General features: G+C 41.0%; 478 protein-coding genes, 1 tRNA gene, 6 pseudogenes, 9 riboswitches and 1 other annotated feature (1 of these 495 only partly in view). Of the genes and pseudogenes, 86 read left to right on the top strand and 399 right to left on the bottom strand.

Annotation, left to right across the window (positions count from 1 at the left end; translation table 11 throughout):
* From truB to MHH65_RS07675, 99 genes are all read right to left on the bottom strand, one after another.
* Positions 1 to 193 carry the start of a tRNA pseudouridine(55) synthase TruB gene (truB, locus tag MHH65_RS08165; protein WP_098676887.1) on the bottom strand. Its footprint begins 737 nt before the window's first position, so the window shows 193 of its 930 coding nt (coding positions 1-193); it begins with the start codon at positions 191 to 193; its stop codon lies beyond the left edge, outside the window.
* Between the two features lie 68 nt (positions 194 to 261).
* Positions 262 to 612, bottom strand: coding sequence for a 30S ribosome-binding factor RbfA (gene rbfA / locus MHH65_RS08160; protein ID WP_007499525.1), 351 nt, complete (start codon positions 610 to 612; stop codon positions 262 to 264).
* 17 nt (positions 613 to 629) lie between these two features.
* Positions 630 to 908, bottom strand: coding sequence for a DUF503 domain-containing protein (locus MHH65_RS08155; protein WP_061109857.1), 279 nt, complete (start codon positions 906 to 908; stop codon positions 630 to 632).
* Entirely contained in the window at positions 905 to 3,025 is a 2,121-nt protein-coding gene (gene infB, locus MHH65_RS08150; protein WP_047202190.1) for a translation initiation factor IF-2, read from the bottom strand. Before infB ends, MHH65_RS08155 begins: the two co-directional genes overlap by 4 nt.
* Before the next feature lie 19 nt (positions 3,026 to 3,044).
* Positions 3,045 to 3,347 carry a YlxQ family RNA-binding protein gene (locus MHH65_RS08145; RefSeq protein ID WP_024424138.1) on the bottom strand — a complete coding sequence of 101 codons (303 nt, stop codon included), beginning with the start codon at positions 3,345 to 3,347 and terminating at the stop codon, positions 3,045 to 3,047.
* The gene (locus MHH65_RS08140) at positions 3,340 to 3,624 is read right to left on the bottom strand and encodes a YlxR family protein (protein ID WP_024424139.1); all 285 of its coding nucleotides are present in this window, start codon (positions 3,622 to 3,624) and stop codon (positions 3,340 to 3,342) included. Before MHH65_RS08140 ends, MHH65_RS08145 begins: the two co-directional genes overlap by 8 nt.
* Positions 3,625 to 3,639: 15 nt before the next feature.
* Entirely contained in the window at positions 3,640 to 4,755 is a 1,116-nt protein-coding gene (nusA, locus tag MHH65_RS08135) for a transcription termination factor NusA (RefSeq protein ID WP_024424140.1), read from the bottom strand.
* Between the two features lie 32 nt (positions 4,756 to 4,787).
* On the bottom strand, positions 4,788 to 5,261 hold the full coding sequence (rimP, locus tag MHH65_RS08130) for a ribosome maturation factor RimP (RefSeq protein WP_003211398.1): 474 nt from the start codon (positions 5,259 to 5,261) through the stop codon (positions 4,788 to 4,790).
* A 701-nt stretch (positions 5,262 to 5,962) separates the two neighbouring features.
* A complete protein-coding gene (locus tag MHH65_RS08125) occupies positions 5,963 to 6,784 on the bottom strand; it encodes a class I SAM-dependent methyltransferase (protein ID WP_141545647.1) in 822 nt (273 codons plus the stop codon).
* Between the two features lie 25 nt (positions 6,785 to 6,809).
* A complete protein-coding gene (locus tag MHH65_RS08120; RefSeq protein ID WP_061109856.1) occupies positions 6,810 to 7,475 on the bottom strand; it encodes a CPBP family intramembrane glutamic endopeptidase in 666 nt (221 codons plus the stop codon).
* 13 nt (positions 7,476 to 7,488) lie between these two features.
* Positions 7,489 to 8,298 (bottom strand): SagB/ThcOx family dehydrogenase, encoded by an 810-nt coding sequence (locus tag MHH65_RS08115; RefSeq protein WP_034281835.1) that lies wholly within the window; start codon positions 8,296 to 8,298, stop codon positions 7,489 to 7,491.
* 24 nt (positions 8,299 to 8,322) lie between these two features.
* Entirely contained in the window at positions 8,323 to 9,669 is a 1,347-nt protein-coding gene (locus tag MHH65_RS08110; protein WP_065214363.1) for a YcaO-like family protein, read from the bottom strand.
* Positions 9,670 to 9,671: 2 nt separating this feature from the next.
* Complete coding sequence (locus tag MHH65_RS08105) at positions 9,672 to 10,652, bottom strand: TOMM precursor leader peptide-binding protein (protein ID WP_034281831.1); 981 nt, start codon at positions 10,650 to 10,652, stop codon at positions 9,672 to 9,674.
* 14 nt (positions 10,653 to 10,666) lie between these two features.
* Positions 10,667 to 11,374, bottom strand: coding sequence for a hypothetical protein (locus tag MHH65_RS08100; RefSeq protein ID WP_098676884.1), 708 nt, complete (start codon positions 11,372 to 11,374; stop codon positions 10,667 to 10,669).
* Positions 11,375 to 12,153: 779 nt separating this feature from the next.
* Positions 12,154 to 12,873, bottom strand: a complete 720-nt coding sequence (locus MHH65_RS08095; RefSeq protein ID WP_176544436.1) for a pentapeptide repeat-containing protein — start codon at positions 12,871 to 12,873, stop codon at positions 12,154 to 12,156.
* A 78-nt stretch (positions 12,874 to 12,951) separates the two neighbouring features.
* A complete protein-coding gene (locus MHH65_RS08090; RefSeq protein WP_242026060.1) occupies positions 12,952 to 13,722 on the bottom strand; it encodes an ABC transporter permease in 771 nt (256 codons plus the stop codon).
* A gap of 233 nt (positions 13,723 to 13,955) precedes the next feature.
* Positions 13,956 to 14,849: an ABC transporter ATP-binding protein gene (locus tag MHH65_RS08085; RefSeq protein WP_034281828.1), complete on the bottom strand. Its 894-nt coding sequence runs from the start codon at positions 14,847 to 14,849 to the stop codon at positions 13,956 to 13,958.
* Between the two features lie 21 nt (positions 14,850 to 14,870).
* On the bottom strand, positions 14,871 to 15,164 hold the full coding sequence (locus MHH65_RS08080; protein WP_098676882.1) for a transcriptional regulator: 294 nt from the start codon (positions 15,162 to 15,164) through the stop codon (positions 14,871 to 14,873).
* Positions 15,157 to 15,750 carry a hypothetical protein gene (locus MHH65_RS08075; protein ID WP_034281824.1) on the bottom strand — a complete coding sequence of 198 codons (594 nt, stop codon included), beginning with the start codon at positions 15,748 to 15,750 and terminating at the stop codon, positions 15,157 to 15,159. The genes MHH65_RS08080 and MHH65_RS08075 overlap by 8 nt, the downstream gene beginning before the upstream one ends.
* 298 nt (positions 15,751 to 16,048) lie before the next feature.
* Positions 16,049 to 17,182, bottom strand: coding sequence for a cellulase family glycosylhydrolase (locus tag MHH65_RS08070; RefSeq protein ID WP_024426998.1), 1,134 nt, complete (start codon positions 17,180 to 17,182; stop codon positions 16,049 to 16,051).
* Between the two features lie 24 nt (positions 17,183 to 17,206).
* Positions 17,207 to 18,436: an endo-1,4-beta-xylanase gene (locus MHH65_RS08065; protein ID WP_041109025.1), complete on the bottom strand. Its 1,230-nt coding sequence runs from the start codon at positions 18,434 to 18,436 to the stop codon at positions 17,207 to 17,209.
* An 80-nt stretch (positions 18,437 to 18,516) separates the two neighbouring features.
* Positions 18,517 to 20,622 carry a glycoside hydrolase family 48 protein gene (locus tag MHH65_RS08060; protein ID WP_335350979.1) on the bottom strand — a complete coding sequence of 702 codons (2,106 nt, stop codon included), beginning with the start codon at positions 20,620 to 20,622 and terminating at the stop codon, positions 18,517 to 18,519.
* 33 nt (positions 20,623 to 20,655) lie between these two features.
* Complete coding sequence (locus MHH65_RS08055; protein ID WP_326136440.1) at positions 20,656 to 22,506, bottom strand: glycoside hydrolase family 9 protein; 1,851 nt, start codon at positions 22,504 to 22,506, stop codon at positions 20,656 to 20,658.
* A gap of 425 nt (positions 22,507 to 22,931) precedes the next feature.
* Positions 22,932 to 27,185 carry a PolC-type DNA polymerase III gene (locus MHH65_RS08050; RefSeq protein WP_231293996.1) on the bottom strand — a complete coding sequence of 1,418 codons (4,254 nt, stop codon included), beginning with the start codon at positions 27,183 to 27,185 and terminating at the stop codon, positions 22,932 to 22,934.
* A gap of 133 nt (positions 27,186 to 27,318) precedes the next feature.
* Positions 27,319 to 29,016, bottom strand: a complete 1,698-nt coding sequence (locus MHH65_RS08045; protein ID WP_335350980.1) for a proline--tRNA ligase — start codon at positions 29,014 to 29,016, stop codon at positions 27,319 to 27,321.
* 80 nt (positions 29,017 to 29,096) lie between these two features.
* Positions 29,097 to 30,362, bottom strand: coding sequence for an RIP metalloprotease RseP (gene rseP, locus MHH65_RS08040; protein ID WP_087975441.1), 1,266 nt, complete (start codon positions 30,360 to 30,362; stop codon positions 29,097 to 29,099).
* Between the two features lie 6 nt (positions 30,363 to 30,368).
* Positions 30,369 to 31,520: a 1-deoxy-D-xylulose-5-phosphate reductoisomerase gene (gene dxr, locus MHH65_RS08035; RefSeq protein ID WP_024424147.1), complete on the bottom strand. Its 1,152-nt coding sequence runs from the start codon at positions 31,518 to 31,520 to the stop codon at positions 30,369 to 30,371.
* 39 nt (positions 31,521 to 31,559) lie between these two features.
* Positions 31,560 to 32,354: a phosphatidate cytidylyltransferase gene (locus MHH65_RS08030; RefSeq protein WP_024424148.1), complete on the bottom strand. Its 795-nt coding sequence runs from the start codon at positions 32,352 to 32,354 to the stop codon at positions 31,560 to 31,562.
* A 12-nt stretch (positions 32,355 to 32,366) separates the two neighbouring features.
* The gene (locus MHH65_RS08025) at positions 32,367 to 33,149 is read right to left on the bottom strand and encodes an isoprenyl transferase (protein WP_034281803.1); all 783 of its coding nucleotides are present in this window, start codon (positions 33,147 to 33,149) and stop codon (positions 32,367 to 32,369) included.
* A 130-nt stretch (positions 33,150 to 33,279) separates the two neighbouring features.
* Entirely contained in the window at positions 33,280 to 33,837 is a 558-nt protein-coding gene (frr, locus tag MHH65_RS08020; protein ID WP_024424150.1) for a ribosome recycling factor, read from the bottom strand.
* Position 33,838: 1 nt separating this feature from the next.
* Complete coding sequence (gene pyrH / locus MHH65_RS08015) at positions 33,839 to 34,561, bottom strand: UMP kinase (RefSeq protein ID WP_008344767.1); 723 nt, start codon at positions 34,559 to 34,561, stop codon at positions 33,839 to 33,841.
* Between the two features lie 134 nt (positions 34,562 to 34,695).
* Positions 34,696 to 35,577, bottom strand: a complete 882-nt coding sequence (gene tsf / locus MHH65_RS08010) for a translation elongation factor Ts (protein WP_024424151.1) — start codon at positions 35,575 to 35,577, stop codon at positions 34,696 to 34,698.
* Positions 35,578 to 35,668: 91 nt separating this feature from the next.
* The gene (gene rpsB / locus MHH65_RS08005; RefSeq protein WP_024426991.1) at positions 35,669 to 36,403 is read right to left on the bottom strand and encodes a 30S ribosomal protein S2; all 735 of its coding nucleotides are present in this window, start codon (positions 36,401 to 36,403) and stop codon (positions 35,669 to 35,671) included.
* Between the two features lie 155 nt (positions 36,404 to 36,558).
* A complete protein-coding gene (locus MHH65_RS08000; RefSeq protein WP_024424153.1) occupies positions 36,559 to 37,098 on the bottom strand; it encodes a hypothetical protein in 540 nt (179 codons plus the stop codon).
* A 21-nt stretch (positions 37,099 to 37,119) separates the two neighbouring features.
* Positions 37,120 to 37,887 (bottom strand): FliA/WhiG family RNA polymerase sigma factor, encoded by a 768-nt coding sequence (locus tag MHH65_RS07995; protein ID WP_024424154.1) that lies wholly within the window; start codon positions 37,885 to 37,887, stop codon positions 37,120 to 37,122.
* Between the two features lie 24 nt (positions 37,888 to 37,911).
* Entirely contained in the window at positions 37,912 to 38,412 is a 501-nt protein-coding gene (locus tag MHH65_RS07990) for a chemotaxis protein CheD (RefSeq protein WP_024426989.1), read from the bottom strand.
* The gene (locus MHH65_RS07985; protein WP_024424156.1) at positions 38,412 to 39,038 is read right to left on the bottom strand and encodes a chemotaxis protein CheC; all 627 of its coding nucleotides are present in this window, start codon (positions 39,036 to 39,038) and stop codon (positions 38,412 to 38,414) included. Before MHH65_RS07985 ends, MHH65_RS07990 begins: the two co-directional genes overlap by 1 nt.
* Positions 39,039 to 39,050: 12 nt before the next feature.
* Positions 39,051 to 39,512 (bottom strand): chemotaxis protein CheW, encoded by a 462-nt coding sequence (locus MHH65_RS07980; protein ID WP_024424157.1) that lies wholly within the window; start codon positions 39,510 to 39,512, stop codon positions 39,051 to 39,053.
* Positions 39,513 to 39,536: 24 nt separating this feature from the next.
* Positions 39,537 to 41,564, bottom strand: coding sequence for a chemotaxis protein CheA (locus MHH65_RS07975; protein ID WP_098676877.1), 2,028 nt, complete (start codon positions 41,562 to 41,564; stop codon positions 39,537 to 39,539).
* A gap of 5 nt (positions 41,565 to 41,569) precedes the next feature.
* Entirely contained in the window at positions 41,570 to 42,643 is a 1,074-nt protein-coding gene (locus MHH65_RS07970) for a chemotaxis response regulator protein-glutamate methylesterase (protein WP_034281797.1), read from the bottom strand.
* A complete protein-coding gene (locus tag MHH65_RS07965) occupies positions 42,640 to 43,545 on the bottom strand; it encodes a MinD/ParA family protein (protein ID WP_098676876.1) in 906 nt (301 codons plus the stop codon). The genes MHH65_RS07970 and MHH65_RS07965 overlap by 4 nt, the downstream gene beginning before the upstream one ends.
* Positions 43,539 to 44,648 carry a flagellar biosynthesis protein FlhF gene (gene flhF / locus MHH65_RS07960; RefSeq protein ID WP_252050425.1) on the bottom strand — a complete coding sequence of 370 codons (1,110 nt, stop codon included), beginning with the start codon at positions 44,646 to 44,648 and terminating at the stop codon, positions 43,539 to 43,541. The genes MHH65_RS07965 and flhF overlap by 7 nt, the downstream gene beginning before the upstream one ends.
* Complete coding sequence (flhA, locus tag MHH65_RS07955; protein WP_025092587.1) at positions 44,648 to 46,681, bottom strand: flagellar biosynthesis protein FlhA; 2,034 nt, start codon at positions 46,679 to 46,681, stop codon at positions 44,648 to 44,650. Before flhA ends, flhF begins: the two co-directional genes overlap by 1 nt.
* 29 nt (positions 46,682 to 46,710) lie before the next feature.
* Entirely contained in the window at positions 46,711 to 47,799 is a 1,089-nt protein-coding gene (gene flhB, locus MHH65_RS07950; RefSeq protein WP_034623630.1) for a flagellar biosynthesis protein FlhB, read from the bottom strand.
* On the bottom strand, positions 47,796 to 48,575 hold the full coding sequence (fliR, locus tag MHH65_RS07945) for a flagellar biosynthetic protein FliR (protein ID WP_025092585.1): 780 nt from the start codon (positions 48,573 to 48,575) through the stop codon (positions 47,796 to 47,798). The genes flhB and fliR overlap by 4 nt, the downstream gene beginning before the upstream one ends.
* A 6-nt stretch (positions 48,576 to 48,581) precedes the next feature.
* Positions 48,582 to 48,851: a flagellar biosynthesis protein FliQ gene (gene fliQ, locus MHH65_RS07940; protein WP_003211206.1), complete on the bottom strand. Its 270-nt coding sequence runs from the start codon at positions 48,849 to 48,851 to the stop codon at positions 48,582 to 48,584.
* Between the two features lie 16 nt (positions 48,852 to 48,867).
* Positions 48,868 to 49,533, bottom strand: coding sequence for a flagellar type III secretion system pore protein FliP (gene fliP / locus MHH65_RS07935; RefSeq protein ID WP_008354479.1), 666 nt, complete (start codon positions 49,531 to 49,533; stop codon positions 48,868 to 48,870).
* Positions 49,526 to 50,146: a flagella biosynthesis regulatory protein FliZ gene (fliZ, locus tag MHH65_RS07930; protein WP_231293995.1), complete on the bottom strand. Its 621-nt coding sequence runs from the start codon at positions 50,144 to 50,146 to the stop codon at positions 49,526 to 49,528. Before fliZ ends, fliP begins: the two co-directional genes overlap by 8 nt.
* A gap of 57 nt (positions 50,147 to 50,203) precedes the next feature.
* Positions 50,204 to 50,566, bottom strand: a complete 363-nt coding sequence (locus MHH65_RS07925) for a response regulator (protein ID WP_007499584.1) — start codon at positions 50,564 to 50,566, stop codon at positions 50,204 to 50,206.
* A gap of 27 nt (positions 50,567 to 50,593) precedes the next feature.
* Positions 50,594 to 51,715, bottom strand: a complete 1,122-nt coding sequence (gene fliY, locus MHH65_RS07920) for a flagellar motor switch phosphatase FliY (RefSeq protein ID WP_024426980.1) — start codon at positions 51,713 to 51,715, stop codon at positions 50,594 to 50,596.
* Positions 51,705 to 52,703, bottom strand: a complete 999-nt coding sequence (gene fliM, locus MHH65_RS07915) for a flagellar motor switch protein FliM (RefSeq protein WP_024424167.1) — start codon at positions 52,701 to 52,703, stop codon at positions 51,705 to 51,707. Before fliM ends, fliY begins: the two co-directional genes overlap by 11 nt.
* Before the next feature lie 32 nt (positions 52,704 to 52,735).
* Positions 52,736 to 53,164, bottom strand: coding sequence for a flagellar basal body-associated protein FliL (fliL, locus tag MHH65_RS07910; protein ID WP_024424168.1), 429 nt, complete (start codon positions 53,162 to 53,164; stop codon positions 52,736 to 52,738).
* Complete coding sequence (locus tag MHH65_RS07905; protein ID WP_008344794.1) at positions 53,161 to 53,376, bottom strand: flagellar FlbD family protein; 216 nt, start codon at positions 53,374 to 53,376, stop codon at positions 53,161 to 53,163. The genes fliL and MHH65_RS07905 overlap by 4 nt, the downstream gene beginning before the upstream one ends.
* Positions 53,377 to 53,413: 37 nt before the next feature.
* On the bottom strand, positions 53,414 to 54,205 hold the full coding sequence (gene flgG, locus MHH65_RS07900) for a flagellar basal body rod protein FlgG (protein WP_024426979.1): 792 nt from the start codon (positions 54,203 to 54,205) through the stop codon (positions 53,414 to 53,416).
* 17 nt (positions 54,206 to 54,222) lie between these two features.
* Positions 54,223 to 54,669, bottom strand: coding sequence for a flagellar hook assembly protein FlgD (gene flgD, locus MHH65_RS07895; RefSeq protein ID WP_024426978.1), 447 nt, complete (start codon positions 54,667 to 54,669; stop codon positions 54,223 to 54,225).
* A complete protein-coding gene (locus tag MHH65_RS07890) occupies positions 54,669 to 55,994 on the bottom strand; it encodes a flagellar hook-length control protein FliK (protein ID WP_024426977.1) in 1,326 nt (441 codons plus the stop codon). Before MHH65_RS07890 ends, flgD begins: the two co-directional genes overlap by 1 nt.
* Positions 55,995 to 56,696 carry a MotE family protein gene (locus MHH65_RS07885; RefSeq protein WP_024426976.1) on the bottom strand — a complete coding sequence of 234 codons (702 nt, stop codon included), beginning with the start codon at positions 56,694 to 56,696 and terminating at the stop codon, positions 55,995 to 55,997.
* Positions 56,697 to 56,708: 12 nt separating this feature from the next.
* On the bottom strand, positions 56,709 to 57,152 hold the full coding sequence (gene fliJ, locus MHH65_RS07880; protein ID WP_024426975.1) for a flagellar export protein FliJ: 444 nt from the start codon (positions 57,150 to 57,152) through the stop codon (positions 56,709 to 56,711).
* An 8-nt stretch (positions 57,153 to 57,160) separates the two neighbouring features.
* Positions 57,161 to 58,477 carry a flagellar protein export ATPase FliI gene (gene fliI / locus MHH65_RS07875; RefSeq protein WP_098676874.1) on the bottom strand — a complete coding sequence of 439 codons (1,317 nt, stop codon included), beginning with the start codon at positions 58,475 to 58,477 and terminating at the stop codon, positions 57,161 to 57,163.
* Complete coding sequence (gene fliH / locus MHH65_RS07870; protein WP_034281779.1) at positions 58,474 to 59,238, bottom strand: flagellar assembly protein FliH; 765 nt, start codon at positions 59,236 to 59,238, stop codon at positions 58,474 to 58,476. Before fliH ends, fliI begins: the two co-directional genes overlap by 4 nt.
* Entirely contained in the window at positions 59,231 to 60,247 is a 1,017-nt protein-coding gene (fliG, locus tag MHH65_RS07865) for a flagellar motor switch protein FliG (RefSeq protein WP_034281776.1), read from the bottom strand. Before fliG ends, fliH begins: the two co-directional genes overlap by 8 nt.
* A gap of 11 nt (positions 60,248 to 60,258) precedes the next feature.
* Entirely contained in the window at positions 60,259 to 61,851 is a 1,593-nt protein-coding gene (fliF, locus tag MHH65_RS07860; protein ID WP_024424177.1) for a flagellar basal-body MS-ring/collar protein FliF, read from the bottom strand.
* A 49-nt stretch (positions 61,852 to 61,900) separates the two neighbouring features.
* Entirely contained in the window at positions 61,901 to 62,218 is a 318-nt protein-coding gene (fliE, locus tag MHH65_RS07855; RefSeq protein ID WP_034281774.1) for a flagellar hook-basal body complex protein FliE, read from the bottom strand.
* Positions 62,219 to 62,229: 11 nt separating this feature from the next.
* A complete protein-coding gene (flgC, locus tag MHH65_RS07850) occupies positions 62,230 to 62,682 on the bottom strand; it encodes a flagellar basal body rod protein FlgC (RefSeq protein WP_024424179.1) in 453 nt (150 codons plus the stop codon).
* A complete protein-coding gene (gene flgB, locus MHH65_RS07845; RefSeq protein ID WP_012009952.1) occupies positions 62,682 to 63,071 on the bottom strand; it encodes a flagellar basal body rod protein FlgB in 390 nt (129 codons plus the stop codon). The genes flgC and flgB overlap by 1 nt, the downstream gene beginning before the upstream one ends.
* Before the next feature lie 288 nt (positions 63,072 to 63,359).
* Positions 63,360 to 64,139, bottom strand: coding sequence for a GTP-sensing pleiotropic transcriptional regulator CodY (codY, locus tag MHH65_RS07840; RefSeq protein ID WP_007499612.1), 780 nt, complete (start codon positions 64,137 to 64,139; stop codon positions 63,360 to 63,362).
* Positions 64,140 to 64,173: 34 nt separating this feature from the next.
* A complete protein-coding gene (gene hslU, locus MHH65_RS07835) occupies positions 64,174 to 65,574 on the bottom strand; it encodes an HslU--HslV peptidase ATPase subunit (protein WP_024424180.1) in 1,401 nt (466 codons plus the stop codon).
* A gap of 16 nt (positions 65,575 to 65,590) precedes the next feature.
* Entirely contained in the window at positions 65,591 to 66,136 is a 546-nt protein-coding gene (gene hslV, locus MHH65_RS07830) for an ATP-dependent protease subunit HslV (RefSeq protein WP_034281773.1), read from the bottom strand.
* Positions 66,137 to 66,150: 14 nt separating this feature from the next.
* Positions 66,151 to 67,068 carry a tyrosine recombinase XerC gene (gene xerC, locus MHH65_RS07825; protein WP_034281771.1) on the bottom strand — a complete coding sequence of 306 codons (918 nt, stop codon included), beginning with the start codon at positions 67,066 to 67,068 and terminating at the stop codon, positions 66,151 to 66,153.
* A 62-nt stretch (positions 67,069 to 67,130) separates the two neighbouring features.
* A complete protein-coding gene (trmFO, locus tag MHH65_RS07820) occupies positions 67,131 to 68,435 on the bottom strand; it encodes an FADH(2)-oxidizing methylenetetrahydrofolate--tRNA-(uracil(54)-C(5))-methyltransferase TrmFO (RefSeq protein WP_024424183.1) in 1,305 nt (434 codons plus the stop codon).
* Between the two features lie 70 nt (positions 68,436 to 68,505).
* Positions 68,506 to 70,581, bottom strand: a complete 2,076-nt coding sequence (topA, locus tag MHH65_RS07815) for a type I DNA topoisomerase (RefSeq protein WP_034281770.1) — start codon at positions 70,579 to 70,581, stop codon at positions 68,506 to 68,508.
* 193 nt (positions 70,582 to 70,774) lie between these two features.
* Entirely contained in the window at positions 70,775 to 71,677 is a 903-nt protein-coding gene (gene dprA / locus MHH65_RS07810; RefSeq protein ID WP_034281769.1) for a DNA-processing protein DprA, read from the bottom strand.
* Between the two features lie 63 nt (positions 71,678 to 71,740).
* Positions 71,741 to 72,643 (bottom strand): succinate--CoA ligase subunit alpha, encoded by a 903-nt coding sequence (gene sucD / locus MHH65_RS07805; protein WP_007499624.1) that lies wholly within the window; start codon positions 72,641 to 72,643, stop codon positions 71,741 to 71,743.
* Positions 72,644 to 72,665: 22 nt separating this feature from the next.
* Positions 72,666 to 73,826, bottom strand: coding sequence for an ADP-forming succinate--CoA ligase subunit beta (gene sucC / locus MHH65_RS07800; protein ID WP_024426972.1), 1,161 nt, complete (start codon positions 73,824 to 73,826; stop codon positions 72,666 to 72,668).
* Between the two features lie 176 nt (positions 73,827 to 74,002).
* Positions 74,003 to 74,278, bottom strand: a complete 276-nt coding sequence (locus tag MHH65_RS07795; protein ID WP_003211418.1) for a FlhB-like flagellar biosynthesis protein — start codon at positions 74,276 to 74,278, stop codon at positions 74,003 to 74,005.
* Positions 74,275 to 76,014: a glycosyltransferase gene (locus MHH65_RS07790; RefSeq protein WP_268414374.1), complete on the bottom strand. Its 1,740-nt coding sequence runs from the start codon at positions 76,012 to 76,014 to the stop codon at positions 74,275 to 74,277. Before MHH65_RS07790 ends, MHH65_RS07795 begins: the two co-directional genes overlap by 4 nt.
* Positions 76,015 to 76,040: 26 nt before the next feature.
* Positions 76,041 to 76,805, bottom strand: a complete 765-nt coding sequence (locus MHH65_RS07785; protein WP_098676872.1) for a ribonuclease HII — start codon at positions 76,803 to 76,805, stop codon at positions 76,041 to 76,043.
* Between the two features lie 76 nt (positions 76,806 to 76,881).
* Positions 76,882 to 77,730 (bottom strand): ribosome biogenesis GTPase YlqF, encoded by an 849-nt coding sequence (gene ylqF, locus MHH65_RS07780; RefSeq protein ID WP_024424188.1) that lies wholly within the window; start codon positions 77,728 to 77,730, stop codon positions 76,882 to 76,884.
* An 89-nt stretch (positions 77,731 to 77,819) separates the two neighbouring features.
* The gene (rplS, locus tag MHH65_RS07775) at positions 77,820 to 78,167 is read right to left on the bottom strand and encodes a 50S ribosomal protein L19 (protein WP_008354510.1); all 348 of its coding nucleotides are present in this window, start codon (positions 78,165 to 78,167) and stop codon (positions 77,820 to 77,822) included.
* Positions 78,168 to 78,304: 137 nt separating this feature from the next.
* Positions 78,305 to 79,039 carry a tRNA (guanosine(37)-N1)-methyltransferase TrmD gene (gene trmD / locus MHH65_RS07770; RefSeq protein ID WP_024424189.1) on the bottom strand — a complete coding sequence of 245 codons (735 nt, stop codon included), beginning with the start codon at positions 79,037 to 79,039 and terminating at the stop codon, positions 78,305 to 78,307.
* A complete protein-coding gene (gene rimM, locus MHH65_RS07765) occupies positions 79,036 to 79,560 on the bottom strand; it encodes a ribosome maturation factor RimM (protein ID WP_024424190.1) in 525 nt (174 codons plus the stop codon). Before rimM ends, trmD begins: the two co-directional genes overlap by 4 nt.
* An 8-nt stretch (positions 79,561 to 79,568) precedes the next feature.
* On the bottom strand, positions 79,569 to 79,955 hold the full coding sequence (locus tag MHH65_RS07760) for a YlqD family protein (protein WP_024424191.1): 387 nt from the start codon (positions 79,953 to 79,955) through the stop codon (positions 79,569 to 79,571).
* Positions 79,956 to 80,058: 103 nt separating this feature from the next.
* Complete coding sequence (locus MHH65_RS07755) at positions 80,059 to 80,304, bottom strand: KH domain-containing protein (protein ID WP_024424192.1); 246 nt, start codon at positions 80,302 to 80,304, stop codon at positions 80,059 to 80,061.
* Entirely contained in the window at positions 80,304 to 80,576 is a 273-nt protein-coding gene (rpsP, locus tag MHH65_RS07750; protein WP_008344841.1) for a 30S ribosomal protein S16, read from the bottom strand. Before rpsP ends, MHH65_RS07755 begins: the two co-directional genes overlap by 1 nt.
* A 105-nt stretch (positions 80,577 to 80,681) precedes the next feature.
* The gene (gene ffh / locus MHH65_RS07745; RefSeq protein ID WP_041117374.1) at positions 80,682 to 82,022 is read right to left on the bottom strand and encodes a signal recognition particle protein; all 1,341 of its coding nucleotides are present in this window, start codon (positions 82,020 to 82,022) and stop codon (positions 80,682 to 80,684) included.
* 13 nt (positions 82,023 to 82,035) lie between these two features.
* Positions 82,036 to 82,368 (bottom strand): putative DNA-binding protein, encoded by a 333-nt coding sequence (locus MHH65_RS07740; RefSeq protein ID WP_012009935.1) that lies wholly within the window; start codon positions 82,366 to 82,368, stop codon positions 82,036 to 82,038.
* Positions 82,369 to 82,511: 143 nt separating this feature from the next.
* Complete coding sequence (ftsY, locus tag MHH65_RS07735) at positions 82,512 to 83,498, bottom strand: signal recognition particle-docking protein FtsY (RefSeq protein WP_024424194.1); 987 nt, start codon at positions 83,496 to 83,498, stop codon at positions 82,512 to 82,514.
* Positions 83,499 to 83,519: 21 nt separating this feature from the next.
* Positions 83,520 to 87,080, bottom strand: coding sequence for a chromosome segregation protein SMC (gene smc, locus MHH65_RS07730; protein WP_098676871.1), 3,561 nt, complete (start codon positions 87,078 to 87,080; stop codon positions 83,520 to 83,522).
* A gap of 105 nt (positions 87,081 to 87,185) precedes the next feature.
* The gene (rnc, locus tag MHH65_RS07725) at positions 87,186 to 87,929 is read right to left on the bottom strand and encodes a ribonuclease III (protein WP_008344850.1); all 744 of its coding nucleotides are present in this window, start codon (positions 87,927 to 87,929) and stop codon (positions 87,186 to 87,188) included.
* A 181-nt stretch (positions 87,930 to 88,110) separates the two neighbouring features.
* Positions 88,111 to 88,344 carry an acyl carrier protein gene (gene acpP, locus MHH65_RS07720; protein WP_003212028.1) on the bottom strand — a complete coding sequence of 78 codons (234 nt, stop codon included), beginning with the start codon at positions 88,342 to 88,344 and terminating at the stop codon, positions 88,111 to 88,113.
* Positions 88,345 to 88,425: 81 nt separating this feature from the next.
* On the bottom strand, positions 88,426 to 89,169 hold the full coding sequence (gene fabG, locus MHH65_RS07715) for a 3-oxoacyl-[acyl-carrier-protein] reductase (protein WP_025092570.1): 744 nt from the start codon (positions 89,167 to 89,169) through the stop codon (positions 88,426 to 88,428).
* Positions 89,169 to 90,113, bottom strand: a complete 945-nt coding sequence (gene fabD, locus MHH65_RS07710) for an ACP S-malonyltransferase (RefSeq protein WP_098676870.1) — start codon at positions 90,111 to 90,113, stop codon at positions 89,169 to 89,171. Before fabD ends, fabG begins: the two co-directional genes overlap by 1 nt.
* Positions 90,114 to 90,129: 16 nt before the next feature.
* The gene (gene plsX / locus MHH65_RS07705) at positions 90,130 to 91,128 is read right to left on the bottom strand and encodes a phosphate acyltransferase PlsX (RefSeq protein WP_024426965.1); all 999 of its coding nucleotides are present in this window, start codon (positions 91,126 to 91,128) and stop codon (positions 90,130 to 90,132) included.
* Between the two features lie 15 nt (positions 91,129 to 91,143).
* Positions 91,144 to 91,710 carry a transcription factor FapR gene (gene fapR / locus MHH65_RS07700; protein ID WP_024424199.1) on the bottom strand — a complete coding sequence of 189 codons (567 nt, stop codon included), beginning with the start codon at positions 91,708 to 91,710 and terminating at the stop codon, positions 91,144 to 91,146.
* A 112-nt stretch (positions 91,711 to 91,822) separates the two neighbouring features.
* Positions 91,823 to 93,871, bottom strand: coding sequence for an ATP-dependent DNA helicase RecG (gene recG / locus MHH65_RS07695; protein ID WP_024426964.1), 2,049 nt, complete (start codon positions 93,869 to 93,871; stop codon positions 91,823 to 91,825).
* Positions 93,849 to 94,751: an L-serine ammonia-lyase, iron-sulfur-dependent, subunit alpha gene (gene sdaAA / locus MHH65_RS07690; RefSeq protein ID WP_024424200.1), complete on the bottom strand. Its 903-nt coding sequence runs from the start codon at positions 94,749 to 94,751 to the stop codon at positions 93,849 to 93,851. Before sdaAA ends, recG begins: the two co-directional genes overlap by 23 nt.
* A gap of 20 nt (positions 94,752 to 94,771) precedes the next feature.
* Complete coding sequence (gene sdaAB, locus MHH65_RS07685; RefSeq protein WP_024424201.1) at positions 94,772 to 95,434, bottom strand: L-serine ammonia-lyase, iron-sulfur-dependent subunit beta; 663 nt, start codon at positions 95,432 to 95,434, stop codon at positions 94,772 to 94,774.
* A gap of 148 nt (positions 95,435 to 95,582) precedes the next feature.
* Positions 95,583 to 97,256 carry a DAK2 domain-containing protein gene (locus tag MHH65_RS07680; protein ID WP_024426963.1) on the bottom strand — a complete coding sequence of 558 codons (1,674 nt, stop codon included), beginning with the start codon at positions 97,254 to 97,256 and terminating at the stop codon, positions 95,583 to 95,585.
* 15 nt (positions 97,257 to 97,271) lie between these two features.
* Positions 97,272 to 97,634, bottom strand: a complete 363-nt coding sequence (locus MHH65_RS07675) for an Asp23/Gls24 family envelope stress response protein (protein ID WP_008344871.1) — start codon at positions 97,632 to 97,634, stop codon at positions 97,272 to 97,274.
* A 271-nt stretch (positions 97,635 to 97,905) separates the two neighbouring features.
* Between MHH65_RS07675 and rpmB the strand changes: the two genes are divergently transcribed.
* Positions 97,906 to 98,094, top strand: coding sequence for a 50S ribosomal protein L28 (rpmB, locus tag MHH65_RS07670; protein ID WP_003212514.1), 189 nt, complete (start codon positions 97,906 to 97,908; stop codon positions 98,092 to 98,094).
* Positions 98,095 to 98,163: 69 nt separating this feature from the next.
* Here the strand turns inward: rpmB and spoVM are convergent, their stop codons facing one another.
* From spoVM to MHH65_RS07585, 17 genes are all read right to left on the bottom strand, one after another.
* Positions 98,164 to 98,244 carry a stage V sporulation protein SpoVM gene (gene spoVM, locus MHH65_RS07665; RefSeq protein WP_008354550.1) on the bottom strand — a complete coding sequence of 27 codons (81 nt, stop codon included), beginning with the start codon at positions 98,242 to 98,244 and terminating at the stop codon, positions 98,164 to 98,166.
* A 71-nt stretch (positions 98,245 to 98,315) separates the two neighbouring features.
* Positions 98,316 to 98,960, bottom strand: coding sequence for a thiamine diphosphokinase (locus MHH65_RS07660; protein WP_024426962.1), 645 nt, complete (start codon positions 98,958 to 98,960; stop codon positions 98,316 to 98,318).
* Between the two features lie 60 nt (positions 98,961 to 99,020).
* Positions 99,021 to 99,671 carry a ribulose-phosphate 3-epimerase gene (rpe, locus tag MHH65_RS07655; protein ID WP_024426961.1) on the bottom strand — a complete coding sequence of 217 codons (651 nt, stop codon included), beginning with the start codon at positions 99,669 to 99,671 and terminating at the stop codon, positions 99,021 to 99,023.
* 3 nt (positions 99,672 to 99,674) lie between these two features.
* A complete protein-coding gene (gene rsgA, locus MHH65_RS07650; RefSeq protein ID WP_024426960.1) occupies positions 99,675 to 100,571 on the bottom strand; it encodes a ribosome small subunit-dependent GTPase A in 897 nt (298 codons plus the stop codon).
* A gap of 12 nt (positions 100,572 to 100,583) precedes the next feature.
* Positions 100,584 to 102,539, bottom strand: a complete 1,956-nt coding sequence (gene pknB / locus MHH65_RS07645; RefSeq protein ID WP_024426959.1) for a Stk1 family PASTA domain-containing Ser/Thr kinase — start codon at positions 102,537 to 102,539, stop codon at positions 100,584 to 100,586.
* Positions 102,533 to 103,303 carry a Stp1/IreP family PP2C-type Ser/Thr phosphatase gene (locus MHH65_RS07640; RefSeq protein WP_034281746.1) on the bottom strand — a complete coding sequence of 257 codons (771 nt, stop codon included), beginning with the start codon at positions 103,301 to 103,303 and terminating at the stop codon, positions 102,533 to 102,535. Before MHH65_RS07640 ends, pknB begins: the two co-directional genes overlap by 7 nt.
* Before the next feature lie 3 nt (positions 103,304 to 103,306).
* Positions 103,307 to 104,389, bottom strand: a complete 1,083-nt coding sequence (rlmN, locus tag MHH65_RS07635) for a 23S rRNA (adenine(2503)-C(2))-methyltransferase RlmN (RefSeq protein ID WP_024424208.1) — start codon at positions 104,387 to 104,389, stop codon at positions 103,307 to 103,309.
* Between the two features lie 3 nt (positions 104,390 to 104,392).
* Complete coding sequence (gene rsmB, locus MHH65_RS07630; protein ID WP_024426957.1) at positions 104,393 to 105,736, bottom strand: 16S rRNA (cytosine(967)-C(5))-methyltransferase RsmB; 1,344 nt, start codon at positions 105,734 to 105,736, stop codon at positions 104,393 to 104,395.
* Positions 105,723 to 106,676, bottom strand: coding sequence for a methionyl-tRNA formyltransferase (fmt, locus tag MHH65_RS07625; protein ID WP_024426956.1), 954 nt, complete (start codon positions 106,674 to 106,676; stop codon positions 105,723 to 105,725). Before fmt ends, rsmB begins: the two co-directional genes overlap by 14 nt.
* 5 nt (positions 106,677 to 106,681) lie before the next feature.
* Entirely contained in the window at positions 106,682 to 107,164 is a 483-nt protein-coding gene (gene def / locus MHH65_RS07620; RefSeq protein ID WP_025092560.1) for a peptide deformylase, read from the bottom strand.
* Between the two features lie 15 nt (positions 107,165 to 107,179).
* Positions 107,180 to 109,588 (bottom strand): primosomal protein N', encoded by a 2,409-nt coding sequence (gene priA, locus MHH65_RS07615; protein ID WP_098676869.1) that lies wholly within the window; start codon positions 109,586 to 109,588, stop codon positions 107,180 to 107,182.
* Positions 109,585 to 110,802 carry a bifunctional phosphopantothenoylcysteine decarboxylase/phosphopantothenate--cysteine ligase CoaBC gene (coaBC, locus tag MHH65_RS07610; RefSeq protein WP_024426954.1) on the bottom strand — a complete coding sequence of 406 codons (1,218 nt, stop codon included), beginning with the start codon at positions 110,800 to 110,802 and terminating at the stop codon, positions 109,585 to 109,587. The genes priA and coaBC overlap by 4 nt, the downstream gene beginning before the upstream one ends.
* Before the next feature lie 117 nt (positions 110,803 to 110,919).
* Positions 110,920 to 111,123 (bottom strand): DNA-directed RNA polymerase subunit omega, encoded by a 204-nt coding sequence (rpoZ, locus tag MHH65_RS07605; protein ID WP_003211647.1) that lies wholly within the window; start codon positions 111,121 to 111,123, stop codon positions 110,920 to 110,922.
* A gap of 3 nt (positions 111,124 to 111,126) precedes the next feature.
* Positions 111,127 to 111,741 carry a guanylate kinase gene (gmk, locus tag MHH65_RS07600; protein ID WP_024424214.1) on the bottom strand — a complete coding sequence of 205 codons (615 nt, stop codon included), beginning with the start codon at positions 111,739 to 111,741 and terminating at the stop codon, positions 111,127 to 111,129.
* A gap of 9 nt (positions 111,742 to 111,750) precedes the next feature.
* Positions 111,751 to 112,020 carry an extracellular matrix/biofilm regulator RemA gene (gene remA / locus MHH65_RS07595; RefSeq protein WP_008344898.1) on the bottom strand — a complete coding sequence of 90 codons (270 nt, stop codon included), beginning with the start codon at positions 112,018 to 112,020 and terminating at the stop codon, positions 111,751 to 111,753.
* Positions 112,021 to 112,097: 77 nt separating this feature from the next.
* A complete protein-coding gene (locus tag MHH65_RS07590) occupies positions 112,098 to 112,973 on the bottom strand; it encodes a YicC/YloC family endoribonuclease (RefSeq protein ID WP_024424215.1) in 876 nt (291 codons plus the stop codon).
* 83 nt (positions 112,974 to 113,056) lie between these two features.
* Positions 113,057 to 115,732, bottom strand: a complete 2,676-nt coding sequence (locus tag MHH65_RS07585) for a calcium-translocating P-type ATPase, SERCA-type (protein ID WP_335351000.1) — start codon at positions 115,730 to 115,732, stop codon at positions 113,057 to 113,059.
* A 164-nt stretch (positions 115,733 to 115,896) separates the two neighbouring features.
* Here MHH65_RS07585 and MHH65_RS07580 point away from each other — a divergent pair, with 164 nt between their 5' ends.
* Positions 115,897 to 117,606, top strand: a complete 1,710-nt coding sequence (locus tag MHH65_RS07580) for an NFACT RNA binding domain-containing protein (protein WP_024426952.1) — start codon at positions 115,897 to 115,899, stop codon at positions 117,604 to 117,606.
* Positions 117,607 to 117,643: 37 nt separating this feature from the next.
* Here the strand turns inward: MHH65_RS07580 and MHH65_RS07575 are convergent, their stop codons facing one another.
* The 59 genes from MHH65_RS07575 to MHH65_RS07285 all read right to left on the bottom strand — a co-directional run bounded on the left by MHH65_RS07575 (position 117,644) and on the right by MHH65_RS07285 (position 180,071).
* A complete protein-coding gene (locus MHH65_RS07575) occupies positions 117,644 to 118,147 on the bottom strand; it encodes a bifunctional precorrin-2 dehydrogenase/sirohydrochlorin ferrochelatase (RefSeq protein WP_024426951.1) in 504 nt (167 codons plus the stop codon).
* On the bottom strand, positions 118,128 to 118,913 hold the full coding sequence (locus MHH65_RS07570; protein WP_024426950.1) for a sirohydrochlorin chelatase: 786 nt from the start codon (positions 118,911 to 118,913) through the stop codon (positions 118,128 to 118,130). Before MHH65_RS07570 ends, MHH65_RS07575 begins: the two co-directional genes overlap by 20 nt.
* Before the next feature lie 74 nt (positions 118,914 to 118,987).
* Entirely contained in the window at positions 118,988 to 119,743 is a 756-nt protein-coding gene (cobA, locus tag MHH65_RS07565) for a uroporphyrinogen-III C-methyltransferase (protein WP_024426949.1), read from the bottom strand.
* Between the two features lie 29 nt (positions 119,744 to 119,772).
* Positions 119,773 to 120,366, bottom strand: coding sequence for an adenylyl-sulfate kinase (gene cysC / locus MHH65_RS07560; protein WP_034281722.1), 594 nt, complete (start codon positions 120,364 to 120,366; stop codon positions 119,773 to 119,775).
* A 14-nt stretch (positions 120,367 to 120,380) separates the two neighbouring features.
* The gene (sat, locus tag MHH65_RS07555) at positions 120,381 to 121,517 is read right to left on the bottom strand and encodes a sulfate adenylyltransferase (protein WP_024426947.1); all 1,137 of its coding nucleotides are present in this window, start codon (positions 121,515 to 121,517) and stop codon (positions 120,381 to 120,383) included.
* 57 nt (positions 121,518 to 121,574) lie between these two features.
* Entirely contained in the window at positions 121,575 to 122,639 is a 1,065-nt protein-coding gene (locus MHH65_RS07550) for an inorganic phosphate transporter (RefSeq protein ID WP_024426946.1), read from the bottom strand.
* Between the two features lie 13 nt (positions 122,640 to 122,652).
* A complete protein-coding gene (locus tag MHH65_RS07545; RefSeq protein WP_024426945.1) occupies positions 122,653 to 123,354 on the bottom strand; it encodes a phosphoadenylyl-sulfate reductase in 702 nt (233 codons plus the stop codon).
* Between the two features lie 45 nt (positions 123,355 to 123,399).
* A complete protein-coding gene (locus tag MHH65_RS07540; protein WP_073205135.1) occupies positions 123,400 to 123,546 on the bottom strand; it encodes a YezD family protein in 147 nt (48 codons plus the stop codon).
* A 74-nt stretch (positions 123,547 to 123,620) separates the two neighbouring features.
* A riboswitch (SAM riboswitch) is annotated at positions 123,621 to 123,723 on the bottom strand.
* 167 nt (positions 123,724 to 123,890) lie between these two features.
* Positions 123,891 to 124,529, bottom strand: coding sequence for an orotate phosphoribosyltransferase (gene pyrE, locus MHH65_RS07535; RefSeq protein ID WP_024424225.1), 639 nt, complete (start codon positions 124,527 to 124,529; stop codon positions 123,891 to 123,893).
* Positions 124,530 to 124,536: 7 nt separating this feature from the next.
* Positions 124,537 to 125,241, bottom strand: coding sequence for an orotidine-5'-phosphate decarboxylase (gene pyrF / locus MHH65_RS07530; protein ID WP_024424226.1), 705 nt, complete (start codon positions 125,239 to 125,241; stop codon positions 124,537 to 124,539).
* Complete coding sequence (locus MHH65_RS07525) at positions 125,213 to 126,145, bottom strand: dihydroorotate dehydrogenase (RefSeq protein ID WP_024424227.1); 933 nt, start codon at positions 126,143 to 126,145, stop codon at positions 125,213 to 125,215. The genes pyrF and MHH65_RS07525 overlap by 29 nt, the downstream gene beginning before the upstream one ends.
* Positions 126,139 to 126,915 (bottom strand): dihydroorotate dehydrogenase electron transfer subunit, encoded by a 777-nt coding sequence (locus tag MHH65_RS07520; RefSeq protein ID WP_335351047.1) that lies wholly within the window; start codon positions 126,913 to 126,915, stop codon positions 126,139 to 126,141. Before MHH65_RS07520 ends, MHH65_RS07525 begins: the two co-directional genes overlap by 7 nt.
* Positions 126,912 to 130,127, bottom strand: coding sequence for a carbamoyl-phosphate synthase (glutamine-hydrolyzing) large subunit (carB, locus tag MHH65_RS07515; protein WP_268414363.1), 3,216 nt, complete (start codon positions 130,125 to 130,127; stop codon positions 126,912 to 126,914). The genes MHH65_RS07520 and carB overlap by 4 nt, the downstream gene beginning before the upstream one ends.
* Entirely contained in the window at positions 130,112 to 131,206 is a 1,095-nt protein-coding gene (locus MHH65_RS07510; protein ID WP_024424230.1) for a carbamoyl phosphate synthase small subunit, read from the bottom strand. The genes carB and MHH65_RS07510 overlap by 16 nt, the downstream gene beginning before the upstream one ends.
* Positions 131,203 to 132,489 (bottom strand): dihydroorotase, encoded by a 1,287-nt coding sequence (locus tag MHH65_RS07505; RefSeq protein WP_268414361.1) that lies wholly within the window; start codon positions 132,487 to 132,489, stop codon positions 131,203 to 131,205. The genes MHH65_RS07510 and MHH65_RS07505 overlap by 4 nt, the downstream gene beginning before the upstream one ends.
* Positions 132,473 to 133,396: an aspartate carbamoyltransferase catalytic subunit gene (locus tag MHH65_RS07500; RefSeq protein ID WP_268414360.1), complete on the bottom strand. Its 924-nt coding sequence runs from the start codon at positions 133,394 to 133,396 to the stop codon at positions 132,473 to 132,475. The genes MHH65_RS07505 and MHH65_RS07500 overlap by 17 nt, the downstream gene beginning before the upstream one ends.
* A 130-nt stretch (positions 133,397 to 133,526) precedes the next feature.
* Positions 133,527 to 134,855, bottom strand: coding sequence for a solute carrier family 23 protein (locus MHH65_RS07495; RefSeq protein WP_025092549.1), 1,329 nt, complete (start codon positions 134,853 to 134,855; stop codon positions 133,527 to 133,529).
* A gap of 155 nt (positions 134,856 to 135,010) precedes the next feature.
* Positions 135,011 to 135,553: a bifunctional pyr operon transcriptional regulator/uracil phosphoribosyltransferase PyrR gene (pyrR, locus tag MHH65_RS07490; protein WP_024424234.1), complete on the bottom strand. Its 543-nt coding sequence runs from the start codon at positions 135,551 to 135,553 to the stop codon at positions 135,011 to 135,013.
* Positions 135,554 to 135,723: 170 nt separating this feature from the next.
* On the bottom strand, positions 135,724 to 136,638 hold the full coding sequence (locus MHH65_RS07485; RefSeq protein WP_024426940.1) for an RluA family pseudouridine synthase: 915 nt from the start codon (positions 136,636 to 136,638) through the stop codon (positions 135,724 to 135,726).
* The gene (gene lspA, locus MHH65_RS07480; protein ID WP_024424236.1) at positions 136,635 to 137,102 is read right to left on the bottom strand and encodes a signal peptidase II; all 468 of its coding nucleotides are present in this window, start codon (positions 137,100 to 137,102) and stop codon (positions 136,635 to 136,637) included. Before lspA ends, MHH65_RS07485 begins: the two co-directional genes overlap by 4 nt.
* A 94-nt stretch (positions 137,103 to 137,196) precedes the next feature.
* A complete protein-coding gene (locus MHH65_RS07475) occupies positions 137,197 to 137,571 on the bottom strand; it encodes a hypothetical protein (protein WP_024424237.1) in 375 nt (124 codons plus the stop codon).
* A 160-nt stretch (positions 137,572 to 137,731) separates the two neighbouring features.
* Positions 137,732 to 140,497: an isoleucine--tRNA ligase gene (gene ileS / locus MHH65_RS07470; RefSeq protein ID WP_024426939.1), complete on the bottom strand. Its 2,766-nt coding sequence runs from the start codon at positions 140,495 to 140,497 to the stop codon at positions 137,732 to 137,734.
* A 356-nt stretch (positions 140,498 to 140,853) separates the two neighbouring features.
* On the bottom strand, positions 140,854 to 141,348 hold the full coding sequence (locus tag MHH65_RS07465) for a DivIVA domain-containing protein (RefSeq protein ID WP_008344947.1): 495 nt from the start codon (positions 141,346 to 141,348) through the stop codon (positions 140,854 to 140,856).
* Between the two features lie 26 nt (positions 141,349 to 141,374).
* A complete protein-coding gene (locus MHH65_RS07460) occupies positions 141,375 to 142,151 on the bottom strand; it encodes an RNA-binding protein (RefSeq protein WP_024424239.1) in 777 nt (258 codons plus the stop codon).
* Between the two features lie 53 nt (positions 142,152 to 142,204).
* Positions 142,205 to 142,486 (bottom strand): YggT family protein, encoded by a 282-nt coding sequence (locus MHH65_RS07455; RefSeq protein WP_024424240.1) that lies wholly within the window; start codon positions 142,484 to 142,486, stop codon positions 142,205 to 142,207.
* 6 nt (positions 142,487 to 142,492) lie between these two features.
* Positions 142,493 to 142,951, bottom strand: coding sequence for a cell division protein SepF (gene sepF, locus MHH65_RS07450; RefSeq protein WP_024424241.1), 459 nt, complete (start codon positions 142,949 to 142,951; stop codon positions 142,493 to 142,495).
* Between the two features lies 1 nt (position 142,952).
* Entirely contained in the window at positions 142,953 to 143,642 is a 690-nt protein-coding gene (locus MHH65_RS07445; RefSeq protein ID WP_041118124.1) for a YggS family pyridoxal phosphate-dependent enzyme, read from the bottom strand.
* 6 nt (positions 143,643 to 143,648) lie between these two features.
* Positions 143,649 to 144,488, bottom strand: coding sequence for a peptidoglycan editing factor PgeF (gene pgeF / locus MHH65_RS07440; protein ID WP_024426938.1), 840 nt, complete (start codon positions 144,486 to 144,488; stop codon positions 143,649 to 143,651).
* A gap of 235 nt (positions 144,489 to 144,723) precedes the next feature.
* Positions 144,724 to 144,960, bottom strand: coding sequence for a YlmC/YmxH family sporulation protein (locus tag MHH65_RS07435; RefSeq protein ID WP_008344958.1), 237 nt, complete (start codon positions 144,958 to 144,960; stop codon positions 144,724 to 144,726).
* 79 nt (positions 144,961 to 145,039) lie between these two features.
* Complete coding sequence (locus MHH65_RS07430; RefSeq protein WP_335351048.1) at positions 145,040 to 145,816, bottom strand: ABC transporter ATP-binding protein; 777 nt, start codon at positions 145,814 to 145,816, stop codon at positions 145,040 to 145,042.
* Positions 145,817 to 145,946: 130 nt separating this feature from the next.
* Positions 145,947 to 146,303: a PTS glucitol/sorbitol transporter subunit IIA gene (locus MHH65_RS07425; RefSeq protein WP_007499733.1), complete on the bottom strand. Its 357-nt coding sequence runs from the start codon at positions 146,301 to 146,303 to the stop codon at positions 145,947 to 145,949.
* 26 nt (positions 146,304 to 146,329) lie between these two features.
* Positions 146,330 to 147,340 (bottom strand): PTS glucitol/sorbitol transporter subunit IIB, encoded by a 1,011-nt coding sequence (locus MHH65_RS07420; RefSeq protein WP_024426936.1) that lies wholly within the window; start codon positions 147,338 to 147,340, stop codon positions 146,330 to 146,332.
* Between the two features lie 13 nt (positions 147,341 to 147,353).
* Positions 147,354 to 147,884, bottom strand: coding sequence for a PTS glucitol/sorbitol transporter subunit IIC (locus MHH65_RS07415; protein ID WP_024424246.1), 531 nt, complete (start codon positions 147,882 to 147,884; stop codon positions 147,354 to 147,356).
* Positions 147,885 to 147,902: 18 nt separating this feature from the next.
* A complete protein-coding gene (locus MHH65_RS07410; protein WP_024424247.1) occupies positions 147,903 to 148,334 on the bottom strand; it encodes a transcriptional regulator GutM in 432 nt (143 codons plus the stop codon).
* 12 nt (positions 148,335 to 148,346) lie between these two features.
* Complete coding sequence (locus MHH65_RS07405) at positions 148,347 to 149,591, bottom strand: SAF domain-containing protein (RefSeq protein WP_024426935.1); 1,245 nt, start codon at positions 149,589 to 149,591, stop codon at positions 148,347 to 148,349.
* 244 nt (positions 149,592 to 149,835) lie between these two features.
* On the bottom strand, positions 149,836 to 150,774 hold the full coding sequence (locus MHH65_RS07400; protein ID WP_024424249.1) for a sugar-binding transcriptional regulator: 939 nt from the start codon (positions 150,772 to 150,774) through the stop codon (positions 149,836 to 149,838).
* Between the two features lie 150 nt (positions 150,775 to 150,924).
* Positions 150,925 to 151,704, bottom strand: coding sequence for an RNA polymerase sporulation sigma factor SigG (gene sigG / locus MHH65_RS07395; protein ID WP_024424250.1), 780 nt, complete (start codon positions 151,702 to 151,704; stop codon positions 150,925 to 150,927).
* A gap of 143 nt (positions 151,705 to 151,847) precedes the next feature.
* The gene (sigE, locus tag MHH65_RS07390) at positions 151,848 to 152,567 is read right to left on the bottom strand and encodes an RNA polymerase sporulation sigma factor SigE (protein ID WP_007499746.1); all 720 of its coding nucleotides are present in this window, start codon (positions 152,565 to 152,567) and stop codon (positions 151,848 to 151,850) included.
* Between the two features lie 58 nt (positions 152,568 to 152,625).
* Positions 152,626 to 153,555 carry a sigma-E processing peptidase SpoIIGA gene (gene spoIIGA, locus MHH65_RS07385; protein WP_024426933.1) on the bottom strand — a complete coding sequence of 310 codons (930 nt, stop codon included), beginning with the start codon at positions 153,553 to 153,555 and terminating at the stop codon, positions 152,626 to 152,628.
* Positions 153,556 to 153,804: 249 nt separating this feature from the next.
* Positions 153,805 to 158,121, bottom strand: a complete 4,317-nt coding sequence (locus tag MHH65_RS07380) for a S8 family peptidase (RefSeq protein ID WP_268414357.1) — start codon at positions 158,119 to 158,121, stop codon at positions 153,805 to 153,807.
* A 302-nt stretch (positions 158,122 to 158,423) separates the two neighbouring features.
* Positions 158,424 to 159,569 (bottom strand): cell division protein FtsZ, encoded by a 1,146-nt coding sequence (gene ftsZ / locus MHH65_RS07375; protein WP_024426931.1) that lies wholly within the window; start codon positions 159,567 to 159,569, stop codon positions 158,424 to 158,426.
* Between the two features lie 33 nt (positions 159,570 to 159,602).
* Positions 159,603 to 160,925 (bottom strand): cell division protein FtsA, encoded by a 1,323-nt coding sequence (ftsA, locus tag MHH65_RS07370; RefSeq protein ID WP_034281692.1) that lies wholly within the window; start codon positions 160,923 to 160,925, stop codon positions 159,603 to 159,605.
* A 159-nt stretch (positions 160,926 to 161,084) separates the two neighbouring features.
* The gene (locus MHH65_RS07365) at positions 161,085 to 161,453 is read right to left on the bottom strand and encodes a small basic family protein (protein ID WP_003210988.1); all 369 of its coding nucleotides are present in this window, start codon (positions 161,451 to 161,453) and stop codon (positions 161,085 to 161,087) included.
* Complete coding sequence (locus MHH65_RS07360; protein WP_034281689.1) at positions 161,453 to 162,178, bottom strand: DUF881 domain-containing protein; 726 nt, start codon at positions 162,176 to 162,178, stop codon at positions 161,453 to 161,455. Before MHH65_RS07360 ends, MHH65_RS07365 begins: the two co-directional genes overlap by 1 nt.
* A gap of 20 nt (positions 162,179 to 162,198) precedes the next feature.
* A complete protein-coding gene (locus MHH65_RS07355; RefSeq protein ID WP_034281688.1) occupies positions 162,199 to 162,888 on the bottom strand; it encodes a DUF881 domain-containing protein in 690 nt (229 codons plus the stop codon).
* The gene (locus MHH65_RS07350; protein ID WP_342497901.1) at positions 162,885 to 163,664 is read right to left on the bottom strand and encodes a cell division protein FtsQ/DivIB; all 780 of its coding nucleotides are present in this window, start codon (positions 163,662 to 163,664) and stop codon (positions 162,885 to 162,887) included. Before MHH65_RS07350 ends, MHH65_RS07355 begins: the two co-directional genes overlap by 4 nt.
* Before the next feature lie 125 nt (positions 163,665 to 163,789).
* A complete protein-coding gene (gene murB, locus MHH65_RS07345; protein ID WP_024426930.1) occupies positions 163,790 to 164,701 on the bottom strand; it encodes a UDP-N-acetylmuramate dehydrogenase in 912 nt (303 codons plus the stop codon).
* Between the two features lie 31 nt (positions 164,702 to 164,732).
* Positions 164,733 to 165,827 carry an undecaprenyldiphospho-muramoylpentapeptide beta-N-acetylglucosaminyltransferase gene (gene murG / locus MHH65_RS07340; protein ID WP_024426929.1) on the bottom strand — a complete coding sequence of 365 codons (1,095 nt, stop codon included), beginning with the start codon at positions 165,825 to 165,827 and terminating at the stop codon, positions 164,733 to 164,735.
* Positions 165,828 to 166,023: 196 nt separating this feature from the next.
* A complete protein-coding gene (gene spoVE, locus MHH65_RS07335) occupies positions 166,024 to 167,124 on the bottom strand; it encodes a stage V sporulation protein E (RefSeq protein ID WP_024424259.1) in 1,101 nt (366 codons plus the stop codon).
* A gap of 59 nt (positions 167,125 to 167,183) precedes the next feature.
* Positions 167,184 to 168,539, bottom strand: coding sequence for a UDP-N-acetylmuramoyl-L-alanine--D-glutamate ligase (murD, locus tag MHH65_RS07330; RefSeq protein WP_268414356.1), 1,356 nt, complete (start codon positions 168,537 to 168,539; stop codon positions 167,184 to 167,186).
* The gene (gene mraY / locus MHH65_RS07325) at positions 168,540 to 169,514 is read right to left on the bottom strand and encodes a phospho-N-acetylmuramoyl-pentapeptide-transferase (protein ID WP_003211854.1); all 975 of its coding nucleotides are present in this window, start codon (positions 169,512 to 169,514) and stop codon (positions 168,540 to 168,542) included.
* A 135-nt stretch (positions 169,515 to 169,649) separates the two neighbouring features.
* Positions 169,650 to 171,125, bottom strand: a complete 1,476-nt coding sequence (locus MHH65_RS07320) for a UDP-N-acetylmuramoyl-L-alanyl-D-glutamate--2,6-diaminopimelate ligase (protein ID WP_268414355.1) — start codon at positions 171,123 to 171,125, stop codon at positions 169,650 to 169,652.
* 211 nt (positions 171,126 to 171,336) lie between these two features.
* Positions 171,337 to 173,256 carry a stage V sporulation protein D gene (locus tag MHH65_RS07315; protein WP_024424263.1) on the bottom strand — a complete coding sequence of 640 codons (1,920 nt, stop codon included), beginning with the start codon at positions 173,254 to 173,256 and terminating at the stop codon, positions 171,337 to 171,339.
* A gap of 128 nt (positions 173,257 to 173,384) precedes the next feature.
* Positions 173,385 to 175,535 (bottom strand): penicillin-binding protein, encoded by a 2,151-nt coding sequence (locus tag MHH65_RS07310; protein ID WP_034623711.1) that lies wholly within the window; start codon positions 175,533 to 175,535, stop codon positions 173,385 to 173,387.
* 7 nt (positions 175,536 to 175,542) lie between these two features.
* Positions 175,543 to 175,890, bottom strand: a complete 348-nt coding sequence (gene ftsL, locus MHH65_RS07305; protein ID WP_024424265.1) for a cell division protein FtsL — start codon at positions 175,888 to 175,890, stop codon at positions 175,543 to 175,545.
* Positions 175,891 to 175,927: 37 nt separating this feature from the next.
* Positions 175,928 to 176,860 (bottom strand): 16S rRNA (cytosine(1402)-N(4))-methyltransferase RsmH, encoded by a 933-nt coding sequence (rsmH, locus tag MHH65_RS07300; RefSeq protein WP_024426925.1) that lies wholly within the window; start codon positions 176,858 to 176,860, stop codon positions 175,928 to 175,930.
* 66 nt (positions 176,861 to 176,926) lie between these two features.
* Positions 176,927 to 177,358 (bottom strand): division/cell wall cluster transcriptional repressor MraZ, encoded by a 432-nt coding sequence (gene mraZ / locus MHH65_RS07295; protein WP_003211163.1) that lies wholly within the window; start codon positions 177,356 to 177,358, stop codon positions 176,927 to 176,929.
* A 128-nt stretch (positions 177,359 to 177,486) separates the two neighbouring features.
* The gene (bshC, locus tag MHH65_RS07290; RefSeq protein WP_268414354.1) at positions 177,487 to 179,106 is read right to left on the bottom strand and encodes a bacillithiol biosynthesis cysteine-adding enzyme BshC; all 1,620 of its coding nucleotides are present in this window, start codon (positions 179,104 to 179,106) and stop codon (positions 177,487 to 177,489) included.
* A 65-nt stretch (positions 179,107 to 179,171) separates the two neighbouring features.
* Positions 179,172 to 180,071, bottom strand: a complete 900-nt coding sequence (locus MHH65_RS07285; RefSeq protein WP_208945837.1) for a 2-dehydropantoate 2-reductase — start codon at positions 180,069 to 180,071, stop codon at positions 179,172 to 179,174.
* A gap of 209 nt (positions 180,072 to 180,280) precedes the next feature.
* Between MHH65_RS07285 and MHH65_RS07280 the strand changes: the two genes are divergently transcribed.
* Positions 180,281 to 180,760 (top strand): N-acetyltransferase, encoded by a 480-nt coding sequence (locus tag MHH65_RS07280; RefSeq protein ID WP_007499784.1) that lies wholly within the window; start codon positions 180,281 to 180,283, stop codon positions 180,758 to 180,760.
* Between the two features lie 45 nt (positions 180,761 to 180,805).
* On the opposite strand, the gene gerR is transcribed toward MHH65_RS07280, so the two are convergent.
* The 3 genes from gerR to MHH65_RS07265 form a co-directional block, all read right to left on the bottom strand.
* On the bottom strand, positions 180,806 to 181,345 hold the full coding sequence (gerR, locus tag MHH65_RS07275; RefSeq protein ID WP_024426922.1) for a sporulation-specific transcriptional regulator GerR: 540 nt from the start codon (positions 181,343 to 181,345) through the stop codon (positions 180,806 to 180,808).
* Between the two features lie 138 nt (positions 181,346 to 181,483).
* Positions 181,484 to 181,657 (bottom strand): 50S ribosomal protein L32, encoded by a 174-nt coding sequence (gene rpmF / locus MHH65_RS07270; RefSeq protein ID WP_008354700.1) that lies wholly within the window; start codon positions 181,655 to 181,657, stop codon positions 181,484 to 181,486.
* 21 nt (positions 181,658 to 181,678) lie between these two features.
* Positions 181,679 to 182,197: a DUF177 domain-containing protein gene (locus MHH65_RS07265; RefSeq protein ID WP_019743276.1), complete on the bottom strand. Its 519-nt coding sequence runs from the start codon at positions 182,195 to 182,197 to the stop codon at positions 181,679 to 181,681.
* A gap of 206 nt (positions 182,198 to 182,403) precedes the next feature.
* On the opposite strand from MHH65_RS07265, the gene MHH65_RS07260 reads away from it, so the two are divergent.
* A complete protein-coding gene (locus tag MHH65_RS07260; protein WP_024426921.1) occupies positions 182,404 to 183,651 on the top strand; it encodes a nucleotidyltransferase in 1,248 nt (415 codons plus the stop codon).
* Positions 183,652 to 183,884: 233 nt separating this feature from the next.
* Here the strand turns inward: MHH65_RS07260 and MHH65_RS07255 are convergent, their stop codons facing one another.
* Positions 183,885 to 184,913 (bottom strand): SepM family pheromone-processing serine protease, encoded by a 1,029-nt coding sequence (locus MHH65_RS07255; RefSeq protein ID WP_024426920.1) that lies wholly within the window; start codon positions 184,911 to 184,913, stop codon positions 183,885 to 183,887.
* Positions 184,914 to 184,917: 4 nt separating this feature from the next.
* Entirely contained in the window at positions 184,918 to 185,697 is a 780-nt protein-coding gene (locus tag MHH65_RS07250; protein ID WP_024426919.1) for a patatin-like phospholipase family protein, read from the bottom strand.
* Between the two features lie 156 nt (positions 185,698 to 185,853).
* On the opposite strand from MHH65_RS07250, the gene ylbJ reads away from it, so the two are divergent.
* Entirely contained in the window at positions 185,854 to 187,062 is a 1,209-nt protein-coding gene (gene ylbJ, locus MHH65_RS07245; RefSeq protein ID WP_029707660.1) for a sporulation integral membrane protein YlbJ, read from the top strand.
* 13 nt (positions 187,063 to 187,075) lie between these two features.
* On the opposite strand, the gene coaD is transcribed toward ylbJ, so the two are convergent.
* The 9 genes from coaD to MHH65_RS07200 form a co-directional block, all read right to left on the bottom strand.
* Positions 187,076 to 187,558, bottom strand: coding sequence for a pantetheine-phosphate adenylyltransferase (gene coaD / locus MHH65_RS07240; RefSeq protein ID WP_024426917.1), 483 nt, complete (start codon positions 187,556 to 187,558; stop codon positions 187,076 to 187,078).
* A 1-nt stretch (position 187,559) separates the two neighbouring features.
* Positions 187,560 to 188,147 carry a 16S rRNA (guanine(966)-N(2))-methyltransferase RsmD gene (gene rsmD, locus MHH65_RS07235; protein WP_254967935.1) on the bottom strand — a complete coding sequence of 196 codons (588 nt, stop codon included), beginning with the start codon at positions 188,145 to 188,147 and terminating at the stop codon, positions 187,560 to 187,562.
* 280 nt (positions 188,148 to 188,427) lie between these two features.
* On the bottom strand, positions 188,428 to 188,700 hold the full coding sequence (locus MHH65_RS07230) for a YlbG family protein (RefSeq protein ID WP_024424276.1): 273 nt from the start codon (positions 188,698 to 188,700) through the stop codon (positions 188,428 to 188,430).
* A gap of 65 nt (positions 188,701 to 188,765) precedes the next feature.
* Positions 188,766 to 189,215: a YlbF family regulator gene (locus tag MHH65_RS07225; RefSeq protein ID WP_007499807.1), complete on the bottom strand. Its 450-nt coding sequence runs from the start codon at positions 189,213 to 189,215 to the stop codon at positions 188,766 to 188,768.
* Between the two features lie 57 nt (positions 189,216 to 189,272).
* Entirely contained in the window at positions 189,273 to 189,683 is a 411-nt protein-coding gene (locus tag MHH65_RS07220; RefSeq protein WP_224426554.1) for a hypothetical protein, read from the bottom strand.
* 70 nt (positions 189,684 to 189,753) lie between these two features.
* Complete coding sequence (locus MHH65_RS07215; RefSeq protein WP_024424278.1) at positions 189,754 to 190,002, bottom strand: YlbE-like family protein; 249 nt, start codon at positions 190,000 to 190,002, stop codon at positions 189,754 to 189,756.
* Between the two features lie 19 nt (positions 190,003 to 190,021).
* On the bottom strand, positions 190,022 to 190,435 hold the full coding sequence (locus MHH65_RS07210; protein WP_024426914.1) for a YlbD family protein: 414 nt from the start codon (positions 190,433 to 190,435) through the stop codon (positions 190,022 to 190,024).
* Positions 190,436 to 190,545: 110 nt separating this feature from the next.
* Entirely contained in the window at positions 190,546 to 191,589 is a 1,044-nt protein-coding gene (locus MHH65_RS07205; protein WP_024426913.1) for a CAP domain-containing protein, read from the bottom strand.
* A 122-nt stretch (positions 191,590 to 191,711) separates the two neighbouring features.
* Entirely contained in the window at positions 191,712 to 192,134 is a 423-nt protein-coding gene (locus MHH65_RS07200; RefSeq protein WP_029707658.1) for a CBS domain-containing protein, read from the bottom strand.
* Between the two features lie 161 nt (positions 192,135 to 192,295).
* Between MHH65_RS07200 and MHH65_RS07195 the strand changes: the two genes are divergently transcribed.
* Entirely contained in the window at positions 192,296 to 192,661 is a 366-nt protein-coding gene (locus MHH65_RS07195; RefSeq protein WP_024426911.1) for a YugN family protein, read from the top strand.
* 67 nt (positions 192,662 to 192,728) lie between these two features.
* Here the strand turns inward: MHH65_RS07195 and ctaG are convergent, their stop codons facing one another.
* From ctaG to cyoE, 6 genes are all read right to left on the bottom strand, one after another.
* Positions 192,729 to 193,607: a cytochrome c oxidase assembly factor CtaG gene (gene ctaG, locus MHH65_RS07190; RefSeq protein ID WP_034281665.1), complete on the bottom strand. Its 879-nt coding sequence runs from the start codon at positions 193,605 to 193,607 to the stop codon at positions 192,729 to 192,731.
* 30 nt (positions 193,608 to 193,637) lie between these two features.
* Complete coding sequence (gene ctaF / locus MHH65_RS07185) at positions 193,638 to 193,967, bottom strand: cytochrome c oxidase subunit IVB (protein ID WP_024426910.1); 330 nt, start codon at positions 193,965 to 193,967, stop codon at positions 193,638 to 193,640.
* A 2-nt stretch (positions 193,968 to 193,969) separates the two neighbouring features.
* Positions 193,970 to 194,593, bottom strand: coding sequence for a cytochrome c oxidase subunit III (gene ctaE / locus MHH65_RS07180; RefSeq protein ID WP_087977219.1), 624 nt, complete (start codon positions 194,591 to 194,593; stop codon positions 193,970 to 193,972).
* The gene (ctaD, locus tag MHH65_RS07175) at positions 194,590 to 196,461 is read right to left on the bottom strand and encodes a cytochrome c oxidase subunit I (RefSeq protein WP_024424779.1); all 1,872 of its coding nucleotides are present in this window, start codon (positions 196,459 to 196,461) and stop codon (positions 194,590 to 194,592) included. Before ctaD ends, ctaE begins: the two co-directional genes overlap by 4 nt.
* 175 nt (positions 196,462 to 196,636) lie before the next feature.
* Positions 196,637 to 197,704: a cytochrome c oxidase subunit II gene (coxB, locus tag MHH65_RS07170; protein WP_098676862.1), complete on the bottom strand. Its 1,068-nt coding sequence runs from the start codon at positions 197,702 to 197,704 to the stop codon at positions 196,637 to 196,639.
* A gap of 279 nt (positions 197,705 to 197,983) precedes the next feature.
* Positions 197,984 to 198,901, bottom strand: coding sequence for a heme o synthase (gene cyoE / locus MHH65_RS07165; protein ID WP_034281660.1), 918 nt, complete (start codon positions 198,899 to 198,901; stop codon positions 197,984 to 197,986).
* A gap of 393 nt (positions 198,902 to 199,294) precedes the next feature.
* Between cyoE and MHH65_RS07160 the strand changes: the two genes are divergently transcribed.
* Positions 199,295 to 200,218, top strand: a complete 924-nt coding sequence (locus MHH65_RS07160) for a heme A synthase (protein ID WP_041118118.1) — start codon at positions 199,295 to 199,297, stop codon at positions 200,216 to 200,218.
* A gap of 37 nt (positions 200,219 to 200,255) precedes the next feature.
* On the opposite strand, the gene MHH65_RS07155 is transcribed toward MHH65_RS07160, so the two are convergent.
* From MHH65_RS07155 to glsA, 5 genes are all read right to left on the bottom strand, one after another.
* The gene (locus MHH65_RS07155; RefSeq protein WP_255290949.1) at positions 200,256 to 201,692 is read right to left on the bottom strand and encodes a deoxyribodipyrimidine photo-lyase; all 1,437 of its coding nucleotides are present in this window, start codon (positions 201,690 to 201,692) and stop codon (positions 200,256 to 200,258) included.
* 295 nt (positions 201,693 to 201,987) lie between these two features.
* Positions 201,988 to 205,434: a pyruvate carboxylase gene (pyc, locus tag MHH65_RS07150; RefSeq protein ID WP_034281655.1), complete on the bottom strand. Its 3,447-nt coding sequence runs from the start codon at positions 205,432 to 205,434 to the stop codon at positions 201,988 to 201,990.
* Positions 205,435 to 205,513: 79 nt separating this feature from the next.
* Complete coding sequence (gene ftsW, locus MHH65_RS07145) at positions 205,514 to 206,725, bottom strand: putative lipid II flippase FtsW (RefSeq protein ID WP_268414350.1); 1,212 nt, start codon at positions 206,723 to 206,725, stop codon at positions 205,514 to 205,516.
* Between the two features lie 209 nt (positions 206,726 to 206,934).
* A complete protein-coding gene (locus MHH65_RS07140) occupies positions 206,935 to 207,216 on the bottom strand; it encodes a YlaN family protein (protein WP_003212509.1) in 282 nt (93 codons plus the stop codon).
* A 122-nt stretch (positions 207,217 to 207,338) separates the two neighbouring features.
* Complete coding sequence (glsA, locus tag MHH65_RS07135) at positions 207,339 to 208,268, bottom strand: glutaminase A (protein WP_024426904.1); 930 nt, start codon at positions 208,266 to 208,268, stop codon at positions 207,339 to 207,341.
* 120 nt (positions 208,269 to 208,388) lie between these two features.
* Here glsA and MHH65_RS07130 point away from each other — a divergent pair, with 120 nt between their 5' ends.
* Complete coding sequence (locus MHH65_RS07130; RefSeq protein WP_087977216.1) at positions 208,389 to 208,871, top strand: hypothetical protein; 483 nt, start codon at positions 208,389 to 208,391, stop codon at positions 208,869 to 208,871.
* Between the two features lie 15 nt (positions 208,872 to 208,886).
* Here the strand turns inward: MHH65_RS07130 and MHH65_RS07125 are convergent, their stop codons facing one another.
* Positions 208,887 to 210,209: a PhoH family protein gene (locus MHH65_RS07125; protein ID WP_025092370.1), complete on the bottom strand. Its 1,323-nt coding sequence runs from the start codon at positions 210,207 to 210,209 to the stop codon at positions 208,887 to 208,889.
* Positions 210,210 to 210,349: 140 nt separating this feature from the next.
* Between MHH65_RS07125 and MHH65_RS07120 the strand changes: the two genes are divergently transcribed.
* A complete protein-coding gene (locus MHH65_RS07120) occupies positions 210,350 to 210,967 on the top strand; it encodes a YhcN/YlaJ family sporulation lipoprotein (RefSeq protein WP_268414348.1) in 618 nt (205 codons plus the stop codon).
* A 99-nt stretch (positions 210,968 to 211,066) separates the two neighbouring features.
* Complete coding sequence (locus tag MHH65_RS07115; protein WP_223250959.1) at positions 211,067 to 211,300, top strand: YlaI family protein; 234 nt, start codon at positions 211,067 to 211,069, stop codon at positions 211,298 to 211,300.
* Positions 211,301 to 211,332: 32 nt separating this feature from the next.
* Here the strand turns inward: MHH65_RS07115 and MHH65_RS07110 are convergent, their stop codons facing one another.
* On the bottom strand, positions 211,333 to 211,656 hold the full coding sequence (locus MHH65_RS07110) for a YlaH-like family protein (protein WP_003210819.1): 324 nt from the start codon (positions 211,654 to 211,656) through the stop codon (positions 211,333 to 211,335).
* Positions 211,657 to 211,710: 54 nt separating this feature from the next.
* Entirely contained in the window at positions 211,711 to 213,549 is a 1,839-nt protein-coding gene (gene typA, locus MHH65_RS07105; protein ID WP_024424768.1) for a translational GTPase TypA, read from the bottom strand.
* A 113-nt stretch (positions 213,550 to 213,662) separates the two neighbouring features.
* Here typA and MHH65_RS07100 point away from each other — a divergent pair, with 113 nt between their 5' ends.
* Both MHH65_RS07100 and MHH65_RS07095 read left to right on the top strand, forming a co-directional pair.
* Positions 213,663 to 213,842, top strand: coding sequence for a DUF5325 family protein (locus MHH65_RS07100; RefSeq protein ID WP_024426900.1), 180 nt, complete (start codon positions 213,663 to 213,665; stop codon positions 213,840 to 213,842).
* Between the two features lie 275 nt (positions 213,843 to 214,117).
* Positions 214,118 to 214,753, top strand: coding sequence for a hypothetical protein (locus MHH65_RS07095; RefSeq protein ID WP_024424766.1), 636 nt, complete (start codon positions 214,118 to 214,120; stop codon positions 214,751 to 214,753).
* 41 nt (positions 214,754 to 214,794) lie between these two features.
* Here MHH65_RS07095 and MHH65_RS07090 read toward each other — a convergent pair whose 3' ends face one another.
* The 6 genes from MHH65_RS07090 to MHH65_RS07065 form a co-directional block, all read right to left on the bottom strand.
* The gene (locus MHH65_RS07090) at positions 214,795 to 215,091 is read right to left on the bottom strand and encodes a zf-HC2 domain-containing protein (RefSeq protein ID WP_044334015.1); all 297 of its coding nucleotides are present in this window, start codon (positions 215,089 to 215,091) and stop codon (positions 214,795 to 214,797) included.
* Entirely contained in the window at positions 215,088 to 215,606 is a 519-nt protein-coding gene (locus MHH65_RS07085; protein WP_268414345.1) for a sigma-70 family RNA polymerase sigma factor, read from the bottom strand. The genes MHH65_RS07090 and MHH65_RS07085 overlap by 4 nt, the downstream gene beginning before the upstream one ends.
* Positions 215,606 to 215,869, bottom strand: a complete 264-nt coding sequence (locus MHH65_RS07080) for a hypothetical protein (protein WP_125586261.1) — start codon at positions 215,867 to 215,869, stop codon at positions 215,606 to 215,608. The genes MHH65_RS07085 and MHH65_RS07080 overlap by 1 nt, the downstream gene beginning before the upstream one ends.
* Entirely contained in the window at positions 215,859 to 217,784 is a 1,926-nt protein-coding gene (locus MHH65_RS07075; protein WP_268414342.1) for a hypothetical protein, read from the bottom strand. The genes MHH65_RS07080 and MHH65_RS07075 overlap by 11 nt, the downstream gene beginning before the upstream one ends.
* Positions 217,785 to 217,895: 111 nt before the next feature.
* Entirely contained in the window at positions 217,896 to 218,702 is an 807-nt protein-coding gene (locus tag MHH65_RS07070) for an inositol monophosphatase family protein (RefSeq protein ID WP_268414341.1), read from the bottom strand.
* 133 nt (positions 218,703 to 218,835) lie between these two features.
* Positions 218,836 to 219,024 carry a hypothetical protein gene (locus MHH65_RS07065; RefSeq protein WP_024424761.1) on the bottom strand — a complete coding sequence of 63 codons (189 nt, stop codon included), beginning with the start codon at positions 219,022 to 219,024 and terminating at the stop codon, positions 218,836 to 218,838.
* A gap of 277 nt (positions 219,025 to 219,301) precedes the next feature.
* On the opposite strand from MHH65_RS07065, the gene MHH65_RS07060 reads away from it, so the two are divergent.
* Complete coding sequence (locus tag MHH65_RS07060; RefSeq protein ID WP_024426894.1) at positions 219,302 to 219,937, top strand: DUF1054 domain-containing protein; 636 nt, start codon at positions 219,302 to 219,304, stop codon at positions 219,935 to 219,937.
* Between the two features lie 225 nt (positions 219,938 to 220,162).
* On the opposite strand, the gene MHH65_RS07055 is transcribed toward MHH65_RS07060, so the two are convergent.
* Entirely contained in the window at positions 220,163 to 220,432 is a 270-nt protein-coding gene (locus tag MHH65_RS07055; protein WP_224426294.1) for a UPF0223 family protein, read from the bottom strand.
* Positions 220,433 to 220,622: 190 nt separating this feature from the next.
* Between MHH65_RS07055 and MHH65_RS07050 the strand changes: the two genes are divergently transcribed.
* Positions 220,623 to 222,095: an aminotransferase class I/II-fold pyridoxal phosphate-dependent enzyme gene (locus MHH65_RS07050; RefSeq protein WP_224426295.1), complete on the top strand. Its 1,473-nt coding sequence runs from the start codon at positions 220,623 to 220,625 to the stop codon at positions 222,093 to 222,095.
* A 43-nt stretch (positions 222,096 to 222,138) separates the two neighbouring features.
* Here MHH65_RS07050 and MHH65_RS07045 read toward each other — a convergent pair whose 3' ends face one another.
* Complete coding sequence (locus MHH65_RS07045; protein WP_003212464.1) at positions 222,139 to 222,258, bottom strand: GapA-binding peptide SR1P; 120 nt, start codon at positions 222,256 to 222,258, stop codon at positions 222,139 to 222,141.
* A gap of 316 nt (positions 222,259 to 222,574) precedes the next feature.
* Between MHH65_RS07045 and MHH65_RS07040 the strand changes: the two genes are divergently transcribed.
* The gene (locus MHH65_RS07040) at positions 222,575 to 222,955 is read left to right on the top strand and encodes a hypothetical protein (RefSeq protein WP_223250976.1); all 381 of its coding nucleotides are present in this window, start codon (positions 222,575 to 222,577) and stop codon (positions 222,953 to 222,955) included.
* A gap of 326 nt (positions 222,956 to 223,281) precedes the next feature.
* Here MHH65_RS07040 and lpdA (MHH65_RS07035) read toward each other — a convergent pair whose 3' ends face one another.
* The 5 genes from lpdA (MHH65_RS07035) to MHH65_RS07015 form a co-directional block, all read right to left on the bottom strand.
* On the bottom strand, positions 223,282 to 224,694 hold the full coding sequence (gene lpdA / locus MHH65_RS07035) for a dihydrolipoyl dehydrogenase (protein ID WP_024426892.1): 1,413 nt from the start codon (positions 224,692 to 224,694) through the stop codon (positions 223,282 to 223,284).
* A gap of 4 nt (positions 224,695 to 224,698) precedes the next feature.
* A complete protein-coding gene (locus MHH65_RS07030) occupies positions 224,699 to 226,039 on the bottom strand; it encodes a dihydrolipoamide acetyltransferase family protein (protein WP_024426891.1) in 1,341 nt (446 codons plus the stop codon).
* Positions 226,040 to 226,146: 107 nt separating this feature from the next.
* Positions 226,147 to 227,124 (bottom strand): pyruvate dehydrogenase complex E1 component subunit beta, encoded by a 978-nt coding sequence (gene pdhB, locus MHH65_RS07025; RefSeq protein ID WP_012009824.1) that lies wholly within the window; start codon positions 227,122 to 227,124, stop codon positions 226,147 to 226,149.
* 3 nt (positions 227,125 to 227,127) lie between these two features.
* Complete coding sequence (gene pdhA / locus MHH65_RS07020; protein WP_024424754.1) at positions 227,128 to 228,243, bottom strand: pyruvate dehydrogenase (acetyl-transferring) E1 component subunit alpha; 1,116 nt, start codon at positions 228,241 to 228,243, stop codon at positions 227,128 to 227,130.
* Between the two features lie 410 nt (positions 228,244 to 228,653).
* A complete protein-coding gene (locus tag MHH65_RS07015) occupies positions 228,654 to 229,322 on the bottom strand; it encodes a YkyA family protein (RefSeq protein ID WP_268414075.1) in 669 nt (222 codons plus the stop codon).
* Between the two features lie 233 nt (positions 229,323 to 229,555).
* Between MHH65_RS07015 and MHH65_RS07010 the strand changes: the two genes are divergently transcribed.
* Entirely contained in the window at positions 229,556 to 229,741 is a 186-nt protein-coding gene (locus MHH65_RS07010) for a YjcZ family sporulation protein (protein WP_140356204.1), read from the top strand.
* 111 nt (positions 229,742 to 229,852) lie between these two features.
* Positions 229,853 to 230,410 (top strand): peptide deformylase, encoded by a 558-nt coding sequence (def, locus tag MHH65_RS07005; RefSeq protein WP_024424751.1) that lies wholly within the window; start codon positions 229,853 to 229,855, stop codon positions 230,408 to 230,410.
* A 37-nt stretch (positions 230,411 to 230,447) separates the two neighbouring features.
* On the opposite strand, the gene MHH65_RS07000 is transcribed toward def (MHH65_RS07005), so the two are convergent.
* Positions 230,448 to 231,227, bottom strand: coding sequence for a Cof-type HAD-IIB family hydrolase (locus MHH65_RS07000; protein WP_024426890.1), 780 nt, complete (start codon positions 231,225 to 231,227; stop codon positions 230,448 to 230,450).
* A 397-nt stretch (positions 231,228 to 231,624) separates the two neighbouring features.
* On the opposite strand from MHH65_RS07000, the gene MHH65_RS06995 reads away from it, so the two are divergent.
* Entirely contained in the window at positions 231,625 to 231,834 is a 210-nt protein-coding gene (locus MHH65_RS06995; RefSeq protein ID WP_008345114.1) for a DNA-directed RNA polymerase subunit epsilon, read from the top strand.
* A 5-nt stretch (positions 231,835 to 231,839) separates the two neighbouring features.
* The gene (gene rnjA / locus MHH65_RS06990; RefSeq protein WP_012009818.1) at positions 231,840 to 233,507 is read left to right on the top strand and encodes a ribonuclease J1; all 1,668 of its coding nucleotides are present in this window, start codon (positions 231,840 to 231,842) and stop codon (positions 233,505 to 233,507) included.
* A 92-nt stretch (positions 233,508 to 233,599) separates the two neighbouring features.
* Here the strand turns inward: rnjA and ade are convergent, their stop codons facing one another.
* The 5 genes from ade to MHH65_RS06965 all read right to left on the bottom strand — a co-directional run bounded on the left by ade (position 233,600) and on the right by MHH65_RS06965 (position 238,872).
* Positions 233,600 to 235,330: an adenine deaminase gene (gene ade, locus MHH65_RS06985; protein WP_268414077.1), complete on the bottom strand. Its 1,731-nt coding sequence runs from the start codon at positions 235,328 to 235,330 to the stop codon at positions 233,600 to 233,602.
* A 261-nt stretch (positions 235,331 to 235,591) separates the two neighbouring features.
* Positions 235,592 to 236,260: a TrkA family potassium uptake protein gene (locus tag MHH65_RS06980; protein WP_008345123.1), complete on the bottom strand. Its 669-nt coding sequence runs from the start codon at positions 236,258 to 236,260 to the stop codon at positions 235,592 to 235,594.
* Between the two features lie 37 nt (positions 236,261 to 236,297).
* Positions 236,298 to 237,134, bottom strand: coding sequence for a gamma-glutamylcyclotransferase family protein (locus tag MHH65_RS06975; protein WP_268414078.1), 837 nt, complete (start codon positions 237,132 to 237,134; stop codon positions 236,298 to 236,300).
* Between the two features lie 4 nt (positions 237,135 to 237,138).
* Positions 237,139 to 238,449, bottom strand: a complete 1,311-nt coding sequence (locus MHH65_RS06970; RefSeq protein WP_268414079.1) for an ATP-binding protein — start codon at positions 238,447 to 238,449, stop codon at positions 237,139 to 237,141.
* Between the two features lie 144 nt (positions 238,450 to 238,593).
* Positions 238,594 to 238,872: an AbrB/MazE/SpoVT family DNA-binding domain-containing protein gene (locus tag MHH65_RS06965; protein ID WP_024424746.1), complete on the bottom strand. Its 279-nt coding sequence runs from the start codon at positions 238,870 to 238,872 to the stop codon at positions 238,594 to 238,596.
* Positions 238,873 to 239,148: 276 nt separating this feature from the next.
* Between MHH65_RS06965 and mreBH the strand changes: the two genes are divergently transcribed.
* The 3 genes from mreBH to MHH65_RS06950 all read left to right on the top strand — a co-directional run bounded on the left by mreBH (position 239,149) and on the right by MHH65_RS06950 (position 241,703).
* A complete protein-coding gene (mreBH, locus tag MHH65_RS06960; protein ID WP_024424745.1) occupies positions 239,149 to 240,156 on the top strand; it encodes a rod-share determining protein MreBH in 1,008 nt (335 codons plus the stop codon).
* Positions 240,157 to 240,230: 74 nt separating this feature from the next.
* Entirely contained in the window at positions 240,231 to 240,362 is a 132-nt protein-coding gene (locus tag MHH65_RS06955) for a protein YkpC (protein ID WP_003210922.1), read from the top strand.
* A 108-nt stretch (positions 240,363 to 240,470) separates the two neighbouring features.
* Positions 240,471 to 241,703, top strand: coding sequence for an aminopeptidase (locus MHH65_RS06950; protein WP_024424744.1), 1,233 nt, complete (start codon positions 240,471 to 240,473; stop codon positions 241,701 to 241,703).
* Positions 241,704 to 241,742: 39 nt separating this feature from the next.
* Here MHH65_RS06950 and MHH65_RS06945 read toward each other — a convergent pair whose 3' ends face one another.
* The gene (locus tag MHH65_RS06945; RefSeq protein ID WP_024426884.1) at positions 241,743 to 243,362 is read right to left on the bottom strand and encodes an ATP-binding cassette domain-containing protein; all 1,620 of its coding nucleotides are present in this window, start codon (positions 243,360 to 243,362) and stop codon (positions 241,743 to 241,745) included.
* Positions 243,363 to 243,505: 143 nt separating this feature from the next.
* Between MHH65_RS06945 and MHH65_RS06940 the strand changes: the two genes are divergently transcribed.
* Positions 243,506 to 243,781, top strand: a complete 276-nt coding sequence (locus tag MHH65_RS06940) for a hypothetical protein (protein WP_024426883.1) — start codon at positions 243,506 to 243,508, stop codon at positions 243,779 to 243,781.
* Positions 243,782 to 243,844: 63 nt separating this feature from the next.
* On the opposite strand, the gene lepB is transcribed toward MHH65_RS06940, so the two are convergent.
* The 8 genes from lepB to MHH65_RS06900 form a co-directional block, all read right to left on the bottom strand.
* Entirely contained in the window at positions 243,845 to 244,417 is a 573-nt protein-coding gene (gene lepB, locus MHH65_RS06935; protein WP_029706712.1) for a signal peptidase I, read from the bottom strand.
* Positions 244,418 to 244,628: 211 nt separating this feature from the next.
* Positions 244,629 to 246,521, bottom strand: a complete 1,893-nt coding sequence (locus MHH65_RS06930) for a PTS fructose transporter subunit IIABC (RefSeq protein WP_024424741.1) — start codon at positions 246,519 to 246,521, stop codon at positions 244,629 to 244,631.
* A 13-nt stretch (positions 246,522 to 246,534) separates the two neighbouring features.
* Positions 246,535 to 247,446 (bottom strand): 1-phosphofructokinase, encoded by a 912-nt coding sequence (gene pfkB / locus MHH65_RS06925; protein WP_268414080.1) that lies wholly within the window; start codon positions 247,444 to 247,446, stop codon positions 246,535 to 246,537.
* Entirely contained in the window at positions 247,443 to 248,198 is a 756-nt protein-coding gene (locus MHH65_RS06920) for a DeoR/GlpR family DNA-binding transcription regulator (protein WP_268414081.1), read from the bottom strand. The genes pfkB and MHH65_RS06920 overlap by 4 nt, the downstream gene beginning before the upstream one ends.
* 318 nt (positions 248,199 to 248,516) lie before the next feature.
* On the bottom strand, positions 248,517 to 249,710 hold the full coding sequence (locus tag MHH65_RS06915) for an ABC transporter permease (protein WP_073205022.1): 1,194 nt from the start codon (positions 249,708 to 249,710) through the stop codon (positions 248,517 to 248,519).
* On the bottom strand, positions 249,697 to 250,398 hold the full coding sequence (locus MHH65_RS06910) for an ABC transporter ATP-binding protein (RefSeq protein WP_024424737.1): 702 nt from the start codon (positions 250,396 to 250,398) through the stop codon (positions 249,697 to 249,699). Before MHH65_RS06910 ends, MHH65_RS06915 begins: the two co-directional genes overlap by 14 nt.
* Entirely contained in the window at positions 250,395 to 251,501 is a 1,107-nt protein-coding gene (locus MHH65_RS06905; protein WP_073205021.1) for an efflux RND transporter periplasmic adaptor subunit, read from the bottom strand. The genes MHH65_RS06910 and MHH65_RS06905 overlap by 4 nt, the downstream gene beginning before the upstream one ends.
* 9 nt (positions 251,502 to 251,510) lie before the next feature.
* The gene (locus tag MHH65_RS06900) at positions 251,511 to 252,137 is read right to left on the bottom strand and encodes a YIP1 family protein (RefSeq protein ID WP_024426877.1); all 627 of its coding nucleotides are present in this window, start codon (positions 252,135 to 252,137) and stop codon (positions 251,511 to 251,513) included.
* A gap of 517 nt (positions 252,138 to 252,654) precedes the next feature.
* On the opposite strand from MHH65_RS06900, the gene MHH65_RS06895 reads away from it, so the two are divergent.
* Positions 252,655 to 253,032, top strand: a complete 378-nt coding sequence (locus MHH65_RS06895; RefSeq protein WP_024424734.1) for a hypothetical protein — start codon at positions 252,655 to 252,657, stop codon at positions 253,030 to 253,032.
* Positions 253,033 to 253,079: 47 nt separating this feature from the next.
* Here the strand turns inward: MHH65_RS06895 and moaD are convergent, their stop codons facing one another.
* The 6 genes from moaD to MHH65_RS06865 are packed head-to-tail and all read right to left on the bottom strand — an operon-like array spanning position 253,080 to position 257,215.
* Positions 253,080 to 253,313 (bottom strand): molybdopterin converting factor subunit 1, encoded by a 234-nt coding sequence (gene moaD, locus MHH65_RS06890; RefSeq protein WP_024424733.1) that lies wholly within the window; start codon positions 253,311 to 253,313, stop codon positions 253,080 to 253,082.
* On the bottom strand, positions 253,306 to 253,797 hold the full coding sequence (locus MHH65_RS06885) for a molybdenum cofactor biosynthesis protein MoaE (RefSeq protein ID WP_024426876.1): 492 nt from the start codon (positions 253,795 to 253,797) through the stop codon (positions 253,306 to 253,308). The genes moaD and MHH65_RS06885 overlap by 8 nt, the downstream gene beginning before the upstream one ends.
* Positions 253,794 to 254,318: a molybdopterin-guanine dinucleotide biosynthesis protein B gene (gene mobB, locus MHH65_RS06880; protein WP_024424784.1), complete on the bottom strand. Its 525-nt coding sequence runs from the start codon at positions 254,316 to 254,318 to the stop codon at positions 253,794 to 253,796. Before mobB ends, MHH65_RS06885 begins: the two co-directional genes overlap by 4 nt.
* Positions 254,300 to 255,577, bottom strand: coding sequence for a gephyrin-like molybdotransferase Glp (gene glp / locus MHH65_RS06875; RefSeq protein ID WP_024426875.1), 1,278 nt, complete (start codon positions 255,575 to 255,577; stop codon positions 254,300 to 254,302). Before glp ends, mobB begins: the two co-directional genes overlap by 19 nt.
* Positions 255,578 to 255,586: 9 nt before the next feature.
* Complete coding sequence (locus tag MHH65_RS06870; RefSeq protein ID WP_024426874.1) at positions 255,587 to 256,603, bottom strand: thiazole biosynthesis adenylyltransferase ThiF; 1,017 nt, start codon at positions 256,601 to 256,603, stop codon at positions 255,587 to 255,589.
* A gap of 30 nt (positions 256,604 to 256,633) precedes the next feature.
* Positions 256,634 to 257,215, bottom strand: coding sequence for a molybdenum cofactor guanylyltransferase (locus MHH65_RS06865; RefSeq protein ID WP_024426873.1), 582 nt, complete (start codon positions 257,213 to 257,215; stop codon positions 256,634 to 256,636).
* 85 nt (positions 257,216 to 257,300) lie between these two features.
* Here MHH65_RS06865 and MHH65_RS06860 point away from each other — a divergent pair, with 85 nt between their 5' ends.
* The gene (locus MHH65_RS06860; RefSeq protein ID WP_024426872.1) at positions 257,301 to 258,218 is read left to right on the top strand and encodes a hypothetical protein; all 918 of its coding nucleotides are present in this window, start codon (positions 257,301 to 257,303) and stop codon (positions 258,216 to 258,218) included.
* Between the two features lie 47 nt (positions 258,219 to 258,265).
* Here the strand turns inward: MHH65_RS06860 and rok are convergent, their stop codons facing one another.
* The 3 genes from rok to ahpA all read right to left on the bottom strand — a co-directional run bounded on the left by rok (position 258,266) and on the right by ahpA (position 260,403).
* Positions 258,266 to 258,838, bottom strand: coding sequence for a transcriptional regulator Rok (gene rok, locus MHH65_RS06855; RefSeq protein ID WP_024426871.1), 573 nt, complete (start codon positions 258,836 to 258,838; stop codon positions 258,266 to 258,268).
* A gap of 481 nt (positions 258,839 to 259,319) precedes the next feature.
* Positions 259,320 to 259,778: a TlpA disulfide reductase family protein gene (locus MHH65_RS06850; protein WP_024424727.1), complete on the bottom strand. Its 459-nt coding sequence runs from the start codon at positions 259,776 to 259,778 to the stop codon at positions 259,320 to 259,322.
* Between the two features lie 82 nt (positions 259,779 to 259,860).
* Positions 259,861 to 260,403 (bottom strand): biofilm-specific peroxidase AhpA, encoded by a 543-nt coding sequence (gene ahpA / locus MHH65_RS06845; RefSeq protein WP_003211758.1) that lies wholly within the window; start codon positions 260,401 to 260,403, stop codon positions 259,861 to 259,863.
* A 271-nt stretch (positions 260,404 to 260,674) separates the two neighbouring features.
* Here ahpA and MHH65_RS06840 point away from each other — a divergent pair, with 271 nt between their 5' ends.
* On the top strand, positions 260,675 to 261,484 hold the full coding sequence (locus MHH65_RS06840; protein ID WP_024426870.1) for a mechanosensitive ion channel family protein: 810 nt from the start codon (positions 260,675 to 260,677) through the stop codon (positions 261,482 to 261,484).
* A gap of 22 nt (positions 261,485 to 261,506) precedes the next feature.
* Here MHH65_RS06840 and MHH65_RS06835 read toward each other — a convergent pair whose 3' ends face one another.
* The 14 genes from MHH65_RS06835 to fadH form a co-directional block, all read right to left on the bottom strand.
* Positions 261,507 to 261,749: a YkuS family protein gene (locus MHH65_RS06835; protein WP_024424725.1), complete on the bottom strand. Its 243-nt coding sequence runs from the start codon at positions 261,747 to 261,749 to the stop codon at positions 261,507 to 261,509.
* A 50-nt stretch (positions 261,750 to 261,799) separates the two neighbouring features.
* On the bottom strand, positions 261,800 to 262,930 hold the full coding sequence (locus MHH65_RS06830; protein ID WP_098676853.1) for an N-acetyldiaminopimelate deacetylase: 1,131 nt from the start codon (positions 262,928 to 262,930) through the stop codon (positions 261,800 to 261,802).
* Positions 262,931 to 263,012: 82 nt separating this feature from the next.
* Positions 263,013 to 263,723: a 2,3,4,5-tetrahydropyridine-2,6-dicarboxylate N-acetyltransferase gene (dapD, locus tag MHH65_RS06825; RefSeq protein ID WP_342497900.1), complete on the bottom strand. Its 711-nt coding sequence runs from the start codon at positions 263,721 to 263,723 to the stop codon at positions 263,013 to 263,015.
* 109 nt (positions 263,724 to 263,832) lie between these two features.
* Positions 263,833 to 264,258 (bottom strand): flavodoxin, encoded by a 426-nt coding sequence (locus MHH65_RS06820; protein ID WP_029706705.1) that lies wholly within the window; start codon positions 264,256 to 264,258, stop codon positions 263,833 to 263,835.
* A gap of 49 nt (positions 264,259 to 264,307) precedes the next feature.
* Positions 264,308 to 265,201 (bottom strand): hypothetical protein, encoded by an 894-nt coding sequence (locus tag MHH65_RS06815; RefSeq protein WP_024426867.1) that lies wholly within the window; start codon positions 265,199 to 265,201, stop codon positions 264,308 to 264,310.
* Positions 265,191 to 265,667 (bottom strand): flavodoxin, encoded by a 477-nt coding sequence (locus MHH65_RS06810; protein ID WP_024426866.1) that lies wholly within the window; start codon positions 265,665 to 265,667, stop codon positions 265,191 to 265,193. Before MHH65_RS06810 ends, MHH65_RS06815 begins: the two co-directional genes overlap by 11 nt.
* 122 nt (positions 265,668 to 265,789) lie before the next feature.
* Positions 265,790 to 266,671, bottom strand: a complete 882-nt coding sequence (locus MHH65_RS06805) for a LysR family transcriptional regulator (protein ID WP_098676852.1) — start codon at positions 266,669 to 266,671, stop codon at positions 265,790 to 265,792.
* A 96-nt stretch (positions 266,672 to 266,767) separates the two neighbouring features.
* Positions 266,768 to 267,211, bottom strand: a complete 444-nt coding sequence (gene cbpB / locus MHH65_RS06800) for a cyclic-di-AMP-binding protein CbpB (protein ID WP_024424720.1) — start codon at positions 267,209 to 267,211, stop codon at positions 266,768 to 266,770.
* 146 nt (positions 267,212 to 267,357) lie between these two features.
* A complete protein-coding gene (gene abbA, locus MHH65_RS06795) occupies positions 267,358 to 267,549 on the bottom strand; it encodes an antirepressor AbbA (protein WP_003210802.1) in 192 nt (63 codons plus the stop codon).
* Between the two features lie 149 nt (positions 267,550 to 267,698).
* Positions 267,699 to 268,214 carry a ribonuclease H-like YkuK family protein gene (locus MHH65_RS06790; protein WP_048238789.1) on the bottom strand — a complete coding sequence of 172 codons (516 nt, stop codon included), beginning with the start codon at positions 268,212 to 268,214 and terminating at the stop codon, positions 267,699 to 267,701.
* Positions 268,215 to 268,360: 146 nt separating this feature from the next.
* Positions 268,361 to 268,603: a DUF1797 family protein gene (locus MHH65_RS06785; protein WP_003212254.1), complete on the bottom strand. Its 243-nt coding sequence runs from the start codon at positions 268,601 to 268,603 to the stop codon at positions 268,361 to 268,363.
* 184 nt (positions 268,604 to 268,787) lie between these two features.
* Positions 268,788 to 269,684 carry a manganese catalase family protein gene (locus MHH65_RS06780; protein WP_048238787.1) on the bottom strand — a complete coding sequence of 299 codons (897 nt, stop codon included), beginning with the start codon at positions 269,682 to 269,684 and terminating at the stop codon, positions 268,788 to 268,790.
* 385 nt (positions 269,685 to 270,069) lie between these two features.
* A complete protein-coding gene (locus MHH65_RS06775) occupies positions 270,070 to 271,290 on the bottom strand; it encodes an EAL-associated domain-containing protein (protein ID WP_098676943.1) in 1,221 nt (406 codons plus the stop codon).
* A 64-nt stretch (positions 271,291 to 271,354) separates the two neighbouring features.
* Entirely contained in the window at positions 271,355 to 272,119 is a 765-nt protein-coding gene (gene fadH, locus MHH65_RS06770; protein ID WP_098676851.1) for a 2,4-dienoyl-CoA reductase, read from the bottom strand.
* A 138-nt stretch (positions 272,120 to 272,257) separates the two neighbouring features.
* Here fadH and MHH65_RS06765 point away from each other — a divergent pair, with 138 nt between their 5' ends.
* The 4 genes from MHH65_RS06765 (at position 272,258) to MHH65_RS06750 (ending at position 275,594) form a co-directional block, all read left to right on the top strand.
* Complete coding sequence (locus MHH65_RS06765; protein ID WP_024426861.1) at positions 272,258 to 273,115, top strand: metallophosphoesterase; 858 nt, start codon at positions 272,258 to 272,260, stop codon at positions 273,113 to 273,115.
* A gap of 156 nt (positions 273,116 to 273,271) precedes the next feature.
* A complete protein-coding gene (locus tag MHH65_RS06760) occupies positions 273,272 to 273,769 on the top strand; it encodes a L,D-transpeptidase family protein (protein WP_024426860.1) in 498 nt (165 codons plus the stop codon).
* 73 nt (positions 273,770 to 273,842) lie between these two features.
* Entirely contained in the window at positions 273,843 to 275,120 is a 1,278-nt protein-coding gene (locus MHH65_RS06755) for an MFS transporter (RefSeq protein WP_024426859.1), read from the top strand.
* 258 nt (positions 275,121 to 275,378) lie between these two features.
* Positions 275,379 to 275,594 carry a hypothetical protein gene (locus MHH65_RS06750; RefSeq protein WP_098676850.1) on the top strand — a complete coding sequence of 72 codons (216 nt, stop codon included), beginning with the start codon at positions 275,379 to 275,381 and terminating at the stop codon, positions 275,592 to 275,594.
* A 152-nt stretch (positions 275,595 to 275,746) separates the two neighbouring features.
* Here MHH65_RS06750 and MHH65_RS06745 read toward each other — a convergent pair whose 3' ends face one another.
* Positions 275,747 to 276,643, bottom strand: a complete 897-nt coding sequence (locus MHH65_RS06745) for an EamA family transporter (protein ID WP_041117239.1) — start codon at positions 276,641 to 276,643, stop codon at positions 275,747 to 275,749.
* 113 nt (positions 276,644 to 276,756) lie between these two features.
* Here MHH65_RS06745 and MHH65_RS06740 point away from each other — a divergent pair, with 113 nt between their 5' ends.
* Together MHH65_RS06740 and MHH65_RS06735 are read left to right on the top strand one after the other, a co-directional pair.
* On the top strand, positions 276,757 to 277,674 hold the full coding sequence (locus MHH65_RS06740; RefSeq protein ID WP_098676849.1) for an AraC family transcriptional regulator: 918 nt from the start codon (positions 276,757 to 276,759) through the stop codon (positions 277,672 to 277,674).
* Positions 277,675 to 278,132: 458 nt separating this feature from the next.
* Positions 278,133 to 278,330, top strand: a complete 198-nt coding sequence (locus MHH65_RS06735) for a hypothetical protein (RefSeq protein WP_098676848.1) — start codon at positions 278,133 to 278,135, stop codon at positions 278,328 to 278,330.
* A 135-nt stretch (positions 278,331 to 278,465) separates the two neighbouring features.
* Here MHH65_RS06735 and MHH65_RS06730 read toward each other — a convergent pair whose 3' ends face one another.
* Positions 278,466 to 279,569: a Rap family tetratricopeptide repeat protein gene (locus MHH65_RS06730; protein WP_255290948.1), complete on the bottom strand. Its 1,104-nt coding sequence runs from the start codon at positions 279,567 to 279,569 to the stop codon at positions 278,466 to 278,468.
* 188 nt (positions 279,570 to 279,757) lie between these two features.
* Here MHH65_RS06730 and MHH65_RS06725 point away from each other — a divergent pair, with 188 nt between their 5' ends.
* Entirely contained in the window at positions 279,758 to 280,492 is a 735-nt protein-coding gene (locus MHH65_RS06725; RefSeq protein WP_098676847.1) for a hypothetical protein, read from the top strand.
* 39 nt (positions 280,493 to 280,531) lie between these two features.
* On the opposite strand, the gene MHH65_RS06720 is transcribed toward MHH65_RS06725, so the two are convergent.
* From MHH65_RS06720 to MHH65_RS06675, 10 genes and pseudogenes are all read right to left on the bottom strand, one after another.
* Complete coding sequence (locus tag MHH65_RS06720; RefSeq protein WP_176544434.1) at positions 280,532 to 280,708, bottom strand: hypothetical protein; 177 nt, start codon at positions 280,706 to 280,708, stop codon at positions 280,532 to 280,534.
* An 88-nt stretch (positions 280,709 to 280,796) separates the two neighbouring features.
* Positions 280,797 to 281,203 (bottom strand): annotated as a pseudogene (locus tag MHH65_RS06715) (N-acetylmuramoyl-L-alanine amidase); the annotation flags it as partial.
* A 116-nt stretch (positions 281,204 to 281,319) separates the two neighbouring features.
* Positions 281,320 to 281,534 (bottom strand): annotated as a pseudogene (locus MHH65_RS06710) (phage holin); the annotation flags it as partial.
* Between the two features lie 151 nt (positions 281,535 to 281,685).
* Positions 281,686 to 281,982: a hypothetical protein gene (locus MHH65_RS06705; RefSeq protein ID WP_241743570.1), complete on the bottom strand. Its 297-nt coding sequence runs from the start codon at positions 281,980 to 281,982 to the stop codon at positions 281,686 to 281,688.
* Between the two features lie 71 nt (positions 281,983 to 282,053).
* Positions 282,054 to 282,437, bottom strand: coding sequence for a P27 family phage terminase small subunit (locus tag MHH65_RS06700; RefSeq protein ID WP_241743571.1), 384 nt, complete (start codon positions 282,435 to 282,437; stop codon positions 282,054 to 282,056).
* Between the two features lie 257 nt (positions 282,438 to 282,694).
* Complete coding sequence (locus tag MHH65_RS06695) at positions 282,695 to 283,393, bottom strand: hypothetical protein (RefSeq protein ID WP_098676846.1); 699 nt, start codon at positions 283,391 to 283,393, stop codon at positions 282,695 to 282,697.
* A gap of 604 nt (positions 283,394 to 283,997) precedes the next feature.
* On the bottom strand, positions 283,998 to 284,753 hold the full coding sequence (locus tag MHH65_RS06690) for a hypothetical protein (RefSeq protein ID WP_098676844.1): 756 nt from the start codon (positions 284,751 to 284,753) through the stop codon (positions 283,998 to 284,000).
* A gap of 219 nt (positions 284,754 to 284,972) precedes the next feature.
* Positions 284,973 to 285,620: a hypothetical protein gene (locus tag MHH65_RS06685; RefSeq protein WP_098676843.1), complete on the bottom strand. Its 648-nt coding sequence runs from the start codon at positions 285,618 to 285,620 to the stop codon at positions 284,973 to 284,975.
* A 214-nt stretch (positions 285,621 to 285,834) separates the two neighbouring features.
* Positions 285,835 to 286,059 carry an ArpU family phage packaging/lysis transcriptional regulator gene (locus MHH65_RS06680; RefSeq protein WP_326355678.1) on the bottom strand — a complete coding sequence of 75 codons (225 nt, stop codon included), beginning with the start codon at positions 286,057 to 286,059 and terminating at the stop codon, positions 285,835 to 285,837.
* Between the two features lie 354 nt (positions 286,060 to 286,413).
* A complete protein-coding gene (locus MHH65_RS06675; RefSeq protein WP_241743572.1) occupies positions 286,414 to 286,602 on the bottom strand; it encodes an XtrA/YqaO family protein in 189 nt (62 codons plus the stop codon).
* A 241-nt stretch (positions 286,603 to 286,843) separates the two neighbouring features.
* Here MHH65_RS06675 and MHH65_RS06670 point away from each other — a divergent pair, with 241 nt between their 5' ends.
* Positions 286,844 to 287,668: a hypothetical protein gene (locus MHH65_RS06670; RefSeq protein WP_098676841.1), complete on the top strand. Its 825-nt coding sequence runs from the start codon at positions 286,844 to 286,846 to the stop codon at positions 287,666 to 287,668.
* Between the two features lie 175 nt (positions 287,669 to 287,843).
* On the opposite strand, the gene MHH65_RS06665 is transcribed toward MHH65_RS06670, so the two are convergent.
* Both MHH65_RS06665 and MHH65_RS06660 read right to left on the bottom strand, forming a co-directional pair.
* Positions 287,844 to 288,002, bottom strand: coding sequence for a hypothetical protein (locus MHH65_RS06665; protein WP_176544433.1), 159 nt, complete (start codon positions 288,000 to 288,002; stop codon positions 287,844 to 287,846).
* A gap of 245 nt (positions 288,003 to 288,247) precedes the next feature.
* Positions 288,248 to 289,123 (bottom strand): replicative DNA helicase, encoded by an 876-nt coding sequence (locus tag MHH65_RS06660; protein WP_255290947.1) that lies wholly within the window; start codon positions 289,121 to 289,123, stop codon positions 288,248 to 288,250.
* Between the two features lie 665 nt (positions 289,124 to 289,788).
* Between MHH65_RS06660 and MHH65_RS06655 the strand changes: the two genes are divergently transcribed.
* On the top strand, positions 289,789 to 290,250 hold the full coding sequence (locus MHH65_RS06655; protein ID WP_008356877.1) for a YkyB family protein: 462 nt from the start codon (positions 289,789 to 289,791) through the stop codon (positions 290,248 to 290,250).
* Positions 290,251 to 290,287: 37 nt separating this feature from the next.
* Here MHH65_RS06655 and MHH65_RS06650 read toward each other — a convergent pair whose 3' ends face one another.
* From MHH65_RS06650 to MHH65_RS06640, 3 genes are all read right to left on the bottom strand, one after another.
* Positions 290,288 to 291,196, bottom strand: coding sequence for a chemotaxis protein (locus MHH65_RS06650; RefSeq protein ID WP_024424709.1), 909 nt, complete (start codon positions 291,194 to 291,196; stop codon positions 290,288 to 290,290).
* Positions 291,197 to 291,269: 73 nt separating this feature from the next.
* A complete protein-coding gene (locus tag MHH65_RS06645) occupies positions 291,270 to 292,580 on the bottom strand; it encodes an MFS transporter (protein ID WP_024426856.1) in 1,311 nt (436 codons plus the stop codon).
* A 125-nt stretch (positions 292,581 to 292,705) separates the two neighbouring features.
* A complete protein-coding gene (locus MHH65_RS06640) occupies positions 292,706 to 293,245 on the bottom strand; it encodes an RDD family protein (protein WP_024424707.1) in 540 nt (179 codons plus the stop codon).
* A 301-nt stretch (positions 293,246 to 293,546) separates the two neighbouring features.
* On the opposite strand from MHH65_RS06640, the gene MHH65_RS06635 reads away from it, so the two are divergent.
* Positions 293,547 to 293,699, top strand: coding sequence for a hypothetical protein (locus MHH65_RS06635; RefSeq protein WP_162842519.1), 153 nt, complete (start codon positions 293,547 to 293,549; stop codon positions 293,697 to 293,699).
* Positions 293,700 to 293,763: 64 nt separating this feature from the next.
* On the opposite strand, the gene MHH65_RS06630 is transcribed toward MHH65_RS06635, so the two are convergent.
* On the bottom strand, positions 293,764 to 294,648 hold the full coding sequence (locus MHH65_RS06630; protein WP_025092345.1) for a cation diffusion facilitator family transporter: 885 nt from the start codon (positions 294,646 to 294,648) through the stop codon (positions 293,764 to 293,766).
* A 293-nt stretch (positions 294,649 to 294,941) separates the two neighbouring features.
* On the opposite strand from MHH65_RS06630, the gene MHH65_RS06625 reads away from it, so the two are divergent.
* Positions 294,942 to 296,111, top strand: a complete 1,170-nt coding sequence (locus MHH65_RS06625) for an aminotransferase A (RefSeq protein ID WP_024426854.1) — start codon at positions 294,942 to 294,944, stop codon at positions 296,109 to 296,111.
* A 25-nt stretch (positions 296,112 to 296,136) separates the two neighbouring features.
* On the opposite strand, the gene MHH65_RS06620 is transcribed toward MHH65_RS06625, so the two are convergent.
* Both MHH65_RS06620 and MHH65_RS06615 read right to left on the bottom strand, forming a co-directional pair.
* On the bottom strand, positions 296,137 to 297,966 hold the full coding sequence (locus tag MHH65_RS06620; protein WP_034623336.1) for a PAS domain-containing sensor histidine kinase: 1,830 nt from the start codon (positions 297,964 to 297,966) through the stop codon (positions 296,137 to 296,139).
* Between the two features lie 156 nt (positions 297,967 to 298,122).
* On the bottom strand, positions 298,123 to 300,249 hold the full coding sequence (locus MHH65_RS06615; protein ID WP_098677365.1) for a penicillin-binding protein 2: 2,127 nt from the start codon (positions 300,247 to 300,249) through the stop codon (positions 298,123 to 298,125).
* Positions 300,250 to 300,586: 337 nt separating this feature from the next.
* Between MHH65_RS06615 and MHH65_RS06610 the strand changes: the two genes are divergently transcribed.
* Entirely contained in the window at positions 300,587 to 301,381 is a 795-nt protein-coding gene (locus tag MHH65_RS06610; RefSeq protein WP_041116470.1) for a CAP domain-containing protein, read from the top strand.
* A gap of 61 nt (positions 301,382 to 301,442) precedes the next feature.
* On the opposite strand, the gene MHH65_RS06605 is transcribed toward MHH65_RS06610, so the two are convergent.
* From MHH65_RS06605 to MHH65_RS06560, 10 genes are all read right to left on the bottom strand, one after another.
* The gene (locus tag MHH65_RS06605; RefSeq protein ID WP_098677364.1) at positions 301,443 to 302,315 is read right to left on the bottom strand and encodes an NAD(P)-dependent oxidoreductase; all 873 of its coding nucleotides are present in this window, start codon (positions 302,313 to 302,315) and stop codon (positions 301,443 to 301,445) included.
* Between the two features lie 13 nt (positions 302,316 to 302,328).
* Positions 302,329 to 303,114 carry an SDR family oxidoreductase gene (locus MHH65_RS06600; protein WP_041106064.1) on the bottom strand — a complete coding sequence of 262 codons (786 nt, stop codon included), beginning with the start codon at positions 303,112 to 303,114 and terminating at the stop codon, positions 302,329 to 302,331.
* A 73-nt stretch (positions 303,115 to 303,187) separates the two neighbouring features.
* Positions 303,188 to 305,149, bottom strand: coding sequence for a methyl-accepting chemotaxis protein (locus MHH65_RS06595; RefSeq protein WP_024426848.1), 1,962 nt, complete (start codon positions 305,147 to 305,149; stop codon positions 303,188 to 303,190).
* A gap of 113 nt (positions 305,150 to 305,262) precedes the next feature.
* Entirely contained in the window at positions 305,263 to 306,291 is a 1,029-nt protein-coding gene (splB, locus tag MHH65_RS06590; RefSeq protein ID WP_024424698.1) for a spore photoproduct lyase, read from the bottom strand.
* An 82-nt stretch (positions 306,292 to 306,373) separates the two neighbouring features.
* Entirely contained in the window at positions 306,374 to 306,616 is a 243-nt protein-coding gene (locus tag MHH65_RS06585) for a transcriptional regulator SplA domain-containing protein (RefSeq protein ID WP_044331928.1), read from the bottom strand.
* A gap of 100 nt (positions 306,617 to 306,716) precedes the next feature.
* A complete protein-coding gene (gene ptsP / locus MHH65_RS06580) occupies positions 306,717 to 308,435 on the bottom strand; it encodes a phosphoenolpyruvate--protein phosphotransferase (RefSeq protein WP_024426847.1) in 1,719 nt (572 codons plus the stop codon).
* Positions 308,435 to 308,701 carry a phosphocarrier protein HPr gene (locus MHH65_RS06575; protein ID WP_003211078.1) on the bottom strand — a complete coding sequence of 89 codons (267 nt, stop codon included), beginning with the start codon at positions 308,699 to 308,701 and terminating at the stop codon, positions 308,435 to 308,437. The genes ptsP and MHH65_RS06575 overlap by 1 nt, the downstream gene beginning before the upstream one ends.
* A gap of 93 nt (positions 308,702 to 308,794) precedes the next feature.
* The gene (ptsG, locus tag MHH65_RS06570; protein WP_098677363.1) at positions 308,795 to 310,894 is read right to left on the bottom strand and encodes a glucose-specific PTS transporter subunit IIBC; all 2,100 of its coding nucleotides are present in this window, start codon (positions 310,892 to 310,894) and stop codon (positions 308,795 to 308,797) included.
* A 202-nt stretch (positions 310,895 to 311,096) separates the two neighbouring features.
* Complete coding sequence (locus MHH65_RS06565) at positions 311,097 to 311,951, bottom strand: transcription antiterminator (protein ID WP_024424695.1); 855 nt, start codon at positions 311,949 to 311,951, stop codon at positions 311,097 to 311,099.
* Between the two features lie 55 nt (positions 311,952 to 312,006).
* Positions 312,007 to 312,996: a LacI family DNA-binding transcriptional regulator gene (locus tag MHH65_RS06560; RefSeq protein WP_098677362.1), complete on the bottom strand. Its 990-nt coding sequence runs from the start codon at positions 312,994 to 312,996 to the stop codon at positions 312,007 to 312,009.
* Positions 312,997 to 313,089: 93 nt separating this feature from the next.
* On the opposite strand from MHH65_RS06560, the gene MHH65_RS06555 reads away from it, so the two are divergent.
* Positions 313,090 to 313,233, top strand: a complete 144-nt coding sequence (locus tag MHH65_RS06555) for a hypothetical protein (protein WP_162842493.1) — start codon at positions 313,090 to 313,092, stop codon at positions 313,231 to 313,233.
* A gap of 53 nt (positions 313,234 to 313,286) precedes the next feature.
* Here MHH65_RS06555 and MHH65_RS06550 read toward each other — a convergent pair whose 3' ends face one another.
* The 6 genes from MHH65_RS06550 to MHH65_RS06525 form a co-directional block, all read right to left on the bottom strand.
* The gene (locus MHH65_RS06550; RefSeq protein ID WP_335350909.1) at positions 313,287 to 314,381 is read right to left on the bottom strand and encodes a Xaa-Pro peptidase family protein; all 1,095 of its coding nucleotides are present in this window, start codon (positions 314,379 to 314,381) and stop codon (positions 313,287 to 313,289) included.
* A 104-nt stretch (positions 314,382 to 314,485) separates the two neighbouring features.
* Positions 314,486 to 316,405, bottom strand: a complete 1,920-nt coding sequence (locus MHH65_RS06545) for a heavy metal translocating P-type ATPase (protein WP_335350908.1) — start codon at positions 316,403 to 316,405, stop codon at positions 314,486 to 314,488.
* 288 nt (positions 316,406 to 316,693) lie between these two features.
* Positions 316,694 to 317,182, bottom strand: coding sequence for an endospore biogenesis thiol-disulfide oxidoreductase StoA (stoA, locus tag MHH65_RS06540; RefSeq protein ID WP_326848847.1), 489 nt, complete (start codon positions 317,180 to 317,182; stop codon positions 316,694 to 316,696).
* Positions 317,183 to 317,236: 54 nt separating this feature from the next.
* On the bottom strand, positions 317,237 to 318,553 hold the full coding sequence (locus tag MHH65_RS06535) for a polysaccharide biosynthesis protein (protein WP_024424690.1): 1,317 nt from the start codon (positions 318,551 to 318,553) through the stop codon (positions 317,237 to 317,239).
* 113 nt (positions 318,554 to 318,666) lie between these two features.
* The gene (locus tag MHH65_RS06530) at positions 318,667 to 319,317 is read right to left on the bottom strand and encodes a cell wall hydrolase (protein WP_070325763.1); all 651 of its coding nucleotides are present in this window, start codon (positions 319,315 to 319,317) and stop codon (positions 318,667 to 318,669) included.
* 306 nt (positions 319,318 to 319,623) lie between these two features.
* Positions 319,624 to 319,818, bottom strand: coding sequence for a hypothetical protein (locus tag MHH65_RS06525; protein ID WP_034281552.1), 195 nt, complete (start codon positions 319,816 to 319,818; stop codon positions 319,624 to 319,626).
* 167 nt (positions 319,819 to 319,985) lie between these two features.
* On the opposite strand from MHH65_RS06525, the gene MHH65_RS06520 reads away from it, so the two are divergent.
* Positions 319,986 to 320,174 (top strand): DUF2187 family protein, encoded by a 189-nt coding sequence (locus tag MHH65_RS06520; protein ID WP_003211747.1) that lies wholly within the window; start codon positions 319,986 to 319,988, stop codon positions 320,172 to 320,174.
* A gap of 123 nt (positions 320,175 to 320,297) precedes the next feature.
* Here the strand turns inward: MHH65_RS06520 and MHH65_RS06515 are convergent, their stop codons facing one another.
* Positions 320,298 to 320,516, bottom strand: a complete 219-nt coding sequence (locus MHH65_RS06515; RefSeq protein WP_070325762.1) for a hypothetical protein — start codon at positions 320,514 to 320,516, stop codon at positions 320,298 to 320,300.
* A gap of 389 nt (positions 320,517 to 320,905) precedes the next feature.
* Positions 320,906 to 321,652, bottom strand: coding sequence for a glucose 1-dehydrogenase (locus MHH65_RS06510; protein WP_111927283.1), 747 nt, complete (start codon positions 321,650 to 321,652; stop codon positions 320,906 to 320,908).
* A gap of 168 nt (positions 321,653 to 321,820) precedes the next feature.
* Here MHH65_RS06510 and MHH65_RS06505 point away from each other — a divergent pair, with 168 nt between their 5' ends.
* On the top strand, positions 321,821 to 322,177 hold the full coding sequence (locus MHH65_RS06505; RefSeq protein WP_268414091.1) for a winged helix-turn-helix transcriptional regulator: 357 nt from the start codon (positions 321,821 to 321,823) through the stop codon (positions 322,175 to 322,177).
* Positions 322,178 to 322,653: 476 nt separating this feature from the next.
* On the opposite strand, the gene queF is transcribed toward MHH65_RS06505, so the two are convergent.
* From queF to MHH65_RS06480, 5 genes are all read right to left on the bottom strand, one after another.
* The gene (queF, locus tag MHH65_RS06500) at positions 322,654 to 323,151 is read right to left on the bottom strand and encodes a preQ(1) synthase (RefSeq protein ID WP_024426839.1); all 498 of its coding nucleotides are present in this window, start codon (positions 323,149 to 323,151) and stop codon (positions 322,654 to 322,656) included.
* A 15-nt stretch (positions 323,152 to 323,166) separates the two neighbouring features.
* Positions 323,167 to 323,898, bottom strand: a complete 732-nt coding sequence (queE, locus tag MHH65_RS06495; RefSeq protein ID WP_268414092.1) for a 7-carboxy-7-deazaguanine synthase QueE — start codon at positions 323,896 to 323,898, stop codon at positions 323,167 to 323,169.
* Positions 323,891 to 324,331, bottom strand: coding sequence for a 6-carboxytetrahydropterin synthase QueD (queD, locus tag MHH65_RS06490; RefSeq protein ID WP_034281544.1), 441 nt, complete (start codon positions 324,329 to 324,331; stop codon positions 323,891 to 323,893). The genes queE and queD overlap by 8 nt, the downstream gene beginning before the upstream one ends.
* Positions 324,332 to 324,988: a 7-cyano-7-deazaguanine synthase QueC gene (gene queC, locus MHH65_RS06485; protein ID WP_024424683.1), complete on the bottom strand. Its 657-nt coding sequence runs from the start codon at positions 324,986 to 324,988 to the stop codon at positions 324,332 to 324,334.
* Between the two features lie 159 nt (positions 324,989 to 325,147).
* A riboswitch (PreQ1 riboswitch) is annotated at positions 325,148 to 325,192 on the bottom strand.
* A 71-nt stretch (positions 325,193 to 325,263) separates the two neighbouring features.
* Positions 325,264 to 326,307 (bottom strand): membrane protein, encoded by a 1,044-nt coding sequence (locus tag MHH65_RS06480; RefSeq protein WP_034623360.1) that lies wholly within the window; start codon positions 326,305 to 326,307, stop codon positions 325,264 to 325,266.
* A gap of 244 nt (positions 326,308 to 326,551) precedes the next feature.
* On the opposite strand from MHH65_RS06480, the gene MHH65_RS06475 reads away from it, so the two are divergent.
* The 3 genes from MHH65_RS06475 to motB all read left to right on the top strand — a co-directional run bounded on the left by MHH65_RS06475 (position 326,552) and on the right by motB (position 330,589).
* Positions 326,552 to 328,654 (top strand): ATP-dependent Clp protease ATP-binding subunit, encoded by a 2,103-nt coding sequence (locus MHH65_RS06475; protein WP_268414093.1) that lies wholly within the window; start codon positions 326,552 to 326,554, stop codon positions 328,652 to 328,654.
* Positions 328,655 to 329,031: 377 nt separating this feature from the next.
* On the top strand, positions 329,032 to 329,826 hold the full coding sequence (gene motA / locus MHH65_RS06470) for a flagellar motor stator protein MotA (protein ID WP_024424680.1): 795 nt from the start codon (positions 329,032 to 329,034) through the stop codon (positions 329,824 to 329,826).
* Entirely contained in the window at positions 329,819 to 330,589 is a 771-nt protein-coding gene (motB, locus tag MHH65_RS06465; RefSeq protein WP_034281540.1) for a flagellar motor protein MotB, read from the top strand. The genes motA and motB overlap by 8 nt, the downstream gene beginning before the upstream one ends.
* 193 nt (positions 330,590 to 330,782) lie before the next feature.
* On the opposite strand, the gene MHH65_RS06460 is transcribed toward motB, so the two are convergent.
* Entirely contained in the window at positions 330,783 to 331,238 is a 456-nt protein-coding gene (locus tag MHH65_RS06460) for a MarR family transcriptional regulator (protein ID WP_034281539.1), read from the bottom strand.
* 204 nt (positions 331,239 to 331,442) lie between these two features.
* On the opposite strand from MHH65_RS06460, the gene MHH65_RS06455 reads away from it, so the two are divergent.
* Positions 331,443 to 332,948, top strand: a complete 1,506-nt coding sequence (locus MHH65_RS06455) for an ATP-binding protein (RefSeq protein ID WP_034281538.1) — start codon at positions 331,443 to 331,445, stop codon at positions 332,946 to 332,948.
* 46 nt (positions 332,949 to 332,994) lie between these two features.
* Here MHH65_RS06455 and MHH65_RS06450 read toward each other — a convergent pair whose 3' ends face one another.
* The 6 genes from MHH65_RS06450 to MHH65_RS06425 all read right to left on the bottom strand — a co-directional run bounded on the left by MHH65_RS06450 (position 332,995) and on the right by MHH65_RS06425 (position 338,041).
* Complete coding sequence (locus MHH65_RS06450; RefSeq protein WP_024424676.1) at positions 332,995 to 333,237, bottom strand: aspartyl-phosphate phosphatase Spo0E family protein; 243 nt, start codon at positions 333,235 to 333,237, stop codon at positions 332,995 to 332,997.
* Positions 333,238 to 333,537: 300 nt separating this feature from the next.
* Positions 333,538 to 334,068, bottom strand: a complete 531-nt coding sequence (locus MHH65_RS06445) for a cupin domain-containing protein (RefSeq protein WP_268414094.1) — start codon at positions 334,066 to 334,068, stop codon at positions 333,538 to 333,540.
* 16 nt (positions 334,069 to 334,084) lie between these two features.
* On the bottom strand, positions 334,085 to 334,723 hold the full coding sequence (locus MHH65_RS06440; protein WP_268414095.1) for a methylthioribulose 1-phosphate dehydratase: 639 nt from the start codon (positions 334,721 to 334,723) through the stop codon (positions 334,085 to 334,087).
* A complete protein-coding gene (locus MHH65_RS06435) occupies positions 334,687 to 335,382 on the bottom strand; it encodes a 2-hydroxy-3-keto-5-methylthiopentenyl-1-phosphate phosphatase (RefSeq protein ID WP_217008563.1) in 696 nt (231 codons plus the stop codon). The genes MHH65_RS06440 and MHH65_RS06435 overlap by 37 nt, the downstream gene beginning before the upstream one ends.
* The gene (gene mtnW, locus MHH65_RS06430; protein ID WP_176967483.1) at positions 335,382 to 336,632 is read right to left on the bottom strand and encodes a 2,3-diketo-5-methylthiopentyl-1-phosphate enolase; all 1,251 of its coding nucleotides are present in this window, start codon (positions 336,630 to 336,632) and stop codon (positions 335,382 to 335,384) included. Before mtnW ends, MHH65_RS06435 begins: the two co-directional genes overlap by 1 nt.
* A 72-nt stretch (positions 336,633 to 336,704) precedes the next feature.
* A riboswitch (SAM riboswitch) is annotated at positions 336,705 to 336,806 on the bottom strand.
* A gap of 44 nt (positions 336,807 to 336,850) precedes the next feature.
* A complete protein-coding gene (locus MHH65_RS06425; protein WP_176967484.1) occupies positions 336,851 to 338,041 on the bottom strand; it encodes a pyridoxal phosphate-dependent aminotransferase in 1,191 nt (396 codons plus the stop codon).
* Positions 338,042 to 338,204: 163 nt separating this feature from the next.
* A riboswitch (SAM riboswitch) is annotated at positions 338,205 to 338,364 on the top strand.
* A gap of 79 nt (positions 338,365 to 338,443) precedes the next feature.
* Here MHH65_RS06425 and mtnK point away from each other — a divergent pair.
* The gene (gene mtnK, locus MHH65_RS06420) at positions 338,444 to 339,637 is read left to right on the top strand and encodes an S-methyl-5-thioribose kinase (RefSeq protein ID WP_061109968.1); all 1,194 of its coding nucleotides are present in this window, start codon (positions 338,444 to 338,446) and stop codon (positions 339,635 to 339,637) included.
* A gap of 6 nt (positions 339,638 to 339,643) precedes the next feature.
* Positions 339,644 to 340,705, top strand: a complete 1,062-nt coding sequence (gene mtnA, locus MHH65_RS06415; RefSeq protein ID WP_252050380.1) for an S-methyl-5-thioribose-1-phosphate isomerase — start codon at positions 339,644 to 339,646, stop codon at positions 340,703 to 340,705.
* Between the two features lie 24 nt (positions 340,706 to 340,729).
* On the opposite strand, the gene MHH65_RS06410 is transcribed toward mtnA, so the two are convergent.
* The 3 genes from MHH65_RS06410 to MHH65_RS06400 form a co-directional block, all read right to left on the bottom strand.
* Positions 340,730 to 340,867 (bottom strand): hypothetical protein, encoded by a 138-nt coding sequence (locus tag MHH65_RS06410; RefSeq protein ID WP_165585032.1) that lies wholly within the window; start codon positions 340,865 to 340,867, stop codon positions 340,730 to 340,732.
* A gap of 89 nt (positions 340,868 to 340,956) precedes the next feature.
* On the bottom strand, positions 340,957 to 341,448 hold the full coding sequence (locus MHH65_RS06405; protein ID WP_046310751.1) for a methylated-DNA--[protein]-cysteine S-methyltransferase: 492 nt from the start codon (positions 341,446 to 341,448) through the stop codon (positions 340,957 to 340,959).
* 1 nt (position 341,449) lies between these two features.
* Positions 341,450 to 343,660, bottom strand: coding sequence for a PAS domain-containing sensor histidine kinase (locus tag MHH65_RS06400; RefSeq protein WP_034281528.1), 2,211 nt, complete (start codon positions 343,658 to 343,660; stop codon positions 341,450 to 341,452).
* Positions 343,661 to 343,953: 293 nt separating this feature from the next.
* On the opposite strand from MHH65_RS06400, the gene MHH65_RS06395 reads away from it, so the two are divergent.
* Positions 343,954 to 344,973 carry an acyltransferase family protein gene (locus MHH65_RS06395; protein ID WP_024426826.1) on the top strand — a complete coding sequence of 340 codons (1,020 nt, stop codon included), beginning with the start codon at positions 343,954 to 343,956 and terminating at the stop codon, positions 344,971 to 344,973.
* A gap of 26 nt (positions 344,974 to 344,999) precedes the next feature.
* Here MHH65_RS06395 and MHH65_RS06390 read toward each other — a convergent pair whose 3' ends face one another.
* The 5 genes from MHH65_RS06390 to htpX all read right to left on the bottom strand — a co-directional run bounded on the left by MHH65_RS06390 (position 345,000) and on the right by htpX (position 348,343).
* Complete coding sequence (locus MHH65_RS06390) at positions 345,000 to 345,173, bottom strand: hypothetical protein (RefSeq protein WP_170825835.1); 174 nt, start codon at positions 345,171 to 345,173, stop codon at positions 345,000 to 345,002.
* Positions 345,166 to 345,330 carry a hypothetical protein gene (locus tag MHH65_RS06385; RefSeq protein WP_087975542.1) on the bottom strand — a complete coding sequence of 55 codons (165 nt, stop codon included), beginning with the start codon at positions 345,328 to 345,330 and terminating at the stop codon, positions 345,166 to 345,168. Before MHH65_RS06385 ends, MHH65_RS06390 begins: the two co-directional genes overlap by 8 nt.
* A gap of 6 nt (positions 345,331 to 345,336) precedes the next feature.
* Positions 345,337 to 345,855, bottom strand: a complete 519-nt coding sequence (locus tag MHH65_RS06380) for a YetF domain-containing protein (protein WP_046310749.1) — start codon at positions 345,853 to 345,855, stop codon at positions 345,337 to 345,339.
* Positions 345,856 to 345,952: 97 nt separating this feature from the next.
* Entirely contained in the window at positions 345,953 to 347,299 is a 1,347-nt protein-coding gene (locus MHH65_RS06375) for a TrkH family potassium uptake protein (protein WP_080701186.1), read from the bottom strand.
* Between the two features lie 144 nt (positions 347,300 to 347,443).
* Positions 347,444 to 348,343: a protease HtpX gene (gene htpX, locus MHH65_RS06370; RefSeq protein WP_065214289.1), complete on the bottom strand. Its 900-nt coding sequence runs from the start codon at positions 348,341 to 348,343 to the stop codon at positions 347,444 to 347,446.
* 278 nt (positions 348,344 to 348,621) lie between these two features.
* On the opposite strand from htpX, the gene MHH65_RS06365 reads away from it, so the two are divergent.
* Together MHH65_RS06365 and MHH65_RS06360 are read left to right on the top strand one after the other, a co-directional pair.
* Positions 348,622 to 349,338 (top strand): DUF1836 domain-containing protein, encoded by a 717-nt coding sequence (locus tag MHH65_RS06365; protein WP_025092320.1) that lies wholly within the window; start codon positions 348,622 to 348,624, stop codon positions 349,336 to 349,338.
* Positions 349,339 to 349,461: 123 nt separating this feature from the next.
* Entirely contained in the window at positions 349,462 to 349,659 is a 198-nt protein-coding gene (locus MHH65_RS06360) for an alpha/beta-type small acid-soluble spore protein (RefSeq protein WP_034281522.1), read from the top strand.
* Between the two features lie 36 nt (positions 349,660 to 349,695).
* On the opposite strand, the gene MHH65_RS06355 is transcribed toward MHH65_RS06360, so the two are convergent.
* From MHH65_RS06355 to MHH65_RS06340, 4 genes and pseudogenes are all read right to left on the bottom strand, one after another.
* Positions 349,696 to 350,874 carry an anti-sigma factor domain-containing protein gene (locus MHH65_RS06355; RefSeq protein ID WP_065214288.1) on the bottom strand — a complete coding sequence of 393 codons (1,179 nt, stop codon included), beginning with the start codon at positions 350,872 to 350,874 and terminating at the stop codon, positions 349,696 to 349,698.
* The gene (gene sigI, locus MHH65_RS06350) at positions 350,871 to 351,626 is read right to left on the bottom strand and encodes an RNA polymerase sigma factor SigI (protein WP_003210952.1); all 756 of its coding nucleotides are present in this window, start codon (positions 351,624 to 351,626) and stop codon (positions 350,871 to 350,873) included. Before sigI ends, MHH65_RS06355 begins: the two co-directional genes overlap by 4 nt.
* 215 nt (positions 351,627 to 351,841) lie before the next feature.
* Positions 351,842 to 352,733: pseudogene (locus tag MHH65_RS06345) on the bottom strand (TerC family protein).
* Positions 352,729 to 352,835: riboswitch (yybP-ykoY riboswitch) on the bottom strand. Its footprint overlaps the pseudogene before it by 5 nt.
* A gap of 77 nt (positions 352,836 to 352,912) precedes the next feature.
* Positions 352,913 to 353,527: a DedA family protein gene (locus MHH65_RS06340; RefSeq protein WP_041116426.1), complete on the bottom strand. Its 615-nt coding sequence runs from the start codon at positions 353,525 to 353,527 to the stop codon at positions 352,913 to 352,915.
* A 246-nt stretch (positions 353,528 to 353,773) separates the two neighbouring features.
* Between MHH65_RS06340 and MHH65_RS06335 the strand changes: the two genes are divergently transcribed.
* A complete protein-coding gene (locus MHH65_RS06335) occupies positions 353,774 to 356,194 on the top strand; it encodes an EAL domain-containing protein (protein WP_061109747.1) in 2,421 nt (806 codons plus the stop codon).
* Between the two features lie 234 nt (positions 356,195 to 356,428).
* Here MHH65_RS06335 and MHH65_RS06330 read toward each other — a convergent pair whose 3' ends face one another.
* From MHH65_RS06330 to MHH65_RS06320, 3 genes are all read right to left on the bottom strand, one after another.
* Positions 356,429 to 356,893 carry a MarR family transcriptional regulator gene (locus MHH65_RS06330; protein WP_087975546.1) on the bottom strand — a complete coding sequence of 155 codons (465 nt, stop codon included), beginning with the start codon at positions 356,891 to 356,893 and terminating at the stop codon, positions 356,429 to 356,431.
* 356 nt (positions 356,894 to 357,249) lie between these two features.
* A complete protein-coding gene (locus MHH65_RS06325; RefSeq protein ID WP_024426818.1) occupies positions 357,250 to 357,414 on the bottom strand; it encodes a hypothetical protein in 165 nt (54 codons plus the stop codon).
* A 37-nt stretch (positions 357,415 to 357,451) separates the two neighbouring features.
* Positions 357,452 to 357,607, bottom strand: coding sequence for a hypothetical protein (locus MHH65_RS06320; protein WP_098677348.1), 156 nt, complete (start codon positions 357,605 to 357,607; stop codon positions 357,452 to 357,454).
* Between the two features lie 192 nt (positions 357,608 to 357,799).
* On the opposite strand from MHH65_RS06320, the gene MHH65_RS06315 reads away from it, so the two are divergent.
* Positions 357,800 to 358,129, top strand: a complete 330-nt coding sequence (locus tag MHH65_RS06315; protein WP_024424656.1) for a MerR family transcriptional regulator — start codon at positions 357,800 to 357,802, stop codon at positions 358,127 to 358,129.
* Positions 358,130 to 358,163: 34 nt separating this feature from the next.
* On the opposite strand, the gene MHH65_RS06310 is transcribed toward MHH65_RS06315, so the two are convergent.
* The 7 genes from MHH65_RS06310 to MHH65_RS06280 all read right to left on the bottom strand — a co-directional run bounded on the left by MHH65_RS06310 (position 358,164) and on the right by MHH65_RS06280 (position 364,342).
* Positions 358,164 to 358,562: a hypothetical protein gene (locus MHH65_RS06310; RefSeq protein WP_024426817.1), complete on the bottom strand. Its 399-nt coding sequence runs from the start codon at positions 358,560 to 358,562 to the stop codon at positions 358,164 to 358,166.
* A gap of 290 nt (positions 358,563 to 358,852) precedes the next feature.
* Entirely contained in the window at positions 358,853 to 360,211 is a 1,359-nt protein-coding gene (gene mgtE / locus MHH65_RS06305) for a magnesium transporter (RefSeq protein ID WP_024424654.1), read from the bottom strand.
* Positions 360,212 to 360,419: 208 nt separating this feature from the next.
* Positions 360,420 to 360,584: riboswitch (M-box (ykoK) riboswitch) on the bottom strand.
* Positions 360,585 to 360,717: 133 nt separating this feature from the next.
* Positions 360,718 to 360,858: a hypothetical protein gene (locus MHH65_RS06300; RefSeq protein WP_003212346.1), complete on the bottom strand. Its 141-nt coding sequence runs from the start codon at positions 360,856 to 360,858 to the stop codon at positions 360,718 to 360,720.
* Between the two features lie 76 nt (positions 360,859 to 360,934).
* Positions 360,935 to 361,453, bottom strand: a complete 519-nt coding sequence (locus tag MHH65_RS06295; protein WP_024424652.1) for a PepSY domain-containing protein — start codon at positions 361,451 to 361,453, stop codon at positions 360,935 to 360,937.
* Between the two features lie 93 nt (positions 361,454 to 361,546).
* On the bottom strand, positions 361,547 to 362,236 hold the full coding sequence (locus tag MHH65_RS06290; RefSeq protein ID WP_024426816.1) for a PepSY domain-containing protein: 690 nt from the start codon (positions 362,234 to 362,236) through the stop codon (positions 361,547 to 361,549).
* Positions 362,237 to 362,302: 66 nt separating this feature from the next.
* On the bottom strand, positions 362,303 to 363,652 hold the full coding sequence (locus tag MHH65_RS06285; RefSeq protein WP_076840934.1) for an ATP-binding protein: 1,350 nt from the start codon (positions 363,650 to 363,652) through the stop codon (positions 362,303 to 362,305).
* A 3-nt stretch (positions 363,653 to 363,655) separates the two neighbouring features.
* Positions 363,656 to 364,342 carry a response regulator transcription factor gene (locus tag MHH65_RS06280; protein WP_098677347.1) on the bottom strand — a complete coding sequence of 229 codons (687 nt, stop codon included), beginning with the start codon at positions 364,340 to 364,342 and terminating at the stop codon, positions 363,656 to 363,658.
* 443 nt (positions 364,343 to 364,785) lie between these two features.
* Between MHH65_RS06280 and MHH65_RS06275 the strand changes: the two genes are divergently transcribed.
* The 3 genes from MHH65_RS06275 to MHH65_RS06265 all read left to right on the top strand — a co-directional run bounded on the left by MHH65_RS06275 (position 364,786) and on the right by MHH65_RS06265 (position 369,097).
* Positions 364,786 to 365,745 (top strand): S8 family peptidase, encoded by a 960-nt coding sequence (locus MHH65_RS06275; protein ID WP_024424648.1) that lies wholly within the window; start codon positions 364,786 to 364,788, stop codon positions 365,743 to 365,745.
* A gap of 113 nt (positions 365,746 to 365,858) precedes the next feature.
* Positions 365,859 to 366,049: riboswitch (cobalamin riboswitch) on the top strand.
* A gap of 149 nt (positions 366,050 to 366,198) precedes the next feature.
* A complete protein-coding gene (metE, locus tag MHH65_RS06270; RefSeq protein WP_268414106.1) occupies positions 366,199 to 368,487 on the top strand; it encodes a 5-methyltetrahydropteroyltriglutamate--homocysteine S-methyltransferase in 2,289 nt (762 codons plus the stop codon).
* Between the two features lie 139 nt (positions 368,488 to 368,626).
* Complete coding sequence (locus MHH65_RS06265; RefSeq protein WP_048238666.1) at positions 368,627 to 369,097, top strand: nucleoside deaminase; 471 nt, start codon at positions 368,627 to 368,629, stop codon at positions 369,095 to 369,097.
* Between the two features lie 237 nt (positions 369,098 to 369,334).
* Here MHH65_RS06265 and MHH65_RS06260 read toward each other — a convergent pair whose 3' ends face one another.
* The gene (locus tag MHH65_RS06260; protein WP_024426813.1) at positions 369,335 to 369,751 is read right to left on the bottom strand and encodes an organic hydroperoxide resistance protein; all 417 of its coding nucleotides are present in this window, start codon (positions 369,749 to 369,751) and stop codon (positions 369,335 to 369,337) included.
* Between the two features lie 161 nt (positions 369,752 to 369,912).
* On the opposite strand from MHH65_RS06260, the gene MHH65_RS06255 reads away from it, so the two are divergent.
* Positions 369,913 to 370,359, top strand: a complete 447-nt coding sequence (locus MHH65_RS06255; protein ID WP_024426812.1) for a MarR family transcriptional regulator — start codon at positions 369,913 to 369,915, stop codon at positions 370,357 to 370,359.
* 32 nt (positions 370,360 to 370,391) lie between these two features.
* On the opposite strand, the gene MHH65_RS06250 is transcribed toward MHH65_RS06255, so the two are convergent.
* From MHH65_RS06250 to purU, 6 genes are all read right to left on the bottom strand, one after another.
* Entirely contained in the window at positions 370,392 to 370,820 is a 429-nt protein-coding gene (locus tag MHH65_RS06250) for an organic hydroperoxide resistance protein (protein WP_024424643.1), read from the bottom strand.
* A gap of 170 nt (positions 370,821 to 370,990) precedes the next feature.
* A complete protein-coding gene (locus MHH65_RS06245) occupies positions 370,991 to 371,125 on the bottom strand; it encodes a hypothetical protein (protein WP_024424642.1) in 135 nt (44 codons plus the stop codon).
* Positions 371,115 to 372,251, bottom strand: a complete 1,137-nt coding sequence (locus MHH65_RS06240) for a Rap family tetratricopeptide repeat protein (RefSeq protein WP_024426809.1) — start codon at positions 372,249 to 372,251, stop codon at positions 371,115 to 371,117. Before MHH65_RS06240 ends, MHH65_RS06245 begins: the two co-directional genes overlap by 11 nt.
* Before the next feature lie 124 nt (positions 372,252 to 372,375).
* Positions 372,376 to 373,623 carry a glutamate-5-semialdehyde dehydrogenase gene (locus tag MHH65_RS06235; protein ID WP_268414107.1) on the bottom strand — a complete coding sequence of 416 codons (1,248 nt, stop codon included), beginning with the start codon at positions 373,621 to 373,623 and terminating at the stop codon, positions 372,376 to 372,378.
* A gap of 12 nt (positions 373,624 to 373,635) precedes the next feature.
* Positions 373,636 to 374,733: a glutamate 5-kinase gene (proB, locus tag MHH65_RS06230; RefSeq protein WP_024426807.1), complete on the bottom strand. Its 1,098-nt coding sequence runs from the start codon at positions 374,731 to 374,733 to the stop codon at positions 373,636 to 373,638.
* 55 nt (positions 374,734 to 374,788) lie between these two features.
* Positions 374,789 to 375,007 (bottom strand) — a binding site (T-box leader).
* A 43-nt stretch (positions 375,008 to 375,050) separates the two neighbouring features.
* The gene (purU, locus tag MHH65_RS06225; protein WP_024424638.1) at positions 375,051 to 375,953 is read right to left on the bottom strand and encodes a formyltetrahydrofolate deformylase; all 903 of its coding nucleotides are present in this window, start codon (positions 375,951 to 375,953) and stop codon (positions 375,051 to 375,053) included.
* A gap of 161 nt (positions 375,954 to 376,114) precedes the next feature.
* Between purU and MHH65_RS06220 the strand changes: the two genes are divergently transcribed.
* A complete protein-coding gene (locus MHH65_RS06220; protein ID WP_024424637.1) occupies positions 376,115 to 376,300 on the top strand; it encodes a hypothetical protein in 186 nt (61 codons plus the stop codon).
* 136 nt (positions 376,301 to 376,436) lie between these two features.
* On the opposite strand, the gene MHH65_RS06215 is transcribed toward MHH65_RS06220, so the two are convergent.
* Both MHH65_RS06215 and MHH65_RS06210 read right to left on the bottom strand, forming a co-directional pair.
* On the bottom strand, positions 376,437 to 376,751 hold the full coding sequence (locus MHH65_RS06215; RefSeq protein ID WP_024424636.1) for a multidrug efflux SMR transporter: 315 nt from the start codon (positions 376,749 to 376,751) through the stop codon (positions 376,437 to 376,439).
* Positions 376,748 to 377,077 carry a multidrug efflux SMR transporter gene (locus MHH65_RS06210; RefSeq protein WP_098677344.1) on the bottom strand — a complete coding sequence of 110 codons (330 nt, stop codon included), beginning with the start codon at positions 377,075 to 377,077 and terminating at the stop codon, positions 376,748 to 376,750. The genes MHH65_RS06215 and MHH65_RS06210 overlap by 4 nt, the downstream gene beginning before the upstream one ends.
* Positions 377,078 to 377,144: 67 nt before the next feature.
* Positions 377,145 to 377,254: riboswitch (guanidine-I (ykkC/yxkD leader) on the bottom strand.
* Between the two features lie 222 nt (positions 377,255 to 377,476).
* Between MHH65_RS06210 and MHH65_RS06205 the strand changes: the two genes are divergently transcribed.
* Positions 377,477 to 377,611, top strand: coding sequence for a YrzI family small protein (locus MHH65_RS06205; protein WP_073204910.1), 135 nt, complete (start codon positions 377,477 to 377,479; stop codon positions 377,609 to 377,611).
* A gap of 209 nt (positions 377,612 to 377,820) precedes the next feature.
* Entirely contained in the window at positions 377,821 to 378,864 is a 1,044-nt protein-coding gene (locus MHH65_RS06200) for a trifunctional transcriptional activator/DNA repair protein Ada/methylated-DNA--[protein]-cysteine S-methyltransferase (RefSeq protein ID WP_025092309.1), read from the top strand.
* Between the two features lie 14 nt (positions 378,865 to 378,878).
* Here MHH65_RS06200 and MHH65_RS06195 read toward each other — a convergent pair whose 3' ends face one another.
* The 5 genes from MHH65_RS06195 to MHH65_RS06175 form a co-directional block, all read right to left on the bottom strand.
* Positions 378,879 to 379,424, bottom strand: a complete 546-nt coding sequence (locus MHH65_RS06195) for a GNAT family N-acetyltransferase (RefSeq protein ID WP_025092308.1) — start codon at positions 379,422 to 379,424, stop codon at positions 378,879 to 378,881.
* A 17-nt stretch (positions 379,425 to 379,441) separates the two neighbouring features.
* Positions 379,442 to 379,930, bottom strand: a complete 489-nt coding sequence (locus MHH65_RS06190) for a small multi-drug export protein (protein WP_025092307.1) — start codon at positions 379,928 to 379,930, stop codon at positions 379,442 to 379,444.
* Between the two features lie 105 nt (positions 379,931 to 380,035).
* Positions 380,036 to 380,794: a hypothetical protein gene (locus MHH65_RS06185; protein WP_098677343.1), complete on the bottom strand. Its 759-nt coding sequence runs from the start codon at positions 380,792 to 380,794 to the stop codon at positions 380,036 to 380,038.
* Positions 380,795 to 380,798: 4 nt separating this feature from the next.
* On the bottom strand, positions 380,799 to 381,125 hold the full coding sequence (locus tag MHH65_RS06180; RefSeq protein WP_024424630.1) for a PadR family transcriptional regulator: 327 nt from the start codon (positions 381,123 to 381,125) through the stop codon (positions 380,799 to 380,801).
* A gap of 114 nt (positions 381,126 to 381,239) precedes the next feature.
* A complete protein-coding gene (locus tag MHH65_RS06175) occupies positions 381,240 to 381,761 on the bottom strand; it encodes an acyl-CoA thioesterase (protein ID WP_008346212.1) in 522 nt (173 codons plus the stop codon).
* 179 nt (positions 381,762 to 381,940) lie between these two features.
* On the opposite strand from MHH65_RS06175, the gene MHH65_RS06170 reads away from it, so the two are divergent.
* Positions 381,941 to 382,822, top strand: a complete 882-nt coding sequence (locus MHH65_RS06170; protein ID WP_024426801.1) for a dimethylarginine dimethylaminohydrolase family protein — start codon at positions 381,941 to 381,943, stop codon at positions 382,820 to 382,822.
* A gap of 38 nt (positions 382,823 to 382,860) precedes the next feature.
* Here the strand turns inward: MHH65_RS06170 and MHH65_RS06165 are convergent, their stop codons facing one another.
* The 10 genes from MHH65_RS06165 to proG form a co-directional block, all read right to left on the bottom strand.
* Entirely contained in the window at positions 382,861 to 383,829 is a 969-nt protein-coding gene (locus MHH65_RS06165; protein ID WP_024426800.1) for an oligopeptide/dipeptide ABC transporter ATP-binding protein, read from the bottom strand.
* On the bottom strand, positions 383,819 to 384,736 hold the full coding sequence (locus tag MHH65_RS06160; RefSeq protein ID WP_098677342.1) for a C40 family peptidase: 918 nt from the start codon (positions 384,734 to 384,736) through the stop codon (positions 383,819 to 383,821). Before MHH65_RS06160 ends, MHH65_RS06165 begins: the two co-directional genes overlap by 11 nt.
* Positions 384,736 to 385,815, bottom strand: coding sequence for a dipeptide epimerase (locus tag MHH65_RS06155; protein WP_025092302.1), 1,080 nt, complete (start codon positions 385,813 to 385,815; stop codon positions 384,736 to 384,738). Before MHH65_RS06155 ends, MHH65_RS06160 begins: the two co-directional genes overlap by 1 nt.
* Positions 385,812 to 386,753: an LD-carboxypeptidase gene (locus tag MHH65_RS06150; RefSeq protein ID WP_098677341.1), complete on the bottom strand. Its 942-nt coding sequence runs from the start codon at positions 386,751 to 386,753 to the stop codon at positions 385,812 to 385,814. The genes MHH65_RS06155 and MHH65_RS06150 overlap by 4 nt, the downstream gene beginning before the upstream one ends.
* Before the next feature lie 313 nt (positions 386,754 to 387,066).
* Positions 387,067 to 388,689: a peptide ABC transporter substrate-binding protein gene (locus MHH65_RS06145; RefSeq protein ID WP_098677340.1), complete on the bottom strand. Its 1,623-nt coding sequence runs from the start codon at positions 388,687 to 388,689 to the stop codon at positions 387,067 to 387,069.
* The gene (locus MHH65_RS06140) at positions 388,689 to 389,699 is read right to left on the bottom strand and encodes an ABC transporter ATP-binding protein (RefSeq protein ID WP_098677339.1); all 1,011 of its coding nucleotides are present in this window, start codon (positions 389,697 to 389,699) and stop codon (positions 388,689 to 388,691) included. The genes MHH65_RS06145 and MHH65_RS06140 overlap by 1 nt, the downstream gene beginning before the upstream one ends.
* Positions 389,700 to 389,706: 7 nt before the next feature.
* A complete protein-coding gene (locus MHH65_RS06135) occupies positions 389,707 to 390,669 on the bottom strand; it encodes an ABC transporter permease (RefSeq protein WP_024424622.1) in 963 nt (320 codons plus the stop codon).
* Positions 390,666 to 391,601 (bottom strand): ABC transporter permease, encoded by a 936-nt coding sequence (locus MHH65_RS06130; protein WP_034281489.1) that lies wholly within the window; start codon positions 391,599 to 391,601, stop codon positions 390,666 to 390,668. The genes MHH65_RS06135 and MHH65_RS06130 overlap by 4 nt, the downstream gene beginning before the upstream one ends.
* A gap of 18 nt (positions 391,602 to 391,619) precedes the next feature.
* Positions 391,620 to 392,444 (bottom strand): M55 family metallopeptidase, encoded by an 825-nt coding sequence (locus MHH65_RS06125; protein ID WP_034281488.1) that lies wholly within the window; start codon positions 392,442 to 392,444, stop codon positions 391,620 to 391,622.
* Positions 392,445 to 392,633: 189 nt separating this feature from the next.
* Positions 392,634 to 393,458, bottom strand: a complete 825-nt coding sequence (proG, locus tag MHH65_RS06120; protein ID WP_098677338.1) for a pyrroline-5-carboxylate reductase ProG — start codon at positions 393,456 to 393,458, stop codon at positions 392,634 to 392,636.
* 168 nt (positions 393,459 to 393,626) lie between these two features.
* On the opposite strand from proG, the gene MHH65_RS06115 reads away from it, so the two are divergent.
* Entirely contained in the window at positions 393,627 to 394,916 is a 1,290-nt protein-coding gene (locus MHH65_RS06115; RefSeq protein WP_335351049.1) for a trypsin-like peptidase domain-containing protein, read from the top strand.
* Between the two features lie 32 nt (positions 394,917 to 394,948).
* On the opposite strand, the gene MHH65_RS06110 is transcribed toward MHH65_RS06115, so the two are convergent.
* Entirely contained in the window at positions 394,949 to 395,905 is a 957-nt protein-coding gene (locus tag MHH65_RS06110; RefSeq protein WP_025092293.1) for a ring-cleaving dioxygenase, read from the bottom strand.
* A gap of 329 nt (positions 395,906 to 396,234) precedes the next feature.
* Between MHH65_RS06110 and MHH65_RS06105 the strand changes: the two genes are divergently transcribed.
* Positions 396,235 to 397,557, top strand: a complete 1,323-nt coding sequence (locus tag MHH65_RS06105) for an amino acid permease (RefSeq protein WP_034623410.1) — start codon at positions 396,235 to 396,237, stop codon at positions 397,555 to 397,557.
* A 174-nt stretch (positions 397,558 to 397,731) separates the two neighbouring features.
* Here MHH65_RS06105 and MHH65_RS06100 read toward each other — a convergent pair whose 3' ends face one another.
* The 18 genes from MHH65_RS06100 to ggt form a co-directional block, all read right to left on the bottom strand.
* Complete coding sequence (locus MHH65_RS06100) at positions 397,732 to 398,061, bottom strand: hypothetical protein (protein WP_024426788.1); 330 nt, start codon at positions 398,059 to 398,061, stop codon at positions 397,732 to 397,734.
* Between the two features lie 63 nt (positions 398,062 to 398,124).
* Positions 398,125 to 399,081: a sugar-binding transcriptional regulator gene (locus MHH65_RS06095; RefSeq protein ID WP_024424944.1), complete on the bottom strand. Its 957-nt coding sequence runs from the start codon at positions 399,079 to 399,081 to the stop codon at positions 398,125 to 398,127.
* 93 nt (positions 399,082 to 399,174) lie between these two features.
* Complete coding sequence (locus tag MHH65_RS06090) at positions 399,175 to 399,960, bottom strand: SDR family oxidoreductase (RefSeq protein WP_025093463.1); 786 nt, start codon at positions 399,958 to 399,960, stop codon at positions 399,175 to 399,177.
* Positions 399,938 to 400,639, bottom strand: coding sequence for an SDR family NAD(P)-dependent oxidoreductase (locus tag MHH65_RS06085; protein ID WP_335351054.1), 702 nt, complete (start codon positions 400,637 to 400,639; stop codon positions 399,938 to 399,940). The genes MHH65_RS06090 and MHH65_RS06085 overlap by 23 nt, the downstream gene beginning before the upstream one ends.
* A gap of 25 nt (positions 400,640 to 400,664) precedes the next feature.
* The gene (gene lpdA, locus MHH65_RS06080; protein ID WP_024426784.1) at positions 400,665 to 402,047 is read right to left on the bottom strand and encodes a dihydrolipoyl dehydrogenase; all 1,383 of its coding nucleotides are present in this window, start codon (positions 402,045 to 402,047) and stop codon (positions 400,665 to 400,667) included.
* 12 nt (positions 402,048 to 402,059) lie between these two features.
* Entirely contained in the window at positions 402,060 to 403,385 is a 1,326-nt protein-coding gene (locus MHH65_RS06075; protein WP_268414113.1) for a dihydrolipoamide acetyltransferase family protein, read from the bottom strand.
* 17 nt (positions 403,386 to 403,402) lie between these two features.
* The gene (locus MHH65_RS06070; protein ID WP_268414281.1) at positions 403,403 to 404,383 is read right to left on the bottom strand and encodes an alpha-ketoacid dehydrogenase subunit beta; all 981 of its coding nucleotides are present in this window, start codon (positions 404,381 to 404,383) and stop codon (positions 403,403 to 403,405) included.
* A gap of 31 nt (positions 404,384 to 404,414) precedes the next feature.
* A complete protein-coding gene (gene pdhA / locus MHH65_RS06065) occupies positions 404,415 to 405,398 on the bottom strand; it encodes a pyruvate dehydrogenase (acetyl-transferring) E1 component subunit alpha (protein ID WP_268414114.1) in 984 nt (327 codons plus the stop codon).
* Between the two features lie 180 nt (positions 405,399 to 405,578).
* Complete coding sequence (locus MHH65_RS06060; protein ID WP_268414115.1) at positions 405,579 to 406,610, bottom strand: alcohol dehydrogenase catalytic domain-containing protein; 1,032 nt, start codon at positions 406,608 to 406,610, stop codon at positions 405,579 to 405,581.
* Positions 406,607 to 407,053 (bottom strand): hypothetical protein, encoded by a 447-nt coding sequence (locus MHH65_RS06055; RefSeq protein ID WP_268414116.1) that lies wholly within the window; start codon positions 407,051 to 407,053, stop codon positions 406,607 to 406,609. Before MHH65_RS06055 ends, MHH65_RS06060 begins: the two co-directional genes overlap by 4 nt.
* A 61-nt stretch (positions 407,054 to 407,114) precedes the next feature.
* Entirely contained in the window at positions 407,115 to 407,393 is a 279-nt protein-coding gene (locus MHH65_RS06050) for a PTS sugar transporter subunit IIB (protein ID WP_017367077.1), read from the bottom strand.
* A gap of 19 nt (positions 407,394 to 407,412) precedes the next feature.
* Positions 407,413 to 408,786, bottom strand: coding sequence for a PTS transporter subunit IIC (locus MHH65_RS06045; RefSeq protein WP_024426780.1), 1,374 nt, complete (start codon positions 408,784 to 408,786; stop codon positions 407,413 to 407,415).
* 53 nt (positions 408,787 to 408,839) lie between these two features.
* Positions 408,840 to 409,307 carry a PTS sugar transporter subunit IIA gene (locus MHH65_RS06040; protein ID WP_024424952.1) on the bottom strand — a complete coding sequence of 156 codons (468 nt, stop codon included), beginning with the start codon at positions 409,305 to 409,307 and terminating at the stop codon, positions 408,840 to 408,842.
* 239 nt (positions 409,308 to 409,546) lie between these two features.
* Positions 409,547 to 410,278, bottom strand: coding sequence for a sulfate ABC transporter ATP-binding protein (gene cysA, locus MHH65_RS06035; protein ID WP_224426336.1), 732 nt, complete (start codon positions 410,276 to 410,278; stop codon positions 409,547 to 409,549).
* Positions 410,279 to 410,293: 15 nt separating this feature from the next.
* Positions 410,294 to 411,163 (bottom strand): sulfate ABC transporter permease subunit CysW, encoded by an 870-nt coding sequence (cysW, locus tag MHH65_RS06030; RefSeq protein ID WP_024426779.1) that lies wholly within the window; start codon positions 411,161 to 411,163, stop codon positions 410,294 to 410,296.
* A gap of 5 nt (positions 411,164 to 411,168) precedes the next feature.
* A complete protein-coding gene (gene cysT, locus MHH65_RS06025) occupies positions 411,169 to 412,014 on the bottom strand; it encodes a sulfate ABC transporter permease subunit CysT (protein ID WP_034623416.1) in 846 nt (281 codons plus the stop codon).
* 11 nt (positions 412,015 to 412,025) lie between these two features.
* Positions 412,026 to 413,063, bottom strand: coding sequence for a sulfate ABC transporter substrate-binding protein (locus MHH65_RS06020; RefSeq protein WP_024426778.1), 1,038 nt, complete (start codon positions 413,061 to 413,063; stop codon positions 412,026 to 412,028).
* A gap of 260 nt (positions 413,064 to 413,323) precedes the next feature.
* Complete coding sequence (gene ggt, locus MHH65_RS06015; protein WP_224426337.1) at positions 413,324 to 415,075, bottom strand: gamma-glutamyltransferase; 1,752 nt, start codon at positions 415,073 to 415,075, stop codon at positions 413,324 to 413,326.
* A 227-nt stretch (positions 415,076 to 415,302) separates the two neighbouring features.
* Here ggt and MHH65_RS06010 point away from each other — a divergent pair, with 227 nt between their 5' ends.
* The 6 genes from MHH65_RS06010 to MHH65_RS05985 all read left to right on the top strand — a co-directional run bounded on the left by MHH65_RS06010 (position 415,303) and on the right by MHH65_RS05985 (position 418,890).
* A complete protein-coding gene (locus MHH65_RS06010; protein WP_087975567.1) occupies positions 415,303 to 415,761 on the top strand; it encodes an ASCH domain-containing protein in 459 nt (152 codons plus the stop codon).
* Positions 415,762 to 415,967: 206 nt separating this feature from the next.
* Positions 415,968 to 416,585, top strand: coding sequence for a DUF47 domain-containing protein (locus MHH65_RS06005; RefSeq protein WP_024426775.1), 618 nt, complete (start codon positions 415,968 to 415,970; stop codon positions 416,583 to 416,585).
* A 15-nt stretch (positions 416,586 to 416,600) separates the two neighbouring features.
* Positions 416,601 to 417,599, top strand: coding sequence for an inorganic phosphate transporter (locus MHH65_RS06000; protein WP_017359158.1), 999 nt, complete (start codon positions 416,601 to 416,603; stop codon positions 417,597 to 417,599).
* A 145-nt stretch (positions 417,600 to 417,744) separates the two neighbouring features.
* Positions 417,745 to 418,515: a type II toxin-antitoxin system SpoIISA family toxin gene (locus tag MHH65_RS05995; protein ID WP_024424960.1), complete on the top strand. Its 771-nt coding sequence runs from the start codon at positions 417,745 to 417,747 to the stop codon at positions 418,513 to 418,515.
* Entirely contained in the window at positions 418,484 to 418,660 is a 177-nt protein-coding gene (locus tag MHH65_RS05990) for a type II toxin-antitoxin system SpoIISB family antitoxin (protein ID WP_080652934.1), read from the top strand. The genes MHH65_RS05995 and MHH65_RS05990 overlap by 32 nt, the downstream gene beginning before the upstream one ends.
* Positions 418,661 to 418,758: 98 nt before the next feature.
* Complete coding sequence (locus MHH65_RS05985) at positions 418,759 to 418,890, top strand: type II toxin-antitoxin system SpoIISB family antitoxin (protein ID WP_120207232.1); 132 nt, start codon at positions 418,759 to 418,761, stop codon at positions 418,888 to 418,890.
* Here the strand turns inward: MHH65_RS05985 and MHH65_RS05980 are convergent.
* On the bottom strand, positions 418,879 to 419,778 hold the full coding sequence (locus MHH65_RS05980) for an N-acetylmuramoyl-L-alanine amidase (RefSeq protein WP_268414123.1): 900 nt from the start codon (positions 419,776 to 419,778) through the stop codon (positions 418,879 to 418,881). The genes MHH65_RS05985 and MHH65_RS05980 overlap by 12 nt on opposite strands.
* A gap of 310 nt (positions 419,779 to 420,088) precedes the next feature.
* Here MHH65_RS05980 and MHH65_RS05975 point away from each other — a divergent pair, with 310 nt between their 5' ends.
* A complete protein-coding gene (locus MHH65_RS05975) occupies positions 420,089 to 420,637 on the top strand; it encodes an ImmA/IrrE family metallo-endopeptidase (protein ID WP_024424963.1) in 549 nt (182 codons plus the stop codon).
* Positions 420,638 to 420,663: 26 nt separating this feature from the next.
* Here the strand turns inward: MHH65_RS05975 and MHH65_RS05970 are convergent, their stop codons facing one another.
* The gene (locus MHH65_RS05970; protein ID WP_120207236.1) at positions 420,664 to 421,287 is read right to left on the bottom strand and encodes a poly-gamma-glutamate hydrolase family protein; all 624 of its coding nucleotides are present in this window, start codon (positions 421,285 to 421,287) and stop codon (positions 420,664 to 420,666) included.
* Between the two features lie 242 nt (positions 421,288 to 421,529).
* On the opposite strand from MHH65_RS05970, the gene MHH65_RS05965 reads away from it, so the two are divergent.
* Positions 421,530 to 421,901, top strand: a complete 372-nt coding sequence (locus tag MHH65_RS05965; RefSeq protein ID WP_041105917.1) for a DUF5412 domain-containing protein — start codon at positions 421,530 to 421,532, stop codon at positions 421,899 to 421,901.
* A 235-nt stretch (positions 421,902 to 422,136) separates the two neighbouring features.
* Here the strand turns inward: MHH65_RS05965 and MHH65_RS05960 are convergent, their stop codons facing one another.
* Entirely contained in the window at positions 422,137 to 422,961 is an 825-nt protein-coding gene (locus MHH65_RS05960; protein ID WP_034281469.1) for a methyl-accepting chemotaxis protein, read from the bottom strand.
* Positions 422,962 to 423,178: 217 nt separating this feature from the next.
* On the opposite strand from MHH65_RS05960, the gene MHH65_RS05955 reads away from it, so the two are divergent.
* Positions 423,179 to 424,651, top strand: coding sequence for an FAD-dependent monooxygenase (locus tag MHH65_RS05955; RefSeq protein WP_120207238.1), 1,473 nt, complete (start codon positions 423,179 to 423,181; stop codon positions 424,649 to 424,651).
* A 34-nt stretch (positions 424,652 to 424,685) separates the two neighbouring features.
* On the opposite strand, the gene hag (MHH65_RS05950) is transcribed toward MHH65_RS05955, so the two are convergent.
* The 6 genes from hag (MHH65_RS05950) to MHH65_RS05925 all read right to left on the bottom strand — a co-directional run bounded on the left by hag (MHH65_RS05950) (position 424,686) and on the right by MHH65_RS05925 (position 431,671).
* On the bottom strand, positions 424,686 to 425,507 hold the full coding sequence (hag, locus tag MHH65_RS05950) for a flagellin Hag (protein ID WP_025093449.1): 822 nt from the start codon (positions 425,505 to 425,507) through the stop codon (positions 424,686 to 424,688).
* Between the two features lie 286 nt (positions 425,508 to 425,793).
* Entirely contained in the window at positions 425,794 to 426,705 is a 912-nt protein-coding gene (gene hag, locus MHH65_RS05945) for a flagellin Hag (protein WP_041116353.1), read from the bottom strand.
* Positions 426,706 to 426,969: 264 nt separating this feature from the next.
* Entirely contained in the window at positions 426,970 to 427,875 is a 906-nt protein-coding gene (gene hag, locus MHH65_RS05940; RefSeq protein ID WP_046310661.1) for a flagellin Hag, read from the bottom strand.
* Positions 427,876 to 428,105: 230 nt separating this feature from the next.
* A complete protein-coding gene (locus MHH65_RS05935) occupies positions 428,106 to 429,587 on the bottom strand; it encodes a kelch repeat-containing protein (RefSeq protein ID WP_024426767.1) in 1,482 nt (493 codons plus the stop codon).
* 118 nt (positions 429,588 to 429,705) lie between these two features.
* Positions 429,706 to 430,887, bottom strand: a complete 1,182-nt coding sequence (gene alr, locus MHH65_RS05930) for an alanine racemase (protein WP_024426766.1) — start codon at positions 430,885 to 430,887, stop codon at positions 429,706 to 429,708.
* 172 nt (positions 430,888 to 431,059) lie between these two features.
* Positions 431,060 to 431,671: a GlsB/YeaQ/YmgE family stress response membrane protein gene (locus MHH65_RS05925; RefSeq protein WP_024426765.1), complete on the bottom strand. Its 612-nt coding sequence runs from the start codon at positions 431,669 to 431,671 to the stop codon at positions 431,060 to 431,062.
* 141 nt (positions 431,672 to 431,812) lie between these two features.
* Between MHH65_RS05925 and MHH65_RS05920 the strand changes: the two genes are divergently transcribed.
* A complete protein-coding gene (locus MHH65_RS05920) occupies positions 431,813 to 432,160 on the top strand; it encodes a hypothetical protein (RefSeq protein ID WP_098677366.1) in 348 nt (115 codons plus the stop codon).
* A 55-nt stretch (positions 432,161 to 432,215) separates the two neighbouring features.
* Here the strand turns inward: MHH65_RS05920 and MHH65_RS05915 are convergent, their stop codons facing one another.
* The 5 genes from MHH65_RS05915 to MHH65_RS05895 all read right to left on the bottom strand — a co-directional run bounded on the left by MHH65_RS05915 (position 432,216) and on the right by MHH65_RS05895 (position 436,236).
* Positions 432,216 to 432,671 (bottom strand): GyrI-like domain-containing protein, encoded by a 456-nt coding sequence (locus MHH65_RS05915; RefSeq protein ID WP_024426763.1) that lies wholly within the window; start codon positions 432,669 to 432,671, stop codon positions 432,216 to 432,218.
* A gap of 556 nt (positions 432,672 to 433,227) precedes the next feature.
* Positions 433,228 to 433,365 (bottom strand): aspartate phosphatase, encoded by a 138-nt coding sequence (locus MHH65_RS05910; RefSeq protein ID WP_095408252.1) that lies wholly within the window; start codon positions 433,363 to 433,365, stop codon positions 433,228 to 433,230.
* Entirely contained in the window at positions 433,355 to 434,488 is a 1,134-nt protein-coding gene (locus MHH65_RS05905; protein ID WP_046310635.1) for a Rap family tetratricopeptide repeat protein, read from the bottom strand. Before MHH65_RS05905 ends, MHH65_RS05910 begins: the two co-directional genes overlap by 11 nt.
* A 129-nt stretch (positions 434,489 to 434,617) precedes the next feature.
* Positions 434,618 to 435,037, bottom strand: coding sequence for a GNAT family N-acetyltransferase (locus MHH65_RS05900; protein WP_065214252.1), 420 nt, complete (start codon positions 435,035 to 435,037; stop codon positions 434,618 to 434,620).
* A gap of 41 nt (positions 435,038 to 435,078) precedes the next feature.
* On the bottom strand, positions 435,079 to 436,236 hold the full coding sequence (locus MHH65_RS05895) for an MFS transporter (protein ID WP_098677326.1): 1,158 nt from the start codon (positions 436,234 to 436,236) through the stop codon (positions 435,079 to 435,081).
* Positions 436,237 to 436,348: 112 nt separating this feature from the next.
* Here MHH65_RS05895 and MHH65_RS05890 point away from each other — a divergent pair, with 112 nt between their 5' ends.
* Positions 436,349 to 437,254, top strand: a complete 906-nt coding sequence (locus tag MHH65_RS05890) for a LysR family transcriptional regulator (protein WP_342497899.1) — start codon at positions 436,349 to 436,351, stop codon at positions 437,252 to 437,254.
* 16 nt (positions 437,255 to 437,270) lie between these two features.
* The gene (locus MHH65_RS05885; protein ID WP_098677324.1) at positions 437,271 to 437,834 is read left to right on the top strand and encodes a GNAT family protein; all 564 of its coding nucleotides are present in this window, start codon (positions 437,271 to 437,273) and stop codon (positions 437,832 to 437,834) included.
* A 4-nt stretch (positions 437,835 to 437,838) separates the two neighbouring features.
* Here MHH65_RS05885 and MHH65_RS05880 read toward each other — a convergent pair whose 3' ends face one another.
* The gene (locus MHH65_RS05880; RefSeq protein ID WP_098677323.1) at positions 437,839 to 438,363 is read right to left on the bottom strand and encodes a DinB family protein; all 525 of its coding nucleotides are present in this window, start codon (positions 438,361 to 438,363) and stop codon (positions 437,839 to 437,841) included.
* A 179-nt stretch (positions 438,364 to 438,542) separates the two neighbouring features.
* Here MHH65_RS05880 and MHH65_RS05875 point away from each other — a divergent pair, with 179 nt between their 5' ends.
* On the top strand, positions 438,543 to 439,241 hold the full coding sequence (locus MHH65_RS05875) for an amino acid racemase (RefSeq protein ID WP_070325725.1): 699 nt from the start codon (positions 438,543 to 438,545) through the stop codon (positions 439,239 to 439,241).
* 23 nt (positions 439,242 to 439,264) lie between these two features.
* Entirely contained in the window at positions 439,265 to 440,140 is an 876-nt protein-coding gene (locus tag MHH65_RS05870) for a LysR family transcriptional regulator (protein WP_098677322.1), read from the top strand.
* Between the two features lie 43 nt (positions 440,141 to 440,183).
* On the opposite strand, the gene MHH65_RS05865 is transcribed toward MHH65_RS05870, so the two are convergent.
* The 7 genes and pseudogenes from MHH65_RS05865 to MHH65_RS05835 form a co-directional block, all read right to left on the bottom strand.
* A complete protein-coding gene (locus MHH65_RS05865; RefSeq protein ID WP_098677321.1) occupies positions 440,184 to 441,080 on the bottom strand; it encodes a macrolide 2'-phosphotransferase in 897 nt (298 codons plus the stop codon).
* 425 nt (positions 441,081 to 441,505) lie between these two features.
* Positions 441,506 to 442,337: pseudogene (locus tag MHH65_RS05860) on the bottom strand (SMI1/KNR4 family protein).
* Between the two features lie 345 nt (positions 442,338 to 442,682).
* Entirely contained in the window at positions 442,683 to 442,982 is a 300-nt protein-coding gene (locus MHH65_RS05855) for a contact-dependent growth inhibition system immunity protein (protein ID WP_070325722.1), read from the bottom strand.
* 16 nt (positions 442,983 to 442,998) lie between these two features.
* The gene (locus tag MHH65_RS05850; protein WP_268426359.1) at positions 442,999 to 444,642 is read right to left on the bottom strand and encodes a T7SS effector LXG polymorphic toxin; all 1,644 of its coding nucleotides are present in this window, start codon (positions 444,640 to 444,642) and stop codon (positions 442,999 to 443,001) included.
* Positions 444,643 to 445,256: 614 nt separating this feature from the next.
* Entirely contained in the window at positions 445,257 to 446,369 is a 1,113-nt protein-coding gene (locus MHH65_RS05845) for a Rap family tetratricopeptide repeat protein (protein WP_046310613.1), read from the bottom strand.
* Between the two features lie 192 nt (positions 446,370 to 446,561).
* Positions 446,562 to 447,221 carry a type A chloramphenicol O-acetyltransferase gene (gene catA / locus MHH65_RS05840; RefSeq protein ID WP_098676834.1) on the bottom strand — a complete coding sequence of 220 codons (660 nt, stop codon included), beginning with the start codon at positions 447,219 to 447,221 and terminating at the stop codon, positions 446,562 to 446,564.
* Between the two features lie 126 nt (positions 447,222 to 447,347).
* A complete protein-coding gene (locus MHH65_RS05835; protein ID WP_098676833.1) occupies positions 447,348 to 448,178 on the bottom strand; it encodes a sialate O-acetylesterase in 831 nt (276 codons plus the stop codon).
* A 50-nt stretch (positions 448,179 to 448,228) separates the two neighbouring features.
* On the opposite strand from MHH65_RS05835, the pseudogene MHH65_RS05830 reads away from it, so the two are divergent.
* Positions 448,229 to 448,647 (top strand): annotated as a pseudogene (locus MHH65_RS05830) (stress protein).
* Positions 448,648 to 448,756: 109 nt separating this feature from the next.
* Here the strand turns inward: MHH65_RS05830 and MHH65_RS05825 are convergent.
* A complete protein-coding gene (locus tag MHH65_RS05825; protein WP_268412907.1) occupies positions 448,757 to 449,593 on the bottom strand; it encodes a DUF2971 domain-containing protein in 837 nt (278 codons plus the stop codon).
* 291 nt (positions 449,594 to 449,884) lie between these two features.
* On the opposite strand from MHH65_RS05825, the gene MHH65_RS05820 reads away from it, so the two are divergent.
* From MHH65_RS05820 to MHH65_RS05805, 4 genes are all read left to right on the top strand, one after another.
* Positions 449,885 to 450,826: a hypothetical protein gene (locus tag MHH65_RS05820; RefSeq protein WP_098676831.1), complete on the top strand. Its 942-nt coding sequence runs from the start codon at positions 449,885 to 449,887 to the stop codon at positions 450,824 to 450,826.
* Positions 450,827 to 451,379: 553 nt separating this feature from the next.
* Complete coding sequence (locus MHH65_RS05815) at positions 451,380 to 451,826, top strand: MarR family transcriptional regulator (protein WP_034282010.1); 447 nt, start codon at positions 451,380 to 451,382, stop codon at positions 451,824 to 451,826.
* 32 nt (positions 451,827 to 451,858) lie between these two features.
* Complete coding sequence (locus MHH65_RS05810; RefSeq protein ID WP_342497898.1) at positions 451,859 to 452,803, top strand: acetyl-CoA carboxylase carboxyltransferase subunit alpha; 945 nt, start codon at positions 451,859 to 451,861, stop codon at positions 452,801 to 452,803.
* Positions 452,804 to 453,106: 303 nt separating this feature from the next.
* Positions 453,107 to 453,727, top strand: a complete 621-nt coding sequence (locus MHH65_RS05805) for a LysE family translocator (protein ID WP_098676829.1) — start codon at positions 453,107 to 453,109, stop codon at positions 453,725 to 453,727.
* 50 nt (positions 453,728 to 453,777) lie between these two features.
* On the opposite strand, the pseudogene MHH65_RS05800 reads toward MHH65_RS05805, so the two are convergent.
* Both MHH65_RS05800 and MHH65_RS05795 read right to left on the bottom strand, forming a co-directional pair.
* Positions 453,778 to 453,946 (bottom strand): annotated as a pseudogene (locus tag MHH65_RS05800) (peptidoglycan-binding domain-containing protein); the annotation flags it as partial.
* Positions 453,947 to 454,077: 131 nt separating this feature from the next.
* Positions 454,078 to 454,461 carry a RidA family protein gene (locus tag MHH65_RS05795; protein ID WP_041117191.1) on the bottom strand — a complete coding sequence of 128 codons (384 nt, stop codon included), beginning with the start codon at positions 454,459 to 454,461 and terminating at the stop codon, positions 454,078 to 454,080.
* 105 nt (positions 454,462 to 454,566) lie between these two features.
* On the opposite strand from MHH65_RS05795, the gene MHH65_RS05790 reads away from it, so the two are divergent.
* On the top strand, positions 454,567 to 454,905 hold the full coding sequence (locus MHH65_RS05790) for a helix-turn-helix domain-containing protein (RefSeq protein WP_025093428.1): 339 nt from the start codon (positions 454,567 to 454,569) through the stop codon (positions 454,903 to 454,905).
* Positions 454,906 to 455,159: 254 nt separating this feature from the next.
* Here the strand turns inward: MHH65_RS05790 and MHH65_RS05785 are convergent, their stop codons facing one another.
* On the bottom strand, positions 455,160 to 455,996 hold the full coding sequence (locus MHH65_RS05785; protein WP_098676828.1) for an SMI1/KNR4 family protein: 837 nt from the start codon (positions 455,994 to 455,996) through the stop codon (positions 455,160 to 455,162).
* 80 nt (positions 455,997 to 456,076) lie between these two features.
* Between MHH65_RS05785 and MHH65_RS05780 the strand changes: the two genes are divergently transcribed.
* Positions 456,077 to 456,337: a hypothetical protein gene (locus MHH65_RS05780; RefSeq protein ID WP_242026085.1), complete on the top strand. Its 261-nt coding sequence runs from the start codon at positions 456,077 to 456,079 to the stop codon at positions 456,335 to 456,337.
* On the opposite strand, the gene MHH65_RS05775 is transcribed toward MHH65_RS05780, so the two are convergent.
* From MHH65_RS05775 to MHH65_RS05765, 3 genes are all read right to left on the bottom strand, one after another.
* Positions 456,335 to 456,407, bottom strand: a tRNA-Val gene (locus MHH65_RS05775). The two genes, MHH65_RS05780 and MHH65_RS05775, sit on opposite strands and share 3 nt — an antisense overlap.
* A 132-nt stretch (positions 456,408 to 456,539) precedes the next feature.
* Positions 456,540 to 457,718, bottom strand: a complete 1,179-nt coding sequence (metC, locus tag MHH65_RS05770; RefSeq protein ID WP_070325716.1) for a cystathionine beta-lyase — start codon at positions 457,716 to 457,718, stop codon at positions 456,540 to 456,542.
* Positions 457,715 to 458,833: a methionine biosynthesis PLP-dependent protein gene (locus MHH65_RS05765; protein WP_070325928.1), complete on the bottom strand. Its 1,119-nt coding sequence runs from the start codon at positions 458,831 to 458,833 to the stop codon at positions 457,715 to 457,717. The genes metC and MHH65_RS05765 overlap by 4 nt, the downstream gene beginning before the upstream one ends.
* Positions 458,834 to 458,911: 78 nt before the next feature.
* Positions 458,912 to 459,033: riboswitch (SAM riboswitch) on the bottom strand.
* Positions 459,034 to 459,254: 221 nt separating this feature from the next.
* Between MHH65_RS05765 and MHH65_RS05760 the strand changes: the two genes are divergently transcribed.
* The 3 genes from MHH65_RS05760 to MHH65_RS05750 are packed head-to-tail and all read left to right on the top strand — an operon-like array spanning position 459,255 to position 461,004.
* Positions 459,255 to 459,995: an esterase family protein gene (locus MHH65_RS05760; RefSeq protein WP_098676826.1), complete on the top strand. Its 741-nt coding sequence runs from the start codon at positions 459,255 to 459,257 to the stop codon at positions 459,993 to 459,995.
* Positions 459,996 to 460,047: 52 nt separating this feature from the next.
* A complete protein-coding gene (locus tag MHH65_RS05755) occupies positions 460,048 to 460,563 on the top strand; it encodes a YjcG family protein (RefSeq protein WP_024426454.1) in 516 nt (171 codons plus the stop codon).
* A 6-nt stretch (positions 460,564 to 460,569) separates the two neighbouring features.
* Positions 460,570 to 461,004, top strand: coding sequence for a GNAT family N-acetyltransferase (locus MHH65_RS05750; RefSeq protein WP_070325713.1), 435 nt, complete (start codon positions 460,570 to 460,572; stop codon positions 461,002 to 461,004).
* Positions 461,005 to 461,086: 82 nt separating this feature from the next.
* Here the strand turns inward: MHH65_RS05750 and MHH65_RS05745 are convergent, their stop codons facing one another.
* Positions 461,087 to 461,344: a hypothetical protein gene (locus MHH65_RS05745; RefSeq protein WP_003210759.1), complete on the bottom strand. Its 258-nt coding sequence runs from the start codon at positions 461,342 to 461,344 to the stop codon at positions 461,087 to 461,089.
* Positions 461,345 to 461,373: the final 29 nt, after the last annotated feature.

The following is a 461,373-nucleotide window of genomic DNA, read 5'->3' as shown; positions in this document are numbered from 1 at the left end:
TCGATTTATCTGTTAAGTATTCTACAATCTTCGTTGCTCTTCCGATACAAATAGGCAGAACACCTGAAACCTCTGGGTCGAGGGTGCCTGTATGGCCGACTTTTTTTGTGTGTAAAATTTTTCTTACTTTAAACACACAGTCGTGTGAGGTCATGCCTCTTTCTTTATGTAATAAAAGAACACCATTTATCATCTGCGTTCTCTCCTTTCATAAACGATGAAAAAGGACAGACGATCATCGCCTATCCTTATTTCAACGTCTTATTCGTGATCTTTTGTGTTTAACTCAGCAATCAGGCTTTCAATTCGGTTTCCGTAGTCTACGGATTCGTCGAATTCAAAATGCAGTTCTGGTGTTTTGCGAAGTCTGATTCGATTGCCAATTTCAGAGCGGATATACCCTTTAGCCTTTGCAAGACCTTTTAAGGTTTCCTCTCTTTTCTTCTCGTCGCCAAGAACAGAAATGTAGACTTTGGCAATTTGCAAATCACCGGATACTTCGACATCGGTTACAGTCAAAAAGCCGATTCTTGGATCTTTTAGCTTTCTGCCTAAGATGTCGCCCAATTCTTTTTTCATTTGCTCACCCACACGGGTTGCTCTCATACTCATGATCTTATCACCTCTAATTAAAACCACTCAGTTTTCGTGATCGTTCGTTCAATTTCAGGAAAAGAATCGATAAAGCCTAATACACGCTGAAGCTCCTTTTCCACTTGAACCCGAGATGAGGAAATCACGGCGATTCCAATTGATGTACGCTGCCATGTATCCTGGTAATCCATTTCAGCAATGGTTACATTGAATTTATGACGCGTTCTTGTCAATATTCGCTGAAGAACCGCACGTTTTTCCTTCAGTGAGGATGCATCATAGATCATGCACTCACATTCGGTATAACCGATCATTTTCTTTCGATTTCTTGCATAACGAATGATTCCATGACATCACCTTCACGGATATCATTGTATTTCTTTATGGTAATACCACATTCATAGCCTTGTGAAACTTCTTTCACATCATCTTTAAATCGTTTTAACACGTCAACTTCGCCTTCAAAAATAACGACGCCGTCACGGATTAAGCGGATTCCGCTATCTCTTGTAATCGTTCCTTCAGTTACATAGCCGCCAGCAATTGTACCGATTTTAGATACTTTGAACGTTTGACGAACTTCAACTTGACCGATAACTTTTTCTTCATATTCAGGGTCAAGCATTCCTTTCATCGCAGCTTCAATTTCATCGATGACTTTATAGATAATGCGGTGCAAGCGGATATCAACGTTCTCAGTCTCAGCTGTGCTCTTCGCATTTCCATCAGGACGTACGTTAAAGCCAATCACGATGGCATTAGAAGCACTTGCTAAAATGATATCTGATTCCGTAATCGCTCCAACACCCGTATGGATGATTTTCACTTTTACGCCTTCGACCTCAATTTTTTGAAGAGCTGCCGTTAATGCTTCAGCAGAGCCTTGTACGTCTGCTTTCACGATCAAGTTGATATCTTTTACGTCACCTTGTTTGATTTGCTCAAATAGGTCGTCTAGAGATAATTTTGCTTTATCTGAACGCTGTTCGTCCAGCTGTTTAGAAGCACGCGCCTCACCGACTTGACGAGCTGTTTTTTCATCTTTGAATACGAGGAACTGATCCCCTGCATTCGGTACATCGTTTAAACCAGTGATTTCAACAGGTGTAGATGGTCCTGCTGTTTTCACGCGGCGGCCGATGTCATTGACCATTGCACGTACACGGCCAAATGTATTTCCGACAACGATTGGGTCACCTACTTGAAGTGTACCTGTTTGAACAAGAAGGGTTGCAACAGAACCTCTTCCTTTATCAAGCTCAGCCTCGATGACAGTCCCTTTTGCCGCACGATTTGGGTTGGCTTTCAGTTCTGCAACTTCGCTGACAAGAAGGATCATTTCGATCAATTCGTCGATGCCTTCACCTGTTTTCGCAGATAGTGGAACGAAAATGGTTTCGCCGCCCCAAGCTTCTGGTACAAGACCATGCTCAGTTAATTCCTGCATCACGCGGTCAGGGTTCGCTGTTGGTTTGTCAATTTTGTTCACAGCGACAATGATTGGCACTTCTGCCGCTTTCGCATGGTTAATCGCTTCAATTGTTTGCGGCATGACGCCATCATCTGCTGCAACGACTAGAATTGTTGTATCCGTTACTTCGGCACCACGTGCACGCATCGTTGTAAATGCTGCGTGTCCAGGTGTATCAAGGAACGTAATTTTTTTGCCATTTTCTTCGATTTGGTATGCACCGATATGCTGCGTGATTCCACCTGCTTCGCCTTCGACGACTTTTGTCTTACGGATGCTGTCAAGAAGAGTTGTTTTCCCGTGGTCAACGTGTCCCATGATCGTTACAACTGGAGGGCGTACTTGCATATCTTCTTCTTTATCTTCAACTTCATACTTTTCAAGTTCAGTTTCTTCTAAAATGATGACTTCCTCAACTGGAACACCATATTCAGAAGCGATTAACTCAACTGTATCTTTATCAAGCTCTTGGTTGATCGTTGCCATGACACCTAGCATCATCAGCTTTTTGATGATTTCAGCTGTTTCTTTTCCTAGCTCATCAGCCAGCTGGCCGACAGTCATTGAATTTGTAAATTCAATTTTTTCAGGAAGCTCTTTTTTAGGCTTTACAGGTCTAGCTTGCTGATGCTGCGGTTTGTTATTTCCACCGCGTTTGTTTTTGTTTTTATTTTGGTTGTTGTTTTTTTTGTTTTTATTAAATTGATTATTCTGCACGTCATTCTTCTTTCTATCATTGTTTTTGTTAGATGATTGTTTTTTTTGTTCTGCGGGTTTCTCGTTAGCTGTCTCTTTTGCTTTGGCTTTTTTATAGATAGCGTCTAGCTTTTTCACAGTGTCGTCTTCAAGCGTCGCCATGTGGTTGTTCACTTCCACGTTCATATCCTTAAGCGCTGCTATAATATCTTTACTTGAAACATCTATGGCTTTTGCGTATTCATATACTCTCACTTTAGCCATTCGTTCACCCCCAAATAAATTAATCGAGCAAGCTTATGAGCTTCTTAGCGAAGCCTTGGTCAGTGACAGCGACAACTACGCGAGCTTCTTTCCCAATAGAACGTCCGAGAACGGAACGGTCTTCAACTTTTCTAACCGGAACATTATAAAATTTGCATTTGTCAGATACCTTTTTCTCTGTGTTAGATGAGGCATCTGCTGCAAGAAGAACCAGCTTAGCACGCGCATGTCTAATTTCTTTGATCACCAGATCTTCTCCTGACACGACTTTACGAGCTCGATTTGCTAGACCAAGCAAAGGATACCATTCAGATTCATTCATTAGGTTTTTTCACCTTTTCAGCTAGTTCTAGTAATTCTTCAAATATGTGTTCGTCAATCTGTGTCTGAAATTGCTGCTGTAAACTGCGTTTGTTCTTTGCCGCAAGAATGGTTTCTTTATCGAGAGAAAGGTAAGCTCCGCGTCCGTTCATTTTTCCGGTAGCGTCAACAGACACTTCTCCTTCTTTAGAACGAACAACACGGATCAGTTCTTTCTTTGGTTTCATTTCTCCCGTCACGACGCATTTTCTAAGCGGGATTTTTTTTCGGCTTTTCACCTTTAATATCACCTCTTATTCGTCAGATTCCTCAGCTACTGGTTCAGCCTCTAAGAAAAGAGATTCAGAGTCTTCAGTTCTTGGGAAAATACCGAGTTCCCTTGCATCTGTTTCGCTTTTAATATCGATTTTCCAGCTGGTCAGCTTCGCTGCAAGGCGGGCATTTTGACCTCTTTTACCAATCGCTAATGACAGCTGATAATCAGGGACAATAACTGTTGTCGCCTTGTCTTCTTCATTCACAATGACATCAAGTACTTTTGATGGACTCAGCGCATTGGCAACAAATTCAACCGGGTCATTAGACCAATGAACAATGTCAATCTTTTCGCCTTTTAGCTCGTTGACAATTGCTTGTACACGCTGGCCCTTTGGACCAACACAGGAGCCAACTGGATCAACATCAGGATCATCTGTACGAACAGATATTTTAGAACGGTCCCCAGCTTCTCTAGCAACCGATTTAAGCTCTACAGTACCATCATAAATTTCTGGCACTTCAATTTCAAATAAACGCTTTAAAAGACCTGGATGTGTTCTAGACACATAAATTTGTGGTCCTTTTGTTGTTTTTTCTACTTTTGTAATGAACACTTTAATGCGGTCATGCGGTTTGTATTCTTCATTTGGCATTTGTTCATTGACAGGAAGAAGGGCTTCAATTTTGCCAAGTGACACGTAAATAAATTTACTGTCAATCCGCTGAACGATTCCCGTCATAATGTCTTCCTCGCGGTCGATGAACTCAGTGTAGATAACACCACGCTCTGCTTCTCTCACACGCTGCGTCACAACTTGTTTCGCTGTCTGAGCTGCAATACGTCCAAAGTCTTTTGGTGTGACTTCAATCTCAACGACGTCACCAACCATGTAATTCGGGTTAATATTGGCTGCATCATCTACAGAGATTTCAAGGCGAGAATCATACACTTCATCTACAACATCTTTTCTTGCGAACACACGAATCGTTCCCGTTTCGCGGTTTAAATCAACACGAACATTTTGTGCTTGATTAAAATTACGCTTATATGCAGAAATGAGTGCAGCTTCTATCGCTTCAATTATAATTTCTTTACTAATACCCTTCTCTTTCTCAAGAACAGTCAGGGCATCTAACAACTCACTACTCATTTTTATGGTTCCCCCTTATATCAATGAAAAGGTTAATTGAACGAAACTGCTAATCTTGCGTTAGCTATTTTCTCGTATGGAATATTGATCTCTTTCTTTCTTGTCTTGATCTTCACTGTCACTGTTGCAATCTCACCATCAAAGCTTGTAAGCTCACCTTCAAATGCTTTTTCACCATCAATTGGTTCATATGTTTTCATGAAAACATTTTTTCCAAGTGCTTTTTCAAAATCAGCTTTTTTCTTTAATGGGCGCTCCGCTCCAGGAGAGGACACTTCAAGAAAGTAGTTTTGGCTAATCGGATCTGCCTCATCAAGCTTTTCGCTCAAGGCTTCGCTCACTTTGGCACACTCTTCGATATCGACACCTTTATCAGAGTCAATAAACACGCGAAGGAACCAGTTTTGACCCTCTTTGACAAATTCAACATCAACGAGTTCAAGCTGTAAGCCATCTAAAATTGGCTGCACCATTTCGCTTACGACATCCACTACTTTTTTGCTCATTCTCTTCCTCCTTGTGCTTTCGATAAACGCTCTTATCAATCATTCTGCATAAAAACCCTGCTTTATGTGAGCAGGGGGAGCAGAAAACGGATGAATAATGTCGAGACAAAAATTGCCTGTTCAATACAAAAGAGCGGGTTTCCCCACTCTTGTCTCGGTAATCGTTAGCATTTCCATAAAGACTATACCATATCCAATTTTTTTATGCAAATGAAGTTCCTCCTTATAATAGGTACTCGCTTATCGATTAATGCAGCATGTTCAGTACCATTAATACCTCTCTCTTCCTTTATATATAAACGGAAAGCCACTATGAACAGAGCGGACTGATAATAATGCACCTGAATACAATGAGCGAACAACAGAGCTCCCTATGAAAGAAAGTAACATCTACACTAAGTCATCTCTAATTCCAAAAAACTTTGTATGACACAGTATGGTTATTCATATAGAAGCAAAGAGTGTATCAGTAAACAGCCTTCACTTTCCACTTTCTCAAAACCCCCTAATGGATAAGTACTTCAACGTTAAAGAAATAAGCAGTTCAATTTTAATCACACTGCCATTCTCCTTCACTTCAGAGAAACGCGTTCTCATTTTTAGGGAATCGCAATTTAAAAATCATTCATATTGAACTCCCCGAAAAGCAGGCAGAGACTAAACGGATAACCTTCATATTATACATAGAGAAAGAATCATGTTTATATGGAATGAATGTATCCAGACTGTTTAATCAGCCATGCATGTAAAAGTAAAGGTGTCTTCTGTGCTGAACTGCTATGTTCATCTGGAACCTGCCTTAAGGTGTGCTGTAAATTTTCATTTCCTATTAACGATAAAAATTCCATACTAAATGGGCTGAATCCTCCAATTATAGAAGTACCAATCTTATACTTTACATCTTTTCTAGGTTGGGTTATATAGGTGAGTAACTGCTCGAACTCAGATAATGTCAATGAGGCGTGATATTGATCATATAAATACAGTTCTTCTTCTTTGTTCTGAACTGAACTCATTCCACTTTCTATACTATCTCGATTTAAATCAACTATATAAATAATAGATTCATTTGATAAATAAGGAAGGAACTGTTCTAATAATGCTACAGGATCTTCAAATAGCCCAAAACACAGATGTATTAAAATCGCATCATAACTTTTCGCATGTGATGAAAAATTTTCGATATCTGTACAAATAAAATTAGCTTTTATATTCAATTGATTTGCACAATGTATGGCTTCCTCTGATGAATCAATTCCTGTCAAATCAGCTAGAGGTAATTGCTTAGATAAATACTCAAGCATCTGCCCTTGTCCACATCCTATATCTAAAATAGAGGCAGGCTTTTTTTTGAATGTTAGTTGATAATAAGAAATGAAAGTTTCAGCTGATAGACATCGAGTAAATGGCGTTTCTCGATTATCATAATTTGAACTTATTTTTCTTTTTTCTGGATCCAAAAACCATGACTGAGCCAGCGCTCTTTTTCCTTTAAGCTCTTTCATCTTTTCTAGTATTATCACAGGGTTTACCACCTTTATAAAAGCCTCACCAATCAGTTTCAGATAATACGGGAGGTTTCGTTTTGAAGTTGTTTATTTTGAGAGGTTGAAAAAAATGAATGAACAGATTATGTGAAATATGAAATGCTATCGCTGCTAGAATACCAAATGTTAAGTATGAAATAACTGTGATGAATGTAAAAAGCGACATATAAGCAATAGACTTAACACCGCCTATTGGTATATGCAGCAAGATAAATCCTATTGAACTGATACAAATCGATACCGCCACAGATTCCACAGAATTTGTTAGTAATAATAACGGAAGAAAGAACCGCCAAATCAATTCTTCTGATAGAGCAGTTAATGGAAGAAAAAAGATTGAATCAACATTGACAGCATATCTGCCTCTAAATGCAACAACTTTGTTTTTTAATTTCCATAGAACTGACGGTAATAGGACACCTAATAAAAAGAAGAATAAAATACCATACACATTTTTATTATTAGAAATTTCAACTAAGAGCTCTTGAGAAAATGCTCCACAGCATATAGAAGCTCCGATTATCGTGAATCCATCATAGCTCCTCTGAGGAGTGATATATGTTATTAACTTTCGATCGGATATTGGTTTATCTCTCTTGATTTTGATAACCATTTTAGAGCTTAAGGGACCCAAAAAGTGAAGGAGGATCCCTAAAGCTGCTACCATTGAAATCATCTATTTAAGTACCCGCAATCAATGTATAAATTGGAGCGTCATCTACTCCATTAAATCCACCGATCAGTTCCATTAACTCATCATCGATAAACCCTCCGAATGGTCGGCTATTAATCTTCTGTGCAGTAGATAGCAAAATCATATTTTGCATGACATGTCCTGCCTCCATAAAAACGAAGCGATAAGAACGATGTCCATACTTAAATCGAGAACGCCAAAAATTCGCTGAAATGACTACGGCAAATGCAAAATCTTGAACGGATTCTTCTTGTAACATTATTTTCTCAAATTCTTTTTCAGAGTAATCACCCATTTTAGTCAATCCTTTTCTATACGGATCGAAATGATAAATACCTTTGTCTAAAGAATCCACTTTGTTGGCTACAATAAATAGATCTAGAGGATAAAGTGCCCCGCCAGATGGTATAGGGCGTCTAGGTCCTTCTTTACGCTCTACCAATCCATAACTCTTCTGTAAAACTGTTGAGAGTTGTTCTAATGAAACACTCCCCCCGCTAAAATAATCTGCACTTCTTCGTTCCTGAATGACATCGTCTAAAGATATATTTGTATTTAATGGTTTAGGTAGTAAAATTAAAGGCAGGTCATCAAATCTTTTACTTGCATGTGTAGCAATCTTTTGCAAAGTTTGAGATCGCAGCAGCCCTGCAACACCGGGTGCGTCCCATGCCATTGAACCCCTATAGATTTTTGTTGCCTCAAACCAATTTTCAGAAGGATCATCAAACCGTAATGCTTCGTTTCCATACACAACATCAGCCAAATTAGTAGCATGTCTTTCAATACTATTCATATATTTAATCACCTTTCTACGATATTAAGGAAATGGATGCGGAATTGGATTCAGTTCTTCTAACTTAAAAGGTTTATCTACTAAACCTAAATGATAAGAATGTTTTAAAATTCGTTCTCCGCCCAACATTCTACCTCTATAAAGAACGTCAATCGGTTTATATCCAGGAATAATTGATTTTACGACATAGGCACCAGCATCTTTTATATCAGGGCTGGTTAAATCAAAAGTTGCCACATGATATCCTTGTTTTGATAAATGACTGACAAGGTTAGTCCATAGAATGTCTGGAGAACGATCATCAAACGGTGCATAGTCTTTAACGTCCACTAATTTCTCACTTGCTGTTAAAAAATCAGCTTCTTTCACAATAGCTGTTCCCGCATAGAGTTTAATATGATCTTCAAAACTGTTAATATCTCGATGATAATCTACATCCACTAAGGCGTTCCCTAATCGTTGTTCTGTTTTTACCCAAGTTCTTGTATACATTCCCTCTATCGCAGCTTTCTCACATGCTCTTTCAATTGAATGAGCAGAGGCCGCGCCAATAGCAAATGGAGCTAAATCTGTATGAGGATTTCTTATCACTGCCAAAATAGTAGGAACACCAGAAAAAATGCTCATGTCTACTAAATGCAAATCAAGAGAAGTAGGTTTAATATATCTTTCATAGAAGTGTTTTAATCTAGGTGAGGTATTAATATCGATCTGCGGTAAACTTAACTTATTGTACCAAGTAAGCATAAATGCATCTCTTTCAATTGTTTCAAATAAACCTGAGATTGCCGCTTCTTGATATGTAATACCACAAGCTAGTCCATTACTAGTTGCATGACCAATATTGGGGTCTCCTGGCCACTCAGTATAGTTTGCAATATGAATTAATTGAGCAGGCGTCCAAACTTCTTCATTATTTTCAGCAATATGACCTTTTCTCCACCATAATTTTGTATCTTCATTCCATCTATCATGAGGAAAATTCGGGTCTTCATATTGAGTGACAGCATACATCTCCCACTTATCAAAGCCAATTACTGATTTGCCTTCATTGATTAAGTCCTTTTGAGTACCAAAACATACAATATCAGAGTTTAAAGGTAAATAAGCGGCACTATATCTTTCCACCGTTTCACCTATAGCTGCTAATCTGGCTGCAGCTGGATTAGCAGATCCTCCCCCATTATATGAATTAGACGGTACCCCAAATAAAATATTGCTGTCTGTACCATGCGCTCCATATGAATGACCCCATATATCATCAACGTCTCTGAGTTTTCTATACTCTCTACGGACTATCCCAACATAAGGATCTGCCAATTGGTCGAGTATTTCCCATGACTCTTCTAACGTTGTCCATTTATTAGCCATAATTAATTATTCACCTCACCATGAAACCAAACTTGAGGAAAACCTGTATCTGCAGCTGGGGAACACTTCGGGCATCTAGGTACTCTATAGACACGATGATGATTAAATGAGACACCTTTATCATCTAAATTAATTGTTGTAAATCCACCTGGTATTGCACTTGGTGCGTAATCTTTTAGTGTGAGCCATTCTAAAATTAAATTACTTGCAATTCCGATTTGAACTAAATGAATCGGCATATGATAAACCGGTTTCTTTTCAGGATTTATAGGCTTTATTTTCATTAAGTCTGAACGCAATACTTCGTCAGAAAAGTTTGCTGACTTTCGAAGGTTATAGCAATGTAAACAAGCTGATTGATGTGGTATGAAAAATGGACCTACCCAAGATGTCTGTCCATCATATGGCACAATGCTCAACCAAGGTATGTGGTCTTCTAATGCTAGATCATTTATTTCTTCAAAAATCGGGTCTAAATGAGAGTTGCCAATAGCAACCCTGATATCCGGCTGCTTATTTAATTCTCCTTTAAGCACTACATGTAGCCCTGCCTCTTGCAAATGACGAATAAATTCAGCAGCAACTGGATTATGATCTCGCGTAATAACTTCAACAATTCCTGTTTTTAAACGATCTAGTATATCTTCAACCAATACTTGTCCACCGGCTCTTTCATAAGACAAAAGCGCCGTCAAATCAAAGTTCATATCCGTCTTAACACACATTCCGTTTGTAACTAAAAATTCGAGGACATGTTTTAATTGATCACTCTCTACTTCGAAATTCTCCTCTAGTTCTTTAATCGAAACCCCATTATCTTCCGTGAGATAATTAGAAATTTCTTGAATAAATTCAATAATTCCGTCACCTTCAATTTTGGTGACAGTTTGCGCTTTTAAACCAATCAAACTGTCTTCTAGTTTACCTAGCGTAATGTGTGGTGCTAATTTATACCTCGTCATTTCTTGGTCTTTGACAAACATATATTATTCCTCCTTTAAGAATAATTAATTTGTATTTTAGATAATTGGGCCCGAGTTGGGGGGTGACCAATTATTTGTTCAAGCGTGTTCGTAAATGGCTGTAAATGTTTTGAAGAAGAAGCTTCTTGAAAACCGACTAACCATTCTAATACGTCTAAAGGCATATTGTTCTGGGACAATATTGATATGACCTCTTCTTTACTTTTACAATATAATTCAATTTTCATATTTAAATCCTCTTCAAAAATATCCTTCAGCCTACTCATACTTACTAACTCTGGTCCTGTTAAATCATATGCCTTTCCAGCACGATTCCTAACATCTTTTTTAGGGATTAAACATGCCTTTACAACATCTTTTGTATTGATCCAATTAACTCCCTCGGGAGAAAATGCAGTTATTAATTTACCAGTAGCACCTGCCCATCCTCTATAAAGTTCTATATTGATATCAAGCGGTGAAGTCCTATAAAGTATGCTATTCTGATAGATTTTCAATAATTCACTTTCAAGAGAACCTAGTTCATCCTCAACAGTATGCCTTCTATTAGATAAAATAATCGTTTCCGTTTGAAAATCAGTATTATTTATAAAGTATTCTTTGTCATAACTAACAGCCCCGCCCAAATCGATTACTTGAGCAGGATAGTCTTCATACTCAACTTTCATCTTCTCTAAATAGGCTTTGATTGGTTCTCTAATACCGACATAATGAATACTCATAAAGAGCCCCCTCTTCCCCGATCACATTGGGATAAAATGGTTAAAATCTAAGTGAATCAACTTATAATAGAAAAAGTAATCTTCTATTCGAGTTCTTCATAACATAGTAACCTCAACTTTTTTCATACATTTAATTAACTTAATATCTAAATACCCAAAATATTTGATCCAAAATAACGCCGCCCTTCAATCAAAAAAACAACATTAAGACCATATAAACCCTTTAAATACATAAAATTTTAAATATAGTATTATTTTCCATAGTCATATTAAACCACACTTTTTCAGGGTTATCAACGGACTTTTCAGAAAATATAAAACTTTCACACTTAATCATTGACAAATAAAGACTTATGAACCATCATATGTAATATATCAACTACATATCTATGTTGATAAATTTTAAATAAGGAGGTCTAAAGATGACTAAAATTACAATCCCAACTGCTTTGGCCGCTAAGGTACATGGGGAAGGTCAACATTTATTCGAACCAATGGCTGCGCGCTGCACTTGCACAACAATCATCTCAAGTTCTTCAACTTTCTAATCAACTTTAGTTTTTCGACATATCATTGAAAAGATCGCTCGCCCACCTAGCAAAGAAGACTTAGCTGGGTGGGTGGGCATCTTTTATTTTAAAATAGAAGTTCTCCACATTTATTTTGCTTAACGAAAACCTTGCATTAAACTTTCATATCATGTTATTGGGGCAGCAAGAGATAGTGAATAAAACAAAAATAAAAGGCTATTGAGATTTTTCTCAATAGCCCCTGCTGTATTAAATATCGATTACTTCCACACCCCTTAAATCTGCCCCTTCTCCTTCTAAAATATGATAAGTCATTTTATCCATTGTCACTCCAATAAAGTTTAATTTTTTAATCGTACATGATTTAAAATTAACATTGATTAATTTAGAATTCTCAAAAGAAATGTTTTTAAAATAACAATTTTCAAATAAAACATTGATTAAAGATGATTCATCCATACTAATGTTGGGTAAATGACAGCCATATAAGGATGAATTCGTTATCTCACAATGTTCAAAATGAGATTGAGTCAAATCACTCTTTTCAAAGGTAGTTGAGGAAATTTTAGAATGGCTAATATTAACTTTTCTCAGATAACACCCATTAAAATCTGAATGGCTCATTACTTTTTGTACAATCGATAGTCCTTTAAAATCGCACAACTTATATTTAACATTTATAAATGTTAACCATTCTAAATCAGCATTAACAAATATTTTTTTCACGTGCTCTACGCGGTTATGATCATCAATTACTAATGTATGGTTATCAATGCTTATTTCGCCTGATTTCAGCTTTTCAATAAGCATATCCTGAACCTCTGCATCTTTTAATCCATCATTTTCGAGTTTTAATTTAACATTTCCAAGCAGCTCTAATAATTCTTTTTTCTTTTCTTCATATGTTTTGTCTTTTTTATATGGGCGAAAACAACTTTCAACATACAGTTCTAACTCTTCACTTAACATTGCCTCACTCCTTTTTTTACAGACAGCATACATGCATTGATTTGGCGGCGCATAACATTTAGCTGAAATTTTTAGTGACTAGCCTCTGGCTCTCTTTATATATTTTTTATAGCCAACCAACGAAAGAATAAACCCTAACAGTGTATAGCCTATAAGGACTGCTGTTACTAAGATCAAATTCTCTCCTCCTGGTAGTGTTGATACTGATTGCACTAAGCCTTGATGTGCCCAATACTGCGGGAAGAGCATACCAATTATTTTGAGATAACTAGGTAATTGATCAAATGGAGTCCATAAACCACAAGCAACTGCTGTCCCTAAAGCAATCATGTTTGTCATCACTAAGCCTGTATTCTCAGTTTTAGCAAATGCAGCGATGGCAACTCCCCATGAAGTCACTTGCATTGATAATAGGACAACTACTAAGAAATACGAGCTGTATTGTGTTATTTCAATACCATATAAATAAACCCCTAAAATGGTTAACAACAAAACTTGAAATAAGATAATGATAAAAAACGGAACGCACTTTCCAAGAAAAAAATGATGCGGCTGTAAAGGAGTACTTGCCAGCCTTGACACAATTCCTTTTTCACGATCTTTTACAAAACTAATGACAATTGAAATAATGACAAATGTGGAGAAAAACACGCTCATCCCTGTCACTGATTGAGAAGCAACCAATGTTTTTTGTGCTTGAGAACTACCTGATGTAAATAATTCTATTAAAAGAATAATTGAAGCAACTGGTAATAAAATGGTCCAGAACAACAATGATCGATCTTTCACCTGTTTTATAGATTCGATGCGGACTAGTGGCCACATAAAAATCACTCCCGTTATATTCATTTGATTCCCTTCTATACAACTCTTAAATAATCACATTTTTTATTTATTTTACCATTTGCGGATGTGGCGAATTAGAATTAGTCAAATAATGTTGACTAATTACTTATGATTTTAAATCTACGGTACACACAAATTAATTCTGTTCGTTAGATTTATGCTCTTTCTACATCAGTCACTCTTTTAAGTTATTTTCATTGAAATACGAGAGTGGTTTTCATTCATAAAGGGCATTTTTATTGTAATTGATCACGTAAATCTGTTCCTGTTAATTGAAAAAAGACATCTTCAAGTCTCGGTCTGTACAAAGATAATTGTTGGGGAACCAATGATTCCTTCTTACTCAGTTTAGCCAAATCTTCTAAAGTATCTAATGGTTTTGTAGTTTTAACTAACACTCCACCTTGATAAGTTACAAAATCATACCCGAGATTAGTTAATGTTTTATTAGGAATCTTAGATTCAAAAAAGACTGATGTTTCTGCGTAACGATTCAAAAGCTCATCTATTTTGCCTTCTTCAACAATGTTCCCTTTATCAATGAAAGCCACATAATCACATAAACTCTCTATTTCCTCCATATAATGACTAACATAGATAATAGTTCTTCCCTCTTCCTTCAATTTGTTAATGATGTCGAAAATATAACGTCTTGATTGAGGATCTACCCCCACTGTCGGTTCATCTAAAAGAATTAACTTAGGAGCATGCATTAAAGCGCAGCCAATATTCAAACGGCGTTTCATTCCTCCTGAAAAGCTTTCAACGATATCATTTGCTCTTTCCCACAATCCTACATCTTTTAGTGTCTTTTCTACTCTTTCATCTAATGTTTTCCCTTTTAAACCATAAATTTGTCCAAAAAACTCCATATTTACTTTAGCTGTTAATTTTTCCTCTAAGCTGATGTCTTGCGGTATGTAGCCGAGCGCACTTTTAGATTCACCAACATGCTCAACTTTGCCTTCATATGATTTAATGATGTGAGAGATAATTTTCATCAAGGTTGATTTACCAGACCCATTTGGACCTATTAATCCATAACAAACTCCTTCTGGAATCGTTAATGTAACACTTCTTAACGCTTGGGAAGTTCCATATTTTTTACTGACGTTTTCTATTTGCAACATTCGGCACCCTTTCCTTTCATCTCATTTATTTTTTAAAATGGCTTCAATAACACTCAAATATTCTTTGTAGGCTTGCTCTCCCAAATCTGTTATACTAACGATTGTTTTTGGTTTTTTATCCACAAAGGTCTTTGTAATTAGCACATAGCCTGCTTCCTCTAATTTTTTTAAATGCGAGCCCAAATTACCATCTGTTACAGATAAAGAACTTTTTAAGAAGCTAAAATCACATTTTTCATAAATCATTAATAAACTCATAATCCCTAACCGAACTTTTGGATGGATTAAATCATTTAAACTATTGACATTACTCATTTCCTTGTCCTTTTCTTTTTAAAATCACACCAGTTAATAACAAACTTCCTCCACCTATAAAAGCGAAGATAATGTTCATTAAACTAGGAAATAATAAAAATGTAGTTACACCTAAAACACTTAGCCAGAACCCCATAATAAAGATCTCTTTAGCCAGAACAATACCTAAGAGTAAATACATGATGGAAACCAATAAAACAACATAGAAGGGTAAATTATTTAATGTATATGGTAATAAACCAACACATATTAAAAAAATAAAGATACCTAAAATGATTCCAATACCAAGCCATGTGTATTGCAATTGAGTTCTTAAAAACAAGGGCATCGGTATCATTTTCTTTTGTTTAAAATAAGTAGTTAAAGTGATAACCCAGCCAGCAATGCCTAAAATAAGCCAAAAGACAGCTGCAGTTATAGAATGAGCAAAAAGTAAAGGTATTGAATATCCCATTATCCAAATAAGGCCCCAAATGATAAAATAAATACTGGTTTGTTTACAATACTCTGTTTTATAGTTTGTAATCGTCTTGATATGAGATAAATTCTCTAATATTTCTGAATTATTAAATTTTTCATTAGACATAAATAAACTCCTCTTCCACAAAGAACTCTGTACTACAGAGTATAGAATTAAATTTCCATTTAGTCAAGTTATTGGAAATACCTTTTTATGAATTAAAATAAATATAACCACCCCCTTCCTTTCAACGAAATCTCATAAATACCTTCTGCTTCTTGATCGTTTCTGGAACTTGGTCTCATAACCGCTTCATATTTCAAGAAATTTAAATATAGAAAAAGTGATAAATATTCTGTCTGAAAAGTAAGAATTACTAATTGGAGTGAGCTATATAAACAGTTCCTTATTCAGCAGGCATTCGTCATCGGTTCTTTTCATTCATTCTTTTCGCATGTTCACTGATAAGTGCTGCCTCCCTGCTTCCTTTTATAATGCGGAAACCGTCATAATCCGGATAGAGCGAGTCATCGTCCTGAATGCTTGTTAAAATCCAAAATTGACTGCCAGCCCCTCCGAGCCGCTCTACCGCTGACAGCCAGCTCTGATATACGTCAGGACGAGCTGATTGATTTTGATAGCCAAACTCTTCTAGCACAACTGGCTTTCCGATTGACTTCCCGCGGGTGATATGGTCTTCGATCCATTTCACTCCCCAGGCAGCAGACTTGCTCCAGTGATCTGGGTACAGATGATAGGTTCCATAATCGATATTAGGAAGAGATGTTAAACGGTCCCAATCGACGCCTTCTCCTCCTCCGTAAAACCAATCTTCATGTCCTGGTATGCGAAAGAATCCTTCATCTCCTACTGCAACAAGATGGTGACGATCCAGCGATTTGATCCATGTACTCATTTCATCTGCCCATTTGACTAGTACATTTCCCGTTGGATCTGACTGCATCCGCGGCTCGTTGGCTAATTCCCAAGTCATAATAGCTGGATCGTCTTTATATTGAACACCTGTATACGTATTGGTTCTTTCTAATACATAGCGCACATAATTTTTGTAAGCTTTTTGAATACGAGGATCTGTATAGAAGGCATCATGCGATCCTGCCCCGAACCACTTCACATATTGATTCATACCGCCAAAGTCATCCCAATTGTTCACTAGTGGGATCACAAGCTTTATTCCTTCCTGTCCTGCTTTATAAATCGCATAATCTAGTTTTTGAAAACCAGATTCTTCATAGACGCCTGGACTAGATTGTAAGACTGAGTTTTCTTGAGGGGCCCCGTCGTGAAAGCCCCAAATTCGTATGACCTTTAAATTCATTGCTTTCATATCATCGAACACAGCATCTACCATTTTTTTAGATTTATAATGGAAATAGTAATTATTTGTGCCGGCGAAGTAAAATGGTTGATTGTTCAGCGTAAATTGTGTACCAGACGTCTGCACATAAGCAGCGGCCTTCATCGTAAGCGAAAACCAGCCAGACCATATAGCGGCTATAAGTATGAAGCAAGACACTCTTTGAGCCCACTTTTTCATTTACATTCTCCTCACAATCTATCTCTATCCTTCTTGAGGCAGGATTACGTCTAGTTGAAACGGTGTTTGTTCATTTGAATCAAGTTCAATCGTCTGCTGTTTGAGCATTTTATTTTCTTTACCGATTCGAATCTCATATGTTCCGTGAAATGCTGGACATTTCACATGGCCATTAGCATCGGTTTTTTCAACTCTTTGGGTCGTCCACTCATTTAGAAGCTTTTCATAACGTCGTCCTGCTTCATTTAAAGACCAATCATAATTCACGATGGCTGCATGTTCACCTCTCCAATGGGCACCTGCCCAAAATCCCCACATCAGCACTCCTTTTACGGCTGGATGACTAAATGCGACGCGATATAAAGCTTCCAGGTTATCCGCTCTTCTATTAGGGTCAGGGTGAACAGAGTCGTACTCTGTGACCCATATTGGAAGACCAAGCTCAGCCAGCACATCGAGCCTCTCTTTGACAATGACTGGATCGACCCGTTCTTCAAAATGGCCTTGAACCCCAATCGCCTCAATAGGTGCGCCTAACTGACGCAGTTCATTGATATGCGCTTTATAGGCATGGTGTTCACCATAAGAGATCACATTATAATCATTCACAAACAATAGTGCTTGAGGGTCAATTTTTTTCGTTTCTTCATACATCCACTTCCAAATATTTTTCCCAAAGCGATCTTTAAAAAATGAACCATGCATCATTTCATTGTTTACATCCCAATGCCGGAACCTTCCCTTAAAGTGATTTCCCGCATGCTCAAGCCGGTTTTTCATGGCTTCATATACTTCGTGATTCGGCAGTGACCTTAGCCAGCTTGGATTCGCATCCTCTACCTCCCAAAATAAAGCGTGCCCCCTCACTGGAAGCTGATGTCGATCTGCAAAATTCAACATCGCATCTGCTTTTTCGTAGGTGATTTTCCCTCTTTCTGGCTCATTCGCATACCATTTTGCTTCATTTTCAAAAACAGCCCAATTAAAATGCTTTACGAAAAAATCAGCATATTGTTGATTAAATAACACTTGATCATTCATCGCTGAACCAAAGGCGAATTCATGTCTGATTTGCTTTATTTCAACCTCTATACCTGCTATTGGCTTTTTTTCGCCGTTTGTCACGTTGATCACAAGATCTCTTTGTCTATGCTCTGAGATTCGATCATCCGCCTCTTTTTTCCACATCAGATTTTCCTGCCCATTTTCGCCTCTATTGAATGAATGATGAAGAAAGCTTCTTTCTTTGACCATGTGAAATCACCCTTATCTTCATTGGATTGATATTACTAATCAAACTGCCGGCTAGAAGCCGGCAGCTTGATTTTAACCTCTTAGTTGATCAGACGATGGTATTCAGCATAGGCAGTGGCCATATCCACTTGAGACCAGAAGCGGTGATAAGTGAAAACTGGTGCGCCATTCTCCCATTTGCCTGTAGCTTCATTAAATGAAGACTGATATTTACTTTCGAGTGAAGACCATGCTGGATCTTGTTTAATCTTCGGACGAAGATCAGCAAAACTCGTATAGACCCCATTCCCTCCTCGCTGCGGGTCAGAAGGAATGGTGCTGGCTCCAGGAATCTGATTTCCTTGACCAAATGTCCCATTCCATCCATTTGGGAAATACACTTCTTTTCTAAAGAAACGGTCATAGTCTTCTCTATCTTCCTCTGTCACTATGCCGACGCCATCATTGTAATTCCATGCAACCTCTAGGAGCTGCGCGGCTGCATCTTTCGCTCTTGCACCAAGCGCTGTATAATCACCTGTTTCCTGCTTTGTGGCTGCAGCAAAGAATATCAAAGTTTTGGCTAGACTTCCTAATACGCCCGTATCCTGAGTCGGATCTTTAGTTACAGCTGTTAAATTTGGATTTCCTGTTGCAGACTGGAACCCATTCCAAGTATCAGGCTGTCCGCTCCAAGCAATATTTCCAGGAAGCCAAAACTCTCCAGGCGCACTTGTTGTAGCAACCGAAACATTCGTTCCCCCTAGAATTCTCTGTCCTTGCTCATCTAAGAAATAACCCTCTTCATCCGACACAGGACGGTTGCCGATAAAAATGTAATCTAAGGCATAGCTGACCCATTTTGTTATGACAGATTTGGCCATTTGGACATTTTCAGATGTTTTGTCGCCATCTTTTACAAAAATATAATAAAGCTCTGCTACGCGCTCCATTGGCCACGCCTGCATTCCAAACCAGTTATTTGAAGGCGGGTCAAGGTAAACAGGTGCATCTTCATATGCCATATCATAAAAAGTACTTCTTCCTGCTGGATAAGCGCTATAGTCTCCATTCCAGCTATTGGTTGCGCCTCCTGCTATGGCTCCTTCTTTCGATTGAAGCCATACGTAAAATTCAAGCTGTCTCTTTAAGGTTTTTTCCCAATCGCTTGCCCCTGTTGACGAAGATGGCTTTAAGCCTCCTTTATCAGAGGATAAAGCATAAGCGGCGACAGGATTTTGATATCCCTGATGACAATGGCTCGCTCCGATACGCCATGACCAGTTTGCATACTCCCCAAGTCCTCCGCCCCAAGAGGTATACCACGCCATTAAGTAATGACAGGCGCCCTTTCCGTTTCCAGGATATGGATTCCCCTGCTTCCCGCTTCCAATCGTTTGAAAATATTTATCGTACATACCGTAACGGAGGAAATCCCCCATTTTTTTCGCTTTATCAAGATAAGTTGACTGATTATAGCCGAGCTCCTTTGCCCAATACATCGCTTGTATCGCACGCGCATCAGCATCCGTTGCATTCGTATAGCGCCACTGGGCAGCTGGAGCTTGATTTTCTTTTGTGAACAAGCTCATAAAGCCTTCATTCGGCTTACCAAAAGATTTATCGTCCTGTGATGGATGAGGGATGGACTCCCATACAGATTCTTGCGGACCACGCTGGAATGTGTTCACATAGGCGGCTGTATGTGATGGGTTGAGCAAGTTGCCATAGCCATACCAGTTATCTACGTCAAGGAGCCAGTGCATTAAATACGTTTCATTCGTCCCATAGGTTGATTTCAATTCACTATCAATTGGATCTTGACCAGCAGGACGAGCACCGGTCAGCTGGCTTGGATATTGATCCGGAAATGGTTTCTCTGCTGCGTATGTGGCTGGGCTGGACGGATTATAAGCGTTCATATGCGGCTGCTCATCATGTCCATCTTCATTGACTGGGATGATGTACTTCTCCATATTGTCCCAAGCTGCCTCTAATTTGCTCCAGTCCCCTGTGTAATGTCCGTACAGCACCTCAAGCCACAGCCAATAGCTATACGCTTCTGAAGTTGTCATATGTCCGTAATCAGGTGCTTCACAAATGAGCGTCTCAATTGAATGATACGGAATTCCTTCTGGTGAAAAATATCCATTCGCATCGCTTTTGATTTGATGATAAAGCGTTAAAAACCGTTCTTTGTTTGACAAGTCCTTCACCCTTTCAATAAAATCATTGTTTTTTTATTTGTCTGGAAGTATGCCAAATACTAAAACACCATCGTCAAAGACAGGAATCTTCGTTGTTTTTTGCATATTGGATGTTAATCCTTGATAGGAATAATCATTTGAGGCATCCCATATATTCGATCCATTTGGAGCAGATAACCGAAATTGTATTTCCTTCTTATGCTCAGATTCTCCCCTAGGAGAAATAGCTACGCCTGTAAAATCGATTTCTGCAAAATAGACGCGGCTTGATGCGTCATATACCTTTAAAGGTGATAAGGAAGCGCCTTCATTGTAGGCTGCTGTCACTTGAATATCCTTTTCAGTGAACCCCTTTGCAAAGACCTCACTCAGATTAACGTAATATTTAAAGGACAGTGTTTGACTGCTTCTTGCCGGCCAGCCTGACCTGTTGTATAGCACTGCTTTCACTTGAGTAGATGTTGTATCGTTATGCATCACAGCTGCTTCTACAAAAAACTCATCCTCCACTAGTTCTTTAGGCGGGAAATTGGGCAGCTTTGATTGCCCTTGACCAAACAGCTGCACCATTTTGGCGATATTTCCAGTAAAGGCGGCATTATAATCAGTCGCCACTTCGTTTGATACATAATCCGAGATATCATCGTCATATTGATCCTGTGCATTAGGGCCCCCAACAAGTGCTCCATAAAGTGTGTGCCGATGAACTGGAGGATTTGTCAGCTGGTTCGACCATGAGCCATGTGCAGTACGGTGGTGCGGGTGCTTCGGCGGATTCTGGCCAAAACCAACGACATAACTTCTATTCAGCGGATTATCACCTAACATATAGTGAGTTTGCTTGATCGCAAACGATTGGTATCGATTTTTCTTTTCTTGATCAGATACCCAATCAGCATAGACAAAGGCTAAAAATGCTGCATTGGCGGCATAACGAAGTGAACCCCATTGATCAAGCCATGCCAAACCGCCAGGCGTATAGGTGATTCTTTCTACTTTTCCATTTTGAACAAGACCTGTAGTCCAGTAATCAAGATTGCGCTCTGTCGATTCTATAAATCTGTTTTCTTTCGTGATTCTTGCAAGTAAGATTTGTGAGGCAAAAAAAGTATTATCCCATGACATGGTAAACGTATAATCCCAATCCTTCGGCCATTCCTCTACCGCTTTTAATGCTTTGTTTAAATAGGTTTCTTCATTTGTCGCCAAGTACAGCCAGATCCCGCCCCAAATAAGTTCGTCAACATAGCCGCTCCAGGAGTTGTAAAATGGCTGCGCATTGGTGACACAATCTGTATATTTGCCGCGATACCTGTCAGCAAATGCATATAGCTGTTTGGCGTGCGTCAAAAGCTTTGCTGCATAGGACGCATCTGTTTCTTTAAAAATGATAGAACCTGCTGCTAAAGCCGCCGCAGTTTGTGCAGCTACTTCTGTGCCAGGGCAATGTTCATCAATTTTAAAAGCTGGCCGGTTCATCGGCATCACTTCTGCGGGACCCCACCAAGCATGATCGGCGTTTCCATCACCTACTTGCGCCCAAAATTCATTCGGTCCTGTATGTGCTTTCAAAAAATAATCCGTTGCCCACTTGATTTGATCTAAGATCTCATCAAGCAATTCTGCTTCTTCATAAGCTTCCCGGTATTCATATACTGTCCATGCAAGCACGGCTGCTGAATAAGCCATCGGAAGTCCAAATTTCACATGATCTCCTGCATCATACCAGCCGCCAGTTAAGTCATGCCCAACATCCTTCCCGTCCTCTAGTCCAGAATCTCCCCGCCAGTTAAGACGATTACTTTCCGGAAGCCGGCCTGACCGCTGCGCTTCATAAAACAGCATGGATTTTTGGAGAACCTCTACATAGTTGTAAGATGCCATTTCTCTATTGCTCACCCCTTCTTTTTAGTGAAACATTGATCAATAGATGCGACCGCCTCCTTTCTATCCTTCATTTCGTGATCTGTACAGTTTTGAAAAGAATCAAATAGGTTTCAAAAATAAGCATAGTAAACAGCAATCAGCTTTACGCTCATCGAAGGTTTTCTCTTGATTCTCCTTCTGACTGTACCCAGAATGATCATATGTCGCTTGAGAACATTTCAGACGGCGAAATTCTCTTTTGAGCTCTATTTGGGTAGAAAGAATGACATACAATCTCTTCTCTTAAAACATCACGCTAAATCAAGATATATGAATGAATAAGAAAATAATTCCAATTGATGAGAAATCTTTATTAGTTAACATAATAAAATTATTGTATATAGAGAAAAGAACGCCCTTATAGGGCGCTCTTATTTATCACATTAAAATAAAGAAAGCTGGTTTTGATCAGGAAGTGCTTCTAAACAGCCTTGACGATCTAAATATTCAAGGATGGTCTTCGACACTTTTCCGCGTTTTTGTAAATCTTCTTTTGAGAGGAATTCCCCATCTTGACGCGCGCGGACAATATTTAACGCAACGTTTGTACCAAGTCCAGGGATTGAGTTGAATGGCGGTATTAAACCGTCTCCATCAATGATAAACTCCGTTGCACTTGAGCGGTAGAGGTCAACTTTTTTGAAGTGGTAGCCTCTTTCACACATTTCAAGTGCAAGCTCTAGTACAGTTAATAGGTTCTTTTCTTTCGGTGATGCATCTAGACCTTTAGAGTTAATGTCATCCATAACAGCTCGTATCGCATTCGATCCTTTTGTCATCGTTTCAATATCAAAGTCATCCGCACGAACGGTAAAGTAAGCTGCATAGTACAGGAGTGCATGATGCACCTTGAAATAAGCAATCCGAACAGCCATTAACACATAAGCAGCCGCGTGGGCTTTAGGGAACATGTATTTGATTTTTTTACAAGAATCAATATACCAGTTTGGTACATTATTATTCTTCATTTCTTCTTCCCATTCAGGAGGAAGTCCTTTTCCTTTACGAACAGATTCCATGATTTTAAAGGCAAGGGACGGCTCTAAGCCTTGATAGATGAGATAGACCATAATATCATCACGACACCCAATTACTTCACTTAGTTCACATGTTTTATTGTGAATGAGCTCTTGCGCATTTCCGAGCCAAACATCCGTACCGTGTGATAGTCCAGAAATCTGAACAAGCTCTGAGAAGGTCGTTGGTTTTGTATCCTCTAGCATTTGCCGAACAAATCTTGTCCCAAATTCTGGGATACCGAGTGTACCTGTTTTACAGCCAATTTGCTCTTCTGTTACACCTAGTGGCTCTGTCCCTTGGAAAATCTTCATGACTTCAGGGTCATCTGTTGGAATCGTTTTTGGATCGATTCCGCTTAAATCTTGAAGCATACGAATGACCGTTGGATCATCGTGCCCAAGAATATCCAGCTTGAGCAAGTTATCGTGGATCGAATGGAAATCAAAATGTGTCGTCTTCCAATCGGAACCTGTCGCATCTGCTGGGTATTGAATAGGTGAGAAATCGTAAATGTCCATATAATCAGGCACAACGATAATCCCGCCTGGATGCTGGCCTGTTGTTCGTTTTACCCCTGTACAGCCTTGTACAAGCCGGTCGATTTCAGCGCCTCTCATATGAAGGTTATGATCTCCTGCATAGCCTTTTACGTAACCATATGCTGTTTTTTCTGCAACGGTACCAATCGTACCTGCTCTGTATACATAATCTTCACCGAACAGCTCTTTCGTATAGTTATGTGCGATCGGCTGATATTCGCCTGAGAAGTTTAAGTCAATATCAGGTACTTTGTCTCCTTTAAAACCTAAGAACGTTTCAAACGGAATATCATGTCCATCTTTTTTATACGGCGTTCCACATTCTGGACAGTCCTTATCAGGAAGGTCAAAGCCTGAACCAACAGATCCGTCATTAAAGAACTCAGAGTGCTTACAGCTTGGGCATACATAATGAGGTGCAAGTGGATTTACTTCAGTAATCTCTGTTAATGTCGCAACAAGAGATGAGCCGACAGATCCCCTTGAACCAACAAGATATCCATCATCAAGTGATTTTTTTACGAGCTTATGAGAGATTAAGTAAATAACGGCGAAGCCATGACCGATAATACTTTTTAGTTCTTTCTCAATGCGGTCTTCTACGATTTTCGGCAAATCATCTCCGTAGATGCTGCGCGCCATTTGATAGCTCATTTCCCGTATTTCTTCATCTGCACCTTCAATTTTTGGTGTGTAAAGATCATCTTTGATAGGTTTAATGCTTTCGACCATCTCAGATACCTTTTGCGTATTTGTTACGACGATCTCTTTCGCTTTTTCGTCTCCTAGGAAGGAGAAGGCTTCGAGCATTTCATCTGTCGTTCTAAAATGAACTTTTGGCAGTTCATGGCGGTTCAGCGGATTCGCTCCACCCTGTGATGAAATTAAGATTTTACGATAAATTTTGTCCTCTGGATGCAGGTAATGTACATTTCCAGTCGCCACAACTGGTTTATTCAGCTTTTCGCCAAGCTTGACAATGTTTGTGATGATTTCTTTTAACGCACGCTCATCTCGAACTAGCTCAAGCTGCAGCAGGTGCTGATACACTTCTGGCGGATGTACTTCTAAATAGTCATAAAATGCTGCAATGTCTTCCACCTCATCAGGTGACTTTTGCATCATTCCTTCAAATACCTCACCCTTATCACAAGCAGACCCAACAATTAAACCTTCTCGATATTTCTCAAGCTGAGAGCGCGGAATACGCGGGACCCGGTAGAAATAATGAATATGAGAAAGTGAAACAAGCTTAAATAAATTCTTAAGGCCAGTCTCATTTTGAGCAATCAATGTCGCGTGGTAAGGACGTGAGCGCTGGTAAGCATTCGACTGCCCCATGTTTTCATTCAATTGATCGTGATAGGCAATCTCTTTTTCAGCCGCATCTTTTAGCATCTTCAGCATGAGATAGCCTGTCGCCTCTGCATCATAAATCGCCCGGTGATGCTGCGTCAGTTCAATATCGAACTTTTTACAAAGAGTGTTCAGCCGGTGATTTTTAAATTCTGGGTAAAGGAACCGGCCAAGTTCAAGTGTATCAATGACAGGGTTTGACGCTTTATCTGTTTTTAGCAGGCGTTTATATGCTGCATTTAAAAAGCCCATATCAAAGCTCGCATTGTGCGCAACAAGGATATCTTGTCCAATCCATTCTTTGAAATCCCGCACGACGTCGACGACATCTGGTGCATCTCTCACCATATCATCGGTGATACCTGTTAATTCGATGGTGGTCGCTGATAACGGGTGATGGGGATTAGCAAATGCCTCAAAGCGGTCAATGATTTCCCCGCCTTTTATTTTCACTGCTGCCAGCTCAATGATCGTGTCATAAACAGCTGAAAGTCCAGTTGTCTCTACGTCGAATACGACATACGTCGCATCCTCTAACAAGCGGTGCTCTGGGTTATATGCAATCGGCACCCCGTCGTCTACTAAGTTGATTTCCACACCGTACATCATTTTGATGCCATGCTTTTTACTTGCTGCATACGCATCTGGGAAGGATTGTACAACGGCATGATCCGTCAGGGCAATTGCTTCATGTCCCCATTTTTTTGCTTGTTCAACAAGTCTGCCAATGCCAGTGACAGCATCCATTTGGCTCATAGGGGAATGTAAATGAAGCTCCACACGCTTTTCACCCTCAGGTGCTGTATCTTCTTTCAGCTGCGGTTTCATTTCATTGACATCATTGGCGATCATGACAAGATCTCTGACAAACGTATCATTTTGAATGCTTCCTCTTGCTTTCACCCACATGCCTTTTTTCAATGATTTCATCAGCTGAGCATCTTCTTTTTCTCTTGCAAACATTTTGATCAAAATACTGTTTGTATAATCTGTGATCTTAAAGATACAAAGCGTTCTCCCGCTTTTCAGCTCACGCGTTTCTGCATCGAATACGTAGCCTTGAACGGTAATTCTTCTTTCCTCGTCCATGATACTATCAAGCGTACGAATTTCTTCATTGTCTTTGATTTGATAGCCAATCATCAGAGGGCCTGACGGAGCTTCATTCTGCTCCTCACTTTCTTTCTTCTCCATCTCAGTGAGGGCTTGCATGGCTCTTTCTTGATCTTCAGCAAGCTTTTGTTCTCTGAACTTCTGAATCTCTTGATCTGATACAAAAATTTCTGTATCGAATTGCAGCTCTGGAAAGCCCACTTGTTTAAATGCGGCCTGGAGCATCGGGCTGTACTTCTTCTTAATAGCGAGTGCCTCTGTTTCGCTTTTTGTTTTAATGATGATTTTATGTCCAGACAGCGATGGTTTTTGCTGCTGAAGCAAGCTGATGATTGGGGGAGAAATTCCTTGAAGTTCTTCCACACAATGTGACCAGTACGATTGCACGAGTTCTTCAGATATGTGCGGATCACTCACTTCAATCGTACAAGTGATTTGTGCAATATGTGAAAATGCATTTGTCAGCCTGCTGAGAAACATGGCGTATACTTTGTAAGGCAAAAGCGCTTTAAATTTAAAAAGGAAATGCCATGTTTTCGTCGCCTTATGCACCGTCAATTTGACGATTTCTCCTTCTTCAAAGTAACGACTGAGGTCATCATCTGTCATTTGAATCTGATTGAGTAATATATGAAATTGCCGCCGTGTGATCGGTAATTGTTCATCCAAGACAGGACCCTCCTTTTGTCAATCAGAAAGGTACCTCTTTTCTACAGGAGGTACCTTCATTTTTTTGTTCGCTTTATGCTTGGCGTATAAATGAAATCAGATCATCAACAGATACTTCATGTGATTCACCTGATTTTCTAAACTTCACTTCTACTATACCTTCTTCTGAACGTTTTCCGCAGCTAATACGAATTGGCAGTCCAATTAAATCACTGTCTGCAAATTTTACTCCTGCACGCTCCTGGCGGTCATCGAAAAGTACGTCAAAGCCTTCATCTTCTAAGCGCTCGTACAACGTTTCAGCCAGTTCTTTCTGCGCATCGTTTTTCATATTTAATGCAAGGAGGTGAAGGTCATATGGTGCCACTGTTTCCGGCCAAATGATTCCTTTCTCATCGTGATGCTGTTCAACAATCGCTGACAGTGTTCTAGAGATGCCGATGCCATAGCAGCCCATAATCATTGGCTGCGCACGACCATTCTCATCGAGGTACGTTGCATCCATCGACTCAGAATAACGAGTGCCTAGTTTAAAGACTTGTCCTACTTCAATCCCTTTTGCAAACTGGATTGTGCCTTCCCCATCTGGAGAAACATCTCCTTCTTGAATCAAGCGAAGATCTGTGAATTCTTTTACTGACACGTCACGTGCAGGATTGACATTGACATAATGATAATCCGCTTCGTTTGCACCAGCGACTGCATTTGTCATTCCCTTCACAGCAAGGTCCGCATAAATATCGACTTCTGCTTCCAGTTTAACAGGTCCAACAAATCCAGGCTCAGTTCCAATAACTTTCAGCACTTCTTCGCGTGAAGCAAGCTCGACAAGCTGTGCTCCTACCAAGTTTTTCACTTTCACATCATTTACTTCATGATCGCCTCTAGTAAGGATCAGAACATACGCATCATCTGCTTTAAACAAAACAGATTTAATGCAAGCAGCAGGGTCAACTTCTAAAAATTCAGCCACATCTTGAATGGTTTTCACTTGCGGTGTGTGGACTTTTTCAAGTTCTTTGAAGTCCGCAGGATTTGCTTCTTCTCCGTGATATACAGCCTCAGCCATTTCAATGTTTGCAGCATATGAGGAAGTATCAGAATAAGCGATGGTATCCTCTCCGACTTCTGAAAGCGCCATGAACTCATGCGTATCTTTTCCTCCCATTGCCCCAGAATCTGCAATGACTGGTCTAAAATTGAGACCCACTTTTGAGAACACATTAGAGTAAGCCGTAAACATTTTGTTGTATGTCTCATCAAGGCTTTCTGGTGAAGAATGGAATGAGTATGCATCCTTCATGATAAATTCACGTCCGCGCAGCAGTCCAAAGCGTGGTCTCTGTTCATCACGGAATTTTGATTGAATTTGATATAAAGTTAAAGGAAGCTTCTTATACGATTTCACTTCGCTGCGTACTAGTGATGTGATCACTTCTTCGTGGGTTGGGCCAAGCGCAAATTCGCGGCCATGGCGATCCTTCATACGCATCAGTTCTGGACCGTATGTATACCATCTTCCTGACTCTTGCCACATTTCTGCCTGCTGCAGCACTGGCATTAACAGCTCAGCTGCGCCTGCCTTTTCCATTTCCTTGCGGACGATCGATTGAATATGCTGAATGACTTTATGCGCAAGCGGCAGATAATGATAGATTCCACTTGTATTTTGTCTAATAAACCCAGCTCTTACTAAGAGTTGATGACTTTTTGCCTCAGCATCTGCCGGCACCTCTCGAAGAGTTGGAATGAAAGTCAGGGATTGTCTCATGTCGTTACACCTCATTTATGAAATAGGACTTCTCACAAAAACTCTTGTTTCCCGGAATGAGAAACAAGAGAGAATGGTTTTTATAAAAATAACCGCTGAATGTCATTCCACGTTACCACTAACATTAACAGCATGAGGAAAGCAACACCGATAAAGACAACAAGTGCTTCCTTCTCACGATTAATTGGTTTACCGCGAATGGCTTCAACAAATAAGAATAGTAAACGTCCTCCGTCTAATGCAGGAATCGGTAACAAATTCACGATGCCTAGGTTGATACTGAGGAACGCCGCAAACTGCATTAATGTTAAAACACCTTGTTTGGCTACTTCTCCTGTCATGTCATAAATTCCAACAGGACCTGCTAACATGTCTAGTGAAAATTGTCCTGTGACAATTTTTTGCAAATTCGTTAAGATCAGACCTGCCGTTGAAATGACAGTTGTTCCAGAAGATGAAATAACTTTCAAAAATCCATTTTCCGTTGGCGGATATGATCCGAAACGGCCAATGCTTTTCCCATCTGCTTTTACAGCTTCTGGTACAACCTGCACAGTGCTTTCTTTGCCGTCTCGGTCAATGACGACATTCATTTTTTTTTCAGGGTTCTTTTGAACTGTTTGAACGACGTCTGTCCAAGAATTCATTTTCTCGCCGTTAATGGACACGATGTGATCTCCCTGCATGAGTCCAGCCTCAGCCGCTCGGCCGTCTTTCGTCAGCTTACCGAGTACAGGATCATCAACGGTAACCCCTTGAATAAAACCTAAAGCAACCAAAATCACATACGCCAGGATAAAGTTCATAATCGGTCCAGCTGCGATGGCTTTAATTCGCTGCCAAACTGTTTTTGAACCAAATTGACGATTGTATGGTGCGATTTGAATTTCTTCACCATCTGCAATATAGAAGCTTGTTTGACTGACATTGTAGCCAGTCAGAATATCTTCATTTCCAGCTTCATATCCCGAGATTCTCATAGCATGATCTAAATCAATCTGCTCAACTTCGATGACAAGTGCATCAGGATATTTTTCTTTATCATTTAAAATGATCTTTTCTACTTCATTTTGCTCATTGAATAAGAGCCCCACTGTATGACCTGGTTTAATTTCGATAACTTCAGGGTCCTCTCCAGCCATTTTAACAAATCCGCCAATAGGGAGAAGTCTAATGGTATAAACGGTTTCTTTTCGTTTAAAGGAGAAAATCTTCGGCCCAAAACCAATTGCGAACTCGCGGCATAAAATCCCCGCGCGCTGCGCCATAATTAAATGGCCAAGCTCGTGGAAAAAAACGAGCGTTCCAAAAATAATAATAAACGCAATCACTGTATTCACGAACATACCACCTTATGTGAGGATTGATTGAACAAAGTCTCGTGTATCTTTGTCCACTTCATGGATATCTTGCAAACTAGGCGTTGAAATCACATGATGTCTGATTAGTGCCTTTTCAATCAATTCTTCAATTTGCAGGAACGTTACTTTGCCTTTCAGAAATGCATCGACTGCCATTTCATTTGCTGCATTAAGTACAGCAGGCATTGTCCCTCCTATTTTACCTGATTCATAAGCAAAATGTAAGCAGCGATACCTGTCAAAATCCGCTTTTTGGAAATTCAATTGTCCAATCTCCCAAAGGTTCAATGATTTCGCTTCTTGTAACGGCGCCCTGTCAGGGTATGTGAGTGCATATTGAATAGGCACTCTCATGTCAGGTGTCCCTAATTGAGCCATGACGCTTTTGTCGTGAAATTCCACCATCGAATGGATAATGCTCTCTTTATGTAGCAGCACATCAATTTGTTCATAAGGGATATCAAACAACCAATGTGCCTCGATCACCTCGAGCCCTTTATTCATCATCGTCGCTGAATCAATGGTGATTTTCGCTCCCATCGACCAGTTCGGGTGGTTCAGCGCTTCTTCAACCGTAACACCTTCAAGTTCAGTTCGTTTTTTATCTCGGAAACTACCACCTGAAGCTGTCACGATTAAGCGTTCAATATTTTTAGCTTGTTCACCTTGCAGGCATTGAAAAATAGCGGAATGCTCACTATCGACAGGAAGTAAAGGTACATCATATGTTTTAGCGTACTCTTTTACTATATGACCAGCTGTCACAAGTGTTTCCTTATTTGCGAGAGCAATCGTCTTTTTTTGTTCAATGGCCTTTAATGTTGGAACAAGTCCAACACTTCCTACAAGTGCATTGACCACTACGTCCACTGCATCATAGGTCGCTGCCTCGATATTGGCTTCATCACCAGCAGCCAGCTTCACATCGTATGCAAATGAATGATTTTTTAGCATGTGATAGGTTTCTTCGTCTACACAGCCGACGAATTCAGGCTGAAAGCGCTCAATGATCGGAATCGCCTTTGCTATATTTCTGCCAAATGTCATGGCTTTCAGCTTAAACTTGTCCGGGTGCTGACTGATCACATCTAACGTTTGTTCTCCAATTGATCCTGTTGCGCCTAATAGCGAAATATATTTCAAATTGCCACTCCTTCTCTCGTTCAATAAGTTTCTATGAGGTTAGCTGGCAAACGTTGCGAGCAGTAAGTATAAAAACGGCAGAACGAATAAAAAGCTGTCAAACCTGTCCAAAATCCCGCCATGGCCAGGGAGAATTGTCCCTGAATCCTTCACGTGATAATGACGCTTTAAAGCAGATTCCACAAGGTCGCCAAGCTGTCCAAAGATACTGAGTAAAAGAGTAATAAACATCACAAGCAGATATGATGGCAAAAATCCTGTAACCGCCTGAAACACAAGTGACAACACGACCGCTGTGACGATTCCGCCGATAAATCCTTCTACTGTTTTGTTTGGGCTGATTTCTGGCCAAAGCTTTCGTTTCCCCATAGATTTTCCAATAAAATAGGCTCCTGAGTCAGTAGACCAAATAATCACTGCTGCGAAGAAGATCGCACTCATGCCATATAAGCCTCTAATTTGGATAAAATAATAGAAACTAACGCCAATATATAATGTGGCTAATACAACAAAAGCAACCTCATCGAAAGTGAAAGAGTTTTTGCTCAAAACTGTATAAGTTAAAAGTATTAAGACTGCAAATAAAGCAATCTGCATTTTTGATGCGTCCACGTTTGGGAAGAAGCTGTTGTCTCCGCCCATTAAAAGCCAAAGCAATATTAAGCTGACAATACCAGGAAAGCTGAAAATCGAGATCTTTTTCATTCTTAAAAGCTCAAAGAGAGCGACACTTCCCATTAAATAAATCAGCAGGGTAAATGGCATCTGTCCATATATAACTGCAAGCAAAAAGACTGCAGCTGCCAAAACACCCGTCAAAATTCTTTGTTTCATCTGCACCACCCTCTAAATTCCACCGAACCTCCGGCCGCGGCGCTGGTACTCTCCGATAGCGCCTATAAGGTGCTCATCAGAAAAGTCAGGCCAAAGCACATCCGTAAAGACAAACTCGCTGTACGCAATTTGCCAAAGCATAAAGTTGCTTAATCTAATTTCTCCACTCGTGCGAATGAGCAAATCCGGATCTTGAAGAGATTCTGTCATTAAATAAGCTGAAAACATCTCTTCTGTGATGTCTTCTGCTCGAAGCTTACCTTCTTTGACCTTTTCAGAAATTTGTCTGCATGCGGAGACGATTTCTGTGCGCCCACCATAGTTGAGCGCAAAGTTCAAAATGAGTCCGTCGTTGTTCGCCGTACTCTTTACTGCGTTCTCTACCGCTTTTTTCGTATGCTGCGGGAGGCCGTCTGGATCACCTGTTAAACGCACACGGACATTTTCTTCGATGAGTTCAGGTAGGTAGATGTTTAAAAATTCTTCAGGAAGTTTCATTAAAAAGTCTACTTCTAATTTTGGACGTTTCCAATTTTCCGTAGAGAAAGCATACAAAGTCAGCACTTTGACATTCAGCTCATTTGCAAGCTTTGTCATGCGCTTGACGACTTTCATTCCTTCATGATGACCTGCTACCCGTGGAAGAGCACGTTTTTTCGCCCATCTTCCGTTCCCATCCATGATAATGGCGATATGTTCAGGAATTTCTCCATTTAATATGTCTTCTTTTGTCAGGCTTTCTAAGTTGGAAGCTGCTGTTTGCTGATTCTTCCAATTTTTGAGTATATTGAGCATGAGATTCCTCCATCACCCAAAAAGGTTGCGTTCCCGCTAAATAATATAGTCATCAACAGTATTAACAAAAAAACCCCCTGTAAACATGAAGAGGGTCTTTTCACTATTATCTATTGTACATAGTTTTTTCTTAAACTTCCATGATTTCTTTTTCTTTATCTTTCGTCACGTCATCAATTTTAGCGACATATTCATCTGTCAATTTTTGAACATCCTCTGTCGATGATCTTAATTCATCTTCAGTGATCTCCCCATTTTTCTCAAGCTTTTTCAAATCATCGTTTGCATCACGACGCACGTTACGAACAGCTACTTTTGCTTCTTCTGAGTATTTTTTCACGACTTTCACAAGCTCTTTACGTCTTTCTTCTGTCAGCGCAGGAATCGCAATGCGGATTACATTTCCGTCACTTGTTGGCGTGATGCCAAGATCAGACTTTTGGATCGCTTTTTCGATATCACCGATTGCTGTTTTATCGTAAGGTGTGATAATCAGCATACGTGCTTCTGGCACTGTGATCGACGCAATTTGGTTAAGCGGTGTTTGTGCACCGTAATAATCCACTGTCACTTTATCAAGCAGTGAAGCATTTGCACGGCCAGCACGAACAGTTGCAAGCTCACGTCCGTAGGCTTGTACGGCTTTTTCCATTTTTTCTTTCGTTTGGTTCAACACTTCTTTTGACACGTTATTTCCCCCTCACGATCGTTCCGATTGATTCGCCGTTTACGGCACGTTTAATATTTCCTTCTTCCATAATGGAGAATACGATTAATGGAATGTCATTGTCCATACATAATGAGGACGCAGTAGAATCCATTACAGCAAGCCCTTCTTTAAGTACATCAAGATATGAAAGCTTATCATATTTTACTGCATCCGCATCTGTACGAGGATCAGCACTGTAGACACCATCTACATTATTTTTCGCCATTAAAATGACATCTGCTTCGATTTCTGCTGCACGAAGTGCTGCCGTAGTATCTGTAGAGAAATAAGGGTTTCCTGTTCCTGCAGCAAAAATGACGACACGTTTCTTTTCAAGATGACGGATCGCTTTTCTTCTTATGTATGGTTCTGCAACCTGTCTCATTTCGATAGAGGTTTGCACTCTAGACTGAATGCCAAGCGTTTCTAGGCTGTCCTGTAACGCCAGTGAGTTCATCACTGTTGCCAGCATCCCCATGTAGTCTGCTGTTGCACGGTCCATTCCTAGATCACTGCCTGTCTTTCCGCGCCAAAGGTTTCCTCCGCCTACAACGACTGCAACTTCAACATCGAGCTCTGCAATTTCTTTTACTTGCTTTGCAATTGATTGAATGACAGTTGGGTTAATTCCATTTCCAGCATCACCCGCTAGTGCTTCGCCACTTAGCTTCAGTACAATGCGATTATATTTCGGTTTGCTCATGATAACCTCCAAGTGTAAACTATACCGTCTCTTATTATGCGTAAGAAACTGTCTTTTGTAAATCAATATCCTCTAAAAAATAGGGAACACAGTGCTTGTGCTCCCTAAAAAAGCCCCAGAGAGCTTTTCAAACATTATTTTTTCACTTGGCTCATAACTTCTTCAGCAAAGTTGTCTTGACGTTTTTCAATACCTTCGCCCACTTCATAGCGAACATAAGTTTGAACAGTTGCGTTTTTCGCAGCTACAACTTGTTTCACTTTTTCATCTGGGTTTTTAACGAATGCTTGGTCAAGTAAGCAAATTTCTTCGAAGAATTTGTTTAGACGGCCTTCAACCATTTTAGCTACGATGTTTTCAGGCTTTCCTTCTTGAAGCGCTTGCTGTGTTAATACTTCACGCTCACGGTTTGCTTCTTCTTCTGACACTTGGTCACGAGAAATGTATTTAGGGTTTACAGCTGCAACGTGCATTGCGATGTCTCTTGCAAGCTCTTCGTCAGTTGTTCCGTTAAGAACAGCTAACACACCGATACGTCCGCCCATGTGCAGGTAAGAACCGAATGCAGCATTATCTTCTTTTGTGATGACAGAGAAACGGCGTAGAGTGATTTTCTCTCCGATTTTCGCAATTGCAGATGTGATATGCTCTTCAACTGTTGAACCGTTTTCCATTTTAGAAGCATGAGCTTCTTCAAGTGTTGCAGGTTTAGCAGCAAGCAAATGATCAGCAAGTTCGTTAAGAAGTGCTTGGAATCCTTCGTTTTTCGCAACGAAATCAGTCTCAGAGTTCACTTCTAGGATCACGCCTGTGTTGCCGTCAGTTTTGATAAGAGTTAATCCTTCTGCCGCAATACGGTCTGCTTTTTTCGCAGCTTTTGCGATTCCTTTTTCTCTTAGAAGGTCGATTGCTTTCTCGATGTCACCATCAGTTTCTGTTAACGCTTTTTTACAGTCCATCATACCTGCACCAGTTTTTTGACGCAGTTCTTTAACTAATTGAGCAGTAATTGCCATTTTACATTTCCTCCTTCTATGTTAAAACACGGATTACTAGGTGAAAAAAAGGTGATAAAAGGCATTTCCCTCTTATCACCTTTTGAATAGGTTACGCAGTTGTTGTTTCAGTTTCTGTCGTTTCTTCTACAACAGCTTCTTCTTCGCCTTGTTTAGACTCAAGAATCGCATCTGCCATTTTAGCAGTTAGAAGTTTTACAGCACGGATTGCATCATCGTTTGCAGGGATCACAACATCAATTTCGTCTGGATCACAGTTTGTGTCAACGATACCGATGATTGGGATATTCAATTTACGAGCTTCTGCAACTGCAATACGCTCTTTACGAGGGTCGATAATGAAAAGTGCATCCGGAAGACTCTTCATGTCTTTGATTCCGCCTAGGAATTTTTCAAGACGCTCTAATTCTTTTTTCAGTTGAACGACTTCTTTCTTAGGAAGAACTTCGAATGTACCGTTTTCTTGCATTTTTTCAATATCTTTTAAACGTTTAATACGTTTTTGGATTGTTTCAAAGTTTGTTAAAGTTCCACCAAGCCAGCGTTGGTTCACATAGAACATACCAGAACGGATTGCTTCTTCTTTCACTGAATCTTGTGCTTGCTTTTTCGTACCAACGAAAAGGATTTTTCCTCCGTCAGCAGCAAGGTTTTTCGTGAAGTTGTAAGCTTCCTCTACTTTTTTCACCGTTTTTTGAAGGTCGATGATGTAGATACCGTTACGCTCTGTAAAGATGTAACGCTTCATTTTTGGGTTCCAACGGCGAGTTTGGTGACCGAAGTGAACACCAGCTTCTAGCAATTGTTTCATAGAAATAACTGACATTTTGTTGCCTCCTAATATAATGGTTTTTTTTCCTCCGCTTAAGTCATGTTCACATAAAACTGCGCCACGGCAGCACCTTTATACGAATCATTAAGCGTGTGTATTTAACACCAAGAAATAATATAACACATGATGGACTGACAATCAAGAATCCTTTACAGCTTTCCGCTAAATTTTAATAAAAGCTCGATTTCTGTCTTGCCAGTTTTCATTTCTTTCGCTATTTCTTCTAGTGACCGCCCTTCATCATATAGGGTCTTCACTTGGTCCTCGAATGTTTCTTCTATTTCACTTTTAGAAGGCAGAGAAGCCTCTGTTTCAAGTTGTGGAACGGGTTCGTTTACCTTCTCTTCCTGCACCTCAACTTCGCTAAGGAGAGCCGACAGGTGCTCTGGTACGGGATCTTCACTTTCGACCGATTGCTGGGATTCAATTGGTGGTTGTGGCTGCTTTGGTGTCTGAAGATCCGATTTCAGCTCTTCAGCAGAAAAATCAGGGGAAGCGGCTGCCACTTTTGATAGTTTGTCATTCTCTTCTTTGACCTCCATCAAAAATGCAGCCAGGGTATTTTCCGTTTCTTCTAGAAGTTCTCGCTGCTTTTGTTCTGTTGCCTTCAGCGAATTCATTCTCGTATATAAAATAATCACAAAATAAATAAGTGCAGCATGAAGCATGAAGCTAATCAGCCATAACATATTTTTTCACTCACTAACTCTTTAAGATTGAATGGCTTTATCAAGCAGATGCTTAAGCTTGAACAAGGCCTTTGAATGAATTTGCGAAATGCGCGAGGTAGATAAATTGAGCACTTGACCGATTTCTGTTAATGTCAGTTCTTCTTTATAGAAAAGACTGATCACAAGCTTTTCTTTTTCTGAAAGCTCTGTGATTTTTTCAGAAAGCTGTTCAATTAATTCATCTTTCAGCATTTTCTCTTCTGGAGTCACAGACTTCTCGTCGCGAATCATGACTTGGACGTTCTCTCCGTCTTCTTGATCATGCAGCTTCTCATCAATTGAGAGCAGATTTGCAAAGAATCCTTCATTCATCGTTGTGACGACATCCTGTTCACTCATGCCGAGTTCCTCAGCCACCTCTGTCGGCGTCACATTACGCAAATACCGCTGTTCAAGCTTTTCAATAGCCGCTTCTACTTTTTTTGTTTTTTCTCTTGATGTACGAGGCAGCCAGTCCTCTTTACGAAGACCGTCGATAATGGCCCCGCGGATTCTGAAGGATGCATATGTATCAAACTTCAGATCTCTTCCGGGATCAAATTTTTCAAGGGCATCATATAAACCGAGCATCCCTAGACTGATCAAGTCTTCTTTATGCACTGACTTCGGGAGACCGATGGAAATTCTTCCAACATGATATGTGACGAGCGGCATATAGCGGCGCATAAGATCATCTCCAGCAGCTGGGTCTTTCCACTCTTTCCATCTAGCCCATAGCGCCTGATCTTCGTAATTTAAGGATTGCATCTTTATCCCCCTATACTTCCTTAGTTATATCTTCATAATGCCTTGCTTCACAGTACGGATCTCAAGCTCTGCCGTAAGCGGATCGAATTCAATTGTACGGCCACTGTTTCCGCCTGTATCCTCACTAATAATCGGGATATGATGAAGAGACAGATGTTCTTTTACAGCTGAAACGTTTCTAGGTCCAATTCTCATTAGATCATTGGTTGACTTAAACTTAAACATTTCCGCCCCGCCAGCAAGTTTTGCCTTTAGCGCATGTTTGCGTGCGCCTGCTTTTAGGAGCAGATCAATTGTATGCTTGACACCTGTATCTGCATATTTAGCCAAGTTCTCCACCGCCCCTTTTGAAAGAGAGGAGTCTGGAAGCATAACATGGACAAGGCCTGCCAGCCTTTTGTCTTGATCAAACAAGACAAGCCCTACGCAGGAACCAAGACCGGATGTCCGAATGCGGTCCGGTGATTTAACAAGCTGAACATCCGCAATACCAACCTTTACAACTGCCGGAATTTGCACGTTCATTATAGGTTACCTAATGCTTTGAATAGTTTTTCAAACGATTCAAAGTCTGGTAATAGAAACATATTTCCTTTCAGCTCTTGCTTATTTTGATCATCAAAAATAGATGTATCAATCACAATCGCCTGATCGCCAAGAGGACTGAATTGCATCAACCCTTCACTAATGACAGCCCCGAACATATCGAGCGTGACATCTGGAACACTTGGGTAAAGCTGCAATTTGGTTAAATCGGCAAGGGCTGATAAATAAGAGCCCGCTAAAATATTTCCCAGTTCATGAAGTGCTGACGTCCCCATCTCATGTTCATGAATCGTATCAATATCAAATGCCGGATCCTGGACAAGCTCTCTTACAAATTGCTCTGCTTGCTCAAACGGCATAATGAAAAAGATTGAGCCGGTTAAATCCCCTTCCATTCGCAGGAAAATACTTGCAACAGGAAGGTCTGCACCGCCAAAGAAATCCATTAAATCTTCAAACGAGAGAACCTTGACAAAAGGAACAGCCATATCTATTTTGCGATCCAATAGGTTGGCAAGAGCAGACGCTGCGTGGCCTGCCCCGATATTCCCAACCTCTCCTAAAATATCTAGCTGTTCATCTTTAATTTCGTTGAAAATGCTCATTTCACATCCCCCTTAATGAACAGGTGCACCTTGAACGCTCTTGTCGAGGACAGCACCGGCATGAATGATATTGAAAAGACGCTGATCATGCTTAATGATACCTGTCACCCATGACTGTCCTTCTTTTTCAGCTGATTCAGGAGAAGATTCTACTTCTTCCTGATGGACGGTTATGACATCATTTGCTTCATCAACAATCCAGCCGACTTCAATGTCACCAACTTGTACAATGATCATTCTTGTTTCATCTGTAATCTCGTTGTCAGTAGAACCAAGTCTGACTCTCAGGTCAATGACAGGCGTCACGACACCGCGTAAATTAATAACACCGCATATATAAGGGGCAACGCCAGGAACTCTTGTCGGCTGCTGCCATTTTTCAATGGACTTTACTTCTGATACTGAAATGGCGTATTCTTTTTTGTTTACGATAAACACAATCATCTTTTCGCCAGTTTTGATATCTGTACTCATTTCAGACCGCTCCTCTATTGTTTTTTACTTGATCAGTGCATTACAGTCAACGATGAGTGCAACTTGACCGTCACCTAGGATCGTTGCGCCGGATATCGCAAATACGTTTGGCAGATAATCTCCTAGTGATTTCAATACAACCTCTTGCTGACCAATAAATGAATCGACCACAAATGCTGTCAGCTTGTCTCCTTTACGAACAACAATGATGTGCAGTTCTTCCTCTAATTCATTCGCATTTGGTACGTGGAATTGTTTCTTCAAGTACACGACCGGTACGATAAATCCGCGGAAATCAATCACTTCACGATCATGCGTTTGCAGGATGTCACTTTTCTTAATGACCGCCGTTTCAATAATAGAAGAAATCGGAATCGCAAATGTTTCCTCTTCTAGTTTTACAAGAAGAACGGAAATAATCGATAATGTAAGCGGAAGCTGGATCGAAAATAGTGAACCCTGTCCTTCTGTTGAGTTAATGCTCACAGATCCGCCAAGTGATTCCAGCTTGTTTTTCACAACGTCAAGACCTACACCGCGGCCTGAGATGTCAGAAATCGTATCAGCTGTAGAGAATCCTGCTGCAAAGATCAATGAATCAATTTGATGATCTTCAAGCGTTTCTGCTTCTCTTTCTGTAATAACCCCGCGCTCTAACGCTTTTTCAAGCACCTTTTTACGGTTAATCCCGCCTCCATCATCTTCTACTTCAATGAAGACATGGTTTCCGCTATGATACGCTTTTAATAGAACCGTACCTTTTTCCGGCTTGCCTTTTTTCACACGTTCTTCTGGTGATTCAATCCCGTGATCTAGACTGTTTCTAAGTAAGTGCAACAGCGGATCTCCAATCTCGTCGATCACTGTTCGATCAAGCTCCGTCTCAGCACCCTCAATAATCAGTTCAATTTTCTTATTAAGCTCTTTCGTCAATTGACGAATCATACGCGGGAATCTGTTAAAGACAGTTTCCACAGGTACCATTCTCATGTTCAGGATGATTGATTGCAGGTCTCCAGAAATACGAGTCATTCTTTCGACTGTGTCTGTGAGTTCGTTATTTTCTAGTTCTTTAGCAATCTGTTCCAATCGGCCTCTATCAATCACAAGTTCTTCAAATAGATTCATAAGAGAATCAAGACGGTCGATGTTGACACGAATTGTTTTCGTTCCGCCGGCAGCTGCACCGTTATTGCCATTTGCTTTTGGCGCATCATTTGCTGGCGCTTTTACAGCAGGAACGGATGTTTCTTCTTTTTTCTGTTCAGGCTGCGCCTCTTGTTTTTCAGCCGGAGCTGCTTCTTCAAATGCGGAGACTTCAGAGATCTCAACCTTCTCAACCTCTGAGATCGCCGTGACGATTTTCTGCACTTCGTCCATCGGCTGTTTAGAAAGATAAGAAATGCTGAATTCAGATTCAAAATCTTCTGATTCTAACAGTTCTGCATTTGGAACGGTTTTGACAACCTCGCCTGCTTCATTTAGTCTTTCAAAAATCATATAGACACGAACAGCTTTTAGTAAGCACGCTTCGCTTAATGTCACGTTAAGTTCATAGCATTTGAAGCCTTGCTCTCTCGCTTCATCAAGAACCGTACGTTCAAATTCGTTATAATCTAAGTCATTAGCAGCAGCTGATGCATCTGCTGTTTCAACGCTAGAAGCTGCCTCAGCATGGCTTCCTGTCACATCTAGCTTTTTACTAATCTCTGTGACATCACGTTTCCCGTCTCCTCCTTCTGCAATCGATTGAACCATTGCTTCAAGATGATCGAGTGCTTCGAACATCGTATCCATTGACTCAGGAGTGACAATCATTTGTTCATTACGGATAGCATCAAACATGTTTTCTAAATGATGCGTTAAATGAGCCATATCATCAAAGCCCATCGTTGCACTCATTCCTTTCAATGTATGAGCCGCTCTGAATATATCATTCACTAGCTGCAAGTCGGTTGGGTTCTTTTCTAAATCAAGAAGTTTTTCATTACAAGTTTGTAAGTGTTCTCTGCTTTCATCTAAAAAGATATCTAAGTATTGGTTTACATCCAACGTGTTCACGCCCTCTCTTTTTTCATGGAGCTAATAATTGCATGTGCGATGTCATCCACATGCCTTGTTTCATGTGCAAGGCCTGCTTTAATGACTGATTTAGGCATTCCGAAAACAACACATGATTCTTCTTTTTCTGCAATGACTTTCGTATGACCGCTTGCGACCATTTTTTTGACACCTTCAGTACCATCACTGCCCATACCTGTCATAATGACAGCGATTTTCTCGTAACCCTTTATGCTGCTGATGGATTCAAATAAATAGTTAACAGATGGTTTGTGCCGGCTTTCCGTGTCTTCAGGGGACAGCCTGATGACAAGTGACCCCCCTTGGTCATGAAGTGACATATTCATTCCACCAGGAGCTATGTAAGCCACTCCATTTTTCGCGATGTCTCCATCTTGCGCTTCTTTAATCGTAATTTGTGATAAATGATCTAACCTAGTAGCAAGTGATGCCGTGAATCCTGCTGGCATATGCTGCACAATCAATATAGGGGCCTCGATGTCCTTAGGCAGCTTCGTTACGACTCGTTGAAGTGCCCTTGGTCCCCCTGTAGATGTTCCGATAGTAATAATCTTTCGGAGTGAGCTGCCTTTTACAGATGGCAGCCGGGGTGCAGCCACTGGACTTGGCGGCTTTATCACCGGCTTAGGAGACACCTTCTCTTCAGTGCGTTTCCTTGACAGTCCTGCTGCAAGTACCCGCTCTACAATTTGCCCCCTCACTTTGTGCAAATCGAGAGAAATACTTCCCGAAGGCTTTGTCACAAAGTCAAAAGCACCGAGTTCTAAGCAATGGATGGTTAAATCTTTTCCTTGCTTTGTCTGGCTTGACACCATAATCACGGCAAGGTCGTGTTCAGCCAGAATTTGTTTTAATGCTTCTGTTCCATTTAAAACAGGCATTTCCACATCTAACGTGACAACATCTGGATTCAGTTCCTTGATCCGTTTTAAGGCATCTTCCCCATTTCGCGCCGTTCCGACGACTTCTATTTCTTGCTCGGCACTTAGAAAATCACTAATGAGCTTTCTCATAAAGGCCGAGTCATCTACTACTAGCACTCTAATCATGAGTCCACCTTCCTCCTTTTAAAAAAAGAGGACAACTTATCTATAAAGGTATGCTGTTCTCTCCGTGCCTCTCTTATCTGCTGATGATATAGTGTTTCTGCCAGCATCTTAATGGTTTTACTCAGCCTTGAATGAGGCTGCTTCATATAAAATGGAATTTGTTCTGATACTGCTTTAGGAACCGCAGGATCATCATGCACAGCGCCAGCAAATACAAGTTTTCTGTGAAGAAAAGATGTGACCACTCCTGCTAATTTCCGGTAGGTTTCAGACCCTTCTGACGGGGTTTTGCACCGATTGACAATGATTTGCACAGACCGTTCAAACTGATGAATGGCTAAGTGTTTAATCGCGCTGTAGGCATCCATGATGGATGTTGGCTCTGGCGTAGTCACAACGACCACTTCTCCTGCCGATAAGACAAAAGGCAGCTGATCTTTTGACAAGCCGGCACCCATATCGAAAAAGATACAATCGAAGTCCTGCATGATTCTTTCCATCTCTTCCAAAAAGAACGACCATTGATCTTTATCTAAAGAAAACAGCTGTTCAAGCCCGCTTCCGCCAGAAATGTAATATAGGTTGTCCGTTCCTTTTGTCATGGCTGCTTGGAAGGATTTTTTTCTAACGAGAACATCTAATATAGAACTAGTCGATGTTTTCCCTAGTAAAATATCAATATTCCCCATCCCAAAATCAAGATCAATCACTAACACTCTTCTCTCTGTACTTGCGATAGACAGTGCCATATTCAGGGTCAAATTCGATTTACCTACCCCGCCTTTACCGCTCATGACGGCAATGGTCTTTGCCTGTCCGCTGGCGTTGAGAGGAGCCGGTGTGATGATTTGACTCTGCTGTACTAGTTTTCTTAACCCTTCTGCTTGGTCAGGCTTCATGATTGTAAAACCATCCTTGTAAGTTCAAGAGGAGAACCTTCAAGAATATCCTCAGGCACATTTTGACCATTTGTTAAAAAACCAAGTTTGATTTGAGAGTCAGCAATGATTTGAAAAATGGTTCCCATCGTGTCCGTTTCATCTACTTTTGTAAAAATGAATTGATTGATTGGAACGTGCTCAAAGCGTTTGACCATGGCTTTCATGTCTTGATACTTCGATGTGGCACTCATCACGAGAAAACTTTGAATGCTCTCATCAAATGGAATAATGTCGGTCAGCTCTTTGATATACGCTTCTTCTTTAAAGTTACGGCCTGCTGTATCGATGAAAATATGATCATATTCTTTAAAGGTCTCTTGGGCTTTTACAAAATCCTCTCTCGAATAACAAACCTCAAGCGGTGCATTCAGAAGTTCAGCATATGTTTTCAGCTGTTCGATCGCTGCAATCCGGTACGTATCGGTTGTAATAAAAGCGATTTTCTTTTGCTGCTGAATAGCCGTTTTAGCAGCCAGCTTTGCAATCGTTGTCGTTTTACCAGCTCCGGTTGAACCGAACAGTACAATGTATTTTGACGAAATCATCGGCTCATCAGAGGTTTGCGCTGGCAGCATATCTGTCAGCAGTTGTTCAAGCTCTTTATTTATGTGATCATCTTTAACTGCGCCCTTTGTTAAAAGACCCTTCAGGCATTCGTCTCGAATGGCATCATCAAGCCCTTGATCCTTTAGCTTTTGATCGATTGCTATAAGAGGATCAGGCAGAATACCCGCATGCCGTTCATTCCTCACATATTCTAAAGGCTGGGTATGAGAAGGCGCTGGTTTCGCCGCCTTGGGAACAAATGAAGGCTCTTCGGGCAGCTTTTCCTTTTTTGGCAACACTGGAAGAGGCGGCGCAGGGTTTAACCCTTTACCAGCTCTTTCCTCGAAATCTTGATCCAGCACTGCAATCACTTCGACCATTTGCTGTTTCTTCAAACCGAACAGTTTGCGTTTGACAACGGTTTTAGAATTTAAAATAACGGCATCTTTCCCAAGCTGCTGCCTGATTTGAATCGTTGCCTCCTGCATAGAATTTGCTGTGATTTTTTTCATTTTCATTAGATATCCACCACTCCGATGCTCTGTACTTCCACATTCGCTTCTAGTTCGTTATAAGATAGTACCGGTAAATCTGGGAAATATCTTTCTAACAACTGCTTAACGTACATTCTTATAGGAGGTGAGCATAATAGAACCGGCGTTTCCTGACGAAGCGAAAGCTGTTCAATTTCTCTCGCCACTGATTGAATCACACTTTCAGAGGATTCTGGATCTAACGATAAGTAGTTTCCATGCTCTGTCTGCTGAACGCTGTCTGCAATTACCTTTTCTACTCGGCCTGAGCATGTCACAACTTTAAGTGATTCATTTTCTCTTGCATACTGTGCGGTGATCTGTCTTGCGAGCGCCTGTCTAACATACTCTGTTAATAAATCTGTATCAGTCGTTAATTTTCCGTAGTCTGCAAGCGTCTCAAAAATGGTGACAAGGTTTCGGATAGAGACCTTTTCTTTCAGCAGCTTCGCCAGTACTTTTTGAATATCACCGACTGCCAGCGGATTTGGTGTTACCTCATCCACTAAGACAGGATAACTTTCTTTCAGATGATCGATTAATTGCTTCGTTTCTTGGCGTCCGAGCAACTCGTGTGTGTTTTGTCTAATCTTCTCTGTGATGTGAGTAGACACAACAGACGCTGGGTCCACAACCGTATAGCCTAGCATCTCAGCCTGATCTTTTTCTGCTTCTGATATCCATTTAGCCGGCAGGCCAAAGGATGGTTCGATTGTTTCAATTCCTTCAATCGGATCATCATCAGGCGTTGGGGACATCGCTAAGTAGTGATCAAGCAGCAGCTCACCTTTTGCTACTTCGTTCCCTTTAATTTTCAACCGGTATTCATTTGGGTTCAGTGCAATATTGTCCCTGATCCGGACGACTGGAATGACAAGACCAAGTTCGAGGGCAAGCTGCCTTCGGATCATCACAATTCGGTCTAACAGGTCACCGCCCTGATTTGCATCAGCGAGCGGGATCAGGCCGTAGCCAAATTCAAATTCAATAGCATCCATTTGCAGGAGATGAATAACACTTTCTGGACTTTTCATCTCTTCTACCTCTGCCTGTTCTTCCAGTACCTCTTCGATTTCTTCTTGATCTTGTTTGTTTTTCGACATCATGTATGCGCCAAGTGCTATTAAACCTGCAATTGGCCCAGTTAAAAGTACGCCGATTGGCGTAAACAAACCAAGAAGGAAGATCGTTCCTGCTGTGACATAAAGCATGGCTGGGAAGGCAAAGAGCTGACCTGTAATGTCTGATCCAAGGTTTCCGTTAGAAGCGGCTCTCGTAACAACAATCCCTGTCGCCGTTGAAATGAGGAGTGCCGGAATTTGAGAAACAATTCCGTCCCCTACCGTTAATAGGGTAAAGTGGGAAGCTGATTCTTGAATCGACATGCCTTGCTGAAGCATCCCGATAATGATTCCAAATATAATATTGATGATGACGATGATAATACCTGCGATGGCGTCCCCTTTAACGAACTTACTGGCACCGTCCATCGCTCCATAAAAGTCTGCTTCCCTCGCTACTTTTTCACGGCGGTTTCTTGCTTCACTTTCTGTCAGCATCCCTGCATTTAAATCAGCGTCAATACTCATTTGTTTACCTGGCATCGCATCGAGTGTAAATCTTGCCGCAACCTCTGATACACGCTCAGCCCCTTTAGTAATAACAATAAACTGAATGATGATCAGAATAAGGAAAACAACGAGACCAACGATGATATTTCCTCCAACAACAAATGAACCGAACGTTTCGACAACCTTTCCAGCATCTCCTGTTGAAAGAATAGAACGTGTTGTAGAGATGTTAAGCCCTAAACGAAACAGTGTTAAGAGCAAAAGCAATGATGGAAAAATTGAAAATTCCAGTGGTTCTTGCATGTTCATAGTGGTGAGAAGCACGATAAGCGCAAGAGAAATATTAATAATGATTAAAATACTTAATAGCATTGGCGGAAACGGTATGACCAGCATCGCCACAATTAAAATAACACTGAATATAACAGATAAATCTCTTGCTGACATGCCTGTTCTCTCCTTTTAAAACCAAAAATTCATAAAATCTTTTGTTTCGTTTTATAGACGTAAGCTAAAATTTCTGCGATGGCCTTAAAGTATTCTTCCGGCACCGCTTGGTCGATGTCGACCTGATCATAGAGTGCACGGGCAAGCGGGCGGTTTTCTACAGTCATGACATCATGTTCTTTCGCAATCGTTCTAATTTTCAAAGCCAAAATATCTGTTCCCTTTGCCACAACATAGGGCGCGTCCATTTTTTCTTCATCATACTTTAAAGCAATGGCATAGTGGGTTGGGTTTGTAATGATGACGTCCGCTTTTGGGACTTCCTGCATCATCCGTCTCATGGCCATTTCCCGCTGACGCTGTTTAATCTTTGATTTGATGAGCGGGTCACCCTCTGATTTTTTATACTCATCTTTGATGTCTTGTTTGGACATCCTCAAGTTTTTTTCATAATCAAATTTCTGATACATATAATCAAGCCCTGCCAAAATCAAAAGAGCACCAGCAGCATACAGCCCCATAATTAAGGTCATATTTGCAACGAAATGAAGGGTTTCCTCTGCTGTTAATAAAGGAAGCCGCAGAATTTCGTCAAAGTGCATCCAAAGAGCAATAAATGTCGCAAAGCCAACAAAGCCAATTTTCAAAATGGATTTTAATAGCTCTACGAGGGCTCGAATACTGTATATCCGTTTAAACCCTTTGATTGGGTCAAGCTTTTCTAATTTCGGTTTGATCACTTCTGCTGAAAAGAGAAAGCCGACTTGTAAATAGTTACTGATAATCCCCGCCAGCATGCCAACACCAAGGATTGGCATGAGGAGGAGCCCTGTTTCCTGAAGCAATTCCAAGAATAGTTGATGAATATTAGATGTGCTAACCTTCATTAGCATAGTTGTTGAATAAAAACGTTCTATGAGCGCGATAATCCGCTCTTTCATAAAAGGCCCAATAAAAAAGAATGATAAAAAGATTAATAAAAATGAGATGGCTGTATTGACGTCGGTACTTTTGGCAACCTGTCCTTTTTTACGTGAATCCCGCCTTTTTTTCGGCGTTGCTTTTTCTGTTTTTTCACCTGCGAAAAATTGCAAGTCTAGTCTAAGCCTTGTCATCATGACGAACCACCGACCAATGCTAAGAAATTCCTCATGGTGAGTACAATCGTTTCAAATGTATTTTGGACAACACCGAAGATGACGCCCATACAGATGATGATCATGATAAAACTCACACCTATTTTAATAGGAAGTCCGACCACAAATACGTTCATTTGCGGAACTGTACGTGCCACAATCCCCAGCGCTAAATCGACTAAAAACAGACTTGCCACGACAGGTGCCGAGATTTGAAAGGCGATGATAAACATTTGGTTGAAACTCTTTGCGATAAAGTAAGCAAAGGATTCACTGCCGAAATTCAGCGCGTATTGATCAACTGCAATATATTGAAAGCTGTAATAGATTCCATCAAGCAGCAAGTGATGTGCGTTTGTTGCCAACATCAACAGTAATGTGACCGTATAAAAAAACTGTCCCATCAGCGGTGTCTGCGCCCCTGTTTGCGGATCAATAATATTGGCAATCGCAAAACCCATTTGAAAATCAATGAATGAGCCGGCAATCTGAACAGCGGACACCATGATGTATGCAATCAGCCCAAGCAGCAGACCGACCATTGCTTCTTTCACCGCAAGCATCATATAAAGACCGTCTATGTCGAGTGCTGGCGGTTCTTTTATGGTGCTAAAACTAATGACAGCTAAAAACAGCGAGAATCCAACTCTGTGTACAGCTGGGATCGTTCTATGCGCTAAAAGCGGTACTGTCACAAAAAAAGCAGTGATCCGAATAAAAACTAAAAGAAAAGCAGGGAATAATTCTATGATTGACATCGCTTGTTAACCTGCAAATCGATCTAAATTCGAGAACAGCTCTGTCGTAAAGGACACGATTGTTGAAAGCATCCATGGACCAAACACAACAAGCCCAATGAGTACAGCAACAATCTTAGGAATAAACGCAAGCGTCTGTTCTTGAATTTGGGTTGTCGCCTGAAACACACTGACAATCAGTCCCACAATAAGTGCGAGCGCTAGAAGCGGCCCACTCACAAGCAATACTACATACACTGATCTTTCAGCCATCGTAATGACAAATTCTGAACTCATGTTTTAAGCACCTACTCTAAAAGCTTTGCAGCAAAGATTTAACTATCAAATACCATCCATCGACTAAAACAAATAACAATATTTTGAAAGGGAGCGATATCATAACCGGCGGAAGCATCATCATCCCCATTGACATCAGAACACTTGCGACCACCATGTCAATAATTAAAAATGGAATAAAGATCATAAAACCAATTTGAAATGCCGTCTTTAATTCTGAAATGGCAAAAGCGGGAACCATCGCCGTTAAAGGAATATCTTTAATCGATTCAGGTGTATCCATTTTTGCGTAGCTAAGAAATAAAGCCAAATCTTTTTGTCTTGTATGTTTACTCATAAACTCTTTAATAGGCACTTCGGCTTTTTCATACGCCTGATTTAACGTGATGTCATCATTTAAAAGCGGCGTCAGCGCCTCTTTATTAATCTGTGAGAACGTGGGTGCCATGATAAAAAATGTGAGAAACAACGCAAGTCCAACAAGCACTTGGTTTGGCGGCATTGAGTTGGTTGCAAGTGATGTTCTGACGAATGAAAGAACAATCACAATCCGTGTAAAACACGTCATTAAAATGAGAATGCCCGGTGCAACCGAAAATACTGTTAAAAGTAAAAGAAGACGGACAGATGTGCTGATGTTTCCTGCACCGCTGGAATTAAATAAATCAATAAACTCATTCATTTTGTTTCGGGCCTTTCTTTCTGACTTCTGATTGGGTCTTTTTCAATTCGGCTAGCTGCGCCTTTAAATTGGCTGAAAAAGAAGAAGTGGTCGGCTGATCATGTTTCTTTATCTGCGATGTGAATTTTTGAACCATTTTTGGTAAATCGGTTTTGCTTTCCATCGCTTCTTCATATTGTTTCACGATCGCTTCACATTCTTGTTCATCATCAATTTCTTTTAGCAGCTGGATTGAGTCTGCTACGCCGACAACTAATACTCGTTTTCCCACTTTGATCAGCTGGACTGAACGGTTTTGTCCGACTGTCGTTCCGCCGATATTTTCAACATAGCGAAATGGTTTGAGTAAGCGGTTTTGCTTACCAACAAATCTCACTAAACCATAAATAAGCAGGATGACAAAAAGTAAGGCACCAATCATTTTGACAAAATCCATAATGGAGACAGAAGAAGAGGGAACTTCTTCTGCCGGATTCGTTTGATTGTCAGTGGTTTTCTTCTCTGTATCCTTTTTGCTTTCTTTCTCACCTTTGAGCCAGTCATTCACTGTGCCATTCTCAGGATCTTTCGTTTCGGCAAACAGTGAGGCAGGCTGCATCGTCAAGAAAAGCATAAAACTGATCATTGCTATACATATCAAACGTTTTTTCAACAAATCTTACACCCTTTTTTAGCCTAACGTTTTATTAATTGCTTCAAGTACGCGGTCTGCCTGGAATGGCTTCACGATAAAGTCTTTTGCACCTGCTTGGATCGCGTCAATAACCATTGACTGCTGCCCCATTGCAGAACACATGATGATTTTTGCAGAAGCATCGATTTGTTTAATTTCTTTTAGTGCAGTGATTCCGTCCATTTCTGGCATTGTGATATCCATTGTGACAAGATCAGGAGATGTTTCCTTATATTTTTCAACTGCTTGTGCGCCGTTTTCTGCTTCTCCTACTACATCAAATCCGTTTTTTACAAGAATATCCTTGATCATCATTCTCATGAATGCTGCATCATCTACGATTAATACCTTAGTAGCCATTTACTTATTCTCTCCCTGTATGTTTGTTTATTTTAAATTAGAAAGTCTTTCTGACTGGCTTAAAATGTCAGTCACACGAACACCAAAGTTCTCATCAATGACAACGACTTCCCCTTTGGCGACGATTCGTTTGTTAACTAGGATGTCTACTGGCTCACCAGCAAGTTTGTCCAGTTCAATGATACTTCCTGCTGAAAGCTCAAGAACTTCTTTTACACTGCGCTGAGTTCTTCCAAGTTCCACCGTAATGGAAAGCGGAATGTCCATCAGCATGTCAAGGTTTCCAAGCTGGTTTGTTGTATGCTGAGGCTCACTGAACGATTCAAATTCAACTGGCGCCACATTTACAGGTGCTGCCGGCTTTGGCTTCGCCTGTCTTTTCGGCGGTGCTGCTTGCTGCGCTGGGGCAGACTGCGTTTGCGGAGCTGCCGGCTGAGGTTCAGGTGCACTCACTTCTTCTTGAACCGGCTCTTCTCCTTGCGCAGGATCTGTTAATTCTGCGATTAAATCCTTCGCAAATGTAATAGGATAAAGCTGCATAATATTTGAATCGATGAGTTCACCTATTTTTAATCTGAAGGATACTTTGACAAGCATTTCTTCAGCTGGAATGCGGTCTGTCCCTTCTCCTTCTTTCACATCAAGTAATTCGACGCGCGGCGGAGAAATATCAATCTTTTTATTAAAGACAGTCGACATGGATGTCGCAGCAGAACCCATCATTTGGTTCATTGCTTCTTGTACTGCACTTAAGTGAATTTCGCTTAAAGAAGGGTCAGCATTTGTCCCGTCTCCGCCCATCATTAAGTCCGCAATAACTGCTGCATCTGTTTGCTGGACGACAAGCAGGTTACTTGCGCTGAAGCCTTCCGTATAATTCACTTCAATAGCAACATACGGATGAGGAAATTCCTCATTCAGCATACTTTTTTGAATCACTGTAACAGTTGGAGTTGTAATCTCCACTTTTTGATTTAATAGGGTTGAAAGTGCTGTTGCAGAGCTGCCGAATGAAATATTTCCGATTTCTCCAATAGCATCTTGCTCCATTGCAGAAAGGACTGTATCAGGCTCTATATCGTCATTGCTGCCTCCTTTAAGGAGCGCATCGATTTCGTCTTGTGATAATTTACTTCCGTTATTCTCCATCTTCTTCACCTCTTATGTCGTGATCTAGAATTTGAATCGCCTGTTTCCGATTCACGCGGCCGGCCTGTCCCAAGAATTTCGGTTTATTTCCGACCATAACAGTAAGAGGCGCATTTACTGGTTTGTCCAAGGCAATACAATCACCAATTTCCAAATTCAAAAACTCTTCCACCGTCATTTCCGATTGTCCCAGCTCTGCGACTACCGGTATTTTTGCCTTCATAATCCGTTTTTCAATGGCCTTTGTTTCTTGCTGTTTTGGTTCATTTCGTTCAGACTGCATCCAGTAGTGTACAGACAGCTTCGGAATAATAGGCTCTAATACAACGTGAGGAATACATAGGTTAATAACCCCGCTTACCTCGCCAATCTGTGTATTAAGAGAAATGACGACAACTGTTTCGTTTGGTGACACCATTTGAACAAACTGGGGATTTACCTCGAAATCTGCCATTTCAGGCTCGATGTCGGTTATGGACTGCCACGCTTCTCTGTAATTTTCCAAAGCTCCCTCAAACATGTTTGAGATAATCTTTGTTTCAATTTCTGTAAGTGATTCTGTCTTATTATGACTAATGCCAATCCCGCCCATCAGCCTGTCCATCATCGCATAGCCGATTGTTGGGTTTACTTCAAGCATGATTCTTCCTTCAAGCGGGCTGACATAAAATAAGTTTAATAATGTCATATTAGGAATCGAACGAATAAATTCTTCGTATGGTACTTGGTCAACCGAGCTGACAGTAATTTGAATATATGATCTTAGCTGCGCTGAAAAATGCGTGGTGAGCAGTCTAGCGAAGTTATCATGAATCCTTGTTAAACTTCGAATCTGGTCTTTTGAAAAGCGCAGTGCACGTTTAAAGTCATACACCTTCACTTTTTTCGTCGTTTCCTCTTTTTTCAGCTCTTCTGCATCCATTTCGCCTGTTGAGATGGCGGATAATAATGCGTCGATCTCATTCTGGGAAAGCACTTCTCCTGACATTTCTTCACCTCCATCGCGTTAATTAATCGCCTCTATTGCAGATTAAAGGAGGTTATATATACTTCTTTCACCTTGCCATCTTGCAAATAGTTATTCACTTTGTTTTTGACTTGTGTTTTAAAATGTTCTCTGCCTTTTTTGCCATCAAGTTCATCTGCATTCGTGTCTGATAAAATGTCGATTACAGCATCTTTTACCTGGAAACTTCTTTTCTCAAGCTCTGATTTTGCTTTTTCAGAGTCCGTTTCAATATTCAGGACAAGTTTGACAGCATTTCCTTCAGACTTTAAATTGGTGATAATCTCAGGAATTTCAACAGAAGCTTTTACGACTTCATCTGCTGTTGGCTCTTTTTCAGCTTTTGCTTCGTCTGACCCATTCAGCAGAAAAAAGATGCCTGCTCCAATTCCGACGATGGCAATAATCATGATTAGCATTACTACGACTAATTTCTTCTTCATTCAAACTCCTCTATTCCTTGATTCAATGAAATGACTTGGATTTTTCTGTAGAAAGAAATGATTTTCTCTTGAAGCTGCTCTTCATCTTCTTTCACAACGAATTTCTTTCCATTGGCCAAAGTAATGGTCGTGTCTGGAAAACTTTCGATTTGCTCGATATGGAGAGCGTTCAGCATAAATCCTTTGCCATTTAATCTTGTCACTTCAATCATATTAAGCAGAGAAGCGAGCATCCGCTCCCCCTACCTCCTATCGTTTCAGATTCACAAGCTCTTGCAGAATTTCATCAGATGTTGTAATCGTCTTTGCATTCGATTGGAATCCACGCTGCGCGATAATCATTTCGGTAAACTCGTCTGTTAAATCAACGTTTGACATTTCAAGTTTCCCTGTTTGGATCACGCCAGTTCCTTCTTCACCAGGTACGATAGGATTACTTGGTGCACCTGAGCTTAACGTTTGGCGGTAAAGGTTGTCACCAACTTTGTCTAATCCTCCAGCGTTACGGAAAGATACGAGTGAAATCTGTCCAACATTTCTAGATACGTTGTTTTCAACAACCGAAACCGTTCCATCTGGACCAACACTTACACTTGAAACGCCATCTGGAATCGTTATCTTTTGTCCATTCATTCCAAGTAGATAATTTCCATCAGGGGTGACTAAGCTTCCCTCTGAATCAGTGTCGAAATTCCCTGTTCTTGTATAAAGAATTTCTCCTTGACTTTCAATACGGAAAAACCCATCGCCATTGATATAGAAGTCGTAAGGTTCATTTGTATTTTGAGAAGATCCCGCTGACATGATTTTATCAATAGAAGATAAAGATGACCCTAAACCAATTTGTTTTGAGTTGATTGAACCAGAGTTGTTCGTTGGTCCACCTGAACTTCCAATGGTTTGGCTGACCATATCTTTAAACGTGATACGGCTCTTTTTGTATCCGTGTGTATTGACGTTGGCTACGTTGTTGGCTACCACATCTAATTTTGATTGGAAGTTTTTCATTCCGCTAATTCCTGAGTAAAGTGAGCGTAACATTTATTTTCCTCCTCGAATTACTTCGTTTTTTCTCCAACTGCTGTAACATCCCAAGGGCTGATTTTCGTTCCATCTTCTAAAACAAGTAAGTATTCATTGTCTATGTTTTTAACAGACTTCACAGTGCCCGATATCTCTTTATCATCCAATTTGCCCGATACTTCTTTACCAATCCAGCCTACATACGTCGTAAACGGATCTTGGTGTGCAACAAATGTAGACATGAGCTGATTTAGTTTAGTGATCGAATCGTTCATATTGGTTTGCTGTTCTAAAGATGAAAATGTCGCCAGCTGCGTGACAAACTCACGGTCATCAAGCGGGTTTGTCGGATCTTGGTTTTGAAGCTGCGTGAGCAAAATTTTCAAGAATTGATCTTTGCCAAGCGTATCTGTTTTCTTTTCTGCTTTTGAAGAAGTGTCTGCTTGTGCGGCTGTTCTATTCGTAGCATCAACTGTTGCCATTAGATCTCCTCCTCTTCTTCATCTGACCCAACAAGAGCATCCAGTACATCTTGGAATTCTGTTTCCTGTTCATCAGTCTGCTGGAAATTCTGTCCTTTTGGCTGCTGCTGCTTGTTTTCTTCACTAAACTGTCCAAATAACGGCTGCTCATTTGATTGAAGCGGTATATGGAAACGGTCCACTTGAACCGACATATTCGGAAGCGCCTGCTTGAGCTGCGGCAGATGATGCTCTAACAGCTCTTTCGCTGCTTGCGTTGAAGCTGTAATTTTACTCGCATACATCCCGTTTTGCTTTGTTAGCTGAATGGTAATGAATCCAAGATTTTCCGGATTTAACCGAACGGTAAAGCGTCCGCTTGAATTGCCAAACGGCGTGAATTTCATTTGCTTCCACGTGTTTAGAATTTGCTGATCAACCGTTCCTGGCTTTTCATCAGTCGTTTGTGTCTGCTGAACAGGAGCCGCTGACTGCAGTTGGAAAAACTGCTTATGACCTGGCAGAAGCGAGTGGGTCATTATTTTTTCAGAAGCTGGTGCAGCAGCGCTTTGTCCTTTAACGACTTCTTTTTTGATGAGCCACTCAAGAGATGCATTCCCTTTTGCCGGAGAAGCGAGTGTAGATTCTTGTTTTGGAGAGATTAGTTCCTTCAACTCTCCTAGTGAAATTTTCCACTCTTTGTCAGACCCTTTCGCATTCGCCATCATATGGTCGATTAGCTGATTAAAGTGCTTTAGCTCACTTTGAGTCATCGAATTCAGCTTTGGCGCTGAACCCTGCGAGAAGAACTGCTCTTTTACTTGCTGAATGAGTTTTTCATCTACCCCGTTTTTAGAAAGAAAGTGGATAAAGTCTTGACCTTTCCCTTCAATATCCTGCACAAGTTTCGCATCAAAGCTGAGCGGCTGTTGATTGAGCAACTGATAGATGAAAAAGTGGACTTGTATGAGCTGTTCACTATGCTCAGAACCTGGCTTTTCAGCTTGATCACCGTAAATGGAAGATTCCATTTTTTGAAATAGTTCTTCAAGTGACTTGAGATCAGATAATTCAAGCGTTTGACCTTGTAGTGTTTGAAGCGCACTGAGTAAGTCTGCGCTCATTCCTTCTTCAGGTGATTGCATCCATTTTTCAACAATTTGCATCGCATCATTGATAGAAAGAGAGGCAAGAGCGGCTGTTTCAGCATGAACAGGGCCGCTTTGAGCGCCTGCTCCGCTAAGCAATTGTTTAAACAAACCGCGTGCAGATGCAGCGCCGTCTCCTTTTAGCCCTGAGAGACCTTGAGAAGATTGCTGTAAGGCTCCAATATCCAATAGCTTCACTTATTGTCCACCCCCATTTTCACTTTCTTCTTTTTTGGCAAGCTCTTTTGTAAACGTTGCTGCCTTCTGAGGTGTCAATTTTGCTAATATGTCTGTCAGTTTATTTTTGCTCAGCTCTTCAAGGATTTTTAACGCCTCTTTATCACTTAATTCTGATAAAATTTTGGCGGATTTCCCTGGGTCCATGCTTTCATAAATGCTGGCGACCTTTCCTTTTGTCTGCTGATTAGAGGAAGCCGCTGCATCAGAGGACGCCCCTGCTGAGTTATTACCTGACGTGTTATTTGATGAGCCGTTATTCGATGAACTGTCATTGGCTGACGTATTCTTTGCATCATTTTCAGATGTTTTTTCAAGTGAGTTGATTTTTTGATTCAATCTTTTAATCTCTTCATCACTTGTTTTCAAATCTTTTTGTGCAATTTCGAGCTCATTTTTTTGCTCTTTAATGGTCTTTTTCAGTTCTTTCAACTCTGCATCGCTTTGATCATTAGGTGAAGATGACGTTTTTGAGGTGTCATCTGAACCAACCAAACTGCTGATCCCAGGAATGTTTTGAAGCGGTTTTTTTAGATCAAAACCTGCCATATAAAGGATCGTGCCAGTGACAATCACAAGCACAATCAATGGGATGATGACAATAAACAAGATCCATTGAAATTTTCCGCCGCCTGATTCCTTCGTTTTTTCCTTCTTAGGCATTCATCTCGACTCCTAATGTCCTTGAAACATGAATTGGCTGATAGAGATATCATCCATTTCTTTCATTTCAATTGCCTTATGTTCAAGGGAGAACTTTTCAAATTGCTTTTCTTTCATTTTTTCAAACTTTTTAAACTCAATGTTTTTTTCAGTTAAATCAGATTGTTTTTCATTCATTTGGTGACGTTTCATGATCACAAGCTGCTGATAATGCTGAATGGTGTTATCTAAGTTGGTCACAAATTGCTGGTAATGACGCATTTCTTGAACACTCATTCCACTTCTCAGCTTTTCTTCTTTGCTTTTTTCCATCAGCTCTTTTTTACTCATATTTTCAAAGAGTTTTTCAGCGACTTGCTCAAATGCCGAAACGGATTGTTGGTACGCTGCGAGTGACTTGTCTTTTTCACTTTCTTTCAGTTCTAAGAGCTTTTGAAATTTGTATTGATATCTCACTGTTTTTGTCAATCCTCTCTATTCATCAAACTGAGCAATAAACTCACACTGTCTTCAATAGATACAGCCTCTTCTACATCCTGCTTCAAAAATGAAATCAGATGAGGATAAGCCTGCATGGCCTCATCAATATCTTTGGAGGAGCCTTTTTTATATGCTCCAATATTAATGAGGTCTTCAGCGTTTTGATAAGTGGACAAAAGCTGGCGGAACCGGTTAGCCGCTTCCTTGTGATCATGACTTGCGATATTACTCATGACACGGCTGATACTTTTCAAAATGTTAACAGCGGGAAATTGTCCTTTGTTGGCTAAAGCACGATCAAGTACAATGTGCCCGTCAAGGATCCCCCTCACTGTATCAGCGATCGGCTCGTTCATATCGTCTCCATCAACAAGCACTGTGTAAAACGCTGTGATGGAACCAAGCTGATTTGTCCCAGTTCGTTCGAGCAATTTTGGCAGTATAGCGAACACTGAAGGCGTATATCCTTTTGTTGTTGGCGGCTCGCCAGTTGCGAGTCCTATTTCCCTTTGCGCCATGGCGATCCTCGTAACAGAATCCATCATGAACATGACATTTTTGCCTCTGTCTCTGAAATATTCCGCAATGGCTGTTGCAGTATACGCAGCTTTCAGTCTCGTCAGTGCAGGCTGGTCAGAAGTAGCAACGACAACAATTGATCGCTTCAGTCCTTCAGAACCTAAATCCTTTTCAATAAACTCACGAACTTCACGGCCACGCTCTCCAACAAGGGCAATGACATTCAGGTCTGCTTCTGTCTGCTTTGCAATCATCCCCATTAAGGTACTTTTTCCAACACCACTTCCGGCAAAAATCCCGATCCTTTGACCAGTGCCAACTGTGAGCAGACTGTCGATGACTCTAACACCAACACCCATCTTTTCTCGAATAGGCGGCCTGTCCATTGGATTTGGGGGTGACTGATCTGTCGAAACAGGTGCAAGTCCCTTTGGAAGCATACTGCCATCAAGCGGATGACCGAAGGCATCAACGACTTCACCTATTAATCCAGTTCCTACTTTGACCTTCAGCGACTCACCCGTCGCTTCAACAAGACTTCCTGGTGAAATATTGGATGCTTCTACATAAGGCATGAGCAGAATGTTTTCATCTCTAAACCCTACGACCTCTGCTTTTATTGGATGGTGCTTGCTCCCTTTTTTATGAATGAGACAAACATCTCCGATCGAACTCTCCGGCCCCTTAGATTCAATCATGAGCCCAACCACTCGATTGACTTTACCAAATCGTTTATAAGGATCGGCAGTTTCAATCGTTTCTTTTAGTACATCCATTTTCATTTGTGATCACCTGAATCAATGACTTCTAATAATTTTTCTTTCAACTGATTCATTTGGGTATCAACACTCGCTTCCACTTTTCCAAAACTTGTTTCTACGTAACAAGTTCCTTTTGGCGCTTTTTCATCCGAGTAAATGGCAAGGTGTGTATCCTTCTGTAGGATTCTAATCAATTCGTCTTTATATTCCATCACATGCTCGTAATGTTCAGGGTCAACATAGATGGAAATATCATCATATTCTTTCACTTCTGAAATGACCTGCTTCACAAGAGCCAAAAATGGATCTTTCGTGTCCTCAGCTGCATTCCAAACGCGTTTGGCGAGTTCAAAAGCGAGTTCTACAATTTGCTCAGCAGAGCTTTCAATTTTTTCTTCGTAATCCTGCCTTGCAAGACTGACGATGTCATTTGCTTGATCAAGAATAGCTTGGTACTGCATATTCGCATCTGCTTCGCCCTTTTGGAAGCCTTCTTGATAACCTGCTTGTTTCGCTTCTTCAATGAGCTGCATTCTTTCCTCTTCAAAATCAGTCCGGCGCTGATTGATTTCAGCCATTGTTTTTTCCAGCTCACTGTTTGCTTGTTCTAATATGCGGCTCGCTTGATCTTCTGCATCACTGAGTACTAGCTGCGATGCTTCAGTTTCATTGACAAGCTCTTCTTCGTGATGTTCTCTTTTAAAGTTTACTTGCTGTAAAGGAATCGTTTGCCGCCCTTGTTCAGGAATAACAGATGTTTCATGTTTGATAATCCTAGACAATGATATCGTCTCCTCCGCCTCGAGCTATGACGATTTCTCCAGCTTCCTCAAGTCGTCTTACGATGCTGACAATACGGGTTTGTGCTTCCTCGACATCTCTAAGCCGGACAGGCCCCATAAACTCCATTTCTTCTTTGAATGTTTCGACCATCCGCTGTGACATGTTGCGGAAGACAATTTCTTTGACTTCTTCGCTTGCCACTTTGAGTGCGAGCAATAAGTCATCATTTTCAACATCTCTGATGACACGCTGAATCGCTCTGCTGTCAAGAGTGACAATATCTTCAAAGACAAACATACGTTTCTTAATTTCATCAGCAAGCTCTGGATCTTGAATTTCAAGTGTGTCTAAAATGGTTTTCTCAGTAGCACGGTCTACACCATTTAGCACTTCTACAACCGCTTCGACTCCGCCCGTTTGCGTATAGTCCTGCGTAAAGGTTGAAGAAAGCTTTTGTTCAAGAATACGCTCCACCTCATTGATGATCTCTGGAGATGTACGGTCCATTAAGGCAATACGTCTCGCAACCTCAGTTTGTACTTCCTCGCCTAACTCAGATAAAATTTGCCCAGCCTGCACTGGATCCAGGTAGGAAAGGATAAGTGCTATCGTTTGTGGATGCTCATGCTGGATAAAGTTTAAAATTTGTTCTGGGTCAGCCTTTCGAGCAAAATCAAATGGTTTCACTTGAAGAGAGGATGTTAGCCTGTTTAAGATGCTGTCCGCTTTATCCTCACCAAGCGCTTTTTCAAGCACTTGTCTTGCGTACATAAGACCGCCCTGCGATATGTAGTCCTGCGCGATGGCAATGCTGTGAAACTCTTCGATGACTTCATCTTTTTTAGCAGTATCTACACTTCGTACATTGGAAATTTCTAATGTTAATTTTTCTATTTCGTCTTCAGACAGATGTTTGTATACAGATGCTGACACGTCTAGCCCTAAGGAAATCATTAGGATTGCTGCTTTTTGTCTGCCTGTTAGTCGATTTGGATCTTTTCTCGACATGTGTATTCCTCCTAATCCTCGGACAGCCAGCTGCGTAGCAATTTAGCAAAGTCTTCTGGTTTTTCTTTTGCCATTTTTTCAAGCTGATTTTTTCTCACCATTTCTTCTGTTTCTGGTTCAGTGTCGATATCAGGAACATCGATTGGTGTACGTTCATCAAACTCAAACTCTTCTTCCTCATCTCTTCTACGCTTGCGTACAAGAAGAATGATAAGAGCGATAATTGCAAGTAGAAGCACACCGCCTACAATATAAACCCAAATTGGAATATTGTTTGAAGGGTTATCTGCCGCAGTTTGCTGTTTACCGTCTAATTTTGATACAGATAAAACGATTTTGTTATCTAAGTCGGCTTGAGTGAGCGCTTGACCATTTGTGTATTCTTTATCAATCGATGTGCTAATGATCGTTGAAAGAATCTTTTTGATATCATCTTGTCTTTCAGCCGTTAAAGAGTTTACATCGTTTGCAGTTGGTGGTTCGACCAATGCTTGAATGCCTACATCTCTAATTTTATAAGGGCTTTCTTTGATATCTTTATGAATGCGGTTGACTTCATAATTGATGCGATCTTCGCTCTTTTCGTAATCTCCGCTTCCATTCGCTCCATCGGCACCTTGATAATTTGTGACATCATCGTCACCTGTTCCAGCGGTGCCTCCAGCTGCTGCGCCGTTACCTGAATAAGTTTCAGCAATCTTTTCAGCGCTGACAGCAATCCCCTGCATGTTTTCTTTATCAACAGGTTCTACTAGGTCTTCTTTTCTTTTTTCTTCAGTAAAATCAATGTCTGTTGTGACCGATACAGCCACTTTATCTTGACCCATCATTGTTCCGAGCAGCTGCTGAATTTTTCTTTGAAGATTCTTTTCGATTTCCTCTTTTTTCTGCTGCTGTGCATCCATTCCACTTGCATAGGAATCGGAGCTGGTGTTTAAGTCGTAGTAGTTGGAATCTTGGTCCATAATGACAATGTTTTCTGTTTTTAAATTCGGCACACTTTTTGAAATAAGATGATAAAGGCCTTTTACTTGCTGCGGTGTGAGCGTGTAGCCCGGCTCAACTTGCAGCACTATGGATGCTGATGCATTACTTTGCTCTTCTCCAACAAAAACGGAATCTTTTGGCAGGTTAATCATCACTTTTGAATCTTTAATCCCATCAATTGTGTTGATCAGATTGGATAGTTCTGTCTGAGTTGCGTCTACTTTCAGAACATCAAATTCATTATCTGTTAAACCGAAGCCTGAATTGTTTGCAAAGAAGGAATAATCAATGTTGCCTGTCTTAGGGAGCCCTTCGGATGCGAGTGTTACTTTTAAAGAATCTGCTTGCTTTTCTGGAACGAGAATCGTTGTTCCATTGTTTGCAAGTTCCGATTTAACGTTTTTGCCATCTAGTTCCTGTTTGATTTGTCCAGCTTCTGCCTCAGACAAGTCTCTAAAGAGCGGAACCATTTTTTCAGAAGAAGCAAAGATGCTAACAACCGTAATAATGATTGCTAGGGCAGCAACGCCGCCAATCATGAGTATTTTTTGTAATTTTGATCGATTTCGCCAAAACTCAACTGTTTTTGTTCTTAATTGCATTAAAGTACGATTCATCTTAACCCCCGGTCATTCCATTCAGTCTTTTTTTGTCCACCAGCACCTCCTACATCTGCATTCTCATAATCTCTTGGTACGCTTCGACTGCTTTATTTCGAAACTCTGTTGCAGCTGTGAGTGTGACACTCGCTTTTTGTGAAGCAATCATGACTTCATCGAGATTGACATCTTTTCCTTGTGCAAGCGCATTTGTATACTGGTCTGATTTCAGCTGTGATTGATTTAATGCCTCAATGGAATTCTTCAGCACATCAGAGAAATTCGTTTGACTTTTAGGTGCAGCCGCCTGAATGGGCGTTGCATTCGTCAATTCACTTGCTTGCTGAGCAGTTTGAAGCTGGAAAGGAGATATTGCATTAACCAATTGTTTTCACCTTACTTTCCTATTTCTAAAGCTTTCATCAGCATGCTTTTATTCGCATTTAGAGCAGTCACGTTTGCTTCATATGATCTTGAGCTGCTGATGAGGTCGACCATTTCTTTTAATGGATCGACATTTGGTGTTTGAACATATCCATTTTCATTGGCATCGGGATTTGTAGGATCATATTGAAGGTTGAATGGAGTTTCGTCTTCAGTAATCTTTGTTACTTTGACGCCGTTTCCTAATTTGCCGCTCGAATTCATACTTGAGTTCAATATAGATGAAAACGATTCACCTGACGGCTGTAATGTGACAAGCTTACGTCTATAAGGCTCCCAGTTGCCATCAACCTGTTTAGCTCTTGTCGTATCCATATTTGCAAGGTTTGAGGATACAACGTCCATTCTGAGCCTCTGTGCCGTTAATGCTGAGGCCGAAGCGTTCACTCCTGAAAAGATCGACATCACTTACCTCCTGTCAAAACTGTTTTAAGAGAATTGAATTTCCCGCTCATTCTTTCCACCAGCGCATTATACTGAATTTGGTTTTTAGCGAGTTCACTCATCTCTTGATCAATATCGACATTATTTCCGTTTTCTTGATAAGAAGTACGGTTGCTCGAAACAACTGAATAATTAGACCCTGTTTTTGAAAAATCAATGTGACCTTGGTACGTTTTTTTAGCATCTAATTTGATTGACGCATCATTTAGCATGTCATGGAATGCGACGTTTTTCGACTTGTAGTTCGGTGTATCTATATTCGCGATATTATTGCTTATGACTTTTTGCTTAACATTCGCTCTGCCCAAGGCATTCTCAAGGTTGCTTATCGTTCCAGAAAATATATCCAAAACCATATACCTCCAATCATATGTATTTCATTCCATTTAATCATGTCGAGATTTGTAAAACCATATGTTCATTGTAAGAAATAATAGGATTAAAGTCTATGATGTATATGTAAAAAAAACTCGTAATATATATCTATTTTACGAATAGGTATAAAGGCCTAGATTCAAAGCACTACAGATTTGTAAGGGGTTTCTTGGAAAAAAGAGTGACATTTTTCGGACAAATCCTCATTTTTTCACATAAAAAAACCCTTTTCAGCATTTATTTCGGCCAAAAAGGGTTTTTGATTAATGAGATTTTAAATTTTCGAGTTCAATTAAAAATTTGTTGTTTAACACTTTGATGTACGTTCCCTTCATTCCAAGAGAACGAGATTCGATTACGCCTGCACTTTCTAACTTACGTAAGGCGTTTACGATCACTGAACGCGTAATCCCTACACGATCTGCAATTTTACTTGCGACAAGAAGACCTTCGTTTCCATCCAGCTCTTCAAAAATGTGCTCAATCGCTTCAAGCTCACTATATGAAAGAGAGCTGATCGCCATTTGGACAACCGCTTTGCTTCTTGCTTCTTCTTCGATTTCTTCTGCTTTCTCGCGAAGAATCTCCATTCCAACAACTGTTGCCCCGTATTCAGCAAGAATTAAATCATCATCTGTGAATGTATCTTGTAAGCGGGACAGGATTAACGTACCTAAACGATCTCCTCCGCCGATAATTGGGACAATTGTTGTTAAGCCTGATTGGAATAAGTCACGGTTCTCAATCGGGAAAGCTGTATATTCACTGTTAATATCAAGGTTTGAAGACGTTTCAGGGACATTGAATAGACTCTTTGTATATTCCTCAGGGAACTGACGATCTTCAAGCATTTTTTTCATACGTGCATTTTCGATCTGCTGATTAATGGAGTAGCCAAGAAGCTTTCCCCTTCTGCTTAATACGAAAATGTTTGAATCAATGACATCTCTCAGTGTTTCTGCCATTTCTTTAAAATTAACTGGTTTCCCCGCTGCATCTTGCAGCATTGAGTTAATAATCCTTGTTTTTTGTAGTAACGCCATAATAATGATCCTCCTAGATTACTTTATTCATTTGTTAAAGTATAAATTGACTTAAATCTTTGTTATTTGCAATCTTTCCTAGCTTCTCTTCGACATACTGAGGGGTAATGGTCACTGTCTCCATCGTAATATCAGGCGCCTCAAATGAAAGCTCTTCAAGCAGCTTCTCAAGTATGGTATGAAGCCTTCTTGCACCGATGTTATCTGTCTCCTGATTGACATGATAAGCCACTTCGGCAATCTTATGAATAGCATCGTCAGAAAATTCAAGAGATATACCTTCTGTTTCAAGTAAAGCTTTATATTGCTTTAATAATGCATTATCTGGTTCCGTTAAGATTTTCACAAAGTCTTCTATACTTAATTTATCTAATTCTACACGGATTGGGAAACGTCCCTGAAGCTCCGGAATCAAATCTGATGGCTTTGCCATATGAAATGCACCTGCTGCAACAAACAGCACATGATCAGTTTTAACGGCACCATATTTCGTCATCACAGTTGAACCTTCTACAATCGGTAAAATATCACGCTGAACCCCTTCTCGAGAAACATCTGCAGATGATGCACCACCGCTTTTGGCAATTTTGTCGATTTCATCGATAAAAATAATTCCTTGCTGCTCTGCTTTGTAGACCGCTTCCTGACTGACTTCATCCATATCAATCAGTTTTGAAGCTTCCTCAGCCGTTAACGCCTTTCTTGCTTCTCTGACAGTCAGCTTTCTGCGTTTTTTCTTTTTAGGCATGAGATTGCCGAGCGCATCCTGCATGTTCATACCCATTTGCTCCATACCCGAGCCTTGAAGCATATCAAACATGGAAGGCTGCTGTTCTTCTACTTCAATCGTGACGTAATGATCTTCAAGTTCTCCCATAGCCAGCTGATGAGCGATTCGCTTTCTTGTCGATTCGAGTTCCACTTCTTCATTTGAATGATCTCGATCACGGTCATCTTCATCAGAACCGCCAAACAGCATCTCAAAAGGATTTTTCACAGACTGGCTCTTTTTCTTACCAGGAACAAGTAAATGAACAAGACGTTTATTTGCTTGTTTTTCTGCTTCTTCTTGAACATCTTTCATCTTTTCTTCTTTGACAAGTCTAATCGCTGTTTCAACTAAATCTCTCACCATGGACTCTACGTCACGGCCGACATAACCCACTTCAGTAAACTTCGTCGCTTCCACTTTAATAAAAGGCGCACCAGAAATTCGAGCAATTCTGCGGGCAATTTCTGTTTTCCCCACACCTGTTGGGCCGATCATTAAAATGTTTTTAGGAACGACTTCATCCTTTAGCTTATCATGTAAAAGACTTCTTCTGTAACGGTTTCTTAAAGCCACCGCCACTGCTTTTTTCGCATCAAGCTGACCAATGATGTATTGATCAAGCTTTTCAACTATCTCTCTTGGGGTAAACGGCTTTTTCTCCATACGTCTCATGTCCTTTCTATTCAAGCTCTTCTAAAGTGATTTGATCGTTCGTGTAGACACAGATTTCTCCGGCCGTTTCAAGAGCGGCCTTTGCAATTTCTCTCGCTGTGAGATGATCACCTGCATGGGTTTTGAGAGCTCTCCCGGCGCTAAGCGCATAGTTGCCGCCTGAGCCAATTGCCAAAATCCCATCATCTGGTTCAATGACCTCTCCAGTTCCAGAGACGAGCAAAATACTTTCTTTATTCATGACGATGAGCATAGCCTCAAGCTGCCTTAGCATCTTGTCACTTCGCCATTCCTTCGCTAGTTCTACGGCTGCCCGCTTTAAGTTACCACCATATTCTTCAAGCTTTGTTTCAAACTTTTCAAAGAGTGTAAAAGCATCTGCTACTGAACCTGCAAAACCTGCAAGCACCTTGCCTCCGAAAAGACGGCGCACTTTTTTTGCTGTGTGTTTCATCACGACAGCCTGCCCGAAAGTAACTTGACCGTCGCCAGCCATTGCACTTTTTCCTTTATGTTGAACGGCAAAGATGGTTGTTGCATGAAATGATGACATGAAAAAACCTCCTTTTAGGATCGTTTAAAAGCCCTTGGGTGATGAGACATGTACGTGTTTCTTAAAGAATCTTTTGATACATGCGTGTACACCTGTGTAGATGATAAATTTGAATGACCGAGAAGTTCTTGAACACTTCTCAAATCTGCTCCCTCGTTTAAGAGATGCGTGGCAAAGGTGTGCCTCAACATGTGAGGATGGATATGTAATGTACCTGACGCCTTTTTCATTAATTCAGTGAGAATGAATCGAACACCTCTGTCTGTAAGAGGCGTCCCGCGCTGATTCAAAAACACATGAGTATCAGCACGGTCTTTCCCCTTAGCTTTCAGCTTCTGCCTTCCATCCTCTAAATAAGTAATGAGCGCTTCATGAGCATATGACCCGAAAGGAACATACCGCTGTTTGCTGCCTTTCCCATGAACAAGCACTGTATCCATCGATAAATCAAGATCAGATTCTTTTAATGAACATAACTCACTGACCCTCATACCTGTTGCATAAAGAAGTTCTAAAATGGCTTGATTTCTTTGCCCAAGTGGTGTGCTGACATCAGAAACTGTAAAAAGCTCTTTTAGTTCCTCTTCATACAAAAATGAAGGAATCCGCTTATCCTGCTTTGGTAAGCTAACGAGTAAAAAAGGATTTTCTTTCACAAGCTGTTCTCTTAATAGAAATTTATAAAAGCTGCGAAGCGCAGAGACTTTCTTACTAATCGTTCTTCTTGTCAGGCCTTTTTCATAAGCTTCTGTTAAATAAATTCTCGTATCTTGATAGGATACCTCTTCAAAACCGTCTATTCCTTGAATGTTCATAAATCTGACAAACTCTTCAATGGCTTCTGTATATCCTGAGATCGTTAAAGCTGAATAGTTTTTTTCAATTTGCAGATATTCAATGAATAAGTGGACAAGACGCTGTTTATTCGTCATTTTTACACCTCTTTAAGGCTTTTAAATGGTATCACATATCTTGCTTTCCGTGCAATGTTTTACTACAGAGATTTCGAAATAGTTTGAATAGTTTCGATTGCACGCTTAGCGTACTCTGCATAACGTTCTTGTTTGTTTTTAATTCGAACTCCTAGATCTTTCAGCAAACCAAAATTCGCATTCATCGGCTGGAAGCTTTTCTTGTTTGTCGATGTGATGTAGTGAGCCATACTGCCAATCGCCGTTTCCTCCGGAAGTGTCACAAGCTCTTCTCCTTTGACAAAACGAGCGGCGTTAATACCTGCCACTAGTCCCGACGCTGCGGACTCGACATACCCTTCAACGCCTGTCATTTGTCCGGCAAAGAATAGATCATCTCTATTTTTAAACTGATAAGTCGGTCTTAAAAGGCTTGGCGAGTTAATAAATGTATTACGGTGCATCACGCCGTAACGGACAATCTCTGCTTCTTCAAGACCTGGAATCAAACGGAATACTTCCTTTTGATCGCCCCACTTCAGATGCGTCTGGAAGCCAACGATGTTATATAAAGTACCTGCTGCATCATCCTGTCTTAATTGAACAACAGCGTAAGGTCTTTTGCCTGTTTTCGGATCTTCAAGTCCTACTGGCTTCATCGGACCAAACAGCATCGTTTTCTTTCCTCTTTTCGCCATGACTTCAATTGGCATACAGCCTTCAAAGAAGATTTCTTTTTCAAATTCTTTTAATGGTACAGTTTCAGCAGAAATGAGCGCCTCATAAAAACGATCGAATTCTTCTTCTGTCATTGGACAGTTTAAATAAGCAGCTTCTCCTTTGTCATAGCGAGATTTCAAGTACACCTTATCCATATCAATGCTGTCTTTCTCTAGAATAGGTGCTGCTGCATCGTAGAAATAGAGATATTCTTCTCCTGTTAACGATTTTAATTCTTTGGAAAGTGCTTCAGATGTCAGCGGGCCAGTCGCGATAATTGTCGGACCTTCTGGAATGCTCTGCACCTCTTCTTGAAAGACAGTAACATTCGGATGATTTTTCACGCGGTCTGTCACGTTTGCTGCAAATTCATGACGGTCTACTGCAAGCGCGCCGCCAGCAGGAACTGAGCTTTCATCTGCTGCTGCGATGATGGCTGAATCTAAATGACGCATTTCTTCCTTTAATACACCTACTGCATTTGTCAAAGCATTCGCACGCAGTGAGTTGCTGCATACAAGCTCCGCAAATTTATCTGTGTGGTGAGCCGGCGTTTGTTTCACAGGTCTCATTTCATATAAATTGACTTTAATGCCTCGTTTAGCGATTTGCCATGCTGCTTCACTTCCAGCTAAACCGGCTCCGATCACATTTACAAATTGACTCATTGTACAACTCTCCTATTTCGTAAGGTCTGTTTGATGACATAAAAAAGCAGGTGAACAAGGCTGCTCACCGCTATTTTTGTTGTTCCTCTTTATAATCACAGTTCACACATTGAACTTGAACGCCTTTTTTCAGCTTTTTCTCTACAAGCATATTTTCGCATTTTGGACACTTTCTTTCAATTGGTTTGTCCCAAGAGACGAATTCACACTCTGGAAAACGATCACAGCCGTAAAAAATGCGGCGTTTCTTCGATTTTCGTTCAACAATGTTTCCTTCATGACAAGACGGGCATTTGACACCGATATCTTTGACAATTGGTTTTGTGTTACGGCAGTCAGGAAAGTTAGAGCAAGCCATGAACTTACCGTATCGACCCATTTTGTACACCATCGGATGTCCGCACTCTTCACAATCAACTCCGGCGTATTCCGGCTCAATCTCAACTTCTTGCATCTCTGCTTCAGCTTTTTCTACCCGTTTTGCAAAGTCTTGATAGAAGCTGTCGATAATACGAACCCATTCGATCGTACCTTCTTCAACGCTATCAAGTTCCTTTTCCATTTTCGCTGTAAATTCAACGTTAATGATTTCAGGGAAGAATTCAATGATTAAGTTGAGTACAATCTCTCCAAGCTCTGTCGGAGTAAATCGTTTATTATCAAGTGCGACATAGCCGCGCTTTTGAATCGTATCTAATGTTGGTGCATACGTAGATGGACGGCCTATACCGAGCTCTTCAAGTGTTTTGACCAATCTTGCCTCAGTGTAACGCGGAGGCGGCTGTGTGAAGTGCTGTTCAGGTTCGATATCTTTTGAAAGAACTGTATCTCCTTCTTTGAGATCAGGAAGCATTTTGTCCTTTTCCTCTAGCTGGTCGTCCTTTCCTTCCACATAAACCTTCATAAACCCAGGAAATTTCACTTTACTGCCATTCGCACGGAAAGTAAGACCGTTATGATCAAGATCCACACTCATTGTATCAAGAACAGCCGGCGCCATTTGGCTTGCCACGAATCGTTCCCAAATCAATTTATACAGACGAAGCTGATCGCGGCTTAGCACATGCTTGACATCTGCCGGTTTTCTTAACGTAGAAGTCGGGCGGATGGCTTCGTGAGCATCTTGTGCATTTTCATTCTTTTTGGCCGGTCGTTTTGTTGTGTTTAAGAAATTCTTGCCGTACGTCTGATCAATGAAAGCAGATACTTCTTCAATCGCCGTATTGGAAATACGTGTTGAGTCCGTTCTCATATATGTAATGAGACCGACTGTACCTTCTTTACCAAGATCAATTCCTTCATATAATTGCTGTGCAATCATCATTGTTTTTTTCGCACGGAAGTTTAATTTTCTTGCAGCTTCCTGCTGTAAAGTAGAAGTCGTAAACGGAACGGCTGGATTACGTTTCCGCTCTTTTTTCGTTACTTTCTCTACAGAGAATTTGCTTCCTTTTAATTTCGAAAGGATTTCTTTTACATCTTCTTTTGTTTTCAATGGATGTTTTTTACCATTGAGGCCAAAGAAACTCGCTTCGAAGCTTTCTTTTCCTTTAAGGAATGTACCGTCAATAGTCCAGTATTCTTCTGGTTTAAATTCATTAATTTCATTCTCGCGATCAATAATCAGGCGGAGTGCAACTGATTGAACACGTCCGGCACTTAAGCCCTTTTTCACTTTCTTCCATAAAATCGGACTGATTTTATACCCAACGAGACGATCTAAAATCCGTCTTGCCTGCTGCGCATCAACTAAGTCCATATTGATCATACGTGGATGCTTAAAGGAATCCTTAATCGCATCTTTTGTAATCTCGTTAAAAACAACGCGGCATTCAGAAGAGAGGTCAAGGTCAAGGCTGTGTGCTAAATGCCAAGCAATCGCTTCTCCCTCTCTATCGGGGTCAGCTGCGAGATAGACTTTTTTTGCTTTTTTCGCCGCTGTTTTTAATTCTTTTAAAACCGGGCCTTTCCCGCGAATCGTAATATATCTCGGTTCGAAGTCATGCTCAGTATCAACACCGAGCTGACTTTTCGGTAAATCCCTTACGTGCCCCATTGAAGCTTTTACTTTATACTTTTTTCCTAAATAACGCTCAATCGTTTTCGCCTTTGCTGGCGACTCAACGATGACTAAATAATCAGCCATACTCAAAATCCCCCTTAAGAGGTGTTCTCTCTTTATACATTTCACAATTCATATTTATGTTAATTGCACCTATCTAACAGGCAATCATTAAAAATTCTTTATGATGAACATCATTATAAACACGAAAAACAAAGTGTAAACTTAAATCCTCACTATTATTAAATATTCCGATGTCTTTTGTCAAACGATATTTTTATGTTGGTTCAGTATATTGAACGCTGCGGAAGGAGAATTCCTCTAAAATATCTTTTGTTGAATGAACAAGCTTTGCTCCCTGCTGAATGAGTCTTGCCGGACCTGTGGAATTAGGATCAAAGATGGATCCAGCAACTGCAAATACCTCTTTTCCTTGCTCAAGTGCTTGATAGGCTGTAATAAGAGAACCGCTCTTTTCTTTGCACTGTATCACGATGGTTCCTTTCGTCAGTGCACTAATTAAACGATTTCTCATTGGAAAATGCCACTTTTCTGGTTTGACATAAGGAGGATGCTCTGACAAAAGCAAATGATGCTCGCCCATGTATTGAGCCATTTGCTCATGCTCTTTTGGGTATAAATGCTGAAAACCGCCTGCTATAATGCCGATCGTTTTTCCTTTTTTTCTGATGCACTCTTTATGTGCCAGTCCATCGATTCCTTTAGCTAAACCACTGACAATCATCCAATCTTCCTTTACAAGCTCACCAACAATTTTCTTCACACATGCTTCTCCATAAGACGATGGAACTCGCGTGCCGACTACACCTAAACTTTTTTCTTCATTTAAATATGATACGTTTCCTTTTAGGAATAACACAGGGGGAGGATCATAAATATTTTTTAGTGTGCTGGGATATAAGGGTGATGTGATGGGAATCATGTGAATGTTTTGCTTTAAATAGGCTTGAACGATGTGTTGAAAAATGGGGAATTCATTTTCTTCAGCTTGTTTTAAGCGGGTAAAGTCGATCGTTTGTAACGCTCGATCCTGTTTAAAATGATGTGTTTCTTCATTTATATATAGCTCAGGATCGACTTTCCACCATTTTGTTAATAATGAGGGTGAGATGAGGCCTTTTAAGCGGTGAAAAATCATTCTTTCGGACACGTTGTACATACCATTCCTCCAGTTTAAGATAGAAAGAAGAAGACTTGCCAAAGAACAAGTCTTCTTGTGTCATTAATGCGTTTTACAAGCTTCGAAGAGATTCTTCTCTTTTAATACTTTAATCAACGTTTCTCCCATGACAGATGGTGTTTCTGCCACTTCAATTCCACATTCACGCATTGTTTTTACCTTTTCATCAGCTGTTCCTTTACCACCAGAAATAATGGCACCAGCATGTCCCATACGTTTTCCTGGAGGCGCCGTTTTACCGCCAATAAAGCCAACGACTGGCTTAGTCATATTTGCTTTTACCCATTCAGCTGCTTCTTCTTCAGCCGTACCGCCGATTTCACCGATCATAATCACAGCATGCGTTTCAGGATCTTCATTGAATGCTTTTAAAACATCAATAAAGTTTGTCCCATTTACCGGGTCTCCCCCGATTCCTACAGCTGTCGATTGTCCAACACCAGCTTCTGAAAGCTGATGTACCGCTTCATATGTAAGCGTTCCAGAACGAGAAACAACACCCACATGACCTTTTTTATGAATGTAGCCAGGCATGATACCAATTTTACATTCTTCAGGTGTGATGACACCTGGGCAGTTTGGCCCAACTAGTCTTGTCTTTTTCCCTTCCATATACCGTTTCACTTTGACCATGTCAAGCACTGGAATATGTTCAGTGATACAAATGACGAGATCGACTTCTGCGTCAACAGCCTCTAAAATGGCATCTGCCGCAAATGGTGCTGGTACATAGATAACAGAAGCGTTCGCTCCAGTAGTCTGCACTGCTTCAGATACAGTATTAAATACAGGAACTCCTTCTACTTCAGTTCCACCTTTTCCAGGTGTGACACCGCCAACGATATTTGTTCCGTACTCAATCATTTGTTTTGTATGGAACAATGCGGTTGAACCGGTAATCCCCTGAACAATTACTCTCGTATTTTTATTAATAAATACACTCATTTAGGTTCCCTGCCTTTCTGCTCTACTTGACTAAAGATACAATCTTTTCTGCCCCGTCAGCCATAGACTCAGCAGAAGTGATATTTAAGCCTGAATCACTCAGGATTTTCTTCCCTAATTCAACGTTTGTTCCTTCAAGACGTACAACAAGTGGTAATGTTAAGCCGACCTGTTTCGTCGCTTCAACAACACCTTCTGCAATCACATCACATTTCATGATGCCGCCAAAAATGTTCACGAAAATCCCTTTGACATTTTGATCAGATAAGATGATTTTAAATGCTTCCGTTACTTTTTCAGCTGTTGCACCGCCGCCAACATCTAGGAAGTTTGCAGGGTCCCCGCCGTAATGCTTGATGATATCCATTGTAGACATCGCAAGTCCTGCTCCATTGACCATACAGCCAATATTTCCATCTAAAGAAATGTAGCTTAAGTCATATTTAGATGCTTCAATTTCTTTTGGATCCTCTTCATCAAGGTCACGGTATTCTAATATATCTTTTTGTCTATATAAGGCATTGCTATCAAAGTTTAATTTTGCATCAAGTGCCATGACTTTTCCATCGCCTGTTACAACAAGTGGATTAATCTCAGCAATTGAACAATCTTTTTCAATAAACGCATTGTAAAGGCTTGTCATAAACTTAACAGCTTGGCCAACTAATTTTGTTGGAATATTAATTTTAAATGCTACTTCTCTCGCCTGATAGCCTTGCAGGCCAATCGCTGGGTCGATGACCACTTTGACGATTTTTTCTGGCGTTTTTTCTGCTACTTCTTCAATTTCAGTACCGCCTTCTTCAGATGCCATCAATACAATTCTTGATGTCGCTCTGTCCAAAACTAGTCCAACATAGTATTCCTTTTGAATATCGCAGCCTTCTTCAATAAGTAAGCGTTTTATTTCGCGCCCTTCAGGCCCTGTTTGATGTGTGACAAGTGTCTTGCCGAGCAATTCCTCTGCAAACCCTTTCACTTCATCTTTCGTTTTTGCAATTTTTACCCCGCCTGCTTTACCACGGCCGCCTGCATGAATCTGTGCTTTTACGACATATACAGAGCTCCCTAGCTCTTCTGATGCTTTCACTGCTTCATCAGGTGTAAATGCTACTTTACCATTTGGAACTGAAACCCCATATTTTCTTAGGATTTCTTTTCCTTGGTACTCATGGATATTCATTTCCCATCCTCCCAACATATGTAGAAACAAAAATTATAAAATAGACTGCGCTTTCATTTTAAAGAATAAAAAAGAGAATGTCTAGGGTTCTATGTAAAATCGTAAAATCCTTCTAAACATTCAAACTTTTATTTTATTAAAAATATAAATTTTTCAGCCAAATCACTTTTTTTACCTTATTTTTTCATTTTTTGATCTAATCTGTAGATAAACGAAAAAATTTCTGCTACAGTATCGTATAACGCTTCGGGGATCTCCTCATCTAATGTTAAATGTCGCATGAGTTCGACTAAATTACGGTCTTCCTGGATTGGGACTCCCGACTTTTTTGCTTCTTCAATAATATGATCTGCCACATAGCCGCTGCCTGTTGCAACGACTTTTGGCGCTTTTTGTTTTTCTTCATCGTAATGCAGAGCGACCGCTCTTCTAAGCGGTTTTGAATCCTTCATACTCGTAAGTCCAGCCCTTTCTCGCTGATTTTATGAAAGTGTTCATCTAGAAATTGAGACGGATCTACTGGCTCTTGTCTCTTTTTTGCTGTAATTCCCGTTAAACTGTATCCTAGAGCATTTAAATTCTCCCGAACAGCCGGAATCATCGGATTAATGGTTCCTTGCAGTTCATGGGCTGTCTCGACAGTAATAGACATGACCTTTTGCTGAATCGTACAGTCTATTAAGGTTTCTTCAAGGTTTTCCATGTTTAGATAAAACATCAGGCGGCACTGAGAAATATCAATAGAGCCATCTTTTTTCTTATGTCCCTTTAGTATAAAGGTTAAATCTTGAACACTATGTTTTGAGAAAAGAGGATAGGAAACCATCATTTGACTGACGGTTTGGTTCTCCTGCTGCACAAATAACTGCCCATTCAATCTATGAAATAATTGATCCACTTCTTTTTTAACGTGCTCTGGTAAATCCGCCTGTCTCACATCATTTAAGGTAAGCTTTAATTGGTGCAGCTCCTGACTTTTGACATCCTGGCTGCCTTTTTCAAGCAGTTTCAGCATACCAATTTCATCACGCACACCTATTGCCTTTTTCATCGTCATAAGTAAATCGAGCACATCGGTTTTATTGCTTAATGTTGGTTCAGTCTGCTGCACCACCTGAGCCAAAGCTATCGCCTCTCTTTTTGACAGGAAGGGAAACTCTTTTTGCAGTACAGCTGCTTTTGCGTCAGGCTGAGAGCCTGCCTGCTGGAGTCCTTGAAGCAATACTGTAAGCTGTTTTAAGTTAGGCTCTTGCTGCCCGTCTGCACCTTGTTTCATCAAGCTTGTCAGTATCCGCTCAATTTGCTGAAGCGGAATTTGCAGCGCTGTTGGACTTGTTGACTGCTGCTGCACGTTTGTCTGAAGAACTTGGGACGGCTGACGCTCTTGAACAATTGGGGCAAGACTATTTTCTTTTTGCTGAGACGGATTGAGCGGAGTCGTTATTGGTGAATTGCCGTCTTGCTTCGCCACGCCTTCTCTCGCTGCTAGAAGGACCGATAAGAGCTTTTCTGCATGGACGGCTGTCTCTGCATCTACAACTGACCGAACGGCTTGTATAAGGGTTTGTGTGGCATCTGTGTGCTTCGGAAGCTGTGTTAATTGATTTAATAGCGCTGTTATATCCTGGTGAAGGGCAGAGGATGATTTTACGGCTAAAATAGATTGAAGCACCCCTTGCTGGATCGGTAAATCTTTCTTTAAAGCAAAGAGAAGTGACTGGAGCCCTTTCTTCACATCAGCTCCTTGAAGCTGTTCGATCCACTTCACTGCCGTTTTTAACTCTCCTTCGTTGATGACCGGCTTTTCCTTTAAAAAAGCTGTAGCCGTCAGCATGTTTTCAATCCCATTTTTCAGTGAGAGACCTTCTAATAGTTTGGCTGCTGCATCCTTTAATGTCTTAGGATCTTGATCAAATTGCTGAACGGGTCTTAGTTTATTGAGGCTGCCTCCACCCTCTTGTTCAAATTGGAACCAATAAAACGCGTCTGCTTTAAGCTGAGCCGCCAGCTGTGCTTTTATTTTCGTTGAGCCTATTTGAACAAGGGCTGTATCATCTCCAAGCATTTTTAGTACCTTGCCGAGAATCAGCCGATGAACATTATCCTTCCCTTCGGTGTTTAATGGAACCGATTCGGCCGTATTCAGCCGGCTATTCAGTGCTGTATGTATGTCCTCAACTCTTGCCATCACAGGCAGCCTCCTTAGATTAAAATTTATGATATAACAGATTTCACCGGCGCAAACGATAAACGGTGGATTGGGGTAGCACCATGTGTTTGAATCGCAGCCAGGTGCTCTTTCGTTCCGTACCCTTTATGTTTTTCAAATTGATACTCAGGATATTTACGCCCGTACTCTTCCATCATCTGATCCCTTGTCACCTTCGCAATACATGCACCTGCTGCAATGGATGCACTTTTTGCATCTCCTTTGATGATATTCTCTTGGTGGGTAGAAAGCGGGAGTGTCATGGCATCTATGAGTAGATAATCAGGTGTATGAGTTAACTGCTCTACAGCTCTTACCATCGCCAGTCTTGATGCTTCATAAATATTGATTTCATCGATCGTAGCCGCATCAACAATGCCGATTCCGATATCAAGTGCTTCTTTTTGAATTAAATCATAATAAGCCAATCTTTTTTTCTCAGATAATTGCTTTGAGTCGTTTAAACCGAGCAGGACTGTCTCTTCCTTTAATATAACGGCTGCTGCCACAACTGGGCCGGCAAGCGGTCCTCTTCCTGCTTCATCTATTCCAGCAATACATGTGTATCCCTGCGCCTTTGCTTTGTTTTCAAATTGCAGCATGTCATGCCATGCTGCGTGAAGTGCTTGCTGCTTTTCTCTCTTTTTGTGCCAATTTTCTATTAGTTTTTGGACACTTTTTCTCGTATCATCTTTCACAAGCTCGCGAATGTATGACTCGTCGCCTGCATGCTTTTCTATTAGTTCTTTTATTTGTTTCACCGTGTACATAGGCTTTTTCGCAGCCTCCTTCTTTATATCGGCAGTTTTTCGCAAAAAATAAAGACCCGCATGAGCTGCGTGTCTTTTAGCTTTCAGGCTTCTCAAAAGTGAGGGGACCAAATTTTTCTGTTCGAATATCCCGAATAATGATTTCGGTGGTTTTGTCATAGTTAATGAATCCCCCGCTCATTAGACAGCCGCGCTTAGTGCCAATTGCATCAAACAGCTCAACCGTATCTTCAGGTATCTCCGCTAGGTCATAGCGTTTTTTTAATCGCTCTGGGTAATTCTCTTCTAGAAAACGAAGTGCATACACAGCGACATCCTGTAAGTTAATGATCGAATCTTTGATCGCTCCAGTCACCGCAAGCCTGAGTCCTACCTGCTCATCTTCAAACTTTGGCCAGAGGATTCCAGGGGTATCGAGCAGTTCTAGTTCTTTCCCTACCTTCACCCATTGCTGTGATGTCGTAATCCCAGGCCGGTCTCCTGTTTTGGCAATGTTCTTTTTTGCTAAACGATTGATTAAGGTCGATTTGCCGACGTTGGGAATCCCGATAATCAGTGCTCGAATGGCACGTGGTTTGACGCCTTTTGCTTTCATGCGGTCGAATTTTTCTTTTAAAATTTCTTTTGAAGTCGTGATGATCTGATTTAACCCTTGTCCATCGACAGAGTTAATGGCAAGTGACCGAACGCCTTGCTGCTCAAAATGCGCCTGCCACTCCTTTGTCATACGAGGATCTGCTTTATCTGCTTTGTTTAAGAGCATGATTTTGGGTTTGTTTTGAAGGATTTCTTCGATCATTGGGTTTCTAGAGGACATCGGAATTCTTGCATCGGTTAATTCAAATACGATGTCGATGAGCTTTAATTTTTCTGTGACTTCACGTCTTGCTTTTGCCATATGGCCTGGAAACCATTGAATCGTCATATGTGCACCTTCTTTCTTCTACCATTATCTTTATACATTGTACAAAAAAAGAGCCTGTTACAGGTAACAAGCTCTTTCCTTTGATATCATTATCGTCTGATTTCTTTGATACGAGCCGCTTTACCGCGAAGTTCACGTAGGTAGTAAAGTTTCGCACGACGTACCTTACCGTGACGTACAACTTCGATCTTAGCGATTTTTGGTGTGTGTACAGGGAATGTACGCTCAACGCCTACACCGTAAGAGATCTTACGAACTGTGAAAGTTTCGCTGATTCCACCACCACGACGCTTAATTACAACACCTTCAAAGATCTGGATACGCTCACGAGTACCCTCGACAACTTTAACGTGTACACGTAAAGTGTCACCAGGACGGAACGCAGGAAGATCAGTGCGTAATTGTTCTTTTGTGATTTCTTCAATCAAATGTTGCATCGTTTTCAACTCCTTCCAACAGATGCTCATGTCCTCTTTCTTCATTGCAGCGGAACATCGTTTTCAAACTTGGATCAGCAAGCCGTCCAAGTCACAAGTAGTATCATACCATACCTCTATGCCGTGTGCAATACAATCTAGTCATTATGAAGCTGCCAAAGCCATCTTTTTTCTTCATCCGTTAATGTTTTGCAAGAATCGATCAAATCTGGTCTTCTTGTATAGGTTCGCTTCAAGGATTCTTTGCGCCGCCACTCTTCAATTTTGGCATGATTTCCAGAGAGAAGCACGTCCGGCACTTTTAGTCCTTTATAATCAGCTGGCCTTGTATAGTGCGGGTGCTCAAGCAGACCTGTACTGAATGAATCTTCGATGTGAGACGCTTCTTTTCCAAGCACATGAGGCAAAAGCCTGACCACACTGTCTGCAATCATCATCGCTGGCAGCTCTCCGCCTGTGAGGACGAAATCTCCGATTGAGATCTCATCTGTGACAAGATGCTCCCTGATGCGCTCATCGTAGCCTTCATAGTGGCCGCAAATGAACATAAGATGCTCTTCTTTTGCAAGTTCTTCTGCTTTCTTTTGTGTATATCTTTCCCCTTGAGGACAGACAAGAATGATTCGGGGTTTCGTGCTTGCTTTTTTCGTTAAATCTTCTACCGCATCAAATACGGGCTGCGCTTTCAGTACCATACCAGCACCGCCGCCATACGGATAGTCATCCACTGTTTTATGCTTATGATCCGAATACTCTCTAAAATTGACGACTTGAAATGAGACAGCTTCTTTCTCCTGTGCTTTTTTTAAGATCGATGAGTGAAGCACACCTTCGAACATTTCAGGAAAAAGGGTTAAGAAATCGATTTTCATTCGTCAATAAGTCCTTCCATCACTTCAATGTGTACGGTTTTGGATGAGATATCGATCTTTTTGACGACAGATGGTATATATGGAATGAGGGCATCTTTTTTGCCTTTTCTTCCAACCACCCACACATCATTTGCCCCTGGCGTAAGGATTTCTTTGATTTGGCCGATCAGCTTGTCCTCTTCATCGTATACTTCACAGCCAATGATTTGGTGGAAATAAAATTCTCCTTCGTCTAATGACCCAAGATGTTCTTTTTCTACCTTTAAGATTGATTCTTTCAAATGCTCTGCTTCATTTAATGAGTTGATTTCTTCAAATGTGAGCAAATCAAACTGTTTGTGCTGGCGATGTGATGCGACAGTCACTTTCAGCGGCTCGCTTTGACCTTGCTTAAAAATATAGAGGACGCTTCCCTTTTTGTAGCGCTCTTCTGGGAAATCTGTCTTTGACACGACACGTACTTCTCCGCGCACTCCGTGTGTATTGACGATCTTTCCAACATTCAACCATTCTAGCTCCATGTTTTCAATCACCCCTGACGTATTTCCACAATGGTGCCGTCTTTCACGACGATGACATTATCTTGCATCTTGTCATCCCATTTATCACCTATTTTTACTTCAACCAGTGCATCCACTTCTGTTTCTTTCATTTCACTTCCAAGCGGCAAAATATGCAGCTGCTCTACTTGAAAATCAATTTGCCGGATCTTCTCTTGCCTTTTATCGATCGCTTTTTGAAATTGAGGGATGGCTTCTTGCTGATGTGGTTCTTTTTCATGTTTTTTTAATTGAAAATATAGTTGATTGCATTCACGTTCTAGTCTTTCTTTTTTCTCCAAAAAAGTCGTTAACAGTTTGTCCTTACTGCTTTCAGTTAATACTTGCATCACGGTGACATGTTGAATGATCTGCATCTTCCTTTTTGTCCCCCTATCCGAAGGCATTTGTCCTCTACAGTATAACGAAAAATAGATTTAAACGTGTAAAAAAAGGGGAGGTCCTAAGCCCTCTCCCTTTTTAGTCAGCAATCTCAAGTTGAACTTTCTTAGAAGACTCTGCACTTGCTGCAAAAATGACTGTTCGTATCGCTTTTGCTGTACGTCCCTGCTTTCCGATCACTTTTCCGGTATCTTCAGCATTGACAGACAGTGTGTAAATCACCTGCTCATCTTTTTCTAATGAAGATACGTGAATATCTTCAGGGAAATCAACAAGTGGCTCGACGATGGACACAATCAATTCTTCCAAGGACAGCTCATTCATTATTTGCTGTTTTTCGCATTATGAAATTTTTCAAGAATTCCTTGGCTTGAGAAAAGATTGCGAACTGTATCAGATGGTTTCGCACCATTTTGAAGCCATTTAAGCGCTAATTCTTCGTTGATTTTCACCTCAGCTGGTGATACCACTGGGTTGTAAGTTCCAACTGTTTCAATGAAACGACCGTCACGTGGTGAACGAGAATCTGCTACAACAATACGATAGAAAGGAGATTTTTTTGCTCCCATACGTTTTAAACGAATTTTTACTGCCATTTTACTAGCACCTCCGAAAATATTTCAACAAGATAGTATATTAACAATGATAAAAGGGTTTGTAAAGTGTTTTTTCTTAACAACGGTTTTATCATGTATAACCAATTACATAAATGGTAATTTAAAGCCCTTTTTCTTTCCTTTGGACATGTTGGTCATTTGCTTCATCATCTTTTTCATTTCATCAAATTGCTTTAAAAGGCGATTGACTTCCTGTACAGATGTTCCGCTTCCTTTTGCAATCCGTTTTCTTCGGCTTGCATTGATGACCTCTGGCTGTTCTTTTTCCTCGGTCGTCATTGATTTAATGATCGCTTCGATATGATTGAGCTGCTTTTCGTCTACTTGGACGTTTTTGAGCCCTTTCATTTTACCGGCTCCCGGCATCATTTGGATCAGTTCATCAAGTGGACCCATATTCCGAACTTGGCCAAGCTGCTCGAGGAAATCATCGAGCGTGAAGCTCATTGTCCGCATTTTTTGCTCAAGCTCTTTCGCTTTATCTTGGTCGACGTTTGCCTGTGCTTTTTCAATCAGCGTGAGCACATCTCCCATGCCAAGAATTCTTGATGCCATCCGCTCCGGATGGAATGGCTCAATCGCATCAAGCTTTTCTCCTAGCGCAGCGAATTTAATCGGCGTGTTGGTGACAGCTCGAATAGAAAGTGCTGCACCGCCTCTTGTATCACCGTCTAGTTTTGTTAGAACGACACCTGTTAAACCAAGCTGTTCATTAAAGCTTTTCGCGACATTGACCGCATCTTGACCTGTCATAGAGTCAACAACTAGGAAAATTTCTTCTGGATTTGCTACTTCTTTTACTTTCTGAAGTTCATCCATTAATTCTTCATCGATATGAAGACGTCCTGCTGTATCTAAAATGACATAATCATGGTGTTCTTCTTTCGCTTTTTCAATTGCCTGTTTGGCAATTTCGACAGGGCTGACTTGATCACCTAATGAAAACACCGGCATATCAAGCTGTTTCCCAAGCGTTTGAAGCTGCTGGATCGCTGCTGGTCGGTAAATATCAGCAGCTACCATCATCGGCTTGCGATTATGTTTTTTGCGAAGTAAATTGGCAAGCTTCCCTGTTGTGGTTGTTTTACCTGCCCCTTGAAGACCAACCATCATAATAACTGTTGGAGATTTTTTCGCTACAGCGATCTTACTCTCTTCTCCGCCCATTAATTCAGTGAGTTCTTCTTTTACAACTTTAATGACCTGCTGTCCAGGGGTAAGGCTTTTCATGACCTCTTGTCCAACTGCCCGCTCACTTACTTTTTTCACAAAGTCTTTGACTACTTTAAAATTGACGTCAGCTTCAAGAAGGGCAAGGCGTACCTCGCGCATCATTTCTTTTACATCTTGTTCTGACACTTTTCCTTTGCCGCGGATTTTTGAAATCGTCTGCTGCAGTCGGTCGGCTAATCCTTCAAATGCCATACTGTGCCGCCTCCTAATCTAATTTCTCAAGCGATTCAATTAAAGCTTCTGCTTCTTCTGTTTGCGCAGAATCAGCTACAAGCTCTCTCATTTTTTTGAGAAGTTCTTTACGCTCTTTAAATTTCTTAAACAAGAGCAGCTTTTCTTCATATTGTTCAAGCATCGCTTCAGTCCGTTTAATATTATCATAAACAGCCTGCCTTGATACTTCATATTCATCCGCAATTTCACCGAGGGAAAAATCGTCTAGGTAGTAAAGCGACATGTAGCTCTTTTGCTTTGCGGTCAACAACGATTGATAGAAGTCAAACAAGTAATTCATTCTCGTTGTTTTTTCAAGCGTCATGGGCTCTCTCCCCTTTGTTAAGTTCATTCCCTTTACATCAACTAAGTTTACACGGTTCTCTTCTGTGTGTCAAGTTTTTATCTTGTCACTTCATGAAGCTACGCATAAATAAAAATGCCAGCAGATTTGCCGGCATTTTTTTGTTAGTCTTGTTGATCAATTACGTCTGAGAATAATCCATACACATACGATTCTGCATCAAACTCTTGCAGATCGTCCACCTTTTCACCTAAACCGACAAGCTTCACGGGAATGTTCAGCTCATTTCGAATCGCAAGAACAATTCCGCCTTTTGCAGTACCGTCAAGCTTTGTTAAAGCAATCCCTGTCACATTTGTCGCTTTAGAAAATTCCTTAGCTTGTGCCATTGCGTTTTGACCCGTTGTCGCATCAAGAGCGAGCAATACTTCATGAGGTGCATCTGGAACCTCGCGTTCAATGACTCTCTTGACCTTCTCCAGCTCTTTCATCAAGTTGACTTTGTTTTGAAGTCTTCCTGCTGTATCGCAGATGAGGACATCCGCATTTTTCGCTTTTGCTGATTGAACGGCATCATAGATCACCGCTGCTGGATCAGAGCCTGCCGTTTGTTTGACGACAGGAACACCTGAACGTTCTCCCCACACTTCAAGCTGCTCGATGGCACCGGCACGGAACGTATCACCTGCTGCTAAAATGACGGATTTCCCTTCATTTTTCAGCTTATTTGCAAGCTTGCCGATAGTCGTTGTTTTCCCAACACCGTTGACGCCTACAAATAAAATGATATTCAAACGCCCGTCTTCAATGTTCAGCGCAGAGATTTGTTCCTCTCCGCTATTGTAGATATCAACCAGTTTTTCAGAAATGACCGCTTGTACTTCGCTTGGGTCTTGAATGTTTCTTAATTTCACTTCTTTTTTCAGCTCATCAATCAGTTCCATCACAGTTGTGAAACCGACATCAGCGCCGATCAGAACCTCTTCCAGCTCTTCAAAAAAGTCTTCGTCGACTTTGCGGTAGCGGGAAATCAGTTCATTTACTTTTCCTTGGAAGGAGTTTCTCGTTTTTTCGAGTCCATCTTTAAACTTTTCTGATACTGAATCGGTTTGCTGCGTAAATTTTTCTTTTAATTTCTTAAAAAAGCTCATTGGTTCAAAAACCTCCTTTAATTACTGGACAAGCTCTTTCGTTTCTTCTAGTTTGACAGATACAAGCTTAGAAACACCTGATTCCTGCATCGTCACGCCGTAGAGCACATCGGCTTCTTCCATTGTTCCCTTGCGGTGCGTAATGACAATGAACTGTGTTTCCTGGCTGTATTTCTTTAAATATTGCGCAAAACGGAAAACATTTGCTTCATCAAGCGCCGCTTCTACCTCATCTAACACGCAGAATGGAACAGGTCTCACTTTTAAGATAGAGAATAGTAAAGCGATCGCTGTTAAGGCTCTCTCTCCGCCTGAAAGAAGGCTTAAGTTTTGCAGTTTTTTCCCTGGCGGCTGCGCGACAATATCAACGCCAGAGTTGAGTAAATCATTTGGATCTGTCAGCTTAAGATCTGCTCTTCCGCCGCCAAATAATGCTTGGAAAACAGATTCAAAGTGACCGCGGATTTGAGAGAATGTCTCAGAGAAACGCTTTGTCATCTCTTGATCCATTTCTTCGATGACTTGGAATAATGTATTTTTCGCTTCTGTCAGATCATTTCGCTGTTCTGTTAAGAAGAGATAGCGTTCATTCACACGTTCATACTCGTCAATGCTGCCTAAGTTTACTGTTCCAAGCTCTTCAATGGCTAGTTTGATCAGCTTCACTCGTTTTCTTGCTTCATCTGGCGATAACGTCAACTGATACATCTCTTTTGCTCCTTCAAATGAAAGAGCATATTCATCGTTCAAATAAGCGATCAGGTTATCGAGCTCGACTTCCATACGGCCAAGCTTAATTTCTTCATCTTTTAAGCTTGTGGTGAGCTGCTTATACAAACGTTTTTGTTCTTTAAGCTCACGTTCAGCAAATTCTAATGTTTCAGAAAGAGCGAGACGCTGCTTACGGCGCTCTGAAATGAGGGCGGTTGTTTTGTTTTTGTTTTCCAGCTTCTCTTTCGCCGCTTCTTCCAGTTGTTCGGCTCCGCTTGAACTAGATGACATTTCACTTGTTAAGAGTGACAGATCTTCTTTTGTTTCCATCAGCGTCTGTTCAGCTTCTTCTAATTCAGCCATTAAGCTCGAAAGCTTTTCTTGTTCATTCGCTAAGGACTGCTCTTTTTTGGCAAGCGAGATTTTCAGCTCAGTTAATTCAGCAGAAATGGTTTCTTTCGTTGAGCTTTGCGTCTGCTTACGCTTTGTTAATGTATTGATCTCTTGATCAAGAGCCGTCAATTTTTCACCTATAGAGGCTTCTAGAGCGACCTGCTTTTTGTCCTTATCCGCGAGTTCAGTAGAACGCTGCTGCAACTCTTCTTTTTCTTGATCATAGAGCTCAAGATGAGCATTGATATTTTTTTCTGCAACTTGCAGTTCGTATAGCTTTCCTTTGAGATCTTGCTGCTTTTCACGAAGCGTTTCGCCGCGCTGACGCAGTTCGTTTAATTGGCTTTCGTTTACTCCGATTAGTTGCTTCGTTTCTTTTGTTTCTTTTTCAAGGATCGTTGTTTTCTCTTCCATTTCAACGAGCTGCTTTGTTAACGTTTCGATCTCCCGGTTTCTTGAAAGAAGAGAGTTGTTCTTTTTCTTTACGCCGCCACCAGTCATTGAACCGCCGGGGTTTACGACATCTCCATCAAGGGTCACAATGCGGTAACGATGTCCAAGCATTTTCGCCAGTTCATTGGCGCCTTTTAAGTCTCTAACGATCAGCACAGTTCCAAGCAAGTTCTGAATCACCTTTTGATACTTTTCGTCAAAGGAAACGAGGTGACTCGCTACACCGATAAATGCAGCATGCTGCTCTGCTGTTTGAACATCTCTGAGCTGAATGGTTCTTTCTTTGATCACGTTCATTGGCAGGAAGGTTGCACGTCCAAAGGAGTGCTGCTTTAAGTATCCAATCGCTTGTCTCGCAGCTGCTTCATTTTCTGTAACGACGTGCTGCGTGGCTGCACCCAGCGCAATTTCAATCGCTGTCTCATACTGCTGATCCGTTTGAATCAGCTCTGCAATGGCACCATGAATACCGCCTAACCGCTCTTTTGCCTTTAAGACCTCTTTCACTCCTTGGAAAAAGCCTGAGAAGTCTTCCTGCATGGATTCAAGCATTTCTTTTTTGGATTTTGCCTGCTGTACGTATTGATAGGCTTGGTAAAGAGCCGTTTCTTTTTTCTCGTATTGACGCTTTATTTGCTCAAGCTTTTGTTCTGCTTCTCTAAAGCGTTTGACTTGAGCCAGAATGTCTTCTTCCAGTGCTGAAAGTTGCTGCTCAGCTTCTGTTTTCTTTTCTTTGACAGACACTCGTTCTTCAATATGTTTTTGGTTATTTTGCGTCAGCCGCTCTAGCTGCATCGCCGCCTGGCGCTGCTGTTCTTCTAGTAATTTACGTTCATTTCGAATGGAAGCCTGTTCATTGAGCAGATCAAAATAATCACTTTTCAGCTGTTCAATTTGCCCTTCCACATCTTCACTATGAAGCGACAGTTGATGCTGCTTTGTTTTCACTTCATCTTTTAGCTGGTGCACTTCTTTTTGCAGGCTGTCCCGCGTGATTTTCTGTTGCTCAATCTTTTCGGTTAACAGCGACTGCTTTTCAGTTAAGCGAACGAGCGTTTCTTCAAGCTGTCCTTGGTTTGCGGCCGCATTTTTTTTCCGTTCTTTTAGCACTTCTTTTTTTCCTTCAAGCTTTTCTAATTCTTCACTTGTGAAAAGAAGGACTTCTTGCAGGTCATTAATTGATTCGTCAAGCGCTTGAATGCGGTCTCTCGACTCTTCAATTTTGGCTTCTTTTGCTTGGATATCTGTAGACTGCTTCATTTCATCTTGTTTGAAGCGCTCGACTGCTTCACCAAGTGTTGTCCATTTTTCATGAAGTGCTTCGATGTCATGGACAGTTAGGGCAATTTCGACATTTTCAAGCTCTTCTTTTTTTTGCAAATAGTCCTTTGCAATGGATGCTTGCATTCTTAATGGTTCTACTTGATCTTCTAGTTCATGCAGAATATCTTCTACTCGGTTTAAGTTGTCCTGCGTTTCAAACAGTTTGTTTTCGGCTTTTTTCTTTCTTGTTTTATATTTTAAAACGCCAGCCGCTTCTTCAAAAATACTTCTTCTCTCTTCTGCCTTGCTTGATAGAATTTCCTCTACCTTTCCTTGGCTGATGATTGAAAAAGCTTCCTTTCCAAGACCTGAATCCATGAAAAGATCAATAATATCCTTTAAGCGGACAGATTGATTGTTTATGAGAAATTCACTTTCGCCTGAACGATAAACCCTTCTTGTCACACTGACTTCATGAAAATCGATCGGTAAAAAGTGATCTTCGTTATCTAACGTTAAAGTCACCTCTGCTAGATTGACTCTTTTTCTTGAGTCACTTCCTGCAAAAATGATATCTTCCATTTTTCCTCCGCGGAGGCTTTTCGCTGATTGTTCTCCAAGTACCCAGCGGATGGCATCGGTAATATTACTTTTGCCGCTTCCGTTTGGTCCAACAACAGCTGTGACCCCTTTAACAAAGTCCACGGTCACTCGCTGTGCAAATGATTTGAATCCTATCACGTCTAGACGTTTGAGGAACATGAGAGTGATCCTCCTTATGTATTTAAAGTACTATCATCTTACCATATGAAGTGAAAAAAGATGATGGAAAACAGAGTGAAATCCCCCTGAATAACGAGGGGGATTTTATTGGTTCATATGATGTTTCTGCAATTTAGCAAGTGCTTCCTGTGCAGCGTGCTGTTCTGCTTCTTTTTTAGAGCGTCCATTTCCGATTCCGAGCACTTCACCTCGAAGGGATACATTTGCTTCAAATTCCCGGTTATGTGCAGGGCCTTTTTCATGCAGGATACGGTATTCAAGCACACCTTTTCCATCGCGCTGCACAAATTCTTGCAGCTGGCTTTTAAAGTCCATGACGTGCGAGAACGCTCCATCATTAATTTTCGGATAAACGTACGCTTCTAGGAACCTTTCAACCGGCTCAAGCCCTTGATCTAAATAAAGTGCACCGATAAACGCCTCGAATACGTCCGCTAAGAGTGCTGGGCGTTTTCTGCCGCCTGTCATTTCTTCGCCTTTTCCTAAAAGAACAAGGTCTCCGAAGGACAGCTCGTGTGCCAGTGATACAAGTGACGGTTCACATACGATCGCCGCTCTTAGTTTCGTTAAATCTCCCTCGCTCATCGCTGGATATTTTGCAAATAAGAATTGAGAGATGGTCAATTCTAAAACAGCATCTCCTAAAAATTCAAGTCTTTCATTGTCCTCGTATGGTTTTTTCCGGTGTTCATTCACATAAGAGGAATGGGTAAAGGCTTGATATAGAAGCTTTTCATTTTTAAAGTGTACAGAAATGCGCTGCTGGAATTCTCTAAATTGCTCTAGTTTTTTGCTCTGTTTCTGTTTGTCTTTATATTGTTTTGGCATAGCAACCTCCAGGTAGGCGTAATCGCCTTTAAGGATACTGATTATATGGAGTCTCTCTTTCTACATGCAGGGAAACAGTGCTCCCAGCATCTGAAAAAGGCTGACAATTGATCAGCTGAATGTGTTGAAACTAACATAAATTTTCAAAGTCCCGTCGAAAGTAGACGGGACTTTGTTACGCTTATTGCTGGCTATTTATGTAGTTCACAGCGTCACCGACTGTTGCAATTTTTTCAGCATCTTCGTCAGAAATTTCCATATCGAACTCATCTTCAAGTTCCATAACTAGCTCAACTACATCAAGGGAATCAGCGCCTAAATCTTCTTTAAATGAAGCTTCCATTTTCACGTCAGCCTCATCAACGCCAAGGCGGTCTACAATAATTTTTGATACACGCTCTAATACGTCTGCCATTGCCTTTCACCTCCCCTCAAAGTATTATAGTTGAATTGTTTTTAAAAAACTAGAGAAAACCTAATGAAATTTTGATATTTCTTAGGACATGACCATTCCGCCATCTACTTGGATGGTTTGGCCTGTAATATAACCTGCTCCTTCTGAAGCTAAAAAGACAACGACGTTGCTAATATCTTCAGGTGCACCAAAGCGTGCGAGCGGAATTTGCTTGAGCATTTCCGTCTGTACATTTTCATCAAGTTTGTCTGTCATATCTGTTGAAATAAAGCCTGGTGCTACTGCATTAACAGTAATATGACGGGTTGCCAGCTCTTTTGCTGTTGTTTTCGTTAATCCGATGACACCAGCTTTTGCTGCAACATAGTTTGCTTGTCCAGGGTTTCCACACACACCAACGACTGAAGCCAAATTGATGATTCTTCCGCTTCTTTGCTTCATCATTTGACGTGTCACGGCTTTTGTACAGTTAAAGACACCTTTTAAGTTTATGTTAATGACATCATCCCATTCATTCTCTTTCATTCTCATGAGCAGATTGTCCTTTGTGATCCCTGCATTATTCACAAGAATGTCAATTGAACCAAAGGTATCAATTGCTTGTTTCATCATGGATTGTACTTCTTCAGCATTTGAGACATCAGCTTTCACAGCAAATGCCTGCTGGCCGAGTGCTTTGATTTCATCTACGACTTCATTTGCTTTTGCTTCGTTTCCAGAATAGTTCACGACAACATTTGCACCACTTTTCGCTAGATCGATCGCGATGGAACGGCCAATCCCGCGTGATGCTCCTGTTACAACGGCTGTTTTATTTGTAAGCATCAAGAATCCCCCTTGAGTGTTTGAATGGCTGCTTCAATTGTTTCTTGATCTGAAACGGAAATCGTCGTCAGGCGGCGATTCACTTTTTTCACAAGACCTGAAAGCACTTTGCCAGGACCAATTTCAATAAATGTTGTGACGCCTAAATCAATAAGGCGTTCCACACTTTCTTCAAAACGAACTGGAGAATACAGTTGTTCAATGAGCTTTGTCTCAATTTCATCACGAGAAGTCACGATGTCTGCTGTTACGTTTGAGATGACCGGAGTTTTGGCATCCGCAATATCCAGCTTTGACAAAACATCTGTAAATTTTTCAGCGGCTGGTTTCATTAATGCAGAATGGAAAGGTCCGCTTACTTCAAGGGCAATTGCACGTTTTGCGCCTTTTTCTTTCGCTTTCTCTGAAGCAAGTTCTACTCCTTTGGCTGTACCAGAGAGCACGATTTGACCAGGACAGTTTAAGTTAGCGAGCTCTACAAGGTGACCGCTCTCTGTCACTTCTTTTGTCACTTCTTCAAGTGCCGCTTTGTCTAAGCCAAGAATTGCTGCCATGGCGCCTTCTCCTGCTGGAACAGCTTCATTCATTAATTCTCCGCGCTTTCTGACTGCATAAACAGCATCTTTAAACGAAAGTGCGCCTGCTGCAACGAGGGCAGTGTATTCACCAAGACTGTGTCCTGCTGCATAATCTGCTTTGATTCCGCTCTCTTCAAATTTCTTTAAGATGGCGATACTTGTCGTTAAAAGAGCTGGCTGCGCGTTAAAGGTGAGCGTCAGTTCTTCTGCATCCCCTTCAAAAATCATAGAAGATAAGTCAAACCCGAGGGTATTGTCTGCTTCTTCAAAAACAGCTTTAGATACTGCTTCTTGGTCAAATAAATCTTTTCCCATGCCAATTTTTTGAGAGCCTTGGCCAGGGAATAAAAATGCAATTTTAGTCATGCTGCTTTACCTCCAATTAAGACTCTTTCGTCGTTTCTTTTTGGACTTCTTGATGAATGATGGCTGAAACGTCTTTTTCTACGATATCACGCGCCTGACGAATTGCATGGAAAATGGCATTTTCATCAGAAGAGCCGTGCGCTTTAATAACAGGTGCCTTTAAACCAAATAAAGCGGCACCGCCATATTCGGAGTAATCCATTTTAGATTTCATCTGCATCAATTTCGGCTTCATCATGCCTGCTGCTATTTTTGCTGTGAAGCTGGATGTTAAAGTTTCTTTCAGCATTTTAAAAACAGAAAGGGCTGTGCCTTCAATTGTTTTAAGCGCAATATTTCCTGTGAAACCATCTGTGACAACAACGTCAGCAACACCTTCTAATAAGTCACGGGACTCTACATTCCCTACGAAATTCAAGTCTGATGCTTTTAATAATTCAAAGGTTTTTTTCGTTAAATCGTTGCCTTTTTTATCTTCTGTTCCTACATTTAACAGTCCAACACGCGGATTGCTCTTTGGGAAAACACGCTCTGCGTAGATGGATCCCATCATGGCATATTGCACGAGATGCTCTGGTTTTGCATCAACGTTGGCACCAACATCTAGTAATAAGAAGCCGCTGCCATCCAGTGTTGGCAAAGTTGGGGCAAGGGCTGGTCTGTCAATACCGTCAATTCTGCCTACGATAAACAGTCCCGCTGTCATGAGGGCGCCAGTATTTCCTGCTGAGATGCAGGCATCTGCTCGTCCTTCGGACACTTCCTGCGCCATTTTCACCATAGATGAATCCTTTTTACGTCTGACTGCACGCACTGGTTCATCCGTCGGTTCAATGACTTCTTTTGCATCTAAAATCGTGATGCGGTCGTTGTTTGTTATGTATGGTTTAATTTTGTTTTCATCGCCGACAAGTGTAATCTCGATATCTGAAAATGCTGTTAAGCTTTTTTGCACACCGTCAATAATGGCTTTAGGGGCATGATCTCCCCCCATTGCATCGACTGCAATTCTCATATTACGTGCCACCTTTTACTTTTGTTTTGAGCGATACATGACGAAGTCACCTGAGAAGACAACTTCCTCACCAACATAGCTGTTTACTTCAACTACGGTTCTTCCTTTTTCTTTATCATGTGAGGCTACTTTGGCTTTAGAGACGACTCTTTCGCCTTGTTTCACCTGCCTTGTAAACCTGATATTCGCTTTTGCTGTCAAAGCCAGTTCATCGTCAATGACGGCAACTGCCAGCGAATTTGCCTGGGCGAAGAGATGATGTCCCCTGGCAATTTGGTTTCGGCTGAATACATGCTCTTTTCTCACTTCTAAAATGGAAATGGCTTGATCATCAAGCTCTACATCAATCATTTCTCCAATCACTTCATCCAGTGGAAGTGACTTTACTTCATCCTCTAATGTCTTTTCGGCCACATGCTTAATTCTTTCGCGTAATTCAGGGATTGACAGCTCTAAACGATCAAGACGAACCGTTTGTATGCTGACACCGAATTTACTTGCCAATTCTTCATCAGTAATGAATGGAGTCGAGCTGATCGTTTGCTGGAGAAGCTTTTGACGTTCTTTTTTATTTAGTTTCATATGCAGACACCATCCGTACATTTATGACTAGGTACTAATAGTAGTATATAATCTCATAGATGATAAATCAATCCTTGTTTCAAAAAGACAAGAAAATTCCTCCAGCGTTTGATCAGCTTAATTTATCTCCACCCAGCACACCGCTGTCTATCAGCGTTTGCCGAAGTTCTTTGTATTCGGGATCAGTCCAAAAGGCGTCCGATTGGACAAGATCTGCTGCATCTTTTCTAGCTGTTTCCAGCGCTCTATAGTCGTGAACCATATCTGCTACCTTAAATTCTGGCATCCCGCTTTGTTTTTTACCGAAGAAATCGCCGGGTCCTCTTAGTTCTAAGTCCTTTTCAGACAGCTCAAAGCCATCGGTTGTTTCGGACATGATCCGCATCCGCTCTTTCCCTGTTTCGGATTTTGGATCAGCCATTAAAATACAAAATGATTGATGCTCTCCTCGTCCGACCCGGCCTCTTAACTGATGAAGCTGAGACAGTCCGAAACGGTCTGCATCATAAATGACCATGATGGTTGCATTCGGCACGTTGACCCCGACTTCAACAACTGTGGTTGAAACGAGAATTTGTACTTCATTTGCGGTAAAGGCTCTCATGACCTGATCTTTTTCATCACTCGCCAGCTTCCCATGCATTAAGCCGATTGACCACTTGCCGCGGTATGCCTCAGTGAGCATGCTATGGACATCAAGCGCATTTTGCACATCCAGCTTGTCTGATTCTTCAATGAGCGGACAAATGATATATGCCTGTCTTCCTTTTCTCAGCTCTTTATCCACAAAAGCAAGAATTCTCTCAAGCATGTCATGCTTCACCCAATACGTTTCGATTTGTTTTCTGCCAGCTGGCAATTCATCAATGACGGATACGTCCATTTCTCCAAAGACAGTGATCGCAAGTGTTCGCGGAATAGGTGTGGCCGTCATAAACAAGACATCTGGGTCCTGTCCTTTACTTCGCAGTTTTTTCCGCTGCTCTACGCCAAACCGGTGCTGTTCATCTGTAATGACAAGACCGAGCTGCTGAAATTCGACTTCGTCTTGAATGAGTGCGTGCGTGCCGACTAATATGTCAATCTCGCCTTCTTTTAAACGTTCAAGCAATTCTCTGCGTCTCTTTCCTTTCACAGAGCTTGTCAAAAGGGCGATATTCAGCCCCCATTTTTCAAACAGCTGGTAAAGTGAATCGGCATGCTGCTCTGCCAAAATTTCTGTTGGGACCATTAATGCACCTTGAAAACCTGATAAATGAGCGGCATAAAGCGCAATGGCTGCAACAGCTGTTTTCCCTGAACCTACATCTCCTTGAAGCAGCCGGTTCATTCGATATGGAGACGCCATGTCCGACATGATTTCATCAAGTACTCTTGATTGTGCCTTCGTCAGCGGAAATGGCAGGCTGTTAACAAACTCAAAAACAGCCTCTTTGGAAAACGGATGCTGGATGCCTGATGTTCTCTCTCGTTCTTTCTTTCTAATCGCCTGCATCTTCAGCTGAAAAATGAGAAATTCCTCGTACACAAAACGGCGTCTTGCTTGCTTGAGCGAGTCCCTTGTTTCTGGAAGATGAATGGCTTTTAATGCTTCCTGATAGGACATGAGTTTATAGGCAGAGACAAGCTGCTTTGGCAATGGATCTTCCGCTTTGTCTGCATAAAGTGACAAGGCCTGCTTTACAAAGCGCCTCATCATTTTCACGGTCACATTTTCTTTTACTGAATAAACGGGCTCTATACTGCCATCTTGCTCGTGCGTCCCTTTTTTAAATTCCTGCACCATGATAGATTGACGGTTTTTATCCCATTTTCCTGTAACGGAAACTGTATCACCTAACACAAGGCTTCGTTTTAAATATGGGCGATTGAAACAAATCGCTGTAATGAGAAAACGCCCGACAAGCAGCCTGAATGTCAGCCTGCTTCGTTTTTTTCCATAATAGGTGAGAACGGGCTCACTATGTACTTTTCCTTCAACTGTGACACGTTCGTCATGCTTGACTTCTTCTAAGTTACGAAGCTCATAGTCGTCATATCGATAAGGAAAGTAGCCGAGTAAATCGGCTACTGTGTAGATTCCAAGTTCATTGAGTGTTTTTTCGGTTTCCTCTCCAATCCCCTTCAGGACAGAGACATTATCTTGCAGTTTCTGTATCACGAGATGAGGTCACACCTCCGAAAATCTTCTTTTCAAGCTCTCTTGCTGTCGGTGTCGCAGCGAGACCGCCTTGTGCAGTTTCGCGAAGAGCTGTTGGCATCGTTTGACCGATTTTGTACATCGCATCAATGACTTCATCACAAGGAATGCGGCTTGTGATGCCAGCAAGAGCCATGTCTGCTGCGATCATGGCGTTAGATGCACCCATTGCGTTTCGTTTTACGCAAGGTACCTCGACAAGTCCCGCTACTGGATCGCAAACAAGTCCAAGCATATTTTTCAGTGTAATCGCCATTGCTTCTGCAGATTGCTGCGGTGTACCGCCTGCCATCTCGACAATCGCTGCTGCCGCCATACCTGATGCAGAACCTACCTCTGCCTGACAGCCGCCTGCTGCACCGGAAATGCTCGCGTTATTCGCCACAACAAAACCAAATGCGCCAGAAGTAAATAGAAATCTGACCATTTGTTCCTTTGTTGGCTTTAATGTTTCTTTTACTGCAAATAACGTACCTGGTACAACACCTGCTGAGCCTGCTGTAGGCGTTGCACAAATGGTTCCCATTGCGGCATTGACTTCATTTGTTGCAACTGCTTTACTGACCGCATCTAATATCGTATGACCAGACAGTGTTTTGCCTGATGCGATATAGGCTTGAAGTTTGACCGCATCTCCGCCTGTTAACCCTGATAATGATTTCACACCCTTCAGCCCGTTTTCAACGGCCTGCTCCATCACTTCTAGGTTGCGGTACATCTGCGAGAAAATTTCTTCACGTGACTTCCCTGTCACTTCCATTTCTTGCACAATCATAATTTCTGAAATGGAGGTATTCCGTTCTTCTGTTAGCTGCACGAGTTCTTTGACGTTTTTAAACATCATTCATAACCTCCTTGTTGTTACTCTGCAATTTGTGTGACTTGAATAATGTTTGGCAGCGTTTCAAGCTCTGATAGGACCGCTGGGTCAATATTTTGATCCACTTCAATCGTCATCAGTGCCTCTTGCCCGACATCTTTACGCGCCACTTCCATATGACCGATGTTGATGGCGAATTTCGCTAAGACATTGGCAACTGCCGCAATCGTCCCGTAGCGATCGTTATGAACCACAAGAATGGCAGGATGATTCCCTGAAAGCCTGAGCTCAAAGCCATTTAATTCTGTGATTTCAATTTTACCTCCGCCGATGGAAATCCCGATTAGTTCAAGGCTTCCGTTCGCATCTGAAATCTCTACTTTTGCTGTATTCGGATGCGCCGGCACCGCCTCTTCTTCTTTAAATTCAATGTCGATCTCTTTGCTTTTTGCAATATCGATCGCTGTTTTGATTCGTTCATCAAATGTATCAAAGTCAAGAACACCGCCAATAATGGCGACATCTGTACCGTGTCCTTTATACGTATCTTTAAAAGAACCATAAAATGAAACGACAATTCGTTTCGGTTCTCTTCCAAATAAGCTGCGAGCTACTCTCCCTATACGAGCCGCACCCGCTGTGTGCGAACTTGATGGCCCAATCATGACAGGTCCAATAATATCAAACACACTTCTAAATTTCATAGGTCTTCCCCTCTCATCACCACTCGCGTATGGTTTGGTTCTTTCTTTAGACTAATGGATTCATTCGTTTCCCGCAACTCATTTCACCGTGGAATGGCTAGTAAAAAATTGCAAAAGAAGAAGAAGGGCTTTATTTGCCCTTCTTTCGTTATTCAACCGCCAAAATATATGAATAAAGCGGCTGTTTTCCATCGTGGACTTCAACTTCTACATCTTCAAATGTTTCTTCAATAAAGGCTTGCAGTGCATCCAGCTCATCAGATGATGCATCTTCCCCTTTAATGATGGTGACAATCTCATCATCTTCTGTCACCATTTTGGTTAGAAGTTCTTTTGCTGCATCTAATTGATTTTTCGCTGTTAACGTGATTTTCCCGTTGAACAGACCCATATAATCACCTTTCGCAATGTCGATTCCATCAATTTGAGTATCTCTTACTGCAAAGGTAATTTGCCCGCTTTTCACATGGTCAATCGCTTCTAGCATCGCTCTTTCGTTGTCTTCATTTGAAGCTGCTTCATTGAGAGAAAGAAGTGCCGACATTCCTTGAGGAACGGTCTTCGTCGGAATGACAACGACCTCACGGTTTGAGACAGTTGCCGCCTGTTTAGCTGCCATGACAATATTAGAATTATTAGGTAAGATAAAGACGGTTTCGGCATGTACGCTTTCTATTGCTGTGACAATGTCTTCTGTGCTCGGATTCATCGTCTGTCCGCCTTCAATGACGACGGAAGCTCCGATACTTTTGAACAAGTCAGCAATTCCTTCTCCCATTGCGACACTGACGACGCCAAAGCGCTGTTTTTCAGCAGCAGGTGCTTTTGGTGCAGCAGGTGCGTGTTCTCTTTCTTCGTTCACGATTGAGCTATGTTGCTCTCTCATGTTTTCTATTTTCATATTAATTAAGCTGCCGTAGCGCTGTGCATAGGATAAGACATCTCCTGGCTGCTCTGCATGAATATGAACTTTCGCCAGTGTATCGTCAGACACCACAAGAAGTGAATCTCCGAATTCACTTAAGTCTTGTCTGAAGGCATTCTCATCAAAGGACTGTTTGTCTTCTTCAAATTTCACCATAAATTCAGTACAGTAGCCAAATTCGATATCTTCTGTGTTCATATGGCTTTGCGCACTTTTATGATGCTCTGCACTAACGAGTTCTTTTAGCGTAGGTAAAGAAGCCGCTTTAGGAGGAAGCTCTTCTCCTCTTAATGAAGCAAGGAAACCTTCATATACGCATAGAAGTCCTTTACCTCCACTATCGACAACACCCACTTCTTTTAAGACAGGAAGCAGATCTGGCGTTCGATCAAGTGATGCTCTTGCTTCCTCAATCGTTAACTCTAGAACGCGGTCAATTTGATCCTCTGCTGCCGAAACAGCAACCGCTTTCTTTGCTGCATCCTTTGCAACTGTTAAGATCGTTCCTTCAATCGGTTTCATCACGGCTTTATATGCTGTATCAACACCCGCCTGTAAGGCAAGAGCAAATTCTTTTGCATCAATCGTTTCTTTTTGTTCAATATGTTTACTGAAACCTCTAAAGAGCTGTGACAGGATCACGCCAGAGTTTCCTCTTGCGCCCATCAATAAGCCTTTCGAGAGGGCCACGCCGACCTTCCCAATATGATCGGTATTTGTTTCTTCAACTGCTTTTGCCCCTGAAGTCATCGACAAATTCATATTTGTCCCCGTGTCTCCATCTGGCACTGGAAAAACATTTAACGCATCAACAATTTGTGCGTTTTGAGAAAGATGGTGAGCACCTGCAAGAATCATTTTTGCAAATGAGCGGCCATCAAGATTTCTAATAGACAATATATTTCCTCCTTACTACGGGTTCGTAACTTTTACTCCTTGTACATAAATGTTGACCGAGTCAACAGAAAGTCCAATTGTGTGATGAATCGTGTATTTGACTTTCGTTTGAACATTATGTGCGACTTCTGATATTTTTGTACCGTAGCTTACGATGATGTACATATCAATATGAATGCGGTCTTCTTTTTGACGCACAAGAACACCCCGGCTGAAGTTCTCTTTGCGGAGAATATCCGTCAAGCCGTCCTTGATTTGATTTTTGGACGCCATGCCAACAATACCATAGCAATCGATCGCAGCGCCTCCTGCCACCATTGCAATGACTTCATTTGATATATCAATTTGTCCGTATTTCGTTCTAAGTTCAATGGACACATTGGTTCCCCCTTTTTGAGAAATTGCCCTGAGTTATCACTATTTTACTATAAGACCCTTCTTTTTAAAAGAAATCATTCAATCCGACCCAATCCTACTTATACTATAGCCTTGATTTTTTATCAAGATGTCAAGGTATTTTTCTTGAAAGAGGAGTAAACAATCCTTGCAAACCCCTTGAAGCTGTGGTAAATTATTAAAGTATCTTGAGGCATCTCTAAGTACGTATATGAAGAATATGATGATGTTTTCGCAGTTAGGAGGGAAACAAATGGCACGTAAATGCGTTATTACAGGCAGAAAAACAAAAGCTGGGAACAACCGTTCTCACGCAATGAACTCTACAAAACGTACATGGGGCGCGAACCTTCAAAAAGTTCGTATTCTAGTGGACGGTAAGCCTAAAAGAGTATATGTATCAGCTCGAGCTTTGAAATCTGGTAAAGTTGAGCGTGTATAAGCAAGAGTAAACGCCTGCTACAATAAACTGTAGCAGGCGTTTTTATGTGGAAATAAAGGAGATTACTCATTAATCTTTTTTAAATGAACCAAGCATCGCACGGACAATGCCGCCAAGAAATCTAGGCAGTTTGATTGTATAAAATTTCATTTTGTCCCCCTCCTAAAAGTACCGCTTGCAGCACAATTGAGCTTAATCAGCCATCCACATTGATAGGTTGGTCAATCTTTGCTTCTTACCATTATTAATATGCCTTCATGAAAAGAAAAAGTACCACTTGAGTGGATGAGTTCGTTACTAATACATAGTGTGGAACCAGGCTCAATATGACAATTTTTCAGAGGATATTTGAAACCTTTTAATGTCAGCTTTTCAACCGATGTACCAAAGGGCAGAAACGACACATATTTTTTATCAGGGTCTTCTTTTATTTCGTATGTACCAGGTCCAAACATTTGAATGATATTTTGCTTATCTACAAGAGTGATGTTCTGCTTGTGCTGAATGCCTTGATATAGAAGGTGAATATTTCCTAGAAAGTGATCAGCCCTTCCTCCTGTAATGCCGTAGATGTGAATATGCGCTGGGTGCTGGCGCATGGCCCAGTTCAGCGCAAGCTCTAAATCGGTTTCATCCTTTTCAGCCTGAAATACATTCAAGGCAGGCAATTTCTTTTTCAGCTCACAAAGCTCTTCTTCTGTCACACTGTCAAAATCACCAAAAGCCTTGGCAGGCATGATGCCGTTCTCTAGTAAAAAAAGCGTCCCCCGGTCTACACCGACCCAGAGAATATCGTCCTGTGATGCTTCCTGTTCAAGGGGCGGGATGTATTCAAAAGGACCGCCGGCTACGATATGTATGTGCATGATATACGCTCCTCTCCATGTAAAAAGAACCAAAGATCAGAGTGACTTTGGTTCCTTTTTTTACGCTTCTCGAATGGCCTGAATGGCGGCTGCACGGTTGTTTTTACCGTATACCGCTGAGCCGGCCACAAGTAAGTTAGCGCCCGCCTCTTTACAGCTCTTTGCAGTCTCTACATTGACACCGCCGTCTATTTCTATGAGTAAGTCTGATAAGCCCTTTTGTTCGCTAAGGGTCTTCACTTCTTTTACCTTCTCGAGGACAGATGGAATGAACGCCTGTCCGCCAAAACCAGGATTCACCGTCATGAATAAGACAAGGTCTACGTCCTCTAATACATGCTCAATCTGAGAAACAGGTGTGTGCGGGTTCAAGACGACACCTGCTTTTACACCTTGTTCTTTTATGTGCTGTATCGTGCGGTGCAAGTGCGGACAAGCTTCTACATGGACAGAAATAATGTCAGCACCTGCTTTTGCGAATGCAGGAATATACCGGTCTGGCTGCTCAATCATTAAGTGAACATCGAGCGGCAGCTTTGTATGCGGTCTGATCGCTTCCACAACATTCGGTCCAAATGTGATATTCGGTACAAAATGGCCGTCCATCACATCGATATGAATGTAATCCGCTCCGCCTTGTTCCACATCACGGATATCTTTCTCCAAATTGGCGAAATCTGCTGATAAAATGGAAGGGGCAATATAAACCATGAGTTAGTACCTCGGCTTTCTGTCTTTGATTTCAGTTAAAAACTCTAAATAATGCTGATAGCGATACGCTCTGATTTGCTCTTGTTCGACCGCGCCTTTTACTGCACAGCCAGGCTCTTTCACATGCAGACAGCCTCTAAACTTACAATCAGCACTCCGCTCTTTGATTTCTAAAAAGTAAAGACCTAAATCTTCCGCTTCGATGCCGGTAAATTCGAGCGAGCTAAAGCCAGGTGTATCTGCAATGAGCCCTTCTGCTGTACGAATGAGTTCGACATGTCTTGTCGTATGCTTTCCCCTTCCAAGATGAGAGGAAATATCATTGGTTTTCAGCGCCAACTCAGGACTCATCGCATTTAAAAGGGAGGACTTACCTACACCAGACTGACCGGCAAATACAGTGATTTTATTGTGAAAATGCGGGGTCAGCTTTTCAATTCCGTCTCCCTCGATCGTGGATGTTACATGAACATCATATCCAATTTGCCGATAGTCCTCTGCATAGCCTTGAATACTTTCACGCTCTTCATCTGTTTTCAATAAGTCCATTTTTGTGATACAGATAATCGGCTTAATATCATTTGCTTCCACCAGCACTAGAAATCTGTCTAAAAGCGATGTGCTAAAGGTCGGTTCTGTCGCAGAGAAAACGAGCACCGCTTGATCGACGTTACTAATAGGCGGACGAACAAGTTCGTTTGTCCGCTCTTTTACTTCTAATAAATAGCCTTCTTTATCGTTATCCGCTTGATATACAACATAATCTCCAACTAGAGGTGTGATTTTGTTTTTTCGAAAAATGCCTCTCGCTCTGCACTGAATCACTTTTCCACTTTCTAGAGACTCATCGAGCACATAATAAAATCCGCTTAATGCTTTAATAATTTTGCCCTCAGGCATAAAGTCCCTCCTTTATTCATCGTCAGGGTATTCGATTGTTTTAGAGCTTACGACTTTATCATCAACCGTCACTTGATAGTATCCTTTTTGACCCGGTTCAATCTTAAATTTAATGGTCCGTTCAGTTGGTGCAGTGATGTTAAAGGTTTCATATGAATCAGAAATGCTATGCTCAGCATCGTCAATGGAAATCTGAACGGTCATCTCTTGCCCTTCAGTGACTGGCTCATACGGGATGGCAATCTTCTCAGTTACCGTTTTAGCCGGTTTTTTCTTCGGTCCGAGTGAGAAGGTGATCTTAACCGTATCCCCTGGTTTCACAGCAGTACCTGCTCCTGGCTCCTGCTTCATGACCTCACCTTTTGGTACATCATCAGAATACGCTTCTTTTTCATCAAGCTTTAATCCGTTATCCTCTAAATAATTCGATGCAGCCTGTTTACTATATGTCGTTAAATCCCGCAAAGTAATATCGGCAGGACCTATGCTGACCGTCAACGTCACTTCTTCATCTGCTGCCACAAGCTCAGTACTCGCTGAAGGTTTCTGTTCCATGACAATTCCAGATTCGGTGTCATTATCATTTACTTCCTCCACAACAACTTGCTTAAACCCTTTTTTCTCTAATAATTCTTTTGCTTTATCGACCTTTTCACCTGTTACATCAGGTAATTCGGTCTTTTCTTTGCCAGTACTTTGGTAAAGCTGAATCTCGGTTCCTTCTTTTACCTTTGTGCCGATTTTCGGGTCTGTTTTGACGACAAGCCCTTTTTCAATTTTTTCATCAGCGATCTCAATTGGTTCAGAGGCCACGGTAAAGCCGGCTTTCTTCAAGGTGTCCTCTGCTTTTTCAATCGTCATGCCAGATACATCAGAGACCTCAACATCTTTTGGAAAGAGCAGTCCGGGAAACACAGTGATGGCTAAAATGGTCGCAGCAGTTAGAATAAACAGGATGGATGCCACAACCCAAGGCCATTTTTTTCGTTTCTTTTTCGGCTTTTGTTTCTCTTTTTTCTTCGGTTTTTGCACCGGATGGACAGCTGTTTTTTCATTGTCTTGATCGACTTGATGATCTTGAATGATTGGGATCGCTTTCGTTGCTTCATGATCCTCTTCAATGACAAAGCGTTTTTCTTTTAGTCTTGAAGGGTCGAAAGCAGTTTGCAGATCTTTTTGCATTTCAGATGCATCTTCATATCGATAAAATGGATCTTTGGCCATTGCCTTTAAAATGATGTTTTCCACGCTTTGTGGAACAGAAGGATTCCATCTTCTTACAGATGGCGGCTCTGATTGCAAATGCTTCAGCGCAACACTGACAGCTGATTCCCCTTCAAATGGCATGCGTCCAGAAATGAGTTCATAGAGCACAATTCCAAGTGAATAGATGTCTGACTTTTTCGTCGCAAGACCTCCGCGGGCTTGCTCTGGAGACAAATAGTGCACGGATCCTAGAACCGAATTTGTGTGGGTGATGGTCGCTGAGCTGAGTGCAATGGCAATCCCAAAATCAGTGACTTTAATATTCCCCATGTTGTCTATTAATATATTGTGAGGCTTAATGTCCCGGTGGACGAGCTGCTTTGCATGGGCTTCTTCCATTGCCGCAACCACTTGCTCCATAATGCGAACGGCTTCTTTCGGATGAAGCGGGCCATTGGCATGTATGTATTCTTTCAGCGTCATCCCCTCGACATATTCCATGACAATATAATAAATGTCATCTTCTTCCCCTACATCGTAGATGCTGACAATATTTGAATGATCTAAACTTGCGGCTGACTGCGCCTCGCGCCGGAAACGTCTAATAAAATCATCATCGCTTGCAAAGTCAAAGCGCAAAATTTTAATCGCAACTTCGCGATCTAAAATCATATCCTCCGCCAAATAAACGTTTGCCATTCCGCCTCCGCCTATGACGCGAAGAATCTGATAACGGCCGCTGATCCGTTTTCCGATCAACACTTGCTGTCACCCTCCTCTGGCTGGGAGGAGATTTCTAACAATACTGCTGTAATGTTATCTTCACCGCCGTTGTCATTCGCTGTTTGGATTAATGCTGTTACTTTTTCATCTGGTGCGGTCGTTTGCGTTAAAATATGAATCAAATTCTCTTCTTCTACTTTATTGGATAAACCATCTGAGCAAAGCAGGATTTGATCTCCAGGGTCCACTTCAAAGGTATGGGCATCGATTTGAACGTGTTTATCTGTTCCTAATGCTTTCGTAAGCACATTTTTTCTTGGATGATATTCTGCATCCTCTTTTGAAATTTCACCTGTTTTCACAAGCTCATTTACAAGTGAATGGTCATCTGTTAGCTGGGTCAGTGCTCCTTCTCTTAGCAAGTAGCAGCGACTGTCGCCAATATGGGCAATTGTGACCGTTTGCAAATGAACGAGCGCACAAACAATGGTTGTCCCCATTCCTTGGCACTCCTCATTGTTTTTCGCATGTTCATATACTTGATCATTAATGTCACTTATTTTTGAGATTAACCAGCTTTCTTGCTCTGCTGGTTTTGCTGGAATTGAAGATGTTTCTTCCCAGTATTCTTTTAAAGAAGAGACGGCCATCCTGCTGGCGACATCACCAGCAAGATGACCTCCCATTCCATCTGCTACAACAGCTAGAAGGGTGTCTTCTTTTGCTTCAAAAATACCTGCATCATCTTCATTATGCTGACGGACTTTTCCTGTATCGGTTTGAAAGGCTGCCCTTATCAACATTCGTCACCTCGTCTCTTCCTGACGCTCCTTCGCTCTTAGCTGACCGCAAGCAGCATCAATATCATGGCCTTGCTCTCGTCTAATTGTTACGTTTACGCCGCGTTCTTTCAGCGTTTTTTCAAATAGGAAGATTTGTTCTCTTGGTGTTCTTACATAATCCCTTTCCGGTACATAGTTCACCGGAATGAGGTTCACGTGGCACTTGATTCCTTTTAATAAGTCTGCAAGCTCTTCTGCATGATGCACTTGATCATTTACTCCGCCAAACAGGCCGTATTCAAAGCTGACACGTCTACCCGTTTTTTGAATGTAGTATTCAATGGCTTCCATTAATTTTGGCAGCTTATATGCCTTATTGATCGGCATCAGACGGCTTCTGATCTCTGTGTTCGGTGCATGCAGAGAGACAGCAAAATTGATTTGCATTTGCTCATCAGCGAATTGATAGATCTTTGGAATGATTCCGCTTGTCGACACTGTAATATGACGCGCGCCAATATTTAAGCCGTTGTCATGGTTGATGATTTTAAGGAAGGCAAGCATTTCGTCAAAGTTATCAAACGGTTCGCCAATTCCCATGATGACAACCGAGCTGACTCTCTCATCTGTTTCGTCAAGTGCCTGCTGCACTTTCAATACTTGAGCAACGATTTCTCCTGCTTCAAGGTTTCGTTTTAACCCGCCAAGTGTAGATGCACAGAATGTACAGCCGATTCGGCAGCCAACCTGAGTTGTGACACAGACAGAGTTGCCGTATTCGTGGCGCATCAGTACTGTTTCAATCGTATAGCCATCATGTAATTCAAATAAAAACTTGATCGTTCCGTCTTGAGACGTTTGTTTGATCACAGTTTTTAATGTGGTGATCGCAAATTGATTTTTTAATTTTTCTCTTAAATCCTTTGAAAGGTTAGACATATCGTCAAAGGATGTCACACGTTTCTCATAAAGCCACTCGAAAATTTGGGCTGCGCGGAAAGGCTTTTCGCCTTGTTCTTTTAACCATTCTTTCATTTCGTGAAGCTCAAATGAGTAGATCGACGGCATTTCTGTCTTCAGTTCTTTTCTTACTTTTTGTTCTGTCATTTTTTATCCCTTCTTTCTCATGCTGCAAATAAAGAAACCATCTGTTCCGAAATAATGAGGAAGGATTTGTACACTTCCGTTTTGAACAAACGGAGCAACCTGCTCAGGCAGCCGTTCATTAAGAGATAGATCGGGTTCGAAGTCTTGGTGTTCTTGTAAAAACGCATGAATCACTTGTTGATTTTCTGTTGGGTCCATTGTACACGTACTGTATACAAGGGTTCCGCCCGGTTTTAAAAGCGGGGCCGCTTCCTTTAAAATGGCCTGCTGGATAGCTGCAAGCCTTGCTGAGTCTTCTTGTGACTTTGTATATTTCATATCTGGTTTGCGTCTAATGACGCCAAAACCGGAACACGGTGCATCAATGAGAATACGGTCAAACGAAGCTTCGCTGTAATAGTCTGCCGCTTTCCTTGCATCAAGTGCTTTTGCCTCAATGTGAGTAAGGTTCAGACGTTTTGCTGCTTGTTTGATGAGTTTCACTTTGTGTTCATGTAAATCAAGAGAAACAATTTTGCCCTCATCGTTCATACGTTCTGCAATATGTGTTGATTTTCCGCCAGGAGCCGCACAGGCGTCAAGCACCGTTTCTCCCGGCTGAGGGTCGAGCGCTCTTGCGACAAGCATCGAGCTTTCATCTTGTATCGTCACATAGCCTTCTTGAAAAGAAGGGGTTGAGACGATGGACCCTTTCATGAGCTTAAGTGCATCTTCAGATAAGTCGCCAAGCTCCGTTTCAATGCCTGCATCCATTAGTTTTTGCTGCAGTGCCGTGCGGTCAGTTTTCATTCGATTGACACGAAGGGTTTGCTTTGGCGGAACTAAATGAATGCGGCACATGCTTTCTGCCGCTTCAAACCCGTACGCCTGAACCCACTCCTGCACAAGCCATAATGGGTGGCTTGTCTCAATGGACAGCCGCTTTACGGGATCTTTGATCGCATCAAATGACGGAACGCCTTCTCTTTGTACGGAACGAAGAACACCGTTCACAAGTGAAGAAATGCCTTTGTGCCCGCGCTTTTTCGTTAGCTCGACAGCTTCATGAATGGCTGCACGATCTGGTATTTTTTCAAGGTACACCATTTGATAAAGAGACATCCGCAAAAGCTGCATCACCCATGGAGCGACCTTTTGCGGTTTTTTCACAAAGGGCGTCAGCATATAATCTAATGCCAGCTTATTTTGCAGTGTACCATATACAAGCTCTGTTAACAGCGGTTTGTCCTGATCAGCTAAGTCTTTATCTTTCATGACTGACTGCAACAGCAAATTACTGTAAGCTTGATTTTGTTCGAGTTTGATTAAAGCGTCCAGCGCTACTTCTCTCACATTACTTTTCTTCATTCATTAACCCTAATTTCTGTCCAATTTCGATATTTGCGCCTCTTAAGAAGTCTTCGCCGCTCATTTTTTTCTTACCAGCTGGCTGCACACCTGTTAATAAAAGGCCTTGCTCATTCCCAGTTGCAATGACCGGACCTTCTTTTTGAAGCTCAATCACTTTCCCGGGTTCTTCTTGCGCTTGAAGCGGAACCTTTTTCGCTTCCCATACTTTTAGATGAGCGCCGTTCCATTCAGTATAGGCAACTGGCCAAGGATTTAGCCCGCGAACTTGGTTGTAAAGCTCTTCACCGGTTTTTGTCCAGTCTAATCTTTCTTGCTCCCGCTTAATATTTGGTGCGTATGTGGCCGCTTCTTCATTTTGCGGAATTGGAGAAATAGACCCGCTTAGAACATTTGGCACCGTATCTTTTAGCAGCGTGGCACCAGCTGCACTTAATTTATCATGCAATGTTCCGACATTGTCTAATTCATCGATTTCTACTTCTACTTTACTGATCATGTCACCTGCATCAAGCCTTTCCACCATGTACATGATGGTAACGCCTGTTTTCTTTTTGCCTTGAAGGATCGCATAATGGATCGGCGCGCCGCCTCTTAGTTCTGGCAGGAGCGAGGCATGAACATTGATACAGCCAAACTTAGGTTCATCGAGTAATCGCTTTGGTAAGATTTGTCCAAATGCCGCTGTGACGATTAAATCCGGCTGTAATGCAAGCACCTTATCAATTTCTTCATCAAGGCGCACCTTTTCAGGCTGCAACACAGGAATGCCGTGCTTTAAGGCTTCCACTTTTACAGGAGGCGGTGTGAGCACTCGTTTTCTTCCTTTTGGGCGGTCTGGCTGCGTGACAACCCCTACCACTTCGTATCCTTCTGTTATCAGTGTTTGCAGCACAGGTACTGAGAAATCAGGGGTTCCCATAAATACGATACGTGCCATTTTCTTCACCCTTCCATTTCCGCAAGTTCTTTTTCTGTATACGTTTCAATGATTTTTGACGTAAATAAAATGCCGTCTAAATGATCAATTTCGTGCAATAAAGCTCTTGCTAAAAATCCGTCTGCTTCTATTGTAAATGGTTTACCTTTCTTATCAAAGGCTTTTACCTTCACATAGTTCGGTCTCTCTACAGTGCCGTATAAAGATGGAAAGCTCAGGCAGCCTTCAATATCTGTCTGGCTTCCTTCTACTTCAAGCACCTCGGGGTTCACTAAGTCAATTCTGCCAGATTCTTCTCCGATATCTACAACAGCGATTCTTTTTGAAATACCGATTTGTGGTGCTGCTAGTCCAACTCCATCCAGCTCAAGCATTGTATCATACATATCATCCAGCAGTTTTTTAAGCTTTTTATCGAACGTCTCGACGCGCTCTGTCTTTTGTTCAAGCACTTCTGCCGGATGTATGACTATTGGTTTTACTGCCACTTACAGCCCTCCGTTTTACATCATCATATATGGATTCATATCTATTGAAATCATCAATTGTTTTTGTTCCATTTCCTTTTGATAATGGTCTTGTATTTTCCGTAGTAAACTTGCCAGTTCATTTTCCCTTTTGTATTTTATCACGCATTGATATCGATATCTATCTTTGATCTTAGCGATTGGTGATGCGGCCGGACCAAGGATTCGAGTATTCGGTGCACAGTTCATTTTTAGGAACTGGACAATTTGGTCAGTAACATGCGCTGCCTTCGTCACTTCTTCGTGTGACACTGTCACCATCGCCAAAAAGTAATAAGGCGGATAGGACTGGTGGCGACGATGCAGCATCTCCTGTTCATAAAAGGCTTCGTAGTCATGCTGCTTCGTTAATTCAATACTATAGTGAGAAGGTGTATACGATTGAATAATAACCGAGCCTGCTTTTTCATGGCGCCCTGCCCTGCCGCTGACCTGCGTGAGAAGCTGAAATGTTTTTTCACTTGAACGAAAATCAGGGATGTGAAGGGATGTATCCGCACTGAGAACACCAACAAGTGTGACATCTGGGAAATCCAGCCCCTTTGCAATCATCTGCGTCCCGAGCAAAATGTCCGCTTCTTTATTGCCAAAAGACGTAAGAAGCTTTTCGTGAGCACCCTTTCGAGACGTTGTATCCACATCCATTCGAATTACACGCGCCTCAGGCAATACCTTTGTCAGTTCCTCTTCTACTCGCTGCGTGCCAGTTCCAAAATAGCGAATATGCTCACTGTGGCATTCTGGACATTCAGCAGGTACTGGTGCTTCGTGACCACAATAATGGCACTTCAGCCGTTTTTGATAGCGGTGATAGGTAAGAGAAATTTCGCAATGAGGACATTGCTCCACATAACCGCAATCACGGCACATCACAAAGGATGAATAGCCTCTTTTGTTCAGAAATAAAACGGCTTGTTCTTTTCTTTCAAGCACTTCCTTTAACCTGATCATTAATTCTTCTGAGAACATGGAGCGGTTGCCATTTCTTAGTTCTTCTCTCATATCAATTAACGAAACGTGCGGCAGCTGCTGCTGGTTGACGCGGTGCTTGAGCGACAGCAATGTATAGACGCCTTTTTTTGCACGTGCATAGGTTTCAAGTGAAGGTGTTGCACTGCCTAATACGACTGGACATTGATGCCGCACTGCTCGTTCAATGGCGACATCCTTGGCATGATAACGAGGCATTTCTTCTTGTTTATAAGAGGATTCATGCTCTTCATCTATAATAATCATGCCTAAATTTTCAAATGGAGCGAAAACAGCAGATCTTGCGCCAACGACAAGCTTGACTTCCTTGCGATGAATCTTCCGCCATTCATCATATTTTTCTCCTGTCGATAAGCCGCTGTGAAGAACAGCCACATTTGAGCCAAATCGTTCTTTAAATCGCTGCACCATTTGAGGGGTTAACGAAATCTCAGGAACTAAAACGATCGCTTCTTTGCCTTTTTGAAGAACATGATCAATTGTCTGCAAGTAAATCTCCGTTTTGCCGCTTCCTGTCACTCCGTGCAGTAAAAAGGTTGCGTGCTGATTCTCACTGACTGCTTGATGAATATGTTTTGCCGCCTCTCTTTGCTCAGGCGTGAGATCAAGTGATGCAGATGGTGTAAACTCCCGGTCACGATAAGGATCCCGGTAGACCTCTTCATAGCTTTCTGTTAACAGCCCTTCTTGAATAAAGGTTTTAAGCGTTTGAGAACTCGCGCCTGTTTGCTGCTGCAAGTCTTTCGCTAAAAAGGCTGCCTCTCCCGCTTGAAGCAAGTAGGAGATCAGTGCCTTTTGTTTTACCGCATTTTTCTTTAGCTGCTGCTGCTTTTCTTCAAGTTTTTCTTTCGATACAGCCAGCTGGAGCATGCGGACCTTTTTCTTTCCAGATTTTTGCGAGACATGGTATCTCACCTCTAGATGACCTTTTTGGACATGCTTTTGAATCTGTTTTAATTGTTCAGACGGGATGTCAGCATAAAGAATGCTCTCTCGCTGACCGAAAAGCTCTTTCAATGACTGCGGAAGTTCTTCCTCTGATAGCACCTGTATTTCTTTTTCATACTTTGCCTTCATGGCTGCGGGCAGCATCGATTGAAGTGCCGTAATATGATAGGACAATGTTTTTTCCGTCAGCCAGTGAGAAAGCTCCAGTAGCTCATCTGTCAGAACAGGTGATAAATCAAATAAATCGACTATCTCTTTAATGCTTCCTGTCTTGATGTCTGTTTCCTCTTTGACTTTTGTCACAAACCCTTGAATCTTCCGCGGGCCAAAGGGAACGACCACCCTCATTCCCGCTTTGACGAGATCTTTGAATCGATCTGGTACCCGGTAATCAAATGGCCGGTCAATGGCTTTCGTTGTGACATCTACGATGACTTCAGCAATCATGCGCGATCACGCTCTTTTGGAAGCAGCATTATTGCCTCCTTTAAAATTTCAAAAGCGAGGTCTTTTTTGCTCATCATTGGCAGCTCTTTTTTCGTTCCATCTGCTTTGATGATCGCTGCCACATTGGTATCTGTGCCAAAGCCTGCACCTTCTTTAGTGACGTTATTGGCCACAATCATATCTAGATGCTTGGATTCAATTTTCTTTTTCGCATAATATTCTACATCCTGCGTTTCAGCTGCAAATCCGACCAGCACTTGATGCTCTTTTCTTTTCCCCAGCTCTTTTAAAATATCTTTTGTCCGGGTGAATTCAATGTCCAGAGCGCCGGCCTGTTTTTTCATTTTATGAGCATATGTCGTGACAGGGGTGTAATCGGCGACAGCTGCTGATTTAATGACAAGATCAGCTTCCCCGTATACATCTAGCGCAGCTTGATACATCTCTTCAGCTGATTCAACGTGCACTACATGTACATGGTCAGGTTCAGTTAAAGAAACAGGTCCAGAAATCAGCGTAACATCTGCACCCATTTGCTGAGCAGCCTCTGCAATCGCATAGCCCATTTTTCCACTAGAACGGTTTGTAAAGAACCGGACAGGATCGATCACTTCACGTGTAGGACCTGCTGTCACCACAACTTTTTTACCTGAGAGCGGTAAGCTTTTTGGCTCTTCAAAAAAGGCCCGGATGTGTTCCACAATTTTTTCAGGCTCTTCTAATCGCCCTTTTCCAATGTACCCGCAGGCTAAATAACCTTCACTCGGCTCAATAAACCGGTAGCCGTCTTCATATAATGTGCGAATGTTCCGTTTCACAGCCGGGTGATCATACATATGCACATTCATCGCTGGTGCGACCCATACAGGCGCTGTAGAAGCAAGCAAAGTCGTTGTGAGCATATCATCTGCAAGTCCACCTGCCATTTTACCAATCGTATGTGCTGTTGCAGGGGCAACAAGAATGAGATCGGCCCAGTCAGCTACGTCAATATGTGCAATGACTTTTGGATTGTTTTCTTTGAATGTATCTACATATACCTCATGCCGAGACAGTGCTTGGAAGGTAAGCGGAGACACAAACTCACGAGCAGATTCCGTCATAATCACTCTTACATTTGCGCCTGCTTGTACGAGTTTACTAGTAAGTGCTGCTGCTTTATATACGGCGATTCCTCCGCTGACACCGAGCAATATATTTTTTGACTGTAACATTTGTTTGTCCCCCTTAACGGCCTTTTTCACAAATTCGTCTACAATTCAAAAAAGTCAAAACCAATCATAGTTTTGACTTTTTTGAACGTATCGTATCTGCATTGCAGAAGCGATGTGTTATTCTTGATCCTCTTTTTCAAATGTCAAAAGACCAGCGTCAATTTCTTCTAGTGCTTTGCCTACGAATTTGTAAGACTTTGTGTTTTCAATCTGCTGATCTTGATGGATCTGCATTTCACGTGCACGGCGTGCCGACACTGTTACAAGTGTATATTTTGAATCAAGTTTGTTCATCAATGAGTCAATTGAAGGATCTAACATGGTTTATTCTACCCCCAGCATTTTTTTATATCTTGGTGCGACTCTGTCTCTGCGCAGGTGTTCTGCAAGGACGATCGCTTTGATTCTTTCACAAGCAAGCTCGACATCATCGTTTTCAACGACATAGTCGTAAGCATCCATCATTTCAATTTCTTCTTTCGCAGCAGCCATTCGGTTTCGAATGAGCTCCTCAGATTCTGTACCGCGAGTAATGATACGGTTTTGAAGTTCTGAAAGACTAGGCGGTGCAAGGAAAATAAAAAGACCTTCCGGGAATGCTTCTCTTACTTGAAGTGCACCTTGCACTTCAATTTCAAGGAAAACATCTTTTCCTTCGCTTAATGTCTGTTCTACATAGTCAACAGGCGTGCCGTAGTAATTCCCGACGTACTCTGCCCATTCTAACAGCTTTTTATTTTCAATCATATGTTCAAATTCTTCCCTGGTTTTAAAGAAATAATCGACACCATTTCTTTCACCTTCACGCGGTTTGCGTGTCGTCACAGAAATAGAGTATTCAAATTTCGTATCTTCCTGGGAGAAAATGGCTTGTCTGACCGTTCCTTTTCCAACTCCCGAAGGTCCAGAGAGAACGATTAAAAGTCCTCTTTCTTTCATAATGGCGTATTACCCCTGCCCTTCATCTATGATTTCTTCTTTTACAGATAGTCTTTGCGCGACAGTCTCAGGCTGAACGGCAGATAAGATGACATGGTCACTGTCCATAATGACAACAGCACGGGTTCTTCTTCCGTATGTAGCATCTATGAGCATGCCTCGATCTCTTGCGTCTTGTATCATTCGTTTAATCGGTGCTGATTCCGGACTGACGATCGAAATCATCCGATTCGCTGAAATGATGTTTCCAAATCCGATATTGATCAACTTTATGGTCATCTTCTTTCGTCCCCCCTGTAATATAAACGTCTCTAGTCTCGCCGAAAGAGACGCACTGTAAACAGCATACACAATGACTATTCTATATTTTGCACTTGTTCTTTTATTTTTTCAATAGCACTTTTCATTTCAACCACCAGCTTTGTTAAATGGTGATGGTTCGCTTTTGATCCAATGGTGTTCACTTCACGGTTGAGCTCCTGTACAAGGAAGTCAAGTTTTCGGCCGGCAGCACCGCCTTGCAGCAAGATTTGCTGGAACTGCTGAAAATGACTTTTCAGTCTCGTAATTTCTTCTGTAATGTCACACCGGTCAGCAAAGATGGCTGCCTCTGTAGTCAGTCTACTCTCGTCAAGCGCCTCTCCGATCCATTCTTGCAATCGCTGATTCAATCGTTCTTTGTACTGACTCACAACCTCTGGTGCAAAGACTTTGATTTCTTCTGTATAGGCCTCTAGTTCAGAAAGCCTCAGTTCACAGTCTTTTTGAAGGGATGCTCCCTCTTGCTCTCTCATGAAGCAAAGCTCCTTGACAGCAGCCTCGCAAGCTTCCATCAGCAGCTGCTCTAACTGTTCATTTCGGCTGGCTGACTCTTCCACCTGAACGGCAAGCTCCAGCCCCAGTAAGTCATGTGCATGCTGAATGCCTGAAATGTGATAGCGTTTCTCGAGGTCTTTTGCGGCTTTCATGTATTCATCAAGCAGCGGCCAGTCGATCTGTAAGGACCGGCTTGCTAGTTTACCGCCTTCAATCGTGACAAACAGCTCAATTCTACCGCGCTGCACGTGACGAAGAATGATCTTTTTTAATGTATCTTCGAAATATAAAAGCGGCCTCGGCAAACGGGCATGAACCTCTTTAAAACGGTGATTGACCGATTTTAGCTCAACTGACACTGTCAGTTCTCCATCCGTTTTACTCGCTTGGCCGAATCCCGTCATACTGCGTATCATGTTAAAACACCCAATTCTTTCATATTAATAAAATGAAAAAGGTAATAGCAGACACTATTACCTCAAAATTATACCATAATCAATTATTTTTTTCTTGTCAAAAGTGATCCTGCCAGTAAAAAAGTTGGCAGTGCAGACATCCCGATGATCAGCAGCCAATCAATTGGTGCAACCGCGACCGTTTTGAAAATCGGCTGAAGCGGCGGGTAATAAATGACCACAAGCATGAGCAAAAGTGATGACAAAACCGCACCGATCAAATAAAGGTTCCCAAATGGGTTACGTTCAAAAATGGACCGTTCACTGCGGCAGTCAAATACATGAATGAGCTGCGCCAAAACAAGCGTACTAAATGCGACAGTCTGTGCATATTGCAGGTTGTTTGGATCGCGGTGATACACAAATATAAATGCCAAAAGGGTCGCAAGTCCGATGAGGAAGCCTCTTGAAATGACCTTCCAGCCAAGCCCTCTAGCAAAAATGCCCTCTTTCACATTCCGCGGCTCTCTCTTCATGACATCGCCTTCTGGCTTATCCATGCCAAGTGCCATAGCCGGCAGACCATCTGTGACAAGGTTTACCCATAAGATTTGTATAGGAACGAGCGGCAGCGGCAGCGCGAGCAGCATCGCAAACAGCATGACCAAAATTTCTCCGACATTTGATGCCAGCAAATAACGGACAAACTTACGAATGTTTTCATAAATATTCCGGCCCTCTTTAATGGCGGATTTTATGGTCGCAAAGTTGTCGTCAAGTAAAATAAGAGAAGACGCTTCTTTGGCTACGTCTGTTCCAGTGATGCCCATGGAGATACCGATATCTGCTTGTTTAATGGCAGGCGCATCATTGACCCCATCACCTGTCATCGCCACAACATGCCCATTTTTTTGATAGGCTTTGACAATTCTCAGTTTATGCTCAGGGGAAACCCGGGCAAAGACGTATACATTTTCAGCTGTTTGCTCAAGCTCTTTGTCGTTCATCTGATCAAGCGCTTTCCCGTCGAGCACCTGTCCTTGTTTCGGTAAAAGGCTCAAGTCTTTGGCGATCGCTTTGGCCGTTTCTACGTGGTCGCCTGTAATCATGACCGTTTTAATCCCGGCATCCCGGCACTCTTTAATCGCTCGTCTGACTTCAGGACGCGGTGGATCGATCATGCCCTCTAACCCGATAAATGTTAAATCGGTTTCAGCCTGCTTTACAGAGGTGATTTTTTCTGTCAGACCGACTTTTTTATACGCAATGGCAATGGTTCTAAGCGCCTGTCTTGCTAACCCTTGAATCGCAGCTTCTGCTTCTTGCCTATGAGTTGCTGAAAAAGAAGCTGTGCGTCCGCCGTGCATGATATGACTTGAACGGTTCATTAGTACATCCGGCGCACCTTTTGCAATGACATACCGCTCTTTTTGATTCGTTTCAACGACGACTGACATCATCTTTCTTTCTGAGTCAAAAGGAAACTCCTCAATGACATGAAATCCAGCTTCAATGAATTGCTCTGTAAAACCCGCTTTACGTGCTGCGGTAAGAAGCGCCCCCTCTGTCGGATCGCCATCAAGCCTCATCTCCCCGTCTTTTTCAACGATGGTCGATGTATTACAAAGCGCCCCGTATAATAACACCTTTTGCAGGCTTGGGTGCTTGTCGGCATGGACGATTTCTCCGTTTAAGGTAAAGTCACCGGATGGCTCGTAGCCTGTGCCAGAAATATTCCACGTTTTCCCCTCTGCCCATACATGGGTCACGGTCATTTTATTTTGCGTCATCGTTCCTGTTTTATCTGAGCAAATGATTGACGCGCAGCCGAGTGTTTCCACAGCCGGGAGCTTTCTGACGATCGATTTCTGTTTGATCATCCGCTGCACCCCTAGGGAAAGTGCGACAGTGACAATCGCCGGCAGTCCTTCTGGAATTGCCGCAACAGCAAGAGATACTCCCGCTAGGAACATATGATACAATTCATGTCCTTGCACAACACCGAGAACCACTACGAGCACCGTTAAAAATAAAGCAGCCACAATCAGAATTTTCCCGAGCTGCTCGAGACGCCTTTGCAGCGGCGTTTCCATATTACCTGCTGCATCCAGCATACCGGCAATTTGCCCCATTGCCGTATTCATTCCTGTACCAATGACAACCCCTACGCCGCTTCCTCTAGTAACAAGCGTCCCCATAAAGGCCATGTTCGTCAAATCTCCAAGTGAGACATGGCTGCTTGAAAGAGGACTTGCGTGTTTGACCGCTGGGATAGACTCGCCAGTGAGAGCGGACTCCTCAATTTCTAAGCTCTTTGTTTCTAGTAATCTAATATCTGCCCCAATCCGGTCTCCGCTTGAAAATTTCACAATATCCCCTGGCACGAGATGTTTAGACGGGATCTTGACCCATTCATTATTTCTCCTTGCATATACATGCGGAGTTGATAATTCTTTTAACGCTTGAAGGGATTTTTCCGCCCGGCGCTCTTGATAAAAGCCGAGTACACCATTAATCAAAACAATGGCTACAATCGCAACAGCATCAATGTATTCTCCTAAAAAGGCAGAAATGATTGTTGCTGCAAGCAAGATTAACATCATGAAATCTTTAAACTGTGCTAAAAAAATGATCAGAGCCGACGCCTTTTTTCCTTCCTGCAATTCATTTGGCCCGTGTTTTTCAAGCCGCTTTTGTACATCTTTTTCTGACAGTCCGTCACCTATCGATGTATTCATTGTTTTTAATAAATCGGTTTGGTTCAGTTCATGCCAATTCATTTGACCTCGTCCACTCCTCTTTTGTTCTCTCTCATATGCAGTGTTCTATAAGCCAGTTTATTCAGACTCGTCCTAAATCATGCTATAATAATAAGACTGCCTAAAGAACGAGAAAACGGAAGTTCTTTCAGTAGATTTGTGTGAAAGAAGAGGGTGTATCCAACATGTCATTTGACGGCATTTTTACATATGGTATGACAAATGAATTGCAAGAGACATTAACTGGCGGGAGGATTTCTAAAATCCATCAGCCATATAAGCACGAGCTGATATTTCATATTCGGGCAAACGGGAAAAATCATAAGCTCCTTTTATCGGCTCATCCGAGCTATGCGAGAGTGCAGCTCACTGAGCATCAATACGACAATCCAAGCGAGCCGCCAATGTTTTGTATGCTCCTCAGAAAGCATCTTGAGGGCGGCTTCATTGAACGTTTTGAACAGATTGGATTTGACCGGGTGATCGTGCTTCATGTAAGAAGCAGAAATGAAATTGGCGATGAGCAGACGCGTAAGCTTTACATTGAAATCATGGGACGTCATAGTAATTTCATTCTGGTAGAGGATGGAACGCAGCAGATCATTGATGGTTTGAAACACCTTTCTCCATCTGTGAACAGCTATCGAACGGTGCTTCCTGGTCACGAATACCTTCTGCCGCCTGCGCAGCAAAAATTGAATCCTTTTGACGTGACAAAGGATGATATTTTGAAGCATTTACGCTTTCAAGAAGGAAAGATCGCAAATCAAATTGTCGATACCTTCTCTGGGGTTTCCCCGCTGTTTGCAAAGGAAGTTGTACACCGGGCCGGTCTTGCCAATCAAGAAACGATTCCAAATACACTGCTCGACATGTTTCAGCTCATTCGCATGCATTCTTTTACACCGCAGCTCACAAGAAAAGACGGAAAAGAGTATTTCTATTTATTAGAGCTTCAGCATGTCCATGGCGAGATGAAGACATTCGACTCACTCAGCCAGCTGCTTGACCGCTTTTATTTTGGAAAAGCTGAGAGAGATAGAGTCAAACAGCAGGCAGCGGACCTTGAACGGTTTGTCGTCAATGAAAAAAAGAAAAATGAAAACAAGCTGAAAAAGCTAAAAAGAACCCTTGAAGAATCTCAAGATGCACACAAATATCAGCTCTATGGTGAGCTGTTAACAGCCAATTTATATGCGATTAAAAAAGGGGATAAAGAAGCGACTGTCATCAATTATTACGATGAAGACGGCGGAGAAATCACGATTCCGCTCAAAACAAACAAAACCCCTTCTGAAAATGCCCAGGCATATTTTACAAAATATCAAAAGGCAAAAAATGCTGTAGAAGCTGTAAATGAACAAATTAAGCGGACACATGAAGAAATTGCTTATTTTGAAGAGCTGATTCAGCAGCTGTCCTCTGCTTCACCGAAGGATTTAGAGGAAATGAGAGAAGAGCTTGTTGAAGGAAAATATTTGCGCGCCAAACAAAAGCGTCTCGCCAAAAAGAAAAAACCGGCGGCCATTCAGCTCGAAACGTATGAATCATCCCAAGGCATTCCAATTTTAGTCGGAAAAAACAACAAACAAAACGAGTATTTGACTACAAAGGCAGCTGCTCGTGATGATATTTGGCTGCATACAAAGGATATTCCTGGATCACATGTCGTCATCCGTCACCAAGCACCTGATGAACAAACCCTGCTTGAAGCGGCTCAAATTGCCGCCTATTTTTCAAAGGCAAAAGAGTCCAGCTCCGTACCTGTCGACTATACAAAAATCCGGCATGTGAAAAAACCAAACGGAGCAAAGCCTGGCTTTGTTACGTATGATCAGCAGCAAACATTATTTGTCACGCCTGACGAAGATCTTGTGCTCAAGCTGAGAAAATAAATAAAAAGCCGATAAAATCGAGGGTCAGTCCCCGATTTTATCGGCTTTTTATTTGTCGTTTTTTTCTTTCGATGTAAAGGGCATCAAGTGCGTCAATATCCTCTTCTTCAAGCAAGGATTCAATTGCCGCAGCCAATTGTTTTGTCCGGGCGGGGCTTGCACCGCTTGTAGAAACTGAAATCGTCACTTTTCCTGCTTTGACAACCTTCGGCACCATCACATTGCCGAGCTCAGATTGGCTCACACAATTCACGAGCTGGTGAGGCTGTGCTGTTTGTGCAATCCATTCATTTACCGAAGGGTCGTTTGTAGCAGCAACAATGAAAAACGCATCCTTTAAATCTTCAGCGCCCACCTTCTTTTCCTTCCAATTCAATGCGTATGTATCAATGAGGCACGCCATCTCTTCAGAAAGATCAGGACTCACAACTGTTATCTGGCAAGACTCCGTACACAATGCCTTTGCTCTTCTTAACGCGACAGATCCGCCGCCGGCGATGACCACTTGTTTATCGGTTAAATCAAGATGGACTGGAAGCATGGATTTCTCCTCGGAAACGAAACGCATCGTCTTTGTTTAAAATGGTTTCTTGCACGCGTTCAATATAAGCCGATTTGACATGCGGATGAAAGCCAATATACCGGCATACCTGGACATCTTTCAGCCGCTTTCTCGCCTGAGCGGCTTCACTTTCAATTTCTTTCATTAAAATCCCCGTAAACAGCAAGTAAGGAACGAGATAGACAGGCCCATCGTCATCTGCTGATAACTGCGCGAGAACATCTCGATAATTTGGCTCACATGCTGTAATAAAACACGGAAGAACCTCTGCATGCGGAAGCAGATTTCGGACATCGTCTGCAATGCCAAACACATCTCGCTTCACATCCGGATCAGAGCTCCCGCGGCCAATTAAAAGAATCCGCGCGCGCTCGCCTTGATATCCTGCTTCTTCAATTCTTGCGGCAACCGCTTTTGTTACTTCTTGATTCACGCCGATTGGCTTTCCATATGTGACCTTCACTTGCGGGAAACGCGCATGCACTTTCTCAATTTCGACCGGGATATCCGATTTGGCATGCATGGCAGTTAAAAGGAGGAGCGGGACGATTGCAATGTGTGTCGCTCCTTTTTTCACACAGGCCTCAAATCCTTCTTCTATAGAAGGGTCCGTCAGCTCTAAAAAACAAATTTCTTGTATATCTGCTTTCACTAACGGCATACAGCTTTTCATAAAAGAAATGGCCTTATCTTGTGCTTCTTTTACCCTGCTTCCATGCCCAACATAAAGGACAGCTTGTTTCATGCGGCTCCTCCCTCTCACTTGTTTTCATCAGACGAAAAGACACGATGTATGCACGTGTCTTTTCTCTATCATTCTCATTTCTCGATGAATGCAGGTTCAAACCAGTTCAGCTTTTGATGAAAATGAACGACATCTCCAACAACAATTAAACTTGGATGCTCGATCCCTTCTTTTTCAACGGTTTCAGACAGTGTCGCCACCGTGCAGCACGTTGTCTTTTGCCTTGTTGTGGTTCCCCAGTGTATAAATGCAGCGGGTGTTTCAGGGTCCCGTCCATTTTTCAAAAGCAGGCGCTGCACTCTTTCCACGTTTTTGACACCCATGTAAATCACAAGAGTATCAATCCCTGTAGCCAGCGCCTCCCACTTTTCTTCAAAATGTTCATCCTTTTGATAGTGACCCGTGACAAAAGCAACATTTGAGCTGAATTCACGATGTGTCACAGGGATGCCCGCATAAGCAGCCGCTGCAATCCCAGAAGTAATTCCTGGGACGACCTCATACGGAATTCCGTGCTCAGCTAAGCATTCGATTTCTTCACCGCCGCGGCCAAAGACAAAGGGGTCGCCGCCTTTCAGCCGTACGACAACGTTCCCTTCCTTTGCATGAGCCACAAGCGCTTCATTGATGGCTTCCTGTCTCATTGTATGATGATTTGGCAGCTTGCCGCAATAAATCAATTCCGCCTCCGGTTTGGCATGGGCGAGAATTTCTTGATTGACAAGACGATCATATAAGATGACATCTGCCCGCTGTATCGCCTTATGGGCCTTTAATGTTATTAAATCTGGGTCACCGGGTCCAGCACCCACAATGTATACTTTCCCCATCTTGCTTTTCTCCCCCTGCCATCAGGCGATTATTTCGTTGTTCCTTTTACATAATCAACAAGACGCTGTTTAGATTCCTCACGGGATAATTCCCCTGTATCTAATACGAGCTCAGGCGCAGCAGGCTCTTCATACGGTGAATCGATTCCAGTGAAAAACGGAATTTCACCGTTTCTCGCCTTTTTATATAACCCTTTTGGATCACGCTCTTCACACACGTTCAGATCACATTTGACAAATACTTCGTGAAATTCCCCATCTTCGACCAACTGTCTGACAGTGTGGCGGTCTTCTTGAAATGGAGAAATAAAAGCAGTGATGACAATCGTCCCTTGCTCCACAAATAGTTTTGCTACTTCTCCGATCCGGCGGATGTTTTCTTTTCTGTCATCATCTGAAAACCCTAGATCTTTATTGAGTCCGTGCCGCACGTTATCGCCGTCAAGAACTGTGACTTGGTAGCCTTGTTCAAACAGCTCTCTTGCAGCTGCATTCGCGATCGTTGATTTACCTGACCCGCTTAGACCTGTAAGCCAGATAATGCCGCTCGTATGATTGTTTTTCTGCTGATATTCTTTTTTTGTAATTGATGAATCATGCCACACGATATGTTCGTTGCTCATGTCATACCCTCCCGTTAAGATACCGTCGTTTTTAATCCTTCGATTAATGTTTCAATGACTTCTTTTCGGCTGAACGTGCTTGGTGGTAATTCACCGTTTCTCAGCATTGTTCGAACCTTTGTACCTGAAAGAATGACATGCTCGCTTTTGTCGTGAGGACACGTTTTTGGAGTGGCCATCGCTTCACATGTATTACAGTAGAAACTGTGTTCAAATTTTAATGGAGTAATGCCGATTTCTTCGCTTGTAAATTGATCAAATAGTTCCTGCGCCTCGTATGTGCCGTAATAGTCACCAACACCTGCATGATCTCTTCCGACAATAAAATGGGTGCAGCCATAATTTTTCCGCACTAGCGCATGAAAAATGGCTTCCTTTGGTCCAGCATAACGCATTGCAGCAGGAAAAACACCTAAAAAGACGCGGTCTTTTGGATAATAACCGTCCAATAATACTTGATAGCTTTTCATTCTTACATCTGCCGGGATGTCGTCAGATTTTGTTTCACCGACAAGCGGATTTAAAAATAAACCATCGACTGTTTCCAGTGCTGTTTTTTGAATATATTCATGAGCACGATGAACAGGGTTTCTCGTTTGGAAACCAACAATGGTTTTCCAGCCGTTATCTTTAAAATGACGTCTTGTTTCTTCTGGCTCATACGTAAATTGAGGGAATGGTTTTTCACTGCGTTTCGTCAGTGTAATTTTTCCGCCAATGTAAGTATCGCCGCGTTCAAATAATTTTTTCACGCCTGGATGATTGCGGTCATCTGTTTTATAGACATTCACCGCTTCTTTTTCTTTATCTGGTGTGTATTGATCCTCTACTTCAATGACCCCATATACAGTTCCATTGTAGGATAAGCGCACGATATCGCCTTGATGGATTTCCGCCGCCTTTTCTTTTGTTACTGGCAGTGTAATAGGAAGAGACCAAACGACACCACTTGCTAGCCGCATACTGCTTACAACTGCTTCATAATCAGCTTTTGTTAAAAACCCTTCAATTGGACTATATCCGCCAATTGCAATGAGTTCAAGGTCTGCAAAGGAAATCGCATCTAGTTCAATTTCCTTCGCAGCCGTGCTGAGATCATATTCTTCATTTACTCGATTAATTAATACGCCACCATGTGGTGTTAAACTCATTTGTTCATCTTCCTCTCAATGTTCATATTTATTAGATGTTAATAGTCGGATTTATGGTTAAATCCCGCCGCCCTGTTCATGAATAGAGCTGCTTTCATTTTTGACTGCCTTCATCAGACTCAGCGCACCAAGTGAGGCAAGCAGTACACTCATCATGATAAAGATAGAGTAATAGTCTCCTTTTAAGAAAAGGCTCACAAGCAAATACGAGAGGCTGAGTGATAAAAAAGGTGAGACCACCCATACTTTCAGCATTTTTTTCACAACATGTTTGTGAAAAATGTTAGGCCCGCCTTTTGCCATTCCAAGTCCGATGATAGACGAGGAGGTGATTTGCGTAAGTGGAACGGGCAGCCCAAAAATAGAGCTGACGATGACAAGCCCGGCACCGGTACTCGAAAGTAAAATCCCTTCGCCTGTTTGATAGCGGGTAATTTTCTTTCCGTTTGTTTCCAGCACTCTTCTGCCTAGCAAGAGGGCCCCTGCTGCGACGAAGATTCCGCCGTAAAGTGTTCCCTGCCCAACTGACAAAACGCCTGAAGCGACGAGCGGGCCGACGGCATTTGCCACATTGTTCATACCGGCTGAAAATGCCTCTAAAAATCCGCTGAGGATTAATACGACAGATAAAATAGCTGTGCCTTTTTTAGACAGCTTCCGTTTAGGGAACATTCTGATGATTTTGACGACAGCAAAGGTAAAAAGAAAGGCAAAAAGCGGGATGATGATCCAAAATGCCACAATTACTAAAATGGATTTCACAAACAATACTTTATACGCGACTGCCACACCAACCACAGCCCCTACTGTGACCTCACTTGTTGATAAAGGAATCGCCATGAGATTCGCTATGAAAAGTGATAGTGCAGCAGAACCAATGATAATACAAACGATTTCAAGTGTAATGACTGATTCTGGCATAATACCAGAGCTGATCGTTTTGACGACCTCGCCGCCGCCAATCACTGAACCTGCTAAAATCCCCACTGCACAAAAACTGAGTGCATAAATGGGCTTTTGAATGGCACCTGATCCATACGCAATGCCCATAGAAGCAGCTGCCCCGCTTGCGCCTATGTTTAAAGCAAAGAATAGACTAAATAAAATTGCGGCGATTTCCATACGTTATGCTCCCTTACTCATGTAATCCGCACTCTGTCTTTGCTGTTCCTGACCATCTGCCAGAACGCAGATCATCTGCAGTAAATGCTGGCTGTGTACACGGTGCACAGCCGATACTTGGATATCCTTGGTCATGCAGCGGATTATAAGTAAGTTCCTCTCTAGATGCATATCTCCATATGTCCTTCCACGTCCAATGGATGAGCGGACATACTTTCACTGATTTGAATTTTTCATCCTTATTTAAGAAATTCGTCCCTGCTCGTTTTGGTGACTGCTCTCTTCTTAAACCGGAAAGCCATGCTGGATAACCAGAGAGGGCTTCTTGCAAAGGAATGACCTTACGCATATGGCAGCAGCTTTGAGGATTTGTTTTCCATAATTCATCACCGTGCTGCTCATTTTGCTGTTCAACCGTCAGCTCAGGCGTTTTCAATACAATGTCTAAACCCGGGTATCTTTCCTTTACCGCATCAATTGTGTCGTATGTTTCCTTAAAATGCAGACCTGTATCTAAAAAGACAATTCTCGCATCTTTTTTTACTTTTGCAATCAGATCAATCAGAACGATGCCCTCGATGCCAAAGCTGCACGCATACACGAGCTGGTCACCATAATGACCGTACGCCCATTTCAGTACAGACAGGGCTCCTTTATACAAATCATCCTCTTGAAATGTAATGGACGGCTCTTGCCAATTTTCATAAGTTAACATGATTTCTCCCCTTCCGGAGTACCGCTCATATTGCTATTTTCCGCACTACTTTAATCTAATTTTTTCGTTTTTTTCCACTTGAATCACTTGACCGTCCTGAACAATTAACGTAATTGAACCGAATTTCATATCCCCAATCAGTTCTTGCATATGCTTTACTAAGTCCTCATCCTGATTTTGTTTCACTTCCATCTCCTCTTCCTCCTCACCGTTAAAATAAAAAAACTTTCTTTCAGTCCGAAAGAAAGATGAGGAAGCTCACAATTTCCTTATCTTTCAAAATAGAATCATTTTGCAGGAAGTAGCACCTTGCGAATCGCAGGTTGCCGGGTTTCATCGGGCCAGTCCCTCCACCTCTCTGGATAAGAGTTTCAATTTGTCTTAAATATTAACACAATTCAAACAAAAGTCAACCCGACTTTATTGATAGGATTAGTTTTTATTAAAATTTGAGTCTATTTTACTATTTTTACCCAAATAAAAAAGCCGTGCGGGCAGGCACAGCTTTAAAATTGTTAACGATGGACTTTGACTTTTCAGACCGTTTCTTCCATCCAAGATTCAGAGGAAGGGTCTTGTCTCCAGCGTTTTAGTTTGTTCATCGCAGACGGCTCAATCGCTTTCAGTTCAAGTGCCACGTCTGTCAATGTGTCATAGTCTGTCAGGGTGACATATGGAATATTTTTTTCTTGAAAAGCGGCCGCTGCTTTTGGCAGTCCGTATGTGAAGATTGCGGCAACTCCTAGTACCTCGCAGCCCTCAGCTTGAAGAGCAGCAACCACTTCCAGCACACTGCCTCCTGTGGAAATAAGGTCTTCGACGACGACAACCTTTTGGCCTTTCGATACGGCCCCTTCAATTTGATTTCCTTTGCCGTGTGCTTTCGGCTTACTTCTGACATAACACATCGGGATGTTCAAGCGGTCTGCTGCTAATGCCGCATGCGGAATGCCTGCTGTTGCAGTACCCGCGACAACCTCTGCTCCCTTGAAATGAGTGAGAATCAAATCTTTTAGACCTTCCGCAATGTCGTGTCTGACTTCTGGATATGATAATGTGAGGCGGTTATCACAATAGATCGGTGATTTTATACCGCTCGCCCATGTAAACGGTTCGTCTGGTTTTAATGAGACCGCTTTGATTTGTAATAGATGTTTCGCGATTTTTGATTTCATCTGGCACTCACTCCCACTCTTTCAAAATTTGATGATAGGCTTCTATTGGTTTATCAGCTTTTGTGATTGATCTCCCGACAACGATTTGTGAAACACCTTGCTCTTTTGCATAGGCAGGTGTCGCCACACGCTTTTGGTCATCGGTTTGATCATTCGGTAAGCGAATCCCTGGCGTTACAGTGAGAAAAGAGGGTGAGATATGTTCATGAAGTGCTTTAGATTCATGAACAGAGCAAACAACACCGTCCAGTCCACTTTCATATGCTAATTGTCCATACCGGATCACAGTCTCTTGCAGCGGACGGTCAATGAGTAATTCGTTTCTCATCATGTCTTCTGACGTACTAGTCAGCTGGGTCACTGCAATAATGCCCGGACGGCTTTGTCCAGCAGGAGTCCCGCTTTCAAGTCCCTCTAATGCAGCCTGCATCATTCGTTTCCCGCCAGCAGCATGCACATTGACCAAATCAACGCCAAGTGCGGCAAGCCGGTTCATCGCTTTTTGCACCGTTGTTGGAATGTCATGTAATTTTAGATCGAGAAAAATGCGGCAATTTTTTTCTTTCAGCGCATCAAGGATGGCAGGTCCTTCTTGGTAAAACAGCTCCATGCCGACCTTCACAAATAATGGTGTCCCTTCAAAGGGATCTAAAAAGGCAAGCGCGTCCTGCCCTGATGGAAAATCAAGCGCGATGATGGGCAAGTGCTTCATGTTTCCAGCTCCTTCCGATACATTCCTCTACAGATGAATAACCATATGCTGCTAACACATTTGGCAATTCTTCAATGATTTCCGGGCAAATAAATGGATTCACAAAATTGGCTGTACCGACAGCGACTGCACTTGCACCTGCTAGTAAAAATTCAAGTACATCTTCAGCACTTTGCACTCCGCCCATCCCGATAATCGGAATAGAAACCGCTTGACTCACCTCATGCACCATACGTACAGCGACAGGTTTGACAGCTGGTCCTGATAATCCGCCTGTTTTATTGGCAAGGATGGGTTTCCCCGTTTTTAAATCTAAACGCATCCCAATTAATGTGTTAATCATGGTGAGTCCATCTGCTCCAGCAGCTTCAATCGCTTGAGCAATTTCTACAATATTGGCTACGTTAGGTGACAGCTTGACATAGACAGGTACGGAAGAGACTTTCTTGACTGCTTTTGTCAATGATGCTGCCATATTTGGATCTGTACCAAAGGCGATTCCGCCGGTTTTAACATTTGGGCAAGAAATGTTCAGCTCAAGGGCATGAACATTTTTTGCTTGGCTGATTTGCTTGGCTACTTCAACATAATCATCCACCTGTGAGCCAGCAACATTCGCAATAATAGGCGTATCAAACTGCTCGAGCCAAGGCAATTCATTTTCAAGCACACCTTTTAGACCTGGGTTTTGAAGGCCGATTGCATTGAGCATACCGGCTCCTGTCTCAGCTACCCTTGGAGTCGGATTGCCAAATCTCGGTTCAAGGGTTGTGGCTTTGATCATGATACCGCCCAGCAATGACAGGTCATATAAGGATGCAAATTCTCTCCCGAATCCAAAGCAGCCTGATGCAGGGATAATTGGATTCTTTAAAGATAATCCCGGCAACTCAACGTTTAGCATGACAATGCCACCTCCTCTGCTTTAAATACAGGTCCATCAAGACACACTTTGACGTAAGGTTTGTCGAGCTGATCGGTATGACAGACACATGCAAAGCAGGCACCAATCCCGCAGCCCATTCGTTCTTCCATCGAAATGTAGACAGGCTTATCAGGATACGTGTCTTTCAGCGCTTTTAGCATAGGTGTTGGACCGCAGGAAAGCAGCACATCAAAGCTCAGGTTTTGCTCTTTTATCACATCTGTTACAAAGCCTTTAGCAGCGTATGTGCCATCAACCGTTGCAATAAACGTATCGCCGAGTGCTTGAAATTTTCCCTCGTAAAATACATCCTTTTTCGACTGAAAGCCGAGGACATGCTTTACGATGACGCCTTTTTTCGTTAAACGCTTGGACAGTTCATATAGAGGCGGTACGCCAATTCCGCCGCCGACTAGTAATGCCGTCTCTCCGGGCTTGACGACTGAAGGATCATACCCGTTTCCAAGCGGCCCTAATACATCGACTGATTCTCCCTCCCGCTTTTGGGAGAGGAGCTTTGTGCCCTCTCCTTCTGCGCGGTAAATGATGGTTGCTTCTTTTTGCTCGGCATGAATGTTGGCAATACTGATCGGTCTTCTCAGCAGCGGTGTCATCGATTCACTGACCTTTAGATGAAGAAATTGTCCAGCCGTTTGAAAGGAGTCCACAAGGTCACCTTTTAATGTCATTTCGAAAATATGATCAGCGATCTCTCGGTTCGAGACGACCGTCAAGTATGCTTTTTTCATATCGTTACTGTCACCTCAGCATTCGTTTTCACTTCTGGCATTTCATCCGCTCTAAATGTCATGCTCTCAAGCACTCTTAAAATGGCTTCTGCTGTATCTAGTGACGTTAAGCAAGCCACTCCATTTTCAACAGATTCACGTCTAATTCTAAAGCCGTCTCTTGCCGGCTGTTTTCCTTTTGTTAATGTGTTGATCACGAATTGGGCTTCCCCGTTTCGAATGACATCAAGAAGATTTTTGCCTTCTTCTCCGATTTTGCCGACCACACTTGAAGGAATGTTTGCTTGTTTTAAGTAATTCGCCGTTCCTTCTGTCGCTAAAATATGATAGCCGATCGAATGGAATCTTCTTGCGATCTCAAGTCCTTCTTCTTTATCCTTATCAGCCACTGTCAGAAGAACGGTTCCGTCATTAGGGATTTGAATGCCTGATGCAATCAATCCTTTATAAAGAGCTTTTTCGATCGTGACATCTTTCCCCATGACTTCACCTGTTGATTTCATTTCAGGCCCGAGTGTAATATCCACTCTTCTTAATTTTGCAAAAGAGAAGACTGGAACTTTGACGTACACTCCTTCTTGCTCTGTATGAAGCCCTTCTTCGTAGCCATAATTTTTGAGCTTGTCTCCTAAGATGACTTTTGTCGCAAGGTTTGCCATCGGGATGCCTGTAATTTTACTTAAGAAAGGAACCGTCCGGCTTGATCTCGGGTTCACTTCAAGTACATACACTTCACCTTTTGATAGGACAAACTGAATGTTCAAAAGCCCAATAATGTTGAGCCCTTTTGCAAGCTTGATCGTGTACTCTGCGATCTTCGCTTTGATGTCCTCAGACAATGTTTGCGGCGGATAGACCGCAATCGAGTCACCAGAGTGAACTCCGGCTCTTTCAATGTGTTCCATAATGCCTGGGATTACGACAGTTTCTCCATCAGACACGGCATCTACTTCAATTTCTTTTCCTGTCAAATACTTGTCAATTAACACTGGATGCTGCGGGTTGACCTTCACCGCATTCTCCATGTAGTGAAGAAGCTCAGCTTCTTGATACACAATTTCCATCGCGCGGCCGCCTAATACATAGGAAGGACGGACAAGGACTGGGTAGCCGATTTGATTGGCAATCGCTACAGCTTCAGGCACAGACGTTGCTGTTTTCCCTTTCGGCTGGGGCACGCCGAGTGTTTCTAACGTTTGTTCAAACTTGTCCCGGTTTTCTGCGCGGTCTAGATCTTCTAGAGAAGTTCCAAGAATTTCAACCCCTCTATTTGATAATTCATCTGCTAGGTTGATCGCCGTTTGTCCACCGAACTGAACGACGACTCCTTCAGGCTGTTCAAGGTCGATGATGTGCATGACATCTTCTACAGTGAGTGGTTCAAAGTAAAGCTTATCTGAAATACTAAAGTCTGTTGAGACCGTTTCAGGATTGTTGTTAATAATGATCGCTTCATAGCCTGCTTGTTTAATTGCCCACACAGAGTGAACAGTCGCATAATCAAATTCAACCCCTTGTCCAATTCGGATAGGACCTGAACCTAATACGATAACGCTTTTCTTGTCTGTACGTTCTGATTCATTTTCATCTTCATATGTGCTGTAGAAATAAGGTGTCTCTGATTCAAATTCTGCCGCACATGTATCCACCATTTTGTATACAGGTACAATGCCTGCTTCTTGTCTTAGCTTGTAGACATCCGCTTCGTTCATCTTCCACTCGCGGCTAATGTAGATATCTGAGAAGCCTTTCTCTTTTGCTTCTTTTAATACGTCTGTATTGCCTTTGTTTTCTTTTAATGTCTTCTCAAAGGCAATGATGCCTTCCAGCTTATGAAGGAAGAAGTAATCAATTTTTGAGAATTCATGTATTTGTTCGACTGTATAGCCTCTTCTAAGCGCCTCAGCGATATAAAATAATCGTTCGTCTCCCGCTTTGATAATCCGTTTTTCAAGCACTTCATTTGTGATGTCTGCTTCATCTTTTAATTCAATGTGATGCACATCGGCTTCAAGTGAACGTACAGCCTTTAGAAGAGACTCTTCTAATGTGCGGCCGATCGCCATGACTTCACCAGTTGCCTTCATTTGCGTACCAAGACGTCTGTTCGCAGATTCAAATTTATCGAACGGCCAGCGCGGTATTTTTGAAACGATATAGTCAAGTGCCGGCTCGAAAGCTGCATAGGTTTTACCTGTGACTGGGTTCATCATTTCATCAAGCGTTAAGCCGACAGCAATTTTCGCTGCCAATTTGGCAATTGGATAGCCTGTCGCTTTTGACGCAAGCGCAGATGAACGGCTCACACGCGGGTTTACTTCGATGATATAGTATTGAAAGCTGTTTGGATCAAGTGCCAGTTGAACGTTACAGCCGCCTTCAATGCCAAGTGCACGGATCAGCTTAAGCGACACATTGCGAAGCAGCTGATATTCACGGTCACTTAACGTTTGGCTTGGGGCTACAACAATACTGTCACCAGTATGGATGCCGACAGGGTCAAAGTTTTCCATGTTACAAACAACGATTGCATGGTCACCGCTGTCTCGCATGACTTCATATTCAATTTCTTTAAAGCCTGCAATGCTTTTTTCAAGTAAGCATTGTGTGACTGGGCTTAGCTTCAGACCGTTTTCAACGATTTCCTTCAGTTCTTGCTCGTTTGTACAAATTCCGCCGCCCGTTCCGCCTAATGTATAGGCTGGTCTGACGATGACAGGGAAACCGATTTGATCCGTGAACGCCATCGCTTCTTCCAGGTTATGAATGATTTCACTTTCTGGTACTGGCTCATTTAGTTCATTCATTAAATTACGGAATAAATCTCTATCCTCTGCTTTTTGGATGGCTGACAGCTTTGTACCGAGTACTTCAACGCCGCATTCAGCTAATACGCCAAGCTCTGACAATTCAACAGCAAGGTTTAATCCAGTTTGCCCGCCAAGTGTTGGCAAGATCGCATCAGGGCGTTCTTTTCGAATGATTCGTGTTAAAAATTCTGGTGTCAGTGGTTCGATGTATACCTTATCAGCCATTTCTGTATCTGTCATAATGGTCGCAGGGTTAGAGTTCACAAGAACGACTTCATAGCCCTCTTCTTTTAGCGCTAAGCAAGCCTGTGTACCTGCATAGTCAAACTCCGCTGCCTGACCGATGATGATAGGACCTGATCCGATTACTAAAATCTTTTTGATGTCTACGCGTTTTGGCATACTTCTTCCCCTTCTTTCTCAGTCGTATGAATCATTTCCATGAACTGGTCAAATAAGTAGTTTGCATCTTCTGGACCCGGTGATGCTTCTGGGTGGTACTGAACAGTGAATGCTGGTGCTTCTTTATGTTTTAATCCTTCAATCGTATTGTCGTTTAGGGCAATATGTGTGACTTCGAGCACGTCTTCGTTAATACTGCTAACCGTGTAGCCATGGTTTTGAGACGTCAGTGTCACCTTGCCAGTTGCTAGTTCTTTCACCGGATGGTTTGATCCTCTGTGGCCAAATTTCATTTTTTCTGTGCTTGCACCGCACGCTAGAGCAAATAATTGATGTCCGAGGCATATACCAAAGAGCGGCACCTTTCCAATCAATTGCTGAATCATCTCAACGGCTTCCGGTACATCCACAGGATCTCCAGGTCCGTTTGAAAGCATGATGCCATCAGGCTTTAGCTGCAGCACTTCATCTGCAGTGATGTTGTATGGCACCACAATGACGTCGCAGTCACGTTTATTGAGCTCGCGCAAAATGCCGTGCTTCATGCCGAAATCGACAAGGACAATTCTTTTTCCTCTGCCTGGGCTTGGGTACGCATTTTTCACAGATACTTGACTCACTTGATCTGTTGGCAGCTGCAATGTTTGAAGGCGGCGGACAACGTCTTCTACTTGTTCATCAGGTCCTGCAAATGCCCCTCTTAAAGTCCCTGCACTTCGAATCATTCTAGTCAGCTTCCGTGTATCGATTCCGCTCAGCCCCGGAATGTTTTTCATTTTTAAATATTCATCGAGTGAATATGAAGAGCGCCAGTTTGAGGGCTTTTCACAAAGCTCTTTCACAATCAGCCCTTTCACAAACGGTGTGATCGATTCAAAATCGTCACGGTTAATGCCATAGTTGCCGATAAGCGGGTAAGTCAGTGTGACAATTTGTCCGCAGTATGATGGATCAGATAAAATTTCTTGATAGCCCGTCATCCCTGTATTAAAGACGACTTCTCCGACTGATGGTTCTAAGCTGCCAAAGCCTGTTCCTTCGAATACTGTTCCGTTTTCTAGCACTAAGCGTCTCTTCATTTTACTAGTCTCCCCTCTTCATAAACGACTTTCCCAGATGCAAGTGTCATGACCGGCCATCCTGATACAGTCAATTTGTCAAACGGTGTATTTTGCCCTTTAGATAAGAAGCTTGTTTTATCGATTGCCATTTCTTTGTTTAAATCAATAAGTGTGATATCAGCTATGTGCCCTTCTTCAAGCTTTCCGTATGGAAGAGAAAATGCTTCTGCTGGTTTAATTGTCATATAATCAACAAGTTCTTTTAATGTCCATTCGCCTGTTTTGACAAATCGTGTATACAGAAGCGGGAACGCTGTTTCAAGTCCCACAATTCCAAACGGGGCACGCTGCATGGTTTCGTTCTTTTCTTCTTCTGTATGCGGCGCATGGTCTGTTGCGATGAAATCAATCGTTCCATCTAACAGTCCCTCGATCAATGCCTCGCGATCCTCTTTTCCTCTGAGCGGCGGGTTCATTTTATAATTTGTATCAAGACCTGGAATGTCCGTATCACACAACAGCAGGTGATGCGGTGACACCTCAGCCGTCACACGGATGCCTGCTTTTTTTGCATCGCGTACGACCCGCACAGATTCTTTCGTACTGATATGACATACATGATAATGACAGTTCGCTGCTTCTGCTAAAAGAACATCTCTTGCAATATGCACCGATTCACAAATGGACGGTATTCCGTTTAACCCATTTGCTTTTGAAAATTCTCCTTCATGAACGCACCCGCCGTAAATGAGCGAGTTATCTTCACAGTGCGCCACAATCGCTTGATCAAGACTTGCTGCCTGTTTCATCGCTTCGTACATCATGCCTGCTGTTTGGATGCCGACACCGTCATCTGTAAAAGCAAAGGCGCCTGCTTCTTTTAGTGCTGCAAAATCCGTCATCTCTTCCCCAATTTGTCTCGTTGTGATGGAGGCGTATGGCAGCACTCTCACAGATGAGGTCTCTTCGATTCGATTCATCAGCCATTCCATTTGCTCTTTTGTATCTGGAACCGGCCTTGTATTCGGCATCGCTGCAATCGTCGTAAATCCGCCTCTTGCGGCTGCTTTAGAGCCTGTTTCAATCGTTTCCTTTTTCTCTCCGCCTGGCTCTCTTAAATGCACATGCAGATCGATCAAGCCTGGTGACACAAATAGCCCCGCTGCATCAATAACCTCTTCTCCGTCTTCTCTTTCTAGGTGACCAATCGCTTGAATCACTTTTCCTTTTACCCTAATATCCTGCTGCACTCTTTCACCTGTGCTTGTTAAGATAAAACCGTTTTTAATGAGGTATGACATAGACAGAATCTCTCCCTTTTTGATGTAGTGTGCTATTTTGAAAAGCTCTTTTTAATACGGCCATTCGGATATAAACACCATTTTCCATTTGTTTGAAAATCCTTGACTGCTCGGACTCTACTAATGAATCATCTATTTCAACACCTCTGTTTACTGGTGCTGGATGCATAATAATCGCGCGTTCTTTCATTTTGTTTGCTCTGTCTACTGTTAATCCATAAGTTGATAAGTAATCTTCACTGCCCATTTTTTCAGCGTGCCGTTCATGCTGGATTCTGAGCAGCATCACCACATCAGATTGTGCGATGGCTTCATCTACTTGGGCATACGTTCCGTGAGGGTTTTGTTCATCCTGGAAGGAAGCAGGCCCTGAAAACAGGACTGTCGCTCCCAGCCTCGATAAAACCTCAGCATTTGATCTTGCCACCCTGCTATGTTTGATGTCTCCATGAATCGAAATCGTTAAGCCTTCAAAGCCGCCAAACTCTTCAAAGATGGTCATGAGGTCAAGCAGTGATTGGGTTGGATGCTGCCCGCAGCCATCTCCTGCATTGATGATGGGAATTCCAACCTTCCCAATCAGCTCGTTATAATATTCATCGGTGCTGTCTCTGATCACACATGCCTTTACTCCGATCGATTCGAGTGTTTTTACCGTATCGTAAAGTGTTTCGCCCTTTTGAACGGAGGTGCTTGCCGCATCTAAGCTCAGGACATTCATCCCTAGTTTCTTCTCGGCTACTTCGAAGCTAAAACGTGTTCTTGTGCTTGGTTCAAAGAAAAGGTTTGCCACAAATTCTCCGGCTAATCCATGTTCTTGTTTCCCCTTTTTGAGTGCAGCTGCTTCTTCAATCAGCTGTAAAATCTCTTCTTTTGATAAGCTGCTCATTGTCGATAAATCATTCATTTTTTCTTCCCCCTCTAGTTTTTCATCACTTTCAGGTTCAAAAAAACCCTAAGCCTCGGCAGCTTAGGGTTCTCCAAAAGAAGCAGCGGCACTTTTGTGCATTCCGCTCCATTTAGAACCCTTGTCAGCCTCACTGGACTTCTTTTAAAAGGTTTTCTGTATTTGATTCATTTGAGTTGTCATCTTCTGCTTTTTGATGCGGCAGGATCAGATTTAACAGGACACCCGTAATCGCAGCAAGTGCCATTCCAGATAGGGTGAGATTGATTTGTTTCACCTCAATGAATGCCCCGCCAATCCCAATGACTAGGATGACTGATGCGATAATGAGATTACGCTTTTCTTCAAAATTCACTTTATGATCAATCAGAATTCTCAGGCCGCTTGAAGCAATGATTCCAAAGAGCAGGAACGAAACGCCTCCCATCACCGCGGACGGCACTGTACTGATTAATGCTGAAATTTTTCCTACAAAACCGAAGCAGATCGCAAACACGGCTGCTCCGCCGATGACGAAGATACTGAACACTCTTGTGATGGCTAGTACGCCAATGTTCTCTCCATAAGTTGTTGTTGGTGGTCCGCCAATAAGTGAAGCGAAGATCGTCGCCGCACTGTCTCCTAAAATGGAACGGTGAAGACCTGGTTTTTTAATAAAATCTTGTCCTACGACCTTACTTAACACCACTTGGTGGCCGATATGCTCAGACATTGTGACAAAGGCTACCGGCACCATCACTGTGAGAATGCTTAAGGTCACAGCAGGTGTATAGTCGACAAATGGCACAACGAAGTCTGGTACAGCAAACCATTTTGCGTCAATGACCGGCTGGAAGTTCACGATGCCTTGTGTTAAGGCAAAGAGATAGCCGCTGATGATGCCGATTAAAACTGGGATTAAGCTAAGGAATCCTCTTAGGAAAATCATACTGATAATGGTGACAGCCAGTGTGAAGCCAGCGACCATTAAGTGCTTGAGGCTGTAAACAAGCTCGGTTGCATTCGGATCAACATACATCGCCATGTTGACTGCTGTTCCAGCGAGTCCGAGTCCGATGACCATAATGACTGGTCCTACGACCACCGGCGGCAGAAGCTTCATCAGCCAGCCTGTGCCGAGCCATTTAATGAATAGGGCGATGAGTGCATAAGCGACACCCGCCATGAAGGCGCCAACCATTGCGGCTCCAGGGCCTCCCGTTGCTTTCACATTCAGTATGGGGGCGATGAAGGCAAAGGACGATCCAAGATACGCCGGAATTTGTCCTCTTGTGATGATTAAGTAAACAATCGTTCCCACTCCGCTTGAGATGAGCGCGACGGCTGGACTCATATCAATGATTTTTGGTACAAGAATGGTCGCACCAAACATCGCAAACAAATGCTGAAGGCTAAGTGACAGCCATGTGAATGGTTTTGGGATATCTCGAATGCCTAAATTGGCTTTTTGCTGACTCATGATTTTCCTCCTAGATGTGTCCTTTTTCATTAAAAAAGCCTCTTTGCGAGTATGCGCAAAGAGGCCTAGATAAACCGGACACGTCATGTTGGCCGTGTGCTCGGTTTCTCTGTTATTGCCCTCTTTGCAAACTCTCTGGAATGCATTTAAAAAGGTTATTTTTCATATATAGCGACAAGGTCGTTTTGATCTACTTCATTGAGCTGAACCATGACTGTCTCTGCTTTTGAAGTCGGAATGTTTTTCCCGATATAATCGGCTCGGATCGGCAGCTCCCGGTGTCCCCGGTCAACGAGCACAGCCAGCTGAATGGAAGATGGTCTTCCTACATCCACAAGGGCATCCATAGCTGCTCTGACGGTTCTGCCTGTAAACAGGACATCGTCAACAACAATAAGTGTTTTGTCATTAATGTCAGCTGGTATGTCTGCACCCTTTACAAGCGGGTCTTGGTTGTCTGTCTTTTTTGTCAGGTCATCACGGTATAGCGTAATATCAAGTTCACCTACAGTGACTGGATTCCCTTCAATTTGCTCGATGCGCTCTGCAAGGCGCTTTGCAAGATGTATGCCTCTTGTCTTGATCCCGGCAAGGATGACATCCTTCATCCCTTTGTTGCGCTCAATCATTTCATGTGCAATTCGGGTAAGCGCTCGTCTGATCGCTTGTTCATCAAGAATGACTGCTTTTTGTTCCATCTTTTACACCTCTTTTTGACAAATAAAAAGCCCCTTCTGCAAAGGGCAGAGAGGGGCGTTCATTTGTGCATATGCGTGCACAAATTGATCCGTTATCCTTCTCAGCCTCTCTGGACTGTTTTAAAGAATCTCAATTTCTTCGTTTATTATTTCAAAAAAAGAACGGCCTGTCAATCGTTATTTCTTAATGAATCGATAAAGGCTTGCATATCAGCTGGAATTGGTGCTGTGAACTCGATATATTCTCCTGTTCTAGGATGATCAAATCCTAAAACACCTGCATGCAGCAGCTGTCCATTAAAATCGACTGTTTTTCTCGGCCCATATTTCGGATCTCCTGCAAGAGGGTAGCCGATATATTTCATATGAACACGAATTTGGTGTGTTCTTCCTGTTTCAAGGCGGCATTCGACAACTGTGAAGTCTTTAAAGCGTTCAATCACATCAAAGTGAGTAACGGCTTGTTTTGCATTTTCTTTTGTGACCGTCATGCTTTGGCGGTCTTTTTTGTCTCTGCCAATTGGTGCATCAATTGTGCCTGTATCATGCTGGATAATACCGTGGACAACAGCCGTATACTTTCTTGTGACAGTTTTAGCCACCAGCTGATTGACGAGTGACTCATGTGCCATATCGTTTTTAGCGACCATTAACAGCCCAGACGTATCTTTATCAATTCGGTGGACAATTCCAGGACGCATCACACCGTTAATCCCTGATAAGTCTTTGCAATGTGCCATCAGGCCATTTACAAGTGTTCCTGACACATGACCCGGCGCTGGATGAACGACCATTCCTCGTGGTTTATTTACGACTAACACATCTGCATCCTCATAATAAATATCAAGATCCATTGGTTCTGCTTCTACATCTAGGGCTTCCGGATCTGGAATCTCCACTTTGATTTGATCTCCAGCTTGTACTTTGTAATTGGCCTTTACTTGTTTCCCGTTTACTTCGATCAGCCCATCTTTTACCCATTGCTGGACTTGGGTTCTTGACCATTCTGGTTCTGTCGTGCTTAGAAATTTATCTAGCCGTTCACTCGTTTGTTCTTCTGAAACGGCAATATTTACTTGATTCATGTAGTTGACTCCTTATTTTTCTTTCCATCTAACAGCATTTGAATGAAGAGCAGAATAACCCCTACACAGAGAGAAGAATCTGCAATATTAAAGATTGGGTAGTGATAATCCCCAAATACGAAATGAGCAAAATCAACCACTTCCTGACGGAAAATACGGTCGATAAAGTTTCCGATCGCTCCGCCAAGCATTAAGGCCAGCGCTACTCCCAGCAGCTTGTCCTTTTGTCCATGTTTTTGTAAGTAATAAACAATTCCCGCAATAACAACGAGTGTGATCACATAGAAAAACCACATTTGCCCTTGGAGAATTCCCCATGCGGCTCCTGAATTACGGTGAGACGTGATATAAAAGAATCCATCAATGACTGGAACAGAATCACCGAGCATCATATTTTTGACAATGAGCCATTTTGTTAATTGGTCTAAACAAATGATAACGAATGCGATTATGTAATAGAACACACACGTTCCTCCATCTTCATACTTTGATCTTTAAGCATTTTATCAAGAAAACAGGAAGGAGTAAAGAAACTTTAGTTGACAGACAAAAACCTCCCTACATGTGGAAGGCTTCAAAATGAGAATCATTTGATTCGTAAGGATAAGGAGTGAATGCTTTTTTCTCGTATTGCTTATGATATAAAAAGTCGTCAGCCGTGCGGGCGGTAGGAAGAATACTCATTTGTTCAAGCGGAATCACATCTCCTGTTGCCTCACATATGCCATAGGTTCCTTGTTCGATTTTTGCAATAGCGAGAGACACATCTTGCAGCTCTTCTTTGATGTGATAAAGAAGCGTGGTCGTTTTGACCTCATTCAATGTGACATGCTCAGCGGGTGAACGAAATGATGCGTATTCAAACAGTTTAGATTGCAGCTCTTCCTTCATTTGAAGGAGTTCCGTGTAAATCGTCTCTAGATCGCCATTCATGTCGCTATTTCAACTCCTGCCCTGTCGTGATAATCATATTGTTGCCCCGACTGGTCACTTTAAAGCCATAAGATTTTTCCTTTCGTTCTAAACGCTGTCATTTTCTCATAAAAGAAAACGCCCCGCATATGACGGGGCGCCAGCTTGTGATATCGCACTGTTAATTCTGGTAATATTTCTCCACGATTTCAGCATTTTTCAGCGACAATGTTGGGTATTTCGGATTTGCCCCAACGTCTTTTGAAATAATGCGGGAACGCTCGCACAGTTCTCCTTCTGCTTTTTGAACCACAATTCGTCCTGATGCATATTCAGGCGCTGATGTATCTGCATGCTGCTCATCTTCTACCGTTAATTCAGAGATGATAAAGAGCTGCTTCACATCTTCTTTAATGGATGCAAGAAGGTTTTTCACTTCATCTGTCGCATAAAGCGTCACACTTGCTTCAAGTGAACGTCCGATGACTTTCTCGTTACGCGCAATCTCCAGCGCTTTTAGCACATCGTCACGTACCTCCATAAAGCGGTCAAACTTCGTTTCTGTCGCTTCAGCTTGAGGAACTAGCACACCTTCTGGCATATCTGTTAACTGAACACTTGGCTCTTCAACAAAGCTTAAGTGGCTCCATAATTCATCTGCTGTATGCGGAAGAATTGGTGCAGTCAGCTTCACTAATGCCATTAATGTTTCGTAGAAGACCGTCTGCATGCTGCGGCGGTCTGGATGATCGGCATGCTCAATGTAGACGACATCCTTTGCAAAATCGAGATAGAAAGAGCTGAGCTCAATCGTACAGAAATTGTGAATCGCATGATAGACGACCGCAAATTCGTAATCATCATAAGCTTTTTTCACTTTATCAATCAATTTGTTTAATTTGATCATGATGTATTGATCCACTTCGCGAAGCTCTTCTACTGGCACGGCATTAACTGCTGGGTCAAAGTCAAATAAGTTTCCATGCAGGAAGCGGAAGGTGTTACGGATCTTACGATAGACTTCTGCTACTTGTTTCAAAATATCATCAGACACTGGATGATCGGCTTGATAGTTGACAGAAGATACCCAAAGTCTAAGAATTTCTGCACCAAGCTGCTTCGCGACCTTCGTTGGATCAATCGTATTGCCTAATGATTTACTCATTTTACGTCCTTCTTTATCAAGCGTAAAGCCGTGGCTTAGGACCCCTTTATATGGTGCTTTTCCAGTAACAGCAACTGCTGTTGATAAAGAGGAGTTAAACCAGCCGCGATATTGATCAGAGCCTTCAAGATAAAGATCTGCCGGACGGACTAGGTCATCTCTTTCTTCTAAAACAGCTTGGTGAGAAGAACCGGAATCAAACCATACATCCATGATGTCCTGCTCTTTTGTGAATTCACCATTCGGGCTGCCTGGATGTGTAAAGCCTTCTGGCAATAGCTCTTTTGCTTCTTTTTCAAACCAAATATTCGAGCCATGCTCTCTAAATAATTGAGATACATGCTGAATGGTTTCGTCCGTGATGATCGGCTCACCATTTTCCGCATAAAAGACTGGAATTGGAACGCCCCATACACGCTGTCTTGAAATACACCAGTCACCTCTGTCACGCACCATATTGAACAGGCGTGTTTCTCCCCATGCTGGAACCCATTTTGTTTCTTTAATATTGTCTAATAACGCTTCTCTAAAATCTTTAATGGATGCAAACCACTGAGCTGTCGCACGATAAATCGTTGGTTTTTTCGTTCTCCAGTCATGCGGGTAGGAGTGCGTGATAAAGTCGAGCTTTTTCAGCGCACCTTTTGCTTCAAGCTGTTCTGTGATGGCTTTATTGGCATCCTCGTAGAATAGTCCTTCAAAACCAGGCGCCTCATCTGTCATCACACCTTTTTCATCTACTGGACAGAGCACATCAAGACCGTATTTCATACCGACAATAAAGTCATCTTCCCCGTGGCCTGGTGCTGTGTGAACACAGCCAGTTCCCGCATCAGTTGTCACGTGATCGCCAAGCATCACAAGAGAATCTCTATCGTAAATTGGATGTGCTGCAACGATTTTATCTAATTCTTTACCTTTTAATGTTTTCACAACTTCGTATTCTTCAAAGCCGAGTGTTTTTACTACTTGTTCAACCAGTTCAGATGCAACGACATAACGCTCAGCACCGACTTGAAGAACACTGTACTCTAAGTTTGGATGAACACAAATGCCAAGGTTTGCAGGAAGCGTCCAAGGTGTTGTTGTCCAGATAATGAATTGTTCGCCGTTTTCAAGAACGCCTTTGCCATCTTTTACTTTAAACGAAACGTAAATCGATGGTGAACGTTTGTCTTTATATTCAATTTCCGCTTCAGCGAGGGCTGATTCACTTGAAGGAGACCAGTTAACAGGCTTTAATCCTTTATAGATATAGCCTCTCTTCGCCATTTCACCAAAGACAAGGATTTGCTGTGCTTCGTATTCAGGCTTTAATGTGACATATGGATTGTCCCAGTCTGCTCTAACGCCTAATCGCTTAAACTGGCTGCGCTGACCTTCAATTTGCTTCCAAGCATACTCCTCGCATAGTTTGCGGAATTCTGCTGTAGACATTTCTTTGCGTTTGACTTTTTTATTTTTAGTAAGAGCTGTTTCAATTGGCAGCCCGTGTGTATCCCAGCCCGGAACATACGGTGCATGATACCCGTTCATTGATTTAAAACGGACGATAAAATCTTTTAGGATTTTATTGAGTGCATGCCCCATATGAATGTCACCATTCGCATATGGAGGTCCATCATGCAAAATAAACGTCGGGCGTCCTTTAGTCCGCTCTAAAACCATTTGATAGATGTCTTTCTCTGCCCACTCCTCTTGGATTTCAGGCTCTTTGTTCGGCAAGTTCCCTCTCATCGGGAATTCTGTTTTCGGCATTAATAAGGTGTCTTTGTAGTTCATACCCATTCCTCCACATGCAAATTCTGATTAAAAAACAATAAAAAAAGCCCTCTCATCCCATAAGGGACGAGAAGGCTTGTCTCGCGGTACCACCCTTTTAGACAAGCGATATGAAAGAGCCGCTTATCCACTCTAAAATCGTAACGTGATCAGACGCCTTTTCTTACTGGTTTTTTTCAGAAAAGGAACTAAAGGGGTGATCTCATTGCAGCGTCTCGTAATGTCAGGCTTCCACCATCCCTGATTCGCTTTATTACGCATGTGACAGCTGCGAGTGTCCCTTTCAAACGTTTATCTCTTGTTAATTTATGATGGTATTATATGCAACATGAGCACGTCATGTCAAGATGATGCGCTTATTCTTTTTCATCAAAGACAGCGTCTACTTCATATTCCAGTAAATGATCCCAATCGTCATTTTTCAGAAGATCAAGCTGCGCTTCGATGAGCATTTGGAAACGAGTTCTAAAGACCTTCGACTGTTTCTTCAGCTCTTCGATTTCCATTGCAATTTTTCTTGATTTTGACAGCGCTTCGTTGATAATACGGTCTGCATTTTTCTCTGCTTCACGAATAATCAATTTTGCTTCTTTATCAGAATGACGTTTTACGTCTTCTGCTGCTTCCTGCGCCACAAGAATCGATTTGTTTAATGTCTCTTCAATTGTTGCAAAATGACCTAGTCTTTCATCAAGCTCATTTACTTTGTCTTCAAGCTCGTTCTTTTTACGAAGTACGATCTCATAGTCTTTACGTACTTGGCTTAAAAACTCGTTTACTTCATCTTCATCATAGCCGCGAAAGCTTTTTGTGAACGTTTTATTATGAATATCATTAGGTGTTAATGGCAACCTCGCCACCTCCAGATTCAAGTTCGTTATGTCAGAAGCTCAAATGTTACTTTGAATTTATCTTTTTTGGTCTTCCCATCAATCGTTTTGAGGCTAAAGCGGCCAAATCCCCGAACAGAGAGCTGATCGCCTTCACCGATTGTAAAGGAAGGGTCCTCTGTGACTTTCCAATTGACTTTGACAAGCCCATTTTTGACTAAAAGCTGTGCTTTTTGCCGAGACTGACGGCTGACAGCAGCACATACAGCATCAAGCCGAAGTGAAGAAATGGTATCTTCTTTGATATCAGTCTTCGTGATCACTGGCTTTATTTCTGCCTGTGTGATTTCCTCTAATGAAACGGCTGCTCTGCCGACATGAGTCAGCTGCGCCCGCACAAAATCGGCGACATCACTTGTACAAATAAACTGCACATCTTCCTCTGAAAATAATAGATCTCCGAATTTTTGACGCTTCAAGCCTGTCCCAATCAATGAGCCGAGAAGCTTCGGGTGTTCTAAAGAAATAAACTTTTTCGCATAGTTCACCTGAAAATATGACAGCTCAACATCTTGAATAGAAGGTTCTAAATAATCAGGATAAATGAGGGCTCTTTTGCGCTCCGCTCCCTCATACCCGCCAAAAAACATGATCCCAAGTTCTTCGCCATGCTGGATGACGGACTCAGTAATAAATTGCTCACGCGGATCAAGGAAATCTGTTAATTTCATTCGATATTGGTCGAGTGCGATTTTTTTCCAGCCTAACACTTGGTCGACAAATGGCTGTTCGTCTTTTCTAAAATGCTGATAGATATCGCTCATTTTGTTCCCCTCTTATGTAAAAGAGCCTGGCAGTGCCAAGCCCGGCAGCCTGTTTACATGAAGCGCACAATCATATTGTAAAGACCAGTTAGTCCATATGATGATGCAAAACGAATCACAAGCAATGCCACAATCGGCGAGATGTCAATCATGCCGATTGGCGGAATAATTTTACGAAATGGTTCTAAATACGGTTCGCAAATATTTGTCAGAAAACGGCCAAACACAGTTTCTCTTGCAGATGGCACCCATGACATAAAGATGTAAATAATAATCGCGAATGAGTAAATCGTTAATACCGTTCCTAAAATATTAAAAATGAAATTTAGAATCACTATGATTTACCACCTCTGAGGTTCTTCCTCTGTCAATAGCTCTGATATTGTACCAGATACATCTACATTATCAGGTGTGCAGAGGAATATATTCGAGCCAATACGCTGGATGTCTCCACCGATTGCATAAACGGTTCCGCTTAAGAAGTCAATGATTCGCTTTGCTTGATCATGCTGAATGCGCTGCAAATTCACGACGACTGCACGTCTGTTTTTAATATGGTCTGCAATCTCCTGCGCCTCTGCATAAACACGCGGCTCACTTAACACCACTTTAGAGGATTTTTGCACGCTTTGCAAGCTGACGACATTTTGTTTTCCTGTCTGCGGGCGATCTTGAAATGCTGCTTTGTCCTTCGTTCCTTTTTCTTCTTGAACGGGTTCTCTTTCTTCATCAATATATTCGTACTCATACTCTTCATCGTCGAGAGTGAAAAAGCTTTTAAACTTATTTTTTATGCTCATGTCACGCACCTCCTGTTTCATTTCCAACAAGTGAAGAGCCAATCCGAACGAATGTCGCACCTTCTTCAATTGCGATTTCAAAATCATTTGACATGCCCATCGATAAATGCTGACAAGGTGCATTTACTTGGTTAAGATGTTTTACTTCTTCTCGAAGGTTTTTTAATGTTTTAAAACAGTTTCGAATCACAGTGTGATCATCTGTAAATGGAGCCATCGTCATCAGTCCAGCAATTTCAATCTGTTTGAAATCAGCGAGCTGCTTCACAAACGGAATGACGTCTTCACTTTTCAAGCCGTGTTTTGACTCCTCAAGTGACGTGTTCACTTGTACAAAACAGCGAACTGTGTGATCCGCTCTTTTTTCAATTTCATTCGCAAGAGACATTCTGTCAAGCGAATGTAAGTAGTCAATTGTCTGAATGACAGATTTCACTTTTCGCGTCTGTAAACTGCCGATGAAGTGCCAGCTAATGTTTTCATCGGTTATGGCCGCCTGCTTTTCAAGTAACCCTTGGTCACGATTTTCACCAAAATGCATAATTCCTGCTTCTTTGGCTTCTTGTGCTCGTTCAATTGAGACATACTTTGTCACAGCAACGACCGATACATCTGCTGGATGTCTACCGGCTCTTTTACATGCTTCGTTTATTTGTTCATTTATTTGTCTGAGATTCTCTCGTACATTCAATTGCACTTATGCCTCCTTAAACCCGACAAAAGACATCATACGTCCTGTTTTGCCTTGATCACGCCGGTGTGAGAAGAATAGCTGATCATTGCAGCTTGTGCACATCGAACTGACATGTATGTTTTCTTCTTTTATTCCTGCATGAAGCAATACGTTTTTGTTTAATGTTTTCAAATCAATTTTATATTGTCCTTGTGAAATCTCGGAATACACATCCTCTGTTGAAAAAGGAAGCTGTTTCACTTGATCCATGACTGCGTCATCGACTATGTAGCAGCAGCTGCCAATGGATGGTCCAATGACGACTTGAATATGATCGGCCTTGGCACCTTCTTGGCGGACCCATTCATCAACCATCTTTGCACCAATTTGCTTGACGGTTCCTTTCCAGCCGGCATGAGCCGTTCCAATTAATCCGTTTTGCGGAGCTAGAAAATAAAGCGGAACACAATCAGCGAAACAAAGAGCGAGCATCATGTTCGTCTCAGAGGTATATAAACCGTCTGTACCAGGCAGTGCCTCATGATAATGAAGACTTCCTCTTCCTCTTTGCTCCTTGGTGACTTTCAGGATGCGATCCTCGTGTGTTTGGTCTGCAAACACCCAATCAGAGAGCGGCACAGCAGCAGCATCTGCTATGACTTGACGATTCATTTGAACACTAGAAGCATCATCTCCTACATGGAGTCCAGTGTTCAATGATTGATATGGAGGTAGGCTGAAGCCGCCATTTTTTGTCGTAAATCCGGCCAATACCTCTTTTCCAGAACATGTCATGTTCGTCCAATCATGAATGGTCATTGCATATGGTGATTTCTGCTGAAAGGGGTCATATTTGTGTGTCAAAGCTGCCTCCCACCTTTCATTCATCTCTCTTTATATCGCTCCTATTTTACCACAAGACATGCATAGACAGTTAGTGGGATTCATTAAATATTACACTCAAATGTGCCCTTTCTGCAGGTTTTTTTTCAAATTGATATGAAAACGTAATCTTTTTACCCGAAAAAGACATTGTTTGCTGAGAATGGAGAGTTTGTTTTAAGGAAAAATTGAATGATTCATTGAGGAGTTATATGAATTAAGAAGACAATCGGACAAGTATCACATCTTCGCCAATTTTTACTATATTTCGCCAAGGGACGATCATTTCCTCTTCTTTTCCGAAAAATCCCATCATTTTCCCTGTGCCGCCAATAATAATCGCTTGTATTTTGCCGCTTGTCACATTAATATCAATGTCCCCAATGGTGCCTAGTTTTTTTCCGCTGGATACATCGACGACATCCTTGATTTGGAATTCAGAAATACTGATCATCTGTCCTTCCCCGCCTTTCGTTTTCTACTATAATATGTATGATGGAAAAGCAGGGACGCAGACCAATAGTTTCTTTTATCTACAATTTACTTAAATGCGGACGGCCATTTCTCCACATGACATCTACCGGACATTCAAAAAAAGAAGAAAGCAAGCCGCTTGTCATCATTTCTTTCGTTTCTCCTTGATCAAAAACAGATCCATCTTTTAATAATAAGGTGTGCTGAAAAACAGGCAGAATCTCCTCTGCATGATGGGTCGTATAGAGCAAAGTAGGCGCATCAGGCTTTGCTGCAATAAATGAGATGGTCTCCAGCACTTGCTCTCTTGCTAAAAAATCAAGACCCGTCACAGGTTCATCTAAAATCAAAAGCTGCGGATCATTCATTAAAGCCCTCGCAATCAAGACTTTTTGCTTCTCTCCCTGTGAGAGGTTTTCATATGTTCTGTTGGCATATTTGAATGAACCAAACGCTTTTAATAGATCAATGGCTTTCTCTCTCATTTCATCAGTCGGGGTTTCATAAAGCCCGATAGAAGCAAATGCTCCGCTCAAAACAATTTCAAAAGCATTGTCGTCTCTGTGCAATTTCTTTTCAAGTCCCGCTGAGATGAGACCAATTTTCCTCCTGAGCTTTTCACCAAGAGCTTCCTTGCCAAAGACATGCCCCAGCACTGTCATCTCGCCTGAGGTGGGGAAATAATAGGAGCAGAGCATATTTAATAAAGCGGTTTTTCCCGCACCATTTAAACCGTAAAGCACCCAGTGTTCCTGCTTATTTACCTGCCAGTCAACAGACTGCAGCAGCCATTTCCCATTTCTTTTTAATGAAACATTCTTCAATTCAAGTGACACCATAACTTCCTCCTGAGTAAAAATTCTGAATATACAAATAATGAATGTTTACAGCATATCGTAAATGCTCTTTCTGGTAAACCTCATATAAAAAAGCTGTTCCAATTTAGGAACAGCTTTTTTTACAAGGTTACGAAATTTCAATTCGTACGCCTTCTTTTATATCAGGAAACGTGTGCGGGGATGCAAATACAGCTCCTGGTAATACATCATCAAACGGCTCTTGGAAGTAGATCGAAATATGGCCGAGCTCTTTAAAGTTGTCATTTGCTTTATTGCCTAGGGCTGTGATCGTGTACGTTTGATCGCCCACTTGAATGGTTCCGCCTAGCTTCAGCGGCTCTTCTTCTAAATGTTCGAACTCATGAATGACAGACATATCTCTTAATTCCTGCGGCGCTGCGGGTCCAAATAAAACAATCAGCTTATCTTCTTTAAATTGCGGGACTAAGATCCCAATTTCTTTTACGACAGATTGTGTTACCATGTATCTCGATTCCTCCTTTAATACGTTTAATACATACCGAAGCTGGCAACGTATGCGATCACAACAGATAGAACCCCTGTAATAAGACGGCTATACAAAACAGCTGGTACCCCATATTGTACCGTTTCCGGCTTCGCTTCACCAAGTGACAGCCCCACTGGAATAAAATCACACCCTACTTGACCGTTGATGGCAAATAGTGCAGGAAGTGCAAATTGAGGCGGAATGTTTCCTAGTGCAATTTGACTACCAATCAGAACACCGATGACTTGGGCAATGACTGCTCCAGGTCCTAAGACAGGTGATAGGAACGGCAGTGTACAGACCACAACGAGCAGTAAGAGCCCCCAAAGAGATCCTGCCAAGGGTGATAGAAAATGGGCAATCAGATCGCCGATTTTTGTATAATTGATAATTCCAATTAACATACTGACAAATGCCATGAATGGAATAATGTTTTTCAAAAGCATATCAACAGAATCACGGCCAGCCTGGTAGAACGTACCGGTGACTTTCCCGATTCCGCGTGAGAATCTCATCAGGAAATTGCCTTTTTCCTGCCGCTCAATATTTTCCTCTTTCAGCTTTGCATACGTTTCTTTGAAATTCTCTTTGTCAATCGACTCACTGTTTTCCTGACCTTCTGCTTTCGCCTCACCATCAGATGCTTCTGCATAGGAAATATCTTTTTCTGTTACGCCTGATACGAAGATATCTTCTGTAATATGTTTAGCAAGCGGCCCAGAAGGAGAGGATGCCAAAACGTCTACAGTTGGAATGCGTTTCATTGGATAAAGTCCGATTCGCGCTGTTCCCCCGCAGTCAATGACAACACACATCATTTCATCTTCTGGTATAGAGTTTTTAAAGCCATCACATGCTTCTGTCCCTGTCATTTCTGCAATTTTACGTGCAACCGGGTGAATGCCTCCCCCTGTAATGGAAACAACCTTTCTTCTTTTACCAGTTGGTTCAAGCTCTAAGCCTTCTCCCCATCCGCCAGCACCTTTTGCAACAAATACTTTGTGGTTTGTCATGTCTAACCCTCCCCTATTGTGAATTCGCTTTCATTTTTCCTGCTAAATATTTTGTAATCCATTCAGTAATGATTCCGCGTAGCAAAATGACGACGATCCCGACTAAGAAGTAACGAACAGCAAGCTCTGACATTGAATATCCAGCTTCTTTAATCCCGTTCGCAATTCCTAAGTAGACAAATAGTTCTCCTGCGTTGGCATACGGGAACAGTGATGTCACCGGATGAACAAATGAAACAGCTGAATCATAGAATGCTGGTTTTTGTTTTTCAGGTAAGAAGCGGCCAAACGTATAAGCCATTGGGTTTGTCAAAATAAGAACAGATAAGATCGGCATTAACGTGTAGCGCAAAATGGTATATTTCGCTGCAAACTGAATGGCTCTATTCACTCGCTCTTCTCCAATAAATTTCATGACAGCATAAGTGAAAGTAAGTAACACAACAAGCGTTGGAACGATACCTGTAATCAGACCCATGAACTGCTTTCCGCCGGCTTCAAACATTCCGATAAAGTGCTCTCCAAACCATTGAATCCATTCCATGTTTCATCTCCCCTTTCTTTAGTTCACATTTGTTATATTTTTTTTCGAAATCGAGACAAGTGCCTGCTCAGCCGCCATGGAAAGTGCTTGCATGACAGCTGGCGCTTTTTTGCGCTTTTTCAACGTTTTCTTCATCATGTGGTGCTCGTCCAGCACAGCCCCTACATGCTTGCCTTCATATGCAGGGACTTCTTTAAATTTAGATAAGATCGATACGCCGCCAAGCACATGGCATTTTTGAATGATATACGATTCATCCACAATGATGAGCGCAATGGCCCCAGGGCCAACTTTGCGCCGTTCCATTCCTGAAAATAAGTGATAGCCTTGTTTCCCTCTGTAGTCATCAATCAGTGAGTCCATGCTTTTGCGGTAATACTTGATTTGAATAAAAGATAACCCATACTGCACGATGAGAATGATACAAAGTACGATTGCTAATTTTTCCATAGCTTCACGTCCTTATGATTGAAATAAGTGATCTTGTAATGAACGCAGCTTCCAGACGGTTGTGTTTGAATCAAGCTCTACATCATCATGAGTCAGGAACTGTCCTAATTTGATGTCTTTTTTCGCTACGACTTTTCCGCTGATTAAACCAATTGGAATGTGACCGTTCGTTTTCATGTCTTGATGCGTTTCAAGTACACCTCTTACGGAGTATCCGCCAATCCCGTCAAGTGATTCCCCTGCTTTAATATCTCTTTTCGCAACAGCGACTGTTTCTGACACTGGTACACCAATCGGGTGGATCGATGAATCATGCTGTAAGACCGCTTTTGCGATAGTAACAGGTGTTTCAAGACTCGCTAAGTGGAAAGGACGGTAAAGCGTGTAGTGAGGACCTTTTCCAACTTTTAAGTAACGAAGCTCTTCATCTACTGGCTCTAGATCACTCTTGACGATAACGAATACGCCTGGTGCAAGTCCATTTACATATTCAACGACTCCGAAGTTATCGAGCACGCCGCCTTGTTGTTTTTGATTCAATTTATCTGCTACATTCTCTAAATTTGCTTCGACTCCGTGCATACCGACTTTATCTGGCAAAAGCCCTGTCGCGTTACTTAATAAGTTCATTTCTGCCATTGTTTTTGTTCCGTCTTGGAAGGCAGCGAGCATATGTGCACTCATATGTTTACTATCTGCTTCTGCTTTACACGTATCTGGATTTGCTTCTGGGAAGAATGGGTTGTTCTTGCCTTTCCCAGCAACGAGCACTTCAAGTCCCATTGTTTTTGCAAATTCATATAATTCTAGTGTTGCTGCCGGTTCGTCTCCAGCTGATCCAGAATAAACAAGTCCTGCATTTGTGAATAATTTATGCATCACCAAACCGATGGTAATATCAACTTCTACATTTAAAAGAACGAGATGTTTCTTTGAATTAAGCGCTTCCAAAGAAATGTTTGCTCCGACCTCTGGCACTCCTGTTGCATCTACGACAACTTCCACAAAATCTGATTGAATCACTTCTCTATAATCATTTGTGACGACCATTTGATGCGGCTTCGCATGCTGCTTGTAAAAATTCGCTGCCTTCTCTGCTGCACTAAGGTGAATATCACAAACACCTGCTACAATCATGCCTGGAATTTTAGAAATTTGTGAAATAAGTCCAAAGCCCATTTGGCCTGCCCCAATAATTCCTACTTTGATTGGATCTCCACTGCGTTCTCGAGCTAACAACTGTTGATAGATTGACATCTAAATCATCCTTTCAGGTTTTCTTGCTTCTCGGGTAGATTGCTAGAAAAATAATCTGAAACTTTTAACAAATGTTATAAAAATTAACAAAAATCTGTTTCTTGTAACATTTGTTATTTTATTTATCATTTGTTATGAACTTAGTTTATATGATGTGTCAACTTTGTGTCAAGATAAAATCAATAAAATTTTCAATCTTTTTGAGTCTAAAGACTCAAAAAAACTACCTAATCATATTAGGTAGTTACTTTAATAAGGCATCTCCTGTTCGTTCATCCGTAATTAATACATGAATTAATCCACCTTCTAAGGCTGCCCGGATCGCTTCAACTTTTTCTTCTCCTCCAGCGACACCAATGACTAGCGGGATTTCTTTCAACTTTTGCGGGCTTATGCCCATTACCCTGTCGTTCCATGGGTGAGGATACACTTCCCCTTGGTGATCAATAAAGTTATAGCAAATGTCACCCGCTACATCCTTCGCTTGAAGAATATCCTCCTCACCGCTTGTCATATAAGATTTCACCATCGTTGAATGCTGCGGAACCCCGCCAATCCCGACAACCGCAATATTTGATGATTCTCCTAATTCAATCACTTTTTTGATTGACGGCTGCCGTATCAGTACATCCTTCGCTTCTTTCGTATCAAGCATGACAGGCACATGTAAAAACTCACATTTAGATTTGAGTGCCTCTGTGCATCTCGCAATAATATAATTGGCATGGATATCAACATCTTCGTTTCCCACACCCCCGACAAGCGGAACAAATGTCACGGATGGGTAGTGCTGAACTGACGTAAGCGATTTCGCCATTTCATGCAAAGTGGTTCCTGAGGAAAAACCGATGACTTGTCCATCCTTCATGACTTTTAATAAAAAGCCTGCCGCCGCAGCGCCGATTCGGCTTTTTGTTGTTTCTTGGCTGAGCGTTTCCACACAGACGACTTCTCGCAGCCCGTATTTCCGCTCTATTTTTCTTTCTAAAGATCCATATTGTTGATTCATTTCATCATGAATAATGATTTCCACGATTCCTGCTTCACGTGCTTTTGCCAAATATTTCGATATGAGCGAACGGCTAACCCCAACAGCATCTGCTATTTTAGATTGAGTGGCGCCTTCTTCATAATACATATGCGCAACCTTAATGAGCAGCCTTCTTTCATCATGGAATGTCATAATAACCCTTCTTTCCGCTTAAGTGTTCCCTAACAAATGATATCTAAAATAACATTTGTTAAAAACAGATTAAATGAAAAAAATAACAGAGTCAATACTAGAGACGTGCTCTTTCCAAGAATGAAAAAAGCCGCACATGAAGCGGCGGCTTTAAAAGATGTTTTTATTCATTTGTTTGATGGCTGCTTTTTCAAGTCTTGAGACTTGTGCTTGAGAAATCCCGATCTCTTCAGCGACTTCCATTTGCGTTTTTCCTTGGAAGAAGCGTTTGCGGAGAATCATTTTTTCTCGATCATTCAATCTGCGCATTCCCTCTTTTAAGGCCAATTCCTCTACCCATTGTGTGTCTTTGTTCCGATCATCACTAATTTGATCCATCACATAAATCGGATCTCCTCCGTCATTATAGATCGGTTCAAACAAAGAAACAGGATCTTGAATCGCATCTAGGGCAAAGACAATTTCCTCATGAGGCACTTCCAGCACTTTGGCAATGTCTTCTGCCGTTGGCTCCTTGCTTGTCTCACTAATCAGCCTCTCACGAACCTGAAGCGCTTTGTAGGCAATATCTCTTAGTGAACGAGACACCCGAATTGGGTTGTTATCACGCAAGTATCGACGGATTTCTCCTATGATCATAGGGACCGCATAAGTTGAAAATCTGACATTGTGGCTTAAATCAAAATTATCAATTGATTTCATTAATCCGATACAGCCTACTTGGAAGAGATCATCCACATACTCGCCTCTGTTGTTAAAACGCTGAATCACACTTAAAACCAACCGCAAATTGCCATTGACTAGCTTTTCTCTTGCTGTATCGTCACCCTCATCTTGCAGCTGTCTGAACAATTTTCTCATCTCTTCGTTTTTCAGAACAGGCAGTTTGGAGGTGTCGACTCCGCAGATTTCCACTTTATTTCTGGACACTTTTTTCCCTCCCTACAGGAGCTGTTGTACAAAGTTCAGTATCTCCTTGGGATGGAAAAATATGCACGAGTGATGACGAGAATCATGAGAAAAGAAGTTGATTCCTTTGACAGCAAAGGGACAGAGCTTTTTTAAAAATTTTTTTAGACCATTTTGTTAAATTCTTTTTGTAATCGTTTAATAATTCTTTTTTCAAGCCTTGAAATATACGACTGAGAAATGCCTAGCATATCAGCGACATCTTTTTGGGTTTTTTCCTCACCGCCAACCAAGCCGAATCTAAGCTCCATGATCTGTTTTTCACGGTCATTTAATTGCTCCAGCGCTTTTTTCAAAAGTTTTTTATCTACATTTGCTTCAATATCACGTGTGATAATATCATCATCTGTTCCAAGTACGTCTGATAAAAGCAGTTCATTTCCGTCCCAATCAATGTTGAGCGGCTCATCAAACGACACTTCTGAACGAATTTTATTATTTCGGCGCAAATACATCAAAATCTCATTTTCAATACATCTCGAAGCATATGTCGCAAGCTTGATCTTTTTTTCTGGGTTAAATGTATTGACTGCCTTAATTAGACCAATAGTTCCAATACTAATTAAATCCTCAATATTAATCCCTGTGTTTTCAAATTTTCTTGCAATGTAGACCACCAACCGCAAATTTCTTTCAATCAGGATAGCCCTTGCTGTTTGATCACCTTTTGGTAATTTGACAAGCAGTTCCTGCTCTTCATCCTTTGATAATGGCGGAGGCAGCGCCTCACTACCACCAATATAATAAATCTCATCACTCTTAAGACCTAGCTTCATGAGGAGTTTATACCAGTAGTAAGTGAGTTTAAATTTTAATTTTTTCATCTTCTTCTCCCTTCTAAATGTCAAGTTGACCTCGTAAGATAAAAGACATCACCAAAACTTAAGACACCCCTTGGATGATTTTTCCGTCTAACATATCTGGATGAATGATGGATTGAAATTCCTGATCTGCTGATAAACCGCTCAGACTCATGCCTACAAAACACTTGGCTGGCTGGATCATATGCGTTTTTGAATAAATGATGACCGTATCTGGTTTTAAGCATAGAAGAAACCCGTGATCATGACCGACCGCTCGATATGGAACAAGTCTTAAACGGTCAAGAAGCGGAAATTGATCATCGAGCTTTTGCATCACTTCAACAGGATGAGACTGCTTCATAAGCTCTATAAATGGCTCTCCGCAAATGGACATGAGTTGATCTGCTTGAACGATCATCACAGGTGTTTTCGTCATAGGATCATACAGCTGATTGCCAGAATCGACGAGTCCCTTTAAGCGGATGGTCTCTCCTTGAATGTGTATCTCCGCAAGGACTTGTTCATCAAACTGTCTTTTTTTCGCACCGACCTCTCCTAATCGTTTCTTTGAAAACAGCCAAATCGCAGGAAAGCCGGTTAAAACGAAAAGCCAGCTAATGGGATCACCAAAGCCATCATTTTGTGAAATCAGCAGCCCGTCTTGAATAACAGTATTGGTTTGTAAAAACGAATGAACCCCGATCATGCCTCCTCCCATCAAAAATGTGACAAAGTAAAAAGCAAACAGGTTTTGAAAAAAGAATCGAAATCTTTGAAATCCAAAAGTTGCAAGCACGATCAAGACAGAAAAAAGCAGTTTGCCTAGAGGGTGTGACACAAACATTGCAAATGGTGTAAAGAGCAAGAGAACAATGCTCGATCCAATCAGAGCTCCTAACATATATCGCCGTTTTTTTACTTGTCGTTTGAGAATAAATGCAGTGAGTAAGAGAAGCAATAGATCAAAACAAAAGTTTAACAGCCAAATCACATCTAAATAAATGACCACCTTCTGCTCCTTTCATCTGAAACAAAGAATCAAAAGCAGTACTTGCACTTGTTTGTACCAGTATAAAACAGCCAAGAGATGGAAGTCTGTCAATTCTTGTTGGGGATGATAGAGAACTTTTGGTGGATTGTTATTGTTTTTGTCGAGGAATGAGAGCACAAAGAAAGAGAGTGTGCTTCCGGACAAGCTTACAAACAATCATTCGAAACGAAAAAGACACGCTCCAAGGAGTCGTGCCTTTTTTAAGTGTTATTTTACATTGATATTTAATGTGCCTGGGGCCTTTTGTCGAGTAACATTTCCATAATCATCCCGCACAATCACTTCAATGACTGCACCTTTTGCTTTGGCGGTAGAAGTAGCTGTCCAGTAACCTTCATATGTTCCCTTGGCTACCTCGCGAAGCGGCAGCTCTGTTGTATTTTGCAGCTTTGATCTCGCGTTTGTCAGCGGCATGTGAATGACAAACGTTGCGTCTAGCTTTTCTCTGCTGTTAAATGAAATTTTAACAGACTCACCTGATGATAGATTGACATTCTCTGCTGGTGTCAGCTCAGAAATCTCAGGCGCTTCGTATTGAACATCGATATCGACTTTTTTAGTCGTTTTGTTTCCTGCTGCATCTTTTGCTGTTACTTTGATCGTATTTTTCCCGTTTTCAAGCAAGATTCTTGCAGAATATTTCCCATCTTTTATTGCTGCTTTTTTTCCATTCACAGTGACTTGATCAAGATGATCATCCGATACCTTTCCTTCTACAGTGAGTGATTCTTTGTTAGACTTTTCCCCTTTTTTTGGTGTATCTATCGTTAACACTGGGGCTGTTTGATCAATGATCACCTTGACTGATTTGGATTTTTTCGTTGCGCCTTTATCCGTAACAGTAGCAGCCGTGAATACATGCTCTCCGCTTGACACTGTAACCTTCTCTTTGAAAGCACCCGACTGATCTGCTTGCACTTTAGCAATCTCTTTATCGTTTTGATAGATCGCTACATCAAGCCCTGGAGAGGCTTTCCCTTCAATCTCCAGTTCATCTTTGTTCGTGATCGTTCCAGCCTTTGGAGATGTTATTTCTGGCACATCTGCTTCATATTGGACAAGCGCACGAATCATATAATTTCCCTCTTCTTTTGGAGAAGGAGAAAAGGCACCGCTTGTCAGCTGCCAGCTTCTTTCAGCATTTGGTCCATCTTCATCTGTTGCAAGGCCTGGAGATTCCGTATTCTTTTTCGTTTGAATATAGACAAGATAGAAATCTCCATCCACCGTAATGGCTTGATCTTCTAAATCTACTTTTGTCCATTCACCATTACGCAGCGCATTCGCTTTAAAAGGTCCCGCAATTTTCTTACCTGGAGCGCCGTCCTTCCCAGAAGCATCATACACTTCAACCGCAAATTCATTCCCGCCAGGGGCTGGCCACTCTGTTGTCCAGAAACGGAAAAGCCCCCCTGTGACCTGTGCTTGTTTCTTCCCTTTTTCTAATGAAAATTTCACCGCCCAGCCATTACCAGGATCATAGAACGCCCGTGCATTTTCAGCTGTTCCGTCATCGTAGCCAATTTCGCCAGTAAAACCGATGAAAGGTTCCAGCTTGATTGCTTTTTCAAGCGGCTTTTCTGTCACATCGGCTGTAAACGAATATCCTTTAAACCCTTTCGCAAATACTTTGACTGTATACACACCGCTCAATGCCTCTAGAGAAAACTCGCCAGATTCATCTGTTTTCACCGGCTCAATTTTCGCATCCTCTACAAGATAAACCGTAGCATCTTTTACTTTTTCACCCGTTGTTTCATTGACAATTGTGCCAGATATCGTTCGTTTTTCTAGTGGCTGTAACGAGAAATTTGCCTCTGCCTGATCATTTGCAGAAATATTGACTTTTTGTGTGCGTGATTCAAAGCCATATGCTTCAGCTTTCACTGTAAATTCCCCTGCACCATGAGAAAGCTGATATCTCCCTGTCGCTTCATCTGTGTACGTGGACTTGCCGCTTTCAAGAACACTGATTTCTGCCTTCATCGGAAGAGCTTTGATAGATGGGGCATCTAAGCTTTTTTTCTTTTTCATCTGGACATGTTTTTCTTTTATTTTAGCAGGCTTTGCGCTTTTCGGATCGACGGGTTTCTTCAGCTCCTGTGCTGACTTTTCTTTTTTGATGACGCCAAGCTGTTTCTTTGCCTTTTGAGGCAAGGCTTGATCTGTTATTTTCACATCATCTAAATAAAAACCGTCTTTTGTCACACTGCCATCCGTTCTTAGCTGAAAAATAACTCTCACGTTCTGACCTTTGTAAGCAGATAAATCTACTTCTCCTTTTGTCCATCCACTTGTTTTGCCTGTGTAGGCTGCCACTTGGACAGCATCTTCCCCCTCAGGCTGCACATGAATATGCACATAGTCATAATTTGCTTCAAGGTCATGCCAGTATTGATATTGTAAAAAGGAGGAGCCTGACTCAGGTACAGCAATCATCGGCATAGATAAATGAGCATCTGTTTGATTTTCATAAGGACTGTCTAGGTTTGTAGCGTAGACATGATCTCCAGTAAAGGCCTTTTTCGGACCGGTGGTCGGCTTCCCCCACTGCCAAGGATCTTTTGTTCCACCACTAAACCATCCACTTGGCCAAGCTTCAAAATCTTGCGAGTAGCCAGTCGTGATGGATGTTTTAATCGGAAGCGTATACGGTTCTGATGCAGCTTCATTTTCTCCAAAATCTTTCACAATCCATCGGTACGTGACGTTTTCTCCCTCAAGTTCTGGGAGCTGAACAACATATGTCCCTTTTAAATGATTTCCATCCGTTCGTTTTGCTTGCAGCGTCTCCCTTTTCCCTTGATCCACTTCATAGCTCAAGGAGACATTTGTCACAGCTACTTCATCTTCTGCTGTAATACTTAGAGGTGTTGGCGTAGAGGCAAAAATTTCATTCGGTCCTTTATGAGAAAAAACAGGTGGTTCTGTATCTTCTCCTTCTTTTGTTACCTGTCCTTCAATCTTGCCAATTCCATCTGTTAATGCTGTGATGGCTTCTTTTGCATCAACTAATCCTGCCCCATAGCCATTGTTAGGGGATTCCGGGAATTGCTGATCTGTCAGCGGTTTTGCAGTATTAATGAGAATTTCTTCGATCTCTTCAACAGACAGATCTGACTGTACTTGGCGCAGAAGAGCCACAATAGCTGAAACATGCGGACCTGCCATCGAGGTCCCATTCCAGCCATCCTCATATCCTTTCCCTGGAATAGAAGAACGAATATTTACCCCTGGGGCCGCAATATCTGGTTTCATGACCCCATATGGAGAGGGGCCTTGCAAAGAGAAAGAACCCAGTTTGTTGTTTTGATCTGTTGCACCCGTCGCAAAGGCTTCGGGATAGTTCGCAGGATTTGCAATAGATCCCTCACCGCCAGGGTTAAATAAATCCGTATTACCAGCTGAAAACTCTGGGAAGATGTCCGCTGCTCTCCAAGCATTGACCACATCTTTATACCAATCATCAAGACCAGGCCCACCGCCCCAAGAATTATTGACCACATCTGGCGCCTTTTCTGGATGAGGGGTTCCGTTTTCATCTTTTGGAGCTAAAATCCATTCACCTGCGTCAAGCAGATCAGCATCTGATCCACCATCTTCTGAGAAAGCTTTCACCGCGATCCATTTTGCACCTGGTGCGACTCCAATTTGATTCTCTCCATTTGGCTCAGAGCCAACCATCGTTCCCGTTACATGTGTACCATGCTCTAAATCATCGTATGGCGCTTTAGAACCTGTCGTTGCATCGTACCAATTGAATTCATGAGAAGGTTCATTCGGACGTGCAGGGTCAAATCCGCGGTATTTTTCTTTTAATGCAGGATGATCCCATTCCACACCTGTATCAATACTTGCCACAACGGTACCAGTTCCGTCATAGCCTAAAGCCCACGCTTCTGGGGCATGAACTTGAGAAATATTCCACTCGATTCCATCTGCTGCTTTGATTTGTTTGTTTTTCTTTGAAGTCTTCAAATCAACAGGACGATGGATTTGACGGATTTCATTTGGCAGCACTTGATCTACTTCTGGGAAGGAAGCTACCTTTTCCATGACTTCTTTCGTTCCCGTCACAGCGAGACCATTCACAATATAGTACGAATGAATATCCTTCACTTGCTTTTTCTTCTGGGCTTTTTGTAAATAAGCAAGCAGCGCTTCCTGCGTCTCTTCAGACGTCGCTCTTAGTTCTGATACGACAGCTGATCTTTTTGTGTACTGCGTTTTAGCAGCTGTTAACTTTTGTTTTTTGGCTTTTGACACAGCATCCTTCGCCACTTTTTTGACATTGGTTTGTTCCTTCATTTTGACTAAAAAGGTCACCTTGTCTTCTTGTTGAAACTGTTTCATTAATCTAGATGAGATCTTTGCTTTTGTTTTCTTGGAGGAAACAGCTTCCTCTTGATATGAGGTAGAAGTCGATTTTGCTTGAACCATCCCAAAGCTTGTCATCATTAAAGTACCAATCACCAAAAGACTCATCAAACGATAGCCGGCGGTTTTGCGAAACTTCACTTTCAATCAAATCCCTCCTCCTCAAATGGTCAAACAGTGTATGGGTTTAACTCCTCCCTTTCCTTTGTTCATGACAAGATTCATGGTGTTCTATTTAATGTAGTCAAATAAAGTTCATCATTTTGTCGCTTTTTGTAATAGGATTTAAAAATGATTCTTTTTACTTAATCACTCTAAGTCGAAATACATATGTTGGATAAAGTAACCCAGACACATTTAAGACTTTTTGATTAGTAGTGATGCGGGTTTCTTTATATATTGGACATGAAAAAATCCCCTTCCGGTGGAAGGGGATGAGAGATACTCGATTAGCGTTTATTACGGTTGCGCAAGAACGTTGGGATATCCAGCGTATCATCGCTTGATTGTGTATTTTGTCTCGGCTGAGATGATGACTGCTGATGTTCCTCACGTTTTACTTCACGTTTTTGAGGAATGGATTGATTTTGCTTTAATCCTTGCCCTAATGGATTTCTTTGTGGTTTTGACACCTCTGGCTCTTGCTCAATAAATCCAGTTGCGATCACAGTTACCACAATTTCATCCTTCAAGTTATCATTAATGACAGAACCGAAAATCATGTTTACATCTTCATCAGATGCAGAAGCCACAATGTCCGCTGCTTCTTGTACCTCATAAAGACTTAGGTTCGTACCACCAGTAATATTCATGATAACACCTTGTGCACCGTCGATTGCCGTTTCTAGAAGTGGTGAAGAAATAGCTTTCTTCGCAGCTTCAGCGGCACGATTTTCACCAGTCGCAACACCGATACCCATAAGAGCAGAACCTTTATTGGACATGATCGTTTTCACGTCAGCAAAGTCAAGGTTGATTAAACCTGGTGTAGCAATAAGATCTGAGATCCCTTGAACACCTTGTCGTAGCACGTTATCTGCTGCACGGAATGCTTCAAGCATTGGCGTGTTTTTATCAACAATTTCAAGCAAGCGATCGTTTGGAATCACAATTAAAGTGTCAACTGCTTCTTTCATAGAAGCAATTCCTTCGACTGCTTGAAGCTGACGCTTTCTTCCTTCAAATGTGAAAGGACGAGTCACGACTCCAACTGTCAATGCACCAGAATCTTTTGCGATTTTTGCAATGACAGGTGCAGCACCCGTACCAGTTCCACCGCCCATACCAGCAGTAACAAAGACCATGTCTGCGCCTTTTAATACTTCTTCAATCTGTTCTTTGCTTTCCTCAGCAGCTTTTTTACCGACTTCAGGATTCGCACCTGCTCCAAGCCCTCTTGTCAGCTTAGCACCGATTTGCATTTTCGTTTCTGCTTTTGATAGATTTAACGCCTGTGCATCTGTGTTGACTGCAATGAAATCGACACCTTGTACGTCATTTTCGATCATTCGGTTGACAGCGTTATTTCCGCCTCCACCTACTCCGATTACTTTAATTGATGCTAGGCCGTCTATATTTGTTTCAAACTCCAACATGCTGAATCCTCCTAATCCGTCGAAAATCTAATTCTATTCCCAGAACATATTAAATAGTTTTTTCATTTTGCCCGGTTTTTTATTTGTCTCTTCTTGTGCTTTTTGTTTTACTTTCGGTCTTGGCTGCGCTTCTTTCACTTGTGGTGCAGAAGAAACCGGCTCCATGGATGCGCCTACTTCATGAAACGCCTCATCCGGCATTTGGAATCCAACTTGTCTGCCCTGAATCTTTGCATTGCGATAAGCAAAGTGGATCAGACCCACTCCTGTCATATACTGAGGTTCTCTCACCCCAATATAATTCGGACTTGCAATTCTAACATTGTTTTGCAAGACCGTTTGTGCAAGAGAAAGGATACCTGGTATAGCTGCCTGTCCACCTGTTAGAACGAATCCGCCAGGCAAATCATGGACACCCATATTTCTTAATTCCTCTGCCACAAAGAGCAAGATTTCTTCCAGCCGAGCCTCGATGATATTAGCCGCCTCAAGCTGTGTATACGTCTGTTTCTGATCGGTACCGATGACAGAAACTTCAAATGTTTCTTCAGACGATGCCTCATCATAAAACGCATGTCCAAATTGTTTTTTGATTCGTTCAGCTTCTTCAGTAGAAGTTCTAAGTCCTATAGACAAATCTTTTGTAATGTTCTCTCCGCCCAAAGGGATACTGTGAGTAGAATAGAGATGCCCGTTTTCAAATACGGAAATCGTTGTAGATCCGCCGCCAATATCGACGAGAGCTACCCCTAGATTTTTTTCATCTTTCGATAATGCTGCTGAGCCCGATGCGAGCGGCTGCAAGCAAATATCCATAATTTCAATTCCAGCTCTTTCTACACATCGGAGCCAGTTATGTAGAATCGTCTTAGAACCTGTAATTAACGTTCCATCCACCTCTAGCCGAACACCAAGCATTTTTTTCGGATCAGTGATCTCATCTCTTCCGTCGACGATAAATTGTCTCGGGATGACGTCTACGACGAGATGTTCTTGAGGAATAGATACTACCTGTGCAGCATCTAAGACACGTCTCACATCTTCAGCATGTATTTCTTTGTTTTCACTAGATACTGCGACCACGCCGCTCGTGTTCTGAATATGAATGTGGTTTCCGTTAATTCCGACAATCGCCTTTTGTAAAGGAAAACCTACCATTCTTTCAGCCTGTTCAAATGCTTGTCTAATAGAATGAACTGTCTCATCTATATCAACAATCGATCCTTTTTTTAACCCTTCTGAAGGGACATTTCCAACACCTATAATGTTAAGCGAATCATCCGCCATTTCTCCGACGATGACTTTTATATTGGATGTACCGATGTCAAGGCTGACGTAAATTTCATTGTTGTTCATTCTATGGCACCTCCTCACATATCAATACTTTCTATTCTATTATTTGCTGAACAACAATACAATGAATGTGTTTTTACAAGTGTGTAACAAAACTTAAAAAATCAACATTTTTTATTAGGATTACTGAAAATATTCGTTACATCATATGTATATCCTTTTTTATGACTCACTTTTTTTCTTTTTTTCTCTAGAAATTGTCCATTTTGTTAGTAGAATTCTTCGAATAACTGCTATATTTTGAAACAATCTAACGCCGAAAGCAAACATTCCGACTAAATACAAGTCTACACCAAGATGGACGCCCAGAAAAGCTAAACTTATTGCAAGTATAATATTAAAGAAAAAGCCTGATACAAACACTAGTTCATCGTATGCCCCTTGCAGATGTGCCCTGATTCCACCAATCAATGTATCAAGCGCAGCAAGTACAGCGAGGGAAAGATAATTAGAATACTCATTCGGTATCGTAAAATTTGTTAAGAAACCGATCGCAACTCCTATGATTAAGCCAAGTACAGGAAGCCACATTAAGATTTTCCCTCCTTTACATCGTCAAGAGGCTTCAACTCGTTTAACTGAATCGCACCGTCATATGCTTTTAATTGAATTTGCTGCTTCGGCTGGCTAATACTTAAGCCGAAATTTTCCTGAGCAAACAAATCACCAATATCTGATACATTTAAACGGCTGTATAATTTGTCGGCCTGGTCGCTGATCATCTTGATGGTCACTTCATCACCATCTAAGCTGTAGCCATCCATTTTCGTCGTGCCATTAATATCTCGAATCACACTTGTATTAATCACACGGTGGTCATTAATGGAAATATGTTTTGCCCCATACATATTGGCTTCGTTGATTAACTTTTTCAGAAGATCAGGCGGGATATTTTTCACTTCTTCCCCGGTCAGTTCCTTGGAGAAAAGCTGAGAGATGTCAACTTCAATTCCTTCCCCTGTCACTTCTGTAAAACCAGCCTTTTCTTTTAAATCTTTTAATGTTTTTGTCAGTTGAGCTTCTTTTGATTGATCTCCTTGATGACCATACTTTTTCAGCATTTCATCGTATTTATCAATTTCTTTCAGTAAATCCAATTCTTTACTTTTAGATGCAGATAAATCCTCTCTTAGCTCCCACACATCGCGAGTATCACGAACTTTGGGCTTTTGCAATGAATTAAATTGGATGGAGACCATGATGCCGAATATCACCATTAAGGCTGTCAAACTAAGTAAAGGCTTCTTTTTCCTCAACACCACTCACCTTTTCACTTTTAATCTTTGTGTTTTAAAAGAGGATTCATACGAATATCCTTTTTTTCAATCGTCATCGAAATGTGATCACTTGTCAGCTGATCGACTACTCCTCCTGCAATATTTAATGCAGGTATTAACACAGCCGGATCACCAATAGCAGAAATAACAAATGGCGCTGGATGCTGAACCCCGTCAACTGTGACAACTGGGCCGTTACAATGTATGTACGATTGGTGTGTAATTCTCTGTCCATTAATAGATACAGCAGAGGCCCCTGATATAAACAGTTCGTTTATCACATGAAAAATGTGGCTCTCATGAACAATGTAATTATTGACATTTTGTCCACTCGGGATATAAGATGCATCTTCAAGGGATACTTTTACCCCTTTTCCTTTTACACCGATCTCTCCTGTAAACATCCTGTATTTCTCAACATCTTCCAATACATTAAAATACTGCTCTTTTTCATTTTTCAAATTGGCCTCAGTGGCTTGAACCTGTGATTGTAGGCTATATAATTCTTTTTCAAGTTTCTGATTCGCCTTTTCTTGCTTTGTCAGCTGACTTTTCAAGGAATATTCTTTTTTCCATTGCTCTGTTCGGATGACATCTGCCTGATGCTGCTTTGTATATTGGTATGAAAAAGAAATCAGAAAACCAAGAACAAGCATTACAATTGAGAATATAACTGTTTTGCCTCTCAACGTTCATCTTCCTTTTTCTTAGATTTAAACGCTTCAAAATACGTCGCGACTTCCATATGGATTGTGCCTTTTTCAGATGGCGAAAGTTCTTTTACAATGGCAGGATAGGTTTTCATTTTATCAGCGAATGTTTTAATTGATGCAATCACGGTGTTCCCGTCATTCATATAAAATTTAACGAGCCACTGGTTTGAGCTTGTCGGCACATAATATATTTCTGAGATGAGTTCCTGAATAGAGGCTGGCAGCTGATTTAAAGTTCTAACCGTTTGCTTCAGCTTCTCTTTATTGTCCCAATCAACAAAAATAGGTCCTGCATGACTTGGTGTGACTTCTTCTGGCAATACTGTCCCATTTTCAAGAAGCTCATAGTATAGATTTCCCTTTTGAAGATAAGCAATATTGGCATATTCTTTGACAGCAATACTAACCTTATTTGGAAAATGTTTTTTGATACTGACACTTTTAATCAGTTTGTTTTGTTTAATATGATCTGCTGTTAAATCTTTATTTAAATTCCAAAACTCTGTTTCGCCTTCTTTAATCTGGGAAAGTTTCACAAGCTGTTTTGTAGGGACATGCTCGTTACCCGTAATAGTTAAAGAAGAAATTTTACTGATTGGTGTCTGCAAATAAATAATGATTAAAACCATGATAAAAAATAGTAGAATAAAAGAGATTAGTCTCCGATTCGCTTTCTGCTTCCTTTGTTCTTTAATTTCAGGAATCCGTTCTTCTATATTGACGATCTTTTCATTTTCATGATCAGGCCGCATATATATTCTTCACCCCATTCAAAGCTGCTTGTCCACACCTTTGGGTCATCATTTTGATGAGAAAACAAACGGCATTCTTCATGCCGTTTGTTTTCCTGTGATGCCATCATTCATAAATCTTGCTTTTAATTTGCTTCACCGATAATTTCTACTTCTGTATGCATATCTACATTGTAGTCATCTTTAATTTTCTTTTGGATGTACTGGATTAAGTCCAGCACGTCTTGAGCAGTAGCCCCGCCAGCGTTCACAATAAAGTTGCCATGCATATCAGAGATTCTTGCTCCGCCAATTTGGTACCCTTTTAAATTCGCTTTTTCTACAAGCTGTCCTGCATATTCAGGCAGCGGATTTCGAAAAATACTTCCGGCACATGGTCGATTATAAGGCTGTGTTTCCTTGCGATAGTCTTTATTTTGCTGCATTTTCTTTGTGATTTTCTCGCGATCATCCTGTTTGAGCTTAAACACGGCCTCGAGAACAATGCCTGGTCGTTCCTTTTGAAGGACAGACGTTCTATAGCTAAAGTTCATCTGCTCATTTGTTAGCCACTCGATGCTTCCATCTTCAAATAAGATTCTCGCTTTCACAAGAATCTTACTGATATCAGATCCGTGCGCACCTGCGTTCATATAAACAGCGCCGCCAATAGACCCTGGGATACCAGCTGCAAATTCCAGCCCTGAAAGACCCTGCTTACTAAGAGACGTTGCAAGCCTTACAACAGAATAGCCGCCGCCAACTGTAATTTCTTCATCATTTACAGTTAAGTGATCAAGTCCAGCGCCTAACTTCAGGACGACGCCACGTATTCCTTTATCAAGTACGAGTAAATTTGACCCTCTTCCAATAACCGTCCAGTCCGCGTGGTGTTTTTTTATCTGATCCATGATCGTTTTAACTGAATCGATATCTTTAGGAACGATCAATAGATCTGCCGGCCCGCCTATTTTCATTGTCGTATGATTTGCAAGCGGCTCATTTTCAAGCACTTTACCGACTTGCGCTTCTAATAATTCATTCTTCAAGTTCTCCATATTACCCTCCGCCTTACCTAATATCATTCCATCATGTAGTCGTAATTTCTTTTAATACATTATATAAACGTCCAGCCGCATCTGGTACTCCAAGTTCTTTTGTTAAACGGCTCATTTCGTTTAATTTTTCTTCATTACCAGCAATTTCATCAATGGCATGAAGGAGGCTTTCTCCAGAAAGCTCTGATTCTCTTAAAACGATTGCAGCGTCATGCTTTTCTAGTGATCTTGCATTGATTTCCTGGTGATTTGCCGTCACGTATGGGCTTGGAATAAAAATAGTTGGAATTCCAAGGGCTGTCACCTCAGCAATCGTTGTGGCACCGGCTCTTGCAACAATCACATCAATCGATTTCAAATACTCCGGCATTTGATGCAAGAAAGGCTTTGTGATCATATTAGGTGCTGCACCTTTTTCCTTTAGTTCGTTCAGCACTTTTTCATAATGAACCTCACCCGTGATATATAAAAGCTGATAGTTCTTAGCCTTTAATGCATCTTGCATGTCAATAACTGCTCTATTAATCGGCGCAGCCCCCCGGCTCCCGCCAAAAATAAGAACCGTTTTTTTCGTTTCATCCAGTCCAAACTCCTTCAGAGATTTCCCCTCTTTTATAGAGACGACTTCAGAGGCTCTAGGGTTTCCCGTAAATACAACCTTTTCAGAAGGAAAATGTGCCTTTGCTTCTTCAAAGCAGATGGCTACCTTATCAACATATCTTGCTAGAAACTTATTTGTGATACCAGGCAGGCTGTTCTGTTCGTGAATAATGGTCGGGATTTTCAGCTTAGAAGCTGCATAAACGACAGGGCCGCACACATAACCACCTGTTCCAATGACCGCATCTGGCTTAAATTCCTTTAAGTAAGATTTGCTTTTTTGAACGCCTTTTAGAAATCTCATCACCGTTTTTACGTTATCAAAGGAAAGCTTTCTTTTAAAACCTGAAATTTCTATGGATTTGAAAGGGATATTTTCTCTTTCTACAATTTTCTTTTCAAGTCCATTTTCAGTACCAATATATAAAAATTCTACATCAGGATGCAGTCTTTTCACTTCTTTAATAAAAGCTAAGGCTGGATAAATATGTCCGCCTGTTCCGCCTCCACTGATTACTATACGCATTATACCATTTCCCCTCAATTTTTTTCTGCTCTGAACAAAGTATAAACCCTGTTTTAAACAACAGGGCTCCGTTAAAACCTGTAAAGAAGAGTCGAAAAACATGTTTCCAATACAAAATCTGTCATTTCTACTCTTCAAATCATTTTTTTGTACTTTTGCAAAATAAATGTCATCATTGTTTCATGAACTAGCAGCACTAATATCTAGCGTACCTGCTTACATTCAAGAGTACGCCAATTGCCATCAGCATTAATGTCAGTGATGAGCCGCCATAACTTAGGAATGGGAGCGTGATACCTGTCACAGGGATAAGTCCAGTAACAACTGCGATATTAATCATCACTTGAATGGCAACCATAGAAATAATACCAACTGCTAGGAAACTTCCATATAAGTCTGGGGCTCCAAGTGCTATTCGTATGCCTCTCCATAATAGAACACTAAAGAGCAGCAAAATGAGTGATCCTCCTATAAAGCCGAGCTCTTCAGACAATATTGCAAAGATGAAGTCTGTTTGAGGCTCAGGTAAATAAAAGAATTTTTGTCTACTTTGACCGAGACCCATTCCGAACAGACCGCCTGGACCAACAGCGTATAAGGATTGAATAATTTGAAACCCACTGCCTAGTGGATCTTCCCAAGGATTTAAGTACGATGTAATTCGTTTTATGCGGTAGGGCGCTGATAACACTAGTGCAGCAAATCCGCTGAGCCCTAAAAGACCGAGAAATATAAAGTGAGCAATTCTCGCACCTGAAACAAATATCATAATAATACAGGTTCCAACCATTACCGTCCCTGTTCCCAAATCTGGCTGCAGCATGATGATGGCAAATGCAGAAAATACAATGCCTAATGCTGGTGCGAAACCTTTACGAAAGGATGTGATATTTTTTTGTTTTTCAGATAAGAATTTTGCAAGAAACGCAATCATCGCAAGCTTCATAAATTCAGAGGGCTGAATACTAAACGCACCGACACCGATCCAGCTTCTTGATCCATTTCTCTCCATACCGATACCAGGAATAAGTACAAGCAGCAAAAGGAGAAAACAAACAGCAATCAATATCTTTGACCAAGTCCGCCACGTCCAATAATCGACTCGCATAATGAAAAACATCGCGATAACTCCGATTCCGGCAAACAAAAGCTGTCTTTTTGCAAAATAAAACGAATCATCAAATTTATACGATGCCCACACAGCACTAGCGCTGTACACCATAATTAAACCAATCGTCAATAAAAGTAACGTAATGACAACAAGCAAAAAGTCCGGAGAAGTTTTCTTATTCGTCAAGAGACCGACACCCCAAGCATAATTTCATTTGGGCTGTCAGTCATACGAGAGACAAGCCCTTATTTAAGCATATGCACGGCGTTTACAAACATGTCTCCACGTTCTTCAAATGTTTTATGTTGATCCCAGCTTGCACAAGCCGGGGATAATAAAATCACGTCTTCTTCTTCAGAAATGTTAAACGCCGCAGGTACTGCTTGTTCAACATTATCGACATGTTTTACGTGATGTATTCCCAGTTCTTCACCAAGCTTCACAAACTTAGGTGCCGTCTCACCAAATGTGATAATTCCTTTTACATTTTTCATAAAAGGTTTCAATTCATCAAATTCATTGCCGCGATCAAGCCCGCCAGCTAGTAAAATGGTCGGCTGATTAAAAGCTGACAATGCTTTACTTGTTGCCAGTATATTGGTGGCTTTACTATCGTTATAGAATTTTCTGCTTTGAATTGTATCTACAAACTGCAGACGATGCTTCACTCCACTAAATGTCGTGAGAACGTGTGCGATTGCTTCATTTGAACAGCCTGCATTTTTCACAACACAAATAGCTGCCAAAATATTTTCTTGGTTATGCTCACCAGGAAGAACAACATCCTTTAAATCGATGATATGTTCATTCATGTAGTAGATCGCACCATTTTTAATATACGCACCATGTTCTACTTGATCTTTCACTGAGAAAAACACTTTTTTTGCTTTTGAAGCTTCAGCCAGTTTTACGACTGATGGATCATCGAGGTTAATAACAGCTATGTCATCTTCAAGTTGATGTGCGTATACTTTCTGCTTTGCTTTTTCATATTCATCACGAGTGTGGTGATAGTCTAAATGTGCATCAAAAATATTTAATATTAAGCTGATTTTAGGTCTGAAATCAACTGTTCCCATTAACTGAAAAGAAGAGAGTTCAGTTACGATCCACTCATCGCCAGCTGCCTTTGCAGCGACTTCGCTGGCAACTGTGCCAATATTACCTGCTACTAAAGTTTTTTGACTGTCTTGTTTCAACATTTCATAAATCAAAGTCGTGGTAGTGGTTTTTCCATTTGAACCAGTAATCCCAATAAAAGGAGCTGAGGTTAAATGATAAGCTAATTCTATTTCCGTCCAAACTGGAATTCGTCGGCGAAGCGCTTCTTGAACCATCACATTTTCATATGGAATTCCTGGATTTTTAATTAAAATCGTAATTTCTTTATCATCGAACATACGAAGAGGATGGCTGCCGCAAACGACATCAATCCCCTTTTCAGAAAGAAGCTGAGCAGGTTCATTTTCTTCAAACGGCTTTTGGTCATTTACTATGACATTTACTCCATGCTCATGAAGAATTGAAGCTGCCGCATATCCGCTTTTTGCAAGACCTAATACTAGTACATGTTCGTTTTTTAACATTTGCACCTTATTCAATTATAACCACACCTCGATGTAAATTCCTAAAACAGCAAGTAATAAACCAGCTGTCCAGAAGGTGACAACTACTCTCCACTCAGACCAACCAACTAACTCATAGTGGTGGTGAAGCGGACTCATCTTAAAGATTCTTTTTCCAGTTGTTTTAAAGGAGATCACTTGAAGAATAACGGATAACGTTTCGACAACAAATACTCCTCCAATAATGACAAGTAAAATTTCAAGCTTTGTTAAAATCGCAATTGCTACAATCGCTCCGCCTAAAGCAAGCGACCCTGTATCACCCATAAATACTTTTGCAGGATGCGCGTTAAACACAAGAAACCCAAGAACGGCTCCAGCAACAGCTACTGAAAAGATCGCTACATCGTACTGTGATTGATTCCAAGCCAATATAGCAAAGGCTCCAAAGGCAATAGCCGCGGTTCCAGATAATAGACCATCCAGTCCATCCGTTAAGTTCACGGCATTAGAACCTCCGACAAGCATGAAAACGACAAGGATAAAGTAAGCCCATCCTAAATCGAAGCTCACATCTGTTCCTGGAATGCGAATCGTCGTTGCAAACTGATAATAATGGAAGACTGCATAAAAAATCACTGCGATCACAATTTGACCAATTAATTTCTGTTTCGATGTTAAACCTAGGTTTCGTTTCATCGCTACTTTAATATAATCATCTAAAAATCCTAATAGACCGTAGCCAAGCGTGACAAATAACAATAAAAACATTTCTGGACTAATCTCAGAAAATTTGTTGATCATCACAATCGTTGTAATGGTAATAGAAAAGATAATCATAATTCCGCCCATTGTCGGAGTACCTGATTTCTTTTGGTGAGACTGTGGTCCTTCTTCTCTAATACTTTGACCAAATTTAAGCCTTCTTAAAAACGGAATAAAAATCGGGGATAAAAGAACACTGATTAAAAATCCCATTATGATTGTAAACAATATCACCTGTTCAAGCATCGTTCTTTACTCCTTCCGAATTTCCAAAGCCGTTTTCCATCAGAAAATCACATTCATTAATAAGGTATTCATTCGCGTTCTTCGTATGTTGTTTTTGTACAAAATGCTTCATTTCATTACACTCTTTTCATCATTTTAAGATTTGTTTAGATCTAAAATAGCGTCCATAGCAACCTTTGCATCATCAAAATCGTAAACTTGATCGCCGACGATTTGATATGTCTCATGACCTTTACCCGCTATTAAGACTGTATCGCCTTTTTTCGCATTGGCAATTGCAAAAAAGATGGCTTGTTTGCGATTCACAAAACTATGATAATATGCGTCTGGCACCCCATTTTCCATATCCTTTAAAATAGCTGAAGGATCTTCGCTTCTTGGGTTGTCTGATGTAAATACAGGTTCATCTGCATACTTCACAGCGATTTGGGCCATTTGAGGACGCTTTGTTTTATCACGGTCGCCGCCGCAGCCTATCACACAGAAAATTTTGCCCTCTGTTAATTCTCTACACGTTGTCAGGACATTTTCTAAGCTGTCAGGTGTATGGGCGTAATCGACGATAACAGGGAAATCTTGATCACAGTTCACAAGTTCAAATCGGCCTTTGACTCCCTCCAGCTCTTCAATAGCACTTACAATCGTTTCAAATGTTAAGCCAGATACGATCCCTACTGATACAGCTGCTAGGATGTTGTACACATTAAACTTACCGATGAGGGCAACTGTCACATTTTTTGTGCCAATTGGAGTGATCAAATCAAATTGAGTCCCCTTCGGTTTGATTTGAATATTCTTTGCCATCACATCTGCTTCTTGCTCTAAGCCATATGTCATGACTTCAGCAGCTGTCACTTTTTCATAATAACTCGAAGCGTCATCATCTGCATTTAAAATCGCATGCTTCGGCTTGTCGTGATGAAAGGCACTGCCAAGCTGTGAGAATAGCAAGCTTTTCGCATGTTTATATTCTTCCATTGTGTTGTGGTAATCAAGATGGTCCTGAGAAAGGTTTGTGAAAACAGCAATATCATAATCACATCCATGTACCCTGCCAAGATGCAGTGCATGTGATGATACTTCCATAATGGCTGTGTCTACATCTTGGTCAAGCATCTGTTTAAAAGTTTTCTGAAGCGTGACACTTTCAGGTGTGGTGTTTTTCACATCGAGAATGTCATCATTCACTTTCATATACATCGTACCGATTAAGCCAGTTTTCTTTTCGGCTTTTCTCATCATTTGTTCAATCATGTGTGTTGTCGAAGTTTTTCCGTTTGTTCCTGTGATCCCGATGAGATTCAGCTTATGAGTTGGCTGCTCATAAAACGCATCAGCTATTCTTGCAAGAGCTCTTTGAGAGTGTTTTACAATAATGACTGGTACATCTGATATGTTAAGAGGGTGTTCTGCTACAATCGCTGCAGCCCCGCTTTTCACCGCTTTTTCAGCATAATCGTGTCCATCTACTGTATAGCCTTTTATACAGACAAAAAGGCTTCCTTTTTTCACCTCTCTTGAATCCATTTCAATGGAAGTGATATCAGGATTTTCGTTTATTAGTTCGTTGTTTTCACTTTTAAAATATGTAAGGAGTTCTTGTAATTTCATTTCATATCAAACCTCTCAAATTCGTTCACGTGCATGTCTTGTGAAAAAAACACACAGTCTATATTTTATCGTAAAAAAAGGGATACATCCAGCGTATTCCTTAAGTTTCTCTTGGAAAAAACACACTTTGGGCTCTTTTTTACAAACAGACCTTCTCTTTCAACAAAAAGAGGCAGCCGAATGAGTGCGGCTACCCTCTGTTCATTCTTTATTATTCATCGTTTAAGTATAATCTGATGGTGGAGCCTTCTTTGACTTTTGTCCCGGCAGCAGGCGATTGCTTCACCACTTTACTGCCAGTTCCAGAAGCATCGATCTTAAGGTTAATCAGTAAGGATTCAAGGTCTGAAACAGAACCCCCTACAAGATTCGGTACTTCAATGGTTTTTGTGTCCAGCCACTGGTACTTCTTTTCAATTTGTCCTTTTCTTTTTTTCACACCCATCTCAGGCAGGCTGTCCCGCATAATATGACCCACAATTGGTGCAGCAACTGTCCCGCCAAATTGAATAGTGCCTTTCGGATTATCTACAGCCACATATACAACGATACTCGGATCATCAGCAGGCGCAAATCCGATAAACGACACAATGTGATTATTTTCCATGTACTTGCCGTCCTTTACCTTCTGTGCTGTCCCTGTTTTCCCGCCAACTCGATAACCTTCAACAAATGCATTTCGGCCAGTCCCTTGAGCGACTACACTTTCAAGCGCATATCTGATTTCTTTTGATGTTTCTGCTGAAATCACTTTCTTTTTGGCAATCGGTGATTGCTTTTTCACTACCTCTTTTGTGATTGGATCTATCCATTCTTTTGCAATGTACGGCGTGTAAAGTGTTCCGCCATTTACCGCAGCTGCTACGGCAGCTACTTGCTGTATCGGCGTAACAGATACACCTTGACCAAAGGCAGTTGTTGCCTGCTCTACAGGACCAACCCGGTCCAGCGGGAACAAAATGCCTCGCCCTTCCCCTTGAAGATCGATTCCTGTTTTTTGGCCAAACCCGAAATTTTTAATATAGGAAAATAATTTATCCTTTCCAAGACGGTCGCCTAGCTCAACAAAGCCAGGGTTACAGGAGTTTTGAACCACTTCTAAAAATGACTGTGATCCGTGTCCGCCTTTTTTCCAGCACCTAAGTCTTGCACCATCAACTGTCACAGAACCGCTGTCAAAAAAATGATCGCGTTTTAAATTGACTTTTTTCTCTTCTAGTGCTGCTGCAAGCGTAATAATTTTAAACGTCGAACCTGGCTCATATGTGCTCCACACCGGTAGATTTCGGTTAAACACTTTCGAGTCAACTGATTGATAATCCGCTGGATCAAAATCCGGTCTGCTCGACATCCCAAGCACTTCACCGTTCTTCGGGTTCATCGCAATTGCAATCATCCCATCTGGGTTATATTTTGCCTGCGCATTGTCTAATTCCCGTTCTATAATGGTTTGCACCTTCGCATCGACAGTTAACTTCATATCAAGACCATCTTTAGGTGGTGTATAATCATCTGCTTCATCTGGCATTTTTTGTCCTTTTGCATCGGAATAGAACTTGACAGAGCCTTTTTCACCTTTTAGGTCATCGTCATAATAGGCTTCCAGCCCAAGTAACCCTTGATTATCAATTCCAGCGAAGCCAAGCACATGAGAAAGAAAACTGCCAAACGGATAGTGTCTGATGCTGTCTTCCGCAACATAAACGCCATCTAAATCAAGCTCTCTGACTTCTTTTGCTTTTTCATGAGATACTTTTCTCCCTTCTGGAGAAATTCGTTCGATGGATGTTTTCTTTGTGACGTGCTTGTACGCTTTCTCCTCAGACATATTCAGTACTGCCGCCAATTTCTTACTTGTTTCTGCGGGATCTTTAATTTGCCGGGGGACGACCAATATAGATGGGGCACTTTTGTTCGTCGCAAGCTCTACCCCATTTCGGTCCAAAATATCTCCCCTTTCTGGTTCGAACGGGAGGTTCCGGCTCCACGAATCTTTTGCTAAGCTTGTCAGCTTCTCGCCCATAATAAACTGTACATATCCTAATCTAGTATCTATGATGAAAAAAATGATCACCCCAAACAGCAGCACGAAAAGCAATCGTTTTCTCACTGTTACACTTGATACTCGCACGCCCGGTTCACTCCTTACATACATATGGCTTGTTTCCATCATATGCAGGCCCGTCCTTATGTAGAACGTCTCGTCTATCCCGCTCGGCAAAAGAAAAAACCTAGCAAGTGGTTTGCTAGGTTTTGCAGTTAATTCGGGCTTTTAAATGTCACAGTGACGACTTTATCTGAAATCTCCGCTCCATTTTTCACACTTTGTTTGACAGCATATCCTTGTCCTTTTGTTTCGATATGCACACCGGAAATGGATGCATATTGAAGGACTTCCCGTCTCGACCAGCCTGTCATATCAGGCATTTTTATCGTTTTTCCTGCTGTTTTCAAGAAAACTTTCTGGCTTTCAGAGAATTCAGAGCCTGCACTTGGCCACTGTCGTTTAATGGAGAGGCCGTCGCCGATGACAACAGGCGTTAAGTTTTTGTTTTTGGCTTCTGTTTCCGCCTGCTTCACTTCTAAATCTAAGAATGAAGGCATTGTTTCTTGTTTCACTTTTTGTTCGCCTGATTTTTTATCGTCTGTTTTTGTTGGTGCAATATTTAAATATAGCAGACTATTTTTCATGACTGGGTTAAAGATTTGTGCAACTGGGGCAGAGCCAGTTTCTGTATCAGACAGCTGCGGCTGCTGTACAGCGACATAAACGAGCAGCTTCGGATCATCTTTTGGCGCCATTCCCATAAATGAAAAGACGTAATCGTTTCTTCCTTTGAGATAACCGCCGGCACCGCCAATTTGTCCTGTTCCTGTTTTCCCAGCAACGTCAAATCCTTTGATTTGGTAAGGCTGGCCTGTTCCAATCTTCGAGGAAACCACCTCACCTAAAATGTCACGGACTTGCTTTGCTGTATCAGAGGAAATTGGTTTTCCAGCTACTGTTGGTTCGTGCTGTAAAATCGTTTTGTTTGTGTTCGGGTCTGTAATATGATCAATGACATATGGCTTCATCATCGTTCCGCCGTTTGCTATTGCTGTCGCTGCTTCGATTTGTTGAATCGGTGTAATGGCAGACGCTTGACCGTAAGCCGTCGATGCTTTGTCATATTCGTATCTGTAATTGATTTTACTAGACGCTTCGTTCGGTAAGTCAATACCTGTTTTGTCATAGAAATGGAACTTCTGCAAATATTGTTCGTAGCGCGTGAAGCCTAATTTTTCTTTTGCCAGCTTTGCAAAAGCTACGTTAGACGAACGGAGAACCCCTTCATGAAAGTCAATTTTCCCCCAGCCATTTCCATTGTTGTGGTCTCTTACAAGGCCGCCTCCTACTTTATAAGTACCAGATTGATATTTATCATTGCCTTGGTAGACCCCTTCTTGGATTGCCGCAGCAAGTGTGAAGATTTTCATCGTTGAACCTGGTTCAAACGCATATGAAATGACATCATTGTTATAATTCGTAATGTCTAATTCATTTAAATTAAAGCTTGGCCGCTGTCCCATCGCGAGCACCTTTCCTGTTTTTGGGTCAACGACTGTGGCAATGATTTTCTTCGGTTTATATTTTTTGGCAACCTGCGTCATACTTTCTTCAAGGAACGCTTGGATTTTTTGATCAATGGTCAGCGTGACATTTTTTCCATCCTTCGGAGCGACAATGTCTTCTTTACTATTTGGAAGAGCCCATCCGCTTCTGTCACTGTTATATGTCACATAGCCGTCTTTTTCTTTTAAAAATTTGTTCAGCGCCTTCTCAAGTCCCATCGCGCCTGACATGTCCTTCGTTGCCTCATCTAATCTTGCATAACCGATCAGATTCGACGCAAACATGCCGTTTGGATAATATCGCTTCGTGTCTTTTTCAAATGCGATCCCTGGAAGCTTTAGCTTTTCAATTTTTTCTTTTGTTGAAAAACTGATGTCTTTCCCAGCTTTACCAAACTCAACTTGGAACGCATCTTTTGTATTCAGACGCTTTAAAATTTCGCTTTCACTCATATCAATGACTTTTGACAGCTCTTTTGCTGTCTTTTCTTTGTCGACGACATGCATCGGGTGCTTTGGATCGACCGTCATTTTCTTGCTCATGATCGCAATGAGCTTATAGACAGACGTATCCTCGGCAATCACATTCCCATTTCGGTCTAAAATAGACCCTCTTTTCGCTTCAAGTGTTTTCTTCGATTGATATTGTTCATTTGCCTTTGCGGCTAACACTTGGCCATCGACCGTTCCTGTAATCTGAATATAAATAAAACGTGCAAGGATGATAAAGAAAAACAGGGCGAAGCAAATACTCGCAATTGCCGCGCCTCTGTTCATCATTTTATTCTTTTTAGGCATCGCCATCTTAATCGACCTTCTTAACATCTTTCGAAATGCTTAAGCCAGCTTTTTTCGCAGTATCAATGACTCTCTCTGGTTCACTCAGCAAGTCTTTTTCCTTTTGAAGCTCAGTGATCTTCTTCGATTCTAAAGATACTTGCTGCTCTAATTTCTGCACCTCGATATTGGCGTGATAGACAGCAAAGGCTTTAGAAATGATGAGAATGGAGCTGCACATAAGAGCCATGACAAACATGACAAGTAAGATTTTTTCACCAAGTGTGATAGAACCTCTTCTTTTAATAACAACCGATTGGCCTTGCTGCTCTGTTTGATATTGTTTTACTTCTCTTTGGTAAGCCAAATTACTCATAAGAAACCTCCTTTTTATCATCATCTATGGTGTCGTTTTACTTTTTTTCTGCAATTCGGAGCTTCGCTGAACGGGCACGGTTGTTATGTTCCAGCTCTTGTTCTGATGCAACGATTGGTTTTCTCGTGATCAGCTTCAGCTTTGGTTCAAGTCCTTCTGGAATCACTGGTAGTCCGTGCGGAAGTTCTGGAAGAGAAGACATTTCTTTAAAAGTACTTTTACAAATCCGGTCTTCAAGTGAATGGAATGTAATGACAGAAATTCTCCCCTTCGGATTGAGTAACTCTATTGCTTGTTCTAGTGCTTCTTCAAAAACTTTCAATTCATCATTTACGGCAATTCGGATCGCTTGAAACACTCTTTTTGCTGGATGTCCGCCAGTTCGTCTTGCAGGTGCGGGAATTCCTTCTTTGATAATGTCGACAAGCTCACCTGTTGTTTCAATTGGTGCTTTTTTTCTAGCTTCTTCAATTTTGCGTGCGATTTGCTTGCTGAATTTTTCTTCCCCATATTTGTAGAAAATCCGAACTAGATCTTCAAATGGCCATTCATTCACCACTTGTTTTGCCGACAATGCGGCTGTTTGATCCATTCGCATGTCAAGAGGTGCATCATGGTGATAACTAAAGCCCCTCTCTGGTGTGTCGAGCTGAGGAGATGAAACCCCAAGGTCAAAAATCACACCGTCTACGCTTGTAATGCCTTGTTCATTCAGACGTTCTTTTAAATATCGGAAGTTGCTCTTTATGAAAAGAATGTTCGCTTTTGAATCTGCGAGCTTCTCTCGTGCATGATCCAGTGCAGCATCGTCTTGGTCAAATCCAATCAATGTACCTTTTTCTGATAGTTGAGATAGTAAATATGAGCTATGACCTGCTCCGCCCAGCGTGCAGTCTACATATGTACCGTCTTCTTTGACGTTTAAACCGTCAACTGTTTCTTTTAATAATACTGTCTCATGTTGAAACATGATGTTATGGTCCCACCTTTTTCAAATAGAAATGAATGTGTAGAAAGCTTGCTGCACAAGGGATTATTATATATCAAACCCAATCATGTTTTCAGCAATTTCAGCAAAAGAATCTTCTTGCTCTTCTGTATATTGTTCCCAGATCGACTTACTCCACAACTCAATTCGATTTGAAACGCCGATGACCACACATTCTTTTTCGAGTTTTGCATATTGGAGTAGGTTTGATGCGATGTTAATGCGCCCCTGCTTGTCCAGATCACATTCAACTGCGCCGGAGAAGAAGAACCGGGTAAACGCACGTGCATCTTTTTTCGTTAGCGGCAGTGCTTTGAGTTTCTCTTCAATTAGTTTCCACTCACTCATAGGGTAGCCAAATAAACATTGATCAAGCCCTCTCGTCAGCACAAACTGTTCTCCGAGACCGTCTCTAAATTTAGCAGGGATGATCATGCGCCCTTTTGTATCAATCGTATGTTGGTATTCACCCATGAACATGATAATCAGAGCCCCACTTTCTCACCCTTACTCTCCACTATCCACCACTTCTCTCCACAAAACTTATTTTACACTGTTTCTACATAAAAAAAAACCCTGAACTAGTCAGGGTTCATTAAAACTTTATTTCAAAGTTTGACAATTTGCTGCTTGTTTCGAAATGAAAATGGCAGATTTTTGAACGTTTTGAAGAATTCTGGACCATATTTGTTTAAAAAGTACATGATATTCCAAATTCTTTCTTGCGGGGCATCTAATGGTTTTAAGCTGTTTTCAATCCGTTCAAAGTCTCGAAGGATATATCCTTCCTTCTCTTCCACACGCTGTGCTACCTTTTGATAAACAAATTGAAGCTGATCTTCGATAAATTTGGCATTTTTATCTAGCAGCTGCTCGAAGTTTGGTTCAACCTTCAGTGCTTCTTGCCTCAATACACCATGAACATTCGCTAATTCACGTTTCGCTTGATCAACGGCTTGAACAAAGCTGTCTGGAAGGCTTTGCTCAAAGTGAGCCTCTTTCTTTTCTTTTACTCCGTTTGTGAGCACTTCTTCTAGAGAAAGTTCTCTGACCGGCAGCTTCTTATCGATGTGCCTTTCAAGAATGGTCACGTGCAGTCTTGGAAGAACGGGTGCCATCTTTAATTCAAAATGCTCAAAGATTCCTTTCAGTTCTCCCCAATAGTTGATTTCACCGTGTCCTGCCATAAAAGCAAGTGTTGGGAGAAGGGTTTCCTGCATTAAGGGACGCGTCACCACATTGTTGCTGAACCGTTCTGGGTGCTCCTCAATTTCCTGCAAAAGCTCTTCTTTTGTCCACGTAAGCCCCACTTCTGATATAGAAAACTGGCCGTTTTCTTTTTCAATAAGGAAACGCTCTTCATCATATTCGTAAAACAGGTTTGCCTGATTGTCACCAGCTTCAATGATCGGCTGATATCCCGCTCGTTTCATGGCAGCCTGCGTTTCATTCAAACGAGCCGTGACTGCTTCATTTGTCTCGACAATGTGCTTGAATAACGTACGCTCAAGTGGTTTGACGCCTAAGTCTCCTGAATTAAATAGAAGCAGTCCATCTTCTTCAAAAAGGTCGCATACAATCCATTCAAAGAAATCCGTAAACGTTTGTGATTTGCGTAAACATCGAAGAAGCTGATCAAGCAAGTCATTAGTATACGCAGATTCTTCATACGTTGAAAACACATCGCGGAGCCATTTTTCTGTTTTTTCTTGATGCAGAGGTGTTCTTTTGGCCGCAGTTTTTTTGCCGTTATGTAATGGCAGCTTTTGCTTGACTGGACCTTTTTCGCCGGATGTGTAGACAAAATTAATTTCATCTACGTCATGATCCTCACCTGCTACCCAAAAGACTGGAATCACAGGAACGCCAAGCGCTGTTTCTTTTTCTTTTGCGAACTGAATAATGGATATGATTTTATGTATGGTATAAAGCGGTCCTGCCAGTAGGCCTGCCTGCTGTCCTCCAACCACCATGACACTCCGTTCGTCACGGATCTTTTCAATGTTCTGACGCATCGCTGCCGATTCAAACTTTGCGTGGTATGCGCTCATATAATCCGCTAAAGCCTCGCGCGGGAAGCTCATTTCCATGAGATCGTCGTATCTTTTTTTCCATGTGTGCTCAGAATGTATATCATAATCAAAAAAAGCAGTCATCTCTTTTTTTTCTTCTATATAATCACGTATGAATAAATTCTGACTTCGGATGGAAAGTTCAGTCAATTGCATGTTTAGAACTTCCTTTCTTCAATAAATAGTTAGTTTCCCGAAAAAAGTATAGCATGTAAATGAGCTCACTCAAAAGATTTTGTTTGCTTTTTTTCCAATACTTCCAAGCTTCGATTAAAGAAAGTAAGATGTGGCGCCAGAATCTCTTGAGCTTGAGCCTTTTTTAAAAGATAGCCAACGATGGCTTTTCTTTCGGTTTCACGGCCTTTGACGATATCTTGAAGCATTGACGATTGATTGGCGGCCGTTTTTTTACAAATTGAAACGACGTGTGACCAGAGACGCTCTTCTTCAGCCAGCCCTAGAATGGACAATGCTTCTTCAAATGCACATTTCATCATGTATTCATATGTAGGATTTGCGATCAATTCTCCATTTTTCACATGCAATAAAGCCGTGAGCGGGTTAATGCATACATTGACTAGCAGTTTTTCCTCCAGCACTTTTTTCCATTCATCCGTATAAATCATCTGAAAATGGGCCGGCGTTTCATTCAAAGCATTTCTCACATCATCTGTATCCTCACGATGAAAAGCTCCCCACTTGATGACACCGATCCCTGTATGGTTCACTGCATGGTCTGATACCTTCATGGCGCCGTGCTCTACGACACCTATATATATCGAATGCGACGTGTCCCAGTTTTCTAAATCTAATAAGTGGGCCATGCCATTTTGTAAAAATAAGATTCGCTGACGAGGTAATGTTGATAGTTCATCAAGCACCTCTTGCAGATGGTGATATTTCACTGTCACAATCAGCAGATCAAATACTCCTGTAATCCCTGCCCTTGCCTCCGCAGACGCCCGGAATGTCTCTCCTTTTACCGTTCGCTTAATTCCTGATGTTCGAATCTCCTCTGCTTGTTCTTTTCTTCTTGTCAAAACAGTGATGTCATGATGCTGTGATAAATAACTGGCACAAAGCAGACCAATCGCACCGCCGCCAATGATTCCAATGTTCAACTGCCGCACTTCCCTTTTTCTTTTACTTCATCATATCAACCATTTTAACAGTTTCAAGCCGCGATGCAAAAAGCAGATAGCGCACCGCGATTGAATTTTTTTAATTTAAAAACTATAATAATAAGTGTAAAAACTTTTCAAGGCGGATGGGATGAAAACGCCTTCAATGACATCACTGTCGACATTATGTGTGTAAGGGGGAAGATCATATGACACAAGTAAAACGACTTCTAATCAATTACAAAACTTTAGAGGAATTTAAACAATTTAAAGAATATGGCATACAAGAACTATCCATGCTTGAAGACCTTGAAAGTAATATGATTGAAAATGACAGCAATTCTCCATTTTACGGGATTTATTTTGGAGATAAGCTGGTCGCACGTATGAGCCTTTATCAAGTGGACGGTTCGACGACAACGTATTTTGACCACAATCATGATTATTTAGAGCTGTGGAAGCTGGAAGTGCTTCCTGGGTATCAGCGTAAAGGGTACGGCGAGGCACTTGTTGATTTCGCCAAATCTTTCGGATTGCCAATCCGGACCAATCCTCGCGTCAAATCCGCCGGTTTTTGGGATAAAATGGGCTTTGAAGCGGTCAAATATGATATGGAACGCGACAAAGGTGAAAATCCACTCATCTGGGAACCTGCCCATATCCAAAAAAATACAGGTGAATCTGCTTAATACTGATGCCAAAACGCCCCTCCTTTCTCTGTGAGGGGCGTTTTCTTATTTAGCATATTCTTTTAAGTTGATATTCTGTTTGACTCTTTCAACAATCCCAATGAGTGCCCGGTAATCTTCTTCTGTCATTTTTAATTGCCGCTTCAAGTGTTCATTTTCTTCCGTGAGCGACTTCAGTTGATGCTGCGTGTCCGCTAGTTCTTCGCGTAAATCTGCAGAGCCAGCAGGTTCTTTTTCAAGCTGCTCTAAGAACTGAATCACTTCTCGCAAGGTCAATTCAGCCTGAACTGAAGTTGCCTTTTCTTCTATCGTTAACGTATTTTGTGGTAAACCCGAGGAATGAATCCCAATCTTTTTACGCAGTTCTTTCCGCTGTTTTTTCGCCAGCTCAATGCCTGCCTGATATTGTTTTCTGACGTATGAATTCCACCTGAATCCACATGCTGCAGCCGTTCTTGACAACGCTTTTCCGACTTCTTCAAATGCGGAAAGCTGCGTTCCTCCATCTCGAATGTGTCTTAAGACGACTTCTGCTAAAAGTAAATCTTCATCTTGCGTCCATGCGTCCTGCCTTGTAATCGTCAATTGATCATCCCCCCTGAATCTGAATACCACATCATATGCGCTTACTAGAGTAGATAGACTATTTGCAGGAGAGAAACCTAAAAAATAGACAAATAAAAAAACGCAAGGGAAGATTCCCTTACGCTTTTTTATCAAGCATTAGTTGCTTTTTACGTCTTTGCCTTTGTATGTTCCGCAAGATTTGCAGACACGATGAGAAATTTTCATTTCACCGCATTCTGGGCAAGCTACCATACCAGGTACTTGTAGTTTGAAATGCGTACGACGCAATCTTTTTTTCATTTTAGAAGTTCTTCTAAAAGGTACAGCCATTATTCCCACCTCCTTAAAGAGTTAAGATTCATTATTTTCTTCTAAGAGCTTCTTCAAGCCTTCCAGACGAGGATCAATTCGGTTTTGATGTGCATCTTCCGAAATGACTGCCCAGTCATTCCCTTCCTGTGGTGCAGCACCTTTTACGTCTGTTTGGTCGCAAAAGATTTGCATCGGCACTTCAAGAAGAATTTCTTCCTTGACTATAGGCGTTAAGTCGATGATATCGTCTTCTACAACAGATACGTCTTCATCTTCTATATCGTCTGTCTTATGAAGTACAAATAGTTCTTTCGTTGAAATCGCAAATGGATAATTTACATCAACAAGCGTTCTTGAACAAGGCAATGTCATTTCACCTGTGATGGTTAAATCAAATGCGACTTGCTTTGATTCGATCACTCCAGTCCCTTTCACCTCTACTGGTGAAATGCGACGTATATCTGAATGAAGGCTAGTAAGTTCATTTAAGTCAACCGTCTCATGAAAATCGAAGCTGTTTTTAGCTTTTTGATGTAACTGATAAACTGTCCATTTCAATTGTATCACCTCTAAGAGCAACAAACATGATTATAGCTTTCATCATGCTATTTGTCAATATTTTTTCTTTACAGTCCTTTGTGATGTCAGAGCGTTGTTTGACATCAGTTCACGGAATGCCTACACTGAAAAAAATGGGCTTCATTTTTCCCTTATGCTACTGTAGCATAGACCATTTAACCATAGCAAGAAAGGCGGAACATCTATTGAAAGCAACAGGAGTTGTTGTCGAGTACAATCCATTTCATTATGGACATGCCTATCATGTTCGCCAGGCGAAAACACATACCTCCTCAGATGTAGCCATTGCCGTCATGAGCGGATCCTTTCTCCAGCGCGGAGAGCCCGCTATCGTCTCCAAATGGGCACGAACAAAAATGGCATTGCAAAACGGTGTAGACATCGTGTGTGAGCTTCCATACATATATGCAGTGCAAAAGGCAGAAACCTTTGCAAATGGCGCTGTGTCCATTTTAGACGCTTTAAAATGCCGCTCCCTTTTTTTCGGAAGCGAGGATGGGGACATTAAAGCATTTGAGCGAACAGCTCACGCTTGGCATGAGAAAAAAGAAGAAATCGACCTTTTCACAAAAGCAAAGGTAAAAGAAGGTCTTAGTTATCCGGCTGCCGCTGCCGCTGCGTTTCAAGAGGTCATTGATCCGAAACACTTACTGGATCTGTCTAGGCCTAATAACATTTTAGGCTTCCATTATGTCAAAGCCATCTTAGAGAGATCTCCTCACATAGAGCCCTTTACCTCTCAAAGAATTGCATCCGGTTATCATGATCAAGAGCTTCCTAAACATCAGAAAATCGCAAGCGCTACAAGCATCCGAAAAGCCATAAAAGAGAATGGGTCATTTGAAACTGTCGCCTCTTATCTCCCGGAAGCCTCGCTTAAGCAATTACATGACTATTATTCTTCTTATGATCTTTTACATACGCAAGAAGACTATTTCAGCTTCTTAAAACATGTGTTTCACACAATGGATACAGCTGAACTAGAAGGCATCTATGAAATTGAAGAAGGCATCGAACACCGCATGCAAAAGGCGATCACACATGCGTCCTCCTACGAGGAATATCTATCACTTGTGAAAACAAAACGATATACGTGGACAAGGCTGCAGCGGATGAATACGCACCTTTTAATGAGGGTGAAGAAAACGGTCATGCATGAGCTGCTAAAGGAGAAACAAGCACCATACATTCGTTTACTTGGTATGTCAAAGAAAGGCCAGCAATACTTATCTCTTGTAAAAAAGGAATTGGACGTACCGCTTGTCAGCAAGCTGTCTTCCTTTTCACATCCTGCCCTTGATCTTGACATTCGCGCTTCCCGCGTCTTCAGCCTTCCCATCAGCGAACCAATGCAAACAAAGTTAACAGAAGCAGAATTTAAAACCTCACCGATCCGCTATGATGAAGAGACTGGTCTCTTCCAACCTCGATAAAAAAAGCAGCCTAAGGCTGCTCTCTGATTGTTGACAAAGGGCTAAAAGGATCTTTATTTTAGTCCTTTGTCCTCTTTTCAGCGTGATAGAAAACCTTTGAAGTCTAGGAAGGGCGAGCACCGGAACGGAGCGAATTTGACATTCGTGAGTACCGGCGCAGAGACCTGACACCGAATGCGAGGGTTTGTCTACACGCTGAGAGCAGCCTGTGATAAAGGCTGCTCTTTTTTCACTTAAGATGCTTTCTCTTTTAACTTGTTTAAATAGTTCAGTGCGTCCTGCATTGTGTCCACAGGAACGATTTTCATATTACTTTTAATATCTTTTGCTGTTTTCACTGCATTTTTGTAGTCTGAATTTGGATCACCTTTATCGTTTGGTGCAAAGAAGATATCTTTTCCTGCTTTATCTGCTGCAACAACCTTTTGATCTATTCCGCCAATTGGCCCGACCGTACCATCAGCGTCAATCGTTCCAGTCCCTGCAATCGCATAGCCATGTGTTTCGTCTTCTTTTGTCAGCTGGTTATAAATTTCAAGTGACATCATTAAACCTGCCGACGGGCCGCCGATATTTTCAATATCGACCTTAATGGAAGGCGAGACTTTCACATTTCGGTCTGTAAATAATGATACGCCAATTCCAACTCGGTTCGGCTCTTCTTTAAAAGGTTTTAACTTCACTTTCTGCGTGATATCCTTGCCGTTTCGTTCAAGGACAAAACGGACAGATGTACCAGCTTTTTGACGGCTGATATACGACACCATTTTATCAGCAGAATCATACGTCTTGCCATCAACGCTTTTAATCCGGTCGCCCACTTCAATTTTGCCATAAGCAGGCATGCCTTTCATGACGTAGCTCGCATATACCCCATTAAACGTATAATCTACTTTTTTGCCTGCTTTTGTATACGCTGCAATCATGGCATTTTCTTGAGAGCTTTTCATCAGCTGAAGCTGTCTTTTCATATAATCTTCATCCGACTCTCCGTCCGCTTTAATATTTTCTTCTGGGACGATCTCGTCATATTTATTCATTTTCGCAAGTAAATACGTATACGGATTGGCTGGACCTACTTTTATCGTCATAAGAGAGAAGCTGCCCTTCTCGCCGTATCCACCGTCCACTTGAATGTGAGGGGCAATCTCTGTTGCATCACCCGGCTTTGTCACGTAATACGGCAGTTTAACAAAAGTTAAGCCAAATAAGACAAGAACAACGACAAAAAAGCTGAGCCAGCGAATATTCAATTTTTTCATTCGATTAACACTCCCATTTATCAATGACATCTTTCAGTTTACCTGCTAGTTGATCTGCGGCGAGCTCACCAGCTTCAATCATCTCCTGAACCTGGGTGAACGAACTAGAGCTAAATGTTTCAAGCCTCGGCCGGATCATGAGATCTGCATGAATGGTTTGATGACGGACCAATTCATTTTGAAGGATGTCCAAACTTTGCATAATCACATCCGATAATCTCGTCGCCTTTTCTGTTTTTTTCACCCTTGATACATCAGAGGCGATAATAAGGTCTGCGCCCATTTCTTTTAAAACAGACACAGGAATGCGGTCAACAACCGCTCCATCCACTAGCTGTCTGCCGCCCATATCGTGAGGAACAAACACGCCTGGAATGCTGATGCTTGCTCTGACTGCTTGTGAGACAGACCCTTCTTTAAACACAACCTTCTCCCCTGTTTCGAGGTCACAGGCAACCACCGCAAGGGGCATTCTTAATTCTTCGAATGTTTTCCCATATGTAAACGTGTGAATCAGCTGCAAAATTCGATTTCCTTTTAAAAGACCGATTTTTGGCAGTGTATAGTCAGCATAATACTTTCTTCTGAAGACAAGTGCAAGTTTTTTCATTTTTTCTACGTCTTGTCCTGCCGCATAAAAGCTCCCAACAAGTGCGCCAATACTGCTTCCAGCAATCATATCTACCTGTATTCCTTGCTTCTCAAGACTAGACAATACCCCGATATGCGCCATTCCCCTCGCACCCCCGGAGCCTAGTGCAAGCCCGATGATCGGTCGCTTCATGAAAATCCACCCTCCTCTTTCTATGCATATATACGAATCTATAGGTCTAAACATGCCCCTACTGCTCGTATAGTAATAGAAGACAGGCTCGGCTAGTTTCTTTTTCTAATATCACGAGCTCGCCAATAGATCATAACGGCAAGGGGCGAAATCTCCATGAAAAAATGGAACACTCTGTTCATCGCTGCTTTTTTTATTTTTTTAACAGCCACTGTGATTACACATCCACAAGCCTCTTTGCAAGCGTCGAAAAATGGACTTGCAATGTGGTGGGAGGTTGTATTTCCATCATTGCTTCCTTTTTTTATTTTGTCCGAGCTATTAATTAGTTTCGGGATTGTCAGATTTGTCGGGGTATTATTAGAGCCATTTATGCGCCCCATCTTCCGGGTGCCGGGTGTAGGCGGATTTGTACTGGCTATGGGAATGGCTTCAGGGTTTCCTTCTGGTGCGAAATTAACGACAAGACTGAGGCAGGAAAGGCAGCTGACGCGGATCGAAGCAGAGCGTCTCGTTTCTTTTACAAATTCATCGAATCCATTGTTTATTTTCGGTGCGGTGGCTGTTGGTTTTTTTCATCACCCAGCTTTAGGCATTGTACTCGCCAGCGCTCATTATTTAGGGAATCTCGCTGTTGGTGTGACGATGCGCGCGTATAAAGCGCGGCATGATGCACACCTAAGAAGCCGCAAGAAGTTTTTATTCCCGCCGTTTAAAGAGGCATTCAATGCTCTTCATACAGCAAGACTCGCAGAGAAAAGACCGCTCGGCCAAATTTTAAGTGATGCAGTCATGTCATCAGTCCAAACACTCTTTATGATTGGCGGCTTTATTATCTTATTTTCTGTGTTTAGCAAAATGCTGTCAGTTGTCCATGTGACAGACCTTTTATCCATCGGGCTCGGATATATGCTGCAAACGATGCATCTTCCGCCAGAATTAGACCTTGCCATGATTGCCGGTTTATTTGAAATCACATTAGGAAGCCAGATGGCGGGGTCACAGGAAGTCACCCTTCTCGCTAAAACCATTGTCGTCAGCTTTATTTTAGGATTCAGCGGGTTTTCTGTTCAAGCCCAAGTCGCCGGCATTTTGGCGGCAACCGATATCCGCTTTAAACCGTTTTTCTTCGCCCGTTTGCTTCACGGAATTTATGCAGCTGTTTTTGCCTTTTTATTATTCAAGCCTCTTTATGTCTCTCGATCAGACATGGCTCTCCCAGCGGGTGCCTTTGATGCAGGCCAGCAGGTCGTCATGTTCAGCAGCGTGGTTTGGAATCAGCTTGTGACAGCTGGTCCTTTGATCACACTTTGCAGCTTGATTGTGTATATCGCACTGTACTATCGGAAATTAAAAAATGGATGAGTGCTGGGTGCACTCATCCATTAAATTTTTCCTTCAGCGCTGCTTCTACCTCTTTTGGTACAAGATCTTTGACTGCCCCATGATATTTCGCTACTTCTTTGACAATACTGGAGCTTAAGAAGGAATACTGATTGTTGGTCATCATAAAAAACGTTTCAATTTCATCGTCTAACACTTTGTTCATTGAGGTGCCTTGCATCTCATACTCAAAGTCCGTCACAGCCCTTAATCCGCGTAAAATGACTTTGGCTTCTTTTTGCTTTGCATAATCAACAAGCAGGCCGTGAAACGATTCAACTTTAATATTTGGCAGCTCCTTCGTCGCTTGGCGAATAAGCTCACACCGTTCTTCAACAGTAAATAACGGTTTTTTAGATGAGTTATTTAATACACATACATACACTTCATCAAAAATCTTTGCACCTCTTTTGATGATATCCAAATGCCCCAATGTAACTGGATCGAAGCTGCCCGGACAAACGGCTATGTTCCCCATGCTAATTTCCCCGCTTTCTATAGATCGTAATACCAGTCAATCCGTACAGTTCCTGCCTTGTGATGTGGAGCTGCCCTGCTTCTTCTGGCAGCTTCACATCTTTATCATGCTCACACACGATCACGCCGTCATCTGTTAACAAGGCGTGCTCGTCAATCATTTCAAGAAGTGCTTTTAGCTGTTGATCTTTATAGGGCGGATCAAGGAAAATGGCTTGAAAGGATTCCTCTCGTTTCACAACAGCTGCGAGTGCACGCTTTGCTTCATTTCGAAACACTTCACTTTGATCCATTAGCGACAATTGATTCAGGTTTCCTTTAATCGTCTGAATCGCCTTTATATCTCGATCAACAAATATGCAATGATCGAATCCTCTAGAAAGCGCTTCAATCCCTAAACCACCGCTTCCTGCAAATAAATCAAGAGCCCATCCGCCATCAAAATACGGGCCGATCATATTAAATATTGATTCTTTTACTTTATCTGTCGTCGGTCTTGTTGATTGACCTGGTACCGCTTTAAGTGTACGGCCTTTTCTCGTTCCAGAGATGACTCTCATTTTTCCACCACTTTTTCTGCTTGCTTCTATTCGTCATTGTTTATGACAAAAAATTCAACATTATCTTACCACATCACTCCTCAAGGAACAATGCGCGGATATTCATTCATTTTCTATGTATAGATCAAGAAATCCGGGGTCATACTACTTATAACAGCATCTGATGTGGTGCTGTTGCCAACCGCGGAGAAGACTTACGTTTCCCCATAAGTTCTTCCTCCGGTTTCTCCTCTCCCTTTGCCTTCTCCTTAATGAATCATTAAGAATAGAAGGACCCCGCGGGTGATGCCGCGGGGATTTTTTTGTGTCTTTAAAAGCCCACCTTATAATCATACTCTTTTGCTTTGTCCAATTTGGATTCGTACTCTAATTTAATAAAAGGTTTATATGAAGGCTCAACACGTTTCACAAATGGTAACGAGCTGAGTTTAGCCATATGGCGCTCAAGATCATCCATATCACAATAGATCACGGCATATTTCATTTTCCTTGAAATATAGTGAACATTCCCGAATTTTCTTAGCGCTTTTGACTGCTTTAACGAATGCAGCCAGACAACCATCCCTTGACGTTTGGTTTCCATCTTTTCACCTGCCGCTTTTCAATTCTTTTCATTCATTATGTAAAAGACGAGACATTCAAGTCTCGTCAAGATACTTTACAGCCGCAGCTGCCACCTGATCCACAGCCGCCGCCGCATGATGATAGACCATCAAAATATGGGTTCCCTGTTGGAACTTTAATATATGCTGATACAGCTTGACCGATTTCAATACTAATCTCATCTAAGATGGATTGAATCGCTGTTTCTGCTTTTTTGAAATCAACCACTGTATCGTGAAGATCTAGCTTTCTTTTGACCTCACGCATTTCCTTTGAGATCGTTCTATAGTCCGGATGATACTTGCCGAACCGCTGCACATCCTCATACTGCTCTTTTACTTTTGTAAAATGGGCAATAATTTGTTGGGCTTCTTCGTCTTGCTGGAGACGCTTAAAGCAGTTGCGGTAATGTTCAGCCTCCTCCGACTGAAGAATCATGGCAGCCAATTGATTTGCTTCCTCTTGGAGCTCCACAGATTCGATTGTCGCATACATAAATGTTGCACCTCCAATTCATAGTTTACCACGAAACCTATGGATCAGAAAATGCTTTTACGTAACAAATACATCCCATGTTTCTCTTTTCTGTTTATATTCTGGATGACGGGAATTCAGCACAACGGTCATTTTATGCTTTCCTTTTGAAAGATGCTTGACCACAAATGCCGCGGTATACTCATTCCCTGCACGTTTCCCGTCTACATACACTGTAAAATATCCCGCCTTCTCGTTCTTTTTCAGACGCTCTGGCTGAAGATGAAAATCTTGAAGTGTACTTTCTATATAGACAGATGACCCTTGCACTTTGTATTTCAAAAAGCCTTGCTGCTTCATTTCGCTTTGGGCCTGCTGCATGACTGGTACTGCTGGGTCTTGCTTAATCACTTGCTCTTCTCCATGTTGACTTTGACACCCGGTAACAAGAAAAAGCAATGCGCCTATTGACAGCATCCATTTCATCATCTGATTCTCCTTTCATCTACTTTTATAGGATGCTCAGGAAATAGACATCTTAATCAACTCAAAAAAAGCCTCAGCCGGCTCCATTTTGATTGCGCATTGCTTGGAACATTTGAATCATCATTTCAGCCATTTGGACGCTATTGCTCAACTGACTCACACGATGAGGAATGGTTTTTTCGTAAAAGTTCATTTTATCTAATTCAAAGGACGTTAGATTTTCAGGATGCCGCGTCAGCTGTCTGTACCAGATAGGACGCTGCCTTATGAATTTGATTCGCTCCTCTTCGGCCATGACAAATTCCTGTACTTCTTTTCGCACCAGAAGCATCCCCTTTCACTTAATCTTTCCTGAAGGAGAATGGGTGCTGACTGCCTCCAGATGAACCTTTCTTTGAACCATTGGATGAAAATTGGCCGAGTAAGCTTTGTAAAGAGGAAATAGACTGGCTCATTTTGTTAATCTGTTCATTCATTTGATCAGCGTCCATTTTTTTCACAGCAGAAACCATTTTAGACATAAAATCTGCTTTTCCTGTTTCACTTGGCTTAGAGGCTTTTTCTTCTTTCGCATCTTCAGATTTCGATTGCCGGTAAGGTGACCACATCTCATCTTCCTCACCAAACATGACCCAATTCTCGTATACACTTTGCCAGCTTTTTTCTTGCGATTGCACTTCTTGAATTAACTTCGGATGGCGTCTGACGAATTGTTTAAATTCATCAATGGATGTTTGTTTTTGCTTGTTTGTCATATCCTCACCCCCCATACAAATGCCTACTATACTATATACATCAGCATCTGTTTTGGTGAGCCTCTTTTTAACCATCAAAAAAGCAGCTGCGACCATGCAGCTGCTTTCGTTTAAGATGTTTTCTTGATGAAATTTTGGGTGTAATATTTTTCTTTTACCCCTACGCCAAGATGCGTGTAATCTTTATTTAATAACGCCTTCCTGTGACCTTCACTATTGAGCCAGCCCTCTACCGCTGCGGGTCCATCGACATAGTTATAAGCAATGTTTTCACCTGCGAGCTGAAAGCCCACCTCGCCTCTTTCTAACCGGTCTTTCAGCGTACCGTATTTTTTAGATTCATGGGAGAAATAATGATTCTCTTTCATGTCCTCACTATGCATGAAGGCCACTTCAGAGGTTTCATCATCCCACTTTAAGATCGGCAGGTTGTACTTATGGCGGATAATATTGGTCATATCAAAAATTTGTTTTTGACTGGAAGCTTCGATATCTTTCCACTTTTCACCTGATATCGCCTCAGGTTCTATCAATTGACCTCGATAGACCACCTCATACGGCTTTTGTTTCACAAATGTATCTGCGTTGAAGGCCCTGATACTTGAAAGGGTGCTTTCAAACTTATCCATGTAAAGCTGAACATACACATCATCTCCCACTTTCACAGTGGGTCTTGTATTCATATCATCTTCTGAGAATTCAAAGCGGTATGAATTTTGTTCATCCTCTACATGAATGTAAGGTGCAATTTGTGTTTTCTTAAATACTTCACTTGTGGCTTGACCGATTTTAAACGGTTCTACATTCAGTCCGTCTCCTGTTGCAAACAAGGTCACCACTTTACTATCCTTTACCCCTACTTGAATATAGTGCTTCTTCGATTGGTTGTAAATCCACCAGTCATAATCATATGCGGAAGGATCAATGCGATCTGGTTCTCCCAGCTGTTTAAGCACTTCGTTTGAAGATTTCCCCATAAAGGACATGAGTCCCTTTTTTGGGATGTTGATCGGCTTATCGCTAGATGTTTCTTCATTAGACACCTTCGGTTCATTGCTGTTTTCTTTTTCTGGTGAAGATCCATATTGAATAAACAGAACGTACGTTCCAGATATAATCAGGAGGATGAGGAGTGTTTTGAGCACAGTTTTCAAATAAACACCTCCGTTAAATTGGCAAGGTACAAAAAGTACCTTCTACTGTCATTTAAACAAAACTTGCTCCATTTATCAACGACAATACAGCCTATTTAACACGAATTTAAAATATGCCCCTCTTAATGAAGAAATCCTTGTCCATGATCTTGATCCTGTTGAGAGATTTCTGTCAGTGCCTCTCCCGCGCGATCATTTGATAAATCTTCGACTGATAAATCTCCTAGAGCGACAATCCCTGTTAATGCGCCGTTTTTAACAACAGGAATGCGGCGGAGCTGATGCTCTGACATGAGCCGGACAATTTCTTCAAGTGTTGCATCTTCTTCAGCTGTTAGTACTTCCTTTGTCATCAGCGAGCCCACTTCCTGTGAGTTTGGCTTCTTTTCTGCAATGCCTCTAAGCACAAGGTCACGGTCTGTCACTATCCCAACGAGCTGATCTCCGTCAACCACTGGAATGGCACCGATATCAGCATCTCTCATTTTGACTGCTGCTTCATACGTATTGTCATCTTGCTGACATGTCACTACTTTTTTTGTCATAATATCTTTGATTTTTTTCGTTTTCACGTTGATTCCTCCATCCGTTATTTTCTTTATTACTGTAACCAGCTTATAAAAGAACATACCTTTCACAGTTGAAAGTTTAACGCTTTCATACTATGATTGTCAGTAAAGGGAAATTTTATAAGGAGGGGTTTTGGGTGAAGTTTGAAGGTACGGGGATTGAAGAGGTATCAGCTGACTTAAATAAATTAGATTTCATTATGGAAAGCGAAGGATTTGTACGAGCCGATCAATGGGATTATGAGCGTGTGACGTACGACAGAAAGTACAGCATGGTAGAGGGAACCTTTTATTTACGGATTTCCGGCTACGCTACTGAAGGAGATGTCGGTGCCAAAAAGGCACACATTCAGCTTCTAACACCATTACTTGGAAAACACTATTATCCACATGGCGTTGAATACGGCGAAGGCGAAGAATTCCCTAAGTCTCTCATCCAATCGAGCAAAAAAACACTTGCACAGCTGAAGGAAAAACTAGAAGCCATGACGGCTGAAGCATAAAACAAAGGGCTAAAATATTCTTTATTTTAGCCCTAGATGAAAGCACAGCCAGATGGCTGTGCTTTTTTTATTCATATTTCGGAATAAGCGCATCTGGTACGGCATCTTTCGCTCTTTCTTTTCTTGCCCAGTCAAAGAAGACAACAGCAAGAATAGAGCCGTACACAATCTCCTGAATAATTTTCATTAAAATGGCACCTAGCTGCTGATCCTCTAGCAGCGGCAAGGTGTGGAACATATCAGGGCCAGTGAGAGCAAGGCCAGCAAGCATATCACTTGGCACACATAAATGCAGTGCTTGTATCCAGGCGCCTGCATCTGAATAGGTTGCATAAATCGGTGCCTCACTAAACATGATGAGTGCGCAGGCCGGAGTCATCAATATCCCGTCTGCCATGATATATCCAAGCTTCAAAATGCCTGTGATCTGCGGCTGACTTTGGACTTTATGGACAAGCGGCCACCACATGAAAAAGGCAGCGATAAAAATAACCACCGTCATCAATGCGTGGTAAAACGGATCTGTTTTCACAAAATCAAACACAAGCGGAATGTGATACAGCGAAAACAATCCGTTAAATCCAAGCAGTGCAATTAAAGGTTTGGAAAACAAACGGAAAACAGCTTGAATACCTGGTGTTTGAATGATCCGCTCCCATATGGCTGGAGGCAATCCTGTAATAAGGAGAGGCGGGATGACTAAGTATAGCACCGCCATTTGCGCCATATGTGCACTAAACATAATATGCCCCATTAAATCAATTGGGCTCCCTTTCACAGCATATAACAGAACAAGCCCCGTCAGAAATAACGTCTTCTCTTTCACCGTCGCACGGTGCTTTCCCTTTGTCACAAGAAGCAGATAAAGAGCAGCTGCTATCACAATACAAGTCAAATAATAAGGGCTCCATAATGCCCGAAATCCGAATATTTCTAAGTTCTCCATTGCTGCGCCTCCTTCAAGGGCAAAGCGGGTTTACCACCATATAATGGTCAAAAAGGCTAATACGGTAATAAACGCAACAAACACACCTGAGTATAGAAACAAGGCGGGTGTTTCATGCCCTTTTTGGTTCATGTGCATAAAATAATAAAGCTGAAAAGCCACCTGAATGCCTGCAAGCAGTAAAATAAATGGTACTGCGAACCAATTCCCAACGTCTTCTGAGGCGATCGTTAAAAACGCAACAAATGTTAATCCAATCATCAAGCCGAAAGAAATGAGCTGATGCTTCATTTCTTCGGCATTTTTCTTTTTACGATATACAAGGTCGACTTTAGACTGATTTGTGTTTTTATTTCCCATTCTTATCCCACCATTCCCATTAAATATACAACGGTAAAGATGAAGACCCACACAACATCAATGAAGTGCCAATAGAGACTAGCCACATAATATTTCGGCGCATTGTATAAATCGAGTCCGCGTCTCATATTTCGGATCATGAGAGCGGTAATCCAGCAAAGTCCGAAGGCGACGTGAGCTCCGTGAGTTCCTACAAGAGTATAGAAGGAAGAACCAAGAGCAGAGCTGGTAATCGTAAATTCATACGCATGCACATAGTGATAAAACTCATATATCTCAACGCCTAAAAATCCAGCACCTAAAAGGACCGTGATACCAAGCCAAAGCTGCATTTTTTTAAAGGCAAAGTTTTTCATATGATACATGGCATACACACTCGTTAAACTGCTCGTTAATAGAAGCATTGTGGCAATAAAGACAAGTGTGAGGTCAAACATATCAGTTGTTTTTGCTCCGCCTGCATTTGAGTTTTTCAGCGCCAAATAAGTGGCAAAAAGCGATGCAAACAGAACGGTTTCTCCTCCAAGAAACAGCCAGAACCCGACAAACTTATTCTTCCCTTCTAACGTGGCCTTCTCAGGAGAAGCCGGAAAGGTTTCCGCCGTCATTTTTTGTGGTTCCATTATGCTTTCACCCCTTTATCATCGTCGTCAGTCAAATCTTCTTTGTGAATATGGTATCCATGATCATCTTTCAAAGACCTAACCAGCATGGTCGCAAACGTAATACCAAGACCAATGAAGATCACCGGAAGCCCCCAGCTGTGCTCTTGACGATACATGAAACCAAACGCTGACACAAATAGACCGAATGAGATAATGACAGGCAAAATGGAGTTATTCGGCATGTGAATATCATCGAGCGGTTCAGATGCTGTCATTCCTTTTTTACCATCCATTTTTTCAATCCATAAAGGATCTAGTCCTCTCACAAGCGGCAGCTGTTTAAAGTTGTATTCTGGCGGAGGCGAAGACACTGCCCATTCAAGTGTTCTTCCATCTCCCCAAGGATCACTCGATACCCGCTCTCCTTTTGCTGTTGTCCAGATGATGTTAATCAGCATGATCACAACAGCTACAAACATAAACAGTGCCCCAATCGTACTGACTAAGTTCCCAAGCTCGAGACCCTGACCTGGCAGGAATGTAAAGACCCGGCGCGGCATGCCCCATAAACCGAGAAAATGCTGGATAAAGAAAGTTAAATGGAAACCGATGAAAAACAGCACAAAGCCAATTTTCCCAAGCTTCTCATTCAGTATTTTTCCAAACATCTTCGGCCACCAGTAATGCACACCTGCTAGAATACCGAATACAACCCCGCCGATAATGACGTAATGGAAATGCGCCACAACAAAATACGTATCATGGAACTGATAATCCGCTGCAGCTGCTGCAAGCATGACCCCAGTTACCCCGCCAAGTAAGAACGACGGAATAAAGGCAACAGAATAAAGCATCGGCGTTGTAAACTTCACATTACCGCCCCATATCGTGAGCAGCCAGTTGAATACTTTAATTCCTGTTGGCACCGCAATTGCCATGGTCGCTACAGCAAAGATCGCATTGGCGATAGGTCCAAGCCCCGTAGTGAACATGTGATGCGCCCACACCATGAATCCAAGGAAACCAATCAATACAGTAGCGAACACCATGGACGAGTAACCAAACAATCTTTTTCTTGCAAACACCGGAATGATCTCAGAGAAGATTCCGAATGCCGGCAGGATCAAGATATATACTTCCGGGTGTCCGAAAATCCAGAACAAATGCTCCCAGATGATTGTATTTCCTCCAAGCTCTGGATTGAAAAAGCTCGTGTCAAACATTCTATCAAGCATCAGCATCGCAAGCCCTGCTGTCAGCGGAGGGAATGCGAATAAAATAAGTGCGGAGGCGACAAATGTCGTCCAAGTAAAGAGCGGCATTCTCATATACGTCATACCAGGCGCTCTCATATTAATAATCGTTGCAAGAAAGTTAATTCCTGCAATCAGCGTACCAATACCCGCGATCTGTAAACCTAAAATGTAGAAATCCATTCCATGACCTTCTGAATTCAGCGTGAGCGAAGCGTATGCAGTCCAGCCTGCATCAGGTGCTCCGCCCATAAACCATCCAAGGTTTAAGAAAATTCCTCCGAAAAAGAATAACCAAAAACCAAGTGAATTCACAAACGGAAATGCTACGTCACGTGCACCAATTTGAATTGGTACTACCGCATTCATTAATGCAAATAACAGCGGCATAGCTGCAAGGAAAATCATTGTCGTTCCATGCATCGTCATGATTTCATTGTAAACCCCTGCACTGACAAAATCATTTTCAGGGATGGCTAGCTGAATACGGATAAACATCGCTTCTAGGCCGCCAACCAAAAAGAAAAATCCCCCTGCCACTAAATATAATATGGCAATTTTTTTGTGGTCAACCGTTGTCAAGTAATCCCATAAGACAGCGCCAAACCCCCGCTTTTTAGCTATTGTACTCACCATGAAATCCCCCTCTTATCTCCCATTTGCCCCTTTTCATATAGATGTCTTTCTTCACGATCCTTTAAGCAGACTATGTCTGACAGATGACGACTTCTCGGTTGTAGTGACATATTCGGGAGCTCTTAACAAAAACTTCACATCGATCACATACCCTCTTGAATATCTGCTCTAGTTGTTACTCGATTTTAAGACCTTTTAAATACTCGTAAAGTGCATCTGCTTCTGAGTCATTTAATTTAGGGTACGTTCCTGTCATCTTATTACCTGGTTTAAAGCTTTCTGGATCTTTCAGCCATGCTTTCACATTTTCTTTGTTCATGTCTTTAATTCCAGCTACTTTCGTCCGCTCTCCGAAGGTCGCAAGGTTTGGTGCAGTCCTTGCTGCTTCCGGCCGCTTGTCACCAGGCTCTACTGCGTGACAGCTTAAGCAATTTTTCTCTTTAAATAGCTTCTCGCCCTCTAAAGCGAGATCCTTTGTGGATTCAGGCTTCTTGTAATCAGCCATTTTTTTCGTCCATCCTAAAAACTCATCTTGAGAAAGCGTTTTAACTTTAAAGTCCATTAAAGCATGTGACGGCCCGCACAGCTCCGCACATTTCCCGTAGAAATATTCCCCTGCATCTTTCGTTCGTTTCGAGTCAAAGGTTAAATAAAATTTGTTCTCATTATCTGTGTTTGTATCAATTTTACCGCCAGCCGATGGAACCCAGAATGAGTGTTTGACATCGGACGCTTTCAGCTTAAAATATACCTTCTGATCTGTTGGTACGATCAATTCCTGACTTGTGACAATCCCATAATCAGGGTATTCAAATTCCCACCAATATAAGCTGGCTCTTACATTGACAACAAGTGTCTTTTCAGGATCTCGTTTTTTCTTATCCATAGCGCTTGTATCCCCTAGTTCAAGCGTGTATGCCACAACAGGTACAACGAGAATAATGAGTAGAAGAATCGGAATCGCTGTCCATGTGATTTCCAGGTTGCGGTTCCCTTCCACCTGCTTTGGAATCGTATCTTCTCCCACTTTAGAACGTTTGAATTTAATGATGACGTAAAAGAAAATGATCGATACAACAATGACGACAAGAACCATAATGAGTGTACTCAGTACCGTTAGGAAAAACTGTTTATCTGCTACTTCCCCAACAGGCCTGAGTGTTGATAAGTATGGTTCACCACAGCCCGCCAAAACGAGCGTCAGTAAGAGAAACAGTGAATAAACACGCCATTTTCTTATCATAATTTGTCCCAACCCCTTTTGCTTGATCTCCTTTGCCTTTCGCTTTTTACCTCTTATTTATAAAATCACTTCTCACCCATGCATAACCCCCGCCTCTTATAAAAGCACTTACATTTCCTCTTTTCATAAAAAAATGATGTTTTTACTCAAAATACCATCTATGTATAAACAGAAAGCCGCCTAAATAGAACTGAATATCAGGCGGCTTTCATAGTTGTTAGAAAATGTTGTGTTATAAGATATAGCCATTGTTTTGTTGTGATCAAAGTGTATTTCACTCTAGAATAGTGTAATAATAATCATCGCTACGAAAAAGATGGTTAAGTAGTTTAATGAATAAACGAACATGAGCGTCGACCACTTCATGATGTCTTTCATTTTAAAGCCCATAAGGCCAATAACAAGCCATCCAATATTAAGCAATGTACCAAGTGCGACAATCGGCCATCCTAATCCACCTAAGAAAAATGGAAGCGGTAGAAGACATGCTGTCCAAATGATGATCTGACGTTTTGTGACTTCAAAGCCGTAAACAACTGGCAGCATTGGAATGCCCGCCTTACGGTAATCTTCCGTTTTCTTAATCGCAAGTGACAGGAAGTGCGGGATTTGCCAAATGAACATAATCATAAACAAAACCCAAGCCGTTGTGTCGATTGTACCTGTGACAGCTGTCCAGCCGATTAATGGCGGAACCGCGCCAGATACACTTCCGATAACTGTATTGATGGTGTAATGGCGTTTAGACCACATGGTGTAAAGAACCGCATAAGTAAAGACTCCAATAAATCCAATCACTGCTGATGTAATGGTTGTCATCAGAAGCATAATGAGTCCTAATACAACAAGCAGAATGCCAAATGCATACGCTTGCCCCGGCTGAATTTTACCTGTAACCGTCGGTCTTGTTTTTGTTCTTTCCATTAATATATCAATATCACGGTCAAACGCATTATTAATTGCGCATGAACCGGCAATAATAAGAGAAGAACCAATCATTGTTAACAGCACAATATCAAGATTTCCAAGAAAACTCATACCTGTAAAATAAAAAGCAAGCCACATTCCAGTAAATGTCGTAATGAAATTGGAATTGACGATGCCCATTTTAATCAGAGCAAGAAAATCTTTCCACGCTGTTGTTTCTTCTATTTGTCCATGAATAGCTGCTTCCGCGGCTGTTTTGGAATTTGCCAATGTGTATAACCTCCCTTGCCCAAACCTTCAAACGAACGAATGACACGTAAAATCATTACAACTCTATCATACAAGATAAACAGCTGTAAAAAAACATCCTATTAAATAATAAACGACAAACTTGAAGTTATTTGTGAACTTTTCGTGAATTTATTAGGATATATGTGTGTTTCAGAAGGCGGTGCAAAATGAAATATTCTCTCCTCTATTTCTATCAGACTGTCAAAGAAAGATCAAGCACTCTAAATCTGTAAACTTTGTGAACTGACATATCATTTTTTTGTGAACTTTGGTCATTATGAATTGCAACAGAACACGCATTTGGCTTAAACTTGAGAGCATGTGAGGTTTTCATTTACATCAGAAGTTTTTTAGAGAAGGTGAAATAATTTGATGAAATTTGCTTTAAGGCTATTGAGCGTGATCACAACGTTTGTGATGCTGATCGTGCTGATTGGCGGTGCGCTTGTGACGAAAACCGGTTCGGGTCTTGGCTGCGGTAGACAGTGGCCCCTTTGCCACGGTCGTTTCTTTCCTGAAATGAACCCCGCTTCCATCATCGAATGGAGTCACCGCATGTCAACAGGGGTTTCCACCATTCTTGTTCTGGCACTGGCGGTCTTATGCTGGAAAAAAATTAGTCCAGTATTCCGTGAAACCAAATTTTTGGTCATCATGTCCATTATATTTTTAATGCTTCAAGCGCTGTTAGGAGCTCTTGCCGTCGTATTTGGTTCTAACGCACTTGTGATGGCACTGCACTTCGGTATTTCACTCATTTCATTTGCTTCAGTATTACTGCTTGCACTTCTTGTCTTTGAAGCAACCAGATCTGAAACAAAGCTTGTGAAGCCGCTTCATATCGGCAAAAAAATGCAGTTCCATATTTATGGGTTGATCACGTATACGTATATCGTGGTATATACGGGCGCTTATGTGAGACATACAAAGTCAAGCCTTGCTTGTTCTGTCTTCCCGTTTTGTTCAAAAGACGGTGCGCTTCCAGCGTATTTTAATCAGTGGGTTCAAATGTCTCACCGAGCAGCAGCACTTCTTTTATTCGTCTGGATATTTGTCGCTATGTTCCATGCCCTGAAACATTATAAAGAACAGAAGCAGCTGTATTATGGATGGATCATTTCAGCCATTCTCATTACACTTCAAGCCATTTCAGGTGTGATGTCTGTTTATTCTCAGCTTGCACTTGGTTACGCGCTGGCTCATTCATTCTTTATTTCTTGTTTGTTTGGGGTGCTATGCTACTTCTGCTTACTTATTGCCCGGTTTAAATATGAAAGCAAAGAGCCATTTAGATAAAAATTGTATCCCCCTTTCATGTAGAGAGGGGGATTCTTTATTGTCGTTTTGCTTCTTCGAATAGCGAGATGGCTTTTTTGCGTCTTTCCTTGTGATCAACTGTCGGCAGCGGGTATGTATCACCCAGCACACAGCTCGATTTCCGTTGTTCATCTATCGGCATTTTACTTGGTTCATGAATCCATTTTTCCTCAACATGCTCTAGCTCTCGTACATATCTTCTAATATATTCCCCGCTTGGATCAAACCGCTTTGACTGGGTCGTTGGGTTAAAAATACGGAAGTACGGCACGGCATCTGTCCCAACAGAAGCTGCCCACTGAAATCCTCCGATATTCGAAGCCTCATCATAATCCACAAGCTTTTTTGCAAAATACGCTTCTCCCTTTCTCCAATCAATCAAATAGTCCTTTGTTAAAAATGAGGCAGTGACCATTCTTAAACGATTATGCATCCAGCCTTCCTCATTTAATTGTCTCATCCCTGCATCAACGAGAGGAAAGCCTGTTTCACCTTTACACCATGCTTCAAACAGCGTCTCATCTTCATTCCATTTCATCCCTTGAAACGCTGAATTGATTTCTTTTTCTTTCATTTCTGGATAATGAGCATAAATCATATGGTAAAAATCTCGCCACGCCAGCTCTTTGATAAAGGTTTCTCTGCCCTCGTCTTCAAACAGTGCTTCCTCATGTACCGCATAAAAGATCGTTCGAATTGAGATAGTCCCTGTTTTCAAGAAACGTGACAGCTTGCTCGTTCCAAAAACAGATGGCATATCTCGTTTTTCATGGTAACGTGTTAGTCTTTTTTGGATAAAGTCATGCAGCGTGTTCATCGCTTTGTGTGAGCCGATTTGATCAAATTTTCTTGAGCATCTCATGATTATGCTGCGTAGTTTGTCATTCCCTTTGTGTGAAAGTGACTCATCACAAATCGTATGAGCGCTATTGAGAAATGATTTGTCAACTTTTATCACAGGCTGCTTCTCTTGCTTTCGCCATGATTGATAGTATGGAGTAAACACTTGATAATGAGTGCCATCCCTTTTTAAAATATCTTGCGCCCCGTGAAGGTGTGTATCTTGCCATTTTGAAACATGAATGCCCTTCTTTTCTAAAAAATCGGTTACTTGATGGTCACGCTTTTGACCGATTCCCACTTGATCTTCATTAAAAAAGACAGCTTTGATGTCATACACATCGATAACTTGCTGAAAGGCACGCAAGACATCGCCATAGAGAAGGTGAATATACATTTGAGATTCTCTTGCTTTCTTGATAAAATGCGCCAAGCTTTGAAAAAAATGTTCGTTGTTTAAATCGAGGTCCATTTCAGTAAAAAATGGATCTAGATGATAAAGAGCAAATAATTTGTACTCGTGTTTTTTTGCATATGTGATCGCTTTTGACAAGGCGATATGATCATCTAATCGCATATCCCGGCGAAACCAAATCACAACAATGTTGTCCAACTTTCTTCACCTCACTCTATAGTGTAATCACTCTCACTGGCTGCTGCACATTTTAATGCGCTCAAAAAAGACACATCACGGTGGATGTGTCTCCGATTGTTGACAAATGTCTAAAATGATTTTTTTTAGACATTTGTCTTCTTTTCAGCGTGATAGAAAACCTTTGCAGTCTAGGAAGTACAGCTACTTTTGCAGAGCGAATTTGACATTCGTGAGCACCAGCGCACAGGACTAACAAAGAATGCGAGGGTTTGTCTACACGCTGAGACACATCACGGTGGATGTGTCTCACTTCTTATTCAGGCTTTAATACGATTAACAGATCACCGGTTTGAATCGGCTCTCCATTTGTCACATGTATTTCATCTACGACCGCAGAAAATGGTGCTTGTACAGTCGTTTCCATTTTCATGGCTTCATTGATCATCAAATGCTCACCTTGTGAAATTTTCTGCCCTTTTTCCACGAGTACTTTGATGACAGTGCCTGGCATCGATGCGGCGATGTGATTTGGATTTGAACGGTCCGCCTTCATTTTTTCTTGAACGGAGGATTTGATGCTTTCATCCTTAATCACCACTTCACGCGGCTGGCCATTTAACTCAAAGTAAAGAACTCTCGTGGCATCTGGATTCGGTTCACCAATTGATACGAGTTTGACAATCAGGGTTTTTCCTTTTTCGATTTCTACCTCAATCTCTTCTCCAAGCCTCATCCCGTAGAAGAACGTTGGTGTATCAAGAACAGAGATGTCACCATAGCTTTCTGCTGTTTGGACAAATTCAGAAAAGACTTTCGGATATAAGGCATACGCAATTGCGTCTTGCTCTGTTAACGTCAGGTCATGAGATTCTTTGAACTGCTTCTTAATGTCTTCAAAGTCCACTGGCTTCAGCTTCTCACCAGGTCTGACAGTAAGAGGCTCTTCCCCTTTTAAAATCAGCTTTTGCAGCTTTTCTGGGAATCCGCCATGCGGCTGGCCTAAATAGCCTTTAAATAATTCCACAACAGAATCCGGGAAGTCTAGTGTTGCGCCTTTTTCATAAACATCTTCTTCTGTTAGATCATTTTGCACCATATAAAGTGCCATATCTCCAACTACTTTAGAGGATGGTGTTACCTTTACAATATCACCAAACATGTCATTCACACGTCTGTACATTTCCTTTACTTCATTCCAGCGCTCGCCAAGACCGACACCTTTCGCCTGCTGCTGCAAGTTACTATATTGACCGCCAGGCATTTCATGCTCATAAATTTCTGTATGAGGCGAATTCATGCCGCTTTCAAATTCATGATAGTATTTTCTGACGGAATCCCAGTATTGAGAAAGGCGTTCGACAGATTGGACGTTCATGTCTGGCTTTCTTTCATGACCATCTAAAGCATAATAAAGTGAGCTTGCACTTGGCTGCGATGTGAGTCCTGCCATAGAGCTGACGGCAACATCCACAATATCAACACCTGCATCAATCGCTCTTGCATAGGTGAACAGTCCATTTCCACTCGTGTCATGCGTATGAAGATGGATAGGGATCGTAAGCTCATCTTTTAAAGCAGAGACTAGCTCGTAGGCTGCCTGCGGTTTTAATAGCCCCGCCATATCTTTAATACCTAAAATATGCGCGCCGGCAGATTCAAGCTCTTTTGCAAGAGATACATAGTAATCAAGATCATATTTTGGACGAGATGGATCAAGAATATCTCCCGTATAACAAATCGCCGCCTCTGCCACTTTGCCTGATTCCCGAACAGAATCAATGGCAAGCGTCATGCCTTTGACCCAGTTTAAGCTGTCGAAAATACGGAACACATCAATGCCTGCCTCGGCTGATTCTTTTACAAATGCTTTGATCACATTATCCGGATAGTTTGTATATCCGACAGCATTTGATGATCTTAACAGCATTTGGAACAGCGTGTTTGGCACTTCTTGACGAAGCTCTTTCAATCGTTCCCAAGGATCTTCTTTTAAGAAACGGTACGCAACATCAAATGTAGCACCGCCCCACATTTCCATACTAAACAGCTCTGGCCATAAACCTGCTGTCGGCTGGGCAACTTTCTTTAAATCATGTGTTCTGAAGCGTGTCGCAAGCAGAGACTGATGCGCATCTCTAAAGGTTGTGTCAGTTAAAAGGACGTTATTTTGTTCTTTTACCCAGTTGGCAAGTCCCTCAGGTCCATGCGTATCTAACAATTGTTTTGTCCCAGACGGAATCTCTTGATTAAGAGGAAGCTTCGGTACGTCTGGCTTGTCAAAATGAGGCTTCTTTTTCTCCGCAATACCCGGGAACCCATTAATGGTAACGTTACCAATATAAGTCAGCATCTTCGTTCCACGGTCTTTTTGCTTAGGGAAATTAAATAGCTCTGGCGTTGAGTCGATAAATGATGTATCGTATTCCCCTTTTAGGAACTTCTCATGCTTAGCCACATTTTCAAGAAATGGGATGTTAGTTTTAATCCCGCGAATCCTGAATTCTTGTAAATTTCGGACCATTTTAGCAGCCGCTTGATCAAACGTGAGCGCCCATGTAGACAGCTTGACCAATAGTGAGTCGTAATAAGGTGTAATGACCGCACCTTGGAAGCTGTTCCCTGTATCAAGACGTACACCAAATCCCCCGCCTGAGCGGTAGGCCATAATTTTTCCTGTGTCTGGCATAAAGTCATTTAAAGGATCTTCTGTTGTGACCCTTGATTGAATGGCAAAGCCGTGTGTAAAGATATCTTCTTGCTTTGGAATACCAACTTCTTTGCTGTGAAGGTTATGCCCCTTTGCAACAAGAATTTGGGTTTGAACGATATCGACACCTGTGATCATTTCTGTAATCGTGTGTTCTACCTGCACCCTTGGATTGACTTCAATAAAGTAAAACTCTCCATTTGCAACAAGGAATTCTACAGTCCCTGCATTAATGTACGATACATTCTTGGCCAGCTGGACAGCTGCTTCGCAAATATCTTCACGCAATTGATCTGTTAGAGACACACTTGGCGCCACTTCAATGACCTTTTGATGCCGCCTTTGAACAGAGCAGTCACGCTCATATAAATGAATGATATTGCCGTGATTGTCTCCAATCACCTGCACTTCAATATGTTTTGGATTTTCAATCAGCTTTTCAACGTATACTTCGTCATTTCCAAAAGCAGCTTTTGCCTCTGACTTCGCACGGTCATAGGCTTCCTTCAGCTCTTCTTTTGATCTGACAATGCGCATACCCCGGCCGCCGCCGCCTAGTGAAGCTTTAATAATAAACGGGTAACCGTATTCTTCACCGAATTTTTCGACTTCTTCGACCGAATCAACTGGTCCGTCACTTCCTGGAATGACTGGAATACCAGCTTTTTTCGCTTCATCTCTCGCCTTTACTTTATCTCCAAACATATCTAAATGCTGAGAAGTTGGACCGATAAATTGAATGCCTTCCTCTTCGCATCGTCTTGCAAAATGAATGTTTTCGGATAAAAATCCGTAGCCTGGATGAATCGCATCCACGTCATTTCGTTTTGCAATTTCGATGATCCCCTCGATATCGAGGTAGGCATCAATCGGTTTCTTCCCTTCTCCAACTAGATATGCTTCATCAGCTTTATAGCGATGATAAGAGCCCGAGTCTTCTTTGGAATAAATGGCTACTGTACGTAAGTTGAGCTCCGTACAGGCCCTGAAGACTCTGATAGCGATTTCCCCTCTGTTTGCAACTAGAACCTTTTGAATTGTTCTCTGTGACATTCTCACTCCTCCATATCCCTTAAAATTTTATATGTACTCTATAATAAAGGAAGAAATGAAAACTGTACACTTTTGTTTTCTAAAGATTCAAAGTTTTCTGCAATCCATTTTTTTCAACCGATGGTTTGCTCATTGATTTTTTCTTTTTATAACGCTCTTTATATTCAGTAAACATGCTGATATTCAGCAGCATTCCCATACAGATGCTAAGTAAAATGATAGACGATCCCCCGTAGCTGATAAACGGAAGTGTCACCCCAGTAATTGGAATAAGTCCTGAAACACCGCCTAAATTGATACAAGTTTGGATCGCAATCATGGAGGAAATTCCTATTGCAAGCAAACTTCCAAACGGATCTTCACACTTTCTCGCAATATAAAAACCTTTCACGACGATGAAACCAAGAAGAGCGAGAACAAAAAACACGCCGAAAAAGCCAAGCTCTTCTGAGATAATTGCCATGATAAAGTCTGTGTGCGGTTCTGGAAGATACCCGTACTTTTGAACACTTTCCCCTAGACCGAGTCCAAAAAAGCCGCCTGATCCAATCGCATAATATGAATTAATCAATTGATGCCCAGTAGCCCCTGCATCTTTAAATGGATCTTGGAAACTCTCAAAACGTCCGAGACGATTTTGCGTGAAAATTTTATCCCAAAAAAGAATAATAAACGGGGTCACGACGACCATCACTGCACTAAATAGCGCCAGCAGCTTCGCAAGCGTTTTGCCGCTAAAGCCTGAGCATAAAATCATCGCAAGGGCAATCATGCCGATAATAAAGGCTGTCCCATAGTCTGGCTGCAAAATGATAAATCCGCACAGGATAGAGACAATCACGATTGGAGGCGTGACACCTCTTAAAATATGATCAATATAATGCTGCTTTTTGGCATACACCGCAGCAAGATAGATGATGACGACAATCTTCACAAATTCAGCTGGCTGAAGACTAAAAGGGCCTAATTTGATCCAGCTTCTTGCGTTCCCTGCAACATGACCGAGAAAGTACACATAGATGAGGGAAAAAACTGAAATCAGCAGCATACCAATCTGGAATTTCTTATTTGAAAACAGCTGATATGGAACTAATGCTGTAAAGATCAAGATGACTGCTCCAACAATCATAAATAAGAGCTGTTTCTTAAAAAAGTTATCTGGCGCGGCATCGTATCTGATAACAGATGTAATCATACTTGAGCTATACACCATAACCAAACCAAATGCGCTGATTAAGATAATGGCGAACAATAATGAGTAGTCATACGATTTTAGCATTCTCTTTAACATATAATCCTCTTCCTAACGTCTGTTTCTACTGCTTGATATCTTCTTAGCTGTTCTTATTCTACTACATTTTCTCCGTTTGATCCCGTTTTACCTCTTTTATATTGTTCGTCATTCATGAAAGAATCAAGTCCGTTTGCTGTCAATCCATCAAAAGAAAATAGGGACAAAAAAACTCAAACTTATGTTGTGGAAGTTTGAGTTTTCAATCGTTATTTTTTTGTGAACGCATCATGAAGTGCGGAAAGCTCTCTCTCAAGTTTATCGAGTAGTTTCTTGCCTTCATGTTGATCAACTAATCCAAGCCGGACAGCAAAATCAATCTCTCTCGATAATCCGAACATTTGAGTATCTAAAACCTCTTCATAAAGAGGACATTGCGGCATCGTTAAGTTGTCCATTTGCACTTGGATCAATTTTAAAATTTTATCTGCATCCAATTTTAATAAAGCCAGTGCTTTTTGCCGATGATCGACTAAAATTTCTGACGCCAAAAGTATCCCTCCGTTCCCCAGGCGAGTACCTAATTCTTCTATTTATCATAAAGCGAAACGCCCAAAATTGCAAGCAGATTTGTACAGTTCGCTTTGTGAAAATAAAAAGAAGACATTTCTCATTAAAAGATACTCATCTCATATTTTTCACTCATGAGCTCAAGCAGCTTAATCCCAGCAATACTATTCCCTTTTTCATCCAGGGCAGGACCGAAAATTCCGATCCCAAAATCATATGGTGCCGCTCCCATAATCCCGCCTGAAACACCGCTTTTGGCAGGTATGCCGATATTAATGGCAAATTCCCCGCTTGCATTATACATGCCGCACGTCACCATAAAGGTTTTACAAATTCTAGCGACATCTTTTGAAAGAATTTGCTTGCCCGTCTCTGGATGTCTGCCATCTAATGAAAAAACACAAGCAATTTTCGCCAAATCTAAGCTGTTCATCATGATGGCGCATTGTTTCGTATACACATCCATGACCTCTTCTACGTTCCCTCTAATAATATGATATTGCTTCATATAATAGCACATAGCCCGGTTAATCATCGATGTCTCAAATTCGGATGCGGCTGTTTCCTTGCAGTATGTAATGCTTTTGTCATTTGCGAGCTCTCTAATAAAGCGGAGCAAGCGGTTCAGCTGATCTTGCGGAGTCGCTCCTCTTATTAAGCTTGTGACTGCAAGCGCTCCTGCATTAATCATTGGATTCAGCGGCTTATTCGGACTTGCTGTTTCCAGCTTAATCATTGAATTAAACGGGTCACCTGTTGGCTCTTGTCCAACAAATTGAAAGACTTTTTTTGGCCCTTCTTCTGAAAGCACGAGCGCAAGGGCTAATACTTTAGAAATACTTTGCAGGGTAAAGCGTTTATCTACATCTCCTGCCGAGTGGCAAGTATTACTCACATGGTACACAGCCACAGATAAATCCGTCTGATCCGCTTTGGCGAGAGCGGGAATATAGGATGCTACTTTGCCACCTTTGGCCACTTTTTTTGCTTCTTCTACAAATCGCTGAAGCTCTTCATTGTCACGACATGCCATGCCCAACATCCTCCCTATCTTTCATGTACGATTAGTGTGTACAAGGAAAAGCATGTTTATGAAAGTGACAAAGCAGGCGAAAACTTCTATAATTTATGTTGGAAAGGGGTTGTCTTGAACATGAGCATCATTCAAATTAAGGGGAACGTAAAGTACAAGATCACCATTGATCCAAGTGTATGGATTTTTGATGACCGCAAATTTTTAATGGATTCATTTTTTGAAAAAAGCACGGCAAATGAAGAAAGTCAGCTGGATCAGGAGCTTGACCAAGAGCGGGTGATCAGAGAAGGACAAACACTTCCACCCACTTTAAAAACAGAGAAGAAGTACGAAAAGGAAAGACTCATCACAGGCAGCTTCGGGATGAAGCTGGGTGATATGCTGAAAAATGCAGAACCGCTTGAACATGCAGACACATGCGAATTTGTCACAGAAACAGAGACAGTTGCTGTTCCGCTTTCTCAGGCAATGGAAAGCATTGCACACTTCAGCCAAAACGGGAAGCCGATGACTGAAGAAGGACCAATCCACGTTTATTTCGCAGATCAGTCCAACCTCACTCAGCCGATAAAAGGTGTCAAAGAGCTCATCATTACATAAGACAGAGGGTCTGGACTACAGCAAATCAGCTGCAAGCTGTGCAAGTCCAGACCTTTCTCCTTTGACAAGCTTGACATGTCCAGATATTTGCTGACCTTTGAACCGCTCAATGACATACGTAAGCCCATTATTTAAGCTGTCTAAATAAGGATGATCAATCTGCTCCGGGTCCCCCATCAGCACGATTTTACTTCCCTCTCCGACGCGCGTTAATAATGTTTTTACCTCGTGTTTCGTTAAATTCTGCGCCTCATCAATGATGATAAATTGATCAGGAATACTTCTTCCACGGATATACGTTAAAGCTTCCACTTGAATAGAACCAATTCCCGCCAAAATCGCATCAAGTTCACCAGGTTTTTTTGTATTAAATAAAAATTCCAGGTTGTCATAAATCGGCTGCATCCATGGTCTGAGTTTCTCTTCCTTTTCACCTGGCAAGTAGCCTAAATCCTTGCCAACAGGGACAATGGAACGGGCTACGATCAGTTTTTTAAACATGCCGAGATCCTCTGTCTGCATTAATCCGGCAGCAAGTGCAAGGAGTGTTTTACCAGTACCCGCTTTTCCGATCAATGTCACAAGCGGAATATCACGTCGCAATAGCAGCTCTAGGGCCATCGTCTGCTGAACATTTTTCGGACGGATTCCCCAAACATGCTCTTGATCATAAATAAGCCGTTTCACATGCTCTGCTTTTTGATCAAGCATTCCTAAAGCAGAACCGCCTTCATTCCCCTTCATAATGACAAATTGATGAGGGTTTAATGGTGCACTTGTGACTTCTTTTATCGGCAATTGACTTTGCTTATAAAATGTATTCAATTGCTCGGTCGGAATATAGAGCTCATGATAGCCGTTATCAATGTCTTCGTTTTGCAGCACACGGTCACTTAAGAAGTCCTCTGCTTGGAGACCTATAGCATCTGCCTTTACCCTGACTAAGACATCCTTACTGACTAAAATGACAGGCCGGCCGTGAGGCTTTGTTTCTTCCTCTAAGCTCAAATTTTTCGCGACCGCTAAAATCCGATTATCGTTCGTTTTTTCAATAAAAATTTCTTGAAGTTCATGGAAAGAGCGGTGATTCAGCTCGATGCGCAGCGTCCCTTTTGACTCTAGCGTAATTTTTTCATGCAGTTTCCCTTTCGATCTCAAACCGTCGATTAAACGTGAGACGCGCCGGGCGTTTTGCCCAACCTCGTCCATGTATCTCTTTTTCGAGTCTACTTCTTCTAACACAACGGCCGGAATGACGACCTCGTTGTCTTCAAATGAAAAGATTGAATTCGGATCCTGTAATAACACATTTGTGTCTAATACATAAATTTTACTCAGGTCCTTCGCCTCCTGATCGGGGTTTCATTCATCCTTGTCTTTCCCAAAACGATTGTTAAAATATATGTTTTCATGAATAAAGTTAGAAGGTTAATTCAACAATAAAATAAATCATGCAGTTTGTGAAGGAGGGAATATAAATGCGACTATTTTTGACATTATTCATGATTCAAACGATCATTCTGTTAGGCGCTTGCCAGCAGCAGGAAAAGCCAGAGGCGCTGGACAAGCAAGATGGACGCCAGCACTTAGTAAGGGTGTCTGACTCATCGAAGAAAAAGACAGATCAAGCCCGCCCATCCACAGATGTTGCGGAGCATCTTGTCAATGTGACAGAGCACGTAGCAGATGTCAATGATGCAACGGCAATCGTCATCGGCCGTTATGCTGTTGTTGGTATTGATGTAAAAGATGATTTAGATAGAAGCAAAGTAGAAACCATTAAATATTCAGTTGCAAAAGCGCTGAGAAATGACCCGGAAGGTGCAAATGCTGTTGTGGTTGCTGATCCGGATACAGTCAGCCGTTTAAAAGAAATGGGCAAAGAAATTCAAGCAGGCCGTCCGGTAAGCGGTATTATGGATGAACTGGCTGCCATTGTCGGCCGCGTGATGCCTGAGATGCCGAAAAATGAGATCGACCGTAACGAAAAGGATCCGACAAATGATCCGAATAATCAGCTCAAAGAACAGGATCAAAAGCAGTTAGAAAAAAATCAGAACGACCAATCAAACCATCATATGAATCAGAAGAAATAATGAGAACGGCTTATATCTCCTGTGATATAAGCCTTTTTCTACGCTGATTTTAAGTGGCTGGAAAACATGCTATAATAAATGCATTAAAGTGAGGTGAAAATGATGAGAGTGAAGTGCTCATTATGTGAAAAGCTTGAAACCATTGATGATGATACACTCGTTGCGAAACGGTTAAGAAACCGGCCAATTCATACATATATGTGCGATGACTGCCAAGAACGCATTAAAATAAAGACAGAAGCTCGCATCAAAACCGGCAGATTCTCTCTTTATCAGGATCCTGCGACAAAAGAGAAAAAGAAGAAAAAAGGAAAGAAAGAACAAAAGACATAAAAAAAAGACCTGACACATGTTCAGGTCTTTTTTTACGTATTGACTGTTCCTTCTTTTTTCGCACGATGCAGCCGTATTTTATAAATAATCAAAATGGCAGCTGCCACAACCAGTCCTTCCGCTACTGGCAGGAAGATACCTAGAAATGTGAGAAACGTGCAGCCAAAAATCAAAAACAAATAAATCACGAGCGCTTTTAAAATCGGTAAACGTCTTGCAAAGCCGAGCTTAAAAACAATAATCGCTAAAACAAGGATGGTGCCATATAGGAGCCACATCCCTGTTTGCGGATTTTCATCGACACGAAACAGCATCGCGAAAAAGGATAGATTTTCACTTACTTCCTGATCATTCAAAAAGATTCCCTCCCCTTATCTTTCAGGGTTCTATCTTTTTAATTCTTCATGGAATTAAGATAATCCTGCTAGCTTTTTCTTCTTCGCTGCTTTCTCACGTTCGTTTTTGTCTAAAATTTTCTTTCTAAGACGAATTGATTCAGGTGTAACCTCACAGTATTCGTCTTCATTCAAGTACTCAAGAGATTCCTCAAGTGACATAATGCGAGGTTTTTTCATGCTAACTGTTTGATCTTTCGTCGCTGAACGTACGTTTGTTTGTTGTTTCATACGGCTTACGTTTACAACAAGGTCGTTCTCACGGTTATGCTCTCCAACAATCATCCCTTGGTATACTTCAGTACCCGGCTCAACGAAGATCACACCGCGCTCTTCAACACCTTGGATTCCGTAAGCAGTCGCTTTACCTGTTTCCATTGAAACAAGTACACCTTGACGGCGTCCGCCAACTTGACCAGACTGCATTGGCTGGTAGCTGTCAAAAGTATGGTTCAAAATACCAAAACCACGAGTTAATGAAAGAAATTCAGTTGTATATCCAATTAAACCACGTGATGGCACTGTAAAGATCAGGCGAACTTGACCGTTACCATTGTTGATCATGTCAATCATTTCACCTTTTCTTGCACCCATTGATTCCATAACAGAGCCAGTATGCTCTTCTGGTACATCAATTTGAACGCGCTCTACAGGCTCACATCGAACACCATCAACTTCTTTTACAATAACTTCTGGCTTCGATACTTGTAATTCAAATCCTTCACGTCTCATATTCTCAATGAGAATGGATAAGTGAAGCTCTCCGCGTCCAGAAACAACCCAAGCATCAGGTGAATCAGTTGGATCCACACGAAGACTGACGTCTGTTTGAAGCTGCTGCTCTAAACGCTCTTCGATTTTACGTGATGTCACGTATTTTCCTTCACGGCCTGCAAATGGGCTGTTGTTTACAACAAACGTCATTTGAAGTGTCGGCTCATCAATACGAAGGATTGGAAGTGCCTCTTGGTGTTCTACCGGACAAACCGTTTCACCTACGTTGATGTCTTCCATTCCAGATACAGCGACAAGATCTCCCGCTTTCGCTTCGTTGATTTCCACTCGTTTTAACCCTTGGAAACCAAAGATCTTTGTCACGCGGAATTGTTTCACAGTGCCGTCGACTTTCATCAAGGCTACCTGCTGTCCTACTTGCATTGTTCCTCTGAATACACGGCCAATTCCAATTCTGCCAACATAATCATTGTAATCAAGTAGCGCCACTTGGAATTGAAGCGGCTCTTCATGGTTATCAACCGGGCAAGGAATATGGTTCACAATAGCTTCAAACAAAGATTCCATGTTTTCATCTTGCTTGCTCGCATCGTTACTTGCTGTACCATTGATTGCTGATGCATAGACAACTGGGAACTCAAGCTGTTCTTCTGTTGCATCCAATTCAATGAACAAGTCAATCACTTCATCGACTACTTCAGCCGGACGAGCAAAGTCGCGGTCAATTTTATTGACGACAACGATTGGTGTTAAGTTTTGCTCAAGTGCTTTTTTCAGCACAAAGCGTGTTTGAGGCATACAGCCTTCATAAGCATCCACAACAAGGAGTACACCATCTACCATTTTCATGATACGCTCAACTTCACCACCGAAATCGGCGTGTCCTGGTGTATCTAAAATATTAATGCGTGTATCTTTATAATTTATCGCAGTATTTTTAGCTAAAATCGTAATACCGCGCTCTCGCTCTAAATCATTTGAATCCATGGCTCTCTCAGCGATATTTTCATTCGCACGGAAAGTACCAGCTTGATGGAGCAATTGGTCAACAAGCGTCGTTTTACCATGGTCAACGTGGGCAATAATTGCGATGTTGCGAAGGTCTTTTCGAAGTTTCACATTTTCATCTCCTAAAATAATTAGATAACTTTCATATTATATCACAATCCCCTTTAAATGCCGATCGTTTTTCTGTAAACTTATATTAACTCTAAAAAAAGGGATGGGGACATATGAAACAAATCAAATGGCTTCTATTATTATGTGCATTACTTGCAGTTGTCAGTATGGCGTTTATTGGGGTAACTCTTGCAGAAAAAAACATACTGGGTATATGTCTAAGCATTGTATTCGCCATGATTTTCATGGGTACAGGATTTACATTAAAAAGAAAATTAAACGTGCAATCATAAAATTAGGTAAAAGCCTTTTACATTCTACATGTAGAAGGCTTTTTATTTTGAGTAAAAACAAGACAAATCACCTATGAAAGCTCCATTCATCAGACGGAACGTATCTTGAAGAATTGACAAAAGTAAGCAATCTGAACCCCTCCATTTTTCGACAAGAACTTTTATAGTTCTCCAAAATCAAACATAAAGTTACAATTTTCCTATTCTTCCACAAAGTTTCTCATGGTATGCTTTTCTTGCAACAAAATTTAACAGAAAAGGGAGAGAAAAGAAGCATGAAGAAGTTTTTGAGCAAATCGCTCAGCTCTGTTGTATTTTTCGCTTTAGCTATCATTCTTACTTTCACAACAGTAGCTCCTGGGCAAGCAAGCGCTGCAACTTTCAAAGGAATTCCTTTTGAACAGCAGCAAATCATTAAAGAATTATTGGAGAAAAACGAGCGTGTCATCAACATTCTCATCAATTCATTTGTTGAGGAAGACAACAACTACACATTTGATGTGAAAAAAGCTGTTGAGCTCGGACTAACTGAAGAAGAAGCGGCGACTGCTGAGAAATTCTTAGATCGCGCAGCTGTTCTTACAATCGTTTTCAGTGAGAGCATCACTAAAAACGAAAAAGGGAAATTGGTTTTTGATGCAGCAAAAGCTGTTGAACTTGGTCTTACAAAAGAAGAAGCGGCTAAATTCGAAAAGCTTTTCAAATCAGTGATCAGAATTGCTGATCTTGCTGGTGATGCCCTTGTTCTAGACAAAAAAGGAAACGTTGTGATTGATTCAAAAATCGCAAAAGGTCTTGGATTCAGCTCTACTGAATTACTTGTTTTCAACCAAATGCTTAAGAAAATTCCTCAAGAGCAATTGAAAACGTTCTATGATGCAGTTCAAATTGCGAAAGAAAAATTAAGCTAAGCTAGAAAAACCCCCACCTGGTTTATCCAGATGGGGGTTTTTTATTTCAGCCAATAAAGAATGATCATCACGACATATCCTATACAAAACGCGATACTTGCTCGATATAACAGCTTGCCATAGTAGCGCTTTTCAAATTTTCTTCTTTCTTCCTTTTCATCTATATATGGCATGAGATCAGGAGTTTGTATAAAGGTTATTGGCTCTTTCATTTCGTGATAAAGGTGTTGGCAGCTCTCGCAGGATTGTAAGTGCTCTGCAACAATTTTATTTGTTTCTGCACTTGTGTCCCCCTCTATATAAAGTGGTAACAATTCTTCAATCAAATAACAGCTCATTTATTGAACTCCTCACAATGTAGCATTCGCTTCAGCTCTAATCTCGCTCGATGAAGGGTTGTTTTGACTTTAGATAAAGTCCAATTCAGAATTTCAGCTACTTCTTCATATGACAATTCTTGAATATCTCTTAAAATAAGGACCTCCCGGTAGGAATCCTTCAGCTGATAAATATGATGCCACAGCCTTTCGATGTCAGTTTGTGTTTCGATGTGATCTTCTGGTGTCGTGAACGACTGCTGCTCTAAGAAATCTATTTCCTCTACGTTTGTAAAAGTCCATTTTATTTTTCGGCGATAATCATTCACAAATGTGTGATACGCAATGGTATAAAGCCATGTTTTCATACTAGAATGTCCCTTAAAGGAGGACAATCCATGCAGTGCCTTCATAAATACGTCCTGTGCAAGGTCCTTGGCTGTTTCCATATTTCCCGTCCGGCGATATAAATATTTAGTGATTTCCTGAAAATATTCTTCATAGATTTTTTCAATTTGGTCTGCTGGTCTGGACATCAAAAATAAAACCACACAGTCATCCAAATCGATAAAACGATAAAAAAGAAATATAACGAGTAAATAAACCCTTTCATACGTTTTAACTCGTCATAGTCATTCTGACCTTTCATCGGCGCTGAAGACTGCTTTTTACCCGCGTCCACATGCTGAAATTGCTGCTCGTGTGCCTTCATCCAGCTGGCTGCCTCGGCTCCCAGATCCCCTTCTTGATACAGTTCATATAAGTCTTGAAAGATGGCTTGTTTTTCTTTATCTGTCAAAACGATGCACCTCTTTTGTTCGTCCATTCACTTCATAGATTTTATGCTCATTTGATCCGAAGGTTTGTATGATGACAAGCCATGAAATGTCGATGTTCCCTTCTTTGTCGATCATCTTCACAGGTTTTATTTGTTTTTTATAGATCGTATATGGTTTATACCTTTTAAGTACTTGCTGATAGACTTCCTCCCGATCTTGATTAGATACTGCGTGCGGGATTGAAGAATCTGATTGTACTCTCAACTCAATTCCATCATCCCCTTTAAACAGATTGACGACATGTGATGAGTGATTAAATGTAAATTGTTTGCTTTCACTAGTGCCTGTTTCTTTTCTTATGTCTTTTGGCTTTTTCCCTATGATTTTTAACAAATCTTCATCGCTGACGTTCTCTTTTTTCTGTTGAAGAAACGCTTTTGACAACTTGAAGCTGATGAGTCCTTTTGATGAGCCATTAAACAGAAACTCCGATTGATCTTTTGTTGTGACCCTCACTTCATGCTGCCAATTAAAATAAAATTCATCAATGCCTGTGATTTGATAAGCTGGCGGCTTTAAATTTAAATTTTGATAAATACTGTTGACCCTGTTTTTTATCTCAGTTTCTGTTAAACGGATTCCGTCTATATCCTTTAATTGAAAGATGGCGTTTACGTATCGCGCTTGTCGAAGCGTCCCTTTTTTCCAAGTGGCAAACGCTAAACTGTCCTCTTCATTCTGAGACATTTTTGGCAGAAGAAGAACATTCGTCTCACCGTCCTCTTTTTTTACAGCTAATTGAATACGCTGTAGATCTATTGACCTTCCGCTTCTTTCGAAAAATTCAATGGTCTTTTGCCTATATTCTTTATCGGTCATCTCCTTTCCCTCTACACGACCTCGATAAGAATATCCGCTTAATTCACCTGTAAACGGAGAAATATTCACTTCATACTGATCATCTGCAAACACGTAATGGTAAGGGATAGGCTGATGACTAGCATTTAAATACAGCGATTGATGCTCTGGTACAAATTTTGAAGCGAATGCTTTTGCACTTGCTTCAGATAAGGGGCGATATTCTTGTGAAAAAGTATCTACCAGTTCCGTTTTGGTAAATTGGAACATGGTATGAGGAATATTGACAACCGGGTTGAGTAACAGCAGAAAAAAGACAGTTATACAACCAGCGCCCCACTGCCTTAATCTCAGCTTGTCCCGTAGTAAAGCAGATAACAAATCAATCGTCATAAAGCTTCCTGCTGCTGCCGCTAAAATGACAATCGATTTAAATGAAGATTGGAGCTCATACTTCGAGATAGAAGGATAAAATATATAAAGCAAGGCTGCAAAAATTAGGCCATAGAACAACAGCAATTCCTTCCACTTCCAGTGCCAAAACAAGCGAAAGAAAAGATGCAGCACCAAAGTGGCAAAGCCAGCCATAACCAAAATGGTGATCAGATCTCTCCATACTAGCCCCATATCACCGCTAAGAAAGAACTTTTTGCTTTCAGCAAACACAATAAACACTGTTTGACATAAAGGCAGAAGTAATACAGATAAATCAAAAACAAAGAACATACCTTTATTTTTTAAATAAGGAAGAGTAATCACATAGTACAGTGATGCAAGCAAGACATACCCATAAATGAGAAATTGCATGAAATCTGTCAGCACTTCAAATGTTTCGATCGTATACTGTCTAGACAGAACTTGGTGGATCATTTCAACTGTCATCCCGCCAAGCAGAACAACTCTTAATACGATTCCAGCATAAAATACATAACTACTCCTCTTTTCTTTCCATATGGGGAGTGTCACGAACAGGACAAATAGTCCAAGTACACACCATTGAATGATGTGGATACTGTACTCATTTAAAATAAAATACCTTTCAAAATGGAGCGATAAATCACTAAACAAATCAAACATTGATACACAATCCTTTACATGAAATTAAGGCCTCATTCGTATAGACATCCGCCTTACCAAAAAGTTTCAGGAAAAACAAAAAATCACTTCATTCTCATGAAGTGATGTCGTTTATTTTTTATTTCCGCTTCCTTTTATGTAATCATGCAAGATTTTTTCACAAATGGATCGATTTCCAGCCACTATACTGTTTTTGTCTAGGAACGTAAGACGTTCTCCGTGAATATTTGAGTAAACGGCCCCTACTTCATCAAGCAGTACGCAGCCCGCTGCATAATCCCACGGCGCAAGCCTTAAGGTGACATATGCGTCACTTCTGCCGCTTGCAATATAAGCAAGCTCAAGGGCAGCTGATCCAATCGTTCGTGTCCCTCTCACGTCACGCACAAGACGGGCAAATGGTTTGGCGTTAAAATAAGGGCTTTCAATCGCCCATGTCGGATTAATACCCACAATGGCTTTTTCAATCTCCACATCTTTTAATGGAGGGAGCAGGATATCGTTCATATAGGCTCCTTCTCCTTTAATGGCATGGTAGAGCTCGTCATGAATGACGTCATAAATAAGACCAATTTTCCCCACACCATTTTCGAATATCCCGATTGAAATGGCAAAGTTGCGTTTTTGATGGACAAAGTTCATTGTGCCATCGATCGGATCAATGATCCACACAATTCCATCGAGTGAGGTCACCTCTTCCCCTTGTCCCTCTTCTCCTAAAATGTGATGATCTGAAAATGTCGACTGTATTTTTTCAATAAAAAAACGTTCTGTTTCTTTATCGATATTCGTGACTAGATCATTTGGATTTGATTTTGTTTCAATTGATAGACCTTCCTGCATGGACGCTTTAATACGGCTTCCTGCTTCTTTTACCCAGAGCTTTGCAAGACGGTCAATTTCCACCCAGTTTGTCATCAGATTGTAAACCTCTTTTCTATGTAGGACCTATTTGTAATAGCATACTGATATTATGTACGTAAAAGCAAGAAAAAAGCAGCTTCATACAAAAACGAACCGATGAATTGGTTCGTTTTTACCTCACGCTGTTTTACCCTTGAAGCTGCTCCCATTCTTTTCTTAGGCGCTCAAGCTTTCGTTTGCTGCGTTCGATTTGGATGTCATCTTTTTGTTCGATGGCTTCATGAAGCGTAGAAAGCTCATAATCAACCTCTAATCTCCACACAGCGATGCGATTTTTCTTCTCCTGTCTATAGCCCTGCTTCACGATTTGCTTCATTGGTCAACGCCCCTTCCAGAGAATGATTCATTCCTTGTCAGTTTTCATTGATAAAAATTCAATCGATAAGAGAAATGGTTCTTGCTTATATCGTATGAAGCGATCGCATAACCGCAACGACATTCTGAAAATTGTGTCTTTACCTATTAATGATGTACCACAAATTGAAAGGTTTTAAACGCTGCACCACGCCCTTCTATCTGCCGGTGCATCTTTTTTTGAGCTTGACCCAAGCTATGATAAAATATGATCAGCGAAAAGATACAGGAGGCATAACATGAGTGAAATGCGTTTTAGAGATGAAGATTTTGAAACATTCACAGTTGATGGTTTAGATGAACGAATGACTGTATTAAAAGAAAGAGTCCGTCCAAAGCTTGAGGCACTTGGCGAACATTTTGCACCACTTCTTTCTTCTATTACAGGAGACGAAATGTTTGTACACGTCGCAAAGCATGCTAGAAGATCTGTCAACCCGCCAAATGATACATGGGTTGCTTTTGCAAACAGTAAGCGCGGATATAAAAAGCTCCCTCATTTTCAAATTGGGCTTTGGAAAACACATGTGTTTGTCTGGTTTGCGCTCATTTATGAATCTCCAGTGAAAGGTGAGTACGGCCAGCTATTTGAAAAAGAGCTAGACACCATCCAGCAGAAAATACCGCAAGATTTTGTTTGGTCCAAAGATCATATGAAACCAGATGTCATGCGTCACAGCGAACTAGATTCCGAACAGCTGAAAACGCTTTTTGAACGTGTTCAAACAGTGAAGAAAGCCGAGCTTCTGTGCGGTATTCAGCTGCCTAGAGAGGAAGTCGTTCAAATGAATAATGAAGAATTCCTATCGAAAATCGAAAATGCCTTCCGCACGCTGACGTATCTATACCGCTTCACACAGAAAGAATCTGTATAAAAAAACGAGCCTTTATAGGCTCGATTCAAATTGTTGACAAAGGGCTAAAATGATTTTGATTTTAGCCCTTTGTCTTCTTTTTCAGCGTGATAGAAAACCTTTGAAGTCTAGGAAGGACGAGTACCGGCGCGGAGCGATTTGACATTCGTGAGCACCGGCACGCAGGCCTGACACCGAATGCGAGGGTTTGTCTGCACGCTAAACGAGCCTTTATAGGCTCGTTTTTTACATACGTATAATAGCAGTCTCTTCTGCCTCTCTTGCGGTTTTCACTGCACGATAAGGGGAATACCCGCTTCCCTTTTCAAACGCCGCACAATGCGTTTTTTCCTCTGCTTTTGATGGCACAACCTCTTTAAATCGTTTATAAGCATCTAATAACTCCTGCTTCGCAATTCCTTTTTCATAGGCTTTTTCAACAGCCTGAAAAAATGAAATGACTGCAATTTTTTCATCTGTCGTCCAGTCGACATCCATTGGATATTGATATTCCATTTACTTGTCCCTCACTTTAACACTCATTTCTCATTTGAACTTTTATTATAGCATCTGTTTGATCAGAAACCGATTGATTTTATGCTTTACATTCCGATCAGTTCATAATATAATTCTTTTGTTTTATGCAATGAAATCTGCTGTAATTGGCACAATAATAGCAGGTATTTCGATGAAGGTGGGAAAGCAATTGTCACAACATGATACACCCTTATATACTGGACTAAAAAAACACGCAGCAACCAATCCAGTCCAATTTCACATTCCAGGCCATAAAAAAGGAGCCGGAATGGATCCTGAATTTAGAGCATTCATTGGCGACAATGCATTAAGCATTGACCTCATTAATATAGAACCTCTCGATGATTTACATTCACCTCGAGGGATGATAAAAGAAGCACAGGAGCTTGCTGCTGAAGCCTTCGGTGCTGATCATACGTTTTTCTCCATTCAAGGCACAAGCGGCGCTATCATGACAATGGTGATGACGGTATGCGGGCCTGGAGATAAAATTATCGTTCCGCGTAATGTCCATAAATCAATTATGTCCGCGATTGTATTTTCTGGCGCAGTTCCTGTTTTTATTCACCCAGAAATAGACAAAGAACTTGGCATCTCTCACGGTATTACACCTGAATCAGCCAAAAAGGCGCTCATTGAGCATCCAGATGCGAAAGGTTTGCTTGTCATTAATCCAACGTATTTTGGTATTTCAGCAGACTTAAAATCAATCGTAGACATTGCCCATTCATTTGATGTGCCTGTCCTTGTCGATGAAGCACACGGTGTGCATATACATTTTCACGATGAGCTTCCCCTCTCTGCGATGCAGGCAGGTGCCGACATGGCAGCAACAAGTGTCCATAAACTCGGCGGCTCTCTTACGCAGAGCTCTATTTTAAATATGAAGGAAGGGCTTGTTTCAAAAGACCGAGTGCAATCAATTTTGAGTATGCTGACGACAACGTCCACTTCTTATTTACTCTTAGCGTCACTTGATGTCGCTCGAAAACGATTAGCCACTGAAGGAAAGGCACTAGCTGAAGAAGCCATTCGTTTGGCTGAATCAGCGAGAGACCGCTTGAATCAAATTGAAGGCATTACCTGCATTGGCAAGGAAGTACTCGGTTCAGCTTCCACTTACGATTATGACCCAACGAAATTAATTATCTCCATTAAAGACCTTGGGTTAAACGGACATGATGTCGAAAAATGGCTGAGAGAAAGCTATCGAATTGAAGTAGAGCTCTCTGACCTGTACAACATTTTATGTATCGTTACCCCTGGCGATTCAGATGAGACAATTGATACGCTCGTGACGGCGATGCAAGAAATTGCCGCAACCTCTACTCGTGAGAGCGGCAAACAAGCAGTAACGGAAGTGCTGCTGCCTGAGATCCCTTCGCTTGCTATGACGCCGCGTGACGCCTTTTACGCTACAACGGAAGTCGTTCCATTTAAGGAAGCAGTCGGCCGCATTATCGCAGAGTTTGTGATGGTGTATCCGCCAGGTATTCCGATTTTTATACCAGGTGAAATTATCACAGAAGAAAATATATCGTATATCTTTAAAAATATTGAAATTGGTCTTCCTGTCCAAGGACCTGAAGATTCAACGCTTGAAATGATCCGTGTGATTAAGGAACAAAAACCAATTTTATAAAAAAGAAACATGCAGCCCCAAATGGAGCTGCATGCTTTTTTATTTATTCAGAGGCTTCATCACAGCAATGACAGTGACCGCATGTTCCGTATAGCGTTGTCACTTTTTCATTTTCAAATTGATCAATGGTTTCATTGCAATCTTGACAAATAATTGTACCCACGTACATTCCCCTTTTCTTCATTCATAGTTTGAAAGCGTTTGATCTATTTCTTATTTCTATAATATGATGTCACATTTAAGTTGTCAACGGTTAATTGTATGACACATTTAATCATTTTTTATAAATATGTGCTTTTTTCTTATCATATTGAGGGAACGTTTCAATTGTATTTTGCTTCATATCAATTCTGTAACAATTGAGTAACAATCGAAAATTGTCAAAAGGGACATGATACACTAGAGTGACTAACAGGGAACAAGCTCCTAAAAATGTTGGGACAACCCCAAATGATTTTGAGGTGAATAGATTGAATTTTATGAGGACACTTCTCATTATATTCCCCATGCTCTTTGTACTTAGTTCATGCTCATTTGCGTATATCATACCGAATCAGACCGACCAAGTCCGTCATATTCAAAAACCGAGAATTCTCTTTTTTACTGATGCAGAAAACCTTGATAAAGAAAGCCCATATTATGATGCAGTCCTCGATTTAAAAAATGAATACCCTAAGGAAATGTCAAAAATGATTGTAAAAGAAGATCGTAAAGGCTGGAAAAATGAAGTGGACGAATTACCGGCTATTTTACTTGTCAATGATGAAAAAGTGATCGTGAAGGTGGAAGGAAATGTCCGCAGTAAACAAGAGATCTTATCGCCTTTATGTCATGCTTTAGACCGCGTCAATACAAACTAATGATATTTACCTTGCACTTATATATATCCATATGAAAAAACCCCTCACCTCATGAGGGGTTTCAAATTGTTGACAAAGGGCTAAAATGATCTTTATTTTAGCTCTTTGTCTTTTTTTCAGCGTGATAGAAAACCTTTGAAGTCTAGGAAGGACGAGCACAGGCGCGGAGCGAATTTGACATTCGTGAGCACCAGCGCGCAGGACTGACAAAGAATGCGAGGGTTTGTCTACATGCTGAAACCCCTCACCTCATGAGGGGTTTTTCATATGGTGTTTAGGGCACCAAAAAAACCCTCTCCATCAAGGAGAGGGCTTCATAGGTTTCATTATTTTACGATGTGGATTGGGCTTCCGATTGCTACTTCAGCCGTTTCCATTGTAATTTCACCTAATGTTGGGTGAGCGTGAATTGTCATAGCGATATCTTCAGCAGTCACTCCAGCTTCGATTGCAAGGCTAAGCTCTGAAATCATATCAGAAGCGCCAACACCTGCGATTTGAGCACCGATCACTAGACCATCCTCTTTACGAGTGATCATTTTCATGAAGCCATCAGTTGCATCAAGAGAAAGTGCACGTCCGTTCGCTGCGAATGGGAATTTCGCTGCAACGATTTCGATACCTTCTGCTTTTGCTTCTGCTTCAGTGTATCCAACTGTTGCAAGTTCTGGCTCAGAGAATACAACAGCAGGAATACCAAGGTAATCAATTTCAGCTGGCTCTCCAGCGATTGCTTCAGCTGCAATTTTACCTTCGTAAGAAGCTTTGTGAGCAAGTGGTGGTCCATCCACGATGTCACCAATTGCATAGATGTTAGATACGCTTGTACGGCATTGTTTGTCTGTTTTGACAACTCCGCGGTCAGTCAATTCAACACCAACTTGCTCAAGACCAAGCTCATCAGTGTTTGGACGACGACCAACAGTCACAAGTACGTAATCAGCATCAACTGTTTTTTCTTCGCCTTTTACTTCGAACGTAACAGTGACACCATCAGATTTTTCTTCAACGCCTTTTGCAAGAGCGTTTGTATGGATTTCAACGTTTCCTTTTTTCTTCAGGTTACGTTTAACCAATGAGCTCATTTGCTTTTCGAAACCTGGAAGGATTTCGTCTCCACCTTCAAGGATCACAACTTCTGTTCCAAAGTTTGCATAAGCAGTACCAAGCTCAGTACCGATGTATCCACCACCGATGACAACTAACTTTTTAGGTACTTCTTTAAGCGCTAAAGCACCAGTTGAGTTGATCACGCGGTCTGTGTATTTAAAAGTAGGCAATTCAATTGGACGAGATCCAGTTGCAAGAATTGCATTTTTGAACGTATAAGTCTGTGCTGAATTATCATCCATTACACGTACAGAGTTGCTGTCTACGAAATAAGCTTCACCTTTGACGATGTCTACTTTATTTCCTTTAAGAAGACCTTGAACTCCACCTGTTAACTTATTAACAACAGAAGCTTTCCACTCTTGAACTTTTGTGAAATCAACTGTTACGTTTTCAGCTTTGATACCCATGTCTTCAGAATGCTTAGCATTTTCAAAACGATGGCCAGCATTGATTAATGCTTTTGAAGGGATACAGCCAACGTTTAGACATACACCGCCAAGTGTTCCTTTTTCAACGATTGTTACTTTTTGTCCAAGCTGTGCAGCACGAATAGCAGCTACATATCCACCAGGACCTGCACCGATGACAAGAGTATCTGTTTCGATTGGGAAATCTCCTACTACCATGACATTACGCCTCCATTAAAATTAATTGTGGATCATTCAATAAACGCTTGATGTGGTTAAGGGCATTTTGCGCAGTAGCTCCGTCAATCATACGGTGGTCAAAGCTTAGGGAAAGAGCTAAGACTGGAGCTGCAACGATTTCGCCATCACGAACAACCGCTTTTTCAGCGATACGTCCAATACCAAGGATCGCTACTTCTGGGTGGTTGATGACTGGAGTAAACCATTGTCCACCAGCAGAACCGATGTTTGTGATTGTGCAGGATGCACCTTTCATTTCAGCTGGAGCCAATTTACCATCACGTGCTTTTGTTGCAAGCTCATTGATTTCGTTAGAAACTTCGAAAATCGCTTTGCGATCTGCATTTTTCACAACTGGAACTAGCAAGCCTTTTTCAGTGTCAGCTGCAATTCCGATGTTGTAGTAATGCTTTTGAACAACTTCATCCGTTTTATCATCGATAGAAGTGTTAAGTACTGGGTACTTTTTCAAAGCAGAAGTTAGAGCTTTTACAACGTAAGGCAAGTAAGTTAACTTGATTCCTTGATCAGCTGCAACTTGTTTGAATTGTTTACGATGTGCAACAAGGTTTGTTACATCAACTTCATCCATTAATGTTACGTGAGGAGCTGTATGCTTAGAGTTCACCATTGCTTTTGCGATTGCTTTGCGGATTCCGCTCATTTTCTCGCGAGTTTCTGGGAATTCTCCTTCAAGAACTGGAGCTGCTGCCGCTTTAGGAGCTGCTTCTTCTTTCGCACTTTCAGCTGCTTGAGGTGCTGCTTCTTGAGCTGCAGAACCACCATTAACGAAGCTGTCGATATCTTCTTTTAACACACGGCCGTTTTTACCAGAACCTGCAACTTTGTAAATTTCAACGCCTTTTTCACGAGCATATTTACGTACAGATGGCATAGCGATAACGCGTTTGTTTGGATCAGCGTCTACTTGCTCTTGTGCGCCTGCACCAGTTGCTGCTGCCGCTTCTTCTTGTGCTACTTCTTTCTTCTCTGGCTCGTTACCAGCTTCAGCAGTACCTTGTACTTGAGCTTCAGTTTTTGCTTCGCCTTCTTCTTCGCTGCCTTTAAATTGAAGATTTTCGTAACCAGGTGCATCAAACGTAATGATTGTTTGTCCTACAGTTGCAACTGTTCCCTCTTCAACTTTTAATTCTAATACTTTTCCTTTAACAGGTGAAGGAATTTCTACAACTGCTTTATCATTTTGTACCTCTGCTAAAACGTCATCTTCATTGATTTCGTCGTTTGGTTTAACAAACCACTTAACGATCTCACCTTCGTGGATACCTTCTCCGATGTCCGGAAGTTTAAATTCAAATGCCACTGTTTTTCGCCTCCTAGATTTTGTTGAACCCTTGTTGTGTATATTTACACGGTCATGTAATTGATAAAGGGGAAGAGAAATAAATTCTTTTCCCCTCTGTCATTTAATTAAAATTCAAGAACTTTCTTCGCTGTTTCAAGTACATCTTTATGGTTTGGAAGCCATACGCTCTCAGCTTGAGAGAAAGCAAATACAGTATCAGGTGCAGCTACACGAAGTACTGGTGCTTCCAAGCTAAGGATCGCTCTGTCATTGATTTCAGCTACTACGTTTGCAGCAATACCCGCTTGTTTTTGTGCTTCTTGAACAACGATCGCACGGCCTGTTTTTTCAACAGAAGCGATGATTGTTTCAATATCAAGCGGGCTTACTGTACGAAGGTCGATAACCTCAGCAGAAACGCCTTCTTTTTCTAGCTCTTCAGCAGCTTTTAGTGATTCGTGAACCATTGCACCGTAAGTGATGATTGAAAGGTCAGAACCTTCACGTTTCACGTCAGCTTTACCGATTTCAATTGTGTACTCTTCTTCAGGAACTTCCTGACGGAAAGAACGATAAAGTTTCATATGCTCAAGGAACACTACAGGATCGTTGTCACGAATTGCAGAAATTAAAAGTCCTTTTGCATCGTAAGGTGTTGAAGGAATAACAACCTTGATACCAGGCTGTTGTGCGATAAGTCCTTCTAAGCTGTCAGCGTGAAGCTCAGGTGTGTGAACTCCCCCGCCGAATGGAGAACGGATTGTCACTGGAGAATGCCAGCGTCCGCCAGAACGGTAACGCATACGAGCCATTTGTCCAGAAACAGAATCTAATACTTCGTAAACGAATCCGAAGAATTGAATTTCCATTACCGGGCGGAATTCTTGTAGTCCAAGGCCAATAGCAAGACCGCCAATACCAGATTCAGCAAGTGGAGTATCGAATACACGATCCTCACCAAACTCTTTTTGCAATCCTTCAGTCGCACGGAATACGCCGCCGTTTTTACCAACGTCTTCTCCGAAAACGAGAACGTTTTCGTCATTTTTCAGTTCTGTGCGTAACGCATCAGTGATCGCTTGAATCATTGTCATTTGCGCCATGGCTTACTTCGACTCCTTCTGTTTGTAAATTTCAAGCTGTTCAACTAAGTTGAATGGTTTTACATCGTACATGTTTTCAATCAAGTCAGTGACTTTTTGCTTAGGCTGTTCGTCAGCTTCTTTGATCGCTTGTTTGATTTGTTCTTTTGCATCTTCGATCACTTTATTCTCTTCTTCTTCAGACCATAGGCCTTTGTTTTCCAAGAATTTGCGGTAGCGTACCAATGGATCTTTTTGCTCCCACTCGTTTTCATCTTCTTTTGTACGATATCTTGTTGGATCGTCACCAGCCATTGTATGTGGGCCGTAACGGAATGTAAGAGTTTCGATTAATGTTGGACCTTCACCATTTACAGCGCGCTCACGAGCTTCAGCAGTTGCTGCATAAACAGCTAATGCATCCATACCGTCAACTTGTACGCCTACGATACCAGCTGCAGCTGCTTTTTGTGCAATTGTTTGTGCAGCAGACTGCTTTTCAACAGGTGTAGAGATCGCATATCTGTTGTTTTGGACAACAAAAATCGCTGGCGCTTTGTAAGCCCCTGCAAAGTTAATACCTTCGTAGAAATCACCTTGTGAAGCTCCACCGTCACCAGTGTAAGTGATTGCAACAGCTTTTTTACCGCGCTTTTTCAAACCAAGAGCTACACCAGCAGCTTGAATGATTTGAGCACCGATAATGATTTGCGGTGAAAGTGCATTCACATCTTCAGGCATTTGGTTACCAACAAAGTGTCCGCGAGAGAACAAGAATGCTTTTGTTAGCGGAAGACCATGCCAGATTAATTGTGGTACATCACGATATCCTGGAAGAATGAAATCTTCTTTCTCAAGTGCAAAGTGAGTTGCAAGCTGAGAAGCCTCTTGTCCAGCTGTTGGCGCATAGAAGCCAAGACGTCCTTGACGGTTCAATGAAATTGAACGTTGATCTAATACTCGTGTAAACACCATACGGCGCATTAATTCTTTTAATTGGTCATCTGAAAGATCCGGCATTGCCGCTTCGTTTACGACTTCGCCTTTTTCGTTTAAAATTTGAAACGTTTCAAACTGCTTTTTGATGGCATCAAATTGCTTTTTGCTATCAACAATTGCTTTTTTTGTTTTTGCAGCCATTCTAAAGTCACCTCTTCCTTTCTTTTAACAGTCCATTTGTCGTGAATCCATTTATACATACAGATATAGGATAACCCAAAATACTCATATGACTCCTGTATATAATAGCCACTAAGATCGTTGTCGAAACATTGGTTGATCACTCGTTTTTGAGTCCTTATAACTGTATTAACGATAGTTCACAAAAAACTAATACAACTTCTGTTAACAAGGAATAGTTTACAACAAGAAAAATAGTCCGTCAATTGATTTAACGGCTTTATTTAAATAAATGTATTCGCTTTACTTTTTATGGTGAACTGTATCAATCTGTTTAACAAACAACCTAATCTGTACTAGTATAGAGTGTACTGCTGTACTACAATAGAAAATGTTTGTTTTTGTCGAAAAATAAAAAAAGAGCTGTTTTTTCAGCTCTTTTTCGATCCTTGATCTGCTGCTTTATACAAAGCCTTTTTATGATCATTCAATTGATCTGTATATCGATTGAACTTCTTACTTTCTTTTCTGACTTTGCTATATGAACGATTCACGGTCTTCAGCTTTGACTTCAGCTCTTCATATCCTAGATCCTTTTTCTTTAAAGATTGATACAAAAGCTGATCTTGTTTCAGCGCCTTTTGATACTCCTTGTAAAGCTGATCATATGACGCATATCGTTTCTCGATTGATTTGACCGTTTGATCTGCTTTCTCTTTTAAATCCGCATCTTGCAATCGTGCAGCAGATTCCTTTACTGTTTTCAATTCTTTTTTCGATTCATCCATACTGACTTTTTCTGTTTTTAAATGTTCTTCTCTTTGTGCTGCCGATGCTAACGCCTGATCAGAAAGGCTTGCCACTGTTTTTGTATGGTCCTTTGTTGTTTGAATCATTTTTTTATACAGCTTCTGCTCTTTTTCCTCATAGCTTTGCAGTGTATCTTGCTCTTTTTCGAAGGATGCTTCTTTTTCACTCATTTTCGTCATTGCGTCCTGCATATCATTGAATGGACTTTGACCTCCGCACCCTGTCAGCAAAAGGGTACATATCCCCGCTAAAGCAGCACCTGCTTTCATGCTTCTTTTCATCTGTCTCATGACAAGGTCCCCCTTTACATCTCCACATACCACTATAATTTTTATAGACGTTTGTGACAAGGAAAGAGGTCAGTTAAATGAGGCGGAGAAGATTTTTTTCAAGCAATAGGCGCATGACTATACAAATAGTGCATTCATACATAGTTTATATTACACGCTTCGCCTTCACTTATGAGAGGCCAAGTGTATTTCCAAAGGAGGTCAAAAGTATGTCTAATTATAGTCATGGAAGTATGTATGGTGGATACGGCGGTTACGGGTATGGATTCGGTGGCGGATATGGCGGCGGCTGTTGTTACCCAAGTTATGGCGGTGGATACGGATACGGCGGCGGACGTACATTCGCTTTAATCGTTGTGCTTTTCATCCTATTAATCATTGTTGGCGCAGCATTCTTAGGCGGCGGTGGCTGCTGCTAAGGCTGTTTAAGCCTCTGACCGGTCTCACAGGACCGGTCTTCTTTATTTCATTGCATATGTTGTGTATCATTTTATATACTTTACATACAAAGGAAATAGGAGTGAAGTTTTGTGATTACCATGGATGATATCGTAAGGGACGGACATCCCGTCTTAAGACAAACAGCTGAAGCGGTCGAGCTCCCGCCGACAGAAGAGGAAAAACAGCAATTAGCTGACATGATCGAATTCGTCAAAAACAGTCAGGATGCTGACATTGCTGAAAAATACGGACTAAGACCCGGCGTTGGATTGGCAGCTCCGCAAATCAATATTAGTAAACGCATGATCGCTGTTCACTGTGAGGATGAAGACGGAGAAGAATACAGCTATGCTCTGTTCAACCCGCGTATTGTCAGTCATTCAGTCAAAAGAGCTTATTTAGCGACTGGTGAAGGGTGCTTATCAGTTGATGAAGCCATCCCTGGATTTGTTCCTCGATATCAAAAAATCAGGGTCAAGGCCACTACGCTTGAAGGAGAGGACATTGATATCCGTCTAAAAGGGTTCCCCGCTATTGTTTTTCAGCATGAAATTGACCATTTAAATGGCATTATGTTTTATGATCATATTCAAAAGGATCAGCCGTTCGCTGAGCCAGAAAACTCTGTTGCGATCGGCAGATCATAACATAAAAAGAAGACCCGCGATCTAAGGGTCTTCTTTTTTATTCTTCAATGAGGCCAAGCTGGGTCACTGCATGGAATATGCCGTCCTCATCTACCGGCTTTGTCACAAAATCAGCCAATGCTTTCAATTCACTCACAGCATTTCCCATCGCCACGCCTGTTCCAGCAAACGAAATCATTTCTCTATCATTCAATCCGTCTCCAAAGGCAATGGTATCCTTTTGATCGTAAGGAAGTCTTTCGATGACTCGTTTGATTCCTTCAGCTTTTGATCCGCCTTTTGGCAGAACGTCCGTTGACAGCTCATGCCATCTGACAAGGTCAATTTCTTCGCGGAATGCCTTATACTCCACTTCCTCTTCTGCCTTACAAAATAACAGCATTTGAAAAATGTCGTTTTCTTTAAAGAAAGATACATCGTGCTCAGGATGCTCTGTTTTCAAAGTACCGATTCCTTCATGGATAAACGGATGATTCGGCACAGACGCCTTCATCGTTTCTTCTCCCATAAAAACGAGCGGATGATCATGACGATCCGCTGTCTCATAAATCCGCTCCATCAGCTCCTGCTTCAGCGGATTGCCGTAAATAACGTCTCCCTCATACATGACATACTGACCGTTATAAGCAATGAATGAGTCAAGCCCTAATTCTTCTAAAATGGGCCGGATCAGAAAAGGAGAACGCCCAGATGCAATAAAGAGATGATGACCTTTTTCTTTTAATAAATGAACCGCTCGCTTCGTTGACTCAGGTATATTTTTATCATGGTCATATAAAGTACCGTCGATATCAAAGAAGATGACTTTTTTATTCATATCTCGCCCTCCTGCTCTTCGTTATGTATACACACTCCCTTTCATCATACAGAAAGATTTCAGCTTTCGAAACCAATTCCTTTTGAAAGCGCCTATTTCCCACATATAACCATGTAACATTCAATAGAAACATCATATAATACAAGTATATAGAGAGACCGGAACACACTGGTTAAGCTTACTTCAACCCGAAAGGAGGCGGCATGTGATGCTTCGTCGTCTGCGTAAGAAAATTCGAAGACAATGGAAGGACATGCTTCGTAAAAAATCGATTGCTTAAAGGGATCTTCCGCACATTTGCCGAAGGTCCTTTTTTCTCAGAGACTTTTCTTATGCGCGTTTTTTTAATATAATAGAATAAGCGAGTGTAACATACGGTATTTAAGGAGAGATTTGGATGATATATAAGGTATTTTTTCAGGCAAGTACTACTGAGGTACCTGTAAGAGAACACACAGATTCACTATACGTTGAAGCGGTTTCTGAAAGAGACGTACGCGATAAGTTGAAAAAACATAACTACAACATTGAATTCATTCAGCCTGTAGACGGTGCTTTTTTAGACTATGAACGAGAAAGTGAAAATTTTAAAGTATTGGAGCTATGAGAGGAATGAAATTTGTTAAAAACGATCAGGCGGCAGTTTTTGCGCTCGGCGGTTTAGGCGAGATCGGTAAAAACACGTATGGCGTTCAATTTCAAGATGAAATCATTTTAATTGATGCAGGCATTAAGTTTCCTGAAGACGAGCTTCTTGGAATTGACTACGTCATCCCTGACTATACGTACTTAGTTAAAAACGAAGATAAAATCAAAGGTCTTTTCATCACTCACGGACATGAAGACCACATCGGCGGTATCCCTTACCTTCTCAAGCAAGTGAATATTCCAGTTTACGGCGGCAAACTCGCAATCGGCCTACTTCGTAATAAATTGGAAGAGCACGGTCTCTTGAGACAAACAAAACTTCATATTTTTGAAGAAGAAGATACCATTAAATTTAGAAAAACAGCTGTGTCTTTCTTTAGAACGACACACAGTATTCCAGATTCTTATGGAATTGTCGTCAAGACACCTCCTGGTAACATCGTACATACAGGTGATTTCAAGTTTGACTTTACTCCTGTTGGCGAGCCTGCCAATTTAACCAAAATGGCTGAGATCGGAAAAGAAGGCGTTCTTTGTCTTTTATCTGATAGTACAAACAGTGAAATCCCAGAATTTACGATGTCTGAAAGACGCGTAGGTGAAAGCATTGATGACATCTTTAGAAAAGTCGATGGACGCATCATCTTTGCCACGTTTGCTTCAAACATTCACAGACTTCAGCAAGTGATTGAGTCTGCTGTTGCCAACGGCAGAAAAGTCGCTGTATTTGGACGCAGTATGGAGTCTGCTATTGATATTGGACAAGATCTTGGCTATATTAAATGTCCAAAAAACACGTTTATTGAACATAATGAAATCAACCGCCTTCCAGCAAACAAAGTGACCATTCTTTGTACTGGAAGCCAGGGTGAGCCGATGGCAGCTCTTTCTCGTATTGCGAACGGTACTCACCGCCAGATTTCCATTAACCCTGGAGACACTGTTGTCTTCTCATCTTCACCGATCCCAGGTAACAATATTAGTGTAAGCCGCACCATTAACCAGCTTTATCGTGCAGGTGCTGAGGTCATTCATGGCTCGCTTAATAATATTCATACATCTGGTCACGGCGGACAAGAAGAACAAAAACTCATGCTCCGTTTAATTAAACCAAAATTCTTTATGCCGATTCACGGTGAATACCGCATGCAAAAAACGCATATCAAACTTGCGAATGATTGCGGCATCCCTGAGGAAAACTGCTTTATCATGGATAACGGTGAAGTTCTTGCATTGAAAGGTGACGAAGCAAGTGTCGCTGGCAAAATCCCATCAGGCAACGTGTATATCGACGGAAGCGGTATTGGCGATATCGGAAACATCGTTTTAAGAGACCGCCGCATTCTTTCTGAAGAGGGCCTTGTTATTGTGGTCGTCAGCATGGACATGAAAGAATTCAAAATCTCTGCTGGTCCTGATTTGATCTCAAGAGGTTTTGTCTACATGAGAGAATCTGGAGACCTGATCAACGATGCACAGGATTTAATTTCGAAGCATCTTGAAAAAGTAATGGAACGTAAGACAACTCAGTGGTCTGAAATTAAGAACGAAATTACTGACACCCTTGCACCTTTCCTTTATGAAAAAACAAGACGCCGTCCAATGATCTTACCGATTATTATGGAAGTGTAATCACAAAAAGAGACACAAGCCGCTTGGCTGTGTCTCTTTTTTTCACCGTTCATTGAAAAAACCGCATATATACATATGCGGTTTCTCTCTTTTTATGATTGAATTGGGAGATGCTGAAAGCTTCTGACATCAAACAAACCCTTTGTCGTCATTTTCACATCAGGAATGACTGGGAGTGCCAAGAAGGACAGCGTCAAAAATGGATTAAAATCTAATGTAAAGCCTGTTTCTTTCAACGCTTCATGGAGTGCATGAAGGCTTTCATTTACAAGATGTGCCGGCTGATCTGAAAGTAAACCAGAGATCGGTAATGGCAGCGTATGAAGAGACTGACCCTCTTTGACAACCGTCAAACCGCCCCCTGCTTCTTTTAATGCGTCAATGGCTTTCACGATATCAGCATCATTTGTGCCAACCGCAATTAAATTGTGAGAATCATGCGCAACCGTTGTTGCAATTGCGCCCTTTTCTAATCCAAAGCCGCTGACAACCCCTATCCCCATTTCAGATAAGCCTTGATGGCGTTCAACAAGCACCATTTTTAATACATCTCTTTCTGTATCACTAGTGAATTGTCCGTTCGTTTCTGATGGAGAGATGCGTTCTAATTTTGTTTCTAGCTGATTTGGAATAATGCGGATGACATTCATTTTTTGATGAGCTGTGATAGGCAGAGACAGATCTTGCTCTTGAACGTCTATAGCATGAACAGATTGTAATAAGGCTGGACTTGGTGCAATTTTTTCGACACTTGGCTTGTACTCTCCATGCTGCGCCACCAATTCTCCTGCAATAAATACGCTGGTGATGTCTACTTGATGAAGATCAGAGACAAGCATAAAATCAGCATCAAAGCCTGGCGCAATGGCTCCCTTTGTTTTGAGGCCAAAACACTCCGCTGCGTTTAAACTTCCCATTTGATACGCTAAAAATGGGTCTAACCCTTCTTTTATAGACATACGTACTTGTTCATCAATACTTCCTTCAGCCATTAAATCATCTAAATGTTTATCATCGGTACAAAAGAAAAAACGTCTCGCATTCTTTTCATTCACAGCTGGTAAAACGTTTTTCACGTTTTTGGCAACAGAGCCTTCTCTCAGCATGACATACATGCCTCGTTTTACACGTTCAAGGGCTTCGCCGGCTGTTGTTACCTCGTGATCTGTTTGGACACTAGCTGTGCGGTAAACGTTTATTAATCGGTCCGTTAAGCCTGCTAAATGGCCATCAATCAATTTATTCTCATTTTGAGCATCAAGCAGTTTTTGAAGCATATCTTCTTCAGCCTGCTCCACACCGACGTAATCCATCACCTCGGCAAGACCAAGTACCTCTTTCTCTTGATACAAAGGCTTTAAATCTTTCGCTTTTAAAACAGCACCTGATCGCTCAAAACTAACTGCCGGTACGCAGGATGGCAGCATGAAATAAATATTTAAGGCAGCTTTTCTCGCTTCTTCCAGCATAAAACGGATGCCTGTGATCCCTGACACATTGGCAATTTCATGCGGGTCTGTTACGACAGTTGTCACACCGCGCGGGACGACAGCTTTGGAGAATTCAGCAGGGGTCACCATAGAGGACTCGATATGAACGTGGCCATCAATAAAACCGGGTACAAGCATTTGACCTGCTGCATCCAGCTCCTGTTCTCCCTCGTACTCTCCAATCCCTACTATTTGTCCATTTTCAACAGCGACATCAGCGTTTAGCCATTCCTGGTTAAACACGTCCATAACCTTCGCATGTTTAATCACTAGGGCTGCTTTTTTTCTCTTTGCAGCTACTTCAATTTGATGTCTGAAAAGCTCCTTATCCAACGACACTGCCTCCTCCAAGTAAACAATATAATGTTTCTTATCGTAAACGAATCTGTTTGCCCAGTCAATGACATTTAGAGAAAATCATCCAGATAAAAAGACTGATTTTTATTTCTGAATAGTGATAATTGCATGAATAATATGATGATTGACTTTAGCTGTTTATGCAGAACAAAACAGCCCTTTTAAATGTCTTCTTCCCTCTTCACTGTCCACCTCATGTGTACACAATCATATAAAAAAACACCCCGCCCAGGGTGTTTAATAATCGTTCTGCATTTCTCGTTTTTCAAAGCGTCCAATATCGGCTACTGCCCCAATGACAATCAGAATATCTTCTTTTTGAATCATTTCATCTGCGAGCGGTGAAACAATCACTTCTTTTCCACGCTTAATCGCCACAATATTAATGCCATATCTCGCTCTAATATCGAGATCTAAAAGAGAATGCCCTGCAAGCCTGCTGTTGGCAACGATTTCAATGAGGCTGTACTCATCTGACAGCTCAAGATAATCTAATACGTTATTGGAGATGATTTTATGTGCAATTCGTCTGCCCATGTCCCGCTCTGGATGAACGATGCGGTCAGCCCCAATTTTATTTAGTACCTTTTCGTGATAGTCGTTTTGCGCCTTTACTGTGACCATTTTGACGCCAAGCTCTTTCAGCATGATCGTCGTTAAAATACTGGCCTGAATGTTTTCACCAATCGCAACGATGACATGATCAAAATTGCGGATACCGAGATTTTTTAAAACAGATTCATCCGTCGAATCACCAATCACCGCATGTGATGCAATTTTCGCGTATTCGTTCACTCGATCTTCATTCATATCCATGGCCATGACTTCAAGTCCTTCTTCGCTCAGCGCCTTGCAAATACTTCCGCCAAAGCGTCCAAGACCAATGACTGCATATTCCTTTTTCATGTTCAGACTCCTTTTATCTCACTTACCATGCATTTTACTACGGTTTGATTAACGAATCCATATGCGAGCGAATTTTTTTGCGGAACGCTTCACTTAAGTAAAGATCTGCTCCTTTTTCAATTTCACTGCGGTAATGACCTGGCGGAGCAATTTCATCGCTTTTTTGAAGAACTAGAAAGGTTAAACAGTCTGCATATATTTGATCACCTATTTTGACATCGACAAATGCTGGACGATATGTGCCCTCATAGACGCCTTCTCGTTTGTACAAATATCGAATGGCATCAAAAGGAACCTCATATAAAACGCCCTCTGTTTCTCCGCCGTCTTCTACCATATCTGCTCTTGATCCATCAGGCCTCACCAACGTAAATCTAGTTGTAAAGCCGTTCAGAGCACCGCCGCCGATGATTTGTTTAAAATAATGATCAACTTCTGCCAGTTTAAATCTTGCATCATCCATACAGGAGCCATAGGCAAAATAATAGAAGGATGCCGGCTTCTGCTGCCACAGTCTATATTCCTTCCAGCAGCCGCTCTCGATCTCCTTCAGAGATGATGCCTTCTGCTTTGGTAAAGTGTATGTAACAGCCGCCACCAGCCCTTTGTCTGTCATGACATCGACCACCTGCTTGTCATACCCTTCCTCAAGAAAATCTATCTTATTCAGCGTGCTTGCGGTTACCTCGTACAATTCTCCATATACTGTGCTTTTCTCTTCTAGAACGCACGCAGGGTATCCTTGACCTGTATCATAGATTCTGCCGCTGATCCAAGCTGATTTAGCTAATGACCTGCTATCTTTCATATACGCCTCGTGGTGCTCTTCATGCTGCAAAAGCGTCCCATATACGAATAAAGCTTTCACCTTCATGAAATCACGTCCTCTCGCCTTTCTGCTGTCTGCATTTTTGCCACACAGGTAAATAGATATGAAAAGCTGTACCTTTTCCCAGCTCACTGACCACATCCATCCTACCGTGATGATCTTTTAAAATCGCTGCACAGATGGTGAGGCCAAGTCCCGTCCCTTCTGTTTTCGTGGAGAAGAAAGGATCATATATTTTCTGAATATCCTCTTCAGACATCCCTTTTCCTTCATCTTGAATGGTAATTTTCCATTCGTTCATCACTTTTTCTGTTGATATGTATATGCTGCCGCCTTCGGGCATTGCCTCAATGGCATTTTTGATTAAATTAATGAACAGCTGCTTCATTTGATTAGCGTCTGCTAATATAGCGCCGGCATCCTGCTTTTTAAATGGCTGTTTGAGATCAATATTCGAAAGGACTGCATTGGTTTTCAGCAATGTAATGACCTGCTCTAACAGTCCATGAAGCTGAACTTCTTGAAAATGGACCGACTGCGGCTTTGCCAGCACAAGCAGCTCACTTAAAACAAAATCAATCCGTTTAATTTCGGAAAAGATAATGTCAAAATAATCGGTTCTTTCAGGATATTGTGTTTTCATCAGCTGCAAAAAGCCGTTTACTGAGGTCAGCGGATTTCTGACTTCATGGGCGATTCCAGCGGCTATTTGTCCTGCAACGGCTAACTTTTGCGCCTGCATTTGCACTTGTTGATTTGATCTTTCAAGTTCAAGCTTTGCCAGCTTTTGTTTTGTAATATCTGCAACTGTTCCAATACCTCCAGTAAACTGGTGCTGCTCATCAAAGTAGAGCTTATAATGAACGTCTCCCCATACTTTCTTTCCCTCTTTATGAAGAAGCTGCAGCTCGATCCGCCCTGAATCTTTATGCTCTTTGATGACAGATGACAAATGCTGAATAACTCTTTCTTCTTGATCAAAGTACTGATTGTACTTCGTACCTAGACATTCATCTATGTCATAGCCGGTCATTTGTTTCCATGCTTGATTTAAGAAGATGATGTGCCCTTTTTCATCTGTTTCAAAGACAATTTCTTGCAAGTTATCTGTAATTCGATTCAGCCGCTCTGTCAGTTCGTGTGCTTCTTTTTCTCTCTTATTTAGATCTGACACAAGTAAATTCAAGCGGTCTACATATCCTGAGACAATCCAGATCCCTGCTAACACAACGACTGTAAAGGCTAGATCGAGCGGCCAATTAATTTGATAGCCGCCTAGATAATAAAAGAAATCCCAGCTTATGATTAAGATAAATGCAAGAACAGATAACACGATCCGCACTTGATATGTTTTCTTCAAATGATTCCACCTGCCGCCCTGAGATTCTTTGTCAATTGTACCATTTTCCACTTATTTTTTGAGGGAGATGGGGCATTTTTAAGGAACTTTTTTAAAGAAAAATAGCCTGTTCTCAGCACAAAGGAAGAGAGCAGGCTATTTTGATTACTTCTGAAGAGCTTCTTGCAGCTCTTTTAACAGCAGTTCTGCGCCTTCAGCGCTTAATGTAATTTGACCATTTCCATATTCATGGTTCTCTGATGTAATCTCACCAGTCATGAGACAAACGCCCTCTGGCTGATATTTTTTCAAGACGATTTTATCTCCATCTATAAAAAATTCCATACTGTCTTTAATAGCGATATCAAGTGCTCTTCTCAATTCGATTGGCATCACAATACGCCCTAGTTCGTCTACTTTTCTTACGACTCCGATAGATTTCAATTTCGTTCCCTCTTTCTTTCATTAGCTCAAGATCAATCTGTTTTTCACCAATTGATATATCGTAGACGTAAGAGATTCTTAAAAGGTTTCTCCTCTATAAAAATTTTTTTCATAAAAGAAAAAACAAAGGGAAAATTTATTGTGATTGTCAAAATGATACTTGAATTTTACAGATTCATTTCAAGGTGATCACAAACCCCCACAAATGACATCAACCCTCTGAACTTTTAAATGTAAAATTGTTTAAAACAGCAAAAATAGAGATTGGGTGAAAACATGTTTCAAAATGCCGAAATTGGAATTGATTTAGGAACAGCTAACATATTGGTTTATAGTAAAAATAAGGGAATTATTTTAAATGAACCGTCCGTCGTAGCAGTTGATACAGAAACAAAGACTGTACTTGCCGTCGGATCAGAAGCAAAAGAAATGATCGGGAAAACACCTGGGAAAATTGTTGCGATCCGTCCGATGAAAGACGGTGTCATCGCTGATTATGATATGACAACAGATTTACTTAAACAAATCATGAAAAAAGCAGGAAAAAATATCGGGTTTACCTTCAGAAAGCCAACTGTCGTTGTATGTACACCTTCTGGTTCAACAGCAGTTGAGCGCCGCGCGATCAGCGATGCTGTGAAAAACTGCGGAGCAAAACATGTGCATTTAATTGAAGAACCTGTTGCAGCTGCCATCGGTGCTGATCTTCCGGTAGACGAGCCTGTTGCGAACGTCGTAGTCGATATTGGCGGCGGAACAACAGAAGTTGCAATCATTTCATTTGGCGGCGTTGTCTCTTGTCATTCGATCCGAATTGGCGGCGATCAGCTGGATGAAGATATCATTACGTTTGTCAGAAAGAAATATAACCTATTAATCGGCGAACGGACTGCCGAACAGGTGAAAATGGAAATTGGGTATGGTCTTATTGAGCATGAGCCTGAATCATTAGAAGTGCGCGGGCGCGATCTTGTGACAGGACTGCCAAAAACGATCACACTTGTCTCTCATGAAATTCAAGGAGCCATGCGTGAATCACTTCTTCATATTTTAGAAGCGATCCGTGCCACATTAGAGGACAGCCCTCCAGAGCTAAGCGGAGATATTGTAGACCGCGGCGTCATTTTAACTGGCGGAGGCGCTCTTTTAAATGGAATACAAGAATGGCTTTCTCAAGAGATTGTTGTTCCAGTCCATATTGCAGCCAATCCCCTTGAATCTGTTGCAATTGGAACAGGTCGTTCATTAGAAGTGATCGACAAATTGCAAAAAACTTTAAAATAATCTTCTTGTTCTACTTCTTTTTTTGTCATTTCGATCATATCGTGAGAAATGGATAAACGTGAAGGAGGAAGAACATGTTGCTTGATTTAGGTAAACGGGTCGTTGTCACAGTCATTTTAACGGGTATTATTTTAGGAGGAATGAGCCTGTCGTTTTCACATATGCCGCCTTCTAATGCACAGCCTGTGAAACAACTGAACCGCTAAAAAAGCCGCACGAAAGCGGCTTTTTTATTTTGGCTTTAAACGGGCTCCCCATTTTCCTTTTCGGTCATAAATCTGATATGATGAACATGACTAAAGGAGGGGTTTTTTATGAGTTCATTTGAAAAACAACTAGATCAATATGCGAAGACCATCGTTGAAGTCGGTGTGAATGTACAAAAGGGGCAGGAAGTCGTTGTATCCGCATTTACTGAATCTGCACATCTTGTTCGTCTTGTAGCGAAACACGCGTATGAACGCGGGGCGAAAAACGTACATATCCGCTGGAGTGATGGTGTTCTCACCCGTTTAAAGTATGAACATGCACCGCAAGATGTATTTGAGCAATTCCCTGAATGGGAAGCACAGATGATGGAAACCATCGCAAAACGCGGAGGCGCTTTTATTACCATCCTGTCAGAAAGCCCTGACCTTTTGCGAGGCATTGATTCGAAAAAAATCGCTGCACAGCAAAAAGCTGCTGGTTCAGCACTACATACATATCGTCAATACGTTCAATCTGACAAAGTCGCTTGGACAGTCGTAGGTGCTGCATCAAAAGAATGGGCGAAAAAGATTTTCCCTGACCATACAGATGAAGAAGCTGTCACGTTATTGTGGGATCAAATCTTTAAAGTCGCACGCGCTGATCAAGCAGATCCAGTTGAGGCTTGGAAAAAGCACGATGCGTCATTAAACGAAAAGGTCAAAATACTCAATGAACGCCACTACCACAAGCTTCATTATGAAGCACCTGGCACAGACTTAACGATCGAGCTTCCAGAGCAGCATATTTGGGTAGGTGCTGGCAGCGTAAGTGAACGCGGCGTTTCGTTCATGGCCAACATGCCGACAGAAGAAGTCTTTACCGTACCGAAAAAAGACGGTGTAAACGGGACAGTCTCCAGCACAAAGCCGCTCAGCTATGCTGGAAACATCATTGATGAGTTTTCATTAACCTTTGAAAACGGCCGGATTGTGGATGTGAAAGCAAAAGAAGGCGAAGATATTTTAAAATCTCTCGTTGAAACAGATGAAGGCTCTCATTATCTAGGTGAGGTTGCCCTCGTACCAGATGATTCACCAATTTCTAACTCAAATATTCTTTATTACAATACACTTTACGATGAAAATGCATCAAACCACCTTGCCATCGGCAGCGGATATGCGTTTAATATCGAAGGCGGAAAAGAAATGAAACGAGAGGAATTGGATGCTGCGGGTGTGAACAGCAGTATTACACACGTTGATTTTATGATTGGTTCAAAGGAAATGAATATTGACGGAATCACAAAAGACGGGAAACGCGAACCGATCTTCCGAAATGGAAACTGGGCGATTTAATCAAAAAAAGACATCCACATTTGGATGTCTTTTTTTGTGTTATGCGTAAAGCTCTTCAAGTCTTTTTTGGATGTCTTGATCTGATAAAAACTCATCATATGTTGTTTGTTTATCGACGATGCCATTTGGCGTCACTTCGATAATCCGGTTTGCGACTGTTTCAACAAACTGATGGTCATGAGATGAGAAGAGCATAGCTCCTTTAAAGCTCATGAGACCGTTATTCAGCGCTGTAATGGATTCTAGGTCTAAGTGGTTCGTTGGCTCATCCAACAGCAATATATTCGCTCCAGACAGCATCATTTTTGATAACATACAACGAACCTTTTCTCCTCCTGATAAGACACTTGCTTTTTTCTTCACTTCTTCCCCAGAGAAAAGCATACGTCCCAAGAAACCACGCAGGAAGCTTTCGCTTTGATCATTCGGAGAATATTGACGGAGCCAATCCACGAGATCAACATCGTTTCCTTCAAAGTATTCACTATTATCTTTCGGGAAAAAGGCTTGTGACGTTGTGACGCCCCATTTAAATGATCCGCTGTCTGGCTCCATTTCACCAGCAAGGATCTTAAATAAAGTGGACACAGCAAGCTCATTACGGCTTAAGAACGCAATTTTATCTTCGCGGTTCATAATAAAGCTGACATTATCCAGTACTTTTACACCGTCAATTGTTTTTGATAGACCTTCTACTTGAAGGACATCATTTCCGATTTCGCGCTCTGGTGCAAAATGGACATACGGATATTTACGTGAAGACGGCTTAATGTCATCTAAAGAGATTTTATCAAGCAATTTCTTTCTTGATGTCGCTTGCTTCGATTTAGAAGCGTTCGCACTAAACCGGGCAACGAATTCTTGAAGCTGCTTAATTTGTTCTTCTTTTTTCTTATTTGCTTCTTGGCTTAGTTTCAGCGCTAACTGGCTGGACTCATACCAAAAATCATAGTTACCGACATATACTTGGATTTTTCCGAAATCAAGATCCGCAATATGAGTACATACTTTATTTAAGAAATGACGATCATGCGAAACGACGATGACGGTATTTTCAAAGTTAATGAGGAACTCTTCGAGCCACTGGATTGCTTGTAAGTCCAAGTGGTTCGTCGGCTCATCGAGAAGAAGAACGTCAGGCTTGCCAAATAAAGCCTGAGCTAAAAGTACTTTTACCTTTTCAGAACCGCCAAGCTCAGACATTTTCTTCGATTGAAGGCTTTCTGGAATGCCAAGACCCTTTAATAGGATCGCTGCTTCACTTTCAGCTTCCCAGCCGTTTAATTCGGCAAATTCACCTTCAAGTTCTGCTGCACGAATCCCGTCTTCATCTGAGAAATCAGGTTTCATATAGATCGCATCTTTCTCCTGCATCACATCATATAGACGTTTGTGACCCATGATGACGACTTTCAGCACTTCAAACTCTTCGTATTCAAAGTGGTTCTGTTTTAAAATCGCTAAACGCTCGCCAGGACTCATATGAACATCGCCCGTTTGAGGCTCAATTTCGCCAGAAAGAATTTTTAGGAACGTTGATTTACCAGCTCCATTGGCACCAATTAATCCGTAACAGTTGCCAGGAGTGAATTTAATATTTACTTCTTCAAATAGTTTACGATCAGCAAAGCGCAAACTAACATTATTTACTGCAATCATTTATTAATCCTCCATCACTCATTCATCATTATGAAGTATAACATGAATAACGTTTGATAGAAACGTCTCTCGCTAAGAACGAAGGCTTTTTGTCTATTATGCTATAATAAACGGGAATGATTGATTGAAGGAGTTCGGGCGATTTGAGATTACTCACACTGATGGAATACTGTTTATTGATTTTCTTTATGGGCATTTATTTATCTGCAACAGGCTTTAATGCGAGGGACTTTGGCCTTTATATTGGGCTTGTCCTGATTTACACACTGGTTCACATCTTTTCCAAACGCTTTTTACAAAAGCGGGGAAAAGAAAACCAAAAGATCGGATTGTTTCGATCCGTTTTAGCCATTATCGGATCTGTGTTCGCTTCTGTTCTTGCGATTGTGATCATTGTGACGGTGCTCACACCAAATTAAAAACGACCCTTCTGTAAGGGTCGCTCGTTCAAGTACCTTTCTCTTGCCCATGAGAAGGTGCTTTTATTTTGTCTGTCGAATATCGCCAAATGGGAAGAAAACAAATTCTGATGTCCCGACAACCCGATCCTTTTCAATGAGGCCAAGTCCATTTCGGCTGTCCATGGAATTGAGTCTGTTGTCCCCCATCACAAAGTAATCGTTTTTCGGTACTTTTACTGGACCAAAATCTCCAGTTAAATGCACTTCATACTCTTTCGCATGCGCCTTGTTCTCTTTTAAATAAGGCTCATCTACTTTTTTTCCATTAATGTAAAGCGTATCATCCTTCATTTCAATCGTATCACCTGGAAGGCCGATTAATCGTTTGACATAATGAATCTTCTGACCATCTTTTCCATTAATAATCACGATGTCACCGCGTTTCACACCACCGAGATAGTTAATGGTTTTGTTGACAAACAGCTTTTCCCCGTCATGAAGTGTCGGTTCCATTGACTCTCCTTCCACCACATACGGTTCAAATATAAACGTACGGATGAGCAAGACGAGCGCAAGTGCGATTAAAATGGCTTTGATCCATTCAAATAGTGAACTTTTCTTCTCTGTTTTGGCTTGCTTCGCATCAGATTGAATTTCATTTTCGTTTTGTTTGTTTTCTTCGTTCAAAATACTGCTTCCTCCTAAGACTTTCTGCTAAAAGACTTGAAACGTGAATTGAATAACTTTACTTTATCATATGTCATTTAAAAATTCACAAGACAACCATCTAATTAGATATTTTTTCCTAATTCACTGATAATTAAACAAAAAGAAGCACCGTTTTACACGATGCTTCTCTTCTGCATTACGCTTCTTGTCTGACTGGTTTTTTCAAAATACCCAGTAAAATCGCTGTCACAACAGCACCGATTAAGATGCTGATGATATAAAGAACTGGATGATTTGTTACCCAGAAAACAAATAGTCCGCCATGCGGTGCAGGAAGCGTCACTCTGAAGAATTCCGTTAATCCGCCAGCAACTGCTGCACCAATAACAGCTGAAGGAATCACACGAAGAGGATCTGCCGCCGCAAATGGGATCGCTCCTTCCGTGATGAAGGCAGCTCCCATGAAGTAACATGTAATCCCTGCTTCACGGTCACGTTTTGAGAACTTATTTCTAAAGATCGTTGTTGCAAGTGCAATACCTAGTGGTGGAACCATTCCGCCTGCCATAATCGCAGCATGCGGTGCATAGTTGCCAGCAGCAATCATCGCAAGACCAAATGTGTAAGCCGCTTTGTTAATTGGGCCTCCCATATCAATTGCCATCATACCAGCTAAAATAATACCCATTAAGACAAGGTTTCCCGTACCTAATGATTCAAGCCAATGTGTTAATCCGTCCATCACCATTTTCACTGGTGTGTTGACAATATAATGCATGATAATGCCTGTGAAGAAAATACCGAACAATGGATACAGCAGAACCGGTTTAATCCCGTCGAGTGTCTGCGGTACGAATGTGAATACTTTTTTGAGCAGCACAACAATGTAACCTGCTAGGAAACCAGCAATCAATCCGCCTAAGAACCCTGCACCTGCTGCTGACGCCATAAAACCACCGACCATACCTGGCGCAAAACCTGGACGATCTGCAATACTCATGGCAATAAATCCAGCCAATACCGCAACGATTAAGGCAAGCGCATTATCGCCGCCAATTCCTTTTAAGACAGCTGCAAATGAATTAAATGAAGGGTCCTTAGGATCGGCTGAGTTAATGCCCCAGAAGAATGAAATCGCAACAAGGATACCGCCTCCGACAACAAATGGAAGCATGTTACTTACACCACTCATTAAGTGCTTGTAAAATCCGCTTCTTCCTTTGCCAGATGATTCATTTTCCTCTTTAGAAGAACTGCCGCCTGAACCTTTATAAATCGGCGCATCTTGATTGATTGCTTTTTCAATTAATTCCTGTGGACGGCGAATACCAGCTGTTACAGGGACTTCAATGACATGCTTGCCTTTAAAGCGTTCCATTTCTACTTGCTTGTCCGCTGCCACAATGATGGCTGGTGCTTCTTCAATTTCTTTTGCTGTAAGGGCATGTTTAATACCGCCAGAGCCGTTTGTTTCAACTTTAATGTCAACGCCCATTTCTTTTGCTTTTTCTTTCAAAGCATCTGCTGCCATAAATGTATGGGCAATGCCTGTCGGGCAGGCTGTTACCGCTAAAATTTTAGCAGGTTTTCCTTCTGCAGCCGGCTCCTCTTGAACTTCCTCTTCTTCTTCATCATCTTGATCATGTGTATTGATGATCTCAATGATTTCATCTTCAGTCGCCGCTTCAAGGAGCTGCTTTCGAATTTCTTCACGCATAAGAAGTGTGGATAAACGAGAAAGTGCCTCTAAGTGCGTGTTGTTTGCGCCTTCAGTTGCGGCAATCATAAAGACAAGGTGACTCGGCTGCGCGTCTAGTGACTCATAATCTACACCAGCAGTTGAGCGGCCAAATGCAATGGCAGGCTCTTTTACACTCGCTGTTTTAGCATGCGGGATGGCAATTCCTTCGCCAATACCAGTAGAGCTCTGTTTTTCACGATTGATCACAGCTTCTTTGTAGCCCTCTTTATCATTTAACTTGCCTGCTGTATCTAAAACAGTGACCAGCTCTTCAATGACTGCTTCTTTCTGCTGGCTGTCTAATTGAAGCTTAATGGTATGCTTCGTGAGTAGTTCTGTAATTTTCATGATGACTCCTCCTTTAAATGCGTGTGACTTTTACTTGTGGTAATAGTGTGTCAACAAGCTCTTTTGTGCCAAGCTCCTCAGAAAAGGCTGTAGCGCTTCCTGAAGTAACACCAAGCTTAAATGAATCTTCAATTGAAAGGCCTTTTGAAACGCCGGCTAAAAACCCTGCAACGACTGAATCTCCTGCTCCAACTGAATTAACGAGCGTTCCCTTTGGAACATTGGATTGATAGATTCCTTCTTTACTGAATAATAGGGCACCATCTCCAGCCATGGAGACGATGACATGTTCAGCACCTTGTTCTAACAGCTTTTCCCCATAAGGAATTGCTTCTTCTGCTGATGAAATACTCGTCTCAAACATTTCACTCAATTCATGATGATTTGGCTTCATTAAGAACGGTTTCATGTCTGCTGCTTTTTTTAACGCTTCGCCAGAAATATCAAGAACAACTCTTACACCTTGCTCTCTGCAAACTTCAGCAATACGCTCATATGTGTTATGAGGTAATGAAGAAGGAATACTGCCAGCTAAAACCACGACATCTCCTTCAGTCAATGAAGAAAATTGAGATAGAAACGACTCAAATTGCGCTTCAGTAATTGATGGGCCGAGTCCGTTGATTTCTGTCTCTTCACCTGTTTTTAGTTTCACATTGATTCTTGTATCTTCTGACACCTCGTGAAAGGCTGTTTGTAATTGTTCGTTCTGTAAAAAATCTTGAATATATTTGCCTGTAAATCCACCAATGAATCCAAGTGCTTTTGATTCAACACCGTGACGTTTTAATAGCCTTGAGACATTGATACCTTTACCACCTGGATATTTTTGATCATAGGTTGAACGATTTAAACCGCCGACTGCAAAATCCTCCACGTGTACGATGTAATCAACTGATGGGTTTAAAGTAACTGTATAAATCATGTTTTCACTACCTTTATAACCGTTTTTTCATGGTAATTATCGAATGAATCCTCTTTTGCGTCGTTTGTGATAATGGTGGCTTCCTGTAAACTAGCAAAGGTTGAAAACGATATTTCGCCAAACTTCGAGGCATCTGATAAGATATAGGTTTTTTTCGCCTGTTTCATGGCTCTTTTTTTCATGAGTGCTTCCTCTGGATCAGGCGTTGTAAATCCCGCCTCGGGATGAATGCCGTTTGTCCCAACAAAGCTTTTGTCAAAACGATAATTTTCCATCGCTGTCAAAGCTGCGGCTCCCACCATGGCTCCTGTTCGATGTTTCACTGATCCGCCTATCAAGTAAAAGGTAATGCCTTTTCTCATAAGTGCTTCAATATGCATCACACCGTTTGTCACCACAACAATATCTTGATCTGGATCGATATATTCAATCATTTGCTGTGTGGTTGTACCTGCATCTAAATAAATACAGTCGCCCTGTTTTAAAAGAGATGCCGCTGCCTCTGCTACCACTGACTTTTCTTGAAGGTTTTTGGCAGATTTCTCAAATACATCTGGTTCAAGGCGAATACTCGAAATCTTGGCTGCTCCTCCATGAACCCTTTTAAGAAATCCTTTTTCTTCAAGGGCTGATAAATCTCTTCTAATTGTAGATTCAGACGCATCCGTCATCATCGTTAAGTCCTGTATTTTAATGACATCATTTTCTTCTAAGCTGTCAATAATGAGTTGATGTCTTTCCGGTGTTAACATGAGAACACCCCTTTTGAAAACGTATTCATTTTGCGCGCACCTTTATTGTAATCGCTTTTTTCAACATTATCAATACAAAACAATCAAATACATTCAATAACTATCAAAATCTTTCACCATGGTCATCTTACCTTTATATGTACCATTTGTAAACTGAAAAATATGTGACATTAAGATGAAAGTCATGATATTAGCATTTCTATCATTTTTTATTTCATTCAATGGAACTAAAAAAAGCTTCTATGCGATTTGCATAAAAGCTTTTGATGTGTAATGAAGGCAAATGTAAACCATTTGTATGCTTTTTTCTTCTCCGAATCATTCATACCTGAGCGATTCAATAGGGTCTAGTCTCGCTGCTTTATTCGCAGGAATTAACCCAAAAACAATTCCAATGAGCATACTAAACAGTACGCCTCCACAAACCACTTGCCAAGATACGAGAGACGGCCAGCCGGCAAATAGTGATACTAGCGAAGCACCGCCTAATCCAAGTGCAATTCCCATCAGCCCGCCGATGAGTGTTAAAACGACAGACTCAATTAAAAATTGAACGAGAATTTGCGCCCTTGTTGCGCCCATCGCCTTTCGAATACCGATTTCTCTTGTCCTCTCTGTCACAGAAACGAGCATAATATTCATCACACCGATGCCGCCGACAAGTAAAGAGATTCCGGCTATTGAGCCAATGATCGTTGTCATAACGGACGTTATTTGACCGATCCCCTCTGCGATTTCTTCCATATTGATCATTTCGTAAGCTTCTTCTGTATGATGATTTTCATTTAGTATGGCAGCCGCGCTCTTTCCTACTTCCTTCATTTGATCCGCATGTGCGACTTGAATAGACAACTTATCATATTCATTCATACCAAATGTGGAGGTGAGCATCGCAAATGGGACATATATTTCATTCATATCAAATGAAAACATCCCTTTCTGTTTTGCTAACACACCGATGACTTCAACTGGCTGTCCGTTCATCCAAATCAGTTCACCTAATGCCTTTTGTCCATTGAATAGTTCTTTTTGTAAGCCATCCGAGATGAGGGCAGCTCTTCTGCCGCTTCTAAAGTCAATATCTCTTAAATTCTGTCCTTCTGCGATTTGTAATGAATGTACATCCGTATACCCCTCATTTATGCCGTTAACGGTCGCATCAACTGTCGTATCTTGAAATCTCAGCTGCATTCCTTGTGCAGTCGAGGAAGCGACCTGCTTCACCCCATTGATTGTCCTAATGCTTTTTATGTCTTCCTCAGTAAATGAGGCTTCGAATAAAGCATTTGGATTTACATTTAACTCTTCGTCAGAAGGCGTATATGTCATATCAATGGTATTGTTTGGACCTGAAATCGATCCTTTTAACATTTGCTCACCGCCTTGACCGATCGCCACGACTGCAATGACTGATCCAACACCAATAATAATCCCAAGCATCGTTAAAATAGAACGTAATTTATGAGCTAAAACCGAATTCAGCGCTATTTTGATATTTTCAAAGAGTTTCATTCATAGCGTCCCCTTGTATCCATCTATCTTCAACAAGCCGTCCATCTCTCACAACGACCGTACGGTTTGTATACGCAGCTATTTCTTCTTCATGGGTGACAAGCACAATCGTTGTCCCTTCCTCATTCAGCTGTGTAAACTGTTCCATAATTGACATGCTTGTTTTTGAGTCGAGCGCACCAGTCGGTTCATCTGCTAAAATAAGCTGAGGCATATTGACAATCGCTCGTGCAATGGCCACCCTTTGCTTTTGTCCTCCTGACAACTCACTTGGCATATGTTTCATTCGATCTGCCAAACCAACCTTTTCAAGCGCCAATTCCGCACGTTCTTTTCTTTCCTTTTGACTGATCCCAGCATAAATCATTGGCAGTTCAACATTGCGCCTCGCATTTAACCTTGGTAGGAGGTGAAATTGCTGAAAAACAAATCCAATGGATTGATTTCGAATGACCGCAAGCTCTTGATCCTTTGCTGCTGACAGCTCTGTACCTTGAAAATGATATTGTCCTGTCGTCGGGCGGTCTAAACAGCCAATAATATTCATTAATGTTGACTTTCCAGAGCCGGACGGGCCCATAATGGACATATACTCGCCTTTTTCAATGACAAGATTCATGTCACTTAATACATCAAATGTTTCGTGTGCGACCTCATAGCTTTTTGTTACGTTGGAAAGCTGAATCATTCAGCATCCACTTCCATTCCGTCATACATATCATCTGCTATATGAGCAATGATTTGATCCTCTGCCTTGACACCTTTTGTCACTTCAAGATCATGACCTGACGTTTCCCCTATGACCACTTTTACTTTTTTCAGTACATTTTTTCGAACAACATAAACGTATTGTCCATCAGTCTCTTTTTTTACCGCTGTTTCAGGAATCGTTTGCGCTTGGCGCTTATCTGTTTCAATTTCCATGATCATTTTAAAACCAGGCTTCGCCTCAGGTTTCTTTCCCTTTATTTCAACTTCAACAGGATATTGAACCGTTTGATCGCTCGAAGTTGTTTCGGCTGTAGTCTGGACAGGAACAGCGCCCACTTTTTTCACGACTCCTTGCCAGCTCTTCCCGCGAATAACATCAGATGTTACCTTCACTTTTTGTTTCTTTTTGATTTTGATGGCATCATACTCTGAGATCAAACCCCGCACAATCATTTTTTTCTCATGACCAATATGGATGATCGGCTGTCTTTCTTCCGGTCCCCCTGCCCCGGCCTCTTGCTCAATGGAAATGACTGTTCCATCAATTTTACTATGTACGGTTAAATCTTCTATTTGCGCCTTTACTTTTTCTTGGCTGATCTCTGCTTGCTTTTGTTCTAATTCAGCCGCTTTCAGTTCTAATTGAAGCTGATCTCGCTCGCTTTTAGCATTAGCGTCAGATCCGCCTGCTTTTTTCTCATCTAATTCACTCAGCCTTTTTTGCAATTGTTCCAGTTTTAATGTACTTGACTCAGCCGCTAGTGCTTGCTGCTGCTCCTCAAGCTCCAGTTCCTTGTTTTCATATGTAAGAAGCGGCGTACCAGCCTTTACCTTTTCCCCTTCTTTCACAGCAATTCCCTTCAATTTCCCCTTTTCCTCTTCTTCATAGATGAACTGCTCTTCAGAGAACGAAAGTGTCCCGGGTGTCATCACCGTAGATGTGATTTCTTTCGGCGTGAGTTTGACTGTTTTAATCGCTGCTGTAGAAGCAGGCTTTGCTTGGTTTTTCGCAATATTAAATCCAATAAATAGTCCAATCACAATAATTAAAATAGATCCGATGATGATTTTCTTTCTCATAAAAACCTTCTACCCCCAGCTTACTGATATGTTAATTGCTGTTCCTATATATTGAAAAATTAACGATAAGATATAAAAAACGCCTATAATCACCCAAGAAATTCTCGGTGATATACGCCCAACTCGGATGAATAAAAAGCCTGTTAAAACAAGATTCCAGATCACAAAAAGATCGATATTGGCTAACACCGCCTGCCATGGACCAGACATTCGAATGAGCGCGTTTAACGAGGTAACCGTGATGTCTTTTGGAACATGAAAAAGGATGACTGCCAAATGAGAAATAATCGTTCCAATGATCGTAACGGGCGTAATGAACAGGACCGCTGAAAACAGCTGCCGAAATGATGCATCACCTTTCGCTAAAAATACGATGAACTTATATATAGCTGCATTGATGACAATGCCAAATACCAGGCCAATGAGCGTCACCACATAAACAACAGGTACCGGCAAACTTAAATCTGCCCACATTCCCTTATTTACGAGCTCAGACAAATAAGTCACAACGACTGTTAAAATAAGCACACAAGATAAAGGCCACCAAACAACTGGATGTTCCCATACTCTTTTCAGGTGCTCTGATGGTCTTGTGCTCACTCCAATGATCGTAGGTTTTTGCATGTTTTCTTTCATCAAATGTCATCCTCTCTATGTCAAGCAAGTATGCAAACGCACAATGACGCTCTTTTTCTTTCTATTTTATCAAAAGATTGCCAATAAGTGATCGATCATTTAATTTTCTTATTTTCGTTGAGAAAAAATTTTATCTATTATTCTATTTTCACGAATGAAATCCTTCAAATGACCTCATGATCCGACCATATTCATATCAAGAATCGTGCTTTTACTGACTTAAAAACATTTTATTAAGTAAACAATATGTCTTTCGGAATAAATATCCTTTTCTTTTGGATTCGCATGGTCTTACATAGACACAACAATTTTTTGTTAAAATAATCCTAGTAATTTCGGCAAATCCCGGCTTTATAGGACTATGAATGGTTTCTTTTACAGAACAAATAAGTCTTTAGTATCAATACTTTCATATTAAAAAATTAAAAATAAAGGGATTTTACTTGATCAAAAGTTATTTTTTCATATAATGTAAAATAGAGGTAGGTTAAATGATAGTGGAAATGGAGTCAAGTGAATGTTAAGAGAAAAATTGAAAATGCAATTGATTTTACTGTATGAAAAGGAACAAGAAGCATGGCAATACTTTCGAAAGGAAAGAGAATCGATTTATCATGAGCTCAAATTACTTGATATGAAAGAAAGCAGACCTTCTAACGACAAAATATACTACGCTGCAAGATGTGTAGATATTATTAAAGAGAAAAAGGGAAGCATTGTGAGCACAAAAGAATTAAAGGAACAGCTTCAAGCTCAAACAGATTTCAATGTGAGACGAATCAGCGAATTGTATGATCTCATTCAGCAGCTCGATCCTCACATTTCTAAAGCAAGAAGGGGATGTTTTATTTACGAAGATCACACCCAAGCACCTCTACAAACTTTTCACACATAAAAAATTGGTTACAGCCGGGTGGCCATAACCAAATCCTCTAATATCTATTATCCACCACTTACAGGAGGAATGAGTGCAACAGTGTCCCCGCTACGCACTTCAGCATTTCCCCTCGTATATATTTCGTTGACTGCAACCATTACATTTTGTGCAGCATCAACACCATATACCTCCTGTAATTCTATTTTAATCTCATCAACCGTTGTTTGATCTTTTTGAATGATGATTTGTTGTTTACCGGCCTTCTCAGCAAGGCCGGCGAACAATAACACATTAATCATGCTGATCACCTTCTTTTTCTGCAAGTTGAAGATGGCTAGGTTTACCTTCTGGATATGAAACCGTTTCAAGCTGATCACCTATCCAGGCCTCTCCGTCTTCCCAATATTCTTTTTTCCAAATGGGAACGATTTCCTTGATTCGTTCAATGGCATATTCATTGGCTTCGTAGGCAGCCTTCCTATGAGGAGACGAAACGGCGATCGCAACAGCAATATCCGTTATCTCAAGTGTTCCAATCCGGTGCACAATCGCTGCTTCAGTGTCAGGCCATCGATTCTTGATTTCTTGTCCAATCTGCCTTAGCATGCTTTCCGCCATTGGTATGTATGCTTCGTAGGTTAAACGCAATGTTTTCTTGCCGTTTGTCCATTCTCTGACCGTCCCGATAAACGTCGTAATCGCCCCTGCCTTTCGTCTTGTCACATGCTGAATCAATTCGTTTACCTCAATCGGCGTTTTTGTTATTTTAAAAAGTTCGCTCAAAACGTGCCGCCTCCCTTCAATAAGTGAAAAGCAAATGTCATCCCGCGCTTATCAAAAGCTGAAAACACAGGAAACGGGTAATTTTCGGTTAATGGATCCTCTTGAGAAAAATAAATAGCTGCTTGTATATTAGAAAGAGTTGAAAGGTCAATAAGCTCCTCTTCATTCTTGACACAAACGATTTTGCGATAAGGCGCCTGTTTGTACCCCTCTATGAGAACAGCGTCTAACGGAAGATGCTGACACATGTTGAGCAGCTGCTCTAACGTGAAGTCCTGCATCGAAAAGTGAAATTCACCTTCTCCTTCCACACCTGCGGCATATGCACCTGCCTGAATATATCGATCAGTATCTTTTTCTTTGAAAAGACGATCTGGTGTCCCGCCATGTCCATGATGTTTAAAGCAGCCTAGCTTCAGCCCTTCACATTCAGCCAGCTGACAGAGCTTTTCGATCAACGTGGTCTTGCCGCTATTTTGATAACCGACCACCTGTAATATGCTTAATTTGTCATCCAGCACGAGGAACCACCGCCTTTGTGCTGAAACAGCAGAACATCAACTTGATCACCTGCTTGAAAACCTCTTGTTCCCCCAGGCAGCACGATGAAACAGTCAGCCTCTGCAATAGAGGTCACTGCACTTGATTTATCAAGACCTGTCGGAGTCACACTGATGTGACTGCCAGTGAATTGAAGGGCAGCCCTGACAAAACGAGTAAACGGATTGGCTTTTGGAAAATCATGTGTGAGTTTCGCCTCAGCAAAAGCGGGAAATGGATTTTCTTTCATATACCATTTATAGATGATCGGCTTCACAAATAATTCAAAGCCCACAAAACAGGCAGCAGGATTTCCGGACAGCCCAAACAGCAATTGACCATTTGGCATTGCAGCCACAGTCGTCACACTTCCGGGTCTCATGGCTACTTTATTAAACAGGACCTTGGCTCCCAGTTTTTCATAAATGGCAGGCAGAAAGTCAAAATCGCCCACTGACACACCGCCTGTTGTGATCAGAATGTCTACCTTGCTTATGGCTGCTTTTACTGCATGATAACTTTTATCAAAGTCATCGGAGACTCCGCCTAAATCAAGCGGCTCAGCTCCGGCCTCAAGTACCTGCGCATAGACCATACTAAGATTACTATTTCTAATCTTGCCGTCCACCATGGCATCACTTACTTGAAGAAGCTCTGTGCCTGTTGAGATAATGCCAATCACCGGTTTTTTGACAACTGGCACTACCGCATATCCGAATGTCGCCAATAGACCCGTGACGCCAGGAGTGACATCTGTTCCTTTTTTGACCATCACGTTTCCTTTGAGTACCTCTTCTCCTTGACGAGAAATATTGTCTCCCTTTTTCAGCGGTCTTTTCAGTGACATGAATGATTTGCCGCCTTTTTCAAAAGTCTTCGTCAGTTCAATCATGATAACGACATTTGCGCCATTTGGAATTTTTGCTCCTGTCATAATACGAATGGCCTGAAAGGGACCGATGGTTTTTGCTGAGACCATTCCTGCACCAATATGATCAATGACTTCGAATTCAACTGGATGCTCGCTTGATGCTTCTTTTGTATCTTCTGCCCGAAGTGCAAAGCCATCATACGGAGAACGATCAAATGCCGGAACATCATGGTCTGCCAAAATATCTTCTGCAATAAACCGTCCAAGGCTGTCCTTTAAAGGGACCCATTCTATTTCTCCATGTTTTTCGTATTGGTGGACTTTCTTTATGGCCTCTTCTACTTGTATTGGCTGCCGTCTTTCCATCACACTTCACTCCTATATCCCTAGCAGTCTTGCTAGTAATGAATTGGCTTCTTTTTCATCATTTGTTCCATGGATTAATGCACGTCCCCCTTTGAAACAGACCATTCGGTAGTTTTCGTAGCGTACATGGATTAAGAAGTCGTTTACTTCCACCTCACATATAGATGAGAGCCGCTCTTTTATATGCTGAAATGATAGTTTTGCTAAATCCTTTGATACAATTTGAACGGTGTCACGTCCACAAAGCACCGTGGATTTTTTACGCTGGTCATGTAAATAAGGATAGGTTCTTGCCGTGCCGCAAGTTGGACAGTCTTTCTGCTTCGTGCGAGATAAATCCATTTTAAAGGATGTAGACTGCCAAAGATCAAACGTGACAAATTTCCGCTCGATTTGCTCTTCATGACCTGTTAAATATTTGAGTGCCTCTGTTTGCTGATAAGCAGAAACCATTTGAACGGCAGGTGAAATAATCCCCGCTGTATCGCACGTCAAGCCGCCAACAGGCATTGCCGTGAACACACATGATAAACATGGCGTTTTATCCGGCAATATGGCCATATACATCCCCTGACTGCTCACACAAGCGCCATATATCCACGGCGTCTTTGTTTCTAGTGATAAATCATTCATGACCATTCTTGTCTCAAAATTATCTGTTGCATCAATGACGATATCTGCTCTCTGGAATAACGGCCTTAACAGCTCCGCCCCTGCATCTTCAATCAGGGCGTGTATGGTCACTTCATAATTGATCTGCTCGAGACGTTTTTTTGCCGCAGCTGCTTTTGGCATATGCGCCTTTGCATCATGTTCCGTGTACAGCTGCTGCCGCTGTAAATTTGAAAATTCCACATAATCACGATCGACAATCGTAAGCGTACCGATGCCAGACCGGACAAGCCCTTCCGCAGAGGCGGTACCAAGAGCACCGGCTCCAACGATCAGAACATGACTTTCAGCCAGCGCATGCTGTCCTTTTTCCCCAACCGGAGGGAACAAGATTTGTCTTGAATATCGGTCATTCAATGCTGCTCTCTCCTCACCGTTTTTTATGTATCATATCATACCGTTTTCAGGTAAATCGCTTCTTTTATTGATATTACGAAATTCGTTTGATGTCACGTTCAGTTCTTCCTCTGAAACGATGCGCACTTGAAGCTTTTGAAGCAAGTCTTTAATGGCTAATTGATTCTCTTTTAAACACGCGCGAATAAACGGCAGAGAGCGGCGGTGATAAAACGCAAATAAAGGCTGTAATCTGCCCTGATCAAGCGGGATGACGGCGTCTGCGTGCTCGCTGCAATAAGACGATAACACTTCCGCTGTTTCCTTCCGTATGAAAGGCATGTCACATGCCGTCACTAAATACCAATCTGCCTTTTGCTTTTGCATCGCCGTATATATGCCGGCAAGCGGTCCGCATCCGCGCACCTCTTCATCATCTAACCACACACTTTGTTCACCTCTTGCTTTGAAAAAAGGAAGAAGCGATGGATGGCTGATGATGACCGTCTGCCCTTCTAAAAGCTGCTCTTTCACATGCTCATATAATGGTTTCCCTTGATACATATGACTTGCCTTTGGCTCTCCAAAGCGTCTGGAAGCGCCTCCAGCTAAAATTACATTCACTACGTGCATCCTCTAAGTCCTCCTTTGATATGGTTGTTCTAATCGCACTCCTTTCGCATACTTTATTGGTAACATGAATAAGGAGGGTCTATCGATGAACAGGCGTCATGCTTCTCCCCTATTCCATGATTTATCTCAAGAGAATTTATACTTAAAAGCTGAAACTGCCAAATATCAACAAATGATCTCTGATTTACAGTCCTCATATACGTATTCTAAAAATAAGAAGTTAACTCAAGAATATCATGAGATGAAAAAGGATTTCACGCAATTAAAACAACAATTGGATGAAATGACCAATGATCAACACGATGCTGCCTCAAAAATACAGGATCTCTCCTACAGCAAATCAGAATTATTACATAAAATGGTCCTTCTCCATGAGATGCTGCAAAAGGAAACCTATCATAGAAGAAAAGAAACAGAAGAAAAACACAGGCTGCATTTGAAAGTTGTCAAATATAAAGAAATCTCTCAACAATTAAATGAACGGATAGAGGATCAAGATAAACGACTTACAAAAGAGAAAAAAAAAGGAAATACTTTATCCGCAGTGATTGAGAAGCTGCAGCAAACATTGGGCAATAAAAACGCAGAGCTCCATGTATTACAGGAAGGCGTCAGACATCTTCAAGAGCGTTTTTATGAAACACAGGAGAAATTACTGCAAATTGAAAAAGCAAAAGAAGCGATTTTTTACGAAACACTCACAAGCTATCAAAAACAGTTAGCAGAAAGCGAAGAATGGATTGCATCTCATTTTGCTGATATTGACCAGTCAGCACAAACAAATGCACAGCCATTCTCACGAGACCGCATCCTGCAAACGACAGAAGAAATCGAACCGATCTTGAAGAAACTCAACGAACAAGTTCAAACACTTCAGGAACAAGTCGATGCAGTGCAGCGTAATGGAGAGGTCATGACAGTCAAAATCGACAGCTTCAAAAAACAGCGTGATCATCTGCCCAAGGAACGCAAAATTGTCTATACAGTTGATCAAAAGAAATAATTCTCAAAATAAAAAACTGCTGGCTTTTATGCCCAGCAGTTTTTTATTTATTCGTCTTCTGTTTGAATGTCGCCTTCTAAAATATACTGTCCGCGATAAGGCTTCTTCACTTCAGGGTACATTTTAATTAAGCTTTGCATAAACGTTGTCATATTTGGGATTTCAAGACCGCTCTCTTTTTCGATCTCTTTTTGAAGCTCTGAGCTTTTAATCGCTGCATTATGACGCTTTAACGTTTTAATCGCAGCTTCACGAAGCTTCGCTGCCTTAGAGCCAGGACGAGCTGTGCCTCTTCTGCGTCTTGTCGATCCTTCAGGAATACCTACAGGCGCACCGTTTAGCTGTCCTGTTCCTAAAGATGATGATTGTGGTTGTGCCGGCTGCTGGTAGCTTCTCATTTCTTGCGCAGCAAGCTCAGCTAATACAGGCAGTGAATCCGTCTTTCTCTCTGTACGTACTTCTTTTTTTGTATCTGACACTAGACCTGTTCCTTGACGGTCTAATTCTCTTAATTTTGCATAAATCGCATCTCGCTCAATTTGATATTCACGGATGACCTTTACTTCTGCCTCGTTTAATTGTTCCAATCGTAAACGTAACGCTTCCCTCTCATTAAACAATGGATTTCCCCCTCATCATATAAAAAATATTCTATAGTAAATATTAGATTAGAAAACTAATTTTATCAACTATTTTTTTATCATTTTACAGTTTGCTAACAGATAGGTATTTTCAACTAAAATTTTGCCAAAGAGGAAAAATCGGCACCCATTTCATTGCCACTATAGGCTTTTGACAAACCTTAAAATATTGTAAAAAAATTGAATAAACGCTTATACTACTTGATTTATATAGTTATTTACCTAACTGAAATTTCTTTTGTGCAAAAACGTTCTGAATAGTAAAAAGTTAAAATCTTTACATTTTCATTTCAAAACAAAAATGTAAATAGGTCGTTATACCTTTTTGTTTCAGGGATATTTTTTAATAAACTCCCTCATTTTCTCTTTTCTTAGGAATAACACCTACATAAAAACTCATCCGAAGCCATATGCTTCCTAATTTTGTCCATGAAAAAACCCCCATTTATGGGGGAAAAGCTTATTCTGCAGCCTTTTCAGACTCAGAAAGCACTCGATTGACACGTTTTTCAAGCATTTTCATTCCGCTTCCGCCGGCTTGGAAGTGGCGCAAAGCACCTGTTTTATCAAATACATAATATGCCGGTACATATTCGTTTTCAAAGGCTTCTGTTAAGTGATGATCACTGTCCACAAAGATTGGCTGCGTAATTTCATGCTCTTTCGCAACTTCTTTGATTTTTTCTAGATCTAGGTCATCCTCTGAACGAGGCATATGAACTGCCACAACGTTTAGTTGATCCTTGTATTCATCACGGAATTGATTGACTTGAGGCATTGCCTCTTTACAAAGATGACAGCTGACTGACCAGAAATGAATCAATGTTGGTTTGTCACCAATCAAATCTTCTTTTGTTACTTCTCCATTTAACCATTCTTTTGCACCAGTTAGTTCTGGCATTGGTTGACGTAATTTCATTATGAAGCGCCTCCATCCATTGTATGTGTCGAAACAAAAAGGTCTAACATCAGTTAGACCCTCCTGTTTCTTCAGTTATCAATTAAAGTGTTTTTTGACCAGGTTTCCAGTTCGCTGGGCAAAGTCCACCAGTTTGTAGTGCTTGAAGAACACGTAATGTCTCATCTACATCACGACCGATATTGTTGTGGAATACTGTTTGGTATTGTAGTTCGCCTTCTGGGTTAATGATGAATAAACCGCGAAGAGCAATTCCTTCTTCTTCGATTAAAACGCCGTATTCTCTAGATACTGTGTGGTTAGTATCAGCAGCTAACGGGTATTTTAATTCACCTAGACCATTATCTTTACGGTCTGTATTAATCCAAGCAAGATGCGTGTGGATTGTATCAGTAGATACACCAATGATTTCTGCATCTAAATCTTCGAACTCGTCATAACGATCGCTCATTGCTGTAATTTCAGTTGGGCAAACAAATGTGAAATCCATTGGATAGAAGAAAAGAACTGTCCATTTGTCATTCTTCATGTTTTCCTCTAAACTTACTTTACCAAATTCCTTGTTAGCAAGTACTGCTTCCATTTCAAAACGTGGAGCTTGTTTTCCTACAAAACGCTCTGCCATATGTAAATCCCTCCAAAAAATAATATCTTTATACAGTCTTCTTAGCTGTATATAAAATGAGAATCAAAACTTAAAATTCTCATTTAGTTAATAACTTCACAATTACAATTATAATACTTATGCGATTTTTAGTCAATATTAATTAATAATAAATTTAATTAACGATTTGTCACAATTCCTGCTCTACTTATCAAAAGTTTAACATGACTTGCATAAGGGAACAAATGATTAGCTTCTCTTTTAGAGCATACATAGAAAGGTTTTGAAGATTATGAGAGCATTTCAACAAGTAGATTGGGTTTTCATTATCCTCAATAGCAGTATGATTTTGCTAAAACTAGTCGCCATTTTTGCCATTTACTTTATCATCAGAGCCATAGGAAACAAGATGATTAAGCGCGCCTATTCAACATTCGCTGAAAAGCATGAAGTCTCTTTATCAAGAGCTCAGACACTGCAAAGTTTGACGTTAAATATTTTCGCCTACTTATTGATTTTTATTCTAGTTGTGATGATCCTCGACTTATTTCATTATAACCCGACCGCTTTGCTGGCAGGTGCGGGCGTTGTGGGACTTGCGATTGGTTTTGGCGCTCAAGGGTTAGTGAGTGATATTGTGACCGGATTCTTTATATTATTGGAAAAACAATTTGATGTAGGAGAATATATAACGGTCGCGGGCTTTGATGGGATTGTCGAACAAATTGGCCTAAGAACCACGCAGCTTCGAAGCTTTGACGGCACCCTTCATTTCATTCCAAATCGCAGCATACTGAATGTGAGCAATCATTCAAGAGGGACGATGCAGGCACTCGTTGATATTGAGCTGTCACCGGATGAAAATGTGGATCAGATGATCACAGCCCTCCAAGCTGCCTGTGATGAAGTGCGGGAGGAAACTCCGCAAATTATCGAAGGTCCTCAAGTTGTCGGCGTAGAGGCGTTCGGTTCCTCTTCCCTTGTGCTGCGCATCATAGCGAAAACTGAAACAATGGAGCAATGGCGAGTGGAACGAATCTTGCGCAAAAAAATGAAAGAAGTACTCGATATAGAAAAAGAGCAAAAAGAACCGGGATCATAATCTACCGGTTCTTTTTCTTGTTTTATTGAACACGCTGTTCTACTTCTTGACAAATTTCATCAGCCGTCATACCTGATGCTGTAATAACAGATGCCTTTGTTGTTGTGTCTGAAATGCCAAGAACATTTGAATCTAGTCCTGTGACGACATAACAGTCACACTGATCCATTTGCTGTTCATTTTGAATACGTACGACATCATACCCTTTTTGCTTCAATAGTTCTTCTACATCGGATAAAGATTGTTCTACACCAATTCTTGTCATAATCAAGTACACCTCCTGTTCATAAGGTGTACAGGAGGCAGCTCGATTATTCATTCGCCAGCTTGCTTTTTAAAATAAGCCGTCATGACTTTCACAGCTGTTTCAATCGCGTTTTCATCAGGCTGGAGCTTTGCATGGTGCAGGCCGTATTCTGAATCGACCCCTAACCAAAACATGAAGCCGGGATACTTTTTCAGCATGTACCCAAAATCTTCTCCTGTCATGGCTTCTCTGCATTCAATCACATTTGCTAGCCCTTCTTCGGCTACATATGACATAAATTCCTCAGTCAAATCCTTTGAATTGTCCACTTCGTAATAAGATGAAGGATATCGAACGGTTGCCTTGCATTCGTAGCCAATTTCAATGCCTTTTGCCAATGCTTCAATTCTCTTTCTCACCTTGTCCATAGACTCTGGGGATAATGTGCGAATGGTACCGTCAAGCTTTGCATGCTGCGCAATAATATTTTGAGCCGTTCCACCGGTAATTGTACCGACTGTAATGACCGCACTATCAAGGGGGTCGACATTACGCGAAATAACCGATTGCAGCTGACCTACAAGTGCACTTGCAGCAACAACCATATCATTGGCTAAATGAGGATATGCAGCGTGTCCGCCTTTTCCTTCAAGCTCAATCACAAGCTCACTCGTATTGGCAAATAACAAACCAGGCTTCGTAGCAATTGTTCCAACAGGATATTCAGGTGCGATATGCAGCGCTGTAATAAAATCTGGCGTCCATTTTTTCAATACATCACTTGCAAGCATCGGTTCAGCTCCGCCTGGACCTTCTTCTGCCGGCTGGAAGATAAATAATACGTCTTCTTTGATCGGTTCATGGACGAAATGATCAATGATACCAAGTGCAATGGTCATATGAAGGTCATGTCCACATGCATGCATCTTTCCTTCATGCACAGATTCAAATGGATACCCTGTTTCCTCAGGAATAGACAGACCGTCCATGTCTGCACGATAAGCAAATACGCGCGTTGGATTTGTTCCCTTCACTTTCACAAAAAGCCCAGTTCGCCACGTTTCAATCTCAACTCGATCTTTTGAATAGATATTAAGGTGCTGAATGAGATACGCTTGTGTTTTAAATTCTTGGAAACCAAGCTCAGGGATTTGGTGTAAATCTCTTCGAATGGATATTAATTGCTCACGATTTAACAAGTGAACTCACTTCCTTTCTTCTATACGAATAAGACGTGGATATCTCATCCACGTCTTTGTCTTCAGCTGCGAATTATATGAATTAAAGCTGACGCAGTTCTTGTTTGATTTCAGTCTTACCTTTTGTTTTCTCATCAATGTCTTTGATTTTCTTAGCAGGTGTACCTGCTACAACTGTGTAAGGCTCTACATCGTTTACAACGATTGCACCAGCAGCTACTACTGCACCTTTACCAATTGTCACGCCTTCTAGAACAACAGCGTTCGCACCGATGACAACGTCATCTTCTACAACAACTGGTTTAGCAGACGGCGGCTCAATGACTCCTGCAAGAACAGATCCAGCACCGATATGACAGTTCTTACCTACTGTCGCACGGCCGCCAAGCACCACGTTCATGTCAATCATCGTACCTTCGCCGATCACAGAACCGATATTAATAGAAGCACCCATCATAATGACTGCATTATCACCGATTTCAACTTGGTCACGAATGATTGCCCCTGGCTCAATACGGGCTTTAATGTTTTTCAAATCTAACATCGGAATTGCAGAGTTGCGGCGGTCATTTTCCACGACAACATCTTCAATTTTATCTTTGTTAGATGCTAGCGCTTCTTGAATTTCGCTCCACTCACCGAAAACAACTCCAGTGTTTCCTGTGATGAATGTTTTTACATGTTCACCAAACTCAATACCTTCTAAGTCACCTTTGATATAGACTTTGACAGGTGTTGATTTTGTACTATTTTGAATAAATGAAATAATTTCATTAGCGTCCATTTGTTTCATGTATGTATGTCCTCCTCTTAATTTATACTTCATTACTGTACCAAAGGAGTGTTTTAATGACAAGTGAAAGAGTCATCTCCGCAATGGAAAATAAAACAAGCGGGACCGATTATCCCGCTTCTTGCTGGTGAAGCTGAACAAATTGTCTGCCAAAAGATATTAATTCGTCTTCTTCCTCCCCTTCTGGATTCAGCTCAATCTTAACTGAGGGCAGGACAATGTCACCGCCAAGCTCCTTCACTTTTTCTTCAATTAGGTCAACAGCTCCGCAAAAATGTTCGTAAGATGTATCGCCAGAACCAAATACTGCAAATGCTTTTCCCGTTAAATCAAGCTCTTCCATTTCTTCATATAAATCAATAAAATCATCCGGAAGATCGCCATCTCCCCATGTATACGCACCTAACATAATGTGCGAGTAATCATTGAGCAGCTCGGCATCAATATCCATCGCTTCATGCCGGTCTACGCTGGCTCCTGCTTCCGTTATACCTTTTTCAATTAAATCTGCCATCGCTTCTGTATTTCCAGACATCGTGGCATATACCAATAAAACCTTTTCTGTCACTTTTTCTTCCTCCTTATCAATGAATCAATGCAGGCTCCTCATATGGCCTGACAAACTTACTTTCATATAAACCCGCACAGAAAAAGTTTTCGTTTTGATTGGCTACACGAAAACCATGTCCTTTGATCGTATCAAACCATTTGAGCTCTTTTTGCTCAATATCAAGCTGATACACTTTAGAAAATCCGTGTTCGTCTTGTGAGGTGGTCACATACACAATGCCATTATCCTCTGACACATCCAAAAATGATTCTTCTCTAGCAAAGGCCTGTGATTGAATATCATGCAAAATATTTGTATGTAAATCTAATATTTGAACAGATCCTTTTTTGCCTTTTTTTGAACCTAACGCACAAACAAGAAGATGTTCATGACAGAGCAGCATAGAAGCTGTCATGCGGTGCTCCTCTCTGTTTAGAAGAAAAATATGTTCTCTTTGCAAGTCATACACCCATATTCCTCCGTGAACCTCATGAATCTGTGTTCCAATATAAAGATGGTCACCTGCAGCACATAAAGAACGAATGACCGGCGGATGATTCACATGAGCAAATGGCTTCATAATTTCCCAGGAAATTCCGAAATCATTTGACACATAGATACTATGTTTTCCATGCGCACACACAAATCCATCTTTGCGTCCTGTAATAGACCAAACGACTGCATTTGTTGGAAATGAAGATAACGCCCATGTGTTGCCTTCATCTCCTGATCTAATTACTGTGCCATTTTCACCAACACCGAATAAATAAGGACCAATATAGCTGATCGCATGGATTTTATGCTTGAGCTTAAACAGCTGCTGCCATCCGCTCTCCACACTATAGTGAAAAATACCTTCACGTTTTACAGCAACAAAGTATCCACCGCTTTTAGATGCTGCAACGGCTGTTGCTCCTTTATGAAACATGATTTTCAACTCGTTTCTCAGATAAAGCAGCCCACGTTAAAAAGCTCGCAGCAAATTCCTGACAGCACGCCACATCTTCATCTGTATCCGGTGCAAGCTCCATTTTTAATGTTTCAGGAAAAACAGATGCACCCGTTGATTTCAGCATATCATGGAATGTATGGACAGCCTCGCAAAACTTCGGATAGCTGTAATCACCCGATCCAAAGACAGCTGCTTTGATGTGGCTAAGTTCAAGAGTAGAGACCTCTTCATAAAAATCCTCTGCTTCATAAGGCAAATCTCCATCACCCCATGTATAAGAACCAATGAATACGTAATCGTATGAGGAAAGGTCTTCTGCATTCGTATCATCAAATTCCATCATTTCTGTATCGATCCCTTTTCCTTCAAGTGTTTGCTTTAAAATCGCTGCCATATCTTCCGTATTTCCAGACATACTCGCAAATGCAATTAGTGCTTTCATCTATCGGTCACCTCATCTAAATGATAATCATTTTCAATTATTATATGTACACTTTAAATGATAATGATTTTCATTGTCAAATGATTTTATAAAAAAAGTACCTCCCTATTCCAAGAAGGTACTTACACGGCATCATTCTCAAGCATTTCTTTAACCACACTGACAAAAGCTTGCACCTGTTTTAACTGAAAAGACGCTTCATAGCCTAGCAGCCATGTGTCACGGCCAATTTGCTCTCCGTTCACATCAACAAGCGGTGTTTTATAAACACTTTTTTCGTGGTCATATAAGGTAACAGAAGGCAAAATGGCGTAACCGATGCCGTGGTAGGCCATTTGTTTACATGTTTCAATTTGGTCTACTAAAATCGTCTGCTTTGGAGACACTTTAAACTTTTGGTGCCACCAGTGCTGGATTTCCTGATAATACGTGCTGTCGCTTTTAAATTGGATAAATGGCCGCTCTGTCTTGATTAATTCATCTACGTCCTTGATCACGGAATCGACTAAATATAAATGATCTGTCATCAAGTATTCCTTTGTCCCCTTCCAATCAGGGTTACCGCGAATGATTCCTATGTGCACGTGGTCTTCATACAAGCTTTTGAGCATTTCACTGCTCCAGCCAGTAACGAGTGATACTTTGGCATTTGGATATTTTTCAACATACCGTTTTAACACCTTTGGCAGCCAGTGCTGTCCAATAATCGACGCCACCGCAAGCTTGAGTGTACCGTGAATATCACCCTCAAGTTCATCAATTCGCTCTCTCACTCGATCCTGTTCAACCGTCACCTCTTTTGCAAATTGAATAATCTGTTCACCTGCCGAGGTCACAGTCAGCCCCTTTTGTGAACGAAAAAAGATTTTGGTTCCCCATTCCTTTTCGATCGTCTGCAATCTTTGAGATAATGCAGGCTGAGAGACAAAGAGCCGCTCTGAAGCCTTTCTCATATTCAATTCTTCACTTAGCACAACAAGCATATGTAATTCCTGAAGCTGCATGGGCGTCCCCTTTCTCTCTATAAGTTTTTCTTATTTTATATGCTCATTATATAAATTTTAACTTATGAAGGCAAAAAAAATAAGCTGGGCTGCAGCTCATTTTTTTGCGGAATGAATGACCTCATTTAAGCGCTTTAATACAACTCGTCGAGTAAAAATGCCTTCAAAGACCTGCTCCTCATTTTCTACACAAACAAATCCATTATTCGTCACAGCGTGAACGCCTTTTAGTACAGGATCTGTTGTTTTAAGTCTCGGAATATCCTTCAGCATGACTTCTTCAACCTTCAACTGATCGAGCTTCTCGAATTCGATTCGTTCTAAACCGAAGATTTTATCCATAATCATATTCGTTCCAATTAACCCGTGTAAATGATAAGAAGCGTCTAATACCGGTATAGCTGTATATCCTGTTTTTGTTAGAACCAATAGGGCATGCTCAAGGTTATTTCCAATTTGGACATGTGCGACTTTATCTGCATCAATCATATGCTCGGCTACTGTGGACTCAAGCAATTGAGTCGGTTCTATCTCTATCATGTTTCTTCGACCCCTTTTCTCTCAATCATCAATCATACATTCCCCATTACGATTAAGCATAAACTAAAACGAATTTTGTCGAAAGATTTTTTCTGCATAAAAAAGATACTCAGCCCCCGAGTATCTAATAGAATGTTAAACCAATATTAATTCTCAAACCTTACTCTGTCATACAATGTGATCAATTGCTTATACGTATTGTCGTCGACATTTTTTGTTCCACATTCTATATCATTGATCTCACTGCTTAGTAATTCGACAGCATATTCCTGATTCAGCAATACGTTTAATAATAGCTTTTTCTCTTCTTCATTAAAACGATTTTCGATGACGCTCATTCAACATCAGGCCCCCTGTTTCATATATGCTTTTATATTGATTAGCAGGCTTTTGAATGTCTGCTTCCTCTCTATACAGCTAGAATAAGGAACTAGAATCGAATCGTCAACCGCACGTTTCGACAAGGTTTGGAGAAAAATGACGGAATTTATTTTGTGTATCGATTGGCATAGCAAAATGCTGCATATGAGTCGGGTTTTATTTTTGCTTCAATTCCCATAGCTGTGATCATTCCGGTCATTTCCTGAATCAGCTCTTTCGTACTTCCTTTTTTGCCAATATCCAGATGGGCTTCAAAACGAAGGTCTGCCCCTTCCTCAGCAAACGGAAGAAGCAAATCCATCAGTTCTGTTAAAGGCCCCTCAAGGATGTCTGCACATACCTTTTGGCTAAACGCTGTCTCTAATGAAATTTTTTCTCTAAGACTTTGCACAGGCCTCTTGATCACTTGTTGTGTGAGACAGCCCCATGCTCCTTTGCCAATCCGGTGGAGATGAATTGCAGTCATAAATGTTGTGACATTTTGATTGACCTGAGAGTCCGTACCAATTGATAACACATAGGCGGATCTAGGGTCTTTTCGTATAAAGTCTTTCATTCTCATGACGACATCAGAAAACGCTAAATAGTCTTCAGAAAGATTGTAGAAAAAAGAATCACTCACTGAAAGGAACTCCTTTTTAATGGTCTCTTATCCGAAAAATGCGCTGATTGATCATCTTCCATTTGTACATCTCATCTATGATGATACATGTATGCTGCCGCAATAAACGAAGGAATCCTCAGAAAAAACATTTCATACGATTCAGCTTAGGATTGTAAAAGCTCAAAAATCTCAATCGAAATCATATCAATGTTGTCAAATGGGAAAGTATTTGGCTTATCCCCTTGTTGAAAAACAGTCAATTCAAACGTTTGATTCTTTTCGAAATACTTAACACTACAGATTTTCTCACCGTTCACTTCGAAATAACGCTGTGCCGGCTCGTTTGCAGCTTCTGCTGTCTCTTGAAGACTTTGCAGCCTTGTAATGATACCCATTAATTGTGACATTCTAAAAAAAGACTCCTTTCAAAAAAACAACTCAAGATGAACCCGTATTGATTATACACAAGTCCTACAAAGCATCATACCATAAAGTGTTCTCAGATGATATTTTTCCTCTTGAATTCAAAAAAAGAAAAAGAATCTGTTTTTTTAGTTTGAGTCTTTTTTCTCATCTCATGCATCTTGATTTTTATAAACCGGCCGATCTCATCAGCCGTTTAGCAATTTCATCAAAATCTTCTTTAGAAATGCCCGGAGCAAACTCTTCCGGTAATTCTCTATAATCTGGCACAGGTGCACCTTGAGGGGTGCCCTCAATGACTGTCAGCGGCTTTCCATCAATCGGGTGGCTGCCTTTCCAAATTTTATTGATATCCTTGTAGTCCGTATCACTAAATGTGTACAGCTTTGTATGAACATTCTGGTCTTCAAATTTCCTCGCTGAATCAAAGTATTTGTTGTCGAGATTTGGGATTGGCAGCATCTTCCCTACATCTACTCCTGTAGCGACTTCAAGTGCCTTTGCATATGCCACAACATGCACACCGCCTCTGACAAGTAAATAACCGATCATCTCTCTTGCTGTAGGATGGTCCGTCATTTCATATACGCGCATTTTGTGCGTACGTGCTCCACATTCAAGAAAGAAATTATGGAGGAGATCAAGAATGAGGTTGCCACTTGAGAACACATTCTCTCCGGTCCAAGGTTTTGCCATTGAATCAAACGGATAGCCAGTTTGAGCTGTTTGAATAAAGTGCTGTGTATTTCGTTTATCGACAGCTGCCTTCATCGGCGTGGTATCTGGATCCCCGCCATGTGTCGTTCCTGTAATCATAAGATTGATGGCTGTGGTCACGAGCTCGACATGACCGAATTCTTCAGCCGTAATACTGGAGACGAGATCATAAAACGGTTTGAGTTTTCGTTTTCCTCTAAAGTTAAAGGATTGAAACATGTAATTATTTAATGTGGACATTTCACCGAATTTCCCGCCGAGTAATTCTTGCACAGCAGCGGCACCATTTGCATCTGGGTGATCTGGTCTTGGCAAATCAATGAGCAGCCGCATGTCACGTTTGATCATGATGTTTCCCTCCTACCGTCTAACTATCATCACTTAAGATGTATGGAGAGTTCGGGCTGTCCTATGCATGAAGGGAAAGATTGAAGCACAAAAAAAACTTGGCGGGGGTAGCGCCAAGTTTTTTGGATCTTGATCTGATAGAGGGGTTGGGGAACAGAGAGTAGCTTCTCTCTATAACTAAATGATAATGATTATCAGTTTCATTGTCAACCATTTTTTATTTCTTTTTTCATCTATCAAAAAAAGCAGCCTAAGAGGCTGCTCAGATTGTTGACAAAGGGCTAAAATGCCTTTTGTTTACATTTCAGCGTGATAGAAAACCTTTCGTGAGCACTGGCACACAGGACTGACAACGAATGCGAGAGTTTGTCTTCACGCTGTGCCTTCAAATTAATCCATCTTGCTCATATAAATAGGCATACGGAAGGTCTATAAACAAATACATATCTCCCTCTAAAGGATAAGAAAACGTGCGTATCCTCTCACCTGTTTCTAAATCACTGTAAATATCGCTGAAAAATCCTTTCCCGCTAATTCTCATTTGAAGAATATTTGCTAGGAAATAAGGGCGCCAGCTCCAGTTTTTTTCGATATACTCCGGCTGAAACAGCCATTCTTCTTCTTTTTTAAACACATTTCCAGTGATTTGAAAGCCTTCTTCATTACACATATAAATCCGAAAGCTGCAATCTGTTAGTTCAAGTGCCAGTTTTTGAATGAGCTCATCATTTGTGCTGCACGATTTCTTTAAAGTCGTAACAGCTTGATGAATTCGTTTATAAAATGTTTCAGAATGTTCGTAGACAGCTTGCAGCTTCTTTTTCTCATGGGCAATAAATTGCTGGAATTCTTCTCTAAGCTGATCTTTTCTGTGGCTTCGGTCGATTAATTCTCCTGAAGGCTCATGAAGATAGAACCCTTGAAAATATCTCCCGCCATTTCTCCATGCATACTGCAGCTGGAAATTTGCTTCTATGTCCTCATAAATTAAGGCAGCTCCTATTTTTCTTGCAAGCAATGAAATGCTGTACAAGACATATTCATAGGAAGGAGATGGCGCCGATGCCTTTAATGCCTGTAAATCTATTTTTAATAAATCAGGTGAAAGCAAGGCAATCCGGTCCAGATTACTGCTTTCTTTTCCTATATTTGAGACGGCGATTTTAATCCCATATGTACGATAATACGTTAACGTATGGTATAGCTGTTCAATGTCGCCGCTAAACGTATGCTCTGCAAACTCAATAACAAATCGGTTAAGCTGAATGCCCCTTGCTTCATATTCCTTTAAAAGTTCTAAAAAGCTTTCCCCATGATCCAGCATGAGGATATTGGCATCATGATTAATAAAAATGAGCAAATCGTCATCTGCTGTGGTGAAGTGATCAAGTGCTTGCGTCAATACTTTGTGATCTACTTCCAATTTATATTCGTCAGGAATAGATGAATCCGTAAAGAAGGAGCCTAGGCTGACCGTTTCTGACTCAAGCTTCATTCTTCCTAGAATCTCATAGCCTATCACTTTTTGCTCTTCCGCACTGAATATTGCTTGATAGTGCGGGAAAACATCTTCAATATTCGTTAAAATATCCAATGGATCGACCATTTTCATCACCTGCTTCTCTCTTTGTGTGATTATACCACATCAAAAGCAGGTCTTACATCGTCAATCAGAATGGTGATTGGTTGAGCCATTGTCCCCCATCCATCGTGATACAATCTCCATTTATATAAGACGCATGCTCCGACAATAAAAAGCTCGCAAGCGCTGCAATTTCCTCAGGTGTGCCTAGTCTGCCAATAGGAACACTATCTAATGTCCTTTGCGCTGCCTCTTCAGATTCCCATAGTTTATCTGCACCGCCTGTTCTCTCGATTGGGCCTGGTGCGATGGCATTGACGCGAATTCGATATTGCTTTCCCCATTCAACAGCAAGCGTTCGAGTCAGGGACAGCACGCCGGCTTTTGCTGCCGCCGAATGTGCCACTCCTACACCAGCACCCCATGCATAGGTGGCCACCATGTTAATCATACTTCCCCTTTTCTTTTGACGAATCCAGTAATTGCCCACTGCATGGCTGCAAAAAAATGTACCATTTAACACAATATCAATGACAGCCTTCCAGCCGTTAGGTGACAGTTTTTCTGCTGGCACTAAAAAATTTCCTGCTGCATTGTTAATGAGGGCATCGACATCACCAAATGTATCCACTGCAAACTTAACCATTTGGTCAGCATCCTCTGGGTTTCGTACATCCATTTGGAAATAAGCAACCGATCCGCCCTTCTGCTTCATTTCTTTTGCCGTTTTTTCCAGCGTCTCTTCCGTTCTACCAGTAATCACGACATTCCAGCCTTCAGCTGCCAAATGAGCAGCCATCGCCTTCCCCATACCGCTTGATCCCCCTGTGACAATCACTGTTTGTTTCGTCATTTGTTCTCCCCCTCTGTGTCATTTGAATGACTATTCATTCATTATTGTCTATCATATCATGATTGACCCTCGGTGCACCATATGGGAGATTATCCAAATATGATGCTATACTTAATTTTATTTATAAAGGAGTCTTATATGAAGCAGCTTTCCCGCAGACAATTTTTAAAAGGAGCAGCTGGTGCGAGTATTCTCGGTTTTTTGGCTACAAGTTGTGGATATGGATATGCCAGGTACATTGAGCCGCGCATGATCGATACCGTGTCACTGACCATTCAAGATGCTCAGCTTCCAGCTTCATTTGATCAGTTTAAAATAGCCCAATTTAGTGACGTTCATTTGAGTGATACATTCGCTGCGAAGAATCTAGAAGCCATCGTCCAGAAAATCAATGCTGCATCTCCAGATCTCATTGTGTTCACAGGTGATCTCGTTGATTTTCAAGCATCCTCTGAAGAGCATGAAAAAGCGAAGGCTTATTTGAATAAGCTTCATGCTCCGTTCGGTAAGCTTGCCATCTACGGAAATCATGACTACGGACCATTTGGCGTGGAGCTTTATGAGAAAACAATGGAGGCTTGTGGATTTACTTTATGTAAAAATGATGTGTTTCTATTAGAAAAAGATCATGCGCATATTCAGATTGCTTCACTGGATGATCTCATGATGAGCGTGCCTGATTACGATTTGATCAAACGGGAAGTATCAACTGATTTATTTACATTACTGCTCGTCCATGAGCCTGATGCCGCCTTAGAGCTGAAAACCACACCTATTAACTTGCAGCTTTCCGGGCATACGCATGGCGGTCAAGTGCAGCTGCCTTTCTATGGACCGATTCTCACAGCACCTTACGGCCGTACATATGTAGAAGGTTTATACGGCAGTGATCAGCACCGCATCTATGTCAACCGTGGACTTGGAACAACGCGGCTGCCGCTTCGGTTTTTAGCCAAACCCGAGTTAACCTTTATCACCTTGACATCTCGCGTATAAATAGAAGCCAAACCGCCCTCTCCTGCATATGTATAATCAAAGATCTTTCTCATGACAAATGTTAGGAGAAACCTTACGGGGCCTGATTCCGTCCATATAGTATGTCAAGCGACGGCATCATGGCTTCTTTTATTTGAGTAAAAGGAGTGTGCTTTGGTGCTTCGATACACGGTGAAAAGCGGGGAAACCCTTGCTTCTATAGCACTTGATTTTCGAACAACAACAGATGCCTTAAAGGCTGCAAATCCGTCACTTCAAGCTCGCGAGCCCGAACATAATGAGGTCATCATTATTCCTGGTTTGCCGGATCCTAATACGATCCCTTACCGCATCTTTGTTTCGATTTCAACGAAACGTCTTGTTTTGTTTTCTGGATCACAGCTTATTCGTTCGTATCCGATTGCAACAGGGAAAATTTTAAATATGACACCGACAGGTTCTTATTATATTGTCAACAGACAGCCAAACCCAGGAGGTCCCTTTGGCGCTTATTGGCTGAGCCTCTCAAAAATTCATTACGGCATTCACGGTACGAATAACCCGTCTTCAATTGGTAAAGCTGTTTCTAGAGGATGCATTCGCATGTATAATCAGAATGTCATCGAGCTTGCTTCACTCGTTCCAAACGGAACACCTGTGACCATTAGCCAGTAGATGAAATCAATTGTACGAATGGTTAAAATTTTATATGATATAAAGTGGGATCTTCAGGTTAAGGAGCGTATTTATGGATATTTTTAAAAACAGAAATTTTGTTCGTCTCTTTTTTGCGGCACTTGCTTCGCAAATGGGGACAACAGTAGGCAATATGGCGTTTGCCTTTTATTTGCTCGACCATTTTAGTCATCAGCCCGCATACGCCACATTGGCTGAGCTTATGTATTCTCTTCCTACTGTCTTTGTCTTTTTTATGGTCGGTGTGGTCGCAGACCGGTTTGATCGTAAAAAAGTCGCAGAGAATTGTGATTGGATACGAGCTGGGCTGACGATTGTATTATTCATCGTTATTTATTTTAATTCACTGCCACTTATTTTCTTGATCTTGTTTATTCGAAGTGCCATTACGAAATTCTTCTATCCAGCTGAAGCTTCTCTCGTTCAGGCCATTTTAAATAAAGATCAATATGCAAAAGCCGCTGGCTTAAATCAAATGCTGTTTAGTTTATTTATGGTATTTGGCGTTGGACTCGGTGCCATTATGTATAAAACGATTGGTCTTCACGGTGCCATTACAATTGATTTAGTCAGCTTTATTATTTCAGGCATCCTGATTCGTTCATGTAACATTCCAATTGAAGCGCGTCAGCCAAATGGACAAGCTGGCTGGAGAGGTATGACCATTAAAACGTCTCTGAAAGATTTTAAAGAAGGCATACTGTATATTTTAAAAAATAAATTATTGGCTTCTTTAATTTTTGGCTTTTTTGTTTTCGGTCTAGTCAATGGCGCATTTGCCGTTCTTCCGATGTTTACAATGAAATATGGACTTTCACCGGACCATTTTGAGCTGCATACATCCTTCTTTACAATTGCGATCGGTGCAGGATTGCTCGTTGGAAGCTTAATGGGCTCTGTCCTCGCTAAGAAGGTAAAGATGCAATATCTCATGTCGATTCCAATTCTGGTCGCAGGTATTTTGATTTTTGTCCTTGGTTCTACCCATACATTATGGTTGTTTTATGTCACATCATTTGTCATTGGTACATGCATTGGCCCAGTCAACATTGTCATTGGCGGCTGGCTGCCTAGAATCGTCCACCCTCGCCTGATGGGCCGTGTGTCAGGATGGGTTGATCCGCTTACTATGTTTGCTCAATCGATGACATTAGGTCTGATTGCTGTATTATTTCCAAAACTCATCACAAATGTTTCTTATATTTATTACGGAATGGGCTTTATTATTTTACTCGTTTTCCTTTTTTACTTCATTACACTGCCAAAGTTCAGCAGAGAAGCTGCCGACTTAGACGTGCAGCGTGAACTAAAGGGTCAGGGAGTTCAATAAGTAAATAGCAAAAAGGACTTTCTTTTCGGGAAAGTCCTTTTTGCATGGCTGAAACATCCTTCATTTCATTTCCTCTGCCCATAGAATCTGCTTGAAACATGCATAAATAAATCACATTTACCTCGCTTTACTCCCCCTCCATCCATTTAGCACCTCTCGTTTTGTTTTGTTGATCCATTTTTTCTTGTTTTTCACAATAAAATTCCTTTACATCATTAAACGTTTTATAGTAGGATAGTCAGGTTGGAGGTGAAAGAAATGCTAAAAAGTTACTATTTTATTCATACAAAGAATGAACAGGGACAGTTTGTTGTACATACAGAAGATTGTGCATTTTTAGGTGATGCTGCAAGCCGTACATTGATTGGCATGCATATGAATGGGGAAAGCGCCATGAGCGAAGCCAAACAAATGACGAATGAAACGGACTTTAATGGTTGTTTTTATTGCGCTTATTCTATTCATACAAAATAATTCATCTGCTTACATCATATAAAAAAATATCATTTGAGAAACTACCCATTTTAATAAATAGGTAGTTATCATGAACTAATAGTTCACTTCATTTATATTTCATTCAGTCAATTCTTCTTATCATTCCTTCTATTGTTCAACATCCATCCCTCTCATTTTTTCGGCTGATACAATGCCAAGAATAAAATCATATAGACAATACAAGCTGTCCCTATCCATTGGAAAAGTCCGAATGGCTCTTTTAACCAGAAAACAGTCGTAACGACTGCTGCAAGGGGCTCAACACTTCCAATTAAGCTCGACTCTTTTGGTGATAAGTATTGCAAACTTTCTATGTAAAACCAAAAAGCGATCATCGTTCCAAATATGACCACAAATAATAAATAGACATACGCTTCAAAAGGTAAATGAGTGAGATTAACCTTCCAAGGAGGATGGAACAAGCTAAGGGCGCCTCCTCCTATCAGCATTGCCCAGCCGACAATCACTAGAGAGTCGAATTGTTTTAACAGGCTGATTGGATATAACGTATAAAACGAGAGCGCCACAGCCGATAATATTCCCCACATCACTGCCGCAAATGGAACGGTTAATGTTGAAATAGAACCATTCGTCAATAAGAAAAACATACCTGCTAAAGCCAATACCACTGTGACTAGATCTCTTCTAGTGAAGGTTGATTGCCTGCGAATGACCAAATACACGATAATCATAACAGGGGCTGTATACTGAAGCAGCGTTGCCACAGCAGCATTTCCATGTTGAATGGATGCCATATAAGTATATTGAACAGCCAGCATCCCCATTAGTCCAAATAGAAGGATTTGCATCGCTGTCCTCTTCTTTTGCCACACACCCATCAGATGTGTTTTTTCTTTTGTCATCACATGAACAAATAAAAGCAATCCCCCTGAGATGAGCAGCCGGACCGTCACAAGCCAATTGACATCAATCCCATATTGCTGAAACAATTTTTGTGAAATCGTTCCTCCTACACCCCAGCAGATGGCGCCTATGAGTACAAGTAAAATGCCCTTTCTCCTATTCATTTTCATTCTCCTCAATTCTTAACAAATCATGATAATATAGTTGATAGTAGTTCACTTTGTTACATATTGATATATTAATTGAACATAAAAATAAAAGAATATTGAGGAGAATTATGCACAACCATCATTTTCTGATTGACTACAATCTGAAAGAATTAACGGAGCATTCCACGACAGCATGGCCTATTGCTCTTTATCATACGAAGATTCGTCATCATAGAAGCGGCTATATTCCTCTTCACTGGCATGACGAGTTTCAATTTGTCTTTATTTTAGAGGGTGAGGCTGAATTTCATATCAATGAAGAGACATTATATGTAAAGCAAGGAGATGGCATTTTCATCAATAGTGGCTGCCTGCACATGGCAAAAGATGCGAATGGGACGGCATGTACTTATGTTTGTTTAAATGTCTCTCCCTACTTCATCACAGCGAATGAATTATTCACCACTTTTGTCCATCCTTATATGCATGCGAGCCAGACAGCTTATATTTTACTCAACCAAAAAGATCACTGGCCTAAACATATTTATCAATGTATTCAAACCATTCAACAATTAATTGATGAAACTCCAGTCTATTATGAACTTGAACTCAATATTCAGCTCATCACCATTTGGAAAAGCTTATTACAAAATGGCTTCCAAATGAAACATGATGCGCGTAAACACGATAAAAATGAACGGATGAAACACATGCTGAATTGGATTCATCAGCATTATCATGAAAAGATCCTTCTCCAAGATATTGCTCGTGCAGGACAGCTTAGCCGCTCAGAATGCTGCAGATCCTTCAAAGACATTTTAAAGAAATCACCTATGCATTATGTAAATGAATATAGAATTCAGCAAAGCCTCATCCTGCTTCAAGAAACGGATCTCACTATCACAGAAATCGCTTACCAAGTAGGCTTCAACAGCACAAGCTATTTTATCAATTTGTTTAAAAGAATAAAAAATACGACACCTTTAGCATATAGAAAATTAAAACAGCTGGATCTTCTCCAAATAAAACAGGTAGAGGAAAACTGATGGCAGATAGCTTGTTTACTAAAAAGCAGAAGGTGTTTTAGACCTATCATGAATGGCAATTGTAAATACAAGCGATGAGAATCCCATCGCTTTTTACAATAACTCTATTTGCAATTTACTAATAATAATCCAACACGTTACCAAACGTACGTTCTAAACTATTTAAAAGTATTGATATGACTGACTTCCTCCTAATTCGCATAAATTCCACCTTCTTAAAATCAACTTGATAGTATTCTCTTCGAGAAGGTTTGGGGGAGGTTTCTTTATAATGGACAGACGTAAAAGGAGCGCACAATGAACATAAACAAAATAAGATCATTCCTTTATAAAACATCAAAATACCTGGGTGACGTCAATGTCATTAAAAGGGGTACCGTATCATGGACATGCTGCGGGTAAAGCATCCGGCAAGCTAATGAAAAAAATATAAATAAGATATCCGAGGTGGTGATTTCATGAATGATCTTGAGAGGAAACTATACAGGATCATCTATAATATGAGCAGGTTTCGCAAAACCCCACAATGGAGGACTTCCATTAGAAAAGCCGTTAGAAATCTTATGTCAAGAAATGAACTGGCGTGGGATAAGGAAAAGCAGGAATGGCGGTTCAATAAAAAGAAGCCCCTTGAAAAGGGCTTTTTCTTTTATTAATGGAGTCTAGTTCTCCTAATGCTTAACCAAAGTAGCCGTTTTCTGCGGTTTGAAAATCATTTGAGGAATTTATATGCACAGTAGTTGTAATACCCATTAATAAGGTAAGGCTTAAGATTATTACTTTCAGTTGTTTCATTCAATTTCCTCCATCCATGACAATTTTTTGGCTTGTGATTCCAAACCATCATCAAAGTATTTAGATGCCAACTTGTGATTATCCTGCTTTTTATAAAATTTTGCAGCCATGATTGACAATTCAGCGGCATCTGTCCAAAGATTTTGATTTTTCAGTGCATTTAAAGTTGCATCTAGTTGAGCTTCATCACCTGTTATATAAATTGAATGTATGATGTTTAACTTAGCAATATACGCATTGTCAGATAATTCATTCGCTAACTTGAGTGACTCATTGTATGACTCCAGCCCTTCAGCTTTTTGATCTAACTGGAAGAGTACACGCGCTAACATGTAATTTGTACGCATATACAGTGTTTTGTGTGGCTTTCTCAATTCAACCGACAAGACATTCTGTAAACATTCTAAAGCTTGCTGGAGCTTTCCTTGCCGCTCATAACATATCCCGAGATTGAAATACCCTAGCGCTTGTGGCAAATCAACTTTAGATTCTGCTGCTAAATTAATAGCATCCTTAAAGGTTGATTCAGCTTGTTCAAATTGGTTTAAATCCATCTTATTTGATGCAATTACCATTAGAGTAGTAGCAACCCGACTCTCTTGTAAATGTGCTGATTTAAAGCTTTCTAAAGCTTTTTTGGCATGATTGATTGAGAAATGATTTTGTGCAATTTCGTAGTATGCAATCGAAAGTTGATAATTAAATTCAGCACGTTCTAACTCGTCAGGAACGTTTCGAAGGCGGGTTTCTGCAATATGATAATAGTTAATAGCGTTTGAAAAGCGCTTTTTATAAAACTCATACATGCCATTGAAGAAGAAATAATAGTACTGAATCATGTCATCGGTTTTCTGCTTCTCTTCAATGTCTATTTGCTTCAATAAAGCTTTTGATCCTTCAAACTCCTGCGCCAACATTTTGTACCTGGAATCAATCAAGTTAAAGTATAATAAGACATTTTGATCTTCTTCCATATTTTCAAAGGCTTTTACGATCTCTTTTCTCTTATTTTCAGCCTTTAGTATGTCCTGTTTCTTGATATATCCGTACCAATCACCAATCATCATAGCAACAAATGGGCTTGCTACTTTTTCTGCCAAACAAACCTCCCCCTATCCCTTCCTTTATTTTCCCTATAATTACATATATTATCATCCGTTTAAAAAGTTCACACCGAAAAGAAACCGCAATTTCCCATAGAATAAAATGGTATTTTAGTCTCTGTTCTAAATTTGTTGAAAAAGATAAGATAGTGTCGCAAGACTATATTTTCCATAGGAGGAATTACATGAAAAAAAGGGCGTTGTTTATTATTTTGTTGTCCTTGTCTCTGGTTTTGACCTCTGTTCCCCCAAGTTTTGCGGCCGAGAAAAACACCTCAAAAGAAGAAAATGATTTTAAAAATCACGAAGAATTCACCGTAGAAATTGACGGATTGAAAACGAATATAAAAACAATGGAAAACACTTCTCAACATGTGACCACTTTTAAAACTGAACTTGGTACTATCACCTATACTTCTAACAAAGAAACAGGTCATAGCTCTGTTTCTAGTAACTATCTAAACTCTGACGAAATAGCAGCAATTGAAGAACAAGTAAATAAAATTGCGAATAGCATTGTATTAGAAAATCAAATGAATCCAACGATCACTAATTCACTTGAACAATTAGCAAATGATGATTTCACAACACAGAAACAGAAAGGAAAATGGGTGTGGTCAAAATATGATCACTACCGTGTTACAGTAGAAGGAAAGGCAGCTTTAGGAGTAATTGCAGCCGCAATTTTAAACCGTATTCCTTATGTTGGTTGGATTGCTACTGCTGCTGCTCAAATAATGATTCAATTGAAATTGAAAACAGGTTACTTCTCAGCACGTTGGGCAACTCGAGCCGACACTGATATTTGCTATTTGTGGAGAAAGAGACATTTGAAAATGTTCTCGGACAGTAAACGAAAAAATAAAAAATTGGACGAAGTAGGGTCGGCAGGAAAAGTTTATATGTGTGGAACTGGTTGAATAAAAAAAGCCCCAGTCTAATGCAGACTAGGGGTTTTATTATTGCTGTTTTTGCTCTTTTAGTTTTTTGAAAATCACAAATTGATATACTCCAAATAGGACGGTTAGGATCATAATTGCGGTAAATATTTGTTCGACTGGAAGCAAGAAATATACGACAATAAAAGATAAAAGCAAAACAAGGTAACCTATATTGAACGCTTTTTTAAATGTCATCATATTACCTCCTTTTTACAATCATATCACGTTTCAACTAACCTTATAACCAACTTTTTCCCTATTAAAACACAAAAAAGCTCCTATCCTACAAGGACAAGGGCTTTACTTCATTCATTTTTTCAAATGCTTTTTGAAGAGCTACTTTAGTCTTTGGACCATAGTGCCATTTCTTTTAGCTCCCTTTTCAGGATAGAAACATACAGCTACAAGGGCTTCCTGTTCGGCTTTTACACCTGCCCCTTTCGTAAAGGCTTGGTTACTTTTAAAATGCCAGAAGGCAGGTTGTATTTTCAGGCTTAGCTGTGCTTTTTGATGGTGCTGATTTTTACAGGTTTTGAGCTTGCCTTTTTACCAGTGTGAACGGTTGCAATACCTGCTTTGAAACTGTCCACACGATTAAGCAGTTTGCGGGCGTTCTTTTCCGCTCCTATGCTTATGTGGCACAACATTAGCAAATGAAATGTCATGGATCGTAATATATAGCGTTCATATAGTTGTCTGGTCTGTTACCATTGCTCTTTGAAATGAAGTCATGAATTTTTACACAATTGTTCATCGTCTCCTTAAAATTGTTTTCTTAGTATTTAAAAAAGGCGTCTGGGTAGCTCTTATTTTGTTAATTCTTTTTGTTTCAATGTTTTTTTCTGAAACTGCCCTTTAGACGTTACATAGTTGTTTTTGACCCATGCTACAGGTGTTTTCACCAAAGTAAAGATCATTGAGCCAGCTAGGTATAAAGCTAACTGATCGGCAAAACAGGTTTGTTAAACATGATAAGTCCTTGGTTGATCAATGAGGTTAAAGGAATCACCGTGCGAACAACCTGCCTTTGTCAAAGTTTTAAAATTTTTTATTCCTATTTTTAATTTCGTTCAATTCTGATAAGTTTATCGATCACGACCATATAAAGCGATCCCAGCAACAAGAACGGATTTACCGCCTTTACGTGCCATGCTGATATATGCTTTTGTAAATCATCTATATCCTGTTTCTTTGTCTCGCCAGGCAAATATCATATAAACAATGAATTTTTGAAAGAGTGCTAATGATGTAGGTTTTCCCGTTGAAATATCCGGCAGCATTTCAAGAAACTTTACAACCTTCGCCCCTTTTTTTGGCTTGTACTCGTATGGATAGTTAGGGTCTTTTGATTTTTCAAGATCCCGCAAATGTCTTTTACAAGCCTGGATGACTTTTTTACTTGCTACAATTTCCCTGTTTACTACTTTTTCAGCGTAAAGAGTACCGGGGTCTTTTTTAATCGTCGTCATCCTGCCTCATTGCCTCGAATATATCGTCATCCTCGCTCTCTTCACCTAAACTAACTAGACATAATCGAGCATCAAGCGCAAGACCAAGTTATCCCCGAAATGGCTCGAACCTCTTTCGACATTTGCATCATGATTTCAATAGACGGGTTTTTCTTTTTCACTTCAAAAACGACTTGTCCCTCTGCTGCTACATCTTCTAGTGCCTGTCGATACTGTGCGTAACTATTACAGTACATAGCCAACAAAGTGCGATCCAGTTCCGAAATAGGCAGCTCGATAATATGCGGGTAAATTCTGATCCATTTGTTTTTTGCCATTGTTGACAGCCAATAAGGCGGGTTCTCTTTCAATGGCGAAATGCCTTTCAATTTTTCTTCATGCTGCTGCCGCTGCTCTCGTTCTTCATTTGATATTTGCCCTTTTAATGTGTCCGTCAATTGTTTTCTTCTCGCCAATAAAAACCACCACCTTTCAGCAAAATCCAACCTATTAATTTAAGGCAATCAAACAAATGAGTAAAATCGCTCTATCTCAACGCCTGTAAAGGATCAAGCCATTTTATGAATGAGTGAAAAACCGCAAAAAACGGGAAAAATCAAAACTCCATTTCAACACTTTTTTTAAAGTTGAGGGGACGCCGATTTCCAGGAATCAAAAAAGCCCACCCCGTTAAATAATGGGGAGACTTAAAAAATCATAACAGACACTTTTTTCAATAAGAGATGGTACTAAGAATTCCATTCTCAAAATATAAATATTTATTCCCTTTATAAATCCACTGCTCCAAGGTTTGATCTGCTGTTTGGGTTGTCTTTACCTTTTCAGGTTTCCCCCATCCTTCAATTAGTACTTCTTCTTTTGTCATACCAACAGAAACATTTTGAGGATTATTAGTTCTCTCTTCAATAGCTGTAGACCTTTCTACTTTTTCCGATTCCTTAATATTCTCTTCAATCTGATCATTTTTACCTTTTTGCAAAGCATTTATGTTTTTTTTGTTATTGTCTTGAGTTTGAAGAAAATCCAAATCCTCATGACTGTTTTTATAATCTACTTTATCCAGCATGGCATCAACATAAGTATATGTATCATAATTATCTAAACTTACATCAACATCTTTAAGTTCTTCCAACTTTTTATAAGCAGAAGCTATAAAATAATAATCTTTTTTAAATTCATTTTTTAAATTCCTTGTCTCTTCTATAACTTGATCATATTCTTTATTTTTTATAGATTGAATAATTTTTTTGTCTTCACTAGATATTTCATGTGTTTTTTGAGTCTCCTTTTCTTTTTTTGACGATGCTGTTAAATTATTTTCACTGGTCATTGAATCTGTTGAAACACTTTGATTAGAGCAACCAAATAAAGCAACTATAAGTAGAGATAAAATAAGAAGAAATTTTTCCATTTGAAACCTCCATATTATTACTTTTTTTAGTATAGCATCTATTCGAATCGAACTTCATTTATATTTGTTTACATGTTCTTTTCTTTCTTGAACGTAATCTGATTATGATGAAACTGACAAAGCACTTCAAGGTTGTTTAAATCATTGCGCTCTATATCGTCATGAAACACCTCTCTAAGCTCTTTATACTTATGATGGACCACTAACCACGACAGGGGGGAACGTTACAACGTTTCAAGGGCATCACTTATTACCTTCACTTGTAAAAGACTCAAACGTTTGACAAAGATGTATATTAAAGCTGCTTTGATTTTCGTCCCTGGTTCTTCGATCAAATTCTTTTTTCGCCTCTGAATAATCTTCATAAAACTCTAGGTAAGGGTCGCAATCATAATCCGTTAAGACCACATAGCCCGATTTCATAAGTCCACACTCTCCTTTTTTATTTGATCTAAGCCGCCCCTGTTTGTTAGCCGCCATTGATTTTGTAAACAGACAGGGACGCTTTACAGCAAATAGAAAAAACGCCATCCCTTTTGGGAAAGCGCCATAATACACATATATTAAATTAAACACTGATTAGAATTATTTTGAATAAGTATATCTAGTTATTGGAAATAGAGGTATTTTCAGTATCAACCTTTTTTTCTTCAATTTCTAAAATAAGATTATTAAGAACTTCCTCATAAAGCTCATTTATTCTATTAATATTGTGACCTAGAATTAAAAATTTACTTGCTAGCATTATTCCAATTAAAGACAGAGTGAATCCATTAGTATAATAAATGAGATTTTCGTCAATTGAAGTTGATCCAATTTTAGAATTAAGAACCTTCATTACGTCCTTATTAAAAATAATAGTCGCCGTTAAACCTAAAGTAAAAGTTATTGTAGAATTAATAAAGAAATTATATCTTTTTTTATCTGCATTAACTTTATCCAGTATTCTTAATAGCTTTAAATTTTTTAGAGCTTTTTCCTCATCATCTCCTGCCCACTTTTTAAGAGATTTCTTTAGATTTTCAATCTGAAATATTATGTTATTTACATTTGAGTTTTCATGTGTGAAAGGGGATATTTCTTTACTTTTCATAAATATTGGATCTTTTCTGCTTATTAGATAAAGAACTAAAGTTGCAAACCAATTAATCATAGAAAAGATAATTATATTTCTTAATAGGAAAGATAAAAATTCAACATTTGGAGTTTTTAGAAAAACCGCAAATTCACGAACTAAAATTACCAGTATTATTAATTGGAAATTTCTCATTGAATAATTTTTTGATGGAACAATTAAAAAAACCATAATTTTTTTGATCATCCAGAACAAATAAAACAGTATCTTCTTTAAAATTTTCATATAATTTCCTCCCAAGTCTATATCGGAAAGGAAACATAAATGTTGAATTAATTGACAAATTTGTCTTATGAAAAAACGACCTCCTTGGAAGTCGTTCTCAATCTATCGCATAATACAATATTACAACCTTTTTTCTGTCATGCTGCGCCAACATAACGACAAAAATGCGCCAGTTTTACGCCAATAAAACACCAAAATAAAAACGCACCTCGAAGAATGCTACATCTTCATTTTCTTATTATGTATCTTGTCTAAAAAACTCCCTTGAAAATAATTTAAGTTTGCGGAGTAGTATTTGAAACTTGATACCGCAATAAACACTATTAAAAGTTGTATAACTAACATAATCATAACCGGCAGCGGATAATAAAACTTACCATACTTAAACAGTGATGCTATCACTATAAACACGAAAGCTAAACAATGACTTACCAATACAGTACCCAATGCATGAATTGTCGATAGCAGATACCTATATCTTTCAACGATATAGTTTCTTTTATCTTCTTTAAGTTTTAATAAATTTTCGTGCCATAAAACCTCAAAATAAAAATAATCGTTCATATTGTTATCTTTCCAATTTGCAGGTTCGGGAAAATCCTTCACCTGCTTAATTGCATTATCAAAAATCCGGTTTTTATTAAATATCCAATTCGCTACAAAGTATAAATGATGAATTATATAACCCACTACCACTCCAAATATACTTAAAGAAATGAAAACCCCTATTAATTTTCCAAACTCATTTAAATTTATGTGCGCTGATATATAGGCATATTCAGTGATTGCAAAGTAGGTCCCAATCCAAAAAATTAACATCCATCCAGGGATGCCCCATCTTATCAAATACTTCGTTTCAAAACTCATAAAATCCCCTCCTTCCTTTTTATCGACAAAAATCGAACACATGATAGTATTCACAAAATTTGTCGAACAAAAAACACTTCTATACGGGTGCTTTAAATACAACTTCATTGAGAGCGTAAGCCAGGTCTAGGAAAGTCTTTGCTTTTAACCTTGTATACGATCTTTCACTCATGCCGATTTCGTTATATACCTGGTAATCGAAAACAGGTTCTTGCTACATGTAACGTTTTATAATGATCTGCCTCTCGTTATACGGAAGACGATTGACCGCTCTTTGTACCTTTTCAAGAAACGTATTTCGTTTCTGCTCCCATTCAATCCGTTTAATAGCTGTGCTTTCTGTGGATGAGCGGAAAGCGTTGCTTGTGGCAGGCGGCACGATACTGAATCCTCCTGTTATCTTCGGCAGCATATCGTCCGGGACTTGAAGGAGATACAAACGATAGTTGTCGAGAATTCTTTCAACTATCTTTTTCTCGTTTCTTTTTTATCTATTACAGGTGGTTCACCCAACATAAAATACCCTCCCCTCCCCCTTTATTTATCCTTTAAAGCCCCGCCGCTACCTCTTCTATATGTTTGGCGGTAAATACCCATTAGCGCATTTATCTCTTTGTCTGAAAGCTCCTGCGTGCGATTTTAGGTGCTTTTCTTCTTAGGAACGTCAGTTCTTTTTTTAGACATAGATTTACACCTCGTGTCCTTCTTTTCTGAATATAAAAAAGGGACACCAATCACACAGCGCTTTTTTGCTGTCATGATCAGTGTCCCCCGGCTTTCCGGTAGAACGGTTTTATTCAAATAGTTCACCTTCGTTAAAAATCAATCGAGTCACTTTGTTATTGTGAGTGACAATTTTTGTTTCACCATGCGGCGGTAATTGTGTATATTTCAATGTGCCATCAGAAAAAACTAAAACGATGGGCTCTTTTCCTGTGTCTAAGGTCTCTATAATTTTACTTGGAATCTCTTTTAGTCTCAAGTCTTTCATTGCCTCCTTTAATTATATGCTGAATAATAAGCGAAAATTGAGTCAAACACACTGAAAAATATAATTAACGTTTCTTCACTTACTCAATTTGCTATTCTCCCTTTTAAGATCTCTATATTTTTCATTGCTAGGCGTTCTTTTGTATTGATAAGCAAATTCACAGGCACTCTTAATACCAATCACATACTCTTGTGGTAAAATTATGATAAATAATTGAATGGAGCTGGTTTATTTGAGTCATAATTTATCCCCAGATTTTTTACCATTAGATTTAGGACTGTACCAATCCCTAATCATTCATGATGAGAATGCTGAAATAATTGAATCATATTTAAGAAATCCCAAAAAAATTCAATTTGATTGTTACTGTATCGAATGTAAAAAAGAATCAACTTTTAAGCTTTATAGTCAAACCGGCGGCTTGAAACCACTCACTATAAATGACTATCCAGAAAAAGCTATAGATAGAATACAAACACAATTGCCTATCGCTTTAATATTCCGATGCCACCGGGATGAATTACATTTATTCTATTTCTCGGTACTAATTCAACAAAACAAAGTTACAAAGATTGGACAATATCCATCAATTGCTGACCTTCAATTACATAAGATTAAAAAGTATCAAACCATTTTAAAGAACGACTATAGAGATTTTTCTAAGGCAATACGACTGAATTCTCAAGAAATTGGCGCAGGTTCATTTGTATATCTTCGTAGAATCTTTGAAAACTTAATTGAAGAAACCAGACAAATCGCATTAGAACAAAATACTAATTGGAACAATAGCGACTTTGAAGGATCAAAAATGGATCATAAAATTAAGCTACTTAAAGATTATTTACCAAGCATACTTGTTGAAAACAGAAAGCTATATGCAATTTTAAGCAAAGGTATACATGAGTTAACAGAAGTAGAATGTCTTGATCTATTTCCTAAAGTACAACTTGCCATCGAATTAATACTCGATGAAAAAATTCATCAAAAAGAGAAACAGAACAAGATATCATCTGTAAGGAGCTTTGTGTCCGCTACTATTGAAAAATTTAAAAATTAGAGATTAAACCATCTTTTCAAGATGGTTTAATTTTCTCGACGCATGGTACAACACTCTACTTAAATAAAATGATTTATCATTATTTGCTTATTACCCCTCTCTTTAACAACTCACGGTCATGGATGATAATTATAGTTTCCGGTCGCACTCGAATTAATAAAGATCGTTGGCTCGTTCATACTTCTTGGGGAACGTTAAGCAAATATTGCTTTTCTAGTTTCTGGTCGTCCATATTCTCGTAATACTCCCTTGAAAATCCTCGGCTTGCTACACATAGCCATTCAATAAAAAATTGTCTTTGATCTTCTGTCAACCGCTCTTTCTCATTGTTCATATGCCCGATTCCTCCAATTGAATTTTTGTATGATAATTCTTCAAATGCTCATTCATTCTCGAATGAAATTTCGGTTGTAAGTAAAAGAAAAGTTTTTCTTCTTGGCCCGTCATTTTTATTACTGCCTTTTCGTATACTAGGAATTCGATCAGCAATATCAAGGCGTACTGATTGAACTTTATCGCCTCTTTATACCAATCTTTAACCGTCATGCCGATTCCCTATATTCCAGGTTGACGAATTTGTTATATTCTTTGACGAACGCTTGAAACCGTACCGACTGGACCGTTACGCTGTTTAGCAATAATGATTTCAATAATGTTCTTATTCTCTGTTTCTTTGTCGTAATAGTCATCACGATAGAGAAATGCAATAACATCAGCGTCTTGCTCGATCTGCCCCGATTCTCTAATGTCTGACATCATAGGGCGCTTCTCCTGGCGTTGTTCGACTCCACGTGAAAGCTGACTCAATGCAATGACAGCTATGTCCAATTCCCTTGCCATTTGCTTGAGCATACGGCTTATTTCTCCGATTTCTGCTTGTCTGTTTCCTCTGTGGACTGGATTTCCGACGATCAATTGCAGATAGTCAATAATGATCATCATGTCCTTGCCTTCAAATTCCCGTTTCATTTTACGAGCATTTGCCCAAATGTCATTTATCGTCATGCCTGGTTGATCAAATATTCTAAGAGCGGCACAATCTAAAACCCCGTTCACTTTGCTTAATCTGCCCCACTCATCAGCGTTTAAATTACTCGTGCGAATGGATTTAGCATTAATGTTACCGATACTTGATTGCATCCGTTTTATTAATTGCTTACGTGACATTTCAAGCAAAAAGATGCCAACCGCTCCGCCCTTACCTAAATTAAGCGGGTTTTCCATGAAATTGCTTGCTACATTCAAACAAAAGGCGGGTTTTCCTACGGATGGACGAGCGGCGACGATAATAAATTCTTGTCGCTGAAAACCCGACGTCATTCGGTCCAATTCAGTAAAGCCGCTAGGCATACCAGTTACATCACCTTTTGGCGTTTCTAACTCTTGATAGATTTCAACTAAGTCATTATTGATAGACCCGTCGTCGTCTGTTCCTGTTGCATCCTCTAAACTCATGAGAGAGCTTATACCCTCTTGTATAGTTTGACTCGTATCGTCGCTGTTGGAAGATTCTTTAAGTTTGACACCAACTTTCGCAATCTCTCGCTTTTTCCAATAATCAATAATTAGATTTTCATAGAATGCTTGTTTTGCTGTAGTAATTGAGGCATTCATCAATTCAGTTAAGTATTTTCTTCCACTGACCGATCCCCTTTAGTTTTTTCTCGTCCCACATGCTCAATAACTGACACTATGTGTCAATAGGATCACCTTTTTTATCAAGCTCTTGAAAGGCTTTGGAAATACCCTCTTTATATCTCTTTAGAGCATCAGTTTTATTCACTATATCCACATTCACGTGCGCGCAATTTGTTTCCTATTTTTAAGTTTCGTTTGATCAATTATATTTCTGTGAGTAGTAAAGTGATGAACAAGTTCTTCAGCAAGGGTACATGTTTTTTCAACACTAGCCGCTTGCCTCTTTCCTTGCGATATTTTATTGGGAAAGCGCCAAGGATTTGAGGAAGTATTGGGGGGAGGTTTTAAAATCAAATTTTCAACCCTCCCTAATCCCTTTATACCAAAGGTTTTCTTTTTACAATAACTCTATTTGCAATTTACTAATAAAAACGTATAATTTATACTAAGCACAGGAAGACGAAAGACAAAGGAGAGAAAAAATGGACGATTATGCTCATACTAAAGACATAGAACCTACAGCAGAAAACATCGCAAAAGCCATTTATACTGTTAACCGCCATGCTAAAACCGCACCAAACCCCAAGTTTCTTTATCTTTTGAAAAAACGCGCGCTGCAAAAACTATTGCAAGAAGGTAAAGGAAGAAAAGTGGGCCTACATTTCTCTAACAATCCCAAGTATAGTCAACAACAGTCCGACGTGCTGATTGAAATTGGAGATTATTATTTTCACCTGCCACCAACGAAAGAAGACTTCGAATTTTTGCCACACTTAGGAAATTTAAATCAATCATATCGCAATCCGAAAGCGAATATGTCATTAAACCGAGCAAAACAAATACTTCAAACGTATGTCGGTTTAAAAGAAAAACCTGCCGCCACAAAACAAAAATCACATTACACAAAGCCCGTCTTCAAACGTCTCGGGGAAAGTTATTTTTAAACAGAAAAAAACCACTCATACCGAGTGGTTTTTTAGTTTAGATAATAAAATGATCGACTTTTTCAATCAGCTGATGAATTTCTGGTTTACTGATTTGATCATCTGCCCCGATCGTTTCCCCTTTATGACGCAAATCTTCAGTGATTAACGAAGAGAAAATAAGAATCGGAATGGAATTTGTTAAAGGATTGTCCTTCAGCAGTTTTGTTAGCCGGTGGCCATCCATTTTAGGCATTTCAATATCCGTAATAATCATATCAATTTCTTCTGTGACACTGATTCCTTTGCTGACAAGGTCCATGACATGATCATATGCCTGTTTGCCATCTTCAAAGGTCACAATGTTTTTATAGCCTGCTTCGGTTAATTCATTTGTTAATAAACGCATGAGAAGCGGAGAATCTTCAACGACATACAGTTTCTTCCCTGTTCTTCTCTCGTCTTTCTCACCGTCAAACATATGATACGTATCAACACCAGAAGCGGATTCAATATCATAAATGATTTTTTCGTAATCTGGAAGGAAAATCATTTTTTCATCAAGCTTAATGATGCCCGTTAAATGACGGTCCATCCCTTGATTGAGTGCAGTCGGCTTCTCAATCTCTTCCCAGCTGACGCGGTGAATTTGTGATACCGTTCCTGTATGGAACACAAATTTCCGTTGGTTGAATTCAGTCACAATATATTTCTCTTGTTCTGACTGATCTGACTCGACATTAAAAAAGGAAAATAGATTGATGACTGGTAAAATCTCGCCTCGTAAACTAATCATCCCTTCTACATCTTGGTGAGAGTGCGGTACAACCGTCACCTCAACCGGCTGAATGATTTCTCTTACTTTCATGACGTTAATGCCAAATTGATTTGCACCAATTTCAAACTTCACAATTTCCAATTCATTGGTACCAGAGTCAAGTAAAATTTCTTGTTTGTTTAAAGCCACGGAAATCCCTCTATTCTTCAATATAAGATTGTACTTTTTATATCGGCAGCATAGGTAAAAAGTTGACGTTTCTTTACGCTTTCTCTCGAACGAATTGATGAATCACAAGTCCTATCGCTGCAAGGATGAGCAAAGACCCTAGTGCAAGGCGGCTTGCGAGATTTCCGTGCTCTGCAAACAGCAGGGTAACTGAGCCATAAATGATCGGCCCGATAATGGAAGATACCTTCCCTGAGAATGCAAAGAGGCCAAAAAACTGTCCTCGCTTTTCCTTCGGTGTCAGTTCAATAATCAAGATTCGTGATGCCCCCCAGCTTGCGCCAAGTGAAATCCCGAATAAACTGCCCGCTATCCAGAAGACCCATTCGGTTGCCGCTGTCACAGCCAGAATGAGCGCCACAATTAAAATGACATACACGACTGTAATCGATCGCTTTGCCCCTATCGCTTTTGTGATATATCCAAACAGAAAGGAGCCAATGATACTTGAAATGGTCGACACAAGATAGAGCAAAATAAATTGCCCAGCGGTAAAGCCAATGATGATTTTGGCATAAACAGCCATCATCGCAATCGCTGTTTGTAAAGCATCATTCATAAAAAAGAAAGCAATCATAAAGATAAAAGCTGGCTTGTACTTTTTCATCTCTTTAAACGTGTGAATAATCTCTTTATACCCGCTGAAAAAAGACGCCTTTTTCTCTCGCTGAGGCAGCAGATGAGGATCTTTTACAAAAAAGAGAAAGGGTAGAAAAAAGAGAAGGAATAAAAGAGCTGTCGGGATAAATGCTTCATGAAACTGGTCATTGCCGACAAGTAAATAAACAGAGAGACCGACAAGTGTTCCTAAATAGCCAACGGCGATACCAAATCCTGAAATAAGCGGGATTTCTTCCTTTGTCCCAAGATCGGGCAAAATGGTGTCATAGAAAACAAGACTAGAATGATAAAAAAACTTTGCGATCACAAACAAGGTGACCACGACTAATAAAGAAACAGGCAGCCCAAACCATTCACTTGAGAAATCAATCCCAGCAAAAATCCCCATCATCAACGTACAAGCAATACATATGAACGTAAACACCGTAATGTAGCGTTTCTTTTTCCCTGTACGATCAATCAGCACTCCGTATAAAGGTGTAAAAATGACGAGAAAAAAGCTGGCTAGTGCGTTTGCATAAGAAATAAAGGTGCTGGCGATCTGGTCCATTCTCGCACTGTCCCCGATCGTTTCCTGCAAGTAAAATGGGAAGAAAATGGTGATCATATTTGATGAAAAGATCGTATTTGCAAAATCATACAACGCCCAGGCCAGCACAGGTGCTGTCATAAACAGCCCAAAGCCTGCCCCTTTTTTCTGTGCGGTCTTTTTTCCTGTTCTCAATCGATTGTCTCCCTTCCCTGCCTCATTTTTCACTATCATTCTATTTTATGTGCTGTTTCCCTCTTCCATACGAGCGATCTATGAAAAAAAGCACCTCTTACCATATAGCAGAGGTGCTTTTTTCATTATTTCTTCACAACAATGGTACTTGCAATCAAATCGTGAAGTGCTTGTTTTTTTTCTGTGAAGAAAGCAATGATATAGCCAATATATAAGATCGGAGACAAAAAGCCTTTTGCAAAGAAGCGGCCAGTTGCACGGCCAAATGTGACCTTTTCGCCTGTGACTTTTGTTACTTTGATGCCGAGAGCCATCTTTCCAAGTGTTCCTTGCAATTTTGATGATTCCATGATGGCGTAATAAAGCCATGTCACCACGGTACCCATCAAGATTGCCCCTATATAGAAAAAGATCAGTCCCATAATAGCTTCCCACTCCTCATCCGTTATGACGGTTGAAGAATAGTAATAACTGTCGTCATCCATCATCATTGCTGCCTCTGGGCTTGAGATAAAAAAGACTGACGCCAAAATAAACATGATAAATGCAATTGGTACACCGATAATGATACCGTCCAAAAGGTGTGCAAGAAAACGATAGCCTACACCTGCTAGCTCAGGATGCTTCTTTTCTTGAATGTGTGGTTCTGTTATGTTGGTTTCCATCCTATTTCTCCTTTATTATGTATGTTTTCTATAAATTTCTTATAATCATTCGTTATTATATCCTATGAATATAGCAAGATCAATGGAGCTTTACACTTTTACATACATTTTAGATCAGTTTGATCTAAGCGATTTATGTGAATAAATACTGAAAATTTGTGAAAAACATGGCACTTCTAGTTCTTTTACCTCCTGATTTTTTAACATTTTGTGATATTTTCGTCTTGTTTCCATTCTTCTGTTGACAATGATTCTTCAAATGGTACAATAGTCAAGGATTTTTTAAAGAAAGGTGTTCATGATGGGAACTGTCGTATTATTAAAGAACAACGAAATGACTGTAATTGAAGATATTTGCGAGGCTGATTTTTTAGATATGAAGCATGGTTTGTCAAATGATGACACAGCTTATATCTCTTGGTATGAAGACTACGATACTGCTTATGGATATTGATTTCATTTCATAGATGAAGCGTAAAAAAAGGCGATACAACCTGAGAATAGGTTGATCGCCTTTTTTACGTTTGTGCGCTTCTTTCACTTTCAGGTTCCACATGAATAAAGATTTGTGCATGCGGAAATTCCAGCTGAATCTTCTCTTCAATTCGATCACATAATTGGTGCACATCTTCAATCGTTGTCTTTCCATCTACAATCAAATGAAAATCAATATATTCCTCGGCACCAGACCGCCTTGTTCGAAAGTCATGATATTCAATAAATTCTTGACTAAATCCTTGAATGATCGCTTCGATTGATTGTTCTTCCTCTGGTGTTAACCGAGCATCAACAAGCGGCGGGAAGGCTTCCTTCATGAGTTTAAACGCTTCACGCATAATAAAGAGGGCCAGAACCATTCCAATGATCGGATCTAGGAAATACCAGTCGGTTAATGCCACAAGCAATAAACTAAATGCCACCCCTAATGACGTAAACACATCCGTTAAAAGATGCAGTGCATTTGATTTCATGGCAACTGAATGTACTCGCTCAGCCTCTTTGTTCACAATCCTCGATACAACAAAATTGATGAGCGCGCCTAGCAGCATGACCACAATGCCAAGCACAGGCAGCTTGACTGGCTCTGGATGCATTAATTTGTGAACACATTCGTATATAATCCAAATGCCAGCAACGAAAATCAGCAGTGTCTCAATCGTTCCAGAAATATTTTCGACTTTTCCATGTCCATAAGGATGTTTAGAATCTGCTGGCTTTCTTGAAATACGAACAGAAATAAATGCAATAAACGATGCCATTAAATCGAGAAACGAATGAATGGCTTCTGATAAAACCGCGACAGATCCGGTTAATAGACCCACAATGATTTTTAAGATGACAACAAATGTGTTGCTCAGCACGGATAGAAACGCGATTTTCGATGTCTTCGCTGATTGTTCCATCTATCGTCCTCCTTTAGGAGATCGTATGTCTATGAAAGCAATTCCCATGACCCTGATTCTCACGTTCTTTCAGTTTACGCAGTTTTGCCGTTTTCTAATCATCTTCATCACAGCCTGTATTTTCTCTTGAGGTTACGCTATAATAAATGTTGCTCTTTCTTTAATATATCACTCATGCGGTGATGGATAGGAGAATAGACTACATATAACGATATCCAATGCCTTTCGCAGGTGACATTTATGCAGTGAATGGTAAAATAGGATAAAAACATAAATTTTTAAGGTGATGAGAAATGGAGCATTTGCTGAATCCAAGAGTAAAGGATATTGAAATTTCAGGCATTCGAACATTTTCAAATCTCGTATCGTCATATGAGGATGTCGTTTCATTGACGATAGGCCAGCCCGATTTTTATACGCCGCATCATGTCAAAACAGCTGCCAAAGCAGCCATTGACGAGAATTTCACCTCATACACTCACAATGCTGGTTTCCTAGAGCTAAGACAAGCGATCCAGCATTATATCAAGAAGAAAGTGAATCTTGATTATGATGCAGAGTCAGAAATCATTGTGACGACAGGTGCAAGTCAAGCAATTGATGCTGCGTTTCGAACCATTTTAACAGAAGGCGATGAGGTCATTTTACCTGGACCTGTATACCCCGGATATGAACCGATCATTCGAATGTGCGGTGCCATGCCCGTACATATTGACACAACGAATGCCGGCTTTAAATTGAATGCCAAGCTGATTGAGGATGCGCTAACGGAAAAGACAAAGTGTGTGGTTCTTCCTTACCCTTCAAACCCGACTGGTGTCACGCTTTCAGAAGAAGAATTGAAAGAAATTGCCCAGCTCCTTGAAGGAAAAGACATCTTTATTTTATCCGATGAAATCTACAGCGAGCTGACATTTGACCGGCCGCATCATTCAATTGCCTCTTTCTTAAAAGAACAGACCATTGTCATCAATGGACTGTCTAAATCTCATAGCATGACTGGATGGAGAATTGGATTTTTATTTGCTTCAGCTCCAATTGCTAAACATGTATTAAAAGTACATCAATATAACGTGTCTTGTGCCTCGGCTGTCTCACAAAAGGCGGCACTTGAAGCTGTGACAAATGGTGTGGATGATGCACTGATCATGAGAGAGCAATATAAGAAAAGACTCGATTATGTATATGATCGGCTCATTTCTATGGGGCTTCCGGTGATTAAACCTTCTGGCGCTTTTTATATTTTTCCATCCATTGAATCGTTTGGGATGAGTTCCTTTGATTTTTGCATGGAGCTGTTAGAAAGTACAAGACTTGCGGTCGTACCAGGCTCTGCTTTCTCTCCACTCGGCGAAGGGTATGTGCGCCTGTCTTACGCTTATTCACTTGAAACGCTGAAAGAAGGACTTGACCGGCTAGAACAATTTGTACTCGAAAAACGTTCTATTCATTCGCTAGATTGAAACAACGGCTCTCTTGCCGTTGTTTTTATTTTGCAGGAAACATGATGTGAAATACAGTGCCCTTTTCAGGCTGACTATCCACACGGATCGTCCCGTTATGATTTTCTAAAATATTAAATGTGACCATGAGGCCAAGTCCTGTTCCTTTTTCCTTTGTGGTTAAAAAGGGCTCTCCAATCCGCTTCATCACCGATTCAGGAATGCCGATCCCTTCATCACGAATCGTGACAAGTATTCCATCACCTTCTGCTTTGGCTGTGATGTCTACCTTTCCTCCGTCCGGCATGGATTCTACGGCATTTTTGATTAAATTGATAAACACTTGCTTGAGCTGATTTTGATCTCCGTTCATCAGGAGACCCTCCTCTATCTCACTTGTGTTCATTAAAATGCCATTTAAGTTCGCTTGTGTTTCTAACAAGGCTGTGACTTCGCTGATGATTTTTTTCAAATCAAGCGTCTGCATTGAGGACGTTTGCTGCGGTTTCGCCAGCATTAGCAGCTCACTCAAGATAATTTCTATTCGGCTCAGCTCAGAGAAAACAATCTCGAAGTATTGATCGCGATCTTTTGTTTTCGGTTTAATGAGCTGTAAAAAGCCTTTGATGGCGGTCAATGGGTTTCTGATTTCATGTGCAATGCCAGCCGCCAATTGGCCTGCAATCGATAATTTTTCAGAGCGGAGCATGAGCTCTTCTGTCTGCTTACGTTCGGAGATATCTCTTAAAATAATTTGAACCGCTGTTTCTCCAAAAAATGTAGTTGGGATACAGACCATTTCTGTATAAATCAGCTTATGTTTAAACGTATGACAGCTCATTGTGACAATCTCAGAATCTGATGCTCTTTCAATAATACGTGATAAACTCTTTTTGACCTTTTGCTGATCACAGGAATGAATTTGATGAAAGATATCCTTTCCTATTAATTTATCGTAATGCTCGGCTTCAAATAATTTAATGCCAGATTCATTCATAAACACCCATTTGTGATCATGGATGACCGCAATCGTATCAATGGAATTTTGAATGAGCAGCTGATACCTCTCCCGGCTTTTTTGAAGAACGGTTTGAAATTTTTTACGGGATGAGATGTCCACGAGCAGTAAAAGCTCTGCCCGCTGATTTTGATAAATCGTCGGTGATGACTTTACCTCAATATGAATACTGCTTCCATCTTGACGCTTCCATATCTGTTCAATCATTCCGACTGGAAGGCCTTGCTGCAGCCTTGTTATTCGGCTTCTGACAATGTCATGGTACTCTTCAGCAATAAAATCAAACGCGGACTTGCCGATCATGTCATCTCTTGCACTTACCCCCATTAATTGCAGCATCGCATCATTCGCATACACAATTTTCCCTAAAGTCGTAATACATAACGGATTTGGCAGCATGGCAATCAATTGTTCAGCTTCACCGACATTTTGGAAAGCCGGCAGACTGCCTAACGACTGTTCTGCTACGTTTGATGTTGTTTGAAATGCTGCTTTTTGGGGCTCAGTATCCAGCACCCTCATTTTCAGGATCATTTCTCTACTTACTTCGTTGTCTAACCCATCACAAGCAACAAAATCAATGCTTGCTTCGATCCATACAGCTGTCAGATCACTTCTTAGCAGTCTAAAGTGGCAAACCTCTAGCATGTGCTGATTGTAAAAATAACTTTCGACGAGAAATTGATCTTCGGTATGAACAAAGTCTTTCAAAAAACACCCTAGTAAATCCTTTTGTTCATAGAGCAAAAGCTGCTTACAGTTGGAAGAAATGTAGAGAAAGCGGCCATTAGAAGAAAGAACGGCATGTAAATCGATGTTCGAATACAATTGATTCGAATCTTTCATTTGTTGTTCCATCGTCGTCCGACCCTCCTTTTCATTTTTTAGGGTTGTCCTTAGATTGATGTATAAAAAAGATTCGCTAGAAAACCCGTATTTTCCTTCTGTCATCGAGGGAAACGTCCATATTTTCAGCAAAAAGGGAGCACTTTCTGCTGCTGTGCTCCCTGCGGTTTATTGTTTTTCATATTTCTTTTGTAATTCAACGTACTTATCCACAATTTTACTCGGGATGTTTTTAATAACAGGATCCTTATCTGAGACATAAGGTGTCACGACACTAAACGCCACCTTTGGATTAGAAGAAGGATAATATCCTCCAAAGGTTAAGTTGTACGTTGAATTTCCCCACCAGCTGCGGTTGGCACCATAGTAGAACGTTTGCGCTGTACCTGTTTTTCCTGCGACATCATGCTGACCAAACCGGCCAGCGGCAGTTCCGCCTGTTGATGTGACCATTTTCAGTCCCGTTTTTACGCGGTCAATATCTGCTTTCGAGTTGTTAATCGTATTCAGCACTTTCGGCTCATATTTTTTTACGACTGGGCCTACTTCATCCTTCTTCGTTGGAAGATGAACACTTTTCACTACTCTTGGCTGAATACGGCTGCCTCCATTGGCGATCGTTGACATGTATTGTGCCACTTGAAGCGGTGTATACGTGTCATACTGACCAATTGCTTCATCAAGCAAGAGTCCGCCGACCGTCTTAGGATGCGTCTGCATCCCGCTTGATTCCTGCGGCAGATCGATCCCCGTTTTCACGCCAAGACCGAATTGCGCATAGTAGTTTCTCATTTTTTGTAAGTGCTCAGGCCTTGCAGGTAACGGACCATCCTTTTGATAGGTGATGCCCGCCATTCTCATCGCTACTTGGAACATGTAGACGTTGGAACTTTTTTGGAGTGCTTGAATGTCGTTAACCCATCCAAGAACTTTGTAAGACTGTTTCGGCTTTCCATTACTCCCTGCAAAATAGAGCGGTGTATCCATATAGGCTTGGTTGTGTGACATCCCGTCCTGATAACCGCCAAGTACTGTGGCTCCTTTGACAACAGAGCCCATTTCGTACTGGGTCGTAAATGTTCCGATCGCATAATCTGTGACGTCTCTGCCGTCCATTTTCTTGCCTGACATGGCGAGAACATCCCCTGTGTGAGGGTCCATCATGACGACAAAGGCACGATCCATCATATAGTTTCTCGCGCTGGCGGATCTAAGCTCTGATTCAACGATTTTGTCGACTTCCTTTTGCAGCTCCATATCAAATGTCAGCGCAAGATCAAGTCCTCTTCGTCCTTCTGTCCGCTTGATTTCATCGAGCAGCTTCCCGCCAACCTGTGTATATTGAACGGTCGCTTTCTCTGGGTTTAGAAAATCCTCGTATTGATATTCTAAATAGCTCTTCCCTACCCGGTCATTTCGCGAGTAGCCTCTTGCCATATAGTAATCTTCACGCTCTTTAATGATTCCTTGCTCTGGTGTAGTCACACCGCCAAGTACATTATAAAGGGTCTTTTCATACGGATATTTTCTTGTCCAGTCGTTGATGACGTTCACACCAGGCAGTTCATCAAGATGCTCTGAGACAAGTGAAATTTCTTCATATGTCAGGCTTACGGATGAAGTTTGTTTTGATTCTTTCGTTTCATCGAGTAAAGCCACTTTTTCGTCCCCTTTTTTCTCTTCGTTTGGGTTCATTGCCTTCACGATTTGGGGCTCAAAGGCATATCCGCCTGTAAATCTACGGTAGATCGCTGCAACAGCTTTTTCCTCTGCATCCTTTTCGATCGCTTTGACTTCTTTCTTTGGGACACGCTCTACTTGAAGCGGATAGACATCCTTTGCATCGATATCTTTTTTCTCCGCTTTTGAAATGAGTTTATCCGCTTCTTTCGGATGGCTCGCCAGCCAAAAATCTCGAATGTCACGCTCTCTCAAAAAATCAGTATCCATTTTTATATAAGTCGCAAGTTTTCTTGCTACCTTAATCTTATCCTCCGCTTTCACACCGCTTTCTGATGTATAAACGATGGCAGGTACACTTTCGTTATCAACGACGACTCTTCCTCTCGCGTCATACATTTTTCCTCTTGGAGACGGGTATGATGCTGTTTTGACCTCTGTTCGGTTGGCTTGCTTTTTATAATCTTCACCATTGACGATTTGCAGCACACCAAGCTTGATCACAAGTCCAGCAAATAAACTAAATACAGCGAAGAAAAAGAGATTAATTCTCCAGGCGTTCCGGCGCTTGATTTTTTTTTGCTCGGCAGCACCTTGATGCTGTTTATCTCCCACTTATGTAGCTCCTCTCATCCTTTTCAATCTTTTACAATTACCACTCATTATTGTAACACTTTTGTAATAGTTGTTACAGCGAAACGAGTGAAAAAAAGCTGTCAATCCCTAATCTGCAAAAAAATATACTAACACTTTAAAATATTGGTATGTTTATGTCGTTTTCTTTAAATGGAAGAATTCCCTATCCTTTGATATGAAGCGGCTCTTACGATGACTTTAACAAAAATGACAAACTTGCATTGTCAATGGAGGATGCTGGTACGTTTATAACAAAAAGTCCATGTTATGATTTTTTGTGAGAAAACAAAACAAAGATTTTAGGAGGAGTTACAATATGAAGAAGAAATCATTCTTTTTTTCAGCGCTGACAGCTGCTGCACTCATCACATTCACTGGAGGACATTCAGCTGATGCGAAGGAGCTTAACCTGAAACAAGTAATAAATGTACAGCATCAAGCCATTGATCTTCATACACTAGCAGCAAAATTACATATCTCTTCAGATGTAAACAAGCTAAGCAAGTCGAATCAAAAAGAGATCGAAGCTCTATTAAACAAACTGATCAAAAGCGGTCAACCTGTTACAGGAACAAAAGTAGTGAAAGAAGTAAACAAAGCAAAACAAGAACAAAAACAAGAATCAGTGAAAAAACCAACTGCTTCTAAACCAAGCACTCCAGCAAAAGAAAACACAAGCAGCAACACAAAAGCTGACCAAAAAGACACAACCGCATCAAAAGCAGACAGCAGCTTAAATGCATTTGAAAAAGAAGTGGTTGAGCTTACAAATAAAGAGCGTGCAAAACAAGGCTTAAAGGCCCTTTCTGTTGATTCTAAATTAAGTAAATCTGCTCGCGCAAAATCTCAAGATATGAAAGATAAAAACTATTTCTCTCATACAAGCCCAACTTATGGATCTCCATTTGATCAAATGAAGCAATTCGGTATCACTTATAAATCAGCAGGTGAAAACATTGCCCAAGGTCAAAAATCTCCTCAAGAAGTTGTGACAGCATGGATGAACAGTGAAGGCCACAGAGCGAACATTTTAAACAAAAGCTACACACATATCGGTGTTGGTTATGTGAAATCTGGCAACTACTGGACGCAGCAATTCATCGGAAAATAATATCAAAAAAACCTGTCCCTATTTGGGACAGGTTTTTAGTTTGTTTTGAGGGTGCTGCAAACTATTTGACCCATAATTTATAGATGCTCTGGGTCCCGCTGTTTTCTTCGCCCTGTTCGCTCAGCTTTTCATAAAGGGACTTCGCAAGTGAGAGCCCTGGCATTTCTTCCCCCATCAGCTCTGCTTCTTCAAGTGCAATGCCCATATCTTTGATAAAATGCTTCACATAAAACCCTGGCTCGAAATCGCCTTTCAGCATTCTTGGTGCAAGGTTTGACAAAGACCAGCTGCCGGCTGCACCTGTTGTGATGCTTTTGAGCACCTGCTCTGGATCAAGCCCTGATTTTTCGGCATAGGCCATTGCCTCTGCGACACCGACCATTCCCGCTGCAATGGCAATTTGGTTACACATTTTTGTATGCTGACCGCTTCCTGCCGGTCCTTGATATTGAATGTTTTCACCCATTTGCTCAAATAGCGGCAGACAGGCTTCATAGGCTGACCTTTCTCCGCCGATCATAATGGCCAGCGTGCCATTTTTGGCTCCTATGTCTCCGCCTGATACAGGTGCATCTAATGTAAATATACCTCTTTCCTTCGCTTTCAACTCAATTTCTTTTGCAAGCTGAGGCTTCGATGTCGTCATATCAATGAGATATGTACCTGGCGCGGCATGTGCCACAAGCCCATCTTCACCTAAATAGATCTCTTCTACATCAGATGGATATCCCACCATTGTAATGACGGCATCTGCACTTTCTGCAATCTCCTTTACTGCCGGCTTCCATGATGCGCCTTTTTGAATCAATGCGTCTGCTTTTGCTTTCGTTCTTGTATAAACGATCACTTCATAGCCTGCATCCATTAAATGTCCTGCCATACTGCGACCCATTACACCGATTCCTATAAAACCAACTGTTTTGATTTTTGCCATCACTTGTTCCTCCTTAAAGAGACTTTGTCAATCCACCATCAATGATCAGTGTTTGACCTGTCATATATGTATTGGCTTCTGATAAAAGAAACACTGCATATGCTGCAAATTCCTCTGGCTGGCCGTAACGGCCAAGCGGGATCGCTCGTTCAGCCTGTGCTTTGATTTCTTCAACCGTTCGATTCTCTCTTTGTGCACGGTGCTTTTCCAGCTGTTTCACACGGTCTGTTTCAATTTTTCCCGGTGCTAACGTATTGATCAAAATACCATCCTTTGCAAACTCCAGAGCGGCTGTTTTTGTCCAGCCGGCTATGGCCGGTCTAAATGTATTCGACAGCATCAAGCCCGGGATCGGTTCTTTCACTGACATTGACGCAATATTTAACACACGTGCGCCGCGTTTTTTCAAATAAGGCAATGCCTCTTTTAATAATCGAATATAGCTGAGTAAATGAAGCTGAAATGATTCGATCCAATCTTCATCTGTTAAGGTGTCGAGCGTTCCTGTTTTAGGCCCGCCTGTATTGTTCACAAGAATGTCTAGACACTTCTCATCACCAGCCGCCGCTTGAACAAGCGCCTTGATTTGCCCGGCGTCAGATACATCACATACTTGATAAGTCAGCTGTCCTTTGACAAGCGGAGACAGCTCCTTGACTGTTTCTTTCAGCTTCTGTTCATGTCTTCCCGAGAGCATCACATCTGCTCCCTCTTTTGCTAGAGCAAAGGCAATCGATTTTCCGATACCTTGACTGCTTGCAGCTACCAATGCTTTTTTTCCAGTTAGATTGACATCCATGTCAACACCTCCTCTAGTTTATTTTATCATACAAAAAGAACCTTGCTCACATCGCAAGGTTCCTTTCCGCTCATTACACCTTAAATCGATCAACCGCCTGACGCAGTGCCTGGCTTGATTCGTTCAACATTTCAGTTGAGGTTTTCGTTCTTTCTAACACTTGAACTTGTTCATCTGTAGACGCATGCACTTCCTCAGCTGAGGCAGCAGATTCTTCTGAAATGGCAGCAATACTTTGAATGGAGTCACTCATCTTCTGCTGTTCTTCTGTCATTTCATTAATCTGTGTATGAATACTGTCGATTGAACCGACAAGTGCCTGCATTTCCATTGTGATACTGCTGAGTGCCTCACCGGTTGCATTGATGGCGGCACCTTGTTCCTCATTCATTTTACTTGCTGTTGTCATCGCTTCAGCCGCCTTCTTCGATTCATCTTGAATGAGTTTGACGGTTTCACTAATGTGTTTTGTTGACTGCGCAGATTGTTCAGCAAGCTTTCTCACTTCTTCTGCAACTACAGCAAACCCTCGTCCACTTTCTCCTGCTCTCGCTGCTTCAATGCTTGCATTTAGTGCAAGTAAATTCGTTTGATCCGAGATTTCAGAGATGGCGGTCACGACATTTTCAATATTTTTCGTTTTATGCTCAAGGTCTAGCAGCATTTGCTCAACCTTTTTCGATTCTTCACTCGCTTGTGTTGATTTTTGGACGAGCAAACCAAGTGCGTCAAGCCCTTTATAGCTTGCATCTTCAGATGATTTTGAGTTGGTTTGCATTTGTGAAGCGAGCTCACCCATATGGCGCACTTTCTCATACAAATACTCTGATTTTTCATTAATCGTTTCTGCATCTGATGCCTGCTTAGTCGCTCCTGTTGCCACCTCTTGAATGGCCGTTGCAATCTGTTCGCTAGACAGCAAAGTCTCATTTGAAATGTGGGTCACTTCATCCGCTGATTTCACAACTTGATCTGAAGCCCCTTTCACTTTTTCAATTAACTCCCTGATATCCTCGGTCATTTGATTAATGCTTTTCGTGAGGGAACCAATTTCATCTTGGGATTTCACTGCAAGCGTACTTGTTAAATCGCCTTCTGACACCTTACGCACATGCTCTATTAGACGCTTGATTGGCGTTGTAATGCTTCTTGCCAATAAGAAGCTGAGGATCATCGCAAGAATAATGGCAATGACGGAAATAATGATGCTTGTCTGATTCATTTGTTCTGTGATCCAAAGCAGTTTCTTTTTCTCAAAGCTGACACCAATCGTCCAATCAGCTTCTTTGATTTTAGATATGACCGTCAGTTCTTTTCTGTCATCAATACCTGAATTGTCGATCGCTTTTTTCACAGAAGCTACTTTTGATATGTTTTTTCCTTGCTCTGTTGGATGTGCTAAAATGGTTCCTTTGCCGTCAACTAAGAAAGCGGTACCCATATAAGGAATCTTTTGTTCCTTTATATAAGATTGAATGGAGGATAATTTCAAATCAAGTCCAGCGACCCCAACGACCTTTCCGTTTCTGACAATCGCCTTTGTGGCTGAGACGACCATTTCATTTGTTGCTTTATCGATATATGGATCAGTCCAAATGACTTCGTCAGGCTTTTCAGCTGATTGGATAAACCAATCTCGTTTAGATGGGTCATACCCTTCACCAAAATCGGACTCTGGGAAGGCGAACATTTTGCCGTCACTTGTTCCAATATAGGCAAGTGAAATAAGTTCATCCTGCTCCTGCAAGCCTTTTAGTTCATCGTTTTCGAAGACTAATGTTTGTTTTGTTTGTTTTTGCGCAAAATCTTCAGTAAGTGTACTAGTTGCCAGTTTATTAATTGTATCACTGTAATTATCAAGCTTTTGTGCAATGATGTCTCTCATGCTCTCTGCCGTTGCTGCTGTGGTGGTTTTTGCATCTCGTTCAATAAGTGGTGTTAATACTATGTTAGAACCCACTTGAACGGCCACGACGGTTAAAATTAAAATAACTGAGATGAAAACAGCTATTCTCACTTGAAGTTTCTTAAACATCTCATCACCCCTACATCTACTTTCACACCTTAATTTATATATCGGCAAAATGATACCGCATTCAATAGTTGTAAGAAAATTTAAATAGAAAAAACAAGCCGTATAGGCTTGTTTCAAGTAAAATATTCAATTTTTGCAGAAGGAAAGTACTGATCTATATATGACTCTAAAGTCTTTCTTAGTTCTTGTTCCTCATCTTTTTGATAGATATATTTTCCTATTCCGTATCTTCCCCACTTGTATCTTCTTTTTTCTTCGTCCAACTCTAATTTTGATTTTGGGTAGTTTTTTTGAATCACACGCTTTGCTGGTTTTGTAAAGCGATGCTGAATCATCTCAAAGGTGATATCGTCTCTCACATCTTCAGGAAGAGCTGCATCAAGCTTTTCAAAAAGAACTTTATATCCTTCCTGCCAGCCTTCATGGATATAGATTGGAGCAACAATAAAGCCTAGAGGATAGCCTGCCTTTGCGACCTTAACAGCCGCTTCAATCCGCTGATCTAGCGGTGATGTTCCGGGCTCAAAATATTTAATGACATAATCGGCATTGATACTAAAACGGAATCTTGTCCGGCCATTATGCTTTGCATCTAACAGATGATCGACATGATGGAACTTCGTGACGAAGCGAAGCTTTCCTAAGTCGGTCTGCCCAAAGTATTCAATCGCTCGTTTGAGTGTATGTGTCAAATGGTCAATTCCTACGATATCTGAAGTACATGATGCTTCAAATCTCGTGATATCCGGCGCCCGCTCGTTCATGTACTGCTCTGCCTGATCTAATATTTCTTCTACATTGACGTACGTTCGAATGTACGGCTTACTTCCCATTGTTGTTTGCAAATAGCAATAATGACAATGTCCCATACACCCTGTTGCAAATGGGATCGCATACTCTGCAGATGGTTTAGACGAGTCAAACTTCAATGTCTTCCTCACACCAATGACAAGCGTTGACTTCGCATTACGATACTTTTGCAAGTCATTTTTTCCCGGAATATTTCTGACCTGGTTATGTGAAGTCGTTTCTCTTATTTCGATTCCCATACCCTCAAACTTTTCCTTCAGCTCTCGTCCTAACGGGTACTCTAACGCCCGGGGTTCAATGTAAACAAGCTGGGGAACGAAAGGTTTGATCATATTAAGCACATCCTTACCTTTAAGGTTTTCATACCGTTACTTTAACCGCACAGGATGGCTTTTATCCTTTCTAAAATCTCCCTTATTCAAACAAGTCTTGATAAAGAGCTTCTGCTTCTTCATATGTTGGAAACACAGCATCATCAGGTGCTAGTGGATGATACGTTTCAAGTAAAAAGAGGGCAAGCTCTTCTTCGTTGTATGGATGTGAAACAATTTCTGCTTCTTTAATTTGTGCTACGTTTGCAGCATGTGGATTTCGATAAATCACATATACTTGATCACCCGGTTTGTAGTCTGAGAAAGGCAATCTGGTCACCTCCATTTTTTAATTATAGGGTGCCCTTCTCACTGCCCAATATGACTCAATATGATAAAATTCGACAAAAAAACCAGACAGTTTCACCTGTCTGGTTTTCATTCACTTAGTTCTGTTGAAACGTCTTCTTGACGAAATCAACCACTTCTTCTGTTGTGCTAAGTGATAAAATATGCTCTTTAAATGATGCAGCTTCTTCTTTAGAAAGCTTGCTTAGCTGCGTTCTAGCTGGAAGAATGGATGTTGCACTCATTGAGAATTCATCTAATCCTAATCCAAGTAGAAGTGGGATTGCGATTTCATCTCCTGCCATCTCTCCGCACATACCGACCCATTTACCCTCTTTATGCGCTGCTTCGATCACAAGCGTAATAAGACGTAAAATCGCTGGGTTGTAAGGCTGATAAAGATAAGACACTCGTTCGTTCATTCGATCAGCAGCCATTGTGTATTGAATCAAATCATTCGTTCCAATACTGAAGAAATCTACTTCTTTTGCAAATTGGTCTGCGATGACAGCTGTTGATGGAATTTCTACCATCATTCCGATTTCAATGGAATCAGAAACGTCTGTACCAGCGGCAACCAATGCTTCTTTTTCTTCAAGTAAAATGGCTTTTGCTTCTCTAAATTCTGATAACGTCGCGATCATAGGGAACATGATTTTCAAGTTTCCATATGTACTTGCACGAAGTAAGGCGCGTAGTTGTGTTCTGAAAATCTCCTGCTCTTCCAGGCAAAGGCGAATGGCTCTATAGCCAAGGAACGGGTTCATTTCTTTTGGAAGCTGCAAGTAAGGAAGTTCTTTATCGCCACCAATATCTAGTGTGCGGACAACCACTGCTTTCCCTTCCATCTTCTCTAAAACTGTTTTATACGCATCGAACTGCTCTTCTTCTGTAGGAAGCTGGTCTCTGCCCATGTATAAAAATTCAGTACGGTACAATCCAACTGCTTCGCCGCCATTTTCAAGTACACCTTTTACATCTTCAGGTGTTCCGATATTTGCAGCTAGCTCTACGTGAACGCCGTCTTTTGTAACCGTTGGCTGGTCAACAAGTTTCGCCCATTCCGCTTTTTGAGCTAAGTAGTCTTCATGCTTTTTTTGATACGCTTTCACTTCATCTTCAGAAGGCTGAATGATGACGTCGCCGCTAATACCATCCACAATGATCAGATCATCGTTTTTCACCGTTTTTGTTGCTTCTTTTGTCCCAACAACTGCTGGAATCTCCATAGATCTTGCCATGATCGCTGAGTGAGAAGTACGACCGCCGATATCTGTTGCAAAGCCTTTGACAAATTGTCTGTTCAGCTGAGCAGTATCAGAAGGTGTTAAATCTTCAGCAATGATGATGACTTCTTCAGAAATCATGCTTGGGTTTGGAATGTCAACGCCTAGCAAATGGCCAGTCACACGTTTCGTTACGTCGCGAATATCCGCTGCACGTTCCTTCATGTATTCATTGTCCATTGCTTCGAACATTGTGACAAACATTGTCGCTGTTTCTTTTAAAGCAAACTCAGCATTTACTTTATCAGATTTGATTTTATCCTTTACTGGGTTTAGCAGTTCAGGATCACTTAACACAAGAAGGTGGGCAGAAAAGATATCTGCTTTGTCTTGGCCAAGCTCTTTTAGCGCATGCTCTTTAATTGCTTCAAGTTCTTGTTTAGAAACATGAATTGCTTCTTCAAAACGCTTCACTTCTGTCTCTGGATCATTGATGTCTTTTTGGTGAACTGTTAAATCTGGTTCTTCCAGACGATACGCTTTTGCAATCGCAACGCCTGCTGAAGCACCGATTCCTTTCAGTTGTTGCATTACTCGCCTAGGCCTTCACTTTTCATTGTGTCTTTAAGCGCAGCAAGTGCATCATTTTCATCAGAACCAGAAGCAGAGATTGTGATTGTAGCACCTTTCGCAATTCCTAGAGACATTACACCCATAATAGATTTCAGGTTCACTGTTTTACCATTATATTCTAAGTTGATATCAGCATCATATTTACTAGCAGTTTGTACAAGAACTGTTGCAGGACGTGCGTGAATTCCAGAATCTGCAGTTACTTTGAATGTTTGTTGAGCCATTTTTATCAATCTCCTTTTTATACAATTAATACATCCACAATATTATATCATACTGCCGAGCTTGTCATCTAACAAGAACGGCAGTTATGAAAATTATTTTGAAATTTTCATGATGTTTTCTTGTCCAGCTTTGATTTCACCGGATGCTTGAAGGTCAATAAATTGTCCTTCACTTAAGTTGGTAAATACAATTGGAGTCATCAAAGATGGTACTTCAGACTTAATTTTATCAATATCAACCTCTAAAAGTTTTTGACCGATTTCTACTTGATCTCCCTCTTGTACAAATGCTTCAAACCCTTCTCCTTTGAGGCCGACCGTATCAATTCCGAAGTGGATCAAAATTTCAAGTCCACCATCAGATTGCAGGCCAATGGCGTGTTTCGTCGGGAACACATTTAAGATCTTCCCTCTTACCGGTGAAACAACCGTTCCATCTGTTGGGAAGATGGCGAAACCGTCACCCATCATTTTCCCTGAGAATACTTGATCTGGTACATCTGTAATTGGATGAAGCTCCCCTGTAATTGGTGAAGCAAAAATTTCTTCCCCTTGCTCATTTTGAAGCGGCTTTGCAATAACTTCTTCAACCTGCTGGCTGACTTCTTCTTTTGCAGAAGGGTCTTTCGCTGGACGAGGCGTGCGGCCTGCAATGATGTCCTGCATTTGTGTTTTTAAGTTATCAGAGCGCGGGCCGAAAATGGCCTGGATGTTGTTTCCTACTTCGAGAACACCAGAAGCGCCAAGCTTTTTCAAACGGTCTTTATCCACTTTCTTCTGATCATTCACAGTGACACGTAAACGCGTGATACAAGCATCCAGGTGCTTAATGTTTTCTTGATCACCCATTGCTTCAAGGATTTCATAAGGCAAGTCATTCCCTTTTTCAGACTTCGCCTCACTTGCTCCATCTGCTGCTTCATCCTCGCGGCCTGGTGTTTTCAGATTAAATTTGCGAATGGCGAATCTAAATCCGAAGTAGTAAATGACAGCAAGTACAAGACCTACTGGAATGACGAGCCACCAAGCGGTTCTATTTGGCAGGATACCAAATAGGAAGAAGTCGATTAACCCTCCTGAGAAGGTCATCCCGATTTTCACGTTTAGAATATCCATTATCATAAAGGATAATCCAGCGAATACACAGTGAATCGCAAATAATACTGGTGCAACAAACAAGAATGAGAATTCAAGCGGTTCAGTGATCCCTGTAAGGAAAGAAGTAAGGGCCGCTGATCCCATAATTCCTGCTACTAGCTTTTTATTCTTTGGTTTTGCTTCATGGTAAATCGCAAGTGCTGCTGCTGGAAGACCGAACATCATGAACGGATATTTCCCTGTCATGAATGTACCAGCTGTCAGCTGTACACCATCTTTGATTTGCGCCATGAAAATACGCTGGTCACCACGGACAAGCTCTCCTGATAAGCTCTTGTAGCTAAAGAACTCATACCAGAATGGTGAGTAGAAAATGTGGTGCAGACCAAACGGAATTAATGATCGTTCAATGACACCGAATACAAAGGCAGCCAGCGGCTCATTCGCTGCGAGCAGTCCTGTTGAAAATGAGTTCAGTGCACCTTGGATTGGCGGCCAAATGACTAGCATCAATAGCCCTAAAATAAGTGCTGAAATAGAAGTAACGATTGGAACAAAACGCTTACCAGCAAAGAAGCCAAGATATTGCGGGAGCTCAATTTTGTAAAATTTATTATACATATAAGCTGCTAATACCCCGACGATAATCCCGCCAAAAACGCCGGTAGACAAGGTCGGTATGCCGAGCATATTAATATATGCTGGATGGCTTTCCTTGAAGAACTTAGCCAGTTTGAGTGAATCAGATGGAATCGATCCGTTAGCCATTAATACGGCACTCATCGTGACGTTCATGACAAGGTAACCGATGATAGCGGCAATCCCTGCCACTCCGTCTCCATTGGCAAGACCGATGGCAACCCCTACAGCAAATAATAGCGGAAGATTCGAGAAGACGATGTTCCCCGCATTCTCCATGACACTTGCAACAAGCTGAATTGTATCATTGCTTAAAAATTGAGCTACATCAATCAGCTGCGGATTTTGCATCGCATTCCCAAGTGCCAGTAAAATACCAGCAGCAGGAAGGATCGCAACTGGAAGCATGAGTGCTCGTCCAATTTTTTGCAACACACCAAAAAGTGATTTAAACACTGGTTGAACCTCCTTTTGTTTTCGCTTACAACATACATTTGGGATGCTCCCTGACGTACATTTCATAATTAACCGTTTACATTTCACTTTCAAACGCAAAAAAAGGCATGGTGATATAAGGTTGCGCAAATAACAGGATCTTATCCTGTATTTACCTTAAGTCACTCATGCCTGATCGAATCAGTTACACGTTTCAAGGAAACTATGAAATTTTATTTGTCAATCTGTACAGATGAAGTGTCAGGTAGACAGCCTCAGCATCCTGTACAGGCTTTTTCAATGCATGCTGCAAAATTTTGATCATTTTCCAAGCAGTATTGTAGCATAAAGGATATTCATTTTTCAATAGATGAAGCAATTTTTCTGGCTCCTCTAATGATTCTCCCCGTTTAATACGCTCAATTGAAAACGTAATATGGCGTAATAAGCGTAAATAATGAATACTTTCTCTGTCTACTTTCATATGAAATGAATCTTCAATGACTTGAACCATTTGTGTAATGAGCTGCGAATGACGGTTCACTTCAGATAATGGCCGATTCGTCAAAGCTGAATGGATATGGAGCGCTATAAAGCCAATTTCTCCTTCTGGCAGCTTCGTTTCGACATCTGGCCGCTCGTTAATCAGTTCAACAACTTCCTTTGCAACCTCGTATTCTTTCGGGTAAAGCGATTGCGTCTCAAGCATAAAAGGGTTCGTGATATCATAGCCTTGCTGCACCCGCTTAAAACTAAACGCAATATGGTCGGTCAGTGCAACATGTATATGCTCATTCAATCGTTGTCCCATTTTTTCTCGTATATGATAAATGACGTCATTGGCAAGCTCGATCATGTTCTCATCAATATGATGAAGCAGTTGTTTATATTCTGTTTGTTCCTTCGTGTTTTTTAACACAAACATTTTTTCAAACACGTCTTGATCGAGAAGATCCCCCGATTTTTTACCGAAGCCGATCCCTTTCCCAATCAGAACCACTTCGCCCAAAGAAGGGTGTCTTGCGATGATGACATTATTATTTAACGCTTTATCAACGGTGAAGGATTCCATGAACATCCCCACCTCCTTCTTATTCAATCCCTCTTATCGTACAAAACAGATGAAACGTGCGTCAACGATTGTTTTTCAAAACGGTTGTTGTTCGCTCAATCAGGCGAAATGGCAGCATTCTTTTTTCTGATTTCTCTCCCTTTAATGCCCGGTCAAACAAGTCAAACGCTTCCTGTCCCATTTGTTTGAGGGGAATATGAATGCTGGAAATCCCTAAAACCTCACTCAATTGGTTATTTTGAAAGCTGAGTATGGCTGGTGATTCTCCTACTTTTATGTCATGACGCTGCGCCTCTAATAAAAAGCCGGCAGAGACTTCGTCATTTGTAATGAATAAAGCTGTAGGACGATTTTCCATTCTCTGCCATTCTACAAATAATTGCTTCCCATCAAGCAGAGATAACTTCCCTTCAATGATCCAATCCTCATCAATGGTCTGCCCGAGCGATTGCATCATATCTTGATAAGCCTGAAGTCGCGACTCGCTATTCGCTCCTTCTGTTCTGGCGAGAACAATCGCAATTCGTTGATGGCCGCATGCCGTCAAATGATGCAGGCCTTCCTTAAATGCTTGATCATGCGCAATCGACACGGTTGAGCATTGATCGTGCGGTGCAGGATGACAAAATATAATCGGCCCTGATTCCTGCCACTTTAAAATGTGACCATCACTTAACGCATTTGAACAAAATATTAAACCATCCACACGGCGCTCTTTTAAACTCATTAACGCTTCTTTTTCTTTTAATGGGTCATATCCTGTTTGAAATAAAGCAAAATGCATGCCGCGCGCCTGTGCTTTTTCTGCAATACCTGTGACGAGTGCGCTGAAATAAGAGTGTTCAATGTTTGGAAGGACGATGCCAAGCATATTCGAATAGCCCTTCGCTAAATGAACCGCCTGGATGTTTCTCGTATACTTGAGCTCTTTCATCGCTTGTAGAACACGTTCCCTTTTTTCTTCTTTAACATAAGGATGCTCATTCAACACACGTGATACGGTTGTCACAGATACGCCCGCTCTTTTCGCAATCTCCCTTATGTTTGCCATTTTTTCTCCTACTTTCTCTTGATATGGTAAGCGTTTCATACTTTAAGATGTATGTGAGCTGAACAAATCACTGGATGGAAAGGGGAATTCAAGATGGGTTTCATCATATGGATTATATTATGTATGACTGTTTTGTTTTCTGCTCGTTTTGCATTACATCCTTTAGGAAAAGAACATAAAATCAAACCGTTTCAATCAATTGATGATTTTTTTGTTGATAAGGATCGAGAAGAGTGATAAAAAATCACGATGACACTTCCAAGACCTGGACGTTCATCGTGATTTTTTTATTACTTGATGATCGTCAGCTCTTTCGGATAATTGGTTAAGGTGACTGGACCATCTGCCGTAATGAGAACATCATCTTCAATTCTTACGCCGCCGACTCCCGGGACATAAATTCCTGGTTCAATCGTATACACCATACCTTCTTGCAGAAGGTCGTCATTTGCCTGACTCATAGAAGGAAACTCATGAACAGAAATCCCTAACCCATGTCCGAGGCGATGTGGGAAATATTCACCATACCCCGCTTCTGAAATCAGCCCGCGGGCTTTTAAGTCAAGATCGCCGATTCTCACGCCTGGCTTACTCATTTCAAGTGCTGCCATTTCTGCATTTAAGACGGTTTGATAGATGTCCTTTTGCTTTTCAGAAGCTTCCTGATAGATGAATGTTCTTGTGATATCTGAGCAATATCCATCGACAATGACGCCAAGGTCAAATAACACAAAATCACCTTTTTTTAAGGCTGCCTGTCCCGGATTTCCATGAGGCTCGCCTGATTTTTCACCAAAGAGAACCATAGTTGAAAAGGACATACCTTGAATGCCTTTTTTCTTTAGTTCATATTCTATGACAGCGAGCACTTCTGTTTCTGTGACTCCTTCTTTTAAGGCGTTAACCCCAATTTTTACACCTTCATCTGCCAATTGAGCCGCTTTTTTGAGTGTAGCAATTTCAGATTCATCTTTAATCAGTCTGAGCTGATTGAGCGCATCTTCAGCCCGGACGAACGTTTCTGCCCCGGTAACAGCTTGGAGCTGTTCAGCTCTTTGAAGCGGAATCGATTCTTTTTCAATCGCGAGACGCGCCGTTTGAATACCGCGTTTTTCTATCGCTGATTGAATGAAATCAAATGGATTCTCATGATCTTCATATCCAATAATATCGCCGAACCATCCTGCATTTTTTGCCTGCTCGACTTCCATTTTAGGCAAAATAAAAAATGGTTCTGCCTCTTGGAACACAAACAGCCCCATCACTCTTTCATGCGGCTCTGTGAAGTATCCAGATAGATAAAACACATTTTCCTTTGTATGTATAAATGCACCTTGAATGTCTTCTTTCTTTAGCCAAGAAGACAAGCTCTTCATTCGGTTCATCATGATCCTCCTCACACGTTTTACTACTGGTCTATTGTATCAGTTTTTGCTTTATTTCGCACAAAAGCGCACTGGCATGTAACCAGTGCGCCCTGATGATTGATTTAAGATGCACGAAGCAGACGCAGACCATTTAAAATGACCAAAATCGTACTTCCTTCATGCCCGATGACACCAAAAGGCAAATCAAGCACTTGTAAGAAATTCGCACAAATTAACAAACAGATCACCGTTAATGAGAAAATAATGTTTTGCTTAATGATTCGATTCATTTTTCTTGAAAGACGGATCATCTTTGTTAGGTTATTTAAATTGTTCTTCATTAAGATGAGATCCGCTGTTTCTAAGGCAACGTCTGTGCCTCCGCCCATTGCAACCCCAACATCTGCTGTGGCAAGCGCTGGTGCATCATTGATTCCGTCTCCTACCATGATGATTGAATTACCTTGTTTTTTTAATTGATTGACCTCATGTACCTTTTCATCTGGAAGACATTCAGCCACTACGGTTTGGATGCCGGCTTCCTGCGCAATCGCTTCAGCCGTTTTTTGCTGATCTCCTGTCAGCATGACGGTCTGGATGCCTAAATCATTTAGTTCTTGAATCATTTTTTTGGCTTCAGGTCTGATTTGATCCTTAAGGCCAAGACAGCCAACAACTTCTTCACCCTTTTGAACATAGACCACTGTGTATCCTTGAGCTGAAAGGTCATCACCTGTCTCTTCAATCTCGCGGTCGATTGACGCCTTACCCGCAAAGTCTTTCTTCCCAATCCGCCACGTTTCTCCATTTAATTGTGCTTTTACACCAAATCCAGAGGCTTCTTCAATGGTGACATGGACTGATCTTTCTGTTTGGTGTTCTTTTGCCATATCAGAAATTGCTTTCGCTAATGGGTGGTTTGATTGACTCTCAATTTGATAGAGTGCCTGATAAAAAGCAGATTCATCCTGCCCTTTAGCCATGACGACTTGTTCTACGGCTGGCTTCCCGCTTGTAATTGTCCCCGTTTTATCAAAAGCAATCATGCTGCTTGTGCCTAGTTTTTCTAAAAAGACACTTCCTTTAACAAGCATTCCATTTCTCGCGCCATTTGAGATCAGTGACAGTGCTGCTGGCATGATGGATGCAACTAGAGCACAAGGTGAAGCAACGACCATAAACACCATTGCCCGGTAGAAGGTTTCACTCATACTCCAGCCGAGAACAAAATGAGGCAGAACCATTAATACCGCAACGGTAATCAGCACACCTTTTACATAGGCACCCTCAAATTTTTCGATAAATGCCTGGCTTGGCGAAACACTTTCTTGAGCGGATTCAACAAGTTTAATAATTTTATGGAATAGCGTTTCTTCATTATGTTTCGTGACTTCCACTGTTAAGGAACCATTTAAATTCACTGTTCCTGCAAATACGTCTTCCCCCTGCCCTTTTTCCTGTGGAATAGATTCGCCTGTAAGGGCAGATTCATCCACACTTGTTCTCCCGCTTAAAATGACACCATCTGCTGCAATGCGTTCCCCAGCTTTGACCATAATCTGGTCACCTGGTGTTAATGATGAAGCGGCGATTTGAATGGTCGTACCATCTTTTTCAATTAAAGTTGCTTCATCTGGTGCAATGCTCATTAATGCTGTTAAATCTTTCTTGCTTTTATTTGACGTATACGTTTCAAGCGCACCACTCAGTGAGAAAATAAAAATTAAGATAGCGCCTTCTGCCCAATAGCCAATCAGAGCTGATCCTATCGCTGCGAAAATCATTAAAAGTTCCACATTCAAGGTCTTAGACGAAATCGTTTCTTCAATTCCTTCCTTCGCCTTTGCAAAACCTCCAATAACAAATGCTAGGATGAAAAGAGGAATGCTCCACATACTCTGATCCTTTAGAATCCATCCAGTTAGAATAAGAATCCCCGATATACCTGCTGCAATTAATTCTCCGTGCTGTGCCCATTTATGTAAGGACCATTTCGATTCCTTTTGATTTGTCGTTTGGTAAAGTGCTGTATTCTCATTCATGATTGTTTTCTCCTCTCTAATTGATAATCGTTTTCATATTATCAATCGTTGCCCGTTTCTTTTTCATCTATATTTTCTGCTATTTCAAGCTTTTTATTGGTCTGTCACTCATTATAACAGGTTCTGATTAATTTTCAATTAATAATTATTATAATTTCTTTTTGATAATAATTATCATTATTGATATAGACCGTTCCGTCTTCTTCTGAGCACAGTGTATTCAGATGAAAAGCAAACGAACACAAAAAAGAACCAACAGAATTGGTTCTTTCACAGAAAGGATTTGTTCTACGAATTTGTCCACTCTTTGATTTGTTTTTTCGTCAGTGGACCTACATGATTTTTCACCACTTCTCCTTTTTCGTTAATCAAAAAGGTCGTTGGAATGGTGATGATTTGATATTTCTTCATCATTTCTCCGTGTTCATCTAGTATGATCGGGAATGTAAACCTTCTATCTTTCACAAATTGGGCAACAGCATGTTTACTTTGTTCAGCACCTAGTAAATTCACGGTCAATATGTTAACATCACTCTGATTTTCTTTCACAATCTGTTCAAATTCAGGCAGCTCCATTTTGCAGGACGGGCACCATGTTGTCCAAAAATGCAAAATGGTCTTTTTCCCTTTTTCTGGAACCATCTGCATGTCACCATTTAATGTCGGCGCCTCTATCCTTGGCGCCATCACAGGCTCTTTTGCTTCTGCTGCTGTGCTCGTTAGAAATAGAAGCAGGGTCATCATCAGAAGACTGGCGGGTAGATGTTTACGATTCATCATGATCTTCCTTCCCAGTTTTCTTCTAGCTTGCCCTCTCGATGGCGATGACATTCAAGCTTTTTTCAATGTAAGAAACATTGAAACGCCGAGCTCCTTACAAATCGTCGCATAATGCAGGGCAGTCAACAGCAGCATGCCTGTGTTCATCCCTAAAATGACACCCATCATATTCAAGCTTTCAATTGAACCGAGGAAATACACCATAGAAAAAGAGACGACATGCACCCATATATTATGTAGGAACACATCTTTGATGAGCCCCATTCCGATTAAACACGCTTGAAACGGCATCACAAACAGGTGGCATAAAAAGTATGGCCATAGCAGCTGTAAATAGACAGCAGCTTGCGGTGAATCAAAAAAGAGCTGTGTGAGCGGGTAAGCAAAATAATACATGACCATCACTGCCGGCACCCCATATCCAAACGTTATAAGAATCGCCTGTCTGACACGTTTTTTCACAAGATCATACTGACCTAAAGCATAGGCTTCAGAGACACTCGGAATCATCACAATCATGATGGAATGAGCGATAAACGCTGGGAAAAAACCGATCGACATTGCGACACCAGCCAGCATGCCGTAATGATCAACAGCAAGTGTTCCAGAAATGCCTGCTGCTACGAGCGCTCCTTTGATTAAAAATGGTTCAACCGCATTGGCGATCGCATGAAAGATGCGCATGCCCGTTGTCGGAATGGAAACGGCTAATAGGCGCTTTCGCACATCACTTCCTCTTAATTCAACAGACCTGACATTCACAGCATTTTTTGCCATGACGTATTGGGAGTATAAATAAATAAAGACAACAAGATCACTCGCAACAATGACACCAATGGCGATGAGTACTGCTGTTTCAATATCAAACGAATACCAATGAAAAAACAAAAACAAGCAGATAAGCTGGATCGTTTTCTTCAGCATATTGGCTAAAGCAATTCTGCCCATTTGCTGCTTTCCCATAAAATAGCCGCGGGCAATGGAGGTAAACGCAATAATTGGGATAAGTGACAGCACTAGGCCCTTCATAAGCGGATGATACGACTGAAACACTGGAATGAAAGGCAGTACAATAGCTGCTATAGCTGTTGTTGTACTTGTCACCACAAGTGTCATTTTAAAGGCATGACGGAGCATGCTTTTGTGGAGACGCTCATGTGATTCTGCAATGAATTTAGAAATGGAGACTGGCAGCTCTAAACTGGCGATCACAAGGACAAGCATGATGATTGGAAGGATACTCATATATAAGCCCATTCCATGTTCTCCAAGCTCTCTCGCTAAAATCATATTGACTAAAAACTCTATACACTCCGCAATAAAAGCTGCGACAGATAGCAGAATGACCCCTTTTACAAATCGATTCATGTAGCCTCCCCTTGTCTAAAGCAAATTCTTTTCACATTCTATGAGACAAGTCCAAAAAATATTTTAATAATTGAAGACAAAAAAAGAGCAATCTCATTGATCGCTCTTTTTCTCTATACGGCAAACACGTGACGTCCGATACGTTCTACAATTTTGCGGGAACGAATCCAATGATCTGTTGCCGTTTTTGGATTATAAAAATAGATAGCCTTTGTTGTTCTGTCATGCTCTTTTACTACCTGCTTCACCGCTTTAATGGAATCTTGATCTGCCTTATCATGAATGCTTCCATTCGATACTGGCTGGAAGGCATTTCGCTGATAAATCACACCTTTCACGCTGTCAGGAAAAGAACGATGCTCCACCCTGTTTAAGACAACACTTGCCACCGCTTTTTTCCCTTCGTAAGATTCACCTTTCGCTTCAGCGTGTACCAACCGAGAAAGCAAGTCCATTTCTTCATTAGAATACTGTTTTCCGCTTGCCTTATTCGTTGTTTCAGATTTTACTTTTTTCTTTTGCTTCGGTTTTGAAGACTTTTCTTCTGTTGACGTACTTAGCAATTTCACTTTTGGCTGACGCTTTTCTTCAGAAAATGCTGGGATGACTTGCTCGTGGTCTTGATCTATATATGAAAGCTGATGTTTAACAGGTGCTTGTGAAAGTTCGTGACTTAATGTGCCTTGCTGCTCTTGTATATTGTCCATCTTCATTGCTGCAACGAGCATAAGGATGACAAAAAGAGCTGTATGAATTTTAATCATTCGCCTTTTTCCTCCTATAATCAAAGTAGGCTGTAAGATACTTGTCCACTCTAACAAGAGCTCATTCTATTTTCACGCACAAAGATTTACATGCCTGTCCAAATTCCGTCATTAAATGGCATGTCCTAGTTGAGCGCACATAAAATGGAATTGTTAGCGCTTAAAAAGGTCCCTTTTTCACCTATCATCATCCTTATGCTCCTGATTATGGGTTATTACATTTTCTTTTCATATGTATCAGAGTCGTTTGAAGTGTGACAAAAGAACGAAAATAAAAAAGCTTTCTCTCATCAATGAGAAAAAGCTTTAGCTTCTTGCTTCTGTAAGATATTCAAAAATAACATCTCCACCATGTTTGGCGATCCCGCGAAAATGTTTAAAATCATCTTGATTCACCAAAACAGAACGAAACGTTAAAAAGTCATCTTTTTGGATGGCCACCTGTTTTTCCGTCCCATTCCGTAAAGATTCGAGGATTGTGAGGATTTGTTCTTCAGTCAAAAAAACCGCTCCTTTTCAGCCATGATCAATTATTAAATATACCATTCGTTAGAAGAGCATACAACGAAAACAAAACAAAAACGTCTTTATCCTTTACATTGGTATGAAAATATTGCAAAATACTTTTTAATAGGGAATGAAATCTGTTTTTAAAGGAGAGGGATCGGTTGAAGATTGCAAAAATTGGAAATGTGATCGAATTTAGAAATGGTTTAACAGGTGTAGTTGAAAAAGTGAATGAAAACTCTGTCATTGTGGATGTCACCATTATGGACAACTATAGAGATCTAGAACTGGATTCACTAACAGTCGTTAATCATAAAAACTATAAAATCATCAAAGACTCCGTACATTAATTTGCAATCCTCAATTCAGACAATCGGTACATACGTATATATAAAGCAAATTTGGCTCGTTTGACAACTTTGCTCTATTTGAACAATCACATATGAAAAAGACTGATACCACTTAAAGAGGGGTCAGTCTTTTTGCGTATGAAAGGTTTGCATTTCCGCCTTCGTCTTGTACATCTCGACTTCCTCGGGTGTGATCACTCCTTTATCAATCAAGAGGGCAATCACTCCAAGCAATGTGGAGGCACTCCATTTATACCTTTCTTTGTTTTGATGTTCGAGCATTTGAAGCTCTTCCCTTAGATCCATTAGCAGCTGCTCTGCCCGCTCTTCTTTGTTTGCCAACTCAAACGCCTCCATTTATCATTCATTGCCCTTATTTTATCTTACATCAAATGAGATAAGCAAAAAAACATGATCCCCCTTTACAAACGTACGTTCTGTCATGTATAATATGTTTACGAGCTGGTAGCCCCCAGCCGTCCTAGCAAGTTCTATTCCCATTCGTATGAGAAGAGTGACATGACTCTTCTCTTTTTTTATGGTTGATTCGCAAAAAAAGACATGCATCCGGCATGTCTTTTCCTTTTTTCTCATTTTACATATCCATCACCAAACTTAGTTTGCAGTATTTGTGAATATTCGGGACATCAGGAAAACGACTTTTTTATATGACTCAAGTAAATCCCCATTAACTTTTTTTGGGGACGATTTGTAATCTCTTCGCAGTGACATTATACCTGTGCTAGCCCGCCATCTACGAACAATTCAACACCCGTCAAGTAACTGCTTTCGTCTGAAGCAAGGAAAGTTACAGCGTTTGCTACTTCTTCAGGTGTCCCAACTTTTCCAGCTGGAACAGTATTTCTGGCATCTTCCATCGCTCCTTCAAGTGCATCACCAAAAAGCTCATCGTATGCAGGTGTAAGAATCACTCCTGGACTTACCACATTTACACGAATTTCAGTACCTTTTAGGTCAAGAATCCAGTTGCGAACTAGTGCTCTTAATGCTGCTTTAGATGCTCCATATACACTAAATGCTGGGTTGCCAATTGATCCAGCAGTAGAGCCCGTTACAATAATAGAACCTACTTTGTCCGGGAATAGTGATAGCGCTTTTTGAACAGTAAAAATGGTTCCTTTCACGTTAATGTCGAACGTTCTATCAACCTGCTCTTCAGTAATTTCACCTAATGGAAGGAAGTTGCCGATGCCTGCATTAGCAAAAAGAATGTCCAACTTACCTTTTTCCTGCTTTATCATGTCATATAGTTTGTCTAAGTCTTCAAGCTTAGAAATATCACCTTGAACACCGGTTACGTTCTTGCCAATTTGGTTAACAGCTTTATCAAGTTCGTTTTGTCTACGTCCCGTGATATACACATATGCACCTTCGTTTACAAATTTTTGTGCTGCAGCAAGACCAATCCCACTTGTTCCACCCGTTACAAGTGCTATTTTACCTTCAAATTTACCCATACTTAACACTCCTTTAGAATTCATATTATTTTATGTCTAGTACCTTTAAGTACTTGAAGAACAACTTACAAGATATAGTATCCTTCAGTAAGCACATTATCGGAAGTACCCACTTTTTTGTGATATAGTAACTAAAAAGTAATAAATGTGGAATGGAGAGCTTTAGACATGAAAAAATTCAGCTGCGGGTTTGAAGTGACAAAGGAAGTGATTGGCGGAAAATGGAAAGGCCTTGTATTATACTTTTTAATGAATGGATCAAAGAGAACGAGTGAATTAAAGCGCATTATCCCAAATATCACGCAGAAAATGCTGATTCAAACACTTAGAGAGCTTGAGGCCAGTGGACTTGTGACCAGAAAGATGTATAATCAAGTACCGCCGAAGGTTGAATATTCATCCACTGAACTTGGAGAATCTCTTAAACCTATCTTGCAGGAGCTCTGTCAATGGGGGAGCCATTATGCGGAGCAAGAGTATGCAGAAGGTGAATATGAAATTGTACAACCAGAACAACTAAAGTGAGGATTGAAGTAGCTGCTGAAGTAAATGCTAAACAACATCAATACCCTCACCTAACAGATGAAGAACAGTCAGAAATAAATGAGATAGTCAATTTTGAAAGTGAAGTTCTAATCAGAAGTGTCATGGACTATATTCAGGAGAACTTTGATGAAATTCAAAAATGAGCTGTTTCAAATGTTAAAGAGAAGGTTCAGAAACTTAACTTTAAACAATATAAGAAGATATGATCATAATATTTAATGCCTATGATCTCTAAATAGACATTTTTTCTTTCGGATAAAAAAGAAAAGACGTACAAATTGTACGCCTTCATCTGCTTCTGCACTATCAATTTTTCACTGCATAAAAGTCACAGTTCAGGTTGCACCTCAGGTCACACTTTTTCATACAATTCCCATGAGTATTTTCAGGTGTGACTTTTTCCACTTTAATGTGACACCAATTCGTTTCACACTCCGTCTCACACAGCGGAATAATTACCGATTATCAATCGTCTCCGGATACATATCATGGTTCATCATACGGTATTCTGCCATTTCCTCATATTTCGTGCCAGGTTTCCCGTAGTTCGTATACGGGTCAATGGAAATACCGCCTCTTGGCGTAAATTTGCCCCAAACTTCAATATACCTTGGATCCATCAATTCAATCAGGTCGTTCATAATAATGTTCATACAGTCCTCATGGAAGTCACCATGGTTACGGAAGCTGAACAAATATAATTTTAGCGATTTACTTTCGACCATGATTTCATTTGGGATATAGCTGATATAAACTGTCGCAAAATCAGGCTGACCTGTTTGCGGACATAGTGAGGTAAATTCTGGGCAGTTGAATTTCACAAAGTAATCTCTATTTGTATGTTTATTTGGAAACGTTTCAAGCACTTGTGGTGCATAATCAAACAAATAATTGGTTCCTTGGTTTCCCAGTAGCGTGACACCTTCTAATTCTTCTGGTTTTCTTGTCGTCATGTCATCTCTTCCTTTCTATACGCCTCGTTTATTTCCCCACAATAACGTGTGCAGCTGCGGCAGCACTCTTACGCGGTTTAAGTCTGGATCTTGCGCTACTTGATCGACAAGCGCTTCATATTTCTTTAATAAATGCGTCAATAAGTACGCATCATCAGCTGTCGTCGTGTCATCATTTCCTACCTGCAAATAAAAAGGAAGCTCAGGGTATTTTGCATGAACATCCTTCGCATACGCTAGGTCACGATCGTCAAAGATCACGACCTTCAGGCTAGCATGCTGCAACCTATTTCCGTTTTTCAGCTCATCTATAATACGTGTTAGTTTCGTAAAATCTGTTTTCATATTCGAGCTTGGCGGCTTAGGAGAAATAGTTAAATCATCAATTTTCAAAAACCATTCCTGATACATCGTCCCTTGTGTTTCAAGCGCTGTATAAATTCCCTCTTCATGCAGTAAATCAATGAGGGATTCCATTTGTTTTAAAAGGGCTGGGTTTCCCCCTGAAATGGTGACATGAGAAAAAGCCTGTCCGCCTATTCTTTTTAATTCTTTGACAATGTCTTCTGCCTCAAGCCACTGAATGTCATGCTTCGCTGAGCCATCCCATGTAAAGGAGGAATCACACCAGCTGCACGAGTAGTCACAGCCAGCCGTTCTGACAAACATGGTTTTTTGTCCAATGACCATTCCTTCTCCTTGAATGGTTGGACCAAAGATTTCTAATACGGGAATCGCTTTAGCCATTGATCTCAACTCGTTTCGGACGGTAAATGCAATAGCTTGTTGGTGTCTCTCTGACAAAGACCTGAACACATGCCGGCTTGTTCGCTAAAGTCGATAAATACGCTGCGACTTTGTCATGTACGGTCTTTGCCACCACCTCAGTGGTTGGCATCGCGTATCGATCGTTTGATGAGAATTCCTCATGATCATTGAGCAGCGTGTGGTCGTACTGCCCATGAATGAGCTTTTTCAATGTACTGAAATTAACAAGGAAACCCGATTCATCTAGCTCGTCTCCCGCAATCGTGATATTGATGGTGTACGTATGACCATGAACACGGCTGCATGCGCCCGCATCTTCTCGCGGGATGAAATGGGCAGCAGAAACATGCATGTCTTTATTTAATTCAAATGAAAATGGATGATCGGTTTGTGGATAGATTTGAGAAAGCATTTATTTTGCCTCCTTCATTTCCATATAAGTGTCATAGCCATTTTTCCGCAGCTTACACGCAGGACATTCCCCGCAGCCATCAGAGATGATGCCGTTATAGCAAGTGAGCGTTTCATTTTTCACAAAATCCAGCGCATTAAGCTCGTCTGCCAGCTTCCATGTTTCTGCTTTATTCAGCCACATCAGTGGTGTATGAATCACAAATGGTTTTTCCATTGCTAAATTCACTGTGACGTTGCAAGATTTCACAAACTCGTCACGGCAATCTGGATAGCCGCTAAAGTCTGTCTCACAAACACCTGTGATAATATGTCTTGCTCCAATTTGATACGCAAGAATAGAGGCGAAAGATAAGAACACTAAGTTTCTTCCTGGTACAAATGTGGAAGGAAGCTCTCCTTCTTTTTCCTCAATGTCAATGTCATCTCTTGTTAAAGCATTAGGTGCCAGTTGATTTAAAAGAGACATATCTAACAGATGATTCTTCACACCTAATTTGTCAGCGATTCTTTTGGCGACATCAATTTCTTCTTGATGACGCTGATTATAATGAAAGGTCACGGTTTCTACCTCTTCAAATTGTTGAAGTGCCCATAATAAACATGTCGTACTGTCCTGTCCCCCGCTAAAGACAACGACTGCTTTTTCATTTTTCATTTTCTGTTCTCCTCCTTTTGCAGATGAGTACAACCGTACAACACTGCATCTGAAAGGCTCCTGAAAACCCCTATTTTTCTCAAAAGAAAAGACACCTTTACATGTGTATGAGGTGTCCCAGCCATAAAAAATAAAAAATGCCACATCCAAGGATACGGCAAGTCCTTAGTTTTTTATAGAGGGTTTTGCTAGAACCTCTCCCGTCTTCACGGATTTTTGTTCAATTTTCACAGAGGATAGTGTACCACATATTTTTCATGCAGGCTATCCTTTCTTTACTTATCTAGCGGGGCAGGCACTTTTTTTAGACAAAGAAAGAGGATAAAAAAGATGCTGACATAGCCAAAAACCGGATAAACCGTTGAAATCAGTGTACCGTAACCAATTTTACTAATCACATAGCAGCATATGAGAATAAGTGATATCGTAAAGATGCTGTTCATTCGGATATATGCCCTCACTTGTCTCTCCAGCCCGTATAAATTGCCTATGACGGATGTAAAAACTTCACCGAAGATGACAAATAAATAAATGAGATGAATCGAGTTTGCGACTTGATACACTACCTGGGCCATTGGAATATCAAACGCCTCCAGCATATCTAATGAAGAAAGAGATAAGAAGCAAGCAAGCAAAATGAGTGTCAGCATAACGCCCCCAAGCACCGCTCCCTTTTTAATGACTGCTTCAGAGGTCATTTCATTTGCGACGGGTACTAACACTGCCTGTGACAGTGCTAAATTAAAGGCACCATATGACACTGCTGATAATATCCACTCGCCCTCACCCATTTGCAGCGCAAGAACATAACTTTCACTGCTGCTAAACACAAATGAATCAAGAAACACGATCATTGAAAAGAAAATCAGCATTGGAACGACAAGGACGTTGACTCCAAATAGCCCTTTTGAACCTTTAAAGAGTACAATGACGCTCAAAATGATCGTCAAAAAGATCCCATACTCCTTCGATATGCCAAGCTGTTCTTCAAAAATAGCCCCTGCGCCTGAAATCATGACTGAGGTGACACCAAGTAAAATAAAAAACATGACAATATTAATATATCGACTCGCAGCTGCGCCAAATAAAAAACGGTTCATATCTTGATAAGATTCTGCTTCGATTCGTTTCGAAATCAGCATCATTTTTGCCCCAAGGCCAGTAAAAATAACACCGCTAATCAGGATTCCTAATAGTCCAATCCAGCCAAAACGAACAAAAAATTCTACGATTTCTTTCCCTGTCGCAAACCCAGCTCCAACCACTGTTCCTACATAAACAAAGGCAAGCTGAAAAGCGGATTCATTTGAACGTTTCATGTGACCCCTCCGCACCCATCACTTTCGATTGTCTCTTTTTTATCCTATGAGACAAGTTCCTTGAAAAGAAGGACAAACCATGATTAAATGCAAAAAAGGATTTTTATTCCCCTTTGAGCAAAACAGTTGAAAGTCAAAATAGGTCAGAGTATACTATAGTCAAAGATGGTCAAACAATAGACCATTTTCTTTAACATTCATTGGTCAAATAAAGTCAAACTTTATTTTAAGGAGGTCATGGCAAATGCGTTGTCAACATTGTCAAGTAAATGAAGCAACTATTCGCCTGAATATGCAAGTAAATTCGTCCCGGAGCCAAATGGTTTTATGTGAAGACTGCTATACCTCTTTGATGGAGCAGTCAAAAATGAAAATGGGACCTCAGCTTTTTGGAGGAAGTTCATTCTTCTCTCAGGCAGCAAGTCATGCCCCAAACATGGAGCAGCCAAAGCAAAAAGGCTTACTCGATGAGCTTGGCCGTAACTTAACAGATGGAGCAAATGCTGGTTTAATTGATCCAGTCATTGGCCGAGACGAAGAAGTCGCAAGAGTCATTGAGATTTTAAATAGAAGAAATAAAAATAACCCTGTTCTTATTGGTGAACCAGGTGTTGGGAAAACAGCGATCGCAGAAGGACTCGCGCTCAAAATTGCGAGCGGCGATGTGCCAAATAAATTAAAGAACAAACAAATCTATTTATTAGATGTCTCCTCACTTGTCGCAAACACAGGTGTACGCGGTCAATTTGAGGAAAGAATGAAGCAGTTAATCAAAGAACTGCAAAGCCGTAAAAATATCATCTTATTTGTAGATGAAATCCACCTTCTTGTGGGCGCAGGATCTGCAGAAGGATCAATGGATGCTGGAAACATTTTAAAACCAGCCCTTGCAAGAGGCGAGCTGCAGCTAGTAGGTGCGACGACATTAAAAGAATATCGCCAAATTGAAAAAGATGCTGCACTCGAACGGCGCTTCCAGCCCGTTATCGTAGATGAGCCAACACAAGATGAAGCAATCGACATCTTAAAAGGCATTCAAGATAAATACGAGGCCTATCATGGTGTCTCCTATTCAGATGAAGCAATCAAAGCGTGCGTTCAATTATCTTCGCGGTATATTCAAGACCGTCATTTGCCGGATAAAGCCATTGATTTAATGGATGAAGCTGGTTCAAAAGCGAATCTCTCCATTGATGCAGCAAGTGAAGATGAGCTGACAAACCGACTAGCGCAAATTGCCGCAGAAAAACAAGCTGCGCTAAAAGAAGAACAATATGAAAAAGCAGCGAAGCTTCGCGATGAAGAAGAAGCCATTGAAGCAAGACTTCAAAACAAAATAACTGAAAAAGAGCATATCGTTACAGCAGAGGACATTCAGGCCATTGTGGAACAAAAAACAGGCATTCCTGTCGGGAAACTCCAAGCAGACGAACAAACCAAAATGAAAGAAATTGACGTCCGTCTAAAAGCACGAGTGATTGGACAGGAACATGCGGTTGATAAAGTGGCGAAAGCCGTGAAAAGAAGCAGAGCTGGTTTAAAATCGAAACATAGACCAACAGGCTCCTTCCTTTTCGTTGGACCAACAGGTGTCGGGAAAACCGAATTGTCTAAAACGTTAGCTGAAGAATTATTCGGTTCAAGAGATGCGATCATTCGTTTAGATATGAGTGAGTACATGGAAAAACACTCTGTGTCCAAACTCATCGGTTCTCCTCCTGGTTACGTTGGACATGATGAAGCTGGCCAGCTGACTGAAAAAGTGCGCAGAAAACCATACAGCATCATTTTGCTGGATGAAATCGAAAAAGCACACCCAGATGTACAGCACATGTTCCTGCAAATCATGGAAGATGGCCGCTTAACAGACAGCCAAGGCAGAACGGTCAGCTTTAAAGATACAGTCATCATCATGACAAGTAACGCAGGCAGCGCAGATAAAACGGTCAAGGTCGGCTTCCAGTCTGATCAGGAAGAAGCGATTGAGGAACAATCACTCATTGATTCACTAAGCAGCTACTTCAAACCAGAATTTTTGAACCGTTTTGACAGCATCATTCAGTTTGAATCATTAGACAGAGATGATTTAGTGAAGATTGTTGATCTTCTGCTCAATGAGCTGTCAGAGCAATTAAAAGAGCAGAATTTAACAGTCCATGTCACAAATGAAGCGAAAGAAAAAATCGCAGAGCTTGGATATCACCCTGCATTTGGTGCTCGTCCACTTCGAAGAACCATCCAAGAGCACGTTGAAGACCAAATGACGGAGATCCTGCTTGAAGAGGAGCAGCTTTCTGGATTTACTGTGGATGTTGAACATGACGAAATCGTCGTAAAAAAAGGATAACTACATCTTCAGGATGATATGCATCTCCATCATGTTGCGGCGTCTAAGTTCCATCTGAACGACGACGCTCCCCCGCCTCTTTTCCTTTACGATAAAAGAAAAAGAGGTGGATCACATGATGAATTGGAGCTACGATCTTGTTAAAATCATGTATGAAGAAAAATTAAAAGAGCTGCTTCATTTAGATGAACCAGCTCAAAACGATTAAATGGAGACTCCCTTTATATGAGAGGGAGTTTTCTTTTTACGCAGATAGAAAGCGCTTTCATCAAAAATTCTTCACAGAAAGTGTCTTAATTTTATATTCTGACTAAAACCCTTCTGGAACACACCGATATTAACTATAGAAAAAGATAGTTAAAGGATTTGGTGAGATAATGGACAAAACATCGTTAATTGGTATTATTTTAGCATTTATTGCACTAGGTGTCGGTATGGTTTTGAAAGGTGTGAGTCTAACTGCTCTTCTCAACCCGGCGGCTATATTAATCATCATTGTTGGGACGGTTGCAGCTGTTGTCATCGCATTCCCTTCTAGTGAAATTAAGAAAACACCAAAATTGTTCGGCAAAATTTTCAAAGACAGCCAGCTTCCAACGATTCAAGAAATGATCCCTCTATTTTCAAACTGGGCACAAATTGCGCGTCGTGAAGGTCTTTTGGCATTAGAAGCAAGTCTTGAGGAAGTCGATGATGATTTTCTAAAGAACGGGTTAAGCATGGCAGTTGACGGCCAAAGTGCTGAATTTATTCGAGACGTCTTAACAGAAGAAGTTGACGCCATGTCTGAACGACATCAGTCAGGTGCATTAATCTTTACACAAGCTGGTACATACGCTCCGACGCTAGGGGTACTTGGCGCCGTTGTCGGACTTATTGCCGCACTTGCCAACATGGGAGATATTGAAGCACTTGGACATGCGATCAGTGCTGCCTTCGTCGCCACACTGCTTGGGATTTTTACCGGATATGTGTTATGGCATCCATTTGCCAACAAACTGAAGCGTAAATCAAAGGAAGAAGTAAAGCTTCGTCTGATTATGATCGAAGGTATTCTTTCTGTTCTTGAAGGTCAATCTCCAAAAGTCATTGAACAAAAACTTCTTATGTACTTACCAGCAAAAGAACGTGCAAATCTTGTCATTGAAGAAGGAGAAAATCAAAATGGCTAGGAAACGTAAAAACCATGATCATGAAGACCATGTAGATGAATCTTGGCTTATCCCTTATGCCGATCTACTAACGCTTCTTCTCGCCCTCTTCATTGTGCTCTTTGCATCTAGTTCAATTGATGCGGCAAAATATGAACAGATGGCTAAGTCTTTTAATGTAGTTTTTACTGGCGGTACTGGTGTTATGGATCAATCCAGCATGCAAAGCACGGAAGAAACTGAAAACAGCAACCAAGTCAAGAAAGCAGCCGAGGAAGAGAAAGATGAAGAAGCCAAAGCAAAGGCTAGGGACCAAGCGGTTCTCACAAAGGTCAAAAAGCAGGTCGATTCATTCATTGCAAATAAAAAACTTGGTTCAAAGCTCGAAACAAAGCTTACGGATGAAGGTCTTCTCATTACGATTGAGGACAGTATCTTCTTTGACTCTGGACGGGCAGTTATTCGCCCTCAGGATGTCCCGTTAGCAAAAGAAATCTCAAAACTGCTCGTCATTAATCCTGCTCGTGACATTGTCATTAGCGGACATACAGATAATGTACCGATCAGAAATTCAGAATTTGAATCAAACTGGTATTTAAGCGCCATTCGCGCTGTGAACTTTTTAAATATTCTTCTTGAAAACAGCAATCTAAACCAAGAGAACTTTAGTACAAAAGGATACGGCGAATTCAAACCGATTGCCTCAAACGATACAGCAGAAGGCAGAAGTAAAAACCGGCGTGTAGAAGTACTCATTTTACCGATTGAGAAAAAAGCGAAATAAAAAAAGAAGCCAGCGGCTTCTTTACAGATTGTTGACAAAGGGCTAAAATGATCTCTATTTTAGCCCTTTGTCTTCTTTTCAGCGTGATAGAAAACCTTTGCAGTCTAGGAATGAGCACCGGCACGCAGGACAGACAACTGAATGCGAGGGATTGCCTGCGCGCTGAAAAGGAAGCCAGCGGCTTCCTTTTTATTTATTCTTGATGATCATATAAATGCTTTGCACGCAGCCCTACATGTTTGAGCATATCGATGCAGGCATCTTTCTCTTCTTCGCTGAGGACACTGATCATCTCATGAATTTCTTTCGCATGATCTGGGAAGATGTCATCAAGCAAAGCTCGTCCCTGCTTGGTAATATGCGCAAATGTCACCCTGCGGTCTTCTGCACAAGCCTTGCGGCTGAGGAGTTCTTTCTTCTCCAATTTATCAACCACATACGTGATGCTGCCGCTTGCAAGTAAAATCTTATCACCGATTTGCTGAAGCGGCTGATCACCTTTATGATACAGCAATTCTAGCACAGCAAATTCAGTTGGATTCAGCCCGTGCTTCACAATATGTTTGTTCATGTGATGATTAATTGAGCGATAGGCACGTGATAATACAATAAATAGTTTCAATGATTTTTCAACATTATGATTTTCCATTTTTTATCATCCTTTATGAAATGCAACCCACTAATGTGACATTAATAAACAATAAGTAAAATGTCAACATTTTGATCCATCTTTAGCACGAAAATGAGACCAGAACGAATCACCTAATTTTTTAAAAATCACACAAGTCATCGTAATAAAGATAGGTTCAATGCTATAATAAGTCTATTAGGTAATACGTTGGAGCGATGAATGATGAGTATACTGAAAGGGTTTTGGAAGAAGATCAGGCTTTACCTTATTTTGGTCATGCTTCCAACCCTAATCATTAGTTATTTTATCTACGAAAAAGAAACTGAAAAAATCGATTTAAAGAACAAACAAACCGCTACACTTATGTTAAATATTCACAAAAATCAAATGAATTATTTAATAAGTGAAACAGAAGCGAGATTAACTTCCCTCGCCATGGGATTTGACCAGCCGCTTGAGACGAAAAAAGTACAAAACATCCTAGAGAAAATCTATAAACAAGAACCTCGTTTTTCAGGTCTGTATCTCCTAGACAAAAAAGGAAATGTAACAGCAAGCACCACCCCGTTAAAGGAAAAAATTAACCTATCATTCAGAGATTACTTTAAACGCATTCAAGTGACCAAGCAGACCGTGATCACAGACAACTATGTGAGCCGAATTACAAAACAGCGGATTCTCTCCATTTGTGTGCCTGTTCTCGATGAAAACGAAGAGGTCACCAATGTACTGATTGCCGCCATTCAAATTGACTATTTAAGAAATATTATGAATGTATTGAACCCTGATCTTCATTTTAAGATGCTGAATCAAAATGGACATGTCGTCTTTACAAGCGGTCCACAGCCAGTACCCGAGGGCGGCAGCACCGTGTCTACATATTTAGATGAAAACAGCTGGAAGCTGGAGGTTTTTCCGCAGCGTGCTTCAACAAGTGAAGTGCTGTCTGTGATGCTCATCCCTTTATCCAGTGCGTTTATTTTATTAAATATTTTATTCACACTCGTCCAATATATCGTGTTAAGGCGGCAAACTCAGCAGGAGCGTCATCAAAATGAAGCGCAAAAGCTTGAATTGATCGGAACACTCGCAGCAAGTACAGCACACGAAATTCGCAACCCATTAACAGGGATTAGCGGATTTATCCAGCTATTGCAAAAGAAGTATCATTCAGAAGAAGATCAGCTCTATTTTTCTGTCATCGAGGAAGAAATTAAACGGATCAACCAAATCGTCAGTGAATTTCTTGTATTAGGAAAACCAACGGCAGAAAAATGGCAGAATAACTCTGTAAAAGAAATTGTAAGTGAGATCATGCCGATCGTATTCTCTGAGGCAAATCTTTATAATGTCGAAGTGGATTTGCAAATCAATACGATTCAAGATGTCGGCGTGTATTGCACAAAGGATCATATTAAACAAGTTGTTTTAAATGTAGCAAAGAACTCTTTAGAAGCGATGCCAAACGGCGGTCATTTGAAGATTGTGATCGAAGCTGAAAAAGAACATGTCATCATTAAAGTAGAGGATACAGGTGAAGGCATACCGGAAGAGATGTTAAAGCACATCTTCCTCCCCTTTATTACATCGAAGGAAAAAGGCACAGGTCTTGGGCTTGTCGTGTGTAAACGAATCATTTCGATGTATGGCGGAACAATTGATATTCATAGCGAAGTGAATAAAGGAACGACTGTCATGATCATGCTTCCTTCTGCTCACTCAGCATAACTGAAGATGTCAGCCGGTTTTGCTTATGCAAGACCGGTTTTTCATGTCAATAAGAGGGGCGGTTCACAGATAAAAGACTCATTTGAGACACAAGATCATGAAATGAGGGGGCAGATTGTTTCTCATGAAAAAGAAGATGCTGATACTCATTCATCAGGTTGTCCAGTTCTTGACTATATTTAATTGTCTTCTCACCAGTGTAACCTTCCACTTGAGCAGCTTCTACCATTTGTTTTCTCTTCTCATCAATGGACATCAGCAATTGTTCTTTCCTTACGTAAATATTCATGATCTCAGCTCCCGCAATGATTTCGACTGTCTATGCTCAAAATGATCCGACACCAAAATTATACTTTATTTGTAAATTAAATTAAATATGCTTATTTTATTTAATTTTTTACAGCCTAAAGACCTTTTACCCAATCAAATTTGGGGGTAAACTTCAAATTTGGACAGGACTGACACATTGATTAAACAGAATTTTATCCTATGCAGAAGATCAAAATCAACTATTTTCTTTCTCATTTTATGTCTAATTTCCTAAAAAAAAGCTGATCTTCCGCCTCATGCGGAATGATCAGCTCTATCATTAAACCGTTTCTTCCTCGTAAATCGGCACCCAGCCCTCAGTTGTGACAAATATGCGAACTGCGACCACTTTGCGATCCTCTTGAAGTGTAAAGTAATGACGAATGTTTGGCGGAACAGAAATTAAATCACCTGGATTCAATCTCACATCAAAAAAGACGCCATCCTTGCCTTGAATAGCAAAGATTCCGTGCCCGCTCACAATAAAGCGTACTTCGTCATCTGTATGGTGATGCTCACGTTTAAAGTTTTGGAGCAGCTCATCAAGATTTGGCGTGGCATCAGATAATGAAATGACATCCTGCGCTTTGTACCCTCTTTTTTCAGAAATACTTTGGATTTCCTTTTGGAAAACAGTCAAAATCTCTCCCTTTTCCTCATCGGTTAAATCATACTTTTCTGATAAACGGTTTGGCAGCTTTTCAATATCCCAATGCTCATAAATGACCCCTTGGTTTTCCAAATATGATGCTACCTCTTGCTCGCTTTCAAGTAATGTGTTCTCTTCATTATGAATCAAAATCGTCGCCATGTGTTTTTCCTCCTTTTTATCTTACAAGCTGCTGTTGATAAAGCGCTAATTTTAAGTGATAGCTAAATAAAAATTCATATGCTTCTAATACTCGTTTTGCTTCAAAGGCTGTTTTTCCCCAGACTGTAATACCATGATTGCGAATGAGTACAGCACCAGATGACGCCTCTAGTGTCAGATGTTTGGCAAATTGCTCTGCAAGCTGCGGAATATGAGCTGGATTTTCAATAATCGGAATCGACACTTCTGCATCCTCTTCCCAATAACCAAGCGCTTTGATGATTTCGTTGCCTTTAAAACGAATCTCTCCCTTATCCCCATACAGCTCTGACATCACATTATTATCGATTGTATGGACATGGAGGCAGCAGCCTGCTTTCGTCCGTTCATATACGTACGTGTGAAGCAGTGTTTCAGCTGATGGTCTAAGCGGCTCGTTAGGATCATGGGGCTGGCCTGCCGCATTTACTAGCACAAAATCTTCGTTTGTTTCTTTTCGTTTATCTTTGCCGCTTGCCGTCACCAAAAACATGATTGGATCATCCGACACCTTGATCGATAAATTACCACTTGTTCCGAAAAACCAGTCTCTTTGGGCCAGTTCACGTTTAACGTCTGCTAGCTCCTGCCAGCGTTTGCTCTTTGCGTCTGCCATTCCTTCACTTCCTTTATTTGAACAAATTGCGCTTGTAGATCAATAAATGTGTCATATTCCTTGTGTACGAGCCCGAGCTCTTGACATTCATTGAGCAAGTAGTCGCGCGCAAACGTAATATCCGCATGCTTCGCCGCCTCCACATCAGTCACTGAATCTCCGATCATGATGATGAAGTCATCCTCATGAGCCAGCTTTCGAATGATTGAGGGCTTGCAGCATCCGCAGCCATTTTGACATTGCGTATCGCAGGCATGCGGCCATTCAATCTGAATATGGTCTTCCACAAATGATGCATGGTTGCAATAAATATCGTCTCGATCGACAATGCCTTCGAGGATGGGGTAGACAAAAAAGTCCATCCCCCCGCTAAGTACATAGAAAGGAATATCTGCTTTTTTTACCTCATCGACAAATTGCTTAAATCCTTCTCGAATCTCTGTATCCTCTAAAATAAATGATTGAATGGCATCCTTCTGATCACTTTTCAGTAATTGAAACATCTGCCCGACGCCTTCTTGAATGGTGATTTCCTTTGACAGGACACCATCCTTCAGCTTCGTCCATTCACTTGGTGCAAACTGTTTCATGATGCGGATGATATTATCATTTTTTGTAATTGTTCCATCAAAATCACAGCATACAATTGGTTTTTTCATTATTCTGCTACCCTTCCCCAAAGATCAAGTGCCGCTTTTAAGTCTTGGCAGGAAGCCGCCTTATCTCGGATGGACTCTTCGTGAATCACTGCATCAATGATCGAACGAAATGCCTTCCCTCCGCCAATGGCTCCCCCCGGATGTCCGTGAATGCCTCCACCTGCATTTATCACATGATCAATTCCAAAATCTTTGATCAATACTGGAACCATTCCTGGATGAATGCCTGCTGACGGGACAGGGAATGTTTTTTGAACCGTATCCTCTTTCACGCAAGCTTCATAGATTCCAATGGCATCTTTTTTCGGAAGTGCAACCGATCCATAAGGTGAGGGAAAGAGGCTCAAATCAGCGCCAGCATATCGATTTAATTTGCCTAAAAGAAGAGAATGCGAGAATCCATATTCAGGAGAGGATGTCAAAGCACCACTCACAGCGGGATGCGCCATAATCGGCAGTGGAATGTCTGGGTCCTCAGCTAGGCTTTGCATGACATCAAGGCCGTATGCAAAGACATTGAATAAGAGCGCATCTGCCCCAAGTTCAGCGGCCTTTCTCGCTCGATCCTTCAGGTCAAAGGTTCTGCCCGTTAAATTGACAGCATACAGTGTGCGGTGTCCTGTTTCTTCATAGGTTTCTTTTAAAATCGCTTTTCCTTCTTTGATTCGCTCTTCAAAAGGAGCTAATGGACTTTCAAATAAAATTTCATCGTCTTTGATGAAGTCAACCCCGCCCAATGCCTGTAAACGGAGCTGCTCTTTTAAATCCTGCATATCACGGCCGATGACGCCTTTAAAAATACTCATCAATAATGGACGGTCAAACACATTTACCTTTTTTCGTATGCCATCAATTCCAAATACAGGTCCTGGCAGGCTTTTTTTAAATTCTTCAGAAAATTGGATATCGACTAGCTTCACTTTTCCGTCTAGTGAAAGCTTTCCAAAAATGGTCGTGAAAACAGCTGGTAAATCAGCTGAAAAGTTTGCCTCAGGATAAGCAATGGTCACCTCTGATTGATAAAGGCCATTTTCGGCTGGAACAGCCTTTTCTAATACTTTTTCAACTCGGCCTTTATGCTTTTGAACCTGCTCCTTTTTGAGCTGCGGCAAATCCGTCCATGATCCAACTGTTAAACCAAGCGCGATCTGCTCTGCTTTTCGATTTATTTGTTCATCCTCTCGATGTGTTAATACGTATGTTGCCAGTAATTCACTCACTAGGAATCCCCTTTCGATTGCGTCATGCATATGTTCAATAAAAAAACCTCTTCAAGTGCTTCATGAGCGCCTTAAAGAGGTTGTTTCGTGTCATTCATCCGAATCTTATCTCTCAGCGCTTGCTGCAAGAATTAGCACCGTGCTTCATGGAAGTCGGTTGCCGGGCTTCATTGGGCTAGTCCCTCTGCCTACTCTTGATAAGAATATTCAATTTTCTTAAATATTGCCTGAATTATCGCACCATTTTTTTATGTTGTCAATGGCTTTTTTTCAAACAGCTTCAAAGCAGCGATACGCTGAGCGGCTTCTTGTAACCGCTCCTCACTTGTTAGAAGCCCTACTCGCACGTACCCTTCACCGTGAGCACCAAAGCCATTACCTGGCGCAACAACAACATGTGCCTTCTCTAATAATAAGTCAGAAAAGGCTTCAGATGTATATCCTTCCGGCACCTTTAACCAAGCAAAAAATGAACCCTTTGGTGCACTGACTTCCCAGCCAATTTCTTTGCAGGCAGCCATCCACACATTCCGCCTTTTCTCATATCGATCATTTTGCACCTGCACGCACGTTTGATCGCTTAACAGCGCTTCCGCTGCTGCATCTTGAGTGGCTTTAAACAGCGAGACAAACAGATGATCCTGATAAAGCTCAATTGCTTCAATAACAGATGAATTTCCGGCTGCAAATCCTACTCTCCACCCTGCCATATTGTACGTTTTAGATAATGTGTAAATTTCTATTCCCGTCTCTTTCGCTCCCTCTACTTGCAGAAAGCTGAGCGGCTTTTCTCCATCAAATCCAATGCCGCCATATGCAAAATCATGGACAACACATAGCTCGTGATCTTTCGCAAACGTAACGGTTTCTTCAAAAAATGCACGGCTTGCCGTAGCACCCGTCGGATTGTTGGGGTAATTTAAATACATTAATTTTGCCTTTTTCTTATCATCTTCAGGCAGCAAATCGTAGTCAGGTAAAAAATCATTTTTTTCAAGAAGTGGCATGGTTACCATATGCGCTCCAGCAAGCACAGCGCCTGACCAATAATCAGGATAACCAGGATCAGGGACAAGAAGCGTATCACCCGGATTCAGCAGACATTGCGGCAGCTCAACAAGCCCTGCTTTCCCGCCAAATAAAATCGCAATTTCCGTTTTTGGATCAAGTGCGACCCCATATTCTCTTTCATAAAAAGCGGCAGCAGCCTTTTTTAATTTCGCTGTTCCACGGAATGAGGAGTATTGATGATTTTCAGGTTTTGCTACCGCTTCCTGCATGGCTTTTACAATGTGCGGAGGAGTTGGCTGATCAGGATTTCCCTGCCCCAAATTAATGATATCTGCCCCTTCCCGTACTTTTTTCTGCACCTTTTGGACAAGGGACGCAAAAAATTGTTTCGGTAATTGTTTCAACACATCTGATTGCTGGAATTCCATTTCTTCACCTTCTATTCAAGTTACGTGACAATACAATCACTGTAATGGATTGTTTTATGAATTGTAAAGCAATTTTGAAAAAAGATTGACATGTAAAGCGCAGCTCTGATAATATCTTGAATTAAGAAATGCAATCAGACACGAAACAATTACATATTGATTTCTCTTATCGAGAGTTGGGCGAGGGATTTGGCCTTTTGACCCCAACAGCAACCGACCGTTAATACCACTGTGAAGTGGGGCGCAGCAAATAAAGCGCCAAGACAATTGTCTTATAGGGCACGGTGCTAATTCCATCAGACGTATGTGCTGAGAGATAAGAGAGGCTTTGGGCATACACACCATCAAGCCTCTTTCTCTCAGGAGAAAGAGGCTTTTTTATATGATTTGGAGGGGAAGCAATTGGTTACACTTACGGCATCATATGAAGAACTAACAGAAAGCTCGGCAGTTGCACTCGCAATTAGACTTGGCTTGATCCAAGAAAGCAGTCATTTGACATGTACTGAAATCGGGGACGGGAATTTAAATTACGTCTTTCATATTTATGATCACAAACAAGAAAAAGGATTGATCATCAAGCAGGCGCTGCCTTATGCAAAGGTGGTAGGGGAGAGCTGGCCGCTTACATTAGACCGGGCAAGAATTGAAAGTGCCGCCCTGATCAAGCAGTCAGAATATGCGCCTCACCTCGTACCAGCAGTCTATTATTCAGATACAGCTCTTGCAGTGACAGCCATGGAGGATCTCTCCCACTTAGAAATCGTCAGAAAAGGGCTAATTGCCGGAAAACAATACCCGCATTTATCTGATCATGTTGGAGAATTTTTAGGAAAAACACTTTTTTACACATCTGACTTTGCTACAAATCCTAAAATCAAAAAACAATTTGTGAAGCAATTTACGAACCCTGACCTGTGTGATATTACAGAAAAACTCGTCTTCACAGACCCTTTCTTCGATAGTGAAACAAATGACTTCGAAGAAGAATTAAGAGAATCAGCAGAAGCGCTTTGGGCAGATCTTGAAGTGCAAGCTAGGGCAGCAGAATTAAAGCGTATCTTCCTGACATCAGCTGAAACATTGGTTCATGGAGATCTTCATACAGGCAGTATTTTTGCAAATGAAACTGAAACGAAAATCATTGATCCAGAATTCGCGTTTTACGGTCCCTTCGGATTCGATATCGGCCACTTTATCGCCAATCTGTTCCTGAATGCTTTATCTCGCGAGAATGAACACGAGCAGCAGCACCTTTTTAACCATGTCGTCAATGTATGGGCAACCTTCAAAGAAGTGTTCACAAAAGCTTGGAAAGAGGACAGCATTGAAGCGTTTAGTGTATCGGACAGCTTTTTAGAAACAACCTTTGACCGGATCTTACAAGAAGCGACAGGCTTTGCCGGCTGTGAGCTTGTCCGCCGAACAATTGGTCTTGCTCATGCCGCTGACCTTGATGCAATTCCATCACCAACTAGACGGATTCAGCAGAAAAAAGCAGCACTGACACTTGGAAAAACATTTATCAAACAATATCATGCAGTGGAAACAGCGTCTGACCTCGTCGCATTATTCCAGCCATCTGTAAAGGAGTGACGGGTTTTGTCAAAAGAATTTGAAGTCCCCCGTTCTGTCGAATGGGAAGAAAACCGTATTCACATTTTAAATCAGCAAAAATTACCAACCGAAACCGTATTTGAGCATTTATATACGAAAGAAGATGTGTATGATGCGATTGTGTCATTAAAAGTACGCGGAGCGCCTGCGATTGGCATTACAGCAGCTTTTGGGCTGGCGCTTAGTGCACAAGCAATTGAAACAGAAGAATTGGATGTTTTTAAACAAGAAGTCATTCGAATCAAAGAATATTTAAACAGTGCTCGTCCAACCGCTGTGAACCTCGCCTGGGCATTAGACCGGCTGCTGCAGCGCATTCAGCGTGCAGCATCAGTGAATGCAGCCAAAACCGACCTTGTCCATGAAGCCATTCAAATTCAAATTGAAGATGAAGAAACATGCAGACAAATCGGTCAAAATGCTCTTCAGCTCTTTAAATCAGGTGACCGTATCATGACCATTTGTAATGCAGGCTCCATCGCAACGAGCCGGTACGGAACAGCCCTTGCTCCCTTTTATTTAGCCAAAAAGAAAAATCTTGATCTTCACATTTATGCATGTGAAACACGCCCTGTTCTTCAAGGTGCTCGTCTGACAACATGGGAGCTTATGCAAGGCGGCGTGGATGTGACGCTCATTACAGATAACATGGCAGCCCATACGATGAAGGAAAAGCAAATTTCTGCTGTCATTGTTGGTGCTGACCGTATCGCCCGTAATGGAGATACAGCGAATAAGATTGGAACGTTAGGTCTTGCCGTTCTAGCCAAGCATTTTAACATTCCGTTTTTTGTAGCAGCACCGCTTTCAACCTTTGATGTATCCACCCGCGACGGGTCAGATATTCCAATTGAAGAGCGCGACCCGCTGGAAGTAAAGGAATTAAACGGCGTCCCCATTGCACCGCCTGATGTTCAGGTATTCAATCCCGCCTTTGATGTCACTCCTCATCATCTTATTTCAGGCATCATTACAGAAAAGGGAATTATCACATCGAACTATGCAGAAGAGATTGATGCTCTTTTCGCCGAAAGCATCTCTCAATAATCGCAAAAAAGCGCCGTGTTCTTGTCATTTAAGAGCACCGCGCTTTTTTGGTTCTTGATTCGTTTTTGTTAAGATTTCTTTTTTTTGTTCTTCTGTCAAAACGTTCATTTTGACACATAGTGACGTCACGGCATACATTTTGCCTTTTTTGCCCCAAAACATGCCAGCGCCCTCCTTTTTCCCTCAACCAACTTTTTTAGCTTAATAAAAGGATATGTCGCTTGACAAACATTCGGAACAGGTCAATCGATTTATTTTTGAACAAATGGGATGCCTTCTAATTCAAGGAGGACCGCTTTCATGTCTGTTTTCGATCCTGCATAGCCCGTCAGAGTCCGGTCTTTTCCAATCACCCTGTGACACGGGATAAAAATAGGTAATGCATTTCGTCTGTTAGCTTGTCCGATGGCTCTTACAGCCTTTGGATTGCCAATCGCTTCTGCAATGTCTGCATAGCTTTTTGATTCACCATATGGAATGGCCGACAATGCTTCCCACACCTGCTCTTGGAACGGAGAACCAGTTTGCTTGAGCGGGAGATCGAATACTTGCCGCTCACCTTTGAAATATTCATCTAGCTGCTTTTTCGCTTCTTGTAAGACAGGCGTATCTGCTTGCTTTAGATTCGCTGCCTGCTTTTTTGCTAAAAACGGTTCATCATCAAACATCACCTCGATGATGGCACCGTCCTTTTCTAGTATGTATAATTCCCCGATGGGTGCGTGATAGACGGTATAATACACGTTACTGCTCTCCTTCTTGTTTCTGCTGCCTAAGTGGCAGCGTGAGATGGAAGACGGTTCCTACGCCTTCCTCACTTTCTACCTCAATGGTTCCTTGATGCTCTTCAATAATTTTATAACTAACCATTAAGCCAAGTCCAGTTCCTCTTTCTTTCGTTGTATAAAAAGGCTCGCCTAGACGCTTTAGCTTATCCTCTGCCATTCCGCAGCCTTCATCACGCAGTGAAATGACAATATGCTCCTCGCCCTTCCGCTGAATGCTCACATAGACATTTCCTTTGCGCGGCATGACTTCAATTGCATTTTTTAAAATGTTAATAAAGACCTGCTTTAATTGGTTTTGTTCACAATAAATGAGCGGAATCTCATCCAGCACATTGAGATGCATTTGAACATTGCCAAGATTCGCCTGTGCGTGCAGAAGATCCATCGTGTCTTTCACAATTTGCACCACATTTTTTTCTTCATATACAATGGCTTGCGGTTTCGCTAAAATCAAAAATTCGGTGATGATGGATTCAATCCTTTTCAGCTCTGATGTGATGACATTAAAATAGAGCGAATATTCCCCTTCTATATTTCCTTTTAACAGCTGAATGAAGCCTTTTAATGCTGTCATCGGGTTTCTAATTTCATGAGCAATTCCAGCGGCAAGCTCTCCGACCACATGAAGGGTATCTGATTTTCTCACCCGCTCTTCTAATTCCTTCCGCTCTGTCACATCTCTAAAGATCGCCAAATTCATATTATGGATAATGTTGCGTTTAAAAGAGAATTCCAGGATACGCTGATCTGGATGGTTCAGTACAAACGGAACCTCATTATCCATTTCATCTAATGACATCGCCTCGGCGGGCTGAGCCAAATTTTCTATTTGATAAGGAGCAAGGATGTGGAAAAGATTCATTTCTGTTAAATGATCGTCCTTCAATTGAAGCAGCTCGCTGGCAGATGGATTGACTTCAATGATTCGGTATTGATTATCAAAAAGAACAATGCCGTCCATTGAGCCATTAAAGACTTTACGGAATTTGAGCTCACTTTCGCGCAGCTCCTGCTCCATTCTTTTTCGATCACTTACATTACGTAAAATGGTTAAGTGCTGTCCTTCTAATACCGCATGCTTTGAAGTAAACTCAAGCTCTTTATACTGTCCATTAGCCATTTTGAACAACAGCTCTTCCCTTATTTCATCATTCCGGATATAGCGTCTTCTTGTTGGTCTATATCTCTTATCAGATTTGACGAGAAAGTCGGTGAGTTTTTTGCCAATCAGCGAGTGCATCGGTAATTCAAAAATTCGGCAGGCTGATTCATTGGCTTTCACAATCTCTCCATCGTCCGCCCATATGATGATGGCATCCATTGCATTTTCAAAAATTTCTCTAAAGCGTTCTTCACTTTTTAACAGCTTCTCTTCCATCAGTCTTTTTTCTGTAATATCCCGCATGATGGACATATAAAAACCACTCATCACATTTGATGTAATGGTGAGTTCAAATAATTTTTGCTGGCCAGATTGAAGGGTAACAGGAAGCTCCCCTTTTGCTTTCCCTGTTTCTTTAAGTGACGTTAAAAGATGCTGCAAGGCGGGAAGATTTTCTTCTTCGACAAATTCATGTAAATAGCGATCGGTTAAATCAGTCTTTTGCAGCTCAAAGCTCTGACAAAAAGAATGATTCGCATCAATCATGCAGCCATCCTGATCAAAAATGACCATCCCGTCAATGGCTCGGTCAAACAAATCTTTGAACAGCTGCTCATTCATGGAGCGTTCTCGTTCTAATATTTTCTTTGAAGAAATATCTCGCATGACCACAATATATTGCTGACTCATGGTATCGTGCTCTGCGACAAATTCAATGTATTTTGTCTCACCATTTTCCAGCTGAATGGAGATCTCTCTTTTTAACGTACCTTTTCGAAAAAATAGATCGAGTGAACATTCAATTTTATCTTTCGGGATGCCGTATAGGAAATCTAGAACGGATTTATTGAGGAGGTCTTCTTTCGGTGTCTGGACAAGCCTGCATGTTGCTTCGTTGGCTTGGATGATGTTGAGGTGCTGATCAAATATAAAAATGGCATCTAGCGTCTTATTTAATAGCATTTTTTGTTGCATTAACTCAGTTCGCAAATATTCGTTCTCTTTTTCTAATTTTCTGATATCTCCCGCAGGGGTTAACCTATTGCCATCGAGCGTTTCAGTCATTCTCTTACACTCCTTTTCCAGCCTCATTCCTCTACAATATTTCTACAATATTTTCATTGTTCCTTCATTCGACTCATAAAAAAAGATAACTTTTTACACGAAGACTGTCTCATTTATTTCATTTGGATGACAGGATTGTATAACGGTTCACTTTTCTTACGCTTCTTTTACAACCATTCTACAATTTCACATCAAATAGCGAATTGAGCGAAAATGTATTTTAGAATGAGGCAAATAAGGGAACAGTGCACTTAGAATATTTATGTTTGAAATCGAGCAGGAAAGGTGATGTTATGGCATCTTCACGAGATAGTTATTTTGATAATGCGAAATTCCTTCTGATTTTTCTAGTTGTTTTTGGTCATTTGTTACGATCATTCATTCATGATAATGACTGGATGCTCTATTTATACAAGTTTATTTATACCTTTCACATGCCCGCCTTTATTTTAGTTTCTGGCTTTTTTGCAAAAGGGTTTAGAAAACCGGGCTTTATGAAAAAAGTCGCCGTTAAGCTGATCATCCCATATTTAATCTTTCAGGTGATCTATTCGGTTTACTATTATCTCTTGCAGGATCAAAGCATGGCCAATTTAAATCCAATTGATCCACAATGGTCCTTATGGTTTTTAATTAGTTTATTCTTTTGGAATTTGCTGCTCATTCCTTTTTCAAAACTGCCGTTTCACTGGGCGATGATCGTCAGTTTATCGATTGCTTTACTCGTCGGTTATGTGGACAGCATCAGCGATACACTCAGCTTATCACGTACGTTTGTCTTTTTGCCTATGTTTTTAGCTGGATTCTATTTAAAAAAGCAGCATTTTGAATTCATCCGTACAAGCAAAGGAAAGCTGGCAGCACTTTTTGTATTAATGGCTGTGTTCCTGTTTTGCTACTTCTATGAATTTGATTATTCCTTCTTATTTGGCTCAAAGTCGTATGCTTCTCTTGGGGATGAAGGAATGATTGCGGCGATGAAACGAATGGCATGGTATTTGCTTGCATTTGGCGCTACTTTCAGCTTCTTTGCATTAGTTCCAACACGCCGTTTCTTCTTTACAAAATGGGGAACAAGAACGTTATATGTTTATTTATTACACGGCTTTGTGATCAAGCTGCTAAGAACCACTTGGTTTGATGACTGGGCGCTAAATGCAGCAAGTGTACTCATTTTATTGCTGCTGACCATTCTGTTAACCTTTACCCTGTCTAGCACTTTTGTCAAAACCGTTGCACAGCCAGTGATCGAGCTCAAAATGACCCATCTCATGCGAACGATCACCGGCAGGCAAGGCAGTTATATCAAATAAAAACGATCCTTCATGGATCGTTTTTTCTATTTCTTATTCTGCTGACATGCATCATCTTTCTTTGGCTTTACCAACGTATCAATCCATTTGCTGCTGTTAATATCTCCAAGCTCACTGCCAAATTCCTCTTCTAAAATATCTGGGTCCATTGGCTTTTTATGGTCCTTCATCTCTTTGCTCTTCATATGCTTCTTAGTCACGAGATGCTCCCCCTTGTTTCCCTTTATGAGAATTTCGGTTTGCCTGACGATCTCTTGATTGTTCGTCAAATTGAGTTTGTCCTTGATCATGTGCCATACTTTCTGTCGGCGTCATATTATTTGTTAATGCTTCATTTTTCGCTGCTTTTCTTTTCATCTGAATTCAGTCCTTTTTTGACAGGTTTAGTTCTTCTCTTAATTGGTCAAGGAGTTCTTTCATTTGCTTGACCGTCACTGGCTTTTCCTCAGGTTTTAACTCATAGCCAATTTGCCCATTGGCTTCTAGCGTGGCTTTTTTGAGACAGCTGATGTCAGTGATGCCTTGCTGCTTTAAACGCATTTTAAATTCGTCCCTTGTGAGCCTTGTTTTCTTCAGCTTATGATCAAGCATTTGGCCATCCTGTAAAATCACGACCGATTTGCCTGAAAGCAATTTTTCAAAAAAATCCGATTGAATCGACAGCTTCTCCATAATGACAAGTGCCACAATAAAGATGGTAGCTGCATAAATGGTTTCAAGTAAATTATGCTCAATAAAGGGTTGGATAATAATCGATCCGATTGAAATCATGATGACTGTTTGTTGTACAGTTAATTGACTAATCGATTTAGGCCCTGCTATTCTCAGCAGCAAGGTACCAACTAGCAGCATGACAATTGCTTTCCATAACACATCCAGCACGTCTCGTTCACCTCTTACCTATAGATTGCGAACATCCCATGTGATTTAGCCAGTTAGATAATGGAAATAAAAAAACAGCATTCGAATTGAATGCTGTTTAGCCAATAATGACGCGCTCTTTCGGATAATGATAATTTGCTTCGCTTTCTCTTCGGCCTATTAAATATAAAAAGCTTGGAATGCCGATCCGGCCAATAAACATGACAACCATGATGATACATTTACCAAACACAGTGAGATCTGAGGTGATCCCAAGCGACAGCCCCGTTGTTCCGAAAGCAGAGCAGACTTCAAATAAATTTTCAAGAAGTGTATTATGCTCTGTTAAGGATAACAGGAACGTAGCGCCAAAGACCAAAATAAAGGCCATCATGGTTACCATAAGAGATTTATTAATATCCGCTTGATGAAGCTCTCTCTTGAAGATTTTGATGGATTTATTTCCCCTAGCAAAATGAAACAAGGCAAGTAAATTAAGAGCAAACGTAGTTGTCCGAATGCCGCCCCCCACAGAGCTTGGGGAAGCCCCGATAAACATGAGCATACATAAAAATAAAAGCGTCGGTTCCGTCAGCTGCGTAATATCTAACGTTGTCAGCCCCCCGCTTCTTGTTGCAGTCGATTGAAACAAAGAATAAAACAAGATTTCGTGCCAGCTTTTCCCTACAAAGCTAAACCCGGCTTCAAGTGCATATATTCCAATCGCTCCAACAACGACAAGGCCGCCGAACGTGAGCGTTGTGATTTTTGTAAACAATGAGAATGATGCGTGCTTTCGGTCCTGATTGAACAAATAATCCTTCACTTCCACGAGCACAGGAAAACCAATCGCTCCAAAGATGATCAGCAGCATCGTAATAAACTGGACGAAATAATCATCTTTGTAAGGAATAAGAGAACTCCCTGTAATATCGAAGCCCCCATTGGTTGTCGCACTAATACTTGAGAAGAAGCCATGTAAGAAAGCGCCTTGCACATCGTAATACTTGAGAAAATACATGCTTAAAATCAGCCCGCCGACAAACTCAATCAGCAAAATTAAATATAAGACCTGCTTCATTAGTTTCACAATTCCAGATAAATTGCTTTGGTTTTGATCTGCCATGATAAGCTTTCTTTCTTTAATTCCAATTCTTTTTCGCATAACTAGCCATACGAAAGTACCGAGCGTCATAATGCCGATGCCTCCGATTTGCAGAACAAATGCAAGGATCCACATCCCTGCCACACTAAATGTTTGTGAGGTGTCGACAACAGTCAGTCCTGTAACACTTACAGCACTCACCGCTGTAAACAAGGCATCAATGAATGTCCATTTGACTCCCTCTTGATGAGCCACTGGCAGGCTGAGAAGAATAAACGACACGGTCACAGCAAGAAAATAATAAAGGGCAATCAACTGAAAAGCTGACAGCCGGTCAATTAGCTTTTTTATAGGATTCATTGTCATTCCTTCTTTTATCTATCTTTTCGAATACCTTTATCATTTTAATGAAAAGAGACATGATTTTAAAGCTATTTTATGCTTTATTTTCTTTTTCATCAAAAAGAAAAGACATCCTGTAAAAGAATGTCTTTTTCCTCTTTCTTATTTTGCTTCTAGTCTTCTGATTCTTTCGTTTAAATCAGGGTGTGTTGAGAAAAGAGAAGCTTTTCGTTTACCGCTGATTTTAAGTGTAGCGACTGCTGTTTGATCATCATCTTTGATTCTTGACGTGTACGCCTCAAGTGAACGAAGCGCATGAATCATTTTATCTTTACCTGCAAGGTCGGCTCCGCCGCGGTCTGCATGGAATTCACGGTGTCTAGAATATGCAAACACGACAAGGCTTCCTAGGATAGAGAAAATGATTTGGAAAACAATCACAGCGATAAAATGAACAATCGGCACAAGCTCTTCTCGTGAAACAAAACGGCTAGCGATCCATGCCGCAATTCTTGAAAGGAACACAACAAACGTGTTGACGATTCCTTGAAGCAGCGTCATCGTCACCATGTCACCATTTGCAACGTGAGCGACTTCGTGGGCGATTACACCTTCAACTGCTGCATCATCCATTTCCTGAAGCAATCCAGTTGATACCGCAACAAGTGATCTTCTCTTAGAAGGACCTGTTGCAAAAGCATTTACTTCAGATGATTGATAAATACCAACCTCAGGCATTTTAGAAAGGCCTGCTGCTCTTGATAGTCTGTGCACGCGGTCAACAAGCTGCTGCTCATCATATGTTAATGAATCCTTTTCTGGATTCAACACACGTACACCCATCATCATTTTTGCCATCCAGCGAGACATTGCAAGTGACATAAACGAGCCAACAAAACCAACAACTGCACTGAATACAAGCAGTGCAACAAAATTAATTCCACCGTCTGCTCCTATATAAGAACCAACACCAGTTGCTGCACTAATAACCGACAGTACAATACCAATCGTAGTGATAACAAGAATGTTCGTTAATATAAACAGAAATATTCTCTTACCCATACATAACCTCCGCTGTCATATTAAGTTCAAATGAACTTATTAATAAAATTATAAAAATAAACGTCTCAAATTGCAAGGAAAAAGGAATCACTTTCTTTGTTTATCATAACGGCTAAAGCCCCGTCACATCAATATTTACGACATTTACCCCAGCAGAAAAGTGAACAAATTGTGACGCACAGGTCTGATTTTGAGTTTATTTTGCATTTTCATCAAAAAGAGACTATGATGTTGAATTAGATCAATAATCACGTTTTGACGTACAAATGAGGTGGAACATGGTTACTTTTAAATTAACGAGAATTGACATGACAAGACTTCTGTATTCTCTAAAAGGAGAGGGAGATCTGACTCCGCTTCAGCTTTTGAAACTATCTGTAAAAAATGGCAAGGATCATGACTATGATGAATTAAAGATCCCGTCTTTTTTTGAGAAGCTTGAACGGCGGAAGCAAAAATCAGAGCATGGTCTTTCTACAAATGAAATTGTTGAGCTTGGCAACTTGTGTGAGCTGACTTCTCTTAAATCGACGGCGATCCAAAATTGGATCAAACGTGATATTAAAGATATGATTGGCCATCCAGAGCTTGGCAAGAAGTACTCTATTGATCAGGTCGTTATTTTATTAATTGTCAGGGATTTAAAATCAGTTTTTGACTTCGATACCATACGTATGATCTTATCTGCCTTATTTAACACCATCACAGATCGAACAGATGATATTATTAGTCCAATCCGTTTTTATGAAGCATATGCGCACGTCCTTGATTTTATTTATCACCATACACAATTTCCATTAAAGGAAACAAATTTACGAGAAATAACCGAGGAGCAGACAGACAAGCTTCATGACGAGTTTACAGAATTGACGAAGAGCCAATGGAATTTGATTAAAGGGATTATCAGTTCTACCGTCTTCTCTGTCTTTACTTCTCATTTGCAAAGTACAGCTCAAGAAATGATGTATAATACGCTGCAGCTGAATAAGGGATAAATAAGAACCGAGGTGACCTTCATCATCTCGGTTTTTTGTACAGCAATTGCCAGCATAATTGTACGGCTTTTTTTTCAAAATAAGAAGGCGCAACAAACATGAGGTGAAAGGAGGAATACGAACATGGCAAATCGAAATCAACTTCTTGTTCCTGGAGTAGAACAAGCTTTAGATCAATTTAAATACGAGATCGCTCAAGAATTTGGCGTCACTCTCGGTTCAGATACAGTTTCACGTGCAAACGGTTCTGTTGGCGGTGAAATCACAAAAAGACTCGTTCAACAGGCTCAATCACAAATGGGTAATCAATCTAAATCATGACATGGTGAAATACGCCGGAGCTATTCTGGCGTTTTTTTATTGTTGATATGTGTGCTCATGCCGGTTCTCGCGATAAGGAAACGGTGCACCTTTCCCTTTTTGCTTTGCATGTTCTCTTTTTTGTTCAGCGGATGGATTGTTCTGATCCCTGCTGTTTTTTTTTGCGTGTTTTTCTGCATCACCACGTGATGTACCGTTCCAGTGTCTTCTTTCATCAGGATCAGTTGAGTGATTTTTTTTTTGCTCTTTATCGAAAGAATGATCCTTTTCTTCCTTTATGTTGCTGTCTTTGCTTTCATTATCAGGTTTTTGAGGCTTTTGAACAGATCCTTGCTCTTCCCTCTCTGCCTCCTTCTGCTCTTTGTGCTCAGCTTCAGGAGCCTCTTGATCTGGCTGCATCTCTTCGCTATCGTCTGTCTTTACGTCTTCTTGTTTGTCTTTATCTGCTTGTTCTTCTTCATGTTTCTTAGGATCTTCTTCCTTCACAGCATCGTTCTCTGCTGCGTCTTCATCCTTTTTGATGTCTTCATGTTCTTTATTTTGCATTTCTTGATTTCTAATATATGTTCCTGTTGAAATGCCTGCCTTTTGAGCTTTTTCTCTTGTTTCCAGGTCACTTTCCACAGTTTCCAGCTTATAATTGCGTTTTTGATATTCACCAGAAATGGTGTTAATTTTGCTTTTTACGTTTGTTTTATATGTATTGTCCTGCTTGTTTTCATAAACGGTTGAAATATAAATACTTTTAGAATTGTTCACATATCCTTTTTTGTCACAGTCATCTATAATTTCCTGCACGACTTTGGTCATGTCGTTTTTTTCTAAATCCTTCATACTCGCCAGTACTTGCTTTGCATCTTGATTCAGCGGTGTGACACCGATCACTTGATAATTGTGATCAAGCTTCAGCTCAAAGCTTGGATTAATGTCAATTGTCATATACGCATATGCTTTTTGACTTGAGAAAGATGGCATCATAGTAAAAATTACGACAATAATCGCTGCTATTGATAGGATTCCTGCATTTAACGGACGTAAACGAAGCAGGTCAAAAAAACCGGCTCTTTTTCTTTCGAGACGTGATTCATTCGGAAATGTCACTTCTTGGCCGATTTCATAGTTTTGCTCTTCATATTTTGTCCGCAGAAATTGTCCATCAGGGGTCAGCAGCGTGACATATTTTTTGTTTTTCTCTACTATAATGCCTCTTCTCATGAATTAAGCACCCCTTTAAGGTAATCTTTCAAATACACATAGTCACCTGTCATAATGATCGCCATCGCAATGATATATTTTCTATTTCTCTCAATCGTTTTGCGGCTGACTTCCACTAGCTTTTCCAGCTGTTTGACAGGCAATTGTTTTTTCTGAAATAAAATGGTTCTCAGCTCATCGTGTTCAACGAGTGTATGGGCTACTTTAATGGCATTTTGCCTGGCATCTGCATGCTTTGGTGAATGCTCAAGCAGCTCTTGAAACGTGAGACCGTAAACTTTCAATCGTTCTTTAAAATGTTCAATCTCTTCTCTTCTATGTTCTTGTTCAATTAAACGCCTATATTCATTTGCAGAGAGCTCTGCTTCAATCATGCTTTGAGAGTATTCGCCATTCTCACTTTCTTGCAGGTCCATTTGAACCGTTGGCGCATTTCTTGCTTCTTTTCGAATATAGTCAATCACTTTTCTTTTAATAATTAATTCTGCGAAAGCAAGCAGTGAGTTTCCTTTTTCGGCAGAGTATTTTTCTATCGCTTCATTAAAGGCTATTAAGCCTATGCTGAATTCATCATCTTTTTCATCTATATATCGTTTACAAACGGATGAAACCGTCTTAGCGACAAATGGTTTGTATTGCTCTATTAATGCATTTTGCAGTTCGATATCACCTTGTTGAATACTGATAGCCGACTGCTCTAATGTTTGCTTTTTCTTTCCTTTTTTAAACAAAAGGCTAAGCAATGGTTTCACCTCAGTTCTCCCTATATTACTCATTTATGATAGCTAATTTATGAGGGAAGCGCAAAGGAAGAAATGAGGAATTCATTTCCTGTTACTCAATTATGACATGTATGTCACCATCTACTTTACAATGTTTCGTCTAAAAGCAAAGAAATAAGGGGGTATCTCCCCCTTATTTGTAATATACGTGTTATGAAAATGAAATGATATTTCTTTCAAAAAACCTACTCTCCCAAGCGTGCCTCTTGTTTCTCCTCGTTTTCCTGCCCGCCTTTTCTTGATGGACTTGATAAAAACCAGCCAAATGCTGCAATTGCGAGAAGCACTGTCCAGAAAATGACTTTCCATAATGCTGAATGGATAAAATGAGACGATACGACCCCGATGGCTGGATGTGACAGTGTATAAAGCGTGAGCTTCACACCCACCCATCCGACAATGACAAATGCTGCTGTTTCTAGGCTCGGTCTTGTTTTGAGCAGTTTCACAAAGACCGTTGCTGCAAATCGCATAATAACAAGACCAATGATACCGCCTAATAGAATAACAATAAATTGACCGCCATCGAGTCCACCGATTTGCGGAAGACTTGTTTTTGGCAGTGTCACAGCTAAAGCGACTGCCGCTAAAATGGAATCTACAGCAAAAGCAATGTCGGCAAGCTCTACTTTCACGACTGTTGCCCAGAAGCCGCTTTGTTTCATGTTTGTATCTGTTTCCTTTTTCTTAAATACGTGCGATTTTAAAATATGGTGAATGGAAATATAAAGAAGATAAATGGCACCAATGGCTTGAACTTGCCACACATCCACTAAAAACGAAATAAGAAACAGAGAACCAAATCGCATAATAAATGCTCCTGCAAGTCCGTAAAACAGTGCCTTTTTTCTTTGTTTTTCAGGAAGGTGTTTGACCATCACGGCCATGACCAGCGCGTTATCAGCTGCTAAAATCCCTTCTAATCCAATCAGTACGAGCAGAACCCACCCGTACTCTAAAATAATGGCTGCATCCATCATCATTCCTCCTTGTTTTTATCTATTGTCCCACAACAGACAAAGGCTTATGAATGCAAAAAAGACCTTTGCCTGTAATGGCAAAGGTCTTGCTAGACATGTGATATGTAGAATCATGCCAACAAAGCCGATGAACATCAGTCCATGTAATGACGACTTTGTTTCCGGTAAAAACCGGACGCTACTCCCCTTTGGCGGGATTTAGAATATTTAGATTACTTATATCTTAATCAATAGTCACTGAATTGTCAACAGGTGACTTTCTGTTCGATCCATTGATTAGGCAGTTGGCGTTTCTGTTTTTCTTTTTTTTCGTTTTATATATAGGTACAGAACAAACAATAACAAAACACCTATCCCAATTGGTAAAAGATAAGGATCTAACATAGCGCCAACCTCTTTCCAGTTCTCCCCAAGCATAAACCCAAGATACACATACACAAACGTAATTGGTGTAATCGCCAAAAACGTATACAGGCAAAAGACCCACACATTCATCTTAGCAATACCGCACGGGATGGAGATCAGTGTTCTGACTCCTGGTATAAACCGGCCGCTGAATGCGACCAATCCGCCATGCTTTTCAAAGAAAGCATCCGATTTATCAAGTGACTCAGGTTTTATAAAAAAGTACTTTCCATATTTATTTAAAAAGGGTCTGCCGCCGTAACGTCCTAACCAGTACAAGGTCAACGGGCCAGCCACGCCGCCTATGGAGCCGGCCGCCACAACACCGATAAAGGCCATGTCCCCTTCTGAGACCCAGTAACCTGCAAGAGGCAAAACCACTTCAGCAGGTACAAATTCAATGCATAATGCTAGGAAGATGCCAAAGTATGACAAGTTCTTAAAGGCATCAGCTAATGAAATAATAAAATCTTCGATGTTTATCAATCCCTTTCACACATAATCATTTGACTGATTCTATCTCTTTTAGAATCACACCATATATTAAACGAATAAAACCGAAGAAACGATTCACTTTTCATCGTTTTTTTACATTAAATTTGATTTTACTATAAAAGAAGGATGAAAAAAACGTTGATTGTTTTATTTAAGTGAAGGAAAGGTGAACACAGAAGCCATTCGATCCGATATATTAAGTATATGTCTGTTTTAAGATACAGGAGGTTTTCTTACATGACCCATTTAACAGGAAGCTACAATGGATGGCTTGTCTTTCTGTCAATCGCTGTCGCCGCTGTCGCCTCCTACTCAGCTCTTCATATAGCCAGCAGGGTAGCACAGTCAAGCGGTGCAAAGAAAAAGGTATGGCTGCTCATTGGTGCAATGATCATGGGAATGGGGATATGGTCGATGCATTTTATTGGCATGATGGCATTTCAAATGCGTGTTGGCATTACATATGATACGTCCTTACTGATTTTATCGATTTTGGCCTCATTTATCGGATCCTTGATCGCTTTTTCAATATGCATTCAAAAGCAGCTCTCTAGAAGACGGCTGCTCATTAGTTCAATCACCATGGGTTCAGCTATTTGCAGCATGCATTATCTTGGAATGGAATCAATGGCCAATGTCTCAATCAGCTATGATCCAGTCCTCTTTTTTCTTTCGTTTTTCATTGCTGCCATTACCTCCTACTTCTCATTGAAACTCTTCTTTCGTGTTGACCGCAAGAAAAGTAAACGAGAGAATTATCTTTTAAAGAGTCTTGGTTCAATGTTGATGGGCGGTGCTATAGCAGGTATGCATTATACTGGTATGGCTGCCTCTACCATGTTTTATCATTCAAATGGACAGGCTGCTATAGGTGGATCTCTTGAAATGTCGCCATTCAGTCTGTCGATTTTTGTCGGCTTAATGACACTTATAGTCCAAACACTGATGATTTTTGGTGCCTATATTGATCACCGGATCATGACGCAGTCAGATCAGCTGAAAGAAAATGAACAACGGTTTCAATCGCTTATCAAACATAATATAGACGGCATTATCGTGCTATCTGTCGATCGAAAGGTTCTTTCTGCAAATGACTCTGGTAAACAAATCTTAGAGTTGTACAATTCTAAGATTGGTGATGATGTCAGCCAATATGTGATGCCGACTGAGTTGTGGGAAGAATTTATTTCTCAGTCAAAAAAAGCTATCACACGTGAAGCAGAACTGAAAACAGCAGATCGTTTTTATTATTATCATGTCACTTACATACCTGTTCATGTGAACAATTCACTCGACAGCATTTATCTTGTTTTAAAAGATTTAACGCAGCAGCGGATTGCAGAAAAAGAAATTCATGTGATGGCACATTATGATGCACTAACAGAGCTTCCTAACCGCCGCCACGGCATCAATCATTTAAATGATGTTCTCTCCGCTCAAGAAAAGTCAAAAACGTCAACAGCGGTTCTGTTTCTGGACTTAAATCGTTTTAAAATTATTAATGATGCACTCGGGCATAACATAGGAGATTTACTGCTGAAAGCTGCCGCAAACAGACTGACGCAATGTTTACCGGACAATGGCTTTATCGCAAGACTTGGCGGTGATGAATTTTTAATGATCTTTCCCCACATGGATCATGATACACATAAAATCGAACAATTTTCTAAGAATATCATCCATCAATTTGAACGTCCTTTTTTCATCCAGAACCATCAGCTTATTACGTCAATCAGCATTGGGATCGCTATCTCTCCGCAAAATGGCAAAGACGGGATGGAGCTGATGAGAAAAGCCGATATGGCCATGTATTTATCCAAAAAACATAAGCAGAGCCGTTATGAGTTCTTTACCGAATCCATGGAAAGATTAAGTGAGGACAGGTTAAACCGGGAGCTGGAGCTGAGGGATGCCATTCAAAGAGAGCAATTTGTCCTTCACTACCAGCCTCAAGTCAGTGCCAAAACTAGAAAGATGACTGGGGTTGAAGCCCTTTTGAGAATGAAGGCACCAGATGGGTCCTTAAAATCACCTGAGGCTTTTATTGAGCTGGCAGAGGAATCAGGTCTGATCATTGATATTGGCAGATGGGTCATTGATACGGCTGGCAAACAGGCAAAAAAGTGGTATGACGATGGGCTGAAAATTCCTGTGGCTGTCAATTTATCTGCGAAACAATTCAATTCTGAAGACTTAATTGATTTGATCAAGCTCACACTGAAAAAATACGACCTGAAACCGTCACTCTTGGAGCTTGAAGTCACAGAAAGTATGACAATGGACAATATCAAGCAATCAAAACAGGTGTTAACATCGCTAAAACAGCTTGGCGTCCGCATTAGTATTGATGATTTCGGTACAGGCCACAGCTCATTAAGCTATTTAAAGGATTTACCGATTCATCGACTGAAAATTGATAAATCCTTTATTGAGGATATTTTAAGTGATTCAAAGTCTGAACAGATTACAGGGGCTATTATAGCGATGGGACACCAGTTATCTCTCGAAGTGATAGCAGAAGGTGTTGAAACGTTTGCACAGGCTCAGCTATTATCTGCCCAGGGCTGTGACGACCTGCAGGGGTTTTATTATGCCAAACCGCTGCCAGCAAGCGATATTGAAAAATTCATCGCCTATCCGGCGCTGCTTGACACATAAAAAAGGTGCCAATGATGGCATCTTCCAGCGTGCAGACAAACCCTCGCATTCGGTGTCAGTCCTGCGTGCCGGTGCTCACGAATGCTCAATTCGCTCCGCTCCGGTACTCGTCCCTCCTAGACTTCAAAGGTTTTCTGTCACGCTGAGCTGAGAAGAAGACAAAGGGCTAAAATAAAGATCACTTTAGCCCTTTGTCAACAATTTAAAAGGTGCCAATGATGGCACCTTTTCGTTTTATCTAAATAATAAATGCTGACTGTGAATACCTGCTTTTTTCAATAGACTAATCAATTGTTCTTGCTCTTCACGCGTCAGACCAGAGAATGCACGCGCAATCCGAAGTGAGTGGATCGGATAAATCTTGTCAAGATAGCTTCGCCCTTTTTCCGTTAAATGGGCATAAACCGACCGTTTATCCTTGGGGTCCTGTTCTCTTTCAATGAAACCATTTCGTTCTAATTTGTCAATTACGTACGTCACATTCCCGCTGACAAGCAGGAGTCTTGAGCCGATTTGCTGAAGCTTTTGAGCACCTCTTGTGTACAGTAATTCAAGAACGGCAAATTCAGTTGGATTAAACCCATGCTCTTTGCTGTCTCTAATACTGTGTTCTGAAACGCTTTTAAATGCTCTTGCAAAAACCTTGTAAAGCGTCATTGAGCGTTCTACTTCTTCTTCATTAAACGATAGTCTCATCACATATCTACCTCTTATAATATTTTTTTAACTTCAAGGCTGTCTTGCGGTGCAGTTGGAGCCTTTCGTAAAAAATAGAAGTACGTTTTTGAAAACCCTTTCAACCACATAAGTGACTCCATTCGTGTTATGTATAAGGTTTCGATATAAACTTTTAAAATCCTTCTTATTTTTCACAATCATCTCGAAAAAAAGCTTTTTCAGCAAACCATCAAGATGCGACACACTTTAACAAAATCTGTAAAGAATCTATGGTTTCTTGCACTTCATTCGCCAAATTTCTACAAAATTCAATATTGCTATAATATTAAACAAAAAAAAGAACCCTTTATGTGACATACGCACATTTCAAGGGATTTTTACAGACAGCGTTCTGTTTTGTTGAAAAAGAAATGATACTCTTTTTTTAGGTCACTAATTGTCATGTTCTTGGCCGCATCAGGGCTGTAAACCCCTAATGAACATAGCTGCTTCGTATAATAATGTCTTTCCTTTGCTAAAGCTTCTTTTAATATACGCCGCACCGATTATCCCTCCTATCAAGTGATTTGGATCGGGTGCTTATGAAGACTTCTTATACAAATCATTTTGCATGGCTCTTAGAAGCGCATGTGCATTCTGACCTGCAGACTGCATGAATTGCTCAAGCAATTCATCCCTCTTCACATCTAATGCGATGATTTCTTTTGCCATACGAATGATCTGTGCTTCCTCCATCATATGCTCCTCCTCCTATGTCAATTCACCATGATTATATGCCGCCGTAAGATGTATTGCACACTCCCTGTAATCTTTCCTCCCATGGTTTTTTCATTTTTTTCGTTTTTGTGTTATATTTTCTAACAAACGATAGGTTTTTTCACTTCTCGTTCTATATAATATGAAGAAAAGACTTGCAGGGGTGAGTATATGACGCAGGAAGATGTATCTTATAAAGATAAAAAAGTCATTTCAATCGGGATTGTCAGTGAGCTAACAGGGCTTTCCGTCAGGCAAATCCGATATTATGAGGAACGTAAACTCATTTACCCCCAGCGCTCAACAAGAGGCACACGGAAATATTCTTTTGCAGATGTTGAACGTTTGATGGACATCGCCAATAAACGGGAAGACGGTGTGCAGACAGCTGAAATTTTAAAAGACATGAAGAAAAAAGAACAAGCGCTAAAAAGCGGACAATTTAAGAAAAAAATGCTGGAAGGTCAGATTAACGCACACTTTCGGTATAAAAATCGTTAAACAAAAAAAGAATCGCTCTTTTGAACGATTCTTTTTATTTAGAGGAAGCTTCAGTACCTTCTACAACCCCTACAAAGTCAATCAGCACGCCACCTCTTTCAGGATCTTCTTTCACCCGCAGGGCAAGTGCCTTTTTCTTCCCGGTTTTTGCATCTTCGTAATTCGCATGGAACACATGAATGCTGGCTTCTTCCAATTGAAAATCCTCATAAGAAAGCGTGTCTATGCCCCATTCTTTTTTCAGTTTCAGAATGTCATCCGGGCTCGGGACCGCACCTTCGACGTAGATGTCTTCCATTTTTCTTTTATTTCCTTCGGTGATGGCTTCAAGCATATGCTCTGCAGCCACTAGCCTTCGGTCTTTCCCCTCGTCCTCCCTTTGACATGCACTCAGCAAAAACATACACATCAAAACGAATAAGAATTTCTTCATGTTTCTCTCCCACCTTCTCCTTAAAATGTAAAGGATGGAAGCGCTATATGCAATCTTTATACAAAAAAAGCCTGTAAAACGTCATGTTTTACAGGCTTAGATTGCGGACAAGGGATAGTCCTTTGTCTACCTTTCAGCGCGATCTGAAAACCTTTGAAGTCTAGGAAGGACGAGTACCGGAGCGGATCGAATTGAACATTCGTGAGCACCGGCACGCAAGGACTGACACCGAATTCAAGGGTTTGTCAGCGCGCTGAGACTGCAAAACGTCATGTTTTACAGTCTTCTTGCTACATAAGTGTATGAAGGAACGCTGTCGCAATACCAAAATAGATAAGCAATGATAAAATATCGTTCAATGTTGTAATCAGCGGCCCAGATGCAATCGCAGGATCGACGTTTAATCTGTGTAAAATAATAGGCACGATCGTACCTGCCATCGTTCCAATAATCAGTGTAGCAAGCAGTGAGGAACCGACAACAAATCCTAAAATCATATTGCCCTGCCACACCATTGCGACGACTGTAATAATGATGGAACAGACAATCCCAATGTAAATACTTGTTCGGAGCTCTCTAAAAATCAGGCGCATAATGGTTTTTTTCGTTAATTCTTCTTTTGAAAGCCCTCTAATGACGACGGCAAGCGACTGTGTGCCTGTATTCCCTGTCATTCCTGCAATCATTGGCATGAAGAAGGCTAAGGCGACGACTTGCTGAAGGGTATCTTCAAAGTAATTTAAAATACTGCCTGAAATCAGCCCAATGAATAAGAGTAAAATGAGCCACGGGAGACGGCGGTATGCCGCAACAAAAGCGGGCGTGTCGAATGTAATATCTTTACCAGAGGCAGCGAACTTCTCATAGTCTTCTCCTGCCTCTTGAATGACGACATCAATGATATCATCGACTGTGACGATTCCGACCAGGACATTGTTCTCTTCTACAACAGGAATGGCAAGAAAATCATACCGTTCAATCAGCTTTGCGATTTCTTCCTGATCTTGAAAAGCTCCAACGGCAATGACTCTTGTAAACATAAGATCCTGCACTTTTTCATCTGGTTCACCTAAAATGAGATCCCGGTACGACAGAACCCCTACAAGCTGCTTTTGATCATTAATGACATATAAATAGTTGATCGATTCTGCAATTTCAGCAAAGCTTTTCAGCTTTACAACTGCGTCCTGAACCGTATAGTGCTGAGGAATCCAAACGTACCGGTTGGTCATGATCCGGCCTGCTGTCTCAGCAGGATAATTCATGAGAAGCTGGACGGCCTTTGATTCCTCCGCCTCCATGTTTGATAAAAGCTGGTCTTTCAGCTCATCATCCATTTCATCAAACAAGTTGGCTAGGTCATCGTTATCCATTTTGTTTGTGACGAAGGTGGCTTTGTCTTTTCCTACTTTTTCAAGCACAATTTCTTGGTATTCGCGCTCAAGCTCACCCATCATTTCCGTCACATCATCGATTGTTAAAAAGCTGAGGAAACGGCCGCGGTGTTTTTCTGGAAGTTCTTTAAATAAATAGGCCATATCATATGGCTGAAGTTCTTCCATAATGTTTTTAAATTCTTTGCGTTTGCCATCTCTTAATAAAATAATGATTCTTAAAATGAGTTCATCGTACGTAATGTTCTGTATCATCGCTGTTACCTCCCCAAAGTCAGGAGATACCCGAATCCCTTAGAATGTGCGGGGGTCAGGATCTCCTCTGTCTGATGCGTCAATCTGATCTTTTGACATACTCTTTATGTGTCTCGAATCGGGATGATCCATCCCCACACCTCCTTTTCTCATAAAAAAGCACCTTCAACCGAATGAAGGCGCTTTGTAAGCATGACAAAATAAACACTTGCTCCTTCAATCGTAGAGCTTTAGCACTGTATGGCATAGGATCAAATCCAGCTGCATTAAAAATCACCTTATGTCGATGATTTCTGTTGACCCATTGGCGTCTTTGGACATTTTTGGGCAGCAGCGTATCTCCATACAGGAGCCTCACCTAACGAAGTCTCATATTGTTAACACACTGAGATTACAGAAAAAGCGGAATGATGTCAATAAGCAAGATGCCAAGTATCCTTATGTATTCGCTTACTTTTCAAAAAAAGAGCGATAGACAGCTCAGCCATCGCCCTTTTCATGTCTTTTTATTCCTCTTCCGGCTGATTCATATCCTCTTGGGAGAGGAGATGAAAGGAATCATGCAAAAACAAAGCATATCCTTCTCCATCAGGATGCGGAACGTATTCCGCGTGATCCATTGTTTGCTCTTCTTCTTTTTTCTTCATATTCTCTCGCCTCCTTTCCCGTAGTTTGTCCCAATGAAAAAACCTTACACATGAAAGTGTAAGGTTTGGTCATAACTTAATCATCCCACTCTTGCTTCAGGATTTTGCCTGTTTTAGCGGAAATCTCAAAATCAACTTCCTCGCCGCTTGGTGTTGTGATTTCAATTTCGTAAATGTACACACCATTTTCTTTATCTAGATCAGAATCAGTGACTGTGCCTTTTACTTTTGCAAGAGCAATTTTTTCAGCCTGTTTTTTCGTGATCTTAACGTTCTGTTTCTTTTCTTTGACTGGATCATTCAACGCTTTTCCAGTTTTTGCATCGACATATACTTTATATTCAAAGCCGCCTTTTTTGATCTCGACCTCATACACCCATTTTCCTTTTTTACGTTCAAGATCCACATCATCCACATAGCCTTTCACCACTTTTAAGGCTGCTTTTTCAGCTTGTTTCTTTGAAACAAATGACGATTTCTTTTGCACGACTTGCTCGGCGTTTGCTGTTTGATTTGTATTTTGCGCTTGAAGTGTGAAACCACCTGCGACAAGAGTTCCCGTTAATGCTGTAGCTACTAGTACTTTTTTCATCATGTTCATTTCCTCCTCTGTTTGATTTCTTCTATATCTTAAGAAAACAAGATGATAAAGGAAGGAAAGAAACATGAGAATATCATGAGAAAAGGATTAGTTTTCGTACGTAATGCCCTCAATGTCTCCTGTATAGGCGTTCACAAGCACCTCTGCCTCTCTGCCGTCAGGCAAATCCAGCTCCACCTCAAATACGAGCATACCGCTGAATGTTTCAAGATCAGCATCATCCACTGTTCCGCCAACTTCTTTGACGGCAATTTGGATGGCTTCCTCGACGGTGATTTTCGTGAGCTTCTTTTCTTTAGAGGTTGGTTTTTTCTTTTCTGCTTCAAGCACCTTAAATGACTGTTTGTCGACCTCAACTTGATACAATTCTTTTTTTGATTGGATGGTAAAAATGAAACGATCTGACGTCTCCTTTTTTTGAATGACGGTTCCGCTCACCTTTTTAACAGCCGCCTCTTCTGCCTGGAGCTCAGCATTTTTTTCATTTGGCTTCTGATAGCTTTTTAACTGTCTAATTTCTTTCATTTGACCGCTTGCAGAAGATGCAATGATTTGATAGATGCCATTTGCATTTTCCAGCGTCATTGTGTAGTCCTGTTTATGATTGATTAAATCAATATGTGTAATGTTTCCATTATAGTCTTTTGAGATCATTTTTTTCATTTCTGCTTCACTTAATATTTTTTGATCAATGGTTTGGATCATGAGCATTGCAAAGGCCGCAAGAATCACAAGACATCCTGCGAGCGCAAGCACCATTTTCGTTTTTCTAGACATGCAGCGCCTCCTTCCTATTTCCTATTTTATAAGGAGGAAATGAGAAATTGATGAGAAAAGACCCATTTATTTCTGAAAAAGAATGGTCATGGCTGTTCCTTCGCCGATACGGCTGTCTACCTTCAGCTCGGCTTCATGTTCTTCTGCAATTTGCTTCGCAATTGAAAGACCGAGTCCGGTTCCGCCCGTCTCACTGTTTCTCGCTTCATCCACACGGAAAAAGCGGTCAAAGATTTTCGGCAGATCCTCTTCTTTTATGCCAATTCCTTGATCAATCACTGAAATAAATGGCTTGTCTCCTGCCCATCCGCAGGTCACATCAACTGGCTCTCTGCTATATTTGACCGCATTATCAATTAAGATAGTCAAAAGCTGTTTGATTTTCTCTTCGTCTCCTTCTGCGATCAGCGGCTGATCTGTCTGCACATGAGATTGAATCGTTCGATTGGTAGCCACTTCAAGTGTATGACATAGTTGCTTGCACAAATGACCAAGATCAACCGGCTTCATATCCAAGTATAACGGCTGGCCGTTTTTCGCCAATGTCAGTAATTGATCTGTCAGTCTTTTCATTTTTTTCGCTTCATCATGAATCGCTTGGGAGGATTCTTCTACAACCTCTGGACGTGTTTGCCCCCAGCGTTTGAGTAAATTGCTGTAGCTCATAATGACGGTAATCGGCGTCTTCAATTCATGGGAGGCATCATGCAAAAATTGCTGTTCTTTTTCATAATGCTTCTCGAGAATCTCGGACATTTCATTAAAGGTTTGTCCCATTTGATATAGTTCATCCTTTGAATCGCCTGTTAATTCAATTCGTTTAAACGCCTTCTCTTTCATACTTGCCTTCATGGTATTCGTCATTCTGCTAATCGGCCGGACAATTTGCTTTGTTAAAACGTGGCCTGCAAAATAGGAAAGCACAATAAACAAAACGCCGGTAGCGATTAAAATCATTTTTAATAACGCTAAGTTCTCTTCCGTATTTTCGATTTCTTCATATACTTGAAGCGACATAATCTCACCATTTGTCCAAATGACCGGAATAGCAGCGAACGCAATCATATGCTTATTGTATTCTTTGATTTCTGCTGTCTGGCCAGATTCGTATGTAAAAGGCAGTGAGCTAAACGTTGATTCCTTTGTGACAGTCAGTTTTGACTCTCCCGTTTCTGTCACGACACGGATCATACCATTTTGAGGCAGGTACGCCTTCAGCAGCTCCGAGGACGGAAGACCCTCTTCCTCTGATTTTTTTAAAGCAATCGCAATATTTTCAGCCACCTCAGACAAGCGGGACATATCTTTTTGCGTCAAGGTCATCGAAAAAATAAAATAAATGGCTGTATGAAACAAGAGCACCATTAAAAACAAAGACAACGACGTATAAAGCTGAATCTTATTTTTTAATCTCATTCTTTATCCTTTCATCACATAACCCACACCTCTCACTGTGTGAATCAGCTGTTTTTCGAATGGGTAATCGATTTTTTTCCTTAAATAACGGATATAGACATCTACCACGTTTGTATCACCGAAATAATCAAAACCCCAAACCGCTGTTAAAAGCTGATCTCTTGTGAGCACTTGCTGCTGATGGTTCAGTAAGTGAACAAGCAGGTCATATTCTCTCGGTGTGAGTTCAAGCATTTGCCCAGCCCTTTGTATTTCTCTTGTTTTCTCGTTGACCGTTAAGTCTGCTATGCTCAGCTCTGTCTCCTTTTCTTCTTGTGCATATATATTCAACCTTAGCTGTGCACGAATTCGTGCTAATAATTCTTCTATGTCAAAAGGTTTTGTTATATAATCATTCGCCCCAAGATCGAGCCCGCTTACTTTATCAGGAACACTTCCCCTTGCTGTAATCAAAATAATAGGTGTCGCTGTATTTGTCTTCCGAACCCTTCTCAGCACTTCAAGCCCGCTTAACTCTGGAAGCATGACGTCAAGCAGAACCAAATCGAAGCTATCTTCTTCAAGAGCCTGAAGCCCATCTATTCCTGTCTCTTTGACTGTCACCTCATATCCTTCATATTCAAGCTCAAGTGACAGCACTCTTGCGATTTTCTTTTCATCTTCGACTACGAGTATCTTCCCTTTGTTCATCTATATCTCTCCTATCTAAAAGGCAAGCTTGTCTTTCCATTATTATATGTTGCCTTTCTTATTTGGAACAGTCACAATCTTCACATCTATTTTTTTATGGAGGGAATTATTTTTGAGAAAAAACATTTAACTTGAGCCTTCTTCTCAAGTTGTTACTTCATCTCATTATTTTTTAGTCTGCCGCTTTTAGTTCTATTCACCCATTTTCATCTGTACAGGTGCAACCTCACTATGCAGCATTTCCTTCTTTTTCATATGATATCAAGAGTTTTCTTCAAAAGGTGAGCTCTTTCGTCAATATGTGAGGAGAACTGCACTTTTGATAATAGATTGATTATTTGAAAAATTATTACAATTGACCCTTTCCGATCAAAAGTTTCTTTTATACAATAACATTATGCAGCCTGAATCTACTTTGAAAACAAAATAAGGAGGGCTTTCTTATGAAAGGTGAAATTCGCTTAATTCCGTATGAAGTAAAAGCCAATGTGATGGAAGCGAAAGAGACGCCGGAAAGTATTCAGGAGATTAAAGCACCCGAACTTTGGTCAAGTGGCTTCAAAGGAAAAGGCATAACCATTGCTGTCCTTGATACAGGCTGTGACACAGAGCATCCCGACTTAAAAGATCAGATTATCGGTGGGAAGAACTTTACCGATGATGACGATGGAGATGCTGAAAATGTAAAAGACTACAATGGGCATGGTACCCATGTAGCAGGAACGATTGCCGCAACAGATCAAAATGGCGGAATTTTAGGGGTTGCCCCTGAAGCCAAGCTTCTCATCGTGAAAGTACTTGGCGGTGAAAATGGCAGCGGAAAATATGAATGGATCATTGATGGCATCAACTATGCCGCAGAGCAGAAGGTGGATATTATCTCCATGTCTCTCGGTGGTCCAAGCAATGAGCCTGCCCTGCAGGAAGCCATTCAAAATGCGGTAAAAAGCGGTGTGCTTGTTGTGTGCGCAGCAGGAAATGAAGGGGACGGGGACGAGCGTACGGAAGAGTTCTCCTACCCAGCAGCATACAATGAAGTCATTGCCGTCGGTTCTGTTTCCCTTGCTAGAGAATCCTCTGAATTTTCTAACGCCAATAAAGAAATCGACCTCGTCGCTCCAGGAGAAGACATTTTATCCACTCTCCCTAACCATAAATACGGCAGGCTCACAGGAACTTCAATGGCTGCCCCTCACGTAAGCGGTGCACTAGCCATTATTAAAAATGCTGAAGAAGAAGCGTTCCAGCGCAAGCTGACAGAGCCTGAGGTTTATGCTCAGCTTGTCAGAAGAACCCTTCCATTAAAGCAGTCGAAAGCCCTTGTAGGGAATGGATTTTTATATTTAACTGCGCCTGATGTCCTTTTAGAAAAAACATTGGAAGCAGATCTTTTATCTCTATAGCTTAAATAGAGGTCCTGAGAAAAGATAGAATTTTCTCAGGATTTTTTTAATTAAAATTATTCAAAATTTACTTTGACGAAATGAAGTGAACGTTATATAATCGAACACAATAAATTCATAGTTTGAGAGTCGGTAATTCGATTACACGTCGAATTTTAATTGGGAAGACCGGTGAAAATCCGGCGCGGTCCCGCCACTGTGAGTGAGGAGAGCTTTTCTCAGGATCCACTGTCATTAGGATGGGAAGGATGAAAAGCTTGCAGATTCACCAGCCAGGATACCAGCCGCTCTATCACATCAAACCCCCTACGGTTGATAGGAGATGTCGGAAAAGCGTCAGTGATACTCACGCCTTATTTCGCACACACATTTTGTCTTTTAAACCAGACATTTACCTCATCAATCATGATCATGAGCGTAAATGTCTTTTTATATTTAGAGGAGGAATTGGAATTGACAATTGTTAAAACAAGTAATCTAGGCTTTCCGCGAATTGGTTTAAACAGAGAATGGAAAAAAGCACTTGAGTCTTACTGGAAAGGTCAAACAGACCGCGAAACCCTCTTAAGCACACTGGATGAACAATTTTTAACTGCCATTAAAACACAAATCGATCAACAAATTGATGTTGTTCCTTCTGGAGACTTTACCTTCTATGATCACGTGCTGGATACCGCTGTTATGTTCAATTGGATTCCAGAGCGCTTCCGCAGCTTAAAAGACCCGCTAGATACATACTTCGCGATGGCAAGAGGAACAAAAGATGCCGTCTCAAGTGAAATGACAAAATGGTTTAATACAAACTATCACTACATTGTTCCAGAATACGAAAAAAGCACAGAATTTAAACTCACACACAACAAACCGCTTGAAGCTTACGAAAAGGTGAAAAAGGCGTTTGGTGTTGAAACAAAACCGGTTGTACTTGGTCTATATACATTTGTCTCACTTTCTAAAGGTTATGAAGCAAATGAAGTAAAAAAAATCCAGCAGCGTCTAGTGCCGCTTTATACTCAGCTTTTAAAAGAACTTAAAGAAGCAGGCGTCAAATGGGTTCAAATTGATGAACCTGCACTTGTCACAGCTTCAAGTGAAGACGTAAAAGCCGTAAAAGAAATTTATCAAACGATCAAAGAAGCCGTACCTGGCTTGAACATTCTTCTTCAAACATACTTTGATTCAGTAGATGCGTATGAAGAGCTTGTCACATATCCTGTTGAAGCAATCGGTCTTGATTTTGTCCATGATCAAGGGCGCAACCTTGATCAAGTGAAAAAGCACGGCTTCCCGAAAGATAAAATTTTAGCAGCAGGCGTCATTGATGGAAGAAATATTTGGAGATCAGACCTTGGCGAAAGATTATCCTTTATTTCTGAAGTCATTGCTGACGTTCAGCCGAAAGAAGTGTGGCTGCAGCCATCAAGCAGCTTGCTGCATGTGCCAGTTGCCAAACACCCAAGCGAACAGCTTGAAGAAAAACTATTAAACGGACTGTCTTATGCCACTGAAAAGCTGGCTGAATTGACACTGCTAAAAGAAGGTTTAACAAAAGGAGCAGCTGCCATTGATGCTGATATTAACGAAGCAGCACAAGCACTTCTTACCTTAAAAGAGTTCGCAAAAGGAACAAATGCGGATCTAACAGCGGAACGCAACAATCTTTCATCGAAAGATTTTAAACGTCCAGCTGCCTTTGAAGAACGCCTTCGTATCCAAAACGAATCTCTTGAGCTCCCGCTTCTTCCAACAACAACAATTGGCAGTTTCCCGCAGTCTGCCGAAGTGCGCAGTGCTCGTCAAAAGTGGCGCAAAAATGACTGGACAGATGCAGAGTATGATGAGTTTATTAAGAAAGAAACAAAACGATGGATTGATATTCAAGAAGAAATTGGTCTGGATGTGCTCGTACATGGGGAATTTGAACGTACAGACATGGTTGAATACTTCGGCGAGAAGCTAGCCGGATTTGCCTTTACGAAATTTGCTTGGGTTCAATCCTATGGATCACGCTGCGTGAAGCCGCCAATCATTTATGGAGATGTAGAGTTTACAGAGCCAATGACAGTGAAAGAGACAGTTTACGCACAAAGTTTAACAAAGAAAAAAGTCAAGGGCATGCTGACAGGACCTGTTACCATCTTAAACTGGTCTTTCCCAAGAACGGATATCTCTCGCAAAGACATTGCTTTCCAAATCGCTTTCGCTTTGCGTAAAGAGGTAGAAGCTTTAGAAGCAGCTGGTATTCAAGTGATCCAAGTGGATGAGCCTGCGCTAAGAGAAGGACTTCCGCTCAAAGAAAGTGATTGGGCAGAATATTTAAACTGGGCAGCAGAGTCATTCCGTTTATCCACATCATCCGTTCAAAATGAAACACAAATTCATACACATATGTGCTACAGTAACTTCGAGGATATTGTCGATACAATCGAAGACTTGGATGCTGACGTGATTACAATTGAACATTCACGCAGTCATGGCGGATTCCTCGATTACTTAGAAAAACACCCGTATTTGAAAGGACTTGGACTAGGTGTTTATGACATCCATAGCCCGCGCGTTCCATCTGTTGAAGAAATGAGCGAAATTATTGATGATGCGCTGAACGTTTGTCCAACAGATCGCTTCTGGGTGAATCCGGATTGTGGTCTAAAAACTAGACAAGAGCCTGAAACCATTGCTGCTTTGAAAAACATGGTCACAGCTGCTGAAGTCGCTCGTAAAAAGCTGGCGCAGCACGCTTAATTGAATGTCTCTCCCCTGCTGAACTCGGCAGGGGTTTTTTATGCGCAAATTGGCCTGTTCGATCTCCTACTATGATGATTTCTTTTCTAGCATGATTCGTTTATACTAGAGAAGTCAGTCGAACAAAGGGAGGAAGACAATGAATCACGAAGATTTTTTACAACGCGCAATTGATCTTGCAGTAGAAGGAGTCAATAGTGGTACTGGCGGCCCTTTTGGAGCAGTCATTGTCAAGGATGGTCAGATTATTGCAGAGGGCAGTAACAACGTGACAACGAGTAACGATCCAACCGCACATGCAGAAGTCACAGCCATTCGCAAAGCGTGCCAAACTCTACATACATACCAATTAGAAGATTGCATTCTATACACAAGCTGCGAGCCTTGTCCGATGTGCCTTGGCGCTATTTACTGGGCTAGACCAAAAGCTGTGTATTTTGCTGCTGGACATCAGGATGCAGCGGATTCTGGTTTTGATGACTCATTTATTTATGAAGAAATCAACAAAGAATACGAATCAAGAAATATACCATTTTACAAGCTGACACCTCAAAAAACCCTTGCACCATTTGAAGCATGGGAAACATACGATAAAAAGAAAGAATATTAAAAAAAGACACCTGCGGTAAGCAGGTGTTGCGGATTGTTGACAAAGGGCTAAAATGATCTTTATTTTAGCCCTTTGTCTTCTTTTCAGCGTGATAGAAAACCTTTGCAGCCCTAGGAAGGACGAGCAGCGGAGCGGAGCGAATTTGACATTCGTGAGCACCAGAGCGCAGACCTGACACCGAATGCGAGGGTTTGTCTACACGCTGGACACCTGCGGGTAAGCAGGTGTCTTCTACTATTACTCCGCCACTTCAAGCTCTACTTCAATGTTCCCTCTTGTTGCTTTTGAATATGGACAGAATTCATGGGCAGCATGGACAAGCTCTTTCACTTTGTCATGATCATGACCTTTCGCAGACACAATCAGCTTTACGCCAAGCTTAAAGCCGCCGTCGCTTTCATCTTTTAAAAGACTGACATGTCCTTCTACTTCCGATTCTATTTCTATCCCTTGCTTCTTCGCTACGTGCTCAAGTGCTCCTCCGAAACAAGCTGCATAGCCTGCTGCAAATAATTGCTCTGGGTTTGTACCAGTCTCTCCATCTTTCTTTACGTTAGGCATGACAATGTTATGGTCGAGCACACCATCCTCTGAACGAACATGTCCAGCTCTTCCATGCTGCGCCTTTACTTTTGCTGTGAATAATGGTTTCATCTTCATCTCCTCCTTCATCTATTCATCCTTTTCACGTTCTATTCATTTCTCAAACATTTATCGCACATTGAAGAATTTTTCATTTTTCGTCTGTATTTATTTTAAAAAGGAAGAAAATCTTATACAATGATAAGTATGACAAAAAATAGTTGGTGACTGACATGATAAATGAATTTGAACATATGAAGCTGGAAAATCAGCTTTGTTTCTTGTTATATGCAAGTTCACGAGAGATGACGAAGCAGTATAAACCGTTGTTAGAAGAATTAAACATTACGTACCCGCAATATTTGGCACTGCTTTTATTGTGGGAGCATGGAACATTAAATGTGAAAACGATGGGAGAGCTTCTCTATTTAGACTCCGGTACACTCACGCCCATGCTGAAACGAATGGAGCAAAATGGACTCATTATCCGAGAACGCTCGAAAGAGGATGAGCGGTCTGTACAAATTCGTTTAACGGAATATGGAGAGCAGCTAAAAGAAAAGGCCACTGCGATTCCGTCTCACATGCTGACTGGGACAGGCAGATCGGAAGAAGAGCTAAAAACACTGCGTGCCTCTTTACATGAGCTTTTGCAAAATTTAACACAATCAAAAGGCTGAGGGAATGTTCCCTCAGCCTTTTATAATGTCTATTATTGTGCGACAGCTACTAGTTCTACTTCGATGTTTCCTTGAGTTGCTTTTGAATATGGGCAAACGCCGTGTGCTTTATGAACAAGTTCTTCTAATGCTGACTGCTCAATTCCAGTTCCTTTTACCTCTAATTGAACGCCTAGTTTGAAGCCGCCATCTGAACTGTCTTTTAATAAGCTGACATGTGCTGTAACTTCACTTTCAAAGCGAATACGCTCTTGTCTCGCTACCATTTGAAGGGCTGAATCAAAACATGCAGAGTAGCCTGCTGCGAATAATTGCTCTGGATTTGTTGCTTTTTCAAGTTTTTTTGCTCTTGGTGTTCCAGGCATTGCTACATCATGTTCAAGTACACCATCTGTTGAAACAACCTTACCTTCTCTTCCTCCGACAGCTGATACCGTTGCTGTAAATAAAACGTCTGACATGAATATAACCCTCTTTCTCTCCAATAATGTTTCCTACAATTGAATTGTACACAATTTAAATTACAGAGTCAATCAATAAATACTCTTTTTTAAGTTTTCCTGCCTGAACCCTTTTTATGAGTATGTCCGGAAATTGTTAGGCAGTAAAAAAAGCCCTTTAAAAAGGGCTTTTAGATCGTGTCATGCTGCGGATTCGGTTGTTCTAGCGTATGGTTTCTGTTATCTGGGTCGGCATTTGCTGCTGCCAGCCACAATGCCATAATGGTGATACTTGTACAGACGACTGCCCATTTTTTAAAATTCATATAAACAATCCCCTCTCTGAATATAGATTCGAGCATGTTCCGCTTCCCCATAGAACATGGAAGATTTTTCATAATCCCCCATTTCATTATAATACTTTGCGGTATCTAATGCCAGCTCCTCTATATCTGGATATGCATAGGCAGACTCTAAAAAATGGAAAATTCGTTTAATATGCTCAGCATCTTGTCTTAAATACAATGCTTCTAGAAATATGGTTTTCTGAATATGAATGTCATCTTGAAGAGCTTCTGCTCTCTTCATACATTCTTCTCTGTAGTGTAATGCTTCTTCGTGTTTTCCTTGTTTGTATAATATCTGAGCGGCTGTATAAAGAGGGTCTATAGATCGACGAAGATGATCGGATTGATTTTGATCAAATAACGAGATGGATTCTTTCATTAATTCGAGTGCGCGGCCCAAGTCTCCCATTCGGTAATAACTGTTGCCCATATTAAACAAAGAGGAGGCAATAAAACGCACATTTTGAAACTCTCTTGATCTCGCAAGTGCTCTTTCGAGATGTGGTAATGCTTTTTCATGCCTTCTCATATCATCGTAGTTACCGGCCACAATAAATTCACACTGAATCGTGCGAAGCGCATACAGTTCATGCTGTACATAAACATCCAGCGCTAGTTTAGCATGGTGCATCGAGATATGTGTTTGTTTCATGTGATAATATATTTCTGACATTTTAAAATGAAATTCCGCACGTTCAATATCATCTGATACAAAAGAAAGCTTATGCTCTGCCTTTTGATAAGACGATATGGCAGCAATATACTCCCTCCGCCCGAATTCATACATGCCTCTAAAAAAATGATAGTAGTATTCAAGCATGCCTGTGACATGCGTTTGATGCTCATCTATTTCTTTCGAAAGCTCGGAAAAGTTGGCGCGAAGCTTTCCTTCCTTTAATGGCTTTAAATAATCGAGCATGACCTCATGCCTAAATTCCATTAAAGAAAAATAGAGAAGCAAATTCTGATCTTCTTCCATTGAATCAAGAGAGGTGCGAATTTCCTGCTTTAACTGTTCTGCTTGTTCGGAATCAAATCTGCGGATTAATTCATACCACTTGTTGATTTTCACTCCAATATCCGAAGAGGGAATGATTTTCGCCATACGTTGCCTTCTCCAATCTTCTCAAAATATAAAACATTACCATATTTTATCATACTTGACCGGAGAAATACAAAAATGAAAGGAAAAAGAGAGCCTGTTGTCACAAGACTCTCTTTTAAATTCGTTATTCTCTTATTTGTCCTTGACCACGAATGACAAATTTTTCAGACGTTAAGGCTGGCAGACCCATTGGCCCTCTTGCATGAAGTTTTTGCGTACTAATTCCTATTTCCGCTCCATAGCCAAATTCAAATCCATCTGTGAAACGAGTAGAGGCATTATGATAAACAGCGGCAGCATCGACTGCTGTTAAGAAAAGGGCTGCATGCTCATCGTTTTCTGTAATGATCGCTTCAGAGTGCTTAGAGCTATATGTTTGAATATGCTGAATCGCTTGTTCTATGTTTTCTACAATTTTAATACTGACGATCGGTGCTAAAAACTCCGTTGCATAGTCCTCATTTGTCGCTAATGCAGCACTAGGAGCAAGCGCGCAAACGGCTTCATCACCGCGTATTTCTACCCCATTGGATTGAAGGGCTTCAAATAAGGAAGCACAATAGTTGTTTGCCCATGTTTTATGAATGACAATGCTCTCGATCGCATTACAAACAGAAGGTCTTTGAGTTTTGGCATTCAGCACAATCCGCTCAGCCATTTCGTTTTTCGCTGTTTCATCAATGTAGATATGACAATTTCCTGCACCTGTCTCAAGCACCGGCACAGTTGACTCTCTCACGACAAGATCAATTAAATTCTTCCCGCCGCGCGGAATGAGGACATCTAGGTATTCATTTAAGGTGAACAGTGTTTTTGCCGTTTCACGGCCAGTATCTTCAATTAATTGCACACTGTCTACTGGAATATCCGTCGTATGAAGCGCTTCATGAATCACCTTTACAATCGCTTTATTACTATGAATAGCAGATGAGCTTCCGCGCAGAATCACAGCATTCCCAGTTTTCAAGCAAAGGGTCGCAGCATCGACTGTCACGTTTGGTCTTGCTTCATAAATCATTCCAACCGTTCCAAGCGGTACACGAACCTTTTCGATGAACAGACCGTTTTCTTTCTGAATGGTTTCTAACGTTTCACCAATTGGGTCTTTTAGCTGAATGAGTTGAAGGGTCGCATCTGCAATGGCTTCAATTCTCTCTTCCGTGAGTGTGATCCGGTCAATGACAGATGGCGTGAACTGCTTTTCCTCAGCAGCCTGAACATCCTTTTGGTTCTCTTCTATTAAATAAGCTGAAGATGCTTTTAGTGCACTGGCAATGGCGTGCAGGGCAGCATTTTTTTGTTCCGTCGTTTTTAGAAGCAGCTGATCTTTGGCTGCACTTGCTTTTTTTGCTTTTTCAAGAACTTCATTCATCGTATTCCCTCCTCAGTTTTGTACATGCTGTACCCAGTGATCTCGGTGTATGACCTCAGGCTTCTCTTTTGCAAGCTCGTCACTTCGCATTCCTTTAATGCCGAGAAGCTCATCGGAGGCGTACAAGGTTTGTCCCTTACCAACTAATCCGTTTGGACCGACGACTTCTACGACTTCTCCTTTAGAAAAGTCACCAGCGACATCAATAACTCCTGCCGGAAGAAGGCTTCTGCCATTATGCAAAATCGCCGCTTCCGCTCCTGCATCAATCATGATCTTCCCAGAGACCGGTGAATGGAATTGAATCCATTGACGGCGGTTGTTCACAGCTGATAAATCCTGTTCACCGATATACGTTCCGTCGCCTTGACCCGCAAGTATGCGAAGCAGCTTGTCTTCCCCAGTGCCAGTGCCAATGAAGACTTTCACGCCAAGTGAAAGTGCCGTTTGTGCAGCTGAGAGCTTCGATTTCATTCCGCCTGTTCCAACCTTTGAACCGGTGCTCTTTGCATATGAAAACAATTCTTCTGAAATGTGGGTCAGGACATCAAATCGCTTCGCCTCAGGATGCTCATTTGGATTTGCATCATAAATGCCATTGATGTCTGTTAATATGATCAATTGGTCTGCATGGATTAATCCACTGACAAGAGCTGACAGCATGTCATTATCCCCAAAGGTAAGCTCCTCGATGGAGACTGAATCATTTTCGTTTATGATCGGCAAGATTTTTCTTTCAAGCAGCTCCATCATCGTTGCGTACGCATTTCGATATCTTGTTCGATCTGAAAAGTCATTACGTGTTAAAAGCATTTGAGCAGGTATCATATGAAACTGTGAAAAAAGCTCTGTATATTTCTGCATTAACAAACCCTGTCCAACGGCGGCAGCTGCCTGTTTCCCCTTTAAGGTCACAGGTCTTGATGGATAGCCTAAACTGCCAAACCCTGCTGCAACGGCTCCTGATGAAATTAAAATGATTTCATGACCTGCTTCTTTGAGCTTTGCTATGGCTCTTACATGATCCTGCATCTTTTGTTCATCAATGGCTCCTTTTTGCTCTGTTAATGAACTGCTGCCAATTTTTATGACGATCCTTTGCTTTTTCATCCTTGATTCCCTCCGCTATACCTTTAGGCACAAAAAAATCCCTATTTCTCCTTATGTAAAGGACGAAAAGGGATTTTCCGTGGTACCACCTTCATTGAATAAGCATGCGATCTGCTTATTCCACTCAACTCCTGTAACGCCAGGCACGCGCTTAGATTTTTCCTCTAAGGCTCAAAGGGCAGGTTCAGCAGCTGTCTGCGGCAAATGTTTCAGCACATCATTTGCTCTCTTTACGCATCAGTTCCTGCTTACTATTCCTTTTCAACGCTCGTTAATTTTTTTATATTATCACCAATTGCTAAAGAAAAGTCAAGCGGTCAATTAAAGACAATCGTTTTATTCTCATGAACAATAATGCGATCTTCAAGGTGCCATTTGACAGCACGTGCAAGCACACTGCGCTCAATTGTCCGGCCAATATTTTTTAGGGCTTCCGCATCATCCCGGTGATCGACCCGCTCAATATCCTGTTCAATGATCGGGCCTTCGTCTAAATCATTGGTGACATAATGAGAAGTCGCACCAATTAATTTGACCCCCCGCTCATATGCCCGCTTGTATGGGTTTGCACCAATAAACGCTGGCAGGAAGGAATGATGAATATTAATGATTTTGTTCGGATGCTCTTCAATGAATCCAGGCGTTAAAATTTGCATGTATCTAGCAAGCACAACCACATCAATGTCGTACTCTTCTAATAAGGCGAGCTGCTCTTTTTCAGCTTCTTTGCGAATGTCTTTGTTCGCCTTTACAAAATGGAATGGGATTCCAAGCGATTCTACTGTATCTTTTGCCGTTTCATGATTGCTGATCACAACTGCGATTTCAGCCATTAAATTTCCGCTTTGCCATTCCCACAGAAGCTCATGCAGACAATGAAGCTCTTTTGAGACAAAGATTGCCAGCTTTTTAAGCTCACTTGCACGCGACATGCTCCACGTCATTTGAAATGATGCTGCGATTGGCTCAAAACTATTTTTCAATTGATCCATATTCGCCGAGATGTCTTTCCAATCAAATTCAATTCTTAAAAAGAACCGGCCGCTTTCATGATCGGTTGTGTATTGGCTCGATTCAATGATGTTCGCTCCGTGCTCAAATAAAAAGGAAGAAACAGCTGATACAATACCAGGCTGATCTGGGCAGCTGACAAGTAATCTGCCTTTTTGCTCGTGCTTTTGTCTGTGTAATTCAAGTTTCTCTGTAATCAATGTTCTCATGTATCATGACCTCATTTGCGTTTTCATTCTAATGAAATATTATACTGGACTGGAAAGAGAAAAAGCAATGAAGAGTCCATTTTTTATTGAATATTCATTCAATTCTGCACCTAGCGTGATATAATGTGAGTAGACCTTTTATCACAAAAGGAGTGATGAAGATGAAAAGCATGACTTTGTTTGGTAAAGTGAGCTTTTGGCTCGGCATCGTATGTCTGATCACAGGTATTTATCTTTTTATGGCCGGTGAGAGACTCATTCCTTTGCTCACATTTGGTGTCTGTTTTCTTCTAGTGAGTCAGCTTTACCGCAAAAATGAAAACGATTCCAATCATCATTCGATGTAACAAAAAAGGGCTAAAATGATTTTTATTTTAGCCCTTTTTCTTCTTTTTCAGCGTGATAGAAAACCATTGCAGGCCTGACAAAGAATGTGTGGGTTTGTCTACATGCTGAGGCTAGCAGACAGATGACAGCCTTTTCTTATTCAATGATTTTTAACCCGACCGCCGCAGATAAAATCAGTGCGATAAAGAATATACGTTTTGCGTCCTTCGACTCACCGTAAAACAGCATGCCGACAATGGCTCCTCCAGCAGCTCCAATGCCAGTCCAAATGGCGTATGCCGTTCCCATCGGAATTGTATTCATCGCAAGAGAGAGCATGAGAAAGGACAGCGAAAATCCAGCTGCAATGAATAAAATCCATTTGACATGCCGGTCTTTCTGGAATTGATTCATCATGGTGACACAAAGCATTTCTAAAATGCCTGCACCAATGAGTAAAAGCCAGCTCATGATTTAGTCTCTCCTTTCTTTTCACCTGTGGTTAGTTTAAGTCCTAATACACCGCTTAAAAGCACCATGATTAAAAGTAATTTCACTAGCTGTACTGGCTCTCCCAGTACCATACCTACTATGACAGTACCTGCTGTCCCAAGTCCGGTGAAAACGGCATAAAGTGTGCCAACTGGCAGTACAGTGGTGGCTTTCAGGAGTAAATAAAAGCTCACGACAATACAAACGATGGTTGCGGCCCATTCCAATAAAGAGTCAGCATATTTCAACCCCATCACCCAGCCAACTTCAAAGATGGCTGCAATCAATACATTTCCCCATTTCATCCGATTCTCTTCCTTTCTGAACGATTCCAAGCAATAAAAAAAGCCCGGAAATCGATCGTTTGATCAAATCTCCCGGGCTTTTATCCCTCCGTGTCCATACGGTCTATTGTCTAGACCCTATGTGTTTTCTCTCGGTCCAGACTGCGCCACCCGCACGGAACCCTAGAAAACCATTTCTTAATAAGCAGATCTGACTTAAAGCAGATTCTGTGTGTCAAAATTGTATCACACCCCGAAATACCGGTCTACCGCTTTGCTTTCCACATGCAAATATACTTGTTCATTTTTCGAAAGAATTTTTATGGAACCGCCGTATACTAAGTGTTAGAAGCAGGTCAACTGATAAAGAAGCTTTGCGGGCTGTTTCGCGTGAAGCGGACTGAAGGGAAATGAGCGTATATGACAATCCATTTATTTTTTATGACATTGACGATCAAGCGTAAATACAAGGACATGGAGACCGTACTTTACGAACAAGAAGTTGAAGCATTTTATGAAGAAATGAAACAGAAGCAACTAAAGTATATGAACTAAAACAGGAATGAGAAAAGGAGGAGATTGACATGTTTATGATGCTTGATTGTTCCTTAAAGCACGGATACGTCAATGATCACATCGCTGATATAATGAAATCAGATTGATGCGATGAACGTCCAACTTTAGGATGATGTATTTACAGATCATCCGTCGTACCCCAAACAATGCTGAAAAACATTTTATAGAAAATCAAGAGGTGGCTTCATATGATGATGACCGATGAACAAAAACATGAATTTTATCAAGCACTTGTTGACAAGAATCCGCAATATGACGGCACATTCTTTGCCTGTATTAAGACAACCGGTATCTTCTGTCATGCCACATGTACGGCCAGAAAGCCAAAATTTGAAAACTGTGAGTTTTTCTTTACAGCGGAGGAAGCACTGCTGGCAGGGTATCGCCCGTGCAAGCGCTGCACACCATTAACATACCCTAACAGCATTCCTGAAGAAGTCAAAACACTCGTTTCAGCAGTAGAAAAAAATCCTGAGAAACGCTGGAAGGAAGAGGACTTCCGCCAATTAGGGATTCACTCTGCCACAGCTCGAAGAAAGTTTAAAGACATTTACGGCATGACCTTTGTTCAATATGCAAGATCACGCCGAATGGGACTTGCCTTTAAAGAAATTTTGAACGGAAAAAAAGTAATCGATCAGCAGGTCACTTTCGGCTATGAATCTTCAAGTGCCTTCAATGATGCATTTACGAAAATCATGGGAAATCCCCCTAAAAAAGCACAGATTCACATTCTCTATGCTAATTTTATTTCCACACCGATCGGGCGGATGATGAGTGTGACAGATGCCACACATGTGTATTTACTGGAGTTTATGGACAGGCGTGGACTCGAAAAAGAAATTGAAACATTAAGAAAGAAGCATCATGCCCGCATTTTAGTTGGAGAAACAAACGTCCATCAGCAATTAGCAAAGGAATTGGCCTTATATTTTGAGAAAAAGCTGACCAAGTTTACTGTACCGCTTTCTTTACATGGCACCCCATTTCAAATGAAGGTGTGGGACCAGCTCTCACGCATTCCCGCAGGCGAAACGAGATCCTATCGAGATCTAGCCACGAAACTAGGCGATCCGCATTTGGTTCGTGCCGTTGGTAATGCAAATGGTGCCAATCAATTGGCGATTATCATTCCCTGCCACCGCGTGATTCAAACAAGTGGTGAGCTTGGAGGCTACGGCGGAGGGATTGAACGGAAGAAATATTTGCTTCAGTTAGAACAGCGTGCATAAAAAAACGGCTCTGCTTATTCGGTAAGCGAGCCGTTTTCTCCGTTACGGGTGATGCTGTATACATCAATGATTTGGTCCCATTTTGAAATGGTTTTTTCTTTTTTCATGCCCATTTTTAAAGCGACCTTCACCGACGCTTCATTCTCAGGACGAATTAGGCTGACCATCCGTCTGACCTTCATTTCTTCAAATCCATAGGTAAGGCAGCCTTTTGCAGCCTCAGCAGCATAGCCATTCCCCCACGCCGCTTTCTTTAGCATATAGCCAATCTCAAGCTCGGTTTGTCCTTCAATGTTTTGCAGGACAATGCCGCTTTGTCCAAGTCGTTCATTTGTTTCTTTATCTTCAATGATCCATAGCGAGGTGTGGTACATGCGGTCATTTTTTTGATTCCATGCAATCCACTCTTTTGTCTGCTGTTCATCCTTCAAAGAAGGATAATACTTCATCACTTCTTCATCCTGAAACAGCTCGTCATATAAAAATGACGCATCATGATCATTCATCGTTCTCAGTTTCAGGCGCTCTGTTTCCAATACTGTTCTTGTTTGAACTGTCATTAATGATCCCCCCTTTTTTACTTGCTAAAAATATCTCCGAACAACCCATTTGAATCTGGGGCAAAGTAATGGAAGCCCGCACCGGTTAAACTAGCAGCCAGCGCTGTCCACATCATTAAACTGACAGTCATCCACACCGCGACTTGCTTTCTTTTCGTTCCGAAGCTCATGCACATCAAGGCCGCTAAATGACTGCCGATGATAAAAGGTCCTATGAGTGCTAACCCAGGCAGACCGTATCGTTCCCAAATTTTTCTCGCCCGCAGCTGCTTTTTCTCTCCTTTTTCATCACCTTTTTCCTCTTTTCTTTTTAACCACCATGCTTTAAACCGGTCGACGAACACAATGAGAAGCAAGACTGTCAAAAAGTTGCCGATGAATCCAATCACAGCCGTTGTCACAGGATGCAGCCCACTTAAGATTGCGAATGGAACGACACCAATCACTTCAAAAAAAGGCAAGGCAGCCAATACAAAAACGAGTACATATCCCCATACAATATCCAAAAACAGAACCCCTTTTCATTTTTGTCCTCTCCCCATTGTAATGAAAAAGACAATTCCATTTCTACATTTTTTTAGAAAAAGAAAAGCACATCGGATAGGATGTGCTCAGTTTACATTCGTATTTTCATTTTTCTTATTTGTCCGGCGCAGTACAATGAATATAAGCCCTATTAAAATCACAATAGATAGCAGACTTTGCAGCAAAATCACACTTGGTGACGTCCAGCCAATCCATTCGAAGATGAGCTGCGGTCCGAAAAAGATAATCGGAATCAATGAAACGACATTCGCCTTTAAGATTGCATTAAATACAACGATACATAGCAGCATGAGCAAAATGACGCCCCACCTCTGGCCAGAAGTAAGGACAAGTAGTGGTGTGCCGACTTTTTGATCCAATAGTTTGATTGTCACCATCGCTGTCAGCTGAAAGATTCCTAACATCCAAAAGTAGAGAAATACCCGGCTGCTTGTTTGAAAGGCGGACGCTCTAAACATCACAATGATCATGATAACATTGGCCACTAAAACGAGCGGATATCCAATCAAAGCAAACCAAGAATAGGATAAGTTTTGGCTGATTGCATCTGCTAAAATCATGTAAAAAAGCGATCCAATTAAGAAAGCACTGACGAATGGCACCCAGTCTTTATGATTCCCTGACAGCTCTTTTGCCAGTTCATCAGCATAGCTCCGCGGATCTCCGCCGAACACATCCTCACCTGTTTTGCCGTCTTTTTCAGCCTCAACCGCATGTGCTGTCAGTTCGTCCATCAGCTCATCGATTTCATCCTGATTTTTTCCCTTTGATATGAGATAAAGTTGCAGCTCTAGTAGAATGTGTCTTGTTTCTTTTGATACCATAATCTCACTTCCCTTTTTGTAATAAGCGGTTTACATTTTTTGAAAGCTCATTCCAGCGGTCAATAAACTCTGTGAGCGCTTGTTCTCCCGCTTGTGTGAGCGTATAGTATTTCCTTTTCGGGCCGGTCGCTGACGCTTTTGTGACGGTGGTCACCAGCTGTTCCTTTTGCATACGCAGCAAAATCGGATAGATGCTGCCTTCACTTATTTGATCAAACCCATAATGCGCGAGCTTCTTCGTCATTTCATACCCATAAATTTCACCCTCAGAAATAATCGACAGCAGGCAGCCTTCTAAAATTCCTTTTAGCATTTGTGTGGATGTTGTCATGATTGTTCCTCCGATTCCAGTACCTTGCATCACAAGATAGCTTTATCTTACCATACACTATCTTGCCATGCAAGATACTGGAACAGAAAAAAATCACCGCTTAAAGGGTGATTTTTACGCCCAAGGCTTATCTGTCCCAAGTGCGTCAGCAAGCGCCTTACTATGCTTTCGGCGGCTTTTTCTTTCCTCTGCCCGCTGCTTCGCTGTTTGATGAAGCATGATCTCTTCCTCTGTTTCCGGCATCACCTGCGGGACTCGTTTAGGCTTTCCGTTTTCATCTAATGAGACAAATGTCAGAAATGAAGTTGCTGCGAGTCTGCGTTCTCCAGACATCAAGTTTTCTTTAATGACTTTGACGAACACTTCCATAGAAGACGTACCCACCCATGTGACATAGGATTCCAAGCATACGGACTCCTTTTGTCCAATCGGCTCTAAAAAGTCAACAGAATCCATTGAAGCTGTGACCGTTTCACTGCGGCTGTGTCTTGCAGCCGAGATGGAGGCAATGTCATCTATATAACTCATTAATTTCCCGCCAAATAACGTTTGGTGGTTATTCGTATCGAGAGGGAATACCCTGCTGGTTTTAACAACTTTCGATTCCTTGCAGTATTTGAAATTTTCTTCACTCATCATCATAGCTCCTTCTTGCTGTTTTCGTGGATGCGGAACGACTTTTATTAAACACTATTCTTTTAGGTTTGTCTAAACTTTTAGCTTTAGTCTTATGTGAGAGATTTTCTTTCGGAAATGTTTCAACCATGGCTAGAAGAAGGAATAATAGAACTATGAATGAACAAGGAGGCCATTTGATGGATTCTATGAGAGCAGAGCAATTATACAAAATGCCGCAATGCATGAGTGAATACGACGATTTAGAAGAAGTTCTTTTATGCAGTCCTATTTATATGGAAATCAAACAAATTATTAACGAAACCCAGAAACATTTTGCGAAAGAAAATATTTCTCAAATGAAAGCAGTCGCTCAGCATAAGCAATTGATCCAAACCCTTAAAGAGAATCAAGTACGGCCCATCCTGCTCCCGGCGAATGACCGCTTCCCTGAGCAAGTCTTCACTCGGGATATTGGGTTTACGATTGGACATACACTGTTTGTTTCAAGTATGGCCGCTCCGGTTCGGCAAGGGGAAGAACAATACCTAAAAGAATGGGCACACGCAAAAGGGTGGTCAGCTGTCACTTTGACAGACGGAACGATTGAAGGCGGCGATGTGCTTGTGGATCAGAACCGTGTGTTTGTTGGCACGAGCAAAAGAACTAGTCCAGCCGCTATCTACCAGCTCAAAAAGGAACTGCCGGATCATGACATCATTCCGATTCACCTTCCTCCTCACATTTTGCATCTTGATTGTGTGCTGAATATTCTGTCTCATAACGAGATCATCATTTATCCTGAAGCGTTTAAGCAAAAGGATCTCCAGCTGCTCAAAACGTATTATGATTTGATTGAAATCAGCGAACAAGAGCAATTCACACTTGGACCAAATGTTTTATCCATTGGGCAGAAAAAAGTGATCAGCTTGCCCAGCAACCAAGAAACAAATGCTGCGTTAACCGCTCACGGATACACCGTTATTGAAGTGGAATTTTCTGAAATTATTAAATCCGGCGGCTCTTTCAGATGCTGCACATTGCCTATTCGGCGTTCATCTATTAAAAAAGCCAGCATGTAGAACAGCTTGTCTACTTGCTGGCTTTTGTCTAGCTTGTCCTATTTTCTATTATATAAATGACAGGCGACTTCATGTCCTTCTTCCACCGCTTGTAATGCCGGCTTTTTTTCAGCACACACATCCATCGCGGCAGGACATCTTGTTCGAAATACACAGCCGCTTGGCGGGTTCACTGGACTTGGAATTTCTCCTTTTAAAATAAACCTTTTGCGCTTGTCCTCTACGTCAGGATCTGGAATGGGGATTGCAGACAGCAAGGCTTGTGTATATGGGTGAAGCGGTGTTTGATATAATGCATCACTTGTCGTCAACTCGACGAGATGGCCTAAATACATCACACCGATCCGGTCACTAATATATTTCACCATCGACAAGTCATGTGCAATAAAGAGAAATGTTAATCCTTCCTCTTTTTGCAGTTTTTTCAGCAGATTCACGACCTGCGCTTGAACGGAGACGTCTAGTGCAGAAATCGGCTCATCTGCCACAATAAATTTTGGCGCTAAGGCAAGTGCTCTTGCAATGCCGATTCTCTGCCTTTGTCCTCCGCTAAATTCGTGCGGATAGCGGGTGGCAAAATCATAGCTTAATCCTACCGCTTCGAGCAGTTCTTTCACGCGGGCAATCCTTTTCTTTTGACTCCCATAAAGCTGATGAATCTCCATTGGCTCAAGCATAATATCTTTTACTGACAGTCTTGGATTTAACGAGGAATACGGATCTTGAAAGACCATTTGCATTTGCCGGTTGAAATCAAATGATTCTTTTTTAGAAAGGTGGTGAAGACTTTTCCCTTCATATAAGGCTTCACCATCTGTAGGTTCATAAAGACGCATGAGCACTTTTCCAAGTGTGGATTTGCCGCAGCCAGACTCACCAACGAGACCAAAGGTTTCACCTTGTTTCAGCTGAAAAGAGACACCATCCAGCGCTTTTAAGGTTCTCCCTTTCGATAGATGAAAATGTTTTTTGAGGTTGTTTACTTGTAAAAGTGGTTCAACTGTCATGTTCGCTCCTCCTCTCACTTGGTAAATACCGCCTTGCACCTGCCCATTCCTTTTCATACGAAGTGCCAGAAAGGGAAAGAAGCTCAATTTGTCTGCCGGTTTTAGGCGAATGAAGCATCATCCCGTCCCCAGCGTAGATCCCTACATGGCGGACCGCTCCCTTTCCGTTTTCATTTGCAAAAAACAGCAAGTCGCCTTGTTCTAAATGGCTTGATGTAACCGGCGTTCCTTGAACTGCTTGGTCACTTGCGTCTCTCGGCAAAAGATATCCGCACGCTTTGTACATGCTGTAAGCAAAGCCTGAACAATCATAGCCAAAGCTGCTCATGCCTCCCCATAAATAAGAAAGGCCAATAAATTGTTTTCCTGCGTCTACGACATCTTTGCCGGTCATAGAGAAAGCTTGCGATACTGGGCGTACATCCGCTTTGTTGATTTCTCTTATTCCTAATGGGGTGACAACATGAAATTGATCATCTGTTTCTTTGGCGGCTGCCAGCTCTGTTAAAAAGCTAATCTCCATATCAGGTTCCCCGTTTTGATAGAGTGTGGCTTTTTTCTGACAAACGATAAGAGATGCAGCTGACGCATTTCCCTCTGTTACTTGTTTTAATTGCTCAGCAGGTATATAGCCTGGATAGCCTTGCGGATGTTTCCGGCTGGCCTGCTGTGGTATGACGACTTTCATCCAGCCATCTATCTCTTCTAATCCAATCACTCGTCCGCCGAGCAGTACTTGAGATTGAATCAAATTTTCTTCACATAAAGCCAGCTTTTCTTCATATGTTTGCTGGTCAATCCATTCTTTGATGTTGATGGAGTCCTGAAGTACCTTTCGATCGATTTCTCGGGGAGACTGCGGCGCTGTCCATACGTTAGCGACTGGAACCTTTGATTCGTATATCATCATGAGACTCCTTTCACCCCTTGAATGCCTAACCCATGATGCAGCGGTAAAAATATATCTTTTCCTTTGTACACGATTCCTCCGTCTATCATGTCCTCTTTCAGCATAAGCGGGGCATCAAAATCGCAGCGGGTAATATTCGGCTGGCTTGCGGCGAAATGTGCCGCTGCTGTAATGCCAAGCTTTGACTCAATCATACTGCCAACCATGCACTGAACACCGTATGCTTCGGCAAGGGCATTGATTTTTAATGCTTCTTTTATGCCGCCTGATTTCATTAATTTTAAATTGATCAGATCACAGCTTCTCGTTTCAAGCACCTTGATCGCATCATGAAAACTGAAAATGCTTTCGTCTGCCATAATCAATGTTTCAGTTGCTTCCGTCACACGACGCAGGCCTTCGATATCTTCTTTCGGCACTGGCTGTTCTACTAATTCAATATTCAGCGCTTCCATTTTTCGAATAGCTGTGATCGCTTCCTTCCATGTCCAGCCCTGATTGGCGTCGAGCCTGATCTGAATATCCGGTCCGACTTTTTCTCGAATCCGTTTGATCCGCTGAATGTCCGTGTGTATATCATCTTTTCCTACTTTGATCTTTAACGTCTGAAAACCTTCAGCTGCGTATTGCTTCGCATCTTCTGCCATCTCAAGCGGCCGGTTTACACTGACCGTATAGTCGGTTTCGAGCTGATGACGATATCCGCCAAGGTATTGATAAAGCGGAAGTCCTGCCTGCTTTGCTAACCCATCATAAATGGCCATATCGATTGCAGCTTTTGCGCTTGTGTTGCTTGCGAGCACGCGGTTCATAGCAGAAAAGATTTGTTCATACTCTGCCAAGGAAGCCCCGAGCAAAATGGGTCTGATCACTTCACAGATGGCATAGTCGATGCTTTCCAGCGTTTCTCCTGTAATCACCGATGTGGGAACTGCCTCTCCGTAGCTGACATCACCTTGATCATATGTGATGATAACGATCAGAGATGCTGCGTCATACACCGTTCTTAAAGCAGTTTTGAAAGGCTTTTTTAGCGGTACACTTGTTCTGCATGTACGAACATCGACAATTTTCATTTGATCGCCTCTTTCGCTGCAACGCCTGGAGAAATGTGCAGTTTTTTCCCTGCAGCATCTAGTGTAGCCTGCACGCCCATCGGAAAGGCAAAGTTCGGTGATGAATGACCGATCCGAAAGCCGCCGAGTGCGGGTTTCTTTTGCGGCACAATATAGGTTTCCCACAGCTGTTCCAAGGTTAAGGATTGGTCTTTCTTTTTTGGTTCACATTGATGAAAATCTCCAATGATGAATCCAGCCGCATCATCCAATTTTCCAGCAGAGGTGAGGTGCTGCATCATACGATCGATTTTATAAGGCTCTTCGTCAATATCTTCAATGAACAACAGCTTTCCCTTCGTATCAATTTCAAAAGGTGTACCAAGTGTTGTCACGATGAGAGCAAGATTCCCTCCTATGATGTCACCTGAAGCGGTGCCGGGGTAGAAGGTATGAAGAGGTGACAAGTGATGCGTATACGTAAAGGCCTTCGGCGTGAACAGCTGCAAAAAGGTATCCTTCGTATACGGATGGACCTCTTCAAGCCCCACATCAGAGGAAAGCATTGGACCATGAAAGGTCACAAGACCGGTCTGCTGCTGGATGGCCGTATGTAAAAACGTAATGTCACTATAACCCCAAAAGATTTTTGGATTCCGGCGAATGAGGTCATAATCAATGGCTTCCGCAAGTCTTCCAGTTCCGTACCCTCCGCAGGCACAAATAACTGCTTTGACTTCTGGATCTTGAAACATGCCATGAAGATCTTCCACTCTTTCATGATCACGCCCTGCTAAATACCCGTACCGGGAATCGAGATACTTCCCTTTTTTCACCTTTAGCCCAAGGCTCTCTAAAAAGGCAATCCCTTTTGCTAATTTCAATTCATCAGGCGGGCTTGCTGGTGCGATAATCCCCACCGTATCCCCTGTTTGAAGCGCCGCTGGCAGCTGGTTCATGAAAATCCCCTCTTTCTCTTTATTTCTTACAATCTATGGGCATTTTCTCCATAACATGAACAAATAAAGGAACAGACGCTTTGTTCAAAGCGTCCCATATTGTTGACAAAGGGCTAAAATGATCTATATTTTAGCCCTTTGTCTTCTATTCAGCGTGACCTGAAAACCTTTGCAGCCCTAGGAAGGGCGAGCATCGGAGCGGAGCGAATTTGACATTCATGAGCACCGAAGCGCAGGACTGACAAAGAATGCGAGGGTTTGTCCGCGCTGAGACGCTTTTGTTCAAAACGTCCGTGTCCCTCATTCCCTTCAATTACTCTCCATCTACTTGTGCCCATTTCAAATCGATATACCCAACAGGGTGGCGGACAATTCCCTTCACGCCCTCTTTTTGCAAATGAACTTGGTTATAAAAATGAATTGGAATGATCGGTGCTTCTTCAATGAGAAGTGCCTCTGCATCATGAAGAATGCTGTTTCTTTTTTGTTCATCTGCTTCCTTTCTCGCCTTTTTCATCAGCTGATCATAGGTGTCGTTTGACCATCCAGTCCGGTTCATCGCATTCCCTGTTTGAAAGCTCTCTAGGAAATTAATCGGATCTGCATAGTCTGCTAAAAATGAACTTTGCGAGAATTGAAATTTCAGCGCCTTTTGATCTTCTGCAAATACATTGGCTTCCATGTTTGCAAGCTTCACGTCCACACCCAGCGCTTCTTTTAGTTGCTGCTGGATGGCTTCAGCTTTTTTCTTGTTCTCAGGCTTTGTGCTATATGTTAATGTGACGGGCGGCAGCTTTGAATAGTTTTCTTCTTTCAGCCCTTTTTCTAATAGCTTCGCAGCTTCACTCGTATCTTGTTTGACAAGATCGCCGCCAGCTTCTCTGAAATCATCACCCTTTGAATCTAGAATCCCCGGTGAAACGAAGGCGCGGGCTGGCTTCTCTTTATTTTTCGTGACATAATCCACGATATCTTGCGGATTGATCGCCATTTGAAAGGCTTTGCGAATGTTCTTATTTTGAAAAGGTTCCATGTTCACATTCAGACGATAAAAGAACAGTCCAGCCTGATCTTCAATTTGTACATCTTTATTTTTCAGCAAATTTTCACTTTGTTCTGCTGGAACGAAGGCAGTATCTAAATCTCCCGATTGATACATTTGATAATCAGTGTTTCGATCGCTGATCATCAGCCACTTTACCTGATCCAGCTTGACTGATTTTTTGTCCCAATACGTCTCACTTTTTTCCATAGTGAAGCTTTCATCATGCTTCCAATCTGTCAGCTGAAATGGTCCATTCCCAACAAAGGTTTTGGCATCCTTTGCCCAGTTTGGATCCTTCTCTGCTACCTTCTCATTGACAGGGAAAAAGGCAGGGTTTGCGGTCATATTTAAGAACGATTTCTGCGGGTATGCCAGTGTGACCTTTAGCGTTTTGTCATTTTCAGCACTGACTTTTACATCCTCTTTCTTTCCTTTTCCGCTGTTAAATGCCTCTCCGCCTTCAATCATGTAAGCTAAGAACGATGCAGAAGAGCCTGTTTTCGGATCAAGCAGACGCTTCCACGCATATTCAAAGTCACTCGCTTTCACTGGATCACCGTTCGACCACTTGATGCCGTCTCTTAAATGAAATTTGTACGTTTTTCCATCCTCTGAAATTTCCCATTTTTCCGCCATTGCAGGAGATGGTTCGTGCTTTTCATTCAGTCTTGTTAATCCCTCCATTAAGTTATTCAGACCTTGCCACGATACATTATTAAAACCAATCGGCGGGTCAAATGACGTCGGTTCGTTTTCGTTATTTAAGGTTAATACTTTCTTTTCATCCTTGTTGCTTGATGATCCTTTACCTGCTTGCTCATTGGCTGTACATCCTGCGAGCAGCATGATGATGAACAAACAAACACTAATGATCCACCCTTTTTTTCTCATCAAAAACTCCCCCTTTGTGTTGAAGATAACATCGCTTGGTTCGCTCGCTCATCCTGGAGCCAGCAATGCACTGTATGAGTAGGTGACCGCTGCGTTTCGTGCGGCATGATATGATCACACACTTTCATGGCAGCCGGGCAGCGATCGGTATACGGACAGCCCTTTGGCGGTGCAAATAAATCAGGCGGGCTTCCTTCAATCGAAATCAGTTCATCTTTCATATCAAGTCTTGGAACGGATTGCAGGAGTCCTTTTGTATAAGGATGCTGCGGACTGTAAAAAATATCTTGCCTTGTTCCGGTTTCAACCATTTTCCCTCCGTACATGACCGTTACCCTATCGGCGACTTGGGCTACGACCCCTAAGTCGTGTGTGATTAAGATAATGGTAACCCCTGTTTTCCTCTGAATCTCTTTAAACAGTTCTAAAATTTGTGCCTGTATGGTCACATCCAGCGCGGTCGTCGGTTCATCTGCGATCAGCACCTTTGGCTCACAAATCAGTGCCATGGCAATCATGAGCCGCTGCCTCATTCCCCCGCTGAATTGGTGCGGGTATTGCTTTAATCTCTCCTTCGGCTGCGGAATACCAACCAAATCAAGCATCTGTATGGCAGCTTCTTTCACTTCTTTTTTCGTCAGCTTTTGATGTTCCTTCGCCGCCTCCATCAGCTGATCCCCTATTGTCAAGGTAGGGTTCAGTGCCGTCATCGGATCTTGGAAGATCATCGAAATATCGACACCTCGTATGGCGCGCATTTCTTTTTCAGATAATGACAGCAAGTTGCGGTCTTGAAACCAGATTTCTCCCTGATCGACATGCGCGCTGTATGCAGGCAGAAGCCTCATAATGCTTTGTGATGTCACACTTTTTCCGCAGCCTGATTCTCCCACAATGGCTAAGGTTTCTTTTTCATATACATCGACATTCACTCCGCGTACTGCTTGAACTGAACCGCCGTATGTCCGAAAGCTGACGTGCAGATCGATGATTTGTAGAACTTTTTTCAAAGCGCCATCACCTCTTCATCTTTGGATCAAGCGCATCTTGCAAGCCATCACCTAAATTGTTAAAGCAAAACATCGTGAGTGAAATAAAAAATGCCGGAAAAAATAAACGCCACCAATGTCCATTGTCTGACAGCACAGTCGGCAAAGCATCATTGGCCATCACGCCCCAGCTTGCAAACGGTGCTTGAATACCTAAACCGAGAAAGCTTAGGAACGCTTCAGCAAATATCGCGGTCGGCACAGTCAGGGTCATTTGGACGATAATCGGCCCCATCGTATTCGGCAGCAGGTTGCGGCGAATGATCCGCAGGCTTTTGGCACCAAAGGTCTTTGAGGCAAGGACATATTCCTGGCTTTTCAGCTGAAGAACCTGACCTCTCACAATTCTTGCCATTCCAATCCATCCGGTGACAGTGAGCGCTACAATAATGGTGACAAGCCCTGGACCCATGAGCACCATCAATAAAATGACGACAAGTAAATAAGGAAGTCCGTAGAGCACCTCGACAATCCGCATCATGACATGGTCATAGCGTCCGCCTTTATAACCGGCTATGCCCCCATAAATCACACCGATGGCAAAATCAATCAAGGCTGCCATGACACCCACAAATAACGAAATGCGAGCTCCGTACCAAGTACGAGTAAACACATCTCGTCCAAGCTCATCTGTTCCAAACCAATGAGCAGCCGAGGGCGGCAGATTTTGCATCGAAAGACGCTGCTCTGTCACACTATTTGGTGCAAGCAATGGACCTAAGACTGCCATGACAAAAAGAAAAATCAGAACCGATAGACTAAACATCGCAAGCTTATTTTGCTTCAGCCGCCTCCATGTATCTGCCCAATAGGAAAGAGAGGGTCTTTTAATGGCATGGGCTTCTGTTTTCTTTTGCTCTCGTGGAGAAAACCATTCGTCCGGCACTTCAGGATGCCTGTTCGGTGGATCATGCTGAAGGTGTATACTCATGCCTTTCCTCCTTTCTGATGCAGCTGAATCCTTGGATCAAGGAGACGATACGCCACATCGACAATGAAGAGAAGTGTGATTAAAATAATGCTGTAAAAAACAGTGGTTCCCATGATGACAGGATAATCACGGTTGTTTATGCTCTCGACAAAGTATTTTCCCATTCCAGGAATGGCAAATATTTTTTCAATGACAAAACTTCCTGTTAAAATACTTGCGACAAGTGTTCCAAGAATGGTCACAACGGGTAAAAGTGCATTCCGAAGCGCATGCTTAAATACAATTTTAAAGGGAGAAAGTCCTTTTGCTTTGGCCGTACGGATATAGTCTTGTGACAGCACTTCAATCATGCTCGACCTCGTTAACCTGGCGATAATCGCCATTGGGCCGACAGCAAGGGCGATTGTAGGCAGCACCATATGCATTGGACTTGTCCACATCGCTGTAGGAAAGAGCTTCAAATTGACAGCAAGCTGCTGAATTAATAAGGTAGCAAAGATAAAGTTTGGAATGGATATACCGAATACAGCAATCGTCATGGCGATGTAATCAATCAAACCATTATGCCGGAGGGCAGCCATAACCCCTAGCAGGATGCCAGAGATGACAGCAATCAATATCGAGATAAGACCAAGTTCTAATGAGACTGGGAAGCCTCTCGCCAATAGATCATTGACACTTTCAGAAGGCTTTTTAATGGAAGGACCAAAATCAAAGGTAACAATGGATTTTAAATAGATGACATATTGAACATAGAGTGGTTCGTCTAAGTGATAGTAGCTTTCGAGGTTTCGCTGGACGGTTTCGTTTGTATTTCGTTCTTCATTGAAAGGCGATCCTGGGATGACCTTCATTAAAATAAACGTTAAAGTCGTAATCGTTAAGATCGTAGCAATCATCGCAATAAAACGCTTGAACAAAAAGCTGGCCATCTGCTGTCTCCCCCTCACTTAACAAAATGTTGTACGTGCGGCAAGCTCTGTCATGACAAGCATCGCTTGATAGGCTTCTAATATATTGTCTGCTTGGTACGTCACCGTCGTTGTTCCTTCTATGATGGCAGTACCCGGCATTAAATTCGCCCATTCAGCTTGTCCATAATTGGCAAACTCAATCTTAAGCAGCGGCTGATCAGGAGGCGTCAGCGGCTTCATTTGATCAATCTGTTTCATCGCGGCTTCCACTTGCTGCGAGATTTGTTTATTGACTTTGGCAGGAGGTAAGCATTTCACAGCAGATCTTGAGATGGTTTCTTTCACTGCCACTGTTTTCACACCAGGCATCAGCTTTTCTGCCTCACGTGCTGCTTGATCATCCCCGCAAACAAGAATCACCGGCACACCATAGTAGCCTGCAACATACGCATTAAAGCCCATTTCCCCAATTGGATGATCATTTATGTAAAAATGTCTGACACCAAAAATCATACTGTGCGACATCACACCTTTCATTGATGCCCTTGCATGATAGCCTAAGAAAACAGCTGCATCATAGGTTTGATCCAATCCTTGCACCATTGAATAAGGCTTTACGTCACCTGATATGAGAACTGCCTCTTCATGCAGTTCTTCGATCAAAAGATTATTCATTTTAGAATGACTGTCATTCACCAAAATGTCGGTGGCACCATGCTGAAGAAGCGCTTCTACACAAGCATTCACTTCACCTGTCATAATGCGTCTGCCCCGCTCATAGTTATGCTGGCGCGAATCAACAAATGTATGATCAGCTAGACCAGTAATCCCCTCCATATCGACAGATACATAGAGCTTCATTCCCATCCCCCTTTAATTAAACATAAAATTTGTGTATATTTTTCTAAATTTTCTAAAAAATTATATGAGAACTTGATTGATTTTTCAATACAATGTCCGAAAATAAGGAGTTTAGACTTAGATAATACAGGTCAAAAGGCTTTTTTAGAAAGGTTTTTTTTAACAAATAAAACACCACTAACTATGTCTTTAGTGGTGTTTATCCGCTTCGTTAATCTGCGATTTCAGCTGTTCATATTTCTTCATGGTTTGTGTAAATAAATCATCAAACATCTGAGGTGCCTGCTGTTGAATGACCTCAGCACCTTCTCCTGTAATTCCCCCTTTTGTCGCCACTCTATCGACAGTTTCAGCAAAGGTTAGGCCTCGCTCTACGAGGATCTGGCCAGTTCCTAAAAGGGCATACGTTAAAAATTCATTCGCTTCCTCTAAGGAAAGATCACTATTTCTCACAGCCGCTTTCGCCATTTCTTCAAAAAGAGCAGCGATAAAACCAGGAGATGAGCTTGTCAAATTGCTCGCCGCATCAAACCGGTCTTCTCCTACTTCCCTGACGATGCTAAAAGCTGAAAGCAGACGGTGCAAACGCTCCTTTTCCTCGCGTCCTGCTGCTGCACCATGCGCAACAAGTGATACGCCTGTCCCAACAGCTGACGTGAGTGTTGGGATGTATCTGGATACTGGCTGTGTTGTATGCGCCTGTAACTTTTCTAATGTCACAGCTGCTGCTACTGACACAATATGTACCGCTCTCGCTTGAGAAGGCAGCTGATCCAGAACATCAAGTACTGCAAGCGGCGGCACGCAGACAAACAATATATCACATGACGCAGAAAGTTCGTCTAATGAACAAATGTTGACTTCTTGGTGCTTTTCTTTGAGCTGATGAAGGCGCTCCGTTTCACTTCTTGTATGGATCATGATTTGATGAGCATCCAGCACCCCATTTTCCAGCCACTTTTGCACCATCATATCAGCCATACTTCCATATCCAATGATTCCAATTGTCTCCACAGTTTAATCTCCTCTATCTTGCTTAGATTCACTACTTATTTTAACAATTTCCCACAATGTTTTCATTTTTATCCCACACTTTTTTCATACGATAAAGTCAGTCCCCACCACATACGGTAAAACACCCAAACACATACATGAAAAAATCATTGAAAGAGAGTGATTGAAATGACACAGCACAATGATGACAAACAAACAATTGAACAACCTCAAAAACAGAAAAAGCCAAACGGCTGGTTTAAGCCATTTGTCAGCGGTGTTGTAGGCGGTACATTAGCGTTAGGTGTCTACGTTCTTACGCCATATGCTCAGCATTCATCAGACAGCACTGCAAATGATTCGGCAGCGAAAACTGAAGCAGTATCGACAAATCACACGAATTCGTCAAAAACAACAGCCGTCCAAACATCAAATTCATCAAGCAGCATCTCCAGTATGGTCGAAAATGTATCACCAGCTATTGTCGGCATTACAAACTACCAAGCACAAACTCAACCAGACACGAACTTTGGCGATTTCAATACGCCTTTCGATGAATCACAGCAAAACAAAAGCAGTCAAGAGGAAGAAACCGGTACAGGCTCAGGAGTGATTTTCAAAAAATCAGGCAATAAAGCCTATGTCTTAACAAACAACCACGTCATTGAAGGGGCAAATAAACTAACCGTATCCTTACACGATGGCAAAACCATTGAAGGAAAACTGGTTGGAGCTGATCCGCTCACTGACTTAGCCGTTGTGGAAATTAGCAGCAGTCATGTGACGAAGGTTGCGGCATTAGGCAATTCCTCCTCACTGCGTGCTGGAGAAACCGTCATTGCGATCGGAAACCCGCTTGGTGAAGATCTTTCAAGAACGGTGACACAAGGAATTGTCAGCGGTGTCGACCGAACAGTCTCTATGAACACATCAGCAGGCGAAAGCAGCATTAATGTTATTCAAACAGATGCAGCCATTAACCCAGGTAACAGCGGCGGCCCGCTTCTGACGACAGACGGAAAGGTTGTGGGGATCACGAGTATGAAAATCTCTGAAACAGGTGTTGAAGGCATTGGGTTCGCACTGCCAATCAATGATGTCAAACCAATCGCTGATCAGCTTCTCGCAAAAGGAAAAATTGAACGTCCATATATCGGCATCAGCATGCTGGATCTCGAACAAGTTCCAAATGTGTATCAAAAAGAAACTCTCGGACTCAAAACCAGTCAGCTCGATAAAGGCGTGTATGTCAAAGATATCGCCGCAGGTTCACCTGCCGCCAAAGCTGGCTTAAAGTCAGAGGATGTCATTACCGGCATCAATGGGAAACAAATCAAAACTGGCAGTGAATTACGTCATGAGCTATACACGAATGCAAAAGTAGGAGACACCGTAAGCATCACCCTCATTCGAAACGGAAAACAAGAAACAAAGCAGGTCACATTAACACAATCTGAATCTAAGCAGGTCAGTTCCTAATAAAAAAACAGCTCAGTTGATGAGCTGTTTTTTTATGACGACTGAATTGGCGTTAATCTTTGTTCAATTTCTGCTCGTTTATGCTCTAGGAACGGCGGAAGGGCTAATTGATCGCCAAGCTCATCCACCCCTTCATCGACTGTAAATCCAGGGCCATCTGTTGAAATTTCAAATAAAATACCATTTGGCTCTCTAAAGTAAAGAGCTTTAAAGTAAAAACGTTCTACAACACCAGAGTTCGTGAAGCCTGCTTTTGAGATTTTTTCATACCATTTTTCAAGCTCCTCTGCGTCTTTCACACGAAATGCGACGTGATGCACACTTCCTCTGCCGGAACGTTCAGAAGGCCCTTCTGTTTTTTCGATCACATGAATTTCTGTTCCAGCACCCCCATTTCCTGACTCAAAAATGGTCACGATCTCACCATCATTTGATTGTTCACGTGCTCTTTCGGTGAAGCCAAGGATGTCTGTTAAAACACGGATCGTCTTGTCAGCTTCTGCAACGGTTAATTCAACTGGACCTAAACCTCTAATCGCAAACTCTGCCGGAATATCGTCATGCACTGGCGGTGAGCCTGCCTCTTGCGTATTCGGTTCTACTGTTAAAAACAGCTGCTGCCCTTCTGGGTCTTTAAAACGCAAAGCAGGTCTTCCACCTCTCAAAGAAGCTGTTTCTTGCTGCACGCCTTTATCTTCAAACCGCTTTTCCCAAAACGTGAGTGCCTCTTCAGAAGAAACGAGAAGACCTGTGCTTGTGATCGCATTTGTCCCTTCCAAACGGCGGGCAAGCATTGGAATTTCAAAGAATGTAAGCTCTGTTCCTGGTGAAGCGACCTCGTCTCCATAAAACAAATGATACATAGACGGGTCATCCTGATTGACTGTTTTCTTTACAAGTTTCAAGCCAAGGATTTGGCGGTAGAAATCAACATTTTTCTGAGCATTGGCTGTTAACGCAGATACGTGATGAATCCCATTGATTTTCATTATTTTCACTCCTATTTTAAAATATCTCGAATTCGAGATATTATCCTTATGAATAAAATAGTTCATTTTTCAAAAAAAGTCAACCATTTGGCTGCACGTTTACTGGATGTTCGGTTTCCGGTCATTAAATTAACATTAAATCAAAAATAAACTTTCATTGTTCGTTTTTAACACAACATTTACCCTAATATCTCCAATAAACGAACACTTTTAAATACAAATACGAAAATCAGAAAATTTTTTTAATTCTTGTTTTCCTAAAATCGTATTACAATGAACAAAATACATGTCACAGTAACGTACGAAAGTGATGCAGGAGGTCGTGTGTAATGAACAAAGAACAACCAGCGTTAAAACAAGACATCGGCTTATTTTTCGCCCTATCTCTTGTCATCGGGACCATTATCGGCTCAGGCGTCTTTATGAAGCCAGGCAACGTCCTTTCCTATTCAGGAAGCTCAGACATCGCATTATTCGCTTGGCTGTTAGGTGGAATCTTAACCCTTGCAGGCGGACTGACTGTCGCTGAAATTGGTACACAAATCCCGAGAACCGGCGGTTTGTACGCCTATCTTGAAGAAGTGTATGGTGAATTTTGGGGCTACTTATGCGGCTGGGTGCAGATTATTATTTACGGACCTGCCATCATTGGTGCACTTGGTCTTTATTTTGGTTCATTATTAGCCAATTTATTTTCTCTATCGACTTTATGGTCTACAACGATCGGCATTATCACCGTTTTATTTTTATGTATTATTAACATCATGGGAACAAAATACGGCGGATTTGTTCAGGGGCTGACCACTATCGGAAAGCTTGTCCCAATTGCCGCGATTATTGTGTTTGGCATATGGAAAGGTAACGAAAACATCTTCATGGCCGTCAACGATAGTATCGCTCAAATGAACTTCGGTGCAGCGATTTTGGCTACGCTGTTTGCCTATGATGGCTGGATTTTACTTGCTGCGCTTGGTGGTGAAATGAAAAACCCTGAGAAACTGCTTCCTCGCGCGATGGCAGGCGGAATTTTAATCGTGACGGCTTGTTATCTCTTTATAAATGTCGCACTTTTGCACGTGCTGCCAGCTGATCAAATCGTCCAGTTAGGTGAAAATGCAACAAGCACTGCTGCTACCATGCTCTTTGGACCAATTGGCGGGAAAATCATTAGTATTGGGATCATCATCAGTATCTTTGGCTGTTTGAACGGAAAAGTTCTTTCATTCCCACGTGTGATTTTTGCGATGGCAGAGCGAAAGCAGATTCCTTTCGCCAACGCGATTTCGCGGATTCACCCAACGTTTAAAACACCTTGGATCGCTGTATTTGTGCAAATTTTGATCGCCATTGTGTTTATGATCGTCAGTAATCCAGAGAAGCTGTCTGAGGTGTCGATTTTCATGATCTACATCTTTTATGTCATGGCCTTTTTCGCCGTCTTTAAGCTGAGAAAACAAAACAGCGGAATGAAGCGTGCGTACAGTGTACCACTTTACCCGCTGACACCGATCATTGCGATTATCGGTTCATTATTCGTTTTAATCAGCACCATGATCACCGATTGGAAAAGCTGCCTGATCTCCATGCTGATCGGGATGGCCGGACTGCCTATTTATTATTATATGAAAAAAGCACAAAAAGCAGAGCACTAAGCAGTGCTCTGCTTTTTTTCCTTCTTCTCAGCGTAATAGAAAACCTTTGCAGTCTAGGAAAGACGAGTACCGGAGCGGAGAGAATGTGACATTCGTGAGCACAGTAACAGAGGCCTGACAAAAAATGCGAGGGTTTGCCTACACGCTGAAGCAGAGCGCTAAACGGTCTCTGCTTCATTTTTTATATTGTTTGATCACTTTGTATGATTCGTTTAAATATCTCATGAGCCGGTATGGCTTACTAAGCACGCGGATTGGGAGTCTTGAGATAAATCCATTCAGGTTCGACTTATATTCCTGCGTGATCCGCTTTGGCTTTGTTGCTATTTTCTCGTATACTTCCTTGTAAAATTCCTTCATGATGTCGACTTGCACACTGATCTTTTGATGACACTCTGTACACTCAACGCTTTTCATCTGATCATTCACATAAACGATGCTGTGGAGGGTCTCTTCTTGGCACCGAGTACAGTGTAGGTTTGCTTCCATTTCGGTTTTCTTCAAGATACACAGCTCCTTTCTCGTTTGATGTTGCTCTTGTTATACTATTCGAACGCTGCCAGTCTTTTATTGAACGGATGCTTCCTTTAAAATGGCTGCCGCCGTTAGTTCGTCTGTCACCAGTACTTGGATGAAGCCGCCATTTAAAGCCCCTAAAATGCTCTCAGCTTTATGGGTTCCTTCTACAACAGCGATGACCGTTTTGACGCTCTTTAATTGTTCCAGCGATAAGCCAATGACCTTTTGATTCAGTTCATCTTGAACAGGTTTTCCTTCTCCATCAAAGAAACGAAAGCCAATATCACCGACAGCCCCTGATTGCCTTAAACCAGATAAGTCCTCTTCTTTTAAATAACCGACTGTTTTTAAAGTTGACCCTTTATGCGGGTTGCCAATACCGATGAGGGCAATATCCACATTTCTGCCTTCTTCAAGCACAGCTTCTATGTCCTGCATCGCCATAAGCCTTTCTTTTAATTCTTCTGTTTCTAAAATCGCAGGGGCATATAAATAGGAACACGTGCCGTTCATTTTCTTTGCCAGCTCATATGCCAGCTGATTGGCATGAATGTCGACCGCCTGCCTGCCCATTCCGCCTTCTAAAGGAATGACCTTCACATCATTTCTTCGTTCAAAAGGATATTCTTTGACAAGCTCAGCAAGCGTCGTGCCCCATGAAATGCCGATTTTCTCCGCATTTTTCATGTTTTTAGACAAATAATAGGCGCCTGCTTGACCGACTGCCCGCTTCACCATCTCAGACATTGTCCCGACACTTGGAACAACGACCGCATCTGTTAATTGAAAGGTTGTTTCTAGCTGCTTTTCAAGTTCCACCGTATGAATGCTTTCGTCTTTAATGTACACTTCAACGATTCCCACATCTTTCGCTTTTTGTAAGAGCTTTGAAATGACTGGTCTTGAGACATTGAGCTTTTTTGCAATTTCCTGCTGCGTCCACCCGTCTGTATAATAAAGATGAGCAACTTTGACGAGCTGTCGTCTTTCTTCCCAATTCAGCATGTGACATCATCCTTTTAATATACTATGATTACCAGTATACCAAACATTCGTTTCCAATTGGAACAATTGTTATGAAAATGACAAAAAGAGCGATTAACTCTCCGCTCTTTTTCCCTCAGTATATTTCGGCTGATACGTTCTCCCTCCGTCTAACAGGATAATTTGTCCGTGCAAATAACTCCCCTCGCCACGTGTGAGAAATAAAGTGAGTCCCGCAATATCCTCAGGCTTTCCTAATCTTCCGATGGGAATAAGTGATTGCAGCTGCCGTTTCTCCTCTACAGTAGGATAGAGCGTATCAAGCATTTGAGATTCAATGACGCGGGGGGCAATCACATTGATGCGTATATGATGCGAGCCTAGTTCTTTTACGAGCGAACGCATCAATCCAAAAGCTCCTGCTTTTGATGCATAATATTGAATACCGCCGCCTGATCCGGTGATTGCCGATCCCGATCCAATAATGACAACACTGCCTTCCTGCCGCTCACACATATAGGGTGCCAACGCTTTGATGCAATAGTAAAGACCATATAAGTTCACAGCCAGTGTCTTTTTCCAAAGTGAAAAATCGACTTCTAAAAAAGGCAGTGATTTTGTCATTCCTGCTGAATACACAAGGTGAGCAATACCGCCCAGCTCCCTTTCAGCTGCTGATATCATTTGCTGAACACTTTCCCACGATGAAACGTCAGCTTGAAATATCAGCAGCTGAGGATACTGTGTCTTTAAGAGCGAAAGTCCCTTTTCGTCTATATCTGACACGGCGACTTGGTGCCCTTCTTTTAAAAACCGCTCAGCAATTTCTTTTCCGATCCCTTGGGCTCCGCCAACGATGAGAACTGGTTTTTGAACATTAGCCAGCACTCTCACCCCCATCAAGCATAATCGCCGCGCCATCTGTAAATGCACCATAGGATGTACTGAGAAACACCGTCATATGGGCCACAGTCTCCTTGATTTGCTCTGTATCAGGAACCAAATCGAGAGGCGGCGGCAGCAGCGCAAGCACCCGGATACCTTTGTCCTTAAATTCTCTTGCTAACCCTTTTGTCATGGCATTCAGCATAGAATTTGATGTAGCATGTGAGATCCCGCCATCCCCTGTGATACTGCCTGATGACGATATATTAATGATGCAGCCTTGCCTCTGATCAACCATATGCCATACGGCAGCCTGGCTGGAAAGAAAGACGGTATTCACAGCCGATTCCACTTCATCCACCCACTCATCTGGGCTCACGTCATCAAGCTCCGCGTCCGCTCCTTGTTCAGCTTGATTGACCAAAATATCCAGTTTACCGCATGTATCAATCACTTGCCTCAGCATTCGCGCGGCATCACGCGGCGTTTCCAGCGGGTTCTGAATGATACTCGCTTGACCGCCCATTTTTTGAATGTCTTCACAAATGGTTTTAGCCTTTGATTCATCATGAAACGTGTGTAAAAAAACATGTGCACCTGCCCGGGCTAAAGCCAGGCAGATGGCTTCTCCAAATCCATCTGTGCTACCTGTCACAAGTGCCGCTTTCTGATGAAGCTGGACGTGCACATGCATCTCCTCCCTATCCCTTGTTTGGCATTTATTTTCTCAGCTTACTCACGATATCAAGTGCTGCTTCATAAAAACCTTCTGAGATGGTCGGATGCGGATGAATCATTTTCGCCATCTCTTCTGCTGTTCCTTCTAAATACATAAAGGAGGAAGCTTCTGAAATCATCTCTGTGACGTGCGGGCCAACCATCGTCGCACCAATCACTTCACCATAGGCTGTATCGTATACCAATTTAATAAAACCTGTTTGCTCGCCTGCCGCTAGTGCTTTACCACTTGCTGCTAAATCAAATCGTTCTGCCCGCACGTTAAGTCCTTTGGCTTTTGCCTCTTTTTCAGTTAGACCAACACTTGCTACCTCTGGTAATGTATAAATACATCTAGGCATGATATCAGCATTTATTTTTTCAGACACACCGCAAATATTACTGACCGCAACAGCGGCCTCTGCCATCGCTGCGTGAGCAAGCTGATAGCCGCCAGCGACATCTCCAACTGCATAGACACCTTCCACGCTTGTCTGCATCTTGTCGTTCACCTTGATAAAAGGACCATCCAACTGAAGGTCAAGCTGGCTGACAGCAGAAACGCTAGGTCTTCTTCCTACACAAACAAGCAGTCTTTCAGCCGTAAAGATATGCGTCTCTCCTTTATCGTCTGATGCATGAACCGCTTTGATTCCTTCGCTTTCCGTCACCTCTGTCACAGTGGTTTTTTTCGCGATATGGATGCCTTTTTTCTTTAATTCTCTTTCTAGCAGCTTAGATGCTTCCTCATCCTCTTGCGGAATAATAGACGGAGCCGCTTCGATAATCGTGACTTTTGATTGAAGACTCTGGAAGATACAAGCCAGCTCAAGTCCAATGACACCGCCGCCAATGATGACGACAGAAGCCGGAATATCTGGAATGTCAAAGATTGTATCACTTGTGTCAAATTGAATGTCTTTAAGGCCCGGTATTGGCGGAATGGCAGGTGAAGATCCAGTAGCAATGATGAGTTCTTTCGTTTCGATCGATTCTGCCCCATCTTGCTTTTCAATCTCAATCCGGTGCTTTGTAACAGCTGTACCTCTGCCGTTATATACATCAATCTTTCCTTGCTTTAATAAAAAGGCAATTCCGCCTCTGAGCTTTTCAATGACGTCATCTTTGCGCTTTCTCATTTTATCGAAGGAAAGGACCAAATCACCTGTTTCAATTCCCCAGCTTTTCGCCTTCTCAATTGATTCAATGACTTCTGCATGTTTGAGCAGCGTCTTTGAAGGAATACAGCCCCGATTTAAACAAGTACCGCCTAGAAAATCCTCTTCAATCAATGCGACCTTCCGTCCACGCTCAGCTGCTTGAAGGGCGGCAGTATACCCGCCAGGCCCTCCGCCAATGACTGTCAGATCATACGTTTTCGTCATCCGATTCATCTCCTACATTAACAATTCAAATGGTTGTTCAAGCACTTTTTTAAGATCTGTTAAAAAGGCAGCCGCTGGTGCGCCATCTACCACTCGGTGATCAAACGATAAACTAACGCCCATCATCGGCCGCACCTGAATTTCTCCATCTACTACAACAGCTTTTTCTTGAATGCGCCCAACCCCTAAGATCGCCACTTCCGGCTGATTAATAATCGGGTTAAAGGTATCAATGGCATACATCCCTAAGTTACTAATGGTAAAAGTGGACCCTTTCAGCTGGTCTGGCAGCAGTTTTTGGTCACGTGCGTTTCGGCCGATTTCTTTCGCCTCTTTTGTCAGCTGTCTTAACCCTTTTTGGTTCGCATGAGAAATGACTGGAACCATTAAGCCATCTTTTACAGCGACAGCGAGACCAATGTGCACTTCATCATGGAAATGGAGCTCATTTTGTTCAAACGTCATATTGATATGCGGGTGGCGTGTGAGTACGTTGCTGACCGCATGAATGATAATTTCTGTGAATGACAATCTGTAGCCTGTCTCTTTTTCAATCGCTGGCAATAGCTGTTTGCGTACTTCTTTCGCTTTTGTCATATCGATTTCACTTGTTAATGTCACGTGCGGTGCTGTAAAGGCACTTTGTGACATCCTATCAGCGATCACTTTTCTCATGCCAGCTAGTTTTTGTGTTTTCGCTGGAGAAGACTCTGCTGTTTGTGCAGCTGCTGCCGTTACATCACTCTTCATAATTTTTCCGTGTGCACCAGATCCAGCAACATTCGCTAAATTGATTCCTTCACGAGCAGCCACTTTTTCTGCAAGTGGTGACACGCGCTGATCTTTCTCACTAGAGTGGACGGCCGCCTCGACGTCACGCTTTTGAACTCTGCCTTTAGGTCCTGTGCCAGATACCTCATGAATCGCTACATGATGATCCTTTGCCGTTTTTCTCGCCGCAGGTGTGGCACGTACTTTTTCATTAGGTGTTTTTGGAGCTTCAGTAGAACTGGATGAAGCCGCTTCTGATGAAGACGATTCGCTGCTGTCTGGTGAATCTTCATCTGATTGTGCTGGCGGTTCGCTTGGTACCTGTTCATTTGCCTCTCCGATGTATCCAATGACAGCATTGACTGAAATTTGATCATCGGCTTCATAATATTTCTTTAGAAAAATACCATCATCATAGGCTTCCACCTCAATATTGATCTTGTCTGTCATAATTTCAAAAAGAGGCTCACCGATTTCAACCGAATCTCCTTCTTCTTTAAACCATTGAAGCAAGGTGCCGACTTCCATCGTACTGCTCAGCTTCGGCATAAATATCTCTTTTGGCATGATCTTCTCCCCTTTACTTAAGAGCGCACAAGCTCTTTTGCTGCTTCAATAATATCTGGCACTTGTGGAATGACCGCTTTTTCCAGCGTCGGGTTGTATGGTATTGGGACCGCAAGACCGCCAAGTCGTTTAATTGGAGCATCTAAGTAGTCAAAGGCTTCACTTTCCGCTATCATACTTGCAATCTCTCCGCCATAGCCGCCTCGTTTTACCGCTTCATGAATGACGATACATTTACCTGTTTTCTTCACAGATTCGATAATCGTTTCTTCATCTAATGGGACGAGTGTTCTTGGGTCAATGATTTCAACATCGATTCCCTCAGCTTCTAGTTCCTTCGCCGCTTCTAACGCTTTGTGTACCATTATCGCTGTTGCTACAATCGTGACGTCTTTCCCGCTTCTTTTCACATCTGCTTTCCCTAGAGGAATGGAATATTGCTCTTCAGGCACTTCACCGATTGTTTTATATAAAAGCTTGTGCTCGTAGAAAATGACAGGGTTGTCATCATCCATCGCCGCTTTTAAAAGTCCTTTTGCATCATAGGCTGTTGAAGGCTGAACCACTTTAAGTCCTGGAATATGCGCCATCCACGCTTCTAAGCTTTGGGAGTGCTGCGCCGCTGCACCCGTTCCTGATCCTGCTGGTGTTCTTACGACAAGCGGCACCTTTCCTTTTCCGCCAAACATGTATCGTGTTTTGGCTGCTTGGTTCACAAGCTGATCCATTGCGATTGTGATAAAGTCAGAGAATTGAAGTTCTAAAATCGGACGCATACCAGTTAAAGCCGCTCCGACTGCCCCACCTGCGATGGCAGCCTCTGAGATAGGTGTATTGCGAACGCGCTCTGGCCCGAATTCTTCAATCATGCCGCGCGTGACACCAAAAGCACCTCCATATACGCCGATATCTTCACCTAAAATGAAGACATCTTGGTTTTCTCTCATTTCCTGACTCATTGCCTCTCGAACGGCTTCTAAATACGAAATCTCTCTCACTGTTGTTTTTGTCACGTGATTCCCCTCCTAATTAGGCGTATACATCCTCTAATAGTGTGTCAATTGACGGTTCTTTACTGTTTTTGGCGAATTCGACAGACGCTTCAATTTCCTGCTTTGCTTCTTCCTGTAGGCTTGCTGCCTGCTCTTCTGTCAAAACATTCAGTTCAATCAAGAGAGACTTAAAGCGTTTGATGCCGTCTTTTTGTCTCCACTCTGTCTCTTCTTCACGTGTACGGTATTTTTTCGCATCACTCTTAGAGTGACCCTTCCAGCGGTATGTTTTCATTTCAATGAGTGATGGGCCTTCTCCCGCTCTCGAACGGCTGACTGCTTCATCAACTGTGTTCATAATTTCGACCATGTCATTTCCATCAACCGTTTTCCCTGGCATTCCGTAGCTTTCTGCTCTTGTTGAAATGTCTTCAATGTTGATCATTTCTTTCACAGGGCCAGACATGCCGTACTGGTTGTTTTCACAAATAAACACAACTGGTAAATCCCAAATAGACGCAAGGTTTAATGCTTCATGGAAGCTGCCTTCATTTGTGGCGCCATCTCCGAAGAAACAAAGAACAACAAAGCCTTCCTGCTTCATTTTAGATGTGAGCGCTGCACCTGTTGCCAGCGGGATACCGCCGCCAACGATTCCATTTGCCCCAAGATTTCCTTTTTCTAAGTCCGCAATATGCATGGAGCCGCCTTTTCCTTTACAATAGCCGGTTTCACGTCCAAACAATTCAGCCATCATTTTATTAACCTCGGCCCCTTTTGCAATACAGTGACCGTGTCCCCTGTGTGTGCTGACGATCTTATCTTTATCTTCTAATACGGCAATCGATCCAACAGCTGACGCTTCCTGTCCAACACATAAATGAGTGGTGCCATGGATAAGTCCTTTTGCAAAGAATTGATCGACCTTTTCATCAAAATATCTCACTAACCACATTTGTTTATATAAATCTGCTAATTTCTCATGACTAATCTGTTCAGGCAAAGTGATTTGTTTTTGCATTTCTTCTCTCCCCTTTACATTTGTTCTTATGTGTTACATTTGTAATTATCATACGTTTAAGTGTCATCGAAGTCAAGCATTTCTCTCTCATTTTTAAGCGTTTTCATCTTTTGTCAGAAAAAAAGAGAAAGGCAAAGCCCTTTTCCAAAGAACTTCTCTTTCTCTTTTAATCTCATACACTCATTCATCTGGATACATCATGATTTTGACGCTCTCACCCTCAGGATGCCTCGCACATTCTATCGCCTGAAGCAGCTGGCTTAACGGATAACGATGCGTTACCATCTTTTCAGTGTTGACCACTTTTGCTTTCAAAAGCTCAAGGGCTTCACGATAATGATATGGATGCGAGGAATAGGCTCCTACTACCTTCACTTCATCATTGAAAAATCGTTCAGCAGGAATGGCCACATCTCCCTTTGGAAAATGAGCAAACACCAAAATCGTCCCGCCTCGCGCTACAGCCTGAAACGCCTCTTTTAAAAGCGCACTGCTCCCAACAGAAATAATAACGAGGTCTGCTCCCTTTCCATCTGTTTCTTTCATCACCCGGTTTTCAACCGGCTCAGCTGCTGGATGGAAAGCCACATCTGCACCTAAACTCCTCGCTTGCAGCAGCCTGTTCTCATTCACATCTGTTATCATCACTTTCCCAGCCAAATAATATTTGGCGAGCTGCAATTGAATACAGCCAATTTGCCCCGCTCCAAGGATCAATACGGAATCTCCTGGGTGAACAGGAGCTCGTTCAAACCCATGCAGACAGCAGGCTACCGGTTCTACCATCGCCCCTTGCTCATACGATACGTCTTTTGGAAGCTTGCCCATCGTGTGCTTGACATGCAAAGCAGGTACACGGATATATTCTGAAAACCCGCCCGGCTCTACATTTGTGGCTGTAAACTGCGGACACATCGTATAAAACCCCTTTTGACAAAAGTCACAGGTGAAACAAGGCACATGATGCGCCACATAAACCCTGTCTCCCGTCTGGACATTTGTCACACGCTTGCCGGTCTCGACAATATCACCAGCGATTTCATGTCCTAACACTGTCCCAGGAGGTACTGTCTCATGTGTTGCTTTGTAAATATCCGTTCCACATAAGCCGCAGGCCCGCAGCTTTAACAAAACTTCATCATCACCGATGACTGGCCGGTTCCGCTCCTCATACCGAATGTTCTCTGAAGAATAAAAGACAGCTGATTTCATGTAGCAGCACCCTCCTTTTCATCACCCTTCGCAAAATCCTGCAGTGTTTGAACAAGCTGCTTGTACTCACTCATCTCGCTGGATATCCAGTAACGCCCTCCGAATATACGAGCTGGCCCCACCCTGACATAGACTTTCCCGATATGAGGATAAGGCTTTAAAAAAAGCTTTCCTTTAATATCAGAAACTGCATATGTGTGCCATCTGCCAAAAGCCCCTATCTTCAGTTGATCTTCACTAATGATGACGTTTGTCGGCTGGTTCAGTCCTGTAATACTAGAGAGCATGAGAATAGGCAGCGTATAAACGCCTAACACAGCTAACGGGTCAGGTCCTGCTGACCATAACGTATAAAGAGACCAGAGAAAAAACAGACAGATGAGCACAGCCGGAAGAAAAATAGACAACATTGCAGACGTTCGGCTATAAGCATGATGCTGCATGAGACTTCCTCCTTTCAGATCACTAGAAGGAGCCGCAAAAGCTCCTCCATGCAATAACTCTCTACTTGATATGATCGATGATTTTCTCGATATCATCTTCAATACCAAATCCAGTTAAAAAGGATAATGTTTGAATCACAGGTGTCCCTTTTGTATCACTCACAGGCGTTGTTGTCACAATTAAATCAGCACCCTCCGCTTTTTGCGGGACTTCAGATGCCTTACACTGTTCCACGATGACATCATATCCTTTTTCCTTTAACGTTTCTTCTACCTTTTTAGCCACAACCGTTGATGTTGCAACTGCCGTTCCGCATGATACTAATATTTTCTTCGCCATTAGAATCCCTCCAGCTCATTTATTGTTCTTTCTGATCTAAGCCCATTTCTTTCGCATACTGCTTTTTAATATCATTTCGCACCCAGTACCATAGAAGCGCATAAGCCAAAGCACAGATAATCGCTGCAATAAAGTAAGGGTTGCTCGGATCAAGAAGTCTCACCATGATCCAAGGAATAACGTGAGAACCAAGGTCAATACCTGAAATCATGTTTGCCCCTTCTGGGAAATCAAAGCCGACTGCTTTCCCCATGGTTGTCGCAAGCGGTGCAAGGTTCGTTGCGATAAAGAAGACAATCATTAATGTAAAAATACTGTTAATAAGACCGCGAATAATATTTCCACGAGCGGCTGCTACTGCCCAGACAACTGTAAATGGCAGAACCGATAAGTCAGCAAACGGGAGCATGCCATTGTAAGGCAGAACAACTGCGAGCAAAATGGTAATCGGCACCATTAAAAGGGCTACCGCCATATTCGCTGGATGACCAATCACAATCGCTGTATCTAAACCAATATAGACATTTTTCCCTGGGAAACGCTTTTGAATATAAGAACGAGCGCCCTCAGAAATTGGAATGAGCCCTTCCATTAATAGCGCAACCATTCTTGGCATTAAGACAAGAACTGCTGCCATTTGAATACCGAGCGTCATCACACCTTTTGCATCATAGCCGCCAAGAAGACCAATAATGATACCAAGTATGAGACCCATCACAAGCGGTTCACCAAAAATGCCAAAGCGTTTCTTCAATGTTTCTGGATCAGCATGAATTTTGTTTAAACCAGGGATCTTATCAATGATGCGGTTTGACGCATACATGAGCGGGGCAAAGTTGACCGTTTCAGCATGAGCCATCGATACGCCTTTTAATCCGAAATGGTGTTCGATTGTCGGCGCCGTCCAATCGGCTAATTTTAGCGTGATCGCAGAGACGATCAAGCCAACAGCAAGAGCCAAGAACATATTATGATAAGCGTAGTAAGTAACAGAGGCTGCGAAAATCAAATGCCAGAAGTTCCAAATATCCACATTCAGCGTTTTCGTAAAGTTTACGGACAATAAGATGACATTTAATAAAAGCACAAGAGGAATCATGAGCGGGGCAACGGGTGTACCAAAGGATATGGCAGCTCCAATCGGCCATCCAACATCCAAAATATCGAGCTTTAGCCCAAGGGAATTAACCATGGCTTTTGCTGCTGGCCCAAGTCCGCTCACAAGCAAATTAATGACAAGATTGACACCGACAAATCCAATTCCGATCGTAATACCGGCCCTGAAGGATTTCTTAAAACCCTGCCTTAAAATCATACCGAAAAGCGTCATAATAATCGGAAGCATAATAGTTGGTCCAAGGTCTAATATAAAATCGACGGCTTGCTTGATCATACATCCACCTCCTGAATTTTTCAGATAAAGCGCTTACATATTTTTGTGAATGGCTATTGGTTTAATTCTTGCTGAAGCACGTCAACTGCTTCTTCATAAGATGTCATGTGTGAGAGCTTTGTCATCACTTCTTCTTTTCTAAAAAGTGTCATCAGCTTCTCCAGCATCACAAGCTGTTTGCTAGGCTCAGAGATTGCTAGGACAAACACAATTTTGGCTTGCACTGTTTCATCAGGGCTTCCCATCTTATGAAAAATGACAGGTTCCTTTAAAGTGGCTACACTAATCGCTGGTTTGTTCACATGCTCAGGATCTGTATGCGGAATCGCTACCCCAAAGGCTGCCAGTGGAAGGCCTGTAGGATATGTTTTTTCTCTTTCAAGCACTGCTGGTAAAAAGCTCGATTTAATGTACCCTCCAGCTTCTAACCGCCCTGCTAAATATGTGGTCACCTCCTCTCTCGAAGATGCTTCGAACTGCAGCTTAATCAGTTGTTCATCTAACTCAAACAAGCTGTTCAAACAACCACCCCTTTCATTTGGTATAAATATGAACACATGTAACAAAAGAAAGAACATTTTTAGAATAGAACCTTTTATAAAGCGCTTAAAATTATGCGTTCTAAAAAATGTTCAATACTGTTACCTTTGTAAAGATATTATAATATTCAAAATTATAAGTCAATGTCCCTAGGGAAATTTAAATAAAAAAAGACGCAGTCATCACCGCGTCTCTTCCTTCTAATCTTCTATACTGCTTGTTAAATGTGGCTTCCTATATCTAAAAATTCAGATACAAATAGATTGTCTGTCTGCACTGCCATTTCTTCCTTTGTGCCAATTTTTTCGATTCTTCCTTCATTCATCACCACAACACGATCAGCAATATCGAATGCTTCTTCTTGATCATGTGTCACAAAAATGGTGGTCATTTGAAAGTCACGATGAACTTTTTTCAGCCAATGCCTTAATTCTTTCCTCACCTTTGTATCAAGTGCACCAAAGGGTTCATCTAAGAGGAGTGCCTTCGGCTGAACGGCAAGTGCGCGCGCCAGTGCCACACGCTGCTTTTGCCCGCCTGACAGCTGATCTGGATACCGCTGCTCAAACTGCGTAAGCTGAACAACCTCTAAAAGCTCATGTACCCGCTCTTTGATGTCTTTTTTAGGCAGTCTTTCTCCTCTAGGTTTAATTTTCAGCCCATATGCCACATTATCAAAAACCGTCATATTTCGAAAAAGCGCATATTGCTGAAATACAAAACCGATCTGCCGTTTTCGTACTGGAATGTGTGTGTAATCCTGATCTCCAAATAAAATCTGTCCGTTATTGGCATAATCAAGACCTGCAATGATTCTTAATAAAGTCGTTTTCCCAGAGCCAGATGGTCCTAGTAAAGAGATTAATTCACCATTTCTTATCGATAAATCCACGTTTTGCAAAACCTTTGTCTGACCAAATTGTTTTGATATTTGTTTTGCTGTAATCCCCAAGGCCGATCCCTCCATTTATGTTGACCGCTTGCCAAGCCGGTGATCCCTCTGCTGAATGATTTGCTTAATGATTAAAGTAATGACTGCCACAAACGCCATGAGAGACGCCACAGCAAAAGCAGCTTGAAATTGGTACTCATTGTATAAAATTTCGATATGAAGCGGCATCGTATTGGTCATGCCTCGAATATGACCTGATACAACCGACACGGCACCAAATTCACCAATCGCTCTTGCCCCGGCCAAGATGACACCATAAAAAAGAGCCCATTTGATATTCGGCAGTGTCACAAAGAAAAAAGTCTTCCATCCGTTTGCACCAAGTGTGAGTGATGCTTCCTCCTCATGAATGCCTTCATGCTGCATAAACGGGATTAATTCTCTAGCAATAAACGGAAATGTAACGAATATGGTGGCTAGGATCATGCCTGGTACAGAATAAATGACTTTCCATCCATTCGCCATAAGCCAAGGTCCTAAAAGCCCGTTTGAACCAAATAAAAGCACAAATACAAGTCCAGCAATCACAGGCGAAACGGCAAACGGGAGATCAATCACAGTCGTTAACAAACGTTTTCCGCGGAAATTAAATTTTGTGATAAGCCATGCAGCACTTACCCCAAAGATCATTTGAAGCGGCAAGGTGACGACGACAATGAAAACAGTCAATTTGATCGCCGCGAGTGTATCTGGATGTGAGATGGCCAGAAGGTATGAACTCCACCCTTTCTCAAATGCTTTTGAAAAAACGGCGATCAGCGGTATGAGTAAAAATAAAATCAAAAAAGCATACACGACCGTAATCAATAGGATTTTCACCCCTTTAGATTCGGTTACAGGACTTTTATACTGAACATGGTGCTGATGACTAAGCTCTCTCTCCAATGGTTTCACCTCACGTATACTTGTTTTTTCCGCTCAACATACCACTGAATGCCGTGAATCAATAACAGGATGAAAAACGAAAGAAGCAGCATCAAGCATGCAATCGCTGCTGCACCATGATAATCATACTGTTCAAGCTTGGACATGATCATCAGCGGTGTAATTTCTGTTTTAAACGGAATATTTCCAGCAATAAACACAACAGAGCCATATTCACCTAGCGCTCTTGCAAACGCAAGTGAAAATCCAGTCATCACCGCAGGAAACAAGGCCGGCAGCAGTACGTGAAAAAAGGTCTGTCTCCTTGTCGCACCAAGAATCGCCGCAGCCTCTTCGACTTCCTGCTGCAGCCCTTCTATCACAGGCTGAACGGTTCGGATAACGAATGGAATGCCAATAAAAATCAGTGCCAAAATAATCCCAATCGGTGTGTACGCCACCTTTATATGCAGAAATTGACCAATCCATCCATTAGGAGAATAGAGGGTGGTCAAGGCAATACCCGCAACAGCTGTTGGGAGAGCAAAAGGCAAATCAATGAGAGCATCTAAGATTTTCTTTCCATGGAATGTGTACCTGGCGAGAACCCAGGCAATCAGTACACCAAACCCTGCATTGATGAGAGCAGCTGCAAAGGAAGTCGTCACGGTCAGCTGAAGCGACTTCAATACTCTTGCATCGGTAAAAACCTTCCAAATCCCCTCTGCTCCTAATGAAGCCGTCCAAATAAATACCATGGATAAAGGAATGACGACAATCGCACTCACATAAACGAGCGTCACCCCAAGGCTCAGCCCAAATCCAGGCAATATACGTTTTCTTTTATTGGCGGCTACATGTGCTTTCTTCATCACATCGCCCCCTATTTTTGTCCGCTGTATATTTGATCAAATAATCCGCCATCATCAAAAAATCTTTTCTGCGCCTTTCTCCACCCGCCAAACGCTTGATCAATCGTCACCATATCAATCTTTTTAAACTGGTCTTTATATTTGTTTAAGACTTCTTGATTTCTAGGGCGATAATAGTTTTTTGCTGCAATTTCCTGCCCTTTTTTAGAATATAAATAATCTAAATAAGCCTTCGCCACTTTCTCTGTTCCTTTACGTTTCACATTTTGATCAACAACCGCAACAGGCGGCTCCGCTAGAATACTAATTGATGGGGTGACAATTTCAAATTTGTCTTTGCCTAGTTCGTGCTGCGTTAAATAGGCTTCATTCTCCCATGCAATTAACACATCCCCAAGTCCGCGTTCAACAAAGGTCGTTGTGGCTCCGCGTGCACCTGAATCAAGAACTTCGACATGTTCATATAGCTTTTTGACAAAATCCTTTGTTTTTTCTTCATTCCCATGAAATGTTTTATCGGCGTAGGCCCATGCAGCTAAGTAATTCCATCTCGCACCGCCGGACGTTTTCGGATTTGGCGTAATGATGGACACACCTGGCCGAATCAAGTCGTCCCAATCTTTAATATTTTTGGGATTCCCTTTCTTCACAAGAAACACAATGGTCGATGTATACGGTGTTGACTGATTTGGAAATTCTTTTTGCCAATCTTTTGAAAGCAGTCCGCGATCTGCAATCGCATCAATGTCATACCCTAAAGCCAGTGTTGCCACATCTGCCTCGAGTCCATCAATAATCGATCTTCCCTGCTTTCCTGACCCACCATGAGACTGCTTGATCGTGACATCCTCACCTGTTTTGTCTTTCCAATACGTCTGAAAGGCTTGATTGTATTCCTGATACAATTCACGTGTAGGATCATACGAAACATTTAACAGCTCAACCTTTCCCTTTTGGCTTGAGGCTTCGTTTGCGTTTGAGCATGCAGTACTCGTCACAGCCAAGACGAATATAATGGTCACGACCCAGACCCATTTCCACTTTTTCATGTTATCCCGCTCCCCCGTTATCAAAAATAGTGACACCAACCTTGCCGTTTCATACGCAAAAAAGACCCTTAGCCACCTGAAATACATCACAGTCCTGTACTTCAAATTGCCAAGAGCCTTCGGTTGTCCGATCAGCTATGTATGATTGATGTTAGTCTATATATTATTCAAACTATTCACAGGTGTCAACTCTGTTTTTTCATTTAAACAAAAAAAGAAACGCCATCTTGAAGAGGCGCTTCTTTTCCCGGGAAATGGTTTTAATCGGCAGAAAGCTTTAAATTGACACCAACAGCGGTTCCATTTCTCGAGGAGTCAGCTACTCCTGTAAATGTCCCTGCTTTCCGATCAATGAGTAAGGCTTGCACATTTCCTATATCAATAGGTGAACTGCCAAAACGATGACCCATATCATTTAGCTTCGTTCTTACATCAAGGGGAACACCTACTTCGTAACGGTAAGAAGTTGTACTGTTTGTATAAATCCGCGGCTCTTCCACCGCATCTTGCAGCTCCATGTCGTATTCAAGCAAGTTTAATATGGTTTGTGAAACAGAAGCAATAATAGTCGTTCCTCCAGGTGAGCCCACAGTCATGACCGGCTCGTTATCTTTAAATATGATGGTCGGGGTCATACTGGATAATGGACGCTTATTCGGCTGGACTTCATTTGCTCCGCCTGGTCTTGCGTCAAAATCTGTTAGTTCATTGTTTAAGAAAAAGCCATATTCCGGAACAAGGATCCCTGTACCAAATAACTGTTCAATGGTTGTTGTGAATGACACGACATTTCCCCACTGATCGGCAACAGTAAAATGAGTGGTCTCGCCAATGGTTTTATCTTCTGGCTGCGGGACAATTGGGGATGGATTTTTTTCATCCTCATACGCCCATGGATCTCCTTCTTTTGGGTTTTTGTTCATTTGATCTAATTGAATGAGAGATGCTCTTTTTGAAATGTAATCATCGTCTAGTAGTCCTTTTAGTGGAACATCTACGAATTCGGGGTCGCCTGCATATGCAGCACGGTCAGCATAGGAGAGATGCATTGTTTCAGCTAGCAGCTGATATTTTTCGAACGATTTGGGGTCATATTGTGATAGATTGAAGTGATCTAGTATTTTGAGCATTTGCAGCATAAACACACCGCCTGAGCTTGGTGGAGGCATACTTGCAAGCTGGTATCCTTTATAGTCCCCCCAGATAGGCTTGTCAGTCTTGACCTCATAATGACCAAGGTCATCAGTTGTCATCGTTCCGCCAAAATCTTGGACTGTATTTGCAAGTGCTTTTGCTACTTTTCCTTCATAAAATGCTTTGCTTCCTTTTTTTGCAATGAGCTTAAATGTTTTCGCAAGACCTGGCTGTACAAGCAGATCGCCTTCTTTGAGCGGCTGATCATCTGGAAGAAAGATTGGCGCTGCAGCCGTTTTTTTCAGCTTTTCTTGATGATCTTCAATGGCTTTTGCTAGAACAGAATCGATTTCAAATCCATCCTCTGCAAGCTGAATGGAAGGCTCAATCAATTCCTTCATCGAACGGGTTCCCCACTTATCTAATGCTGCTTCGAGACCTTTTACTGTCCCTGGAACACCAACCGCATTACCGTGTGTGGACCGCTCAGCAAATGGGATGACTTTTCCCTCATCCGTTAAAAACATGTCAGGTGTTGCGCCCTGTGGTGCTCGTTCTCTACTATTGATGATGGATGTTTCTTTTGTCTTTCCATCATAAACCATCATAAAACCACCGCCGCCAATTCCAGACATCATTGGCTCTGTCACATTCAGTGCGTACTGGATGGCAACAGCAGCATCCACTGCGTTTCCACCTTTCTTCAATACATCAGCACCTACTTCTGATGCCAGCGGGTGAGCAGTAGCCACCATGCCATCTTTACCAACAGCTACTTTACTCCCATGAGATTCGTTCGCATTGACTTGGCTGACAGGCAGAAAAAACGAGAAAACAAACAGACATATGGACAAAACAGTTAGAGAAATGCGTTTCATCAACAACACCCCTTCCATATTCTTACTTTGACCTTACCGACTTCTTGACCAGAATACAATAGATTATTCTAAAATTTCAAAAATTTTCATCCTATCATCCTACATTTCCCAAATCAAACATTGTTTTTCAAAACATATGACGCACTCACTCATTAGGAATAAAGACACAGCATTTCCAACGATTCAGCTTCAAGGTATAATAAACACAACAAAGAGGGGGAAAAACATTGAACAACAAAAGCAGATTATTTTGGGAAGACTATTGGAAAAAGAAATCAGAAAAAGCACCTGCTGATGCGTTTGTTTCGGCGTGGGCATTCGGCTCAGATCCTGATCATTTGCTTGATCTTGTAAAGCAAGGAAAAAAAACAGCCACTTGTTCTGGACACCTTTTTTATGAAAAGGAACAGGAGCCGCTTCCACAACCCGGACAATATGCGGTCATTTTGGACAGCCAGGAAGAGCCAAAAGCCATCATTGAAATTACACATGTTGATGTTATGCCAATGAATGAAGTCCCCGTATCATTTGCACAAGCAGAGGGTGAAGGCGACTTATCTTATGACTATTGGTACAGAGAACATAAAGAATTTTTCACAGAAGCACTCCAATCATACGGTTTAGAATTCAAAGAGGATATGCTTCTTGTTTGTGAACGGTTTAAGCTGATTCATTCAGCTTCTTAGCCTTTAAGCGGCGCCAAATATGGCCCGCTTTTTTCGTTGCTTTTCCCCTTTTAGAAAAAGGTGTGTTGAGATCACATCTTTAGGTCAGAATAAGATCAAATAGAAAAAGTGAAGAAATTTTCGACTACACCTGTTTTTTTTCGACAAAAGAATATATAATTATTTGATGTGTGCATTGTCTCATTTATACAATGGAGGGTTTTTACATGTTAAAAAGGAAAAAAGACAAGTTTTCCGTCTTGTTAACGGAAATTGCTAAAAATTTAGATGAAACTGCTGAGTATTTTGTTAGCTATAAAGTAACAAATCAAACCACTCTGAAAGAATTTTCTGACACATTGAAGGAATATGAGACAAAAGGTGATAATCATGTTCATACCATGATTAAAGAGCTGAACAAAGCCTTTATTACACCGATTGAACGTGAAGACATTCTTCAATTGACGAATAGCCTCGATGATGTTTTAGATGGAATTGAGCATTTTTCCGCAACATTAGAAATTTACTCAATTACAAGCTCTGACGAACATATCGACAAATTCAGCCACTACATCAGAGAGTGTGCGAAAGAAATTTTAATCACAATTGATCTACTAGCTGAAAATCGCTTGAAAGATATTCATCCGCACGCAATCAAGATCAAAGAGATTGAACATAATTGTGACAATCTTCATCGTAAATCATTAAAGAACTTGTTTGGAAAAGAAACAGATCCAATTAAAGTGATTCAATACAAAGAAATTTACGAAACACTTGAAGAAATCGCTGATTCCTGTCAAAGTGTTGCCAACAATCTAGAAACAATCATTATGAAGAATGCGTAACGGGGTTAGTTAAACATGGACACATTACTCATCCTTACCATACTTATTGTCATTTGTGCACTTGCTTTTGATTTCATTAACGGGTTCCACGATACAGCAAATGCCATTGCGACTTCAGTTTCAACGAAGGCATTAAAGCCTAGACATGCGATCATCATGGCAGCGTTCATGAACTTCTTAGGAGCAATGACATTTACAGGTGTGGCAAAATCCATTACAAAAGATATCGCAGATCCATTTACACTTCAAAACGGCTCTGTTGTGATTTTGGCTGCTTTAATTGCGGCCATCACATGGAACTTGCTTACTTGGTATTACGGGATTCCGAGTAGTTCTTCACATGCATTAATCGGATCAATTGCAGGAGCGGTTATTGCCTCTGCCGGTTTTGGCGCTTTAAACTATTCGGGATTCATTAAAATCATTCAAGCACTTTTGCTTTCACCTATCCTAGCTTTCGTATTGGGATATATCGTGTATACCATTATCAAAATTATTTTTAGAAACAACAATCTCGCAAAAACAAATAAACAATTCCGACGTGTTCAAATTTTAACAGCTGCACTGCAATCGTATACCCATGGGACAAACGATGCGCAAAAAGCGATGGGAATTATTACGATGGCTTTAATTGCAGGTAATTTGCATACAACAGACGACATTCCTTTCTGGGTACAATTCTCTTGTGCGCTTGCAATGGGACTCGGTACTTCTATCGGCGGCTGGAAGATTATCAAAACAGTCGGCGGTAAAATTATGAAAATTCGTCCAGTAAACGGAGTATCTGCCGACTTAACGGGTGCAGCTATTATCTTCGGTGCGACGTTTATTCACTTACCTGTTAGTACGACTCACGTTATCTCGTCTTCTATTCTAGGTGTAGGTTCTGCACACAGAGTCAAAGGGGTTAACTGGGGTACGGCAAAACGTATGCTTGTCACTTGGGTGATTACATTACCGATTTCAGGAACTCTAGGAGCTCTTATATACTTTGTGTTAAATGCGATTCTCTAATATCAAAGACCTGTCTGACAGGTCTTTTTTTATTTGCCCGCACACTTAAAACCCTTTTCCTGCAGGACATTTTTTCATGAAGCAGGGTTTCCAATCATATCCATAGAAATAAACAAGTATTCATCTGTCTATGGGAGAGAAGAACATGCTATTATTTTTTCAATTGACTGTATGGTTATTGCTAGGTGCTCTTGCAGTGTATGTATTTGCAGTTTGGCGCTTTGAACAAAAAGTAAAAGAAAAGATGTTTGCCATTCGTAAAACGTGGTATTGGATTTATGTAGCGGGTGCTGTTGTGTACTGGACAAATGACCCTTCTTCTATCTTCACCGATTGGATGCACTACTTGATCATTGCCGTATTTTTCGCATTAACTGATGCCTTCATCTTTCTTAGCTCCTATATTAAGAAACTCGGAAATCATGAGCTGGAAACCGACACCCATCAACTCCTTGAACAAAATAACGATCTCCTTCATTCTTACCTCAATAAACTAAAAACGTACCAATACCTATTGAAAAATGAACCGATCCATGTATATTATGGAAGTGTAGAGGCATATATAGAGGGAATTGAGCGGCTAATTTATTCTTTTGCCGACAAGATGAATATTCAAGCGGTGCTTTGTCCATACGATATGCAGGAACAAAAAGACGACCTGCTTCGGACACTTGACCAGCGGGCTCTTATTCAGGCGAAGCTTGACAGGCAGGAAGTATATTACGATGATTTCGGTCATTTGGTGCTCATCCCATTTTCTGTAGCAGATGCTCATTTTGTCATTAAGCTCACCTCCGATGAGATTGTCACGGAGTTCGACTATTTATTAATGACATCACTTACAACAATTTATGACCTAATCTTGCCTGACGAAGAGGAAGGTGATGAAGATGGACCACGCACTTCAAGGGGATAACAACAATCCTAAGAAAAACCCTTTTAAGATTTTAAAGAAAAAACGCCATATCAGTATGGCCGATTATAAGGTAAGCCCCCATACTGAGCGAATTTTTAAAAAGAATGAACAGCTTCTGGATGAGTATAAAAATAAAAAGGCTTGATTACACTAAAGGACGCGGAACGAAATCCGCGTCCTGCTTCCATTTTCACATAGACTTGCATACAATACACTATACGCTGCAACGATTGAGGTGCCAAAATGAAAAAGAAAATCAAACAACTGAGATATGTTCAGTTTGCTGAATATCAGCCGTCCCCATATACTAAGCGTTTAATTGAAAAGAGTGAAACAGCCATCCAATCATACAAACAGAAACACTCACTGATTTAACAGTTTAAGCAGCTTCTCCTTCGTTTTAGGACCGTATACCCCATCACTTGTCAGACCGTTCACCAGCTGAAAGCGCGCTACGGCATTCGCCGTTTTTTCTCCGTAAACACCATCGATGCCTTTATCTGCAGCCGATTTATCAGGGTAAAAATAAACAGCAGCAAGCGCTTTTTGGACGAGGCGTACGTGCTCTCCCTTCGTTAGAGGCGAAGTCACCTTTAAAATCCCATCTGGCAGCTCATACATCATTTTTCCATCATTTCGATAAATTTTGAGAACCTGTCCAATTTGAATCTTGTTCGGGTCGCTAATGTTATTCCACTTCTGAAGATCTTGAACTGTGACGTCATGAGCTTTGGCAATACTCGTTAACGTATCCCCGCTTTTGACGACATACGTGATGACCGTTTCAGGGTCTCCTGCCGTTTCAATTCCTTTTTTAAATTCATCCCATGTAGCGAGAAGCAGACGCGGACATGCTTTTCCAGACCAGTGCTGATGTGTGACCACATTCGCTAGTGGAATATTATGCTCTTTCAGCAGCTTTTGGATGAGCCATTGCGCATGTTTGACCGCTTGCTGGAAATTCCCATCTTCATTTTCACAAATTTCAATGCCGATCGACTTTCTGTTCCCATTTCCATGTCCGTCCCCTGCATGCCAGCCATTTTCATTTAACGGCAGATGCTGAAAGATTTCATGATCATCCACTGTAAAGTGCCAGCTTTCCGCTGTCGTTGGGCGTTTCACATATGCCGCATGACTTTTCGCATCCGCCCCTTTTGACGTGTTTGCTGTGTTATGAACCGTCACATACATCGGTGTCATGGCGTATCCTGGGCGGTTCCCGTTTCCAACTGGAATAAAATCTTGATAAATTTCCACCATGTTCTGCACTCCCTTTTGCTAAATTGAATTGATCTTTCTCATCAATTGGTGGCGTTCGTAAGACAACTTGGGTTTGTTTTAGTGATAAGACTATGGTAAAATTTGAATTCAAACCACTCTTTTTAGTAATGGAAAACGCAAAAATGAAGAAAAAAACAGGAATTAATTCCATTTTTCCTTGATTTTATGTTAAAATTGTTAAAAATAAGCCGATATTAAAAGTAAGTAATAGCTTCATTAGCTATTTAGTCCTATATGGACTTTTCTTTTACGCCAAAAATAGAACATACGTTTGCATGGAGGTTTTTAAATGACTGGTTTTTTAACCCATTTAGAAGAAGAGATTAAGCGGTTATATGCCAAATTACAAATAAGCGGTCCTGCTTATAGAGACATGCAAAGGATCGCTTCTGAATTTCATGTATGGGTCCACTATGAGGATACTGGCAGCATGATGATCAAACATCAAGGTCTTTACAGTATTATATTAAACAGATCTCTATCGTCAGAGGAACAATGGCAGGATTTTGCCCACGAGCTTTGTCATGTGCTGAAGCATGCAGGCAATCATTTCAAGATGCACAAACTCTTTCGAGAACTGCAAGAGTTTCAGGCTAAACAATTCATGTATCACTTTTGTGTGCCGACCTTTATGCTGATGCAAATGAAGCTTCCAAACCTTCGGCAGCAAGCCATTTTGCACATTGCGCAAACATTTCACGTCACCTGGGCTTTCGCTGAAAAGCGGCTCGCCTTGTTCGAACAGCGGAAAGCAGGTATTCGCTTCCAACAGGAGTTTACATCTTATCTAATGAAAGCCGAGAAGGTCGCGGAAAAAGAAGCTGTTTATCAAACGTAAGCCTCTTCTGCATAGGGCGACAGGGTTTATCCATAAAGATTTAATACTTGCTTGAGTACATTTGTGTACCGATAAAATTGCTCATTTTGCGTTTCACGGCGATAGCGCCGTCTGAAGTCTTGAAAGAATGCTCTTCTTTGCGCCTGACTGATTTCAAGTTGTACACTTTTTCCGGTCAGACATTGATTATTAATATTGTGAGGATGAGTTCCAGAATAACGATCAGATTCAGATAGCAGCACTGCAGGGAATCCATTAAGCGTTAAACGTTTCACTGTTTCTGCCGCTTTTTCTCTGTCTGTCCCGCCCACTAATGTTTGAAGCACCTCTGTTTCCCCGTAGCCATGGAGCGCAAACGTGTAATGATGGGCATGCACTAGAGAAAGGCAGACCGGCTCATTGAAACGTGTGCTTGTAATATGAAGCACATGATTGCCTTTCACTTTAAGGCCTTCAAATAAATACATAGAAATATCACTTGCGATTTCATGAATGAGCTCACTCACGCCAGATTCAATTCCCCCAGCATGAGGGGACAAAACCAAAAGCTGGTCACCTTTCCGCTCGTGAAGAATTTGATAGTCGATTCCCTCTCTTTCATGAGCGGAAAGCTCTTCATAACTTTGATATGTATCAATGATTTGCGTCATTCCATCTTCCCCATTTCTCTATATGAGCATAAGTCTACTGATCTTAAATTCTTTTGTAAAGGGATTTCGCATGACCTATCGACTTAATACATCCTTAAATTTTCCTTATCTTTTCGGCTATCTGTTGAATTTTGAGAAAAAATGACCGATAATTGAAATGAATAGAACTTTTGGACTATATGAATCTTTTTGCATTCTCTCTCATAAATTAGAAATATTGTGATCTACATCTGGAGGAATTCATGTTAAAAAAGAAAACCACCATCACCCTTGTCATCTTAATCCTTAGCTTCGCTGGCATCATTTACTGGAAATGCTTTTCTCTTCAAGGCGTATCTCACGGAACCTTTATCCGCTCGATGACATCACCTGACGGAACATATATCATCAACACCTATCGACATAGCGGAGGGAAACTAAAGGAGAACGCAGTTAGAGCAGAGATTGAAAACAAACTCACCCACCGAAAGAAAACGATTTACTGGAAATACCCTGATAAAGACCCTCTCATCAAATGGAAAAATGGACAGCTTGTTCAAATTGGGCATGAATTTTTAAATGTGGTAAAGGGAGAAACATACGATTATCGCTTTGACCGGAACAAAAGAAAATAGCGTATCAAAAAAACGAATCCCTTTTGGATTCGTTTCAAATTGTTGACAAAGGGCTAAAATGATTTTTATTTTAGCCCTTTGTCTTCTTTTCAGCGTGATAGAAAACCTTTGCAGTCTAGGAAGGACGAGCACTGGCGCGGAGCGAATTGAACATTCGTGAGCACCAGCGCGCAGGACTGACAAAGAATGCGAGGGTTTGTCTACACGCTGAAACGAATCCAATTGGATTCGTTTTTTACGTTGACATTACATGCTGCATGAATTCTTTCATTTCTTTACTTACGCTCGTCAGCCGTTCCACAATTTCACTAAACTCTGTCACAAGTAAAGCCTGCTCTGATGATGAACCTTTCATATGGTCCATACTCTCAAGTAATGTATGTATATTAGAGGAAATCCCTTGCAGTGAACTTTCAATATTTTCTGTTGCACGTGAAGTTTCACTTGAAAGCTTTTGAACCTCACTGGCTACAACACTAAATCCAGCCCCCTCTTTTCCTGCCCTGGCTGCTTCGATTGACGCATTCAATCCCAGCAAACTTGTTTGTTTCGAAATGCCCTTAATCATTTTTGTAATATCAGATGTTTTTTTCGAGCTTTCAAGTGTTTGCTGCGTTTGTAAGGTCATTTCCTCACTTGTCGCAGAAAGCTCTTCTGAATGTGCCGCCACCACATGCACCTTTTCTTGAATACTTTGAATGATGTCATTTAATGACTCCATATATGCTTCAAGCTCTAATTGATTTTTAAGTGGAAAACCTAAAGCGAGTGCGCCGATCACTTGTTGATTTTCATCAAAAATTGGCAGACCCATTGCATTTAACGGTATTCCGTAAACCGATTCAGGCACAAACATACTTGATGTCTCACCTCTGAGCGCTTTTTTCATATTTAAATCATCTGGCTTAATGAGTTCTCCTGCTCGAATTTGAAAATCAACATCTTTCGATGGCAAATACAGCAAGAATTTCTCTCGATCAATGACACCCATCGTCACTTCGTTTTTTAAAATCTGCATCATATAAGGTGCTGCTGTCACAATACTCTGTAGTATATCCAATTTCTCTACCCCCTTATATAGTTTATCGGTCGTTCCTCTTAAATTAATAGTTACTTTTTAAAATAATGATAATGATTAGAAGAAATTCTTCATATTTACGAGTAAAAAGAAGTACTTTTCCTTTCTATATTCAAACGTAAATTTGCTATAATTAATGAATCGACATATGATGAAATGGTCATGTAACCATTTTGTATATTCATTGGAGGCGCATGTTGTGACACAACCCATGAAATATGAGAGGGCAATCGTCATTGGCGGAGGTATCACCGGGATGCTCGCTGCAAAAGTTTTATCAACGTTTTATCATCAAGTTTTGATGATTGAAAAGGATGAACTGCCGGACTCTCCTGAGAATCGTCTTGGCACTCCTCAAGCCTTTCACCCACATAGAATGCTGCCACTTGGCAATCAAATCGTTGAACGTCTATTCCCTGGTTATACAAAAGAGTTACTGGCAATGGGCGGATTTAATACCATGCATCAAACCTCTCGATTTATCACAAAAGATGGCGAATTAACGCTCACTGATAGAGAAGAAACCGCCGTCACAAGACGTGCAATGCTAGAGTGGGTGCTGATGCAAAGAATAGTAAAAGAGGAACGTGTGCAGTTTTTAGAAAAACATGAAGCCATCTCTCTTCAGTTTAAAGAGGGAACAAATCAGGTCATGGGGCTCATCGTGAAGAACCGGCAAGTAAAACCTGGAAGCATTCATGAAATAAAAGCAGACTTAGTGATCGATACGTCTGGAAGAATGTCCAAATTGCCAAAATGGCTGAAAGACGCTGGATGGACCTTACCAAAGACTGATGAGTTACATGTGTTTCTAGGCTACAGCACAAGATATTATCACATACCATCAGGGGCCCCACCCCTGCAATCAATGGTCGTAGTTGGCCAGCCAGACAAGCAAATTCCAACAGGACTGTTTGAACGGGTTGATCATGATTTAGTGGCTGTTCTTCTTTCTGCAGCTGGCGGTTCACATTATCCAACAACGGATGCTGATCAATTTGATTCAGAAACCGCTGCACTGACCCACCCCGCGATAGCAGAAGCCATCACCCATTTAACGCCCTTTACAAAACCAAAAGGATTTAGAGTTCCTTCCTGCGTGAGACATCACTATGAACACATGCAGGATTGGCCAAGTGGATTATTGGTGATGGGCGATGCCTTGTGTACGTTAGATCCCATTCATGGACAGGGCATGACAAAGGCAGCCCTCGAAGCACAAACACTTGACCGTATGCTCAAACTAGCACAAAAAAATGAGCGGCTGTCTTTTGAAAAGGACACATTACAACAAATGCAGCAAGCGAGTGAACTTGGCTGGTGGCTTTGTGCGATTGCTGATATGGCGTGGGACGGCGTCGAGTTAAAAGGAGAAGCAACCATCCCCCACTTGACGTTCGTACAGGAATTTTTAAATCGCTACGTACAATTCGCCATTGTGACAAAACAGCCTGAATGTCTTGAGTCGTATCACCGGATGCATTCTTTTTTATTAGAACCAAGAGAAATCATCAACTTAGAACAGCTGCACAACATGATTCAAGCTGACACCTCTGGAGAAACCGCTGAATGGTGGAAGCAATGGGATCAAAAGAACGATGAAGGCAACCTAGCTTTTTTCCATGAAGCGGTTCCTGACTTTCGTCTAGAGCACTTGCTGTCATTTGAATGAAATAAAAAAAGCCCCTCTCAAAGGGACTTTTTCATTAACGTAATAATTGAAGTACGTTTTGTGGCTGCTGGTTTGCTTGCGCTAACATTGCTTGAGATGCTTGAGAAAGAATGTTGTTCTTTGTGAACTCACTCATTTCTTTTGCCATGTCAACGTCACGAATACGAGACTCAGCTGCTGTTAAGTTTTCAGCAGAAGCACCAAGGTTGTTGATTGTGTGCTCTAGACGGTTTTGGACTGCACCAAGAGCTGAACGCTGTTTAGAAACAGCGCCGATTGCTGCGTCGATTTTTGCTACTTCGGTGTCAAAGTTAAAGCCTTCTTCATTAACTACAATATCTTTTACAGTTAAAGTTTCTGCATCCATTTTGCCAATCTGTACGTTGATATTTTGCTCAATGTTTGCGCCAATTTGAAATTGGAATCCTTCTTCAACGCTACCATCCAACAGATTCTTTCCGTTAAATGCTGTACGCTGAGAAATACCATCAATTTCATCAACCAAAGCAGTAAGTTCTTCTTGAATAGCTGTTAAATCTTCTGTTTGTTGAGTCCCAACGTTACCTGCTTGAACTGTTAATTCACGCATACGTTGAAGAATCGCATGTGTTTCAGTTAATGCACCTTCAGCTGTTTGAATAAGCGAAATGCCATCTTGTGCGTTTTTAGACGCCATTTCTAATCCGCGGATTTGTCCACGCATTTTTTCAGAGATCGCAAGACCTGCTGCGTCATCTCCTGCACGGTTGATACGAAGTCCAGAAGAAAGCTTCTCCATGTTCTTTTGCCCTGCACCATTGTTGGCAGACAAACGGTTCAGTGTGTTAAGTGCTGCGATATTGTGGTTAATTCTCATGTTAAATGACCTCCATGTGTTTGAACCAATTGGACGTCCTTATCCAAAAGTTCTAAATTAGAATTTTTTTGTAAGCCTTACAATCCATTTATCGAACATTTATGGAATATGTTTAACAAAAAAGGAATAAATAAGGATAAAGTCTCATTCACTATGGTCGTTTCGCTAGAGTATTCCAAATTTAAAGGTCATTTTTCATGATTTATAACAGGGGTTTAAGAATCATAAGACTGGAGAAAACGCGAAGAAAAAAACATAAAAAAAAGCCCCATAAAGGGGCCTGTCATTAACGTAGTAATTGAAGTACGTTTTGTGGCTGTTGGTTCGCTTGTGCAAGCATTGCTTGAGACGCTTGAGAAAGAATGTTGTTCTTCGTGAACTCACTCATTTCTTTCGCCATGTCAACGTCACGGATACGAGACTCAGCAGCTGTTAAGTTTTCAGAAGAAGCACCAAGGTTGTTGATTGTGTGCTCTAGACGGTTTTGAACTGCACCAAGTTTAGCACGCTGAGATGAAACTTGGTTGATAGCTGAATCAACAATTTTTAGTTGTGTGTCAAAACCAACATCTGTAGCATCTGCTGCATTAGTTGCAAAGGCTGTTACATCTAAATCTTTAATGGATTGGTTTGCAACGATACCACCAGTTCCATTATCGACACCTAAAGCATCTGCACCCATATCTTGGATGTTCACTTTGATTTGTTGAGTTGCATTAGCTCCGATTTGGAAAACTAAAGATGGGTCAGTATTTACTGGTGGGGTAGAAGCTTTAAAATCACCATTTAAAAGTTTTTTACCATTGAATTCTGTACGATCAGAAATACCATCAATCTCTTCAATTAAAGCATCCATTTCGTCTTTAATTGCAGTTAAATCCTCACCTTGCTGTGTACCAGTATTTCCAGCTTGTACGACTAGTTCACGTACACGTTGAAGGATTGAATGAGTTTCAGTTAAAGCACCTTCAGCTGTTTGGATAAGAGAGATACCGTCTTGTGCGTTTTTAGAAGCCATTTCTAATCCGCGGATTTGCCCACGCATTTTTTCAGAGATTGCAAGACCTGCTGCGTCATCTCCTGCACGGTTGATTTTAAGACCAGAAGAAAGTTTCTCCATGTTCTTTTGGCTCGCACCGTTGTTTGCAGATAAACGGTTTAATGTGTTAAGTGCTGCGATATTGTGGTTAATTCTCATTTCCTATTACCTCCATGTATATGGGACCTGACAGACGTCCTTGTCTGAAAAAAGTCCTTTATTCTAGGGCTTAACAACCCTAACAATTAAAATATCGGTTTATTTTAAAGGATGTTTAGCTTGATTCAAGATTAATTTATGAATTTATCTGTCTAAATTCACAATTACGCTTAATACCCCACTCCTAAATTTTATTAAAAAATTAAATATCATCCATATTTTTTAATTAATAAATACAAAAAAGCCCCATAAAGGGGCCCGTTATTAACGTAGTAATTGAAGTACGTTTTGTGGCTGTTGGTTCGCTTGTGCAAGCATTGCTTGAGAAGCTTGAGAAAGAATGTTGTTCTTCGTGAACTCACTCATTTCTTTCGCCATGTCAACGTCACGGATACGAGACTCAGCAGCTGTTAAGTTTTCACCAGAAGCACCAAGGTTGTTGATTGTGTGCTCTAGACGGTTTTGAACTGCTCCAAGCTTAGCACGTTGAGCAGATACTTGGTTGATTGCAGAATCAACAATATTTAATTGCTCATCAAAACCGCCTGCAGCAGCAGCAGCTACATCTGCAAATTTAGTCACATCAATGTCTTTAACACTTTGACCAGCAACAATTACTCCAGCATTTTTTGCACCAATTGCATCCGCACCCATATCTTCGATATTAACATCAATTTGTTGAGTTGCATTAGCACCAATTTGGAAAGTCAAACTTTTTGTAGTTGCAGGATCACCAGTATCTTTAAACGTACCATCTAACAATTTTTTACCGTTAAACTCTGTACGGTTTGAGATACCGTCTACTTCTTCTTGTAGAGCTTTAATCTCATCTTGGATAGATTGAAGGTCAGTACCTTTATCTTGTGTACCAGTGTTTCCAGCTTGTACAACTAGTTCACGAACACGTTGAAGGATTGAATGAGTTTCAGTCAATGCACCTTCAGCTGTTTGGATAAGAGAGATACCGTCTTGTGCGTTTTTAGACGCCATTTCTAATCCGCGGATTTGCCCACGCATTTTTTCAGAGATTGCTAGACCTGCAGCGTCATCTCCTGCACGGTTGATTTTAAGACCAGAAGAAAGTTTCTCCATGTTCTTTTGGCTCGCACCGTTGTTTGCAGACAAACGGTTTAATGTGTTAAGTGCTGCGATATTGTGGTTAATTCTCATTTCCTATTACCTCCATGTATGTGGGACCTGACAGACGTCCTTGTCTGAAAAAAGTCCTTTATTCTAGGGCTTATCAACCCTGACAATTCTATTATCGGATGTGGTTATAGGATGTTTAGCAGATTTTTTAAAAGATATCACATTTTTTCATGACGTTAATCCTAATTTTAACAAATTTATCAAAATAAAAGCTGCTGATCTCTTATCAGCAGCTTTATCATTTATGAATTTCAGTATTGCTTGATATCAAACATTAAGATATTTTGGTATACGACATAATCCTTCTTACTTGTGAAAGGACCTTTATTGTGTTCATCATTGATTTCATAGAAGTTCATACCAATACCAAAGCTTCTTTCTTTGTACCAGTTAAGAAAATCGTTGATTTCTTTCATTGAAAGCAGATAATCCTTTTGCAGCCCGTTTATCATCGTAATTGAAAGTATGCCTTTTGCTGCTTCTTCACCAGGTTTTGTTCCGTCTTGATCCTTTGGTTCTTCAGTTGAACCATCACCAGGTTTTGTTCCGTCCTGATCTTTCGGTTCTTCGGTTGTGCCATCATCTGGCTTTGTTCCGTCTTGATCTTTCGGTTCTTCGGTTGTGCCATCATCTGGCTTTGTTCCGTCTTGATCTTTTGGTTCTTCGCTTGTTCCATCACCTGGTTTTGTTTCATCCTGATCCTTTGACACTTTTTGCAGATCTTTTAATGGAATAGAAATAACAGATTTAAAATTGTTTTTGACAGAATGACTACCAATTGATTCAGCATAATCTCTTCCACCAATAACATATAATTGATCATCAGCAATAACTGCTACAGATCCAACTCTACCTTCAGGAATTTCATATAAAGAATCTTGAACTTGACTAGTTTGTGGATCAAATATCTGAACTTGTTTTAATAATTTACTCGATCTATCTCCAATTTGCTGACCGCCAATCATAAATAATTTATGATTGGCGGTCGCATATGCAGCTTCATATGCAAAAGAATTTAATTGAATATCCTTTAAGCGTTGCCACTTACCAAACGTCATATCATATTCTAAAATGTCTTTATCTTTCGCTCGGCTAACATTAGCCTCACCACCAGCAATATATAACTTTCCATTTATCTCTGAAATGCTTCTACCCTGACGAGGAGCTAATTGAGAATTATCTAAGCTTTCCCACTCTCCACTTACCGTATCATAGGAATAAAAATTTACTTGAGAGCTTGATAAAGATGCTACTATATAAATTTTTTCTCCAACTGTAACTGCTCTTAAGGAACCAGTTATATAAGATGTATATATAAATTTCTCAGGCATCTTAATTGGTTCTTCTGTCCATTGATCTAGTTCCGTATCATAAACATCGATGGTTTTGTGAACTGTTTTAGTTGTATCAGTAAGACCGCCAATAACATAGATTTTTTTACCTACTGTCGCGTAAGCAGCGCCCGTTCTTTCTCTAGGCATACTTGCTTTTTCTGTCCACAAATCAGTTTTAGGATCATACATATATGTTGCATCGTTGAATTTTGATTGCTGACTTGCTCCACCAAATACATATATTTTTCCATCAACTACTCCTACACTTGCTCCGATACGCTCTTCCGGTAAGTCCGCCCGCTTCGTCCACCCATTTGTCTCAGCTGCATGAGCTTTTAACGGATGAATTGTGACCATCATAAAAATAGTCAAAAGCACTAAAAATAAACCTTTTTTCATCGTTTCTTTCCTCCATATCTTAAATATCCCTCCTTTTATCGACATATTTGTAATAAAATTTAATTTTTATCATTGTACACCAGAACAAATATCCTCAAATCGCACCTGTTATTTACCCTCACACATACATCACCGGCGTTGATATTTTAATAATCTTTCCGCCGCGACGATAAAATCTTGGGACGCGCCGGCTTAAGGTGGCGATGACTTCGTAGTTGATCGTATTGAGCATTTCGGCGATTTCATCGACAGAAATTTCTCCGCCCTTTTGACGACCATATATGACGACTTCTTCGCCTTGCTTTGCTTTCATTTCTCCTAAACTGATCATCGTCATATCCATGGTGACGCGGCCAGCAATCGGCATTCGTTTTCCACGGAAAAGCATAAATCCTCGATTGGATAATGCTCGTGAGTACCCATCTGCATAACCGATTGGTATGGTTGCTATCACTTCATCAGGTTTTGCTACATAGGTTGCCCCATAGCTGACGGTCCTTGGCTTTGTCACCATTTCCTTCACGAATGCAATCCTTGCTTTTAAACTGAGAGCGGGCTCTAGCTTAACAGCATCTAAACTCTCAATGTATTGCGAGGGATACAGTCCATAAAGTCCGATGCCTAGCCGTATCATATCTGCGCTAAATTCAGGAAATGCGATGGCAGCCGGTGTATTGTTCATATGTACAGTGGGCAAAGTAATGCCTTCTTTTTTTAAGAAACGAAGAAAATCAATAAAAATGCTGTGCTGCATTAGTGTGAAATCAGGGTCAGGCTCATCCGCAGTGGAGAAATGCGTAAATATTCCATCCCACCTCAGGTTTTCACTCTTTTCAAGCGCCTCCACCACCTCTAACAGCTCTTCCTTTGTCCGTACACCTAATCGTCCCATCCCTGTGTCAACATTGACATGAATCCCAAGGCGATGCTGACTCTCTTCTTCCGCTAAGATCTCATTTGCTTGAACAATCCAGTCTTCTCGAAGGCCGGATAGGTCAATTCTCCAGGCTGCAGCCCTTTTCACACAGTCGAGCGGGGTAAATCCAAGGACCAGAATCGGTGCTTCAATTTTTGCTCTCCGCAATACAATACCTTCTTCCAAGCTGGCAACCGCAAGCTCTGTCGCACCGCTTTCTAGTGCCTGCCGCGCTACTTCAACTGAGCCGTGTCCATAAGCATTTGCCTTTACGACAGCCATGATCTTGCTTTTCCTTGGAATATGCGCTTGAATGGCTTCGATATTTCTTTTAATCGCGTCAAGATTGACCTCGATCCAGACTTCCCTGCAAAGCTTTTGCATGTATGTTTCCTCCAGTCATTTCGATATCAATGATCGTTTTCGTGTCTAGTCTATCTTTATTCATTTTTGAGAAAAACATTCAACCGCAATGATTGAACCAGCTTTTGTCTTGATGGACATAAAAAAAGAAACCACCTCAAACTGTGATTTCTTCTTTATGAACAGTCATTTATTAAACCGCAGATTTCATCATTGAATCAATTTCATGATAAATCTCCTTCAGATTTTCTCGTTCAGTCAAATATTCGGCAGTGCTCTTACGAACAGGCACATCAAATGTCAGAAAGGTGAGCGTAATCGTTGATGATTCCTGATCATTCATAGTTAATCTCAATTCAAGTGTCGAGATCTCTTCATTATTATCACTCTCAACAGATTGTTCAATCGGTACACCATCTTCTAACATGTCAACTTGCTTCAACTCTTTCAAGGAAAGCTCAGTGACTTCAAACCTGAATTTTCGAGATGAGCGGCCAGGTTGATGTGTAATAAAGCGTATTACCTTTCGCTCATCATCAATCGCAAAGCCTTTATCAACATTTTGTGAAAAGATGTATGTGGAAGCCTGAAACCCGTCTTCTTGAAAAAGCATCATCATTTTATCTAATAATATATTTGGATCATTCTTTTCTTTTTGCCTTTGCAGCCTACCCGCTATCCATAAAATGACCATTGCACCGATGATGCTAAAAACCGTTCCCAGCCCATTACCTACATCTACGAAAATAGTAAAGCCTAAAATAGCAACAATAAAAGCGATTACAATGCCTATGATGAATATCACTCCATGCTCCTCCTGTCATGACCCTCATTGTTATATTGGTTTAATCAAGTATAGCATCTGGATTTTGATCGAAAAAAAAATCTATTATAGACTAAACAGACACTATATTCATTTCGCTTTTAAATAGAAAGGATTTTTATGATGAACCTCTACACGACAGACGAAATCATTGATGCTCTTTATAAAGCCTGGTCCTCTCAATCTAGTTCAAAATGGAGTAAAGAAAACCCGGCCAATGGACAATGCGGTGTCACTTCTTTAGTCGTCCATGATCTTTTAGGCGGAAAAATAAACAAGACCGCATTACCTAGCGGATGGCACTTTTACAACGTAGTGAATGGAAAAAGAATCGACTTTACTTCTTCACAATTCTCGGAGGAAATCGTTTATATGGATGTCCCTTCAAATCGAGAAGAAGCATTTCAAGATACGAATGAGGATCAATACCGATATTTAAAGGAACGAGTCCTAAAATATTTAAACATTTAATACTCATGAAAACAGACCATATGAGGTCTGTTTTCATTGCAGTTTGATAAAGTGTTTAAAAGATAGGCAGTAAGAATTCACACACCTTATCTTCGCCTTCTTCTCTATACCTTTCCATTATAGGTGCCTGACGCATGTTTAATCGATTGTTTTGGATCATTTGAGGCAATTGTCTCCAAAACAAATTCACTTTTTCGGTTGTATGTGTCACCGTGAACACAGCATACTTTCCTCCCTCAAAATGACCAGTCTGAACCATTTGATCTTTTGAGAAATCTCTATTTGTCATAAGCATGAGGTCGTATCTGCATTTTTCTGATGGAATTTTTGCAGGATCATCTTGAGGAACACCATATATACCATATTCCTTTAATTCATCATTTAAATGATGTTGCTTAATCCATTTTTTAAATCTCTTCATCATCTCAAAATTCTCTTTGCTGCCATATGATCCGATATTTCTCATATACACCATTTTCATATTCGTTAACATTTCAATTTTGTAATTCATGATTTCCCTCCAATTTTTATTGGAAGACTGGCCAATCATTCCTTACAAACAACGGTAACATCCTTTAAAATATAATGCAGTAGGATATTAAAAATAATGTAATGCATGATGGAAAATACATATGTAGGATTTGCGATCTAGATCGTACATGAAGTAACTCATTTTCTCTTCATTAGATATCAAATTTTTTCAAATAAAAAAGAGCAGACTATAGCCGCTCACTTTTTATTGATTTTCCTTTGAAGATTTAGCACCGAGAAAGACGCCAATCAAATAGATGATTGTTCCAAAAAACAAACCATTTAACAAACTGATAAACAACATCTTACAAACTAGGCCAACATAATAAGACGCTGGCGTCTCTGGAAACACAGCCATATTGAACAGGCTAATCATAAAGGTTAAAGCAAAAGATATAATGAAAATCCTTCGAAATAATGTTGATTTTAACATTGTCACTTTACTTCCTCCTCAATATCTTTTCTATGGAAAAAATATTCTTTATTCATAGCATATATTCAATCTTAAAATAAAAAGCCCTTTAAGGGCTTTTTATTTAAGCAGTATAACCGATACTTGCAGTATGACCTCTCCTAGCTTCATCATGACTTGCTGTCACTTCAGATGTAAAATAACCAACAATACTGATGACACTGATCATCACGAATACTACTGATAATGTTTTAAATTTCATACTGACAGTCCCCCCGCTTCACTTGAGTTTGGAAATAAAGAATCTTTTCATAGAAATGCATCGCATTGTCTTTATCTCCCATTTCATTATAATATTTTGCAGCATCTTTTGCTAAATCTTCAAGATCAGGATACATTGACTTTATTTCTAGCGATTCCATTATTTTTTCCAACTGCTCAAAATTGTTGTCAACATATAGTGATCTTAAAAATTTGAATATCAATAACAGCACATGGTCTTTCAGCTTTTCAGATAGTTCTATGCCGTTATTTAAAGCATACTTACCTAAATCCTTTTCTTTCTTTTTGAAATAGGCTTTGGACAACATAATGAGCGGGTCTAAGATTCTATTTAAATGTTCGTATCCCTGCTCTCTAAATGCTCGAATTGAGTCATTAAAATGTATAATTGCTTGGGCTATTTCATTATGATGAAAATAACTCAACCCTAAATTATAGAGTGCTGATCCTTTTAATCGTTTTGTTGAGTTGTCGGCGGCTTTTTCTAGTGCGTGTTGAAAATGGGGTATTGCTTTTTCGGGGCAGCCCATATCTATATAGTTTAATCCGATCACAAAAGAACATTGTATTTCTCTTACTGTGTATGTCTCTTTTTCTCGATAGCATTCTATCGCCTGAGCGATATGGTGCATGGACATGTGGGTTTGTTTCATGTGGTAATAGATTTCAGCCATCTTGTAATTGAACTCGGCCCGTTCGATATCGTCACTGACAAGAGACAGCTTTTTTTCTGCCCGTTTATAGAAGGTAATCGCATTTAGGTATTCATAGTTTTCAAATTCATACATGCCGTAGAAAAAATTGAAATAATACTCGAGCAATCCTGTTAATTTCTCTTGGTCTCTTTTGATCTTCATTGCGAGTTCCTTGAAGTTGGCCCGCTCTTTCCCATTTTCTAAAGGATTCAAGTAATCAAGCATTAATTTATGTCTGAACTCCATGAGTGAGAAATACAATAATAAATCTTGATTTTCTTCCATATGATCAAGCATTGATTTGATTTCCTCTTTATATGCTTCGGCGTCCGGTACGTTAAATCTTTGAATATGATAATACCATTCATTGATTTTCAAACCGACGTGAGAAGAAAGCACTTTCTCCATCAGCCCTTACCACTTCCTCTATTTTCCCTATAATGACATATATTATCATTTTATGTACCATTCGACACCGAAAAGAAACCGCAAAAAGGCCCAATAAAGGGCCGTGAAATTGATAAAATAAAATGACTTCTATTCATAAATAAGCACCCAGTATTCCGCCCCAGGTTCTCCTTCTTCCACAACAGCCTTCCACCCTCTTTTTTGATAAAAAGATAAAGCTTTGTGATTGTCGGAGACACATTTGAGGGTGACCGGTGTTCCTAAAACTTTTATAGCCTGTTTGAGCAGCAGATCGCCAGCCCCTTGACCAGCAGCTTCTGGATGTACAAACAAAAGGTGAATAAAACGATCTGGTACATATAGAGAAATGAATCCAAGGATTTTATTGTTCTCCTCAGCTAAGAAAATTTGCTCTTCCTGCGTATCTTGATCAAAATCTTGCAGATGGAGTTCTTCTGAATTGAGCCAGTGAAAGCTCTGGCGCCGGGATTTTAAATAGATTTGTCTTAATTGTGGATAATCGATCGTTTTTGCTTCTCGAATGAGCAATAGAATTCCCCCGTTTTTATTGAAATGTGAAGCAGCATTATTTAACTCGACACTTCTCCTGCTTTTCTACCAAGTTTCATTGATAACTGAACGCCAATCATTAACGAGACGATGACAAGCATTGCCACAATGGAAGCATAAAAATGTCCGCTTAAATCGAAAACCAAGCCAATGAAAAACGGACCGAATCCACCCACGATGTACCCGCCCATCTGCGACATCGCGGACCAGGTTCCGGCTTCCTCCGGAGTACTCGTCTCCATAATCGGGAGCATAAGCGCTAAAGGAAATAACCCCCCGGCACCCATACCTAGGAAAATGACGGCTGGCAAGAACGGCATTGGCAGAAGAAGAAAGATAAGACCAATGAGTTCAGACAGACTGCATAAGATGAGAAATAATTTCGGTTTTCCTAACCGAGTAACGACCGCTGGAACGAGTAGTGCCACCGGAATCTGAATGAGTGTAAATATGGTCAAGAGCATGGCAGCATATTGCGGACTGTTTCCAAAACTAAGAGCAATCGGTGAAATCCATGCCGTCAAAGAATAAAACATACTGGACATAAAGCCAAAGAACAAGGTGAATTGAATGGCCTTTTTGTTTCGCAGCGGCAATTTTAACGGCAACGTTACAAGATCACTCTGCTCATTTTTGCGAGCTAAACCTATCCATAGAATAAGGGCGATCACCCCTAGAATAGCCCAGCAGGACAATGCAAATGGAAGATGATGCTGACTGCGCAGATAAATCGGAATCGTGAAGCCGGAAGCGAGCGCTGCACCTATTGTCATCGAAATTGAATACACACTGACAATACCAGGATTTCTCGGGAAATATTTTTTAATAAAACTAGACAATAAAGGACCTGCGAAGCTAATCCCTACCCCTCCAGCAAACGCAGTCATGAGCAGGATAGCAACCGATTGGCTAGTACCACGCAGTGCAGTGGCAATCGTGATAAGAAGAATCGAGAAAAACAGCGTTCTCTCTAAACCAAAACGCCGGCTGAGTATCGTTGCAACAGGAGCAAATATTCCCATACAAAGGACAGGCAAAGTGGTCAAAAGACTTGCTGTCAGTGCGTTTACTCCAAGCTCTGATTGGATCATGCTCATCATGGAAGCCACGGAAGTAATGATCGGACGTAAGTTTAAAGCGGCTAAAAATAAAGCGGCTAAATAATATATTTTTTTCATCAATACCCTTCTTTCTCTCTCATCTTGTTAAGGTTACTTTGAGTATAAATCTGCCGCATTCATTGATCAATACAATAAATCGTATTATGATGATAGGAAAAGACTATCATTTATGGAAGGTGGACATATGGATACCCGGCATATTACCTATTTTATGGCTGTATTCAACCATTTGCATTTTACAAAAGCCGCTGAGCAGCTAGGTATATCACAGCCTACACTTAGCCAGCAAATTCGACTGCTTGAAGCAGAAGTTGGGATGCCACTCTTTGATCGAATCGGCAAAAAGGTCGTTGCTACCGAAGCTGGTTCGCTGCTTTATCAATATGGCGTGAAAATGCTTCAAGCTGAAAGAGATGCAAAGAATGCGATGAAAGAACTATTATCGGAAAAACGAGGAACCGTTCGTCTCGCAGTACTCCCCTCAGATCTTGATTTTCAGCTGGTGCCACTATTTGTAGAATTTAAAACTCTTTATCCAGAAACCAATCTAAAGGCATATTCAAATATCTTCGTTCGTGAAGAAGTCCTTTCGCATAAAGTGGATCTCGGCATCGGACTGCGAGGGCCTGCGGATAAGCGTCTCGTTCAAATTCCACTTGGAAGTGAGCCTTACGAATTATTTGTTCATTCAGAAAGTTATTTGGCCCAAAAGAGCGAAGTGTCATTAAAAGAGCTGACTCACCGTGCGTTGGTCATGTATCCGAAGGGATATCTAGGGAGGGATTTAGTAGATGACGTATGTAAAGAACAGGGTGTTGAACTGGACACTGCCATGGAGGTTGGGTCCGCGTTTTCGCTATTGCAGCTGGTTGAAGCAGGAATCGGTGCAACCATTCAGCCAAGAGGATTACTAAAACAACATTCAACGTGGCCCAATATTGTTTCGATTCCTATTGCTGAGCCAGCACCTGTCCGTCACTTGGAATTAATTTATTATGCAGATCGATTTGTCAGCAAAGCACAACAGCAGCTATCTGAATGGCTGATAGACTTTTTCAAATCAAGAACTAACTAAAAAGTGAGGTTAACACATGAAGAATGCAAACAGCATATTTACAAGAACAAACCGGGTTGTTATTCGCCAATTTGATAAACAGGATATTGAAGCATTTTATCAGTACCGAGCAAATCCCTCTATTGCAAAATTTCAATCTTGGGAAAACTACACGTACGAAGATGCTGAATCATTTGTTCAACATCAAATGACGCAAAAACCTAATCAACCGGGGACGTGGTTTCAATACGCTATTGCCTTATCTGAGTCCAATCAGCTGATAGGAGATTGCGCCATCCATACACTAGATAGTGAACCTAGAATCGTTGAAATAGGTTTTACCCTCGCGCCTGAATACCAAGGAATGGGCTATATTCACGAAGCTCTCAGTTCAATCTTCGAATATATTTTTGTGACATTGAACAAACATAAAATCATTGCCTTTACAGATGTGCGCAACGAAAAATCCATTCGAGTGCTGGAACGTTTAGAAATGAGACGCGAAGGACATTTGCTGCAAAATTATATGTCGAAGGGACATTGGGTCGATGAATATCAATATGCCATTCTTCAATCTGAGTGGGCCGCTAAGCGTCATTAAACATTTATTTCCTATTCAAAATTCCTAAATAAGCGCTCCATGGACCCACATCGGTTCGATATCGTTCCGCCATGACCCGAACAACCTGGGACATATGTGTGAAGTCATGGACAACCCACGCAGAAAGTAATTCGCTCACTTGCACGACCCCAAACTTCGGATGGACGCCCTTTTTCTCTAAATCAAGGCCTGAATGTGTCATGCGCTGAATGTATGCCACATTCTCCATCCGCACATGATGAAACTCAGATAGTGCTTGTTCTATCTGTCTTTCAGATTGATTCAAATGAGAATAGCGGTCAAACGCAGGAAATGGTGTATTCTCTCCATCAGCAAGAATCACATTTAATCGAGGAATCCAATTGAATTTCTCTGCTTCAATCAAATGTTCAATGACTTCAACTGGATTCCATGTTCCCTCTCCTTCACGGCTGTGAAGCCAATCATTCGATAAACCGGACAAAAGACTTTCTAACATGTGAGGAGTTCGACTCAACATATCTAAAGCTTCATTCAAATTGAAATTCATACGGTTGCTCCTTTTTCAATTTTTCTTTATTCTAATGTTTTTTGAATAGATTGCAACTCATACTTCAAGACAGATAAAGGCGCTTTTGATCAACTTTCTATATACAAATAGAACTTTTCTATAACGATTACCATGCTTTCTTTTTTTATAATAGAAAAAAATGAAATGTGGTGATATCTATGTCTATAACGATTGGTATTATGGGCGGGATGGGTCCTTTAGCAACGATTGATCTGATGAAAAAAATCATTTCACATACACCAGCTATTAAAGATCAGGATCATTTACATGTGATTGCTGATAATTTCCCTCAAATTCCTGATAGAACCACTGCAATTTTTGGGAAAGGCGACGATCCTACAGAATATATGATTGAATCAGTAAAGAGATTAGAACGTGCCGGAGCGGACTTTATTCTTATTGCATGCAATACCGCACACTTCTTTTTAGAAAACGTACGACATTCCACTCATATCCCTATTATGAACATGCCATTAGAAACCGCAAATTACCTAAACAAACATCACTATACATCTGTGGGCTTACTATGTACTGATGGAACATTAAAAACCCAGCTCTATCAAAAGGCTTGTGCTCATCACAAGATTGACGTCATGACTCCTAGTGAAAATCTTCAGAAAAACGTGATGAATGGGATATATGCAGTGAAAGCAGGAAAATTAAGTAAAGGCGAAAGTGAATTGGCGTTAGCTGCAGAAATTTTAATCAATCAAGGAGCAGAAGCCATCATTGCCGGCTGTACAGAAATCCCCTTAGTCTTAAGGTCAACTAAAGATGTGAAAGTGATTGACCCTACTGTCATTTTGGCGAAAGAGGCTGTAAAATTAGTGTATGAGCTTGAAAAACTAAACATTTAAAGAACGTCATATAAGGGGATAACATGAATATTGAGAATATAGAAGCGTTTATTTATGTATGCCAGCTAGGCAGTATCAATAAAGCTGCGGAAGCACTGTATTTAACCCAGCCTTCTGTTTCGGCACGTATTCAATCATTAGAAAAGGAATTAGACCTGAAATTATTTGATAGACAGAGAAATAAACTATCTCTGACGGAAAAAGGTGAACAGTTTTACCCGCATGCCAAAAAGATTCTCCATTCTTATCAAGAAGCAAAGCATAGTCTCAAACAAACGATGATTCCTTATGAATTGACGATTGGATGCGCATCCTCCATTTCCAATAATCTATTGCCTAACATATTGCCCGCCCTAAAAGAAAAATACGAAAACCTGAAAGTGAAAATCGTAACAGGACATTCAAAGGATGTTGTCCAAAAAGTGATTAACAACCAAGTAGACTTTGGGATTGTGAGGACTGAAACACATCCTCAAATTGAATCGATCCCAATTTTCAGCGATCCAATCGGGCTGTTCGTCCCAACTCATCACCCGCTTGCCAGCCTTGACAACATCAATATGAAAGAGCTAGAAGAACAGCCTTTTATTTTCTTTGACTATGGATCATTTGATTGGTTGATGCTCCACCGATTATTTCAAAAAAACAACATCACACCGAACATTTCCATTGAGGTTGATCATATGGAAACTGCAAAAAAATTAGTGCTGCAAGGAATGGGACTATCATTTCTACCTCATCATTGTGTTAGAAATGAGCTAGAACAAGGAACATTAAAACAAATTTCAATAGACCCATCCATTGATTTCAACATCAATATCGAGTTCATTTATAAAAAAGGAAAATCCAAATCCGTTTTCATTGATCAACTCAAACAGTTTTTTCATGAATTAGATTAAAAAAAGCCCTTTTTAGGGCTTTTTTTGGATTCGTTCTGATTGATTAGCTTTCGTTTGCCAACATGTATGCTGCAGTTTCATGCATATCTTTCAATCCTGATCTCTGTGCGTACTCGGCCACAGTGATCGCACTTGTCGTCAGAAGTTCTATTATATGTTCATCCATTCCTGGCCAAGTTCTCCCGCCTGCTTTTTCATACGCATGGATAAGTTTTGTTAACCCTTCTTTCCCAAAGAGAAGTTGATGCGACAAAAAGTCTGCAGATACATCACCAACCCCCACTTCAGACCAATCAATCACACCCGTCACACATTGATTTTCATCAATCAGAATGTGGCCGGGATGCAAATCCCCATGCTTCACTCCCACGAAAGGCGGCCATAAAGAATCTTTAGCTAGCCATTCTTGCCAGCGCTCCCATAAACCGCTGTTAATGGTGTATTGCGATTTGACACGTTCCATTCGCTGTTTCATTGATCCTCTTAATTCATGAGCACTGAGCATCTCCACACCGATCGTTTTAAAAGGCTGTTGATCTAAGGAATGTACATTCGCTAGAACTCTTCCTAATGATTCATAATAAGCTTGCGGTACTTTCGTTTGATCAAAACTCCACACATAAGATTGCTTCTCCATATCAATACTAGCCGCCGGTACCCCCACTAATTCTTTATAAGCAATCAGACTTTCTGTAAAGATAGACCACTGAGGGACCTGAAAGTGAACCTGCTTACTCATATGATCTAATGTCTTTTTTTCTTGTAAGGTATGTTTCATTGATTCAGGTCTACGAGGCATTCTTAATATCCATTGATCACCATGTAAATCTTCGACATGTGCGACACGGAAATCCACACCTGATTCATTTATTTTGATGGTATTCTCTAAAATTTCTAATCCGTGATGTTTGGCTAATTGCTTTAATTCTAGTCTATTCATATTCTTTTCCTCCAATTGCTCATTTAGTCATGATCAATAGGCGTTAAGAAAATCATCAAAAAAACCACAAATAGGCTGCTATCTGTGGCTAGAGTAAACACGGCTAGACTCATCTCTCTCTTTATATTAATAAAAATTACAAAAAAAGACAGAAACGATATCTGTCTGTCTTCAAGTAAAGTTACATACTTGACCGCTGAAAATGATTAAAAATGTGCAGACTCCTCCGTTTACTCTGTTTGATGAAAACAGAGCCTTTGAACATATGAAATTATTGATTGTTCAAAGTTTGCTGGCGTAATCTTCCTGCATGCATCATTTTTAACCATCCTCCTCTTCATAATATAAAACTACTATACTTCATTTAAATATGACTTTCAATAAGATTACAAAAAGAAGCCCTTTTCAGGGCTTTTATTCTTTCACTATCGTTTTTTCACAGGATGAATGTCCTCTCCCAAAAAAGCGGTATCAGGCTCACCACTATTTTCTAGAAACTCCGCTATTTCTTTCAGCTCTTGATTGATAAGGTCATTTCTTTGCATATCCGGGTTTAACAGAAGGATGGAGTGAATCGTTGTCGCTGCTTCATACAAAATATGTTGATCTTTTATCTGTTTGATGCATTTTTTCATACGATCGAAAAACCATTCAATCTCTTCAATTTCTTCCATCGGATAATGTGCCATTTTAAAGAGATTCTGCTGACAAAGGTCTTGTCTCTCAAAAATTTGTTCAAGCTCTTCTTTACTGATATACAAATCCGAGCATTCCTCATCAATTTCTACTACCTCGATCATGGCGTCTTCAGCTGTATATAACTGCTCAATAAAATCATCAAAAGTATCTGCCAGCTTAAAATCCACTCCCATCTCTAAATCAAAATAGTGAATAAGCGGGTGTTCTTTCGTTTGTCGATAATCCATTGCGATCCATGTATTTTCCTCTCCGCTGATGATCACAAGTCCCTCCGGCAGCTCCAATTCATCACTTAACTGGGAACTATTCATGATGCCATCATCTTTGGCGATTCCTCTTAGATGATCAAATTTGAACATGACCCTCAGCCCATGAATTCGGTTGTTCCGTTGGAAAAGCATTACGAACTGTAAAGCCACCATTCCATTCTAAGATGAGCTTTTTATATGTATCAGGTAAAGCGACACCAAGTCTCACCTCTGCTTCACGAATTTTTTCCTCATCTATCTTTTCTAACGTGAAAGGACTCTCTTCTTCTTTCTCCCAAAAAGGTTTCAAAGTGGGGACCTCCTAGTTTCTAATGAGATCAGTATATCATTGACCAACTACTCATTTACCATTTTAAAACCTCAAATTACAAACTCGTTCAATTCCTTCATCCAATAAAGAATTTATCAGTAGATATAAAAAAGATCTGGCTGGAGTGCCAGCCAGGTACCAGGCACTTAAAATGCTCAATGCCAGCATCCGCATGTTATTCCTTCTGGACAAAATATTCACGTTCGTTTTGTTTATCTATATCATACGATGATCCGCATAGAAAAAAGATCCCCTTTTTCTTGATTTGATGACCAATTGACACAAAAAACCTTGAAAGGCATTAGCCAATCAAGGTTCATTTTGTTACTTCATTTTCACTGCTTCTTTCATTTCCTCTATTATTTTATTAAACCACTGTAAAGGGTTTAATGAGATCGCCGGAAAATAGATTTCTGCATTATTTTCGATAAAGTTTTCTTTTTCCTGTATTGTTAAAGTACTATTCAAAAAATCCTGACAATCCTTTATAGTAGACAGCAGACATTCTTTACTAGCTTCATGAATAAACTCCTCTAACGCTTCTTCTGGTGAATCGATATCCTGATGAAATGTCCCACCTAAAAAATCTTCTAACTCCTCTAAATAACTGTAACTCTCATTCATTTTATCATCCTTCTTTCTATTTAACAGGGTATCCTGTTAAAATAAAACCGCCATTCTCATCTTTTTTCAGTATAATTTTTGCATTTGTAACATTCTCAACTACTTCTGAATTTCTCGAAACACTTCTTCCAATTACCTCTCCATCACCCTTATATTTTAATGGTAATGTAGGTCTACTGTTGGGGTCGGATAACCACTTTTGTATTTTATCAACACTCTTCGGATCACCCAAAACTGAATCAGCAACTCTTTCTGCAGTCATTCTATCGTTAAAAGTAGAAGAACCCGTGATTTTAGGATTACTTTTCAGCCTTTCTAATAGTTCTTCATCTGTTTTCCCAACATGTCTCTCTATTAAGTGCCCACCTCTGGATTCATGTGTAGCTAACCCATTACCTGGAGATAAAGGATTTTTCTCACCTTTCTTGATTCCCATCTTACCATGAAACCCTTTTGCACCAAACGGTAAAAGCATCCCCAGCGCCGCATTCATACTCGCTTCCTGCTGTTCTTTTGAGATCTTATTTCCAAACATGTCTCGGCCTGTGATCGCTTCGCTGAAGCCGTTTGTGGCGGTGAGGCCGTATAAACCTTTTTGGGATGTCTTTAGGGCGTCAAAGGATTTTTGTGATGTCTTGTAAATATCGACTGCCCTGACTGCAGCTGATGTGGCTTGGGTGGTTTTATAGACAGCTTTTCCGCCTTTGAAAATGCGGCCTACCCAGCCAACGATAGGGATGTAGCCGGCCGCTGCCATGCCGCCTGCGGCGACACGCTGGCCTGCGGTGAGTTCCTCGCCCGTGATTGGATCAACGCCTGTTGCGGCACGTTTTGCATCGTTCACACCTGTCAATTCATTGACGATATTTCCGCCATAATCAAGTGCTTTTTCATACCAAGGACGGTTGGCGAGCGCTTCTTGTTCCTTTGCGATCTCTCGGGCTTCTTCTTGTTCTTTTTTGATTTTCAGATATTCAGCAGTTTGCTTCTCAATATCGCTCTTTGCCTTGTAGATTTCGCTATTTTGATACGCTTTCTTGTCAAAATTCATAGGCGAAATCGCTTTTCCGTCATTTGTCGCATTCATCATTTCAGCGTACAATGCCATTGTAGCTTGTTGCTCCGTCTCTGACAAAGCATATTCATCTTTTAAATTTTGATCAAGCTCTCTTAGTTCTTTGACCGTCTTTTTTCGTTCATCTTCCGCATCTTCTATTTTTTCATCAAAGGTTTGGCTATCAAATACTTCTAGGGAAATGAGGTCATCAATGTCTTGAAAAATCGTTTTGAGTGCCTTTTTTTGATCCTTCACAATGCTTTTAGCATTCTTGATGCCCATATGTACTGCGTTGTCTAAAAAGTGTTCTTCTACAAAGGTATCGCCGCCAAAGCTCGTATCATCCAGTGTCCCAGAAACACCTTCATGAAAGGCTTTTTGTTTATCAATGAAGCTGATAAACATGTCTACATTTCCAGCGAGCTCTTTATAGAAACTTTTAATGTTATCGGCACCTTTCCCAGTGAAATCATCACCGAGATTGGCCACACCTTGTAATGACTTTTTTAAATCTACCATTTGTTCGCGGAGTTCCTGATAGTGTTTTGCCCTTGTGTCCATGGCACTGGTTAGTGCTTTTGCATCAAGTATCTTGCCCAGCAGAATTCACTCCTTCCTATTCATTGACAAGGTCAATTTTACCAACACAGGGTTTGTCATGAAATAGGATTAAAGACACAAAAACAAGACCTAGAGTACTTTCTAGTGTTTATGGTTACTTGTTTTTTAATAAGTGATATCTATCTCTTCCTAAAAACACTCAAAACAATTTTAGTAGATAAAAGTTTGTCGACAATAAAAAGAAACAGAACATTCGTTGACAGAAAAACAAAAAAATCCTGCTACGCAAGAGTTTCAAAGATGATTCCAACCAGCGACCTCTACCCTATCAAGGTGAATGACCTCATCCGAAGCAAACGGACGTTTTCTGAAAAAGACTGATTTAATAAGGTTCTATAATGTGCAAGTGCATTTCTGATAAAAAACTGAAAGGGTTCGTCCCCAATCTGTCCCCATTTAAAAAAACAGACCCTCAAGGTCTGTTTAGTTTTGCCTATGAGTTTTCAAATGTTGAATTTGGATCGATCATCGTCGTGTTTCGATCGGTTTTTTGAGGAAATACAGTGGTATTTCGATCAGTTGATTCTTGTGAGTAATTAAAAGAACCTAGGCAAGCAGCACCTACCAATAAAGTGGCGCTAATCAATATCTTCATTTTAATATTCATATAAACACTCCCCTTTTTGGATTTCGGTTTGAGCTTCTATGGCAGTTCTATAATAATCTGCTACCCTCTCCGAATCATTCCTTTTTTCATAAAGATTTGCAAGGCTTAAAGCAAACTCTTCAATATAAGGATACAACTTCTTTTCCTCTAACCCTTTAAACATTTTTCGTATATTTTCAATACCTTCATCTACATAAATTGTCTTTAATGAATTGAGCAATGTTTTATAAAACAGATTGTTTTCTGCTGTTGCACTTTTTATTCCTTTAGCGATATATTCAAGTGCTTCTTTTGTTTTATCACTTTTAAACAAAGTCCAACTTAAACTAAAAAATAATCTTGGTTTAATATCTTCATTGTTTTCAGTCATCTTATCCAACCCTTTTTTATAGAAGGAAGCAGCTTTAATATAATCCTGTTGCCTGTCATACGTATTTCCAAGATTCAAATAAGTTTTAGCGATTAATCTTTGATCATTTATTTCTTCAGCAAGATCTAGTGCTTTATGTAAGTGGGGGAGCGACTTCTCATATCGTTTAAAATCATCATAATTTCCTGCGATCACAAATAGACTTTGAATTTTTCTCACCTTATAAAGATCATAACGATCATAAATCTCTAGGGCTTTTATAATATGGTGCATAGAAACATGGGTTTGTTTCATAATGTAATATGCTTCAGCAACTTTAAAATGGAATTCTGCTTGTTCAATTTCATCTACAACAAGCGCCAGCTGCCTCTCAGCAATCTTATAATATTGAATGGCTTGTACATACTCTTTCTTACTGAATTCATGCATACCTCTAAAAAAGGCATTATAGTATTGCAACATTCCAGACAGTTGATGGTTAGAATTCTCTATTTTATCGACTAGCGCGGAAATTGATTGATCGAATGAAGGTTTTATATAATCGAGCATAAGCTGATGTCGAAAACACATCAATTGATAGTAAATGAGCAGGTCTTGGTCCTCTACCATCCGTTCAATTTCTCGTTCTACCTCAGCTTTCAAAATCTCTGCATCGGGTACACTGAATTGCCGAATCATTTTATACCATTCATTTATTTTCACACCAACATGTGAAGAAAGAACTTTCTCCATCCCTTATTCCCCTTCCACTAATTTCCCTTATATTACATTTATTATCACATGTTTAAGTTTACAAGGCACCGAAAAGAAACCGCAAAAAGAACAGTTGAGTAACAGATTTTACGCATTTTCTTCACATAACAAAAAAGCAGACTCCATCAAGTCTGCCTTTCCTAAAAATCAAATGACTACACCTTTTGAAAATTAAGTATATAATGAATCGCTTAACCACTCTTCACAATGTTCTATAAGCCACCTCAAATATTCCACATATTGACCGACGTGATAGCCATCACAAACAGCATGATGTACTTGAATCGCAACGGGTAGGATGATTTTTTCTCCTTTCATCTTAAATTGACCAAACGTAAATATTGGCAGCAAATAAGTTTCATCTGTGGATACATTAAGGTTAAAAGAAGTAAAATCAATCCAAGGTAGACTTGAAATATTGAACATGTTCTCTGGCATATTAGGTTTCGGAAATAGTTTGTTACTTTCACTATAAGTTTCAATGTCCGCTACACAGCTTTTATAAAACCGAGCAAAGTTTTCGTCATAAGGTGTCCAAATACTTGAAAATGTCTTTGTTTCTTTATTTAGAATCGTATAACTAGGATGGAGAAGATCCCAGTGACCAAGTTCATCGTTCACTAGATCCATCCGAAACTCCGGTATTTTTTGCACAGCCCTTGCTAACAAATAAATTTGCACAGGATATACTTTTAGCTTTTTTTCTTTTAATATTGAATGCAATGTCGTGATGTCTAGATCAACCACCAGACTATATGAGCATCGAGTTAACGTCATATAATGATGAAAGTGCTCTTTTCTCGGATAATTTTCATCTATTTGTTTAAACATTTTTTATCTCCTCCTGAATGTGTGATTTACTGTATTCAGGAGGAGACTTTATCTGTTTTCACCACCACAATCATCCTTTCAAGAGATATGTGTTTCTGTCCATTCAAAGTCTACCATGAGTTTTACCTACGATAAAGCCTGCAGCAACTCTTTGTAAGTCATCTTCCCTAACGTGAACTGTTCTAGTGCTATATATTTTTTCTCTGCTGAGGTATTCATTCTATTATGACATTCATTCACTAACTCATGTTCATTTGGTAATGGCTCATGTATATGTTCTTTTTTTCGAAATGCTTCATAATATCTTATACCAAATATTCTCTGGGACAACGCATTGATGTGAATTCCGTCCGGATTAGGTATAAGACCTTTCGCAGTAACATAATAACAATTTTCCTGATGATGTGCATATTTTTGAAGTTCCTCATTAATCAGTGAAAATTCCACACATCCTGCGCCAAATGCCGCCTTTCCCAAGAAATCACCCAAACCTCCTATTACAAGCGGAATGTTAGGTACGGATAATTCAATTCTTAGTTCATGAAATAATCTTAGTATTTTTTCATAGTATTCTTTGTATTTCCCATCTTGGCTGTCACTTTCTCCTTGATGCCATAATATCCCTGCCAATTCGCTACTTTCCTTTGCAAATTTAGCTTCACTTATTGCATGACGAAATAATGCTTCATCCGGCGACCACTCATCAATGGAACTGCCACCCTCTGCACAAGGAATAAGGCCAATCTTCTCTCCTTCATGATCCTTACACCAAGCCGCCGCAAAGGAAGCCCCCAGTCCTACGCCAGCTACCGGCCTATCAAAATGAATGGGTTCAGTCATCATTTGCCATCTACCATTTCGCAGCATCATGATCCTTTCATTATAAATCGGAGGAACTTCATGTTTGAAGCCGCGCCCCGCCATATTTGATTGTCCAATTAGTAAAAATGACTTCATATCTTCTCCCCCTCGCTAATTATTTTATCAAATGTGTATTCACCTGAACGTTGAAGAAATATTTTGTATTATTTTTCACATGTTTATTATTGTTAACAGCTTGTAGCAGTGCAGCATCTACTAAAAAACAGCCACCACAGACAACGTGATTGAAGCTTTCAAAAGTGCTGGGCTTGAAGCAGAAAAACCAACTGATCTTGAACGAAAAGAGTTTGGAAATATAAGAGAAGAAGGAAAAAGGATTCTCATTCCTTCTTTAGGCGAAAATGCTGGAGGAAGGATTTTTAAATTTGGAAATGAGACTGACCTTAACCAAGCCAAATCATCTTATGATGAGTTAGGAAATGCTGGATCTATGTTCTTCTCTCACACATATTCAAAAGGGAACTTCCTGCTTCAAATGAACGGAGAAATGAAGGATTCTGAGTTTGAGAAATATAAGAAAGTGATGGATGAGGAAATAAAATAGTTTAATTTCAATAAAAATTTCACTCCAGCTCACGGAGGTAACATTTTAGAAATGTCTTAATAATAAAAATGAAGTAGGTTTATGAACTGATGAACCTACCTCATTAGCCTTAATATATAAAGTCACTGTATAGATCAGACTGAATTACTTTATTAGGGGTTAAACCAGATTTCGAAACCATTTCTTTTACCTTTTTAACTATCTCTTTTGAACTTCTAGGGGAAACGTATATCTTTTGAATTAGTCTATTCAATTCACACGAAACCAAATTTCCGTTTGGACATGAGAACTCGTAAGACTTTCTTTCAAGCTCTTTAATTTTTTCATACCATTTCTCACTTGGGACACATTCTCTTTCAAACAAACCCTCTAAATATTGTGCGTCAACCCTGCTCGCAATAATCATCAATCTAAGCTCGTTTTCGTGAGAAAAAGATTTTCTTTTATAAAACAGGGTATCATAAATATTTCTACTAGTCATTTCCTTTTTAAAGTCAATATATTGTAACTTTCCAAAGAATACTCTGTATCTTAAATCGTTAATCGAGTTTATTAAGTCATTGCAGTTTGTTTTTATAGCTAACCCATCATGCCCACCAAGATATAAATCCCACATGGCTGCACTTTCATGTCTATTCATATGCCAACATGAGATGGCAGCAAACTCCTGAATCTTTTTCATGTATTCTCTAGAAGCTAAAAGCTCTCCATCATCTTTATATTGCTCAACTTCCCAGTTAGAATAACTTCCTTCGAGAGGGTCCTCAAATTTATTAGGTTTGGAGAAATACATAGCTTTGCTCATAAGCAATGAATTCAGTTTTCCTAAATCCACAAATTTCCAAACAGTAGGATTTCCGTCAACTTTATATTGCTCGCTATAATCATAAACGGATTCAAAATTCATTGCGTGCTCATATGCCTTCCTTTTATATTCTAAGTTCAATATGTTTCTTCCTCCATTTCTTATTTGTATATTAATTATACACTTTTAAATTTTATCAAGAATTGCAGATTTTAATAATTGCAGTATCACGTATGGAACGAAAGAAATATGAGTAAACAACACGAAAACAAGTCAAAGAAGAAAAAAGAATCAATCAAGAACTGTAAGAGTGAAAGTGATTTTCAAGTAAATTTTTTAGAAATTACCAACATTTATCAAATAAATTAGATACATTCCATACCCCTTGTGTTACCATTGATTATCACAAAAATAAGGTCAGGTGATATTAAAGTGAGATTTACTGAGATAGAAATAGATAACATAAAAAATTTACTCGATGCTTTTAAACAAGATGAAGTAGGAGGAATGATCGATCAACATTTTAGAAAGATTGTTAGAAAAAAAGACACTAACTTTGAAACATTTCGAGATAATAATTATTCTGACTTTGATTATAATGCTATAATCGGTTGGGAAGGACAATCATACTACTATGGATATAAAGAAAGTTTTTATAAAATAGCTCATCAATCTATTGAACATGCAAATTTAAATTCTGATATAATTGTGTACTCAGTAATTTTTAATTATAGACACTATCTAGAATTGGTTCTAAAGGATTTGATTACAAAATTTCAAATTTTTTTTAGAATTCCTCTAGTAACTACAATTACCCATAATTTAAAAGAATTACTGAATACTTTAATAGAAATACTTAAAAAAGAAAATTTAGATTTCTTAATTTCTTCTACTCAAATCAAAGTTATTGATGATTTTCATAAACTTGACAGCAAAAATGATGCTTTCAGATTTGTTTATAATATACAAGGAGGACTCAACCATACATTTGACCATAAACAAATAAATTTATTAAACTTACATTACACCATGAATGAAGTTTATGATGACTTTAACTCAATAGATTCGCTATTTGAACCAGATTGTTTCTTTGATGATGATTATACTAGACCTTATTATGAAAGTTTTATTATTGCATTACAACAACATATCTCACATTCAAAATTAAAACAGATTGATTCAGTAAATAAAATTAAAGAAAGAATTCTTGGTTTCCAACATAAGATAAGAAAAGATGGCCCACCCTTCAGTTTTAAAGAAGGGGATATTAGCCAACATTCAAATCCATATGAATTTATAATTAAAAGTAAAGAAATTAAAATATCCTTCATACTTCATATTGAAAATAATTGCAAATTCATCAAAATTATTTAAATGTTATAGTACTCACGGTTAGGTAATCAAAAGAGGGTATTTTAAATTGACCGCATAATACTTCTCAGTATGGTTATCTTTCCCATGACAAAAGCCATCCTTGAATAATTCAGGGATGGCTTTTCATCAACATCTTTTTATATGATATCGACTGAGCTCGAACAGCGACCTCTCCCCTAAAATAACAGACCCTCAAGGTTTGTTCTCATTTTGTCTATTAGTTTTCAAATGTTGAGTTTGGATCGATCATCGTTGTGTTTCGATCTGCTGCAATACTGTACTTCCTGCAGCTGAAATCACAGTAAGAGCAATCATCGTAAAATCCCTCTTAAAAATCATACAAACTATCCTCTCTCTGAATTTTGAGTTGTGTTTCTAATACTTTTGATAAGCAGCCGTAGCTTCTTCAAAGCGACCTTGTTTCCCATACCCATCTGAATACACTATATAGCTTGCATGTTGTCATATTGGCTTACGTTAAACTTGTGAAAAAATCGCATTCATGTATAATACAATTGATGTATGATGCATGAATTGAAGGAGGGTGATTTTTTTGAAAAGAGAAGATGCCTTAAAACTAAGAACAGATATTAAGAAAATGATTATATTAACTGGAGTTTTCGAATCTCAAAATTTGCCAAATGGACCGTTTGAAAAACCTCTACCAACTTCTCAAATGATGGCGTTAGAGGAACTAGAGGTGGAAAGATTAACTGTTTGGCAACTATCCAATAAACTTAGATTAGATACTTCAACTGTAAGTAGATTGGTAGATAAGTTAGTAAAAATGGGGCTTGTTTATCGTGAAGTAAATGAAAAAAACAGAAGAGAACTTTTTCTGCACCTCACAGAAAAAGGACACATTACTGTTAATCGCTTAAGAGAACAATCCCTTACATTTTATCAACGTATCCTCAATAATTTATCAGAATCAGAACAAAAAATAGTTGTGGATGGTTTTGAATTATTTATTGATTCTATTTCTAAGTCTTTTGATTAGAGTGAGGTAAATCATAACCTTTGGAGGATAAAATGAGCTTGGATTTTGAACGTCCTATTATTGAACTAAAAGAGAAATTTGATGAATTAAAGAAAATGATGAAAGAAAATAATGTAGATTTATCGTCAGAAATTCATTTATTAGAAAAACGTTTAAATAAAATGCAAGAAGAAATTTATTCTAATCTTACACCTTTTCAACGAGTTCAAATTGCAAGGCTACGTAACCGGCCCACGACATTGGATTATATACCTTTATTGTTTACAAACTTTTTCGAACTTCATGGTGATGGATTATATGGTGATGATAAAGCAATGATAGGTGGTATTGCAAAATTTAAAGGAATGCCCGTTACGGTTATTGGTCATCAAAGAGGTAGAAGTACAAAGGAAAATATAGAAAGAAATTTTGGAATGTCACATCCAGAAGGATATAGAAAAGCGCTAAGACTTATGAAACAAGCTGATAAATTTAATCGCCCTATTATTACATTTATTGATACAATAGGCGCCTATCCAGGGAAAGGGTCTGAAGAACGTGGAATTTCTGAAGCGATAGCTCGAAATCTATTGGAAATGGCTACACTTAAAGTGCCAATTATTTGTATTGTAATTGGAGAGGCATCAAGTGGTGGAGCTCTTGGCATTAGTGTCGGTAACCATATCCATATGTTAGAGTATTCATGGTACTCAGTAATTTCGCCAGAAGGAGCAGCATCTATCCTATGGAAGGACGCTAAGTATGCTCCAGAAGCTGCTGAACATATGAAAATTTCAGCAAAAGATTTAAAACAGTTAGGAATTATTGATGAAATCATTCCTGAAATGAAAGGTGGAGCACAAAATGATATAAAATCACAGGCAAAAAAGATTGAATCTGCAATCGCCTCATCTCTAAAACAATTGATACTATTATCTTCGGAAGAGCTAATACAACAGCGATATGAAAAGTATAGACAAATAGAGAATTATAAATGAAAATATTTAAAGTCCGTATTACATTTCGGAGGATTCTCGCAAAAAGTCTATATATTTTGCAAATAACCTCTTAAACTGGACACACCTTTTGGAGCCTTTGTTTTTTTGGATCAAACATAGTGAATAAGGATTTCAGAAAAACGTCTCCTGAAAAATAAACACCGAAATAAACCCCTGACCTTTATGGCCAAGGGTTTTACTTATTCATTAGTTCGATGTTTTTGCTAATTAAGGCACTCTCATGATGCAATGAAAATGTTTCTGCGTTAGTATGTATTATCACTTTTGAAAGGATGTGAGGAGATGAATGACTTTGTGACTTTCCTTCTTCTTACCTTATTTGTCGTTGCTTCTCCTGGAGTTGATTTTGCGTTAATTACTAAAAGAACCATCGGAACAGGAAAATCTGATGGGATGAAGATGGCATTAGGTCTTACATCTGGCGCTCTCATTCATACACTTGCCGCAGCATTTGGACTTTCTTTAATTTTAATGAAGTCTGCCTTAGCGTTTGAAATCATTAAGTATTTAGGTGCTATTTACCTTATATATCTAGGCGTGTCTTCTTTCGTCAACAAGAAAAAGAAAGACGATACATCTTTTCATGATGTTGTAGTTCCAAAACAATCTGCTTTTAAACAAGGTTTAATTTCAAATACTTTAAATCCAAAGGTTGCTATATTCTTTTTAACGTTTTTACCTCAATTCGTTACACCACAGTTCAATACTAGCCTTCAATTTGTCATTATGGGCTCTATTTATGCCCTATTATCTATACTGTGGTTTACGACGATTGTATTTCTGCTTGGATACATCAGGAAATTCCTATTATCAACAAAAGTTCAAATGACCATTGACAGAATAACAGGACTAGTTTTAGTAGGTTTTGGTGTAAAACTTTTGTTTACAAATCCAAAACATTAAATTTTGACCACAAGTAGAGTTAAATCATTTAAAACATAAAACCCCCTATCCTACACAGGACAGGGGGTTTTACTTATTTTCAATGCTTTTTGAAGAGCTGCTTTTGTCTTCGGACCGTAGATACCATCAGCTCTAAGCATGCAAGAGCTGGAATCGTTTGACCGCATTTTCTATTTTTGCTCCAAAGTAGCCGTCTATCCCATTTTTTCGGCTACCTTTTGAGGTTAGAAAGATACTGTAAGGCATTACTCTAGCATAGTTTGTTCATTTTAATCATCATAGATTGTTTAGCTCGAATCCTTATTCTATCCCTTGTATTGATATTGAGAATTGGTCAAATGATAACATATTTAATCAGTGTGTGCGATAGCCTTGACTTCAATCAATTGCTCTGGGAAAGCCAGATATGTCACACCAATGAGACTGCCAGCTGGTCTGTGTTGACCTAAGTATTCCTTGAATAGATCTATGACCGTTTCGGAGTGTTCTTGTGGATTTGTTAGAAAAATTTCAACATATGCAATGTTGTTTTTCGTAGCTCCCAATTCCACCAATACCCGATCAAGGTTCTCAAATGTTTGCAGAGTCTGAGCTTCAATATTCTCCTTACCAACGAACATACCATTTTTATCGTATGAAAATTGACCTGAAATGTAGATTGTTCCTTTAACGCTATATCCTTGGGTAATACCGTGATCCCATAGATTGTGATTGTAGGTTTTAATATTAGTCATCGTTTTCTCTCCTTTATTTCAAAGTAAAGTAAGTATAAAATGAATATAGAGAGAAAAAAAGTACGCACTATTTAGATAGTTACTACCAGAAAGGATAGTGTCAATATGAGTATGGCCGATTATAGAAAAACGGGTAATATCCAAGAGACACCTTTTGGATATACTTTATCAGTTATAGGAGGCAAATGGAAAATGCTAATTCTGTATCTCCTTTCGGAAAATCAACCCGTTCGCTTTAATGATATGAAAAGGAGACTTGGAACGATTACCTTTAAAACATTGAGTGCACAACTTAAAGATTTAGAGGCAGATGGGATGATTATACGAAAGGAATATCCACAAGTCCCCCCCAAAGTGGAATACAGTCTTACAAATAAGGCAGAAACACTTTTACCAATTTTAGAACAGTTATGTGATTGGGGAGAGAAAAATCGAAGTAATTAAATTCTTTTTGTATAGATAATTCAAGTATTGACTATGAAGGTTTTGATAAAGCAATGGAGCGTATAGATAACTTCTAATCTAATGAATAGTCCCTATCTATCTTGTCTATACGTTTTGAGGTGTTGTATATCCAGTTAACTGTTTCTATTGAAAAAAGCCGTCCCTTTGGACGGCAAAATGATATTCATTTTATTTCATGCTTCCCCAGATAGATCTTCACCAGTATGGCCCTGTCTTTGCATGCTCAAAGCTTATTAAAGGAAACTTGTTTGCATAGCAATTTGTTCTCCTTGATTTACTATAAGTGGATCTTTATTTTTCTCTAAAAATTTAGCAATTTGATTTAGATTTTTATTAATTTTATCGTTGATTGGCATATTTGGATTCAATAAAAGAACGTTGTTAATCGTAGAAGCTACTTCATAAAGATCATCTTCATCTTTTGTTTTTTCAATATGATATTGCATCTTTTTAAAAAACCATTCTATTTCATCCAATTCAACCATTGGGTAATATTGAATTTTGTACAAATTATCTTCATAAAGGAAGTCCAATTCAAATATGGCTTCAAGTTCTTCTTTACTTAAATGATCTTCATGAAGTTCATATTCACCCTCTGCTGCTTCCTCATCAACAGTGTACTCAGCTGTATAAAGACCTTCAATAAACTCGTCAAAAGAATCTGCTAACTTAAAGTCTTCTTCCATCTCAACATCAAAATAATGAATTGAAGGATTCTCTTTCGTTTTTCGATAATCCATCGCTACCCAAGTATGGCCATCCCCGTTAATCAAAACAAGCCCTTCTGGCAGCTCCCACTCTTTTATCAAATAGGCACTATCCATAATCCCTTCATCTTCAGCAATTCCCAGCAGGTGATTAAATTGAATGTGATCCTCAGCCCATGAATTAGAGTGACTGGTTGGAAAAGCATTATGAACTGTATAACCACCATTCTGTTCTAATATGAGCTTTTTATATGTATCTGGTAAAGTGACTCCTAGTTTCTTTTCAGCCTTAGCTACTTCTTCTGCGGTGATCTTTTTTAACGTATAGTAACCTTCCTCGTCTATTTCCCAAAAAGATTTCAAAGTTTATTTCCTCCTAATTTCATTTAACTAAACTTCAACACGAACTTATATTCTGACAAACTATTTTTGGTGGTGATTGTCTGTCTGATCTCGAGAGAAAGATTTATCGAATTATTTATAATATGAGCCGCTTCCGTAAGAATCCAACAATTGATGATCTGAAAAGAAAAACAGGTAAAGACGAGAAGACTGTTAGGCAAGCAATCGAAAACCTCCTGCCAACTGGAAACAATCTGGCGGATAAAGTTCGTCCCCAATTCGTCCCCAATCAAAAGAAACAGAACCAATATTCGTTGTCAAAAAAACAAAAAACCCTTGCTAGGCAAGGGTTTCAACGATGATTCCGACTGGGCTCGAACCAGCGACCTCTACCCTGTCAAGGTAGCGCTCTCCCAGCTGAGCTACGGAATCGGGTTATGTATCAGTTCTGGGCTTTCTTTTACTGACAATCTCTATTATATAACCATCATATTAAGTCGTCAATGGTTTTGTTCAAAAAAGGTCAAAAAGCCGGCGGCTGTGCCGGCTTTTTTCTCTCCTTCTTTATGATTGGTTCACAAGGACGGGCTTTAGTTGATCGAGTGCTTGTTTGAAGTCGCGTTTGAGGTCTTCTCCGTTTTCAACTCCGACACTTAAACGAAGCAGCCCATCTGTAATCCCTCTTTTTTCTCTTTCTTCTTTTGGCATAGCCGCATGTGACATTTTGGCTGGATATGACAGAATCGATTCAACGGCGCCGAGGCTGACGGCGAATACAGGTAATGTGACAGCATCCACCAATTCTTTGACAGCCGCTTGGTTTTCTAGTTCAAATGAGAGAACGGCTCCAGCTCCGCTTGCTTGCTTGCGCTGAATGTGTGCCCCAGGATGATCGTCTAAGCCTGGATAGTATACTTTTTTCACCGCAGGATGTTCTTTTAGAAATGAAGCTAGTTCGAAGGCCGTTTGGCTTGCTTTTTCTAATCTCACCTGAAGGGTTTTTAACCCTCTTAACACAAGCCAGCAGTCCTGCACGCCAAGGACCGCACCGAAGGAGTTTTGCAGCGAATAAAGTTCCTCTCCCAGCTTCTCATCTTTCACCACGGCTAAGCCTGACAGCACATCACTGTGGCCGCTTAAAAATTTCGTTGCGCTGTGCAGAACAACGTCAACACCAAGGTCAAGCGGACGCTGAAGCGCAGGGGTTAAAAACGTATTATCTAAGAAAGTCAGACAGTCATGCTCTTTCGCAAGCTGGACAACACCTTCAATATCTGTAATCCCTAGTGTTGGATTTGACGGTGTTTCCATGTAAATGACCTTTGTATTTGATTGAATGCCTCTTTTGACTTCATTCAAATCGGTCATGTCCACGAAGGTATGCTCAATTCCAAATCTTGAAAGAACTTGGGTGATCATTCGGAAAGTCCCGCCGTACACATCTCTTGTGACAAGGACGTGATCTCCCTTTGATAATAGAAGAAAAGCGGTTGAAATGGCTGCCATGCCTGATGCAAAGGCAAGCCCTCTCGTTCCTCCTTCCAGCGCTGCAATCGTATCCTCTAATGCTTGACGTGTCGGAGTTCCCGATCTGGAGTAGTCATATTGGCCAAATTCATCGAAGCTGCTTTGATGAAATGTGGATGCATGCTGAATCGGTACACTGACTGCACCTGTTGAACGGTCTGTTTTAAACGCATTATGAACGAGTTGTGTTTCGAGTGTCCAATCGTGTGTGGTCATTTGGCGTGTACCTCCTCTTTTACTTGTGATAGTGCCTGTTTCAAGTCTGCTTTCAAGTCATCTACATGCTCGATGCCAACAGAGAAACGGAGCAGCTTGTTACATACACCGTTTGCAATGCGAATCTCTTCTGGAATATCCATATGCGTTTGCGTTGCAGGATACGTAATGAAGCTTTCGACTCCGCCAAGGCTTTCAGCAAAACAAATCGTTTTCAGCTGCTTCAAAAATGGATTGACCCAGTTCTCTTTGGCTACTCGGAATGACAGCATGCCTCCCTTTCCTGGATAAAGCACATCTTGAATTTCTGGCTGCTCCTCTAAAAACTGTGCCAGCTCCTTCGCATTTGCCTCGTGCTGGCGCATTCTAAGAGCAAGTGTTTTCATTCCTCTCATTAAAAGCCATGAGTCAAATGGTGATAGAACCGCTCCAATCGCGTTTTGATGCTGGAACATGTCTTCAGACAGCTGCTCTCCTTTTGTGACGACAAGCCCGGCAAGAACGTCATTATGTCCGCCTAAATATTTGGTTGCGCTATGAATGACAATGTCCGCTCCAAGCGTAATCGGCTTTTGCAGGACTGGCGTGTAAAAGGTGTTATCGACAATCACCAAAGCGCCATATTCTTTTGCAATCTTCGCTATTTTTTGAATATCTGCTTCCTGCATCAGTGGATTTGTCGGTGTTTCAATAAAGACCGCTTTTGTGTTTGGCGTGATTTTAGAGCGTAAACAGTCTTCATCTGAAAAATCATCATAAAGAAAACGTAAGCCGTACTTTTTCCATTCGTTTTCAAACAAACGGTATGTACCGCCATATAGGTCTGAAGAGACGATGAGTTCATCTCCGCTTTCAAATAGAGCCATGATCGTTTGGATCGCCGCCATTCCCGAACTGAAGGCAAAACCGGCCGTCCCTTCTTCGAGTGAAGCAATTGCATCCTCTACGAGCTGTCTTGTTGGGTTTTTCGTTCGAATGTAATCAAATCCTGTAGATTCCCCTATGCCTCTATGTCTGTATGCTGTCGAAAGATAAACGGGAGGACTGACAGTGCCAGTCACCTCTTCGCTACGGTTTCCAATCTGCGCTAATTTCGTTTCCACATGTTCTGTCATTTGACACCATCCTAAGTAAAAATCTGATTTCAAAACAGAAAACCCCTTCTTCATAAGAAGAAGGGGTTTAATCGCTTCCTCTTATCTTCCAAGCAAAAAAGCTGCTTGCTGGATTTAGCACCTTGGTACATCACATGAAGTGATGCATACCGGTTGCTGAGGTTTCAAAGGGCCAGTCCCTCCACCTCTCACGATAAGAATGTGTTGTCTGTCTGTTCTAATTCTTAATACTGTAACCCATTAAATCTCATTTTTCAAGGGGAAATGACATGATTAATTAAAATTTTCTGTATTTTATAACAGAATGGATGTTATACGATTTGATTGCATGTTAGCATATAGGAACAACGCTGTTTTTCATGTTACAATGAATGGAAACGTTTCACTTTATGATGAATTTGGTTAGCTGGAGGAATGGATTATGGTGAAGAAAACAGGAATCATTCAAGAAGAAACCTTACAGTCAAAAGAACTTGGGGCGGACATGACCATTTTGATCTATTTGCCAGTCAATTACTCCCCCCTTTATACATATCATGTCATCATTGCTCAGGATGGTCATGATTATTTCCGCCTAGGCAAAATAGGCAGACAGGCAGAAGAATTGATGCAAAACAAAGAAATGGAACGCACGATTATCATTGGTGTTCCTTATGAAAATGTCACAGAAAGACGAAACACGTATCATCCAGACGGTACAAAGTTTGAAGCGTATAAACGCTTTTTAGCAAATGAACTGGTCCCTTATATTGATAAACACTATCCAACCTATCAAATTGGATCAGGACGGACGTTTATTGGTGATTCACTGGGTGCGACGATTTCCCTCATGACAGCCATTGATTATCCTTCTTTATTTGGCGGGCTGATTTTGCAGTCCCCTTACGTTGACAAGTCGGTTCTAGAAGCCGTCAAACAGTCAACAGCCCTTTCTCATTATGCCATTATCCATCAAATTGGGCTTGAGGAAACCGCTGTGAAAACAACAGATGGCCAGGTGCTTGATTTTGTTCAGCCGAACGAAGATTTAAAGGCCCTTCTTGAACAATCTGGTGCGGATTATTTATTTGAGACATTCGAAGGGGATCATAAATGGACGTTTTGGCAGCCGCTCATTGCGCCTTCGTTAAAAAGAATGCTCCCATATTCGTTAATCAACTGAATTTTGTTATAATAAACAATAATAAATACTTTCTTATTCAGGAGGGAACATGATGAAATACGGAGTTGTTATATTTCCATCAAAAAAATTGCAAGATATTGCGAACTCTTACCGGAAGCGTTATGATCCGAACTATGCACTCATACCGCCTCATTTAACATTAAGAACACCTTTTGAATTAACGGATCTAGAAGCGGCTGAGGTCGTCTCAACGTTAAGAGATTATGCAAAAAATGCTTCTCCTATTACGTTACGTATTAAAAAATTCAGTTCATTCGCTCCTGTAAACAACGTCATTTATATGAAAGTAGAACCGAACGAGGACATCATGGCGCTCAATGAAAGATTGTACGCAGATCCACTTGCCGGCACACCTGAATATGCCTTTGTTCCGCATGTGACAGTCGCTCAAAAACTATCAGATGATGAGCATTCAGACGTACTTGGCACATTAAAGCTGAGAAAGATTGACCATGAAGAAACAGTGGATCGCTTCCACCTTTTATATCAATTAGAGAACGGATCTTGGACCGTCTATGAAACATTTATTTTAGGAGAAGAGGGTTAAAGACATTTGAAAACAGTCATCGCAACAGAACAAACACAACGAGAAGATGCATATTACGTTCGAAAAGAAGTATTCGTAAAAGAACAAGAAGTTCCAATAGAGATAGAAATAGATGAACTAGAAGACAAAGCCACCCATTTTGTCATTTACAATGATGACAAAAGGCCTCAGGCGGCCGCTAGACTGCGGATCATTGAGGGATCAAAGGCAAAGCTTGAACGAATTTGTGTGTTAAAAGAGGCGCGCTCCTTCGGCCTTGGCCACAAGCTATTAGAGGCGCTAGAAACAGAAGCGGTTGCTAATGGAGCAAAAGAAGCGGTTATGCATGCCCAAATCCAAGCTCTTCCTTTCTACGAAAAGAAAGGCTACAAAGCGGTTTCTGAACCGTTTGAAGAAGCAGGAATCAAACATGTCAAAATGACAAAAACACTGTCTGTTTGACCAAAAGAAAAGCCAGAGCATTCAAGATGCCCTGGCTTTTTCTTTTTCATTATCGTTCGCCAATGGAAGAAAGCGTAATCATTTATATATACGTATTGATATGAACGCCCTTGCCTTCCTCCATAAACATATCTCGTACAAAGCGTTCCCGCTTTTTTTGCTGTACTTTCGTTTCCGCTTCTGTCACTAAGTCCTCTTTTTTCTCCAGCTCTCTGTAAATCTTGTCATGAAAGGTGCGGGTAACCTTTGTTACTTTCGCGTAGTCTTCTTTATCCTGAGGAGCTGGACGATTGATATACTGAAAATACAGATCCGGCTGAATCGGGGCTATATATCCCATCAAGAACGCCTCCTTTGCTTCTCTCTTAC

It is taken from the genome of Bacillus sp. FSL L8-0654, from assembly GCF_038629965.1.
Taxonomy (GTDB): Bacteria; Bacillota; Bacilli; order Bacillales; family Bacillaceae; genus Bacillus; species Bacillus safensis.
This window is presented reverse-complemented; position numbering and strand designations above follow the sequence as displayed.

Bases quoted from the DNA above. Each gene is read 5' to 3' on its own strand.
- rbfA (WP_007499525.1), bottom strand. From the start codon at position 612: ATGAGTATGAGAGCAACCCGTGTGGGTGAGCAAATGAAAAAAGAATTG.
- MHH65_RS08155 (WP_061109857.1), bottom strand. From the start codon at position 908: ATGATCGGTTATACCGAATGTGAGTGCATGATCTATGATGCATCCTCA.
- infB (WP_047202190.1), bottom strand. From the start codon at position 3,025: ATGGCTAAAGTGAGAGTATATGAATACGCAAAAGCCATAGATGTTTCA.
- MHH65_RS08145 (WP_024424138.1), bottom strand. From the start codon at position 3,347: ATGAATGAATCTGAATGGTATCCTTTGCTTGGTCTAGCAAATCGAGCT.
- nusA (WP_024424140.1), bottom strand. From the start codon at position 4,755: ATGAGTAGTGAGTTGTTAGATGCCCTGACTGTTCTTGAGAAAGAGAAG.
- rimP (WP_003211398.1), bottom strand. From the start codon at position 5,261: ATGAGCAAAAAAGTAGTGGATGTCGTAAGCGAAATGGTGCAGCCAATT.
- MHH65_RS08120 (WP_061109856.1), bottom strand. From the start codon at position 7,475: ATGGTAGCAGCTTTAGGGATCCTCCTTCACTTTTTGGGTCCCTTAAGC.
- MHH65_RS08115 (WP_034281835.1), bottom strand. From the start codon at position 8,298: ATGAATAGTATTGAAAGACATGCTACTAATTTGGCTGATGTTGTGTAT.
- MHH65_RS08110 (WP_065214363.1), bottom strand. From the start codon at position 9,669: ATGGCTAATAAATGGACAACGTTAGAAGAGTCATGGGAAATACTCGAC.
- MHH65_RS08105 (WP_034281831.1), bottom strand. From the start codon at position 10,652: ATGTTTGTCAAAGACCAAGAAATGACGAGGTATAAATTAGCACCACAC.
- MHH65_RS08100 (WP_098676884.1), bottom strand. From the start codon at position 11,374: ATGAGTATTCATTATGTCGGTATTAGAGAACCAATCAAAGCCTATTTA.
- MHH65_RS08095 (WP_176544436.1), bottom strand. From the start codon at position 12,873: ATGTTAAGTGAAGAGTTAGAACTGTATGTTGAAAGTTGTTTTCGCCCA.
- MHH65_RS08090 (WP_242026060.1), bottom strand. From the start codon at position 13,722: ATGAATATAACGGGAGTGATTTTTATGTGGCCACTAGTCCGCATCGAA.
- MHH65_RS08085 (WP_034281828.1), bottom strand. From the start codon at position 14,849: ATGTTGCAAATAGAAAACGTCAGTAAAAAATATGGAACTTCCCAAGCG.
- MHH65_RS08080 (WP_098676882.1), bottom strand. From the start codon at position 15,164: ATGAGTAATGTCAATAGTTTAAATGATTTAATCCATCCAAAAGTTCGG.
- MHH65_RS08075 (WP_034281824.1), bottom strand. From the start codon at position 15,750: ATGTCTAATGAAAAATTTAATAATTCAGAAATATTAGAGAATTTATCT.
- MHH65_RS08070 (WP_024426998.1), bottom strand. From the start codon at position 17,182: ATGAAAAAGTGGGCTCAAAGAGTGTCTTGCTTCATACTTATAGCCGCT.
- MHH65_RS08065 (WP_041109025.1), bottom strand. From the start codon at position 18,436: ATGGTCAAAGAAAGAAGCTTTCTTCATCATTCATTCAATAGAGGCGAA.
- MHH65_RS08055 (WP_326136440.1), bottom strand. From the start codon at position 22,506: ATGGCATCTTACAACTATGTAGAGGTTCTCCAAAAATCCATGCTGTTT.
- MHH65_RS08050 (WP_231293996.1), bottom strand. From the start codon at position 27,185: ATGACAGATGATGACCTCAGTCGTTACTTTGAAGAAGGAGAAATCGTC.
- MHH65_RS08045 (WP_335350980.1), bottom strand. From the start codon at position 29,016: ATGAGACAATCCCTGACTTTCATTCCAACTCTTCGAGAGGTGCCGGCA.
- rseP (WP_087975441.1), bottom strand. From the start codon at position 30,362: ATGTTCGTGAATACAGTGATTGCGTTTATTATTATTTTTGGAACGCTC.
- MHH65_RS08030 (WP_024424148.1), bottom strand. From the start codon at position 32,354: ATGAAACAAAGAATTTTGACGGGTGTTTTGGCAGCTGCAGTCTTTTTG.
- MHH65_RS08025 (WP_034281803.1), bottom strand. From the start codon at position 33,149: ATGCTCAATATACTCAAAAATTGGAAGAATCAGCAAACAGCAGCTTCC.
- pyrH (WP_008344767.1), bottom strand. From the start codon at position 34,561: ATGAGCAAACCGAAATATAATCGCATTGTACTGAAGCTAAGTGGCGAA.
- tsf (WP_024424151.1), bottom strand. From the start codon at position 35,577: ATGGCAATTACTGCTCAATTAGTTAAAGAACTGCGTCAAAAAACTGGT.
- rpsB (WP_024426991.1), bottom strand. From the start codon at position 36,403: ATGTCAGTTATTTCTATGAAACAATTGCTAGAAGCTGGTGTTCACTTC.
- MHH65_RS08000 (WP_024424153.1), bottom strand. From the start codon at position 37,098: ATGTTATGGCTGATTAGCTTCATGCTTCATGCTGCACTTATTTATTTT.
- MHH65_RS07995 (WP_024424154.1), bottom strand. From the start codon at position 37,887: ATGCAATCCTTAAATTACGAAGATCAGGCGCTATGGGCTAGATGGAAA.
- MHH65_RS07990 (WP_024426989.1), bottom strand. From the start codon at position 38,412: ATGAACGTGCAAATTCCGGCAGTTGTAAAGGTTGGTATTGCGGATGTT.
- MHH65_RS07985 (WP_024424156.1), bottom strand. From the start codon at position 39,038: ATGAGCATTTTCAACGAAATTAAAGATGAACAGCTAGATATTTTAGGA.
- MHH65_RS07980 (WP_024424157.1), bottom strand. From the start codon at position 39,512: ATGAGTACAGATATCAAAACTGGCGAAAAGATGATTGTGTTTATCGTA.
- MHH65_RS07970 (WP_034281797.1), bottom strand. From the start codon at position 42,643: ATGATTAGAGTGCTAGTAGTAGATGACTCGGCCTTTATGAGAAAGCTC.
- flhF (WP_252050425.1), bottom strand. From the start codon at position 44,648: ATGAAAATGAAAAAAATCACAGCAAATTCTATGCAGGAGGCAACGATT.
- flhA (WP_025092587.1), bottom strand. From the start codon at position 46,681: ATGTCAGCAAGAGATTTATCTGTTATATTCAGTGTTATTTTAATTGTG.
- flhB (WP_034623630.1), bottom strand. From the start codon at position 47,799: ATGATGACAAGGCTTAGACTAGACTTGCAATTTTTCGCAGGTGAAAAA.
- fliR (WP_025092585.1), bottom strand. From the start codon at position 48,575: ATGTCAATCATAGAATTATTCCCTGCTTTTCTTTTAGTTTTTATTCGG.
- fliQ (WP_003211206.1), bottom strand. From the start codon at position 48,851: ATGAGTTCAGAATTTGTCATTACGATGGCTGAAAGATCAGTGTATGTA.
- fliP (WP_008354479.1), bottom strand. From the start codon at position 49,533: ATGAATGAGTTTATTGATTTATTTAATTCCAGCGGTGCAGGAAACATC.
- fliZ (WP_231293995.1), bottom strand. From the start codon at position 50,146: ATGCTTTTCTTGACGATGCAGCCTGCCTCACTGTTTGCCGAAACGAAA.
- MHH65_RS07925 (WP_007499584.1), bottom strand. From the start codon at position 50,566: ATGGCTACTAAGGTATTAATCGTAGATGATGCAGCATTCATGAGAATG.
- fliY (WP_024426980.1), bottom strand. From the start codon at position 51,715: ATGGAGAATAACGGAAGTAAATTATCACAAGACGAAATCGATGCGCTC.
- fliM (WP_024424167.1), bottom strand. From the start codon at position 52,703: ATGTCAGGAGAAGTGCTTTCCCAGAATGAGATCGACGCATTATTATCC.
- fliL (WP_024424168.1), bottom strand. From the start codon at position 53,164: ATGAAGAAGAAATTAGTCGTAGTAATGCTAATCATGATTATTGCCATC.
- MHH65_RS07905 (WP_008344794.1), bottom strand. From the start codon at position 53,376: ATGATTGAAGTGACAAGATTAAATGGCAAAGGATTTATGCTGAACGCT.
- flgG (WP_024426979.1), bottom strand. From the start codon at position 54,205: ATGTTACGCTCACTTTACTCAGGAATTAGCGGAATGAAAAACTTCCAA.
- flgD (WP_024426978.1), bottom strand. From the start codon at position 54,669: ATGGCAACAGTTGATGCTACGAATAGAACAGCCGCACAAGCAGACACT.
- MHH65_RS07885 (WP_024426976.1), bottom strand. From the start codon at position 56,696: ATGCCTAAGAAGGAAAAAACGAAGGAATCAGGCGGCGGAAAATTTCAA.
- fliI (WP_098676874.1), bottom strand. From the start codon at position 58,477: ATGAAAATGGATGTACTAAAAGAAACGATTGAAACTGCCGATCCTTAT.
- fliG (WP_034281776.1), bottom strand. From the start codon at position 60,247: ATGTCGAGAAAAGATCCAAATCGACTAACAGGCAGACAAAAAGCAGCA.
- fliF (WP_024424177.1), bottom strand. From the start codon at position 61,851: ATGAATCGTACTTTAATGCAATTAAGAACAAAAACAGTTGAGTTTTGG.
- flgC (WP_024424179.1), bottom strand. From the start codon at position 62,682: ATGTCGATCTTTTCAGGAGTGAACGCTTCGGCCTCAGCATTAACGGCA.
- codY (WP_007499612.1), bottom strand. From the start codon at position 64,139: ATGGCGTTACTACAAAAAACAAGGATTATTAACTCAATGCTGCAAGAT.
- hslU (WP_024424180.1), bottom strand. From the start codon at position 65,574: ATGGAGAAAAAGCCGTTTACCCCAAGAGAGATAGTTGAAAAGCTTGAT.
- hslV (WP_034281773.1), bottom strand. From the start codon at position 66,136: ATGTCATCATTTCATGCAACAACCATCTTTGCCGTTCAACATAAAGGA.
- xerC (WP_034281771.1), bottom strand. From the start codon at position 67,068: ATGACGAATAAACAGCGTCTTGTCCACTTATTCATTGAATATCTGCAA.
- trmFO (WP_024424183.1), bottom strand. From the start codon at position 68,435: ATGAGTCAATTTGTAAATGTGATCGGAGCCGGTTTAGCTGGAAGTGAA.
- topA (WP_034281770.1), bottom strand. From the start codon at position 70,581: ATGGCTGATTATTTAGTCATCGTTGAGTCGCCAGCAAAGGCGAAAACG.
- dprA (WP_034281769.1), bottom strand. From the start codon at position 71,677: ATGTACAACGTGTCCGAAAGAATGATTTTTCACCGCTTAAAAGGCCTC.
- sucD (WP_007499624.1), bottom strand. From the start codon at position 72,643: ATGAGTGTATTTATTAATAAAAATACGAGAGTAATTGTTCAGGGGATT.
- sucC (WP_024426972.1), bottom strand. From the start codon at position 73,826: ATGAATATCCATGAGTACCAAGGAAAAGAAATCCTAAGAAAATATGGG.
- MHH65_RS07795 (WP_003211418.1), bottom strand. From the start codon at position 74,278: ATGAAGGATTCAAAACCGCTTAGAAGAGCGGTCGCTCTGCATTACGAT.
- MHH65_RS07790 (WP_268414374.1), bottom strand. From the start codon at position 76,014: ATGGCAAGAGTTGAGGACATACATACAGCACTGAATAGCCGGCTGAAT.
- MHH65_RS07785 (WP_098676872.1), bottom strand. From the start codon at position 76,805: ATGTACACGGTGAAACAAATAAAAGAACTAATAGAAAAGCATGCAGGC.
- ylqF (WP_024424188.1), bottom strand. From the start codon at position 77,730: ATGACGATTCAATGGTTTCCAGGCCATATGGCAAAAGCAAGACGTGAA.
- rplS (WP_008354510.1), bottom strand. From the start codon at position 78,167: ATGCAACATTTGATTGAAGAAATCACAAAAGAACAATTACGCACTGAT.
- trmD (WP_024424189.1), bottom strand. From the start codon at position 79,039: ATGAAAATCGATTTCTTAACCCTTTTTCCTGAAATGTTCGAAGGTGTG.
- rimM (WP_024424190.1), bottom strand. From the start codon at position 79,560: ATGGAGCTAGAATGGTTGAATGTTGGAAAGATCGTCAATACACACGGA.
- MHH65_RS07760 (WP_024424191.1), bottom strand. From the start codon at position 79,955: ATGCAGATCATTCAACATGTCACCGTGATGCAAGTATTAACTGAAAGC.
- MHH65_RS07755 (WP_024424192.1), bottom strand. From the start codon at position 80,304: ATGAATGAGCTGTCCTTGGAAGAATTGATTGTGTCCATCGTCGAGCCA.
- rpsP (WP_008344841.1), bottom strand. From the start codon at position 80,576: ATGGCAGTAAAAATTCGTTTAAAACGTATGGGAGCAAAAAAATCTCCT.
- ffh (WP_041117374.1), bottom strand. From the start codon at position 82,022: ATGGCATTTGAAGGATTAGCCGACCGACTGCAGCAGACGATTTCAAAA.
- MHH65_RS07740 (WP_012009935.1), bottom strand. From the start codon at position 82,368: ATGACGCTTGAAAAAACAACGAGAATGAATTACTTGTTTGACTTCTAT.
- ftsY (WP_024424194.1), bottom strand. From the start codon at position 83,498: ATGAGCTTTTTTAAGAAATTAAAAGAAAAATTTACGCAGCAAACCGAT.
- smc (WP_098676871.1), bottom strand. From the start codon at position 87,080: ATGTTCCTCAAACGTCTAGACGTGATAGGATTCAAATCATTTGCACAG.
- rnc (WP_008344850.1), bottom strand. From the start codon at position 87,929: ATGCCAAAACAATATAAAGACAAACAGAAACAGAGCAAAAAACTAGAG.
- acpP (WP_003212028.1), bottom strand. From the start codon at position 88,344: ATGGCAGACGTATTAGAGCGTGTATCAAAAATTATTGTAGACCGCCTT.
- fabG (WP_025092570.1), bottom strand. From the start codon at position 89,169: ATGCTTACAAATAAAACAGCCGTTGTAACAGGAGCATCACGCGGGATT.
- fabD (WP_098676870.1), bottom strand. From the start codon at position 90,113: ATGACTAAAATTGCATTTTTATTCCCTGGCCAAGGCTCTCAAAAAATT.
- plsX (WP_024426965.1), bottom strand. From the start codon at position 91,128: ATGAGAATTGCAGTCGATGCAATGGGGGGAGATCATGCCCCTAAAGCC.
- fapR (WP_024424199.1), bottom strand. From the start codon at position 91,710: ATGAAACTAAATAAAAAAGAACGTCAAAAGCTTCTCCAGCAAACGATC.
- sdaAA (WP_024424200.1), bottom strand. From the start codon at position 94,751: ATGTTTAAAAACGTCAAAGAACTCGTGCAGCTAACAGAAGAACGGAAT.
- sdaAB (WP_024424201.1), bottom strand. From the start codon at position 95,434: ATGAAATTTAGAAGTGTGTTTGATATTATTGGACCTGTCATGATTGGG.
- rpmB (WP_003212514.1), top strand. From the start codon at position 97,906: ATGGCACGTAAATGCGTTATTACAGGCAGAAAAACAAAAGCTGGGAAC.
- spoVM (WP_008354550.1), bottom strand. From the start codon at position 98,244: ATGAAATTTTATACAATCAAACTGCCTAGATTTCTTGGCGGCATTGTC.
- MHH65_RS07660 (WP_024426962.1), bottom strand. From the start codon at position 98,960: ATGCACATACATATCGTAGCCGGCGGTCCTTTTGAATACATCCCGCCC.
- rpe (WP_024426961.1), bottom strand. From the start codon at position 99,671: ATGGTTTATATTGCCCCTTCCATTTTATCAGCAGATTTCGCCAATTTG.
- rsgA (WP_024426960.1), bottom strand. From the start codon at position 100,571: ATGCCTGAGGGCAAAATTATTAAAGCATTAAGCGGATTTTATTATGTG.
- MHH65_RS07640 (WP_034281746.1), bottom strand. From the start codon at position 103,303: ATGTTGATAAGGGCAGCCTTTCAAACCGATACAGGAAAAGTCCGTCAG.
- rlmN (WP_024424208.1), bottom strand. From the start codon at position 104,389: ATGACAGAACAAAAAGTAAGAAAAGAACTGAAGACAGAAATGCCGTCG.
- rsmB (WP_024426957.1), bottom strand. From the start codon at position 105,736: ATGAAGAAAAGTAATGTGAGAGAAGTAGCGCTGGACGCTTTAATCAAA.
- fmt (WP_024426956.1), bottom strand. From the start codon at position 106,676: ATGGCACGTATCGTATTTATGGGAACCCCTGATTTCTCAGTACCTGTG.
- priA (WP_098676869.1), bottom strand. From the start codon at position 109,588: ATGATTGCTGAAGTCATCGTAGATGTCACAACGAAAGCCATTGACCGG.
- coaBC (WP_024426954.1), bottom strand. From the start codon at position 110,802: ATGTTACAGTCAAAAAATATATTGCTCGGTGTCAGCGGAGGAATCGCC.
- rpoZ (WP_003211647.1), bottom strand. From the start codon at position 111,123: ATGTTAGATCCTTCAATTGACTCATTGATGAACAAACTTGATTCAAAA.
- gmk (WP_024424214.1), bottom strand. From the start codon at position 111,741: ATGAAAGAAAGAGGACTTTTAATCGTTCTCTCTGGACCTTCGGGAGTT.
- remA (WP_008344898.1), bottom strand. From the start codon at position 112,020: ATGACCATAAAGTTGATCAATATCGGATTTGGAAACATCATTTCAGCG.
- MHH65_RS07590 (WP_024424215.1), bottom strand. From the start codon at position 112,973: ATGATACGCAGTATGACGGGATTCGGCCAAGCGAGTAAAACGGATGGA.
- MHH65_RS07585 (WP_335351000.1), bottom strand. From the start codon at position 115,732: ATGAATTGGCATGAACTGAACCAAACCGATTTATTAAAAACAATGAAT.
- MHH65_RS07580 (WP_024426952.1), top strand. From the start codon at position 115,897: ATGTCATTTGACGGCATTTTTACATATGGTATGACAAATGAATTGCAA.
- MHH65_RS07575 (WP_024426951.1), bottom strand. From the start codon at position 118,147: ATGCTTCCAGTCCATCTTGATTTAACCGATAAACAAGTGGTCATCGCC.
- MHH65_RS07570 (WP_024426950.1), bottom strand. From the start codon at position 118,913: ATGAAACAAGCTGTCCTTTATGTTGGGCATGGAAGCAGGGTAAAAGAA.
- cobA (WP_024426949.1), bottom strand. From the start codon at position 119,743: ATGGGGAAAGTATACATTGTGGGTGCTGGACCCGGTGACCCAGATTTA.
- cysC (WP_034281722.1), bottom strand. From the start codon at position 120,366: ATGAGCAACGAACATATCGTGTGGCATGATTCATCAATTACAAAAAAA.
- sat (WP_024426947.1), bottom strand. From the start codon at position 121,517: ATGAGTTTAACACCACATGGTGGCGTATTAATTAATCGAGTAAATGAA.
- MHH65_RS07550 (WP_024426946.1), bottom strand. From the start codon at position 122,639: ATGGAAATCGCCGCAATTTTATTTAGTCTATTCTTTGCTTTAAACATA.
- MHH65_RS07545 (WP_024426945.1), bottom strand. From the start codon at position 123,354: ATGTTAACTTATGAAAATTGGCAAGAGCCGTCCATTACATTTCAAGAG.
- MHH65_RS07540 (WP_073205135.1), bottom strand. From the start codon at position 123,546: ATGGAAGTGAAACAAAATCAGGATGAGGACTTAGTAAAGCATATGCAA.
- pyrE (WP_024424225.1), bottom strand. From the start codon at position 124,529: ATGAAATCAAAAATCGCGAAACATCTATTACAAATCAAAGCGGTCTCA.
- pyrF (WP_024424226.1), bottom strand. From the start codon at position 125,241: ATGAAGCACTTGCCCATCATCGCGCTTGATTTTCCATCAGGGCAGGAC.
- MHH65_RS07525 (WP_024424227.1), bottom strand. From the start codon at position 126,145: ATGCTAAACGTTGAGTTGCCGGGATTATCTTTAAAGAATCCAATTATC.
- MHH65_RS07520 (WP_335351047.1), bottom strand. From the start codon at position 126,915: ATGAAAAAAGCATACTTGACGGTCGTCTCGAACCGAGAGATCGCTGAT.
- carB (WP_268414363.1), bottom strand. From the start codon at position 130,127: ATGCCAAAACGCGTAGACATCAAAAAGATTTTAGTAATCGGATCAGGT.
- MHH65_RS07510 (WP_024424230.1), bottom strand. From the start codon at position 131,206: ATGAAGAGACGCTTAGTGCTAGAAAACGGAACAGTATTCGAAGGAACA.
- MHH65_RS07505 (WP_268414361.1), bottom strand. From the start codon at position 132,489: ATGTCATACCTCATTAAAAACGGTTTTATCTTAACAAGCACAGGTGAA.
- MHH65_RS07500 (WP_268414360.1), bottom strand. From the start codon at position 133,396: ATGAATGATTTATCGACAATGAGCAGCTTATCAAAAGAAGAGATTTTA.
- MHH65_RS07495 (WP_025092549.1), bottom strand. From the start codon at position 134,855: ATGAGTCAGCAAAAAGCCAATTTAGGCATTCGAGATATCCCAAAACCA.
- pyrR (WP_024424234.1), bottom strand. From the start codon at position 135,553: ATGGAACAAAAAGCAGTCATTCTTGATGAACAAGCGATCAGACGAGCG.
- MHH65_RS07485 (WP_024426940.1), bottom strand. From the start codon at position 136,638: ATGAATCAAGTAAATATTGCCGTTTCAGAAGAACAAACGAGTGAACGG.
- MHH65_RS07475 (WP_024424237.1), bottom strand. From the start codon at position 137,571: ATGAATGGCGATCTAGAGACGATTTACACGGAACTCCTTCAAATGAAG.
- ileS (WP_024426939.1), bottom strand. From the start codon at position 140,497: ATGAACTACAAAGACACCTTATTAATGCCGAAAACAGAATTCCCGATG.
- MHH65_RS07460 (WP_024424239.1), bottom strand. From the start codon at position 142,151: ATGAGCGATATCTATCAGCATTTTAGAAAAGACGAACAGCCATTTGTC.
- sepF (WP_024424241.1), bottom strand. From the start codon at position 142,951: ATGAGCATAAAAAATAAGTTTAAAAGCTTTTTCACTCTCGACGATGAA.
- MHH65_RS07435 (WP_008344958.1), bottom strand. From the start codon at position 144,960: ATGATCAGTATTTCTGAATTCCAAATCAAGGATGTCGTCGATGTATCC.
- MHH65_RS07425 (WP_007499733.1), bottom strand. From the start codon at position 146,303: ATGGTAACACAATCTGTCGTAAAAGAAATTGGGATCTTAGTCCCGCAA.
- MHH65_RS07420 (WP_024426936.1), bottom strand. From the start codon at position 147,340: ATGACAAACCACAAAGTATTTGTTGCAAAAGGTGCTGGCGGATGGGGA.
- MHH65_RS07415 (WP_024424246.1), bottom strand. From the start codon at position 147,884: ATGGAATGGATTCAATGGTTTGGAGAGCACTTTATCGGAATGTTTGAA.
- MHH65_RS07410 (WP_024424247.1), bottom strand. From the start codon at position 148,334: ATGGAAAAATTAGCAATCGTACTTTGTATCATTCTCATCGTGCAGTAT.
- MHH65_RS07405 (WP_024426935.1), bottom strand. From the start codon at position 149,591: ATGTCAATCTATCAACAGTTGTTAGCTCGAGAACGCAGTGGAGATCCA.
- MHH65_RS07400 (WP_024424249.1), bottom strand. From the start codon at position 150,774: ATGACATTCCATGATGAAAGAAGGCTGCTCATTAAGGTTGCGCATATG.
- sigE (WP_007499746.1), bottom strand. From the start codon at position 152,567: ATGAAAAAATTAAAATTTAAACTCACTTACTACTGGTATAAACTCCTC.
- ftsZ (WP_024426931.1), bottom strand. From the start codon at position 159,569: ATGTTGGAGTTTGAAACAAATATAGACGGCCTAGCATCAATTAAAGTA.
- ftsA (WP_034281692.1), bottom strand. From the start codon at position 160,925: ATGAACAACAATGAAATTTACGTCAGCCTTGACATCGGTACATCCAAT.
- MHH65_RS07365 (WP_003210988.1), bottom strand. From the start codon at position 161,453: ATGTGGCTTCCTGTACTTGGCTTAATCATAGGAGTTGCGATCGGTTTC.
- MHH65_RS07350 (WP_342497901.1), bottom strand. From the start codon at position 163,664: ATGCGGCCTGATCATGAAAATGAAAAGATCGTCAATATAGAAGAACGG.
- murB (WP_024426930.1), bottom strand. From the start codon at position 164,701: ATGGAGAACTTGAAGAATGAATTATTAGAAGCGCAAGTCGGTAAAGTG.
- murG (WP_024426929.1), bottom strand. From the start codon at position 165,827: ATGCGTATAGTAATCAGTGGAGGCGGAACAGGCGGACATATTTATCCA.
- mraY (WP_003211854.1), bottom strand. From the start codon at position 169,514: ATGCTTGAACAGGTGATATTGTTTACAATCATAATGGGATTTTTAATC.
- MHH65_RS07320 (WP_268414355.1), bottom strand. From the start codon at position 171,125: ATGAAATTACAAGAACTCCTTACATATTTTAAAAGTGAAAACAACGAA.
- MHH65_RS07310 (WP_034623711.1), bottom strand. From the start codon at position 175,535: ATGCCTAAAAAGAATAAAATGATGAACAGAGGCGCGGCAATTGCGAGT.
- ftsL (WP_024424265.1), bottom strand. From the start codon at position 175,890: ATGAGTAATTTGGCTTACCAAAGAGAAGTAAAACAATATCAAACAGAG.
- rsmH (WP_024426925.1), bottom strand. From the start codon at position 176,860: ATGTTTCAACATGAGACAGTATTATTAAAAGAAACAGTTGACGGTTTA.
- mraZ (WP_003211163.1), bottom strand. From the start codon at position 177,358: ATGTTCATGGGTGAATACCAACATACGATTGATACAAAAGGGCGCATG.
- bshC (WP_268414354.1), bottom strand. From the start codon at position 179,106: ATGCAATTGACTGAACTTTCCATCCGAAGTCAGAATTTATTCATACGT.
- MHH65_RS07280 (WP_007499784.1), top strand. From the start codon at position 180,281: ATGACACAAGTAAAACGACTTCTAATCAATTACAAAACTTTAGAGGAA.
- rpmF (WP_008354700.1), bottom strand. From the start codon at position 181,657: ATGGCTGTACCTTTTAGAAGAACTTCTAAAATGAAAAAAAGATTGCGT.
- MHH65_RS07255 (WP_024426920.1), bottom strand. From the start codon at position 184,913: ATGAAAAAATTGAATATTCGCTGGCTCAGCTTTTTTGTCGTTGTTCTT.
- MHH65_RS07250 (WP_024426919.1), bottom strand. From the start codon at position 185,697: ATGAAGCGACCGATCATCGGGCTTGCACTAGGCTCCGGGGGTGCGAGG.
- ylbJ (WP_029707660.1), top strand. From the start codon at position 185,854: ATGAAAAAATGGAACACTCTGTTCATCGCTGCTTTTTTTATTTTTTTA.
- coaD (WP_024426917.1), bottom strand. From the start codon at position 187,558: ATGGGGAACATAGCCGTTTGTCCGGGCAGCTTCGATCCAGTTACATTG.
- MHH65_RS07230 (WP_024424276.1), bottom strand. From the start codon at position 188,700: ATGGAAACCAAACGTCAAGGGATGGTTGTCTGGCTGCATTCGTTAAAG.
- MHH65_RS07225 (WP_007499807.1), bottom strand. From the start codon at position 189,215: ATGTATGCGACAATCGAATCTGTGGAGCTCCAAGAGGAAGCAAATCAA.
- MHH65_RS07220 (WP_224426554.1), bottom strand. From the start codon at position 189,683: ATGATGAAATGGATGCTGTCAATAGGCGCATTGCTTTTTCTTGTTACC.
- MHH65_RS07210 (WP_024426914.1), bottom strand. From the start codon at position 190,435: ATGACAAACAAGCAAAAACAAACATCCATTGATGAATTTAAACAATTC.
- MHH65_RS07200 (WP_029707658.1), bottom strand. From the start codon at position 192,134: ATGACAAAAAAAGTAGTGACATGTCAGCAAGATGACAATACGTATGAA.
- ctaG (WP_034281665.1), bottom strand. From the start codon at position 193,607: ATGGAGAACTTAGAAATATTCGGATTTCGGGCATTATGGAGCCCTTAT.
- ctaF (WP_024426910.1), bottom strand. From the start codon at position 193,967: ATGGGAAATAAAAACACAAATCAGTCTAAAGTCGACCTTGTATATCGT.
- ctaD (WP_024424779.1), bottom strand. From the start codon at position 196,461: ATGGTGAGTACAATAGCTAAAAAGCGGGGGTTTGGCGCTGTCTTATGG.
- coxB (WP_098676862.1), bottom strand. From the start codon at position 197,704: ATGATAAGAAAATGGCGTGTTTATTCACTGTTTCTCTTACTGACGCTC.
- MHH65_RS07160 (WP_041118118.1), top strand. From the start codon at position 199,295: ATGAAATTTGCTTTAAGGCTATTGAGCGTGATCACAACGTTTGTGATG.
- pyc (WP_034281655.1), bottom strand. From the start codon at position 205,434: ATGTCACAGAGAACAATTCAAAAGGTTCTAGTTGCAAACAGAGGGGAA.
- ftsW (WP_268414350.1), bottom strand. From the start codon at position 206,725: ATGTTAAAGAGAATGCTAAAATCGTATGACTACTCATTATTGTTCGCC.
- glsA (WP_024426904.1), bottom strand. From the start codon at position 208,268: ATGGCATGTCGTGACAATGAAGAGCTTCAGCGATTTGTAGAAGAAGCA.
- MHH65_RS07130 (WP_087977216.1), top strand. From the start codon at position 208,389: ATGAGCATCATTCAAATTAAGGGGAACGTAAAGTACAAGATCACCATT.
- MHH65_RS07120 (WP_268414348.1), top strand. From the start codon at position 210,350: ATGCGACTATTTTTGACATTATTCATGATTCAAACGATCATTCTGTTA.
- MHH65_RS07115 (WP_223250959.1), top strand. From the start codon at position 211,067: ATGATGAGAGTGAAGTGCTCATTATGTGAAAAGCTTGAAACCATTGAT.
- MHH65_RS07100 (WP_024426900.1), top strand. From the start codon at position 213,663: ATGAAACAAATCAAATGGCTTCTATTATTATGTGCATTACTTGCAGTT.
- MHH65_RS07095 (WP_024424766.1), top strand. From the start codon at position 214,118: ATGAAGAAGTTTTTGAGCAAATCGCTCAGCTCTGTTGTATTTTTCGCT.
- MHH65_RS07090 (WP_044334015.1), bottom strand. From the start codon at position 215,091: ATGAGCTGTTATTTGATTGAAGAATTGTTACCACTTTATATAGAGGGG.
- MHH65_RS07085 (WP_268414345.1), bottom strand. From the start codon at position 215,606: ATGTCCAGACCAGCAGACCAAATTGAAAAAATCTATGAAGAATATTTT.
- MHH65_RS07075 (WP_268414342.1), bottom strand. From the start codon at position 217,784: ATGTTTGATTTGTTTAGTGATTTATCGCTCCATTTTGAAAGGTATTTT.
- MHH65_RS07070 (WP_268414341.1), bottom strand. From the start codon at position 218,702: ATGACAAACTGGGTGGAAATTGACCGTCTTGCAAAGCTCTGGGTAAAA.
- MHH65_RS07065 (WP_024424761.1), bottom strand. From the start codon at position 219,024: ATGAAGCAAATCGTGAAGCAGGGCTATAGACAGGAGAAGAAAAATCGC.
- MHH65_RS07060 (WP_024426894.1), top strand. From the start codon at position 219,302: ATGAGTGAAATGCGTTTTAGAGATGAAGATTTTGAAACATTCACAGTT.
- MHH65_RS07055 (WP_224426294.1), bottom strand. From the start codon at position 220,432: ATGGAATATCAATATCCAATGGATGTCGACTGGACGACAGATGAAAAA.
- MHH65_RS07040 (WP_223250976.1), top strand. From the start codon at position 222,575: ATGAGGACACTTCTCATTATATTCCCCATGCTCTTTGTACTTAGTTCA.
- lpdA (WP_024426892.1), bottom strand. From the start codon at position 224,694: ATGGTAGTAGGAGATTTCCCAATCGAAACAGATACTCTTGTCATCGGT.
- pdhB (WP_012009824.1), bottom strand. From the start codon at position 227,124: ATGGCGCAAATGACAATGATTCAAGCGATCACTGATGCGTTACGCACA.
- pdhA (WP_024424754.1), bottom strand. From the start codon at position 228,243: ATGGCTGCAAAAACAAAAAAAGCAATTGTTGATAGCAAAAAGCAATTT.
- MHH65_RS07015 (WP_268414075.1), bottom strand. From the start codon at position 229,322: ATGAGACAGATGAAAAGAAGCATGAAAGCAGGTGCTGCTTTAGCGGGG.
- MHH65_RS07010 (WP_140356204.1), top strand. From the start codon at position 229,556: ATGTATGGTGGATACGGCGGTTACGGGTATGGATTCGGTGGCGGATAT.
- MHH65_RS07000 (WP_024426890.1), bottom strand. From the start codon at position 231,227: ATGAATAAAAAAGTCATCTTCTTTGATATCGACGGTACTTTATATGAC.
- MHH65_RS06995 (WP_008345114.1), top strand. From the start codon at position 231,625: ATGATATATAAGGTATTTTTTCAGGCAAGTACTACTGAGGTACCTGTA.
- rnjA (WP_012009818.1), top strand. From the start codon at position 231,840: ATGAAATTTGTTAAAAACGATCAGGCGGCAGTTTTTGCGCTCGGCGGT.
- MHH65_RS06980 (WP_008345123.1), bottom strand. From the start codon at position 236,260: ATGAAAAAGGAATATGCAGTCATTGGTCTTGGACGCTTTGGCGGAAGT.
- MHH65_RS06975 (WP_268414078.1), bottom strand. From the start codon at position 237,134: ATGAAGGTGAAAGCTTTATTCGTATATGGGACGCTTTTGCAGCATGAA.
- mreBH (WP_024424745.1), top strand. From the start codon at position 239,149: ATGTTTCAAAATGCCGAAATTGGAATTGATTTAGGAACAGCTAACATA.
- MHH65_RS06955 (WP_003210922.1), top strand. From the start codon at position 240,231: ATGTTGCTTGATTTAGGTAAACGGGTCGTTGTCACAGTCATTTTAACG.
- MHH65_RS06950 (WP_024424744.1), top strand. From the start codon at position 240,471: ATGAGTTCATTTGAAAAACAACTAGATCAATATGCGAAGACCATCGTT.
- MHH65_RS06945 (WP_024426884.1), bottom strand. From the start codon at position 243,362: ATGATTGCAGTAAATAATGTTAGTTTGCGCTTTGCTGATCGTAAACTA.
- MHH65_RS06930 (WP_024424741.1), bottom strand. From the start codon at position 246,521: ATGAAAATTACAGAACTACTCACGAAGCATACCATTAAGCTTCAATTA.
- pfkB (WP_268414080.1), bottom strand. From the start codon at position 247,446: ATGATTTATACAGTTACTTTAAACCCATCAGTTGATTACATCGTACAC.
- MHH65_RS06920 (WP_268414081.1), bottom strand. From the start codon at position 248,198: ATGTTAACACCGGAAAGACATCAACTCATTATTGACAGCTTAGAAGAA.
- MHH65_RS06915 (WP_073205022.1), bottom strand. From the start codon at position 249,710: ATGAAACTCTTTGAAAATATCAAAATAGCGCTGAATTCGGTTTTAGCT.
- MHH65_RS06910 (WP_024424737.1), bottom strand. From the start codon at position 250,398: ATGATTCAGCTTTCCAACGTAACAAAAAGCTATGAGGTCGCACACGAA.
- MHH65_RS06905 (WP_073205021.1), bottom strand. From the start codon at position 251,501: ATGAGAAAGAAAATCATCATCGGATCTATTTTAATTATTGTGATTGGA.
- MHH65_RS06900 (WP_024426877.1), bottom strand. From the start codon at position 252,137: ATGAAAGAAAACATGCAAAAACCTACGATCATTGGAGTGAGCACAAGA.
- MHH65_RS06895 (WP_024424734.1), top strand. From the start codon at position 252,655: ATGTTAAGAGAAAAATTGAAAATGCAATTGATTTTACTGTATGAAAAG.
- moaD (WP_024424733.1), bottom strand. From the start codon at position 253,313: ATGATTAATGTGTTATTGTTCGCCGGCCTTGCTGAGAAGGCCGGTAAA.
- MHH65_RS06865 (WP_024426873.1), bottom strand. From the start codon at position 257,215: ATGCACGTAGTGAATGTAATTTTAGCTGGAGGCGCTTCCAGACGCTTT.
- MHH65_RS06860 (WP_024426872.1), top strand. From the start codon at position 257,301: ATGAACAGGCGTCATGCTTCTCCCCTATTCCATGATTTATCTCAAGAG.
- MHH65_RS06850 (WP_024424727.1), bottom strand. From the start codon at position 259,778: ATGAAATTACGTCAACCAATGCCAGAACTAACTGGTGCAAAAGAATGG.
- ahpA (WP_003211758.1), bottom strand. From the start codon at position 260,403: ATGGCAGAGCGTTTTGTAGGAAAACAAGCTCCACGTTTTGAAATGGAA.
- MHH65_RS06840 (WP_024426870.1), top strand. From the start codon at position 260,675: ATGAGAGCATTTCAACAAGTAGATTGGGTTTTCATTATCCTCAATAGC.
- MHH65_RS06835 (WP_024424725.1), bottom strand. From the start codon at position 261,749: ATGACAAGAATTGGTGTAGAACAATCTTTATCCGATGTAGAAGAACTA.
- dapD (WP_342497900.1), bottom strand. From the start codon at position 263,723: ATGAAACAAATGGACGCTAATGAAATTATTTCATTTATTCAAAATAGT.
- MHH65_RS06820 (WP_029706705.1), bottom strand. From the start codon at position 264,258: ATGTCTGGAAATACAGAAGCGATGGCAGATTTAATTGAAAAAGGTATA.
- MHH65_RS06815 (WP_024426867.1), bottom strand. From the start codon at position 265,201: ATGTTTCATAAAGGAGCAACAGCCGTTGCAGCATCTAAAAGCGGTGGA.
- MHH65_RS06810 (WP_024426866.1), bottom strand. From the start codon at position 265,667: ATGAAAGCACTAATTGCATTTGCGAGTATGTCTGGAAATACGGAAGAT.
- MHH65_RS06805 (WP_098676852.1), bottom strand. From the start codon at position 266,671: ATGCAGCTTCAGGAATTACATATGCTTGTTGTGCTAAGTGAAGAATTG.
- cbpB (WP_024424720.1), bottom strand. From the start codon at position 267,211: ATGATAGAGATAGAACCGACTCAATTGCTTGAGTCCACAGTAGCCGAG.
- abbA (WP_003210802.1), bottom strand. From the start codon at position 267,549: ATGAGCGTCATCGAAAATCGTTTTAATGAAGAAGAGAAAAAGCTATTA.
- MHH65_RS06785 (WP_003212254.1), bottom strand. From the start codon at position 268,603: ATGTCACAATTAATGGGTATCATTACAAGGCTGCAAAGTCTTCAAGAG.
- MHH65_RS06780 (WP_048238787.1), bottom strand. From the start codon at position 269,684: ATGATCAAACGTGACATGCGGCTGCTCATTGATTTGCCAAGACCAGAT.
- MHH65_RS06775 (WP_098676943.1), bottom strand. From the start codon at position 271,290: ATGGTCGATCCATTGGATATTTTAACGAATATTGAAGATGTTTTCCCG.
- fadH (WP_098676851.1), bottom strand. From the start codon at position 272,119: ATGACGAAACAAACAGTGATTGTCACAGGGGGATCAAGCGGTATGGGG.
- MHH65_RS06765 (WP_024426861.1), top strand. From the start codon at position 272,258: ATGAAGCAGCTTTCCCGCAGACAATTTTTAAAAGGAGCAGCTGGTGCG.
- MHH65_RS06755 (WP_024426859.1), top strand. From the start codon at position 273,843: ATGGATATTTTTAAAAACAGAAATTTTGTTCGTCTCTTTTTTGCGGCA.
- MHH65_RS06750 (WP_098676850.1), top strand. From the start codon at position 275,379: ATGCTAAAAAGTTACTATTTTATTCATACAAAGAATGAACAGGGACAG.
- MHH65_RS06745 (WP_041117239.1), bottom strand. From the start codon at position 276,643: ATGAATAGGAGAAAGGGCATTTTACTTGTACTCATAGGCGCCATCTGC.
- MHH65_RS06740 (WP_098676849.1), top strand. From the start codon at position 276,757: ATGCACAACCATCATTTTCTGATTGACTACAATCTGAAAGAATTAACG.
- MHH65_RS06735 (WP_098676848.1), top strand. From the start codon at position 278,133: ATGAATGATCTTGAGAGGAAACTATACAGGATCATCTATAATATGAGC.
- MHH65_RS06725 (WP_098676847.1), top strand. From the start codon at position 279,758: ATGAAAAAAAGGGCGTTGTTTATTATTTTGTTGTCCTTGTCTCTGGTT.
- MHH65_RS06720 (WP_176544434.1), bottom strand. From the start codon at position 280,708: ATGACATTTAAAAAAGCGTTCAATATAGGTTACCTTGTTTTGCTTTTA.
- MHH65_RS06705 (WP_241743570.1), bottom strand. From the start codon at position 281,982: ATGACGACGATTAAAAAAGACCCCGGTACTCTTTACGCTGAAAAAGTA.
- MHH65_RS06695 (WP_098676846.1), bottom strand. From the start codon at position 283,393: ATGGAAAAATTTCTTCTTATTTTATCTCTACTTATAGTTGCTTTATTT.
- MHH65_RS06690 (WP_098676844.1), bottom strand. From the start codon at position 284,753: ATGAAAATTTTAAAGAAGATACTGTTTTATTTGTTCTGGATGATCAAA.
- MHH65_RS06685 (WP_098676843.1), bottom strand. From the start codon at position 285,620: ATGAGTTTTGAAACGAAGTATTTGATAAGATGGGGCATCCCTGGATGG.
- MHH65_RS06665 (WP_176544433.1), bottom strand. From the start codon at position 288,002: ATGAACAATGAGAAAGAGCGGTTGACAGAAGATCAAAGACAATTTTTT.
- MHH65_RS06660 (WP_255290947.1), bottom strand. From the start codon at position 289,123: ATGAGTTTAGAGGATGCAACAGGAACAGACGACGACGGGTCTATCAAT.
- MHH65_RS06655 (WP_008356877.1), top strand. From the start codon at position 289,789: ATGGACGATTATGCTCATACTAAAGACATAGAACCTACAGCAGAAAAC.
- MHH65_RS06640 (WP_024424707.1), bottom strand. From the start codon at position 293,245: ATGGAAACCAACATAACAGAACCACACATTCAAGAAAAGAAGCATCCT.
- MHH65_RS06635 (WP_162842519.1), top strand. From the start codon at position 293,547: ATGGGAACTGTCGTATTATTAAAGAACAACGAAATGACTGTAATTGAA.
- MHH65_RS06630 (WP_025092345.1), bottom strand. From the start codon at position 294,648: ATGGAACAATCAGCGAAGACATCGAAAATCGCGTTTCTATCCGTGCTG.
- MHH65_RS06625 (WP_024426854.1), top strand. From the start codon at position 294,942: ATGGAGCATTTGCTGAATCCAAGAGTAAAGGATATTGAAATTTCAGGC.
- MHH65_RS06620 (WP_034623336.1), bottom strand. From the start codon at position 297,966: ATGGAACAACAAATGAAAGATTCGAATCAATTGTATTCGAACATCGAT.
- MHH65_RS06610 (WP_041116470.1), top strand. From the start codon at position 300,587: ATGAAGAAGAAATCATTCTTTTTTTCAGCGCTGACAGCTGCTGCACTC.
- MHH65_RS06605 (WP_098677364.1), bottom strand. From the start codon at position 302,315: ATGGCAAAAATCAAAACAGTTGGTTTTATAGGAATCGGTGTAATGGGT.
- MHH65_RS06600 (WP_041106064.1), bottom strand. From the start codon at position 303,114: ATGGATGTCAATCTAACTGGAAAAAAAGCATTGGTAGCTGCAAGCAGT.
- MHH65_RS06595 (WP_024426848.1), bottom strand. From the start codon at position 305,149: ATGTTTAAGAAACTTCAAGTGAGAATAGCTGTTTTCATCTCAGTTATT.
- splB (WP_024424698.1), bottom strand. From the start codon at position 306,291: ATGATCAAACCTTTCGTTCCCCAGCTTGTTTACATTGAACCCCGGGCG.
- MHH65_RS06585 (WP_044331928.1), bottom strand. From the start codon at position 306,616: ATGGAGGTGACCAGATTGCCTTTCTCAGACTACAAACCGGGTGATCAA.
- ptsP (WP_024426847.1), bottom strand. From the start codon at position 308,435: ATGCAACAACTGAAAGGAATCGGTGCTTCAGCAGGCGTTGCGATTGCA.
- MHH65_RS06575 (WP_003211078.1), bottom strand. From the start codon at position 308,701: ATGGCTCAACAAACATTCAAAGTAACTGCAGATTCTGGAATTCACGCA.
- MHH65_RS06565 (WP_024424695.1), bottom strand. From the start codon at position 311,951: ATGTTCATGGAATCCTTCACCGTTGATAAAGCGTTAAATAATAATGTC.
- MHH65_RS06560 (WP_098677362.1), bottom strand. From the start codon at position 312,996: ATGGCAAACATAAGGGAGATTGCGAAAAGAGCGGGCGTATCTGTGACA.
- MHH65_RS06555 (WP_162842493.1), top strand. From the start codon at position 313,090: ATGGGTTTCATCATATGGATTATATTATGTATGACTGTTTTGTTTTCT.
- MHH65_RS06550 (WP_335350909.1), bottom strand. From the start codon at position 314,381: ATGAACCGAATGAAGAGCTTGTCTTCTTGGCTAAAGAAAGAAGACATT.
- MHH65_RS06545 (WP_335350908.1), bottom strand. From the start codon at position 316,405: ATGAATGAGAATACAGCACTTTACCAAACGACAAATCAAAAGGAATCG.
- stoA (WP_326848847.1), bottom strand. From the start codon at position 317,182: ATGAATCGTAAACATCTACCCGCCAGTCTTCTGATGATGACCCTGCTT.
- MHH65_RS06535 (WP_024424690.1), bottom strand. From the start codon at position 318,553: ATGAATCGATTTGTAAAAGGGGTCATTCTGCTATCTGTCGCAGCTTTT.
- MHH65_RS06530 (WP_070325763.1), bottom strand. From the start codon at position 319,317: ATGATTAAAATTCATACAGCTCTTTTTGTCATCCTTATGCTCGTTGCA.
- MHH65_RS06510 (WP_111927283.1), bottom strand. From the start codon at position 321,652: ATGGGTAAATTTGAAGGTAAAATAGCACTTGTAACGGGTGGAACAAGT.
- MHH65_RS06505 (WP_268414091.1), top strand. From the start codon at position 321,821: ATGAAAAAATTCAGCTGCGGGTTTGAAGTGACAAAGGAAGTGATTGGC.
- queF (WP_024426839.1), bottom strand. From the start codon at position 323,151: ATGACGACAAGAAAACCAGAAGAATTAGAAGGTGTCACGCTACTGGGA.
- queE (WP_268414092.1), bottom strand. From the start codon at position 323,898: ATGGCTAAAGCGATTCCCGTATTAGAAATCTTTGGTCCAACCATTCAA.
- queD (WP_034281544.1), bottom strand. From the start codon at position 324,331: ATGCTTTCTCAAATCTATCCACAAACCGATCATCCATTTTCATTTGAA.
- queC (WP_024424683.1), bottom strand. From the start codon at position 324,988: ATGAAAAATGAAAAAGCAGTCGTTGTCTTTAGCGGGGGACAGGACAGT.
- MHH65_RS06480 (WP_034623360.1), bottom strand. From the start codon at position 326,307: ATGAAACGTTCAAATGAATCCGCTTTTCAGCTTGCCTTTGTTTATGTA.
- MHH65_RS06475 (WP_268414093.1), top strand. From the start codon at position 326,552: ATGCGTTGTCAACATTGTCAAGTAAATGAAGCAACTATTCGCCTGAAT.
- motA (WP_024424680.1), top strand. From the start codon at position 329,032: ATGGACAAAACATCGTTAATTGGTATTATTTTAGCATTTATTGCACTA.
- motB (WP_034281540.1), top strand. From the start codon at position 329,819: ATGGCTAGGAAACGTAAAAACCATGATCATGAAGACCATGTAGATGAA.
- MHH65_RS06460 (WP_034281539.1), bottom strand. From the start codon at position 331,238: ATGGAAAATCATAATGTTGAAAAATCATTGAAACTATTTATTGTATTA.
- MHH65_RS06455 (WP_034281538.1), top strand. From the start codon at position 331,443: ATGAGTATACTGAAAGGGTTTTGGAAGAAGATCAGGCTTTACCTTATT.
- MHH65_RS06450 (WP_024424676.1), bottom strand. From the start codon at position 333,237: ATGAATATTTACGTAAGGAAAGAACAATTGCTGATGTCCATTGATGAG.
- MHH65_RS06445 (WP_268414094.1), bottom strand. From the start codon at position 334,068: ATGGCGACGATTTTGATTCATAATGAAGAGAACACATTACTTGAAAGC.
- MHH65_RS06440 (WP_268414095.1), bottom strand. From the start codon at position 334,723: ATGGCAGACGCAAAGAGCAAACGCTGGCAGGAGCTAGCAGACGTTAAA.
- MHH65_RS06435 (WP_217008563.1), bottom strand. From the start codon at position 335,382: ATGAAAAAACCAATTGTATGCTGTGATTTTGATGGAACAATTACAAAA.
- mtnW (WP_176967483.1), bottom strand. From the start codon at position 336,632: ATGCATGACGCAATCGAAAGGGGATTCCTAGTGAGTGAATTACTGGCA.
- MHH65_RS06425 (WP_176967484.1), bottom strand. From the start codon at position 338,041: ATGGAATTCCAGCAATCAGATGTGTTGAAACAATTACCGAAACAATTT.
- MHH65_RS06410 (WP_165585032.1), bottom strand. From the start codon at position 340,867: ATGTTTTGGGGCAAAAAAGGCAAAATGTATGCCGTGACGTCACTATGT.
- MHH65_RS06400 (WP_034281528.1), bottom strand. From the start codon at position 343,660: ATGACTGAAACGCTCGATGGCAATAGGTTAACCCCTGCGGGAGATATC.
- MHH65_RS06395 (WP_024426826.1), top strand. From the start codon at position 343,954: ATGGCATCTTCACGAGATAGTTATTTTGATAATGCGAAATTCCTTCTG.
- MHH65_RS06385 (WP_087975542.1), bottom strand. From the start codon at position 345,330: ATGAAAAGAAAAGCAGCGAAAAATGAAGCATTAACAAATAATATGACG.
- MHH65_RS06375 (WP_080701186.1), bottom strand. From the start codon at position 347,299: ATGAATCCTATAAAAAAGCTAATTGACCGGCTGTCAGCTTTTCAGTTG.
- htpX (WP_065214289.1), bottom strand. From the start codon at position 348,343: ATGGGTAAGAGAATATTTCTGTTTATATTAACGAACATTCTTGTTATC.
- MHH65_RS06365 (WP_025092320.1), top strand. From the start codon at position 348,622: ATGGTTACTTTTAAATTAACGAGAATTGACATGACAAGACTTCTGTAT.
- MHH65_RS06360 (WP_034281522.1), top strand. From the start codon at position 349,462: ATGGCAAATCGAAATCAACTTCTTGTTCCTGGAGTAGAACAAGCTTTA.
- MHH65_RS06355 (WP_065214288.1), bottom strand. From the start codon at position 350,874: ATGAGAAGAGGCATTATAGTAGAGAAAAACAAAAAATATGTCACGCTG.
- MHH65_RS06335 (WP_061109747.1), top strand. From the start codon at position 353,774: ATGACCCATTTAACAGGAAGCTACAATGGATGGCTTGTCTTTCTGTCA.
- MHH65_RS06320 (WP_098677348.1), bottom strand. From the start codon at position 357,607: ATGGAGGAAGCACAGATCATTCGTATGGCAAAAGAAATCATCGCATTA.
- MHH65_RS06315 (WP_024424656.1), top strand. From the start codon at position 357,800: ATGACGCAGGAAGATGTATCTTATAAAGATAAAAAAGTCATTTCAATC.
- MHH65_RS06310 (WP_024426817.1), bottom strand. From the start codon at position 358,562: ATGAAGAAATTCTTATTCGTTTTGATGTGTATGTTTTTGCTGAGTGCA.
- mgtE (WP_024424654.1), bottom strand. From the start codon at position 360,211: ATGATACAGAACATTACGTACGATGAACTCATTTTAAGAATCATTATT.
- MHH65_RS06300 (WP_003212346.1), bottom strand. From the start codon at position 360,858: ATGAAGAAAAAAGAAGAAGAGCAAACAATGGATCACGCGGAATACGTT.
- MHH65_RS06295 (WP_024424652.1), bottom strand. From the start codon at position 361,453: ATGATGAAAAAAGTACTAGTAGCTACAGCATTAACGGGAACTCTTGTC.
- MHH65_RS06290 (WP_024426816.1), bottom strand. From the start codon at position 362,236: ATGTCTAGAAAAACGAAAATGGTGCTTGCGCTCGCAGGATGTCTTGTG.
- MHH65_RS06285 (WP_076840934.1), bottom strand. From the start codon at position 363,652: ATGAGATTAAAAAATAAGATTCAGCTTTATACGTCGTTGTCTTTGTTT.
- MHH65_RS06280 (WP_098677347.1), bottom strand. From the start codon at position 364,342: ATGAACAAAGGGAAGATACTCGTAGTCGAAGATGAAAAGAAAATCGCA.
- MHH65_RS06275 (WP_024424648.1), top strand. From the start codon at position 364,786: ATGAAAGGTGAAATTCGCTTAATTCCGTATGAAGTAAAAGCCAATGTG.
- MHH65_RS06265 (WP_048238666.1), top strand. From the start codon at position 368,627: ATGAATCACGAAGATTTTTTACAACGCGCAATTGATCTTGCAGTAGAA.
- MHH65_RS06260 (WP_024426813.1), bottom strand. From the start codon at position 369,751: ATGAAACCATTATTCACAGCAAAAGTAAAGGCGCAGCATGGAAGAGCT.
- MHH65_RS06255 (WP_024426812.1), top strand. From the start codon at position 369,913: ATGATAAATGAATTTGAACATATGAAGCTGGAAAATCAGCTTTGTTTC.
- MHH65_RS06250 (WP_024424643.1), bottom strand. From the start codon at position 370,820: ATGTCAGACGTTTTATTTACAGCAACGGTATCAGCTGTCGGAGGAAGA.
- MHH65_RS06245 (WP_024424642.1), bottom strand. From the start codon at position 371,125: ATGAATTTTAAAAAATGGGCAGTCGTCTGTACAAGTATCACCATTATG.
- MHH65_RS06240 (WP_024426809.1), bottom strand. From the start codon at position 372,251: ATGGCGAAAATCATTCCCTCTTCGGATATTGGAGTGAAAATCAACAAG.
- MHH65_RS06235 (WP_268414107.1), bottom strand. From the start codon at position 373,623: ATGAATGAAGTTCTTGAAAAAGCAAAAAAAGCAAGTGCAGCCAAAGAT.
- proB (WP_024426807.1), bottom strand. From the start codon at position 374,733: ATGAAAAAGCAAAGGATCGTCATAAAAATTGGCAGCAGTTCATTAACA.
- purU (WP_024424638.1), bottom strand. From the start codon at position 375,953: ATGAGAACATTGATTACAGAGAAACTTGAATTACACAGACAAAAGCAC.
- MHH65_RS06220 (WP_024424637.1), top strand. From the start codon at position 376,115: ATGAAAAGCATGACTTTGTTTGGTAAAGTGAGCTTTTGGCTCGGCATC.
- MHH65_RS06215 (WP_024424636.1), bottom strand. From the start codon at position 376,751: ATGAGCTGGCTTTTACTCATTGGTGCAGGCATTTTAGAAATGCTTTGT.
- MHH65_RS06210 (WP_098677344.1), bottom strand. From the start codon at position 377,077: ATGAAATGGGGAAATGTATTGATTGCAGCCATCTTTGAAGTTGGCTGG.
- MHH65_RS06205 (WP_073204910.1), top strand. From the start codon at position 377,477: ATGACAATCCATTTATTTTTTATGACATTGACGATCAAGCGTAAATAC.
- MHH65_RS06200 (WP_025092309.1), top strand. From the start codon at position 377,821: ATGATGATGACCGATGAACAAAAACATGAATTTTATCAAGCACTTGTT.
- MHH65_RS06195 (WP_025092308.1), bottom strand. From the start codon at position 379,424: ATGACAGTTCAAACAAGAACAGTATTGGAAACAGAGCGCCTGAAACTG.
- MHH65_RS06185 (WP_098677343.1), bottom strand. From the start codon at position 380,794: ATGGTATCAAAAGAAACAAGACACATTCTACTAGAGCTGCAACTTTAT.
- MHH65_RS06180 (WP_024424630.1), bottom strand. From the start codon at position 381,125: ATGACAACATCCACACAAATGCTAAAAGGAATTTTAGAAGGCTGCCTG.
- MHH65_RS06175 (WP_008346212.1), bottom strand. From the start codon at position 381,761: ATGAGTGAAGAAAATTTCAAATACTGCAAGGAATCGAAAGTTGTTAAA.
- MHH65_RS06170 (WP_024426801.1), top strand. From the start codon at position 381,941: ATGGATTCTATGAGAGCAGAGCAATTATACAAAATGCCGCAATGCATG.
- MHH65_RS06165 (WP_024426800.1), bottom strand. From the start codon at position 383,829: ATGACAGTTGAACCACTTTTACAAGTAAACAACCTCAAAAAACATTTT.
- MHH65_RS06160 (WP_098677342.1), bottom strand. From the start codon at position 384,736: ATGATATACGAATCAAAGGTTCCAGTCGCTAACGTATGGACAGCGCCG.
- MHH65_RS06155 (WP_025092302.1), bottom strand. From the start codon at position 385,815: ATGAAAATTGTCGATGTTCGTACATGCAGAACAAGTGTACCGCTAAAA.
- MHH65_RS06150 (WP_098677341.1), bottom strand. From the start codon at position 386,753: ATGAACCAGCTGCCAGCGGCGCTTCAAACAGGGGATACGGTGGGGATT.
- MHH65_RS06145 (WP_098677340.1), bottom strand. From the start codon at position 388,689: ATGAGAAAAAAAGGGTGGATCATTAGTGTTTGTTTGTTCATCATCATG.
- MHH65_RS06135 (WP_024424622.1), bottom strand. From the start codon at position 390,669: ATGAGTATACACCTTCAGCATGATCCACCGAACAGGCATCCTGAAGTG.
- MHH65_RS06130 (WP_034281489.1), bottom strand. From the start codon at position 391,601: ATGGCCAGCTTTTTGTTCAAGCGTTTTATTGCGATGATTGCTACGATC.
- MHH65_RS06125 (WP_034281488.1), bottom strand. From the start codon at position 392,444: ATGAAGCTCTATGTATCTGTCGATATGGAGGGGATTACTGGTCTAGCT.
- MHH65_RS06115 (WP_335351049.1), top strand. From the start codon at position 393,627: ATGACACAGCACAATGATGACAAACAAACAATTGAACAACCTCAAAAA.
- MHH65_RS06110 (WP_025092293.1), bottom strand. From the start codon at position 395,905: ATGAAAATCAATGGGATTCATCACGTATCTGCGTTAACAGCCAATGCT.
- MHH65_RS06105 (WP_034623410.1), top strand. From the start codon at position 396,235: ATGAACAAAGAACAACCAGCGTTAAAACAAGACATCGGCTTATTTTTC.
- MHH65_RS06095 (WP_024424944.1), bottom strand. From the start codon at position 399,081: ATGCTGAATTGGGAAGAAAGACGACAGCTCGTCAAAGTTGCTCATCTT.
- MHH65_RS06090 (WP_025093463.1), bottom strand. From the start codon at position 399,960: ATGGGGGTGAGAGTGCTGGCTAATGTTCAAAAACCAGTTCTCATCGTT.
- MHH65_RS06085 (WP_335351054.1), bottom strand. From the start codon at position 400,639: ATGCATGTGCACGTCCAGCTTCATCAGAAAGCGGCACTTGTGACAGGT.
- lpdA (WP_024426784.1), bottom strand. From the start codon at position 402,047: ATGACGAAAACGTATGATCTGACAGTCATTGGCGGAGGGCCTGGCGGG.
- MHH65_RS06075 (WP_268414113.1), bottom strand. From the start codon at position 403,385: ATGCCAAAAGAGATATTTATGCCGAAGCTGAGCAGTACGATGGAAGTC.
- pdhA (WP_268414114.1), bottom strand. From the start codon at position 405,398: ATGCAAAAACAAATCACTTTGCCTGAACAGATTAGTCATGAGAAATTA.
- MHH65_RS06060 (WP_268414115.1), bottom strand. From the start codon at position 406,610: ATGAAATCAGCTGTCTTTTATTCTTCAGAGAACATTCGGTATGAGGAG.
- MHH65_RS06055 (WP_268414116.1), bottom strand. From the start codon at position 407,053: ATGCAGCATCATGCTTATAGCCGAACGTCTGCAATGTTGTCTATTTTT.
- MHH65_RS06050 (WP_017367077.1), bottom strand. From the start codon at position 407,393: ATGGCGAAGAAAATATTAGTATCATGCGGAACGGCAGTTGCAACATCA.
- MHH65_RS06045 (WP_024426780.1), bottom strand. From the start codon at position 408,786: ATGATCAAGCAAGCCGTCGATTTTATATTAGACCTTGGACCAACTATT.
- cysT (WP_034623416.1), bottom strand. From the start codon at position 412,014: ATGAAGAAAGCACATGTAGCCGCCAATAAAAGAAAACGTATATTGCCT.
- MHH65_RS06020 (WP_024426778.1), bottom strand. From the start codon at position 413,063: ATGAAAAAGTGGAAATGGGTCTGGGTCGTGACCATTATATTCGTCTTG.
- ggt (WP_224426337.1), bottom strand. From the start codon at position 415,075: ATGAAACGCATTTCTCTAACTGTTTTGTCCATATGTCTGTTTGTTTTC.
- MHH65_RS06005 (WP_024426775.1), top strand. From the start codon at position 415,968: ATGTTAAAAAGGAAAAAAGACAAGTTTTCCGTCTTGTTAACGGAAATT.
- MHH65_RS06000 (WP_017359158.1), top strand. From the start codon at position 416,601: ATGGACACATTACTCATCCTTACCATACTTATTGTCATTTGTGCACTT.
- MHH65_RS05995 (WP_024424960.1), top strand. From the start codon at position 417,745: ATGCTATTATTTTTTCAATTGACTGTATGGTTATTGCTAGGTGCTCTT.
- MHH65_RS05990 (WP_080652934.1), top strand. From the start codon at position 418,484: ATGAAGATGGACCACGCACTTCAAGGGGATAACAACAATCCTAAGAAA.
- MHH65_RS05985 (WP_120207232.1), top strand. From the start codon at position 418,759: ATGAAAAAGAAAATCAAACAACTGAGATATGTTCAGTTTGCTGAATAT.
- MHH65_RS05980 (WP_268414123.1), bottom strand. From the start codon at position 419,778: ATGGTGGAAATTTATCAAGATTTTATTCCAGTTGGAAACGGGAACCGC.
- MHH65_RS05975 (WP_024424963.1), top strand. From the start codon at position 420,089: ATGACTGGTTTTTTAACCCATTTAGAAGAAGAGATTAAGCGGTTATAT.
- MHH65_RS05970 (WP_120207236.1), bottom strand. From the start codon at position 421,287: ATGACGCAAATCATTGATACATATCAAAGTTATGAAGAGCTTTCCGCT.
- MHH65_RS05965 (WP_041105917.1), top strand. From the start codon at position 421,530: ATGTTAAAAAAGAAAACCACCATCACCCTTGTCATCTTAATCCTTAGC.
- hag (WP_025093449.1), bottom strand. From the start codon at position 425,507: ATGAGAATTAACCACAATATCGCAGCACTTAACACACTGAACCGTTTG.
- hag (WP_041116353.1), bottom strand. From the start codon at position 426,705: ATGAGAATTAACCACAATATCGCAGCACTTAACACATTAAACCGTTTA.
- hag (WP_046310661.1), bottom strand. From the start codon at position 427,875: ATGAGAATTAACCACAATATCGCAGCACTTAACACATTAAACCGTTTG.
- MHH65_RS05935 (WP_024426767.1), bottom strand. From the start codon at position 429,587: ATGAAAAAAGGTTTATTTTTAGTGCTTTTGACTATTTTTATGATGGTC.
- alr (WP_024426766.1), bottom strand. From the start codon at position 430,887: ATGCAAAAGCTTTGCAGGGAAGTCTGGATCGAGGTCAATCTTGACGCG.
- MHH65_RS05920 (WP_098677366.1), top strand. From the start codon at position 431,813: ATGAACCTCTACACGACAGACGAAATCATTGATGCTCTTTATAAAGCC.
- MHH65_RS05915 (WP_024426763.1), bottom strand. From the start codon at position 432,671: ATGAATTACAAAATTGAAATGTTAACGAATATGAAAATGGTGTATATG.
- MHH65_RS05910 (WP_095408252.1), bottom strand. From the start codon at position 433,365: ATGAAATTTAAAACATTATCAGTAGTATTCGTGATGATCAGTGTCATC.
- MHH65_RS05905 (WP_046310635.1), bottom strand. From the start codon at position 434,488: ATGGAGAAAGTGCTTTCTTCTCACGTCGGTTTGAAAATCAATGAATGG.
- MHH65_RS05895 (WP_098677326.1), bottom strand. From the start codon at position 436,236: ATGAAAAAAATATATTATTTAGCCGCTTTATTTTTAGCCGCTTTAAAC.
- MHH65_RS05890 (WP_342497899.1), top strand. From the start codon at position 436,349: ATGGAAGGTGGACATATGGATACCCGGCATATTACCTATTTTATGGCT.
- MHH65_RS05885 (WP_098677324.1), top strand. From the start codon at position 437,271: ATGAAGAATGCAAACAGCATATTTACAAGAACAAACCGGGTTGTTATT.
- MHH65_RS05880 (WP_098677323.1), bottom strand. From the start codon at position 438,363: ATGAATTTCAATTTGAATGAAGCTTTAGATATGTTGAGTCGAACTCCT.
- MHH65_RS05875 (WP_070325725.1), top strand. From the start codon at position 438,543: ATGTCTATAACGATTGGTATTATGGGCGGGATGGGTCCTTTAGCAACG.
- MHH65_RS05870 (WP_098677322.1), top strand. From the start codon at position 439,265: ATGAATATTGAGAATATAGAAGCGTTTATTTATGTATGCCAGCTAGGC.
- MHH65_RS05865 (WP_098677321.1), bottom strand. From the start codon at position 441,080: ATGAATAGACTAGAATTAAAGCAATTAGCCAAACATCACGGATTAGAA.
- MHH65_RS05855 (WP_070325722.1), bottom strand. From the start codon at position 442,982: ATGAATGAGAGTTACAGTTATTTAGAGGAGTTAGAAGATTTTTTAGGT.
- MHH65_RS05845 (WP_046310613.1), bottom strand. From the start codon at position 446,369: ATGGAGAAAGTTCTTTCTTCACATGTTGGTGTGAAAATAAATGAATGG.
- catA (WP_098676834.1), bottom strand. From the start codon at position 447,221: ATGTTTAAACAAATAGATGAAAATTATCCGAGAAAAGAGCACTTTCAT.
- MHH65_RS05835 (WP_098676833.1), bottom strand. From the start codon at position 448,178: ATGAAGTCATTTTTACTAATTGGACAATCAAATATGGCGGGGCGCGGC.
- MHH65_RS05810 (WP_342497898.1), top strand. From the start codon at position 451,859: ATGAGCTTGGATTTTGAACGTCCTATTATTGAACTAAAAGAGAAATTT.
- MHH65_RS05805 (WP_098676829.1), top strand. From the start codon at position 453,107: ATGAATGACTTTGTGACTTTCCTTCTTCTTACCTTATTTGTCGTTGCT.
- MHH65_RS05795 (WP_041117191.1), bottom strand. From the start codon at position 454,461: ATGACTAATATTAAAACCTACAATCACAATCTATGGGATCACGGTATT.
- MHH65_RS05790 (WP_025093428.1), top strand. From the start codon at position 454,567: ATGAGTATGGCCGATTATAGAAAAACGGGTAATATCCAAGAGACACCT.
- metC (WP_070325716.1), bottom strand. From the start codon at position 457,718: ATGACCACACACGATTGGACACTCGAAACACAACTCGTTCATAATGCG.
- MHH65_RS05765 (WP_070325928.1), bottom strand. From the start codon at position 458,833: ATGACAGAACATGTGGAAACGAAATTAGCGCAGATTGGAAACCGTAGC.
- MHH65_RS05760 (WP_098676826.1), top strand. From the start codon at position 459,255: ATGGTGAAGAAAACAGGAATCATTCAAGAAGAAACCTTACAGTCAAAA.
- MHH65_RS05755 (WP_024426454.1), top strand. From the start codon at position 460,048: ATGAAATACGGAGTTGTTATATTTCCATCAAAAAAATTGCAAGATATT.
- MHH65_RS05745 (WP_003210759.1), bottom strand. From the start codon at position 461,344: ATGGGATATATAGCCCCGATTCAGCCGGATCTGTATTTTCAGTATATC.